We start from the raw sequence: 461373 nt of genomic DNA on the forward strand, positions 1-461373 counted from the left end.
TATGTAGTGGGAGATTTAGCCCACTTTGCCCACCAAGGAGATAAACCCCTTCCAGGTATTGCCCCCGTTGCTATGGCACAGGGTAAATATATGGCAAAATCCATTAAGGATGAAATCAAAGGTAAACCCGTTGTTCCTTTTAAATATGTAGATAAAGGAAGTTTGGCGGTAATTGGTGATAATCATGCGGTGGTGGATTTAGGATTTGTGAAGCTCTCTGGTTTACTTGCCTGGTTGGTATGGGTATTTGCCCATATCTACTATCTCATCGAGTTTGATAATAAGTTAACCGTAATGCTTCAATGGGGTTGGAATTATCTTACCCGTGGTAGGGGCGCAAGGTTAATTACTGGGGAAATTACGGAGAAAAATTTGATGACTAAATCATTTAATAATCCTCACTATCCTTCTTCACAAGATAATAATGATAAAACAGGAAAAGAGACGGTAAAAGTATAACTTTTAATTCTTTTGATGTTTACCCCTCATGGTTAGAGGGGTTTTTTTATAAAAAATAGTTTTGAAATGTAATATAGTAAAAATAAATGGTAGAAAATATTATTAATAATCCTCCAACATTATCTAAGTCCGAAAAACAGGAATTAATGCGATCGCTCTTACACAAAGAAGGGTGTTGGGTGGATTGGGGTAAAAAATGCCAACAACTACAAAAAGCAGGGGTTGACTCCCAAGAAATTTTTGAAAAAACAGGATTACAAAACAGTCAACAAAACCTCGTCATTGTCGCGTCCCAAGTATATGACAGTTTAGTTAATACCGAAGTAGAAGAAAGCACCCTCCAATATTACCAAGGGCCTCGCAGCGACGTATTATACGAATTAAGGGTATTAAACCACCAAGAAAGAAAACAAGCCGCCCTCTATTGTGAAAACAAAAAATTAGACGTGGATGGGGCAAAGGAAGTGGCAAAAAATATGAAATTATTTGCCCGTATCTCTCAACCTCCCGAAGGCTTCACCAATCACCCAGGAGATACCGTGGCTTATCAACTGTGGAAAAGTGCTAAACAAAAGAAAACTCTCGCCGATAAAACCCGTCTCATTGCCGAAGGCTTGAAATATGCCCATTCGGAAGGGGCAAGAAATAAAATTCAACAACTATTAACCGATGTTGCTACCGCAGACACCGTAACCAAAATTCCTTTATTACCTGTATATCGCCTAGAGGAAGAAGAACAAATTCCCTGTATTCTGCCTGTGGTTGGCTCATTTCCCTTGGCTTCATCACCCTTTGCAAATATTCCTAGCCTTTCACCCCAAGAACCTTTTGATATAGTAGAAGTGTCTCAAGCCATGTCATTGGTTTCCATCCCCACATGGCAAGTGGTATTACAGGCAAAAAAACCCGTGGTAATTACAGCCCATACCCATGATTTACCTCAACAACAGGATGAAAAAAATGAACCTATTTTAGTTGTGGTTGATGCAGATAATAGGGAATGGAGTTCACAATATTATTTTTTAGTGGATGATGGCGGGGAGATTAAGTTTTCCTGGCTACCCACCCAACGCCATGGGCAAATTTTAGGCAGACTATTAGTAATTCTTAAGCCTCGGAGAATATTAGATGAGAATAATTTAACAGAGCCATGGCAAATGGACGATTGATGATTGATTCAGGTTACAATATTAGTGTTAGTGGGCTGTTTAGAAATTAAAAGTAAATGACAGCAAAGACAAATAGACGGTTTGTGATAGGTGATGTTCATGGTCATTTTCAAGCTCTTATGGGCTTGTTAGAGGCGATCGCACCTACTCCAGAGGATGAAATTTATTTTTTAGGAGACTTAATCGACAGGGGGGCAGACAGTGCCAAAGTCGTTGATTTTGTGATGGAAAATAACCACCAATGTATTTTGGGCAACCATGAAGTTATGCTCCTCCAATCATTCACTCCTAAAGGTCTAAATCATATGTCCTTTCAGTCATGGCTCCAAAACGGCGGTTACTCCACCATTACCAGTTATAAAAACAAAATTCCCCCCGAACACCTAGAATGGATGCGTCAACTACCTCTTCATATCGATTTAGGAGACTACTGGTTAGTCCATGCAGGGGTTGATCCCCATTTACCTCACCAAAAACAAAATTCTGACCAATTTTGCTGGATTAGAAGTGAGTTTCATAGCACCCCTGAGCCTTATTTTAAGGATAAAACCATTGTGATTGGTCATACCATTACCTTTACTTTTCCAGGGGTAAAACCAGGGCAAATAGTCCAAGGAAATGGCTGGATTGGCATTGATACGGGAGCTTATCATCATGGATACGGTAAGTTAACCGCCCTGGAGTTAAATGACTCCATGATTTATCAAGTAGATAGTTTTGGCAGACATTTTTCCAGTAAAAAACTCGAGGATGTGGTTCACAAAATTGACCCTCGTAACCTCGCTTTTAGGAAGCCAAAAATATTTTTCTAAATTTACATTAAAAACCCCTTAACAATATACATCTTATCCCTAATAATAGATCCAGTGTCTATGAGGATAAATGATGAGTTTCTCAATTTTCATTGGTTTTGCCTTGATCCTGTCCGCTTATCTGCTCGGTTCTATTCCTACGGGTTATCTCGCTGGTCGTATCCTCAAGGGAATTGACATTCGAGAACATGGTTCAGGTTCTACGGGTGCTACCAATGTGTTACGAACTGTGGGTAAAGGAGCCGCTGTGGGGGTTTTATTGGTGGATATGTTGAAAGGAATGATGGCGATCGCCCTTATTAAAGTAACCTACAATTATGTAGGCAGTGATGTACTACCCCTAGGGTGGAAAGAATGGTTAGTAATGATAGGTGCCCTATTGGCAGTATTGGGTCATAGTAAATCTATCTGGCTCAACTTTTCAGGGGGGAAATCCGCAGCCATAAGTCTTGGGGTATTGCTCGTAATGAATCCCTTTGTCGGTTTAGGAACATTGGCAACCTTCCTCATAGTATTATATCTTTCTCGTATCGTTTCCCTTAGCTCCCTCAGCGGTGCGATCGCCGTAAGCGTATTTATGGCAATATTCAACCCCTCCTTACCCTACCTAACCTTCGCCTTCCTCGCAGGAGCATATGTCATCATCCGCCACCGTAGCAACATTCAACGGTTGATGTCAGGAAAAGAACCCCGTATCGGTCAAGCAGTATCTTCGTAAATTTTATATCGTAATTTCACTTTAGGGCTACTAAAAGCCTCTCACTTTTAGGCAGAGGTAGTTTACATAGGGTGTAATGAAAAAGTATGCGCATTTAGCAGACTATTTTTTATTGCACCATTAAAATATTTTGTATCCATAGAAATAACCTTTTAATATTTTTAATATAAATACATATTTCCCCCTTAATTTTATGTGCAAAAATTCGTTTATCATATAGAAAAGCTGTATAGGTGCAAGTCCATGAGTGAAACTCAAGAATTCCGTCATATATTAGTCATAGAAGATCGCAAAGGAAGAAGAATTATATCCTTAGAAGACAACAACTACACCCTCGGAAGAGACTCCAATAACCCCATCGTCATCTATGACTATCAAGTGTCTCGCACCCATGCAACTTTAGAAAAAAAAGAAGACGCCCAAGGAAGCACCTATCGCATAGTGGACGGAGACTTGCAGGGCAAAAGAAGCACCAACGGGATTTTAGTAAATGGACACGCCACCCTTTCTCATGAATTAAAACATGGGGATTCAATTCGTTTTGCCAACGAAGCCAAAGCTAACTATTACATCATCGCCACAGAGTCAGGTATTGACCTTTTTAATCCCGACGACTTAGGAAATCTAAACTCCAGAAGCACCCTCACCAGCCCCACTACCCAAACAATGATTTCCAAGCAGGAAGAAGCAGAAAATCCTCAAGACCAAGAAGAATTAATACGTCTTGCATCCTTCCCTGAATTGTCTCCCCATCCTATTATCGAGGTGGACTGGGAGGGTAATATTACTTATCTTAACCCCGCTGCCAGTATCAAATTTGAAAATCTTTATGAAGAAAAACTAAGTCATCCTATCCTTGCAGATTTATTAATAGAATCAAATAATCGTCAGGGAAATCTTTTCCTACGGGAAGTAAAAATAGGGGCAGAAGTATTTGAGCAATATGTTCACTACCTTTCCGAAAAAAAACTCATTAGAAGTTATATTTTCGACTTTACTAAAAGAAAACAAGCCGAAGCCCAACTAAAAGAAAGTGAGGCTCGTTATAGGGCTATATTACGCCAAACTTCTGAGGGTATCATTCTTGCCTATGCCCACAATAAAAAAATTATTGAAGTAAATGGAGCCTATGCCAAGATGATAGGCTATGGCACGGAAGAAATGAAAGAGATGACTCTTTATAATCTCATTGCTAGTGACTTACAGTTATTTAACCAAGATTTGGCCAGAATCGCCGAAAGAAAACAAGATACCCTTGCTCAGTATATCCATCGCTGTAAAGATGGAACTTTACTTAATTTAGAATCTAATATTAGTGTTATTAGTTATCAAAATAAAGACATTTTTTCTATTGTGGTGAAAAATGTTCCTGAAGCTACCCATACTGCTAACAAGTCTAGTTATTATCATTTTTATGATAGTTTGACCAATTTAGCTAATAAAACTTTATTAGAAAAACAACTAGATTTTGCCCTTTTATCAGCTAAACGTTACCAACATTTTCTTGGTCTAATTGTATTAGAAATAAAAGGATTAGATGGATTTAAAAAAATCAGAGGAGAAGAGGAAACTAATAAATTTTTACAAAATTTTGCTCAAACTTTTGAGTCCTGTTTACGTAGCTTTGATTTGGCCGCCAGATGGGATGATAATAGATTTATTGCTTTATTTTCCCGTATTAGGGGACCTAGAGATCCTGCTAAAATTGCGAAAAGGATGGCTACGGTTTTTGAGCAGTATATTCAACAGCAAAAGGGCAATACTGACTTAGATTTAAATATTGGTATGGTGGTGTATCCCCTCGATGGGGATAATACTGAGCATTTAATCCAAAGTGCTTTGGTATCTTTAGAACAATCTAGTCATGATGAGTCTGGAGTTGTTAGTTGGAGTGGATTTAAGATTAGCCCCAAAACAGCTAGTTTACTTAGGTTGGAAAATTTGATTGGTAGCGCTATCCAAGAAAAACAGTTTTATCTGTGTTATCAACCTCAATTAAGTCTTCCCACTAATAGTTTAACGGGCATGGAGACGTTACTTCGTTGGAATCATCCTGAGTTGGGCAAAATTACCCCTAAACATTTTTTGAGATTGGCGGAGGAAACTGATTTTATGTTGCCTTTGGGGGTGTGGATTTTACAGACGGCAGTGGCTCAGATGAAACAATGGACAAGTCAGGGTTTCTCTACATTTCCTGTGACAGTTAATATTTCTAGTCGTCAGTTTAATCAAGATAGTTTTGTGGATTTAGTGGCTACTATTCTTCAGGAAACAGGTTTACCCCCTCAACAGTTGGAGTTAGAAATTACTGAAAATTCTTTATTACAAAATCCTAGTTTTGCGGCTCAAAGTTTACAGCAATTGTTAGAGTTAAAAGTACGTTTATGTCTTGATAATTTTGGGGTGGGGGGTTCGTCTTTAGGTCATTTGCAACAATTTCCTTTTAATACTGTAAAAATTAGCCCAACGGTCATTAGTAAGTTAGAATCTAATCAGGCTTTTAATTCATTTATAAGGGCGATCGTTTCCTTTAGTGAAGGTTACAATTTGAAAGTTATTGCTGTGGGGGTAGAAAAACCTGCACAACTAGAATTGTTAAAAAGTCTAAACTGTTTGCAAATTCAAGGTAATTTATTTAGTAGTCCTTTACCCACTCAGGATGCTACTGCATTCTTGGAAAAGGGGAGTTTTTATATTCCTTCTTGAGTATTTGAAGATGTGTTTACACTTCATTAATAAAATACTAGCCGTTAAGGTTATTCTTCAGTTATGAGAGTAGCTTTATAATTTTGATAACTATAAAATAATAGTCTTTTATGATTAAATAAAAATACTTTTTATTAACTATGAATAGCGATTACACGGCCACAGTCTTTAATAGTCAATTGCGAAATTTACTCCATGTTTTGGTGCTGAAGGATAAAACTTCTCGTCATACCATTCTTTTAGAAGATCAAAGATATACTTTAGGCAGAGATCCCCGTAATAATATTCCTATCAAATCAAAAAAAGTATCTCGTATTCATGGGACTATACTTCGTAGGGAAGATGCTCAACACAAAACTTTTTCCTATTGGCTGTTAGATGGTGATTTGATGGGTAATCGTAGTACCAATGGGATATTTATTAATGATAAAAGATGTTTGGTTCAAGAATTAAAACATGGTGATGTTATTACATTGGGCATGGAAGTGGAAGGAGAATATCATATTCTTTCTGATGTCAACCAATTAGAAAGTTTGAGAGAGGAAGATTTTGATTCTCATCAAGGTGGGGGGGTTGCCAATACTAAAAGGTCAGATGAAAATAAAATTCATAATTCCATAGATTATGATCGGGAGAATACTCCGACAATCATTAGTAGCTCTGATACCTTGTTTATATCGGAACCCACCGTAGAGTCTTTTGAGGAGAATAGCAGTAATGCTAGTTCTGCGGATGCCTCTGAGGTTCAGTCTGATGAGTTAAGTCGCTTAGCTTCCTTTCCAGAATGGAGTCCTAATCCTATTATAGAGATTGATTGGTCTGGAAGGGTAACTTATTTAAATCCTTCAGCGACAACTAAGTTCCCTACTCTGAGGTTAAATGAAACTAATTCGAGTCATCCTGTTTTAGAGGGTTTAGTTCAGGGTATCAAGAAGAATAGTGCTAGTTCTAATTTATTTGTTCGGGAAATAACCATTAAGAATCAGGTTTTTGAACAATATATTCATTACCTATCGGAACAGAAGTTAGTTAGATGTTATATTTTTGATTTTACGGGGAGAAGAATTACTGCAACTCAGGTTAATGAGAGTGAGCAAAGATATAAAGCTGTTTTAAATCAGATTCAAGAGGGAATTTTTCTGGTGGATGCTGGAAGTAAAAAAGTTTTGGAAGCTAACAGTGCGTTGGCTAATCTCTTGGGTTATGGTTTGGATGATTTGCATTGTTTGAGTTTGAATGATGTATTATTTTTGAGTCCTGGAGAAGTGGAACAGAAAATAGATTTTTGGTTAAATAATCCTAATTCTGGCTCTGAAACTTTAAGTTATCGTCGTAAAAATGGTTTTTTATTGGAGTTGGAGTCTAGTCATTCTACTATTAGTTATGGGGATCAGAAAATTGTTTCTTTTACGGTACATCCTGTTAGTCAAAGTTTAGGGACTGAGACGATAATTCAGGAACAGGGTTTGTTTGATTTGGAAACAAATTTACCTAATAGTCAGTTATTTTTGGAACAGTTAAACACTGCGATCGCCAATAGTTATCGTTTAGAACAACTGTTATGTGTAATTTTCGTAGAGCTAGAATTACCGAAAAACTTAAAAGAAAAAATAAATAATAAAATTCAATTAACCTTATTAGAAGGCTTTTCCAAAAGATTAAGATCCTCTTTGCGCGGCGGTGATACCGTTGCTAGGTGGCAAGGAAACCAATTTGTGTGTTTATTACCTCAAGTCAGAAGTATTCGAGACATTGGCAAAGTATGTCACCGAATTTTAGAAACCTTAAAACCACCTTTTTTCTTAGAACATCAAAAAATCCATATCAAAACCAGTATGGGCATAGCGGTTTATGATGAGGAAAATAATACGACAGAAACAATTTTGGCAAATGCCCAAAAAGCCTTAAAAAAAAGCCAAGAATTGGGCAGTAATAACTATAAATTTATCCAATCCAACATTCAAGCAGAAATAGAAAGACTTTTAAAGCTAGAAAAACTTTTAAACTCTGCCCTCGAAAAAAAGGAATTATCCCTCCACTACCAGCCCCGCATCAGAGTAGAAAATAAACAAATAACAGGGGTAGAAGCCTTTTTGCGGTGGAATCACCCCGAATTGGGGTGTATGTACCCCGGGCAATTTTTACCCTTAGCCGAAGAGACAGGATTAATTATGGACATAGGAGAATGGGTATTGGAAACCGCCTGTTTTCAACATAAAATCTGGTTACAAAATAATGTGATTAAACAACCCATTAGCATTAACATTTCTGGTTATCAATTCCAACAACCTAACTTTACAAATGTCATTGCCAATATCTTAGAACAAACAGACTTACCTCCACATTTTTTAGAACTAGAAATCACCGAAGAAACCATTGCCCAAGAGCTAGATTTGGCAGAAAAAACGATCTCAGAATTAAAGCAAATGGGAGTAAAAATATGCTTAGATGATTTTGGTAAAGGAATGTCTGCTTTAGGCTATCTAAAGAAATTTCAAATTGATACCATCAAAATTGATAAAGATATTGTCCAAAACCTAGAGAATAATTCTCAAGACTTGGCCATTGTATCAGCTATAATTGGGGTAGGAAAAAACTTTAATATAGCTGTAGTGGCTGAAGGAATAGAATCCAAAGAACAACTAGCTCTTTTATTAGAATTAGGATGTGAGGAGATACAGGGTAATTTGTTGACAGAACCATTAAAAATGGGTGATACAACCAATTTTCTTGCCAATCCAACCCAGAGTCTCACTTTATCATAAATTATTCATCATTTATCTATCATATTCCCCACTAAATGAGTAATCATAAGACCAAATTAAATCACATTCTGGTGGTAGAAGAACTCAATAATCAGAGATTCTTTACCCTTGAATCCGAGGTCTATTCTATTGGGAGACATTCAAGTAGTGATATAAAACTAAACTCGGCCCCAGTATCTCGACATCACGGTACCATTATCAGAGATCACTTGGGGGATAATGAATATGCTTACACCCTCATTGATGGCGATTTTAAAGGCCATAGAAGTCAAAATGGTATCTTAGTCAATGGCAAAAAAATTATTCGTCGTCGTCTTCAAGATGGAGATCAAATTTTATTTGGTGGAGAGGATATTAAAGGGATATATTATTTGGAGTCTGAGGCGCAAGTTAATCGCAATGTAGAAAAAAATGATAATTGGCGCATTGAAAAAAATCGCACTAATTCGGCGAGGGAGGAGTTACAAAATACTCTGATTCTGTCGGAACAAAATTTATCGGGTAATTTACAAAGTGAGGAGATTAAAAGGTTAGCTTCTTTTCCTGAGTTATCTCCCCATCCCATTATAGAAATAGACTTTCAGGGTAAGATTACTTATATGAATCCTTCTGCTAAGTTATGTTTTCCTGACTTATCAGATGATGATGAGGATAATGGGAAGCATCCTTTAATGATGAATATTAATATTCCTCAAGATAAAACCCATAGTCAATTAGAACAAAGGGAAGTTAGTTCTAACGATCGCCACTTTGAACAATATATTCATTATCTCTCAAAATACAACGTTATTAGAAGTTATATTTTTGATATTACCGAGCGCAAAATATCAGAAGCGAAGTTACAATATCAAGCCTTCCATGATTCTTTGACGGGCATTGGCAATCGAGATTATTTCCATTGGCAACTAAATAATCGTCTCAGGGAAATGAAGGAAAAGGGAGATGATTTTGCAATTTTATTTATTGATATAGATAGATTTAAAAATATAAATGATACTCTCAATCATTCCACGGGGGATAAATTATTAGAAAGTTTTTCTTTTCGGATTCTCTCTTGTCTTTCAACAGACTGTATTTTTTCTCGATGGGGAGGAGATGAGTTTATTTTGGGGTTACCCCTAGGAAGTCAAGAAAAAAATCACACTGGTTTGATTAACGATACCATTAAGGTGATTATGGATAGTCTCAAAAATCCCTTTTTGATTGAGAACTACACCATTTATGTTACCTGTAGTATTGGGATTGCTCTTTATCCTCAAGATGGAGATAATCAAGAGCAACTGATCAAAAATGCCGATATTGCCCTTTCTCGGGCAAAACAAATGGGTAAAAATAATTCCCAATTTTACACTACTCGCCTGAGTGAAGAGCAAATGCTCATGTTTGAGTTGGAAACCAGTCTTTATGATGCGATCGCCCATAACCAACTATACTTAAACTATCAACCAAAATTAAACCTCGCCACCAACAAAATTGATAGTGCAGAAGCCCTTGTAAGATGGAAACATCCCACCCTTGGCATTATCTCCCCTGGCAAATTTATTCCCCTAGCAGAAGAAACAGGGCTAATTATTCCCATCGGGGAATGGGTATTAAAAACCGCTTGTCTTCAGGCTAAAAAATGGATTGAATTAGGTTATGGACTAGACACCATCGCCGTAAATATTTCCGTGAAGCAATTTCGGCAAGAAAACTTTGTCGAAGTCGTCAAAGATGTCTTGGAAGATGTCAACCTCGAAGCAAAATATTTAGAATTAGAAGTAACCGAAAGTATTTTAATGCAAGATAGGGGCAAAACCGCTTTAATTATTAACGAATTGTCCGAGCTGGGTGTAAAATTTTCCCTAGATGACTTTGGTACTGGTTATTCATCTTTAAGTTATCTGAAAAAATTTCCTTTTCATACCATTAAAATTGACCAATCTTTCATTCGAGATTTGACAGTTAATCAACAAGATAGAGCCTTAATTGATGCAGTAATTACCCTCGGAAAAGGCTATAAAATGCAAGTAGTAGCCGAGGGAGTAGAAACAGAAGTACAACTCAATATTTTAAGAGAATTTAACTGCGATATTATTCAAGGAAGATGGCTTAGTATGCCTATTTCAGCCCCTGAATTTGAAAAATTCTTACAAAACTTTATCCATGCCATGACAAAATAAGTTTTCAAATATTCTATAAATATTCTTATTAAAAAAAACTTAGTTTTCGTCCTTCAAAGATAATAATTGTTCATTAATAGTAGCAAGATATACCTGAGCCGAATTTTCCTCCAAAATGCCTTTTCTGAGAGCATCAGTTATGGCACCTTGCTCAGCTAAATAAAGCCTTCGTTTCAAACTATTGATATATTTATCCTCCGTAATGCTTTTGCCCCGCTGGTTGTAAATATCCCTTAACTCCCTCTCCCCTTGGGCAATCTTAGCTTGATAACTAGCGAAAATTTCTTCATAAAGAGAGCGAGAAAGACTGCCAGATTCTAATAAATTGTTTAACTCCTTTTGGGCGGCTTTAGAAGCAATGAGGGTTAACTGTAGATTTTCGATGGTTTTTTTGAGGGGAGAAGGTTTAGAAAGTTCTAACTTATTTACTAACCAAGGTAAGCTCAAACCTTGCCCCACTAGGGAGATTAATACAGTACTAAAAACAATGGCAATTACTTGGGTTCTTTCTGGTAAAGTAAAAGGTAAACTGATGGCAAGAGCCATGGATAACGAGCCTTTGACGTTGCCTAAAATTAAAACGTGTTGCCATTTTAGGGGAATAGGACGATCTAATCTTTTTAATAAAGATAGGAGAGGATAGATAGATAATACCCTGCCCATTTGATAACCGATGATAGCCAAAATGGCTAGGGGTAAGGTAGAGATGAGGGTTCGGGGTTCGATTACAATACCCACCAAAAGGAAAATAAAAGTATTTACCCCAAATCCAGCATATTCCCAAAAGTTGAGCAGAGTTACTTTGGTGGTGGCCGATATTTTCTTGAATCCTGAATTGCCGATAACCAATCCTGCAATCACCACTGCGATCGCACTTGATACCTCTAACAGTTGACCAATTTGAAAAGTAACTAAAGAAACTGCTACCGTCAATAATATACCACTAAGGGCATCATCCAACTGTTGAAATAAACCCACACATAAATAACCCAAACCCCAACCCAATAAACCCCCACCGAGGAAGGCAATTAAAACTTGAGTAATACCATCTGCAAAAGAAAAAGAACCCTGTAAATGTATTCCAGCGATAATATTTAGTAATACAAGGGCAACCCCATCATTAAACAAACTTTCTCCCTCTACGATGGTAGCCAGTCGAGAAGGCACTGACACCGTGCGGAAAGCGACAATTACCGACACAGTATCGGTAATGGTAAGAATAACCGCCATGGCGGCTACCGTAATCCAAGGTAAACCCATGGCTATTTGATAAAAAATAGCGGTGATGGTAGCAGCAATTAACACCCCCGGCACCGCCAAGACGGCAATGGGTTTGATAGTGCTTTTGAGACGACTAATATCAGTATTGATGGCGGCCTCAAAAATGAGAATGGGTAAAAATAGATTGAGAATAACGTCAGGATTTAGACTAACAAAGTCAGGTAATGTCCCCTGAGTGACGATTAAACCAGCTAAAACTAATCCTACCACATAGGGGATTTTTAATTTTCTGCTCACTAAGGCAACAACAGTGGCAATGAGCAGTAAGATAATCAGGGCATCTACTAATCCTGTGATGTCGGCATTCTGAACGGGTAAGGATTCAATGTCAAATTCGGTAATAGTTTCGGCAATTATAAGGGATTTGAACATTGTAATGAGGATGGGGTGGTGGCAAGATGAAAAGATAAGGGCTAAATTTACAAAAAGTTTATTATGCTTGTTTCTCTTTTCTTAACTGATGTCTAATTGTCCTTTGTCCAATGTTAATTGTCAATTATCTAACAAACCGAGGGGGGGATTAATTTCGATTTTTTTATTACTTAAGTCCACAATGGGGACAATTTCTGTAACAAAGGGAATTAAAACGGTTAATTCTTTGGGTTTTTTCTCTTTTACTTTTTTGCGGCGAGAAACACGGCTAATGGTTTCAGGATTAGTGGGGGCTTTAGTTTCTGGGGTTGGTTGTTTGTGGAGTCTGACTTCTAAAATTTCGTGGGCGGCACTAAATACATCGATGACAACCCCTATATTTTCCCCATCTTGTTGGTTATACACTTCCATACCGATTAAGTCGGCAACGTGATATTCGTTTTCCTTTAATTTAGGCCGATCGCCCTTATGTACCGAAAGTATAGCACCTTTTAAATTTTCCGCCTGAGTGCGATCGTTAATATCCTCCAGTTTTACCACATAAATATTTTTACCTGGAACTTTTCTTGATTTAATTAACTCAACAGCTTGGGGAGATGAGTGACTATTTATAATTAACCATCTTTGCCCAGGATTTTCAAACCTTTCAGGAAAATCCGTAGTAATGTTTACCCTAACCTCTCCTTTCAATCCAGAAACACCAACAATAGTGCCAATTTCAATTAAATCATCAATATCCAAGCTCAACTACTCCATCACAAACTATTTTTTTACCTTCACAATTTTAACCGATTAGGGAAGATCAAACATTCTCCACTCCCCCAACCGCAGGAAAAAACACTAGAATGAATAAGCCCAAGACCATCTTAATGTTGAAATTTCCCATCAATTACTTATTGTTCTTCCCTATCCATAAAATAAAGTTTTATTGCAAAAGGTAAAGAATAAATTGCCAAAATCGGCAACTTCAGTAATGATCAATAGTGTTTAAAAGCATTTATACTAATCCGTTCTCAAATTTTATAAACAAAAAATGAATATTGTAGTAGTTGGTCTTTCCCACAAGACAGCCGCCGTAGAAATAAGAGAAAAATTGAGTATTCCGGAAGCAAAAATAGAAGAATCCATACAACAACTGCTTAGTTACCCTCACATCGAGGAAGTAGCCATTATCAGTACCTGTAACCGTATGGAAATTTATGCAACGGTATTAGAAACAGAGCAAGGGGTAAAAGAAATTACTCAATTCCTCGCCGAAACAGGGCATATATCTTTACCTGAATTACGCCGTCACCTCTTTATTTTGTTACACCAAGACGCTATTCGTCACCTAATGCGAGTATCCGCAGGATTAGAAAGTCTTGTACTAGGTGAAGGACAAATTCTCGCCCAAGTCAAAACTACCCACAAACTTGCCAATAAATACAAAGGCATAAGCCGACTACTAGATAGACTATTTAAACAAGCCATCAGTGCAGGAAAAAGAGTACGCACCGAAACCAACATCGGTACGGGGGCTGTATCCATTAGTTCGGCTGCGGTAGAATTAGTCGATACCAAAGTTGACAATTTAGCAGACTTTAAAATTACCATCATCGGTGCAGGTAAAATGTCTCGTCTTTTAGTGCAACATCTCGCCTCAAAAGGTGTCAACGCTATCAATATTGTTAATCGCTCTGCTAATCGCGCCAAAGAATTAGCCCAAAAGTTCCCTCAAGTGGAGTTAGCCATTTATCACCTTGATGAAATGATGGCAGTGGTAGAGACTTCTGATTTAGTATTTACCAGCACAGGGGCAACAGAGCCTATTTTAACCAAAGAGAATTTATCCCCTCTCAATATAAATAATTCTCTGATGTTGGTAGATATTTCCGTGCCTCTTAATGTCGCTGGTGATGTGGAAGAATTAGACTTTGTTAAATCCTATAACGTGGATGACTTAAAAGCCGTTGTAGCCCAAAATCATGCCTCTCGTAGAGAAATGGCAAGGGAAGCAGAAGCCTTATTAGAAGAAGAAATTGAATCTTTTGAACTATGGTGGCAATCCTTAGAAACCGTACCTACCATAAGTTGTTTACGCACCAAAATTGAAGGTATCAGGGAACAGGAATTAGAAAAAGCCCTCTCTCGTTTGGGTAGTGAGTTTGGAGAAAAACACCAAGAAGTTATCGAAGCCCTTACCAGAGGTATTGTTAATAAAATTCTCCATGACCCTATGGTACAACTAAGAGCTCAACAGGATATTGAGGCCCGAAGGAAGGCTTTAAACACTTTACAAACCCTGTTTAACCTCGAAATTTCTGAACAATTCGGCTAATTAACTACGTTAAAATTCCCTTTTTCTCCCCTTAAAGGGGGAGATGCCGTCAGGCAGGGGAGTTGTATGATTGGTATGTGATGAAAACTTAGTCTTGGGGATGAAAAAACAATGTTTTCCATCAAAGCATAATTACTATTAATAGATCTATACTTTCGTAGCTCTGTTTGCACCCATATTCTCACCTTCTCGCAGACGCTTACCACGCCAGAATAATCTGAGGGGAGTTCCTTTGAAGCCCAATTGTTGACGGAATTGTTTTTCCATATAACGACGATAACCTTCATCCAAACGTTTAGGATCATTGACGAATAAAGCTATACTAGGAGGCTTAACCGTTACCTGAGTACCATAATAGATTCTACCCTGCTTACCTTGTCGGCTAGTGGGAGGAGAGTGCCATTTAACTGCTTCTTCAATGACTTCATTAATAACAGAGGTACTAACCCTTTTACGATGTCCTTCGGCGGCTTTATCTACCAAATCGAGGATATTTTCTACTCTTTTCCCTGTCATGGCAGAGACAAAAATTCTTTCCGCCCAATCCATAAAGAAAAGGCGATCGTCTAACATTTTCTGGTATTCATAGATGGTATGGGAATCTTTTTCCACCGCATCCCATTTATTCGCCACGATAATAGCGGCTCTTCCTTCCTCAATGATTCTTCCTGCTAGTTTTAAATCTTGCTCGGTTACACCATCTAATATGTCAATGACAAAAAGAACCACATCCGCCCTTTTAATGGCTTTGAAAGCTCGGTTAATGCCAAAAAATTCTGCTCCATAATCAACGTTTTTCTTACGTCTGACTCCTGCAGTATCGATGAGACGATAGGTTGTTTCGCCCCGACGTACTATCATATCGATCGCATCTCGGGTGGTACCAGATACAGGGCTAACAATGGCTCTACTCTCTCCAGTGAGAGCATTTAGCAAACTGGACTTACCCACATTAGGACGACCAATAATAGCCACCTTAATTTCTTCTTCCTGATCAATTTCATCCACAGGGGGAATATGTTTGATCAACTGGTCTAACATTTCTCCTGTACCATTACCATGGATTGCAGAGATAGGATAAGGCTCCCCTAATCCCAAATTCCAGAACTCCGCCGCTTGGGCTAGTCCCTGATTTTCCGATTCACATTTATTAACAACCAAGACAATAGGAACATTTTGGGTTCTTAACCATGAAGCGATTTCCTCATCCCCTGCCGTCAAACCAAACTTACCATCAACAACAAAAATAGCGGCTATAGCTTCACTCAGGGCTGCTTGGGCTTGTTCTCGGATGTAGGGTAAAAACTCCGTATCATCATCAAATACTAATCCTCCCGTATCTACAATCTGAAATTCTCTATCTTGCCAAAATCCGGGGCGATAGGTACGATCTCTAGTAATACCCGGCTCATCAAAGACGATCGCATCTTGTTCCCCCGATAAACGATTAACAAGGGCAGACTTACCCACATTAGGGCGCCCGATTACGGCAACAATAGGAAGCATAGCAGATTTAACGGTAAAAATAACCAACTTCTTATTATAACCTTTTATAAAACTTTTTATGTTAAGAAATGCAAAAATCGTTCATCCCTCGACGAACTCCCGTCGGTGACTATAATGGAAAAAGCCATAATATAAAAAATTTATTAAGGGGGATTTTCTTAATGGTTACAACTCCCATAAAAACCACAAAACGCTTAACAACTCAGGTGGAAAACATCGCCACTGACACCACTACCATACGCTCTCTTGATTGGGATCGAGATCGTTTTGATATAGAATTTGGTTTACAAAATGGAACCACCTATAACTCCTATGTGGTAAAAGGAGAAAAAAACGCTTTAGTAGATACCTCCCACGCCAAATTTAAAGATCTTTATTTTGATGAACTAAAAAAAGTAATTGATCCTCAAACTATCGATTATTTAATTATCTCCCATACTGAGCCAGACCACAGTGGTTTGGTCAAAGATTTATTAGACATCGCACCTGATATTACCGTGGTCGCTTCCAAGGTTGCCATCCAATTCCTAGAAGGTTTTGTTCATAAAGACTTTAAACGACAAATTGTTAAAAACGGTGACCAATTAGACATCGGCAACGGACATATTTTCGAGTTTATCAACGCTCCTAACCTTCATTGGCCCGATACTATTTTTAGCTATGACCATGGCACCAATATTCTTTTTACCTGTGATGCTTTTGGTTTGCACTATTGCAGTGCGGATATGTATGACCAAGATTTAGATGCCATTTCTCCAGACTATCGTTTTTATTATGAATGTTTGATGGGACCTAATGCAAGGTCTGTTCTTTCTGCCATGAAAAGAATGTCTGCCCTTGGGGACATCAAAATGGTCGCCAATGGACATGGCCCTATATTAAAACATAATACTCAAGAATTACTAGATCGTTATCAGCGTTGGAGTAGCGAACAAAGCAAGGGAGAAAAAACTGTCGCTGTATTCTATATCTCTGATTACGGTTATAGCGATCGCCTTTCCCAGTCCATTGCTAAGGGTATCACCAAAACAGGGGTTACCGTAGAAATGATTGACATCAACGGCACCGACATCCACGAAATACCCGAAATCGTGAGCCGTAGTGCGGGAATCGTTCTTGGAATGCCCCCCCTCAGTGACCATGGCGACATCGCCAATAAAGTGGGGGCTATCCTTGCCACCATCAACAGTAAGCAGATTTTTGGTTTGTATGAGTCCTATGGCGGAGATGACGAACCCATTGACACCTTCTCTTCCAAGTTGTCGGACTTGGGTTTAAATCAAATTTTTGCTCCCATCCGCATCAAAGAAACTCCCCACGAAATTACTTACCAAACCTGTGAAGAGTCAGGGGTGGATTTAGGGCAAGTTTTGACCAAAAAGACCAAAATTAGTAAAAGGAAAGCCTTAGACGTTGATTTAGACAAGGCTATGGGACGTTTGAGCGGAGGGTTATATATCATTACTGCTCAAAAAGGAGAAGAAACCAAAGGAGCGATGTTGGCATCTTGGGTGAGTCAAGCCAGTTTTGAACCCCCCGGATTTACCGTTGCTGTGGCAAAAGACAGGGCGATCGAATCTTTGTTACAGGTAGAGGACACCTTTGTTTTAAATATCCTTGAAGAAGGAAAATATCAAAACTTAATGAAACATTTTCTCAAAAGATTTCCCCCTGGAGCAGATCGTTTTGAAGGGGTGAAAACCACCGTCGCCACCAACAAATCTCCTATTTTAGTAGATGCGCTCGCTTATCTTGAGTGTGAAGTGGTTAGTCGTATGGATTGTGGAGATCATTGGATTGTCTATAGTAAAGTGACCACAGGCAGGGTTTCTAAATCTGACGCTTTGACAGCGGTACACCATCGCAAAGTAGGAAACTACTATTAAATAATTATCTCAAAAGCAAGGGTAAACTATATTTAAAAGCAAGGGATTTAAACCCCTTGTTATACCTTATCAATTTGACCAATTATTCAGCAATATCAGCGGATGTATTAGATTTACTTTTAATAAAAAATAATCTCAATAACATCGCTATAGTACAATAAAGAAAATAGTAATTTAAACTACATTTAGAATAAAAAATGACTCAGACATTAACTGCAGAAAATCTTTTTCGTTCAGCTTATGAAAACCGCTACACTTGGGACAGTGATTTCCCTGGATATACCTGTGATATTACTTTAAAATCCAAAGAAGGTACTTTCACCGCCCAAGCAAAGATTGGGGCTGATCTCAAATTTGAAATCTCTGGCATCGAAAATGAGACGGTCAAAAAAACAATGGAACAACAATTATGGGAGATTACCATTCACCGTGTTAACCATAGTTTTGAAAAAAGCCATGGCGATAATACTTTCACCTTTGGAGAAAAAGATGAAAATGGTGCAGTGGAAATTTTAGTGGGTGGTGCATCCGAGGGCAACCGCTACAAGGTAAAAGATAACAATGTTTGTTTTGTTTATCGTCGCATGGGTAAGGGCATTGTTGCTATTAATACCTTTGGTTTATTAAACACCGATCACGGTTATCTTTCCACTGGTTATGATTCTGTTTATTTAGATGCAGAAACCTTACAGCCCAGAGGTGCTAAAACTATCTTTAATGATACTTTTGAAAATGTTGATGGTTATTATGTTTTAACTAATCGCACTATTACCACGGAGGAAAATGGTGAGCCTGTAACTACTGAATATCAGTTCTCTAATGTAGTTTTAGGCTAGTTTTGGTTCTGATTCTGTTTAAGTAAATGACCCCGCTTTACCTATCATAAGCGGGGTTTTTTGTTTCTACAGTAAGATGTTGAATGAGTTATCCCTTTTTTGTCACTTTCCATTTTTTCTTACTATTAATTAATTTCATAACTCCTTATAATCAAAAGATTACATATACTACAATTTACTTTTCTTAATTTTGAGTCATCTTTTATTTTAAAGTAACAAATAATCGGGCGATCGCATATAGAGAAAGACTTTTAGAGTTTAGCAATTTCAAAGATTATCGGAGACTGACAAAAGAGGGATAACTTTTGAGTATTGCTTCATCTCGTTGTTATGTAACCTTTAAAAGGTTGATTTTTTTTATTTATACGCTCAATAATCTGACTTTTTATTATTTCCGATTATCAAAAATTGTTACTAAAGAAACTAACAGCAACAACAATATTATAAACTATATCTTGGTTGTAAATAAGACAAATTAGGAATTTATGGGCGACAACAATCTTGATTTATGGAGCAAAATAAGTGCGACAACCATTCAAGCTCTCCAAGAAAAAGCATTAAAACCCATTGAGACTCAATATGAGTTTTTAAAGGAAAATAATATTAATTTTTTGATTAGAATTTTATATAATATTACGAGAAAAGAGAAGGCTAAAAAAATACAAAAAAAACAGCAAAAAAAAAGTAATTATAACCCTTTTTTACCTTACGAAGAGAAACTTTATGTTGATGATTTAGGAAAAAATCATGTTTGTATTTTAAATAAATATAACGTTGTTAATAATCATGTTTTAATTATTACCCGTGATTTTGAACCCCAAGAAAATTTATTAAATTTAGCTGATTTAGAATCTTTTTGGACGGTATTACAACAGGTGAGCGGTTTAGGTTTTTATAACGCTGGACCTTTGGCTGGTGCATCTCAACCCCATAAACATTTGCAGGTAATTCCTTTTCCCCTTGCTCCTAATTTTCAAGGTTTTCCCATAGAAAAATTAGTGTTGAATCATCGATCTAAATTACAAGATTTTCACATTGTCACCCTTGATGAATTACCCTATGTACAGGCGATCGCCTTTCATAACCTCTTGGGAAAATCTAGTTTAGAATGTGCCAAAATAACAGAAGAAATATATCATAAAATGTTAGATTATTTAACCATAGAAAATAATGGAAAAACTTCCCTAGGTAATTATAATTTATTGGTTACAAAACAGTGGATGATGATGATTCCGAGAACTAAACCAAAAGCCCAATCAATTTCTATTAATTCCCTTGGATTTGCTGGAGCTTTACTAGTCAAAAATCAAGAACAATTAGAGATTATTAAAGAGTATAAACCTTTGCACATCCTCAAGCAAGTAGGTATTGAGAAATAGACTATATCATATCTTTCATTTCCACAACTTGAGTGGTGAACAGGGTAAAATGATTGAGGTTATTTTTAATTAAATTTTTATGTCTTCACAGTGGGAACGTTTATTAAAAAATAGGGGGGTTTGGTTAGGTTCTTTTACTCAGTTTTCCCCTCGGGGTGAGTTTATCAAAGATACCCCCACGGAAATAAAATTGGAAGGGTTAAATGAAGATAAAACCATTCGCCTGACGGTGACAAGGTTGGGCCAAGATACACCGCCCCACGTCAATGAGTTTACTTATCTTAACCGTAGTATTTTCTTATTTGAGGAAGGACATTTTGCCAAAGGTAATATGCAGTTTAGTCCTTTTTCTAACTTTGGGGCGGAATTTGGCTTTTTTAAAGGCGACCGCCGCCTACGCATGGTACAGTTATTTGATAAAGAGAGTAACTTTGAACAAGCTACCCTCATTAGGGAATTTCGAGAAAATACCCCCAAAAAAGAAAACCCTGCCCTCTCAATAGAGCAACTGTTAGGAGTATGGCAAGGGGAAGCTGTAACCCTTTATCCAGATTGGCGAGAGCCTGAAAGGTATTCTACTCGCCGAATATTAGAAGAAACAAGCAACCAAATAAAACAAACCCTAAAAACTCCTTACCTAGCGTTTACCTCCACCGCCTCTGTGGAAAATAATGCTCTCACTTTTTCTGAAACGGGACAAGACATCAGAAGTTTACTATTACCTGATGGGGCATCCCTCACTTTACCCCTGAAAATTGCTCATCGTCAACCTTTCTTCCTTGAATGTGGCTGGTTAGTAGAACCCAATCAGAGGTTAAGGATTATCCGCCGTTATGACGAAACGGGGGCATGGCAGAATGTTACGTTGGTAACTGAATTTAAACAATAACAAACACCAAAAAACCACCCCTAGTTAAATAGTGGTGGCTTATCAGTCACAAAAAATTAGTCTGGCTAGATTAATTTTGGTCTTTGTTTTCTGTATTGTTAGACTGCTCATTAGAACCACTGGAACTGTTATAATCCCTTCTTTTAAACTTAGAATTAAAACGGGTCGTTTTTTTTCTAAACTGACGAGCGTAAGCCTTGTTACGTTCTGCTTTTTCCTTTTTAGGATTGCTTTTAGCCATTCTTTCCTCTTGAATAATATTTTTTTCTTTGATTTCCCATATAATTTAGTTGAGAAATCAAACATCGGATTATAGGGTTTTAAACTATAAAATAAAGTTTAGAAGCGATCGCCATTTCTACGACCACCACCGCCTCTGAAAGAATCTTTGTTGTTTTCACGAGGTCTAGCTTTATTAACCTTTAGCTCTCGACTCATCCACTCAGCACCGTCTAGGGCTTCGATAGCCGCATCCTCTTGGGTTTCGTTTTCCATTTCTACGAATGCAAAACCACGCATACGACCGGTTTCTCTATCAGTGGGAATATGAACCCTTGTTACTGTACCATATTCTGCAAAGACCTCATTGAGATCATCTTTGCTTACACTATAGGAAAGATTTCCTACATATATCGACATCGATTGACGAACTCCTTAAATTGTTTAAATTGTAGAGAGCAAAGATGTTATTAATGAAGCCTATCAATAAATACGAAACTATGTAACTGTAAATACTGAGTAAAATCTTATCACTAAATCTTGATTCCCTATGGTTTAGTATAACACCAAAAACAAAATTAACCATCCCCAATTTTCTTAAGATGGCAAGAATCGATCTAGGGCAGCTTTGAGGGCTTCTATCTCCATATCAATGGTACCATCTTCCGCTGCACGGGTAATACATTCGCTCAAATGTTCATCTAAAATGATTCTGGCTACCCTATCAAGGGCGCCCCTAATGGCAGCAATTTGAATAAGGATTTCAGGGCAGTCTCGATGTTCATTAATCATAGTCTTTATCCCCCTGACGTGACCTTCGATGCGTGATAGACGATTAATGACTTTGCGTCGAGATTCTTCGCTGTGAATATGTCCATGACTAGAATTTTCGACCTGATGATTATGATGATGTTCTATGCCATGATTTACTATGCCCATTCTCTTATTTTTTGTCCTAGTTATTCTAAATATTTCCTGATTGCAATTATAGTTAATTTCATCATGGACTTACTGAAATGGTTTAGCGGTATAGGGATTGAAACATTGCATTTTCTTTTGAGAGCATTAACTATATGTTATAATTCATAGTATAATCGTAACAATTTTTAATAGTATTTTAAGGAGAAATAATTTAATGGCTGGTTTATTTGGTTGGTTGAAAAGAGGAAACAACAATAACAACACTTCTCAGGGAGCTTATTTTTTAGATCCCGATGATGCGAAAACCTATGGTGATATTGAATATATGCGTAAGACTAAAACTGTACGCAGAACATTTCCTAAAACTTTAGGTAGTGAAAAAGGTGCGGAATTAATTCAAGAAGTTTCTTCTGAAAAAATGGTTAAGAAAACCGCTTTTCAAAACTCTAATAATTTTAATAATACTCAAGGTAGTTTCAATTCTGTAGAGCAAACTTCCACCGAAAGCTCTAATACTGAGTCATCTTTTGCACCCAGTGAGCCTCAAAAACGTCGCCCTACGGATACTAACATGGATATGTTCCGTAATATGGCTAAAGGCATCAGAAAATAAATAGTTAACAGGTGTTGGATAATGGGTAATTCTTAATTACCCACGGCAATGCTTTAAATTTTATTTTCGTGGGCGTTACTGCCCACTTTTTTATGTTCTAGTGAGTCTAATCTGGGCTAGGGTAAATATTACAGGAATAATACGAGTGTAGTTAGTGGCGATCGCCCTCCAGCCCAAATCGGCAAAAAAGTAACCCCACAAAGCAGGCCCTAAAAAGGCAAATGTGCCCCTCACTATGGTATAACGGGCTGTATTAACTATCATTCCCCGTTTTGCTACTTGTAAAGCTAACTGAGATTGAAAACCAGAAGCAAGGGCAACACCCCCTTTTATTAAACCAGTTTTTGCTACCTGATAAGTGGTAAAATGGAGCGCAAATTGTTGAGCAATTTTTTTGAGTAACCAAGACTTTAAAATTGAGCTTACCGCCACAACCCCACTACCCTTGAGGATAATTTTTAGAGGATCATGTTGTAACCTTAAAGGTAAAGGCTCAGGAGTGGTAGAATTTGCCAAAGATTTAATCACCTGATTACGGATAGAATTCTGCTCATCAGTAGGTAACTTTGCCCACGCCTTTTGTAGTAAATGCAAAAAAATCTCCGCTTCAATGTCAACGGTTGCCATAGATAAATCGTAGGGAATTTTGAGGTAACGGCAAACTTGAACTAATATTTCTCGGTAAGATACTTGATGGGTGCGACGTTTTAAAACTGTCATGCCATCTGCCGCTAAAAAACGAAATCTTTGCTCAATGGTATCTAACCAGCTTGGTAAATCCTGACTTTGTACATCGATGGGGGCAGGGGTTTGTAAATAGTCGATGGGATTGAGACGACGACAAAATAAAATATTAGTTAGTTGTTGTAATTCTTCTTCGGTAGCAACTTCTAAAGCGCTTCTAAATTCATCCACCATAGTAATTAATAATTGATAGTTGATAAGTAAGTAGGCATAATTAAATCGATTTAGGCAAGGGGTTTAAACCCCTTGTTTATAAGAGTCTTAATAAAATAAGAGCTATAATTAATTTCGCCAACCTACTTAATGGATAATAGTGATTTTTACGTGTTTTTTGATGTTGGTAAGATATTCAAACCTTTTATAATTATAGTTTCTGATTCATTCAGCACACCTTAATACTGACTTTGAATTTTTTATGTTACCCATCCAAGAAGCCTTTGATATTATTATCGACTATGTTAAACCATTAGAAGAAATTGAAACAGTTAATTTAAGTCAAACCTATAATCGCATATTAGGCAAAGCAATAAATTCCCCTCATGATTTTCCCTATTGGGATAACTCTGCCATGGATGGTTATGGGGTGCGCTGGGAAGATTTAGAAAAAATTAGGGATGGTAAGGATGTTTATTTAGAAATAATTGAAGAAATTCCTGCGGGTTATATTCCCCAGAAAAAGGTTAAATCTAATCAGTGCGCTCGTATTTTCACAGGGGCGATGATGCCAGAAGGGGCCGATACGGTGGTAATGCAGGAGAAAAGCCAAAGAGATGGTAAGTTTGTAAAAATTCTTGAGCCTTGCGCCAAGGGTAATTTTGTCAGGAAAAAAGGCTCTTTTTATGGGGCAAATGACTGTTTGTTACCTGCGGGAGTGAAGATAAATCCCCCTGAAATGGCTATTTTAGCCACGGCCCAATGTACGGAAGTAAGTGTGGTGCGATCGCCATTAGTTGCTATACTATCCACAGGGGATGAATTGATTTATCCCCATGAAACCTTGAGTAAAGGTAAAATCATCGATTCTAACCAATACCTACTCCATAGTTTTGTTAGCCAGAATGGGGCTATTTCCGTTCCTATGGGCATTGTACCCGATGAAAAAGAAAAATTAGAAGGGGCGATCGCCTCTGCCCTCGAAAAAGCCGATTTTGTTTTATCCACAGGGGGAGTTTCTGTGGGGGAATACGACTATGTCAAGGAAATATTAGTTAAATTAGGGGGCAAAATATTGATGGAAAAAGTAGCCATCAAACCAGGTAAACCTCTTACCGTAGCTATTTTTCCCGACAATAAACTATACTTTGGTATCCCAGGTAATCCTGTTTCTACCATGGTGATATGTTGGCGTTTTTTGCGAAGTGCCATCTCCAAATTATCAGGGGAAACAAACTATTATTTACCCAAAATTGTCGAGGGTATCTGTCAAGAAAATTTGAAGGCAGAGGAAACAAGAGAGTGTTATCTATGGGGTAGGGCGAATATCGTTGATGGTAAATATAATTTTACCCTTTCTCGGGGGCTTCACAATTCAGGAAATTTAGTAAACTTACAACAAACTAACGGTTTAGCTATCCTTCCTGTGGGAGTTTCCCATGTTAATCAAGGAGAGAAAATTAAGATAATGTTAGTGTAAGAGGCAAAAGATAATAATTATTTATTGTCAATTATCCATTACCCTCTACTGCCATTCCTCACTCAAAGTGCGAAAATCGAAATCCGATGCCCTAGAATGACATTCCAGACAACTGGTATGACTAACGGGAGAAGGTAAATCTACCCCTGGATGAAGGGCAAAAAAGTAACGGGATTGGGCGATGAATTTTGGTTCAGTTTCGTTAACGGAAATGGGGCGAGAATAGGTGCTTAAATATTGCCACATTAATACTTGATTAAAACGGATAACTCCTTGTAGTCTTGTGCCGTAGTGGTTAAGGGGATTTTCGAGGATGGTTTTCCATGTGTCTGTAGGTAATACCGCTGGGGGAATGGCGAGATGGCAACTTGAGCAATTTTCGAGGTAGATTTCTTTTCCTACTTTATAGTTATCTGCCACTTTATCCACGGATTTGGGTGCCATGGGGTTTGCCATTGCTTTGGTGGTAATACTGCCCATGATTGTACTCCAGCTAATGGCTACAATGGAGATTAAGATTAGTAAATATCTTTTTTTATCTTTTTTTTGTTTCATGGGGCGATCGCACTTTACTTTAGTAAAATAATAAACGTTTACTTATCATATCATCAGTTTTATCAGTGTGTAATGAATGGTTTGTCTTTTTTTATGGTTAAATATTTATTAATTATGTCATTCAGATTACCCTAATTATTAAAATAATTAACTATTTCTTGGGCAATCATTTCAGTGCCATTTTTTCTTAATTTTTCTTTAGTCAAAGGAAGATTTAATTCTTGTTTTAAAAAATTCCAATCAGACTCAAAAAATTGTTCATTAGTTAATATTTGGTGATAACTATATTTTTTTAAACCTTCCATTAATAAAGGAGTCTCTGCAAATCCTTGTCGATCTAAAACTATCAAAGGAAGATTCAATCTCATTGCCTCTGCAAAGGTACTATAACCCGGTTTAGTCATAATTTTTCCACATAAAGGCATAAAATCTACAGGGCGAAGGTAACTATTTGTAACCTTTAACAAATTGGGTAAATCAGGGGCATTTTTATTAAAAGAAATAAATTGCCAATCAGGAAAAAGAGCTAAATTATGATAAGGAATAGACTGTAAACCAAGCCCCCCAAAACTTAATAAAATTGTTTTTTCTTTAGGGTTTTTCAGGTTAAATTTATTTCTTAATTCTTCTTCTGGATAACGAGGATTTCCTCCTGTTAAACCCATATCTTCCTTATGGTTAAAACTGCTCATTTCTTCGTGCATAGGTAGGCGAAAAAGGCGATCGCACTTACCATAACAAGACTTCAACCATGATACCATAGACTTAAAATCATCTCCCCAAGGACGATAAATAAAATCCCAACCAAAATTACTCATCATCCAACAAGGAATCTCTGCTTTTTGAGCAACTTCCGTCACCATAGCAGGAATATCAGCAAAGATTAAAGAAACCCCATTAACCCTGATAAACTCCACCTCCCCCGCCACAATTTGCCCCTGACGTTGACGAAAATCATTCATCTTCTCAAGGGTAGCCCCCAAATCCATCTGGATACTATCCCGTTGAATTACCCCAATATCAAATGCCCTAGGACGATATATAAAATCACCATCAATATAAGATTCCAACAACCAACGGGGCGCCGTCGTCACCATTACCAATAAAATCTCAGGATTTATTTTTTGTACCGCACTAGCTACCGAAGCCATACGCACACAATGACCAAAACCATGATTAGTAATGGCACAATATAATACAGGCCGTGACATAAATAAAAATTAAATAATCAACACCAAATTGTAACTCACAAAACAACTATTTCTTGGTTTTTACTCCCAATTTTCTAAACACCTTATCAATAAAAGTCGGGGGAGGATTATAGGGTTTAGGTTTCCCTACGAATTTTGGCATCTTTTCAGGTTCATGTAAATAACGATAGTGTAAGAAAATATCACGGTAAGGAAAATCAAGATTTTCCCCTGCACATGCCCTAGTAAAAAGACTGGAAGAAACTCCGATATAATGCAAATAAGTTAATCTAACTCCTTTGTCGTATAGCAGGTTATCTTTATAGAACCCATTTGGTATCTCAGGAAGCAGTGAGTCTTTTTAAAAGTAATCGAATAAAACATAAGTTAACTTTTTGGGTGGAGTTGAATAAGGTTCTTTCAAAGTTTTTGACCAAATTTTTACATCTTTCCATCCAAGCATTAGATCTTTCAATGATCCATCTTGCTTTGACTACCACAAATCCTTTTTTTCCTTCTGATTTTTTTTGTTCAGAAGAGATTTTGCCTGATTTTTCCCTCAGTACAGGACAAAAAAATAAAAAGAGGGGTTGCAATATTAGAAGGTAGGAGGTTTGATAGAAATTAACAAAAAATCAAACAAATCCTCCTATGAATCAGGTTAACTTACTTCGTGATAGTTTGAAAAAACATTTACCATGGCACGGTGCAAGACTAAATTTTCTAGCATTATTTTTGATGGCATTGATTCGTGTGCGAACCGTTGATTTAACAAGTCTTTCCTTAGCTTTTCGTACCTGTGCTAAACCAGAATCGAGCTATAAGAGACTTCAACGATTTTTTGCTAATTTTAACCTTGATTTGAGTCTGATTGCTAAAACCATAGTTTCCTTGATGAATATACCTCAACCATGGGTTTTAAGTATTGACCGAACACAATGGTGTTTTGGCTCTACTTGTTTTAATATTTTTGTTTTGGGTATTGTTCATAAGGGTGTTGCTTTTCCCATCACTTGGACAATGTTAGAAAAGAAAGGTAATTCTAACAGTTGTGAAAGAATGGATTTATTGGATCAATTCTGGGAGATTTTTCCCACAGCTCAAGTATCCTATATTTGTGGTGATAGAGAGTTTATCGGTAAGGAATGGTTGACTTATCTAATGATTGAACCTCAAATTCCTTTTCGTTTGAGGATTAAAGCAGATCATAAGATTGGTGATGGGCAAAAAAGTCTGGCCTCATCAATTCTTTTTGCTCATCTTCGAATGGGGGAATCTCAAACTCTTTCAGGTAAACGTTGGGTTTGGGGAAGACAAGTTTATGTGTCTGCTTTACGTTTAGAAGATGGGGAGTTACTAATTGTAATTAGCAATGACTCTGGGAAGAGTGCAATTGCTGATTACGCTCATCGATGGGGCATTGAAACACTATTCGGGATGTTTAAAACCAGAGGATTTCATTTAGAATCTACTCATTTTAATCAGCCAGAAAGACTAAGTAAATTGTTCGCATTAATGAGTTTAGCTCTGTGTTGGGCAATTTTAATAGGAGAATGGTTACATGAACAGATACCATTAAAAATCAAAAAACATGGTCGGCGAGTAAAAAGTATTTTTCGTTATGGACTCGACCATCTAAGAATGATCTTTCTTGACATCGATCTAAAACAGAATGAATTTATAAGATGTTTAAATTTTTTGTCCTGTACTTAGGATTTTTCCATACGAATTTTCTTTCCAATTTGTGGATAAACTTTTTCTAATTCCCTCATGATAAAATCAGGATGATAACCCGAATCCACGAGAATCGTAATTTTATGAACATTCATGGGTTTGGCACGAAAATAATCTATGTTCTCACTCAACATCATGATTAATCCTCGATCATCGGAAACACTTGCCTTTGTGCAACAAGTGAAAAAAGGAAATCCCAGACTATCCACTGCTAAATGTCTTTTAATACCATTGGTGAGTTTATACCTACAAAATCCTTTACTCTCTACTCCTGCACTACAAGTATTTTGTACTGCTTGAGAATCAATGATTATTAATCGAGTCCAAGTGGATTTTTTTTTACTTTTTCCCTTAGTTGCTTATGAAGCTCACACATCACCATTTCAAAGATACCCTCTTTTTTCCAGTTTTTATAATGCCAGTAAACTGTAGAATAAGGCGGTAAATCCTTTGCGTTGTATAACTTTGATGCAGGTTTCCAAGAGTAATCATCTTTTGAGTTAAAATTTCTAACGGCAACAATAGCATCAACATAGCTGTAGTCATTCCAAGCACACCTATCTTGTTCAACAATCCACTGTAAGTTCTTTTCGACTAAGGTGTTTTTCCATTTTTGACTCTTAAGCTCAGAAGCTAGATTATAACTCACACCAAAAAAAGCAATATTTTCAAATATCTCTTTCCTCTCTGGATTACGAGAAATGATATTAGGTTGAGGCCAGTGAGGCATAAAAAAGCGCTTGCAAGGCAGTAAGTATCTGTCTTCTTGTAATAACTGAATTTTAAAATCCCATAAATCTACTTCTTTTTTATTTTGTACAACACATAATTGTGCGTATGGGTGAGGATTTTGATCACCTTTAACACAAACCCATAAACTTTTATCTGATGGTTTTGATGTGTATGGAAAAGAATATCTATACCCAACAATGATCCCTTCCTCTGGCAATTTATCAACTAATTGACAAGAAAAATGAATGGCTTTTAATCGTAAATACGTTTGTAGAATCCAACTGACAAATACATTTTTTGAATCCAAATCATTAATATCATTTGGAATTTAATATTCAGACAAGTTTGGTAAATAAAAATAAATGGGTATGTTATTTTTCACACTTTTTAAAATTTTATACTTTTATTCAATTCGTTTTTTTTGCCTGTATTATATGCTTAGAGATTAGTTGGACTATACTTGATTAGTAAACTAACCGTAATGTTAACCATACCATGTAAAGTAATTCTATGAGTTTACCTAATTTTTTAGTCATTGGTGCCGCAAAGGCAGGAACTACATCTCTATACTACTATTTAAAGCAACATCCTGAAATTTTTCTACCATTTCAAAAAGAATTGAAGTTTTTTGCTTTTGAAGGAGAGACATTTGGGAATGCAATTAATAACATTGAGGATTACAAAGAACAATTTAGAGATACTAAAGCAGAAACTGCCATAGGGGAAATTTCTCCTGTATATCTATGTTTAGCGTCTAAATCTGCCCCAAAAATAAAACACTATCTCCCAGATGTAAAATTAATTGCTATTCTCAGAAATCCTGTGGAAAGGGCATATTCTCACTTTCTCTTTCGAGCTAGTAAAAGTTTAAATGCAGAGCCTTTACAGGACTTTAAACAAGCAATAATGGAAGAAGAAAGACGCTTAAAAGAAGGATATAGTTATCATTTTATGTACAAAAATACTGGATATTATTATCAACATTTAAAACATTATTTTGACTTATTCCCCAAAGAGCAAATAAAAATATATTTATATGAAGACTTTACACAGAATACAAACTTAGTATTACAAGATATATTTAGATTCTTAAATGTTAACGATAATTTTCTTCCAGACACGTCAGTCAAAAAAAATGTTACTCAAGGTATTAGAGAAGTTCCTAAAAATAAAACTATTCACCAAATATTATCAAATAAGTCTTCTATCAAGACTAGTTTAAAATCTTTCATCCCTTCCCATTTGCGTTCTAGCCTATTGCAAACTATTAAAAAATTAAACACACAAACATTGGATAAAAATATCACCTTACCCATATCTTTAGAATTTAAGGAAACACTTAAACAGAGTTATCGTGACGATATTTTATTGCTTCAAGATTTAATTGATAAAGATTTATCTCACTGGCTTTAGACCATAAAGTAGTGGAATCATACTACATTAGAATGGTAGAGTTTATCATATAAGCCTTGCAGTGACTTACGAGGCTAATATTCTATCACTCAGTGAATTTAACTTTGGTGTATTTTTATTTGATTTAAAATCAAGTTTTTTATGAGTAAATTTATGTTTTTAACCAATTGGATAAGTCTCGAGTAATTAAATTTTCGAGTTGTAAAATATCTTCTTGATATAAGTCTATAAGTTTTTGTCTAATTTGAGTGGAAAGAATAGGTTTGCCAGTATTATGTTCTTTGACCTTATTCGCAATTTTAGTTCTCAAAAAGTTTGGGATAAAAGGTTTTACAATTGATTTTATAGGATTAGAGCGATTAAAAAGAGTATTAACAGTTCTGTTTTTTGGCACTTCTGTTTTATTATGAATTTTCTGAAAATTAATTGCAACATCATCTGCAATGTTTAAAAAATTAAAAATATCTTTAGTAACTAATTCTGGTTTAGTAATTATATCTTCGTACAAATAAACTCTTATTTGAGATGTGTCAAATATATCAAAGTATCTAGTTAATTGTTGATAGTAAAAACCTCTTTGTATGTAATGCCAGTTATGACTCCAACCATTCTTTATTCTATTTTCTTCTTCCTTAATTGCCTGAGCAAAATTATAGTCAGTGTCAGGTTCATATCCTTGAGAAGTCCAGTATAAGTAATGGGAAAATGCTCTTTCCACTGGGTTTCTCAGGATGGCTATTAGTTTAACATCAGGAATATAATGCTTGATTCTTTGAACAGCTTTTTCGCTGTAGATGTATAGTGTTGAGGCTTCTCCAATCGCCCTTTGGGTGGTTACAGGGTCAAATAATTTTTGATAACTATCAATATCAGTGACTCTATTTTTCATTACAAAAGTGCCTTTAGGGCCTGGATATTCTAATTTTTCTCCTTCTAGGGCCAAAAAATCAGGCTCTTTATGGGTTGGCATATATAGTCACTTTACTTAAGTATGAACCAATCAAGGGTAAAATAATGGATGAAGTAATTATTTTTATATTTAAGTATAATGCCCCATGATATAGAATTAAGACAAAAAGTAATTGACTATGTAGAAAATAGAGGTAACGTAACAAAAGCATCGAGAATATTTGGAATATCAAGAGCATCAATATATAGATGGTTGAATAGAAAAGATTTAAGACCAACAGTGGTCAAAACTCGTCAAAGAAAATTAGATAAATCAGCACTATATGAAGATGTAGTGAAAAATCCAGATGATAAATTAATAGATAGAGCGAAAAAATTTGGAGTAACAATGTCAGCAATATCTCATGCATTCAAAAAAATGAACATAACAAGAAAAAAAACAGTTACGTTATAGAGAAAGAAATAGAAAACAAAGAATAGAATACTTACAAAAATTAAGAGAATTAGTCAAAAAATACGGAAGTAAGAGTATGGTATTTATTGATGAGTAAGGATTTGAGGAAATAAGTACTTGCATTTATGGGTGGTCAAAAAAAGGAAAAAAAATTTATGATGAGAAACAAGGAAAACGAGGAAAAAGAGAAAATTTAGTAGCAGGAAGAAGAAAGAAAGAAAAAGATTTTATTGCTCCAATGATCTTTACAGGAAGTTTAAATGCAGAAAGTGTTGAATCATGGCTAAAAATGTATTTATTACCATCACTAAAACAATTTTCAATACTAATAATGGATAATGCACCAATCCACCGAAAAAATATGATAAAAGAATTAGTAGAAGAAGCAGGTCATCTAGTAATGTTTTTACCAACTTATTCACCAGATTTAAATGATATTGAACACGATTTTAGTGCTTTAAAAAGAGCAAAAATGTATAGCGATAGTACAATAACTTTAGATGAAATAATTTACAATTATTGTACTAGCTAAATGTCTCAGTCTTATTTTTATTGACTATAAAAGGAATACATTTTACCAAAGCAGATTCTCTGATGGAAATACAATCTATTTCTTGGAAAGTACAGCCATAGTAATGAATAACTGAACTAGCTTTTTCCTTGATAAGTTCATCCACCCCTATTCTTCCATGTTCTGTAACACCCTCTTGAGTCATTAACTGTATCATTTTTTCTTTCCATAGATTCCATTCAGAATCATTTTTAGAATGAGAACTAAAGCCATAATAAATATCTAGGGTGGCTTGGGGTATTTCTTTTTTTATAATGTTCCATCCATAAAGCAACATTTGCTCTAGTCCTCTGCCGTAGTTTGAGGCGTAGATAATTTTGTATGGTTGCTTTGGAAAATCAGCATATTTTAGATAATCTTTAGTAACACCATTAGTAATTATTTTAATTTTTTTATTTTCTATTTCGGGCAATAAGTGGCGATGGTATCGTGATTTAACAAAAATCTGGTCATATTTACTCAGTTTTTCTTTTGAAACTTGTTCTGGCAACAAAACCTCATGTAAGTCTAAGTATAGTATATTTTATGTGCTTTGGTTGATTGATTTAGCCTCCACGGATAACGCCAAATAATCAAAATATTGTAAGTATCAAATGGATTAAATTTATCGTAACTTAAATAATTAACGCCATCATAGTTACCTTCCTGAGCACTACAATTATTAAAAATAGTTACTTGATAGCCTAGAGTTACCCATTGTTTTGACAAGGAAATTACGGCTATTTCTGAACCTCCTAAACCCTTATCACTGTAGTTTAGACTAAAAAAAATTGTAAGAGAATAAGTAAGCTAACAAAGATTAGCTCAAAAAGAAGATAAATGAATTTAATAATGGCTTAAAAGTTATTTTTTTGGTCTTTTTTTAGTCTTAGATAAACGCTTTTTAACCGTAGGATAAACTTTAGCTTTGTTTCTTTTTCGCCCTTTAGGCCACCCATGAGATTTTCCCCGACTTTTAGGAGAAAGAGTAGGACTGCCAATATCCATCAATAATGAAATCATAGACTGAGCAACTCTTCCAGGGGTTAAATTCTGTTGAGGTTTTTGCCATGGCAGATGATATTCTTTGACTAAATCCTTGGATAACCATAGCTGCCAAGTGATATTGACAATTAAATTGCTCCACCTTTGACAACTCTCAGGAGTGCGAAAACGAGGTAAAGTCCAATGTAACCTTTGTTTGGCGAAACGATACCAGTGGTCAACACCAAATCGTCGGCTATATTGAATCCAAATATTGGAAGAAGATAAAAATTGCTCTCCCACCCAGATTAACCACAGTGGGCGATGTAAAGCACCAGTTTTTTTCGGCTTTAATCGTTCAATTTTAAACAGAGTTAGCTTTTGTGAAGGGGCATTGTAGAAATGAAGTTCTTCCCATTTACTCATACGTATTGTTCCTAGGGATGAATCTTCCATTTCCAATATTTCATGGGCATGGGGAAAATGGTCACATTGATTTAATTTCAACTTTGCCCCATGTTTTTTCGGTCTGCCTCTCCCGCTATAGGGTGGAGGATTACCATATAGACATAGATTCGAACGTACTCTAATCAACTTACTGATTTCAATATCTGCGGTTTGCTTAATAAATTTGCCATTGCCATACTCACAATCCAACACTACTAATTTCGGTTTATTTTCTGGCAATTTTCTACACACTTGCCTTAGTTGCCATGTCCCTTTACCCAGAGGATTTTCAAAGGATGTGATTCTTTCGTGTCTTAAAGGTAATGCCCAACTTCCTTTCTCATTCAATGGTGGTAACCAAGCGATAGTGCTATATCCTTGTCCTATGACCGATGAATTGCTCGATGAATTAGAGTATTGATAAGTTCTATCTTTCATGGTGGGGCTATCTCTAAATGCCCACGGAGTGTGGTCTATACCCAGTAATATGTATTCTAATGGTGGTATTTCTTGAATACATCTTTTCATCAATTTGTTACTATTTAGCCGACAATCTTCTATGGCTTCATAGGTACTATGCCATTGACGCCGAAAAAATGGAGATAGGGATAGTTGAGCTACACTTCCTACTTTTTCCATGGTCATTATACTGTCCATCAACTCAAAAGTTGCATCTTTACTTTTGACCAACATTGAGTAACTATCTTCACGGAACTTTTCTATTCTGCTATATTTGTTCATGGAGAGAAAACTATATTTTTGCTTATTTATATTTTCTCTCTATTTTTCTTTTCTGTCTTGCCCTTCCTTCTTTCTCTCCCCATTTAGTCTAAACTACAGTTATCAAGACTTTTAGGACTCCATTCATAAAGAGTATGTCCAGTGTAATAAACAATAGATTTATTAGGCCATGTTTTAGCTGCCAATCGTTGATTAATCTGGCTGATTTTTCCCTGTATTTTACGCAGTAACATGAGTTTTATTGGTACAAATTTTTGAAAAAAAATAGAGGCGACTTTATCAACCTCTATTCTAAATACTATTTGATTTTATGTTAACTTTCTATGGTGCGAGCGCATTTCCCCGTAGAAGACTACCAATGGTTTTAGCTGTAATTTTAAGCTGAGTTAAAGGATTTGCAGGTACTACGGTTTTGTAGAGGTAGCTATCGAAGGTGATTTTTTGTACATCGATGTCAGCACACATTTCCACAAAAGCCTCACGGGTAGCATCACTACGATAGAAAACTCTTTGTAAGATGTCTAATACTAAATAGGTAGTACCGTATTGTTTATCCCAACGTTTGAGGTAAGTTTTTAAATCCGCTTCGGTGGGTACTCTTTGACCATTATTGCTGGTTTCTACAATCACCTCAGCACACATTCTGGCACTTTTTGCGGCGAAGTAGATACCTTCTCCAGAGGATTTGGTAACGGTACCCGCTGCATCACCCACAAGGGCTACTCTGCCCACTACACGACGGGGGCGAGGATGTTCGGGAATGGGGTGAGCTTCTACTTTGATGATTTCTCCCCCCTCAAGGCGTTTGGCTGCTCTCTGACGGATACCGGCTTGTAAGTCTTTAATCATGGATTGGTTGACTTTCATGGTACCTGTACCGACGGCAACGTGATCATATTTAGGAAATACCCAAGCATAAAAGTCGGGAGATACATCGTTACCCACATACATTTCGGCTAATTCATCATAGTATGCCATTTTGTCTTCAGGGAGTTTGATTCTTTCCTGAAAGGCGATCGCATAGTTATAATCCCCAGCATCAATGGCTTTTGCGATACGAGAATTGGCTCCATCGGCACCGATTACGAGGTCAACTTTAAGGGTTTTCATTTCCCCTTGGGCGCTACCATTGGAATGGTCTGCATAGTGAAGGGTATAAGGGCTAGTATCATTATCGGGAATGTCTAATTGATATACCGTACCATTGATGAGGTTCGCCCCTAGTTCAGCGGCGCGATCGCGCATAAAACCATCTAAAACCTCACGGCGACACATCCCAATGTACTCATTATCCTTGAGAGTTTGACCGATATTCACCTCAATATTGGAAGGAGAAATCATCTTCATTTTACGAACCCGACGGTCAATGATTTCGGGAGGTAAATCAAACTCATCCACCATACATAGAGGAATAGCACCGCCACAAGGTTTAGCGTTATCTAGTTTTCTTTCAAACAAATAGGTTTCAATACCCGCTTTTGCCAAAATTTCAGCTGCTGAGGATCCAGAAGGTCCGCCGCCTACTACTGCTACCCGAATTGTCACGGTATTCTTGCTCCTAAAATTTATATTTTTAATAAATTGCTTTTTGTATCTATTATAAAAAGGTAAAGGACAATGTCCTATCCTTCGATAAATTTTTCCATATTGCAACAGTCCTTAACAAAGAAAGCAATATTTCTTAACACTTCTCATTTTGTAGTTGTGTACAAATAATTTTTCTACCTCAAATTCAGAAGAATCAATAAGACCATTAGATATTAAATTATCTATCGATTAAGTGTATAGATTTAATAAGGCTTGTAAACCGCCCTGAAAACCAGACCCCACGGCATTAATACGCCATTCGCCTTCTTGTTTATACAATTGAGCCATGATAACTGCGGTTTCCACAGAGAAATCTTCGCTCAAATCGTAGCGTAATATTTCTTCCTTGGTTTGGACATCTACTAGACGAATATAGGCATTATTCACCTGACCAAAGTTTTGTTTTCTTTTATCGGCTTCGTATATGGTGACGGTGACGACAATTTTTTCCACCTCTGGAGGTACTTTTCTCAAGTCCACAATCAATCCTTCATCATCTCCATCTCCATCCCCAGTACGGTTGTCTCCTAAAAGTTTGACAGACTGATCAGAATCGGGACTAACTAGGTTATTGTAAAAAATAAAATGTTTATCGGAAACAATTTTTTCATTACTCCCAAGAAGGAAAACTGAGGCGTCTAGGTCAAAATCTCCCCCCGTATCGGTGGTATTTACATCCCAACCTAGTCCAATAAAACCAGCTACTAAGCTCGGTGCTACTTTGGTTAATGAAATTCTTTGTCCTTTTTCCAGTGAAATACTCATAGTTTAACCCATGAAATTTAGTGATATTATTAGTCAATTATCCCCCGAAAGTCACAGTTTAAACCAAAATCCTGAACTTAATCCTGAAATTGTTACTATTACTCCTATTCAAGGGGCGATCGCCCATAGCATAAGCTATATTGAAGGGGATAAATTTGCAAAGATGGTAGCTACCACCCCGGCATCAGCCCTTATTCTACCATGTGATCAAACTTTACAAGAAAACGCAACGAACAGGGGGATCGCTTGGTTATCATCTTCCTATCCTCGTCTTACTTTTGCCCAAACCATTGAGCTTTTTTATCAACCCCACAGGCCAGAAGCCAAAATTCACCCGAAAGCAGTAATTGCTGATGAGGTAATCATGGGGAAAAATGTCGCTATCGGAGCTAATGCGGTTATTGGCGAAGGAGTAACCCTAGGAGATGATGTGGTAATTCATCCTAATGTTGTGGTTTATCCTAATTGTGTTGTAGGCGATCGCACCGAGCTTCATAGTAATTGTAGTATTAATGAAAGAACCCAAATTGGAGCAGACTGCGTTATTCAAAGCGGAGCAGTCATTGGAGCGGAGGGATTTGGCTTTGTTCCCGTACCCCAAGGATGGTACAAAATGCCACAATCAGGATACGTAATCTTAGAAGACGGTGTGGAAATTGGTTGTAATAGTACAGTAGATCGTCCTGCGGTGGGAACGACAACCATAGGCAAAAATACTAAACTCGATAATTTGGTGCATATTGGTCATAATTGTCAAATAGGTGAAAACTGTGCCTTTGCCGGGCAAGTGGGTTTAGCTGGTGGAGTTACAGTGGGTAATAGAGTCATCTTAGGAGGGCAGGTGGGTATCGCTAATCAGGCGGTCATTGGTGATGGAGCGATCGCCTCTGCCCAGACAGGAATTTCTAGCAACGTAAAATCAGGAGAAACCGTCTCAGGCACCCCCTCGATGCCCCACAAACTCTATTTAAAAGTAGCAGGGATGTATAAATATCTTCCCGATATGTATAAATTCTATAAAGAATTAAAAAGAAACAATCAGAATTAGGGCTTGTTCCAAATAAATAATTTTTGGGTGGGGAAACCTACCCTCTTTTTTTTAAAAATTAGTGGACATAATGAAATTTATTTGCAATAATGAGGATAAGCAAAAAGTTATTGCTAAATATTAGCAGGAAGTAACCATGTACGTTTGTATTTGTAATGCCGTTACAGAGAAAGATATTCACAAAGCAGTGAAACAAGGCGTATCTTCTATTGATCAATTATCTGAGCAAACTTCCGTATCCCTTCGTTGTGGTAGTTGTCAATCTCGTGCTTGTAAAGTCTTGGAAATGGCTCTGGCTAACCCTTCTGTCCGTTAAATCAATTTGAGACAAGCAAAGGTATCATCTAATAGTTTTTATGGAAATAGTTTAATTTTTACACCAAAAAAGTTTCAATAAAAAACAAGGAACCGAAGTCCCTTGTTAAGTGAAAAAGAAATTTAATTAATAATTATTTTCGACGAATGGTAACACCATGTAAGTCACTGTGTTCTAATCCTTGATAGTTATGACCTCCTGCTATGGAAGCAACTGAGGCAGAATCCTCCGTATTAGAGCTACGTAAAACTGAGACTAAACGACCAAAAGACCCATTGTATTGTAATTCTACTACTCCTACCCCAGGGCAACTCCCTTGGGAAGAATGGGCTACAGATACGGGAATAGGACCACGGAAAGCTACGTATAGATATTTGCCGTCGGGGCTTTCTTCCATTAAGTCAGGGGCTGGATCGTTTTTTGGTAAATCAGCATCATCGTTAATAGAGGCGATCGCACAAGCACCCATACCATTGCCTTTTCCATCCTCAGAAGTTAAGTCATAGGATAGATGGTCAAAAGTTTGGGAATTAAATACTTCGATGATATTTTGAATCCTATCAACAGTGTGTATATATTTTCCATTAACAGTTCTCGCCATACCGTGACTATCACGACGGGTGGTAATTCCAGGTAATTGTCCACTATTGTTGGTGGCTTCTCCTCTGGTATTGCCATTGGTGGCGGTGTTATCAGCACCTTTATAGACTAATGTGGGATATGGGGTATTCGGGGCATTTGCTGTATCTCCGAAGGCTGTATCATCAATGTTATAAACGGTAAAGGTTGATTGAGTTGCTCCAGCATCGGAGGCAGATATTCCTCCATTGAGCCACATTTTTCCGTTTACTTCCACCCCTCCACAACCAGCACCATTGAGGACTTGATTGTCATATTCTCCAACGATTGTCATGGGAGTTTGTTCGGTATTGGCTACTAATAAGCCTCCTCCTGCAAGAGTAATATAAGCATGGTTGGTACTAGACACAATGGGGCAGATAATTAAATTATTGGTTCTACCTCCTAAAATGGGGTTTTGGTCTGCTGTGCAACCGTTTTCTTTACATACACCATTGGGGGTTAAGTCTGCCATGGCAGCTTGTTGGTAATCACCGATAATTTCCCCCATAAGATCATGGTTGTGGGCATTTTTACCGAGAAAAACCGTGGCAGGAGCAGTAACTTCCATTCCTTTACCTACCCCAAGGGAAGCAGATTTGTTGTAGATGGCATTGGTAATTTTACCTTGAGCATCTCTGGTGATGTCAATACGTTCTAATAGTTTACCGTTGAGGTTGGCCACTAGAAGAGCGCTGCCGTCATCATTCCAAAATGACATATGGACGGAACGCCCTGCGGGGCTACCGTTGGTACCTGTGACACGGAAAAGGGCGATCGCCTCTTTAGTTTCCCCATCCATGATGCCCACATAACCACCTGTGGGAGCAAAAAGGTTAAGGTTAAGGTATTTATTTTGAGGATCGGTAATCATGCCGTGTAAACGACCAAAACCAGGTAAATCGGCGATGGTTTGTCCTGTGGCTCCATTTTCGTTATATTCGGTTAAAGTGGGAGGAAAAACGGCATTTACATCACAAGGGCCATCCCCTGCACGGTTATTTCCGTCACAGCCGAGGGGCTGGGCTTCTATTCCAGACTCAATTTGTTGTTCGATGTCTTTACTATCCCAAATCCAAATTACTCCCCCATCGGTGCCAATGGTTTCAATACCGACTACGGAGTTAGATTGATCTGAACCCCAAACTTCATATCCTGTATGATCCATGGCAACTCCCTGATAGACGATAAGAAGGGTCGTTGCGATCGCAATTAATACTAGATTAATTCCTCTGGGAATAATCTTAAATTTTCCTAACATAATAATTTGAATAAGTAATGATTAATAGTTAACTTGTGAAGTGTTTACTATTAGAATGAAATGTAATCTTTACCTATTGTCAATTCTCCATGGTTAATTGTCAATCATTGACTATCAACCTTTTTCTTTTGGGAATTATCTCGTTAGATACTGACCAATATTCACAGGCTTGACTCATATTATATTTCATCAAATCTATGGCTGGTGTTTTTAGTTTTTTTGGGTAGTCTAATTCTTTGGTATCTACTTCTAAATTTTTAATAACTTCATCCCCCAAGGCTTTGGCAAACATAGGAATAACAGCGTTACCAATTTCCCTAAAACCATGCCAAATTGTCTCGTGAAATAAAAACCAATCAGGAAAAGTATGTAATCTTGCAGCTTCCCTGACAGTGATACAGCGAGGTTTTTCATAATGAATAGGGCGCGGAGCAGTATGAGAGCCTTTATCTCTTCCTGTACCTGCTCTGAGGGTATTACATAAACCTGTGGGAGAAAGTTTAAGAAAGCGACTTATTTTGTCTATATCTCCTTGAGATAATGATTCAAAGCGTTTTTTAGATTTTTCTGTATGGTTTGATCCCAAATGATTATAGACAAGATTATCCCTTTGTCTTTGATGACAAAACTTATATATCCCTTGAGGTTGTAAACTAAAATTTTTTCTAAATCCTGAATAGTCTAACTTTTCAGCTTCAATACCTTGATTAATACCTATAAAAGCAGGAATAGAGTTTAGATCTGCGATCGCCCCTTTCACATTATTAAATTCCCCCGTTTCCACAGGATAATCAAGGGGAGTAACATCTTTTCGACTCCCTAACAAAATTAATCGTTTTCGCCTTTGTGGTGCCCCAAAAACACTGGCATCCATAACCTTCGGTGGGGCTATATCATAACCAATATTATCAAACTCCTCCATCAACTCCTGCAAAAATTGCTGATGTTTTCCTGCCAACATTCCAGGCACATTTTCAAAAATAAAATATTTAGGTTGTAAATCTTTAATTACTCTTACATATTCAAAAACCAGAGAATTTCTAGGATCATCCCATTGACGTTTTCCCATCAGAGAAAATCCCTGACAAGGAGGCCCCCCTGCCACCAAATCGAGATCTTTTTCGAGGAGAATATTTTTTAAAACAGCAGTATCTAATTTACTAATATCTTGGCAAATGGTTTTAGTGTAGGGAAAATTAAGATGATGAATAAGAGCATGAATAGGATCAATTTCCACCGTAGCAACAATGTCAAATCCCGATGCTTCTAAACCCAAAGACATCCCACCGCATCCTGCAAATAAATCAATGGCAATGGGTCTTTTCTTTAATGGAGAATTGATAATTGATAATTGAGAATGAAGGATCATCTAGTCTATGGGTAATTGTTCACCAGAAGATTAATTGTCCATGGTTAATTGCCTACTGTCAATTATTCTCTCCATTGCTTTAATTACTAACTCCTGTTTCAATAATATACTAATTAGAGCGGGGAACAGGCAACAGATAGTAATTGTTTATTGTCAATTGTTACACGGTGAACAATAGTAAACTCTACTAATCGGATTTGGTATAATCTGCTTTACCATCAAATAATAAAAAACCCCCTACCGAAGTAGAGGGTTGAATCTCAATTACTAACTGTTATTAGTTTCGTTTAACCGAACTTACCAGCCGTAGAAGCAATCAAGAAGGCTGCGTAGGTGAGGATGTAGCCAATGGTGAAGTGGGCTAAACCAACCAAACGAGCTTGTACGATGGACAATGCAACGGGCTTGTCTTTCCAGCGAACTAAGTTAGCTAGAGGAGTACGCTCGTGTGCCCATACGATGGTTTCGATCAACTCTTGCCAGTATCCACGCCAAGAGATTAGGAACATGAAACCAGTTGCCCAAACGAGGTGTCCGAAGAGGAACATCCAAGCCCAGACGGAGAGGTTATTAACACCATAGGGGTTATAACCGTTGATTAACTGAGCGGAGTTCGCCCATAGATAATCTCTGAACCAACCCATGAGGTAGGTAGAGTTTTCGTTAAACTGGGCAACGTTGCCAGTCCATACACCGAGGTGTTTCCAATGCCAGTAGAAGGTTAACCAACCGAGGGTGTTTAACATCCAGAACATAGCGAGGTAGAAGGCATCCCACGCGGAGATGTCGCAAGTACCTCCACGGCCAGGACCATCACAAGGGAAGGAATAACCGAAGTCTTTTTTGTCGGGCATTAGTTTAGAACCACGAGCATCTAAAGCACCTTTTACCAATATTAAGGTAGTGGTATGTAAACCAAGGGCGATCGCATGGTGTACTAAGAAGTCACCAGGACCGATGCTGAGGAATAAGGAGTTAGTACCACTGTTGATGGCATCTAACCAACCAGGTAACCATACTGCGCTAGAAGTAGAAGCAATACTTTCAGGGTTAGCAAGTAAGGCATCAAAACCATAGAGAGCTTTACCAGAAGCAGCTTGTACAAATTGAGCGAATACAGGCTCGATGAGGATTTGTTTTTCGGGAGTACCGAAAGCAACCACTACATCGTTATGAACATAAAGTCCGAGGGTGTGGAAACCTAAGAAGAGGGATACCCAGCTGAGGTGAGAAATAATCGCCTCTTTATGTTCTAGCATACGGGCTAAAACGTTATCTTTGTTAGCTTCGGGATCATAATCACGAATAAAGAAGATCGCACCGTGGGCAAATGCACCAACCATTAAGAATCCAGCAATGTACTGGTGGTGGGTGTAAAGGGCCGCCTGAGTGGTGTAGTCCTTAGCGATGAAAGCATAGGAAGGTAGAGAGTACATATGTTGAGCCACCAAGGATGTTACAACTCCCAAAGAAGCTAGGGCTAAACCTAACTGGAAGTGTAAAGAGTTGTTGATGGTGTCGTATAAACCTCTATGTCCTGCGCCTAATCTTCCAGAAGGAGGATTGTGAGCCGCTAAGATGTCTTTGATGCTGTGACCGATTCCCCAGTTAGTGCGGTACATATGACCAGCAATAATGAAGATAACGGCGATCGCCAAGTGATGGTGTGCAATATCAGTCAACCATAAAGACTCAGTTTGGGGATGGAAACCACCTAAGAAAGTAAGGATTGCAGTTCCAGCTCCATTAGCAGTTCCGAAGGCATGACTAGCAGTGTCAGGGTTTTGAGCATAAACACCCCAGTTTCCAGTAAAGAAAGGAGCTAACCCAGCAGGGTGAGGTTTTACACTCAAGAAGTTGTCCCAACCTACATGAATACCACGGGATTCAGGGATTGCTACGTGAACCAAGTGACCAGTCCATGCTAAAGAACTCACACCGAACAAACCAGCTAAGTGGTGGTTGAGGCGAGATTCAGCATTTTTGAACCAAGAGAGGCTAGGACGGAACTTAGGTTGTAAGTGCAACCAACCAGCAAACAAGAACACAGCAGAGAGGATTAAAAGACCTACCGCACCGCTATATAAGTCTTGGTTGGTGGTCATACCAATGGTATAAAACCAGTGATAAACACCAGAGTAAGCCACGTTTACGGGGCTAGATGAACCAGCTTGAGAGAAAGCATCGATCGCACCTTGACCGAAATGAGGATCCCAAATCGCATGGGCGATGGGACGTACGTTTAAAGGATCTTTGATCCATTGCTCAAAATTGCCTTGCCATGCTACATGGAATACGGTACCGGAAGTCCAAAGAAAGATAATCGCCAAATGACCGAAGTGAGAAGCAAAAATCTTTTGATAAAGGTTCTCTTCGGTCATACCGTCATGGGTTTCAAAGTCATGAGCGGTAGCTATTCCGTACCATATCCGCCTTGTAGTTGGATCTTGGGCTAAATCTTGGCTAAATTTGGGAAATTTAGTTGCCATAGCTTTTTCTAGGAAGTCTCCTGTTACACAATGAGGGTCAACGTTTGTATTTTGTCGTTGCTCAATTTTGTTTTTTTGCTCTTGCCCAGAGCCTATGAGGATAAGTCCGGGCAAGTGTTTAAAGTTGTTTTTCTTAATTTCGTTGAGAATGGTTAAAACATTATCAACTTAATAATTTAGGTTTTAAAACGGCTTCATTTGTTATTTTATAACCTATTTAACCGTCCCTTTCCCCACAATTGTAGAGAAAGTTTACATTCCTAACCAACTGCCAAAATACGACAGAGGAAGAATGCCCAAGTAGTTACAATACCTCCTAAGAGATAATGAGCTACCCCAACCGCACGACCTTGAACAATGCTCAAAGCACGGGGTTGAATTGCAGGGGCTAGATTGAGTTTGCTGTGAGCCCATACAATGGATTCGATTAATTCTTGCCAATAGCCACGTCCACTAAAGAGGAACATTAAGCTGAAAGCGAAGATAAAGTGACCTGCGAGGAACATAATTCCGTAAGCAGATAGAGCAGAACCGTAAGAGTTAATTACGTTAGCGGCTTGTGCCCATAAGAAGTCTCTTAACCAACCATTGATGGTAATAGCACTTTGGGCAAAGTTACCGCCAGTAATGTGAGAAACCGTACCATCGGGAGCCACCGTACCCCAAACATCCGATTGCATTTTCCAGCTAAAGTGGAAGATTACGATGGATAAGGAGTTGTACATCCAGAATAAACCTAAGAACACATGGTCCCAACCAGACACTTGGCAAGTACCACCACGACCAGGTCCATCACAAGGGAAACGGAAGCCAAGCTCAGCTTTATCAGGGATAAGTCTGGAGCTACGGGCATAAAGTACACCTTTAAGAAGGATTAACACGGTAACGTGAATGGTAAAAGCATGGATATGGTGAACCATGAAATCAGCAGTACCTAAAGCAATGGGCATCATAGCCACTTTGCCACCTACGGCCACTACATCGCCACCAAAAGCATAACTAACGGGGGCGGAAGCGAAAGGTGCTGTGCCACCAGGGGCTACAGTGTGAAGGTTCTGAATCCACTGAGCAAATACAGGTTGTAACTGAATTGCACTGTCAGAGAACATATCTTGAGGACGACCTAAAGCTCTCATGGTGTCGTTGTGAATGTATAAACCGAAGCTATGGAAACCAAGGAAAATACATACCCAGTTAAGGTGAGAGATAATAGCGTCTCTATGACGTAATACTCTATCTAAGAGGTTATTAACATTTTTAGCAGGATCATAATCACGAACCATGAAGATGGAAGCGTGAGCTCCAGCACCTACGATGAAGAAACCACCGATCCACATATGATGGGTAAAGATGGATAACTGTGTACCGTAATCGGTAGCAAGGTAGGGGTAAGGAGGCATGGCATACATGTGTTGTGCCACGATGATGGTTAAAGAACCAAGTAATGCTAAGTTAATGGCTAATTGGGCGTGCCATGAAGTGGTTAAAATTTCATAGAGTCCAGTGTGACCTTCACCAGTGAAGGGCCCTTTGTGACCTTCTAAAATTTCTTTCATGCTGTGACCAATACCCCAATTAGTGCGGTACATATGACCAGCAATAATGAAGAGAACTGCGATGGCAAGGTGATGGTGAGCGGTATCAGATAACCAAAGACCACCAGTTACAGGGTTTAATCCACCTTTGAAGGTCAAGAAATCGGAGTAAACACCCCAATTTAATGTAAAGAATGGTTTTAAACCTTGGGCGAAACTGGGATACAACTCAGCCATTTTACCTGCATCGAGGATGAACTCGTGGGGTAAAGGAATGTCAGCAGGCGCAACCCCAGCATCTAATAACTTATTAATAGGTAAAGATACGTGGATTTGGTGCCCTGCCCAACCCAAAGAGCCTAACCCTAGTAAACCAGCGAGGTGGTGGTTCATCATGGATTCCACATTTTGGAACCATTCTAGTTTAGGAGCCGCTTTGTGGTAGTGAAACCAACCAGCAAAGAGCATTAAACCAGCCATGACTAAACCACCAATGGCGGTTACATAGAGCTGATAGCTATTGGTAAAACCGGAGGCTCTCCATAGTTGGAAGAAGCCAGATGTGATTTGAATACCTTGGAAACCACCGCCCATGTCGCCATTGAGGATGTCTTGTCCTACAATAGACCACACTTGTTGAGCGCTGGGTTTAATGTTCATGGGATCGGATAGCCACGCTTCATAGTTGGAGAAACGTGCTCCGTGGAAATACATCCCACTTAACCAAACAAATACTACTGCTAAATGACCAAAGTGAGCGCTAAAGATTTTACGAGAAATATCTTCTAGGTCGCTAGTTTGGCTATCGAAATCGTGTGCGTCGGCGTGAAGATTCCAAATCCAAGTGGTGGTTTTGGGTCCTCTAGCTAAAGTGCGATCAAAGTGTCCGGGTTTGCCCCATTTCTCGAAAGAAGTAGGTACCGGATTTTTGTCAACGGCTACTTTAGCCTTCGCCTCTTTTTGAGGGGTTACTGTCATGAGTGATTCTTCTCTCGACAAATACTTAAACTACTACATTAACCATGATGATAATGGGTATTTGCTACAGTTGTGGGATTTGCTTAACAATATTTAAAATTTGCTTAACAATTGCTACGATTACGCCATAGCTTAATCTTTGGTAACAAAAGTCAAGGTTTTGTTACTTTTCTTTATGTATGGGATTTTAGGGATTGAAATGGTTGTTTTTCCCTAAAATTTGAGTTGAGAAATAATCTGGGCAACTCCGTTATTCTCTACGTTATCGGTGGTATAAGTGGCGATCGCCTTTAATTGTGTAGGGGCATCTCCCATGGCAACACCAATTTGGGCGTACTCAATCATGGTGTAATCGTTAAAATTGTCACCAATGGCCATTACCTGCTGAGAGGATAAACCTAGTATTTTTTCTGTTACATACTTAATAGCATCCCCTTTATGGACATGGGCGGAGGTGGCTTCTAGGTAAGTAGGATTGGACTGGGTAAGGTAAAGATTACGGTTGTGGTAACGTTGCTTGAGATCATCTAATAAGGAGCGAATGAGGGATGGATTAGGGCTTAGAGCTAGTAGTTTGGTGGGGGATTGACTCAACAAATTCCTTAAATCATCCACCACATTAACAATAATGCCTGATCTCTCGATATAAGAATCAGTTTTCTCCGTAACTTTATCTACGTATAGTTGATCGTTAAAATAAACGTGAATTTCTACCTCATGGGAGCGAAGGTAATCTAATAATTCTAGGGCTACTTCGTGGTCGAGGGGACGATGGGAAATCATTTCCCCTGTAACGGGATTTTGTATCCAAGCCCCATTGTAGGAGATTATCGGTAAATCTGCCCCTATTTCATCATGGAAGCGATGGGCTGAGCAATACATTCTGCCCGTGGCTAAGCCTACTTTTATGCCCCTACTTTGAACTTTTTTGATGGCTTCAATTACTTCAGGATTGACTTTGTTGGATTCCCCTGCAATGGTACCGTCAATGTCTAAAAATAATACTTTGATATTTTCCATGGTTTTTTGTGATGATTTATATAGTTTATATCTTGAAACTTAATTCCAATATAATTTTGTTAGTTCAATAAAGTTATCGCTTTTGGGAAGAAAATTGTGTTAGATACTATTTGCATTTTTTCGACAATAAAAGCTTCTTTGGAAGAAACGTCTTCTTTCATTGAATATCATATTCAAATAGGGATTGACTTTCTAATTATATTTTTCGATCATCCGCAAGATGAAGCCATAAAAAAATACCAAGACAATAAAAAAATAATGTGTATTTCCTGTACTCCTGAGTATTGGGAGCAGAAGACGAGTAAGAAACCATTGTCCGTAGAGGAAAGACAAGAAATCAACGCAAAGTTTGCTTTAAAAATCGCTCGTTCAAAAAAAATCGACTGGATTATTCATATTGATGGAGATGAATACTTATACGGATATGAAAAATCTATTAAAGAAATACTATCTAATATCAATAAAAAAAATCATTTAGTAAGATTTCCAGCAGTAGAAGCTGTTCCTTATGAGTTAAACCATATTAACCCCGTTCAAGAAATTAGTTTGTTTAAGGTTCATCCTTTAACTAGATTAGGAAAAGATTTTAAGGCGAGTCGATGGAATTATTTATGTTTGCTATGGGAAAAAATTACTTACCGTTTGAAGTTTTTCTTGGCAAATATTTTATGTGAAGGATTAGACAGAAAAAGTTACATAAGAGGCTACCTAATCGGGAAATCAGCAGCAAGAGTAAATAGTGATATTACAGGATTTAGATGTCATTTTCCCATAGCTGAAAAAAATAAATTGCTCAATTACACTATGGTTGATAATTTAATTATTTTACATTTTAATTGTTCCTCTTTTGAGTTATGGAAACTAAAGTGGAAAAGAAGACTTGATAACACAGTAAGCCAGAAAAGACTTAATAATGTACAGAAAAAAGAATTAAAAGTATTTTCTGACCATTTTTTATTGGCTGAGAATAATAAACAATTACAAAACATTTATAAAAGTTTATATTTTTTAACTGATAAACAAAAAAGTATATTGAAAAAATTAAAACTGCTCATAGAAATTAATATTTATCAACAATTATAATGATGGAGAAAAGAGTTTCCTGTATCCACTAAAAAGCGATTTTTGACGGCACCTCTACCCAGTAACATTCTAAAGCCCATGGAGTCTCTATTGGTTAGGGTAAGGGCGATCGCCCATGAAATATCACCTAAAATAATCTTAGTCTCGATTACCGGTCGAGTTTCGGAAATGCCCCCCGAATTTTTAACAGTGCGATATTCCAAGAGGGGTGCTGTAGTTAACACAGAAGTTTGATTATCTTTTTGAATAGGATGAATTTCAAACTCCACAATTTTTTGATTTTCCCTTTCCACAACATTGACATTAAAGGCATGGAGGGCCGATGTTTTTGCCCCAGTATCAATTTTTGCCTTAATGTCTTTTACCCCTAATTGTGGCAAGGCTAGATATTCTCGCCAACCAATTAATGGTAAAGATTGATTTTTACTAATATTCATATCACCCAGCAACTATTAATCATCCTTTCCAGCAATAACTCCTTTTGCCTTACTAACTAAGCCCATAACATCCTGTAAAGAAATTTTTAATAGAGACAAAATACCGATAACTACCAACACAAAGCCTATTAAAAAACTAGCATCAGAAAGATATAAACCTACAATCACAATAAAATAAGGAGACAAAATAGCACTAATTTTTTCCACCAACTTCACCGTTTGAATTTGCTCTTTATCCATCACATCATCAGGAATGGGAGCCGAGGATTCTTCTATCTCAACATCGGTATTACCATAATTAGTTGGGGTTAAATTTTCCATGGTAGGATTTATTTCGCTTTTCTTTTCTTTGTTTCCCTTACTAAACATGACAGAATTATCCTCTTCTTATTAAATATCAATCAATTAAACTATAGCAATCCTTTAGGATTTGTGTACAAGTCAGGACAGAAAATTTGCCCTGATGAAAAAAACAAAAACAACTTGTTCCTCAAACAAAATACCATGGAGAATAGTGGGCAATGCCCACTTTACAAAACTCATTGTCTGGTTTTATGGGAAAGTCAAGTAACTATATCTTTTTACTCCTCGCTATCGTAATCACTACTATTTGACCCAGCAAAGTTAACATTATTAATATCAAGGTTTTCCTTAACTTTTTGTTCCACAATTAAAGCTAACTCAGGATTTTCTTCCAAATAACGAACAGCATTATCTCTACCTTGGGCAATGTTATCACCCTCATAGCTATACCAAGCCCCTTTACGACTAACCACGTCAGTTTTTTCTGCTAAGTCGAGAAGGCAACCAGTGCGGGAAATTCCTGAACCAAAAATGATGTCAAATTCAGCAATACGAAATGGAGGGGCAACTTTATTTTTCGCCACTTTTACCTTCGCCCTGATACCGTATTCTCCATCACTACCTTTTTTAAGGGTTTGAATTCTGCGGATGTCTAAACGTACAGAAGCATAGAATTTTAATGCGGTACCTCCCGTGGTAACTTCAGGGCTACCATAACTAATACCGATTTTTTGACGTAGTTGGTTAAGGAAAATTACTGTAGCGCCGGATTTACCAATATTTCCTGCAATTTTTCTCAGGGCTTTACTCATCAAACGAGCCTGTAAACCCACTTGTAAATCTCCCATTTCTCCTTCAATTTCGGCACGAGGTACGAGAGCGGCTACGGAGTCAATAACTACTAAATCGACGGCGGCACTACGCACCAGTTGATCTACTATTTCGAGGGCTGATTCTCCATTGTCAGGCTGGGCTACCAGTAGGTTATCTATATCTACCCCCAAAGCACTGGAATAATTAGGATCTAGGGCATGTTCCGCATCGACAAAAGCCGCTACGCCCCCTGCTTTTTGTACTTCTGCGATCGCATGGAGTGCTAGAGTTGTTTTACCAGAACTTTCAGGACCATAAATTTCGATAACTCTACCTTTTGGTAAGCCACCTCCCAATGCTAAATCAAGAGTCAAGGCACCACTAGAAATGGTTTCTACTTTCATTTTGGTGGCATCACCAAGCCGCATAATTGCCCCTTTGCCGAAGTTGCGCTCAATTTGAGTGAGGACTAGGTTAAGTGCCTTTTCTTTGTCTGAACCTTGTGTGCTGGTACTTGTAGCCATGATTTTCCTGTTATTTTATCTACTCGTCTTTAACTTAGTATAGATGTTATTTTCTATCCTAATTTTTCCTAATGTTATTAGTACATCAGTATCAAAATTATACTTTATTTTGGGCAAAAAAAGATTATTGGTTTGTGAAAATTACTATGACTCATTCTTTTAGTGGGACTAAAGGCTCTTAGGCAAGGCCTGTCCACTTTGTGAGTGCCTTTAAAAAAGAGATTATTCATTAAAAAATTTCTATGGGGAAGCAAATGAGGAAATAGAATTTAATGGGAATTTAGTAGTTATGGGAGATGGTTTTGATAGGAATAGTTAAACGATAATGGTGGGCAATGCCCACCGTACAGATAATTTTATACCTCAAGCATGGCCCGACGAATTAACCTAGTGGCAATAGATTGGGTGCCAGTGTGTTCAAAATAGTTGGTGGACATATCAAGGAAAGCGGCTACATAATCGAGTTGATCATCGGAAAATTCTACAAAACTCTGTAGGTTTTTCATAACCTTACCTTGGGTTAAATTGCGATCGCCCACAAACCCCGTCATCCACCCAGTGACGGCCCCAAAACTCTTATGGACAAATTCCAGCTGCCCCGCAGGATTGCCCCCTGGAATAAATTTACTAACCTTAGAGAAAGAGCCATTTTGAGACAACTCCTTAGGACTTAGATTGTTGAGAGTTGATTGTACCGCCAAAATAAAATCAGGACCAAAGGGAATTAGAGCATCGATACACACAAGGGCAGCCATACGCATCAGGGCTTCTCCTTCATACTCCTTCAAAGCCTTGACAAAATCCCCAATACTGTCCCCCGGTAAGCCATTAATCTGACAAAAAGCGACAATTTCCACCACTAATTTAATGGATAAATCCAAAGCCTGTGCTTTTTCATTGTTGGGGGTTAACTTGTTGAGGAAACTAAGAAAACCAATCTTTTCCCCTACTTTATTCGCTAAAGCAGCAGTACCTAATGCGGAATCAGCATTATCAACGGTTTGATATAACCATAAAGCCCTTTGATAACCTTGATTTTTATCATTGTATAACCACACGGCGCGATCGCCTATTTTTTGAATCCATTTCTCATCGGTTTCCTGACTAATATCCCGAATCATCTGCTCAAAATTAGTCGGGTTTTGCCACTGCCCCGGTGCTACAAAATCTAGGGAATTCAATACCATGGTGGTCAAATTACGCTTTGGTAAATTATCCACTAAATCAAAAATAGCTTTACTCATAACTTTTATACTCCTAATTTAAACTAGCTAAACCATCGAGATCAAATTTGCCCAACCAAGTCTCTCTATCTGCTACGCTAAAGCCATCATCCATTGACCTGACTGTCACTTGAAATCTATCTTCTACTAATACCGCCGTTGCTCTTGAGCCTTTTTGAGCCGCAGGATAACCCCCTATTTGCTCTTGACTATCAGCAAAATCATCCTTGGCAGAGGGATTACTAATGGTATCAAAAACTCCTAAAGTTGCCACATTTTGCCCAGAGTCTTTTAGAATAGCTTCCACAAAACCATCTTTTTCTTGGGTAAAAACTCGCTCATAATTTCCCTCACTAGGGGGGAAAAAGCGGTTAAAACTAGAACCGTCCTCGGCATCGGTAGAGACGGCAGTATCACGTCTTCCTGCGTCAATACTTTCTTGTTGCGCCCCTTCAAACCTTGATGGGGTACTATCTCCACAAGCGGGGAGAATCACCAGTAAACAGGCGAGGGAAAAACCAATTATTAAACGAGATAACTTTTTCATTTGATCTAAATTTAGCTAAAATTGACTTTTATAATTTATCACTCATACCAATTTTAAATGATTTATTAGCTATCAAATATTAAAAAAACTTTTATTTTTAAAAAAAAATTCTAAATATTGTTAGTAAACAATGCTAAATTTTACAAGAATTATTAACAACAAACAACTTTATTTTACATTAATATAATTAAATCCTTTGTCTCAAAATATCTTTTCTTGAAATATCGCTCTTATTATTTTATGGTTATTTCTTAATCATTTATATTTTTATTACCTCAAAAAAAGTAACCTTTATATAATTATTGAAAAATACTAAAACAATAATTTAGTCTAAAAACTTCACAAAAAATATACTTCTATTTAAATAATGCGTATTCTTATTTATTCTTATAATTACCACCCAGAACCCATCGGCATTGCTCCTCTAATGACAGAATTAGCAGAAGGATTAGTAAAAAAAGGTCATGAAGTAAGGGTTTTAACCGCTATGCCCTGGTATCCTGAAAGTAAAATTTATCCTGAATATAGAGGGAAAATCTATACGGAAGAAGAAAGAAATGGTGTAAAAATTTATCGGTCCTACGTATGGGCAAGTCAGAAAAGAAATTTTATAAATAGAGCTATGTTTGAGCTTAGTTTTGCTTTTTTTAGCTTCTGGCAAGGGTTAAAACCGTGGAAACCTGATGTTGTTTTATCTACTATTCCTGGGCTTCCTGTGATAGTTCCTGCTTATTTATTAAGTAAAATATATGGCTCTCCTTTGGTGATAAATTTACAAGATATATTACCCGATGCGGCGGTTCATGTGGGTTTATTGACGAATCAAAAATTAATTAAAATATTTTCTATATTAGAAAAATTTGCCTATAAAAAAGCCAATAAAATTTCAGTAATTGCCGATGGTTTTATTAAAAATTTAGCAAATAAAAATGTAGATATGGATAAAATTGTCAAAATACCCAATTGGGTTGATGTAGATTTTATTAAACCTATGGCAAAGGAGGATAGTTATTTTATTCAGGAAAATAACTTACAGGGAAAATTTGTGGTGATTTATTCTGGTAATATTGCCCTGACTCAACCCGTTGAAATTTTAATAGAGGCGGCTAGTGAGTTAAAACATTTAGATAATTTAATGGTGGTGATTGTGGGCAAGGAGGAAGCGCTGGCAAGGTTGGAAAAATATCGTCAAGAGTTGGGATGTGAGAATGTTTTACTAAAGCCTTTTCAGCCTAGGGGAAAGTTACCGCAAATGTTGGGGGCGGTGGAAGTAGGCATGGTGACGCAAAAAAGTAATGTGATTGATTTTAATTTACCTTCTAAAATTCCTGTATTATTGGCTAGTGGTTGTGTTCTTATCGGTTCTGTGCCTGAGTCTGGCACTGCTGCCCAAGCTATTCGAGAGAGTGGGGGTGGGGTGGTAATTCCCCCGGAGGATGCTGTGGCTTTGGCTAGGCAAATTGAGGAGTTTTATCATAATCCCGAACTTGTGGGGCAGATGAGTATGGCAGGGCGTAAATATGCGGAAACTCATTATTCTTTTCAAGGCGCGATCGCACTTTATGAACAACTTTTTGATGAGGTGATGAGGCGATGAGGGGTAGGGGTGATAAAACTTTGATTATTTATTATCCATGATTAATTATTCATTGATTTATGGTAGAGTTAACCTAAAGGACAAAACCACCACTACCGTTATCTTTGAGCAATTTTACGATGGTAAATATTAATAATCAATCTGTTGCTTATCAGAGCTTAAATAGTTCTCGTCAATTAAAGGATTGTACCCTAGGAGCGATCGACATTGGTACTAACTCCATCCATATGGTAGTGGTGAAAATTAATGCCCAAATCCCTTCATTTACCATTATTGCCAAAGAAAAAGATACCGTGAGACTGGGCGATCGCAACCCAGAAGATGGCAACCTAACCCCAGAAGCCATGGAGCGGTCACTGTCTGCCCTAAAACGGTGCAAGGACTTAGCTGATAGTCTAAAAGTAGATCAAATCATTGCAGTGGCCACCAGCGCCACCAGAGAAGCCCCTAACGGCATGGATTTTTTAAATCGCATTGAGTCAGAATTAGGTATTAAAGTTGATCTAATTTCGGGGCAAGAAGAAGCAAGAAGAATATATTTAGGAGTGCTTTCAGGCATGGATTTTGGGGGTGGAATCCATAGCCTCATTGACATTGGCGGCGGCTCCACGGAAATGGTGTTGGCCGACAATCAAGAAACCCGTCATCTTAGTAGTACTAAAGTAGGGGCAGTAAGACTTAATCAAGATTTTATCACCACCGATCCCGTTAGCGAGAAAGAATTTATCCGTCTCAAAGCCTATATTCAGGGTATGTTAGAGCGTCCTGTGGATGAATTTAAAAATGCCCTAAAACAAGGAGAAAAGCCCTTCTTGGTGGGTACATCAGGCACCATTGAAACCATTGCCATCATCGATGCCATGGAGACTCAGGGCAGTGAGCCAAATCCCCTTAATGGTTATGAAATATCCAAGAAAAGAATTGAGCAAATTTTAGAAAAACTGCTCAAAATGGACTACGACGAAAAGGCTTCTTTGTCGGGAATGTCTGAGCGTAGGGCAGAGATTATTGTGCCTGGTATCATGATTTTACTCGAAGCCATGACCATGTTGGACATTGATTCTATCACTATTTGTGAAAGGGCTTTGCGAGAAGGAATCATTGTTGATTGGATGTTACAAAATGGTTACATCGAAAATCGCCTTGTTTTTCAAACTAATGTGCGCTCCCGTAGCGTGATGAAAATTGCCCATAAATATCAGGTAGATTTACCCCACGGCGAAAGGATTGCGGAATTTGCCCTGAAAATTTTTGATCAAACTCAGGGAGAATTACATTCTTGGGGAGAAAAGGAAAGGGAATATCTTTGGGCGGCGGCTATCCTTCATAATTGCGGTTTGTACATTTCCCATGGGGCACACCATAAACACTCTTATTATTTAATTCGTCATGCCGAACTTTTGGGGTTTACGGAAATTGAGGTGGAATTAATTGCCCAAATTGCCCGTTATCACCGCAAGAGTAAGCCTAAACGCAAACATGAGTCTTACTACTCCCTTGCCCATGATAATCGTAAAATAATCAAGCAAATGAGCGCGATATTGCGCCTTGCGATCGCCCTTGATCGCCGACAGCTAGGGGCTATCAAGGATTTAGAGTGTAAATATGACTCGGAATATGACAAACTACATTTACATTTGACTCCCACTGTCAAAAATGATGACTGTGCTTTAGAGTTATGGAATTTGGAGTATAAAAAACCGATTTTTGAAAATGAATTTGAAGTGAAGGTATTAGCAACCCTTACTAATTAGGATGTGATGAATAAATTATAAACTCCAAATATCGGGGGTTTGGGCATCCTAAAATGGTCAAAAAAATACATAAAAATCATCATTATCAATTAAAATTAATTTTCCATAGTCCATGCTTCATTGCCAACATATTTTTTAATAACTTTACCTAATTTTTTGATGTTGATGGGTTTAGTAAGATAATCACTCATACCCACATCAAAACATTTGCCCCGGCTATCATCATCATCATTGGCAGTCATGGCTACAATTACGGGTAATTTTTTTTCACTGGTGGCAACTTGATAAATTTTCTGTGTAGCTTCTAATCCATCCATGATGGGCATTTCCATGTCCATAAAAATTAGGTCATATTCTTTTTTTTCTAGGGCACTGATAACTTCTGCCCCATTGTTGGCAACATCAACGCCATAACCAATTTTTTTGATGAGGTTGATTAACAGTTTTTGGTTAACTTTATTATCTTCGGCAATTAAAATTTTGGGAGAGTCATCGGATTGAATGTAGGTTTCTTTTTCGATAACTGTATCTCTGCTCATGGTTTGTGGGGTTTCAAAGGTATATTCTAGGTTGAGATAGTATTTAAGTTTGTCAAATAAAACTGCATGGGAAAATGGTTTACTAATGACATCATCACACCCAGAGGCGAGAATTACTTCTTTTTCTTCCATGAAGGCATGGGCGGTGAGGGCAATGATGATAATATTTTGATTGTTTTCGTGGCTCCATTTTTTGATAATAGTGGTGGCTTCATCTCCATTCATATTGGGCATTCCGATGTCCATTAATATCAGATGAGGATACCATGTTTGGGTACGGGCGATCGCCTCTATGCCATCCTGTGCCTGTTTGACTTGAAAACCAACGGGAATCAATAATTTAGTTAATAATTTGCGATTACTTTCATTATCATCTACCACCAAGATACGATAAAGAGATTGACTGGGGGCTAAACGTAATTGTTGATGGTTGTCTTCTATGGATTGAATGGTTTTGAGATGGGGTTGAGCAGGTCTAAAGGAAATAGTAAAATCAAAGATACTACCCTTATTCATGACACTGGTAACTTGAATATTTCCCCCCATCAAATGAACAAATTCTTGGGAAATTATTAACCCTAAACCTGTTCCCTCTTGAGATTTTCGCCCCGACTGAGACTGAAAAAAGCTCGAAAATAGTTTGCTCATTTCATCAGGGGCAATCCCCATTCCCGTATCTTCTACCCGAAAATGAAGGGTATGGGGGTTTAATAATTCTGCGTGGAGACTGACACTACCTTTTTTGGTAAATTTAATGGAATTGCTGAGGAGGTTTAACAATACTTGCCTGAGTTTTCCTTCATCGGTAATGATAAATTGTGGTAAATCTTCCTTTAAGTCAAAGTTTAGTTGCACATTTTTTTCTGTGGCTTTGATTTGTAACATTGACTGGAGAGAGGTTAATACTTCCTGAAAATTGAAAGCATTTTCATTGAGGGTAATTTTTCCTGCTTCAATTTTTGACAAGTCTAAAACGTCGTTAATGAGTGATAATAAGTGTTCTCCACTTTTAACAATAATCATTAAATTTTCTTTATTTTCTCTGGTCAAATGGGGATCATCTTCCATAAGCTGAGAGAAGCCTAATATAGCATTGAGGGGAGTTCTCAATTCATGGCTCATGTTAGATAAAAATTCACTTTTTGCCCGATTAGCTTTTTCAGCCAATTCTTTGGCTTTTTCTAATTCTTCTGTACGCTCTGTTACTTTTTGCTCTAATTCTTGGTTAATTTCTTTGAGGCTTTTTTCTTGTTCAATTAATGTGTGGGCTAGTTCGTTTAAACTAGAGGATAAAATAGCGATCGCATCTTTCCCCTGATAAACTTTAATGGGGTTTTCCCTATCTCCTGCAGTAATGCTTTTTGCTTGTTGACTGAGTTTTAATAATGGTTTGGTTGTTTTATCGGCAATTTTCCAACCGATTACCGAAGCAATACTAGCTAAAACTAAACCCCAAAATAAAATTTGTCTTTGTAAATCATAAGCTGGTTTAAAGGCGATGGCACTTTCTTTTTTAATTATCACTCGCCACCCCAATCCTGGATAATCTAAATAACCTTCATCAACCCCATAACTAACTAGATACTCACTATTATCAATATCAGCTTTTTTGGTGACATAGTTATCTTCATTGGATGAAGACTGGACAAAAATGCTCTCATCAATAGTTGTCTCTTCTCCAGAGTTGAGCAGAATATCCCCTTGCCTACTAATAATTAAAACATCAACTGCTTGTCCTTCCCCAATATTTCTCATCAAACTATCTTCCAAGGATTTAACCCACTCCCAACTTAAATGAGCCCCCAAAACCCCTATTAATTCATCATTTTCATCATATACAGGGGTAGATATATCCAAAAACCGAAGCACATCTCCATCCTCTGGGGGCGGAAGTATTTTGGCCAATAACTTAGCATCATGGACATCCCCCACAAAGGAAGATTGTAAACCCTCCACAAACCAAGGGCGCTCACTTACATTAGCCCCTTCCAAAATTTCTTGGGTGCTAACTTCCACAATTCCTTCATTATTAGCAAACCCAATCCAAGCATAATTATCGTAGTTTTCTTGCAATTGATTAAGTAAAAAACGCCTTGCTTCATCGCTTCTTTGATTAGAGCGAAATTCAGATAATATGGACATATTGCCAATATCTTTATAACGTTCTAACATTCCTTGTTGAAAGGTGGACAATAATTCCCTATTTATTTGTTTTAATAAAAAGGTTTGGTCTTCTTCTACTTGATGTTTTACCCATTGTCCTACTACTAAACTAAAAATAATAGAGATACAAAAAGTTAAGACTGCAAATGAAAAACCTAGCTTGGTTTTTATAGTCCAATTTAGCCAGATTTTTTGTACGATTGAAGGAAATTTATTGTTATTAGCCATGAAGCATTAACAGGGTTTAGAATCAGTTAAATTTTAATTTATTTAATATGTCAAAATGTTATTTGTTAGTTTAAATAACACAGTCTCCACAATTTTCTCTTATTATTTATTATGATACTTTCCGTTGCGATCGCCCACTTGCCTGGAATTCATCCTTTAGAAGTAAGACAATTACAATCCCAAGGAATTAACACTAATATAGACCTATTAAAAAAAGTAACTAATCAAGAAAAAAAACAATTACTAGCTAGTAGTATGGGATTAAATATAAAACTACTTAGTAAATGGGTTGCTTTATCTAATTTAGCCTGTGCGCAGAGTATTGGAGCAAAATATTGCGGTTTGTTACTACACGCTGGTATTCCCTCCCTAAAACACCTAAGCACTACATCAGCACCACAATTACACCGTCAGATTATGCGCCTACAGGTATCGACTTTCAAAAGAAGGGATCTTTGTCCCCCTGTATCTCTTGTAGAGCGGTGGATTCAGGAGGCAAAAGAGCTAACAATTAAGGATTAAGAATTATTTTTCATTCTTTCTTCAATGTCTTCAAAGGTTTTGAGTAAAAGGGTTTGAGCTTCGAGTTTCCAGCCTACCTGCTGAATTTTGATGGCAATGGGAAGGGCGATCGCCGTTGCGATAAAATCAAGATATTGTTGGGAAGATATGCCAAATAATAAACCTAATCCGGCAATGCCCCAAAAAGGCAGAGCAAAGCTTTGACGACTTTCTTCTAGTTTTTTGAACAAAAAACCCTTGGGCTTTTTCTCTAATAACTCTTGTTTAAGCCGTTGCTGTTGATTGTAAGGCAAGGCAATACCAATTTTACGGCGTAACTTTTCAATTTTACGAGCGGTGGTACTGTATTGAGTCAACTCATCCTCTGCCATGCGCAAAAGTCCTTCTAAATCTGCCATTTTTTTCCCAGTTAAAAATTTATTTAAAAAAGTGTTCTGCCACAAAATTAGTGTAAACATTCCCCGCCACAAACTCAGGATGATTTAATATTTTACGGTGAAATTCGATAGTAGTCGGCACTCCTGTAATGGCACATTCTCTTAATGCCCGTTTCATCCTCTTAATGGCCGTTGGTCTATCTTCACCCCATACAATGAGTTTACCAATCAAAGAATCGTAATAGGCCGGAATTTGATAATCAGGATAAACAAAAGAATCCATGCGTACTCCAGGGCCTCCAGGGGGTAAATAGGCGATAATTTTGCCTGGATGTGGTCTAAAATCATGGTCAGGATCTTCTGCATTAATACGACATTCGATGGCATGACCTCGAAATTGTATATCCCTTTGGGAGAATGATAATTTTTCCCCCTGGGCGATCGCAATTTGTTCCTTAATCAAATCTAACCCCGTAATCATCTCCGTTACAGGATGCTCTACTTGGATACGGGTATTCATTTCCATAAAATAGAAATTACCATACTTATCCACCAAAAATTCTACCGTACCAGCCCCCACATAATTAATCGACTTAGCCGCCTTCACCGCCGCCTGTCCCATTTTTTGCCGTAACTTAGGATTTAAAATCGCCGAAGGGGCTTCCTCCAATAACTTTTGATGTCTTCTTTGAATCGAACAATCCCTTTCCCCAAGGTGTACCACATTACCATAATTATCTGCCAAAATTTGAAACTCAATGTGACGGGGCAACTCAATAAACTTCTCCAGATATACCCCCCCATTACCAAAAGCCGCCTCCGCTTCCCCTTGGGCTGCATGAAAAAGACGAATCAAATCCGACTCTTGATGAACAAAGCGCATTCCCCTACCGCCACCCCCAGCGGTGGCCTTAATAATCACAGGATAGCCAATTTCTGCTGCCACCCGTAGGGCTTCTTGCTCATCACTTAACAAACCCTTACTACCCGGAATAGTAGGCACTCCCGCCTGTTCCATGGTTTTTTTTGCGGTGGATTTATCTCCCATGGAGGTGATAGACTCAGGACGAGGCCCGATAAAAGTCAATTGATGGTCAGCACATATCTGGGCAAAACGGGCATTTTCTGCCAAAAATCCATAACCAGGGTGTATGGCTTCAGCGCCCCTAGTCAGGGCAGCGGAGATAATGTTGGGAATATTTAAATAACTTTTGTTACTAGAAGGAGGACCAATACAAACGCTCTCATCTGCTAACTTAACATGGAGGGAATCACGATCAATGGTAGAATGAACCGCAACGGTGGCAATGCCCATTTCTTCGCAACTGTGAATGATTCGTAAGGCGATTTCGCCTCTATTAGCAATTAAGATTTTGGAAAACGACATTTAGTATCAGGGTCATAAATCTAATAACCTTTGTATCTTACGACCTTTTGGCAATTCTGACAATGAATACAAGGGAATGGGGAAATAATTTAGCGTCAATAATTCATAAATAGGTATTCAATGGATAAAGTGTTTATTATCTGATTTATCTATTATTCATCAACGGCAAAAACCTAATATTTGTATGACGTATCACGGTACGTTTTCTATCACCCAATATCTATTTAAAATGAATTCTATTAAAATTTACAATAACCATGAGGAAGGGATCAAGTGGCTTAATCATTATGGTGGTTGTCGTCCTATTTTTACCTGTACTCTTGGTTTTACTGATACTGCCTTAATTGAAGGGATTTCCGCTGCAGGGGCAACCTCCCAATCCCGTCGTTATACAGCCCTAGCGGATGCCGAATTTTTGGTTAATGGTATGACCCGAAGTCCTGTTTATCCCCTTCCTCCCCTTACGGTGGGAGTGTCTCCCACGGTTATTACTAGGGCGGTGGTAGAGATGTTTGATTTACCTGTCTATGTTTTTAATGCAGGTTTGGTGGCAAGTCCTTCGGTGGATATCATTGATTTGGGGGGTGAAGCTGCACAGTGTGTGACGACGGGCAAGGCTTTACCTTTGGGGGTGGTCATGAATTTATATGAAAGAGGTTTGCAATGGGGCGAAACATTAGCTCATAAAGCAAATGGGGGTTATCTTATTCTTAGTGAGTGTGTGGTGGCAGGTACCACAACGGCTTTGGCGGTGTTAACGGCGCTGGGTATGGATGTGCGGGGAATGGTGAATAGTAGCCATCCTGTGTGCAATCATGGGCAAAAATGGCAGGTGGTGGAAGAGGGTTTAAAAAATGCTCATTTTTCTGGTTCTACGACTCCTTTTGAGATTGTAGCAGGGGTGGGAGATCCTATGCAGATTTTTGTAGCGGGGGTGGCTTCTTCTGCTAGTAAAACTGTGGGGGTAATGTTGGCAGGGGGTACACAAATGTTGGCGATATATGCGCTAATTCGTGCGATTAAACAGCATTATTACCCTTCTACGGATTTGAGTAATATTGTGGTGGGTACTACCCGATGGGTGGCGGATGATGACACAGGAGATACGGTGAATTTGGCGAAAATGGTGGGGAATGTTCCTCTTTTGGCAACTCAGTTAAATTTTACTAATTCTAATTATCCTAGTTTGCAATCCTACGAACAGGGCTTTGTGAAAGAGGGAGTAGGGGCTGGAGGAAGTGCGATCGCATCTCACCTTTTAGGTACAACCCCAGAACAATTAATGATTGCCATAGAAGGGATTTTGTCCACTTTCCCTGATACCACGGTTAGCTAATAATTGATCTTCTAAAGAGGCAATCCGATGATAGGCTGCTGTTAATTGAGCCGTTAATCGTTGCACTTGATCCTCACAGGATATATCATCTTCGAGAAGGGAGTTGATGGGAAATCTTCTGGGAATCTCATGGGTTTCATCTAAGATAATATCTTTATGATTATCTGATTCTTCTTTGAAAAGATTTTCTGAATCAATTTGTTCTAAATTCAAATCCTGTTGACGAGCAGTAAAATCGTTGACTAACTCAAAATCTTCGTTACTTTGAACACTAAAGCATAAATCCTCTACCCCTTCCCAACCAATACGATTTCCCAATTGTTTTACAATGGCATAGAGTTGTTCTATTTTTTGATTTAATTGCCAAATTTCTTGTCTTTGTACAGTCATAAGCTCAGTATCTTGATATATGGTGCTGGTTTTGCTTCAATTTTCTGAAAATATTTACTCAGGGCTGCGCCATGAAAACTTGCTAATGATTACGCCCTGTAACTCCGAAAATAACGTTAAGATTCAGATAAAATATTTAGGCAAACAAGCTAGAAAATAATCTCTGATAACCATACTAAGATCATTTTTCAAAATAGTTCCAGTATTCCTGATTAATTTAATAATTCCCCAAGAGCTTAATATTTACTAAATTGTATCCTGTTGTAATTTAAACACTGATTTAATATCTAAAATAAAACCCTCTCAAATATCATCAAAAATTATATTCAAAAGATAGAATAAATTATCACCATGAACCGTAGATCCTTTATCATTACCAGCACAGCTCTTAGTCTTGGCAGTTTAGTCGCTGGTTGTCAAGCCAATCATGACCTAAAAATATTACTACTTCAAGGATCAATCCCTGTTCAACTAATTGCGGCTTTCAACCAAGAATTAAATCAGGGAAAAAATATCAATTTCAAACCACAGGCAAATCTGGATGAAATATATAAGTTATTACAAAAATGGCAAGGAAAAAATCCTCCTTCCAAAGAAGAATCAGGATTCCGATTACCTCCCCTTCCTTTTACCCAATCAGAGAAAGAAAAGGCTGATTTAGTTACTCTTGGCAACTACTGGTTATCCATGGCTATTGAAGATTATTTAATCCAACCCCTTGATAGAGATAATTTATTTAACTGGGGCAATGTATCCCCTATTTTTCAAGGTTTGGTTACCAGAAATGCCCAAGGAAATATGGAAAGTGGGGGGCAAATATGGGGGGCGCCCTATCGCTGGGGTTATACAATGATTGCTTACCGAGAAGATAAGTTTGAGCCTTTAGGTTTTACCCCTGAAGATTGGTCAGATTTATGGCGCGTGGAATTGACAAATAACATTTCTTTGTTGAATCAACCGAGGGAAATCATAGGTTTAATTCTTAAAAAGTTAGGCTATTCTTACAACACTGAAAATCTCACCGAAATTAATGAGATTTATGAGGAGTTAATTACTTTAAATAATCAAGTAAAATTTTATGATTCCACTAATTATTTACAACCTTTAATTAATGGTGATACATGGTTGGCCGTGGGTTGGTCCACGGATATTTTACCTATGTTAGAACAACATCGAAATATAAAAGCAGTTATACCTCGCTCAGGTACAAGTTTGTGGGCTGATGTGTGGGTTAACCCCTATGAAAATAATATTTCTGATGAAAAATTAAATGAAATATATCGTTGGATAAATTACTGTTGGGAGAAGGATTCTGCCACTCGAATAAACTTTTTTACTAAAGGTAATTCTCCCATTTTGACCGCTGAAAATGGTAATAACAAGTTAGAAATAAGTGAAGAAATTTTTGCTAAAAGTGAGTTTATAGAACCATTATCTCCCAGTGCGATCGCCCATTACAATCAATTATGGGAAGGGTTAAATAGTTAAGAAATATCTCATGGGCAATTCCAAAACCATAAAAAAAGGTGGGCAATGCCCACCCCCCATAGACTTATAATAAACCTTTTGCCCTAGCAGTCAAAGCCTCAGCAGTTAAGCCATTAAACGTCATCAACTCCCCAGCGCTGGCGGTGGTTTCCCCCCGTTTCCAAGCAAAGGTATCTCGTTTAACGTTACTGCGCAACATGATAGGTTCTAGCATTCCGCTAGTACCCCCTGTCACACCGATTAAAGCATCACCCCCAAAGAGAACCTCAAAACCAGCATCATCAAGGAAATTACCATCTTTAGCGGTACAGGTTTCCCATGCCACATCCGTGGGACGGTATAGACGACGGGGATTGATAACCGAAACAATACGTACTCCGATTCCCTCGGCTTCCAATGCCTTAGCCGCTTCAAAAACAGGAATTAAAGTCATATCACCGATAACGGCAAAAACAACCTTTTTACTTCCCTCAGATTCATGGAGAATTACCCCACCTTTTTCAAGGGCTTCTCTAGTTTGTTCAAAGGTAGTGCGAATGGGTAGAGGAGATTTACTAACAGTGATGGTAACGCCCTTATTTTTAGTACCTAAAGCCCATTCATAACAGGCTTGAGTGCTGTTGGCATCACAGGGAAAAAGAGGAAACACATTGCCATTACGCATCATCCCTGCAAAGTAATTTTCAATCTCTGGACGTTGGTGTGTCCAACCGTTGCGCCCTTGCTCCAATGCCCCTGCGGTAAACAGAGTAATGGTGGAGGGGGTTTCCCTTCTTAATTCTGCCATGGCTTGGGTGACGGTTTGCCAGATGGGTAAGCCGTTGATGGCAAAGGATTCGTACGAACACCAAAGGCTACGCGCCCCAAAGAGGGCTTGGGCTACGGCTAAACCTGCACAGGCATCCTCACTTAAAGGCTCATAAACCTGTCCTTGGGGTTGTTGGAAGTAGGTTTCGTCGGTGGTGGGGTGAAGGATTTTTAAACCGATGTTGATGTTATTTATACCTGATGCGGCGTTACCGTCGGCGTTGGTAACAATAAAGTTAGGATCCTGTTTACCCACATGGACTACTAATTCACCCATGGCGGTGGTGGATACTTTTTTCTCTCCACCCACAGGATATTCGGTGAGGGGTAATGTGCCTAAGTCGGACAGGGGTAATTCTTTCTCGGTGACGGCAACTTCCACGTTAGGGCCTCCGTTGGCACGGGAGAAGTTACTACGCACTAATTCCCAAGCCTCTTTGGATAAGGCTCTTTCTTGGAGGGCGGAGGCAATATAATCTTTATCTAGGCTATCCCCAGGGTAAAGGTTATGGGATTTGGAACCAGTTTTGTGAACTCCAGCGCCCTTTAGCTGTTTGACGATTAACACAGTTAGGGTACCACCAAGGGCAGATTTAGCCGCTTTGTCGGTGGCTTCTAGGATGGCTTGGGTAAATTCGAGACGTTTAGCAAAGGAAAATTTGGTGCTATCAACATATTCCCCTGATTGGTTGCTATCGTCATAATCTTTGGCATTGACGAGGATGATTTCTTTAAATCCGTTGCCCTCCCAATAGGCGATCATTTCTTTGTTGGTTTTGGTGGATACCATACTATGATGCTCTTGGGAGTATCCATTCCAAACGAGGATGGGTAGGAAGTTGGTGGCTTGAGGATAAGCGGTGTTGAAGTGTCCAAAGCTACTCATGATGTAGGGTTCTCCTAAACCGCCATCACCGATGGTAACGGGAAAGAGGGTGCTGGGGTGGAGTTTTGCCCCTGCCATGGCGAAGTGTTGCCCTTGCCCTAGGGGACCAGCGGGGTTGAGGAGTCCGGGGATTTGTCCTGATAGATGTCCCAGTAGTCCGTGCATTTCCCTAAATCTGTTGCCCATGTCTTCCACGGTGTAGATGCCCATTTTTTCAAGGGATTGGTCTAAGAAAACGGTGCTATAAAAACCAGGGGCGTGGTGTCCGACTTCGGTAATGAGGTTTTTGTGTCCTAACATGACTAAGGCTGCGATCGCATCGGCGATACTAGCAAAACCCCCGGGATGTCCTGATTGTTTGGTGGCGGTAATGTGTAGGGTTAGATAACGTAGGGCGTCAGCGGCGAGGAGGGTTTGATAGACTGCTTTTTTGTCTGTAGGGGAAGTGATGGCAGTTTGGTTAGGTGCGATCGCACTTTCGGTACCATATTCAGTAAAATGGGGTAAATCTTCTTTAAAATACTGTATTCCTTGATAAAACGGGGAAGTTGTCATATTTCCTTTGATCCCTCTTAATTAATGCAATTGATTATTAGCTCAATTTTACCTCAGTTTGATGCTTACATTATTTCTAGAAATGGGGAACGGGGAACAGGCAACGAGGAATAACAAGAAGAATTGATTAAAAGTTTACTAGAATAGATTTTTGTCTATGTTCTTTCGCAAAAGAGACTTCAAAAAAGTTAGAAAATATTTGAGTATTTTTATCATGAAGTGTAACAAGTCATTCTGCATCAAAACAAAACCAAGTTTTTAACTTTGGCAGTACACTCCAATTATTATCAACGGACTTTTCTACCCAACCAATTAGTTAATTTTATTGGCATATTTTTTCTTATCCAACGCCAAGCAACAATTCTTGCCATAGGTTTAGGTAAACTAATAAAACGTTTAATTATCTTATTAGCAGAGGGATGTTTTACCTTTTTATTAATTAAATTAATCATGCCCACATCGTACAGACATTCAATGATGAGTTTAATGGTAGCCTCTTCCTGCATGGCTAAATTTTCAATTAATAAGAATAAATCCTTCATTCTTTGTTCCTGAAAACGTTTTTCTTGGGGGTTGACTTCTTCTATCGCCACAATTTTAATAGGTTTATTTTCTTGGGTTTTTAACATTCTAAAGCTGTTGAAAAAAAACAGGTTATTATAACAATTAATTTACACCAAAAACATCATTATATGAAGTATTAATATGAAAATTTTAGAAAATATGTTCCTTAAAAGCGGAATTGATATTCGATCGCACTTCGGGTATCATTATTAAAATCTGTAGAACCTCGAATCACAGTACGATCATTAAGACGGTAACGAATATTATAACGGGGAGATTGTTCCCCTGTTAAGATAGCGAGGATAGAAAAAGAAATATTTTCTCTAACATTAAAGCCCAATTCTGCCCCTAAACCAAGACTAGATATTCTGGTTTCACTGTCAATGATGGCAGTAGGAAATAGTCGAAATTCTACCATATCTAAAATTTCATCAAACTGATTTTGGAAACTACCAAATAAAGCTGCCCCTGCTATATTCGCCAAAGCCAAACCCGTATCTCCATCAGCAAGATTACTGAAAAAGCCTCCCCCTAATAGGGAAACAATTTCTGTTTCATCCCTAGCAGGAGTACTGGTTAACTCTAAACTTTCATTTATATTACTACTAAAACCATTCACACTTGCCCTAACTCGAATAGTCTCAACGGTATTAATGGTATTTAAGCCAGATATATCAGGAATTTCATTTGCCCCTGTATTATCAGCAAATTGATAACGGTTAGTTTCTGTTACCGAGGTTTCTAATTGCATATCAAGGAAAGCATTAAAGCCATTTTCAGGGGTAAATCTAGCAATGTTGTTATAATTGCGGTTGAGTCTTAATCGACTGGTAAATAAATTGACACTGCCCCCCGTTAAATTAATAACTCCTTCGGGTTGTAAATTATTAATGTCTCCATTAAGACTTAAACTGCCTTTAGCATTAAGATTCAAAACAGGGGCTTGGGTGACAGTGATATTATCACCCAAAATTAAATTCAAACTATTAATAGTTGTATTGCTAATTAAGGGATTATTACCAGCACCCATCACATAATCATTTCCGTTACCATTTTGCCCCCCTGCAAGGAAAACATCTCCATCAAATAAAGTAATATTACCACCAATGATAGGGGCGATCGCACTTCCAGCGATTTCAATATAACCCTTACCATTACCCTCATATAGATTAGGAAGATTTAAAGCCAAATTTTCCACCGAAGCCGTTAAAATATCTCCTTCACTATCTTCCCGAAATAAAGGTAAACCACCAACGATAATAATTTCCCCCTCACTAAAATTTCCCGTCAAACTAGGAATAGTAATCTGATCAAAATCAAAAAGAATATCTCCATTAATATCAGTAATAGGAGTATCAGGAATAAAAGCCACCTCCATTTCCCCATCACTGATAGTAGCCAAACCATCCGCCACAAAATCTAAAATAGTATTTTCTGATTGGTTATACCTACCACTAATATTCAAATCAACACCACCACTACCCTTAGTCAGATTAAATTGATTATTACTAATCACCGTCAACAAACCAAAACCAGACTCCTCAATATTAAGATTCAAACGAAAATCATCACTGCCAGAATTACTAGATTGAGGGAAGAGACGGAAAGGAAAACTACCCAATAATCTTGCCGACTCTTCCTCTCCAGTCAAATTACTTGTTGCCAAGAAATCAAGACGAGAATTACGATAACCTAAGTTAGCATTAGTTTCCTCAATAGTGGTGCCATTAATTTTTGCATCAACTATCTCTACATTACCTGTTGCCACAGGATTTTCCACATTACCACTAATAACAATATTGCCATTGGCAATACCTTCTATGTCAAAATTAGGAGGTAAATTAGCCACCCCCGCCAAATTTTTAATAGGTAAATCCGTTACCAATACTTGCCCCGAAAAACGCTCTTGGCTAAAAGTACCCGATAAAGATACAATAGTTTCGTCATCTTGGAGACTCACAGGTAAAAGGGTTAACAAACCATCTCGAAAACTCCCTCTTGCTTGAATAGTATCCGCCTGATACTTACCCCAATACCAATCATCCCCACGAAAATCAAAACTAGCATCAATACCATCTCTCACCGACGCAATCAAATTTATTTTCCCAGTTAATCTTCCCTCCAAATCTTGTAAAGGAGGAATATTTGCTTGTTGTCTTTGTGTTTCTGTTTGTTGACTAGCTGAGTTAATCTGTTGCCATCGAAAAAGAGTCTCTTGTAACGACAAACCATCGTTGCTAATACTAAATAAAGGTTTATTTTCTTCTGAAGTATTATTTTCTTGGGCAATAATCAAGCTATTAGCATCAAGTGAATTAATTTCTCCCTCCACCAGAGAATTTTCCATTAACCTTTTCCGTAAAGCATTTATGTTTTTACCTTCTTCTACGAAAGGGATTTGGTTATTAAATAATTGACTATCTTCTACTCCTTCTACCTCACTATCATTTATAACTAAAGTTGGTTGACTGGTAGATAATTGATTATCTTCTTCTAACCCCTCATCTTTTCTGACAACCCGAAAAGCAACAACATCTGATTTTACTGCTTTAGCATCTTTAATCTCATCCCTATCATCTTCCAACTCATTATGACTATTACTAACTAATTCATTCTCCTTTACCTCATTTTCTTGACTAACTTTTAACTCATCTTCTTGACTAACTTTTAACTCATCATCATTATTTTGATTAACTTCAATTTGTTGATTACTATCCCATAGATAGTTACTGCTAGTTTTTATATTTTCCTCCGTATTACGAGGAAAACTGATAGGAGTTTGAGAATTTCTCGTTAATACCCTTGCATAACTATTACCATTTACTCTTGGCGTGTCTTCGGGAATAGAAAGACTCGCCAATGAAGGGTTTACCTGTAAAGATAAGCAATTAATATCCTCCCCCGTAGAATATAAATCCTTTGCCCCACAAAAATCCATTGGTTGAATACCATCAAATATATCCTCCACCTCAAAAATACCCACACTGGTTAACAAATTCTGAATATCCCCCTCCCGTAACAACAACTCCGCTTCTAATTGAGGATTTTCGTGGAAAGGTAATATTTGGGCAGAAAAATCATACTCATTTTCCAGATGGTTTAATTTACCATCCCTAACAATTATTTTCCCATCCATACTCGATAACTTTGCCCTTAACACATCTCCCCGAAACTGATTTACTTGGGGATGATTAATAACTAACTCAGCAGAAGCAATATCATAATTATTTAGATTTAAAGCAACTTCCCCAGAAATGTCTCCCCCCACTGATTGAATCTCAGAAGGAAAAGCAGTTAATACAGGTTGAGTTAAATTTGTTAGAGGAAGGTTAGCAAAGTTCATATCAAGGTTATTACTTTCATCGGTGACGGCGGTTAATCTACCTTCTTTTACCTGTAAGTTAATCTGTCTTGGTTGAAAGTCAGCATCAATATCGAGGGCAAATCTATCGTTGTTACCTGTGGTATCTAGCAAATCAAATTTAACACCATTAATAGTGTCGGCTTCTAGATTTCCTGCAAGAGGATTAAAAGGAAGGTTAGCAATTTCTAAATTAGCTACTTGAATATCTCCCCCTAAGCGAGGATTATCAAGATTACCTTGTAACTTTCCTTGAAAGTTAAATTTACCGTCATAACCTATTAAGGCTAGTTGGTTGGGTAGGGATAAATCTTTTATATCTAAACCAGAGGCAATTAAGTTTAAGTCGAAGTTACTTATATTTTGATTATCGGCATCATAGTTAATAATACCGTTGGCGGAAATATCTCCTGTGGTGGCTTGGGAAAGCAGGATTTTGTCTCCATCCCAACGGAAGGCGGTTTGTAGGGGTTGTTGGATTAAACTGATGCCCTGATTAAAGTCGAGATTACCTGCGATCGCAACGGTGCCTAGAGTTATATTATTAGTGTTACCCTGAATGGATAATCTTCCCCTTGTGTCTCCCCTTAATTCTTGTTGAAACCCACCGACATTAAAACTGTTAGTGGCAAGGGTGGTATTAAAGTTATTGTCGTTATCGAGTGAAAGATTTTCTACGGTGACAATACCTTGGGGTAAAAATATATCTCCCCTCGCTTCGATACTTTGGTTATCTTGATTCAAGCTACCTCGAATGTCTAGGGCGCTGTTAACTCTACCTTGATTAAGAGGGGAATCGCTAGTAAAAGTTAGTTGACTGAGGTTAAGATTATCAGCGATAAGTTGAGTTTGCCATCTACCTTGATTTAGTTGGGTATTTCTCATGTTAACCATTCCTTGGGCGAGGGGAAAGTTAAAGTCTCCTTGTAGGGTAATGGTATCAAGGGCAATATTTTGACTATCTCCCAATAGTTGGAAATTTCCTTGAAGGGTGGAGTTATTACAACCGATGGCTTGACAGTCGATGAGGTTAATTTGATTGAGGGGAATATTCTTTAACTCGATGTCGCCTTGATAATTTTCTTGGTTATAGAGGAGGTTAGAAATAATGACTTCCCCATCTCCCATGGCAATATTTGTTGTGCCTGTTATCTGACTATTTTCAATGTCTTGGCCGATGCCCGATATGCGGTATTCTCCATTAATTAATCCAAGGGGGGGCAAACTTTCAGATATTTCAATGGCGTAAAGGGTAGCAAGGGTTTGGGCGCTGATATTTTGGGCGTTGAGATTAACTTGGTAGGGAAATTGGTTTTCTTGGCGAAAGTCAACTAATCCTGTGCCGTTTATTTCTCCGCCGATGGTGGGGGTAAAGGAAAATTCGTCGATGGAAAGTCGGTTGTTAAGAATTGTAAGTTTTGCTTGACTATTTGACAAAAATACTCTGTCAAATAAAATGTTATCAGGGGCAGTAATACTGGCGGTGAGAGTGGGTTGAGTTAATAAACCTCGGATGTTAATATCTCCGATTACTTTGCCTATGGTTTCTACTGGGATTTCTGGTAGGTTTAAAGAGGCGATCGCCCTTTGAACTTCTATGGGTTTTGTTTTAATATTGACATTAAGGGTGGAAAAGTCATCTTCAAGACTTCCAACAACATCACCGTTAATTTCCCCTAGATTAGTATTAACTCCTTCAAAGGTAAGACTATTATTGACAAAATTTATTTTGCCGTTGGAGTTGGTAAGGGGTTGAGGTACATTAGGAATATCAAAGTTTACTTCGGCTATGTCAATATTTCCATCAATATTAACAAAATCACCATCTTCAAATTTTAAGAGAATATTACCCGTGACACTACCACTATCAACATCTACTGGTAAGGGAGTAAAGTAGTTTATATCATCAGTAAGAAGATTGTTTCCTGTAATATCTAGTAACCAGTCATTTCTGTCAAGGGGAGTGACGGCAGTTAAAGATATATTCCCCCCCGAAATCACATCTCCTTGGGTTGCAAAGGTAAGATTATTTTCTCCGATTAAAATACTGCCTTGATTAACTCTAATGTTGAGAGGAGGTAAATCAGTTACTAGGGATTTCATGGTTAAAGAGGCATTTTTTACCCTCACCGCATCGACATCAAAGGATATAAAATTATCTCTTCTTTCTGGGGGAGTCAGTTGTAAGTTTAACCAACCACTTTCTTCTGACTTTTCAACATAAACAAGGGGATTAATTATAGTAACTTCCACATTGGCACTTCTTTCTCTCCATAGAAGAGAAGTTAAATTCACTTCCACTGCTTCAGCGATAACATAGTCTTTTTCTGTGTCGGTAGTAGGTATTTGACTTTCGCCTACTCGAATACTATTAAAAGATACTGATTCTATCTCTCCTAATTCTACAGGTCTTCCTAAATAATTACTAACGGGTTCTTCAATGAGGGGAATTAATCTTTGGGTGAAGAAATACCAACCATAACTTAATCCTCCTCCTACCGAGATTAATGTGCCATACAATAGCAGTTTAATATAAAATCCTCGCTGGGATCTACCCGAATTATTTTCAGGAGAATTAGAATGATTATCCGAATTTTCATCGTAGCCATTACCATTGTTAGGAGTATTTTCGGGAAAATCAGTCATAATTAGCCACCAAGACAATTAAAGAAGCACAGTCCTATTGTAGTCAGAAATTGTCGTCAGAAAAGCAAAAAAACCTTGCTGAAAAATTTATATTAATGTTAAAAATCCATTCTAAATCCCATAAACTCAGACAAGATCAGTTTTCTCCTGTAAAACAAAAATTTTATAAATTTGAATAAAAATAAAAAATATTTCAAAAACCCTTGTCAACTTTAAAAATATTCGTTATATTATATAAGTGTCAAATTCAAGCCAGGATAGCTCAGTCGGTAGAGCAGAGGACTGAAAATCCTCGTGTCGGCGGTTCAATTCCGCCTCCCGGCATTTTATTTTTTGCGTTACCAGAGGTCAGAGAGTCCTAGGGTCATGGTTTAGTAAAATCTCCGAAACACTAATAAATAATAAGATTTACTGGTTTTTGACTCGCAGATGACGTGCAAAGTCTTTAACCAGTTTTCTTGTTTTTAGCTATTAGTAACTTAACTTTTGACGTGCAAATGACGTGCAAATTAATTTTAGTCACTTATCTGAGGTAGATATTCTATTCCTTGAAAATTACTAATATTAATACACAAGTCACTACCTTCACAAGGATCGTAATCCATTGGCTCTACTGTTTTAATCTTTTGTCCTTCGTGTAAAAATTCGACTAATGCAAAACACATAATTTTTACGTACTCGCTAGTTTCATCGTCTTGCTTGTATTTGGCATACCATCCTTCAGCAGGTAATATTTGAAGAATGGTATATTTTTCTAAACGTAAATGGCTCATAATATTATTAAATTAAGGGAACGTTTGAACGAGTTAGACCAGCGTAATGCTTTAATATTACCGCTGGAGAATTGCCTACCCAATTTGCCACTTGCTGAATGGGGACGCCAGCATCAAGGCAAAGGGTGATAAAGGTGTGACGACAATTATAAGGGGGTCGGTAGCGTATTTTTTGTTGTTTTAAAGTATGTGACCATGCTCTATTGGTGAAATTATGCAAATCAATTATACCGCCCTTTTTAGCGACAAAAACATAATCTGATTCTTGATCGATGCTGTCTAAAATTTCTGCTAACTGTTCATTAACAGGAAATTTACGAGATTTACGGGTTTTGGTGTGATCCTGATATTGCCTTTCGACAATGGCTTCTTTAAACAAAACATAATCCTTGGCCACATTTCGCCACTCAAGTGCAATGGCTTCCGATGGACGGCAACCAGTGAAAAATAGGAATTTAACAAAATGTACATAGTAGAAAAAATATTCTGACTGCTCAAAACACTTGATGATAAAGTCTCTTTCTTCTACTGAAAAAGGATCAATGGTGTCATTTTTCACTGATTTAATCTTTTTTAAAGTTTTAAGAGGATTATTAACAATTAACTCATTCTCTACCGCCCAATCTAAACATCCAGACAGGTTAACTAATACTCTCCTTGCTTGTTCTTGGGTGTTATGCTCTAAAAGCCACGATTTAATATTTGATGGTTTTTCAAGAACTCCTGACGGCATTATCTGTAATTTATTTTTTACAGATATATAATTTTTCATACTTCCTCTTGTTAAATGATTAACCTTAAAAGCCATATATTTTTCGTAAAGAGCAATAAAGTCAATCGCTTCAACTATTGGGGCAGTAGGATATTTATATTTTTCTAAGCTAAAATCGAATCTCTCCATAACAATATCAGAGTTAATTAAGTCAACTTTAGCTTGCGCAATCTTAGCATTTTCTTTATTGTCAGGGATGCCTAAATAGAGGTATTTTTGTGATCCATTGAAAAGGGTGCGTGGTAATTGTACCCTTAGCATTCCACGGCTAACACTTAACCTTGCCATGCCTTTTTTAGCTCTAGCCATTCGCACCACCCCCATTAATTTCATCTTGCCATTGCTGGAAATCACGTTCGTATTGTTGCCAAGTGGGGTTATGCTCTTTGAGAATTTCTACAAACCCTTTAAAAATTTCCTTGGTATCACAATTGGTTTCTTTATTCCAACATTTATATCCCTTACCCGGATTTACTGATAAGTAATCTTTTTCACAACAGGGGCAAACATAATTACGTTTATGCTTACCAGTGCCGGGTTCGAGGTGGGGTAACACGTCGCTTAAATTTACTTCGGGGGCTTCGGGCTTGGGGATAAATTTTTTAGTCTTTTTGACTTCAGCCTTTTTGGGAGATGGTTTTGGGGTAACTTTTAACCCTCTGAGATAACTAATAAAGTCTAACCACTGAACATAATCAGCATCCATGGGATTATCTAATCCCGTTTTCTTCTTAAATTCAGATTTTGACCATTGCTTATTTTTCCCGAGTCGCTCAACCTCATTTTTCCATGCAGAAATTAGACCATCAAAAATATTCCTCTCAGATTTTGCATTGTTGAAGATTTGTAACAAATCTTTGTCAATAGTGTCTAATTTTTGCAATAAGGCTTCAGACAAAATCAACTCAAAAGGCTGTAATCCTTGCTGTGTATGAGGGGTGACAGGTTTTGACTCGGTGACAGGGTTGGTGACAGGGTCAAAGCCTTGCTGTGACTGAAGGGTGACAGGTTTTGACTCTGAGAGCAAAGAGTTTTTTGAGTCAAAGTTATTTTTTTCTTTTTGGCCAGAAAACTTTTGAGTTAGACCCGTCACACCCGTCACACCCCCCGCTGTGTAAGGGTTTGAACCCGTCACGGGGGGGGTGTCACACCCGTCACACCCGTCACGCCCAGTGATAGTAAAGGTTTCAGCATTTTTGAAACTTTCATCATGATAATCACCCATAGGGGGAATAATATAAAATCTTTCATTTCTTGTGCGATCGCCCACCACCCCGTCAATTTTCTTGAGGGATAGATAAAAGTTTTGAGAATTACTGACACCGTAGCCGTTATTTTTGCACCACTCAGCAAATTGTTGATAAAGGTCACTGGGGGTGATGTGTCCACAACCATCAGGAAATGTCTCGCGTAAAAATAATAATTCTGTGAGTTGAGATTCGTAAATTTCTGAAGTGGCTCGAGTGTCGCGCCATTTTAGCTTTTGTTTAGTGTCAGTCAAAGACAATCCCCAAACCCATGAAAAAATACCCGACAACTCAGATTCTAATTTTTCTGAGAGGTCATAATCAGGATTTTCGGGGGGGCGGTCAAAGGTCAAAACGTGCAGCCGCCGCTTAAGCCCTTCGCTACCATTACCCGAAAAGCTCAAAGGTTTGTTCATAGCCAAAACGGTAACGGTGTTCAATCTGGTAGCAAATTGGTTATGGTATTTATTCCAAACATTCACCAACTCGTTAGAACAGATACGGTTATAAACGCCTATGTTAGAAATGAATCCTGTAACGTCTTGATTGATTGCTAATTTCTTGTCAACCAACCCGAATAACATATTAGTATCTGTGATCGCTTCGGGGGTAAATACGCCGTAATTTTCCTCACCGACTAAGTTACTGAGGATATTAAGAAAAGTACCTTTACCCGTACCCTGTTGACCAACGATCCAAAGGGTAGCTTCAATGGGAAATTTATTGTTATTTTTGGGGGTGAGAATCCATCGCATCCATGCCCTTGCATATTCAATTTTTTGGGTATCGTTACCCAAGGATTGATTTAGAAAATTTAACCAACTTTCACAGGTTGCCTTGGGGTTATAGTCAAAGGGCAAAATTGAGGTTACGTAATAGCTTTTGTCATGGGGCAAAAATTCGTTAGTGTCAGTATTAAGGTAGCCATTATTAAAACCGAGAATGTTACTACGGTTAAACTCAACTTCGCTTTTACTAAGACCTCCTTTAAAATCTTCAAATACGGTTTTGTCATTGAGGTTTAACCATTCATTGGAATAACGGAAATTTTGCAGTAATCCCATTACCTTTGATTCACTTACCAGCTTCCATTTTTTGTTATCCCATTCGTACCAGCCGTAACCTTCACGATGAACGAGGGAGTCTTTTAAACATGACCAAGCCATTAATCCTTTGATTGATGCGATCGGCTCAAGATTTTGTAAGGAGTATTGTTTTTCTTCATTATCCCAAGCCAAGATGGGAGATTTTGACTTTTGAAGAATCTTGAATTGTTGAATCAATCTCTCAAGGGCTTCGCCACCATGCTTTACTAAAAAGTCATCAAGCCCATTCTTTTCACCGTTCGCCTCGGTGGGTAATAAAATCATGAAGGGTTTTCCCCCACGTGCCTTGATTTCCTTAGCAAGTTGACATAAAGCCCGTTGCACTTGCCATTTACTAACAATGTCACTATCAAAACATAATCCTACGTTACGCCCCTGCCAATAACTTGATCTGAATTCCTCATCACAATCCCACTCCAATTCGGGCAAAAATTCCCTCATCTTACCAATGGTGTTGTAAATATTGTTTACCCCAGAAATGCCGATCGTAGGGATACCGTGCAAGGAACAGGCAAGGGCTTTAATTTCACCCTCGGTAATAAGAATATCAATACTTGATTTTTGCTGTATTTTCTTCCAATCAAGGGTAGGGGGAAAATAGGCTTTATTAATTCTTTGTTCTTCGGTAGTTTCTCCTTTGGATTTACTTAAAAATTTGGGTAATTCTCCCTTAGATTCAAGATAAAAATCCTTTAATTCTTGATTGGAATACCAATCATTTTTTAAGGGGCGTAATCGGTGAGCAACTACTTCTTTATCAATATCATAACAAGGAATCGCTAAACCTTTTAACTGTTGACCAATAAGGGTTTTAGCTTCTGAAGGTGAAGCTGTATAAAAGCCATATTTAAAAGCTACTTTTTCATTAATTCCACGGCTTAAAAGATATGATTTATGGTCATCATTAAGTACATTTTGTGCTACAATATTACTATTGGATTGCCTTGAGGGGTACATTCTATTATTCTCCAAAAAAAACGTCTATTTGTCTGAATCATTAACCCTCTTTTATTGGGAAAAGAGGGTTTTTCTTTGGTTAAAAAGGGATATTCTTTTCTTTCAGTTCTTTGATTTTTGGTGCTTTATCAAAGAGACTTGAATCGAAGTAATCTAAAAATTCCCCTGCCTGTTCAGGTTCAAAAGTGATGGATGATCCATCCCCCAGAATTACCAGTAAATCGCCAGTTTCCTCATCAACAGACATCTCGACAATCTGGCACACATTAACTACTTCGTCATCGGCGACGGGTATCAGGAAAGGGGTATTTAAACTTCGAATCTTTCCTTTTTCGTAGCTAACAATTTCGCTTTGTTGCTCTGTTATTTTTCCGTACTTGCCGGGGTTGAGAAAAAGATCGGCGTGTTGGGGTGGTAGTCCTCTTGGATCTGCAAAGTCTAACTCTGTTCCATGGACCTCGCACTCGTAGAAAGTTTCCTTACGTATTATTAGGGTGTATCTATCCATGGAATACACCTCTACACTCAAAAAATAAGCTGTTATTCATTTTTGATATTATGGGAGTACATCACTTTGTGATTGTTCGTTTTTGAATGCAGGTGATTTAGCGCATCACCTGCTTACTTAACAGTTAAGAGTAAAACTGATATTCTAAGAGTAAATCATATGAAGATAAATGTCAACGGAAAAATAATGATTGGATTAAGTAATATTGAAAGTTTAATTTTAGATGACGTAGCTAGAGATAATATTAAATTTCTTATTCAAGAAAGGAAATTGTCTCAAAGAAAAATCGCTGAGTTAAGCAATGGTACTATATCTTACGCCTTCGTCGCTCATTTGTTAAGTGGTAGAAAAAATGTTATTTCAAAGGATAAGTTTTTCAAAATTTGTCAAATCTTAGACGTAGAACCAGAGCAGATTTTTAGAAACTCTGTGAAACTTTACTCAAATTCTCATTGACACTTGATGTACTAATAGTACACAATAGAGCTTAATTATATTTTTAAGTTCTATGAAAGATTCTGAAAAAATAAAAGCTCTGAAGGGATATTTGCAAAAGACGGCGGGGGTGAGTTTATCACCCAAATGCCTAAAAGCTGAGTTAGATAATTATGTTTTCCTCGACAATGGTGAAGTTATCCCCAAGGCTCAATATGTAGAGCCTGAACCCGAACAGTCTGAACCACAACCCGAACAGCCTGAACCCGAAACAGAAAAGGCTAAATGTTGGTATTGTTGGGTCGGTACACAGTACAAAGGGGACATTGTCAAGAAAAGCGATAGAAATTTCCATCCTGATTGCTGGGTAGCACACCAAAGGATGGAGGCATTTTTGAGGGGTGATTTAATTCTCAACGCACCGCCCCCCAGTGATAATTTTAAACAGCAAACCAAAAGAATATTCGACTACCTGAGTCGTCATCCCCCAGATAAACGAATTACTTACGACGGCATAAGGCGAAATTGTAAAGTAAGCTGGGAAGTCGTGAGAAAAGTAATAGGTTACTTTGAAGGTAACAACATTGTGACGGTAGATCGTAGCGTTTATAACCGTCATCGCATCAAGGTAATAGCTGATTATCAAGCCCCCGAAAGGGCCTAACCACATACACGCCTGTACATTTTTATTGTAGATAAATTATGAAAGAATCAGAGTACGAATTACTATATCTGCATTGCTTATCGCTTAAGTGTCCTTTAGAGACTAAACTTGCTCGTAGCCTTGGGGGATTATCCCAAAAAGGAGTAACGCAACCATTAGAAAAGTTTGCAGACATCAAGAAAGTGAGTAAATTATTTCTGCAATATTGCAACGAAAAAGGCAAGGGATATTTTCTCGATGATATTGAAGATTACTTGGCATGGAAGATTTGGCAACATAAAATCCAAAATCCTAATGGCATCAAAAATCCTTTTGCCCGTACCAAGGCTCAATTAATCAATGATAAAGCCTTTCATGAGTTGCACAAATCAGCATCACGGATTAAAAGAGGGCTTGAGGAAGCGAAAGAAATAATAGCCAACGCGCCCACCTTACCTTATCTGACAAGGCTTAATAATTTACTCACTTACTGGGAAGCCGAAGCAAGTGAAGCGGCGAAAACTTACAACGCAATTATCGAAAATCATAATCTTGCTTTGCAGGGAATTGATAGTTTGATTGTTAATCAATTAGAGGGGAATTGATGGATATGCCTTTCACCGCTATTTTAGCCACAACAAAAGAGACCTTGACAGCTTTAGAAATATCGATTACACAATTAAGACAATACCCAAAAGGGGATTTATTATGTCCAGAGTGTAAAACAGTAATGTTTCCTAGGGGGCGAAAAGGTTATTTACCCCATTTTGTTCACACTAAAAAAACTGAAAATTGCTCATTAGCTGGGGAATCTCAATATCATTTAGCGTTAAAACTAGGCATATATGAAAAGTGCTTAGAGTCTTATAAAGATGCCAAAATTTCTGTTGAATATTCCATTGTAAAAGACAACAAAATTATTCGTAGAGCAGATGTTATGGTTCTTTTCCCTACTGGATACGGTATCGCTTTTGAGATCCAACTATCTCCCATTAGCTTAGAGGAAATAAAAAATAGGACTATTGATTATTATGAGCAAGGATATGATGTCCAATGGATCGTCAAAAAAACTACAAATTCAGACATTAAAGACTGGTTGCTCGACCATGGTTCGCTCAATGTTCTTACCACCTCAGATTTCAAGAGTGCAGTTATATCTAGTGAAACCTTGGAAAGTACGTTGCCATACTAAAACCTATTATTTAAATTCTTTTATTTCGCTCTTGTCAAGAAATGTTTTTCCTAATTATCTTGACGCAGTGGATATGTTTTTAAACAATAAGTCACAACACCACCCACTAAATATTAAGTTCACTTTAATGAACAAAAAAGCTATCCATCAAAGAGGCAAAATCATATCCCATCAAGGAGTATCAGAATATCTCTCAAAAAGAAATATCGTTATCAATCAATTAGAAGGCAATGAATAACAACCAAAAATTAACAGAAAATCATCAAAGAATAGTGTCTATTTTAGACAAGACAGTACAAGCTCTCCAAGAACAGGATAAAGAATTAGCTCATCTACGGGCTGAGTTGTTTAAGTTACGGTTGCAAGTTTCAGAATTGAATGAGTTTAAAAGGAAATTATTGAGGTAATTATGAGTGAAAAAGCTAAAAAAACAAACACCGTTTTCCATAATGATAGGTTTGAAACAGAATCCTTTGATGAGTTTGTGCAAGTAAGGGATGAATGGCTATTTGATCCTGATACTGATATGGAAGAATTTGAGCCAGAAGATTGGGATAGATATTTTGAAGGAGGAAATAATGAGTAATTTATCAACGGAAAAATTTGATTATTCAGGGTTAGATATTGCTACGGCATCCCTTGCCAAAGAATCAGCTATTGAGATTAAAGCAAGGGAAAAAGCAATCTGGGAGAATATCATAGAGATTGGTAACAAGTTGATTGCAGTTAAAAAGGCATTACCCCATGGTAGTTTTGGTAAATGGGTTAAAAGCGAGTTTGAATGGAGTCAAATCACAGCGGGAAAATATATTAAGGTTGCTCAAGAATTGTCCTCAAATTATAAGGATTCTTATAATTTACCTAATAGCTTTGAAGCTATTTATCAATTAGCTTCGGGTTTCTCAAAAACAGATGAAACAACTAAAGAGCAAATACTAAACGAGGTCAAAAACAAAACTCAGGAAAAAGGTAAGGCATTAACAGAAAAAGAAATCAAAGAAATTACAGCCAAAATTAAATCAGAGTATGAAGCTCGTATCAGTATTCTTGAGGGGCAATTAGAACAGACTGAAATAGAATCCGATTCAAGGTTAACCCAAATTGTTAGCTTAGAATCATCCCTTAGATTTAAGGAGGAAAAATACGAAGCCCAAAACCAAACTATCAAAGAGATGGAGGATAAAAAGCAAGTATTCTTTGAGAAGGAATTGGAACTTGCTCAACAAAAAAAGGAACTGGGTGACAAGCAAGTGGAAATAGATACTCTCATCGACAAAAAAGCCAAACTTTTAGCCCAAGAGGAAATAGATCGAGAAAAAGCAAGGTTACTCGGAAAAGAGCAAGAGCTAGAGGAGCAAATCAGGAAAACCAAGAATGAATTGAAAGAAGCTAAAAAGTTGAGGGGGGAAGCTGAAACCGATGCTTATCGCCTTAAGAAGTTCGTTAATTGGATGGGGGCTTTAGAAACTTTTACTGAAAATATTAATGAAAATTCCCTTGAGCTATTCAGAGCAATTAATAGCCTTCAATCATTGCCTGACTTGTCTATTTTGACTCAGGAGGATCAGAAAATTGTTAGCCCTCAAATTAGGATTTTGATAGAACAATATGATGAGGCAAGAATTAATTATGGTAAAGCTACTCAGAAGATTACTCAATTACTAAATCAACTTAACCTTAATACTTTTAATGATGTGATCGAAGCGGAGGTTATTATGCCTAAGAAAAGATAAAATTTAAGGGGGAATAGGATACCCCCTTTTTCATAACCAGTAGAAACTCAATCTAAATTTATTATGGCATATCCCACATGGTTTCCTCGTCCTAAGCATTGGTTAAAATCGTTAGATTTATTCGCCTATAATATCCCCAGCCTTTTTGTTTTAAAAATTGTAAGTCGATATTACGTATTTTACGGAACATTAATAATCGATCTAAGCGTTTGGGGAATAATCTATGTTTTTGTAGCTTTTTTAAGTTACTATTTGAGCTTTTGTTACCTGCATTTTTGGATATGGAGGGAAAAAGATCCAAACCCAAAACATCTTAAGTGGCTACCATCAAATAAAAGTTTAATTAAAGGGGCAGAATTGACCTTAATATCAATACTTAGCTATGGAATTACGGTTCTTATTTTGTTCCCTTTCATTGATTCTTACAGAGAAGATTGGTTCATGTGGTTAAACTTTGTTATTTGGATAATAGCCACCGCCTACATTTATTTTATTCAAGCCTTAATTGCCAACAAAAAAGGAGTCACCAAATAGGGCTTCGCCTACAAGGGTTGTAAATTCTTGCTCTAAAGATAAGTTAGGAATAACCCCCGCCAAAACGTTTTTGGAGTGTAAATATTTGGTGTAATCAAAGTTTAATATTACCTTTGCAGAAACCACGGCGGGATTAGCTTCTTCTAAAAAAGAAAGATAACCAGTAACGTTCCAATTTTCTGGATTATTAGCTTTATTAATTATTATCCATTCACTCATTGCCCAAACCAAATATTTCTCTAGGGATAAGTTTTCAGGCTCGGAGGGTAAAGGATAAAAATTGTTTTCCGTAGGGGGAACAGCATCCCCATCATAGGAAATTAGATTAGAAGAAAAAGGAGTAATTGCCTCAAGAAAATCTGCACCTAATCCTAAAAAAGTAGGTTGATTATAAGGAATTTTTACCTCACAGGTTAAATTAGGTTTTCTACCTTCAGGGGTGTTAGTAAAATCTTGATAAAGTAATACTGAGTTTGTGGGTAATTCTGCTAATTTTAATCCCTTGCGAACCAATAAAGCACCTAGGGTTATAGCTCTTTCTAAACTATCAATTCCAATTAAATCTCGCTCTGATTTTGTTATTAATTCCATGGTAAAATAAACAAAAATACTAATTAACATTATATGGCTATTTCTACCCACAAAATACCAATAATTACAGGGCGAAATGATATTCCTACCACCTCAGAAGCTCAGGCGAATCATCCTAATGGAAGTTTTCTCACAAATCGTTACAATGCCTTGATTGATGAGTTAATTACGGAGTTAGCAAATATTGATTTAAGTACCAAAACCACGGATGACTTAAGCGAAGGTGCAACGAATAAATATTATTCCGATAGTGCGGTAAATGCTTTATTGACCACTAAAACCACGGATGATATTGCTGAGGGTAATAACAATTTATATGTAACCAATGATAGGGTTAGGGGCGCAATTTCAGTCACGGGGAATGGTAGTTATGATGCTATTTCTGGGGTAATCAATATTAGTAACGCAAGTATTGCCATTGATCATATTTCCCTCACTAATACCACTGCGAATGTGGATACTTACACCATTTGGGGGGATGCTGGTGAGACGATCACCATAGGCACTTTTGTTGTCACCAACGGTGTTGATGGTGTGAATGGTACGGATGGGGTAAATGGTGCTGATGGTCAAGATGGTCAGGGGGTAGTTGCCACAACTACTATTACGAATGGTGATGGTACTCACACAGTAGAGTTCTTTACTGATTTAGCCAAAACTCAAAAAGTAGGTGAGGTAATTCTTAATGACGGCGTGGCTGGTCAAGATGGGACTAATGGCGTTGATGGTCAGGATGGAGTAAGTCCTACGGTATCAGTATTAACCCAGAGTGCTTATGATGCTTTAGGAACGTATGACAGCAATACTTTTTATGTGATTAATGGGTAGAAATAATGAGTGTATTAAATTTGAATAATGCCAGTAAATTATACTATGGCAACACAGAGGCTCAAAAGGTGTATAAAGGCGATCGGTTATTATATCCTGTGCCCAATGTTGGGGTTTTGGATTTACTATCTTTATCACCTTCTTTATGGTTGGACGCTAATGATAATTCTACTATTACTCTAGTCTCAGAGGCTGTAAGTGAGTGGAGAGATAAATCTGGGAATAGCCGTCATGCTATTCAAAGTATGATTAATAGCAGACCCATTATAGGTACCATGAATGGGAAGACGGCATTAGGTTTTAATGGTGTGAACTACTGGCTTTCTTGTCCCTATGATTTAAACAATATATTACCTTTCAACGTTTTTCTAGTTACTAAAGGAAGTGGACCATTCCTAAATAGTGACTATGAAGTATCTCCACCTAGGGGTTTTATAATTAATGCTACGGGGCTGTTTGGAAGATATACCACTAGTGGAAGTTTTTTACAAGTCCCCTACGATAATCCATTAAGTGGAAGTGTTGGTGGAATAATTAATTTATTTTTTGATACTAATTTAGTTACACCATTTGTGAGCGGGGTACAAAACTCAGTTTCTCAAAGCTACGACCCCCCCCTAATTCACGGTACGTTTTTGGAAATAGGGGCGATAATTAGAACGACATCAACTTACTATAATGGGGTACTAGCTGAAATAATTTTTATTCCATCAATCCTCTCCTTAGAGACTAGAAATAAGATAGAAGGATACTTAGCATGGAAATGGGGATTAGTAGACGAATTACCTACAAACCACCCATACAAGACTCAAAAGGTGGTATTAAGTTAATGAAACATCCTGATTATGATATTGAATTCAAACCTGCCGTGGCAAGGTACGACTGGGATCAAACCTACGATGTAATGGAGTTTACCTATCTCCCTCAAGGGTTCAATGAATTGATTGACATTGTAGGGATACCGGCATTTGAGTTGATGGCAGTGGATAGGTTTACCCCTGAAAATTATCCTTGGGCTGAGGATTATTCAACTAAGTTATACGAGTTTTTAAAGGCGTTTAATTTTAGTCCTAATAACAACATTTACCCCCGAAGGCTCAAAACTCTAAGAGGAAAGGATTATTTCGATACTGAAGATTATATTGAGGGAGAATTACCTGAAGATACGCTTTATTATTTACTAGAATCATTCCCGAACTGGATAGAAAGACAACCTTTGCAAATATATAACTCAACAGATAGTTATAACATCGAATTATCGCAAGGGAAATATATTATTTCGGGGTTACTTTATCAGGGTTTTCAAGAGGGAATTATGAGTAGTATTCCCACTATGAACAAGTGTTATTTTCATCTTAATTTAGGTTCTAATAAAACTATTGACCTAAACAAAATAATTAGATACTGGATTAAAGATGATTATTTTCCTGATGATAACCCTAATACTTTTTGTATCAATTCTATGGTTATTTCAAGGTTGGAAAATGACCAATGGCAACCTGTTAATCTTCAAAGTGAAGAATTTTTAGAATATCAAAATATAGATATTTATTTTAATAAACTTAAAAATAGTCTTATTAATTACTTTGATGAAAGAGCCATTATTAAATCACATAAAAAATATGTTCAAGCTGATGAATATCCTAATTATAGTGCAGCAAGTACCTCTCAAACCTACATAGGTGTAGAAGTACCTCACCAATCTTATGTTGCTCAATTATCTGTTTCAGTGGATTATTCTATTACGTTTTACCCTTATAATTTCAATGCCGTTTTTGCAGATTTAGTTTTATTTCCACCTAATATGGTGGGACCAGAAGGAGTATTTATTTCAGGAGAAAGAATTTATTTAAACAATACCTCAATTCCTCCTGAATACTATACATCATCAAGACAGATAAATAGTTTATGGGAGGCGTGGGGGGAAAAGCCCTATCCTACTAACCCCATACCTTTAAGAAGGGATGTGGTAAACGCCCCTTGGAATCTTCAAATTGAAAAATATCCAAATTATTTATTAAATAAATGCTATTTATGCTATGGCAACAATAATAAATGGGAAAACGGTAAAACCTTAAATGACCTAGGTGGTATTCCCAGTTATATTTTAGTCGGAAGCGGTCTATCCGATAAAGAAATTTACATAACTACAATATTAGGAGGATTAGAAGATAATTCAGATAGCTTTACAAATAGTATTGAATATAAACAATCTTTAATTCCTTTTTATGATGCTCTCGTAAGTGTAGATGAATTTGGAGATTCCTTATTTAGCCCTTTTTCCCCTAATTTACTAGAATTAAATAATTCGTTAGATGGAGATATTATTATTAGAAATAATTCTACTGAATTAAATGATTCAGGTAGCCTACAAACGGTAATTTTGCCTTTACATAGGGAAAATTACGCTGCTCAAAAAAGCCAAATAGTGAGTAATTTAAGATCCAGAACTGTTTCCGGAACGGATATAAACTATATCGTAGATCGGGATGCTAATAATAATAATATTAATTTACAGTTTGATAGCGATTATAAACAACAGTTATACTACTCGGATACCGTAGAACATCTTTATATTTCAGATCAAGACAGTTATAGGCTTCTCAGTGTTTCAAAAGTTTCTAGTCATTACACTCATGAAAAAAAGACAGGAGATGAAGCGTACTTTAGCTTAACTACTGAATTTGATTTTACTTCGGGGGGAGATTTAAATGGACAATGTAATTTATATCTAATTAATAATCTATTTAGTGAGGAAGAAATCAACCAAATACAAGAATTTAAAGGAAATATTTTAGGTGTAAAAGGACAACAAGCAATAAATTATTTAAGAGATTTAAAACAACAAAAAGAAAATGGTTGATTCAATAAGAATAAAAGAAATTCATGCCTGTTTAGGAGCGAGTGAATATGCAACCTATGAAAAGGATGGTGAGCAAGAACCTGCATATATGCACATAGCTAGAAGATTAGATGAGGTTGCCAAGGCGTTAGGGTTATGTTTTGACTTGGCGGGGGGGATAATCAGTTTAAGGCAGTCCAAACATTTGGATCAGGGTGAAACTATTCCCGCTGGTTGGAGTTTAGGGCAGTTTGGAAGAAATAAAGGCGGTAGCAAGGTAGGACAAACGGGAGGAAAAGAAGGAGAGGAAAGATTAGGAATAGTTTACGAGGTGAAGGGTAATCGATTTAAAACCAGTGCCTCTAGTGGGCAGGAGGAAATTGTTGACGGTGGCTATGTGCTATGTGAATCTTTACCTCAGTTTTTGCACGTGATGCTGCAGGATTTGGATCGCTCTTTGGGGTTACAGCAATTAGGCTCTTATGTGGTAGCTAACCCTAATTATAATCCTAGTCACTCAAGTAATGATGCACAATTCAAAACCCCTTACTATACTTACAATGGGCTTGGACAAGGGCTTTTAGATTTACTTTATCTCAGTCAGGATACTAACCGCCATGCCTCTCAAGCGAACTTGGGGGCGTTAAAATCTCAAGCTATTAGTCAAGAGGTTTTGGGCGCTTTAGGTGTACCTGTTTTGGAGAAAAATTTGAGCGTGGGGGTTGATAATGGCACTGCCATAGTAAGTTATCCCGGGTTCAATGGTGAGGGTATGACGTTGGCAGATCTTGCTTTTCTGATTTTAATGAATTTAGCAATACAAAACGAGGGTTAAAAAATGAGTATTTTTGATACGGTAGGGGGCGGTGTCGCATGGGGTGTCCTTTATAATCTTTTTGTGGATATTGAGCCAGTAGCTGATGCTACTTTGAAAACTAAGCAACCGCCACCACAACAGCCAAGACCACCACAAAATAATCAGACTACTAACTACACCAATAATTATTACAATCAGACTTTTAACAGTAGCACCAGTGCGAATACTTTTAATAACAAGATTATCAATAATTATTTTCCTCCGCCATTGAGAGATTCGGGGCGATCTAATCCTTTACCAGATTCCCCACCGCCAAAATTACCTACTGGCATTGATAATCAAGCGGAATTTGAAACCCCTGTCGGTACTTCCATTAATGTGGGGAAAGCCCTCGGAGCTTTGCGACAAAGATCTACTAATCTTCTTTTTAATCCTTTATCCCCAGATAAGCAAGGCATTAGGAGAAATAGCGATTATGCCTCGTTAATAGGACAATTCAAACAGGCTCAACAGGAGGCAAAACAACAAAGGGAATTATTGGATGAGGCGGTTAAAAAGGGTGAATCGTTTAGTATTCCCCCTCACTATTCGGGATACTTGATTGCTTCGGAAAGGTTGGCAGGGCTTCGGGGTGATGGTCAGTTTATTTTTGGCATAAATTCTATTTCTACCCTTGCTCAATTATACCGCTCGTTAAGTTCCGAGGCTTTTATGGAGCCTACTAATAATATTGTTACTGACTTTGAGGAGGTAGAGGTTGATGATAAGTTGAAAGAATTTACTATCAATGGCAAAGCCGAGCCTAAGGTCAAGCCGATGTGGGAGTTACTAGGTTATTCTGAGGAAGATTTTAAGGAAAAAACGTTTGAGGATGTTATTAAGGATTTTGGTGAGGTGCAGTACAAGTTGGAAAATGATCCAAATAAAAATGTTAAGGAAGCGAAAGATCTTGTTACTAGCAATAAAATAGGCGATCGCAAAATAGAGAATATTGAGCAATTTGTTACTTACTTGATTAGCAGTATCTTTTATCGCTCTGGGTTTCACCGATTCCCTGCTACATTACCAGAGTCTTTATTATACGATACCGAAAAATATGGGGAAAACAATGAGCAACCCAAGATATTTATTGAAGATGCCCTTGAATGGCAAGAATATTTACTTAAAAATTTGGATGGTATCTTAGGTCAATTTCCCCTTACCTTTACCTATAAAAAGAATAAGGATGATGAAGGTACTAAGGTTAGTATTCCTAATATTGGTGAGGCTCTCACTGAATTGATCGGGGTGGGCATCAATACCCAAAATAATAGTGAGGCAAGTATTGCGATCGGCATGAAAAACTTAGTGGAAAGTGCCAAGGCAGGAAACGCCGCCATCATTGCCTCGGATATTGCGAGGGCAAATGCTACCTTTCTAGGGTATAAATCTAGGGAAAAAGAAAAGGAAATTCCTTATGCTTTTAATCCAGAGGGTGAAACCTTAGAGGAGGCTTTAGAGGATAGCACCCAAAAAATTATCACCCTTGAAAATCAGGATAAGGGAGCGCTTATCGATGACATCAAAACTATCTTAATTTCCTCTGGTATTATCAAGGCGGCGCTAATGCAACCATTCCGAGGAAAGGATGGATTTATTACGGGGGATGGGATTCGTGAGCAGAAGAAAAAAGATAAGGAAAAGTACGATAAAGCGTGGGATGAGCTAATAAAAGAGTACAATGATACTAGCAATAGAAAGGGTGGCGGTGGCGAACCGAGGAAATTTCCTAATGCTAAGGTTAAGGATCGAAGCAAGAAAGAACCCCCAACTATGTAATTTAGAGGTGAATTATGGATCTTACTTTTCAACGGGTTAATCAAGTTTTTGGCAGTGAAGTTTTTAGCTTTGATGGTGATAATGTTACTCTCAACGTAGGGGCGATCACTGGGGACACTTATGGCGGTCTAACGGATATGGGAATTATTGAGTTTGCCTATAAGCTAATGAAGGTTTTTTATGATACTCAGGTTGATTTTAATTTGACCCGTACCACTAATCGCCTTAATAGTTTTTCTTCGCCTTTTTATGGTTCGGTGCAGAATACTACCCCCCCTAAAATCACCGCTGGTATTACTGTTATCGGGGAAATGCCCCTCGCTGTGGACACTATTAATGGTACTAATGTCTAATGAATCTTAATCCTGTTGTTATTTCTCGCTCTGAGTTACTCAGTGATATTACTAGGAATTTTATAGGCGATCGCATTTTTGACAACTCAGGGGCGATCGGTGAGTCAAATCAAGATGGAAAATTAGGTAAATTTTTTAACGGCTTCCTAAAATTTGGCTCTTGGTTGCTTAAACAGGCTTTTAGTTTTATTCAATGGTCATTTTCTGGGTTATGGGAATTAATAATAGAAATAAGTTACGAAATAGCCTATTTTGATTGGAACCAAACCGACGAACAAATTGAACAAGAGATCAGATCGAACAATAACTTAATTCTTAATCAAATAGGACAGCTATTAGGGAGTAGCTCAGTATGGCTTTCTAGCATTGCTATTGGAGGAGCTTTGAGCGTAAAATTTCCCGTCTTAGCAGGTAAAGTGGCTCTTGCCTTGGCAGAGGAGGGCGGCGACGAATTAAGAGGACAATTAGCAGGGGCGTTAAGCATTTCAACCAGCACCAGCCTCAGATCTGCTTTGCTTGGTTCTTACTTATGGGCGCGTCGTGCTACCCAAGGGAGGCAAACCGAGAACAAAAAACCATGGATCATTGCCCAAAAAGTAGAGGAAAGAATAGAGGCGATCGACAATGAAGGTTTAAGGAATTTTACCGAAGGAGCATTAGATGGCTTTTTTGATGCTATTCTCGATGTGGGTTACGTGGTTTCTTTCACTTTGGATGATTTCTTTGAGGCTCAAAGATTAGCTACTGATAGTTTTTCCGAGCCTGTGAGAACCCTTGAGGTATTCCCAGATCGAGAATCTGATGAGTCGATCATTTTGGAAGATACTCAAGAAAATGTTGAAAATCAATTAAATACCTATCTAGGCAACCATGAATTAATCTCAGATCGAGATATTGGAGTAGTTGTAGGTAATACTTATGATGATTGGTACACCCTCAAGCCCCAAGGGCGTAAATTAACATTGGAATTTAGAGGAAAAGAAAAGCCCCCCTTCGTAGAGGATAACGGAAAACAAATCAAGCGAGTTCAAATTGCCATCCCGAATGTTAAGCCAGGGATAGGATGGAATGACCTAAAATCAAGAGTTAGGAAATTTACATGGGGAAATTATTTAGCTCGTGGGGTATTTGAAGACCGTCGCCAAATGAGCGTATGGGGTGCAAGTGCCAACGAAGCCAAGCAAACTTTAATTGAATTAGCAAACCTCAGCACCAAATCTTTAATCCAAGTCACCGTTTCTACCCCTGAAGTGCAAAATCTCAAGCGCAGGAAAAAGCCCACCGTGGTTTACCCCACCCATGCCGTGATGCTAATAAGAAAACCCACCGTAGGGAGGGATGATTATACCCTTATTGATGGACAAAATAGAGAGATGGTTAGGACTCGTTTGGAGCTATGGCGCGACGAGCCACCCGAAGATTTTACAGGATTTTTGTAAAGAATTATTTTTTTTTCGTGCTAATTTCCATAAAATCGACCCTTAAAGGTTTGATAGTGGACACGAAACCGCAAAGCTTTACAGGTTGTTACTTTCAGCGTCATGGGTTATAACAGAATTACCTTAATACAAATTTACTAAGAATAAACCTATGGCTACAGTAACTGACTTGACCTATGAGCAACTAAACGACGCTGCGATCGCCGATCCAAATATTGGTGAAGCCGTTTTCACTTTTGCGGGTGATACCGTATCTCTTGATATTAAAAAACTAACCAAAGATACCAACGCAGGTTTAACCGATGCTGGGGTACTTGAGTTTATGTACAAATTAAGAAAATTAGCAGGGGAAGCTCAAATCGCCGCCAACGATGCGATCGCCACTACCCCCGATGAAGAATTAACCAGCTTCCCTAACTTCAGTTTTGGGATTCCCTCCGAGGAAGGGTTTGTAGAAGTTACCCAAGTGGCTACCTATCAAATTCCTTTAGGTATTAACCAAGTAATTGGTACTAACTAATTATTTTTAGGGACCAACCAATTAAATTAAATCACATTTAGAGGTAAATAAATAATGGCAAAATTTAGAGGGCCACAAGTTAAAGTTTATGTCAATATGACAGGGGGCTTAAACTATGGATGGCTACAAAACGAAAAAAAATTTAATGCGCTTAAAGGTTCTCACGGCATCGCCTTGGCTGATGGTGTGGCAGGGGTTTTCTATGGCGCGAACTCTCCGAAGCCCGGCATTGCTAGAAAAACCGAGGCGACTGGTATAGTATCTAGTTTTTACGCCCCTGCCCGTAGGAAAAGCTTAGCCTCCGCAGGGTGGCAGTTATCCGATAACAATAGAACTCAAGGTATTCGTACCAGCGGAAGGGCTGTAACTGTTGCCGTGCCGACACCTTATGGCTATGATTATGCCTGGAACATTGCTTCTGCAGATGCGGCTAAGGCGATCGCCCTAGGTGCCGAGCGTCCAACCAACCCAGCTAGATTAGTTTGGGGTAGTTTTCCCAAACCTCCCCGAGCAAATATTAAAGAGGCTTCGGGTTCTTTTAGCACTTTCATTCCCCCAACTCAAGCGGCGATCGAGGATGCTGTTAGAAAAGGTTATAGTGCAGAAGGTCTTGATGGAGACTGGTTGCTGTAATTTTTATGGCTAGATTAATCTTACCCGGAGATCCCGAATTTGATATTGCTCTAGCCACCCCACCCCCAGACTGGAAAATACAATCAGCCAAGGTGGGGTATCAGGTTGATTATGTGATGGACGCTGAAAAAGGAATTTTTCGCACGGCTACCCAAGAGGAATTAAATGACTATCTTTTTGGGGGTGAGTATGAAGAATTGGTAGATTTAGAGGATGAGTGGGATTAGTGTGGGTTTTAAATTCTTCGTTACGGGCTGATTCAAATTCGTGGCAATTATCTCAACCAATTACCAGTAGTATTATTCGATTAGATCATGAAATTTCTAGCGAATCTTTTAGTGTTTATGCTTTTAATGGATTGATAGCCATTAATTACGATATGAAGTTTTTTTCGGAAATTAAAACTTTATACTCAAGCCCCAAATCTCAAATAATTACCCCTCAAAATTTACTATTAAACCTGCCTAGATATATTGCTGTTAAAAACAATAGTAATAGGCGAAATAATAATACATGGATTGTAAAGGTTTTTGAATGGATTCCTCCTAGTTTAATTGGCAATATGACCTTAATAGGAAACGAATTTGCCATTGGTAATTAATTAGATAATTAGATAAGATGAGTTTAGAAAAATGGGCTTTGGTGGCAACAATTGCAATAGCTTTAGTAACCACAACTTCAACAACAGTAACCGCTATCATGAAGCTGCAACAAAATTTACGCAACCATTTATCTAAGACTATTGAAGAATCTGATAATAGAGCCATACAAAGAGAAAAAGATTTGAAACACTGGGTAAAAGAATTATTTGAAGGCTATTATTTTCCTCTTGATGACAGAATAAAAAACCTTAATGCTCGGTTAAAAGCAATAGAAAAAAATATACCAAAATGAGAAGAGAACCAGTAAGTATTGAGACTATTATTATTATGGGATTAATAGGATTTATAGTGTTAGCTCTTTTCAATAAGTCTCAAGAGGTATTGGTTTTATTATCTGAGTTATTAAAGATATTAATTTCAGGATATTTAGGATATTTAATAAGGGCATTAGGAGACGCAAGAAAATGAGTTTAAATAAATTAGTAACAACCAATATTAAGAATTTATCCACGGCACAAGTTAGGGAATTACAATCCTTATTAAATAAATGTGGGTATCAGTTAGATGTTGACGGCATAATAGGCCCTCTTACAACCAAAGCATTTAATGACTTTAAACGAAAACATAAACTTACTCACCCTGACTTGATAGGCGAAACGACTTTAACGTGGCTTAATCGATATGCTAATCAAACCAAGCAATTTAGGCAAGTTAATCAAAGGGGATTAAATTTAATTAAAGAATTTGAGGGGTTAAGGCTAAATGCCTATTTATGCCCCGCTGGAGTATGGACGATCGGTTACGGCTCAACTTTTTACCCAGACGGACGGAGGGTAAGACAAGGCGATAAAATTACTCAGCAAGAGGCTGATCAGTTATTTTTGGCTACCGTAAAGCCATTTGCCAAAGTGGTTGACCAAGCCGTAAAAGTAACAATAAACAATAATCAATTTTCTGCCCTTGTGAGCTTCGCTTTTAATGTTGGTACTGGGGCTTTTAAAAGCTCAACTTTACTGAGGTTATTGAATCGAAGTGACTACCAAGGCGCCGCCGATCAGTTACTAAGATGGAATCGCGCAGGTAATCAGATTTTAGTAGGATTAACTAGAAGGCGACGGGCTGAAAGAGCCTTGTTTTTAGGTTGATTTCGCAGGACTGAAAATCCTCGTGTCGGCGGTTCAATTCCGCCTCCCGGCATTTTATTTTTTGCGTTACCAGAGGTCAGAGAGTCCTAGGGTCATGGTGAGCAAAATTTGCTGAAACCACTACAAAATCAGGAAATTAAGCGTTTTTGATGACCAATTGATAACTTCAATTCCTACACGGAAAATCAAGATTCTACCGTTTGCAAAATTGGAATTGATGACCGATTGATGACACAATAACTTTTAGTCATTAAATTAAAGGTACATTGCTTCTGGTCAATCCTGCATAATGCTTGAGAATTACCGCAGGGGAATTACCCACCCAATTGGCTACCTGTTGAATCGGTACACCAGCATCAAGACAAAGAGTAATAAACGTATGACGACAATTATAGGGGGGGCGATAACGAATGTTTTGCCCTTTAAGGGTATTTCTCCATGCCCTATTGGTAAAATTGTGTAAATCAATTACGCCCCCTTCTTTTGCCACAAAAACAAAATCCGATTCTTGATCAACCTCATTTAAAATATTGCTCAACTGCTCATTAATCGGAAACTTGCGAGATTTACGGGTTTTAGTATGGTTTTGCCACTCCCTTTCCACAATAGCCTCGGTAAAAAAAATATAATCTCGGTTAACATTTTTCCACTCAAGGGCGATCGCTTCCGATGGACGACAACCAGTAAAAAAAAGAAACCTAACAAAATTGCTATAGTAAGCAAAATATTCAGACTGATTAAAACATTCAATAATCAAGTCTCTTTCTTCCACAGAAAACGGGTCAATGGTGTGATTTTTCACCGCCTTAATCTTCTTAAGTCGCTTAAAAGGGTTATCTCCTATAAGCTCATTTTCTACCGCCCAATCTAAACAACCAGACAGATTAACTAAAACTCTCCTTGCCTGTTCTTGGCTATTGTGTTCCAATAACCAAGCCTTGATATTAGATGGCTTCTCAATCACTCCAGAGGGCATCGTTTCTAACTTATGCTTAACCGTGGTGTAGTTTTTCATACTGCCTTTGGTTAAGTGCTTAGACTTAAAAGCCATGTATTGATCATAAAGAGCAATCAAATCAATGAAATCCTTAGTAGGCATAGATTGAATAAGATACTTGTCAAAACTAAAATCAAACTGATTAAGCAAAATATCAATGTTAATCTCCCCTACCTTTGCCTCAGCAATCTTACGATTAACGGCAGTATCAGGTAGCCCCAAGCTGATGTATTTTTGCTTTCCATCAAACAGGGTACGGGGCAACCTGAGCCGCAACATCCCATTTCTACTATCAATGACCACTGATCCTTTTTTTGCTCGTTTACCCATTTAACCGTGCCTCCTGCCATGCCTGTAGGTCAACTTGCTCACTAACCAAAATATCTAACCAGTAACCACCAAGAGAATCGTCATAAGGCACTCCAACCCACTGAACCTTAACGGTAAAACCTAAACCTATTTGTTTTGGCTCAGAAACAATTTTCCCCAAAATTCCTGATTTTATGTTTTTCACTCTTACCCCTATAAGCGATAATTCTTCGCAATAAGCTGTCTCCTGCTGAATTTCTGTTTTTGAGTCATTCCCATTTTCTATTTTTTTAGGGGGGGGGTCGTGAGACTGTGAGACTGAGAAATATTTGATTCTTGAATCCCTTTATTATCAATGGTTTCCGTTAGTCTCATCTTAGTCTCATGGGTAGTCTCATGGTCTTGGTTAGTCTCATGGTGAGACTGGGGTGAGACTATCGTGAGACTATCCTGTAAGTTACTATTGGCAATAGTTTCAGCGGTCACAGTTTCACTTTTTCCTTTAGTCTCATGGGGGGGGCCCTGTAATTTTTTCAAATCTGAGAGAGAGACAAAATTAGAATTTTCACTGGGGAAACCTTGTTGCAAATCTTTTTTATCTGTAGCTTGATAAACCCATGCTTTAGAATTGGATTGAGATCGCCTTTTAGATACTTTTCCGTTCCGTGATAATTTATCTAAGGCACGATACAAAGTTGGTTTTGTTAGCCCCAAAGTTTGGTTAATCTCCATTGGTTCAAGGGGTAATCCAGACTTAAGTAAGTGGCGGTAAATTTTATCGGCGGCTTCTCTTTTTTCCCCTGTGGGGTCGCTCGTCTCACCGCAGTATTCGTAAATCCCTTTGGTAATCCATTCTTGACTAGGATTGAGTAAGAGTTTATAGGTTGCTGACTCGGTAGAACGGGTGTTGTTAAGTTTCAAAAAGCGGTAATCCTCAGAGAATACCGTGGACTCCATGCCTGTTTCTTCGTCTTCATCAACTAACGTGCCGTTTGCCATTTCTAATTGAGCAGTACCCCAACAGGCGGCGCGAATTCTCTCACTACCACTAATTCCCCCTTGTTTATTGTTGTGGTGAATCAAAATCCCTGAACAATTATACTTTTGCAATAAATCCTTGAGGCGGTAAATATTACGGCTAAATTCTGCATCATTTTCCGATTCCCTCACCCCAAAACTAATACTTGTCAGAGAATCTAATACCACCAGCTGAGGGCGAAAATCCTCTAAGTAAGTTTCAAGTTGCTTGAGGTTACGAATATCAAAATAGCTCAAGCCCATTAAGTTTTCCTGTTCGGGCAAAACTTGGGGTAAGTCTAAGCCAAGATTCATCACACGCCCCCCAAAATCCCTTGAGGATTCATCAGAGAAGCAATACAATACTTTGCCTTTTGCCACATCCTCATCAAGGAATTTACCGCCCCGTAACACGGCGTTGGCTACCTCGGTGGCTAAAAGGGATTTACCAACCTTTGATAAAGCTGAGATTAATAATAGTTCCCCTTGAGGTAAGAACGAAGGTACTAACCAGTTCTCTCTTTCAGCTGAGGCTTGAACTAAATCGGCGATCGTCCAGAGTTGCTTTTTAGGGGTTTTCTCTAATTGTTCAACATGATTCACCAAGGCGTAAAAGTCTGAATTGGCGTAACCGTAGGTTGACTGTATTTTTTGTTTAAGAGCAATTCTCTCAAACATATCCTCAGTTTGAAGGTACAGCTGTAAGTCAAGTTTTGCCCTTTCCTTTTTAAAGGTTCTGCGTAGGGAGTCGTTTAGTTTTTTCCAGTCTGATTTGCCCATGGGTGTTTCTAACCTCGTATAAATTTTCTGTGACCTAATAATTAAATCAGCTTCGTCCATCTCAGATTTGAACAATTCCTCTAATTGTTCCTTGGCTTCATCAATGGAGATTTTGATTTGCTCAAGTTTGCTGATTTCCTCATTAACCAATTCCTCTAAGTTATTCTCAATAATTCCCTCAAGGTAGGTTTTTGCTTGTTGGGTAGGGTCTTCAAACAACCGATAGCGGTGGTTTAAATCCTTAGCAATCTGTTCAAAATCATCCCCTTTGTTACAGATATAGAGGAAAAGAGAGGTAGGAACACACAACAAAGGAAAATTAATCTGGGCGGCCGCCTTTCTTAATTTGTCTGCTTTTTTCTCACCAGCTTTGTCCGTGTCAGCAACATAAATCGCTCCTTTTAATCCGTTACGTTTGAGCCATGACAAATTCTGTTTAATAAAATCAATATCCTGACTTTTAGCACCAGCAAAACAAAAAGAAATTAACCCAAAACTACGGGCGTATTCGGTAGGTTTTTCTCCTTCATGGAGTAAGGCTATTTTACCTTGACCATAACTAATGTCTGCATGGTGATAGGGTAGCCATTCACTTGTGACACCGACACCGTTCACCCATTCCCCATTGTTAAAGTGTTGTGGTGGACAGGCTTTATTTTTGCTATCTCCAAACCAATATCGCTGTACTCTCTTAGTATCAGTATAGTTAAAAGTAATAGTAGAAAATTGTTGTTCTTTTTCTACTTCAAACTGTTTTAAGTATTTCTTGGAACTATGGATAATTTCTTCACTGTGAGCAAGTTCTAACCAAGAAAATGTATCTAGTAATGCTGTTCTTTTGTCGGTATTTTGTGTTATAATCATAGTAATAAAACAGAGCTTTTATTATTGGAATAATCTTATTTTTGGGGGGTTATTCCTACGTCTAAATTGTTTAATTTGCTGATCAGGGGTTTTCTTATTCCGAATCTCTGAACAAAAAAGCCCCTACCAGCTACGTAGGGGTTTTCCCTTTTTAATAAGGTGAGCAATCTTCTTCTAGGTTTTCAAAAGTTTTACCCAGTTCGTCGTAGTAAGATTTGACAGCTTCGGGTAAAGAATCAGGGTGAAAGTTATCTAGGAATTGCCAAATAACTCCGGGGTGATTGATTCTAAGGGTGTTGTAATCTCCCATGATGATTTTTAGGCTACGGTTTTCTACGGCTAAACCCAGAATTTGATTGTTATTGATTACTTGGTCTAGCACTTCAATTTCTAGATCGTCTTCACCTAATCGGAGCTTGACTTCCAAAAGAAAGTCAGGGGTGAAACTGTCTCTGATTTCTTTCAATTTGGGGGCGTTCTCAAAAAAGGATTCGTCAAAGTTCCAAAGGAATTGACCAGCGGTATCCTCTTCAAAAGTTAAGCTACTTCCATTAAGAAGGAAAACCTCAATATCGCTTTTTTCTGAGTAGGCGTTGATGGCTGTAACGTGGTCTAGGTTGATTACGCTTTTCTCTGAGATTGCAATAAAGTTCACCATCACACACACCTCCAGCAGTCAGCGTCTTCTATTTCCACGACCTCGGCGTAATCATCAACCAATTTGCCGTAATCTCCTGCCTGTTCTATCTTTTCCAGAATCTCAGGGGGTAGCGTATTTTTCTTTGAAGGATATTCCACAATTAGATCTGCTGTGTCCTCATCGCACTCTATCTCCATCTCATAGGTGAAGTTAAGGGCGACTGTTAATAACCATGTTTTCTTATTTGTCATGTTGATATAATTAAGTTATCAAACTAATTTTGTGAGTGTAGGCGACTCCCATCGCCTACTTAAGTAAAAGTTCTACGATAAACTTTCTATAGTAATATTATACAAAATGAATATACTTGTCAATGGAAAACTAAGAATGATTTCACTCAAACATATTGAGTCTTTCAGACTTGACGAAAGGGCTAAAACTATATTGAGAGAAAAAGTCAAACAAACTGAGATCTCAGTCAAAAAACTATCGGAATTAACTGATGGTGCAATATCTTACGGTTATATGAATAAAATTGTTTATGGTCAAATAGACGTTATTAGTGGGGAGAAACTTATGTGTTTACTGGATATTCTTAATATTGACTTGGAAGAAATTTTTGATTCTTCTGTTGCTTACGTGTCTAGTAGATAGTTGACAATTCTATAATAATATTATAGAATGTATTTAAGTTGGAAAAAGAAAGAGCGGGGGCGAGATACCCCCCAGAACAAAACTAAACTCAATCCCTACCAACGCAAAAACCCCCCTGAGATTGCAGTCTCAGAAGGGATTAATTAATTTCACTAATTAACTTAAGAACCATGATAACCAAATATGAATGAAATTACCTTAATCACAGGTCTATTTAAGGCACTTCCTACCATAGCCGAAGGTCTTACCAAAGCCCAAGAAATATTTGATGATTACGAAGACCGAAGGGAGTTAAAACAGTCTGAAAAAGACTATCTCAAGTCAGTTTTAGCCATGTACAAGTCCGGGAAAATATCAGGCGATCAGGCAATGGATGCAGTAAAACACGTTTTTATTAAACAGCAGTCTGCAACCATTGAGGTCAAGCCCGATCCGATTGAACAAATGCTACATAACTTATTGAAATAAAAACAACAGCCTCCGAATTGGGGGCTTAACTCTTGGAGAAAATTATGTATATCATCAAACTAGGACAATCTTACATGGCTGACTATGTTGGCACTTTTGAGACAAAAGAAGAAGCCTTAAAATGGCTTGACACAAACGATTTAAACGAAGATGTTTGTAAAGTCATTCGGGTAAAAGCAAAAGCAGAATATCTGGATTAGGAGGGGAAATGTTTAAACAATTTTTCCTCGGATTGTTAACAGGGTACTTGTTCCTTTATTTGGGAGTTATTCAAGTTCCTGATAAGTCTGGTGCGGTAGATAACGCTACTCAACAAATAAACTGGTAAAACAATTATGCTAGGGGAAAACCCCTAGCTTTTTAACTATGAATCAAAACATAGAAGTTGATATTGCTGACATCTTGGCTCGTTTGGAGTCAAAGATTGATAAGTTAGATCAAAAATTTGAAAACAAGTTTGATAACTTAGAAAACAAAGTTGATAGCTTATCAGACAGGATGACAAGGGTTGAAGGAGAATTAAAAACTGTTCAAAGTAAATTGGATGATAAATTTGAGGGTTTAGATAAAAGGTTGATGAACTTAGAATTTATTGCCCGTACCGTAGGCGGTGGCATTATCATCGCTTTACTTTTAGCCTTGACCCGCTTCCTTTTCCCCAGCGTGACCCTTTAGGGTTTCAATTATCGCACTTACTAAGCTAGGTTAACCCCTAGCTTTTTTAGTACCTAATTTCACTTGTCACAGAAGATTATGGCACACTTAAAATCAAAAATTATTAAGCAACAAACCACCGTAGATCCCACCTTAATAGCATCCATTCCAGCATGGGCATTAAAAGACAAAACGACTGAGATTGAATCGGATCAGCGTACTATCTTAGAGAAGTACGGCTATCAAGGCAACGGCAAAAAATAAAGCCCCCAAAACTGGAGACTTCCACATAAGCCTGTACATTCACTATTTTACAATAAGCTAGGAGTTTAACCTAGCTTTTTTAATGCCTATTATCACTTGACACAAGTGGCAAAAGGTAGCCTACAATGTGGAGTTACAGCTGAATAAATTAACACACTCACTTGACACACATGATATGAATATAAATCCTGAGAGTTTAAAAAACCTAAAGAAGTTTGCCCCCAAATGGAAACATGGAAAAACACAGACTATCCGAGTACCCATTGCCTTGGCGGATCAGATTTTAAATTATGCCAAGCAAATAGATAATGGGGGCAACAAGACTAAATCACGTGACACAGAGAATGTAAAAGATTCTTTGATAGAGATTTTGGCAAAAGTTGAGGCAAGGGAAAAGGGATATAAAAGCAATTCTGCAACCCAGTTGATCAGAGATTTGAAGGACTTGATTGATAGCTAATATAATCACTTGACACACATGATTATAATAATATGAATTCTGTAATAAATTTGTTAAAATAGAGGGGTTAACCCTTCTATAAGAGTAATAGCGGTATTAGTTGCCAAGCGGTGATTAATGCCGTTATTACTTTATATCCTTTGCTCCCACTGACTAGCTAATCTGGCAATTTCCCTCGCCTTATCCGTGCCGTTAATAACCCTACGGGCGTTGATATAATCTTTTTTATTGTTGGTCACATAATCTTCAAGTTTACGCCCTGTAAAAGTGCCGTGTTTGAAACCGTGACACAGGATAAACAAACTAACGTTTGTCTCCATCACTAAGTCTGGATTATTAACAAAATTTACCCCCAGAATTTTGCTGTAGCGGTCGTAATTTGTCTTCCAAGTTAACTGAACGTAACCTCTACCGTAATAGGGATAATACCGTAAATTTCTACGGCGCCAATCCTCACTTAATCTAAAAGCCTCACGCACAGGCTTAAAAGTGTGATCGGTTTCCCACTGCGTTGTGGCTATTACGTAAGCGTGTTGACTTTTGAGGGGCAATTTATGCTGATTACATTCCCAGATAATGGCATCAATTACCCCTTGGCGATTACTAAAGTCGTGAATTTTTCCCTGTTGTTTTGGGGGCTTTTCCTGTAATTTATCAAGGGTAGTTTTACCAAGAATATTCGGATAAGCAAGGTGATTAACTCTTTTGAAGTCGTTAAACGCTCCTATGGTTTTTGATCCTACAATGCCATCAATATCAAGTCCGTATCCGTGATTATTTAACAAGCGTTGAAGCTCTAAAGATTCTTCTTTAGAAAGCTCTGTGATGGGAACATTTTGAAGGTTGTTTAGAATCATTTTCTCTCATCAATTAAGGTTTTTACAGCGTGGGTCAAATAGCCCAAATATCCAATTACCAAATCCCTTGTCAATTGCTGTGCTAACTCTAGTTTTGCCAGCGCAACATCAAAAGCTAGAGCTAAATAAAACCCCCCCACAGCTAACAAAACAATAAACTCAATGTTCATAATCCTTTTATCGTATTATAGCGATATAATGATTGAGACTGAACACTAAAAAAAACATGGTAGATAAGCCCTCACGTAGTTATCTGGACAACATCGGCATTGATTCATACGAACGTGCCATAGTGTTCTCATGGGCTATGCTGAGGGCGGAGTATCTATCATCCCCTGAAACTAACTTAAGGGATATATTTCAGCTAGGATTTAATATTGCAACAAGTCGGGATGACTTGACACAGCAGATTACACTTAGGTTTGCTTTATTTTATGGAGAATTACAAACCTTAACCCGTGGCTTAAATATTCTTGAGGCGATTATCCCCAAACAGTCTTCAAGCTATGTTCCTGATTTTCCTGTGTCACCCCCCAGTATGGTAAAAATAGCCCCCATGGATGACGGTGGGGATAACTTACCTAATCTTGAATCTTACTTGCTGTACGCTTGTCAAAGGGTTCTCTCTGTGAACGTACAGGAAAGATTTAGGGCGATCGCAATATTACCTGTAGTAAGGGGTAATAGTGAAGAAGGAAGGTTAGATGGGCTGGTCAGGCTTGATTTTGACTATCAATATTACTTGATGACTAACGATTTAGTCGGTAGTATTGGGGGTCAATTATCACCTGACACAAGTGGCACACCCCCTAATCCACTAAGTAATAGTAATCAGTTAAACAATGATAGTCAGCTAACCAATGGTGAGGGAATAGATAGTAATACAGATATTACTAATCTCTTTTTAAGTAATGAGAACCAACTAGATAACGATAGTCAATTAGTAAATGGAGTTTAATAATGTGAAACCTTCAGAATTGTTCCCAAATATGACGGTAGTGGCGGATAATTTGATAATTCCCATTGCAGATTTAGTGCAACAAAATGTAAGCACTGGACAGGAAATAGCATTTTCATTGATTGCTACCCTATGGCAAAGATGGGTAAATAGCCCATTAGCAACGGCTACCAAGTCAAACCCCCAAGGGATAGGAGTAGATAGAGTGCGATTGAATTACAGCTTTGCTTTTAGCACTGTTTATGATCCTACTAAAACCAGCATGGTAGCTGAGTCAATATCACCTGTAACAAGCGGTGTAGCGTTATCAAATAATAATCAAATATCAAATAATAATCAATTGAGTAACTAATTATGGCAGATTTACAACCTAGAAAAATACCCATCCTCACAGGCATTAACGATGTACCTGCTACAGTGGGTCAACCAAACTACCCTAATGACTCCTTGTTGTGTGCCAACTATAACGGGTTGGTTGATGATGTGGAAACAGAATTGACCACAGTAAAAGATGATGTCACTACCCTCCAAGGGGATGTAACCACTATTCAAGGTGATGTAGTCAATCTTCAAGGTGATTTTACTATTTTACAAGCCTCAATCGGTGGCTCTAGCGATCAAGAATTGTTTATTACTGTTATTAGTGAAAACGATGCAGGTGGCTATGATGGTGGGATTAATTTCCAGAAAAATGACGATGAGTCATTTGACGAACTGTATGTCTTTAATGAGTTTGTTGATTACAGCCAAGGAAGTCAAAGTTTGGGAGGTTTGAATATATTACCGTTCCCCAGTAGCGGTAATTCTCAAACTTTTAATTTAATTGTGGATAGCACTGTTCCTGATATGATTATTCCTTTTCAGATGAACATATTTAACACAATTACTTCCGATATTAGAGCAGTAATTAATTACGTGATTATAGTTACAGACTGGCAAGGTAAATTAGGTTATGTTCCTGATTCTGGCTCAGGCGGTGGCTCAGGCGGTGGGGGTAGCTAATGGTTAGCCTAATCACCACGTCAAAGGATAGACCACGGTACTTGATGGAGTGTGCTAAGAGTGTGAATAGCCAACTCAAACAACCCCATGAATGGATAATTGTCATTGATGGGGATGATCATGCCTATGAACCTGTCAAAGACTTTGTTAAGAAGTTAGTACCCCAAACCGTCTTCCACCATGCTGGTGATGTAGGCAGAAACCATGCTCTCAGGATAGCTCATTCACTTGTTACAACCGATACAGTAGGATGGTTAGATGATGATGATACTCTGCATCCTCATTGTTTATTAGAGTGTGATAAAGATGTACCATTTATCTATACTGACTTTTATTGTGTCAGGGGCAATGCAGTACCCGTCATAGGCATTAGGAACACCAAACCCTACTCCTATGATACTTTACTGAAAGATAATATAGTATTTCACTATCATCAATACTCCATGGCATTATATGATGCCGTAGGTGGTATTGACCCCACCTTTGATACCACAATGGATTATGAGCTATGTCTAAGGTTGTTACGGGATGTTCAACCCCACAAGATTAATATTCCTCTCTACTTTTACCGTATTCATCCCTACTCCATCACGGGCAGAAAACGTGATCGTCAAATCCTCAATAAACAGAGGGCAATTAACAAAAATAATAAATAGATGATTGCATTATCTGAAGTTCCTGAAAATAAAAAAATATTATGGTATTTTGATCCTGATATGTGTCATGACCTTATCTGGATTTATAATGTAGGCTATATTGTAATTGAACGTGCTGTAATAGCCAATTATTCATGGGCGGTAAATTTTTCAGAACATTTATTTCAAGATTTGTTACCTTATAGTTATGCCAATACATTTTCCGATCCCAACACAGGAGAAGAATATGAACGATACTCAATTCCTTGTGAGAACACGGCTGTTAATACTACAGTAACATTACCTAACGAAAATGATAAAAAATTAGTAATAACTTGGTTATATTTTGCAGGGGATATTGCTCATGATTGTACCTATGATACTAAGCCTTTTTTAATAAAAAGACATCATAGGATTTATCCGTGTAATGGTCAAGAAATACATCTACATTTTACTTGCTGTAAATATTCAGTGGTCACGAGCGGTGTTGATATTCAAATAGATTTAGGAGATGCTGATTACAATAATTATATTCCGTTCCAATGGAATAGCAATATAGATAATGTTTATGGTTCGGAATATCAAAATATTACCCCACCAACTCATGGAGCTTTAGAAGATTTTAGCGCTGGTCAAGGTAATATAGGTGTTACAAGAGCAGTGGCTAGAGGACAAACAGGAGTTACAACCTATCCTTCGACTGCGGTAGGAAAAGTTCCTCATGGTTTATTAATATTTGCTAAACCTCAATATAGTAAAGTATCTAATCAAGGTATTAATGAAAACATAGTATTAGGAAACCCTCCTTTAAGGGTTTTAAACGAATCTATTTTACAAGGCGTTCAAATTGAAACTAATTATACTGTTCAACCAGCTTTTGTAATAGTGCCTGTAACAGAAATACTAGGAACTGTTCTTAGTAACAGATTATACCCTTATGGTCTAGCATTAGGGGGAAATTATAGTCTGACATCTCGGCTAGAGGTTTGGATAGGGTCTAATCCTGTTCTCTCTCAAGACGGATCAACAGTATTAAGACAACCTCAGAAAGTAACAGATAATCTATTTTTTTGGGAAGTGGGTGGCGAGGTTACTTATCCTACATATAGCGCAGGATATGAAATAGTTGACGCTGTTGAAATTCCCGTGCGTGGAGGAGGTGTACAATTAAGACCTTCTGATGAAGACCTTGACCGTTTAAGAAATGCACCTGGTACTACTGGATTTGTATCTTGGACTTCAATTGGCAATGGGAAATTATTAATAAGTTTCACAACTGGAAACACGATAATTTATGAAAGAGAAATTACCATCAATTATGGTAGTCCATTAAAAGGGAAACCAGCTTCAGTTCGGTATGATCTTTTTCGTATTACTGAAATTGTTAGTACCAGTCCAGCAAGTTTGGACTATGATCCAGATGATGACCCATGGTTATGGAATGATTTATTAGAAGCTAGAGAACATTATCATAATAGAATTAATACTTTAAAAAATATTGTTAGTTTTGATAAAAAAATTGACATTTTACCTATTATAGATACTAATGATGAAAATCCTGTATTACTATATAACACTTACATTAGACCATTAATTAAGTCTAATAAATCTTTACCCCTAATTGTAAATCAATTAGGGGTAAATCCTTTTAAGCAACTACAAGGATTTGACTTTACGGGGGGAGGATCAGGGGGAGAATCAATACAATACACAATTCCCATAACTGAGGACGCTAAATTTGAACTAACTATTAAATACATTATGGAATTATCAGATAGTCTTAGAATACAAGAAATTCACGCTTGTTTAGGTGCAGACGAGTTCGCTTACCAAGATAAAGAAGCATACGAACCCGAACCACGGGTAACAAATATAGGATGGCTAACCAATAGAATAGCCTTAGCCCTCGGTATCAGCTATAAACCCGATGGTAAGATAATGAGTGTGAGGAGGAGAAAAGCGGTGTCCTACACAGACAATGAGGCAACGTTACCATCAGGGTGGGGAAGGGGTCAATTCTCAGTGAATAAAGGTGGCAACACCCAAGGACAGACTGGGGGTGAAGCTAATGAGGATAGGTTAGGAATAGCCTATCAAAATCGGTGTAATAAGTACGAGAATTTTGATGATAATAACCCTGAGACTAATACTTTGGCGCGGGGTGATATTATCCTCTGTGAAAATATCCCACAATATCTTGAGTCATTATTGGAAGACCTTGATAAAGGTTTAAATTGGCAGGAAATGGGAACAGGGGTAATTCCTAGTGCTGATGGTACTGGATTTTGTACTTTTGAGGGATTAGGTACTTTAGTGGCTGAGATTTCTTATATGTTGTCCTCTCTCAGTAATAATATTTATGAGAGTCACACCCTTAATTTGATGACCTATAACACTACCCTAGAGTTACTTAAAGCCATAGGAGTACCCACAGGGGTAGGATACATCCCTGTGGATGTGGGGGTAAAAGAAGTTATTGGTGATGCCAACCCTGCCCAATTAATCGTACCTAAAGTTGCTGAGGATAGTCCTAATATTACCACTCAATTATATAATCTATTAGCTAACCTATCATTATTGATTGGTGCAATGAGTGACAAGCAAGTACAAGATGATCAACAAGAACAACAATAATAATGCCTATACCAAGAACCCCGTACGAATTATGGCGTAACGCATGGAATAGTTACAGAAGAGCTATTCAATTTGTAGATGGTTTATTAGTACCTCCTGCTAACGCACCCACAGGCACGGGATACGATTATGGAGTACCCAAACCTGCCCATGATGCTACCTCTAAGCCGTCTGTAGATGTAGCACCCCCTGCACCTAGTTTTGAGTTACCAGATCGCCCTCCCAGAATTAGGATTAAGTTACCACCCATTAAAATATTTGACCCTGATAATCCTCCCGTTATGAGGGTAATCTATCCTGAGTTACCCCCTAGGGTATTACCAGAACCACAACCATCTCCTGAAAAGGAATTTACCTCAGAGGTTGGTAATAGTTTAGCCACTAGGGAATATGGATGTTTATTGGCTAACCCTCTCTATAGTGGTGAATTAGAGTTTTGTTATTATGAGGAAGTTTCTACCAATGATTTCTTTATTATTATCATTGATAAAATCCTACAATATTTAGAGGAATTAGTTAGACAAGCTCTCAATATTGAAGACCCTGAAACAATAGTTAGTAATGCGTGTAAGCTAGGGGTGGCATTACTTCCAATACAATATTATGAAAAACCAATCATGATTATCGGTTGTGATTATTTTGGTGAAATAGCAGACTATTATCAACGCCGTAATTTGATACTAAATAGTTTTCCCATCTCAGGGAAAATTCATATCGGTAATCTCAATTTTAAAAAGTGTGACTTACCCCAAAAAGAAGCTGAGGATAATCAGGATTTTGACTTGGGATTGTCCAATGAGTGTGCTATTCCCCTTAGTATGTATGACCAAACCGAAGGTTACAAAGTTGACCAATTACAAGTCATTTATCGTAACCTTGACTGGGAAGAACAACGAAAACCAAGACAATTTTCTTTACCTAGTCCACGTTCAGACCTAACCATTGGAATGATCAAAACAGCCGTACCATTGACATGGCGATCAGGTAAAGCCCAAGTGGATATTTTTATGATTCTCACTGATTATCAGGAGGGTGTTAAACCCATTTATAAGACTACTTTATTCACTAATCATGAGAATCAGCAACAGGTAGAAGATTTTGTCTATATGCAATTTAGAGGATGGTTAGATGCTCTTACCCAAAATGTGATTATCAAAAATTATCAAGCTAAATTTCATGATAATTTTGATATATTTGTGGGTAGTTTCAGACCTCATCGTGCCGTACAGTTAGGGTGGGATAGAGACAAGAAAAAATGGTTTACTAAAGCAGATTGGAATCTATGATCTAACAAATTCCACCGCTCTACAATTTAACCTTTCACCGTCTGCTGATGCCACTTGCCTACTTCTATTTTTAATGTCATTTATCCAACGATCATGATCACGATAAAAGACTCTTACTCGTTTATTTGGTTGATTAAATCCCCCAGACTCTACAAAATCGATATATCTAGGCATTAAATCTTTTCTGTTTAAAACGAATAAACAATTACTACCCTGTAGGGTATCTTGCGCACTAAAGCCTCCCCTTGCTAATCTTTGACTTGGAGTTAATGGAGAATTATCATCATACTTAATTTTTACAAATACTAAATCTTCTGTATCTGTAATATAATTTACAAAATAAGTTTCTAATGCCATAATATTATTTTTTATGTTGTTTATATATTATTAATAATAGCTCAAATTACCGCTATTATGTTATTACAAGATAAAAAATATTATTTTACATTCTAAATATTTTTTGCTAAAAATATATTTCGCACTTGCAGAACTATATAGGTCTTTTACTATTTACTAATATTATGAAGCTAATAAATTCATCAGCATTAAGTAGAATCATAGGAGAAAAATCATATTATATTAAGAATAATAAAAATAAATTACCTCATATTGGTAGGAAAAAATTAAGCGGTATTACTTACTATAATATTGAATATGTAAAGAAATTTATCTGTAAATTAAAAGTATTTACACCCGAAGAATATGCAACTATAATTAACAAGTTAGATAGCTATAACCCTTAATTAACAAAGTCTTATGACTTTTTTAATAAGTATAAATATTGATTTTATTTACTTGCACAATTAAAAATTCTCAGCTATAGTGTTATTTATCAACACATAGAAAATGAGTAAAAAATATGTTACCTACCGATTTGTTTCCCAATTTAAGCACCGATGGTACTTCTATCACCATTCCTTTAACCGATTTAGATGGATTAACTGCTAGTGAAGCTGATCCAGCCACTGGAGATGGCAGAGAATTAGCACGTATCTTAGTCAATAGCATGGTTACTAAATACTTAGAAATCCCTCAACAGGATAGACCTGCTAGATTTGTAGCATCTAAAGCCAACCCTCAAGGTATTGGTGTAGAACAAATCCGACAAACCTACACTTTAGGATTTGATGTATTACTTGATAGTGCTGGTGTTGCGATGGTATCTGAAGCCTAATCACCAAATAATAATAAAAACATAGGAGGTGATGCGTAATGGCAAACACAAAAAGTTATTTATTAAATAACTACACGACCGATTTTGGGCAAAGTTACAATCTAACTTTTAAAGCACAGGATACAATGTTAGACCGAGTAAGTGCTAATTTTCCTGAGAATAATGGAGATCAGCCTTGTAGTTTAGCTCGATTATTTAAACCCAGAAAATTAATAGTTACGTTTGATGATGGGAAATCGTTGGAAGTACCAGTATTATCAATAGGTTTAGTACCTGCGATTGCTAGTACGTTACTGGGAGATACTGGTGTGGTATGCGTTGCCTTAAGAGGAGAAAGGTGGGTTAGTATACCCCCTGCTATTTTAGGAGGTAGCTATGCTACCACTGGACTGGCTGGAGAAGCAACACCAAGTAAAGAGTCAATATTTTACGAATATGACATTGATGGTAGTAGCACCTTGTTATTACGGACTAGCATAGAAACGGGTGCGTTAAACAATTTACAACAAGCCTGTCTAAGAATCCAACCTCAAGCCTTGAGTTGTTCTGGTAGTCAAGGGATTCAACCCAGACGATTTAAAGGGGAAAGATTTAACCTAACTACTGAGGGCAAGATTGCTAAACAAGTGATTGTTTCCTCAAATAGTGAAGCAGATATACGTCAATGTGGACAAGATATTATGGCTAATTTCAATTGTATGGGTTATCAAGGTACTAATATCCCTAATGTAGCTAATTTCTTTAATGCACCATAGTGATACTCTGTGATTACAAAACTGATTTAGGTGGTATTACAAGGTTAGTACGCCCCCGTTTACAGGGGGTTAACACCAACACTAATGAGGATATTTCACCCAGTGAAATATTAACTATTATCAGTAATTATGTTCCGATCACAGGATATTATGAAAGGTTTGGAAGAACGGCAGTCTGTAGCTTCAATGGCAGAAAAAGAAGATTATTACTGCAACTAAACAATCAAGTAATTGATGTGGAATACCCAGAACCGTTTATAAATTTTGATTGGACAGTCTTTGATGATTTATCTGTGAAAGCTGAAACAGTACCAGAATTTATCAACGATGCTCAAATTAGACAATATCTTAAAGATTTTAGCTAATGGAACTACCCCCCAGACGTACTAGACGATATGAGTTGGTAAAATTTATTTATACCACTGATAATAATGAATCACTTGTCACAGGACAATTTCATTATAAGGATGAGAATGGAGTACCATTCTTTGAGTTGTCTAGTAGATTTCTGTCAAGGGTGGTGACGGGCAGAAGTCGTGAGAAGTTTTGGGGTAATCCTGATAGGTTAAGAAAAGCTGAGGTGCAATATCCAGAACCACGCAATCAAAATGGGGTAGGCAGTGCTACTTTATATATCCCTGACAATCCTGATAACGGCACTAAAGAGACGTTTCTGGAAATAAGGGATATAGTATATGGCAAGTTTGCCCCTTTTAATCAGAGAGCGTGTGTGAATTACAGGGGTGAAAATAGATTTACAAGGGAGTTACCCAGTAGGGTAAATGAGGTAATACAGTGACTATTGCTCAAATATATTCAGGTACACCTAACAATGGCATTGCTAACACTGATTTGTTTATTGATGGTAGTGCAATTTTTATGGTTGCTCCTGATTTAACGGATGAGGTTGAACTTGATTTTTATCTTCAGGTAGAAATTGACACTGAAAATAGATTGTTAAAGTTAAACCCTGAGTATAGATTGGATACTGTGGTGCTTTTCCCTGTACCTGATGAGTTGAGGAATTGTAACCTTAATATGTACGGGGTAATTCTCACTACCTTTCCTGTTGCCATTGAAGTTTATGTAATCTTCAAGAATACTGATACAGAGGAATTATTACAACAAATTTATGAGGAAATTTTAGCCCTTAGACAAGAGTTTGCTCTTGAACAGGCTAGAAATATAGCCACTGACATTGCTTTTGCGTTGGCAGGACAACAACTAAGCATAGGATTAGGGATTTTAGCTACGGGTTTAATCCCTATCACTGGCGGTGTATCTTCTACTGCTGTACCAGCGTTTGGTGGTAGTACAAGTATTTTAGCCCCCGTAACCATAGGGGGATTATTAGGATAAATATGATTAAAACAAGTATAGTTCAAGGCAATTCAGCAATTAGGGCTTTTAATGATAGAGGTATTTTTTATGGCGGTGAAGCAATACCCGAAATTACTCCTTATCAGGTTAGTCAAATTGAAGCTGGGAGAGAATATAAATGGGATTTTCGGGTGATTGGTCAAACAATAACTCCTGTAACCCTTTTTGGATATAAAAGTACGGGGGTAAGTAACAGTAATTCCCTGATTATTAGAATCCAGCAAAATGGTACTATCCTTTGGGAGATTGACTTGGCAGGGAATAGCAACACCTTGGGAAATAGTTTCTTTTATAACTTTCCTTTCTTTGTTATTGCTGAGAATCAGATAGCTAGTGTTATCAGTTCTGTTGATTTAGACTCTGTTGTTGTCTTTGCTAAAAATGTTCACTTAAATCCTCCCGTACCACCTCAAACCTAAATAAGCTAATGAGACAAAAAATTATTAAGTTAGGGTTAGGACAGTTCAGAGTATTCTGGGAAAATCATGAGAAACAGGCATTAAGGTTGGACTTTAGACCATTACTCAATAACATTCCGTTTAAGGGTGATATGGTCATATTACATTGGCAAGGCAGACCATGGGGTTTGAGAAGGTGGGGTGTTTATTGTAGTAGGTCTGACCAATATTACGGGGTTGACCATGACAAGCTAAACCTCAATGAGTGTCCGTGTGATACCTTCCAAATACCAGAAAAACAATTTAAGACCTTGCCAACGGCGGTGTTAGTATTCCGTAACTGCACAATTAACGGCAAAGGTGAAATGATGGAGGTAGTCAATGGAATGGTCTAATCTAATCCTCGGTATCCTTGCCCTGATAGTGCCGTTTTTATTATGGTGGTTACAGGTACAACAGACCAACTTACGAGATAAGCAAAAGGAGATTAAAAACCTTGAGAAAATGTTAGGGAAGTTAGAGGATGACATTGCCTATACTAAGTCTCAAATTGATGGTATCTATCAACAACTTGCACACCGTAGCGAATATGCCAAACTAAAGTATCAAGTATTGCTTGACCAAATAGCAGATCTGAATAACTACCTTAAAAATAATACTAAGTTTGTACCCCGTAGAAATAACGTAAGCCGTGACTTTCCTACTATGACTAGCTATGAAGATGATTCACCCCCTACAGGTTTATTTTAATGTGGTATGTTATTTGGTTTCATCTGTTTGAACATTTCACCCAGATAATACAAGTTTATATTCTAGGGTGGGAACGTTCTCAGAGTTTGGGAATAATAGGATTATTGTTTCCTATTCTTATCCGTAGTGAGATACTGCACTATCTTTTTAGTCTGTTTAATGTCATCTTCTTCCTACCATTAGCAAGACAAAATACCTATTATTACACGGCTACCATATTAGCAATATTGCACCACAATGAACACTTTGGTCTATTGTTACAATCGATATTTAAGGAATATTGGTTTGGGGGTAATAAACCAATGACTTTTTTAGAGCAATTTATTCCCCGAATTGAATTGCACTTTATTTATAACTTGATAGTTTTATCACCCATTATTGTTTGTCATATAAAATGTCGTGAAAAATATTAAGGGCAATCAGTGCGATTGCCCTTATTTTGTTAATTCTGAAAATCCTCGTGTCGGCGGTTCAATTCCGCCTCCCGGCATAAGATAAATTCCATTACCAGAGATCACCTACTCCTAGGGTTATGGTAGAACGAAAAAGCTCAAAACATCGCTAAATAGCCAAAATAAGCGTTTTTGCTGACTAATTGATAACTTCAATCCATATACGGAAAATCATGATCCCACAGTAGATATAGTGATTTTTCGATGGGTCTAGATGCCATAAAATGGCTAAGTGAAATATGCCTTTTTCAAGAACAATTAGAAGAGTTAACCTCTTTATTTCTTCAGAAACACTTTTATTATCGTCAAGATATGAGGACTATTTCCCTTGTCCAATCTGCCTTGTGAGTGCCTTGTCGCCCCCTCAGCTATAAAACTTATTTTATCAGCATCAGATTTTCAAGCAATAGTCATAATGTACTAATATTGTTGTAAGGCTTAATACATCAGAGTTTTAGTCTAGTAGTTATTATGGTTTGCGTAAGTCCTGAAAATGATGCAAACCTTGAGAGGAAACATTAACAATTTTACTTATTCCCGGCAAAGATTTTCTTTTGACTGTCAAAATTAATCCTAAGTGTAAATATTTAAAATATTCATAATTACGCACATCGGAAAATAAAGAACGATAAAACGAACAATAATCATCAATGAGGGGAACTGTTTCTGTGGGATTTCGAGGTAAGTTTTGCCTAATTTGTTCCGCTATATCCATTGCCATAACTGCTTTTCATTTTTACTATCTTTTTATCTTGCCACTTTTTTCTCGGAAAGTGACAAAAAAAGGTTATTTGAGATAGGATAGTTTATTTTTCTTAATAAGTAGTGTTCTTAAAACAAGGGCTAAAGATTGCCAAATTCCGATAAAATTAAGAGTTGTTAATTTAAACTACGGTATAAAAATTTTTATGGAAGTTGGACAAAAGGTAAAAATCTGTCGCCTAAGAGAAAAAGTATCCCCTGAGATTGTCGAAAAAGTAAAACAAGGACAAGCGGCAACTATTAAATCTTTTAAAATGACTGATGGTAGTGGCGTGGGTGTATTTGTAGAGTTTCCGGATGCTACTACTGGTTGGTTTTTTGAAGATGAAGTTGTCTTAGTTCAATAAATCAGGCAAGGGGACGTTCATCGAACGTCCTACAATGTATTCATCCACATTATTGATTATTTACTACTTTTATAATGGCTTTTATTTTAACTTTTTTAGGAAAAGGCGGTGTAGGTTCAACCACAATGGCGATCGCCTCTGCCCATTCATATGCACAACAGGGAAAAAAAGTATTATTAGCAGTGCAAGACTCTAGCCCTTGTTTTTCGGCTCTACTGGGGAAAGATGTAGGTAAAGAAGTAACGGAAATTGTCCCCAATTTAAACGCCATTCGCCTTCATAGTAGTAAATTATTAGAAGATAGTTGGGAAAAGGTTGAAGAATTAGAAAAGAAATATTTGCGATCGCCCATACTTAAAAATATTTATGGTTCAGAACTTAGTCTATTACCCGGCATGGATGAAGCCCTGACACTAAACTATCTTCGGGAACAAGATGAACAGTATGACATAATTATTTTTGATAGCAAAAACGCCCTTAGTTGTCTGAGAATGTTCGGTATTCCCGACACCCTTAGCTGGTACATTCGCCGTATGCGCGACATTTTGGCAAATTCTGATATTGTAAAAGGACTCTCTCCCTTCATTCAACCCGTTAGCAGTGCCGTATTAAATGTTTCTTGGAATGCTGATAACTTTGCTTCCCAACCCACTAACGAAGCCAATGAGTTGTTAGAAAATGGTAAAAAAGCTGTGCATAACCCGTCTAGGGTAGCCGCCTTTTTAGTTACCAATGATCAAACCAGTGCGATCGCCTCTGCCCTTTATTTATGGGGAGGAGCGCAACAAATCGGTTTAACCGTGGGGGGAGTATTACTCAATCAAAGCACCAACACCCCCGAAATTACCGCCCAATTTCATCCCCTCGCCATCAACCCCATTCCCCAAACCACGAACCAAGATTGGAATAGCATTATGGCGCTGCTGCCCGACTTTCAAGAAAATGCCCGTCAAGCCCCTAAACCCTTAGAAATCGATACCAGTAAAAGGGAAGTGAAAATATTTCTGCCAGGCTTCGCCAAAAAACAAGTAAAACTAAGCCAATCAGGCCCAGAAATTACCATCGAAGCAGGAGATCAACGCCGTAACATCTTTTTACCACCACCATTGAAGGGGCAACCCGTTAAGGGGGCTAAATTTCAAGATAAATATTTAGTTATCTCCTTATAAATATAACTAATACATAAGACTCACTAAAAAATGGCTCTTCCTTGTAAGATAAAATCATAGCATAGCTTAATTTCAATAATGTTTATTGTTTAGATAGAAAATAAGCAATAATGGTAATATTTTGAGGACTGAACTTTTGCCATTATTTCACTTTCACCAAAACCCTTTATGAAAATACTGTATTTATTAGCAGGATTCGCTCTATTTTTAAAAATGCTATTTACCTCCACGGCCGTTGCCGAAATAGGAGAATTAAGCATTATGGAAACTATTATCCAAGACTCGGGAGTCACCAACTCCGTATCAGGGGTAATTTTTCGTAACCGATTGTATGACACAGTTTTTGAGGTGGTAGTATTCACCATCGCCATTTTGGGAGCTACTTTTTTGCTCTCCAATGAAACCCCTACCCAAGTAGTTTATCAATTTACCGATCAACCCTCTGTGGTATTAGCCCGTTTCGGGGCAACCATTGCCACTCTGGTGTCCATAGAACTAGCCTTGAGGGGACATCTTAGCCCCGGGGGTGGATTTGCTGCAGGGGTGGCAGGAGGAACGGCGATCGCCCTTGTAGCCATTACATCCCCATGGGAAATGTTAGAGGAAATTTATCAAAAATGGCGTGTTGCTATCATCGAAAAAGTTTCTGTACTAATTTTTATTATTCTTGCCGTCATAACCCTCATGGGGGGAGAATTACCCTATGGGCAAATGGGAAGCCTTTCTAGTGGCGGAATTATCCCTATTTTAAACATTTTAGTAGCCGTTAAAGTTTGTCTTGGCTCTTGGGCTGTAATTCTTCTATTTATTCGCTATCGGGGTTTATTGTAAGATTTTCTAAAGGTAATTTTCGTTGCTTTTGCCACTGTCTCCATTCCGACGAGATACGCAGGGCAAGGAGTAATAATAACATGGCAATTAATCCTCCATTTTCAGGGGAAGTGAGGGCGAGTAATGCGAGTATCATCGCTAATATATCCTCTGAAACCGTTAATATGATAGGCATTTTTCCCCAACGAAAAAATAAACCCACCAAAACAAATCTCAATACAAGGGCAAATAACCCCCCCGTAACGGCAATTATCCACAAAGGCACATACTCTAAATTTGTCCAATTAGCCGCCCCCACCGCTAAAATTGCCCCTACCACAGGGCTAAGTATAAGCTGAATAATTTGAATTATCCTTAAGCCAATCATTCTTTTTGTGCCGAGGATTTCAAAAATAGTTACAGATACTAAAATAGCGAGTAACACTTCAGGCTGAATGCGATTTAGTAGAGGTATTTCTGACCAAAGTTTATCTACATTGGCTAAACCGATGATGAGAAGGGGTAAACCGAGACGAAAGCCTCCAGAGGCGGCGGCGGAGATAACTGCTAACACTTGAATCATGGAATCTGAATAGTAAAGGGGAGAAAAATAATGGTTAGTTTTTTTTTGAATAATTAACAATGGGGTTTAAAAAAGCATCCATAAATAATTTCTAGGAAAAGAGTTTAAAAGCTGAGGGGGTGAGATAGATATTTTGAGAGTTTCTTCCTATAACCATTGGATTAATTTCCTCGAGATGCCATTGCATATTTAAAGCAAAGAAAAAACTTATAATAGTTTTCAGAGTATTTGTCCGAAATTATTAAGGAGAATTTTGCTCTGAATTATTAATATCTGCTACATAGACGAGATTTTTTTATTTTTGTTATTTTATATCCTTATAGTATTTTGAATATTAACAACAACAAAGTTAATCTGGTTTTAACCATGGGAGATGCTGCGGGAATTGGCCCAGAAGTTATTCTCAAAGCCTTAGCTGATTCTTCTATTACTGAAGATGCTAATATCACGATTATAGGCGATCGCCCTTGGCTAGAACATACCTACCATAGTTTTTCCCATGTCACTAACTTAGCACATCCTGATAATTTTGATATTATTGATGTATCGTACCCCCTCCAAAGCTCTTGGGGAGAAGGAAATGCACAAACGGGAGAAGCTAGTTTTTTATACCTTGAAAAAGCAATTCAACTCACCCTAGAGGGTAAATTTGAAGGCATAGTCACCGCCCCCATTGCCAAATATTTATGGCAAAAAGCAGGTTATGATTATCCCGGGCAAACAGAGGTTTTGGCACTAAAATCCCGTACCGATAAATTTGGCATGATGTTTGTGGGGCAGTCTCCCCGCACGGGTTGGATTTTGAAAACCCTTCTAGCCACTACCCATATTCCCCTAAATCAGGTTTCTAGCACCCTTAATGCTGAGTTAATGACCCTTAAGTTAGAGTTATTGTTAGATACCCTCAAAAAAGATTTTAACTTAGATGCACCCATAATTGCGATCGCCGGGCTAAATCCCCATAGTGGCGAAGACGGTAAACTAGGCACAGAGGAAAAAGAATGGTTACAGGATTGGTTTAATGATGCTCAAAAAAAATATGCCCCCGCCAAACTTATGGGCTTATTGCCCCCCGATACCATGTGGGTCAAACCATCTCAAGCATGGTACGATGATCCTAATATTAATGTCGCTGATGCTTTTTTAGCCCTTTATCATGATCAGGGATTAATTCCCGTTAAAGCCATGGCATTTGATCAAGCTATTAATACTACCATCGGTTTACCCTTTATCCGTACATCTCCTGACCATGGTACCGCTTTTGACATCGCAGGAAAAGGTATTGCTAACCCCGAAAGTATGAAATCTGCGATTAAATTAGCTATTACCCTTTGTAAAAATCGCCGTAGATAATTTAAAAGAGATTATCAAATAACTAGATAAGCAAAAAAAATAAGCTATATAAAAAAGATAAATGAGGGTGAGTATTGACAAAATTAATGGAATATTAGTGCTTTATAAAATAAAGAAGCAGAGACAGTCGTTAATTATTCAACTACCTCTATTTAGTGTTAATATCACAAGTCTTACTATTAATAATTCTTCAAAAATCGAAATAATGGCTTTGACAAAGTACCTCAACTTATTTATGTGATTTTTGAGCCTTAATTCCTTGTCCTTCACAATCAGGACAAACGGCAGGGTAATAATCGAAAGAGTTTATATAGTCTGATAGTCTTCTTTCTAAAATTTTACCGCTACCTTTACACTTTAGACAAAATTTCATATCGGATAACCTCTTTAAAATGTAATTAATTGCTTATTTATAATTTACTGTAGTTATCGTAAATGGACATCGTTATATTTGTCTAACTTTAGTTAACAAAATTTAACTTGATAGTTGGTCTATTACTTAGATAAAACCTTAGCTGATCGTATTCTAAGATACCTAGCTAATTATTTTGTGCTTAAGGTAACAAATGTATTTTACAAGTAACTAAGTGTAAATACTCACCGTACTACACAAAGAATTACATAAAGAAAAATATATCTATCTTTTAGCCCCCAACTCCGAAATAGGCAGCCACTAAAAATAATCCATCGGTAATGATGGTGCTTAATACTGCCCCTGCAAAAGCAAGATGATGGAGTTTTTTCTGTTGAAGGGCATAGAGACTAATGGCTAGGAGGATATTTGCTAGTAGAATAGCCCAACTTATTCCCCACGGGGTATTGACTTGGGCGATCGCTCCTTGTAACATAGGTTTAATTAAATTAGGATCACTATCCATGATTTCAACCCAATAGGGAATCAAACCAGCGATATAGAAGTATAAATCTGTGATGGCAGTGCCAAGTAATGAGCCAAGATAAAAATAATTGCCAATTAAGCCCCAACTGCGCCAAATACCCCAAAGGGCGAAGGGTAAGCCGATGGCTTCGATGGGAATATGAATAGCAGGAGTCCATCTCAACCAACCCCAATAAATTGAGCCACATAACCAACTCCAGCTAAAGCCGATGATGATGTCTCCCCATAAATAGGTTTTAGAGTTTGACCTTAACTTTAGACCAAAAAAAACCCAAACTAGAGTAGAAATTAAACTAAAAACAGGAAAAGTGCGGACTAAAGGCGCCTGAAAAAAAACGGGAATAGAAACAAGGAAAGCAGAAGCAAAGAAAATGAGAATACTTTGACGCTTTTCCTCATCCCGCCATACCCCTTGCTGATATTGTGCCATTGCACCCATCGCCGCAGGGAAGTATGAACCAATTTGGGTTAAAAAAGTATTATTAAACAAAATTTCTTAAAATATCGTTACTTATCGTTACTTAAATCTTAATGTATTTTAGTAGTAAACACAAAAAAATGACCATCATTCGCTGACTAGTGGGAAAGTTTTGAGAACAAAAATAGGTTTAAATAACATTCATCCCGTAAATTTTAGAACCACAACAGTTTATTCGATTTTAAGAGAAACAAAAAGTTATTGACTATATATAAAAATTTTTAAAGGTAGTGTGAGAGTGCTATATTCGATAAAATAATATCTAATTATTGTCCTAAATGCTTTTAGATTATGTCTTAATTTTAATCCTTGGTTTTTTTGCAGGAGAAATTGTTAATAAACTCAAAATTCCTAGTTTAGTGGGAATGATATTAATTGGAATTATTCTTGGCTCACAGGGTGTTAATATTTTAACTGAATCAGCCCTCGAATCGGCCAGTGCTTTTAGAACTCTTGCTGTGATGATTATCTTGATGAAAGCAGGATTGGGGTTGGATCGTCAAAAATTGCAAGAGCAAGGCAGTGTAGCCCTCAGACTAGGGTTTTTACCAGCTATTTGTGAGATGATTGCTATTACTTTTTTAGCCATGAATCTCTTAAATTTTGATTTGCCTACAGGATTACTTTTGGGTTGTATCTTGTCAGCGGAATCTCCTGCGGTAATTGTGCCAGGAATGTTACGGCTCAAGAGTTTAGGTTTGGGGGTAAAAAAAGGAATTCCTGATGCTATCTTGACGGGGAGTGCCTTATCTGATGTTTTATTGTTGTTAATTTTTAGTTTATTAATTGCTCTTTTTTCAACGGAAGTAGATTTTAATTTAAGTTCTTTACAACTATTGCCTTTTCAGTTAGTTTTGCAAATTGTTTTAGGAGTTCTTTTTGGTTGGTTATTGGCTAAATTTTTAGTATTTATTTTAGTAACTAAAAAGGTATCTTCTAGTGCTGTTTACGATACTCTTATTACGGCGAGTTTTGCTTTATTTTTAGTATTAATGGCTAGTGAATATCCATTCTTTTCGGGTTATTTAACCGTGATGAGTGGTGGATTTTTCTTGATTGAGTTTGCACTCCCTTTGGGTAGAAGATTAAGACAAGGATTTGATAGTCTTTGGAAAGTTGCTCAAATTTTTCTTTTTGTGTTATTGGGGGCAAATATTCAACTGGATATATTAGGCAATACTTTGGGAGTTGGTTTAGTAATAATTTTGATGGGTACTTTGGTGGGTAGGATGTTGGGGTGGTATTTATCCACATGGGGCAGTAATTGGAATGGTAAAGAAAGATTGTTTTTACTCCCCGCTAATTCACCCAAAGCTACCGTGCAGGCAGCGGTGGGTGCTATCCCGTTGGGTTTGGGCATCGATGGTGGTGAGGAAATATTGGCGATCGCAGCTTTATCGATTTTAATAACTGCACCCCTTGGGGCTTGGGCTATTCCAACTTTTGCTCCTCGTTTATTACAAAAAGGAGAGGTTGATCCTACTAAAGTGATGATGGATAATAAAATTGTGTTGTTGACTGCTATTAGTGATTCTGTGGAAGGTAAAGGGGTATTAACTAAAACAGCAGAAATGGCGAGAAGAAGTGATAGTAAGGTGATAGTTTTACACGTTATACAAAGTGATATATCTTCTAATATCGATACTTTAAAATCAGTTTTGGGTCAAATTTTAGCAGATATAGATTATCAATTTTTAGTGAGGGAAGGCTCAATTCCAGAAACAATTTTAAGGGTTGCTGATGATTTTCGGGTGTCTGAAATTGTTATGGGTAAACGGAATATTCATAGAGATATATTAATGGGTTCGGTATCTCAAAATGTGTTAGAAAATAGTCCTATTCCTGTAATTATTATTGACAATTAACCAAGGAAATTTCACAATAAAATCTTAGTATTTATGGATAAAAATAATGGGTGAAAAAAATATTTTATTGGCGAATGAGTGGGAAACAAGAAAGTTGGGGGAAAAAGTGGCTCAAGATTTAAGCCCCAATAGTGTCATTTTATTACGGGGAAATTTGGGCGCTGGTAAAACTACTTTTATTCAAGGGTTAGGGGCCGGTTTGGGTATCGAAAGTGCGATCGCATCTCCCACTTTTACCTTAATCAATGAATATTTAGAAGGGCGTTTACCTCTGTATCACATCGATTTATATCGCCTTGCCCCTCCAGAGATTAAGCAACTCCACCTACAAACCTACTGGGAAGGCATAGAAGTTGAAGCAGGTATAACCGCCATAGAATGGTCAGAGTTATTACCTCATTTACCTCCCCATTATCTACAAGTGGATTTAATTATCAATGATGATGACACTAGACAAGCTATATTAAAGGATAAAGTAAAATAACTTGTTAGCTTTCACTGAACTTACTTTCTAGTGTGTCTCTTACTGAATCAATATGTGATACAAATACTTTTCTTTGTATATTTGCGAAATATAGTCATAACTTTAAAACAAAATACGAAGAATTGTAATCAAAATAGTACATTTTTCCATAACTATCACACCATAGAAATAGTGATGTTTACTCAGGTTTGGTTATGTTACAGCATGATGTCATTATTATCGGTGGTGGTTTGGCAGGTTGTCGGGCGGCGTTGGAAATGAAAAAGCAAAATCAAGATATAGATGTGGCTTTGGTGGCAAAAACTCACCCCATTCGCTCCCATTCTGTGGCGGCACAGGGAGGCATTGCGGCAAGTTTGCAAAATGTGGATCCTAATGATGATTGGAAAGCTCACGCTTTTGATACTGTAAAGGGTTCAGACTATTTAGCGGATCAAGATGCGGTGGAATATTTAACCAAGGAAGCCCCCGAAGTAATTATTGAGTTGGAACATTTGGGGGTGTTATTTTCCCGTTTAGAAGATGGAAAAATTGCCCAACGGGCTTTCGGAGGGCATTCTCACAAGCGCACCTGTTATGCAGCTGATAAAACTGGTCATGCCATTTTACATGAGTTGGTAAATAATTTACGGCGTTTTGGGGTTCAGATATACGATGAATGGTATGTGATGGATTTGATTTTGGAAGAAAAGGCTTCAGGGCAACGGGAAGCCAAAGGAGTAGTAATGTTTAACATTGATGATGGTAATGTGCAGGTAGTTGGGGCTAAGGCGGTGATGTTTGCCACGGGGGGTTATGGACGGGTTTTTAATACTACTTCTAATGATTATGCTTCTACGGGGGATGGTTTGGGGATGTGTGCGATCGCCCAGTTGCCCTTAGAAGATATGGAATTTGTCCAATTTCATCCTACGGGGTTATATCCTGTAGGGGTTTTAATCTCCGAAGCGGTGAGGGGAGAAGGGGCTTATTTGCGCAACAGCGAGGGGGAAAGATTTATGGCAAACTATGCGCCCAATCAAATGGAACTCGCCCCCCGTGACATCACCTCTAGGGCAATTGTGAAAGAGATTCGGGCGGGGAGGGGTATCCACAGCGATGGCAGTGCAGGAGGGCCTTATATACATCTGGATTTGACTCATATGGGTAAGGAAAAAATTATGAGTCGTGTGCCTTTTTGTTGGGAAGAAGCCCATCGGTTGGTGGGCATTGATGCAGTAAACGAACCCATGCCCGTGCGCCCCACTGCCCATTATTGTATGGGGGGAATCCCCGTGAATACCGATGGGCGAGTGCGTCAGGATGGAAATACCCTCGTAGAGGGCTTTTTTGCTGCGGGGGAGTGTGCCTGTGTATCGGTGCATGGTGCCAACCGTTTGGGTAGTAATTCCCTATTGGAATGCGTGGTATATGGCAGAAAAACGGGAAGGGCGATCGCACTTTATGTTCAAAATAGAGAGTTTCCCACCATCAACGAAATACCCTATTTAGAAACAGCCCAAGCCAGAATCCATTGTTTACTTAATCAATGGGGAGATATAAGGATAAATGACTTAAGGCAACAGTTTCAAGATACTATGACGGAACATTGTGGCGTGTTTCGCTCTCAAGATACAATGCAGCAAGGATTAGATAAAATTCAAGAACTCAAGTCTTTGTATAGTAAAATTTTCCTTGATGATAAATCCAACTGTTGGAATACAGAGTTAATCGAAGCCCTCGAATTAAAAAATATCATGGTAGTGGGGGAAATGATTCTTACCTCCGCCATCCAAAGACAAGAAAGCCGAGGCGCCCATTCACGGGAAGACTTTCCCCAACGCAATGACCAACAATTTTTACAACATACCCTTGCCTACCATCACCCTGAAGGGGTAAAAATTGACTATATGCCCGTAGTTATTAATATGTTTGAACCCAAGGAAAGAAAATATTAGCTATGAGGCAAGAGTTAGGGGTTAATTAGGTGTTTAGATATTAGATTTTGGGTACTGAATCAAATAATTATCCATGATCAATTCAATTGTCCTAGGGTATGTTTTGAGTAATAATAAATTAACGACACCTGAGAATGAAAAAAAGATGGCAACAGAAATTGAAATTCAATTACAAACCCTTGAGAAAGAAGCCCAAAGTGCGATCGCCCATAGCGATAATTTAAAAAAATTAGAAGAATTAAGAGTAGCTTACTTAGGAAAAAAAGGCGAACTATCATTAATATTAAAGGGTATGGGCAAACTTTCCCCGGAAATGCGCCCGGTTGTCGGTGCCGTTGCCAACCAAATTAAAGACAAAATTCAAAATAGCCTTACCCAACAACAAGAAAAATTACAACAACAACAAATTCAAGCCCAAATCGCCTCAGAAACCATCGATGTCACCATGCCGGGGGTAAGTAAACCTCTAGGAAAATCCCATCCCCTCCAAAGCACCATTGACAGGGTAATTGATATATTTGTGGGCTTAGGTTACACTGTTGCCCAAGGGCCTCAAATCGAAAGTGATTATTACAACTTTGAAGCTCTAAACACTCCTCCCGAGCATCCTGCACGGGATATGCAAGACACCTTCTACTTTGGAGATGGTAGCCTTTTACGTACCCATACTTCCTCGGTGCAAATTAGATACATGGAAAATCACGAGCCTCCCATCAATATTATTGCTCCCGGGAGAGTGTATCGCCGTGACACCGTAGATGCCACCCATTCAGCGGTATTCCATCAAATAGAAGTCCTTGCCATTGGTAAAAACCTTACTTTTACCGATTTAAAAGGCACTATCAAAGAATTTTTGAGACAGATGTTTGGGGATGATTTACCCACAGTTTTTCGTGCTAGTTACTTTCCCTTTACCGAACCTTCCGCAGAAGTTGATGTACAATGGCAAGGTAAATGGTTAGAAGTAATGGGTTGTGGTATGGTTGATCCCAATGTACTTAAAGCCGTTGGTTATGATCCAGAAGAATACAGCGGTTTTGCAGCTGGTTTGGGGGTAGAAAGATTTGCCATGATTCTTCACAAAATTGACGATATTCGCCGTTTGTATAATAGCGATTTACGTTTTCTTAATCAGTTCTAAATTTTCTGCATGATGGCTTAGAAACTGAAACACAAAATCTTCAGGGTGGGCATTACCCACCATTTGGTATTTTCCATCTATTAACATTTTCTGTTCTGCTCTATTTATCCGCCATAGAAGCAAAGTAAGATTTAGATTTAACAGGATCATTTACCATAGTTTTATCTCCTTCTTGCCAGTCAATAGGACATACTTCGTCTTGGTGAGATTGCACATACTGAATTGCTTTTAATACTCTTAGGGTTTCATCCACACTGCGCCCGAAGGAAAAGTTATTGATAGTCATGTATTGAATAATACCTTCAGGATCAATAATGAACAAGCCTCTCAGAGCGATTCCTGCTTCGGGTTCTAGTACATTATAGGCGGTGCTAATTTCTTTTTTGAGGTCAGAGACTAAAGGATAATTTATATCCCCTATACCTCCTTGTTTCCTCTCAGTTTGAATCCATGCAAGATGGGCAAATTCACTATCAACAGACACTCCTAATATTTCTGTATTGAAACTGGCAAATTCTTCGTGGTGATCGCTAAAAGCTATAATTTCAGTTGGACAAACGAAGGTAAAATCGAGGGGATAAAAAAACAAAATAACATATTGATCGAGATAGTCAGACAGTTTTAGCATTTTAAATTCTTGGTCAACCACCGCCGTAGCCATAAAATCTGGTGCTTTTTTTCCCACTTGAATTGTCATAATACTATCAAATCAATAAGTTTTCTCACTACTATTTTATCTTACCTAACCTGAGTTCGGGATAAGATGAAGGATAAATACTGAGTTCAAAATAACAATAAACTTAAGAAGCAATATCATCATTGCGTCTAATTGTTGATAGATTATTGTGCTAACCTTCTTTGTCGATTGATGACATAGTATCGTAAATCTAAGCAAACAATTATTTCTTCCTGCGGTTCCATCCAAAAAAAATCAGAAATCACATACTATGCTAATAATAAAAGTATAGGTATAGTAGCAAAGTAAGAGAGACTAAATAATTTTCTATGTCAACCCTTGTTATCGTCGAGTCACCCACCAAAGCAAAAACAATCCGTAATTATCTACCCAAGGACTTCATTGTAGAAGCATCCATGGGGCATATTCGAGATTTACCTTCCTCGGCGGAGGAAATTCCTGCTGATTATAAACAGTATGATTGGGCTAGGTTAGGGGTAAATGTGGAAAATGATTTTGAGCCAATTTATGTAATTCCCAAGGGAAAAAATAAGAAAGTACAGGAATTAAAAAAACTTTTGAAGGGTGCTGATGAGTTAATTTTGGCGACGGATGAAGATAGGGAAGGGGAGAGCATTAGTTGGCATTTGTTACAGTTGCTTAAGCCTAAAGTGCCTATTAAGCGTATGGTTTTCCATGAAATTACTAAGGAAGCTATCCAAAAGGCTTTGTCTAACTGTCGAGATATTGATGAAAATTTGGTTCATGCCCAAGAAACCCGTCGTATCCTAGATCGTTTAGTGGGTTATACCCTCTCCCCTTTACTATGGAAAAAAATTGCCCGTGGTTTATCCGCAGGTAGGGTGCAGTCGGTGGCGGTGCGTCTTTTGGTACAGAGGGAAAGGTTGAGAAGGGCTTTTAATAGTGCTTCTTATTGGGATCTTAAGGCATTGTTGAATCATGAAAAAAGTGACTTTGAGGCAAAATTAAGCACCTTAGGGGGGCAAAAACTAGCCACAGGAAGCGATTTTGATCCCGATACGGGTAAGTTGATTAAGGGGAAAAAAGTAACGGTTTTAGATGAGCAAGGGGCGATCGCCCTTAAGGAAAGATTGGACGGTAAACCGTGGACTGTCACCGATACGGAAGAAAAACCCACCACCAGAAAACCCTACGCCCCCTTTACCACTTCTACCCTCCAACAAGAAGCTAACCGTAAACTAGGACTCGGGGCAAGGGATACCATGCGTATAGCCCAAAGCCTCTATGAAAATGGCTACATCACGTATATGCGTACGGATTCGGTACATCTATCGGATCAGGCGATCGCCGCTGCCCGTGCCTGTGTAGAACAAATGTACGGTAAAGAATATTTAAGCTCCAAACCAAGACAATATAAAACCAAAGCCAAGGGCGCCCAAGAAGCCCATGAAGCCATCCGCCCTGCAGGTAATACCTTCCGCATCCCCAAGGAAACAGGGTTAAGGGATCGAGAATTAGCTCTCTACGATTTGATCTGGAAACGTACCGTTGCTTCCCAAATGGCAGAAGCTAGATTAACCCAAATCGCCGTTAATATTCAGGTAGAAGATGCGGTTTTTCGTTCCTCTGGTAAACGAATTGATTTCCCCGGCTTTTTCCGTGCCTATGTGGAAGGTTCAGACGACCCCGAAGCGGCCCTGGAAAACCAAGAAGTAATTTTGCCTAATCTAAAACAGGGCGATCGCCCCCAATGTAAAGAATTAGACGTAGTCAACCACCAAACGCAACCCCCCGCCCGTTACACCGAAGCATCCCTCGTCAAAACCCTCGAAACCGAAGGGGTAGGGCGCCCTAGTACCTATGCTAGTATTATCAGCACCATCATTGACCGAGGTTATGCCCAACTCCGTGCCAAAGCCCTTATTCCTACCTTTACCGCCTTTGCGGTGGTCAGTTTACTAGAACAAAACTTCGAGGAATTAGTAGATACCAAATTCACCTCCAAAATGGAGCAAAGCCTTGATGAAATTGCCACAGGGCAAACTCCATGGCTTCCCTATCTTAAGCAATTTTATTTAGGCGATCTAGGATTACAAAATCAGGTAAAAACAAGGGAAACAGAGATCGACCCTAGTCAAGCAAAGGCGATCGCCCTCAAAAACCTTGATGTACAGGTCAAGATAGGGCGTTTTGGGGCCTATATCGAAGCCCAAAGGGGAGACGACCTAGTAAAGTCCTCCATTCCCGAAGAATTAACCCCCTCCGACCTTAATCCCGAACAGGTGGAGATGCTCTTAAAACAAAAAATTGAAGGGCCCAAAGTATTAGGACATCACCCCGAGTCTGAAAAACCCATCTATCTTCTAATCGGCACCTATGGTCCTTACGTTCAACTAGGAGACACCCCCGAAGGCAGAGCCAAAAAGCCTAAAACCGCCTCCTTTCCCAAAGGTACGAACCTAGAAGACATTGATTTGGATATGGCCTTATCTTATCTTTCCTTACCCCGTACCCTCGGCGAACATCCCGACACAGGAAAACCCGTTAAAGTTAGTTTAGGTCGTTTTGGTCCCTATGTAGTCCACGATCAAGGGAAAGACGGTAAAGATTATCGCTCCCTCAAAAAAGAAGATGACCTCTTAACTATTTCTTTTGAAAGGGCTTTAGAACTTTTGGCTCAACCAAAAAGAGGTAGGGGGCGTGGTGCAGGAAGTACAAAAAAACCATTAAGAGAATTGGGCAACCATCCCGATGATGAGCAACCGATTAACATTTATGATGGACCCTATGGGGTGTATTTCAAACACGGCAAAACCAACGTCAAGTTACCCGAAGGGGAAACCACTGAAAGTATGAGTTTAGATAAGGCTTTGTTATTACTCAAGGATAAAGCCCCCGCCAAAAAGAAAACTACCACGAGGAAAAAGGCTACTACCAAAAAAACTACCACGAAAAAAACCACTACTCGTAAGAAAAAAACAGAAGACAGTTAAATCTTTATTTCTTTCATTCAAAAAGGGGTTTAAACCCCTTGTCGTTAATAGACAATCAAAAAAGAACTAAAAATATGATTCAGCAATTAAAACAAGTATTTCCTCAGTTGTCAGAATTGTCAGAAGATGAACAAGAGAAAATAGCACAAGTAATAATGACAACTATTGAAAAACAACAAAACGCAAAAAAAACCACTGAAAGTGATGACCCACTAGCAGAATTAAGAAATAGTGATTTTATTGGCTGTTTTTCTGATGAACCTGATTTGGCTGAAAAGTCAGAACAAATCAGTCAAGAAATTATTTCCAATAAACTGTAATATGATTATTGCTGATACAGGTTTTTTCATTGCATTAGGAAACAATAACGATAATTTTCATCAAATAGCGAGACAAAAACTAACAACACTCACAGAAAAGTTAGTCATTACCTATCCTGTAATAGTAGAAACAAGCTATTTGCTATTGGAAAGACAGAATCAACAAGTTCAATTTAACTTTTTGACTCAGTTGACAAAAGGCAGTATTGATATTTTTCATTTATCCCTTTTTTGTCACTTTCCGAAAAGAGGAATAAAAATGTAGAATAATAATAAAAATTAAAGGTACTCACAGCAATGGATGTAGCTCAGCAAATTAGAAAACATTTACCTAGAAATCCCATGGACACGGTGCCGGTCATTGATGATTATTGTTCTGCCTACTCTACCTTGTTTTTTGATGTGCGTAACTACGAATATTTTAAATATTTACACTTAGGATTAATTTCTGATATTAAAAGAAAATCTCTTCCTGAAATTTCTCGCATCGTTAATGTTTCTTCTCAAAGTTTACATCATTTTCTCACTTGTGCTGATTGGAATTTATGGGAATTAGAAAAAACTCGTTTGCACTCAATCTTAAATGTTTTTATTAATATTCCTATTACAATTATTATTGATGAAACAGGAGACCGTAAAAAGCGGTGCGACCCCGCGTCGGCGAAAGACGCAAGGGAACGCGCACCAAGATAAGGAAATACTACGGATTATATATCTCGACAATATCTAGGAAATGTAGGAAAAATAGATCAAGGTATTGTCTCAGTTAATGTTTATGGTCTTTATGAAAATATTACCTTCCCTTTAATGACCAGAATTTTCAAGGCAAAAAAGACTCTAAAAGAGGGTGATATTTACAAAACAAAGATTGAATTAGCAGAGGAAATGATACTTTACTTATTAGAATTTGATTTCTCAATTAAATTAGTATTAGCTGATAGTTTATATGGGGAAGCATCGTCTTTAATTAAGACATTAACAGAAAATAATCTTGATTTTATTGTTAGCATTAGAGAGAATCATGGGGTTTGGATGCCTAGCTCACAGACAGTAAGAGCAAATAAATGGTGCAAATTTAAAAGAGTATAGTCACTTTATTTAAGTATGAACCAATCAAGGGTAAAATAATGGATGAAGTAATTATTTTTATATTTAAGTATAATGCCCCATGATATAGAATTAAGACAAAAAGTAATTGACTATGTAGAAAATAGAGGTAACGTAACAAAAGCATCGAGAATATTTGGAATATCAAGAGCATCAATATATAGATGGTTGAATAGAAAAGATTTAAGACCAACAGTGGTCAAAACTCGTCAAAGAAAATTAGATAAATCAGCACTATATGAAGATGTAGTGAAAAATCCAGATGATAAATTAATAGATAGAGCGAAAAAATTTGGAGTAACAATGTCAGCAATATCTCATGCATTCAAAAAAATGAACATAACAAGAAAAAAAACAGTTACGTTATAGAGAAAGAAATAGAAAACAAAGAATAGAATACTTACAAAAATTAAGAGAATTAGTCAAAAAATACGGAAGTAAGAGTATGGTATTTATTGATGAGTAAGGATTTGAGGAAATAAGTACTTGCATTTATGGGTGGTCAAAAAAAGGAAAAAAAATTTATGATGAGAAACAAGGAAAACGAGGAAAAAGAGAAAATTTAGTAGCAGGAAGAAGAAAGAAAGAAAAAGATTTTATTGCTCCAATGATCTTTACAGGAAGTTTAAATGCAGAAAGTGTTGAATCATGGCTAAAAATGTATTTATTACCATCACTAAAACAATTTTCAATACTAATAATGGATAATGCACCAATCCACCGAAAAAATATGATAAAAGAATTAGTAGAAGAAGCAGGTCATCTAGTAATGTTTTTACCAACTTATTCACCAGATTTAAATGATATTGAACACGATTTTAGTGCTTTAAAAAGAGCAAAAATGTATAGCGATAGTACAATAACTTTAGATGAAATAATTTATAATTATTGTACTAGCTAAATGTCTCAGTCTTATTTTGATTGACTATAACTACCATTACTCGTCTGGGTGAAAAATTATATCTAAATTGTGTAACATCCCCTTTTTCAGGGAAGAAAAAGACTAAGGCAAAAATTGAAGTCAACGATTAAGGTAAAATAGTGACAGAGAAAATAAAAAAGGATCAAAACACATTAAACTATGACCTCAGATAATCAAAATAAAAAGCTAGAGGCGATGAAAAATTTTGCCGAGCAGTATGCAAAACGTACAGATACATATTTTTGCTCTGAGCCTTCTGTCACTGCCGTAGTTATTCAAGGTTTAGCACAGCACAAAGAAGAATTAGGTGCGCCCCTTTGTCCTTGTCGTCATTATGAAGATAAAGAAGCAGAGGTAAAAAATACTTTTTGGAATTGTCCTTGTGTACCTATGCGAGAAAGAAAAGAGTGTCACTGTATGCTATTTATTACCCCTGATAATGAGTTTGCGGGGGAAAAACAGGAGATTTCTTGGGAAGATTTACAAGGGGTTCAGTAATTTCTCTTCATCTATCCCCAAACAAAGTTTAGAGACGTTATCAGAAACGTCTCTAGTTAAATTTTAGTCTTCGTGGTCTTCAAAAGGATCGTCTAATTGTGCCGAGGGAGGCCCAAAAGCTGTGTACACTGAAAAGCCTGTGATTGCTAAAAGGGTAATAGCAATTGTAGAGGCAACGACTGTTGCGGTATCCATATATTTTTACTGTTATTTTTTTTAATACTATCCCTTATTTTGACATTCCTTCTTAACTTTTCGCAATATTTCTCTTTTTCTTTGTATATCTAATGGTAGAAAAAACGATTATCTTTGATTTTGATGGCACAATCGCTGATACTTTCTCGACTCTGGTGGAGATTGTCAATGGGTTGGCGTTACAGTTTGATTACCCATTGGTGGATGAATTAGAGGTGGCGAGGTTAAGTAATCTTAGCTCGAAGGATATTATTAAACAATCTCCTGTGGCTCTTCATAAAGTTCCTTTTTTGATGAAGAAAATTAAGAAGGAGTTGAATGGACAGGTTGCTTATTTATCTGCGTTTGAGGGAATGAAGGAAACTCTTGCTAATTTGTATGAGAAGGGATACACCTTGGGAGTTATTACTTCTAATTGGGAGGAGAGTGTACGGGAGTTTTTTCGTCGTAATGAGTTAGAAGATTATTTTGAATTTGTTTACTCTAGTAATAATTTATTTGGCAAACATCGCACTATTAATCGGGTAATTCGTAATCATGGGTTATCTTTGGAAAATACTTTTTATGTGGGGGATGAAACTAGGGATATTGAGTCGGCGAAAAAAAGTAAAATCAAGGTGATTGCGGTTAGTTGGGGCTTTAACTCAGCGGAAATTTTGCAGGAGTATCAGCCCAATTTTTTGATTAATCATCCCCGTGATTTGTTGATGGTAATTGATGAGGATGTGATTACAGTTTAATTATTCTTCTGTCATGACTCTGAGGCGAACTAATTTTTCTCCTCCTTCATCGAGTTTTACTTCTATTACTTCGCTGGTTAGTCTTTCTAAACAGGTAAGGAGCGATCGCAAATTAGGACTACTGGAGCCTGTTTCCACGTAAAGGCGATCAGAAATACTACCAACTTTTTTCCACAAAGTATAAAGTTTAGCTACATTTTGCTCTAGGTTGGTAGCTTGTTTCACCAAGTCGGCGGTAATGCTGAGACAATCGAGACGCATGGCTTCATCCAAGGCCATTTCTAAATCTACGGGGGAATCTCTGAGGGTTTCTACTTGGGAAGCAGAATCGATATATTTTGCCAAACTTTTGGCGGTGGATGTCATTTTTTTGACGGTGTCAATGTCGGGAAATGCTTCTACTTCCTTTTTAATATCTTCAACTTGTTCATCCGATAGCTTCTCCATCTCTTTGACGAGGGGGGCAAGGTGACGTGGAGGTAAAGAGCCATCCACGGCTTTTTCCTTGACGTTATCGGGCAAAAAGTCCGAATTCATGGCAGTATATTCATCGGTTAGTTGCTTCACTTCTCGGCGGGTAATGCGATCGCCATTTTGAGCTGCTTCACTAACTAATTTTTGTACTTCTGGCTCTGCTTTGGCGGTTTCGATAAAGGCTCTTTTACTAAAGTTTTGGATAGCTTCAGGTTCTAAATTTCCCTCTGCTAAAAGGGTATCTGCACTGTTAGCTAATTGAATCAAGGCATAGGCTTGGCTTTTGCTAATTTCTCTATTTTTAAGCCAGTTAAGAAAACCTGCACCCCGATTTTCTCCACCAAATTTTTCTCTATCTCTTACTGCTCTTAGGATTCTACCACGCCATATATCTGTTTGTAAATCGAAGCGATCGCACACTTTCCAGACATTGTCAACCTGTTGCTGAAAGTCATGCTCAGCAATTTCTTCGTCCTCCGGATCTGGTAATTCAAACTCTAAATCCACGGGCATAGTTAATGCCTCGGCAATTTCTACCGTAGAAGGAGCAACTTCGACCATTTTGTAATATTCCCTAACCTTGTAATCGTAAAATTGAGACTTTTATTAAAATATCATTTTTCTGATGATAGTTACCATTATTTTTTAACGAGATCGCATTTACCAAGTAATATTGATGTGATTGTAGCGTGCGATCGCACAGATGAAGTAATTTATTTTATTGGTATTAGGTTGTTCTTTATAAAAGTCAACCTAACGCTCCTGTCCGTTACAAGACTTTTGTGATATGTTGCCATTCAATGATTTTGGGTATATTGATTGTTCATCAAACTTTGTTCATTATTATTAATAACATGAATAATCAAAAAGGTTGATAAACTTATAAAAATTCCTAACAAAAAACTAAATATTAGCCCATTCAAAAATATTTTTTTTGAAATATTATTATTGTACTCTTTTGTGGTATGAAGGTTTTTAAGATTAGGGGAAAAATTGATAATTTCAGCCAAAATATCTTCAACACTCAGGTATCTATCATCTGGTTTTTTAGCTAAACATTTAAGAATTATATTATTAAGAATGAGTGGTATATTATCATAGCCAAACTGTTGATTTGGAGGGATAGGATTCTTTTGATTATGAACCCCTAACCAGCCCTTAGTAACTAACAAATCATCATAATCAGTAAAAGGTTTATTACCTGTTAAAATTTCATAGAATATCAGACCCAAATTATAAATATCACTTCTAGCATCTAATTGAGTAACACCATTAATATGCTCTGGAGAAACATAATAAGGAGTAGCAAAATAATCATTCATTTTTGTGAGTCTTACGACACTCATACTATCTATTTTTCTGGCGATACCAAAATCAAGAATTTTAACAATATGCTTATTATTAAGAGTAGGAATTAAAAAAATATTATCTGGTTTCAAATCTCGGTGAATAATGCCTTGATTATGAGCAATTCTTAACCCTGCTAAAATTTGAGTAATAATAAAAAGAGATTCTTCGATGGTTATTTGCCGTTTTTTAACTAAGTAATCACTAAGGGTTTCTCCTTGTAAATATTCCATAATAAAAAAAGGAATATGATAGATTTTTTTCCCTTTTTGTAATGGGTAAATTCCTTGGTCTAAAATATTAACAATATTTGGATGATTAAGACTAGAAAGAAGTTTTATTTCTCTTCTAAATCTCTGGATAATTTCTTCTTTATTATCAGCTTCTAAACATTCTTTATCTAAAAATTTTACAACTACAAAATCTGTGTCAATGGTTTCTGATTGATTGATACAAAGATAGATATTTCCCATTCCTCCTTTAGCAATAAATTTAACAATCAAATACTCTTGATTTTCTCCACATTTTTGACCAATAAAAGGGTCAACAGGCTTTTTTCTTTGATATGTTTCAGTAATATCATCAAAAGGAAAAGAATCTTCTAAGGCTTCTATTTTGGTGGTAAATGATTGATTTTCGATTTTTGTTGTAATCTCAATTTTTGTCTTATTATCTTGCTCAATGGTAGTTTTTTGGCTAGGTTTTTCAGACATTTTTTATTTGCGAAATTGAGTAAATAAATCAACAAGGGCGATCGCACTTTGGGGGCGTTTGGTATAATCAAACTGAGTTAAAAAATTGATAATTTCCACCAATGGGGAAGAAATACCAGCTTTTTCCAAGCCCACAAAACGATTTAACACAGGATTAAAAAACTTTGTAGGAGACTTGCGAGTCAAAAGATAAATTAAAGTAGTACCCACCCCATAAAAATCCGACTGTATATAGGATAATCCTTTTTTTTGCTCAGGGGAACCATAACCCGCCGTAGCAATGCGTGTACCTGGTTTTTGAGTAACTTCCTTTACAGCCCCAAAATCAATTAAAACAATCTCCTCTGGGTTGTGACGCAAAATCAAATTACTAGGCTTAATATCCCGATGAATCACAGGCTTAGGTAGATTATGTAAATAATCAAGAATTTTGGCTAGTTGAAGCATCCAACCCACCGCCTCCTTTTCACTACGGGGATTAACCATTTGCAAACTATCCCCATAAATCATTTCCATAATCAAAGAATAGTAGTTTTTAGAAGCAAAAAAATCGTAAAACAAAGGAATGCCCCGATGGCTTAAACTTTTTAAAATCCTAGCTTCTCGCTGAAAAAGTTCCCTAGCCTTAGCCATAGAAGACAAATCCGAATCAATCTCCTTCAACACACACAACTTTTCCATGGCATAGTTATAAACCAAATAGGTGGTACTCATACCCCCTTCCGCCAAAACCCTTAATACTTCATAACGATTTCCACTCTCAGGATTTATAATAACTCCCTTTCCCTTAAGTAAATGACCATCCAGACGACAAAAATTAATACAAGGGGGATTCGGGCGACAACAATCAACCATGTCAAAAGAACTGCCTTAACTCAATATATAGTCATATTTTACAAAATATTGCCCCTAGATTTTCGTCCCGTGAATATTTGTAAATGAAAAGCGCAGACAAGGGATATAAATAGCACACTAGAAAAAGAAGCGAATGGACACCCACACGGAGATAATTTTCTATGAAACTAGCTTACTGGATGTATGCTGGCCCCGCGCACATCGGCACTCTACGAATTGCCAGTTCTTTTAAAAATGTTCATGCTATAATGCACGCACCCCTTGGAGACGACTATTTTAATGTAATGCGCTCTATGTTAGAAAGGGAAAGGAATTTTACCCCTGTTACTACCAGTGTAGTCGATCGCAACGTACTTGCTAGGGGCTCGCAGGAAAAGGTAATTGATAATATTGTACGTAAAGATCAAGAAGAAAGCCCAGATTTAATCGTTTTAACTCCCACTTGTACTTCCAGCATTTTACAAGAAGATTTAGAAAACTTTGTCAGCCGAGCGCAACTAAACTCAAAAGGAGATGTCATATTAGCGGATGTAAACCATTACCGTTATAACGAATTACAAGCAGCCGATCGCACTTTAGCCCAAATCGTGAAATTTTACCTTGAAAAAGCAGAAAAAAAAGGTACTATTAATCGAGAAAAAACTGCTAATCCTTCTGTTAATATTATCGGTATTTCTACCCTCGGTTTTCATAACAACCACGACTGTCGAGAGTTGAAAAAATTAATGGCTGACTTGGGTATCGAAATCAACATGATTATCCCCGACAAAGCCAGTGTGGAAGACTTACAAAATCTACCCCGTGCATGGTTTAATTTCATCCCTTATCGAGAATTAGGCTTAATGGCAGCCGAACATTTACAAAGAGAATATGAAATGCCCTATGTGGATATAACACCCATGGGAGTGGTAGAAACAGCCCGTTGTATCCGTGCCATGGCGAAGGTGATAAACCAGCAGGGGGGTAATGTTGACTATGAAGAATTAATTGAGTATCAAACCATTGAAGTATCCGAAGCGGCTTGGTTTTCGCGCTCTATTGATTGTCAAAATTTGACGGGTAAAAAAGCCGTTGTTTTTGGGGATAATACCCACGCAGCCGCCATGACAAAAATTTTGGTACGGGAAATGGGCATTGATGTGGTTTTGGCTGGTACTTATTGTAAGTATGATGAAGCATGGTTTAGGAAAGAAGTAGAGCCATTCTGTGATAATATTCTGATTAGCGAAGATAATGGAGAGATAGCAGATGCGATCGCCAAATTAGAACCCTCCGCCATCTTTGGTACACAAATGGAACGCCATGTGGGTAAACGTTTGGGCATTCCCTGCGGTGTCATTGCTGCCCCTATCCATATCCAAAACTTCCCCATCGGTTACAAGCCTTTCTTGGGTTATGAAGGTACAAATCAAATTACTGATTTGGTTTATAATTCTTTTACCCTCGGTATGGAAGATCATCTTTTAGAAATATTTGGTGGTCATGATACCAAAGAGGTTATTACTAAAGGTATCTCTGCGGATTCTGATTTAAATTGGACAAAAGAAGCCCAAGCGGAATTAAACAAAGTACCTGGTTTTGTCCGTGGTAAGGTAAAACGCAACACTGAAAAGTTTGCCCGTGAAAGAAATTTTGATCAAATTTCCCTTGAGGTGATGTATGCTGCCAAGGAATCGGTAGGGGCGTAAACAATTGATAATGTATAATTGACAATGGATAATTATCATAGATTAATATTATCGGGTTTATAAGTAATAGCAAGTTCTACGAAACAAATTATCATTTTGCCCCCTAAATCTCACAATTCTGGGGGGGCTTTAATCATTAAAAAAGGATTGGGGTTAAGGGTAAATTAATTAAGTTGTCAGGTATTGCTTAATCATGAGATGAAATACTATCGCATTATGATAAGTATTTAATAATATTCAAAATATTATCACCATTGCCTGTTCCCCATTCCCTATTCCCTACTTAAATGAGAAATCATATCTAAATCTAAATTCAGCAGTGCCAATGAAATTTGTCATAACTAATGATGATGGGATTGAAGCCGAGGGTATAAAAGCCCTCGCTAATACTGTGGAGGGGAATAAATTTATTATTGCCCCTAACAAGGAATATTCGGGCTGTGGACATCAAATTACTACCCGTCGGGGTATTGCAGTAGAAGACAGGGGAAATCAATCTTATAGTGTGGATGGCACTCCTGCTGATTGTGCCCGTTTAGCCATTCAGGCTCTTGCCCCAGATGCTGATTGGCTGTTGTCGGGTATCAATGCGGGGGGAAATTTGGGCGTAGATATGTATTTATCTGGTACGGTGGCAGCGGTGCGAGAGGCAACTATTGGGGGTTTAAAGGCGATCGCCCTTTCCCATTATATCAAAAGTCCTCAAAAAATTGACTGGATTTTAACAAGTAAATTAACTAAAAAAGTATTAGATTTACTATTATCAAAAGAGTTACCAAAAGGGCATTTTTGGAATGTTAATTTACCCCACTTATCTCCGTATCAAACAGACACAGAAATAGTATTTTGTCAACCAAGTAAATATCCTTTACCCCTAACCTTTAAACAGGAAAATAACGTTTACTTTTATCAAGGTAACTATAGTCAAAGGGGAAAAGAAAAAGATAGCGATATTGATGTATGTTTTTCTGGTAAAATTGCTGTTAGTTTAGTAAAGGTTTAAGCATAAAAAATGGGAGAGATTCAAACACAGACGCAAACAAGAAAAGATGATCATATTCGTATTTGTTTAGATGAAAAAGTACAATGTAATGCGGTTACTAATGGTTTGGAAAAATATCATTTTAACCATGTTTGTTTGCCCGAATTAGACTATCAAGAAATTGATATTAGTAGTCAATTTTTAGGTAAAAAAATAAATTCTCCCCTCCTTATCTCCTCCATGACAGGAGGCACTACCAATGCTCAATTAATTAACAAACGATTAGCTCAAATTGCCCAAAAATATAACCTCGCCATGGGTATCGGCTCAGGTCGTGTTATTATCGAAAAACCTGAGGTTGCCTCCACATTTAAAGTGCGATCGCATGCACCCGATATATTATTATTTGCAAATATAGGCGCCGTGCAACTAAACTACGGCTATGGTTATAAAGAATGTTTAGAGTTAGTAAAAATCCTTGAAGCAGATGCTCTCATCTTGCACATTAATCCCCTCCAAGAATGTATCCAACCCCAAGGGGATACGAATTTCAAAGACTTATTAAACAAAATTGCGAACCTGTGTGAAAATTTACCTGTACCTGTCATCGCCAAGGAAGTGGGTAATGGAATTTCCGTGGATATGGCAAAAAAGTTAATTGATGTGGGGGTAAAATCCATAGACGTAGCAGGGGCAGGAGGCACATCTTGGGCGATGGTAGAAAGCGAAAGGGCGGACAATGCCTTACAAAGACAACTAGGCCAAACTTTTGCCAATTGGGGCATTCCTACCGCCGACTGTGTGGCAAATATAGGACGTAAATATCCTGATATTCCCCTCATCGCTTCGGGGGGTATTCGTAATGGGTTGGAGGTAGCCAAATTAATTGCCCTTGGTGCGGATTTGGTGGGTTTGGCTTATCCTTTCCTCAAGGCGGCGATGGAATCCACTGAAGCCATTGATTTTCTGGTAAATTTATTAAATACAGAGATAAAAACCACTCTTTTTTGTACAGGAAGTAAAGACTTATCCAATTTAAACAAAAGTTTACGACAACTATAAAATTTGATTAACCATAGTACAAAATATTATTGAATTACAATAAGCATTCAATATTTAAAACATTTTTACTATTACCTATTCCGAAATAATATTATGATTCACGGTTTTATTCCCCCAGAGCGTTTTTTTGCTTATCTCACATGGCAAGAAATTGAGCAGATGTCAGATAAAGAAAATGTCGTGATAATTCAACCCATAGGGGCTATAGAGCAACATGGACATCATCTTCCTTTGGTGGTGGATTCGGCGATTAGTCAGGGGGTGTTAGGGAGTGCTTTGGAGAGTTTATCTTCTAAAATCCCAGCCTATGCTTTACCGACTCTCTATTATGGTAAATCTAACGAACATTTAGACTTTCCTGGTACTATTAGTTTATCGGCGGAAACTCTGTTAAGGGTATTAAGGGAAACAGCCGAGAGTATTTATAGAGCGGGATTTCGTAAGTTAGTTTTGATGAATTCCCACGGAGGGCAACCCCAGATATTAGATATTATTAGCCGTGATTTGCACCAAGAGCATCATGATTTTTTGGTGTTTCCTTTTTTTACTTGGCGTGTACCTCATATTACTAAAGATTTAATGACGGAGAGGGAAGGAAAGGAAGGGATTCATGCAGGGGATGCGGAGACGAGTTTGATGTTGTCTCTTTTGCCCCATCAGGTAAAAATGGATTTGGCGGTAAAAGAATATGCGAAAGATTTGGGTAAGGATAGTTTGTTATCTTTGGAGGGGCGTTTACCTTTTCCTTGGGTAACAAAAGAGTTGAGCAAAAGTGGAGTAATTGGTGATGCGACGGTGGCGACAAAGGATAAGGGCGATCGAATTTTAGAATCTCTTACCAAGGGTTGGATAGAATTAATAGAAGATATATACGAATACCAACAATCATAGATTTTAGATTGCACGGGTTAAGGGTAATAAAAGGGAAGTTCAACTATCATAGTCAATCAAAATAAGACTGAGACATTTAGCTAGTACAATAATTATAAATTATTTCATCTAAAGTTATTGTACTATCGCTATACATTTTTGCTCTTTTTAAAGCACTAAAATCGTGTTCAATATCATTTAAATCTGGTGAATAAGTTGGTAAAAACATTACTAGATGACCTGCTTCTTCTACTAATTCTTTTATCATATTTTTTCGGTGGATTGGTGCATTATCCATTATTAGTATTGAAAATTGTTTTAGTGATGGTAATAAATACATTTTTAGCCATGATTCAAAACTTTCTGCATTTAAACTTCCTGTAAAGATCATTGGAGCAATAAAATCTTTTTCTTTCTTTCTTCTTCCTGCTACTAGGGCGTGTCATCAATTAAGCCATATAACGACTGCGGCTAGATAAATAGCACCAAGAAAATTTATTTTTCGTTTATCATACCTAGTGGCTATGGCTCTATATTGTTTTAATCGGGCAAAAAAGTTCTCAATCAAATGTCTTGCTTGATATAAATACTTATCATATTCTCGTTGTTCTTTTCTATTTCTTTTTGGTGGAATAACCGCTATTTTATCCTGCTTCTTTAGCTTTTCCAGAACTCTTTCATCCGCATCATAACCTTTGTCCCCTAACAAAATATCTGCCTTTATTTCTTTGAGTAAAACATCTGCACCGTCCAAATCACATTTTTGTCCTCCGGTGAGGAAAAAACCTGTAGGATTACCTAATGCGTCAACCGTAGTATGAATTTTTGTACTTAAACCTCCTGTACTTCGACCTATTGCTTCCTCGTTTTTATCCCCCCTTTTGCACCAGCACTATGCTGGTGTGCTCTTACTATGGTTGAATCAATCATGGCATATTCATCGTCACTATCTCCTGCCAAAATTTGAAAAACCTTTTCCCAGACACCTTTTTTATTCCAACGACTAAAACGAGTATGAACCACTCGAAAATCACCAAATCGACTAGGTAAATCTCGCCAAGGAATACCAGCTCGATACCTGTACAATACCGCTTCGACAAAAAGTCGATTATCTTTGGCGGTGACTCCCACTGTACCAAATCGACCCAGTAATAAATCTTTAATTTTTTCCCATTGATCGTCTCTCAAACCATACCTGCGCATTTCTACCATATCCTCACTTTTGGCACAATTACTATCATCCTTATTCTATCTGTTATTCTCTTCTATTTGATGACACGCCCTAAATTTTCTCTTTTTCCTCGTTTCTCGCCATAAATTTTTTTTCCTTTTTTTGACCACCCATAAATGCAAGTACTTATTTCCTCAAATCCTGACTCATCAATAAATACCATACTCTTACTTCCGTATTTTTTGACTAATTCTCTTAATTTTTGTAAGTATTCTATTCTTTGTTTTCTATTTCTTTCTCTATAACGTAACTGTTTTTTTTTCTTGTTATGTTCATTTTTTTGAATGCATGAGATATTGCTGACATTGTTACTCCAAATTTTTTCGCTCTATCTATTAATTTATCATCTGGATTTTTCACTACATCTTCATATAGTGCTGATTTATCTAATTTTCTTTGACGAGTTTTGACCACTGTTGGTCTTAAATCTTTTCTATTCAACCATCTATATATTGATGCTCTTGATATTCCAAATATTCTCGATGCTTTTGTTACGTTACCTCTATTTTCTACATAGTCAATTACTTTTTGTTTTAATTCTATATCATGGGGCATTATACTTAAATATAAAAATAATTACTTCATCCATTATTTTACCCTTGATTGGTTCATACTTAAGTAAAGTGACTATACCTCGAAATCCCACAGAAACAGTTCCTCTGATTGATAACTATTGTTCGTTTTATCGTTCTTTATTTTCCGATGTGCGTAATTATGAATATTTTAAATATTTACACTTAGGATTAATTTCAACACTCAAAAGAAAATCTTTGCCAGAAATAAGTGAAATTGTTAATGTTTCCTCTCAAGGTTTACATCATTTTTTGACAAAATCTAATTGGAATTCATCAGACTTGGAAAAAGTACGTTTAAAATATATTTTAAGTATACTGATTGATACACCGATTACAGTAATCATTGATGAAACAGGAGATCGTAAAAAGCGGTGCGACCCCGCGTCGGCGAAAGACGCAAGGGAACGCGCACCAAGATAAGGAAATAACACAGATTATACTTCTCGACAATATTTGGGAAGCTTAGGGAAAATAGATCAAGGTATTATAGTATCAGTAAATGTTTATGGTCTTTATAGAAATATTACTTTCCCTTTAGTGACAAGAATATTCAAACCAAAAAAGACTCTCAAAGAGGGTGATGTTTACAAAACAAAAATAGAATTAGCAAGAGAAATTATCGAGTATTTAGTAGAGTTAGGTTTTTCTATTAATTTAGTATTAGCTGATAGTTTATATGGGGAAGCATCGACTTTAATTAATGCACTGAGACAAAATAATCTTGATTTTATTGTCTCTATTAGAAAAGACCATGGTGTTTGGATGCCAAGTTCACAGACGATAAGAGCGAATAAATGGTACAAATTTAAACGAATTTTTAGTGATGGTAAAAAAGAAGATAGATACATTAGAGAAATTATTTATGGTCTCAGAAGAGAAATAACTTATTGGCAAATTACTACTAACACAGAAACTATGCCAGAAAACAGCACTAGTTTTGTAATGACTAACATCCAAAAAACGAGAACTCAACAGAAAAAAACCATGGGAAATTTATATGGTCAACGTACATGGGTAGAGTATGGATTTCGGCAGTGTAAACAAGAATTAGGCTGGACAGATTATCGTTTAACCAAGGGAGAAGATATAGAAAAATGGTGGGAAATTATTAATAGTGTTTACTGGATGATTAGCTTAAAAACTAAACCTATTACAGACTTAATTAATCAAAAAAAAATAGTAGAGACTCAAGATAAGAAAATCTTCATCACAGAAGATTGGCGTGATTTTAGTAGTTGGAAAAATACATTGATTAACTATCGAATTATGGTTAAACCAATGCTCATCTTTTGCACAATGTTACCTTGGTTAAGAATAATGGAGAGCGATTTATTATGGATAGGGTTTAATCATTTACTGAACCACAGCAATAATTGTATGATTCATTTTCTCAGTGGATAAATTCATTTTTTCCGATTAGTTATTTCGGAAAGTGACAAAAGAAGGATAATCCTTCTAGGGACGTAGCATTCTACGTCCTTCACCACCTAAACCACTTTTTCATAAAACCCCACTTCATCAATGAGCCACTGGAACTTTTTGTTCTTGAAAAACCTGTAAATCAAACCAAAAAGTAGTACCCACTCCCACTTCACTAACCAAATTAACCTTAGTATGGTGTTTATCAGCAATATTTTTAACAATCGAAAGTCCTAACCCAGTCCCCTCAAGGGTGTGAACCCTATTTTCTACTCGGAAAAAACGATCAAAAATCGCCTCTTGGTCTTCTTTAGCAATGCCAATACCCGTGTCTTTCACCTCCACTCGTACATGGGATATTTCTTCTGGTTGCTCAGGGTTATTTCTTACCCCATAGGCATGAATGGTGATACTACCATCTTCAAGGGTAAACTTAAGGGCATTACCCACTAAGTTAGTAAACACCTGCAATAGTAAATCATAATGACCCCATACAGGGGGCAATAAAGGCTCAACATCCCGAATCAATTCAATTTTCTTATCCCTAGCATATAGTTGATAAGTCCTCAAAGTTTGTTCTATGGGTTGGTCTAAATCAAGGGCTTGGAATTGGTAACTTCTTGATGACTCTAAGCGAGATAAATCCAACACATCATTAACTAAACGGGTTAATCTATCGGTTTCACTATTGGCAGTTTGTAAAAACTCTACTTTTTCGGTTTCTGTCAAATCATCTCCATATTCCGCCAAGGTTTCAATAAAAGATTTTATGTTGAATAAAGGGGTTCTTAATTCGTGGGAAACATTACTAATAAATTGACTTTTAGCTTCATTTAATTCTACTTCCCTAGTAATGTCTTGAACTGTCATAACAATACCTTTTAAATTCTCTTTATTTTGGTCTAAAACCTGAGTAATTAAAATTCTAAAAGTATGTTGATTCGGTTCTCTTAAACTAACTCTAAATTCCCCTCTGGTGGGAGAAATATGATAATCTTGATCATTTTCTGTGTGCCCTTCTTCTACAGAAATGTTCTTCAATGGTTTTTGTAGTTGTTGCCCAATTTCTGAGGGTAAAAAATCTAATAAATATTTACCTATTATTTGTTTATCATCCCAACCAAACATTTTATTAGCGGTGGGATTTACTAACACTAATTTTAGTTGAGAATCAAGAAGAATGGCACCGTCGGCAATGGTGGAAACGAGGGTTTCTAATTTTGCTTTTTCGGCGGTTAATTCTTCAATATTTTGTTCTTCAAATGTTTCTAACCTTTCAGCCATCTCATTAAAACTAAGGATTAATTCCCCTAATTCTCCCCCTAGGGGTAAATCAATTCTTTGTTTAAAGTTTCCCGCTGCGATGTTTTTAACCCCCAACAATAGTTCTTTAATGGGTTGGGTAATGGTTAAAGCATTAAATACTCCCCCTAAAATGACCATAGCCCAGATGGAAATAAATACAGCGATGGTTACATCCCTTGTAAGATTGGATGAGGCCACGAGGGTTGGGTTGGGGTTAATGCCGATGGCGAGGGTGCCTAAAGGTTGATTATCATCCACCAGGGGAACGAATACGTCTGTTACTTGCCCATCGGGGGTGGTATGTTGTCGTACCATGGGAAGTCTTATGTCGTGATTATAGTCTTCGGGAAGTTCTAGTTTTCTTTGAATGGTGAGGGAGTTTTTGACTTCACTTTGAGAAAAGGGAATACCGAAAAAAATACTTCCTTCTTGGTCTGCATAGATGATATATCTGACGCTAGAGGTACTGTTGTAAAATCTGCCCGAAAAACGAGCTACCTCCGTCAAGTTATCTTCAGCAATCAAAGGGGCAACATTACTTGCCAACAAAAGCCCTAAATCCCTGCCAAAACGAGTGTCGTTGATTTGTGCTTCTTGTTGAATGGAGTTTACTGCCCAAAAAGTTAAACTACTCATGACAAGGGAGACAACAAGGGTAGCTGTTGCCATCAACTTTGTTTGTAGGGTAAATTCTGACCACCAACGCCCAATAATTTCTTTTAAAAATTGCACCTTTGTTACTTTTATAAAATATCGATAATTTAAAATTGCTTTTGATCACCATGGTAATATGTATGTTGACCAAAAATTGTGTCGATAGTTTTCAGGTTGATAAGAAATTATAAGTAAAATCTTGTTTCTAATGGTTTTATTTGCTTATAATTCAAGGGTTATAAGATTTTTTTTACTTTTCTCATTTAACCCTTTGATGGTGTTTTTTTGTGTTAATTATCTCAAAAAGGATATGGTTAGACGAGATCTAGGGTAAAATCATAGGTAATTTATTTTGGGTCAAAAGAGTGTTTTTTAGTGTCGTTATTCCTACTTATAACCGTCTGCCGATTTTGCAAAAGTGCTTAAGGGCGCTCGAGCAACAGGATTATGATTCTGGTTTGATTGATGGTTATGAAATTGTGGTGGTGGATGATGGTTCTACGGATGATACTATTGGCTGGATTGAGCAACAAAAAGCCCACTTTCCCCATGTTAGTCTTTTCTTACAAAATCATCAAGGAGCTGCGATCGCCCGTAACCTAGGCATAGAAAAAGCCCAAGGAGACACGATTATTTTTATTGATAGTGATTTAGTCGTCACTCCCAGTTTTCTGAATGCTCACGCCCAAAGCCTAATCAAAGCCCAAGAAAAACTAGGTCACGATCGCACCTTTACCTATGGAGCAGTAATTAACACCGCTAACTTTGATAATCCTACCTCAGAACCCTACAAAATTACTGACTACTCCGCCGCTTATTTTGCGACGGGCAACGTGGCGATCGCCAAAAAATGGTTAGAAAAAGTAGGAAAATTTGACCCCAACTTTCGGCAATATGGTTGGGAAGACCTAGAATTAGGAGTCAGACTAAAAAAAATAGGACTAAAACTAATCAAAACTCCCGAAGCCGTTGGCTACCATTGGCATCCCCCCTTCAATCTCCAACAAATACCCAAACTCATCGAGCAAGAAATTCAACGGGGAAAAATGGGCGTAATATTTTATCAAAAACACCCCACCTACGAAGTAAAAATGATGATTCAAATGACCTGGATTCATCGCCTACTGTGGGGCATCCTATCCCTAGGGGGAAGATTAAACGAAAAAACCATGAAACCCTTATTACAATGGCTCATTGACCAAGGAAAACCCCAACTAGCCCTAGAAATAGCCCGAATCTTCCTCAATTGGTACAACGTCCAAGGAGTTTATGAAGCCTACAACACAAGTAAGTAAAAATACTTAAAATGATAAAATAAGATTCTTAAATAAATTTTATCAATATAATACTTTTAGACTAAAAATAAAAAATAGTTCATAACAAATAAAAAATAATATAAATGCGGAGGCATAAGAAATGCAAATAGCTATTGGCATAATAATAGGCATCATCATTGGTGCAGTAGTATTGTTTTTAATTAATAAAGGTAAAGTAAATCCCGAAGAAATCGAAAAAGAAAAGCAAAAAGCCCTCAAACAAGCCGAACAAAATTTTGAAACTAGAAAACAAGAATTAATCGCATCCTTAAGGCAGGAATATGAAGCCGAATCTGCCCAAACCATTGCCTTACAACAAGATACCTATGAAAACCAAATCCAGAGCCTAAACACTCAACTAATCGACCTAGAAGACCAAAAAAATCAACTACAAAACGCCCTCAAAGAAGCTCAAGAGACTTCCGCCGATACCAGCGAACTAGACTCCGCCAAAAGCCAAATTGAGTCCCTAGAAGCCCAAATTGCCCAACTACAACCCCTAGAGTCCGAAATAGAATCCCTACGACAGAGAAGCTCTCAATTAGAAGAAGAAAAACAAACCTTAGAACAAAGTTACCAAGCTCACATCGAAGAATTAGTTAATAACTATCAACAAGAGTTAGATAACCAAATTAGAGCAGTAAGGGAAGAATATGAAAATCAAGAAGAATTACCCGAAACTCAACTAGACTTACAACCAGAAAATATTGGTGCTGCGGTTATTCCAGGAGACTACATCCAACAACTAGCCGATGATTATCAATCAGAAGGAGAATCTTCTTCCGTAGAACAAGTTCAAGAATTCGGTGAACAAATAACAGAGGATACTCAAGAATCTTTAGAGGAATTGACGGACAATGCAGAGGAATTAGCCGAAGACACTGAAGACTGGATTGGTGAGGTAGCCCAAGACACTCAGGAATCTTTAGAAGGATTTGCTCAAGAGGGCGAAGAATTTACCGATGAAAACGATGATTGGATGGGTGAGGTAACAGAAAATACCCAAGAATCCTTGGATGAGTTGACCGATAGTATGGAAGAATCAACCCAAGAAGCCGAAGATTGGATTGGGGAAGTGGCAGAAAATACCCAAGAGTCTTTAGATGAATTCACTGCCAATGTCGAAGAATTTACCGAAGAAGCCCAAGATTGGATAGGAGAAATGACCGAAAATGCTCCTGCATCGTTAGATGAATTAGGAGAGGGAGTTTCTGCAACCCTAGAAGGAATGGGAGAACAATTGTCCGAGGTGATGGATAATATTATGGGAGAAGAATCTTCTGAGGAAGAAATCTCTGATGATGATTCTGATGACTTTGATATTTCCATTTTTGATGAGGAAGAATCTGAAGAAGTTGCCACTGTGGATATTAGTGAAGGTGATGATGAGATTTTCGCCGAAATTGACACCGAATTGTCTGATGATGAGGAAGTAATTGACTTTGAATCCTTTGATAGCCCTGATGACGCTAATGATGGGCAAGATAATGATTATCAGTTGTCTGGGGATGATTTAGATTTATCGGGTGATGATGACGATGAGTTAAATTTCTCTGAATTGGGAATTGAGGATGAAACTTCTTCTTCTGACGATGACTTTAATTTAGATTTAGATTTATCTGGGGATGATGATAATGATGAGTTTGATTTAGGTGCTTTGGTGGATGAATCTAATGATTCTGATAGTGCTGAAGTTAATCCTTTTGAGTTAGATAATTCCGAATCTAATGATGATGATATAGCTGAATTTGACCTTGATTCTTTACTTGATGATGATGACAACCAAATAAACAAATAATAGTCATTTAAATTAAAATGAAACTCTGCCACGCTTCTTTAGGCGTGGTTTTCGTTTTTTATTATATCTTTACACCAAAATTTCTTTTAATTGTTAAACAATTTCGATTGTTGGGATGATGTTCATATTTCAATTCATCGGCAACTTTTTCTAAGATTTCAATACCCCTTCCTCCTGTCTTCAAATGGTTATCCTTACTGTTTGATTCTTGTGAAGATATTAAATTAAAAGGATTGCCTTGATCCCAAATTTTGATTTCCAAATTTGAAGGGTTAATGATAATCTCTATTTCGATGGTGGTTTCCGGGGGGAGATTTTTGTGGGCATGACGCACCGCATTTGTAAAACCTTCTGCCAAAGCCAACTGACATTCTAGCCAAACTCTTTGATTAATAAATTCTGGTTTTACTTCCTCATATTTCCCTAAAACTTCCCCTAAACAGAGTAAGTCACTGGGTACAACAAAAGATATTTGTTTAACAGCTTTCAAAAGTCATTCAATCCTTTATTATTTGACCATTAATGGTTTATTATCTATTACACTACAAAAGGCTGAGTTTTTTTGATAATTAGCCATCGGTGAGTGACAACTATCGTTACTAATTATATCTGAACGATCGCCAAGGAGGAATTTTTTTTCCTTTGGGAATGAAAATGTATAACTTAAAAGTTAGTAATTATGATTAGATGTTAATTAATTTAAGGTTAGCCTTTAAGAATTATGTTTAGCACTTTGATAATGCTATTGTAACTCAGATTTATTTTATTAAGATAATTTTTTATATTATGTTTATTTTACCTGAAACTAAGTTTTATTCTTGGAAAAAATATCAATGTGCTTATACTGAATATGGTTCGGATAATGATTCACAATCTTTACCTTTAGTGTTAATTCATCCTATTGGGGTGGGTTTATCTGGAATATTTTGGCATCGTTTTTTAAAGGCTATTACTGATTCTGATGGTAATTATAAGGTTTATAATCCCGACTTGTTAGGCTGTGGTGAGAGTGATTTACCTCGTATTGCTTATGATCCAAAAGATTGGGCTAGTCAGCTAAATATCTTTTTAGAAAATGTGGTCAAAAAACCTTGTATTTTAGTAGTGCAAGGGGCTTCTTTTCCTATCTCTGTTTATATGGCAGCAGGGGATTTAAAGTGTGATTTAATTAAGGGTTTAATTTTGTCTGGACCTCCTGCTTGGAATATTATGACTAATGGGGGTAATAGTAAAATTAGTGATATTGTTTGGAATGTATTTTTTGATTCTTTTGTGGGTTCTTTGTTTTATAAGTATGCCCAAAGAAGAAAATTTATTGAGTCTTTTTCTATTAAGCAGTTATTCGCTGAGGCTGATGGGGTAGATGCTGAGTGGTTGGATATGTTGGAAAAGGGTGCTATAGATCCTAAAAATCGCTATGCTGTATTTTCTTTTTTGGCTGGTTTTTGGCGTAAAGATTATACTAAGTTAATGCAAAAGTTAGATCAGAAAATTTTACTGTTGATAGGTGAAAGTGCTAGTAGTGTTAGCAAGGATGGTTTTAAGGAAAGTCCTGATCAAAGAATTGAATTGTATGGTAAAAATATTCCTAATTTGGAAGGCAAAAAAATTAGTGGTCGTAATGTTTTGCCCTATGAGTCAACGGAAGGGTTTTTGAAAGAAGTTAGACTTTTTGTTGACAATTTTTCGGTTTAATTATTAAAGTTTTTTTGTGATTATTTTTTAGGAATTAAGTTTTGATGGAACAAATTCAAGCAATTCGTGGTACTAGGGATATTTTGCCTGATGAGGCTATTTATTGGCAGTTTTTGGAAAGGACTGCTTTTGAGGTTTTGTCTCGGGCTTGTTATCAGGAAATTAGGACTCCTATTTTTGAGCCGACTCCTTTGTTTGAGCGCGGTATTGGCGAGGCGACGGATGTCGTAGGTAAAGAGATGTACACTTTTACTGATAGGGGCGATCGCACTTTAACCCTACGTCCAGAAGGCACAGCAGGGGCAGTACGCGCCTATATTCAAAATAAGTTGGCTAGTAATGGTATTCAACGATTGTGGTACACAGGAGCGATGTTTAGGTACGAGCGCCCCCAGGCAGGAAGACAAAGGCAATTTCATCAAATCGGCTTGGAGTTGTTGGGAGTAAAAGCCCCTCGGGCTGATGTGGAAGTAATTGCGATCGCCACTGATATTTTAAAAGCCTTGGGGTTACAAAACCTCAGCTTACAACTCAACTCCGTGGGTAGTGGGGAAGATAGACAAAACTATCGAGATGCCTTGGTGGCATACCTCACCCCCTACAAAAATGATTTAGATCAAGATTCCCAAGATCGCCTAGAGCGTAACCCCCTCCGTATTTTAGACAGTAAAGACAAGAAAACCCAAGAGATTGCGGAGAATGCCCCCTCTATTTTGGACTATCTTGGCACAGAATCCAAAGCACATTTTGATCAAGTTTGTCAACTATTAAACGATCTTAATATTACCTATCACCTTAATCCTTTACTGGTGAGGGGGCTTGATTACTATACCGATACCGCCTTTGAAATCCAATCCGCCGATTTAGGTGCTCAGGCGACAGTGTGCGGAGGAGGAAGATATGACGGCTTAGTGTCTCAACTAGGGGGCGGTGATACCCCTGCCATCGGTTGGGCTATGGGGATGGAGCGCTTAATTCTCTTGCTGAAAGAATTACAACCCCTTTGCACTTCTAGTCCTGATATTTACTTTGTCTCTAGGGGTGAAAACGCCGAAAAGAAAGCCCTTATCATTGCCCAAGATTTGAGACAAAAGGGTTATAAAGTCGAGCTTGATTTGACAGGTAGTAACTTCGGAAAGCAGTTTAAAAGGGGCGATCGCACTGGTGCTAAAATATGCTTAGTATTGGGAGAAAGTGAAGTAGAAAACAACACCATCCAACTAAAATATCTCGATACGGGTAAACAAGAAACCCTCTCGGTAGAAGAAATAGAAACAAAACTTTAACTAAAGTTTAACCCTCAAAATATCCCCCAATTTTGGGGGACTTTAATTTTTAACGTTCTTTTTTGACGCAAAAATGCTATTCATAATGTGACCAAATGGAAACAACTTTGATTAACTTATTTTCTTCCTCAATGCGATAAACAAGACGATGCTTAATATTAATTCTCCTTGAATAATATCCTTTTAAATTTCCTGATAATTTCTCATAAGGAAGTTGATAGGGATTTGATTTTAATATTTCCAATAACTTTTTAAGATTATTCTCAAGATTAGCTGATTTTATCTTTTTAACGTCCTTTAAAACCCCACGGCTAAACTCAATCCTCCAAACCATCCAATAACCCCAGAAACTCATCTTCCGACACCCAATCATTTTCGAACTCTGCTTGTTTAACAGATTCCACTAGATTCGGAATAGATTGTAAATAAAGAGTTTCTTGTAAACTATCCCAATCCTCCTTAGACAACAATACCGCATCCCCTTTTTTACTGGTGATAATCCGTGGTAAATGATCTTGATTAACTTGTTCTACTAATCCAAATAAATTCGCTCTGGCAGTACTAGCATTAACTATTTGCATAACTACTAAATTTTATTGTACAGTTAATGGTACCAGTGTAGCATTTCTAAATTATTTAATAGCCATAAGGATCAGCAGGAGTAGGAATTATCTCCACTTCTGAAGCATTCAAAACCAAGTGTCTTACCTCTCTTCGGGTATCTGTAACCGTAGCATCTAAAGGTGGCAAAATTTGAGTCATCATTTCTCCTTGTATCGTTAACCAAGTATCAGGGGGATAATTTTCCCTCGACTCAGGTAACTTAACGGGTATTCCTACGGGGTAAGCATCCACCGCACAACAGGTAATAATAAAACGGGATAAATAAACATAATCATCGGGCAAAGAATCTAAATGCACCACAAACCCTGTAATGTTTGCTTTTTGCCCCTTATAAGTATCAGGCTCAGGATATACGTGTAAAGTACGTACCCATTCAATAATAGTTCTTTCTTCGGGTTTTGTCCCTGTCCCAAAGGATTCTAGTTGTAGGGTAACGGGGGGTAAAGAATCCACTAGCCCCCTTTGGATAGCACTTTGACTATTTAAAATAATCGGCTCTGTAACTAAACCAAATACCGCTACAGCGATTAAAAGAGAACTTCCCCATCCTTTTGGTAATAATAAAATGGAGTTTTGATTATCACTCCTCATATATGCTTTTTTACGGTAGTATCTCAGATAAATCTGTAGGACTTTGAGAGAAGAAATGATGAATAATACAACACTGGCGATGAAAACCAATAGGAAATAATTAGGATGGATTAATCTATTTAATTCTCCCGTTGCCCAATATTTAAAAAGTAATAACCCCCAAAAGAAGAAGGCAGAAAAGTCTAATAATGGAAAAAATAACAGGTTTTTCTTAATAGTCTTCATTATGGAGTTTCAATATATAACTAATTATTTCACTAGAAAAAATAACTGTAGGAAAGAGTAAAAATAAAGGTAAATTGGGCAATAATTACCATTAAATAAAAGATCATCCGAGGTTTAAAAATAGATAACATCAAACCCATGGCTTTAATGTCAATCATGGGGCCAAATACTAAGAATGCCACAAGAGAAGCGGTAGTAAAGGTAGAAGAAAAAGACAGCACGAAAAATGAATCTACGGTAGAACAAATAGACACTACCGAGGCTAATACCATCATGGCAATAATTGATGTGACCGTGTCTTGTCCAATGTTTAAAATAATTTCCCTAGGTATAAATACTTGGATAATAGAGGCGATCGCACTGCCCAAAATCAATACACCGCCCAAATCCCGTAACTCTTGGGTAATATTTTCAATAAAAAGATTAAACTTGCGCCCCAATGCTTCCTTTTTTTGTTTTTCTTCCTCCGCTTTCAACAAAGCATCATCCATCTTGATTACCTGCCCTGGTTGCCCCAGAATAAAACTCCCTGATTGTAACAAACTATAACTATTAGAAAGATTATTAACAGGTTTAGATTTTGCTTGAGCCTTAGCATCTAACAATACTGTTAAACGCTTGGCAAGGGAAGGTTTAAGCAACGGACGACAATCTTTTTGTAAGCTAAATAAACAACCCAAAGTCATGGCAATGGTCAAAGAAAAAATAATCCTCAACCAAAAAACCTCTGGTTGCCCCCGAAAAGCCACATAAGTTGACCACAAAACCACAGGATTAATGGTGGGGGCTGCTAAAAGGAAAGAAATTGCCACAGAAGTAGGTAAACCCTGCAAAAGAAAACGTCGGGCCACAGGAACATTACCACATTCACAGACAGGAAAACAAAAGCCAAAAAAACTACCGATAAACGCTCCTAAAATGGGGTTTGACGGTAACATCTCGATTAATTTACCCTCATCGAGAAAAACAATTAAACTACTAGAAAGGAGTACCCCAAACAACAAAAAGGGCATGGCCTCTACTAACAGACTTATAAATAAGGTTAAAGCACTATATATCTGATGATCCATGGGGTTTATTTTATCCTGTCCATAGGTTTTTTGACCCTCAAACAGACTTAAAAGTTCACTGAATGGTATTTTTTTCAGTCTTAATCTTACCCCATAAAAGAGGGTTAGAATGAATAATCAATAATAGATAGTGAATATTTAAACTTGATTTTTATTATATTCTTCCCAAAGATTATATTTAGTCAAATTGAAGTTTAACGGCTTTTCCAGTGGCTATTCCGCCTCCATCAACTATCAAATTATTATCTTTATCAAATGCTTCATAGGTGATTGTGGACGTAAATGAATCACCCTCACTATCTAGGGTAATATTTTCGGTCAATACTCCCCTTGTAGCAGGTAGCCAACCACTCCAAATATTCTCTAAACTGGTATTTTCTGGGCGCGTGGTGGCATAGTATTCGTATTTTGCTTCAAATTTATTAGTATCTACTTGTCGCCAAATACCGTAAGCAGGAGGGACGGGGGGGGCAGCATCATAGTTTGATGATTCGGTCATAGTTCCCCCTAAGTTGAAGCTGTACATAAATTCTAGGTCTTTGACCTCCGCAAATCCTCCTGTGGTGAATTGTACTTGCGATCGCCATTGTCCGATTAATTTACCATAACTTCTCACTCCTCCAGATTGTGCCTGAGAATCTTGGGTCAAAAAAGAACTTGTAATTATAAGAGGAATTAAAACAATTAATAGTATTGAAAAACGGTACTTGATAATTGATTTGGATAATGCCTTAAACAATCTCATTACTAAAACCTCACATCATAAATATTTCGATAATTATAGCAATCTGTAAGCTATTGTAAATCCGCATTTAACCTATCATCGACAAGGAAACTAAACCTCTTGACTCATCACTAAACAATAAAAATTGATTTCGTTATCATAAGTTCCTTAATCATCTCTTAATTTAGCTACCTTATATTGTTTTTATGGTTACGTGTCTCAAAAACTTACCAGGATGATAAATTTCCGACTTAAAATCTTTCTTTACTTACCTCTAAGGTTTTAGACCAAAAGATAAATTTGGAAACATATCTACTAAGTTTTTTTGATGCTAAGATTAATTTTAATAAATAAAACAATATTTTTTGGTATATAAGTAAATATGACGATAAGAGTAGGAATTAATGGCTTTGGGAGAATCGGCAGGTTATCTCTTCGTGCGGGGTGGGATAATCCTGCCATTGAGTTTGTCCATATCAATGAGATTAAAGGGGGAGTAGAGTGTGCGGCCCATTTACTAGAATTTGACTCGGTCCATGGTAGATGGGATAAAAATATTCATGTCAAAGAAAATAACCTAGTAATTGAAGGAAAAGAAATCACTTTTTCCGAATTTCCTACCCCCCAACAAGTACCATGGTCAGATTATGGGGTGGACATAGTCATCGAAAGTTCTGGGAAATTTCGCACCCCTGACACCCTAAATCCATATTTTAAATGTGGGGTAAAAAAAGTAGTGGTAGCTGCTCCCGTTAAAGAAGATGCTTTAAACGTAGTAGTGGGAGTTAATGACCATTTATATGACCCAGAAAAACACCATATTTTAACTGCCGCCTCCTGTACCACCAATTGTTTAGCTCCCGTAGTCAAGGTTATTCAAGAGGGTTTGGGTATCAAACACGGAGTTATTACCACTATTCATGATGTTACAAATACTCAGATTGTGGTCGATGCTCCTCACAAGGATTTGAGAAGGGCGAGATCTTGTTTGCAATCCCTTGTACCCACTACCACAGGATCCGCTACTGCAATCGTCCTTATCTATCCAGAACTAAAAGGAAAACTTAACGGAGTCGCTGTTAGAGTCCCCATGCTCAACGCTTCTCTTACAGACTGCGTTTTTGAGGTAAATCGCAAAACCACCGTAGAAGAAGTTAACCAACTACTAAAAGAAGCAGCAAACACCGCCCCTCTCCAAGGCATCTTGGGTTACGAAGAACGCCCCCTTGTATCCATTGACTATAAAGATGATCCCCGCTCATCCATCGTTGATGCCCCCTCCACCATGGTAATTGATGACACCCAAGTAAAAATCCTTGCTTGGTACGACAACGAATGGGGCTACTCCAACCGCATGGCAGAATTAGTCGCCAAAATCGCTCAGTCAATTAATTGAGGGAATGGGGAATAGGCAACGGGGAATGGTTTTCATCCATAATTCTCCAACTATTACCAAAAAATAATTATATTTCGCCCCAAATTGGCGGCAGGGGTGATTCAAAGTAGGAATACAAAGACGCTTAAACCTTCCCCAATAAAGAAATACAGCATTTTGGTAGTTTCAGAATTAAGGAGTAATTAAAAATGTTTATATTATCAATTTACAACCATAAACCATCGAAAACTGTTCCCTATTCCCCGTTCCCCGTTACCTGCCCTAATTAAGGGGGCTAGGGGGGATCAAAATTACTACATCAATAAAAAAATGGACAAAAACCTAAGAAATTATTGCCTAGTTACCGCCGCCTACTGGGGCTATACCATCACCGATGGAGCATTAAGAATGCTCGTATTATTACACTTTAACCAACTTGGTTATACCCCCATCGAAATCGCGTTTTTATTCCTCTTTTACGAAATCTTTGGCGTTGTCACCAACTTTTTTGGAGGCTGGATTGGTTCACAATTTGGCTTACGATTAACCCTTTACGGAGGTATTGGTTTACAAATTTTTGCCCTCGTAATGCTTGGTTTTCTCAACCCAGAATGGGCGGTATGGTTTCAGGTGTTATACGTCATGACATCCCAAGCCTTCTCAGGAGTCGCCAAGGATTTAACCAAGATGAGTTCCAAAAGTGCTGTGCGTTTGGTAGTACCAAAAGAAGCGGAATCCAAGTTATTTAAATGGGTTGCCATTCTCACGGGTTCTAAAAATGCCCTCAAGGGTTTAGGATTTTTTGTCGGTGCAGCCCTATTAGAATTAACAGGGTTTACCAATGCTTTATTTATCCAAGCAGGGGTATTATTTATCATCTTTTTGACAGGTCGATTATTGCCCAAAAATATGGGTAAAATCAAAGCCAAAATTAAATTTAAACAGCTATTTTCTAAAAGTAAAGCTATTAATATTTTATCTCTTGCCAGATTTTTCCTATTTGGTGCTAGGGATATTTGGTTTGTGGTGGCGTTGCCCGTGTTTTTCCAAAGTGAGTTGAATTGGACTTTTATTCAGGTGGGTACTTATATGGCCTGTTGGGTAATTGGTTATGGGTTTATTCAGTCTTTCTCCCCTGCCATCCTCGGACAAAACAAAAAAAGTACCGCTCCCCAAGCCAAGACTATCCAGATTTGGACATCAGTTTTAACCATTGTACCAGTGGCGATCGCCCTTAGCTTCATGGCAGGATTAGATCCCCAATGGGTCATTACAGGGGGTTTAATTATCTTTGGCATCGTTTTTGCCTTCAACTCCGCCGTCCATTCTTACCTTGTTTTAGCCTACACTGAAGACGATGATGTGGCTTTAAACGTAGGCTTTTATTATATGGCAAACTCAGGGGGAAGACTACTAGGTACCATTACATCAGGTATCAGTTACCAACTATTTGGCATTGTCGGCTGTCTCTGGATTTCCAGCTTCTTTGTCCTCGTCGCCGCCCTCGTCTCCTTCAAACTACCCTCCCCCCAAAAACTAGAACCTGCCTCAGAAAATTAATAACTCCCAATCTTTACATCTCCACCCCATCCTACTCCTTTGCCCCAAGGGAGTTTTTTTTGTAAAAAATTATCCCCCATATAAAAAATTAATTATCAATTATTCACTCTCAATTATCAATTACCCGACAAACCGATCCAGATTCTGAGAAATAAAGATATAATTTGTAACAAAAGCGTTAAGAAATATTGCAAATGAGTAATCCAGTAACAGAAGCATTCTTCTTTGGTAAAGCCCTAGCGGAAGTCTTGACAGAAAAAGTGGAAGACACCCTCACCAACACCCTCAGTGAAGTTGGTAAATTTGACGCAGAAACCAGAGAAAGACTAAGACAATTTGCCGAAGAAGTAAGACTAAGAGCCGACATTGCCAAACAACAATCCGATCATGATCGTACCAACACCACCATAACCGTAGAAGTGGATACCAGTGTCGACTTACAAGAACTACTAGACGAACTACGGGCAGAAATTGCTAGATTGAAAGCAGAACTAAACAAGTATCGTCAAAAATAAGCAACCATTAACCTTGTCAAAGATAACAATTGCTTAACAACCAAAATCATCAGACCAATTTATCATCATAAAATAAAAGTGTCATCAGCCTATCCCAACACCAGTAAATATTTGGAACCCTCCTCCGAGATTCCTAAAGTCATCCCCGCCCGTAAACCAGAACCGGGGAAAAAAGTCTATCGTTGGAATAGCGAAAATTATTCCCCCCTCCGTCGCCGTATAGATATTTGGACATTTGTTCTTTTACTACTTTTCAAACTATGGCGTAACGGCAAAAAATGGAGTTATTCCGATGGCTTTACCGAAGAAAAATTAGTCGCCCGTCGTCGCATTCAGGCAGGATGGATTAGGGAAAATCTTCTCGAACTAGGGCCCACCTTTATCAAAGTAGGGCAGTTGTTTTCTACCCGAGCGGATTTATTTCCCGAAGAATACGTCGAAGAATTGTCCAAACTACAAGACAGAGTACCCGCTTTTAGTTATGAGCAGGTATGCGCCATCATCCAAAAAGATTTTAATAAACCCCTAAATCAACTATTCCTCAACTTTGACCCTACCCCCCTAGCCGCCGCTAGTTTAGGGCAAGTTCATAAAGCCCAATTAATCACGGGGGAAGAAGTGGTGGTAAAAATTCAGCGCCCCGGACTACCCAAATTATTTGATATTGATTTAGGTATCCTTAAACAAATTGCCCGTTACTTTCAAAATCATCCCCGTTGGGGCAAAAATCGGGATTGGATGGGAATTTATGAAGAATGTTGTCGTATTCTCTGGCAAGAAACCGATTATTTATTGGAAGGCACCAGCGCTGACACTTTTCGTCGTAATTTTCGGGATGAAAGCTGGGTCAAAGTACCAAGGGTATTTTGGCGTTATAGCTCTCCTAGGGTGTTAACTTTGGAATATATGCCGGGGATCAAAATTAGCCATTACGATGCCCTAGAGGCGGCAGGATTAGACCGTAAGGAGTTGGCAAAGTTGGGAGCAAGGGCTTATTTAATTCAACTTTTAAATGATGGTTTTTTCCATGCAGATCCCCATCCAGGTAACTTGGCGGTAGATGTTGATGGTTCTTTAATCTTTTATGATTTTGGTATGATGGGGCAATTACAGCCCAACATCAAAGAGAAGTTATTGGAAATGCTTTTTGGTGTCACCGAGAAAAATGCGGAGCGAGTAGTGGATTCTTTGGTGGAATTAGGGGCTTTGGCTCCCATGGATGATCCAGGCCCTATTCGGCGTTCTGTACAGTTTTTGCTTGATAACTTTATGGATAAGCCTTTTGAGGAACAGTCTATCGGGCAGATTAGTGAAGATCTTTATGAGATTGCCTATGATCAACCGTTTCGTTTTCCTGCTACTTTTACCTTTGTGATGAGGGCTTTTTCTACCCTAGAAGGGGTTGGTAAGGGTTTAGATCCAGATTTTAATTTTATGGAAGTTGCACAACCTTTTGCCCTAAATGTTATGAGTCAATTTAATGCGGATAATGGTAAATCTATTTTAGATGAGTTTAGCCGTCAGGCGATGCAGGTAGGTAACACTGCCTTTGGTTTACCCGCTCGTTTGGATGATACCATTGATAAACTAGATCGGGGTGATATTCGCTTGAGGGTACGTTCCCTTGAGGCAGAACGGCTATTGCGCCGTATCAGTAGTACCCAGATGGCGACTAATTACACTTTAATTATTAGTACCCTAGTTTTGTCGGCGACTATTTTAGTGGTTAATAGTTTGTGGCAAGTGGCGATCGCCCTTGGAGTGGTGGCCGTTTTACCCACGGTGGCTCTATTCAAATTATTAAAACAAATTAAGAAATTAGACCGCAAATTCTAGGGTGTAATACGGTTAAAATAACTGATCAGATTATGGTAAAATTTAATATACTTAAATAATAAAGTCTGTTTTAAATAATCTGATAAATTTAAGAGATAATGAGACGGTGGGGTATCCGTCCTCTAAATTTTTTAAGGCAATTAATGTTTAATCCCAATCAAGGTAAATTAGTCATATGAAATGTGCATTCGCTGGCTTGAGTGATCCAGGACTGGTAAGGTCGTATAATCAAGATAATTTTTATACTGATACATCTGGAAGATTTTTTATCCTCGCTGATGGTATGGGTGGTCATGCCGGTGGAGAACAAGCCAGTAAAATTGCGGTGGAGGTTATTAAGGACTATCTGGAAGAAAATTGGGAAGCTCCCATGGATTCCTACGACCTTCTCGAAAAGGCTGTTTTACAAGCAAATGAGGGTATTCTTGAGGATCAAGATAATCATCCTGAACGGGGCGATATGGGTACTACCGTAGTGGTTTTAATCTTCCGTAATGGAGAAACTTGGCGAGCGCACATTGGCGATTCTCGTCTTTATCAGCTTCAGGATGAGATGTTAATTCAAGTCACCTCAGATCATACTTGGATTGGTCAAGCCATTAGGGCTGGGGAAATTACCCTTGAGGATGCGAAACATCACCCTTGGCGCCATGTGTTATCTCAATGTTTGGGACGTAGAGATTTGTATGAAGGTATTGACATCCACAAGATTGATACTATGGATAAGGGCGATCGCTTCTTGCTCTGTAGTGATGGTTTAACCGAAGAAGTTACCGATCCCATTATTTCTAAACTTTTGGGAGATGGAGATGATTTAGATAAAGTTGCCGATAGCCTCGTTACCGAAGCGAAAAATAATGGTGGTTCTGATAACGTTACCGTGGTTTTAATCAAAGTTGACGATTTAGAAGACGTTACGACTGAAGCAAAAGATCATGATGATAATATCCTAAAGGTTTCAGAAACAAAAGATGAAGGAGAATAGGTAATTGGTAGCAAGTGTTAATTAACCCCCATCGTCTAAATTTTCCAGAAAGTTAATTATCCATTCTCAATTATTATTCTATGATTAATCAAATTATTGAAATCCTCTCCGCCGATGAAATACGCCGTACCCTAAATCGATTAGCTTCCCAAGTAGTTGAAGAAGCCCCAGATTTATCTTTGGTGGTGCTGTTGGGTATCTATACAAGAGGGGTACCCCTCGCCCAACAATTGGCAACCCAAATTAAACACATTGAACAACAAGAAGTAACGGTAGGGGCGATCGATATTACCTTTTATCGGGATGATTTAGACAAAATTCAGATGAGAACCCCCGAAAGAACCGAAATTCCCGTGGATTTGACAGGAAAAACCATTATTTTGGTGGATGATGTCATTTACAGTGGACGCACCATTCGAGCAGCCCTTAATGCTGTGGCAGAGTATGGCAGACCAGAAATTGTTAAACTTTTGGCACTGGTAGATAGAGGACATCGTCAATTACCCATTCACCCCGACTTTGTGGGTAAAGTGTTGCCCACGGCCAAGGATGAAAAAGTGAAGGTCTATTTGGAGTCCGTGGATGGTAGAAATGCTGTAGAGTTAAGGAAGTTTTGATGACATCAAATTTACCAGAACAACGGTGGCGGTTTGGTCAGCCTAATCCTCAATTGGTGGAGCTATTTTCCCAATCTTTGGGATTGTCTCGAATTATGGCTGAGGTGATTATCAATCGTGGTTTGCACTGTACCGAGGATGCGGAAATTTATATCAACCCTGAAGCCCAGACTCTGCCCTCTCCCGTCACGGAATTTCCCGATTTAGCAAAGTGTCTGGATCTGTTGACAGAGACGATCGCCCATGGCTCTAAAATAGCTATTTGCGGAGATTATGATGCCGATGGGATGACTAGCACCGCCCTACTGATTCGAGCCTTGAGACACCTAGGAGCAAAGGTTGATTACGCCATTCCTAGTCGAATGCAAGATGGTTATGGCATTAACAATCGCATTGTCAAGGAATTTAAAGAGGAGGGAGTAAGTTTAATTTTGACTGTGGATAACGGCATTTCAGCCTATGAACCCATCGCCCTAGCCAAAGAATTAGGCTTAAAAGTAATCATAACCGATCACCATGATTTACCCTCCAAGTTACCCCCCGCCGATGGTATCCTTAACCCCAAATTATTACCTCCTAGCTCCCCCTATAAAGGCTTAGCTGGGGTAGGGGTTGCCTATGTGTTAGGGGTAACCCTTGCTCAAAAACAAGGGCAATTAGAGGGCTTAACAAGGCAATTGCTAGAACTTTATACCCTCGGTACCATTGCCGATTTAGCACCTCTGACGGGGGTTAACCGTCGTTGGCTCAAACGGGGTTTAAAATTGTTGGCAGACCCCCAAATTTTGGGCATTCAAGCCTTAATTAAAGTGGGAGGGGTGGATAAAAAGAAAAAAACCCTCAGTTCCGATGATATAGGCTTTAAACTTGGCCCAAGAATCAACGCTATTGGACGTATTAGTGACCCTCAAATTGTCATTGAACTTCTTACCACCGAAGACGAGTCCATCGCCCTCCAGAGGGCTTCTGAGTGCCACAGCGTTAATCAAAAAAGGCAGGAGTTGTGTAATCAAATTACGAAGGATGCCATTGCTTTCATTGAGGAGGGGAAAATTGATTATAAGGGCGATCGCTTTTTACTATTATTAGGAGAACACTGGCACCATGGGGTAATTGGTATTGTTGCTTCTCGTTTAGTAGAGCGTTATGGAGTCCCTGTATTTATTGCCACCTATGAAGACGAAGAAAAAAAACATATTCGAGGTTCCGCAAGGGGTACTGAGGAATATAATATCTTTAAAGCACTTCAATATTGTGATAATTTATTATTAAAATATGGAGGTCATAAAGCCGCAGGAGGCTTTGGTTTTGAGACAAAAAATCTCGATTTAATCAAAGATAGATTAAGAGAATTTAGCCATCAGTTACTATCTCTAGAACATCTTAAACCTTTACTTAAAGTTGATAGTCAGATTAGTTTTTATGATGCTGATTTTGATCTAATAAAAGAAATAGAAAGTCTTTATCCTTGGGGTATAGAAAATGATCCACCTATCTTTTGGACTCCTGATATAACGGTCATTTCGCAGAAGTTAACTAAAACAGGGGAACATTTACAATTAACCCTTCAGGATGAGTCAGGGGCAAAATTAAAATGTATTGCGTGGCAAAAAAGTCATTATTATCCCTTACCTCCTAATATTGATGTTGCTTATAAATTATCTATCAATGAGTGGCGAGGAGAAAAAACTGTGCAATTAGATATTCAGGGTATTAAGTAGGGTTTGAAGAAAAACGAGAGAATGGATAATTGATAATGGTAATTGTCAAGTATTTTTTGGTACTTATATTATGATCAAACCTTTGATAAATAATACTTTTGATTCTTAATTAAAGAGTAATCAACAACAACCTAAAGCTCAAAGTTTAAGACCTATGGATGTTTACTTTTGTTGAAGAATTTAGTATGATTATATTCTTTGTGAGTATTTTAAGAAAAAATTAAAATGTCAAAGGGATTATTTATTGTTTTTGAAGGAGTTGATGGTGCAGGGAGTTCAACTCAAGCTCAAATGTTACGGGATTATTTTACTCACATAGGGCAACAATCTATTGTTAGTCCAGAGCCTTCTGCTGGCCCCATTGGAAAGTTATTAAGAACTTTTTTAGCAGGGAAAAATGATTTTAATAGTGAGGATTTATACGATCAACAAATGGCTTATTTGTTTGCGGCCGATCGCCATTACCATTTATATAATAATGTGGATGGAGTTTATAGTTTAACCAAAGAAAATATCCATGTAATTAGTACCAGATATTATTTTTCTTCCCTTGCTTATAATGGAAAAACAGAAAAAGATTATGATTTTGTAAGTATTTTAAATCAAAAATTTCCTCCCCCAGATTTAGTTATTTATCTTGATCTTCCCGTAAATATAGCATTAGAAAGAATGTGCGATCGCCCTTCAAAAGAAATATATGAAACCCAAGAAAAATTAACTAAAGTTAGGGAAAGATTTACAGAAATATTTGCTAATTATTCCCATAAAATATTGAAAATTGACGCCAGAGAAAGCAAAAAAAAAATCCATCAAACAATAGTTAATGATATTGAAAAATGGAACTAATAGAATTTATCGAAGCAGGATTATATATTTTTGCTAATCTTTTTAAATTAGTGCTAGAGGCGATCGCCCTTTTGTGTATATTATGGGGATTAATTAAAACCCTACAACTGTCCCTTAATTACAAATCCCATCACCGCCAAAACCGATTTACAAAAGTTCGATTAGAATTTGGTATGTGGTTAGTCCTTGCCCTAGAATTTCAATTGGGGGCGGATATAGTTGCCACCACCCTAAGCTCAGATTTTACCTCCCTTGGTAAACTGGTTATAATTGCTATCGTTCGTACCGTATTAAACTATTTTCTGACCAAAGAATTAGAAGGAAAATTACACGAGTGAAATGCAGTAATTTATCTAAAACTAACTTTCTTCCTAGTACCTAATTAACTTGAGTTTGAATTAATTTACTGTGTTTAGTTAGGGCGATCGCAACTCCAAGCCCACCAAACCTGCTCACACTCACAAGTATAAAATTCTTGCCATTTGCGTTCATAGTTTTCCATCATCACAGGGGCATAACGATTAAGCCATACTTTAGTAGCTTGTCGAGAGGATGCACCACAACGGGGGCAACAAAAACTGAGGGCATGGGTGGCTTTATAAGTCCACTCTGGGGCGCTACGGGCAAAGGCTTCCATATTTATAAAATTTTTCCGTTTCTTCGATTTTATCCCCTTGATCCCCCAAAATGGGGGATTTTTATAACGAGTATTTATCCAAATTTGATGCAATAATTATTACATTACAGGAAGACGGTTAATAACATTATCAATCTCACTCTGAGTGGCTATAGTGTTACCCACAGAAGATAAAAACTCAGAAGCAATCACTTCTGCTTCTTCTCCAACATATCTTGAACTCATACCAAGAGATTGTAGACGCTCTAGGAATAATTCTGCACTAACAACCTTATTACTCAAAATACTAACATCAGAACCAATGGCACCCAAAGAAATCTCCAGAGCAAGGTTAGCAAGAGTAACATCCCCTATTTCTAAGGCATTATTCCAGTAATTTAATCCTTCTTCTTCAGCCGGGCGGTTAAAGGCGTTACTGTAAACTAGGTTAATAGCAAATAGACTATCATTTTGACCAAATAATCTGACGATTTCTGAAGAAGCAGCAAAATCATTGATAATATTTTGATAACCAATTCTCTGCTCCTCAGGGAAATTAGCTAGAGTATCACCATTAAAAGGGGAATAACTAATGTTATTTTCAGTAATGGCATTTTTCCAGAATCCTAACCCTGTAGGATCTCCAGGTCTTCCTGTTAAGGGAATATAGAGGATTTGCACATTATTTTCACTAAACGTTAAAACTCTTTCAATAAGAGAATTTCTTGGGGGAGTCGAGGTGTCAGGAGTCTGTACAGGAGGGATAATTGGGGGAGTAAAACCACTTCCACCTCCGCTACTGCCAGTATCTGGAACAGAGCTACTCAAATTCAAGCCAACAATAACAGGGTCATGATCTGAAGAACGAAAAGGGCTATCGTCATAAAGACTAATAACTTGATTTTCAGATTTAAAATTAGTATTGTAGTCTAAAGCATTGGGTTCGTCGGCGTTGATATGCCATTTTGTGGCTCCTGTAACTTGGTTACGTATACTACCCGTAGCTAAAGCATAGTCTAGGGTACCCCATTGACCGTCAAAAACAAAGGAATAACTGCTTTGAGGAACTAAATTTTGATAACCTGCATTCTCTAGGGTTGTGATAGGATCCTCTTGGGCATAAGCATTTAAATCCCCTAAAATAACCACATCACTGTCATTAATTCCTGTAGGATTAGTAGCCAACCAATTGGCTAAATCTTGAGATGCTTGGGTGCGAGTATCATTCCAAAATCCTTGTCCATCCCCTTGATCAAAGTTAGGATCATTTTCATCACTCAATCCTGATGAACCTTTAGATTTAAAGTGATTGTTAACGGCTGTAAACTGTTCTCCGGTGGCTAATTCTTCAAACGTTACCGCCAAAGGTACACGATGACGGGCGACATTAACAGGGTCAAATGCCCCTGTTTCTAAAATTGCGACACTACTTTCATCAGCTACTTTTACCGAATTAGTTTTGTAAATAAAGCCCACTGCGATCGCATCAAGTCCCAAAGTAGGAGTACCAGGATCGACAAAAGCATAAGTACCCTCTCCCTCCACAGCGTTTAAACCATCAATGAGATCTTGAATGGCACTATCATTCCCGTAACCGTCATTTTCAATCTCCACAAGACCAACCACATCAGCATCTAAACCGACAATAGCTGAAATGATTTTATCTCTCTGACGTTCAAACTCTTCAGGATTATCAGCCCCCCTTTGCTCAGAACCAGAAAAATCCCCTGCACCATCACCATTAAAATAATTGAGAACATTAAAACTAGCAACCTTTAACCGTCCACCAACATCAGGAACTTCCGTGGGACGAGAATTGGTAGCTTGAAAATCAATGGGGGCAGTAGGTTGAATCCGATAATTACCAATATTAGATGCACCAAAACGATCATCAAGAATACCAGTCAAACCCATCACCGTATCACCACCACGGAGAGTATTCGTAGGACTCAATGGCATTTCCTCTCTACCATTGATAATGGGATCTGGATTTTGAACCGTTAAACCATCATCAACCACAATGCGACGCTTCGCTAACTCTTCTTGATAGGCACTGAAACCATCCACACTAGGAGCATTAAATTGAGTAAACTGGTCTAAACGTCCATCAGTATCAGGTTGATTAGTGTCACCATCAGAGGATAAAACCACTTGACCAAAGCGACCTAATTGAAAATGTTCCGTTACGCTTAAAGTATTCGGAATTGTGATCAACATTCCCTCAAAAGCCTCTAAATCATTAGGATTATTGAGAGGAAATGAAACTTCTACAGGGGTGGGTAAAGCATTATTTTCACTAACCACAGTGACATCGCTAACACTGCGTAATTGAGTTAAACTACTGCTACCAGAAGTAAACTCAGCCACAGTACCAGTTACCCGAACTAAATCACCGACATTAACGTCAACCCCAAAGTTATCATCAAAGATGAATAAACCTTCCGAGGTCAAAGAGTTATCGTCAATGTCACTATCTTCCTCTTGAACATAAAAACCCCGTAGATTACTACCAGTATTATCATCAAAAGATTGAAAATCACCAACAACGATCGCCTCTATGGTTACAATTTCATCCACAAGGGGGGATGCCATACCTTCTCCCTGAATGGTATGAATTTTAGTAATTTCTGGCTCTGGGGGAATTTCTGGTTCTGTATCTTCATCTTCCCCCGGCTCATCTACAATTACTTCGCCATCTAACAGGGTTAAAGAAAAATCGTCAATACCTAAACCATCATCCGCCCCAGAGGCATTAAAATCAGTCCAGCGAATCCAAAACGTTTCTCCGTCTTCAATTTCTAGCTCTGAAATGGTATTAGCAATTTCTACAGCATTTTCATTACCATTCTTTGCCCCCACATCTCCCGTAGTGATAGGAGGGGTAAAATCTAAAGAATCCACATCAACCCATGTACCTGAATTAAGGGAAGTTGCATCCAAACTATATTGAAAGTCTAAACGGTCTGGAGTGGTTCGGTCAGAGGTTCCTAGTCGCCATTGTTCGCCCTGATAGCTAATGTCTAATCCTGTAACGGTAGAACCAGAATTATTGGTAAAACCTGCTCCAATCATTGAATTTAATGAGCCAGATAATAAAGTACCAAAAGCTCTGTCCGTAGAATCTGTTGAGCCGTAACTGTAGGTATTTCCAGAGTTACTACTGCCATCGCTAATACCATAGGTTTCGTTCGCATTATTACCAGTTTCTAAAAAAAACCACCCTAGGGGCAAAACATTACTAGGCTCACCACTGTTGGCAAGAGTATCAAAATTCTGGTCATAGTTCAAACCAGTTAAGTTAATTGTTGACATTTTTTATCTGATTTATTCAGTTTTATTAGGAGGTTAAGAGAAGATTATCTTCATATTTAACAGCTATATATTGTATAAAATTAATTAATTAAATATGTTTTCTGAGCTATTAAACCTGCTGATCTTAAATCCTAAAACCTATTTAAGTCAAGATAATAATGTAATATAGGCAACAAAATAGTTAACTTTTTTTTGATTTTTAATTAAATATTTTAAAAATTTATTTTTAATTATTTTTCTAATATATTTTGTTTAATTTTAGATTAACTTTAAATTAAGTTTTGGTTAGACATATATATCAATTTGACTTGTTGGCTAGGTAGGCGAAAGAAAACGAAACTATGTAAAAGAATTCAAATGAGAACGAACATTGACAAAATCAACATAATATAGAACCTATTCTTTCTAGCTAAAGGTACAGAAATTTCTGAACACACTTCCAGCCGTAACGCCACAGTTAACGTTATTGAAGGAAAAGGAGTTTTAACCTTAGAGGGAAACGACATCACCTTAGAAAAGGGTGTTTTTGTCGTCATGCCCCATGATGCCCCCCATGCCCTAAGTGCTACTGATAACCTTTGTTTTCTTTTAACCCTTTCAGCTACATAGGTTAAAGTATTGTTATTAACGGTTTAAAACATCGTTACGATGTTCCACTGCCCCAACAATGGTAACGACTTCATCAATGTTTTCTTGAGATACATTCAACTCATGGAGGGTTTCTACAAGGTTTTGGGCGATCGCATCAAAATGAAGATCTGTCAAGCCCATTTTGTCCACTAAATCCTTATGGGCATCCCTCATATTACGACCAGTGAACTTCTCAGTACCACCGAAAGCATAGGTCATAAAAGCCTTTTGATGATTTTTTTGCTGTTTCATATCAGTATTAACAAAAAAGTGTTTTACCCTTTCATCATTTAATACCTTTTCATAAAACATATCCACAGCGGTATCTACAGCTTCTTTTCCGCCTAATTTTTCGTATAAAGTTTTCATTTTTAATGTTGTGTCAAAGTTTCACTACATGTTCATTGTAGATCAACCATAAAAATCTGAGATATTTAAAAATGTTAAATTATCCTGACATTTACTTTGTATTTGGTATAATTTTATACAGAAGCAAAAAAAAAGGATAAACCCTATGGATTCCACAAAATGGGAACAAGAAGAAGCCAGAATCTATCAACCCGGCACCCCAGTACAACTAAAACAAGAGGGAGGAAAAATATACTATGTGGAAGAATATGATCCGATGTTTGTACCTCCTGTCTGGTTAGAAAACTATCCCAAACCTTGCTATCCCGAACAATTGAGAGTCTTATCAAATCTGTTTTGTGTCTTGCCCCAAAGAAGTTTACAAGTTGCTTAATTACTGTAGTTTAAAAAACTAAAAAAGGGCAAATCTTCCCAAAGAAAAGACTTGCCCCAATTATTCTGGTTTAAAAACAATTAAGCGAAATTAAAAGTTGTGGTGATACGCTTCATCGCTTCAATGACATTTTCACGACTATTAAACGCACTAAGACGAAAATAACCTTCCCCAGCTGCCCCAAATCCAGAACCAGGGGTACCAACGATATGGACGTTATGAAGTAGTTTATCAAAGAAATCCCAACTAGATAAACCATCGGGAGTTTTTACCCACACATAGGGTGCATTCACGCCACCATAAACAGTTAAACCTGCTTTGGTTAATTCTTGGCGAATGATACTAGCATTTTCGAGATAGAAGTTAACTAATTGACTAATTTCCGCTTTTCCTTCGGGGGAATATACCGCTTCGGCCCCTCTTTGCACAATGTAGGATACACCGTTAAATTTAGTGGATTGACGACGATTCCAAAGTTTCCAGAGTTCTACTTCTGAGCCATCATTGGCTTTTCCTTTGAGGGTTTTGGGTACTACGGTAAAGGCGCAACGGGTTCCCGTGAATCCTGCATTTTTGGAAAAGGAACGAAATTCGATCGCACATTCTCTCGCTCCTTCAATCTCGAAGATAGAACGAGGTAAACTAGGATCAGTAATAAAAGCCTCATAGGCAGCATCAAAAAGAATGATAGAGCCGTTTTCTCTGGCATAGTTTACCCACTGTTGTAAATATTCCTTGGTGGCGGTAGAGCCGGTGGGGTTGTTGGGGAAACAAAGGTAAATTAAATCTACGGGTTCAGCAGGGATTTCGGCGGTAAAATCATTATCGGCACTAATGGGAAGATACACTAAACCTTCATATTCTCCCTTCTCGTTAGCGTCTCCTGTGTGTCCTGCCATTACATTAGTATCCACATAAACGGGATATACGGGGTCAGTTACGGCAATTTTGTTGTTTTTGCCAAAAATGTCTAAAATATTGCCACAGTCGCACTTAGAACCATCGGAGATGAAGATTTCTTCGGGGGATACATCACACCCGAGAGCTTGAAAATCGTTCTGGGCAATTTTTTCCCTTAACCAGCCGTATCCCTGCTCAGGACCATATCCTTTGAATGAAGTGCGATCGCCCATATCCTCAATGGCCTTACTCATGGCATCACGACAGGCTTGGGGTAAGGGTTCGGTAACATCTCCAATACCTAACTTAATAATATTCGCTTCAGGATTATCTTGAGCAAAAGCACTTACCCTTCTACCAATTTCGGGGAATAAATAACCAGCTTTTAATTTTAAATAATTATCGTTGATACTTGCCATATATAAATAATTGTAAAGATACTATAAGCTATAGTATCACCCCAGATCCACCACCATGACAAAAATCATTCTACTGTCTATGAAAGGATATTGGCGATCGCCCCTTCCAACTCATCCTGAGTTAAATCTGTAATAATGAAAACCTCCTGTACACTCTTCCCCTGACGGGCAATGAGCTTAAAACCCCCTCGAATCGGCACAGAAACCTTTAATTTCAGATGGGGAATGTGACTGCGCGAACGACTCAAAACCGCAGGGGTAATGGTGCGAATCCCATCATAAACCACTAACTTTTCTAAAATGGGAATTAAACCATCCAAATGGGTAGAATGATTCCAAACAATGCGTCCTTCCGATGACTTACTCATGATGCCTCCAATGGTGCCATGGTCAAACCCTCTCTCCTTAACTGTTGATGATACAACTCCGCCTGTTCCAAAGGCCCTGCCCAAACCATCGCCTGACCTTGAAAATGTACCTGATTAGTCAAATTCCACGCCAACTCCTCTGTCATCTTGGGGATATGACGCATCAAACAACTAGCCACATGGTCAAAGGTATTAAAATCATCATCCAAAACGATAACCTTATAATTAGGGTAAGGTTTGCGGACAGTTTGTTCAGACTTCGTCGGAGTAACTATAGCACTTCCTAATACCATATCAGTCATAAAAGGTTATTAATATCAATATTTTTTTCAAAACTTAACGTCCTGTTTTATTAATTATATAGTAACTCCCTTGCAAACATCGGAGCATGATAGAGACACACAAAGAGATTATTTTTTACACTTAAACCCCTCCACTGCCCAAATGACTACCCAGAATGTCCCAAATTAGCATAAACTATTTGAAGAAAGTTTGTTTAGTAAAAAAAATATATTCAAGGAGATAAAAAAACATGGGAGCTATATTCCAATTACTTTTAACAGCATTGGTTCTTTTTTCCTTTATCATGATTGTTTATGTACCCGTTGCCTACGCCTCTCCCCAAAACTGGGAACAGTCTAAATCTATTCTCTATATCGGCTCTGGTTTATGGATAGCCTTAGTAGTTGCCGTCGCCGTACTCAACTTTTTCGTGGTATAAGTTCAAAACTTCTTAACAAAAATTAACATTTATTCAAGAATTTCTGAACAGAATAAACAACAATTTTTTTGATCAAAAGGGGCTTTTAGATAAGCCCTATTATTTTTCTAGCAATAAGTAACTTTTTATTTTTAAATATGGCAGTTTTTGAAGGTAATTTTACCCAAGACATCCCAAATCTTCGCTTTGCATTGGTTATCGGGCGTTTTAACGATTTAATCAGCAATAAATTATTAGCCGCCTGTCAAGATTGTTTAAAAAGACATGGCATTGATGTAAACCCAGAAGGAGAACAGGTGGACTATGCTTGGGTACCGGGTAGCTTTGAAATTCCCCTCGTCTCCCGTAAATTGGCAGAAACGAAAAAATATGATGCCATCATCTGTTTAGGTGCTGTAATCAGAGGAGATACCCCCCACTTTGACTATGTTTCTAGTGAGGTAGCCAAAGGGGTTGCTTCAGCTTCTGTGCAAACGGGAGTACCAATTATTTTCGGTGTTTTAACCACTGACACCATGCAACAGGCTTTAGAAAGGGCAGGTATTAAGAGTAACCATGGTTGGAGTTATGCTATGAATGCCATTGAAATGGCTACTCTGATGAAGCAGTTTAAATAAAGCTAGGCAATACGACAAAAATACAGTAGTTAAGGCGTGGGAGTGTCAATTACCAACGTTATCTCAAAGTTTCAAATGGTGGGCATTGCCCACCCGACAGAATCTCAATATTATTTGTCAGTGAGTGCAATATTTTTTTATCACCGTTGCCCGTTGCCTGTTCCCTATTCCCCAGTTTATAATTGACTAGAATCAAGACTTTGGGCTTCATCGTTGCTGAGAGGTAAATGTAACCCACACTCTTGTTTTACCCCATGGAAACGGGTATCTCTTTCATCTCCATCAGTGGCACTTAATGGACGGCTGGAATGCCAATCTCCTACGGATACGTAACCTTTATCGAAGTAGGGATGATAGGGTAAATCATGCTTTGTTAAATATTCATAAATATCACGGGAACTCCATTTCAGAATAGGTAAAATCTTGTAGTGTTCCCCTTGTTTATTGACGTATTCTAATTGTTGACGGAATTTGGTTTGATTTTGTCTTAAACCTGCTAACCATGCCTCGGCTTTTAATTCTTTTAAGGCTCTTTGCATGGGTTCTACTTTCCTGATGCGATCATAAAGGTTTAAAGACTCAACGCTTTTATCTTGCCAAAGTTTACCATGAAGGGCTTCCATTCTGGCAGGACTCATTTCTGATTGATATACTTTTAGATTGAGGTTTAATCGGTTGGTTAATTCTTGGGCGAAGACGTAGGTTTCTTTGGGTAAATATCCTGTGTCAATCCAAATGATAGGCACATTGGGAACAACTTGGGTGACAAGGTGTAACATCACTGCTGATTGAATCCCAAAACTGGTACTCATTACCAAATGTTCCCCAAATTCCTGATTTGCCCAGTCAACGATCGCCTCTGCACTATAATCAACTAAATGGCTGTTAACGGATGCTAGATCTAAGGTTTCTTTGGCGGTAGATAATTGATACACAGGATATATAAATAAGTTTTTTATTTCTGAATAGATGAATTATATTCTAGGTTTCTTACCTTATATATGTCAACCGAATAGAAAAAATCCCACTCTCTAATGGTGGGAAAAAGAAATTATTAGTAGGCAAGGGTTTCTAGGGTAGAGCGTAAATATTCCCTTACTTGCTCGTCAGTTTGTTCTTGGCTAGATTTCTTCTCTTGTTGCCACTGTTTAAAACCAGAGCTTTTGGCGATCGCCTTTTTAAGATTGTTCCAAATTTCTTGATCTTTGCCTAAACCACTCGAAATAGTTGACATTGCCATAAATACCTATTCTCGTCATTAATATTTAGTCCTAAATACAATATAACTTAATATCTCTTTTCTTGATTGTAGTCATTGTCACAGTTTCATCAAGAGGTTTTGAGGGGCAGTTTACTAATGAAGTAAGGTTTTAGGGTTTTGTGTTTCTACTTCAAATAACCCATGGCTTTACACCTGAAAATTAATGATAATTACTTGCAATAATAGCTTAAATAGGATAAGCTAAGTTTAGCTTCCATAGACAGGAAGCTAGATGAATCGGTTACTTGTTTTGAGCAGGATCAAAGATCTTGCTTAAAACTTTTTTCATATTGTAAATCTATTGTCATTATAATTGAGAATTATGTTCAAGCATCCTGATGTTTTATGGTTAAATACAAATACCTATTTCAAGCGGTTTAACCTACCCATTATCAAATACCTATCCCGTCAAGTGTCCATTGGGCAATGGGAATATGAACAAAATCAGGATGAAGGGTGTTCTTTAGAAAGTGCGATCGCACTTTTAGACGATTATTTAACCATGGTCAAAAAACCAGTACATTTAATTGGTCACAGCACCGCAGGGGTGCTAGGTTTATTGTATGCCCGTAAATATCCAGAAAAAATAAAATCCCTAACCCTTTTAGGAGTAGGTGTAAACCCCAGTAGAGATTGGGTAGAGTATTATTACAACCTACGCAAAAACTTCCCTTGTCGTCGAGAAATTATTCTAACTCGTTTATCCCATCATCTATTCCACTATCAAAATCACTACTATCAAAAAGCCTTCCTCAATATCCTCGACAAAGCCTTACTATATTCCCTCTCTCCCCACTCTCTCTATGAAAACCCAGATATTCTCAAAGGAGGGATAGATAAACCCCTAATGGTGTGCGGTAGCTCAGAAGATGCTATCATATCTCCCCAAGATATGGAACAATGGCAACCTTACCTAAAAAAAGAAGATTATCTCTGTTTAATCAATCAAAGTAGTCATTTTTTTCATTATTTATCTCCCCAATGTGTAGGGCAACAAATCCTTCAATTTTTAAGTGCCACCTCAGATAACATTTTAAAATCTGAATTAGACAGAAAGATTCTTGATTTAGGTAGGTATTAATAAGTAATTATATGTCAACATTTCATTATAAAAACTCTTGACTATTATTTTGATTTTGTAATAACTTCAATGCTTTTTTAATATCCTGAGTTTGATTTTTATTAACCACTAAAGTAGCATTACCATCACGAACAATGACCACATCTTCTAAACCAATAGTCATAATTATTTCATCATTTTGACTACTATAAATAATTGAATTTTTAGTTTGATAATTAACACTATTAGTATTAGTTACATTATCATCATCAATTTTCGATAACAACCTTTCTAGGGCATTCCAGTCCCCCAAGTCATCCCAAGGGAAATCTGCAGGTAACACATAAGCCGAGGCCGTTTTTTCCATTAAAGCATAGTCAATGCTAATTTTTTCTAAATCAAAATATCCCTGTTCTCCCTTTTCCCGTAAAGGTTTCAATATTTGAGGGGCAAACTTTTCCAACTCTTGTAATACAAAACTTACCCCAAAAATAAACATCCCACTATTCCAGCTATAATCTCCCGTAGCGATGAATTCGGATGCGGTTTCTTGGTCTGGTTTTTCCGTAAAACGAGTTACTTTATACACAGGTAAGCCATTTATTTCTTCTTCCTTGTTTCCCTGTTGAATATAACCATAACCAGTGGAAGGATAAGTAGGGTTAATACCAAGGGTAACGATCGCCCTTTGGCTCTTTGCAAACTCAATACCTGCTAAAATAGTTTTAATGAAGCCCTCTGGAGACTCAATCCAATGGTCGGCGGGAAAAAAACCTGCGATCGCACTTCCCCCAAAACGTCGTTCTATCTCCAAACTAGCCCAAGTAACGGCGGGGGCAGTATCTTTGCCCTCTGGCTCAACTAAAATATTTTCTGAAGGTAAAAGAGGTAGTTGTTGCCTTACATTCTCCGCCACCAAAGCCGAAGTAATCACCATCAAATTATCCCAACCATCCACCAAAGGCAAAAGACGGTTAGCTGTAGCTTGTAAAAGACTGATACCACTGCCATCAAGACATAAAAACTGTTTCGGGCGCTGACGACGACTCAATGGCCAAAAACGCTCACCTTTTCCCCCTGCCAAAATTACGGGAATAAATTTTGATTTCATGTTTATAAAAAACTAAATTAATTAATAATACTAAATCTTATAGTAATAATATATTAATCGTGGCGGGGAAGAGGGAACGGGGAACAGGCAACAGTTAATAATGGTTTACTGTCAATTATCCATTATCCATTATCCATTATCCATTATTCATTGCTTTCCTGCTAAAGTTTGAAATCGCCACACAAAAACCACAGAGGCAATTACTACCCCAATCAAAAGTCCTAACCACAAGCCCACAGCCCCCAAATTTAAACCAAATGCAAACCAATAACTACAGGTTAAACCAATACACCAATAAAATAAGAAACTTAAAACCATTGGTACATGGGTATCCTGTAAACCTTGCAACGCCCCATAGGCAATTTTTTGCACTCCATCAAAGATATGGGCGATCGCCGCTACCCGTAAAATAGAGACTGCAAGGGATACAATAGGCGCATTTTCTGGCTCAAGCACATTAATATATAACCCCACAATTTGCTGAGGAAACACCAACAACACCACCACAATCAAAGCAGTCCATAAAGTTCCCACCGTAACACTAACTAACCCTGCTTGACGGATGCCTAACATATTCTCTTGCCCAAACCATTTACCAACCCTAGCAGTGGCAGCAAACGACATCCCCAATGGCACCATATAAATGATATTCATGGTTTGAAAAACAATCTGATGGGCGGCTAATCCATCGGTACCAAATTCTGCCATCAGATAGCTTACTGCGGTATATACCCCAACCTCAAGGGTAGTAAAGACTCCAATGGGTATCCCGATTGTCAGCAATTTCCATAGTGTTTTTGGTTTTAACTGATGGAGATGGGAAAAGAATTGATAGTCTTTAAAATGTTCACTCACAGAAAGATAAATAATTAAAGCCCCAAACATCCCCCACCATGTGAGAGTAGAAGCCAAAGCCAACCCTGCCAATTCTAAACGAGGAAATCCCCACACCCCAAAGCCCAAAACATAGTTACCCAAAATATTAAAACCCGTGGCGATGGTAACAATCCAAAAAATAGGACGGGCTTGGGATAGAGCAGAAACTACACCCCGTAACATGGCAAAGCCCAACGCAGGAAATAAGCCCCACAACATAATATCAAGGTATGTACTGCCTAATTCTACGGTGGTGCTATCTAATCCTAACCCCCCCACTAAACTATCAAAGTGGGCGGTGACTATCATAATGGGAATGGAGAGGAGTAGTGATAACCATAACCCCTGTCGGGTACATTGTTCGATGTCATTTTTATTACCTGCACCATAGGCATTTGCCACTAAGGGAGTAACACCCATAACGATGCCACTGGTGGCTATCATGATAGAAAAAAAGGTAATGAAAGCTAACGCACCAGCCGCCAAAATTTCGTTGCCCAAATGTCCCATCATCACGGTATCAGCGAATCCTGTGGTTAACTGTGCCACCTGGGCGCTGGCTAGGGGTATGGCTAGTTTTAAGAATGCCCTGATTTCTGTACGAATACCCAATTTTGAATCATTGGGAATGGTCATGTTAAAAAATCTCCAGTGTCCTTTATTTCTTTATTCCCCCGCATGGTAAGAACTACGCACCAAAGGAGCACTACGAACATGACTAAAACCCATTTTAAGGGCGATCGCCCCTAACTCTTCAAATTCTTTAGGAGTCCAGTATTTTTCCACAGGTAAATGAGCCAAAGACGGACGCATATATTGACCGATGGTGATGCGATCGCACTTTATGCCCCTCAAATCCTCCAAAGTAGAAACAATCTCCTCCTTGGTTTCTCCCAAACCCAACATTAAACCCGATTTCGTGGGAATACTATCATCAAATTCCTTCACCAAATCCAAAACCCGCAACGAGCGCTCATACTTACCCCCCCGACGCACAGGATTTTGTAACCGTGGCACCGTTTCCACATTGTGATTATAACAAGCAGGTTTTGCCCCCACCACCGTAGCCACCCTGAGCGCCTGTTGATTTTCCGCATCCTTCCCCGTACCAAAATCAGGAGTCAACACCTCAATTTGTGTCTTGGGGTTAACCTTCCTAACCTCATCCATCACCTTCACAAACCAACTTGCCCCTCCATCAGGCAAATCATCCCTCGCCACCGAAGTCAACACCACGTAACGCAACCCTAACAATTTTACCGCTTCCGCCACCTTTTTTGGCTCATCAGGATCAAGACTCATGGGCGCCTCCCCCTTATCCACCTGACAAAAAGCACAACTACGGGTGCATATATGCCCCATCAACAAAAAAGTAGCGGTGCCGTTAGCATAACATTCCCCACGATTGGGGCAACGTCCTTCTTCACAAATAGTATGAATTTCCCTTTGTTTAACAATTTTTTGCACCCGAGAAATTTCCGAGGCTTTACCAATGGGGGTTTTTAACCAGCTAGGCAAAGGTGCAGGAGATGAAACCCTTGAAGTCATAAATTTCCAAAAAACTACAAAGTTGTTGCGATGTAGTTAATGCTAACATATTCGTGGTGACAATTTATGGTTTTTTGTTTTGTCTGGTAAAGTCGCAGAGTGACGAGGGTAAGAAAAGATTTTTAAGTTTTGCTTAAGAGGGAAAAGTTTTGGCTTATTTCATAAAAAATATATATAAAAAAAGGAGTTGTTAGAGTTATTATATAAGTATATATTTGCTATCAATCTTTAAGTTATTATTTTTTTTGTTTTTTATTTATAAATATGTCCTCGATTAACTACCAAAATATTATCAATAAACTAGGCAATATTAAAATAATAATTGACTCAGAACAAGTCAAAAAATTATCTCAAGATTACTATTATTTTAGCCCTATTTTATTAAATAAATTAGCAGATAAAAAAGCTGATTTAATTGTTCAGCCTAGCAATGAAGAAGAAGTTTTAAAAGTTGCTCAAATCTGTGTAAACCACAAAATTCCTCTAACAGTAAGGGGTGCTGGTACAGGAAATTATGGGCAATGTATCCCTCTCCATGGTGGAATTGTCCTAGATATGACTGAAATGAGGCAAATTCATTGGATAAAAAATGGCTCTGCCTGTGTACAAGCGGGAGTAAAAATGGCAACCGTAGAAAGGGCAACCCGCAAGGAAGGATGGGAATTACGGATGATACCATCAACCTATAAAATCGCTACCATCGGGGGCTTTTTTGGGGGTGGTAGTGGGGGCATTGGTTCGATAAATTATGGACAATTAAGAGATAGGGGAAATCTTCACCGAGTAAAGGTTGTAACCCTTGAAGATGAGCCGAGAATTTTGGAACTAAAAGGAGATGAAACCAATCAAATTAACCATGCCTATGGTACTAATGGTATTATCACAGAATTAGAAATTCCCCTCGCTCCAGCTTATAATTGGTTAGATGTCATTGTTACTTTCCCTCACTTTATGAATGCCGCTCAATTTGCCCAACATTTGGCAGATAGTGATGGTATTATTAAGAGATTAATTAGTGTCCATGCTAGTCCTATTCCCGAATATTTTATAGCTCTCAAAAACTACTTATCAAAGGGAGAAAGCTGTGCTTTATTAACGGTTAGTGAAAACTCTATAAATTCTTTATCAGAATTAGTAAAAGAATATCAAGGTAAAATCACTTATCAAGAAGATTTAGAGAAAAAAAATAGCCTTAATTTAATAGAATTTACGTGGAATCATACCACCTTTCATGCCCGTAATATTGACCCTAATATTACCTATTTACAAACCTTCTTTTTTACCCTCGAAAAAGTAGAGCAAATGTATAAAACTTTTGGGGATGAGGTAATGATACACCTCGAATTTATGAGGCTAGGAGGTAAAGCTATCCCTGCAGGATTGCAGTTGGTAAGATATACCAATGAAGAGCGATTGAACGAAATTATCCAGTATCACGAACAAAATGGGGCTTTTATTGCCAATCCCCATACCTATATATTAGAAGATGGAGGAAGAAAACACATTGAACCTGAGCAACTAAAATTTAAAAAAATGGTTGATCCTTATGGTTTAATGAATCAAGGTAAAATGAAGGCATGGACAGAAAATAGTTAATTTCTGGTAAGTGTAATCACTCCCCATAAATGAAAAGATTTAATTTTTGGAAATCAATCAAATATCAATTGCCTAACACCTAATTATGAAACTTAATCGACGTACTTTTTTACAGGGGGCTGGTTTAAGTATTGCCTCTTTGGGAGGTTTTTTTGGTGAGACAATTTTACCTCGACACGAGTTAAGCCGTTATGCCCAAGCTTTGGGAGCATCTGATTCCCGAAAGTTAGCCCTTTTGGTTGGTATCAACCAATATTCATCCACCAACAATAATCTACGGGGTTGTGTGACGGATGTTGATTTACAAAGGGAGTTGTTAGTTTCTCGTTTTGGTTTTAATCCGCAAGATATTGTAACTTTAACGAATAAGGAAGCGTCGAGAAAATCTATTTTGACGGCTTTTGAGGAGCATTTGGCAAAACAGGTAAGGGAAAATGATGTGGTTGTTTTTCATTTTAGTGGTTATGGACGACAGGTAAGATTGAATAATGGTGACAAAAGTTTAACAGAAAGTTTGATTACCTCTGGTAGTAGTTTCAAGGGCGATGGTAATAATGAAGATATTTTATTAGATAGTTTAATTAGTTTATTTCAATCTCTGAAAACCAGTCGTTATACTCTCATTTTGGATACCAGTTATCAACCTTTTGAGGTATCTACGTCAACTAAGTTATGGTTAAGGTCTTATCGTGGTGATAATATACCTGTTATTAGTAGTGAGGAGTTAGCTTTTAATAAAGAGATTAAACAAAAAAATAAAAGTTCTAATTCTTTGTTAAAAGGAAATAAGTCTGGGGGGATAATTTTTACCTCAGCGACAGAAGGATTAGCCACAGAAATTACCAGTAATAGTTTTAATGCAGGTTTATTTACTTACAGCTTAACTCATTCTTTATGGCAAAATGTTGCCCCTATTACTAATCTAATTTTGACAAAAAAAGTAGCGGCTAATATTGCTCTTATTAATGGCGAATTGAAATATACTAATGTTACTTTGGCAATTAAAAATGATCTTGCTCCTTATTATATCCCAGCGGATGAAGAACATCATGGGGATACTGTTATAAAAAGTGTAAATAAAAATAATAATGTTGAGTTTGATTTAGTGGGTTTACCCTTATTAGTATTGTTTAATTATGGGATAAATTCTTGTTTTTCGACAGAAATTGATCTTTCTCAAAATGTGGTAATTCAAGTTAATTCTTTGATAGGAAATAAGGCTAAAGGAGTTATTCTAAAAGGAATTGATAAGGTAGAAACTGGTTTAGTTTTACGGGAAGCGGTGAGGGTAATTCCTCGAGAAATTGATTTGATGGTAAGTTTGGATAGTAGTTTACAAAGAATTGAGAGGGTGGATGCTACTAGCGCTTTGACTTCTGTGGGGGATATTAAGGCGATTAATTTGGGAGATGCTTACGGAGATTGTATTTTAGGGAAGTTAACTTCTAATGGTAGTTATGGTTTATTTTCTCAGGCGGGGGTATTGTTACCTAATACCATGGCAAAAATTCCTAATGAGGCGGTTTCAACGGCGGTTAAAAGGTTAAGTAATCCTTTGAGGAATAAGTTGGCTCAAAAGTTAGTTAATTTGACTCTCAATGGTAATGCTTCTCGTTTACCTGTTCGGGTAGCGGTGGAATATTCTCAGAATAAACAGAATTATATTAGTTATCAAAAAACTTCTTATAGTTTACCGTTAGAGAATCAAAAATCTAATATAAAAGCTACTCCTAATATTATCCAACAAAAGCAATTAATTAATATTTCTGCTGGTTCTTCTTTTTCTATTTCTATTCATAATGAAAATGACTATGATCTTTACTATATCATAATTGGTTTTAACTCTTCGGGAAGGGCGATCGCCTATTTCTCCACGGAAAATGTCATGGTAAATGCCCAAGAAACTTTTGTAATTCCTAATGAAAAAAGTTCAATAAAATTAATAGATAATGGAAATCAAGGCATTGGAGAATTAATTATCATTTGCTCTCAATCTCCTTTTAATAATACTTTTAATGAACTATATAAAAACAGTAAAAATAGTTTAGAAGAAGAATCAGTAATTGTCCTTGAAAATCCTGTGGCTGTTGCCCAATCCATTCTTTTAGATTTACACGAAGGCAGTGGCATTACTGCCGATTTAGTACCTAATTTATCGGATGTTTATGCCTTTGATTTGAGTAACTGGGTAAGTTTTAACTTCGTTTATGAAATTGACAGTTAAAGAGTTCATAACAAAAAAGTTTTAGGACTAAAAAGGTAAATCTTCATCATCTTCTATATCTAACGGAGGGCGATTAATAACTTTTATTTCTGGGGCTGGAATAATAAAAAGTGGTGGTTCAACATCATCAATAATTTCACCGTTGACACTTTTAGCAAATTTTTCGGCAACTTGTTTTAGTTGGGCAGGAGATACCACCCTAACCATGTCACTATCTGCAACCACTGGCTGAGGTGTTAGGTTTATAACTTCTTCTTTTTCCTCTACCGATGGCGTTTTAATGGGAGGAGGAGGACTATATTCTACGATTTTTTCTACGGCAGGGGGTGGAGAGTTATCAGAGGATTTTTTTTTAGTTTCTTTTTCTTCCACCTGAAATACCAAATTAATGGATTTGCCTAAAACTTGACTGAAGGCTTTTTCCATGGCGGGTTGATGTTGTTTACTTAGTTTGAGGAAGATTTCTTTAATCACACCGATGGTAATTACAGTGCTTTGATAGTCGATGATACTACATTGTTGTAGGAGAAAACTTTTTGTCATCACGCTCTCAATGGTAACGGCTACTTTTTCTTTTAACTCCTCTAGGGAAGTAAATTCAAGGTTAGAGGTAATGGGGGGAGTTGGCGTTTCTGGGGGTGATGGTTGTTGGGGTTGAATAGTTGAGGGTTGAGATTCATTGGCTACTGGGGGAGTAGGAGAAACCTTTTTTTGAGCGGTAGGGGTAGGGGATGAAGGTGCAATAGGGGTTGGAGTAACTACGGCATTAGTTGTGGTAACTACTCTATTGGCGGAGGGAAGAAGATTAAGGAGGGTAATTTCTAGCCAGAGGCGAGGTTGGGTAGTATTTTTGATTTGAAATTCGCTATCTTTTAATTTTTTTTGCCCTTGAAGGATGGTTTCAATATGCCAATGTTGGGCAGTTTGACATAGTTTTTGCCATGTTTCTTCGGTGACGGTGACTAAGTCCGATCGCCCCGGGGCAGTTTTTGCTATCAATAGGCTAAGATAGAAGTTAGCGAGGTTTTGTAGCAGTATTAAAGGTTCTCTACCCCTATCCAAGAGTTTGCGACATTGTACGATTGCTGTTTCTGAATTATCCGAGGCGATCGCATTTAACAACTCCAATAAATCTTGCTCAGATACCGAACCCACCAAATCCCATACCTTTTGGGTGGTAATAGTACCCGATAACAAACTTAGTTGATCCAACAAACTCTCCGCATCCCTCATCCCTCCATTGGAAAGTTGTGCCACCAAACTCAATGCTCCAGAATCGATGTCTATGGACTCCTCCGTGGCGATATACCGCAAGTGTTTGACCATGGCATCAAGGGGGATACGACGATAATCAAACCGCTGACAACGGCTGATAATGGTGGGTAAAACCCTTTGGGGGTCTGTGGTTGCTAAGACAAAAATTACCCTACTCGGTGGCTCTTCTAAGGTTTTTAAGAGGGCATTAAATGCCGCCGTACTGAGCATATGGCATTCGTCGATTACATACACCTTATAACGACACTGCACGGGGGCAAACTGTACCCGCTCAATAATTTCTCTGATGTTGTCAACCCCCGTATTACTAGCCGCATCAATTTCAATGACATCAAGGGCCGAACCGTTGGTAATACTCACACAGGCTTCACACTTTCCGCAGGGAGTAGGGGTAGGTTTATCGGTAGCCATACAGTTTAATGATTTGGCTAAAATACGGGCGCTGGAGGTTTTTCCTGTACCCCTAGGACCACAAAATAGATAGGCAGGGGCTATTCTCCCTGATGTGAGGGCGTTACTCAGAGTCTGGGCGATCGCATCTTGTCCTGCTAATTGGGCAAAGGTTTGGGGACGATATTTGTGGTGTAAAGGCTCGTAAGTCACAGCAATTATTATCTATGGGGAAAATGGTGAAATGGAGAAGAGGGATTATATTTAAGGGCTACTCAATCAAGTTTAATGGTCTATTATTTTTATGTCTATGGTTTTATCCATTGTCTCGTCCATTGTCAATTGTTATCAGTTATTATTAAATATCAATAGAATAAGGGTTTTCGTTCTCAAAGGTAATGATTAACAAAATATGGCGTTGGGGTGCAAAAAAGGAAGAATTAGCACAGGATTATGACCAAGAAGAAGGGCAAGATTCCTCCCAAGAAAAAGGGTTTACCGATGATAAAACTTTGGAGTACCTTTTTAATCAATTATTAGAAGGGGTTGCCAAGGGATGGACGGAAAACCGCATCGAGAAATTTTTTCAAAATTTAGAACCAAAAAAAATCACCGTTGATAATTGGTTGATATGGTTACAAAAATATGGCGAAAGTTTAGTAAACTCTTTTGCCCCCCATTACACGATCGCATCAAGGATGGTAATTTTGGGAGAAAAAACTTCTTCTCTACCATTTTATCGTCCCGTGGGAGATTTAGCCCATGAGTTTGGCAATGAAATTTTGGCGAGAAAAGATGGTATTCAACTAGAGCCTATCAACGGGGATGGTGATGAGGATGAGTCTTCGGAAGCTAGTAGTTTGGCCGATTTATTAAAACTCCTTCAGGATGATGAAAATTTTGCCAGGAAAACTGCCCGTAAGTTAGGCCTGAAAAATCATGAGCCGGGAGCTATTATTGAAAAGCTAGTTAAGGCTAGTAGTTCTAGTAGGGAAATTCTTTTGGAGGTGGAATCCATTGTTATGGATGAAGAGGAGGAGGAAGAATTAGTTGATGTGCAGTGGGTTGAGCATTGGTTTAATGTGGGTTTGGAAAAGGCACAAAATGCAGATTTGGAAGGGGCGATCGCCTCTTGGGATAAAATCATAGAATTAGAGCCTAATTTGGGACAGGTGTGGCACAATCGAGGTTGCGCCCTTGCTTATCTGGAAAGGTATGCGGAGGCTATTGAATCTTTCGACCACGCCCTTGATATAAATGTCAATGACTTGGAATCGTGGAATAGTCGAGGTAATGCTCTTTATAATTTGCAACAGTATCCCGAAGCCCTCATGAGTTGGGAAAGGGCGATCGGTATTCAACCCAATTATTTTATGGCATGGTACAATAAGGGCCGTGTTTTGGAAATTCTTGATCGCTACGCTGAAGCCCTAGAATGTTATCAACAAGTAAGTGCGATCGCCCCTGACTTTGAAGAAGTAAAACCCCGCCTCCAAAACCTAAGAGAAATCAATGGCTAATCCCCTCCATATCACCGCCATCCTCGCCATGAGTGCCGATGGCAAAATTAGTACCGACAGCGAAAAACCAGCTCGATTTAGTAGCCCCCAAGACTTACAACACCTAGAAGAACAAATATCCCTCTGTGATGCCATAATTTTTGGAGCAAATACCCTCAGAGCCTATGGAACCACCCTAACCATCAAAAAACCCCATCTCCTCGCCCAGAGAGAAGCTAGAAAGCAACATCCCCAACCCATCAACATTGTATGTTCTTCATCAGGGCAACTAGAACACCATTATCGTTTTTTTGAACAACCCATTAAACGCATTTTATTAACTACAAAAGAAGGTAAAATAAACTGGCTAAATAGTATTAATCATACTGATAAAAAAATACTCTTTAATGATTACATAATAACAAAAAATAATCAGTGGAAAATAGAATGGAAAGATACCTTCAACTACCTACAAAACATTAATATTAACCGTATAGGAATTTTGGGGGGAGGAGAACTAATTGCCTCCATCCTTGCCGAAAACCTCCTCGATGATCTTTGGTTAACCCTTTGCCCCGTAATCTTAGGAGGGAAAAAAGCCCCTACTCCAGTGGCAGGAATTCATCTAAAATCACCTGTTCCCTTAAAATTAAAAGACATTAAACAAATAGGAGAAGAACTTTTTTTACACTATCAAATTAAAAAAATTAACGATCAGCCATAACCCCTTCTCTTTGTTTTAATTTCGTAATTTCTTGCTCCAAAGATTCAATTCTATCAATCAAACTTCTGATTACCGTTGCCTCAGAATCAGGTAAATTCCCATGCTCCAAAGGATTTACCTTCGCCCCAGAACGATAAACAATTCTTCCCGGAATACCCACCACAGTACACTCCGAAGGCACATCACGCAACACCACCGAACCAGCACCGATACGAACATTATTACCGATGGACAAATTACCCAACACCTTTGCCCCAGCACCCACCACCACATTTTCCCCGAGGGTAGGGTGACGTTTACCTGTATCCTTCCCTGTACCCCCCAGAGTTACGCCCTGATAAATTAGACAGTAATCCCCTAGAATGGCTGTTTCGCCGATGACAACCCCCATACCATGGTCAATAAATACACCATTGCCTAATTGTGCCCCTGGATGGATTTCAATACCTGTAAAAAATCTACCCAAGTGAGATAAAAAACGAGGGATAAAGGGAATACCAATGCGATATAACCGATGGGAAAGACGATGTAGAATAACCGCTTGTAAGCCAGGGTAGCACAATAATACCTCTAACCAGTTACGGGCGGCAGGATCTCGCTCAAAGATAATTTTGAAATCAGAAATGATTGATGATAGCACTTTATATATATTGGGTAAAAATTTCTACTAGGTTTATTATCTCTCAGGTTGAAGTCATCGGATGGAACGGTTTACCGAAACTTAAAAGGGAGATTGATTTGTTTGAGCAGGTCTATTGGATGGAATATTTACCCCCCCCTGATTGGGATTCACATTAACCCCCTGAGGAGTAGGAACCCAAGTATTAGCATTTCCATTAATATTATTACCTACATTGTAATTATTCTGAAGCGAAGGGGATTGATACATTTGCCCCCCTGAACTGGGGATGTTACTTTGGGGATTTTGGGAGCGATAAATATTGCTACTGGGGTTGTAGTTGCTCATGACATTGCCTACGGCCTGATTTAGAGGACTAGGGGTAACAGGAATCTGGGAAGACTGTCTTTGTTGATTTAATTCGGGGCTTAGTAGTCCTTGGTTGATTGCTCCACTGCTGTCGCCCCCTGAAGGCCTTACTTGGGGAGAAATACGAGGTAGCGACAAAACTTGATCGTATAGACGAGTTTGGTTATTTGTGTTGCGATCGCCACCTTCAATGGTATTCCTAGAGCCTAATATATCAAATTCTTTAATGTCTAGTTCCGATGTATCCTCATTATTGGGAGAGTTTTGAGGAGATGTTGATGGATTCTCATTAGGATTTTGTGATGTGGTTTCTGAAGTACCATTACCGTTAGCAGAATTTTCAACCCCGTTATTATTTTCTTCTAGTTCAACGGTTGCTCCTGTACTCGATGGGGGGGAGGCTTCTCGGCTACTTTGTCTAAATTGATCGTTGATTACGATTAATTGCCAAGCTACAATTCCGATGACCCCTAATCCTACGACCGCAGACAAGAATAATGGGTTTAGAAAAGTACCCATTCTTGATTTTAGATAGTCAGGGGAGTTTTTTCGAGAGGGAGATGCCATAATGAAAATACCAAATGATTGTCGGCACCTTTATTATATCATCATCTTTTGGACATGGAGTTTAACGAAATATCAATACAAAATTTTCACCCCTGCAACGTAAAAAAGTTAAGCGGTGGTGCTTTATTTGATATTTATGTAAAGAAGCCAACTTCCTAGGGTCAAACCGATAATATTACCCAACCATGCTCCCATAAAGGGGTTAAGAATCCCTGATATTGCTAAGGATTCTCCCATGAATGAAATAATGTAGTAGGCTAAAATTATGGCGATACAGATCCCAAAACTTTTGGCCTTTCCTGTATTTTGGGGGCGAATGCCTAGGGCAGAACCCATCATGGCGAAAACGATGCAGACAAAGGGTAAGGCAATTTTACTTTGAATTTTTACGGCTAGTTTACGGGCTTCATTTTGATTTCCCTCTAGTTTGGCTGTTTCTAGGTAACTTTGGGCTTGACTGATGCTCATTTCGTTATAACTTAGAGGACGATTGGCAAAATCTAGGGGCGCTCGGGGAAGGGCTAGTTGTTGATGTTGGAAGCGGACTACATTCCTGGAACTACCATCCGTTGCGATCGCATATATGGTGCCATTAAAAAAGTCCCAAATATTTTCACGAATATTCCATTGGGCTGTTTCAGCGGTTAAAACTTGATTTACTCCCTCCCTCGAAAAGTCGAGAATGGTAAGGTATTTCATTTGATTACCGTTAAATTCTTCGGCATAGAAAAGTCGAGCCAAACCATAATTCACTGAGCCATCATTGCTGACAATGTCTGCATATTCAGGATACAAAATATTTCTTTGGCTCAAGTTGGGTTGCACTTGATTGAGGGCTTGTTGCAAAGTAACAGCTGCTTGTCTGTTGGTGGAAGGGGTTACCACATCATTAATAAAAAATGTAATTCCCGTAATAGAAAGACTAAATATCAAGGCAGGGATGACTAACCTAAACAGATTAATGCCCACACTTCTAAGGGCGATAATTTCACTGTCGCTAGAGAGACGACTGTAAGCCACCAGGGTAGCCAGAAGCAATGACATGGGAAAAGCAAGAACGATAAACTCTGGTACTCTGAGCAAAAAAATCTGAGCCGCTACTCCCACAAATAATCCTGATTCGGTAACTCGACGAATTAATTCAAATAATGTACCGATAGATAGTCCTAGGGCGGTAAATAAACCAATACCAAACAGGAATGGTATGATTATTTCTCCTAAAACATATTTATCCATCAGAGATATATGGAATTTTAGCGGTTGAGTTGTTTTTTTTTCTTCCATCAGAGTTAGATTTTAAAGTTATCTCCTAGGTAATATTGTCGCACAAGGGAATTTTTATAAAGTTCTTCGGCGGTGCCTGAAGCCAAAATTTGCCCTTCTCGCATGATATACGATCGCCCCGTAATGGCAAGGGTTTCTCTAACATTGTGATCCGTAATTAAAATGCCCATACCTCTATTTTTCAGACCTTCGATCATTGTTTGAATTTCTGACACAGCGATGGGGTCAACCCCCGCAAAAGGCTCATCTAATAACAAAAATTTAGGTCCATCCCTACCTACTGCCAAGGCTCTGGCCAATTCTGTGCGTCTTCTTTCTCCCCCTGATACCTGAGAACCTTTGGTATTAACTACTTTTTCGAGGCGAAAATCTTCGATGAGTTGTTTTAGTCTGATGTGACGGTTACGGGAGGATAGGTTGGTTTGTTCGAGGACTAATTCAATGTTTTCTCTGACGGTGAGGTTTCGGAAAATACTGGGTTGTTGGGTAAGATAACCGATACCGAGTTTGGCTCGTTGGTTGATTTGGAGGGGGGTAATGTCTTGCTCATCTAGGGTTACTTGCCCTTGGTTAGGCATGATTAGCCCTGTGGTGATATAAAATGTGGTGGTTTTCCCTGCTCCGTTGGGCCCTAGTAGGCCGACTATTTCTCCTTGTTTTACCTTAAGGTTAACTCGATTGACGATCGCTCTTTTGCCGTAGGATTTATGGATGTTTTTTAATGTTAACTGCATTGAATTTGTTTTGACAAAAACCAGTCTATGGGTCTATATTTAGGGGCTATTTTCTTCAATGAGATAAACCGATTCCACTTGCCTTTGATTTTGGGGAGTAGCGATAAATCTTCCTTCATCAATCAAATAAGTCATGGTTTCGGCTCTCATGCTGTTGCCGTCTTGGATTACTTGAACGTTACCGTTTAATACTAGCCTTCTTTCTTGGCTAAAAAATTGGGCTTGGGCGGAGGTTGCCTGAATATTACGGGATGGAAATTCGATATACACATTGCCCCTAGCGGTGATGATGCCTGTTTCTGAGTTGGCTTCTTGTACATCAGACCTTACGGTGATGGGTTGTCTGCTGGTTTGGGCTTGGGCTTGGGGATAATTTTTTTCGAGGTTGGGGCTAATGGTGGTTATGAGGGTGCTAATAATGGCGGTGGTAATGAGCAGTGGATAGTATTTTTTTGGGCGGGGAATTATGTTTTTCATGGCGATCGCACTTTAGCTATTTAATAAAAGATAATACCATTGATTAGATTTTGGAAAGAACAAATATGTTCCCTTGATTACCTCTACTGATGCGTAAATCATGGTCAAGGTAAGTTATTTCTAACCAGCCGTTGGCATTGGTCATATTTTCTAAGGCTCGGTTAATTTTGATGTCGAGGGGAAAGATATTTTTTTTGTTACTAACTTGGGTGATGATGTCTTGGGGTGATAAATACTTAAGCCAATTTTTGAGGGTAACTATGGTGCGCTCGAACTTTACACCAGCTTTTTTTTCTGATTCTACTTTTAAACTAGCAATTACCACCATGACACTATCGAGAAGGGGTAGCCCTTTGATTTCCACAATGTTATAAATTTTTTTGGTGGAAGTATGAATTGATTGATAAATATTTTCTATTTCTACCAACGGAATATTATTTAATCCCAAAAGACTCTTACTAGAGGTGTACAGTAGTTGCCAATCTCCGTCGAGAAGTTCTTTTTTTTCCATGGGGCGAGGATTGGGGTTGGTGTCTTCTAATTCTTCTATGGCACTGAGAATCTCTACTTTATCACTGTCAGACCTATTTTTTTTACTGTTATAACGGGCGATCGCCCCTAACAAATTAGTTTTCGCATTCATGAATAATCTGGTAAAATATATGTTCTCGACGAAATTTATATGGCTCGTAATATTAGTTTATGAAAAATCCTGCACTGCGTAAAGAAAAGCGCTACGAACCAGCGCCTGTAATTCCTTTAAAACAGGAAGGCTCAATCTTAGAGTGGTTAGAAAGCAATAATAAAATTATGTACCGGGAGGAAAAAGAAGAAAAAGTCAACATCCTACCAGTATCCGAAGACGAAGAAATCTCCGAACTCATCGAAGACGATGATGATGACGATGATGATTATGAAGAGCAAGATTCCGATGTAGATGATGATCTACTTTAATCTTTATCAAATCAAGGGTATAGGGCATTAACCCTAACCCAAAAAAAACATCATTCCTCCGCCCTCACTTCCTCTTCCTTTAGGGGAGTTATACGGTTGATTAACTGAATTAGTTGATCTCCTTTTTCCAAAGAAGAATCTTCCATAAATCGTATTTCAGGGGTATGACGTAAATTTATTTTTTGCCCCAAACTACGCCTAACAAAAGAAGTACAGGCCTTTAAACCTTCCATGGTTTCTTTCTTTGCCTCTGCAGTACCATAAATACTCACAAAAACCTTAGCGTGTTGTAAGTCTCCTGACACCTCTACATGGGTAATACTCACCATTCCAGCACCCACACGATCATCTTTTATCTCATTGATGAGCATTTGACTTACTTCTCTTTTAATCAGAGATGAAACTTTTTCGATACGACGACTATTAGCCATTTTTTTATTGTTTAAAATTTTTTAATATACAAGTTTTTGTGTTAGGTGACACTAAGTCCTAACATTGCTTCTAGGGTAAAATAAAGGAAAGAAAAAATACCGATTAATACCCCAAAAATAGCAATTCCTGTCACAGGATTTTTAAATAAAGGCTTTATTTGTTCCCATAAAAAAATAAATATTCCTAAAATTAAGCTCACCATATAGCGAGGATAACGCAATACATTTTCCCAAAAACCATCCATAATTTAATTATCTCTGACTTATTTAATATTTTATTTAATTTATTTTAGGCACTAAATACTATATCTAATTTACTATATTTAATTAATAAAGGCGTTTGGCTTTTGTTTCTTGTGCCTTTTACCTTTACCCAAAAACCTTTATCACATCCGAATTACCATATCTAGTCTAACACTGATTCCCCTTTTCACATTATGGGTTTAAGGGGTGGAAGTAACGTTTTTATTAAGAATCTTAATAATATGTTGGTCATGTAATGGTTTAATCAAGACATCACAAAAACCCACGGATTTATAGTCTTCAGGCTCTATTTTACTCAAATCATCAGTAATTAAGACGATGGGTATTTGTTGAAAAGCAGTGGTTTTTTTGAATTTACTAATCAAATCATAGGCATTTACAGATGATATTTCCTTATCCACAAAAATTACTTGAGGATTGTTTTGTTGGGCAAATGCGATCGCCAAATCACCTCTACTAAAAGAATTAAACTGATAATCCAGACCTGTTACCGTAGTTTTAACATCTTTTACCACTTGCTCTTGCTCCGTGATACATAAAGCTTTAATATTATTCCCATGAATAGAAGAAGGCTTAAACTTAACCAACCAAGGCAAAGGAATATCCTCAGTAAGAGTTAATTCAATTAATCCTAACTGAAAATAAGGAATCATCATTCTCGTCATCGAAACAATGTCTTGATTTAGCTGAATGTGTAAATCTCGTAAAGTATTTTTGCCATTAAATAACTTCTTCATAATTTGATAAGTTTGGGGAGAAGTACGCCGATTTAACTCTCCATGATGACGAATTATCGGGGCTTTATTAGGAGATCTATCTGCTAATTTTGCCCCTAGCCATCTTTGCCAATCTTGCCAAACTTCTACGATAATAGGCTCAGTATCGATAAAAACTAAGGGCGAAGAAGGATTTTTATCTTCAACAATATCAAAATTTACCTCCATTGCTCTTGTTAAATCAAACAAAATTTCCTGGATAATACCACGAATAATTTTATTAGTAACAGAGGGATTTAAAATTTTTTCATCTATTAATAAAGAAAATAAATTATATTCCCAATTATGAATAAATTGTTTATTGTTAAAGATTTTAGGATCAAAAGTATCTAATACGTGTAGAACTTCAGGAGCGTATTTTAGGACGTTTCTACGCCAACGACGACATGGATGTATTCCCCCTGTAGCATAAGAAATTCTACCCAAATACATGAAAAATACCCATTGAGTACCGTTTTTGGCAGTAAAAATAAGTTTCCCCGTAAACTGAGGAACTTTTAAGGTTTTAAATAAGTGTGCTTGTCGGGTGCCGACAAATTGAGGAATTGCGACTTTAAAAGACTCATTAATATCCGACATTGTTATTGGAATAAAAGATTAGTAAAAATATTTACGTGGTTTTGTTTAAGTTATTAGACGCTTTGCAGTAATAATAAAAATTGTATTTCTATTTTTAACAGATTGATGATTAACTCTATTAATATTCTACCAAGATATTTGAGATATTTTTAATCAATCATCCATCATGAGTGCAAATCTCCCCATGGCTTCGTATCAAAGCCGCAAAATATCTCATTCCGTAACCATTTGAAGGCTACAACAATCCAGAAAAAATATACAAAGAAAAGGTGGTTTATCTCAAGAAGGGATTGCAACTTTTTATGGTGATGACAATTTTCAAGGTATGGCTAGTAAAGAAAAGATGGAATAAGATGTGCCATTATTAACTAAGTCTAATACTATTTTGATGAAAACAACGTTATCAATATTTACTTTTTGCTGTATATCGGAACTTTTTGGCACAAAAATCAGTCGTTTCTTGAGATTAAGAATTAATAAAAAAAAAGATCTTACATAACTTTTGTTATCTATAATTATATAGTTGATAATAACCACGGAAAGAAGATGAACAATAATAAATTGCCATATAGTCTTGCATTAATGGCGTCTTTAATGGTGGCAGAAAATAGCCAAGCGGCACAAAAGCCCGAAGTTGAAGATAACTCACATGACTCTATTCCTCATAATTTATTTGCTTCGAGATGTCCCGAAAGAATACCCACAAGAAGCGGTGATACCACTTTTTCTGTCCATGATTATCCTCAAAGATATTATCAAGTGACTACCTCCGCAGGAGACTTAAGATTGAGGGCAAATCCGGGGGGAAGAATTGTCGGCTCAATTCCTAGCGGTTGGCAAGTTTATGTGGCTAAGTTTGATTCCTCTGGGCGATGGGCTTATGTCAGAGACAGATATTCCCCATATTATGATACTCAATATGGTTGGGCGAGCGCCCCTAATTTTCGCTCTGATGGTTGGGTAAGTGTTGATTATTTGCAATATTTAGGACAATTTTGTAATAAACCTTTAATGTTATCATTAGCACCAAATAATAAGGTTTTGGACATGACAAAAGATTCTTTTTCTAATGATATTGCCTTAAGTTTAGAAGCAGAAATTTTAGATAAATTAAATCAAAAATAAATTTAAAGTGTCTAGTTTATCTCAAAAAATAAAGGAACTTTTAAGGATAGCTAAAAATGTTCCTTTTTACACTCAAAGATTAAATTCTGTGGCTATTACTGATCATTTTTTGGATAATTGTAGCGATGCTGAATTATTCTCGGCTTTTTATAATATTCCCCCAATCTTAAAACAAGACATCAGAAAAGCCCCCTCTCAATTATTGGCAACTACCCAAAATATTGTCTATCGTGGTGCTACCAGTGGCACCACTGAGGAGGCTTTTGTTTTTTTTCGGGATGATTTATGGAATCAGAAAAGATTAGCCAGTCTAAATAAATTTTTAGCATGGTGGGGTATTGACAAACAAGGGGCGATCGCAAATGTTAACAGCCGTCTATTTCCTCTTCGTCATCAAGATTATGCCATTATCGGGGGTATTGATAACCATTTTTTACGGTGGCTAAATTTTATTACGCAAAAACCCATTGTGTTGCGGGGTTATCCTAGTCGGTTGTGTGAAGTAGGGTTAATAGCCCACCATCGGATAAATTTTGATGAGGTTAAGGCCATAATATGCACAGGAGAGCCTTTATTTGACCATCAAAAACAACTTTTACGGGATATATTTGAGTGTCCTATCATCATAGAATATGGGAGTCAAGAATGTGGGGTATATGGTTTTACTTGCCCTGTGTGTGGAAATCTTCACATTGATGAAGGGCGGTGTTTGATAGAAGAAAAAGACAATCGATTGTTAGTGACTGATTTATATAGTTATACGATGCCGATGATTAGGTACTATAACGGCGATTTGGTAACTTTAGAACATAATAGTTCTTGTCCCCATGGCAAAATAAATTTAACTATTTTGGGGCGAGATAGTGATAATTTTGGGCATGGTAAATCTATGTACCCTATGGAAGGTGTTGATTATTATCGCTCTATTTCCACAAGGGATGATAAAAAATTAGTGGGTTATCTTCAGAAGGCTAATTCAGGGAAAGTTGATCAATTTTTTGCTCAGGAGGTGAAGCATATATTTCCTGATAATTCTCCATTATTTATTCAAAAGTTTACATCTCCTTTGAATATGTATAAGGCTACCAATCCCCCTATGCAGGATGAATATTTAGCGGAGTTTACTCCTCTAAATATAGTTAATTATTCTCAACTATTTCTTGATGTGGTTAAGGGCGATCGATGGATATATTATAATATTCCTAGCGTTATTTTGGAACAGTCTGAGCGATTATTAAATAATCATAATTATTGCCTAGATGAACAAGTTAAACTAGATAAACTTTATTTACTTGTAATGGTTTTAGCTAATAAAGAAAGTGTAATTCATACTCAGTTAAATAATCTTTTTCATAAATATAATAACATTAATCAACTATCTTTAATATATATAGATTTATGGGCGATCGCACTTTTTACTAATAATCAAGAATTACTGAGTTTATTACCAAAGAGAAATCTTTCTTTTAAAATAAAAATAGATAGTTATGATTATCAACTACAGTTAAAATTAGTTTCTCTAGGAATTCAAAAAATAAGAACACAAAAAGACTCTTATTTAATTAATAAACTAGATCCTTTATTACCTCTATTTATTTCCGATTTAGATTTTTGTCCGAAGTATGGGATTGATTGTTTACCTTCTATTATTAGCCATTGGGCAAAGATATTAAACTGTTACTCTGGTAGTGAGAATCAAGATAATTTACCTCCAGAGTTAAAACTAAGAGAAGATTATTTACTAGGTAAACAAAATGTTAATATAACTTTTAATGGGTTATCTGATGCAACTATTTTAGAGTTAAAAGAACTATTAATTCAGATTGTATTTTTTGACACTCCTATTGATGCTGATTTATTTTTAGATACCATTAAAGCTAGACAAAATCAGGATACAAAGAAAGAGATAACCAAAAGTATTGCTTTTATTCCTTTTATGAATTATTTTGCTCATTTATTTTTCCAACAAGGAAAAATAGAAAAAGCCTATCAATGTTTATTAATGTCTGAAAATATTTCTTCTACTAATAATAATTTTGACACGGTGAGTCGTTTATATAATTTTAAGCAAAAAGTATTTTAATGTATGTTATTTTATCTTATTGAATTTTATAACGATAATCATGTTTCTGTTAATAAGATTAATGACAGTAATCTCAATTTAATCAAAGTACCAGAAAATATAGATAATAATAGTTGGATTTTAAGTTATGCCGATAATCTATCCTCAAATTTGACCTTGGAAGATAATTTAATTGACTTTATTCAAAAAAAAGTTATTGATAACTATAATATTTTCCGTAATAGAGACTTTTGTTGGTTAATTTGGCAAAACTTTAGCTTCCCCGAGCTTACAGCACAAGAATTATCAAGTGATAGTATAAGTTGGATAGGAAAAGTTGACTTTATTCAAAAAATATCACAAGAAGATAACAGTATTTTAGGTAATAATTATCAACTGTTAAACTACTTTATTAACAATAAGATATTATGTCACACTAAATTAATAAAAAGTCAAAAACTCGATTTAATAGGAAATTATCAGGACAATATTTTGCCTAAAAAAATAATGGCAATTATTCCCCATCACAATTGTAATCAGTGGTTAGATTATTGTTTATTTAGCTTAATAAATCAAAGTTATAAGTTAACAGATATAGTAGTAATAGATGACAAATCAACAGACGCACCTATAAATATTTGTTCAAATTATCCTGAAGTAACCTTACTCAAAAGTAATAAAAAAGTAGGTCCTTATCAAATAATTCAATCGGTAATTAACGACAGTAATTATGATTATTATCTGTTTCAAGATGCTGATGATTGGTCTATGGTCGATCGCCTCAGGATTAGTATAGAATTAATGGATAAAATGGGGGCGGATATGGTAGGCACTCAAGAATATCGTGTGGATGATATTAACCATACTGTTAATCCTGTGGCTTATCCTTTGAATGTGAATCGAGCACTACAAAAAAAACCAGGACATCCCTTATTGCATCCCACTTCTTTGATTAAACGTTCAGCTTTTTTAGGGGTAAATGGCTTTGCCAATGCCCTTTTATATGGTGCTGACACAGAGTTTTTGCTGAGATCTCACTTTCACCTTAAGATATATAATAGCCCTGAATTTGGCTATTTTAGAAGGAAAAGAAACAACTCCTTAACCACTTCTCCCATCACAGGATTAGGCACTTCTCACCGAGAAAAATTATTACACACCCTAAAGGCGATCGCCTATAATAACTATGACATGATGAAACAGGGTAAAATTCCCTCCACCATTCCCCTTGTGAGTAAACCCTGTGAAACATTCGAGAAAATAATGAAGCAAACTGAGAATATGATGATGAAAAAATGAACTTTGTTTAAGATTTTACGTCATTTTATGCAATCATTTCTTAGAAAAATTTGATGAAATTCATAACTAATATTAAAAACTTTTTTAGCAGATTTTTATTAACTATATTTATTCTTATTATTTTTTCGGAATTAGTAACAGCTTCAGATATTACTAATAGATTGCCAACTCCCCATACTTTTCCCTTGCCCCCTTCCCTAGCTTCCCTTAATATAGACATAAAAGAAGACTATTTTGATAACCTTGAACCTCATTTAGTAGGACATTTGATTTGGTCAGAATTTCCCGTTAAGGTGTATATTGCCCCCCCTGAAAATAATCTTTCTGAATCAGCTTATCAAAGATACCAACAATGGGAAAAAGCTGCCCAAAGTGCGATCGCATCTTGGCACCCTTATATACCTTTACAAATAGTCGAAACAGAAGTTGGTGCAGATATTCTCATTCGTCGTCAACGGCCCCAAATTAGAGAAAAATTTAACCCCGAAACAGGGCTTTTTGACTTGCCCAGAATTACCTCTGCCACTGCCACCGTCCAATTTTATGCCACCGAAACCCAACCAGCAAAATTAAAACATCAAATGATAATCGAAGTTAGCCCCCATCAAACCTTTGACTACTGGGTTAATAATATCACTCATGAATTAGGACACGCCCTGGGAATTTGGGGACATAGCCCCCACCAAGGCGATATGATGTATCATGCCCAAACTCGCAATATCCCCACCATATCCCCCAGAGATTTAAACACCCTCGTCAAAGTATATCAACAACCCACCAGATTAGGAGGTGCTTTTCCTCCATCATCATCTGTCACGAGATAATTTTAAAGGTATTGCCTAATCGTGGTATCAAACATAATTGAATAATGCTAGAAATTAAGACATTAAAATATTATCACTATTCCCTGTTCACCATTCACTGTTCCCTGCCTAAATAACCATGAAAAAGAAGAAAACCCCAAGGATTCCCATTCCTTCAGAAGTGAGAAAATATATTTATCAAAGGGATAACTATCGCTGTCAAAGTTGTGGCAAACAAAGCCAAGAAAGCACCTTAAATATTGATCATATAATACCCCTTGCCAAAGGAGGAAGTAATGATATGAGTAATTTACAAACCCTTTGTGCTAATTGTAATCAAAAAAAACGAGATAAATTAGATCATCGTTTTCGTCGTCATTACTCATAATTTGGCTTTTTTATTGTATGGTCTATTTGGTATCTAGTAGGATATTGAGAAAAACAAATTGATAAGTAGAAGAATGGCTTACTCTAGTAGTTTAAGTGATTAAGAATAGGAAATAATTAAACCTCTGTTATCAAAAAAGAAAAGAACGTCCCCACTAAAATGGTCTCAAAGACAAATTTGGGATAGTATTTTTTATCAACTCAAAAATATCTGTTATTGGTATAATTTACCAAATAATTTATCTCCTTATTTTACCGTTTATTGGGATTATAAAAACTAGAAAAAAGAAGAAATCTTTGAAATAGTGATGTGTGAACTTCACAAGTAATTAACAGAAAAAGTAAAAAAAATTAACTTGGACTCAATGTTTGCTACTCTTAAAAAGACTCACTGCTTCTTAGTATATTATATGGGTTCTACAGGGTGATTATCACCCCACTGAGTTTATAAATTAAGATGATTAATTGTTTTTTTGCTAATATTTAAAACTAAAAGAGCCAATAAAAAAGGCAATTATAAATATAAAAGGATTAACATTTTGTTGAACTAAAGATGTAACGGCAGGTCCTGGACAGTAACCAGAAATTCCCCAACCAATGCCGAAAATTGCGGCTCCTAAAACTAGAAATAAGTCTATATCATTGCGAGTAGGTAGATAAAATTTCTCGGCAAAGATAGGTTTTCTCATGGGTAAAACAAATCGGAAAGTAATAGCTGTGACTCCTACGGCACCACCTAAAACAAATATTAGGGTAGGATCCCAATTTCCTGTGACATCTAAAAAGCCGATGACTCGAGTGCGATCTACCATCTGAGATATACCTAGTCCTAAACCAAATAATAAGCCACTTATTAAGGATATTAAGTTAAATTTATTGTTCATTTTTTATTTTGTTTATTAATATTTTTGATTTTTATTTATTTACTAAATTAATCTACAATAACTTGAAATAAATTACTTTTTTTAAAAAGGGATAATATATCTTGTCTTGTAAAAAGTTAAGTAATTAAATTAGTAATAAAAACTGTGACCATGGCAGTTATTAAAAATGTGATGACTGCCACCAATGAACGAGCGGAGAATCTTCCTAATCCACAGACTCCGTGACCACTGGTACATCCGTTGCCCATTCTTGTGCCAAAGCCCACTAATAAGCCACCGACCATCATAATTAATGGCTTAGCATCGGGTATGGGGGTAGATGGAAGAAAGGGTAAAAAATATTCGTAGATTAGCCCTCCTAACAACATTCCCCCCAAAAAGTACCAGCGCCAATATTCTTTTGACTTCCAATCCACTGCTCCGTTCAACATTCCGCTAATCCCTGCAATACGTCCATCAAAGGCTAGTAAAATGGTGGCACTAATGCCGATGAGGATTCCTCCTCCTAAGCCTGTAATCCAGTTAAATTCGACCATATCTAATAATGTTACTTTACTACTTGATTATATAGTGTTTTAAACCTTAAATAAATATCTCCGACCATCTATAAACCTATCAAAAACAAGTCTAAGGGCGATCGGAGATACTTTGTGTTTTATTAAATTTTGAATTTTAGTTCAAAAATATGACAAGAAGCCGTGATTTAGAATAAGCCTAGGGTTAAAGACTCATCAATGGGGAATACAGATCCAGCACCTAACCAAAGGGTAACTAAAGTACCAAATAGGAATACAGTCATCGCAATGGGACGACGGAAGGGGTTTTGGAATTTGTTTACGCTTTCGATGAAAGGTACTAACATGAGTCCTAAAGGAATAGCTGCTTGACAGGCAATCCCTAAAAGTTTGTTAGGTAGTACACGCAAGATTTGGAATACGGGGTATAAATACCACTCAGGTAAGATTTCCAAGGGCGTTGCGAAAGGATCTGCGGGTTCGCCAATCATAGCGGGGTCTAAGATAGATAAACCAACGATCAAGCCTAATGCTCCTAAGATACAAATAGGGAACATATAGAGAATGTCGTTAGGCCATGCGACTTCACCGTAATAGTTATGACCCATATTTTGAGCTAGTTTAGCTCTGAGTTTGGGATCATTAAGATCAGGTTTTTTGATTAATTGAGAATTGGGGTTAGACATGATTAAAGTTTGTCTCCTCTATGGTAGGAAATAGTGGAAATTGATACGGGATAACTCCCATTGTATCTTGTATTATATCTGAGAGTTTTGTAAAAGTTATTGAATACTAAAAAGACGATTAACTGTGAGCTAATCGCCGTTTTTCGTTACTCATGATTTACAAAGGTCCGGAGATACCTTGTTTACGGATTAGGAGGAAGTGCAATAACATGAACACTGCCATTAACCAAGGTAGTACGAAAGTATGGATGGTGTAGAAACGGGTTAAGGTTGCTTGACCTACACTTGCTCCACCTCTGAGAAGTTCTACCATTTGATCTCCTACAACGGGAATTGCTGCGGGTACACCAGATACGATTTTAACTGCCCAGTAACCTACTTGGTCCCAAGGTAAGGAGTAGCCAGTTACACCGAAGGATACGGTGATTACAGCCATGGTAACACCCACGATCCAGGTTAACTCACGGGGTCTTTTAAAACCACCAGTCAGGTAAACACGGAATACGTGGAGGATTAACATTAATACCATCATACTGGCAGACCAACGATGGACGGAGCGAATTAACCAACCAAAGTTTACTTCGTTCATGATAAATTGAACGGAACTAAAGGCTTCAGCGACGGTGGGTTTGTAATAGAAAGTCATGGCAAACCCGGTGGCGAATTGGATGAGGAAGCAGGTAAGGGTGATTCCGCCTAGGCAATAGAAGATATTGACATGGGGAGGAACGTACTTACTACTAATGTCATCGGAAATCGCTTCTACTTCGAGGCGATCGTTAAACCATTTATAAACGGAAGAATCGGTTACTTGTTTTGTAAACATTAATAAGCCGTCAATAATGTAATAATATTATGGATAATTAGAGCTATTGTTTATTAACAACTCTTTATAAAATGTAACATAGCTTTAAGCCTTATTGCTACTAGGCTGAGAAAAATATGTCTTTTCTTTAACCTTTAGCTTTGTTTTCTGAGAATAGACTACCATGACACTGACTTTTTTGTTTTTGGGAAAAGTCATGGTAGTTTTTAGCTAGTGTAAATCTTGTAAAAATATATTCTGCAGAAAAGTTAATGAGAATGTTTAGGATAGGCTGGTTTTTGATACTCACCCCCTTTTAGCCTACCTAAATTTATATATACAATTTTTATTGTTGTCGTCTAGTGCCTTTTTTGGCTGTATTTAACGGAAACGTTTTTTGCGACGAGCAACTGCTTTACGTTTTTTCTTTTCGATGGGGGTTTCAAAGTGACGCAGACGTTTGATGTCGGCAAAAATTCCTGCTTTGGAAACTTGTCTTTTAAAACGACGTAATGCGGATTCGATATTTTCGTTTTGTCCCACAACCACTTGGGTCATGTAATGTCCTCCTTTTTATTTACTAAATGTTTACGTGATTATTGATTATTTTAACATAGCAAGTGGTGTCGTTGATGTCGGTATGCCGACAAGTTTGATGTACCATACAACACCACTCCAAGTATATTCTATGCTTTACGAGAGTAATACTCAATTACGAGTAGTTCGTTGATGTTTAATGCTACCCATTCACGTTCGATGACACCGTTGACTTTACCAACATAGGTGTTTTTATCGAATTCGAGGTGACTAGGAAGGTTAGCAAGTCCGGGGTTAGCAAGGTTACCTTCTACAATTTTACGAGATTTATCACGATCTCTGACGGCGATTACATCTCCGGGGCGACACTGATAACTGGAAATGTCCACCACTCTACCGTTAACGTTGATGTGTCCGTGGTTTACTAATTGACGGGCGGCGGGAATAGTGGGCGCCATACCGAGACGGAATACGGTGTTATCAAGGCGCATTTCTAATAATTGTAATAATACTTGTCCGGTGGAACCACCTACACGACGAGCTTTTTTAACATAACGAACTAATTGTTTTTCGTTTACACCGTAGTTGTAACGAAGTTTTTGTTTTTCTTCTAAACGAATGGCGTATTCGGAGCGTTTACGGCGACTTTGGCCGTGTTGTCCGGGGGGATATTGACGACGTGCGTTTTTACGTGTTAGCCCGGGTAAGTCTCCTAGGCGACGTGTTACCCTCAAGCGAGGTCCTGTATATCGAGACATAATTCTAGTTAAGTTTTCTTTATTTTTACGAGTTTTGACCCAAACATATTATTCTACACTAATTTATTGTTTTTAACTTTATTGTGGGTTATTTATTTTTATTTTTAGCTTTGAGCTTGGTCTTTCTTGTTGGAGAGGGGGAGAAGAAATTGATAATGGGTAGTGAATGGTGGATAATGTTAGGGGTTAATTAAGGGAAAAAAAGGTGGAAGCAGAGGGTTTATTGGATTTAGCGAAAAGCTGTGGTGTTGATGATGTGGAGGTGTATGAAGTGCGATCGCACTCTAAGCCCATTTCTTTTGAGGCGAACAAACTTAAGCAGATAGAAAGCTCTCAGGGCGGGGGTATGGCTTTACGACTATGGCGCAATGGTTGCCCCGGATTGGCGGTTGCCTACGGCGATTTTGATGGGGATGATTTGATTGATAAGGCTTTGGCTATCTCTGCTCTCAATGAGCCTGAAACCCCATCACTTAATGGTCAAAATCGTTTAATTTATCCTGCTTCTGAGGTTAAGGCGGATATAAATATTTTAATGGAAGAAGGACGCAGGGCGATCGCCCTTTTACGGGAAGCACAACCCGAAATCCTCTGTAGCCTTAATTTGGAATGGGAAACCGAAACTACCACTATCATCAACTCCCGTGGTTTGCATTGCCAATATACCGACACCAGTTTAAGTGCCTCGGTGGGGGTGGAATGGGTAAGGGAAGATGACTTCCTCGCTATCTATGACGGTGTTTATGACAATCAAAAGCTAGATTTGAGCAAAATAATCAAAAGTATTCTCCAACGGCTAGAATGGGCAAAAAATCAGGGAACAATTGAATCTCGCCCTTTGCCCGTGTTGTTTACCCCCAATGCCGTTACCAGTCTTTGGGAAACAGTCAGTGATGCCCTAGATGGTAAGCGCATCGTTGATAAATCTTCCCCTTGGTATGATTGCCACGGCAAAAAAGTTATTTCCTCCGCCATTTCCACTGCTCAAAATCCCCATTTACAACCTTACTATTGCCCCTTTGATGACGAAGGCAGTGTGACTCAAAGTTACAAACTAATTGATGGGGGCAAGATAGCCAACTTCTACTGCGACAAAAAAAACTCTGAAAAATTGGGCATCAAAAACACGGGCAACGGCTTCCGCCCCAGTTTGGGTAGTTATCCCACCCCTAGCCTCGTTAATTTCGTAGTGGATGGTGGCAATACGCCCTTTGATAAATTGGTGGAAAGTATGGACTATGGTTTGATTGTGGATCAATTTTTGGGTAACGATGCAGATATTTCAGGGGATTTTTCCCTTAATGTGGATTTGGGTTATGTAGTAGAAAAGGGAGAGGTAATTGGTAGGGTAAAAGATACGATGATTTCTGGTAATATTTATCAGCTTTTAGAGCGAGTGAAAGATTTAGGTAACGATAATATGTGGAGTGGTTCTTGTTATACTCCTTCTATGGTGATTGATGGGGTATCGGTGACAAATTGACAATACACCATTAACCATAGAAAATTAAGACATATTAAGATTTTTCCGTTGATGATTAACTCTTACCGTTAGTTATCAATTATCCATTGTCAATTATCAATTATTCACACCTGTTTTCAGTGACAATTCTTGTAACTTCTTCCCTAGAAAATATTATCACACCAAATGCGATCGCCCTTGGCAATTTTGATGGACTTCATCGAGGACATCAGAGGGTGATAAATTCAATATTTAAAATTAATAATCCAGACATCTATCCTACCCTTGTTACCTTTACTCCCCATCCCCAAGAGTATTTTACAGGGAAGAAAAAACAACTTTTAACTCCCATTCCTGAGAAGGCGAAATTATTAGAAAAAATGGGGGTAAAACAATTAATATTATTACCTTTTGATCGAGAATTAGCTACTCTTTCAGCGAGGGCATTTGTTAAGGATATTTTGGTAGAAAAAATAAACGCAAAATATATCAGTATTGGTTCAGATTTTCGTTTCGGCTATCAACGGCAAGGGGATGCCCATAAGTTACAGGAATTAACGGCAGAAAATAATATTTATGTCAATATTACCGCTGAGGAAAAAATTGATATTAATGATAGTTTTACGAGGATTAGTAGTTCAGATATTAGAAGGGCTTTAGGGGAAGGAAATTTATCTTTAGCACAAGGAATGTTAGGACGAAAATATACTCTCAAAGGAAAGGTTGTAAAAGGGCAACAATTAGGAAGAAAAATTGGTTTTCCTACGGCAAATTTAGATATAGATAAACAAAAGTTTCTCCCAAAAAAAGGAGTTTATAAAGTTATAGTAAACCAAAATAATATCTATGATAACCAATTATTAGGAGTAATGAATATAGGCGATCGCCCTACAGTTGATGGCACAAAAACCACCGTGGAAGTTCACATTTTGAATTGGGAAGGGGATTTATATAATAAAGTTTTAGAAGTAGAATTATTGAAGTTTTTGCGACCAGAAAGAAAGTTTAACTCCCTTGATGAATTGAAGGCACAAATTGCGAGCGATTGTGAGCTATCATTTAGTAATGGGGAGTAACATAATTTTTAATACTTAATGATAGATATTATTATGAGAATTTCCTTTGGTTTTTTTATAATCTCACTGTTATCTATTCCCGCAGCTTATTTTTTCAAGAATTGGTTAATTAAAAAACTATCAATTAATAAACAATATTATCTATCCACTGATAGTGATAATTACATTCCCATTAATGCTTCTCATCATCAGCTGATGGATAATTGTAACGTTGAAACTATGTCAACAAATGATTATTGTGGAGGCGATGGCGATTTAAGTGATTATGTAAATATAGATTTGGGAGGTATTGATATAGATTTTGGTGGTGGGGGTGATTTTTAATTAGATTTTGGGCATTGCTGATTTTAGACACGAAACACTATTGAATTATATCAAGTCCCCTTGACCACTTACAAATTAGCAATATCAATATCTTAGTTCAATTTATTGAACGAATTACCGTTAGCCGTGTAATTCATTACACGGTCGGGTAACTGTGAAGATACAATCTATTTATAACGAATTATCCAAACTTAATATTATAGTCACTTTACTTAAGTATGAACCAATCAAGGGTAAAATAATGGATGAAGTAATTATTTTTATATTTAAGTATAATGCCCCATGATATAGAATTAAGACAAAAAGTAATTGACTATGTAGAAAATAGAGGTAACGTAACAAAAGCATCGAGAATATTTGGAATATCAAGAGCATCAATATATAGATGGTTGAATAGAAAAGATTTAAGACCAACAGTGGTCAAAACTCGTCAAAGAAAATTAGATAAATCAGCACTATATGAAGATGTAGTGAAAAATCCAGATGATAAATTAATAGATAGAGCGAAAAAATTTGGAGTAACAATGTCAGCAATATCTCATGCATTCAAAAAAATGAACATAACAAGAAAAAAAAACAGTTACGTTATAGAGAAAGAAATAGAAAACAAAGAATAGAATACTTACAAAAATTAAGAGAATTAGTCAAAAAATACGGAAGTAAGAGTATGGTATTTATTGATGAGTCAGGATTTGAGGAAATAAGTACTTGCATTTATGGGTGGTCAAAAAAAGGAAAAAAAATTTATGATGAGAAACAAGGAAAACGAGGAAAAAGAGAAAATTTAGTAGCAGGAAGAAGAAAGAAAGAAAAAGATTTTATTGCTCCAATGATCTTTACAGGAAGTTTAAATGCAGAAAGTGTTGAATCATGGCTAAAAATGTATTTATTACCATCACTAAAACAATTTTCAATACTAATAATGGATAATGCACCAATCCACCGAAAAAATATGATAAAAGAATTAGTAGAAGAAGCAGGTCATCTAGTAATGTTTTTACCAACTTATTCACCAGATTTAAATGATATTGAACACGATTTTAGTGCTTTAAAAAGAGCAAAAATGTATAGCAATAGTACAATAACTTTATATGAAATAATTTATAATTATTGTACTAGCTAAATGTCTCAGTCTTATTTTGATTGACTATAAGTGTTGCCTGATTTGTTCAGCTATATCCATTGCCATAATTGCGTTTCATTTTTACTATCTTTTTATTTTGCCACTTTCCATTTTTTCTTACTATTAATTAATTTCATAACTCCTTATAATCAAAAGATTACATATACTACAATTTACTTTTCTTAATTTTGAGTCATCTTTTATTTTAAAGTAACAAATAATCGGGCGATCGCATATAGAGAAAGACTTTTAGAGTTTAGCAATTTCAAAGATTATCGGAGACTGACAAAAGAGGGATAAGAGCAAAAAGTCTTTGTTTAAGCGAATCGGATGACCATTTTGATTGCTTTTCATCAAAACAGTTATCGTAATTTCAAACATTTTTATCTCAATCATGTTCAGCAATATTGGAGATCAGCTTTTCCCAAACTTCCCAGTTATAACCGATTTATTGAATGGATACCATCAACCCTAATGCCTCTTTGTGTATATCTCAAACATTGTTTTGGTCGTTGTACAGGTATTAGTTTTATTGATTCAACCAAAATTCAAGTTTGTCATAATCGACGCATTTCAAGGCATAAAGTTTTTCAAGATTTAGCCGCGCGAGGAAAAACCTCCGTGGATTGGTTTTATGGTTTTAAACTTCATTTAGTTGTCAATGAATTGGGGGAAATTCTCAATATGAGTTTAACCCCGGGTAATGTAGATAACCGAAAACCCGTTACTGAACTCCTAGAAACACTTTGGGGTAAAGTATTTGGAGATCGAGGTTATGTCTCGGCTAAACTAGCCACAGAGTTACTTGAAGAATATGGCATTGAATTTTTTGCTAAACCTAAGCGTAATATGAAAAACAAACTCATGAAACTCCATGACAAGTTACTTTCTCGTAAGAGGTCTATTGTGGAAAATGTTTATGATCAACTCAAAAATATTTCACAAATAGAACATTCTCGTCATCGCTCACCTGTCAATTTTTGTGCCAACCTTCTTTGTGGATTAATTGCATACTGTCATAAACCCAAGAAACCTACGCTTCATTTAGACTGGCTTTTACCTCAATCTGCTTAACCCGAACTCAGGTTAGTTATGTTAAACCTCATAATATCGATACTACAAAATTTATTTTCTTCTCAGAAAACTTTAGATTTATTTTATATTTTTTATTAAAATTTTTGTTAGAATCGGCGTACATTTTTACAGAATATAGTAGTTTTAAATAACGTATAATCATCAAAATTACCATGGGTATTATGATACACTCATTTACCCAATACATTTTGTCGTTTTCATATAAACACTTAAAAAATTTCTTCACAATAAAAAAGACCACGTAAAAAAATAAAAAGAGAAAATTATTAAACATAAAATCAGCTCTATATTCTGAGTAATAAATAATTATTTTCCAATTTATCGGAGGGGTTTATTATGACTTCTATGGCTGACATAAACAATCAATTTGTTTCTATCGAATTCAAAAAGATCGAGACTAACTACCATAAGAATAAATTTCTAGTTCAATGTTTTAACACCATGCAAATGGCGGCGTGTGAAAGTTATATTAATGGATTAGAGATACCTGATTTTTTAGTCAAGTCAAATTTAGATACAATTATTCCTATTTGTTATCGAGAGTATCCTTTTTTATTAATCCCCTATGAATGGTTATTAAAAGAGAGCGAATACTTAGCTGAAAAATCCCATGAATTGATGGAAACTCAATATAACTTACCCAAAGAATTATTTAAAGTTATGCTAGGGGAAAGTCAATTAATGTATCCCAAATACACCATGGCATTATGGCAAAAAGGAGCAACAAATCTGGAACAAGCACAAACAGATATGTTGGATGATCTTATTACTAAAGCTCAAATAAAAGACGGAGATCATATCTTAGATATTGGATGTGGTTTTGGCAGTGCTTTACATTATATTCTTTCAAAATTTCCTAACTGCCAAGTAACAGGATTAAATCTAAGTAAAGAACATTGTCAGTATATTCGTAATAAAATAAAAGATGATCAAAGTTATTTTAGTTCGGATTGTTTTACCTTAATTGAAGGTGATTTTAATACCATTAATTTTGAACAAAAATTTGATAAAATTATTAGCTTAGGAGTGTTTGAACATATAGGAAACCTAACTAATAGTTTTAAAAAAGTATCATCTTTACTTACAGATAAAGGTCAATTTTTACTACATATTATTGCCATTAAACTTCCCCATAGTATCTCGAGTGTCTTTCTTGAAAAGTATATTTTTCCACGCTTTAGAGTGTGGGGTTATGAAAATGTACCGTTATATAATCAAGACCTTAAAACCGTTGATAAATGGTTTATGAATGGCTCAAATTATTCTAAAACATTAGTAACATGGTTGCGTAACTTTGATAATAACCAAGAATATCTTAAAACCCTTAACTATGACATGGATTATAGTCGTTTTCGCAGAATGTGGCGGTTATATTTGATATGGTGTATTGCTTATTTTGATGCTTGTAATGGGGAAGTTTTGGGTAATGGGCAGTATTTGATGACTAAAGCCTAATCGAGCTACAACAAAATCATCATAACTTTTTTTCTTAGTAATTTTTCTACTGTTTTATTTACCAAATTAATTCCAAATTTAAGGTAAAGTTTATTAAAATATATTCTCCTAACAAATTACTAGGATTATCTAATATTTCAGTATTTTGATTCTCTCGATAAATTTCTACTTGTCTATCTTTCCGATTAATTAACCATCCTAATTTTGCTCCATTTTCCATATATTCTTTCATCTTCTCTTGGGTAGTTTTTAAGCTATCACTAGGAGACATTAATTCGATGACAAAGTCAGGGCAAATATGGGCAAACTTTTCTTTTTCTGTATCGGGAATTGATTGCCATTTTTTAAGGGAAATCCAAGAAGCATCGGGAGATCTAATGGCGCCATTTGGTAATATAAAACCAGCGGAAGAATCAAAAACTATGCCTGAATTTTCTTGATTATTCCATAACCACAACTGAGCAATAATTCCAGCATTTCTATTACTGCTAATATCTCCTACGGGAGTCATAATAACTAAATCTCCTTGATTATTTTTTTCAAATCTAATATTACGGTTATTGAGGCATAGTTGATAAAATTGGTCATCGCTAATATTTAATGATTGACAGTCAATGGTTAGGGTTGTCATGGCTATTAATCTATGTTTTTAATAAGTTTATTTTAGAAAAATTTTTATTAGACTTTTTTTTCCCTCATCTTTTATTTCTTTTTTAGAGAAAAAGAGGATCATTTTTCACTTTTTATCTAGGAGTGTCATATTTGACCATGGGAAAATAATATTAGTTCTATAATAATTCTATGGTAAGTATTTTACAGGGTAGAACTTATGGTTACTCTCATTGGTAATAAAACTGTCAGTTTAGAGGAGTTTCTACAACTGCCTGAGACTAAACCTGCACAGGAATTTTTTGATCATAAAATTATTAGTAAACCGATGCCTCAAGGAAAACATAGTATTATTCAAGTTGAATTGGCTACAGCTATTAATTCAATTCTTAAGCCTAAAAAAATTGGTTTTGCTTTTCCTGAGTTGAGGTGTACTTTTGGGGGTAAATCTATTGTGCCTAATATTGTGGTGTTGACTTATGATCATATTCCATGGGATGATAATGGGGATATTGGGAATGTGGTGAGTATCGCCCCTGATTGGATGATTGAGATACTTTCCCCTGAACAAAGTCAGAGTTTGATTATCAAGAAAATATTGCGTTGCCTTGAAGATGGATGTCAGTTAGCATGGATAATTGATCCTGAACATAAGACTATTTTTGCTTACTATCCTCAGAAAGTGAAGGCTTTTGATGTGGATGATGATGTTTTACCTGTGCCAGATTTTGCTTTAGATTTGAGGTTAACGGTAGGGGATATTTTTAGTTGGTTGAATTTCTAAGATTAAACGAGGGGAAGGAAAATGGCAGAGCTTAAAATTCCCAAAATTAAACCGACTACTACCTGAAAAGGGGTGTGCCCCAGTAATTCTTTGAGTCTTTCTTCGTTAAAATCTTCGTTGTTAATCATTCCTTCCATGATTTGGTTTAATACCTTTGCTTGTTTTCCTGCGGCTTGACGCACTCCTGCGGCATCATACATGACGATTCCTGCAAAAATAGAGGCGATCGCAAATTCGGACGATGACCACCCCAAAGTTTGTCCTACACCCGTGGCTAAAGACCCTACAAGGGCAGAGTGAGCGCTAGGCATACCCCCTGTACTAACGATATAGCGAAAGCTAAATTTGCGGTTATGGACGGTATCTACCGTAACTTTGATGATTTGGGAAAGAATACAGGCTAAAAGAGGAATTACAATTAACTTGTTACCTAGAACTTCATTCATTATCTGCATTGTTTATACCCTCTTAATTTTTTCTATTAACAATAAACTCTGCCAAAGCTTTTAATGGTTGGGCTTTTTCTCCATATACCGCCAACTGTGCGATCGCACTTTCCACCAACTCATCAGCCTTAGCCTTAGACTCCTCTAAGCCCCATAACTTGGGATAAGTAGCCTTGTCAGCAGAAATATCCTTTCCCGCCGTCTTACCCAACTCCTCACTAGTGGCAGTTACATCTAAAATATCATCAATAATTTGAAACGCTAAACCGATATTTTTTGCATAGATAGAAAGCCGCTCTAAATCCTCTTGGTTTGCCCCTGCCAAAATCGCCCCAGAAGTTACACAGGCTTCTAATAAAGCCCCCGTTTTGTGAATATGGATAAAACTAAGCATCTCCGCCGTCACATCAGTCTTACCCTCGCACTCCAAATCCATCACCTGCCCCCCAACTAAACCTTGGGCGCCCACCGCCCTAGTTAAAACCTTAATCACCTCCAACACATTCTCAGGAGGTACCCCCTTAGTTTTCCTCGCCACATACTCAAAAGCATAGGTTAACAATCCATCCCCTGCCAAAACCGCAATATCTTCCCCATACACCTTATGATTAGTCAACTTACCCCGACGATAATCATCATTATCCATCGCGGGTAAATCATCATGGATTAAAGACATAGTATGAATCATTTCCAAAGCACAAGCAGAAGGAATCGCAATATCATCATTACCCCCCATCAACTCACAAGTAGCCAAACACAAAATAGGGCGCAATCTCTTGCCCCCTGCCAACAAAGAATAACGCATCGATTCATAAATCTTTTCAGGCTTACCCATAGGCAAAGACTCATCCAAAGACTTTTCCACCAACTTTTGTTTCTCTTTCAAATAGCTTTGTAAATCAAACACAGAATTTTACTTTCCTCTACTTGCCTTTATTTCTAATCTTTTGGAATATAATCTCTTAGTAGATATACCAGATATTATTATCAATCATCATTGACCATTAGGCAATAAAAAATAGAGCATAAAAATTTAATTATCAACTATCCATTATCCATTATCCATTATCCATTATTTAGCCCTTGCCACCGCTGCCAAAATCGTCTTTTTCACAGACTCAAACTGTTTTTTCAAAATAATTTTACTCCCTTCGGGTTGTCCTTCACCCTGCCAAGAAGAAGCCTTAAGCAGAAAATTTTGTAGTTGTTTCAACTTCTCAGAAGCGACATTAACAGTTAACTTTTGTTTATAACCAGAAGGATGTCCTAACTCAAAAAGTAAAATATGGTACTTCTTCTGACTAATTAAATTAGTACTAATTTGAGCACCAATATCTGTTTTCAAATCCAAATAACAAGGCAACCATTTTGGCTCATAAGTCCGATTATAAAGCAAATTAACCCACAAAATCATCGGGTGGGGAGTAGCCTGAAACATAAAGTGGGTAAAACAAAAAGTTGATTTAGGTTGAAAATGTAGCACCTCATCAGACTCCAACATACTCCATAAACTAGAAAAAGCACCCTCTTGGGCTTCCACCAAATTCGGAAAAACAATCTTTTTCTGGGGTTTATTCTGCGGCCAAAAACTTTGACGATAAACCGTATTGATAGGAAGAAGTGCTGAAGATGCTTCTTTACTTGTTTGATTCATTCCCCCATCGCTATTATATTCCCTGTCTAAAGGGATAATTACCTTCAAAATTTCCCTTATATTTTGAGGGCGACGGGCAGGGGATTTATGTAAACAACTCATAATCAAGTCATCTAAATCCTTGGGTAACTCCAAATAAGTAGGTAATTTTTTGGGGGGAAATTCATTATGGGCTTTGTACCACGACTGAAAATTATGAGCTTCTGCCTTAATGGGGGTTTGTTGGGTTAACATCTGATACATCAATACCCCTAAACTATAAATATCAGAAGTTGCCTTCAATTCATCCTCCGCCATTTGTTCAGGAGAGCAATATTCAGGAGTACCCATAAAGGATTTTTGGGTTAAAGATTCATCAGGATTATGAATTTGGGCAATGCCAAAGTCAAGAATTTTGACAAAATGACCTCCTTTTTCATCCTTGGCTAAAAATATATTACTCGGTTTAATATCTCGGTGAATAATGGGGGCTAACTCATTGTTGACTAAAATACCATTATGGGCGCACTCTAATCCCAAGCATATTTGACGGGTAAGGGATAGAAATTTGGGGAAAGAAAGGGGCTTTTTCTTAACCAGTTGATCTAAATCATAGCCTTCTAAATATTCCATCACATAAAATGGCACTTGACTATCATCAACGCCATAATCCTTTACCCTAACAATATGATCACTTTGTTCACCCAATAATGCACTTATTTTAGCCTCTTTCTGGAAGCGATCGCGCATTTTACTATCCAACAAAGCCTGAGAAAGAAATTTGATCGCCACCACCGTATCATTATTATTAATATCAAAAGCCTTATAAACCTGCCCCATGGCTCCCTTACCCACCAAATTACCGATTTTGTAGCGATTTGTTAGTAATTCTTGGGAGTCCTTATGTAAAGACTTGACTAAATCTGAGATAGGCTTAAACATTATGATACTGTACCTCTACCATGTTGAGTTGCCATAGGAATAAACCCTAAGCACCTTATTAAATATATTATAGAATTTAAACCGTTCGTTTTTTTGCCCTTGACCATAAAAAACCATTTACTTCCTTAAATAATGATTAATCCATCCGAAAATATCCCCCCCGAAGAAAGTAATCTTTTCCCCACAGAAAACCATACGCCCCCAGAATTATCTTCTACCCTAGAAAATGATTCTCCCCCAGAATTACCACTCCCCGAAGAAGTCACCGAAACCCCTCCCCTCAGTAGTCAAGAGCAAATTAAATTAAAACAAGAAGGGGATTTTGTCTATCTTTTTTTACCCCCCCACAAAACCAACCATAGCAATCAATGGATAAGGATGATAGAGGATTTCAAAACCCGATTGCAAAAAATGGATAAGTCATGGCTTCCTGAGACAAAAGCCCATTTAGATAGCGGTGATAAGTTGTTGGATACTAGACAAATTAGGGAGTTAGATGAAATTCTTGAACAAAATCAACTCAAACTCGATTTAGTCATTGCCCAACGTCGTCAAACTGCTGTGGCAGCGGCTAGTGCGGGTTATTCTGTTAAGCAAAATCCTTCTATTTCTCTTTTTGTTAAACCTAAAGAAAATCCTCAACAAAATTTAGCTGAACCTTTATATCTTAAAACTAATTTGCGATCGGGGGTGCAAATATCTCACCATAGCACGGTAATTATTCTTGGTGATGTCAATCCAGGTGCCACTATCATTGCGGGGGGAGATGTTTATGTGTGGGGTACTCTAAAAGGTATTGCCCACGCAGGGGCAAGGGGTAATCGAGAATGTTTAATTATGTCTTTAAAAATGAATCCAACTCAATTGAGAATTGCGGATTTGGTAGCTAGGGCGCCTGATAATACCCCCGATAGTGTGGCGGAGGTGGCTTACATTGGGGATGGGGGTATCAGAATTCGGGATGCGGATACTTTTCGTAAGTTAAATGTTTTTAGTACACAAAAACAACACTGGGTGAATAGTAGTCATGGGGAATTGAAATTCGAGCGCACTGAAAACCTAACCATTGAAAATTGATTTATATTGGAGGTAGAGGAAATATTTAATTATTTTGTGTCATGAATAATATTATTTTTCATTTAGCAATTCCCATGATTAATGGGGAGGATACTAAAAAATTTTATGGAGATATTTTAGGAGCGAAGTTAGGTAGAAATAATGACCATGCCATGATTTTTGATTTTTATGGACATCAGTTAGTCGCTCATACTAGCAAAGAAAATATTACTCCTCCTAGGGGGATTTATCCTCGTCATTTTGGTATCGTTTTTACGAAGGAATCTGATTGGGATGATTTGGTTTTTAACTGTGAAAATAAACAGGTTGAGTTTTATCAACCTCCTCGCATTCGTTTCTCTGGGGAATTAACTGAGCATAAAACTTTCTTTTTACAAGATCCTGCCCATAATATCCTAGAATTTAAGTTTTATCTTTATTATGAAGCTATTTTTGGGGCTACTGATGTTATGGCTATAGGCGATCGCTAATTAAATATAACCTTTAATGAACCTATATTTATCCATAAATAAAAAAACTCTTATTTTTGAGTTAAAGAATTAACATCCCATGACCAAAATTATCAATTTATGCTCATAAAAAATCATTGTTAATGTTAAAAAATAAAGATATGATTACTCTAGTCATTATCTATAGAAAATTATAAAGTTGATGGATATTAAATTGGTAAATATAGGTTTTGGGAATATTGTTTCTGGTAATAGAATTATTGCCATTGTTTCCCCAGAATCAGCCCCCATAAAAAGAATTATCAACGAAGCAAAAGATAAAGGTCAACTTATAGATGCTACCTACGGGAGAAGAACACGGGCTGTTATTATCACAGACTCTAACCATATCATACTATCTTCTATTCAACCCGAAACTGTGGCTCAAAGGTTTACTTCTCCGAAAGAATGAGGTAGTAGGTAAACACCAAAAAAAGTTGTACAGTAATAAATTATTGTCGTCGAAAATAAATACGTCGAAAATCTTTGTGGATGAAGCATTACTAATGATACTACCTTAAATCAGGTTTAACGATTCTTCAAAATTAATTAACAAATTAGATGTCGTTTTCCCTAGAAATAGCGAATTATATGTCGCCTTCCAATTAGGCGACTTTTTTGTTTGAAAAGTGGTCATTAACAAATTAGGGTCTGCTGAAAAAGTCTTAAACGTAATATTGCATTACAAGTGTTAATATGTCATTGACTTTATAGATAAGCAAATCTAAGACTTATGTCATAAAAACAAAAGTAAAACTTATCATATTGAGGGAATTTTAATTGTTTTTGCAAAAATAGACAAAAAATTTCCTTTAATATTTTTCTGATTATAGTCATTAAATTCATTACCAAAATAGCGATTGCCACTTTGTTTTCTGATGTTTCTCTTAATTTTGTTCTAATTAAATTTAACCCGTATCTTCTTTTTCCTTCTCCAAATTTTCCTTCTATTCTGCTTCTAATTTTTTCGTCTTCTCTTGCTTTATTTAATAGTCCCAAGTCTGTGGGATATTTTATGTCCGATGGGGTTACTGTGGCATCTAATATTAGTTTTCCTTTATTCTTTTCTTCTTTTTCTGAGTTTTTTTTTCTTCCTCTGTTACCAATGTTTCTTTTACTATTTGTCTATTTATTTTATCGATTATTTCTTTACTTATTCTTTTACGAAAATGCACTAACATTGACGGGTCAAATACTACTTTATTTTCGTAGCACTCTAACCCTATGTAGATATGGATTTTCTTTTATTTGCTCTACTGTTTCTCTATCACTTATCGTCAATATTTCTTAAATTCATAATGAACCCAATGCCACTCTAAATGATTTGGCTGGTGCTCCTATTTTTTCTTCAAAAATACTTGCATATTCTTCTTCATATTCTAACCATGGAATTATTTCACTCATTACTACCCAACGATTATTTTCATCTAGATGAAAATCTTCTTGGATTTTAAAATCCGATACTGAATAATGTATTTGATTTGTTCTAATGTACATGGTCAAACCGAAAAAACTTACTTTTTTCTTGATTTTAGCTCATTTTTTCGCTTTTTTCTGCTCACATAATCCTTCTAACTATTGCTCTATCTTGATTCTATTATTATTCAGCAGACCCTATTTATGTGTAAAGGTATTGGCAGAAAAGGACAAGAGGTAACTCATATCCTGTACAATATAGGTAGTACCACAATCATTAGGCATACCAAAGTCAAGGGCAATGCTAGTCCTTATGATTCTTCACTCCGAGAATATTGAAATAACCGCAAACTCAAACAGGGTAAAAACTACTGGGCAAAAGGTAGTAAATACTATCAAGTAGCCATTAACCAAAATTGGAAATGTCCTGTATGTGGTGAGAACTTATTTAACGGAGAACTATTAGAAACCTATCATATAGTACCTGTGATAAATGGTGGTGAAGATTTCACTGATAATCTTGTACATTTACACAAGTCTTGTCACAAACAGGTACATTCAAAATCCAAGTTTGAAGGCTTGAAGTAAGGCTTGAGCCGTGTGATGGGTAACTGTCACGCACGGTTCTTAGGGGAGGAGAGAGAGGTGACTCTTGAACCTTACCCGCTAATTAATGTTCTCTAAGGTGCGGAATATCTAAAACTCAATAACCATGGTGTATTCGCTAAAAATATTAATTATGGTGATATGTTATTGAATTAATTCCCAAGCTAGTTTGGCAGCACCAACCATTCCTGCATCATTACCTAATTTTGCAACCATTAATTTTAGTCCTTCCCTAGAACTAGGTAATACTCTTTTTTCAACTTCTTCCCAAGCTGATGGTAAAAAATATTCAGCACTAGCACTCACTCCCCCCCCAATCAAAATGGCTTCTGGGGTAAAGATGTAAATGTAGGTTGCCAAGCCAGTGCCTATTATCTTGCCATAATCTTCCCAAAATTTTAGGGCGCTAGGATCATTTTTTTTTGCTAATTCGCCCCATTCAGATGGTTTTTTGCCTGTATCACGATAAATGGCTGTAGCGGAGGCGTGTTGTTCAAAGGAGCCTGTGTTACCGCTATTACAAGGATGTCCATGGGGATTGAAGGTCACTAAACCTAATTCTCCCCCAGCACCATTATGTCCGATAAATAATTTGCCATGGAGAATGACAGCGCCCCCTACCCCCGTACCAATGGTTAATAAAATTAAATTTTGATAGTTTTTTCCTGCACCTAGCCATGCTTCTCCTAATCCTGCACAGTTAGCATCGTTACAAAGAATGGTTTTTAGTCCTGTTTTCTTTTCCAATTCATCGGCAAGGGGTACATCATGCCATCCACTTAGGTTGATGGCTACTTTGGCTATTCTACCTTTTACGTCTGTAGCCCCTGGCATTCCAATGCCCAAGGCAACAATGTTTTTATTTTGGTTGATTCTATTAACGGTAAGGGCGATCGCATTTATGACATCTTCAGGGGTAGCAGGTTGAGGAGTGGCAACACTAAAAGACTCTAAACAAGTACCATCCACCAGAAAACGTCCAAATTTAATGGCTGTGCCACCCAAATCCACTCCTATTACTTCTTTTTCTTTTACCATTTTTAAATACTTTTTTTATCCCTATTTATTTTACTATTTACTCAACCTCATGGGACTTTCTCACTAACCAATAACTGGCAGAGAGACAAATTATAGCTATCCCTAAAGCAATTAAATCAATTTTGTCATATTGTTTGGGATCAAAAATAATAATTTTTCTTGCCACCGCAATTAAGGCAGTAGTCAAAACTAACTCTAGTTGAAGTATGTGCTTTCTTAAATATACGGTAATATTTTCCAATAGTTCCAGGGCAATCAATATATTAAGAAATAGTCCGAATATTTCAAAAATTGTACTAGCAAAAAAGCCAAACTCTCCAGTGATAAATAAATATTTTGCTAAGACAAATATTAAATCTAATATCGAAATAAAAACAACAATTATAATTCCTAAAGAAAGAATTTTAGAAACAATATTTTCTGTAAGATGAACTATTTTTAAAAAGTTTTTATCTTTAAATGCTTCTTTTAAATAATTAATAAAACTATTCATATAAATTATATATATGTCTTAATATATTTTGAATTGAAAAATAACAATAAAATGGAAAAGACAATATATATTCCGTTGAACAAAATAATTCATTTTATTCTCCTTTCATTAGACTATTGAATATTTCGTAGATCAAAACTTTTTTAGTTGACATTTTCAACACACAAATATTAAAACACGTTCTTGCCATTCTGATGGTTGAGGAGATTTAAAAAAGTGTCCTTAGCAACTGTATGAACATAATTGCTACAATATTATTAAGTTTTGTAAACTCATCAGCAAAAAACCTTGAAGACTAAACCAATCGTAACTCAGTGGAACTGTTTAGATAATCTCTGGCAAGGGGGAGAAGAAGTAGTAAAAACAGGTTTACCCCATTCCCAATTAGCACCTCCTTGGCAAATACTATTATTAGGAGATGGCTCTCCCACAAGGCATTTGAGGTTATTAACCCAAGAGCCTACCCAAGTAGATGTGATTGATATGTCTTTGATTGGTATGGATAAAGATAATGCCCCTCAGGCCATAGAAAACGTCCCAGGACCTAGGTTAAGAAGACAAGTATGGCTCAAAACTGCTTCTGGGCAAAGGTTGGCTTATGCTTCTTCTTGGTGGAGTGCGGACAATGTGGATCATTATTTAGAGAATAGAGCCTTACCGATTTGGGAAAGTTTATCTAAATTGCACACAGAATTGTATCGGGATATTCAAGGTATTTATTACGGTAATTGTCCTTATTTAGAAGAAAGTTTTGGGGAAAAAGGACCTTTTTGGGGGCGACATTATCTTTTTTGGCACAACCGCAAACCTTTAACTCTTATTTATGAAGTTTTTTCCCCTTATTTATCTAAATATTTAGGAGAAATAAAGTACAAAAAATAATGTTTTCACCATGGCTTAATTCTCTATGAGATCCTCTGCAAACTGTTGTAATTTTTTGCTTAGTTGTGTCACAGAAATACGGGGAGACATACGGGGTATGGGGCGATCGCCCTTATCCGTAACCATCAATAATACAGGTATTTCGTATTTATAAACCTCAAACCATTGTTCATTGGTAGTAATATCTCTAATTTCAATAATTAAACTAAAATCATCAATTTCCCGTAATTTTTCCTCTAATCCTTCACAAAGGTGACAACCCTGTTTGCTATATAAAACTAACTTCATTATTTTTAAATACTAATTAATCCACAGTAAAAAAAGAGTGATAGCTACTAAATAAACCGAACAACTGAGTTTTTAAAGCATCTAAAAAACCTAAAAAATAAAATACTCCTCGACTAATAACTTTGGTCAAAGAACCATTTTTATTACAAGGAGGATTACCTAAAACATGACAATCAAATAACTTACCATAAAAACGTATTTGTTGGGATAAAGTCAAATTTTTTAAACCCATCAAAAAATGATTATGGTAAAAAGCAAACTGATAACTCAAAGACTTGGTTGTAATATCGTGACAGCCTCCAAGTTCCTCCCCTAAATGAACTAACTCTGCCAATGGATCGTACCAAATATCATAACCCGTACCGCGTAACCGTAAACAAAAATCCGACTCCTCTCTCACTGCACTACCCCGAAACCTTTCATCAAACCAGACATCATACTTGGTAAAAATATCTCGCCGAAAAGACATATTGCAACCCCTAGCAGTAATAATTTTTTGGGGTTTGATTAAATAAACAAAATCCAAATGATACCATGCCAACCCCGGATCACTTGCTTCGGGGTCTAAATGCTCTTTGAATGCCGTTGAATAGCCTTGCTCTCCTGTTTGAGCCGAAAACTGCTTCATACGGTCTAAAACCCTTCCAGCTACTGCACCTATCTTTTCATTATCTAAATAATTTTTGACATGGGAAGAAATATAATTTTCTGATAGCTGAACATCATCATCAATAAAAATTACGATGTCGCCTTTCGCCTTACTAACTCCATAATTTCTGGCTTTTGGTAAACTAGCCCAATCTACCCGATACCATTTTATTTTTCCTTGTGTATGATGATTGCTCAAAAAAGATTCAACTTCTTGATCATGATCCAGAGTTTGATCCACCACAAGCACTTCAAAAGAAGGATAATCTTGTTTAAGTACATCCCGAATACTATCCACCAGGGCTTGTTCTCGTTTATAAGTAGGAATAATCACAGAAACTAGAGGTTGATTCATGATGTCGCAGGGTGTCTTTTTTTGAGGGACTTAAATTTTTTTCTGGTTTTACGATTTTTAGTCAAGATAGTTTGAACTTCTTGATCCCGTTCTTGTTTATCTATCACTGTTAGTTTAATTAAAACTCCCGCAAATAACCAGTAGTAAACGGCCACAGGGTCAGTGTCAAGGGGGTACCAGTAGGGAAAATAACCAATAAATAGTAAAAACACCCAAAAGGCGCTCGCAAAACTTTTGAGAGTTGGATCTTTAATGGAACGATACTTTTTAAAAGTATATATTACTAAATGAGTAATAAATCCCAAAAAAGCGATTAAACCTAACATACCAAGTTCATAAATAATTTTGGGATGATAGGTTTCCAAAAATGCCACAGCGCCAAAAGCTCTAGCGGAATTAGTCGCTTTACCTAAACCTGATCCTAAAAGAATTCCGTCACCATTACTAATAGCCCATTGCCACTGTTTAATGATAAAGTCTTGAGGAGGGGAGGCATTCCAACGCCCGATCGCACTATCAATTCTGTCCGTGACGAATTCAGGGTTAGCCGTAATAAATATAAAACCAATAATGAAGAGAATTACGGCAATGGGAATAAAACGTTTAAGACGAAAAATTTGCCCCGTTAAAACTAACATTACAGCGATAAATATAGGTACAAGGAAAAGAGCGGCTCTTTGTCCTGACACTACCGCATTAATGAAAACTAAACCCATGCCCCCAAGTCCGATTAATTGCCAAAAACGGGAAGTTTCAAAAAAGGCAACACTAAAACAAATGGCACTATTGGCAATGAGAAACCAGCCCCAATGCCATGGAGAGACAAATGTTCCTGGTAGTCGTATTTGATTTTGCTCTGGGGTATATAGTAGTGAACCACCCACAAAGCATCTAGCATCTAAACTAGCTCGAAATAGACCAGCACCTTCGGTAAATTCGCTGGTTGCTTGACAACGCCCACTTTTTAGAAATTGGTATTGCACCAAGGCTAAAAGACAACAGATGATTGCTAAAACCGCTAATAATCGACCGAGTTTAAGTACGGTTTGTTTATCTTCGATGAGATGATAACCACAAAACATTAAGGGTATGTAGCCGATAAATATTTTTAAGCCCAAAATACCCTGCAAAAATGGTTGTCCTTCTTTACAAATGCGAGGGGGACTGACATTTTGTACCAAGTTACAAGCTGGGGCCAGAAGTTGAATACGAAGGTTTATGAAAACTAAAACCATCAGGCAGACTATGCTTAGTATCATCAAAGTAGGAAGCAAAGGCTTAGCGATGATAATGGGTTTCCTCTGCTTCCATGCCTGAAGTAGTAGGGCACATAGGGCGGGAATATAAAATACATCTTTAGCAATCTGAAAGATCAAGTTTCCTCCTGCAAAGACATATACTACTGTACCTCCGAAGGGCATATAAATCAGAAACACCCAAAGCGCTGATTTGGGAAACTGATAGGAAAGAATGAGTGCCATAACTCCTAGGGCGGCGGCCACTGCCATCTTTGGTGATAAAAGGAAAAATGAAGGTAGGGCTACTAATATTCCGAAGATAATGGCGATCGCCCATGAACTGACCAATTTTTGCTTTTTTTGCCTTTCCTGCCGCTTGAGAGCCATTTTTTCTTTACGACTGAGGGGAGCAGGGGTATTAGGGGGAGCATTGCTTACACCCCTTTTACGGTTGCGAAATTTTTGAGTTTTCGAGGCAGTCATAATGCTTTGGGGATGATGGACTGAAAAGAATCACCCATAAAACAAGCAATTCTTTTCTTTTCAATTATGCTAGATGTTGCTCGACTACCGCCACTAAATTATCAGTCCAATGGTTAACTAAATTATGATTTTGAGCTTCTACCATTACCCGAATTAAAGGCTCTGTACCTGATGCACGGACTAAAATACGACCTTGATTACCCATGGCTGACTCTGCCTTGGCGATCGCCTGACGCACAGGTTCACACTCCTCCCAGCGTAAACGTTTTTCCCTGTCTTCTACCCGTACATTTTTTAATAGTTGGGGATAGGGGGTAAAACTTTCTTTTACTAATTGGGTTAAACTAACACCCCTTTGACGGGTAAGGGAAGCAAGATGGAGGGCGGTTTGAATGCCATCTCCGGAATAGTGGTGATGATGACAGAGGATATGCCCTGATTGTTCTCCTCCTAACATGGCTCCTGTTTCCCACATGGTAGCCTGTACGTGTTGATCTCCTACGGGGGTGCGTACCAGTTTACCGCCTAACTTTTGCCATGCCAATTCAAAGCCGAGGTTTGCCATAACAGTACCCACTAAAAGGTTATTGGGTAGTTGCCCTTGCTCTTGTAAGTATTGTCCCCAAAGGTAAAGAATATAATCACCACAGATTTTGTTACCGTCAGAGTCCATGGCCATCACCCTATCGGCATCACCATCAAAGGCAAACCCCATGTCAGCATCATATTCTGTGATGGCTTGTTTTATTCTATCAAGGTGAGTGGAACCGCAGTTAACGTTAATGCGATCGCCATCTGCTTGATGATGAAGGGTAATCACTTCTGCTCCTAACTCGGTAAATACTTGAGGGGCAATTTCTACCGCTGCTCCCCATGCCAAGTCGAGGACAATGCGCATTCCTTGAAAGTTAATATCTGCGGGTAAAGATTGGGTTAAAAATCTTTGATAATTGGTGGCTAACCCATGATGATGGATATTTTTGCCATATTTATTACCATCTCCTCTTAAATTGTGGCTTTTGAGAAGGTTTTCAATGGCGATCGCCTTTTCACTATTCAATTTAGTACCATCTGCCCCAAAAAACTTAATACCGTTATCCTCTGGGGGGTTATGACTAGCAGAAATCATGATCCCCCCCACAGCACCCATGGTGCGCGTAAGATAAGAAACGCAAGGGGTAGGACACAAGCCGATATTCCACACCTCTAAACCCATAGAAGTTAAACCAGAGGCGATCGCCATGGCTAACATATCACTAGAATTACGAGAATCCTGACCGATAATCACCGTTTTAGAATCATTTTGCCCTTGATTCCAGACCCTTCCGGCGGCCATACCAACCCCTAAAGCCAACTCAGGAGTGAGTAAATCACCCGCCTTACCTCTGATACCATCAGTACCAAAGAGCTTATCAGGTAAAGCACTAACACCAAATCGCACCCCTGCATTATCGAGTACCTTGCCATTTTGAGCCAGATCAAAAGACATTACCATTTTCAATTTTCCTCACACAATTAATTAAATGAATAGCTATCAAAATTTATGTATAAAACCAAACCAATTAACGCATTTATTTAGTTTATGAACCACCAGCAGTTAATTAATACTATTGCCAAAAATATAATTTATCAGGAATATTTAAAAGTATTTAATTTCAATTACTATGATTCATCAATTTTCGGTTTAGTTAATCCATAAAATTTTAATTAAGTTTTGTTATATTGGTTATATCATAACCATGATTTTAAAGATCATTGCATGATAGACTAAAACGTTCAATAAATCAAATCCTCAGAACTTTTTCTTTTGACAGTTTTGGGTTTTCTATGTTATATTGAAAGGGTAAGGATAAATCGTTCATCTGTTGGTTACAGACGGAAGTAAGAAGAAAAAAATCTTCTGAAGGAACGCGCCTCGAATCTAAACTCAACAAATTAGAGGAGGCGACATTATGAACGCAAATAACACTTTTAAAAAAAACAATAATCTCAGTTCGGTTAGTCAACAAGCTCGTTTATTGATGAGGGGCGATCGCAAACGTACTCAAAATCGTCAAGCATCGATGTTAACAAGAATATCCGCCGAAGTAGGAGTTCAATAAAAAAATAGAGATAAGAGAACTTATCATAGTTTTCCCTCGATTCTCTGACAACTTAAAAAGGTGGGCATCACCCACCACATTTTAGTTCGTATAAATAAAATAAACACATCATCAAGAAGTAAAAAAAATGATTAATAAAAATACCGCTCAACAAGTAAAACAAGCCCATCGTAACACCCTATTGGAAACCCTAGAACATAGATTACAGGTAGCCAAAGCCAACGGAAAAAACGATTTAGTAAATCAACTAGAAGCCGAAAAACGCTACTACCTTAGCTAATAAAAAAACCTAATGTGTGAACAAAAACCCTGATGCTCTTAATCATAAAAGCAAAAGGGTTTTTTCTATGTAGATGATACATCAAATGTGTTTTAGATTACTGTTTACTCAAAAAGCAAACTATAGTGTTAGTAATAACCTACGAGGTTTGAGCCGAAATAGTAACTAGATTATAGACAGTTTATGAATGCAGAAGAAAAAGCCAGAGGTTTAGAAATAGCCACCAAAATCGCAGCCGTTGTCAACCTATTCAAACAACAATTTCCAGACGTAAAAACAGATCTCAAACCGTGGCATAATGATCCTGATACCATTAATTTAGTAGATCCCGACTCCATCGACATCGGTTTTCACTTCCCCGGCTGGAGTCGCAAGATTCAAAGTAGGAGTATTTTAGTACAAATTAGATTTCACTATGATGAAATTGATAAAACCCATAAATTAATTGGGGTTGAGAGTGCAGGATTTAACCACACAGGGGAAGCGTGGCGATTATCCACCATTGAGAATTGGCAACTAGAAGGTAAATCTCCCCCCGTAGAAGAAATTAAAGAAAAGCTAAAATATTTTTCCCGTCAAGTATTCGAGCTATTCCAAAATTAAAGAATTATTAAAAAGTTTACTAAAATGTGACAACCTTTGCCATAAATAGATAAGCCAAATTAAGTTAAACTAAACATAATAAAAAAATAATACTCGTATTTTAAGATGAGCATAGTAAGTCAAGTTATTCTCAAAGCAGATGATGAACTGCGTTATCCTAGCAGTGGGGAATTAGAAGGAATCAAAAGTTTTTTAGATTCAGGATTACTCCGTCTCAAAGTAGCTGAAACCCTAGCAGAAAACGAAAAGAAAATCGTTGAAAAAGCTAGTCAAGAGTTATTTAAAAAACGTCCTGAATATCGTGCCAATGGTGGTAACGCTTCTGGACAAAAACAATATAATCAATGTTTAAGAGACTTCGGTTGGTATTTACGTTTAGCCACCTACGGAGTTTTAGCAGGAGATAAAGGGCCTATCGAAAAAATTGGTTTGATTGGTGTCAAGGAAATGTACAATTCCCTTGGAGTACCTTTACCCGGTATGGTTGATTCCATCCGTTGTTTAAAAGAAGCATCCCTTGCCCTTTTGAGCAAAGAAGAAGCGGCCGAAACTGCTCCTTATTTCGATTATATGGTTCAAGTAATGTCTTAAAAGAAAACATTAAAAATTTTTGATGACATTTTATGGGGGCTTGATAATCAAGCCCTTTTTGCTAAAGTTATATGGCTAAAAAAAAGGAAGAGGATTTATTTTTAGAAAATCACATTTCTTGGATTGATAAAAAATCATGGTTATCTCTATTGTTATATTCTTGCATTTATTTGATAATTGGTTGGTCCATAGCTAGTCGCTCTGAAATTTTAATTAGAAATACCAGAAATATAATAGATAGATGGAATATATTAATTGATGATGATTTGTTACTAATGGTTATCCGTGCATTTTCTTTAATATTGATTATGACTATCTCTTTGATGGTAATGAATCCTTTTTCTATTATTACTTTTATATTTGAGGAGTCCATTAGTTCTGATTTAAAGGGATTTATCTCGGTATTGGTTTGGTCTATTTTATTAGTTTTTATATTTTGTTATTTTGATTATTTTGCAGATATTCTAGTAATCACTTCATCTACTATTTTGCTTAGTTTAGATTTAGAAGAAAAAAAGATTTATGGTAAGTCGCTTATTTTTCTAATGGTTTTTATTGCTTCTATAGCATTTAGTTTAGGGGTGTTAATGTTTGATTATTTACATTGAATAATATAGTTAATTTTATGGCGAGTAAAAAGAAAGGAAAAGAAATTTTTAAAAAGGTTTTTGTAATTTTATCGGGATTAGCTTTTGTTTTGTTTTCTGTGTCTGCGGTGGTTAATATGATTATGAATCCTCAAACACCCGGGGCAACGGATAATCAAAACTCCCAAGGAGATGATGGTGCCATTGCTCAAATTGATAGAGAAATTGCAGGTTATCAATCAGTGTTAGAAAATGAGCCAGAAAATAGCTTTGCGCTAGAGAGATTAGTAGAATTAAATTTGCAAAAGGGAGATTTACAAGGGGCATTATCTCCCATGGAGAAGTTAGTAGCCCTTAATCCAGATAATGAGCAATATCAGCAGGTTTTGGGCATTATCCAACAGGGTTTGGAAGAGGAAGAAAATCCTCCCACGGAGTTACCTATTACTCCTGAAAGCCCCCCTGAAGGTGAATAAAATCTCGGTGAGGTAAAGAAAAGTTTAATGATTGGTTATTTTTAGCCCTAAAATTATTGTGTCTTTAGTATTCCATTTTTTATGAAAATTCCTATTCTTGATTTAAAACTGCAATATCAACAATTAAAATCTGAGATTGATGGTGCGATCGCCCTTGTGCTAGAATCAACCCAATTTGTATTAGGGCCAGAAGTTCAAAAATTAGAACAAGAAATTGCTAGTTTTTTGGGAGTTAACCATGCGATCGGGGTAAATTCTGGTACAGATGCACTAATTATTGCCCTAAGAGCCTTAAATATCGGGGATGGGGATGAGGTAATAACTACCCCTTTTTCATTTTATGCCACCGCAGAATCTATCAGCTTGGTAGGGGCAAAACCTATCTTTGCCCAGATAGAAGAAGATAGTTTTAACATTAATCCCCTGAGTATCAAAGAAAAAATTACCCCGAAAACTAAAGCCATTATGCCCGTGCATCTTTATGGGCAACCTGCCAAAATGGTGCAAATAAAAGAAATTGCCCAAGAATATGGATTAAAAATCATTGAAGACTGTGCCCAAGCCTTTGGGGCAAAATACTATGGAGACTGTCTAGGATGTGAGCAAAAATGCAGTGATACTCAACGTAATAGTATGGAAGGTAAATATGTAGGCGGTATTGGTGATGTGGGGGCTTTTTCCTTTTATCCCTCCAAAAACCTCGGTGCCTATGGAGATGGAGGGATGATTACCACCAATGATGATAAAGTTGCCGAATTAGCCAGAATGTTGCGGGTACATGGAGCGAAAAAGAATTATCATAACGAGATGTTGGGATACAATTCCCGTCTTGATAGTATTCAGGCAACTATTCTACGAGTAAAACTAAGATATATTGAAAAATGGAATCAAGCAAGGCAAAATATTGCCCGTCAATATAATCAACTGTTGGGGAATAATGACTTTATCATTGTACCTCAATTTTCAGATGGTCATGTATTCCATCAATACACTATCAGAGTTAAAAATGGCAAAAGAGACGAATTGAAAGAATATCTCGCTGACAAGGGCATCGGTAGCATGATTTATTATCCCATTCCCCAAGATCAATTACCAGTATATGAAGGTCAATATATTCCTCATCCTCTTACTACTCAATTAGCTTCCGAGGTGTTGAGTTTACCTATTTACCCCGAATTGCCTCAAGGTGATATTGAAGCCGTAGCAGATGCTATTATTCAATGGACTAAAAATATTAGTGATTAATTGCTAAAACGTCACTCACTAAATCACTTTTTCATCAAAACCTAATTAGACCATTATTTTTATGTAGTTTAACAATTCAATTTTGTATTTATTTTATGAAAATTATTAATAATATAATCGCTATTTTTCAAAAGGAATTACAAAGCTATTTTAACTCTCCTTTAGCCCTAACCATTGCGAGTGTTTTTTGGTTAATTTCAGGAGTATTTTTTCTTTTTATTCTATTTAGTGAAGAGGGTATAATTCAAAACGTAGCACTACAAGAGCAGTTAGGTAATACGACTCCGAGGGATGTACCCTATGAGTTTATACAAGTGTTTTTTGGTATTATGGGTTCTATTACCATTTTCCTTTTACCGATGTTATCTATGGGTTTATATTCGGAGGAAAGAAAAAGGGGAACTATTGAACTTTTAGCCACTTCTCCTGTTTTTAATTGGGTGGTTGCCCTCGGTAAACTATTGGGGGTAGTGGTGTTTTATATTACTATGATTGTACCAATTTTGTTATATGAGGCGATCGCATTTAGCACTTCTAATCCTCCCATTCCTCCCCAAGTGCCTCTTTTAGCCCACCTTGGCTTAATTCTCCTTGCCAGTGCCATTTTATCTTTGGGAATGTTTATTTCTTCCCTGACTGATAGCACAATTTTTTCAGCAATTATTACTTTTATCTTAGTCGTTTTTATCTCGATTTTAGATGCTTTAACTAACAATTTACAAGGGGCTTTAGGTCAATTTATTAATCAATTATCAGTGCTAAAAAGTTATGAAGAGTTTGTCCAAGGAATATTTAGCACTTCTAGTTTTATTATCTTTTTAAGTTACATTATACTAGGTCTATTTTTAACGGCTCAATCCATTGAAACTTTGCGTTTTACGAGAAAATAAATATTGTATTAATACCTATAAAATATATTAACCAAAATGTTACGATTAGATAATGGTAGATGATCAACAGGAAAATAAATATAGTCATTTAACGGCCATAGATAGAAAATATTTATCATTTCCTGCCAGATATTTATTACAAAATAAACTATTAAAAGGTAAAGTACTAGATTTTGGTTGTGGGCTTGGTAATGATGTGAAAAAACTACAAGAAACGGGTCTAAATATTATTGGTTATGATCCCCATTATTTCCCTGATTATCCCCAAGAGAAATTTGATACTATAATTTGTTTCTATGTCTTAAATGTGTTGTTTCCTGAACCTCAAGAAGAAGTTATAATGGCGATCGCCCATAAGCTCAAACCATCAGGAAAAGCATATTTTGCCGTAAGAAGGGATTTAAAAAAAGAAGGATATAGAACCCATTATGTTCACAAAAAACCAACCTATCAAAGATTAGTAAACTTACCATTTAAATCATTATACAAAGATGAATTCTGCGAAATTTACGAATATACTCCCTACAATCAAATTAAAGAAAAAAAAGAATATTGTATCTTTTGCAATCCTTATTCTAAATTAGAACTTATCACCGAATCTAGCTTTAGTTATGCTATTAAAGATGGTTATCCTTTAACAAAAGGACATAGTTTAATTATTCCCAAAATTCATATGCCCAATTATTTTGATTTGCCCATAGAATATCAAAAAAACTGTTGGCAAATGGTGAATAACGTACAGCAAATTCTAACAAAAGAATATAATCCTGATGGTTTTAATGTAGGATTTAATGTAAATAAAGCAGGAGGGCAGAAAGTAATGCACAGTCATATTCATATCATTCCTCGCTATGAAAAAGATAATCAAAAATCAAATAAAGGTATTCGATCTATTATCTCAAAAAGATAAAATCAACCACTACGAAAAAACTACATTGTAGTAAGTTTTACTAAATTATTTTTTATTAATTTTTGTGGAACTATTTATCAAAATAAACGTCATAGCAATAAATATTATAATTTTAAGTATCCGTTAATTTTTAGATTTAAAAATACCATAGCCATGACTATCATCAAAAAGAAGTATCCTAAAATAGTTCCCATTGCGATCGCCTCTAGTCTTATCACCATCTCCCTCTCAAGCCTCAACATCAGCCCATACCAAGCCCTAGCCCAGAGTCAATCATCCCAAACCCTCCTTGCTCAAAACAACCAAGAAAGACTTACCATCGCCGTCATGGACTTCGACTACAGTAGTCTTAGCAACGCAAGAAACCTTAACTTAATCGATGGTGCAGCCAGAGGAGTAAGCGATGTGGTAGCGGGAGAATTAGTTGATACCAGAAAATATCGAGTCATCGAACGTAGTCGCCTTAATGATGTTCTTAACGAGCAGGGTTTAACCGACAGTGGTTTAGTAGATCCAGGCACCGCCGCTCAAATAGGGCGTTTACTCGGCGCAGAATTGATCATGGTTGGCTCTATCACTCAATTTGATTTACAAGAAAGAGGCACTGGTTTTGGACTATTTGGTTTTAGCCTTGGTAATCAGACCAAAAAAGCCCTCGTCACCCTCAATACCCGTGTTATTAATAGCACCACAGGGGAAATTGTCATGAGTGCAGAAGGACAAGCAGAAGTTTCTCAGGTAGATGGAGACGTAAGAATTCGGGGAATGGACTTAGGTACATCCACTAACAATGACGGTACATTACTCACTGTTGCTACCCGTGACGCTATCCGAGAAGTCATTCAGCAAATGGACTCAAGACAGACTGAATTATCTGCCGTGGGCAGAGTTTCCCCCGATGTGTCTGGGGTAGTGGCAGATGTGGCTGGAAATAGTGTAATCATCAATCGTGGTAGTAATCACGGTTATCGTAATGGTTTGAGACTATCTATCGAAAGAGTATCCAGAGAAGTTACAGATCCTGAAACAGGGGAAGTTATCCGCCGAATCACTGACCAAGTGGGAGTTATTGAGCTTCAGGACGTGGATTCTACATCTAGTCAAGGACGTATCGTTTCTGGTTCTAGTTTTCGAGTTGGTGACATTGCTTCCCCCATGTAATGTTTAGGTGGTAGGAGATAGAGAGATGGGGGAAAAGTTAAAATTGAGAGATACTACGCCAAATCATCGAAACTCAAAAACCATTCCCCATCTTCACAGCTCCATTTTTCCATCAACCCCCATAATTCTGGTGTGGTTTTCCCCCAATAGGTTTTTTTGCGTTTAAGATGAGAATTATGTTAAGTTTAGTTAAGAAGCGGTTGTTATTATTGTTAATAATTAAATAAAAGACAACATTAAAAGAAAGTGTTAAAACACTTTTGACATTAAAAAGAGGATTTAAGAAGATATGAAAACACCTTGGCGAACTATACTATTGTGGGCCATTCCATTTTTGGTAGTGGGATTTTTCTTGTGGCAAGGCAGTTTTGCTCCCAACAACATGAGCAATGCTGGTAATAATACCGCAAGTACCCGCATGACCTATGGTAGATTTTTAGAATACATTGACAAAGGTAGAGTTAGCAGTGTTGATTTATATGAAGGTGGACGCACTGCTATCGTTGAAGCCATTGACCCTGAATTACGTCAGGTACAAAGATTAAGGGTTGATTTACCCGGTTCTTCTCCTGAGTTGATTAGTAAATTAAGAGAGTCTGGTATCAGTTTTGATTCTCACCCTGTGCGCAATGAAGGGGCAGTTTGGGGTATTTTGGGTAATTTAGTATTCCCTGTATTATTGATTGCTTCTTTGTTCTTTTTGTTCCGTCGTTCTAGCAATATGCCAGGGGGCCCTGGTCAGGCGATGAGTTTTGGTAAGTCTAAGGCTCGTTTCCAGATGGATGCTAAAACTGGAGTAAAATTTGATGATGTGGCTGGTATCGATGAGGCAAAAGAGGAGTTACAAGAAGTTGTTACTTTCCTTAAGCAGCCTGAAAAATTCACCGCTGTTGGCGCTCGTATTCCTAAAGGGGTTCTACTGGTAGGACCTCCCGGAACTGGTAAAACCTTGTTAGCAAAGGCGATCGCCGGGGAAGCTGGTGTTCCTTTCTTCAGCATTTCTGGTTCCGAATTTGTGGAAATGTTTGTGGGTGTGGGTGCCTCCCGTGTCCGTGACTTGTTCAAAAAAGCAAAGGAAAACGCTCCTTGTCTTATCTTCATTGATGAGATTGATGCCGTAGGTCGTCAGCGTGGTGCTGGTATCGGTGGCGGTAACGATGAAAGGGAACAAACCTTAAACCAACTCTTAACGGAAATGGACGGTTTTGAAGGTAATACTGGTATCATCGTCATTGCGGCTACCAACAGAGCCGATGTACTTGATTCTGCGTTGATGCGTCCTGGTCGTTTTGACCGTCAGGTAATGGTTGATCCCCCTGATTTCAAGGGTCGTTTGGGGGTATTAGATGTCCATGCCCGTAACAAAAAATTAGCTCCTGAGGTGTCTATCGAGGCGATCGCCCGTCGTACTCCTGGCTTTAGTGGTGCTGACTTAGCAAACCTTCTCAATGAAGCGGCTATCCTTACCGCCCGTCGTCGCAAAACTGAAATTTCCATGAGTGAAATTGATGCGGCAGTGGATCGTGTTATCGCAGGGATGGAAGGTACTCCCCTTGTGGATAGTAAGAGTAAGCGTTTGATTGCTTACCATGAAGTAGGTCATGCCATCGTCGGTACTCTCTTAAAAGATCATGATCCTGTGCAAAAAGTAACCCTTATCCCCCGTGGACAAGCCCAAGGTTTAACTTGGTTTACCCCCAATGAGGAGCAAGGTTTAACCACTAAATCCCAGCTTATGGCAAGAATTGCTGGTGCTATGGGTGGACGTGCAGCTGAAGAGGAAATCTTTGGTGATGACGAAGTAACCACTGGCGCAGGGGGTGACTTACAACAAGTCACTGGTATGGCAAGACAGATGGTAACTCGTTTTGGGATGAGTGACATGGGGCCTTTATCCCTCGAAGGACAGGGCGGAGAAGTGTTTCTTGGTGGTGGTTTTATGAACCGTGCTGAGTATTCCGAAGAGAGTGCTTCCCGCATTGATGATCAAATTCGCACCATTGCCGAACATGGTCATCAATTAGCCCGTCAAATTGTCAGAGATAACCGTGAAGTAATTGACCGTCTAGTGGATCTTTTAATTGAGAGAGAAACCATTGATGGTGAAGAATTCCGTCAGATTGTCGCTGAATACACTGAAGTTCCTGAAAAAGAACAGTTTATTCCTCAACTATAAAATTAACTGATTTTCAGGGAATGAAAAGGGCTGGACATCCAGCCCTTTTTTTATTATCTTTATGATAATAAAACAAACAACATTATAAACACTACTGGATAACTGATTAAGATAAATGAAATTTTTGTTTCAGTTAATTGGAATCGCCTTGATGCTTTTAGGAATTTATGTATTAGGTAAAAATATAGTGTTCACAACCATTGCCACACCATATTTTTGGCGAGGAATTGCCGCAGATCTCTCGGTATTGGCACTAACTTGTGGTGTTGTCATTCTATTCATGTTTCCAAAAACCATGAAACCTACTGGATTTATCTTGATTGCTTTTGGAGTAATTTGTGTTTTTTACAGTAGTCGCGCCATTCTTAACCCCACCAGTTTATGGCAGTTTTTTCTTTCTATTTCGTCTATTGTAGGTGGCTTTAAACTTCTAACAGATAGACAGTTTGGAGGCTGAAAGTATTGTATTGTGAGTAGGGTGGGCATTGCCCACCATTAATCATTTAACGCCACTTATTCAGGAATCTATCACCAATATTCGCCCGAGGCTCTAGATCTGCAATACGTTTATTTAAACTAGCATTTTCCTGCTTTAGTTGTGTATTTTCCTTGGTTAAACCTTGGATAATACTATTTTGTTTAGTAGCATAACTTTGGCTCAAAGCAACTTTCTCTTGCTCTTTGTGTGCAACCTGTTGACGATAATCAGCTATTTCTTTTTTAAGTTGGTCAATAATAGCACTCAATTGTTCATTATTATCACTATTTTTAACTTCTTCTTTTAGGGTAAAAAATTTGTCTGTTAATTCTCTAATATACTTTTCTTTTTCTTCAACTAAAGAGCTTAATTCAGATTGTTTATTTTCTAAATTTTTAATAGAATTATAGGCGGAGTTTAATTCTTGATTAAGATTTTTAAGTTGATCAGAGTTATCACTTTTTTCTGAATCCTGAGTGACTTTTTTAAAATTATCTTCTAAGTTTTTGATCTGATTATTTTTATCTTCTAACTCTTTTTGAATGGAGCCAACCTTATCTTGTTGTGCCTGTAACTTGGTTTCCAAATCTTGATTAGTTTTAGATTTATCCGCCACCAAATCTTTTTGTTTATTAATTTCTTGTTCTAACTCAGCAATTTTTGCTTGGTGGTTTTTTATTTCTTCTTCGATGGCATTATTATTTAAAGAACCAGAATCAGACTCACTGTCTTTATCATTATCATCAACTTCAGTGACCAAAAACTTTTGCTCCCCTTCATCATGCAAAACAACCTTAGTATCTGCACTGTGACTATTGATCACAAATCCACCCACTAAAATTTGATCAAATAATTTAGACTTAGTTAAACCAGTCTCTTTTGCAAGAGCAACCAAAGTTTCGTTCGCTTCTGGGCTAAGGGTGATGTTAACTTTAGATTTAGAACTTCCTAAACCAGTTCCAGTTCTAGTCTTTTTTCTGGTCATAACTTATGATTAACCTCGGAAAATATAATTATAATTTCTATATTTGGATAATCGTATTATAGATAACATTTTTTTTGGGCTTTGTGAAATAAAACTTTATCTTTTGATGGGTTGTAGTCTTGTTTCTGTGTGCATCCGCCACTATATCTTTGTTAATCTTGCTCATCTTTCCATGGAAAAAACCATACTTTCAGCAATGATGGAGAGTGCAATCGGCTTAGTACCCGCTTTTTTTGTGGGAACAAGTTATGGTCATCATCACATTTTACGGTGTAAATGATCACATTTATCCATGAATTTATGTTACAAAAGGAAAGAGAAAAATTAATTATGTTATGACTAACCTGACTGATTCCCGACCAAATAAAATATTTATGATTAGTAAGAACATTCTGAAAACGTTTATCTTAGTACTTATTTTATTGGCAGTGGGAAGAATATTAATCAGGGATAAAGAGCCACAATTAAAAAGGGCTGGACAACAAATTATTTCCAATATTACTCAGAATTACAATATAGAACCCTTAGAAATGGAAGGGGGAAATCCTTATATTCGAGCTTTGATGCGTACCATCAGCGCTTCGGAGGCAAATTCTGATCGCCCTTACAATATCATTTATGGTGGTCGCCATATCGACAATTTAAAACAACATCCAAATAAATGTATTGTCATTGGTAACGGGCCAAACAGGGGTAGATGTTCCACCGCTGCGGGAAGATACCAGTTTTTGAATACCACTTGGGCAGAAAAAGCAGAACTTTACCATCCTCGCCCTTCTGGTTTCCTGCGCAAAAATTATAGTTTTGAGCCGATTTATCAAGATGAGGTGCTGTACAGTTGGCTAAGGGATACCAATGCATGGGGGGGCAGAGACATTACCAAATTATTAGAACAAGGACAAATTGACTTGGTATTAGAGTTACTTTCTCCCACTTGGACAAGTTTGGGTTATGGTATTGAGAATAACTCTATTACTAAAAGTTTGCCTAACATTTATAAAAAGATGTTGGAAGAAGAGCTAATGAATGCTGGTTCATCGTATTATTTATATTAAATTAACGTAAAAACAATTAATAACTCTATTACTTTAATCTCCGGCGGACTCTACCAATTTACCGATATTAAAGTCAATTTTTACCCATGGTTTTAATTTCATTAAATTACCAAATAGTAACAGGGGAATTTGCCAATGATGCACCATTAAAAATGGTAAAGGATCTTGCCAAGAAAAAATCCCATCTTGACCTTTTGTTACTTTCTGCCACCATTGAGATAAATCCTGGGGCGATCGCACCTCCGTTAAGCGCCATAATTCATGGTAAGTCCAAAAAGTAGGTTTACTACTTTCTAGCGGGGTAATAGGGGCATCATCTCCATCATTTAAATAAGCATCGGCTACCAACGGATGATTATAAAACATTGAAATCGCCGAATGGGTGCGAGGATTGCATTCAATGGGGTAAACCGTGCCATCATCGGTTTGAATAAAATCAAAAGAAATTTGCCCAGTCAAATTCAACTTACCCACAAACTCCTCCACCCACTCATAAATTTTTTGATTGTCGATGTGTTTATAATTCACCTGAAAATGGGAAGACTCTGAGCAACAATGAAGCCTAATTTTGCCATTGCGCACTGTGCTATGGGTGCAATACTCCTGCCCCGTAATAAACTGTTGCATTACCCAAGGATTTTCCTCACTAATGGGCAAACTGCGCACATATTCCTCCATTCCCTCAAAAGGAAACTGCGTCATATTAAGACGATAAACCGAATCATATTTAATACTTTTTAAAATATATTTATGGTTATTTTTACTAAAATCAAAATCAAGAATTTCTTGAACATTAGTAATAAGATAAGAAGCGGGGGAAGTCAAGCCCAAAGAAGAAGCCTTTTTACATAAATTTGCTTTATCATCCAATACCAAAGTCATTTCTACATCAAAATGTAAAACCTCGCAATAGGGAGACAATACCATTTTTGCTACCGAATCATAATAACTCGCCACAGGGCTAGAAACAGGGATAAATATATCTACACTTTCCCGTTTTACAATGTCCAATAAACCATCAATATAACCCTCCTTATCTTTCACAGGATTGGGCATAGTAAAAAACTTATCTACCGCCACCGAAAAACGATGTCCCGATAACCAATATTTATGAGTTTCCACCAGAATAACCCTATGTCCAGCACTATGAAATGACCTCGCCAACTGTAGAGCTTTAGTCATTTTACCACCTGTTAAAAGGACAGTTTTTGAGTTAATATTAGGCTTTTTTTTTATTTTAAATGGATTAGAAAATATGTTGATAATTGAAGCTATTAATACTAGGGTTAAATTAAAGGGTAATGCTAGTTTTAATAAAGCTAGGGTACCAAGACTCTTAAAAGTAGTTAAAAACATTGTTCGTGAGTGAAAAATAAATAATTAATAATATAAAAAATATAATGTTTAGATTATGACTATAGAAATAAAAATATTGCAATAAAAATGATTTAAACTAAACTTTTTACATTTTCCAGAAATCCTTAAAGGAGATTTAGGCAAGGGGCTTAAGCCCCTTGTTAAGAAAAATTTGAATAAACATAAAACTAATTTTTCCAGTCTAGTTAATTCTTAAATCTTTGCACCGCATTACACCAAACATCAAAGATTACCGAGTCTAAATTTTCTCCCTTTGCCAATAACATTTTAGAAATCATACTGATATTACTAAAAGCCCAAAATAAACCAGCTTCCAACAAATAAGGCTCATTAGTATCTTGATGTACCCTAAAATCATATAGAGAATAATCTCTACAACCGATCGCACCGTGGGCTTTGATAGCTGCTAAACTTAACTTAGTTTCCAATTCTGGGGTAAGGTGCGCTGGGCAAATAGCTTTTACATTAGGTTGAGGAGTTTGTTGTTGGGGCATCCCATCCTCCTTAAGTTCCAGTTTTTCTGCGGTAGTGCGAATAGGATTAGTTTCGGTGACTAAATATTCAAACATGGGCAAAACCTCTAATTTATTACCCTTGTCAATAACTGCCACCCGAATTTCTCGCCCAGGAATAAACTCTTCTGCCAAAAGTTGACTATCATATTGAAAACCTAATTTCAAGGCTTCATCGATTTGAGTTTCATCTTTCACAAGGGTAATTCCTAGAGAATTATCCTCTCGATTGGGTTTGATAATAAAAGGTGGTTTTAACTCCACCTTATCTCCTTGTTTCAAAAGTTGACCCTTTGCCACTAATACCCCATTAGCCGAAACAATGTCTCTGGTGTGGGCTTTATTGGTAGCAAGGGCAGTGCAGGAAGATTTTGAACCCACCACGGGGAAGCCCAACATATCCTCAAAAAAGCCCCTTACGGTAGTCATCCCAGGTTCACAAAATAAGTGGGGTACGACCACATCTATGGGGGGGAATTCTTGGAGAAAATCAGATAGGGGTTTCGAGGCGCTGAGGTTGGTTAATGAGTCTCCATGTTGCCACAATCCATCGGGATGTACCACTGCATAATAGGGGTTTACGCAGGGAGGTTGTACTACTTCTTTGAGGTAAAGTAAGGAAAGTTTATCGTAAAAATCGGACACTAAAGAGCCTCCGATATGTAGTACTTTTAAGGGTTTCTCTGATGTAAACATGATTAAAGGTTTGTGCAAAAAATGATCTCAAAGGAGTGGGCAACACAACAACCCTCTCCCACAGGAGAGGAGGCAAGAAAAGGAGGTTTTAAAGGTGTTAATTAACTCGAATAACCGTCAAACCATCCCGCAAGGGTAATAATACCTGTTGTACCCGTTCATCTTGGGCTACCATTTGATTAAATTCATGGATAGCTTGACCATTTTCTGTACGTTTAGATTCTGGCAAGTAAACTTGTCCTTGATATAGGGTGTTATCTACAACAATTAAGCATCCAGGACTTACCAATTTTTTGTCTAGCAATAAATTAAAATAATCTTTGTATTCTTTCTTGTTGGCATCGATAAAGACTAAATCGAAATTTTTATCTTCTTGGGCTAATTCTGCCATGGTATCGAGGGCAGGGGCTACTTTTACGGTGATTTTTTCACCATGGGGAGAGTGAGAAAAACACTCCTGAGCAAATTTGGCGACGTAGTCATCTACTTCACAGGCGATTACTTTGCCATCATCGGGGAGGGCTTCTGCCATGGCTAGGGCGGAGTAACCTGTAAACATTCCAATTTCAAGGACGTTTTTTGCCCCTAACATTTTGACAAAAATTTGTAACATTTGCCCTTCGATATGCCCAGAGAGCATTTCCTGTTCTAGTTCAAAGGGGGTTGCCCCTTCTGCAAATAGTTTGCTCCAATCTTCTTGGGCTGTTTTCTCGGCAAGGTTGGCGAGCGCCCCTGATTGGGTGGTCGATACTTCTCCTAAGTAGGGTTCTAAGTTTGAAGCGAATTCGTAGGCTTCTTGCAAATCATTCACTAGCTGAGAGGATTTCTCAGTATTCTTTGCATTTTGTAATATTTGCTCTAATTTTTCGACTAAAATGCCCAACGGTGCGATCGCCCTTGGTTTGTTAACAGTTGCGGACATAGAACTACTCCAATATTTGTAATATAGATGAAATATAAATTAAGGAAAAAATAATAAAATACTGTGAAAAATAAAGGTTAATCCCTTACTAATCGAGGAAATAAATGGATTTATGACCAAATTTTGCATTTTCTTAACAAAAGCAGACCTGTAAGCCCACCTTTGTTAAGATCCGATTAAGATTTCAGATGGTTTGAAAAAGATGAATAAGGGCGATCGGACGCCAATCAGAACAACCCTCGTAGTCCTATTCTAAACCAAGATCACTGAGATACATCTGCTCTCCTGCACCCTCATGGGGTAACTGAGAGCAGTACTTTTTGTGAGCGACAACCGCTTGATTGAGCAATTCAGGTTCCACCTCTTGGACATAGTCACAAGCCCCGATGGTAGTAGGTAAAGGCGCCCATAAGCCCCCATCACCCCGTTTGCGGCGCATATTTTTTTGTCCATCTACCATGATTTGAACATCTTCTAGGATGGGGTGAAACACCGACAACCCTAATTTGCTAGATAAATTAATGATTCTTTGACACTCTTCTTGACTTAACCAGCCCAACTCTTGAGCTAAAGTTGCCCCAAACGCCATGCCAATGGTGACGGCATGACCGTGCATTAATTTAACAGCGGGTTCAAAACGAGGACTCCAAGTGTGCCCGTAGGCGTGGGGCCTGTCTTGGTACGTTTCAAACATATTTGTTCCTTCATGCTTCATATAGGCATAAAGAGCTTTATAGATAATCAAATCAGCAATTTTTTCTAGTTCTTCACTAGCATCGATGGTGGCAAAACGAGTTTTAATCAACTCCTGCCCGTACTGTTCCAATAACTCAAACAACTCCTTATCATCGGTGACTGCCATCTTGATAATTTCTGCCATACCATTACGGATATGTCCCATATCAAGGGTAGAGAAAAATTGACGATCAACCAAGGTTAATACTGGGGGATGATATACCCCAATGCTGTTTTTAAATTGAGTGCCATTGGTACAAGTACGGGGAGAAGGACCTGCATCAATAGCGGCAATGATGGTTGTACCAATCATAATGTAAGGGGTACGACGATGTTGCAGCGCACAGGCTAAACCAGCCACATCACTCAACACACCACCCCCAATGACCAATACAGGCTCATTACGAGACACATCACAGCCATCTTTCCCTAAAAAGGCAAGAATACGATGGACTGTTTCGGGGGTTTTATCACTTTCCCATGCCCGTATGACCATCAATTCTAAGGGAATTTCTTGGGCTTGGAAATAACCTTCTATCTTCTCTCCGTATAACTCGGCAACGGTTTGATCTACTACGGCGATACAACGACTACGAGGGCGATAAATATTCGCGAGGGTATGGTTAGATATGGCGAAAATATCCTTAACTACCTTTACCTCTGACTTGAGTTGATATACCGCCGTTACTTCAAAGGATAAACCCTCATCAGCGGTGGTAATTTGACCTGAACCTGTGTACCATTCTGATGTGCGATATTTTTCTTCGTGGGGGCGCCAAATTACTGTCTTATCATCTTCCTTGAGATTTTCGGCTAGGGCGCCGTTGCCCATGGTTGAATCTCTCATCATTGGGAACGAACTTTTTATTTCACTAGAAACCATGACTGTTTCAATCCTTATTGTTGACTGAATAGCCCGAAACCTCAGAGGTTTATCTATTCTGGCTACCATACTACACAATATTTTTAAGATTGTAAAGAAAAGTTAAAACAAATATTAAGAAATTCATACTTTTTTAAGGTTGTACTAGACCCGTAAAAAAAATTATACTAATACAACGAACAATAGACCCTAAACCCATTGCCAAAAACAATGAATAAAAGTATGGTTCAGTTGGGGTAAAGGGTTAAAACCTCTTGTTATGGGAAGATGGTGGATTAATTTTGTTTGATGATATTTACAAAACGGCATTACGATCTAATACAAGTAGATTTCGTAATTGATCGCTATCTAAGTCGGTTAACCAATCTTCTCCACTATTGATGGTTTGTTCGGCTAGTTGTTTTTTACTTTCGAGAATGTCGTTAATTTTTTCCTCCAAAGTACCGCTACAGACGAATTTATGCACTTGTACATTTTGAGTTTGCCCAATGCGAAATGCCCTATCGGTGGCTTGATTTTCTACAGCAGGATTCCACCATCTATCGAAATGGAAGACGTGGTTTGCTTTGGTGAGGTTTAATCCTGTACCTCCTGCTTTTAGGGAAAGAATAAAAATTGGTGGCCCTTGGGGATCATTTTGGAAACGGTCAACCATTTCTTGACGTTTTTCTATTTTTGTGCTTCCTGAGAGGAACATCACATCTACCCCTAATTTCTTTTCTAGGTAGGGTTGTAATAAGTTTCCCCATTCGGTAAATTGGGTAAAGATTAAGGTGCGATCGCCCTCAGCCACAATTTCCTCTAACATTTCTTCCAATCGTAACAATTTGCCAGAGCGAGGCTCAAAATCTAAACTATTCTCCTTGAGAAAATGAGCAGGATGATTACAAACCTGTTTTAATCTCATCAACAAAGTTAACACCAAACCATGGCGCTGAATCCCCTTACTATCGTTAATTTTAACTAAAGAATCATCTACCAAACTTTGGTATAGGTGCGCTTGTTCGGGAGACAAACCACAATAAACATTCATCTCCTGCTTTTCGGGTAAATCTTGAATGATATTTTTATCGGTTTTTAATCGTCTCAGGATAAAAGGCTGAACCAAAGAGCGTAAAGTTTTCAGAGAATCTTGATCCCCATATTTCTCGATGGGCAAGGTAAAACGCCGTTGGAAAAACTGCTGTGTACCTAAATAACCTGGGTTCAAAAACTCCAAAATTGACCATAATTCCGAAAGACGATTTTCCACAGGAGTACCCGTCAAAGCGATACGAAAATCTCCATCCAACTGACGAATGGCTTGAGTTTGTTTTGCTTGAGGATTTTTGATATTTTGAGCTTCATCCAAAATTACCCCTTGCCAATCAACCCCTTTTAAACCATCTAAATCACGAAATACGAGGGCATAGCTAGTAATAATCACATCATACTTTTTTGCCTCCTTAACAAATGTCTTACCCTTATGGCGCTGCTCCCCATGATGAATTAAAGCCTTGACATTGGGGGCAAATTTTTGAATTTCCCTAGCCCAGTTATTCATCACCGAGGTTGGGCAGACAATTAAACAGGGCTTAGTTAATAATTTATCTTGTTTTAAACGTAATAAAAAGGCTATTAATTGAATGGTTTTACCTAAACCCATATCATCAGCTAAACAAGCTCCTAAATTCCATTTTTCGAGGAAATAAAGCCAGCTAAAACCTGCTTTTTGATATTCTCGCAAATCCCCTTTAAATGTTTTGGGAGTAGGAAGAATCTTAATTTTTTGATAGTCGTTAACACTATTGATTAATTCTGATAATGCCCCACTACTCTCGAAGGAAACTACGGGTAATTTGGCAATGGTTTCTCCGTTACCTCCGCTCAGGCGCAGGGCATCTTCCACGGTTAAATTAATATTATTATTGGCTTGATCTAAAATATCTTGGGCGGCTTTTACATCAGCAGGTTGCAAGGCTAACCATTGCCCATCTACTTCCACGATGGGAGATTTTTGAGCCAAAAGATTTTGAAATTCTTTGTTGGTTAAAACTTTATCCCCTACGGCAACTTTAAGATTGTAGTTTAGTAAACTATTGAGATTTAAACGCTCTCCTTTTTTGAGGTTAACTTTCGCTTCAATTTTGACTCCTAAACGTTTTTCTCCTGCACCTTCGGCTAAACCTTCGGGTAAAATAATACCTAATCCATTATCTTGTAGTTGCCATACTGAACTACGAATGAATTGATAAGCGTCAATAGCATTTAATTGACAATAATTGGGCATTGCATTTTCTAAACTTTTTGCTACCAAAGGATAAATTTTGGACGCTAAACCTAATCCTTTTAAAAGAATTTCTTGAGGGTTTTCTATGGTGCGATCGTCTATTTCTAAATCAGGGTGAGAATGTTGCCAAATTTGCTCGGATGGTACGAGAAAATCTGGGTTATCAATGGCTTGTAAATAGTAGTCTAATTTCCAATTATCATAGTTATTTTCTGATGGGGCAGGGGGGTTTAATTTAAAACAAATACGATATTGTTTTTTTGATAGTTGAAAGTCGGAGGTAATTAAATTATCTTGAATTGGCAATGTCCAATGGTCAAAAGCCATCTTTAAACGTTTACTTTCTGTAGATGGCAAATCGCAGTGGTTTATGTCAGTTTCAGCTAAGGAATTTAACCAAGGTTCAATAGTTATATCATTGCCTAAAGGAGTGGGTTGTTCTAGTAATTGTCTAATTTGTAAGTCAACAATATTGGTTAAAAAGTCTAAAATTAATTCTTGAGGGTCAATAGTTGGTGATTCTTCTGAATCGACGTAGCAACGGCACAATGAGGGCATCGATTGCACAAATTTAGTTAACCTTATTTGGTCAATGTTACTATCTAGTAATGGTTGCCAAAAACTTTTATTATGGTCATCAATGGTGGGGAGAAATTTTTGGCGACAAATGAGATCTAAACTCCATCTATATACATGACTCCAAAATCGTAAATCTGAGCCGATATATTCTTCATTGTTGAGGGGAATTTGCTGTAAGAAGCTAATGGTATCAAGAAAATTTAGTTTGATTCCTTCTACTTTCCAAGGGTATAAAATAACGGTACTTAGTTTATTTTCGATCGCCATAAATTGTTCATATAGTAGCGGAACAACGGTTTTTGATCTTGGCTTTTTTTGGACAGGAAATAAAACTAATTCTTTTTGTTTTCCTTTGTTTGTTTCAAAGGTTTGATTATGGATGGATTCGGGAACTAATTTGTACTTTTCTAAGGTGGAGATAAAATTTTCTAAGGATTGACTTTGAAAGGGATAGTTATAAATATCTCTGGTTTGTAAATCGTATTTTTCTGTGCCTAATTGTTTCCATTCTTCATTCCAAATAAAGAAATATTTGAAGTGATTTTTGACAATAAAACTACCACGCAAAATTGACATATTATTTTAGTTTTTTAAAAATAGATATACAAACTTAGATTACCTTCTACAGATGAGATAGTTAAGGAATAATCTAGGTTATAAGGTTGCAAAAAATAAGATTTTAGTTATTATAGATGTAGTTATTTTTGATAAATAAATAATCTGTTTTTTATTAGATAAAAATATAATAGCTCACGGTGAGACATTGATAATTGGTAATCAATTTCCCATATTTTGTGTTCCATTATGGACTAATATCAGGCTTGGGGAATACTTACGATGTATGATCTAATACGACTGGTAAGATATTTTGCCATGAATTTTTATTTTACCACTATGAAGGATTATTGATCATTCTGTTTTGAAAAGTTTGCACACTAATAATTGAGGAGATTTGACGTTAATTCTTTTTGTTTTGAGCAATGATACGGTTATAGAATAACAAGTCTGATGGGTAGGAGTCGATGTTTGCTCCTTTTTTTTGTCTAAATTTCTTTACAATGGTGAGGTATAGCATTTTTGCTAAGTATAGTTATTTTTCACATTATGACCTCCAAATCTATTGCCCCTCTTTCACGATTATTAGAATATTCTCCGAAATACCGTGGTTTGATTTATCGTGCGGTTATTTGTTCGGTATTAAATAAGGTTTTTGATTTAGCACCCCCCGTGTTGATTGGGGCGGCGGTAGATGTGGTGGTACAGAGAGAAGATAGTGCGATCGCACAGTTTGGTTTTGAGAGCGTTTTTTCTCAGTTGTTGGTGCTGACGGTTTTATCGGTCATAATTTGGACATTAGAATCTGCATTTCAATATGCTTATGAGCGTTTATGGCGTAATTTGGCCCAAAATATTCAGCATGATTTACGCTTAGATGCCTATGGTCATATTCAGAATTTAGAATTAGAATTTTTTGAAAATAAAAGCACAGGGCGTTTACTATCAGTGTTGAATGATGATATTAACCAGTTAGAAAGATTTTTGGATGTGGGAGCCAATGAAATTTTACAGGTAATTACCACGGTAATTATTATCGGTTTGGCTTTCTTTATTCTTACCCCTACCACTGCTTGGATGGCCATTGTACCTATTCCCATTATTATTTGGGGTGCGATCGCCTTTCAGAAGTTTCTTGAGCCTCTATACGGTGATGTGAGAGAAAAAGTAAGTCTGCTCAATAGTCGTTTGAGTAACAATCTAAGTGGCATTACCACTATCAAAAGTTTTACCACCGAAACCTATGAAGTAGAGAGAGTAAGGGTTGACAGTGAAGCCTATCGTCGTAGTAACCAAAGGGCGATCGCTTATAGTGCAGGTTTTGTGCCCCTGATTCGTCTGGTTATCTTGGCAGGATTTACCAGCATCCTTTTATTTGGGGGTTTACAGGTGGAAGAAGGAACATTGGCAGTGGGTACTTATAGTGTACTGGTATTCATGACCCAACGCCTACTATGGCCCCTTACCCGTCTAGGGCAAACCCTCGATTTGTACCAAAGGGCTATGGCTTCCACCACTAGGGTAATGGCGTTATTGGACACCCCTATTCAAATTCATTCGGGAGATATACCCCTATCATTTGCCCACACCCAAGGGGAAATTCATTTAAAGGATGTTACTTTTTCTTATTTTGAAAGAGAGCCTGTTTTGCAACATCTTAACCTTGATATACCTGCGGGACAAACTACCGCCATTGTGGGTTCGACGGGTTCGGGAAAAAGTACCATTATTAAATTATTACTCAGACTCTACGAAATTAATTCGGGTATGATTACCCTCGATGGTATCAATATTCAAGAGATTGTACTCTATGATTTGCGACGGGCGATCGGTTTAGTAAGTCAGGATGTATTTCTTTTCCATGGTAGCGTGAGGGAAAATATTGCCTATGGTAGCCCCAACGCCACGGAAGAAGACGTTATTTGCGCCGCCAAAAATGCCGAAGCCCATGAATTTATTATGGAATTACCCCAAGGTTACGATACTGTAGTGGGTGAAAGGGGACAAAAATTATCAGGGGGGCAAAGACAAAGACTATCTATCGCCCGGGCTATTCTCAAAAATCCTCCTATTCTCATTCTCGATGAGGCAACCTCCGCCGTTGATAATGAAACCGAAAGTGCGATCGCCCGTTCACTACAATATATTACAAAAGGTCGTACCACAATTATGATCGCCCACCGTCTCTCCACCATTCGCCATGCTGACTGTATCTATGTCATGGAAAGGGGCAAAATTATCGAACAGGGAAAACATGAGGAATTAGTCGCCCACAATGGCATCTATCAAAATTTATGGCAAGTACAAACAGGGGAACAATTAGCAATAGACAGTTAGTTAATGGTTTTAATCCCTTAATAGGTATTATATTGCTCTGAATTAAAAATCCACTTTTCCTTATACAAACCTATAAGGTTTCAATCCCTTGATAAGTATTATTTTAGTTTAAACCTTTCAAAAGGTATATGGACGATTACAGGATTATGGTTTCAATCCCTTAGTAGGTATTATGTTGGTTTAAACTTCTATGAGACAAGCCGCTCAAATGCTAGGAACAGGTTTCAATCCCTTAGTAGGTATTATGTTGGTTTAAACTTGATGTTGACCTCAATGAGCCTCCCCAAGCAGATTGTTTCAATCCCTTAGTAGGTATTATGTTGGTTTAAACTAAATATTTCTCTGTTCTGTCGGGACACACAGGATGTTTCAATCCCTTAGTAGGTATTATGTTGGTTTAAACCATTGGCTACAGGTTTGGGAGGTATAGGCAGGATTGTTTCAATCCCTTAGTAGGTATTATGTTGGTTTAAACACGGGGAGTTCCTACTCCTTCCACGTAGCCTCCATCAGCAAGTTTCAATCCCTTAGTAGGTATTATGTTGGTTTAAACCGCTTACATTTGAAGCCTTTGATATATAAAGTTTTCAAGGTTCATTTCCGTAAGCCTAGGAGAATTATAACACATTAGTATTAAAAATCATTCACTAAATTACCTATAAATCAGTCATAGTAAAGAGCGTAAGGCGATCGCACTTGTTCAAATGCCGTAAACCATCAACGGAAGTGTTTTTGGAGACTTCCGAGAATAATAGTACATTTACACCCCTATCCTTACGCAAAAAAGATAGTATCATCTGGGGGTTGTTCACCACCAATACGCTCTATTTTACCCTGACAACATTGCCCCAAAAAATAAAAACGAATACTATCACTATCCTTCTTAATTAACTTACTAAGTCGGTGACGTAGTTTAGCATACTGAGTATTAGTCAAATCACATTCAAAAATACTATATTGCACCCATTGTCCATAGGATTTTAAAATATTATGTATTTTTGTTCTTCTTTTATTGTCGGTAATATCGTAACTAATAACAACAAACATTTTTTTCAGAGAATAAATAAAGGATAACTTTAGACTTATTTTTTCACAATTAATGGAGGATATTGTTCTGTTTCATTCATTAAATATTTAGCCAATAAACGAGTCTGAATTTCAAATGCTTCTTGATAAGTACATTGTCTTTTTAAAACAGGATGTTTAAATTTTGATTGTTTTTTCTCCTCATATAAACGCAGAAAAACTTTTAATCCTTCCTTAGTTAAAGACACAGCATTACTGAGGGGTTCAATGATAAAATCATCGGGAGTTAACTTTTGATTGTTGATTGCATTTAAAACAATAGCATCCGTAATTAATGGTCTAAATTCCTCCATTAAATCTAACGCTAAACTTGGTCTGCCATAATGGGCTACATGAAGATACCCTAAATAAGGATCAAAACCCACAATATTAATCGCACTTTGTAAATCATGCCTTAATAAAGCATAACCTAAACTTAGTAACGAGTTAACTGGATCTGTGGGGGGACGACGATTTCTCTTTTCAAAAGTAAATTGTTTATTTTTTATTAATTGGTTAAAACAACTAAAATAAATAGCACTTCCTGCACCTTCTAAACCTCTCAGGGAGTTTACATTGTTTTTATTCTCTAAGGCATTTATTATTTCCTGTAATTTATCACTAGAAGTTTCTAAGATTTTATTGGGTAATTGTCTATTTCTAAGTTGAATGAAATTACGATAATTTTTTAATTTCCCCCGAATAAATGCTTTAACTACATGAATAGATTTTTCTGAATTTTCTTCTACTGACCATTGAGCTTTTCTGATAAATATATTTTTAGTTAATTCTGGTTCTAATCTACCTAAATATTTACCCGTTGTTGTCAAAAAAGTAAGGGGTATTTTTCTTATTAATAGTTCATTAACAAGGGCTGGAGAAAAGTTTGCTCTACCTAAAATTACTAATCCATCTACCTTGATAAATGGAACTTCTAATAATTTCTTTTTATCTGCCTTTACATGGATTCTTTCATCAATTTTTCCAATAAAAGCGTCATCTTGAGTAATATAAATTGTTCCCATTTTTTTGTTAATAATTAATATTTATAGTAACTTATGAGAGGTTATTTAATAATGGCTAAAACCATTACTACGAATTTATTTTTCTTCTTGATAGCGATTTACTTTGTCATTTGCCATGGGCAGACAAGCCTAATAGAGACTGCAACCTTTACATTTTTTACTGTATTCAGCTTTAGGTATTTTTCCTTTATCAACAATCTCTTGAATTGCTGTGATAGTAGCGATCGCACTTTCTCTTAATTGATCAATCTCTACTTCTTGCCGTTGATGGGTTTGGGCATAATAAACATAGCCAGTGTGAACCTTAGTGCCTGTCATTTCTTCTATACATAGGGCTTGGGCGACTACCTGCAACTCATCATTTGCCCACTCTCCTTTTTTACCTCGTTTATATTCCACAGGGTAAAACATGCCATTTTCTGTCTCAATCAAGTCCGCTTTGCCAATTAATTTATATTCTTCTGACTTAAGCCAAATAGCTCTAATTTGTCGTGTTTCACCTAAGTTTAAATCTCCTACTGTATGCACTCTTTCATGGAGAGTTGTGCCGTCAATGGTATATTGATTATCTTCAAATTCATTAGTACAAAACATCCGCCAAAATCGATGGGGACAATAGGAATAATGATTTAAGGAAGCAATTTGTATGTAGTCCATAATTTACTAACTTTAAATAAATGATGAAAATTATTCATTAGATTTTTTTGTTTTATAATACTCCCAAATCATTTGTGAGAATTTTAAATTAATGTCCTCCGTTATCAAGGAGGGCTAAAGAGGATAATATTTTTATGGCTCATATAAGATCGCTAGATTAATTATTTATTGTCTTGTAACTGTACCAAAACCCATCGTTGTTTTTCTTCCCAAACCACAATAAAAAGCATAATCAGCTAATACATTTAATTGTTTAATAATTGATGGTTCAACATCTCCTAATACTTTATAAGTTATCTTTCCTACGCAGCCGATAAATTTAGTTTGAGGTTGAATAACGATTTCTGTATTTATGTTGAAGTAAGCTGGAAATAAATTATCAAAATTAGTCAAATCAATTAAAGTATTGCTGTGTTTTTGCCAACGTTTTAATAAACTGTTAAATACTAATTCTGTAGTGGGTAAAAATAGATCATATTTTCCCCGACGAAAAGAGGTAGGAGTAACAATATTAAAAGTAAAATTACGCTCTGTTTCCGATGCTTCTTCATATATTCGTTGATAACTACAAGCATTTGCCCACGGATGACTATCAGGAGAACACAAAACACTGGTTATTAATAGTTCTCCACTACCTAGATGATAAGGTTTATCAGGTCTTAAATTAATCCATAATTTAGTTAATTTACCAAATAAATTATCATCTAATAATGTAATTCTCCACCAACAATTAGACCCCGCTTTTATTTTACTTTGGTGTTGCCACTGCAATAAATTATCAGTCTTTTTATGATTATAATTTACTTGTAAAGGGCTGATAGTAAAAGTTTTATGGGTAGAGGATTGGTGAAAATATTCGGCTAATTCTTGATCTACTGAATTAACTAAGTTTAAAAAAAGAGCGTGTAAGTGTTTTCCTGATGTATAACCAAGGGGAATATCAGAAGTTGTCGTAAAGTTGATGACTAAACTATGGGGCATATCAGTGAATAATAAATAGTTAATGATTAAATTATTGCAAAGTAATCAGATTATTCCAGCTTGATCCAAAATTTGTAGAGGAGTTAAAGTTAAATTAGGTAATAAATCATCTGTTAAACCGTCGTTATTACTTTTTGTTTGAGGAGGATAATCAGGATAAAAAATCGTTATTTTTCTTACTTTTGAATCTATAATCCAAATGTGATCAAATACTGCATTAAGATAGTCAACTGCTTTTTCACTAAGATTACTAAAAGATTGTTCGGGAGAGATAATTTCTATAACTAATTCTGGCGCAATTGTACAAGCAATATTTTCAAAAGATACTTGTTTTAAACGCTCATTAGAAATGTATAATAAATCAGGTACAGGACACCAATCTTTTCCTTTTCTTTTAAGGGCGATCGCCCATTCAATCCCGATTTCTCCTTTCTTTTCTTGTAATTGATTCCACTGTTCTAATAAAAAAGATAGAGCCAAAGTAATACGAGAATGAAAACGTTTTGGAGATATTTTGGGTAGTGCTTTTCCTTCTACTAACTCATAGGTATAATTATCATTTGGTAAAGCTAGAAACTCAGATAAAGTTAAGATTTTGTTTGATAAAGTTACCATAATATTTCAACTTAATTATTTAAATTAAACTCTGAACTAAAATACGCATTAACGGTTCTAAATCATCTGGTACACGATATAAGTTTAAACCCTGTTCAATATGTTTTTTCTGACGATTTAAACGCCCAAATTGCCAAATATTGCCCGTCGTAACTGCACCTATTAATATCTCTTGACTACTCATTTTTTCCCATTGATCTAAAGCAATTAATTGAGATGTCAGCTGTGTAAAACCATAATCTAAATCTGCTTTTTTAGCTTCAATTACTAATAGTTGTTTTTCTTTCTCAATTAGATAATCAAAATAACCCTGTAATTGTTCATTAACTTTGACTGAATACTCAATTCTGACTTCTGATTTTGTATAGTGAATCAAATCAAAAATAATTGGAGAAATTAACATTTCTCTCCTTGCCGTTTCACTATTGAGAGAAACATAGGGTAAAATTTCTTTTATTCTTTCTTTTGTATCATTAATTCGATTTAATTCTCCTTGAAATTGTGGTAAATTAAGTTCATTTCGAGAAAAATTGTAACCAAATTCTTCAGCCAAATCTCTAACTTCAATCTTCATGTCAAAGTATTTGCTAAAGGTGTAAGATTGAGTTTGATCGATAATTTTCATAGTTATGACCTGATTATTCAAAACGATAATTCATATTTACTGGTATGTTAATCAATTGTTTAGAGTTTTCATCAAGACTGATTTGATAATAATCCCCTTTCATGGTGACATTTTTTATTAGGCTAACGGGAGGCATATTAACTACGTCATAACTGATTAATTCATTCGTAAACATTACATCTAAAGGATTAAGAGGGTAAATATAAGTAAAATCTCCATTTTTCATTTGTGGTGTATGAATTTCTTGAATGCTAATTTCTGCTTTACTCATCCATTTGCCCAATCTAATAAATTTAGGTAATTTCCATTGCCAAATATGAGAAGCACTATCTTTTCGTAAGGAGTTATTACTAATAATAAAACACTCAAATTTACTTTCTGGTGCAATTTCTTTATTTCTCCCAAAACTAGGAATATTTTTTTGAGTTTTTTCCATTTCTACATGATAATTATTGTTAGCATATTTCCATGTATTCAGTACAGATGTATGATAAAGACTTCTTGCTGGAGTAACATAAATTCTCTGTTGATTTAAAAAGGTTAAATGTTGTTTATACTTGGGAATTTGTTCCGCACAAAAATAAGTATATGAATTTTCCTCATCAACAGTTGTTTTATATTTTTTACTATCAACAAATCCTAAAGCATAGCAAAGACTGTAATTATGTAATATTGCTTCTGTTTCATATAATCTCCCTATTTCACGGGTAGCATAGTAAAGATTATCGTGAAGTTCAATTTCACAGCGATAAATATTTGTCATAGCAATAATTTTAATTTATTTTTTAATGGTTTGTGGTGGGTGTTACCCACCACAAATTTTTTATTTTTTAGTCGTTTTTTTCTTATTTTCTTGCTTGCCTTTTATATGTTTTTTCGCATAGGCTTTGGTTTCATCGTCAGCTTGTTTTAACACTGCTTTTAATTGCTCTTCGTCAGTAATAATTGCTTTTATCTCTGTTAATAGTTCCTTGAAAGAGTCACCTATAAAATCGGTGTGAACGATAAATTCATCTCTCATTAAATGTGCGATCGCCTCTTGAGCAGATTTCATAACATCATCTTCATTTAAAGGATCAATATCATTAAATTTATTGTCTTTTTTTAAATGATCATAAATGGCTTGTGTCCAACGTAGATTACTAACGATTTCACCGTCGGCAAAAATAACTCCAATTAATTCATTTTTCACTTTACCTGTGCGAGTAGTTTGGGCTCCATAATGACGAGTTCTTAAAATATTATTAAAAACATATAAAAAACTTGCTTCAGTAGGATCTTTTAGAGTGATAATACTGGGAAAAAATATTTGTGGTTTAATATGATCTTGTTGATTAATTCGACTTGTTACCTCACCCGGTTTACTTCCTTCTTCTCCTTTGGATGCCATTGTGCCGTTTTCGTAAGGAGCATTAAGAGTAAAAGTTTCGTGAGATTCATCAAAAGAAGTAATCGAGAAAGCCGTATCAACTACAACTTTCGATTTTTCTGAACCAGAATCACCAATAGCAAATCCATATATAATCGAGTCAGGGTTATCCATGGCAAACTTGACATTATATTCGCATTCTTCTGCTGTCATAAAACCGTAATGACGCATCAATTCACGCCCCATCAAACGCTCAGGGGATGATTGTTTTCTCTTAAACATGGCAAGGCGAGTAATGGGAGTTTTATCTTCAATGCCTACACTAACTCTGGCTTTATTTAATTCTTCATCAGTTTGAAATAAGGGATAAGATTCTGTAACTCGAATAGTAAGAAAATGAACGTATTTTCCCATGGGTTTATAAGAAATTTCACTGTGAAAATATTTAGAATCGATAGTATTTAAAAAAGACATAGTTTTTCTCCTTAGTTTGTTAATAAATTTGTTAGTTGATGAATAGATAAAAATGACTGAACTTCATTGATTATTACTCTTCTGAATTATCATTATTTTTACTTAATTCTTGAGATTGTTTTTGTTGAAATTCTTTATCATTTTCTAAGCGATAAAGAAACTCGCAAGTGTCTCGAATAATATTTAATTGTCGCCCTGCTAGACGGGCGCGATCGCCCTTAAATGCCCCAAATAAAACCTCCTTTACAAAGTAATTAGCAAAATCTAAAATAGCTTGTCTTTCTTCATCTTTTTTCGCAATAATCCAACGTCCTTCGGCAGTAGAAGAATGTACTCTTTGCATTAACTTAAAAATTCTTGCACCCACTTCATAAATTAAGGCTTCTTCATTTTTTGAAATAGCTTTATCGACAGTTAAAATAACATCGGCTGCTTCATCGATAGGTTTAAGAATGGCATTCGCTTTAATGGGATTTCCTTTACTAGATTTAGCTCGATAAAATTTGCGATAAAGTAAGGTTAAATTTAAAGGGTGATTCTATTTGCATAATAAATTCCTCTTTTTCAGGATGAAAGATTATATATGGATCAAAACAGGGATAAAAATGATAAGCATAGAGCTTAATTTTCTTAATTCCTGTGCTGTCTAATTTTTGTTTACGAACCCATTTATTGAGATAAGAAAAAACCATTAAAGGAGTGGTTTCTAAATCCCTTGCAAGTTCGGTTAACTTACCCCAATTCGGGTCATAACCATTTTTAGTTTGTCTAGCATTAACATCAAGATGGATAGCATAAGAAGCCGTGAGAATATTTAAAGGAGAAGCATAATTTTTATGATTTTCTTGCCAACCTTCTAAAATATAATCAAGACGAAATCTATCCCTTTTTGCTAAACTTTTGATGCTAATAGGTGGACTATCTAAAAAGACCGTTTCATGAAATTCTGAACCATCAATAAAGGGTGGAATTGGTGACTCAGAAACGGCTACTTTTACATCTAAAATCATAGGAAATGCAAAACCTAACCATGTGGGCATAATCCATGATTCAGTATCACTTACTTTTTTTTCTTTTCCTTTTTTTTCTGGGGGTAATGCAATGAAATAAAATGTTAAAGGTTGATTTTCAGGATAGGATAATTTGAAGGTTTTATCTATGGTTTTAGAATTATCATTATCTAAATGGAAAATGTCCATAGTTTGATAATTCTCTAAACTAAAATCTGCCTGTAAATCTTTACTAATGAAATGATTACGAATACCAGTATCAAAACGAGTTTGCCGAATATTATCATAAGCCTTATGTAAAAATGTGTTAGTTTCAGGAGTACAATAATAGGTCGGATAAAAGTAAAGATAGCGATATTTTGCTTCTTCAAAGTTTTTACCAATAGCTTGAGTTTGACTCATTAAAATTTGTCTTAACATCATCTCTAGTCCTGCAATACTAGATATATTTCTTGTTGCATTGGAACCTCCTAACATTTGTTTATTAGTATAAACTTGAGGCATGAATAAAACGGCGGATTCTCTTTGTTCTGTCACGGTATAAGCTGAATGAGAAATAGAACAAATTTGTTGTTTGCCACGCCCTGATTTTTTTGCTAGTTGATAATTATTTAACTCCTCTAACAACTTATGATTAATGATATTTTTTGACTCTTTTTTAGGTAACATTATTACTTGTGTAACCCATGATTTTAAATCTTGCCAACCATCATCAATATTATATTTTTCCTTTATAGGATTAATTATGGTTTTTAAATATTCAATTAATTCTAAGCAAGGGTTTCTAATATTTTCTATTCCTTGATTTTTTTCTAAATATTTGACGGCTAAATAGTACCATTCATAAGGAACTCCTCCAGTGTTTCCGTTCAAGTTGTTATCCCTTAGTTTTTGATTAATATTTTGAATACTATTAATCGCAGGTAAATGCTCAGATAAGTTCCAAAATTCAACAATTTTTTGAATTAATACTTCAGATGTTAACTCAAGATTAGGAAGTTCAGGTAAGTCTTTATTGTTTTTCCTTTGAGCTTTATTTTCTTTAATTAATTCTGTGATTTTTTCTACTTTTGTTCCCCAAATTTTACGAGTTATTGTATCGCCAAATTCAGCTATTCGATCAATTCTAATATCATCAGAGAATTGAAAGTTATAACAACTAGGTAAAATTTCTTGTTGCTGAAATTTAACTAGATTTTCACTACGACTAGCGGAAACAGGGGTTTTTTTATCGTGAAGAATCTTAATGGTTGCATCGAGGGCAACTTCCATTAAACTAATATCATCAAAGAATAGCTCATAATAATCAGGATACTTAATGCCTTTACCATCACGGTTAAATCCTGTTTGACGTTTTTTGAGTTCATCACTACAAAGAGATTTAATCTTATCAACAACTAATAAGGGAATATCATCTTTACTGATATTAGGTGCATGACGATCGCACAAATAAACTACTCCTGTGGGTAAATAAAGTAAAGGATAATAGTATTTTTGTTCGTTTGTATTGAGATTAGTGTGGGCATCGATTAAAGCATTGTTAAGGATATTGGTTAAAACACCTCTATTTTCGGCAATACTATGATAGGAAAGTTTTAACTGTCGATTACTAAGTCGCCCAACTAAATCGTTAATACTTGGCTGTAATGCGTCTTGGGGATGTTTGATGATTGACGCAAAACGATCTGCTAAACAGGATAAATAAGCGAGGGAGTTTAATTTATCTCCTGTTAATTTCGGTGTTAAGTCGCTATTACTGGATAAATTCCAGTTGGTGTCATAACGGGTTTGAGTGTTATAAGCTATGAATAAAATATCGTCTAAATATTCTAAGTAGCTGTCTGAATTTTCTGGATCAATGAGTCGATCGAGATTAAGATATTTAATGATAACGGTAATAATTTCCCGATGTTGGGCAACGGATAAATCCCTGATTTTTTTACTTTCTTCTTTTTGCAAGTCGATATATTTTTGGGGCATTTCAGGGAAACGACTATAATCAAATTTTTCAAAGTCATGAAGAATGAAACCTGCTGTTGATAATCGTCTTTCTTTTTCTTTGATGACTCGTCTAATGGTGGTGTCTAATTTCTGTAATTCTTTTTGAATTAAATTAGCAGGAAATAAGCCATTTAAAAGATGAGTATTGAGAGATTGATCACTTAATGCCCTTTTACTTTTAATTCCTTCGGCTAACTTCTTCTCAATCCATTTCCCCCCTTTAGCAGTTACACCGACAGCAACTTTCAACAAATTAGGCAATACATATTCGGCAAAATCTGCCATGACAATATCATCAGGATTTTGTTTGATAATCGCTTCTTGTAAAAGTTTAAGGGTAATTAATTCTCTTTTTGGAGGTGCGATGGTGCGATCGCTATTTTCCCACTCATCACCTAAATTAAATTCATCATCATCATAGTCATAATCTTCAAATTCATCGTAATTCATTAATTCTTCCTCTTGTGTAAAGGTATCCTTTTGAATGTGATTGTTGTCTAAATCAAGCTGTAGTTGATTCGATTCTGAGTTAGGATTTTTGCTTTTTTTAGCCATAATTTTAGATTGCCAAATTTATTGTTTTATTTAGAACAGAAGAGAGAAAATATAAAATAATTAATACTCTTCAATAATTTGTCGTGTTTTGTTGATTAGTGACTTCACCAGCCATATTTGGGAGCAAAGAATTCCTACGTCTATACCTATCAGGGATTGAAACTCTAGCAAATCCATGATTCACCTCTTTTATTTTTTAAACGATATGCTAAAGTGTCGAGAAGTAAAGCCGATTGCCCAAAAGCGATCGCATAGGGGGGTTTTTCATCTGTGCCTACCTCATCCATCGGATATATTTCAAAGTGCATAGGTAATTGTAAACGCCCTTTAACCTCCCATATGGAATAAGGCACGACGTAACTAACTAATCCTTGTATTTTTAGTCGTTTGTTAATCTCATTAATCCAACAATTATCAGGTTGATAGACTTGGATACCAGATAAAACCGTTACTTTCCAAGAATTTGCGATCGCCTTTAAGTCACTACTATAGGTAAATTTCCAATTTAATCTTTCCTCTCGATAACAATTTAAGTTCATAAAGCCTAAACAATGACGAAAACGCCCTTTAGGAATCGGTATATTAGTTTTAGCTTTAGTTTTTTCTAAAAGTTGCTTAAATTTAGATTCGGTGATCGGTTCAATGTCTAAATTGCTTAAGATACTAGGTAAATTATAGGTTTTAAAACGATCGCATTCATTAACTTCTGTCAAATCATATAAACCACATTGAAGCTCATTTGAACCTCTAAAACTAATAGCAGATTCAACGATGGGATTACCTTTTTTACCTGATAATTGTTGCCATTCTTCTCCCCATTTTCTCATACAAAAAGCGGTTTTTTTGAGACTAGAATTAAATACCGTTTCACAATCTTGTTTAAATGCCTCTTTACTACCTGCAAATTGTTGTTCAATGGTTTTATGTCCTAATCCCGATTTACTACTAAGCAATACTGATAAAACTCCTGCCCAACGTTGATAATATCCTTCAAAGTTATTAATTATACGATAATTATTTCTAATTTGATCATGAAAAAAAGGTCGATCATAAATACCATTTTGTTCTAAGTTTTTATTTTGATCATTGAATAGTCTTTCCACTAAAAAATTAGGAGTTAAAGCATAAGCAGTAAAATTGTCAAAATTAATTATTTCCCCTTTCTTTTCATAGCCATCATGTCGTGCTAACCTACCCAATCTTTGAATAAAACTTCCTGCATCTGCGGATTCAAAAATCAGAAAGTTAATTTTAAAATCAACCCCAACATCAATCGTGCTAGTACCAATAACTAAATCAGCTTGTAAAGATTTTTCTTTGTCTATTTTACCTGTCAAACTTGTGTTTTCTTGAACTTTTAAAGGAGATAAAAATTCTTGTAATAAAGGTGTTAAACGTTTAACAGAAGCGATGGAATTAAGAATAATAGCACCTTTACATCCTTGATGTTTTTGAAAATGAGATAAAATGAGATTTTTATTTTCTTTAATCCAATTTTCTGAGGCATTGTAAGAAGATTCTAAAGGAATAAAAATGAAATCTATTGTACCAACTACTTTACGCCATTTTTTTGCTGCTAATTCTGGGCATTTTTCTAGGATATCAGGAAATTGATATTTTTGTTCTTGATAAGGATCAATTACTTGGCAATTAAACCCTACTTTTTGCAATCTTTCAATTATTTGGGTTTCTGGAGTTGCTGAAAGGAAAAGATATTTTTTATCTCGATTAGTGTGACGCACTAATAACATTGTATTTATAATATTAGCGATGCTCGGAGCATTAAATATATGAAATTCATCAAACACAAAAAAATTAAATTTATTATCCAGAGGACTCCATAATTTATCAGGACGGTCTTTTGGTATTAAATAAGCCCCTTTTCTGAGATAATGCAGAATATCTGGATTCGTTTGGATAATCTCTGAATTTTCAATTTTAGTTGCGATCGCCTCTTCTTTTCTGATTTCTTCTGTTTCAGCATAAATTTCTAAATCTGCACCACTTAAACGAGTTATACGAGGCTCATTATTAGATTTAAATAAGTCAATGTAGTGCTTAATTTGTGCTTGTTGATCTCTTGCTAATTCATTGGTAGGATATAAAGCTAAAATATAACGAAATTGCTCTTTTTTTTCTCCTTGTAAAGTATCTAAATAAGCAGCTAAACTTTTACCATCTCCCGTCATTGCTATATTAAAAATAACATCAATATTAGGATTATTAAGGGCTTTAAAAGTTTCTAATTGATGCCAAGATAAAGACCAGTTTTCAGGTAAATTAATATCTTGGGGAATATCATCAGCAGGGCAAGAATAAACTGGTTTTAATTTGATTTGATACATAACTTTGACGGTTTAAATATCTTGTAAAATATCGTTAATTTGTTGTTTTAATTTTGGTAATTCATTTTCCGCTATTTCCTAAACAACACCTAAATCAACTCTAAAATATTCATAAACGATTAAATTTCTAAAATCTGCCATATCTTGCCAATCAAGTTGACAATATTTTGCTTTAAATTGCTCAAATGTTGCCCGACTGGCTTCTCCGATAATTTGTAAATTATGGATAATCAACGTCTGTATTAATTCATCTTCATAAAATTCTCTTTCTCCTCTAACAACATATTTTTCTATTTTTTCAATATATTCTTGAATATCCTTAATTCTTTCTGTGTCGTCTCTCATAAATTAATTGCCTCCTGTAAAACCCGCTCTTTAATACGTTGTTTCAACCCATTAACGGTGACAACATCAACTTTTTTACCTAAAAGGTTTTCCAATTCTCTAATTAACCTCACAGGAAACCAAGGGGTAATTTTATCTATGTCATAATCAATCAAAAAGTCAATATCGCTTTTTTCGTCTGCTTCTCCCCTTGCAACCGAGCCAAATACACGCACATTATATGCTCCATGCTTTGAGGCTATGTTGATGATTTCTTCTCGTTTTTCTTTCAGCAATTCTAAGTTCATATTTTCCTTAAATACTGTCCGTAAATCACTTATATTGTCATAATAATTCATTAAGATAGAAATTACCACAAATGCACATATATAGTGTCCGTATAAATATATGACTAGAAAAAATCAAGCCATAACTCTGTCTATCAATGAAAAAGAAAAAAAAGCCCTAGAAAATTTGGCTTTGGAGTTTGGTAAGACTTGGGGGGATAAACCTAATGTATCGAAGTTGATAAAGGCGATCGCCCTTAACCAATTAAAAATAGCCGTCAATAATGATTGGAATAATCAGAGGATAGAAACCTTAGAAAAAGCAAGAAAACTGTTATTAGACTTCGGATTTATCCTAGAAGCCGAAGAAATCGCCAAAATATTAATAGAAAGAAGCGAATTTAAAAATATATTTTCTAGCCGTGAGATAGAGCAATTTTTAGATAAACCTAAACCCCTATGGCGTAAAAATATAGAAAACTTTATAAAAAGACAGCAACCCTTTAAATTGACTTATCAAGACGCTTCCGAAAGACTGTGGAATTTTACCGTAATCCACGGACAATTAAGAATAATAGAAAAACATCAATATCTAGTGTGTACCTGTCAAGAAACAGAAGGGAATCAAGACATCATAGAATTAAAGCATAACTGGACATTCAAACTTGATCGCATTCAGGAAGCCGTAGTAACTCCCGTAGAATTATCTTGGCAGCCTGACTTAGATACGATTGAAGTCCAATTTAAAGTTTACCGAGGATTAGCTTTTGCTTACAGTAAAGAAGAAATTAAACAAGACGATATTTTTAAAGGTGACATAGAAGATAGTCCTCCATCTCGATTAATTATTCGTAATGTGTGGAGTACTTTTTGGTTTTTTAGGGAAATAAGCAACTATTGGAATGATTGCGAAATTATCGCCCCTGAATCTGTGAGACAAAAATTTTGTCAAAAATTGTTCGCTATCAATGCTATGTATGCTGAAAATCCTTCACAGGATAGTTAAAATAGTAGTAGAAACTAAATCTATTATTCCCCTCAATATAATCCTTCTATGCAGATTTACCTTGATTCCTGTGCCACTACTGCCCCTCGTATGGAGGTAATTAATTTGATGCAGGAAATATTACAAAAGGGATGGGGTAATCCTTCTAGTTTACATCGCTGGGGAGAAAGGGCTACTTTGGCGCTGGAAAAAGCCAGATGGCAGGTTGCGTCTTTTATTAATGCACCTTCTCCTGATTCTATCATTTTCACTTCAGGTGGTACGGAGGCGGATAATTTGGCAGTTTTTGGTATTACTTCTCAATATGCTACCCCCCAACATATCATTATATCTGCGGTGGAACACAGTGCGATCGCCCTTCCTGCCCAGATGTTAGAGGATAAAGGGTGGCAAGTAACCCGTTTACCCGTCAACCGTAAAGGAAGAGTAAACCCCCAAGACTTAGCCCAAGCCATCCAAGATAATACTGTTTTAGTATCAATTATTTACGGACAAAGCGAAGTAGGCACCATTCAACCCATCAAAGAATTAACCACCATTGCCAAAAGTAACGGGGTTTTATTCCATACCGATGCGGTACAAGTGGCAGGGCGTTTAACCATTGATGTAGAGGATTTGGGAGTAGATTTATTATCTCTTTCCGCCCACAAATATTACGGCATTCAAGGGGCAGGGGCTTTATATATCCGTGCAGGGGTAAAATTAGAGCCTTCTGGGGGTGGCGGTGGTCAGGAAAAAGGGTTAAGATCTGGTACACAGGCATTAGGTGCGATCGCATCTATGGGTTTAGCGTCTCACCTCGCCCAACAAGAATTAGAATCCGAAAGCCTTAGACTTAGAGAATTAAGAGATTATCTTTTTGAACTATTATCCCCATGTCCTTATTTAGCGTTTACAGGGGATTTATTACACCGTTTGCCCCATCATGCTAGTTTTCTCATAAACTCCGATTCAAAGCAACTTACGGGGCGTAAAATGGTCAGAGAATTAAATTTTGCAGGTATCGGCATAAGTGCAGGATCAGCTTGTAACAGCGGTAAAAGTCAGCCATCAAATACCCTCGTTGCCATGGGTTACAGTGAAGATGAAGCCGTAAAAGGTATTAGAATTAGTTTAGATCGTCATACCACCAAAGAAGATATAGCATGGACAGCCATGGTAATAGAGCAAGTTATTCAACGAATTATCTGATTATAGAGCCCTAAATATTATGTTGTAACCTTTAAAAACAAGGCTGTTTACCATTCCCCGTTGCCCATTCCCTATTCCCCACCTTCCCCAAAATACTTTTTCATCAAACCCAATAACATTGCCATGGCATAACAACTATGGTTAAAATGGTAGGGTTGTGTAAACGTAAAGTTTAAGTATAAATATTATTTAAAAGATATGGCAGTACCTAAGAAGAAAACATCTAAATCTAAAAGAGATCAACGTAAAGCCCATTGGAAAAGAAAAGCTAAATTCCAAGCAGAAAAAGCACTATCTTTAGGAAAATCCGTCTTAACTGGCAACTCCAACAGTTTTGTTTATCCCACCAAGGATGAAGACGAAACCGAAGAGTAAGAATATTTCACCGAGAAAGAAAGGGGTAAAACTACCCCCTTTTTTTATGCCATACTGATTGCGGTGACAATAGCCCAAGAATCAATTAAGAGTAAGAAGAAGGTAAAACCAAGGAGAAAAAAATACATCCAAGGTTGTGCAAGGGGATAAACATCGGTAGTGTCAATGCCTGTTTTGCTTTGTACTATACGCACCATTTTGGCAAATCCCGCCACTCGCATGGGTAATAAATAAGCGCGATCGCCCTTATCGGTAGTAAAATAATATACCATGCCCCCTTGTCCTGTGGTACGCATTTTTAACGCTTTTACTTCTTTCCATGGCAAATTCCAACCCTTACGCCAAATGAGTTTTGCCCAGTTAGGATATGTAACTTTAATGCCTTCTTCATCTAAAATTACCCTTTCTGTCATCACCGTATAAACTAAAAAAGCCCCGACGACTAAACCCACCCAAAATAACCATTGAGGAATGGGTAAAGTTGTGGTTTTGGCTAAAAAAGGTAAGGGAGTAGTGAGGGCAAAATATAAACTTAGCAGGGTAATTCTAATTAAAGGAGAGATGGGAAAAATATTTTTAGTAGAGTTATTTTCGTTCATGAAGTATTTTAAAAATGCAGATGTTAGGCTCTATTATACTGTCTATATTATTACCATTCCCCATTGCCCATTCCCTATTCTCCAAATGATTTATCGATTTAAATACGGTTGAATTACTTGATTTTTTTCGTTTTCAGAAATTAGCCAATAACTAAGACGATATTCCCATGGTTGACTAGGGCGCCCGGGTAAAAGGGTAGTATTAAAACCATTTTGCTCTAATCCTTTGGCAAAAGACATCAGAGTGATAATTTCTCCGTTGGTTAAGTCGGTATCAACGTTTTTATCCACCACCTTTAAAATTTGAGGTAGTCGAATAATTACCATGGGGGATTGTAATTTATTTTTTATGGCTTGTAATATGATTTGTTGTCTTTTTACCCTACCAATATCCCCCAAATTATCTCCCCTATATCTCACAAACTGCTCTGCTTGATCTCCATTTAATACCTGTTGTCCTTCCTTTAGATTAATATATAATCCCTGAGTGTGATCGCTATATTCCATATCCATGGGTACATAAACATCAACCCCCCCCACTGCATCAACCAACTCCTTAAACGATTCGGTGGTAATGCGCACATATTTATCGATGGGAATATTATTGAAATTATTTTGTAATACCCTCTTGGTTAAATCAATTCCCCCAATAGCATTGGCAGCGTTAACTTTATCCCAATTACCATTAGGAAGTCTAACCCTAGTATCCCTAGGAATAGACAACATATTTAAACTATTACTATGAGGATCTAAACGCACTAATAACATAGTATCGCTACGGGCGGAAAATCTTTGATCTGAATTTGCATCAACCCCCGGCTGAATGTCAACTCCCATCACTAAAATATTAACAGGACGTTCGAGTTTTCTTTGCCATAAAGCACTTAAACCAGCTTGTCTGACACCGTCTATTTTTTGCCAAATTGCTTCCATATCAAAAGGAAGTTCCCCATTTAAAGCCACGGACATTCCCACCATCGCTGAAGCCCCTGCGGTTAAAATCAGGACGCTACCCCAGACAATGCCTTTGATTACGGGAGATTTTTTTTTTCTTCTTGCCACCGATTGATACCTTTTAGATGCTAATCCTCTATGATTTTTTGTTGTCTAGTCTAGTCTGGGAAGGGAATAGGAATACTACATGTTGAGTTTTTTACAAATAGACATATTTTTAAGTGTATGAATAAGGATAATGTTACCATTTTCTCAAATAGTTAATAATCTTTTATCTTGTTGATGAAAAGTATATGCCGATCGCTCCTTATTTGGTAAATTTAATAGTATTCGTATTAGGTGCTTGTATTGGTAGTTTTCTAAACGTAGTCATATATCGCCTCCCTGCCAAAATTTCCCTAATTCATCCCCCCTCCCGTTGCCCCCATTGTTTGCATCCCCTCGGAATAACGGAAAATGTACCTGTATTTGGTTGGTTATGGTTAGGGGGAAAATGTCGTTGGTGCAAAACTCCCATTTCTTTTCGCTATCCATTGGTTGAGGCGATAACGGGGTTATTATTTGTATTTATCTTTTTACAATTTGGTATCTCTTGGCTGACGTTAGGTTATTTCATCTTTGTCAGTTGGTTAATTTCCCTTGCCCTTATCGATTTCGATACTTTAACTTTGCCCAATGTTTTAACCCAAACGGGGCTGGTGGTGGGTTTAATTTTTCAAACTGCTTTGGGATTTCTTCATAATGGCATTGCGGGGGCTAGTCAATTTTTGTTCACTGCCATTTTAAGTGCGGTAATTGGTATCTGGTTATTTGATGCCATTTTAATTGTGGGTACTTTTGTTTTTGGTAAACCTGCCATGGGAGGAGGAGATCCCAAATTAGTGGCGATGATTGGGGTATGGTTAGGATGGCAAAATGTTCTTATAACGGGCTTTCTGGCTTGTTTAGTGGGTACTTTTTTCGGACTAAGTGCGATCGCCCTTGGAGGTTTAAAGAAAGGGCAACCCATGCCTTTTGGCCCTTTTTTGGTAGTAGGTGCCATTATTACCTTGTTTTATGGTGACGGGTTACTTTCGGCTTACCTCGATTATATGTTCAATTAATTGGCGTTGGTGAATTAAGGTATGATTTTTAGTTTAGTTTGGCAACAGGGAATGGGCAATGGGCAATAGTAATAATAGTTTTAATACTATATATTTACTGTAATTCAATAATGTTTCATACTCAAAATCAGCAATGCCAATTAATTTACTACACCAAGGCTTGTAGAAGAGCTTGAAATTTAAGCTCAATTTCCGTTAACTCCTGCTCTGGTTTTGAACCTGCGACAATTCCAGCCCCAGCATATAATCTAGCACGATTACCTTGAATGAGTGCCGAGCGAATACCGACAATAAACTCACAATTACCATTAGTATCTAACCAGCCAATGGGGGCAGCATACAAAGAGCGATCAAAATTTTCATAGTTTTCAATCTCTGCACAGGCTATATCGATGGGGACACCTGCCACAGCGGGGGTAGGGTGCAACTGGGCAATAATTTCCAGTGGATTACGCTCTTCTATGATTTCAGCATAAATGGGTGTCCAAAGATGTTGAATGTTGGATAGTTTTAATAGTTGTAGTGATGCTCTTTTGGGGCTTAAACCCATGATAGAGAGTTTCTCAAAAATATAGTCACTCACAAACTGATGTTCTCTTTTTTCTTTTTCACTATGGAGCAGATTTTCCCCCAATAAACTATCATCATAATCGCTTTTGCCCCTTGGTGCTGAACCTGCAAGGGCATCGGTTACTAATTGTCTATCTTGTATAGATAATAGTCTTTCTGGACTTGCCCCAAGGAAAAATTCTTCTTTTTCGTTACCGACACAGAAGATGTAACAGTCGGGGTGATTGTCTCGGAGGTTGGTTAAGGATTTGGTGATGTTGAAGTTGTCTTCTAATTTTATTTCTAGGGCATGGGCGACAACAATTTTAGTTAGTTTTTCCGAGGCGATCGCCTTTAGGCTATGATTAACTTTATCGGTAAAATTATGATAGTCAGATTTTTCTAAGGTATAACGACAAGGGGTACATTGAGAATGGTGAACTCGATGATAATAATGTAGTATATTTTGACTAAAGTCTTGTTTTAAATATTGCTTAATTAAGTTTAGCTCAGGGGCATTTTTTTGATAAAAAGTATTAACAATTACTAGATAACTATTAGCCTTTTTTACTAACTGTATATAAGGAATGAATATTTTGGCTTGGGGAAAAGCCTGATAACTATCTGAACTATGTTCAAGAAAATTGAAAGAAGAGAAAAAGTAAGGAATTTTTTGACTATCTAGGTTATCTTCAAAGATTATTTTACCCTTACTATCTTCTATAAAATTTTGGCATTGCTCAAAGCGATTATAACCCCCATTCACCTCCCCACCTTCATTTTTTACCTCTAAACTTTTTATCGCCCCAATAGCAACAACAGCCTCTTGTTTTCTTTGATTTTCACAGTAGAAAGACACTTGATTTTCTGGTTTTAACATGGCAAGAAAAACCAATAAATCCATAGGACTTATTTCCTGAGAAATAGATACAATTTGTGCGTCATTATCTGTGACAGGGTGGGATAAAAAAATTAATTCTTTGAGTTTTTGAGAGTAATCGGTTAAAAAATGGTTATCGGGAATGACCGGCATAACACTTAAAATTATAAATATTTATATTAAATTGTTAACCTCAGAGGATAACTGATGGTATCTATAGAAATGTTAACTAAAATCTGGTTTTAATCATATGCCCCACCTTGGCGGAGATTAATAACTGTAACAAAACCAATCTTTAATCATTGTCTATTTTATCGAATATAAGTAACCATGACGATTACTAATCCTATCACCGGGCCTGAGCAACATAAAAAAAGGAAGCTATGGTTAGCGGCGATTAAGCCTCCTATGTACACTGTCGCTGTCATTCCTATCAGTTTTGGTACTGCTTTGGCTTACTATGCCACGGGTACTATTAATCTTTCTATTTATATCACTTTTTTGTTAAGTGCGATCGCCATTATTGCTTGGTTAAATCTCACTAACGATGTTTTTGATGCTGACACGGGCATTGACGTTAATAAACATCACTCGGTAGTCAATCTCACGGGGAATAAAACCCTTGTCTTTTGGATTGCTAACATTATTTTACTCCTTGGTTTGGGAGGTATTTTCCTTATCAACTGGTGGCAACAAGATTGGACGGTATTATGGCTTATCCTTGTGAGTTGTTTCTTGGGTTACACCTACCAAGGGCCTCCCTTTCGTCTTGGTTATCAAGGGTTAGGGGAAATTATCTGTTTTTTTACTTTTGGACCAATGGCGATCGCATCTGCCTATTATAGTCAAAATCAGTCATTTTATTTTAATTCTTTAGTTATTTCCAGTATTATTGGCATTTCTACCTCTATTATTCTTTTTTGCTCCCATTTTCACCAAGTAGAAGATGATTTAAAAGCAGGTAAAAAATCCCCTATCGTGCGCCTCGGCACAAAAACAGGGGCAAATGTGCTAATAATTTCCGTTGCCCTCGTTTATCTTCTAAGTACAATTTTCGTATTTACGGGGCAATTACCCCAACAATGTTTATTAATTTGGTTTAGTTTTCCCGTTGCCTATCAATTAATTAACCATGTCAATCAATATCACGCTCAACCAGAAAAAATTAAAAACAGTAAATTTATTGCTGTTAATTTCCATTTTCTTAGTGGTTTATTATTGTGTTTAGGACTGTGTTTCTCTTAAACAACAGGGGTAATAGTATATAATTTAAAAGGAAATATTTTCTATTTATTGAACTTTTTATTACTATCAACATTAGGTATTGACATCATAAAAATTATTACCTAATTCCCATTTCTAATCTTAAAGATTATCTGTTTTATTAAGCCCTAAATAAACTAAAAAAAATGGCATCATTCAAAGACTTAATAGGGTATTACGACAAATATAAATTAACAGTATTTTTTAGTATTGGTGCATCAGGACTATTTGAAATAATAGATCTTTTAGTACCCTATTTAATAGGTCAAATATTAAACGTTATATCAGGGAATGAAGTAGATGTTTTTTTACAAAAAATTATTACCTCTATTGCCACATTCTTAAATTTATCAAATCAACCTCAAACCATTAACCTGATAGTATTGTGTGGGTTTATTTTCGTGATAGCTGTGGCTAGGGCGCCCATACAGCCTTGGATTGGCTCTTGGTATCACTGGGAAATTACTTTAAAATCAAGAAGAGACTATTCCCAAAAAGTTATCGAAAAAATTCTCACCCTACCCCTCGGATTTTATGATGAAAATAACCCAGGTAGGATAGCGGGGAGAATAGCGAGGGGAATTTCTAACCATACTTGGACATATCCAGAAATTGCGGGGCAATTTATTCCAAAACTCATTAGGGTATTCGGTATTTTTATTATTATTTTACTGATAGAAAAATGGTTGGCAGTGGGTTTTATTGTCTCTTTTTCTTTGATTTTAGTTCTCACTTTTTTCCATCTCAAAAAGTTGATTATTCAAGAGCAAAAATTAGATGCTCATCAGGAAAATACTGAAAGTAGAACATCAGAAATAATTACTAACATTAAAACTGTTAAGGCTTTTGCCACCGAATCAAGGGAATTGGCAAGGCAAAATAAACGCTTTAACCGTGAATATAAAGTAGTTATCAATCGAATCCATCTAGGTTACGTAAAATTAGCCACATGGAATCGCACAGTGGTGCAACTATCTCTGTTTCTCGTCTTTTTAGGGGTACTGATTCCTACTTTTAGGGGGGAAATGTCTTTAGGACATTTTATCACCACCTACACCCTTGCCAGTATGGCTTATGCGGAATTAGAGCCTTTGAGTAATTTGGCGGAGGTATTTGCCCGTCGTTATGCGTCCATGATTCGTTTCCATGAGTTTCTGAATCTACCTGCGGGGCAGGATGCTTCTAGTTTGATTCCTGAATATTTACCTAAAAATCCCTATGAGTTTACGGGAAAATTGGAGTTTCAAAATATCTCCTTTGGTTATCATCCTGATAGTTTGGTGTTAGACAATATCAATTTTAAGGTTGAACCTTATCAAACTGTGGCACTGGTAGGACGTTCGGGGTCTGGTAAATCTACGCTGGTTAAGCTCTTATTTCGCTATTTTGACCCCTTGGAAGGAAAAATTTTTTTGGATGGTCAAAATATTAAAACCTTTGATATTAGCCGTTATCGTCGCCGTATGGCTATTGTGCATCAAGAGGTGGATATGTTTAACGGTAGTATTGTGGATAATTTGACCTATGGTAATCCTAATGTTAGTTTAGCAGAGTTGAAACAAGCCTGTGCGATCGCCCGTGTGGATGATTTTATCCAAAAACTACCCGATAAATATAACACCATCGTCGGAGAAAGGGGAGTAAGACTATCAGGAGGACAAAAACAAAGATTGGGCATTGCAAGGGCATTAATTGTCAACCCAGATATATTGATATTTGATGAAGCCACATCCAGCCTTGATTATGAATCAGAAAGGGAAATTCAACTGGCAATGAAATCTATTTTTGGCACCCGTACTACCATTATTATTGCCCACCGTCTTAGCACCGTGAGGGAAGCGGATAAAATTATTGTGGTTGATAATGGCAAAATTGCAGAAGTAGGTAATCACGAGGAGTTACTTCGCCAAGGAGGTATTTATCAAAGGTTACATTCTCTCCAAGAAAGCGGAGATTTGTATTAATTTCGTGATTACAGAGTTCTAGGTAGCCTGTGTTACAGTATCTTGATAATTGGTTAGGTTATCCTTAAGATATTAAAATTTCAAGACATTGGGAAAAGCGGAAGTGATTTACATATCCATAGTTGAAGGGAATCCCCATTTGCGATCGCTCCTAGGATGGCACTTACAACAAGCGGGTTACATCACCCATCAATATAGCACTATTCAACAGGCAAGAAGTAACCTCACCCAAAATCCGCCTACCCTAATGATTATTGATTCAGACTTACCAGACGGTGACGGGGTAGAATTTTGCCGTTGGTTATCCCAATCAAGACAAACCCTCATCTTAGTCTTGTCCGCAAAAATAGGAGAGAAAGATGTGGTCAATGGTTTAAAAGCAGGGGCTGACGACTACATCAAAAAACCCTTTGGAATGCAAGAATTTTTAGCCCGGGTTGAATCCCTACTCCGTCGCTTTCGAGTTAATAACGCTCCCCTCATTCTCGATTTTGGAGATCTAAAAATAGACTTAGTCCAAAGAAGAGTAGAATTTAGAGGGGAATTTATCGACCTAACTCCCCAAGAATTCAGTTTACTCTATGTCTTGACCCAAGCCCAAGGAACAGCCCTTAGTAGAACGGAATTACTACGTCGAGCTTGGCCAGAGGCGATCGAAAATCAACGCACTATCGACACCCATGTATTATCATTGCGCAAAAAAATAGAAATTGACCCTCGACAACCTAACTTAATTCAAACGGTACGTAATGTGGGTTATCGATTTAACCTTGAATTATTGCAACAGAATAAACTTTCATCCCCAGAAGCCTATCAACACCCAAAACACTATCATAGCCATAACAATCATAACAATGGTCATCTTTCTCCTTCAACCCTAAACCAAGAAAGAATAATGGCAAGATAAGAGCCATTGATAATTTAAAAAATGCCCATAAAAAAGGGTTAACAATATTGTTAACCCTCAGACAATTAATGGACAGTAAAATTTAACGCTTAACTAACTTTTTGGTGTTAACTTTGCGTAAGCGAATAGATTCGGGAGTTACTTCTAACAACTCATCGGGCCCGATATATTCTAAAGCGCGTTCTAAATTCATTTCCACAGGAGCTTGTAATTGTACTAATTCATCCCCTGTTGCCGCACGGTGGTTAGTTAACTGCTTAGTTTTACAAACGTTAATCTCCACATCTTGGGCGCGGTTACATTCACCGATAATCATGCCTTTGTAAACCTTGGTACCAGGATGAATAAAGAATACTCCTCTATCTTCAGCATTTTTCATGGCGTAGAAAGTAGAAACACCCTCTTCAAAGGAGATAAGGACACCGTTGTAACGGGTTTCTAAATCTCCCACCAAAGGACGATATTCATGGAAACTATGGTTCATGATACCAGCGCCTTTTGTCATACGAATAAAGTCACCACGGAAACCAATTAAACCACGGGCAGGGACGACAAATTCTAACTGAGTACGTCCATTATCCCCTGATTGCATATCCTGCATTTCCGCTTTACGTTGTCCTAAGCGTTCGATACAAGAGCCTTGGGCTTCTTCGGGTACGTCTAAAACAAGGTATTCAAAAGGTTCGTAGGGTTGTCCATTTACCTCACGGTAAATTACTTGAGGCTGAGATACTTGAAACTCGAAACCTTCACGACGCATATTCTCGATGAGGATACCGAGGTGTAATTCTCCTCTTCCTGAAACAATAAATTGATCAGCGGATTCTCCATCTTCTACTCTTAAAGCTACATTAGTTTGTAACTCTTTGTCGAGGCGATCGCGAATTTGACGAGAAGTAACAAATTTACCTTCTAATCCAGCGAAAGGAGAGTTATTAACAGAGAAAGTCATTCTCAAAGTAGGCTCATCAACCCGAATCAAAGGTAATGCTTGAGGTTCATTTGGACAGGTAATAGTTTCACCAATATTGGCATCGGTAAATCCTGCCACAGCAACGATATAACCAGCGCTTGCTTCTTCTAATTCGACCCTTTGTAAACCTTCAAAACCCAACAGTTTGCTAATTCTGGCCTTAACCATGGTACCGTCTTCTTTCATTAGAGCAGCCTGTTGTCCTGCTTCAATTTTACCATTATGAATTTTACCAATAACGATTCTGCCTAAATAGTCAGAATAATCGAGGGTAGTTACTTGCAATTGTAAAGGTTTTTCAGGATCTCCAGCTGGGGGTGGAACATGGTGTAAGATAGCCTCAAACAAAGGCTGCATATCAACATTGTCATCGTCGATTTTATTTTTAGCAAATCCAGTCAAACCAGAAGCATAAAGGGTGGTGAAATCGCATTGATCATCATCTGCACCTAATTCTACGAATAAATCAAATACTTTGTCCACAGCCCTGTCAGGGTGGACGTTAGGGCGATCAATTTTATTAACAACTACAATGGGGCGTAAACCTTTTTCCAGAGCTTTTTTAAGTACAAAACGAGTTTGAGGCATGGGGCCTTCGTTGGCATCGACGATTAATACACAACCGTCAACCATTCCTAAAACCCGTTCAACTTCACCGCCAAAGTCGGCGTGTCCAGGGGTATCTACAATATTAATTAATGTATCTTTGTAGCGTACAGCAGTATTCTTGGAAAGAATTGTAATTCCTCTTTCTTTTTCTATATCATTAGAATCCATGACACAGGTAGGAACTTCTTCTCCTTCTCTGAAGATTCCAGACTGTTGTAATAAAGCATCTACGAGGGTGGTTTTGCCGTGGTCAACGTGGGCAATAATCGCAAGATTGCGAATGGGGAGAGACATATATACTCTTTAACTTATTGTAATGATTATTTATAGTTGCCTTAATTCTAACTGATCATTGTTATTTTTTGTTAATCTTGTGAGTCACTTTGGTTTTTTTATTGTATTTGGATTAAAAAATGTATGGGATACAAAACAAATCAAACCCTAGGTAAATAAATCAATGTACGGAAAACTACACTACCTGAACTGCCCTAATTTGCTTCATTATAGAAGATGAAAATAATCAAATTATGAGCAATCATTAGGAAACTTTGATTATTCCAATATTTTAAATTTGTAAATATATTAAATCATTAATCATTTATGGGAAAAGTAGTAGGTATAGATTTAGGTACAACAAACTCCTGTGTGGCTGTAATGGAAGGTGGTAAACCTGTTGTTATTGCTAATGCTGAGGGTTTTAGAACCACTCCTTCTGTGGTTGCCTATGCGAAAAATGGCGATCGCCTCGTAGGACAAATTGCCAAACGTCAAGGGGTAATGAACCCCGAAAACACCTTTTATTCTGTAAAACGTTTCATTGGTAGAAGACATGACGAAGTAACCAACGAAACCACCGAAGTATCCTATCAAGTATTAAACGTAAACGGTAACGTAAAATTAGACTGTCCTTCTCAGGGTAAACAATTCGCCCCCGAAGAAATCTCCGCCCAAGTATTACGTAAATTAGTAGAAGACGCTAGTAAATACCTCGGAGAAACCGTTACCGAAGCGGTAATCACCGTTCCTGCATACTTCAACGACTCCCAACGTCAAGCCACTAAAGACGCTGGTAAAATTGCCGGGATCGAAGTAAAACGTATCATCAACGAACCCACCGCCGCTTCCTTAGCCTACGGTTTAGATAAAAAAAGTAACGAAACCATCCTCGTATTTGACTTAGGTGGTGGTACTTTTGACGTATCTGTATTGGAAGTAGGGGACGGAGTATTTGAAGTATTAGCCACCTCTGGAGATACCCATCTAGGGGGAGATGACTTCGACAAAAAAATTGTTGACTTCCTCGCCGCCGACTTCAAAGCAAAAGAAGGTATTGATTTACGCAAAGACAAACAAGCCTTACAACGTTTAACCGAAGCGGCTGAAAAAGCAAAAATTGAACTTTCCAACGTATCTCAAGCAGACATCAACTTACCCTTCATCACCGCCACCCAAGACGGCCCCAAACACCTAGAATTATCTTTAACCAGAGCTAAATTCGAGGAAATTTGTGCCGACTTAATCGATCGTTGTGCCATTCCTGTACAAAATGCTCTCAAAGACGCTAAATTAAGCCCTAGCGACATTGACGAAGTCGTATTGGTAGGGGGTTCTACCCGTATTCCAGCGGTTAAAGAAGTCGTTAAAAAAGTATTAGGAAAAGATCCTAACCAAACCGTTAACCCCGATGAAGTAGTAGCCGTCGGTGCCGCTATCCAAGGGGGTGTATTATCTGGGGAAGTTAAAGATATTCTCTTATTAGATGTTACCCCTCTATCCTTGGGTGTTGAAACCCTAGGCGGTGTAATGACTAAAATTATTCCTAGGAATACCACTATCCCCACCAAAAAATCTGAAACCTTCTCCACTGCGGTAGATAGTCAAAGCAATGTAGAAATTCACGTTTTACAAGGGGAAAGAGAATTTTCTAAAGATAACAAGAGTTTGGGAACTTTCCGTTTAGACGGTATCCCCCCTGCACCCCGTGGCGTACCTCAAATTGAAGTAACCTTCGACATTGACGCTAACGGTATCCTCCATGTAACTGCGAAGGATAGAGGCACTGGTAAAGAGCAGTCTATCAGCATCACTGGGGCTTCTACCTTACCTGATGAGGATGTTGATCGTATGGTCAAAGAAGCTGAGGCTAATGCGGCGGCAGATAAGGAAAAACGGGAAGCTATTGAGCGTAAAAACCAAGCCGACTCTTTAGTATATCAAGCTGAGAAGCAATTAACAGAGCTAGGAGACAAGGTTTCTGCGGATGATAAAGCCAAGGCAGAAGGTTTAATCGCAGATCTAAAAGATGCGGTAGCCAAGGAAGATGACGAGAAGATCAAAACCGTAATGCCCGAATTACAACAAGTTCTTTATACCATTGGTACTAATGTTTATCAACAGTCTGCTGATGGTGCAGCCCCTGGAGGCGCTCCTGGTGCGGATGCGTCTTCTGCTCCTAGTGATGATGGTGACGATGTCATCGATGCGGAATTCTCTGAAGAGGATAAGTAAGTTTTTTACTAAAACCATTTAATTTTTGAATTAGGAGGCGTTGTTTTCAACGTCTCTTTTTTTATGGGAAAAATCATAGGCATAATTTGCCATAGCAAAAATATAACGATCGCTCTTTATCCTTGAGTGGCAATGGAAAAATAATATTATGATTAAAATGTAGCACTTCAATAATCGGGAAAAACCTCGAATATATTTTATATGACTGATTCAGACAAAAAAGAAACAAAAATCACCACCAATCAAGAGCAAAGTGAATCCATTGATAAACCCATCACCCCCCCTCGTTGTTTTGTTGGGGGAGCAATATCAGGAGCATTGGCGATCGCCGCTTATTTATTAACCAAGTCCATAGTACAAACCTACGCAGGAATTCCCATCAGTTTCGACAACCCCATGGCCGCCCGTATTGCTTCCACCGTCAGAACCCTAATCATGGGCATCACCACCATGGCAACCTTTGTATTTGTCATGGTAACTGTGGGTTTATTCGCCCTAGGAATTCAATTAATTTTCAAAAAACAAGGTTCTAGCCCCAACTCTTAACCATTATTCTGAGAAAACTTAACTATTTATGTAAATTTATGTAAAGTTTGTTAGGATCATAGATAGAGTAGTAATATATAGATATATAAAAAATAATATGCAACCATCTCAACCCACAGAAAGAGAGCTACTAGCCAAGGTTCTTGCCCCTTTACTAGAAGATTTTAAATACTGGTTTTCCCGCTCTATTACTTTACTAGAATCCGAGAGAATAACTTTCTTATCAGAAGAAGAACAAAATGATCTAATTGCCAGAATCAAAAATTCTCAGGAAGAGGTGAAAACGGCTTCTATGCTCTTTAAAGCCACCGATGGGAGAGCGGGAATAGATACAAAAGTTCTAATGCCTTGGCACAGCCTTGTAGGGGAATGCTGGAGTGTTGCCCGTAGATGGCGCAAAGAAAAAGAACTAAACCAAAACTAGATTTTTCTCAATCAAAGAAAAAACTAAAACATTAACAAGCTATTTAACTAAAAACTATTACAAGGAATTCTGAGCGGAGACTTTAATGCTACACCTAATTTATATTCTTGCCTTTACCGTGATTGCTTTTTTCGCCATCAGCAACTTAATCCGTAGTCTCATCACCATCAGTGCTGAGTCTCAAAGAGGCTCTTGGACCGATACCCCCAAACCTCTAAATAGAAGACCATCCCAGTCTTACAGGGTACCTCATCCTGAATTGTTGGATGATAACGGAGATCCTGTGGATGAGCCTTTATTGGTAATTCGTTCTGTATCCGTAGAAGATGCCCGTCAAAGATTAGATTCTATCTATCAATCGTCCCCCGGACAAACTAGACAAACCGAAGAAGACAGTTAGAATAATTGATAATTGATAATTAATAATGGATAATTGAAGCTAACGTAATTTTTTCCCTTACTTTGCTTTATGGTAATCACTGCTGCGGATGTTAATATAGCCGATTATATAGATCATTCTCTCTTAAATCCTCTGGCGACAACCAAGGATGTAGAATTGTGTTGCAATCAGGCTATTGATTGCGGTTTTCCCGCAGTATGTGTCTATCCTGTCCATGTCAAAAAAGCTGTGTCTATCCTTCATACCCAAAAGATTAAGGTGGCGACAGTTATCGGTTTTCCCACAGGGGCAACTACTCCCCACGTAAAGCTACACGAAGCCCAAGAAGCCACTAATTACGGGGCAGGGGAGTTGGATGTGGTTATTAATTTAGGTTGGTTAAAGTCTGGGAAGTTTGACTGGATTCATAAGGAAATAGCCTCTATTTGTGAGGAGACGGGTATTCCTGTTAAAGCGATTTTGGAAACTACCTGTTTGACAGATGAGGAAAAAAAAGTGGCCGCTGAGATATGTTTGGATGCGGGGGTAAGTTTCTTAAAAACTAGCACTGGTTGGTTTGGGGGGGCAACGGTGGAAGATGTGGCTCTATTGCATCGTATTTCTAAGGGGCGTGTTGGTGTTAAGGCTTCTGGGGGTATTAAGGATTTAGAAAGTGCGATCGCCCTTATCAATGCAGGGGCAACCCGTCTAGGCACATCAAGGGGAGTCGAAATAGTCAGACAACAAAAGGACAACGTCAGATAAATCATTGTAACCATTGCTCATCTTTGCCATTGTTCATTGCTTTCCTCGACCTTAATGGCGAAAAATGTTATGATAGAAGATCATAGTCGAACTTGCCCATAAAGAGAAGTTCAGCAGATTTCAAACATATAGTCTAATGACAATAACTGATCCTCGTCGTCGCATAGAGTTACAGAAACTACTTAAAAAACTAGGTTTAACAGATTTATCAAAAGTTAACTGGACATTATTAGATACCGCCCTGACTCATCCGAGTTTCTCTCATCAAAACAATTACGAACAGTTAGAATTTGTCGGTGATGCCGTGGTGAGACTGGTTGCCGCCGAATTACTAAAAGAAACCTACCCTGAGTTACCCGTAGGGGAATATGCCGCCATTCGTTCGGTCATTGTGAGTGATCGCTTTTTGGCCGAAATAGCAGAACAGTATGGGGTAGAAATGTATCTACTAATTGCTCCTAATGTAAGGGGCGATCGCATGGGCCGCATCTCTCGTCTTGCTGATGCCTTTGAAGCCATCCTCGGTGCATTATACGAAAGCACCAGAACCATGGAATTAATACGCCATTGGCTTGACCCCATTTTATCAGAAAAGGCCGCCCAAGTTCACGCCGATCCTGCCCGACAAAATTATAAAGATGCCTTACAAGAATGGACGCAAAGGGTACACAAATCCCTACCGACTTATCTTGTGCAAGAACATCGTTTGAGCAAAGGAGAAGAAAATGAGCGTTTTGTGGCGCAAGTATGGTTAAAAGATAAGCTCTTGGGTGAAGGTAAGGGTGCAACCAAAAAAGCATCCCATCAGGCCGCTGCTAAACAGGCTTTTTATGCTTTTGTTAATCAAGAGCAAGTTTCTCCGACCAAAAATCAATAATTAGGCTCTGACGGGGAAACTGTTAGCAATTATTTTTTAATATAAATCGTGATCTTGAATGTATGATTTTACTTTCGGGGTCAAGATTTCTTGATTTTGATTCTGACGATACTCTGTAGAAGATACAGGGGGTAGTGAATAGTCTGCCAGAGTGTAGCCAAGGGTATATTTATCTAGCTTTTTCTGAGTTTGAGTATCAATTTGATAACCTTCACGGGGTAATATTAAAACCTTTACCTGTTGCCAGAGTTTTTCTGCCTCATACCAGCTAAATATTTGCGGGGCTAAGTCACTACCAATAACGAAAGTTAAGTCGGCTTTGTTACCCCATTTTTTTTTCGCTTTTTCAATGGTGTATAAGGTGCGCCGATCGCCTATATCCGTTCCCAGTTTAATGTTATCATTACCAGAAGATAGACTCAGTTCTTCTATGAGTAAATTCAACATTTGACTACGATGGTATAGGCTTTTTTGACCCTCTTTAAATGGGTTGTCAGAAGCATACACTGCTACCAAATCATATTTTTGACTCAGATAACCTAAAATTGTTTGATGGGCAATGGTAGGGGGATCTGCACTGGTTCCAAAAATAGCAATTTTCATCAATCAACTGTTTAAGCTAAGGCCGAATCACCAAAATTAAGGGGAATATCCTGTAATCTGCCATCTCCCACTGCTTTAATGGCTTCCGTTAAATCTACCTTTCCAGTATAAATTGCTTTACCCACAATAACGCTCTTTACCCCAACGGGTTCGAGGGATAGTAAACTAAGAATATCGCTCAATGAACTAATACCTCCAGAGGCGATAATGGGAATATCGGTAACACTAGCAATTTCCCTTAAGGCTTCTTGGTTTGGGCCTACTAAGGTACCATCCCGATGGATGTCGGTATAAATGATGGCGGCGGCTTGGGGTGATATGGCTTTGGCTAATTCAGTGGCTTCTACTTCCGAGGTTTCTAACCATCCCTTGGTGGCTACTTTTCCATTTCTAGCATCGATGCCGATGGCTACCTTTTGGGGAAATGCTTCGCACAATTCCTTGACTAACTCAGGATTTTCTACGGCTACGGTGCCCACAATGGCTCTATCTACCCCTAATTTAAAGAGGGTTTCTACTGAAGTGCGATCACGCAAACCCCCACCCACTTGTACAGGAATATCTAAAGCCGAAACAATTTCTTTAATCACATCCACATTAACAGGATGCCCAGCTTTTGCTCCATCCAAATCCACGAGATGTAAACGGGTAGCCCCCTGATTCTGCCATTGTAGGGCAACTTCCACAGGATTTTCGTTGAATACTTGAGATTGGGCATAATCTCCCTGATATAAACGTACACAATGCCCACGTAATAAATCAATTGCTGGTATTACTTCCATAACCACATTAGTGAAATGTCAAGAATTTTAATTATACCCCATTAGCAATGGACAACGAATAATGGACAATAAATTAACTTACTCATTACCTATTATCTCACCAACACATTTTATTCTGCGAGGGGGGTGATAAAGCCTTGTTAAAATAAAACCGATTATCAGTAAACCCGTGGCACCATAAAGGGCATAGTTGTAACTGGCGGTGTTGTCCTTTATCCAACTAAAAACAAAAGGCCCCATAACCCCTGCACTGCCCCAAGCGGTTAACATTGCCCCATAAATACGACCAATATTTTCTGAGCCAAAGGTATCAGCGGCAAAGGCTGGCATGGTAGCAAATCCACCCCCAAGGCAAGAGAGAAGATAACAGGCAATGAAGACAAAAAGAATATAGCTATGGAGATAAGGGGTTATCAAATATAAAACGGCTTGGGTGATAAACATGGTAGAGAAAATCGCTTTTCTGCCAAAAATGTCCGATAGCCATGCCCAAAATAGTCTCCCTAAACCGTTAAAAATAGCTGCGATCGCCACTACAAAAGAGCCTGCCCTATCCCTTAGCAAACTAACCTCTTGGGGGCTTAAATCCTCAAAACTAGGCAGGTAATATAAATCCCTCGCAATGCTTGATAACTGAGAAATAAACCCCAATCCAGCACTAACATTGACAAATAAAATTCCCCACAAAATCCACCACTGAGAAGCCCTAATGGCGCGATGGAAGTCATAGGAGTCAATGGTTTTACTTCCCGTGGGCAACTCATAACCGAGGGGTAACCATCCCTGGGGCGGATTTATCAATAACTGGGCAGACATGACTATTAAAATCAAAAAACAAATTCCCCAGAGATAAAAAGTGTTAGGCACCCCAAAATTGTTAATACAATAAGGTGCAATTAAACCAATAAAAAATGAACCAGCCCCAAAACCCATTACGGCTAATCCTGTCACCAAACCCCTTTTGTCGGGAAACCAACGAATGAGGGTAGCAATGGGAGTAACATAACCAAAACCATTTCCCAATCCAGCAATTAATCCATAACCTAAATAGAGAATAAGGAGATTATTTAATTGGATTCCTACCCCTGCGATAATAGTACCAATACCAAAGAGTAAACCCCCTAAAGTTGCCACAAACCGAGGCCCTTTTTTATCTACCAAGATACCTCCCACAGCAGCAGCAAACCCGATAACACCCAAGGCGATGACGAAAGCCAAGGAAGTGCCAACCTCTTGCCAACCTTGGTTAGTGACTAATTCATTTTTTATGACACTCCAAGAGTAGATAGTGCCTAAACACAACTGGATAAGAATAGCGGCGAAGGCAATCCACCATCTTTGTTTATCTAAATTATCCTTGATAAGAAATGTGACCATGAAAGTAGAAAGTTAGTTTTTTTCCCAACGTACGACATACCATTGTAAGTAACTATTTTCGTCGGGATTAAATTCGCAGTAGTTTTCTAGTAAATATTCGGCTTTTGCCTCAATACTATTATGTTGTGCCACATCACGGGGTAAATCTGTGGCATTGGTTACAACTTGTTGGAGTTTGTCTAGTAATTCTGTCTTACTCATCAATTCTTCTGGCTTGTCGTTTTCTAATACAACATAACCATCTTCTTGATACATGATTGAGTCAGCCATAGAAAAAAAATTAATTAAAATGTACTTTTTACCATTAAAAAGAGAGGACTAAAACCGAATTTAAATTAATAGTATTCGATGTTAGCCCTCACCCTTAAATATTGTTGTGATTTCAAGAAAAATTTAATAGAAATCATGTTCTTTTTGCATCTGAGGCATTGCCAATTCAAAGTTAGAAGGATCTCTTAGAAAGCGAAATGCTTCTTCTTCGAGACGATGAATTAGGTAAGGTTCGATAATATTTGTTTGACGTAAACAAGCCAAATATCCTTCCATATAAACCCTTAATTCTTCGTAGCGACTGCCTCTAGCCCACAAATCAACCATTCCATCGGTTAGTTTTTGGTAGTATCTGATAGCGATTGTGTCTGTAATCATCTTCTTAATTAGGTAGTTATTAAAAGTTTTATGTTATGAAATACTGAGCTTCCATACCTTCATTCTAGCTTAACTACCAGGAAATCCTACATACCAAAAGTATGTCACCATAGGGATAACCGTAGCAAGGATTACTAAAAGCACTATCCAGATGGTTGCAATGCCATCATCGGTTTCTTCGGCGGTGGAAAATGTTCCTTCTATGTTCAACTCTTGAATTTCAGGGGGTCCCGGGTCTTCTTGTCCTGATAATATGGCAATCATGCGATCGCCAGCATCCACTATGGCTTGATTATATTGCTGATTTTTGAGGGCATAACCGATGGTTTCTTTACCCACACTTTCGATGATGTCGGGGGTTAACAAATTTTGTACCGATTCACCCACACGAAGCCCACTGCGATTGGTAAGAGTATCAAGGGTTAGCAATACTTGATTTTCTTGCTCTTCGGGGCTAGGATACCATTTTTCAAATACATCATCGGTGAAACTATCAATGGTTGCGCCATAATCTAGGCGACGGAGGGTAATTACTCTCAACTCAACCCCTGTAGATTGGGCAAGTTTATCAAACATACCATCCAATTTGGCTTCGGTAGCTCGGCTAAGGGTATCGGCTTCATCCACTACCCACACAGATTCCCCTGCACTGACGAGAGGCATATCATAAACCCCAGTGGCATAAGCGTTACCCATGCCCATACTAAATACGATGGTTAGGGTTAACCATAAACTGGTAATAATGCGATACAGTTTTGTCATGGCAATGTATCCTTTATCTTTAACTTATAATTTCTTTTACATTATCTCACTCAGAGCGGATTTAGAAAACTTAACTTTGCTTAAATTAATGAAATTTCATTTTCTAAAGGATGTAAAATTAAAGGTAATAAACTACCTGATTAGTTTAATTATTATTGATTTTTATTTAATTATTTAACTTTGCTCTCGGGTGGTTAATTTTTTAGTTCTAATGCTTCGATTTTGATGGGTACTAATTATTAGAAGTGATGAAAAAAATTATAATCAATATGTTTGATAGAAAGCTATGAAAAGCTGACTCAGACTTTGTTATCGACTTTTTCTTATTCCTAAATATTCTGTCATTAATGTAGTGTTGATTTTTCCTTAAATTTTATTCATTTTTAATTTTATGATGAAAATTGCGATCGCCCAGTTAAACCCCATTATTGGGGATATAAAAAACAATGCCAAACAAATCATCGAAGTAGCCCATCAAGCCTCCCAAGACGGGGTGCAATTGTTATTAACCCCCGAATTATCTCTCTGCGGTTATCCCCCCAAAGACTTACTATTTCGCCATGATTTTATTACCATGATGGCAGAAGAATTAGAGGCGATCGCCCTTAGTATCCCCAAAAATATAACCATCCTCGTCGGTTTAGCCACCGAAAATCTCTACGCCATGGAAAAAGGAGAAAAACCCCTCCATAACAGCGTTGCCCTAGTGCAAGAAGGAGAAATTAAACAAATCTTCCATAAACAACTCCTCCCTAACTATGATGTTTTTGAAGAAAAAAGGTATTTTGAAATAGGAGAAAAGCCTAATTATTTTGAGTTAAATAATGTTAAAATAGGTGTAACTATTTGCGAAGATTTATGGAATGATGAGTTTTTTTGGGGGCGAAAAAATTATAAGATTAATCCATTACAATCAATTGATAAACATGGGGTAGAGTTGATTTTAAACCTTTCGGCTTCTCCCTATGTTTTGAGGAAACAGCAACTAAGAGAAACCATGTTAAAATACTTGGTTAATAAACATAAAATACCCATCATCTATGCTAACCAAATCGGGGGAAATGATGAATTAATTTTTGATGGAAATAGTTTCGCTGTCAACAAAGAATCCCAAGTAATGGTACGGGGCAAAGGTTATAAAACAGATTTAATCTACCTAGAATATTCTCCCGAAACCAAGGATATATTAACCACCGACATTATCAACTCTATTCCCAGCGAAGAAGAAGAAATCTATCAAGCCCTTACCCTGGGAGTGAGAGACTACGCCCGAAAATGTGGTTTTAGTAAAGCTGTTTTAGGTTTAAGCGGTGGTATTGATTCGGCGCTCGTTGCCAAAATCGCCGTAGATGCCCTCGGCAAAGAAAATGTTTTAGGGATACTCATGCCCTCCCCCTATAGCTCAGAACATTCTATCATTGACGCTCTACACCTTGCCAAAAACCTTGGTATCCAAACCCATAAAATTCCCATCGCACCGATGATGGACGACTTTAACACCTCCCTAGAAACCATTTTTGACGACAAAACCTTTGGTATCACCCAAGAAAATTTACAGTCACGGATTCGAGGTACAACCCTAATGGCGATCGCCAATAAATTTGGTCATCTTCTTCTATCCACGGGCAACAAATCAGAAATGGCCGTGGGATACTGCACCCTCTATGGAGACATGAATGGAGGACTAGCCGTCATTGCCGACATCCCCAAAACCAAGGTTTTTGCCCTTTGCCGTTGGCTAAATCACGATCAAGAAATTATTCCTAACAATATCATTATCAAACCCCCCAGCGCGGAACTAAAACCAGGACAAAAAGATGAAGATTCTTTACCTCCTTACCCCATTCTCGATGATATTCTGGAACGGTATCTCAATTTTCATCAATCAGAAGAAGAGATTATCAACTCAGGCTATGATTTAGAAACGGTCAAAAAAATATTACGATTAGTGGTTAAAGCAGAATTTAAACGAAAACAAGCTCCCCCCGTACTCAAAATTACTGACAGGGCTTTTGGCACTGGTTGGAAAATGCCCATTGCCAGTCGATGGTAAGGAAAAATTTGGCTTGTATGTATGTTAATTGTTTTTTACCCTAGTTATCAATTATCATGCTAATGAAAAGATCGTGTTGGTATCAGGATAATTGAGGAGAAAACTAAAGATAATATGGCTGAACATTCTATTACAGATAAAGATTCTCGTCATCAGTTAAGGGATTTAGTGGCTTCTCAATTAAAGTTGATGTTGGATGCCAATAACCTTGAAGGGGCTAAATCTCTGCTTATTCCTGTGCAACCCGTGGATATTGCCGAAGCCATTGAATATTTACCCGAAACCATGCAATTAATTGCTTTTCGTCTTCTGAGTAAAACCGAAGCTATCGATGTTTATGAACATTTAGACTATAACACCCAACAATGTTTGATTGAAGAATTTAAGCGTCAGGAGGTGTTGGACATTGTGGATAAGATGTCCCCTGATGATAGGGCAAGATTATTTGATGAGTTACCCGCATCGGTGGTAAAACGTATTTTAGCTCAACTTACCCCAGAAGAAAGACAAGCCACAAATCTACTTTTGGGTTATGAGGAGAATACTGCTGGGCGGATTATGACTCCTGAATATATTTCTTCTAAGGCCCATGTTACCCTTGAAGAAATGTTGGATAGATTGCGATCGCACGCTAGGGTATCAGAACTAATTTACTATATATATGTCACCGACGAATCCCGCCATTTAACTGGGGTAGTATCCCTCAAAGACTTAGTCACCCATGACCCCCATCATACCCTAGGGGAGGTGATGAAATCCGACGTTATCTATATTAAAACAGATATGGATCAAGAAGAAGTTGCCAAGCTCGTGCAACGGTACGACTTTTTGGCAGTGCCTGTGGTGGATAAAGAGTTGCGTTTGGTGGGCATTGTCACCGTAGATGATGTTATTGATATTTTAGAACGAGAAGCCACCGAAGATATTTATGCTTTGGGTGCCGTCCAATCTGACGGAGATAACTACTTTGAAACCAATCTTTTCACCGTTGCCCGTCGTCGAGTGAGTTGGTTATTAATCTTATTATTTACCAATACTTTCACTGGTAGTATTATTGGTGGACAAGAAGAACTTTTGACCAGAATTACTGTTTTAGCCGCTTTTATTCCCCTTTTAATTGGTAGTGGTGGCAATATCGGCACTCAATCATCTACGGTGGTTATTCGTGGCTTAAGTACCGACGAATTAAAAGATTTGGGAGTAGCTAAAGTTATCTTAAGGGAAGCCACTGCAGGGGCGCTTTTAGGGCTAGGGCTAGGTTTAATTACTGTCGTCTGGGCTTATTTTCTACCCCAGAGTCAGCGTAATCTAACCGTTGCCATTACTGTGGGTATTAGTTTGATGGTGATTTCCATTTTAGCATCCATCGCTGGTTCGAGCTTACCATTTTTATTTAAATTTTTAAAATTAGATCCAGCCCTCATGTCTGGCCCTTTTATTTCCACTGCCGTTGATGTTGTCGGGGTGCTAATTTACTTTAGCATTGCTCAATATATGTTAGGCATTTAAAATAATTGACAATTAACAATGGACAACGGACAATTAGAATTTAAATTCTAACGTTCCCAATCTCAATAAAATTACCGTTATAAATGGTTAAAAAAAGTGTAAATGTTAATGAAAAATATCAAAAATTAATTTTCGCTATCGGCCCAGGAATTTTGATGGCAGGGGCAGCCATTGGGGTTTCCCATCTTGTCCAAGCCACTAGGGCAGGGGCAGAATACGGTTTTTCTTTACTATGGTTATTGATATTGGCGGTGGTGAGTAAATACCCTTTTATGGAATTTGGGCCCCGTTATGCTTCTGCCACAGGAGAAACTCTAATACAAGGTTATCGGCGCATGGGCAACTACGCTTATGGTACTTATATTGCCCTCACCATTGGCACTATGTTTATTATTCAAGCTGCCGTCACCGTGGTAACAGCGGGGTTAGCCGAACAATTATTCAAATTTGGTTGGTCTGCGGTGCAATGGAGTGGGGTAATTTTGGCTTTATGTATTGCTTTGTTATACATTGGTCATTACAAAGTCCTTGACCTTACCATGAAGTTTATCATTTCTTTACTTACTATCTGTACAGTCTTAGCGGTAATCATGGCATTGGGAGCAAGGGCAGGTAGTGAAGCGGTTACAGCTGTTCCTCCTTCCTACTGGACTCCTGCGGGAATTACCTTTGCGATCGCATTTATGGGCTGGATGCCTATTCCCCTTGATGCGGCGGTGTGGCATTCTATTTGGACAGGGGAAAGAGCAAAACAAACCCATTATTTACCCACTTTAAAAGAAGCAAATATTGACTTTAATTTAGGTTATTTATCCGCAGGTTTTATTGGTTTATTATTCTTTCTTTTAGGTGCTTTAGTAATGTTTGGTAGTGGGGAAAGTTTTTCTAATAATAGTGTCCAATTTTCTGTGCAAGTAATTCAGCTTTATAGTAATACCCTCGGAACTTGGAGTACCCCTATAATTGCGATCGCCGCTTTAATAACCATGTTTAGCACTACTTTGGCGGTAACGGATGCTTACCCAAGGGTAATGGCTACCTTATGGACAGAGCATCATCCTAACTCCAAAAAAGAACAAAGTAAATCCACTATTTACAGAGTATCATTATTTGTGGTACCTGCGATCGCCCTTATTATTTTACAATTTTTGGCAGGACAAGCCTTCACTGTCTTAATCGATTTTGCCGCAGGATTATCCTTCATCGCTGCTCCTATTTTGGGTTGGTTTAACCTCAAATTAATTACAGGAAAATTTACCCCTGCCATCGCTAGACCAAATAAATGTTATAAATATTTTAGTTGTCTTTGTTTATTATGGTTAATTGCCTTTACTCTCATTTGGTTTTATTGGCAATTTTTCCGTTAAAAAAAATACAATAATTACTAAATAATATTCTTATTTTAAAGCCTAATTAAATCTGTTATAAATATAGTAAATTCACTAAATCCTGAGCAATGGTATATGTTAAACGAGTAGAATTATCTAAGTTTAAATCATTTGGCGGTAGTAACGCCGTTCCTTTTTTACCTGGTTTTACCGTCATTTCTGGACCCAATGGCTCTGGAAAGTCTAACATATTAGATGCTCTTTTATTTTGTCTTGGTTTGGCAAGTTCCAAGGGAATGCGCGCCGACAGGTTACCTGATTTAATTAACAATAGTCAAAAAAGTAATAATAAGACTTTAGAAACTATCGTTTCTGTAACTTTTGATGTGTCTGATTTTGATGATTTAGATAGTTTTGAAGCACAAAATAATGAGGAAGAGAAAGAGAGTAATATTGATTTAAAATCTTTAACAGAATTAAAAATTACCCGTCGTTTAAGGGTTACAAAAAAAGGGAGTTATGCTTCTACTTTTTATGTAAATGATCAACCTTGTACGGCTACAGAATTACAAACTCAATTAAACCGTTTACGGATTTATCCTGAAGGTTATAACGTGGTATTGCAGGGGGATGTGACTCGCATTATCACCATGAATGTGAAGGAGAGAAGGGAGATAATTGACGAGTTGGCAGGGGTGGCAGAATTTGATCGTAAAATTAATCAAACTAAGTCCACTTTGGATGCGGTAAAGCAGAGGGAAGAAAAGTGTCATATTATTACCCAAGAGTTATCGGCTTATGGGGAAAAGTTACAAGAAGATTCGCAAAAGGCGGCTAAATATCAGAAATTAAAAGCGAAAATTCAAGAGAAGCAACAATGGGCTATTGTTATTAATTGGCGTTATCTTCAAGAGAAAGAAAATCAGCTTAATCAGGAGATAATTAGGTTAGAAAATGAGCAAGAAAATAAACAACAGGAATTAATTTTAATTACGGAAAAAAGTGCGATCGCCCTTAACCGTTTAGAGGAACTAAATCAGGAAGTAAAAGCATTAGGAGAAGAGGAACAAATTTCTATCGCTTCTAAACTTGCTACCCAAAAAGCCAAACGACAACAGCTACATCAAAGACAAGAAGAATTACATAAAATCTCTCAAGAAACTATAGTTAATCAAAAAAAAAGTAAAGCTAGTCAACAGGAATATCAACAACAATTAGTTACCCTTAATCAACAAAAAGAAGAACTAGAAAACAATCAAATTCCGAAGCTAGAAAATGATAAAAATAACTTAAAACAAACCCTTGAAACATTAAAACAATCTGCCCAACAAATAGCTTCCCAATCTCAAGCATGGGTAGAAAAGCAAACAGCCTTAAACCAAGAAATTAATCACATTCAAAACCAATTAAATCCCCAATTAACCCAAAAAGCATTATTAGAAGAACGTTGTCAACAACTACAAACTACCATCAAAAATGATAACGAACAATTAGCCTATTTAGAAGCCCAAATTAATCATCAATTTCACTCACAAACCGACTTTGAACAAGACATAAAGGCGATCGCCCTTACCATCGAAAACCTTACCCAAAAACTAACCAACTTTGAACAAGAAATCACCCTCAACCAAGAAACCGTCAACCGTTTGTTAATCGAACAACGAGAAAAACAAAGACAACTAGACAAACTAGAAGCCACCAAACAAGCCCAACAAGAAGCCCAAGGCACCTATGCCAGTAAAATAATTCTCAACTCCGACTTACCAGGGGTATGCGGCTTAGTAGCCCAACTAGGACAAGTGGAAACCGTCTATCAACTCGCCCTCGAAATTTGTGCAGGGGGAAGACTAGGCTTTATCGTAGTCGAAGATGACTCCATCGCCGCAGCAGGAATAAAACTTCTCAAAGAAAAAAAAGCAGGAAGAGCAACCTTCCTTCCCCTCAACAAAATTAAAGCCCCTCGAATCCATCAAATAGGTGGCATCCAATATGCCCAAGGGTACATCGACTTAGCCGTTAACCTCATCACTTGCGAGGATAAACATTACCCTATTTTCGCCTATGTTTTCGGTAATACCATGGTATTTTCCGACCTAGAATCCGCCCGTAGCTTTATTGGTCAACAAAGAATCGTTACCCTCGATGGGGAGTTATTAGAAGCCACTGGGGCGATGACTGGGGGTAGTATTAACAAGCGCAACTCACTTCATTTCGGCACTGCCATCAATACTGATTCTGCTGAAGTAGATATGTTGTACAAACGTATTCAGGAAATTGAAGACATAATTATCCAGCTTAACCTTAAAATAACTGAAAAAAGGCAAAAAATCAAGGACTTCACCGAAGAGCTAAATCAAGGAAGACAAAATAAGCAGAAAAAACAACTGGATTTTGAACAATGGCAAAAAGAAAATAATCGTTTAGAAACAGAAAAAGAAAAAATAATCACTAACAATGCTCAAAATTATCAACAGTTAGTTGACGGAAAACAAGAGTTAACAAACCTAGAGCAAAATATTCCTTTATTGCAAAATAAATTGACCGAAAAACAAGCTCAATTAAAAGAATTAGAGTCTAGTTATGACAATCAAGAATGGCAAAAGTTACAAGTACAAATTCAAAATCAAGAATTACAATTAGAGGAACAACAAAACCTAATTAATAAAGCTCAAAAAACATTACAATCTTTAATCAATCAATGTATAGATATAGAGTTAAAACACACTCAGAATCAAGAAAAATTAGCTAGTCTTATTGAAGCTCAAGAACAAACAGCCACTGAAACTAAAGATAATCAACAAAAGTTAAACCAGTTAGAGCAAGAAATTAAAAATTATGAAACTCAATTCCAAGAACTAGCTCAAAAATTAGCAACGATAAAAAAAGCTAGGGATACCCAAGAAAAAGAACTGAAAAAGTTAGAAAATCAGCAACAACAACTTAGCTGGAATTTAGAAAAATTATTATTACAACATCAAGAAAGCCAAACTAAATTAACAGAATTAAAAACTCAATTAGAAGAAATTACCCCAGATTTACCTAATCCTTTACCTGATATTCCCTACTTGATTAATAAAGAAGGAGAAGACAGTAAAATTGTTTTTGATAACTTACAAGAACAACTAGAGCAAATTAATAAAGAAATTCGTAACGGACAAAAAAGACTAGAAGCCCTCGAACCTGTGAATATGTTAGCCCTAGAAGAGTATGAAAAAAACCAAGAAAGACTCAAAGAATTATCCGATAAACTGGCAACTTTAGAAGGAGAAAGAACTGAATTATTATTACGAGTAGAAAATTTTACTACCCTCAGATTAAGAGCATTTAAAGAAGCCTTTACTGCTGTAAATGAAAACTTTAAAACTATTTTTGCCACCCTTTCGGAAGGGGATGGTTACTTAAAATTAGAAGATGAAAATAATCCTTTTAATGGTGGCTTAACCCTCGTTGCTCACCCCAAGGGAAAACCCGTCACCCGCTTAAGTTCCATGTCTGGGGGAGAAAAATCTTTGACCGCCCTAAGTTTTATTTTCGCTTTGCAAAGATACCGCCCTTCTCCCTTTTATGCCTTCGATGAAGTAGATATGTTTTTGGATGGGGCAAACGTAGAAAAACTCTCAAAAATGATTCAACAACAAGCAAAATTAGCTCAATTTATTGTGGTGAGTTTACGTCGCCCCATGATTGAAGCCTCCGAGCGCACCATAGGCGTAACTCAAGCCAGGGGGGCTTATACTCAAGTATTGGGGATAAAATTGTAATAAAAATTTAAGTATCTTTTTGATTTTGCCGTGATATAAATAGATGATCACTTAAAGAAATAATCAGCTATCAAAAATGTTAACAAAATTTTGGTTGTTGCAGTTACCCGTTGACGAAATTCAAGTAGAAAGAGTCAACGTTTTTTTACAAACCATTAAAGAACAACTTGCCAATTTTGGTATTAAATTAGTAGGAGCAATTTTGCTCTGGATTGTCGGTCAATGGTTAATTAATAAAGGAGTTAAATTATTATCTCGCCTGTTAAAAAGACAGAATATTGATATAACCTTAATCGCCTATTTAAGTAACTTTATCATCGTTGCCCTAAAAATCATCCTCATTGTGGCGATTTTAGGCTATTTTGGCATCGAAACCACCTCTTTTGCGGCCCTACTCGCCGCCGCTGGTATCGCCATTGGTGCCGCTTGGGGAGGGCTTTTAGCCAACTTTGCAGCGGGAGTCTTTTTAATTCTATTTACTCCTTTTGCGGTAGGTGATTTTATCTCAGCGGCGGGGGTAACTGGTACAGTGGACGAGATTGGTTTATTTGTCACCACCATTAACACCCCTGATAATGTTAAAACCATTGTGGGTAATAACAGCATCTTTTCTGATAACATTCAAAATTATTCGGCTAACCCTTATCGTCGTGTGGATTTAGTTGCCCAATTAAATCATAATGCCGATCATCAAGAAGCCATTGCTTTGTTAAAACAAAAACTTCCCACCATTGCCAATGTAATTGATGCACCCGCACCCACGGTGGAGATTTTGGAATTTAATTTAGCTGGCCCTGTTTTAGCTGTACGTCCTTATTGTAATAATGACCATTATTGGCAAGTCTATTTTGACACGAACAAACTAATCCGAGAAACCTTTGGAGAGGCTGGTTATCCGATTCCTGAACAACATTACGCCGTAAGAGGGTTTGAAAAAGTAAGTTCCCATGGATAAGAGGTATTAAGTGTTAGGTTAAAATCTCTGTAATATCAATTATTAGGATAATATTGGTTTTCACAATTAAATCTCAGTACAGAACAAAAAAATAAAAAGAGGGGTTGCAATATTAGAAGGTAGGAGGTTTGATAGAAATTAACAAAAAATCAAACAAATCCTCCTATGAATCAGGTTAACTTACTTCGTGATAGTTTGAAAAAACATTTACCATGGCACGGTGCAAGACTAAATTTTCTAGCATTATTTTTGATGGCATTGATTCGTGTGCGAACCGTTGATTTAACAAGTCTTTCCTTAGCTTTTCGTACCTGTGCTAAACCAGAATCGAGCTATAAGAGACTTCAACGATTTTTTGCTAATTTTAACCTTGATTTGAGTCTAATTGCTAAAACCATAGTTTCCTTGATGAATATACCTCAACCATGGGTTTTAAGTATTGACCGAACACAATGGTGTTTTGGCTCTACTTGTTTTAATATTTTTGTTTTGGGTATTGTTCATAAGGGTGTTGCTTTTCCCATCACTTGGACAATGTTAGAAAAGAAAGGTAATTCTAACAGTTGTGAAAGAATGGATTTATTGGATCAATTCTGGGAGATTTTTCCCACAGCTCAAGTATCCTATATTTGTGGTGATAGAGAGTTTATCGGTAAGGAATGGTTGACTTATCTAATGATTGAACCTCAAATTCCTTTTCGTTTGAGGATTAAAGCAGATCATAAGATTGGTGATGGGCAAAAAAGTCTGGCCTCATCAATTCTTTTTGCTCATCTTCGAATGGGGGAATCTCAAACTCTTTCAGGTAAACGTTGGGTTTGGGGAAGACAAGTTTATGTGTCTGCTTTACGTTTAGAAGATGGGGAGTTACTAATTGTAATTAGCAATGACTCTGGGAAGAGTGCAATTGCTGATTACGCTCATCGATGGAGCATTGAAACACTATTCGGGATGTTTAAAACCAGAGGATTTCATTTAGAATCTACTCATTTTAATCAGCCAGAAAGACTAAGTAAATTGTTCGCATTAATGAGTTTAGCTCTGTGTTGGGCAATTTTAATAGGAGAATGGTTACATGAACAGATACCATTAAAAATCAAAAAACATGGTCGGCGAGTAAAAAGTATTTTTCGTTATGGACTCGACCATCTAAGAATGATCTTTCTTGACATCGATCTAAAACAGAATGAATTTATAAGATGTTTAAATTTTTTGTCCTGTACTTAGGTAAATATTTAAAATATTCGTAGTTACGCACATCAAAAAACAAGGTAGAGTAGGCAGAACAATAATCATCAATGACCGGCACCGTGTCCATGGGATTTCTAGGTAAATGTTTTCTAATTTGCTGAGCTACATCCATTGCTGTGAGTACCTTTAATTTTTATTATTATTCTACATTTTTATTCCTCTTTTCGGAAAGTGACAAAAAAGGGATATAATAGCTTTCTGGTCAATTATATCCGTCATTTCATCTAATTTACTGTTCGCTTTTTGTGGTGGATAACACGAATATTATCCACCGCATAAATAAACTACTTCATATCAGAAATAGCACCTTTAGCCATATTGGCGATCGCCTGATCCGTTGCTTTAGGTAGCTGATAATAAGTACCCCCTGCGGTTTTTGCCAACTCCTTACCAAAACCAGTGGAGACAAACTTCTTCTCCGTGTCGATTACCAACAACTTCATGCCCACACCTCGAATTTTGGCAGCAATTTCCAGTAACTCCGCCTTAATATCAGGCTTTTCCCCTTCAGGGATTTCATCCCCCAAAGAACGAGCGAGGGGAATATTCCCCCGTCCATCGGTAATAGCCACAATTACCACCTGTCCAATATCCCCAGACATTTGGGCATTCATCCCCACATGAACCGCTTGGGTAAGGGCATGGGATAGGGGCGAACCACCGCCACAGGGGAGGGTTTCTAGGCGTAAACGAGCGAGGGTAATAGAACGGGTGGGGGGTAACAATACATCCGCCTGTTCTCCTCGGAAGGGAATCAGAGCCACCTGATCTCGATTTTCGTAGGCTTCGGTAAGAAGACGCATTACAGCACCCTTTGCCGACTGCATTCGATTGAGAGCCATAGAACCTGACGCATCCACCACAAAGACGATTAAAGCCCCTGCTTTGCGTACGAGACGTTTTGACCTCAAATCACTCCGTTCCACGATGACACGGCGATCTGGATAGCGTTCTCGGCGACTTTTTTGGTAGGGTGCAGAGGCTCTGAGGGTGGCATCTACGGCAATGCGGGTAACTTTACCCTTGGGTAACATGGGTTTGATATAGCGCCCCCTATCGTCGGAAAAGATCATATTACGAGCGCCCGATTTTCCTTGTCGTTGCATCTGTTGGGCAAAATAAAGCACACTGGGATCTAAGATTACCCCTTCTACATCAAAGACAAATTCTTCTGGAATTTGGGGTGCTTCCTGTTCGTCCTGATTATCCTCATTTTGTTTATCTTCCTCTTGCTCATCCTGATTATCTTGTTCTTCCTCTCCTTCATCCCCTTGATCTTGAGATTGGGGCGGTGGTGGTGGTGGGGGGGGTTGCATCTGATCTTCGGGGGGTTGCTGTTGTATCATGGTAGAGCGGGGTACGATGACCAACTCTACAGCTTTACGCAGATCATCAGCACTGACATTATTCCTCCCCTCAAGGGCGGCCGCCGCCATGGCTACCCTCACGGCAAAAATTTCGGCTCTATGTCCTTCTACAACACCTCTGACGGCTTCTTGGACGAGGTATTGAACTTGTTCGGTGCTGATGCTTACTTCTTTAATCCATTCCCTTGCTAGGATAATTTCCGTGCGTAGAGCGTCCATATCTTCGTCATACTGTTGCAGGAATTTAATAGGGGAAGAAGCATAGTCGATAACTTGATCTACTGCTTGGACTCTTTCATCCAATGCCAATACTCCATCGGCACTAAGGGCGATCGCAATGCGGTCTAGTAAATGTTCCCGTAATGCTCCTTCTTCGGGGTTGTAGGTAGCAATCAAGAGGGGGCGACAAGGGTGAGAAAAACTAATCCCCTCCCTTTCAATCTGATTTCTACCATCGGTTAATACCGTCAAAAGTTGGTTAGCAATTTGTTCATCAAGGAGGTTCAATTCATCGATATATAAAACCCCTCGATGGGCTTTGGCTAACAACCCCGGTTGGAATATTGGTTCACCCTGTTTAACTGATTCTTCCACATCCACCGAACCCAAAAGCCTATCTTCCGTGGCATTGAGGGGAATTTGCACGAAAGGTGCAGCGATAACTTCTGTGGGAATTTCTTCCCTAGGGGTATCACCATATTTTTCAAGGGTTTCGTTATCCCATTCATCTCGGTTATCGGGATTACAGTTAAAGCGACTGCCTTTGATAACTTCGATGGGGGGTAAAAGGGAGTGAACACCTCTTGCCATGACCGATTTGGCTGTACCTCGTTTACCGGCGATCGCAATTCCCCCCAAAGCAGGGTCAACCGCCGCCAAAAGTAGGGCGGTTTTAATAGCTTGTTGTCCGATAACTGCCGTTAAAGGAAAATTTATATCTTTAGTAGTTAATGTTGGCATTAATATAAGTAATAACTATAATTGCAATGTTACTCAAACCTATATTTTACCGTACATTGGTGATTGACTTGCTTTGTTGCTGATTGAGTATCCAAAATTTTCAAGGATTTTTTTGCCAAAATTCATTAGCTGAAGAATGACCAAGTATATATTCTACTACTCTAATTTTGTGGGTTAATTCAGAAAGAATGAAGTTAACTTTTTATTCTCAAGTAAAATCAATTTAATAACATTTTTTAGGCTTTACTTTGCTTCTCCAAATAATTGCAGTTAATTATTCTTTTTTAAAATTTTTTGTTCAATTAAGCTAATAATTTCTATGGTACTTCTCAATTTACTTGGTTTGACTATAGACTCATCACTAATATGAACATGATGAGGGAAATTAGCTAAATCAGGAAAATGTTTAACATTGTCCCATCTTTTTATCAGCTTTTCTTTATTCACATTCATCCACTGATAGCGATAATCTGCTGATATACACTGTTTATTCTCTATTTTAAAAAACTCTGCGACTTCCAGAAAATCTCCGTTCTTCAGTGTAATCTTAGCTCTAAAATAACCTTGATCTTGGATAGCTTTTTCTTTAACTATTTCTACTGTCTCAATTATTTTACTTGTATTTAATATTTCCTTGATTTTATTAATATAATTTTGACTAATCATTTTTATAACTGAGATTGAAGTAGATTTAATCTCTCGTGCAATGAATGCCACATTTGATAGTATGCTTTCCATTCGACAAAATCTATATCATCACCTAAAATTCCTTTTTCAAACTGTTCATAAAATTGCTCCGATGACATTTTATATTGTTGTTCAAATGCTTTTAAATCAATCTTTATATCTTTAATTTGTTGCTCAATATTGTCAATTTCTGTCAAAAAAATGTTTCTCAGTGCAGAAATAAAGGTATCACTATAGGAACCTTCTTGAGAGATATTAGTTAGGATTTGAAGTTGATTGAGTATCTTTTCTTGAGTAGCCATTTTTCTGTTACCTTTTTGAATTGTAAGTTAATTAAATTACTATCTAGTTATCCGTATTTTAGCTATATTAGTAATGATTTTATAGAATAATTATTATGTTTAATGAATGGAAATTAGTGGGCAGTGCATTGCCCTACGTTATTGAGAGGGAAAAGAATCAACAATTAATGGCTACCCCTGAAAAATAATACGAAAACCGATTATATTGCTAATCACCATATGCACATAATAAGATTTACGACGTGCAGAGGATCTGCATTGCTTGGATCGGCTATACCACGAGCCACCACGCATTATTTTATGAAGCGGAGCCGATTTATGAAGCCAAGACGATTTATGAAGCCAAGACGATTTATGAAGCCAAACACTACCATCAGTAGGAGCATTTCTATAGTTATCATGCCAAGTATCAGCGCACCATTCCCAGATGTTACCGTGCATATCGTATAAACCAAAGCCATTAGGCGGAAAACTTCCCACAGGAGTTGTTTGTTTACGGTATTGGTCTTTTTTCCCGTTACCATAGGCATAAGTAGCATCATAATTGGCTAAATCATCACTAAGGGTTTCTCCAAAATAAAAGGGTGTCGTTGTACCTGCACGACAAGCATATTCCCATTGTGCTTCGCTAGGTAATTGGTATTGTTTTCCCATTTTTTTTGATAGTTGCTGACAAAATAAGTTTGCCATAATCCAAGAAACAGAGTCCACAGGGTTATTATGATGCCCTTTAAACCAAGAAGGATTTTCTCCTCCCATAATGGCTTGATATTGAGCTTGAGTAATGGGATATTTTGCCATATAAAAGGCTTCTAAATTTACTCGATGCTGAGGATACTCAGACTCATAAGCACCCTTCTCCTCAGTATTAGCTCCCATCAAAAAAGTACCAGCAGGGATATAAACCATTTCTAAGTTAACTCCATTACCCAAGTTTTCCACAAAATCTTTGCCTTCATTGACAGAGATTGCAGGGGATTGATTACCAGATAAAGCGTTTAAAACTTGTGATGCTGTCCATCTTTGCCTTCTTTCCTTCTGTAAACAACCCTCGACAATGGGCTTAAATTCACTGGGTAAAGGAGGAATTTTTATGTTTCCTTTCATCACCTGCCCCATCAACTTATGATTGTTATTCTCAAAATTATAGGGTAATTCATCGGTGAGCATTTCCACTAACATAATACCCAATGACCACATATCCCAAGCAGAAGAAATTTCACCATCGAAGGCTTCAGGAGGCATATAAACGATAGTACCTGCGGTGTTGATAGTTTGAGTATAACTGTTATTATTTAACTGACGAATTAGCCCAAAATCCGATAATTTCCATTGTTGATTTACAGAGAGAATATTGGCAGGTTTTAAGTCACGATGCACTCGACTATTTTCATGGAGAAATGTTAAACCTCTGGCTACTTGTATCGTAATGTCTTTGACGGTATCTGTTGTTAATTTGCCTATGGTAATTTTTTCATCTAAACTACCATTCGCCAATTCCATAGCTAAATACAGCATTTCGGTATTAAAAAATTCACATTCACCGACACCATAAGAACGAATTAAGTAGGGATGTTCTAATGCTCTGGCGGTTAATAATTCTTGTAATTGCTCATCACTACTTTCGGGAATAATTTTGATAGCAACTTCTTTAACGGGGGTATTGCGCACCATTTCACTAGCTTGAAAAACTCCCCCAAAGCCACCGACACCAATAAATTTATCGAGACGATAAGAGCCTATTTTTTGCCCCACTATTCCCCATAACATCTTCTCTAAAATAGGATTCATCTCGTTTAATCTGACTGTTGCAATTACACTTTATTTTTAGTTTAGCTAAAGTTTGTTCATGGTTTACGTTAAGTTTAATTGCCCTTTCTTGCCACAACTGATTTGGCTGTACCTCGCTTACCTGCGATCGCCACTCCCCCCAAACCAGGATCAACGGCGGCCAAGAGCAAAGCCGTTTTGATGGCTTGTTGTCCGATAACTGCCGTTAAAGGAAAATTTATATCTTTAGTGGTTAAAGTTGGCATTAATAATTAATATAGCTTTTTAAAATGGTCACTTTTAATCTATCAAACGTATATCTTACCGTACATTCGCCATGGATCACGGAAACATGAAGGGAACAATAACTTTTTGATCTTTTCTCCTAAAAACAAACTATCATTTCATGGACGTAAATTGAATAAAGCCATGAATAAAAAAAATCTGATATTCGGTACTCTTTTAATTTTTATACCCATGTCCATTGCTGGTCATTTCCTCCATTGGGGAGAAACCTTCATTTTTATCACCGCAGCCTTAGCTATTATTCCTTTAGCGGCTTTTATGGGGGAAGCCACCGAAGAAATTGCGGTAGTTGTAGGCCCTAATTTGGGGGGATTACTAAATGCCACCTTTGGTAATGCGACGGAATTAATTTTGGCTTTTATTGCCCTCAAAAGTGGTTTAGTGGCCGTGGTAAAAGCAACCCTAACAGGTTCTATTATTGGCAACTTACTATTGGTAATGGGTTTTTCTATGCTGTTGGGCGGACTACGCTTCAAGGAACAAAATTTTCAACCCACCACTGCTCGTTTAAATGCTTCTGTGATGAATTTAGCTGTCATTGCGATTTTACTACCTACAGCGGTGCAATATACATCGACGGGTATAGAATCGATTACCCTACAAAAATTATCGGTAGCAGTGGCAATAGTATTAATTCTCGTTTATTTGCTTACATTACTTTTTTCTATGAAAACCCATTCCTATCTTTATGATGTGGGCATAGCTGAAAATGAGGAGGAAGGAGAAGAAGCTTATCAACCTAATCTATGGTTATGGATAGGAGTTTTATTAATTGTAACAGTGGGCGTGGCGATCGAGTCAGAGTTGTTGGTAGAATCTTTGGAAGTTGCTACGGCAGATTTAGGATTGCCCACTCTGTTTACAGGGGTGATCTTTTTGCCTATTATTGGTAATGCAGCAGAACACGCCACGGCAGTAACGGTTGCCATGAAGGATAAAATGGATTTATCTGTATCCGTTGCCCTCGGTTCTAGTTTACAGATTGCTTTATTTGTTGCTCCTGTATTGGTCATTGCTGGATGGTTTATGGGGCAACCTATGGATTTGAATTTTAATCCCTTTGAATTAGTTGCGGTTATGGTATCAGTATTAATTGCTAATTCTATTAGCTCTGATGGTAATTCTAATTGGTTAGAAGGGGCTTTACTTTTGGCTACCTATGCGGTGGTTTCTCTTGCTTTCTTTTATCATCCTGCCATTGAAGGATTATAAATTTTTTTTATCGAGGAGTTGGGAAAGTTGGCAATTTTGACCTTAAATAAGATATTCATTAATCATAAATATCTTAGATGAAGAGGTTAGTTTTGTGGTAATTTTTGATTTAATTCAGTTAATACAAGTACCGTAAGGATTTCCCACCTTCGATACTTCTCTCATCATATTTTTGTCAATAAATGATTTAGGATTACTATATATTTATTTCTTTATTCTTAATCATTTACATGATCCAGTTTCTGTTTGGTTTAGTTATCGGATTAAGTTTTTTTTTCTGGAAACAACGTCAAGTTGATAAGCAGTTAAATAATGTTCTCCACTCCTTATCTAACTTTGAACAAATTCCATCTTTATCAAAAGTTAGTCAAGTGAGAAGAACTGTTAATTTATTAAATGAAGATTATACTTTATTACTCAATGAACGAGATTTATTTAAACAAATTCTTGATAAAGCTCCATTTGGCTATCTTAGAATAGATGCAGACAATCATTTAATTGAATGTAATAAACAAGCTAAAAAATTACTTTTTATTCAACGATGGAATCCAGAAAAGTCAAGACTTTTTTTAGAGTTAGTTCGATCTTATGAACTAGATCAATTAATTCAACAGGCGAGAAAAACAGCTCATAAATTAAGTATTAAATGGAGTTTTTTCCCTACTTCTAATTATATTTTAGATGATGCAAATATTAATAATAATATTGAAAGTTATGAACCTATTTTTTTAAAGGCGATCGCCCTCCCTGTAGAAGATGATCAAGTAATTATAATTATTGAAAATAGACAAATAATTAAGGAATTATCCCAAAAAAGAGAACAGGCTTACACTGATTTGAGTCATGAATTAAGAACTCCCCTTACATCTATGTCTTTGTTAGCCGAAACACTAATTAAGCATAATGAAAACAATAATAAAATTTGGGCAGAGCAAATTTATCAAGAAATTAACCGCCTCATTAACCTTGTAGAAAATTGGTTGAAAATTGCTCAATTAGATGGAAATCCTTATGATAATTTACAATGGCAAAAATTAGATTTACAGCAATTAATTATTTCTGCTTGGCAATCTTTAGCAATTTTAGCAGAAAAAGAACAAATTTCTTTAGAATATAAAGGACTAGAAAATTTAATTATTGGCGCTGATTTAAACTGCTTAACTCAGGTTTTTGTAAACTTATTTGACAATAGCATTAAACATACGGGTACCAATGGCAGGATTACTGTTAATGTCACAGAATCAAACCTAGATCAGCCAATAATAACTATTGATGTCATAGATAATGGTAATGGTTTTAACCCTAAAGATTTACCTCATATTTTTGAAAGACTTTACCGTGGCGATAAATCTAGGGCAAGAACATCGAGAGAGGGCAGTGGACTCGGTTTGAGCATTGTGAAACAGATTATTAATGCCCACGGCGGTTCTATTTCCGCTCAAAATCACCCCACAACTAAAGGGGCTTGGTTTCAGATATGTTTCCCTAAAAATCTTTCGAAGACAGAAGAATCATTACTATAATCTGATTTCAAGATAACAAAAAAACAAATACTAACCTACTAAAAATGCTAAATGGCGAAGTTACAGGAATTGAGATTTAGAAGATAAAATCGAATGGTGGGCAATGCCCACCCTACAGATTAACTTTTAACCAATTTATCCCAGCCTAAGTCCTTCAGATTATTATTACGACGTAGAGGACGAGTTACCAACTCTAAAATATCACGGGCGTTAGTAAAACCATGGATTTGAGCAAAGGTAAATTCTACTGACCATTTTGTACTAATTCCTCTCGCTTCCAAAGGATTAGCGTGCGCCATACCCGTAATTACTAAATCAGGCTGTAACTTGTTAATTCGTTGTAACTGATTGTAGTTATCAGGCTTTTCCACAATGGTAGGTACATCAACCCCCATCTCATGACAGGTTTGAGCGAGGAAATCTAGTTCTGCTTTTTGGTAACGTTTATCCATGTAGGGGATACCAATTTCATGAACTTTCATACCGCATCGGGTGAGGAAACGGGCGAGGGATACTTCTAAGAGATTATCACCCATGAAAAATACTGATTTACCTTTCACTAAATCGACATAATCTTGTAAATTTTCCCAGATTTGGGCTTCTCTCTCATCCAAGCCCTGAGTCTCAACCCCAAGCACAGAACAAATTTTTTCTATCCATGCCCTAGTGCCATCGGGCCCAATGGGGAAGGGGGCGCCGATGAGTTTACATTTACGCCGACGCATCAGGGTTGTGGCGGTGCGACTGAGGAAGGGATTAACACCTGCTACATAGTAGCCTTCTTCGATGACTGGTAATTCGGTATAGCGTTTGGCAGGTAGCCATCCATCAATTTTCACCCCTTGTTTTTTCAATTCTAAGGTTAAATTGGTGACAACGGGATCTGGTAATGAGCCAAATAATACTAAAGGATGATGTTGTTTATATTCGTTTTCGGTGGCGGTGTCTTCTTTTTTCTTACCAAAGTTTAATAGTTTTTGGATGCCGTTGCGTTCTTCTTTTTCTTCTGTGTTAACTTCTGCTTCTTTGGGGCAACGATTCGCCATGGATGCGAGGACGGTATCTTCTCCTTGGGTAAAGGCATAGTCTAAGCCATTGGCACGGGCAACCACGATGGGGATGCCGATTTCGGCTTCTAGTTTGGGGGCGATACCTTCTAAGTCCATTTTGATGATTTCTGTGGTACAAGTACCAATCCACACTATAACGGATGGATTGCGATCGCGCTTAATTTGTTCACAAAGTCTTCTCAACTCATTGTAATCATTAAGTTGTGCTGAAATATCACCCTCTTCCAACTCCGCCATGGCGTAACGAGGTTCAGCAAAAATCATCACTCCCATGGCATTTTGCAAGAAATAACCGCAGGTTTTTGTTCCGATGACGAGGAAAAAACTATCCTCAATTTTTTGATATAACCATGCCACACAACTGATGGGGCAAAAGGTGTGATAATTTCCTGTTTCACATTCAAAGTTTAATTCTGGGGTAACAGGTGCTTGTGCTAATGTCATTTTTATTTACTCCTATGTATAGATTTTTGTGTAGGTAGGCAATGGGGAATAGGCAATAGTAGATGACCCTAAATATAGGGTTTATTATTAAGGTTGGTATTTTTCAAGTTCCCCCTCTCCCCTTTTAAGGGGAGATACCAAAGGCAGAGGGGTAGGGATTTAGGGAGTAAAACCCATAATCTAAGAAAGTTTTATTATTCATTCTCAATTATCAATTAACTTAAACCATCATCAAATCAAGCTCATCAACTTCTTGCTTAGGTGCATCTTCGGGGGGATTGAGATAATAATCAGAAAGTAAAGTAAATAAATCTCTGTCTTGGGCTTCACTAGGCACAACCCCCTCTGGCATTGCCAAAATTTGATCGGCAATATTGAGATAATAATCGCATACATAACTTAAACTAGGATCTTTTTCGGTCATTTCAAACAAGGTTTTACCCTTAACCCTTGATACCCGTATATCTTCAATGAGGGGTAATACTTCCAATACAGGCATGGCTACATGGGAGATGTATTTATCAATTAAATCTCTTTTTGAGGTACGATTACCGATCAAACCCGCTAGGCGTAAAGTGTGGGTACGCGCTTTTTCTCTGACGGAGGCGGCGATACGATTGGCGGCAAATAAGGCATCAAAACCATTATCGGTGACAATGAGACAATAATCAGCATAGTTAAGGGGCGCTGCAAAACCACCGCAAACAACGTCTCCCAATACATCAAACAAAATTACATCATACTCATCAAAAGCGTTCAATTCTTTAAGCAGTTTGACAGTTTCACCCACTACATAACCACCACAACCTGCGCCTGCAGGAGGGCCTCCTGCTTCGACACAATCCACCCCTGCATAACCTTTATAAATTACATCTTCGGGCCAAATGTCTTCATAATGAAAATCTTTTTCTTGGAGGGTGTCAATAATAGTGGGAATTAAAAACCCTGTCAGGGTAAAGGTGCTATCGTGTTTCGGGTCGCAACCTATTTGTAGTACTTTTTTTCCTCTTTTGGCTAGGGCTGTGGAAATATTACAGCTGGTGGTGGATTTACCGATACCGCCTTTTCCGTAAACTGCTAATGTCAATGTCATTTTGTCAAACTCCAGAATTTTGCTCTGTTTGCATTATTGACTAATTTTTTATTTTTAACAGGATAGTTTGTATCGTAATTGCCTTTAAAAGAGATTAAAAGTTTTTTTGAGCTTAATAAAGACGTTTAATGTTGTTAAAAATCTCTTTAATCTTAAGTAAATGATTTAATTAAGTTTTTTATTTATAAAATACTATAATTACTACCAAAAGCAAAAAATATAATCAAAAATATGTAAAATAACTTATTATGTTGAAAAGGTATATGGATAAAGGTTTTTGGCTTTTTTAAAATTTAGTATCATCATAACGGTTTGGTTTTGTTTATAATTAATTAAGATTGACCTTGTAACCTTTTGATTAATAGGCTTTTTGAGTGTTTACTGGGTTAATATTTTGGAATTATGATAGGTTTTCTCAAACGGAATGTTAACATTTGCTACGATTTGATTTTTAGATGGGAAAAATGCGTATAAATACTCAGACTGTTACCAAGGTATTAAGAATTCTAACGATTACCACTGTCCCTTTATCGATGATTGTTTATTTGTTGAGAGGTTTGGGGTTACTTGGTTTTTTGTATGGATGGGTGGTAATTTTGTTGATTATGACAGCAATATTTAGTTCTATTTTCTTTTTCATCGAAAAAACTTATTACTAAATCAAATAACTGATGTTACGCAAAAATATAGCATTTACTGAAGTTATGAGGTACAGTAAAGTTAAGTATTTTTAAAATTAAAGTTAATCAGAAAATGAAATCTTATTCCAAGGATTTTAGAGAAAAGATTATAGAGGTACGTGAGCAAGAAAAAATATCGATTCGAGGATTAGCAGCTCGTTTTTGTGTAGCTAAAAGTTTCATCCAGAAAATTGTCAAACAGTATCAAGAAACAGGGGACATATCTCCTCGTCCAAGGGGAGGAGGTAAAAAGCCGAAAGTGTCCTCAGAAGATTTAATCATTCTTGAAGAAATTATTGAGCAAAATAATGATTGTACATTAAGAGAATTATGTGCCTTATTAGAGTTAAAAACAGGAATAACCGTTAGTACGTCTACAATGAATAGACTCTGTGGAAAATTAAACTTAACCGTCAAAAAAAACCTTGCACGCTACAGAAAAACACAGCCAGAGAGTTCAATTAAAACGTTGTGAATATTGGAATTAAATTAGACACATCAAAGAAGAAGACCTAATATTTATCGATGAATCGGGAGTAAATTTAGCCCTAGTAAGATTATATGCTCGAAGTTTGAAAGGGGAAAGAGCTAAAGGAGAAAAACCACAAAAAAGAGGGAAAAATGTTTCCATATTAGGTGCTTTATCATTAAAGGGAGTCATAGCTTCGATGAATATATATGGTTCAGTAGATGGATTAACATTTGAGGCTTTCATCATCACCCAACTAATTCCGAAACTATGGAAAGGAGCTTGTGTTGTCATGGATAATGCTAAAATTCATTTGGGAAAAATCATTAGACAAGAAATAGAAAAGGTAGGGGCAAAGTTAGTTTATTTATCACCATACTCTCCAGATTTTTCCCCCATTGAAAATTTTTGGTCTAAGGTCAAAGCAATATTAAAAAAAATATCTCCTCGAACAAATTTTGATTTAGTTCAGGCTATTGATTTAGCAATGGAAAAAGTAACAGAAAAAGATATTCACCATTGGTTTACTCATTGCTGTTACTGTACCTCATAACTCAGGGAAACGCTATATAATTAGTTTGAGATGTTAAAAACGTTAGATGTTCATATTGTGTTTGTACACGTGGTGGGTAAGGGGCTAGGAGGGCTAGGAGTTGGGCAAGGGGCTTAAGCCCCTTATTAAAATTTACAGATAAAACTTATAGTCAATCAAAATAAGACTGAGACATTTAGCTAGTACAATAATTACAAATTATTTCATATAAAGTTATTGTACTATTGCTATACATTTTTGCTCTTTTTAAAGCACTAAAATCGTGTTCAATATCATTTAAATCTGGTGAATAAGTTGGTAAAAACATTACTAGATGACCTGCTTCTTCTACTAATTCTTTTATCATATTTTTTCGGTGGATTGGTGCATTATCCATTATTAGTATTGAAAATTGTTTTAGTGATGGTAATAAATACATTTTTAGCCATGATTCAACACTTTCTGCATTTAAACTTCCTGTAAAGATCATTGGAGCAATAAAATCTTTTTCTTTCTTTCTTCTTCCTGCTACTAAATTTTCTCTTTTTCCTCGTTTTCCTTGTTTCTCATCATAAATTTTTTTTCCTTTTTTTGACCACCCATAAATGCAAGTACTTATTTCCTCAAATCCTGACTCATCAATAAATACCATACTCTTACTTCCGTATTTTTTGACTAATTCTCTTAATTTTTGTAAGTATTCTATTCTTTGTTTTCTATTTCTTTCTCTATAACGTAACTGTTTTTTTTTCTTGTTATGTTCATTTTTTTGAATGCATGAGATATTGCTGACATTGTTACTCCAAATTTTTTCGCTCTATCTATTAATTTATCATCTGGATTTTTCACTACATCTTCATATAGTGCTGATTTATCTAATTTTCTTTGACGAGTTTTGACCACTGTTGGTCTTAAATCTTTTCTATTCAACCATCTATATATTGATGCTCTTGATATTCCAAATATTCTCGATGCTTTTGTTACGTTACCTCTATTTTCTACATAGTCAATTACTTTTTGTCTTAATTCTATATCATGGGGCATTATACTTAAATATAAAAATAATTACTTCATCCATTATTTTACCCTTGATTGGTTCATACTTAAGTAAAGTGACTATAACTTATAAATGAGTGCGTAACGTCAGTCAAATAATAGAGTTATTAAATTTCATTACTTTAAGTGGAGTTACAATTTTATTGTTGTTTTTTCTACCTTTGCTAGGTTGATGGTTTTTTAAAGAGGGTTTAATGTATCGGCGACGACTCTGTTACGACCATTTTTTTTTGCTTTGTATAATGCTTTGTCTGCACTGTTAAGCAAATCTTCGGGAGAATAGTTGCAGGAAGGGGTGACGGTGGCAACTCCTAAACTGAGGGTGATATACTGACTAATTTTTGATTTGTGGTGGACAAGATGAGCGTTTTCTACTTCTGTTTTAATGGTGTTGGCAATGATGAGGGCGCCTTGGGATGGTGTGTTGGGCAAAATGATGGCAAATTCTTCTCCTCCATATCTTGCTAAAAAATCCGATGACCTTTTTGCAATGGTATCCATGATACTGGCGACGGTTTTAAGACATTTATCCCCTGCTTGATGTCCATAGAAGTCGTTATATAGTTTAAAGTAATCTACGTCACACAATATTAATGATAAAGGTTTTTGGGCGCGATCGCACCTAAACCATTCATTTTTGAGACGAAAATCAAAGCTCTGTCGGTTATAGACATTTGTTAAACTATCGATAGTTGCTAGTCTATTTAATTTTAATTCCAAATTTTTTCGAGCGGTAATATCTCGAATAGTAATGGAAAAACCATCTCCTAATTTAACAGCGGTAATGTGAAACCAATTTTTCTTTCTATTATGAACGAGCTTAATATCTTTTTTGATGATACTATCATTTTCTACCACTTTCACAAGATATTTTAGTAAATCATATTTTTTTTTATTAATAAATTCTTTAAAAAGTAATTTATCGATTAAATTTTCTGTTTTTAAATTAAAAAAGTTAGCTGTAATAGGATTAACTAAAACACAACGAAAATCCTCAATTTCCCCTGTTTTATCATTTCTTACTGCTTCAAGGGCTGCAATACCATCAAGGGAAGAATTAAGAATACTAAAAATAAAAGCCCGTGATTGAGACAAAATTAATTCAGCTTCTTTTCTTTGTTTAATTTCTTCTTCTAATTTCTGCTGCTTAATTTGTAATAATTTTTTGTCTTTTTCTAATAGTCTTTTTTGAGCTTGAATGGTTAATTGACTATTTATTCTGGCTAAAACTTCTTCCTCTTGAAATGGTTTTGTTATATAGTCAACTGCTCCTATTTCAAAGGCTTTTATTTTATCAAAAACATCGTTTAAAGCACTAATAAATATTACAGGAATGTGCTGAGTAAGAGGATTCGATTTTAGTTTTTGACACACTTCATAACCATGCATAATGGGCATCAAAATATCAAGCAAAATTAAATCAGGCGGATTTGATAGAGCCGCCATAAGGGCGGTTTCTCCATCTTGGGCTTTTTTTACCTTATACTTTTTACCCTTTAACATAGTAGCTAATACCCTTAAGTTAGCAGGTTGATCATCAACGATCAAAATACTTCCAATTAAATCATTTTCTGTTGATAGTTCATCGAAAGTCATTTTTTTAAGGGTATCGATAATAGTATATTTTAATTGATTTTTTCAATTAATTTTCTGATTTGTGATAGTTGAAAGTTATTGACTAGGTAGATTAATTTTTTAGCTAAATTTTCAAAATTTTGAGGAATTTCTGAAATTAATTCTAAAACTAAATCATCATCTAAGTCAATTACGGCTTTATATAGTTTGTCTAACCAACTAGAAGGCATTTTTTCTAATTCTTCAATGGTTAGAGGTTCATGAAATTTTGATGATGGGGCGATGGTTTCTTGTTCATAAATATATTTAATACCGAGATGTTTTGCCATGACATCAAAGATAACAGACTCTCTGAATGGTTTTCTGACAAAATCGTCACATCCAGCGGACATAACGATCGCCTTTTCTTCTTCTAGTACACTGGCAGTAAGGGCGATAATAGCGGTGGGATTTCCCCCTACACTTTTAATATACTTGGTGGCTTCATAGCCGTCCATGACAGGCATTCGCATATCCATCCAAATCAGATGAGGTTTCCACTGCTGCCAAATTGCGATCGCCTCTTGACCATTAATAGCCTCTTTTAATTCAAATCCTAAAGGTTGTAATAATTTTACTAGCAAAAGTCGGTTTACAGGGCGATCGTCAACTACTAAAATACGATATGAAGGTTGTTTGTTTTTTAAACCAATGACCCTTTTTGTATGATAAGTTTCTGATACTTCTACCTCATTAATATTAATAATTTTAGCGACAGTATCAAAATTAAAAATAGTACCTTTTCCGAGGATACTTCTAAGATTAATATCTCCTCCCATCAGCTGAACAAATTTGCGACTGATAGAAAGTCCTAACCCTGTACCTTCCTGACTATTTCTGCCCACCTCTGTTTGAATAAAGGCATCAAAAACCTTGCTAATATCCTTCTCCGCAATGCCTATTCCCGAATCTTCAATGGCAAAATCTATTCTAACATTAGGATAATCTTGATAATCTACATCATCATAAAACATAGACTGATTAACATGATTAGTATTAACTACTTTTACAGTGATTTTTACTCCTCCTTCCTCTGTAAACTTAATGGCATTATTAATAATATTAATCAAAACTTGACGTAATTTAGTTTCATCCGTACGAATATATCGAGGTACATTATCATCAATATTAAAAGTTAATTGTAGATTTTTTTCCTCTGCCTTTAAATGTAATAAATCGTCAACTTCATCAAGTAAATGATATAAGTCAATATTTTTAAGATTGAGCATCATTTTTCCAGCCTCAATCTTCGATAAATCCAAAACATTATTAATTAAATTTAAAAGATAATTACCACTACGATTAATAATACTAATATTTTCTAATTGCTCAGAATCGAGACTTTTAGAGCGCATCATAATTTGAGAAAATCCCAAAATAGCATTCATGGGAGTACGTAATTCATGGCTCATATTAGCAAGAAAAATACTTTTAGTTTTATTTGCCACCTCAGCCCTTTCCTTGGCTTGGGCTAACTCCAAATTATTCGCTTGTAATGTTTCCGTAGATTTTTCTAAACTATCGATTAATTGATTGTAACGAAAAGCAATGTGTCCTACCTCTGTAAAAGGTTCGATAGGTACTCTTAAACTCAGGTCTTGGGTTTGGGTTTGTTGATCTATGATATTCATAAGATCATAAACCTCTGTTTTTGCCTGATGCTCAGAAACATTTAACCCTGTAATTTCCTCCTCCACCGATACTCGAAGGGGAAAAAAACGATTAACCCCCGAAAGAATTAACCAACTGATTCCAAAAGCCCAGATAAAACATACCAGCGCCCCTAGTAGTTGTACTAAAAATTGATTAAAAAGAGATAACCCCGTATTTAATAATTCTGGTTTAGCAAAAAGTGCCACGGCTAAAATACCCCAAACCCCAGCAGCGCCATGGACAGCCACCGCATCCACTGCATCGTCTATATAATGATATTCTATGAAATTTTTGACTATGACCATCAAAATACCTCCCACTCCACCAATGATTACCGCCTCAGAGGTGGATATGATATGACAAGAGGCGGTGATGGACACCAAACCTGCGATCGCACCATTCATCAAGGATTCCACTTGGGGAATTTTTTCTCGATACCATGTAAAAATGCAACTACTAATCATTCCAGCTACTCCCCCCATGAGGGTATTAACTAAAATTAGAGCGACTTGGTTATTAAAGACTAAGACACTGCCCCCATTAAAACCAAACCAAGCAATCCATAACAACATTACTCCCAACACCGAAAGAGGTAAATTGGCCCCATGGATTTTATTTTTCTTTCCATCAGAGTTAAAACGTCCTGTACGAGGCCCTATAATCAATAAAGTTGCCAATCCTACCCATGCACCAACACCATGGACTACACTACAACCAGCAAAGTCGATATAACCTAATTTTCCTAACCATCCCATCATTGTGTCTAATTCAAGTCCATTCCAAACCCAATGACCAAAAAGAGGATAAATTAACCCTGAAACGAGGATGGCAATGATAATATAAGAGTCAAACCTGAGTCTCTCTGCCACGGCACCGGAAACGATGGTGGTGGCGGTACTACAAAACATGGCTTGAAAAAGGAAAAAAGCCCCTAATTCCATGTCCGTATCAACATTGAGAAAAAAGCCCTCTGTGCCTATCAATCCCAAGGAGGATGCCCCAAACATGATGGCATAGCCAAAACACCAAAAGAGGGCAACGGATATACCAAAATCAGCGAGGTTTTTGACGGCTACATTGATATTATTTTTTGAGCGAGTTAAACCCGATTCTAGGCACATAAATCCGGGTTGCATCAGAAAGACTAACCCAGCACATATCAACAGCCATTGTAAGTCTGTCATGGGGCGATTAAGTTAAAAGATAAAACCATTATAAGATGCCCTGAATAAAACGAAAATTACAGATGTGGTAATAAATTAATTGACATCCAATGAATCCCAATAATCCCTAACACCTAGTCCTTGAGAAAAGGGCAAAAAATGATAAGATTAGATCTGCTATAGCTAGAATTAATAAAGGAAAATAAATGGCAGAAACTTTGATGTTTAACGCTTTGCGTGAAGCTATTGACGAAGAAATGGCAAGAGACGAAAGCGTATTTGTCCTCGGAGAAGACGTAGGAATTTATGGTGGATCGTACAAAGTTACCAAAGGATTATACGAAAAATACGGTGAATTTAGAGTATTAGACACCCCCATCGCCGAAAACAGTTTTACTGGGATGGCTGTAGGTGCTGCCATGACAGGGTTACGCCCCGTTATTGAGGGTATGAACATGGGCTTTTTGCTCCTTGCTTTTAACCAAATTTCTAACAATGCAGGGATGATGCGCTACACCTCTGGAGGAAATTTCAAAATTCCTACGGTCATCAGAGGGCCTGGGGGTGTGGGTAGACAACTGGGGGCTGAACACTCCCAAAGACTAGAAGCCTATTTCCAAGCAGTACCTGGTTTAAAAATCGTTGCTTGTTCTACTGCGTATAATGCCAAAGGATTATTAAAATCAGCTATTAGAGACGATAACCCCGTTCTATTTTTTGAACACGTTTTATTATATAACCATAAAGAAAATCTCCCCGAACACGAATACACTCTACCTTTAGATAAAGCAGAAGTTGTCCGTAAAGGAAAAGATGTTACTATTTTGACCTATTCGAGAATGAGACACCATTGCACCCAAGCTCTCAAACAGTTGGAAAAGGAAGGTTACGATCCAGAAATTATCGATTTAATTTCTCTCAAACCCCTGGATATGGAAACCATTGGGGAGTCTATTCGTAAAACCCACAAGGTTATTATTGTGGAGGAATGTATGAAAAGTGGTGGTATTGGGGCAGAGTTGACCGCATCGATAAATGATCAACTGTTTGATGAGTTGGATGCGCCTGTGGTGCGTTTGGCTTCCCAGGATATTCCTACCCCCTATAATGGAACTTTAGAAAGATTAACCATTGTTCAACCTAATCAAATTGTAGAAGCGGTTCAAAAAATCATGAATGGTCAAATTTAAAACTCTTATTTTCTATTCATGAAGATTAGGTTTAATAATTAGGAATCAGGGACGAGGCATTAGTTAATTTATGGGATTTATTCCCGTTGCCTATTCCCCATTCCCCATTCTCAAGGATTAGCATTTAAAAAAACTTTTATTTTAATTTTATTGTGGAAAGACAAAGAGCTTTTATCATATTAATTATAGTCATGGTGGTAACGGCGATCGTCACCCTTGTAAATTTACCCCTACAGTTGGGATTAGATTTAAGGGGAGGCTCTCAGCTAACCATTCAACTACAGACCACTGATGAAGTACCAGAAATTACAGAAGATCGTCTCGAAGCCGTTAGACAAGTAATTGATAGACGGGTTAACGGATTAGGCGTTTCTGAAGCCGTGGTACAGAGTGTGGGAGAAGACCGTATTTTGGTACAACTGCCGGGGGTTGATAACCCTGAACAGGCAGAAAGAGTCCTCGGAGGTACTGCCCAGCTTGACTTTAGAACCCAAACTGATGATCCTCAAATACAGGCTCAAATTAACGTTCGTCAACAGGAATTACAACAACTTCTCGTTACTTTTCAGGAAATAGAAGATCCCGAGGAAAGGGAAAATCAGTTGAGTGTGATTGAGGAAAAACAAGAAGAACTTCGCACCCTTTCTGAAAATTTGTATGTTAGAAGTGAATTAAATGGAGAAAAATTACGCCGTGCTAGTTATCAGCCCACCCAACAACCGAACGTGTGGGAGGTGGTTTTAGAGTTTGATAATGAAGGGGGACAGTTGTTTGCAGAGTTAACCAAAGATATTGCTGGTACGGGTAGAACATTGGGAATTTTCCTTGATGGAGAGTTAATCAGCGCCCCTAGTGTCAGTGCGGAGTATGCTAGTACGGGTATTATGGGCGGTAGAGCGAGTATTTCTGGGGGTAGTCCTGGATTTACCCTTGATGGGGCTAAGGAGTTGGCTTTGCAACTGGAGGGAGGAGCTTTACCTGTGCCTGTGGAAATTGTGGAGAATCGCATTGTGGGTGCGACTTTGGGCCAAGATAGTATTCGCCGTAGTGTAATCGCTGCTTTGGCTGGGTTGGGGTTAGTTTTGGTGTATATGGCGGTTTATTATCGTCTACCGGGGATATTAGCGGATTTTGCGCTGATGATTTATGGTTTATTAACCCTCGCTTGTTTTTCCCTTGCGGGAGTAACTCTTACTTTACCAGGAATTGCGGGTTTTATCCTTAGCATTGGGATGGCGGTAGATGCTAATGTACTGATTTTTGAACGTACCCGAGAGGAGTTGAGGGCTGGTAAGACTTTATATCGCGCTGTAGAGTCGGGTTTTTCTAGGGCTTTTTCTAGTATTTTGGATAGTAATGTAACTACCCTCATCGCCTGTGCTGCTCTTTTTTGGCTCGGTGCTGGTTTAGTGCGAGGTTTTGCTCTTACCCTCGCCATTGGGGTGGTGGTAAGTATGTTTACGGCGCTTACTTGTAGTCGTACTTTCTTGTTAATTGCTGTGTTGGGATTTCCTTCTGTGCGTCAAAAACCTCAACTATTCTGTCCTGATTTGAAAACTAAAAATCCTTAAGAAAAAAGCTTTCCAAGCCGCCCTTAAAAGGGAGAGGTAATAGTTAAAACATTATCAATTATCAACTATCAATTATTAATTATTTATCAAATGATTCAGTTTAATGTTGTCAAATGGGAGAAGATATGGTGGAGTATCTCTGCTATTTTGTGTATCCTCAGTGTGGTGGCGATGGTGGTTTCCTATACGACTATTGGTACTCCTTTACGTCCTAGTATCGACTTTGTAGGGGGTACTAGATTACAGTTGGAGTTGGACTGTAGTGTGGAAGGTAATTGCGATCGCCCTTTAACCACCAACCAAGTCAGAGAAGTATTAGAAGGTCAAAATTTAGCCAATAGTAGTGTCCAAATAGTAGGAGATGAGCAAAGAAGTTTATCCATTCGTACCCAAACCCTCGATGTAGAGGCAAGAACCAGATTAGCAGAAGCTCTAACCCAAGAAATAGGGGCTTTTGACCCAGAAAGTCAACAAATCGACACCGTAGGACCTAGCATAGGACAGGAGTTGTTTACCTCTGGGATTTTGGCTCTTTTGGTGTCCTTTTTTGGTATTGTGGTATACCTAAGTATTAGGTTTAAAACTGACTATGCTTTTTTTGCCGTTCTTGCCCTTCTCCATGATGCTTTAATCGCCCTTGGTTTCTTTGCCGTCCTAGGTTTAACCATAGGTGTGGAAGTTGACACCCTCTTTTTGGTGGCAATATTAACCATTATCGGTTTTTCTGTTAATGACACTGTGGTAATCTACGATCGCATCAGGGAAATCAGCAAAGATGAACACATCGACGCAGAAACCATGAACGAAACCATCGTCATTGCTGTTAATCAAACCCTCACTCGTTCTATCAATACCAGTTTAACTACGGTTTTACCCTTAGTTGCCATTTTCCTTTTTGGTGGAGAAACTCTCAAATATTTCGCCCTAGCTTTAATTGTCGGTTTCTTAGCAGGCTCTTATTCTAGTATTTTTGTGGCTAGTACCCTTTTGGGATGGTGGCGTAAAACCATTAATAAAAACAAGTCCGTAGCTGTGAGTTAAAAAAGTACAGGGTGAGCAATGCCCACCCTCAAATCATTTCTCTAACAAGGGAAAAACTAAAATGTGTCCAATAAAAATCTAACTATCTACGGCTACTTGTTCGGTAGAAGGATCAAGACTTTGTTTTGCCCTGACAATGTTTAACCCTTCTTGTAAGGCCGTCAGGCGATCGCCCATCCAATGGTGTCCAGGAATTAATCCTGCAATACCAAGTTTTTCGAGACGACGTTTCACCTTCCCTGTAGCCCCCACCACAATAACTTCACGACCTAAATCGATAGCTTCATGGATAGCATTTTCAATGGCAAGGGAAGAAGTTACCCCCAACACAGGCACTTCACTTAAATCCACCAAAAATACATCATAATTATCAATGGCACTGTGTTCCCGTGCGATCGCCTTTGCCACCCCAAAAATCATTGGGCCACTAAGATGGAAAAGTAACAAACGATTATCCGCCAAATCAAGAATTTGTTTCTCCTCATCACTCAACAGAATTTGATCATCATCATCCGTAATAGTTTTAACCGCCGTAGATTGTAACTCCGATAACTTCTCAATGGTCAAGATATTAGCAATAAATACCCCCACAGCCACCGCAATCATCAAATCTACAAACACCGTTAACAACACCACCACATAGACAATTCCTGCCGCTTTCCAAGAAATTTTGTGAACCCGTTTGAGAAAACCAGAATCAATAACGCTAATACCTACCTTCAACACAATGCCCGCCAACACAGCTAAAGGAATATCAGCGGTTAAGGGCGCTGCCCAGATAGCAATAATGAATAAAACCCCTGCCCTTACCACACTCGCTAAAGTCGAACGTGCACCTGCCTGAATTGCTACCACACTAGGGGTTGTAGCCCCAGAACCAGCAATACCCCCACAAACACCAGTGATGATATTCGCCAGTCCTTGACCAATTAATTCTTTATTCGATTTATGCTCACCACGGGTTAAACTATCACACACCAAACAGGTTAATAAACAGTCAATACAACCCACCGTTGCCAAGACAATGGCATTGACAAACATAAGTCGTAAATTTTCCATATTCCAAGTAGGCATTTGTAACTTGGGTAAACCAGGGGTAATTTCACCGATGGTACTGATGGTGCGAATATCATAGTCTCTCAAAAGGAAAACAGTGATTAATGTACCAATCAACAAAGCCGTTAACTGAGGAGGTACAATAGCTTTCCATTTGCGAGGATAGAAAAATAAAATGGCGAGGGTAATTAAACCCAGTGCCAACTCTTGAGGATTAATATTTGTGATTAATTCAGGAAGATTCCTAATAACTCCAATCACCCCTCCTGCCGGGGTTTCTTGACCCAAGAATGGGGCAATTTGTAAGAAAATGAGAATGACCCCGATACCTGTCATGAAACCTGAGATGACGTTGTAGGGAAGCATGGTGATATATTTTCCCAGTTTCAAGACTCCAAAAAGAATCTGGAAAACTCCTGCCATCATAATGACAGTGAAGCCCATGGCTAAACCTGTTTCTGGATTGCGCGCGATCAATTCAGCCATCACCGCTGTGACGATAACTGTCATTGGACCAGTAGGTTCAGAAATTAGGCTTGGTGTACCCCCAAACAAGGAAGCAAAAAACCCCACAAGGATAGCTCCCCAAATTCCAGCTGAAGCCCCAGCACCAGAAGCAATCCCGAAGGCTAATGCCATGGGTAATGCCACCACTGCTGCGGTTAAACCTCCAAAAATATCCCCTTTGAGGTTATCAAATTTGATTGGATTGATTACTTGCATAGTAGTTATTTTTTTTGGCGAAAATGATTATTTAGTTTGTTGTGTTTTTTGTTTTCATAGGATTCTTAAGTAGGTTGGCAAAATTAATTTTAAACTCTTATGAACAAGGGGTTTAAACCCCTTGCCTAAATCGATTTAATTATGCCTACTTACTTATGATTATTTGTGAGAAAATTATCACCAATAATTTAGAGGTAATAAATTTTTACCTTTTGCTAAGTAATTGATTTTTAAATAGTTCACAAATTGATTGAGAATTCTATAGAACTTTTTAAGTTGAATAAGTATAAAAAAGTTTTTTAAGCAAGAACTAATATATTTTATTAATGGCAAAAAACAAGAGAATAACGGTTATAAACACTATCATAAATAGCGAACTATTGTTTTAGTCATTAACTAATTATGTAATTGTTACGGTATCAAATCTTTTGTAATAAAAGAATTAACAATAACTCTCTTAAAATATTAGAGATGATATAAGTTAAATTTTTGTTAAGAAAATATTTCTTTTTATCGCTATAGTGCGATAGTTTGGATTGTGCGATGATGCCAAACCCGTGACTATTTAACCTAATTTACAGTAAGAATTGATCAAATTATACCGAATCACGAGGGAATATGGTTCATGGTGCGAGTTTTAATCTATTTTGTGTAACCTAGTTATTATTTATCATATAATCTGCACAAAAATGATTTTGATCAATTTTTATTACCAGTGATTTGCTTACAGATAAGGTATTGATGAATAATTCTGGGTGCAGGGCTTTCCAAAAATACTCGACAAATTCTTTGATTTCTTGATTACTCATTCCTGTTTTTCCTTGGGCTTTCATTTTTTGTTCGGCTTCTTGGCGCCAAGGCAAACTGTAGTGATAATCAATGGGGTTTAGGATTATTTGATAGTCTATTAATTCCCAAAGAGGTAAATATTCTTTTAGTCTTTGGTTACAGTCTTTGGCAAATTGTTTGTCGGCTTCGGTGATGATAGGATGGGGAGGGTTATTAAATTTGTCTTCTGGAATGGGCTTTACTCCTACAAACCATCCTTCAAACAAAATTATATCCACTTTATTGGTTGTTTTATCAGATTTTAAATCACGAAGTGGTATCTGATCGCCCTTACCCCCATGTAAGGATTTATCAAAACGAGGAATAACCACGGGGCGACATTGCAATAGAGATTGTAGGACTCTTAAAGCTAAGGATACATCATGGGTGAGGGGAGGGCCACGCCAAATTAAACGGGGGTCAGATTTTGCTAACTCTTTTCTTTCTTCATAGGTTTTATAAAAGTCATCCAAAGAAATAGTTTCACTGTTAATATTTAACTGGGTTAATAAATACTTTAAAATTTTAGTTAGAGTCGTTTTTCCTGTACTTTGTCCTCCTAAAATTCCCACTAATAATGGTTGAGATTTTTCTTTAAATTGATTTGCCAAGTGGATAGTAAGAGGCATCCATAAATTATTATATAACTTGCTTACTTCTTGGTCATTTTTAAAGTCTAAATCATCACATATTAGTTTAATGTTTTCTTTTATAATCAGATCATTATTCATGATTAGTTATTCATTATTTTTAAAACTAGATGCGATCGCAATTACCCCTAAAACATCAATTTTTAGAGCCTTTAAAACTTTAACTGCTTCCTGTACCGTTGCTCCTGTAGTATAAATATCGTCTAAAACTATAACAGAGTGTTGACGATTAAACCGAGAATAATCTTTCCCAATGGTAAAGGCTTGAGTAATATTATTTTGTCTTTCCAGAGGATTTAAGCCAAACATAGCATCAGTATTTTTTATCCTTGCTAATAAATGGGGAAGATAATTATAACTTGTTATTTCACAGAAAGATTTAGCCACTAATTCTGCCTGATTAAAGCCTCTTTCTTTTAACTTTTTTTGATGCAGAGGTATAGGTGCGATCGTGATTTTTTGACCTTTTTTTAACAAATTTTGAGTAATCCATTCCTTCGCCAGTAACTGCCCAAAAACTTCTCCCAATTTTGTTTGATTTTCATATTTAAAAGTAAAAATAGCTCTTTTTATATAGTTTTCATATCTAGCCCAAATAAACAAAAGATATTTTTTATTCTTCTGAATTACTGGATTAGCTACTCTACAAGTAATTAACTGATTATGGCAATATTCACAAATGATACTATTACTTTTTCGCTCACACAATGCACAACTAGATTTAAATAAAAACGAAGAAAGAATATCTATCATAATAATTAATACAAAATATTTAACATTCGTTATTTTTTTATAATACGTTACCACAAAAATAATAAAACTTATTTAATATCTTTCAAACTATAAGAAATTGTTGTTTCTACTTTTGTCTCCAAATCATCTAAACTATTACCTAAACTTTTTTGAATATTCTTAGTTAAATTAATACTAAAATCTATACTATTACCTTTCTCATTAATTAGCCGTATTAAATTTTGTATAGTAGTTTTGATTGTATTCGTTTTTCTTTCAGACAACTTAAAATAATTATTTTCCTCAAGATTATTATCAAGCATTTTTTCTTTAATATTATCCTTTAAAAATTTGATTTCAGAATCTAAAAATAACCATTGTTCTTCGATTTCCCTATATCTTTTACAAAGATCTTCCAAACTAATATTATCTTGATTTTCTTTCATAATTTTATCTAACTTTAATAAATGTTGATAAACTTGAGCTAAATAGACACAATCCATTTGAGCATAATATAACTGATTTTTCTTTAAAGGACGAACTCCCCAATCTCCGCTCTGCTCATTTTTGTCAATGTCTTTGAAATCGGTAAAATACTCAGTTAGTGTTTTTAAAGACTTACTTTTAACAGGTAAAATATGATAAGGAATTGTTTTAGCGAGCTCATAAGTACAAAAAACATTTTTAGTTTGTTTTCCTCCCAAAAATCTTAGATCATATTTAGCATTATGAAAAACCTTTGTGATGCTTTCATTCATCATAATATGGTCAACAAAATAACCTACCAATTCTTCCTGATTTAAAACATCAAATAAATAAGTACGACTACCATCAATATTATCAGGATAAGCCAACACTTGAATAAGGGAAATTCGAGGAGTTTTGGTTTTATAGTCAGCGGTTTCTGTATCAACCCATAATATATCTATATCTCTCAAATCAAGAATTATACTTTTAATCTCATCTTTGTTTGTTAAATACATAAACTTAATATTAATTTTTTTAGACAAGGCTTTTTTAACCTTTTTTCTATAAAACTACCACTTAAGTAAGTGGGCATAATTAAATCGATTTAGGTAAGGGGTTTAAACCCCTTGTTCATAAGAGTCTTAATAAAATAAGAGCTATAATTAATTTCGCCAACCTATTTATCAGTAAAAAGAGTAAGTAATAAACAATTCGTTATCCATAACTTATTTGAATTAATTTACATTACCTAACACCTTATCCCCTAAAGCAATTCCCTGTAGATGTTGTTACTTATAATTAACTTGTTTTAAAACAAAATCACGTATCACATTAATCTCTAAGGGTATAATTTCATGAGCCATTTGATACTCCTTATATTGTATATTTATACCCACATTTTCTAACTTTGTTTTGGCATCTCTCGCCGCTTGAATTGGTACAATAAGATCATTTGTACCATGGCAAATCAGAGTAGGAGGAAAAGGATTTCTCTCGGTGCTAGGCTCAAAATGCAGATAGCCACTGAGACTGCATACCCCCGCTACAGGTAACTGTAAGCCCACATCTAAACTCATGGCACCACCTTGAGAAAAACCGCCCACAATGGTTTTACTGAGGGGAATATTAGTCTTATCTTCGAGGGTTAGTAACCAACGATAAAAAGTATCGACACTTTCTCTGATGCCCTGATTATTATTTTCTAGGGCATACCATGCTTTACCTTCTGGCACATGGGGATGAGCATAGGGGGCATTGGGGAAGATATATTGACAGTGGGGTAAGTCTAAGAGTGGCGGAAGGGAAGATAAATCATGATAGTTTGCCCCCCAGCCATGGAGTAACACAAAAACATACTTGATTTCTTGCCCAGATGGAGGATTATGGATAATGGTATCTAAATTCATTTTGTATCTATGCTGTGATAAATTAGATGCTGTTTAAACAGTATTTTATCTTTTTGTTGGTGAAAATATTATTAATTAAAATTACTATTGCTTGTCTTTTTTTTGTCCCTGCTTTAGATTTATTGACCAAAGTGTTTGTTAATTCAGATTTATCTTATCGTTTCCTTTGCGGAGGACTTTTACTTTTTTGCTTGGAACAATGTAAGATGGCAATCATTGATTTAAGGGATTATTTTGTGGTAAAAACAAATATAAAATATCATAATATTTCCTTCTATTTTACCATTTTGTGTTCCACGATCGCCCTTGAATTGATAGGATTTTACTATATGTACTTCTATATAAATATTGGAGCAATCATAACTTTAATAAGTCAACTATGGTTTAATAGTTTAGCAAAAATAAAAATAAACATATTTAGAGAGCAAATAACTATCATCCCTTGGGGAATAGAAAAAAGAATAGGGGAATTAATTGGGGCTATATTAGGAATAACCTTAATCATTTTATGGTCACTAAATATTTATCCTTTAACCATGGGTTTCTTAATGCTAACCATGATGATAGCCTTTCTCACTATAAAATATGGATTACCAATGGTGATGAAAAATTCCTAACACAAAAAATGGTGTTTTATGATGAATTACTATCTATTCTATTATGAAAAGAATAGTTCAAAAAACAAAAAAAGACAATCAAAAAACTGTCACCGCCATAGCCAAAGAAATTAATAATAGTTTTAAGCTAGAGAGAATAATAAATTAATAAAAAACCATGATTAATGAGCAAAAATTAACAAATTTACTTGCTAATAGCCACTCTCCAACCATTATCTCAGAAGTAGCCCCTTGGCTTAGTAAAATAGTTTATCCCCTCGGAAAACAATTACTCCTTCCCTTTTTCTTCAAAAAAGTAACTATTACAGGGCAAGAAAATATTCCCACCGATGGGGCAGTAATCGTGGCACCCACCCACCGCTCTCGCTGGGATGCTATCATAGTACCCTATGCGGTAGGTAGATTGTCCAGTGGTAGAAATCCACATTTTATGGTATCTGCCAACGAAATGAAAGGAATACAGGGTTGGTTTATTCGTCGTCTAGGAGGATTTCCTGTTAATACAGAGCATCCAGGCATTGAAAGTTTAAAATATAGTTTTGAGTTGTTATGTCAAGGGGAAATGGTAGTTATTTTTCCTGAAGGGGGCATTTTTCGCACCAAGGAGGTACAACCCTTAAAAAGGGGAGTTGCTAAAATAGCCCTCGACACTGAGGAGGTAAAACCAGAAGTAGCTACAAAAATTTTACCAGTTAAAATCACTTATGATCAAGAGATACCCAAAAGGGGAGCAAGTGTTGAAGTTAACATTGGTAAGCCTTTAATGGTCAAAAAATATTGTTCTTCTTCTCAAAGTGCAAAACGAAATAGTCTTGATTTAACCCAAGATTTACAACAGTCGTTAATAGATTTGTGATTATATAGGTAATGAAACAAGTTTTATTTCCCGTTACAGGTGCGATCGCAGGTAGTTGTATTCCTTCGACAATGGGGGGCATCGGTATAGTGGGAAGTTTTGGAGGTATAGGCTTAGGATTAGGCTCAACCGCAGGGCTAGGTTTTATCACAGGTGGGGCTTTGTATGGTTGTATTCATGGCATCAACACAAAAGATTCCTCTGCAACTGTTAGCACTTGTGTAGGGATTTTAAGCGGAATTACAACCCATCAAACCATAGGAAACATAGGTATAGCGATGGGTGGCACAGCGTTAGGAGTGGGAATTGGTGCCATGGCTTTTTCTGGCGGAATTTTAGGTTTAGGAATATATGGTTTAGCCAGAATGTTTGATAACGGTAAGACATGCCCAGAGTCTTTTACTCAAACTTATTCTAGGATAGAAGACAAAGTTTTATGTTTAGAAGCCTATAACGAAGCTATGACGGAAGTTGACCCCACCTTAGCACAATTATCATGGGAGCATCGATGGGCAGAAATAGAAGTAGATTATGAATTAAATGACCTAAAGAAAAAATTAGGTTCTAAAATTGATTATGTAAGATTAAATAAGATGAAAATATTAAAAGCAAAAAGAGATGACTTAATGAATCAGTTAAAACAAACTTTTTCAAGCTATAAAAAATTTAATCTGTTACAAGAAATCGATAACATTGAAAAACAAATTAAGGAAAATAGTCTTTTCAAATAGCCTTATAGAATAACTCTAAAGTTTATTTTATCTATTTTATTAGACACTAATATTAATAAAACTTGTCACTATAAAAAATGTTGGCAGGGTAATGTATCATAATTTCCAAAACAATAATATTTTTTACCCACTCTACCTTTCTAGGATATTATTCGATGGAAGTATTTCACCAACAAAATAAATAAACTTGGCTAATCGTAGCAATTCTGAGAAAATAATCAGAGAACAAAATTTTAATGAACGTTAATAAAAACAAGATGATGAAAAAAATACGTCCCATTCTATCCCTTCTTTTGGTACTGGTTACTACTTTATTAGTCAGTTGTAGTAGCCCTACTAAAGCCAAAATTCCTACAGTTTATAGCCCAGAAAAAATTGAGCAACTACAATTATACCGAGCCCCCATCGCCGAAGCACGGGAGAAAATGGCTACCCTCGAAGAGTTTATTAAAACTGAAAATTGGGTAGATACCAGAACCTTTATTCATGGTCCTTTAGGGGGCTTACGTCAGTCTATGGCGAATGCTTCTAGTCGTTTACTTCAAAAAGATCAAAAATCTGCTCAAAACCTTGCTAGAGAGTTGTTTAGTCATTTTGAAAGAATAGATGCTGCCGCCAAGGAAAGAAACTATAATGCAGCAGAGGCTCAATATTTTGAAGCCCTCAAAGATTTTGATGCTTATCTTGATATTATTCCTAGCAATAGTTAATTAGCGTTAGGGAATAATTTAGGTGATGGTTATTAGTGTTAGGTATTTAATAAATTAATTTTTTTGATTTTGGAGAGTGGGGCAATATTGATGGTTAAGTTTCCTTTGGCTTTGGCGGTAGCAACGGCAAAAATTGTCACTGGCACAGTGCGTCTGTTGGGTTTGGGGGCAGCGAGTGTTTTACCGGGGGCTATTGCTAGACGTTTCCATCCTCGTCTATTGGCGGTTTTGTCAAAGCAGATTAAGAAAGGGGTAATTTTGGTAGTTGGTACTAATGGCAAAACGACTACTTCTCTTTTGTTGAAGGAAATTTTGCAAAATGATGGTTATAGGGTAATTCACAATTCCACGGGGGCCAATTTAATCAATGGTTTGGTTACTTGTTTGATTGATAATAGTAATCTATGGGGAAAAATAGAGGCGGATTATGCCATTCTTGAGGTAGATGAAAATGTTTTACCTTTGGTGTTAAGGGAGTGCAACCCTAGCCATATTTTAGCTCTAAATTTATTCCGAGATCAATTAGATCGTTATGGGGAAGTTGATACTATTAGTTATCGGTGGAAAGAGGCGATCGCACCTTTATCCCAAGCGACTACAATTGTTATTAATGGAGATGATCCTACCCTTTGTTATTTAGGGCAAAATATTGATAAAAAAGTTCTCTTTTTCGGCTTAAATGAAAGAGATTTATACTTAGAAGAAATTCCCCATGCAGTAGATTCTATTTATTGTCCAAATTGTGGTCATTTCCTTGACTATGAAGGGGTTTACCTTTCTCATCTGGGAGACTATGACTGCCCAAAATGTGAATTTACTAAGAGTAAATTAAACGTAAATAGCCAAGAGTGGGGACAAATTTTAATCGGAGTTTACAACAAATATAATACTTTAGCCGCTGGATTACTAGCCCAATCTGTGGGAGTAGAAAAAGAAGTAATTAATCAAACTATTATTAACTTTAAAGCAGCCTTTGGTAGAGCAGAAGAATTAACCATTAATAATAAGCATATTCGCATTCTTCTATCTAAAAATCCTGTGGGCATGAATGAAACTATCAGGGCAGTAAATGACCTGAAAAAAATTAACCCCCACTGTACCACTATGATGATTTTAAACGATCGCACTCCAGATGGTACCGATGTATCATGGATATGGGATGTAGATACTGAAAAATTAGTGGAGTCTGGAGGCAATATAGTGGTTAGCGGAGACAGGGTTTATGATATGTCCCTAAGATTGAAATATAGCCTAGATAATATAGACAGTGACTTGAATTTAATTGTCAAAGAAAATCTACCTGAAGCCATAGAAGAAGCTTTAAAAATTACTCCCGAAAATCAGACACTATACATAATTCCCACCTATTCCGCCATGCTAGAAGTGAGAAAAATTTTAGTTGGTAGAAGTATTTTATAGCAAAAATTAATATACCTGACCTCTATAGGTTTTCGGTTTTTTCTTTATTTTTGTGATACTTTCTTCTTTTTCTTCATGAATAAAGGCTGCCCCTCGATAGGTTTCATAACTTTGAACTTTTCTTTGAGGAGGAGAACTTGGGGTTGTGGTAGTAGGGGAATTTTTGTCACGAACACTAATATTCCATTGGACATTATTCTCTAGCTCTGTAATACTAGCACTCATGATATGTTCTTCCCTGTTAGTATTATTAACTATTTTTTTATTTGAAGCTCGGAAATTTTGACTAGAAAATTTTTGACTATTATTGTTGTCGTTAATTACTCTATTATTTTCACTATTTACCTGCTTAGAAGGCACAAACTTTTTGCCCATCACTTCCACTTTTTCTTCCATCCATACGGTATAGGAAAATTTAGTTTCAGTGACAAAACTTTCTTCTCCCTTACTTAACAATTCAGCAGAAAGAAATAGAGCTTTTTCTCTAAATCTTTTAGGGACATCAGATTTTCTGAGGAAACTTTTGCCAAAACATTTTATTTTAAGACCTTTTTGTATTTCTTCTGCTTTAACTCCGTGGGTTTGTAAATGTTCTAAAGACAATATCTCCATAACTCTATTTTTTCCTTGAACTGAAGTTTTTATTTAAACTATTCACCTATTACTGATTCCATGGTAGGGGATAGATTCAGGTCGTGATGTAAAATAGCTTACATTTTAGTTTATTTGATAAGCAAAATATTTGTCTTCTCCATCTTCTTTATATTCTTTTAATAATCTCCAAGTTTCTCCTTGTTTTCTTCTTTCTATATCTAACTGAAATTCGTTTTTAATGGTTTTTGTTTTATTGTTATTTAGTTTAAGTTTAATGTTATAGATTCCTTCTAAATGATAAACTGACAAATTATAAATTATTCTTGATTCTATGCGTTTAACATCTATCTTACTAAGCTCAAATGTAGCTGGTTTTGTCTTTAATTGATCACCTAAATTATTATAGCTTGATTGTAGGGTAAGGGCGATCGCCTTTTCAACTATAGAAGGAGGCGGGGCAAATTCTAGGGGAGCAGAAATAGAGGAACAACCCACACAGATAAAAAATAATGATAAATTAATAATGATAAGTTGAATAATATTTTTCATGTCCTAGCTACAATACGACCAAAATTGAATTTTTATCTAATTTAAAACAACAACTATCTTAAAATCTAATTTATATTTATAAAATTAATGGATAATCAAAAACCAGAGAATAAACCTGCTGATATAGAGATAAAAGAGACTATTATTAGTTTAAAAAAGACTATAAAGAAACTACAATTAACCCTAGAAAGAATTAATCAATCAGAAATACAAAAGTTTCCCACCATAGAAATTACTAACACTTTTATCGAGTCTAGTAACAACTTAATTAATAATATTAAACTTGCTCCCCGTTTTAAAGTTCAAGATAATTCTGAAACTATACCAAAGAATGTTCCCGAAAACCTACCCTCTCGCAAAAAAAGACTTAATTTTGATTTTCGTTTAGGAGCGCTCACAAAGTGGCAGACCTTTGGTCTGATCGCCCTTGTTTCAATTATAATTATCTTGGGAATATGCTGGACTCTCATCAACCCCAACCTAGAAATAGATAATAGTGAAGATAAAACAAAGATTGTCGCCATCGAAACACCCCCAAATAAGCAAAATCCCCCCGACATAGACACCCCAGACAATCAAACAAAAACAGAAAATATCATCAACTCAGAAACAAATATCAAGGAAAATGTCGTTAACGATAAACCTGACATAGAAAAATCACTAGACAATAATTCCACCCAAAAAGGAATAGTAGAAACTCCCCCCGCTATTATTGCTGATGATACTCCCCCTCAACCAGAAAAAATTGAACAACCAATTCCCGATAAAGAAGTAGAAATAATTATCGAACAAAAAACCGTTAGCGCCCTTACTATCGAACAAACATTATACGATAACATTCAAGAGCAAATTGACCAAATTACTGATAAATACGGTAAAAATTTAATTATTAATCTAAAAGCGAATTTTAGTGAAAACAATCTTCTTATCACCCTTACTCAAAATTGGTATCAAATGAATAGTAATGAACAAGATAATTTCGTCAATGATGTTTATGACATTGGCAGACTGCTTTATTTTAATAAAATTAATTTCCAAGATAGCCAAGGAAATTTAGTGGCAAGAAATGCAGTTATTGGAGATAAAATAATTATCACTCAAAGATAAATCTATTATTAAAAATAACTTTAAATATTAATATTAAATCCATGAAATAATTTAATACTTTAGTTTTTTAAATCTCCCAATTATGGGAGATTTATAGAGCTAAACTGATAAGCATAATATGGAACTAATGTTTCTGATCAATCAATTCAAATTAGGATTAAATTCAGGCTTTACCTTACTAGGAATAACTCTAATAATTTCTGTAACAATATCATCCGTAGATTGGTCTCTAGTAACCGAAATGGTTATATCTGCCTGTTGATAGAGACTTTTTCTTTGCTCTAAAATATTACTTAATTTTTCTTGTAAATCAGTGTCCTTTAACAAAGGTCTAGTGTTGTCATGTTGTAATCTATCCACCAAAATATCCACAGGCACATCCAACCAAATAACCATACCATCTCGTAAATGAGCCCAATTATCGCTTTTCAAAACGATACCTCCCCCTGTACTAATTACAGTATGTAGATAACTAGACACTTCCCCTAAAACTCGATTTTCTAAAGTGCGAAAAACGTCTTCTCCATCCTCCTCAAAAATTTTATTAATACTTTTTTGAGCCACCACTTCAATAGTATTATCAGTATCTAAAAAACGGTATTCTAATTTATGAGCTAAAAACTTTCCTACAGTAGTTTTTCCTGAACCCATCATCCCAATTAAATAGATATTTAAGCCTCGTAATAATTTATCCATAAATATTTTATTTGATAGTCAATAGTTTGTAAATATGTCAATTTTTAATAAGATTGCTAATCTTATTTATCTTATATATAAGTAATTAGTCAGATTTTAAAGTTATTATGTTGATAAATATCTAAAGATTTAATCATCAGATAATTTGATAATATCATCATCACTATAATTAAGATTATTTTTTAATATTTGCACTGTTAAGTTTGTCACAGGATCAACCCATTGGGAAGCAATTTCAGCCAAAGGAATTAGGACAAAAGCTCTTTCTCTCATCAAAATATGGGGAACTTTTAAATTAGGTAAATCAATGAGTAAATCATCATATAAAATAAGATCTAAGTCAAGGGTTCTCGCACCCCATTTTTCTTTTCTTTCCCTACCAAATTTTTGTTCAATTTTGAGTAGAAAAGACAATAACTCAGAGGGATTAAAAGAAGTATTAATAGTAATACAACCATTAATGTAATCGGGTTGGGCAGGGCCAATGGGCTTAGTTTGATACCAACTAGAACATCGGATTAAATCGATTTGGGGGGCCGATTGGATAATTTCCACCGCTTTTTGTAAAGTATCTTTACTTTTTCCCAAATTACTGCCCAAAGCAATGGCAGATTTATACTTTCTGGTACAATGATTAACTTCAGTAGTAATAGACACTTAAAACTGTTTACCTGTGCATTAAGATAATGTATCATTATTTCATATGAATGACTCTAGCTTAAGTAACACTGCCATAGATTTTGATAACCTCGATCCTTTAGATTTAATCGAGGATAACGAACCCGAAAAGCCAGATCCTGATGTGATGCTGGGTTTGTTATCTAGCGACAATTTACAAGAACAAATTGAGGGGGCAAGGGCTTTTTGTGAAATTTCTGATTCTAGGGCTGTTCCTTTGCTAGTGGAACGTTTAAATCATAATTGTCCCTTGATACGGGTTAGTGCAGCTTATGCGTTAGGTAGAAACACTGATTCATCTGCAGTACAACCCCTTATTTTGACCCTTCAGAATGATTGGAATGGTTATGTACGTAAAGGAGTGGTGTGGGCTTTGGGGAATAGTGGAGATCGCACTTCATTCCAACCATTACTCCATGCCCTCAAACATGATATAGCTGCCGTGCGTCTTTGGTCGGCTAGTAGTATCGCTAATATTGCCAAATTGAACTACGAAGACATTATCACCTCCGTACCTTCCTTAATTACTACTTTACGGCAAGATGCGATCGCCGCTGTGCGTAGTAACTGTGCTTGGACAGTGGGCAAACTATGCCAAGAATTACCCTTTAACGTAGTCTATAACACCGCCATAGATGCCCTCATCGAAGCCCTAGTGGAAGACGAAGACTTAGGAGTAAAAGAAGACGCTAAAAGCTCTTTGCTCAAATTAGGAGATCCTAGGGGCTTACAAATGATCGAAGAATTAGAATTTGAAGGACTGATTTAATTGCCTCCGTGGGAAAAAGCAACAGGTAAGAATTATCAATTCTCCATTATAAATTGTCAATTATTTAACCCATTGCCCATTGCCTATTCCCTGTTCCCCTTACTAATTGTTAAAAAGTATTAAGAAAATGAATAAAAATGATACTTGATACTGCACAATAACATTCGGAAGGGAACATAACAATCCCAACCAAATAAACAAAGCTAATCAATATAACAACATTAAGTTATACTGGTTCTCAGATTGACCCTGAAAAGTCAAACAAAATTTAAATACCAGAAACATCAAAAAACTGGTTTAATAAAAAAAAACTATCTAAATTAATTTACTTGGAGGAATCCATAAATGAGTATCGTCACGAAATCCATCGTGAATGCTGACGCAGAAGCACGTTATTTAAGCCCCGGCGAACTAGACAGAATCAAGTCCTTCGTCTCTTCTGGTGAAAGCCGTCTAAGAATCGCTCAAACCTTAACTGATTCTCGTGAGCGCATCATCAAAGAAGCTGGCGATCGCCTCTTCCAAAAACGCCCTGACATCGTTTCTCCTGGTGGAAACTCCTACGGCGAAGAAATGACCGCTACTTGTTTACGTGACATGGACTACTATCTACGTCTAATCACCTATGGAGTAGTAGCTGGTGACGTTACCCCCATCGAAGAAATTGGCTTAGTTGGCGTAAAAGAAATGTACAAATCTTTAGGTACTGACATCGGCGCAGTAGCTCAAAGTGTACGTGAAATGAAAGAAGTTGCAACTTCCTTAATGTCTGCAGAAGACACCTCAGAAGCAGCTTCCTACTTCGACTATGTAGTCGGAGCATTACAATAGGTTTTACTCATAAATCCGTAAACCTATCGAGTCTAAAATTCTTTTAGTCCTGCAAAACTAACACAAAGTCAATTAATTAGAAAGGAAAATAACCATGCAAGACGCAATTACTGCAGTAATCAACTCCTCCGACGTACAAGGTAAATACCTTGACGCATCCGCTTTAACCAAATTAAAAGGCTACTTCCAAAGTGGTCAACTCCGTGTTCGTGCCGCTAGCGTAATCAGCGCTAACGCCGCTACCATCGTAAAAGAAGCTGTAGCTAAATCCTTACTATACTCTGACGTAACCCGTCCAGGTGGAAATATGTACACCACCCGTCGTTACGCTGCTTGTATTCGTGACTTAGACTACTATCTTCGTTACTCCACCTATGCTATGTTAGCTGGTGACGCTTCCATCTTAGATGAGCGCGTATTAAACGGTTTAAAAGAAACCTACAACTCCCTAGGAGTACCCATCAGTTCCACCGTTCAAGCTATCCAAGCTATGAAAGAAGTAACCGCTAGTTTAGTAGGTGCTGACGCTGGTAAAGAAATGGGTGTTTACTTCGACTATATCTGCTCTGGCTTAAGCTAAGACTTAAGGCTTGTAGATAGATAAGGTAAAACCTTAACCCACAGGTTAGGAAAGTCAGGAGTAAGTGCCAGTTTGACTTCATCGTTTAGTTAATTTAGTATTGACTCTTGGCTCCTAACCGTAGCTTTTCATTGCATAAGAAAGAATTATATATATCTCTCTCAATATAAAAAAAATCCGCTTAATAAATTTTTCCACAAACCAAGGAGACTACCTCACATGAGAATGTTTAAAGTAACGGCTTGTGTACCAAGTCAAACCAGAATCAGAACCCAAAGAGAATTACAAAACACCTACTTCACCAAATTAGTTCCCTACGATAACTGGTTCAAAGAGCAACAAAGAATTCAAAAAATGGGTGGTTCCATTGTTAAAGTACAATTAGTAACTGGCAGACAAGGTACTAACACTGGTTTACTTTAATTTATAGTTAGTAAAAAATAAAAATAAATTTAGGGGAAAATAAAACCATGAAATTCTCCCCAAAAGAATAAGAAGGGGTGTTAAATATAACATCCTTTTTTTATGCTTCCTTTACCTCATAATTAAAAGGGAAAGAAGTTTGTAAATTAATCAACTCATCCCGATGGGCTTGAATAGTAAAAACAGTTTCCTTTTTCTCCTCCTCATCAACAACATTATCAATGCGAAAAGCGACTTCTTCCACTCGTTTAGAACCTTTCCAGTAAAAGAAACCAGCTACGGGAGATAAAATAATTAAGCCGAGAAACCAGTTAATTTCAGGGTGAAATAACATTTGTAAGACAAGGGAAAAAGAAAATAAACCACATCCGGCCAAAAAACTGAGAAGGGCAGCCAAAAAGATACTCGGAGAAACTAAACCCTCCAAAGTAACCTTATTTCTTTCCCCATCGATCGCCTTTACTTGGTAAGATCTTTGTTGAAAGTAATCCCGAAGATATGCCAAAATACTATCCTCACTTTCAGGACAACGAAGAGTTACAACTTCAATTCTATCCTTGGTACTAGCACGAATAAAGAAAAATAAACCGATCATTAATAAAATAGTCAACAAAAAAGTAGAAACCATAAAATTTAAAATATAAGATAGCTAAAATTTATTGTATAGCACCAATGACTTAAACAATGGAGAATGGGGAATAGACATTAGTGAGTCCATAACAAAAGTGTAGAAATAATTGGCAAGAGATTATCTTCTCATAAAGGATTACTCGAATATCAGTTATCCCGAATTTAAGTTAATTAACTTTTTTTATTATCAACTATCAATTAATCATCCGTGGCTCAAAAACAAAAATTTCCTCATCTTTTAGGCTCAAAATGGACATCCACCCAACAAACTTGGGGCTGGAGACACTTTCAAGTAATTAACCGTAAAAATAAAGATAAATGGGTGTTTGCCGAAATGACAGCATCCTGCGATGATAATGTGCGTTTTTGGATAAATGCTAAACAATTAAAAGATAGAGATTTATGGCTACCAGGCTGGAAAACCTTAGAAGACATCAAAGAAATGGGTTAATAACAAAATGCGAATTTTTTACATCTTTTGCCTTTGCTAGACATCTCAAAATTTAAGCCACTTGCCCCAAAATCAAATCAATAATTTGATGACTAAGGTAAAACTTTGAAGATGGTTGTAAGGTTGTTTTTTGCCCATCCGCAGTAATAAATATCGCCTCATTGGTATCAGTGCCAAATCCTACATTTATTTTATCAATAGGATTCGCAACGATCGCACTTAACCGTTTACGATTTAATTTATCCAGTGCAGGGGTAACAATATCCCCCGTTTGGGCAGCAAAACCAATCAAAAGTTGTTCAGGTTGCTTCATTTTGCCCAACTTCGCCACAATGTCCGTCACCATATCCAATTCTATATAGGGAGGCAAATTGCCCTTACTCAGCTTCGTTTTATAACACTCCCTTGGTTTTACATCCGCCACTGCTGCCGCCATAATTGCCCAATGATGATGGGGAAAATTATTCACCATGGCTTTTTCCATTTCTTCAGCGGTAGTCACATCAATAAATTGTAGAGGGGGAAGATTTTTTAACAACTCAGGGGCAACATTTGCACCCACCAAAGTAACCTTTGCCCCCCGATGATGACAAGCCATAGCCAAGGCTATGCCCATCTTACCTGTGGAAGGGTTACCGATAAAGCGTACGGGATCAAAAAATTCCCTTGTGCCTCCCGTGCTAATTAAGATATTTTTATCCTTTAAATCTTGTTTTCCCCCAGTATGTATCACCGATTCGAGGGCGGAAATAATTTCTTCCGACTCTGCCATTCTTCCCTGTCCAGTGCGATCGCACGCCAACAAGCCCGTATTGGTGTGGAGAGGAAAAAAACGATCATTTTGCCCTAAAAGTTCCCAGTTTGCTTGTACCGTCGATTGTAGCCACATTTCCGTATTCATAGCGGGGGCGACTGCTATGGGGCAATTTGAAGCAAGAACCGTATTCGTTAAAAGGTTATCTGCCATGCCATGGACTAACTTAGCAAGGGTATTGGCAGTGAGGGGGGCAATCAAAATTAAATCGGCCCATTCTCCTAAGCTAATGTGTAGGGGGCGAGGGTGAATAGGTTGCCAAAAATCGGCATCGGTGTAAGCCTGTTTTCGGGCGAGGGTGGAAACTGTGAGGGGAGTAATAAACTGTTGGGCGGAGTCGGTGAGGATAACTTCAACTTGCGCTCCCTGTTGAAACAATTGGGAGATAACAGTGCATACCTTATATGCAGCGATGCCTCCCCCAATACAGATTAAAATTTTTTTGTCTTTAAAAGATTCTAAAAATCCTTTATGATTCGTCATAGGCTTCAATGTCGAGGAGATAAAAGTAAGGTTCAATTAAATCTTCACGGTGAAATGCGATCGCCCTTAGTTTATGCCAATCCTGTAAACCTTCAAAGGGAGTCTTATAATCATCATTTTCTAACCTTGACGCAATTTGCGCAACATCTTCCATGGTCATAGCTGCGAAATCTTTGTCGGTATATGTTAATGTTGTCATAACGAAACCTCCGTACATGGTTTGTTTGTTTACCCCAACTACATTTTAACCTGATTTGGTTTTCTTCCCAAAATGTACAAGAATGTTAACAATTTCAGAATAGGGAATGGGGAACGGGGAACAGTTTATGATTTTTGATCGTAGATGGATAAAATTGGGATGACATATGCAGATAACTGATAATCAACATGGTACCATAACCCATATAGGGGAAGTGATTGAAACCTCTACCACAGAATTTTTAGCTCAATGCTTAGAGCCTGAAGAATTAGCCTTTCCCATGATGCCTCCCTTTGGTAGTTGGGTAAAAGCCGTTGATAATCAGGCGGGAAATAAAATTTATGCCATCGTTACCAATGTCACCACTGCCCCCATCGATTCTATCCATAGGGCAAGGGCTTTGGGGTTATCTTTAGAAGAATTAAAAGAGCAACAACCGCAGATTTTTGCTATGTTAAAAACCGAGTTTCGGGCAGTAATAATCGGTTTTGAAACCCCTGCCCAAGGAAATAATGGCGTTAATCCTCCCCATGGGCGAGTTTTTCAGTATTTACCCCCTCGCCCTCCCCAAATCCATCAGGGGGTATTTAGCTGTACCACCGATGAAATAACGAGATTCACTGAAAATCCTGATTTTTTGCGGGTTTTACTTCAGGTGAATAATACTCCCATTGAATCCCTTACGGCGGCTACCCTTAGAGAAGTATATAATATTCGAGGGTGCGATCGCCCTTGGTTAGTAAAAGCAGGAAGGGTATTGAGTGTTTTGTTAAAAAATGACTACGACAGTCTTAAGTTTATCCTTGGGCAAGTAAACGTGAGGGATAATTGATAGTTGAGAATGGATAATGAATAGTTAGGGAAAAAGAAGATTCACTCATAATCATAAACCATTGAAAACTGTTCCCCGTTTCCTATTCCCTGTTCCCTCAAAGAAATATTAATTTATTTAACAAGAGAGGGAGAAAAGCCGAGACTCCCTTATAATAATATGTTGCCAATGTTTTGATGAAAAACTTTTATAAAAAATGCCCTTATATAATTTAACAAACCGTCCTCGCCGTTTGCGTCGCACTTCAGCACTACGGGCGATGGTACAAGAAACCCAGTTAACTGTTAATGATTTGATTTATCCCGTGTTTGTGATGGAAGGGGAAAACCTTAAACAAGAGATTGTTTCCATGCCAGATTGTTATCGTTATAGTCTTGATTTGTTGATCGAAGAAGTAAAAGAATGCTATGAATTAGGTATAAAGGCGATCGCACTTTTTCCCCTCGTCACCGACGACAAAAAAGACAACGAAGGCACCGAAAGCTATAACCCCGATGGCTTAGTACAACGCACCATCAAAGCCATTAAAGCAGAAGTACCCGAAATTACCATTATCACGGATGTCGCCCTTGATCCTTATTCCCCCTTCGGTCATGATGGTATCGTAGTAGATGGGGAAATCCTCAACGATGAAACCGTGGCAGTATTAGCCAAAATGTCCGTATCCCAAGCCCAGGCGGGGGCTGATATGGTTGCCCCCTCCGACATGATGGACGGTAGAATTGGGGTAATTCGTGAAGCCCTTGACGAAGCAGGATTTACCCATGTTGGTATCATCGCTTATTCTGCCAAATACGCCTCCGCCTATTATGGTCCCTTCCGTGATGCCCTAGAATCTGCACCCAAATTCGGTGATAAAAAAACCTATCAAATGGACATTGCCAACTCCCGTGAAGCCATTACCGAAGTTGAGTTAGACATTGCTGAAGGTGCAGATATGGTGATGGTTAAACCAGCCCTTGCTTACCTTGATATTATCCGTCAAGTAAGAGACTATACCAATATTCCCGTAGTTGCTTATAACGTCAGTGGTGAATATGCCATGATTAAAGCGGCAGCGGAAAAAGGATGGATTGATGAGAAAAAAATTGTCCTTGAAACCCTTACCAGCATGAAAAGGGCAGGGGCAGACTTGATTCTAACTTACTTTGCTAAACAAGTGGCTTTGATGTTGAAATAGTTTAGCTTACGGGGAATAGTGAATAATTAGGTTATGGGCAATGGGCTTAAGCCCATTGTTAACAATATGATTAAAGTTCTTCAAAATTGGGGGATTTAGGAGGCAAAACGTACTTTTTCATCAAGCTCGAATTAATAGCAATATCTCTTGGGCAACGGTATTATTTACAGGCATTACCGATAATCGATTACCTTTTTTTACCACCAAGAAATCATCAGGATTAAAGGTTTGTTTAAGGGTTTCGAGGGATAATGGCTGAGCAAATTTTTCTGTAAATTTTACTTTCACCGTATGCCAACGGGGTTTTTCAGGGGTTGCTTTGGCATCAAAATAGGGTGAAGTGCGATCCAATTGAGTCGGATCAACTATATTGGTTTCTATTACCTCCATTAATCCCACAATGGCAGGGGGTTTACAATTGGAATGATAAAAAAAAGCTAAATCCCCTTTTTCCATTTCCCCAAGGATATTACGGGCTTGATAATTCCTCACCCCATCCCAGATAGTCGTTTTTTCCCTTTGTAAGTCATCAATACCATAAGCGCTGGGCTCAGATTTCATTAACCAGTAATTCACGATAACTATTGATAATTGAGAATGAATAACTGATTATAACCCAATGAATCACACCATTCCTCTATAAAATTTGATTAATCATCCCTTGGGCTTGACTGGCATATCCGCCCCCAAAAAGGTTGTAATGGTTAAGAATATGATAAAGATTATAGATAGTTTTTCTTTGTGCATAACCAGAATCTAAGGGCCATTCTTGGTTATAGCCTTCATAAAAAGCCGAAGGAAAACCGCCAAAAAGTTCTGTCATAGCTATATCTACTTCCCTATCTCCGTAATAGGTAGCAGGATCAAAAATTATGGGAATTCCTCCTGCCAAAAAACTAGCATTACCACCCCACAAGTCTCCGTGGACCAAGGATGGTTGGGGGTGATGGTGAGATAATTTTATTTTAATGGCTTCTATGATGTTATTTTGATTACCGAAAGTTGCCCCTTTTCTACTGGCTAGTTTTAATTGATAACCGATTCTTTTTTCGGCGAAAAAGTCTGCCCAGTTTTCTACCCAGTCATTGATTTGAGGGGTTGAACCTATGGTATTATTATAATCCCAACCAAATTTATCGGCTTTACCTTGTTGATGGAGTTGGGCGAGGTGTTTACCCATGGTTTGCCATGATTGATTGTTGGCCCTACCAAATTCGAGCCATTCTAAGACGATATAGCTATGGTTATCGGTGTAACCTGTGCAGATGGGTTTGGGTACTCTAATAGTATTAGTATCATACATTTGTCTAAGGGCGATCGCCTCTACCCGAAACATTTCCCATTGGTGAGGAGAATTTAATTTCACAAAGTAGCTATTATTTTCCCCTATCAGTTGATAGGCTTGGTTTATACAACCTCCTCCCACACTACGGGAGTTTTTTAGCATAAATTCTTTTTTAGTATGGTTACTAATGGCGATCGCAATTTCTTTCCACATAATGTATTGATTAGGTTGTCATGAAAAATGGTTTTGTTTGAGGTGGGGAATAGTGTAATGATTTCTCCTTGCCGTTTATCTCCTGTTCTCAACAGTATAATTAAATTGTTATTATCAATTATCCATTTTCAATTATCAATTATTCATTAATCGTCTTCGGTTTGAGGCTCAATAATTTCCATGGATAAAGGCTTTTTCTGATGCTTTCTATTTTCCAACTCTGCCTTTAATTCCACCTTAGAAGAATTATTAAAATTAACAGGTACTTTTTCCAACTCAGGTAAAGCAACTAACTTGCGACGGGATAGAGGGCGTTTCTTCTTAGCAAAATTAGGTAGGGGCTGTTGTTTATCCTCTTCATCTAACCAATAATTCGCCACAGGTAAAGTATGCTCTAAATCTTCCAATAGACGAGGAATAATCATCACCGAATTTAACTCCCCAATCCTTTCCGCCTCTGCCATTCCCGCCTCGATGGCTACCGCCACATTAGCCACAGTACCCCGTATAATGGCAGTACACAAACCACTACCAATGGTTTCGTAGGAAGCCAATTGTACATCCGCAGATTTTAACATCATATCCGCAGCCCCTACCATGGCAGGGAAACCCCTAGTTTCAATTAAACCAATAGAGCGATTACTCAAACGACTGTAACCCCTTTCCTGTTGGGCTAATTCTATCAAACGACTACCAATGGGAAAAACAGCCTCTAAATTGGGCATAGGACGGGCTATCACTAGCTTAGTGTGTAATTGTCCTATTTGTTCGGCCATTCTTGCCCCTTCCTCCACCGCAAGGCGTACATCCGCAATATTACCCCGAACAATAGCAGTACAATGGCCACTACCGATTTTTTCATAACCCACTAAAATTACCTCCGCTGACTTTAACATCATGTCTGCTGTGCCAACGATGGCAGGAAAACTGAGGGTTGAAACTAAACCAAGGGCGCTATCTGGGCTAATATGCTTTTTTCTCATTTAAAATATTTGAGAAACTGTTAAATTTCTGTAACTATATGAAGATCAAGATTTGCAATAATCCTGTGTTAATCATACCATTAATTTTACCTAAGTTTCCCTAATCCTCCATAGAAAAGAAAAATACTATTAATACAAAATTTTTATGAATTTATTTGCTTTCCGTTTCCAATCTCCTGGTCCGATTTTATTTGAATTAGGGCCTGTAGCTGTGCGTTGGTATGGTTTCTTGATTGCCATGGCGGTGATAATTGGCTTATTTATAGCCCAAAATTTGGCTAAGAGAAAAAATGTTGACCCTGAAATGATCGGTGATCTAATATTATGGTTGGTGATAGGGGCGCTACCTTTTGCCAGAATTTACTATGTGTTGTTTGAGTGGGAAAGGTATGCGGGGCGGCCGGGGGATATGATTGCTATTTGGCAGGGGGGCATCGCTATCCATGGGGCAATTATCGGTGGTACCATCGCAACGATACTATTTGCTAAGGTTAAAAAGCAGTCTTTTTGGGCGTTGATAGATGTGATAATGCCTTCTGTTATTTTAGGTCAGGCCATTGGTAGATGGGGTAACTTTTTTAATTCCGAAGCCTTTGGGGTGCCAACGAATTTGCCTTGGGGTTTATATATTCCTCCTAATCGTCGTCCTTCTGAGTTTTTACAATCTGAATATTTCCATCCTACTTTTTTATACGAGTCTGTGTGGAATGTGATGGTTTTTGTGTTGTTAATGGCTCTTTTTTTCTGGGGTTTACGTCGTAAAAATAATTTGAAAACGGGTACTTTGGCTTTTGTTTATCTAATCTCTTACAGTTTGGGTAGGGTATGGATTGAGGGTTTTCGCACTGATAGTCTCATGGTGGGGGATTGGCGGGTGGCTCAAATTATTAGTATAAGTGCGATCGCCCTTGGACTTTTTGGTTTATTTTGGTTATATATTGCCAAGCGCCCTTTACCTTTGCAATTTGATAAATAAATCAAACCATGGACAACTGATTTTTAGTATCCACCCTAACCGATTAACTAAACCCTAATTTTGTTAAAAAACCACCAAGAATTCTGATCTAAAGTTGGAATTAGATTAAAAATAGAGCTTTACACTTTAGTGAATAAGAGGAAAATTAAACATCAAAAAATGTGAAACGAAATTATTTTGGGCTCTTTTTTTTGATGTTTTTAACTATTAACAGGAGGGTAAATAGTCTTTGTTTATAATGCTTTGGGTGCTATAATTCCGGTCATCATAGTTATTTTTATAAATTGATTATGATGAAAAAAATAGTCAATTTCCATTACTAATTTATTTTGAAATGTCAGAGCAAACACATCTTAATAAGCTAAGTCTTATCATTCCTGTTTTTAATGAGGAGGTTTTTTTGAAAGAAAATATATCTTCTTTTACGTCTTTACAAAATATAGAAATTATTTTTGTCGATGGTGGTAGTGGTGATAGTACCAGACAAATTCTTGAAAATCATGGGCTAAAAATTATTTTATCTCCTGTTGCTAGTCGTAGTTATCAGATGAATTTGGGAGCAAGATTAGCCACAGGAAACATTTTATTATTTCTCCATGGGGATAGTCTTTTACCTAATAATTATTTTGAAGATATTAATTTTATTTTAAGTCAAAATAGAGTGATAGCCGGAGCTTTTAATCTTAAAATTAATCATGATTCTTTATCTTTATATTTGATTTCTGTTTTGGTTAAATTGCGATCGCATTTATTTTCTTTACCCTATGGAGATCAGGGATTTTTTTTAAAAAAAGAAACTTTTGAAACCGTCGGAGGTTTTCCTGAAATTGCCATTATGGAAGACTTTGCCTTCATTAAGAAGTTACAAAAAATGGGCAAAATAAAAATTGCCCATTCCTCCGTCACAACCTCTGCCCGTAGATGGCAAAAACTAGGAATATTTAAAACTACTATGATTAATCAAATTATGATTCTTGGTTACTATCTAAAAATAAATCCTGATAAATTAGCTCAATTTTATAGAGACTGGAAAAAGAGTTAACTTTTATAAATTATTGTTAATATTAACCATAAAAAGCAATAAAGCATTTAACAAAAAAAAAGCCTAGTTTATAATTGATGATATACAGAGCTTGAGGGGTAATCAATTATGTCCATTGCCTTTTGGAGAGAAGAATATATAACGGGAGAAAATGTAATTGATCAACAGCATCAATACCTGTTTAAATTGATTAATCAATTGCATAATGCGATGATGGAAGGTCACGGGAAAGAAGTCATTAACAATACACTAGCAAGATTAGTAGAATATACTATCAAACATTTTGATGCGGAAGAAAAATTTATGATTGATTATAATTATCCTGATTATGCTATTCATAAAGAAAAACATGAAATGCTAAAAAATGATGTAATTACTTTACAAAAAGAACTTTTGGAACATCAGCAATTTATTACAGCAAAAGTATCAAGATTTTTAACTGACTGGCTTATTCATCATATTAAAGGAGAAGATCTAAAGATGATACATTACATTAAGGAGAAGAAAATAGAAATTAAACAACACTAATTTGAGAATAGAAAAAGTTAATGATTCAAAATGCTCAAAATAGACAATTATTTATATTATATAACTAATTAATTAATTAAATAATTAGAGTATAATAAAGATTATATTAGGTAGCTTATGTTAAGATAAATAAGTAATAAATAATTGAAAAATTTTCTTTTCATACCAAGATGAGTAACCGTATAATTAATATTTTACGCCAGGGACAACCCCAAGAAAAAGTAAAAATTCAAGGGTGGGTACGCACCAAAAGAGAATTAAAAGAATTTACCTTTATAGAAGTCAGTGACGGCTCATCTCTTGCTAATTTGCAGGTAGTTTTAAACCAAGACTTAGACGATTATAATAACATTGTTAAAAGACTAAGCACAGGGGCATCTTTGTCAGTGGAAGGAGTCTTGGTAGAATCCCCCGCTAAGGGGCAAAGCATAGAGTTACACGCTGACATAGTAACCGTTTATGGAGAGTGTGACGGAAAAGACTATCCTCTACAAAAAAAACGTCACTCCCTTGAATTTTTGCGTACCATTGCCCATCTTCGGGGGCGTACTAATACCCTTGGGGCGGTGATGCGGGTGCGTAATGCTTGTGCTAATGCCATCCATCAATTTTTTCAAGAGAAGAGTTTTCTATGGATACATACACCTATTATTACCGCCAGTGACTGCGAAGGGGCAGGGGAATTATTTACGGTGACTAATTTTAACCTTGATAATATTCCCCGTAACGATAATGGTAAAACTGACTATAAGGAAGACTTTTTTGGTAAGAAAGCCTATTTAACGGTTAGTGGGCAACTTGAGGCCGAAATTATGGCCATGTCTTTTGAAAATGTCTATACCTTTGGCCCAACTTTTCGGGCGGAAAATTCTAATACTTCCCGTCATCTAGCTGAATTTTGGATGGTTGAGCCTGAAATGGCGTTTTGTGATTTGGAAGGGGATCAAAATTTGGCGGAGGAGTTTTTAAAATATGTTTTCAAATATGTGTTGGATAATTGTCCTGAAGATATGGAGTTTTTTAATCTGCGCATTAATGATACAGTTTTAGCTAATGCCGATATTATTATTAATAATGAATTTGCACGGGTTACTTATACCGAAGCGGTTAGTTTGTTGTTAAAGTGCGATCGCACTTTTCAATTTCCTGTAGAATGGGGTATAGATCTACAATCAGAACATGAAAGATATTTGGCCGAGGAATACTTTAAAAAACCCGTCATCGTCACGGACTATCCCAAAGACATCAAAGCGTTTTATATGCGCATGAATGAGGATCAAAAAACCGTCGCCGCCATGGACATTTTAGCACCCAATATCGGTGAAATTATCGGAGGCTCCCAAAGGGAAGAAAGATATGATCTTTTAGAAGCTAGAATTAAGGAAATGGACATCAATCCCCAAGATTTATGGTGGTACTTAGACTTAAGAAGGTACGGTACTGTACCCCATGCAGGATTTGGCTTAGGATTTGAAAGATTAGTACAATTCATGACAGGCATCGACAACATCCGAGATGTAATTCCTTTCCCCCGTACCCCCATGAATGCTGAATTTTAAGACAAAAAATATCCCCTCTCCTCTAGGGGAGGAATTAGGGGCAAAATAATTAAGAATTAGAGTTTAAATATGTCTGTGTTACTGTGGATTAATTATCAAAAAAATACCTAATATTGATTCTAAAAGACGAGTTGGCTAATTGTAGCCGATACAATTGAGACAATTACGGAACCAAATAAAGCATTTAGAAATCCTCCTACTCTGAAGCCTGGGGTAAAGTAGCCCACCAAAGAAAAACAAATGGCATTTACTACTAACAGAAATAAACCCAGAGTAACGATGGTTATGGGGAAAGTAAAAAAGACTAAAATAGGTTTAATGATCCCATTTACCAAGCCTAGTACAAAAGCTCCAATAAATGCCGCCCCTGCACTTTCCATGATGATGCCTGGTATAATCACGGATGCTATGTACATAGACACCGCTGTGATGGATAGGGTAATAATGAATTCTACCATAGTTAATTTGTAGTTAGATTTATCGTGTTTTGATTATAATCAATTTGATTTTTTCTTGACATTTTTTTCAGTATCATTTCTTAAAAAACTTGATCTTCTATTCCTTGCCACCATTCTCCGAGGTTCATTAAATCATCATAAATTTCTGCTAATTTTTGGTCATAATCTTCAGCCGATATATTCTGTCTATTTTCTTGCAACTTTTTCAATCGTAGTTGCACCAATAACCAAGGCTTAGAAATACTTTCTGTTTGTTCAATATACTTTGCTAACTCTCCGCTATCCATAGTTACCCTTTTTGCTCAGATAATAACACATCAATTTAATCAAGAAATATTCCTTTGTCTTCCTTGGGTCTTTGCGAGATATAATCAAAGGTTAGTTAACCAACCCATAAAATTGATAGCTAAAAGAATTATGAGCGAAACCATTTTTAGTAAGATAATTCGCCGTGAAATACCAGCTGATATAGTGTATGAAGATGACTTATGTTTAGCTTTTCGGGATGTGGCCCCCCAGGCCCCCACTCACATTCTTGTTATACCCAAAAAACCCATTATCAGGATAGATGATGCTCAATTTGAGGATGAATCTTTATTAGGACATTTACTTCTTACTGTAAAAAAGGTAGCCGCCCAAGAAAATTTAATCAACGGTTATAGGGTAGTAATTAACAATGGTAATGATGGAGGGCAAACTGTCGATCATCTACATTTACATATACTAGGCGATCGCCCCTTAAAATGGCCCCCTGGTTAAATAATATTTACCTTTTCATTATCCAATTTTTCTTTATTAGCAAAATTGCTATGCCCCATTTAATTTTATGTTTTTTCTGAGGCTTTTTTAAATCTTTCTTTTGCTTCTTGAAAAGCATTTTGCATTACTTTTTTAATCTTATCGGGATCAGGTTTTTTGCCCCCCACAACATCTCCAAAATAAGCACAAGCCCCCTCCCCCAATCCCCAAGTATAGGCGGCTGCCCATGAGGCAGCGATGACACTACCAAAACCTGGTATAAACTTGATTAATTCTCTACCTATAGCTTGGGCTAAAAATCCCCCTGCGATCGCACTTACTATTCCTCCCGCCTGAGAAACGCTAATATTTTGACCATATAATTTACCTAGAAGCCCCACCATAGAAACCTCTAGGGCAGTCAATACAGGCATTGTCGCAAAAGGTAAAGGCACCGCTGCCACAGTACCAGCAATGATAGAAAAAGAGAGAATATAACGCCTTGCCACTTCCTTATAAATGTTCCCTAACTGTGAACCTGCTTTTTCATCCAACAGTTGATAAATAGTCTTGGATTCCGCCTCTGGCAATAGTTGAGCAAGGTTATCTACCATGGCATCTAAACCATAAAAAACAGGATTATAACCATCCTCCTCTAGGGTAAAATCAATTAAAACTCCTCGATCATATAAACCTAAAAAACTATTCTTAATCTCATTAAAAGCCCTTACAATATCAGGTAAATTCGGAGGATAAGAGGGATGATTTTCCATGGCCATGGGGTACAATTCATGGGTTGAAGTTACTGTCAATAAGCAAGGAATTTGAGGGTATTTTTTTCGTAAATTTACCGCCACTTCTTTAAGACTATCGGTGGCAAAATCATTAATTTTTACCGTTAAAATAATAATCCTCGCCTTGCCTGTTTCCTTATCTAATTCTTGGCTTAATTCCTCAATAATTGCCTCAGTATTTTTTTCCACATCCCCCAAACCCACAGTATCCGTAAAAATCAGGAGGGGTAAATCTTCCGAAGGATAAGCATACCTTTCCGTATATTGAGTATGGGGGCGAAAACCTTGCCCAACAATTTCTGCCCCTACCCCCGTTAATCCCCTGACAATGGAGCTTTTTCCTGCTTGGGGTTTGCCAATTAAAAGGGCTTCAGTGGTGGGAAGTTGCGATCGCACTGACTCTAAAATTTCCGCCACCTGAGTTTCATCTACACGGAATAGGTTAACGGTTTTATGGGCGATACGTTTTATTGGTCGAAATTTCATCAATTATTTATTATGTATTATTATTTATGAATTTATTATCAATTATCCAGACTCTAAACTGTGATATGATAATTGTGTGAGTTTAAGTAAAATTACATAAAAAGCAAAACAATAGACAAAAAAAGCTATACAATACCATTAAGGAAAAAGCGAAAATTAACTTTTTCTATATAAGCAATTGCTTTGAGCATCCTAAAAGATTATCATGTTACCAAAAACATCTCACCCTCTTCATCCTTTAAAACCCATTCTAAGAAGTGATAGCCTCGAGTGTCCCTGAGACAACCAAAAACTTCTACCTTCCACTGCTCAATCAATTATCGGGAGATATAAAGACATGATTTCCATGACAATACCCCTTCACACCGGGAAATGGCAAACCGTAAGTTTTCCTTCAACCCTCTATCTTTGTCCTGTTTTAGATTTATTATTAACAAAAATACCTAAAGAATTACACCCAGAAATTAGATTAGGTTTACAAGAAGCCCTAGTTAATGCGGCAAAACATGGCAATGGTTTGGATCCTAGTAAGCCTGTGGTGGTAAAATTTGCTTATAAAAAGGGCGAGTATTCATGGTTAATTTGCAATCAAGGTACGGGTTTTTGCAAGTGTGAATGTTATAGCAAAAGTGATAAATTTCCCCCCGAAGAATCAGAAAATGGTCGAGGGTTGTGTATGTTACACCACATTTTTGATCGAGTTTTATGGAATAAACAGGGTACTCAAGTGAAACTGTGTAAACAAGTCCATCACCACTTTTTTCCCCGTAAAGCCGTTACAGCTTTTTAGGGGATTTTTTTTGAGCCTTAAGATTGCTTATGATTGCCATGGGTTGGGCAAGGTAGGGGGTTGATGGTTTTATTTAACCATCCTTGGGCTTGATTAACTCTTGCGAGGGCTTCTTCTGGTTGATTATTCAACAAAAAGACAAGACTAGAGGCTAGTTGTTGCCCTGCTTGGGCTTTACGATTATTTTTTTGTTTATGCCAATCATAAGAGCTAATGGTCATTTTTTCAGCTAATAGTTGGGCTAATTCGAGGGTAGTTAGTTCCGAAATAGTTTTTGTTTCTGATGAGATAGTCATGTTGTACAATTTAATGGATCGTTTACTTTTTATTTTAGAATGTCTGAGCGTGAAAACTCTTCCCCCGATAATGATGATTTTGATTTAGGTGGTGCTATTTTTGAGCTTGAAAGTGCGATCGCCCAGCTAAAACAGCGTTACAATCAGGTAGAAAAAGATCAAATCCGTCAAAAAGTATTAGAAGAAGAAAAAAAAGAACTGGAGAAACAACTTAAAAGAAATTCCCAAGATTCCATTAAAACCGAAATAAACCTAATCAACCAACAACTAGAAGAAATAGAAGTAAGACTAGAAAGTCAGTTGTTCAAATGGAGTAGTCTAAACGAACCCTTTTGGCAAATAGTGAGATTTGGGGGTTTCGGAATCATTATCGGCTGGATTCTCAAAAGCCTCAGCACCTAACCCATGGATAAAACACTCGGTTAAATATCTTGTTAATAAAAATATTTAACCACCAAATAATAAAAATGATATAATAATTGTCAAAGACAACATCATACTTGAAAGGGCGAACGATGGGACTCGAACCCACGAATGGCGGAACCACAATCCACTGCCTTAACCACTTGGCTACGCTCGCCACGTCATTACGATTATTAATTATAACATAAAAGTATTAAAATAGTCTAGGTAATCTGCGGATTTTTTTTATGAACCCTTTTGCACCATCAAAAAGTCTCTCGTTGTCCACCATTGCCATTGTCAGCGGCACAACGTTGGCGATATTTGGGGGTATCTTAATGTTTACAAACCCCAATCAGAAACAATATGAAGAATTCGCTGAAGAAAAACTATCTCTCTATGCCAAGGAAAATCTTTGTCAGGCAGGGGCTTCTGGATTAGACCAAGTGGTCAAAAGCCAAGTATGCCATATGATGGTAGAAGCGGGTAAAGGTCAAATTCCGAGGGTGGTAAGAGAAACTACCCAGAAAAGAGATTATATGGTGTTAAGCATTTACGAAACAAATCTTTATCTTTATAAATTCAGAACCATTGGAGTTTTCAACAATTTTTATGTCCTAGACGTGAATCAGTTGTATGATCAAAATTAATAATTGATCTGCTTAATTTTTGATAATCAGCCATGACAGAAACCACTAATCGAGATCAAGAAGCCCAAGAATCAGAATATACCCGTAACCCTCCTTGGGGTACTGTTACTCTCTTGGAAGAAGGCCCTTATTACCGTATCAATCGTATTATAGTCAAACCAGGTCATCATATCAGTACCCAAATGCACTATCATCGCAGTGAGCATTGGGTGGTGGTGGCGGGTACTGCCAAGGTTATTTTTAATGGGGAGCAAAGACTATTGTTACCGAAGCAGTCAACCTATGTACCCATGAATATCCGTCACCGAGTGGAAAATCCGGGGGTGATTCCTCTGGTGATGATTGAGATTCAAAATGGAGAATATTTAGGAGATGATGATATTATTCGTTTTGATGATGCTGAAAGAAATTGATAATATTAGGTGAAAAAGTGGAGTAATTAGGGCAAAGAAAAGAGAATAGTTAAATATTTCTAGTTAGAACGTTTCCACCAATCATTTTAGGCAAGGGGTTTAAACCCCTTCTTACTCTTTTGCCGAATAATGAATAATTAGTCCTCAGTGGTTAAAAATTATGATGTAAGGGCTAATCTTTCATCCTCTACTGTGACATTGATGGTGTTTCCGTCCTTAAATTCTCCTTTTAAGATGGCCTTGGCGATCGCAGTTTCAAGGTATCTTTGTACTGCCCTTTTAAGGGGACGAGCACCATATACAGGATCATAACCAATGTCAGCAAGGAAATCGAGAGCCTCATCAGTGATATTTAAAGACAACTTTTGCTCCGCCAATCGCTCCTCAAGGCGGTTAACCTGTAACTTGACGATATAGCGTAACTGGGATTTTTGGAGACTGTGGAAAATAATAATCTCATCAATACGGTTGAGAAACTCAGGACGGAAGCTATCTCGCATAGTATCCATAACCCTTGTGCGCATGGTTTCGTATTGGGCATCATCCCCAGCCAAATCAAGAATATACTGAGAACCGATATTACTGGTCATGATGATGATAGTATTTTTAAAATCCACCGTACGCCCTTGGGAATCCGTTAAGCGTCCATCATCCAAAATCTGTAACATCACATTAAACACATCGGGATGGGCTTTTTCAATCTCATCAAAAAGTACCACAGAATAAGGACGACGGCGAATGGCTTCCGTGAGTTGCCCCCCTTGCTCATAACCTACATACCCTGGAGGCGCCCCCATGAGACGGGATACCGTGTGTTTTTCCATATATTCTGACATATCAATACGTACGATGGCATCTTCGGTGTCAAACAAAATCTGGGCAAGGGCTTTTGCTAACTCTGTTTTACCCACCCCTGTGGGGCCGAGAAAGATAAAACTAGCGGTGGGACGATTGGGATCTGCTAACCCTGCTCGAGAACGCTGTATGGCATCAGAGACAGCGGTTACAGCCTCTTCTTGACCCACTACCCTTTCATGGAGTTGATCTTCAAGATGCAATAATTTTGCCTTCTCCGATTCTACTAATTTACTAATAGGAATACCCGACCATTTCGAGATAATTTCCGCAATGTCCGACTCTTGCACCTCCTCCCGTAACAAGGATTTACCGCTGGTTTGCTTTTCTGCCAAGAGAGCTTCTTTTTCTTTTACCTCTTTTTGTACATCCGCTAACTTCCCATAACGTAATTCCGCCGCTTTATTATAGTCATAATTTCTTTCAGCCTGTTGAATTTCCACGTTAATTTTTTCAAGGGATTCGCGCAGGGTACGAATTTTATCAATGATTTCTTTTTCACTCTGCCACTGGGCATTAAAAGTGCTTTGTTTTTCTTTTAAATTTGCCAATTCTTGCTCTAATTTTTCCCTCCTTTCAATAGATGCTAAATCCTCCTCCTTTTTCAGGGATAAACGCTCCATTTCTAGCTGTAAAATTTTGCGATCAATTTCATCTAATTCGTCTGGTTTTGAGGTAATTTCCATCTTTAATTTAGCCGCCGATTCATCCACTAAATCAATAGCTTTGTCAGGTAAAAAGCGATCGCTAATATACCTATCCGAAAGCATCGCCGCCGCCACCAAAGCACCATCGGCAATTTTTACCCCGTGATGGACTTCGTAACGCTCTTTTAAACCCCGTAAAATAGATACAGTATCAATAACATTAGGTTCGCCCACAAATACCGATTGAAAACGTCTTTCTAGCGCCGCATCCTTTTCGATATACTTGCGGTATTCATCGAGGGTAGTGGCCCCAATACAACGCAATTCTCCCCTCGCTAACATGGGTTTGAGGAGGTTTCCTGCATCCATGGCGCCTTGGGTTGCCCCCGCACCGACAACGGTATGGATTTCGTCGATAAAGAGGATAATATTACCCTCGGACTCAGTGACTTCTTTTAAGACGGCTTTGAGTCTTTCTTCAAATTCCCCCCGATATTTTGCCCCCGCAATGAGCGCCCCCATATCCAAGCCGATGAGGGTACGGTCTAATAATGATTCTGGGACATCACGGTTAATGATACGTTGGGCAAGTCCTTCCACAATGGCAGTTTTACCCACCCCCGGTTCACCGATTAACACGGGATTATTTTTGGTACGGCGGGAGAGTATTTGAATAGTACGGCGTACTTCATCATCACGACCAATGACGGGATCGAGCTTTCCTTTTCTGGCTAATTCGGTTAAATCTCTACCATATTTTTGCAAAGATTCATATTTTCCTTCGGGGTTTTGATCTGTCACTTGTTGAGTTCCTCTTATTTCTTTAATAATAGTTTTTAGTTTGTTTTCATTGAGGTCAAATTCTTTTAATAAATTCTTCCCAAAACGGTCATCTTTTGCATAGGAAAGGATAATATGTTCTATGGAGATAAAATCATCTTTAAATTCTTTGCGATAGTTTTCGGCTTGGTCTAAAAGACGATCTAATCCTTTACCTAAATAGACTGATTCTCCAATATTTTTTACTTTAGGTTGATTGGCAATAAATTGCTCTGTTTTTTCTAACAAACGATTAACATTAGCATCAGTTTTGTTAAAGATGCTTACGGCTAGTCCTTTTTGTTCTAATAATGCTTTTAATAAATGTTCGGTTTCAATCTGTTGATGGTTGTTTTCCTTGGCTATATCTGGGGTACGGGCGATCGCACTCCAAGCCTTCTCCGTAAATTGTTGGGGGTTATTTGGTTGCATTTTCTCTATAAAAAATTAAATATAAATAAATCCTTAATTTAATTTTACTGGCACGAATAAACTAATAGAGGACGGAATACCCTACATAAATAATAGGGAATGGAGAATTGATAATGAATAATTGCAGTACATTACAATGGGATTGGGATTCACTTTAAAGAGAACATGAAAGACATAAAAACCATCTTCACAGGTTTAGGAAAAAAAGTTTTATGGATTGTAAATCCTATTGAATATATGCGTCAGGCAGTGATAAAATCCCCCGACATTTTTATGAGTAAACCAGCAGGATTTCGTCAACCATTGGTTTTTATCAATCATCCCCAAAGCATTCAACAGCTATTGACTAACGATAGAAAGACATTTTTTGCAGGGGGGGGAATTAAATTCCCTTTTAAGTCCCATTGTGGGCAATTCTTCTCTTCTTTCCCTTGAATGATCTATAAAAAGGGAAAAATAGATAATTAATAATTTTATTGATTTATGCAAAATCTACGATATAGTAATGAGTTAAATTAACGATCTATGAATTAATCCTTTTTTTTATGCGTATAGCCTTATTCACCGAAACATTTTTGCCCAAGGTTGACGGTATTGTAACTCGTTTAAAACATACCGTTGAGCATCTACAAAAACAGGGAAATCAAGTTTTAATCTTCTCCCCAGAAGGTGGTTTAAAAGAATATAAAGGAGCAAAAATTAATGGTATAAAAGGGATTCCTTTACCTTTATACCCTGAGTTGAAGTTGGCTATTCCTAACCCTTCTATTCGTTTTGCCTTACAAAGATTTAAACCTGATTTAGTCCATGTGGTAAATCCTGCGGTGTTAGGAGTAGGGGGTATATATTACGCAAAAAAATTAAATATTCCTTTGGTTGCTTCATATCATACCCATTTACCGCAATATTTGCACCACTACAATGTAGGTGCTTTGGAAGGTTTATTGTGGGAATTATTAAAATTAGCCCATAACCAAGCAAAATTGAATTTATGTACCTCTACAGCCATGGTGGATGAGTTGGTAAATCACGGCATCGAAAGGGTAGATTTGTGGCAGAGGGGGGTGGATACAGAATCGTTTAACCCTAGTTTAGTGTCTAAAGATATGCGCGATCGCCTCTCGCAGGGTAATCCTGACGCACCGTTACTTTTATATGTGGGCAGAGTATCAGCCGAAAAACAAATTGATAAAATTAAACCAGTGTTAGAAAGCATCCCCAATGCAAGGTTGGCTATTGTGGGTAATGGGCCAGCGAGGGCAGAGTTAGAACAGTTTTTTGCGGGTACAAATACCAATTTTGTGGGTTATCTCCATGGTAAAGAGTTAGGGGAAGCCTATGCCTCAGCAGATGCTTTTATTTTTCCTTCTTCCACGGAAACCCTCGGTTTGGTATTACTTGAAGCCATGGCGGCAGGTTGTCCTGTGGTGGCGGCCAGAAGGGGTGGCATTCCTGACATTGTCACCGATGGGGTAAATGGTTATATGTTTGAACCTGATGATCCTCAAGGGGCGATCGCCGCTACCCAAAGATTATTAGCCCAAAAAGACGAAAGAGAAGCATTGAGACAAAATGCTCGTTTAGAAGCAGAAAAATGGGGCTGGGCGGCTGCTACTCGTCAATTAGAAAACTATTATCAAGGGGTGCTATCTTCTTCTGATAAAGGACTTTTGGCAGCTTAACTATAGATATTTCTAGTTCTGTCATTGGATAAGTTACTTTTATTTATGGGAGGATTTGTATGATTTGTTTGTCAATTTCTATCAAACCTCCTACTTTTTAATACTGTAACCCTTATTGTTTAATATTAACCAGAAGGGGATGGATAATTATTCACATCATCAAGAGCCGTAGTTACGGGTTGTTTCGTAGCACGAAGAATACTAAGACTACCATCTGTTTCTAAGATTACAGCTTCAATTTCACTCATCTGACTGATGCCTTGGCTACGAATGGCTGCCCGTACTTCTTCATTGGTTACTCGTTGCGATCGCAATGTACTCTGTCACATTTGTCCTTGATGAAATAAAAGCGTTGGCTCTGACTTGACTAGCTCTTTTATGGTAGGAAAACGCACAGATAGCCACGTTAGGGAAAATTGAAATGCAATCAATAAAAATAAAGCAAGTAAACCCTCAGCAAGAGCGACATCTTTTGATAAGAGAATTGTTGCCAGTGTTGAACCAAGAGCAACTGTTACCACTAAGTCAAAAGCATTCATCTTCGAGAGTGTACGTTTCCCCGAAAATTGAAGAAAAATTACTAGGGTTGTATAAGCCAAAACTCCAACGATAATGACTCGCCCTAATCCCTGCCACGTGTTAAAGAACATTAAATCTCCTGATGCAAAGTGATTATTTTATCTTGTAGCAGAGTATGTTAGGTTGCACATTGCTCTCTATGGTCGTTATGCTAACACAGTCAAATAAAATCTTTATAATCTAATACCCGACAAGAATTCTGCCCATAGTATTCGTAAATCTTTTTTTCTGTGATGCTAAATGGCAGCTACAAGATAAAAGGCTTTTCTTGCCAATCAACAGTCCATCCTTGCTCATTGAGGTATTTTAATAACTTCGTAGTAGTAGGTAAATCCCGGCAAAACCAGTAATCAGTTCTACTGTTTGGGCTAGTATAAATAATTTGATAATCATAGGCATGACCCAAAGTTTTTAACAGCCCGGGGTATTTATACAACTCTCTTTTAATATCCTTGTCAGAATAAGTAATAATATCGTTTTTCTGAAAATGATACGGTATTTTAACTAATCTTTTAGGTCGTTCTTTTATCGTGGGAGTAGGAGGAGGACTCTTTTTTTTGGGAAATTTTGGACGAAAAGAAAACATTTTATTAACTATTCTTTCACTAACAAGGCAAGGGGAAAAAGTCTAAACTTTTCCCCCCTTAATATTAACATCAGTAAATAAATGGGGGAGAAAAGTTAGATCAGATTTTAAAATTCTCGGATACTAGGTTTCCCGTCAATAATTTCACCTACCAAAATGATATTCGCTACACCCACAAATAATCCATTTTCCAACACTCCAGGAATATTATTAATGGTGGCCTCAAGGGTTGCAGGATCTGATATATCATCAAACTTAACATCAATAACCAAGTTACCTTGATCCGTCACCACAGGACCTGCTTTTCTAACTCCCATTCTTAGGTCAGGTTTACCTCCTAATTCTTCTAATTTACGCATGACAGGGGTAACGGCCATGGGAATAACCTCTACGGGTAAAAGGAAGGTAGAGCCTAGTTTATCAACTAATTTACCGCTATCTACCACCACAATAAACTCTTTGGCAAGACTATCAACTACTTTCTCACGGGTATGGGCGGCACCACCACCTTTAATCAGGTTTTTTTGAGGATCAACTTCATCAGCCCCATCAATGGCGATATCGATATGGGCGATCGCATCTAGGGTAGTTAAAGGAATACCATATTTTTTCGCCAATACTTCTGCCTGAAAAGAAGTAGGAACTCCCACAATATTTTTTAAATCTCCACTAGCTAACCTTTCACCAATATATTGAATAGCAAAAGCAGTGGTAGAACCGGTACCCAAACCCACAATAGAATCAGATTTTACCCGAGCAGCGGCGGCTTTACCCACTTCTTGTTTCATTAAAGTAGCTGGATCTGTTGTCATAATTATTTCTTAATTTCTGTTTTATTTTAATAGTCAATGCTCAATTATCAGGGATCAACCATTCATTAGGCAAATATTTTCTTTATGGATAAAATCTGGCAGCAATATCACACATTTATCTAAAAGACTTGGTGCAAAATCCACACCTTAACTTTAAATTTATCTTAATGACCCTGTGTTAAATTGAGACTATATAGTTAGTGAAATGGAGCAATTTATGCCTTTTACCATTGATTCAGCCAGAAACATTTTTCCCAACACCCTTTCCGCCGATGCAGTTCCTGCAACTGTGGCCAGATTTACCCAATTAAATGCAGAAGATCAACTTGCTTTGATTTGGTTTGCATATTTAGAAATGGGGAAAACCATTACCATTGCTGCGCCTGGAGCCGCTAGTATGGTGTTGGCAGAGTCCACCCTTGAAGAAATCAAAAAAATGAGTTTTCAAGAACAATCTCAGGCAATGTGTGACTTAGCCAACCGTGCGGATACTCCTTTGTGTCGTACCTATGGAGGATGGTCTGCTAATATTAAATTAGGTTTTTGGTATCAGTTAGGTAAATTTATGGAAGAAGGTATCGTTGCACCTATTCCTGAAGGTTATAAGTTATCTGCTAATGCTAATTCGGTTTTAAATACTATTAAAGGTTTAGAATCTGGTCAACAGATTACTGTTTTACGTAATGCCGTGGTTGATATGGGTTATGATGTCAGTAAGCTCGAAAACTATACTCCTGTATCTGAGCCTGTTGCCCCTCCCAAGGATATGAACCAAAGAACAAACGTATCCATTGAGGGTGTTACTAACAAAACAGTCCTTGATTACATGGATAATCTCAATGCCAATGATTTTGAGACTTTAATTACATTATTTACTGCTGACGGAGCGCTTCAACCTCCTTTTAAACGTCCTATCGTAGGTAAAGACAATATTTTCCGTTTCTTCAAAGAAGAGTGTCAAAACCTCAAGCTAATTCCTGAAAGAGGTATTACTGAACCTGCAGACGATGGATATACTCAAATTAAGGTTACTGGTAAGGTACAAACTCCTTGGTTTGGTGGTAACGTGGGAATGAACATCGCTTGGCGTTTCCTTCTCAATCCTGATGGCAAAATATTCTTCGTTGCGATCGATTTACTCGCTTCTCCTAAAGAGTTATTAAATTTAATTCGTTAATTTTTTCTAAGGTTTAATTAGTTGATAAAAGAGTTTTCTATTAGGTGGGAAACTCTTTTTTTCGTTTGACTTAATTTCTCAAATATAATCCATTTTGTAGTAACAAAAATTTAAACAATACCATCATAAATATCTTTCAAAATAAGCTCTACAGGCACTGAGTTTAAGTTTAATTTATCATCAATATTTTCAAGGATTGTTAGTGACCATTGTTGATTATTATTTTTGCTATAACTCATTACCAAGGGTTTTTCTGGATCAATTAAAATATATTCTTGAAGAGAATTTAAACTACGATAATATTCAAATTTACGACCTAAATCATAGTCTCTGGTGGATTTAGATAAAACCTCGATGATAATAATGGGATTGGTTACAGTGGTTTTATTTTCTCCATGGTATTCTGGGTTTTCGGCTATCACCATCACATCAGGATAGGTAAACATTTTGTGTTGGGCTATCCATAAACGTACATTTTCTGTATATATTTTTCCTTTCAGTTTCCGTAACGATGGTTTGAGTATGACACACAGATTTGTGATAATTTCATTATGATTTGTCGTGCCTCCTGCCATTTCTAGTATTTCTCCATCTATATATTCATGCCTAATTTCGGCTTGGCTTTCTAATTCTAAATATTCCTCGATGGTGTATTGCTGTTTGGTGAGTTGGGCAACCATACTTATATTCTCCCTTGTCTCTTTTATCGATTATAAGCTGATTTTAGATATGATTTCTCATTTCGGCAGGGAACAGGCAACGGTAATAATATTTTGACGTCTCAATTTTTAATGTCATTCAATTATATTTCATACCATGATTAAGCAATGCCTTATAAAGTGGTAAGGGTGAGCAATGCCCACCCCCATAATTTATTAATTAGCTGTTGCTAGTAGTCCACTATGTCTTAATAATGCTTCGGTTTGGGGTTCTCTTCCTCGGAATTGTTTAAATACTTCCATGGGAGATAAACTACCGCCTAATCCTAGTACAGTATCACGGAAACGTTTACCGATAAGGGCGATCGCACTTTCATTCTCTAAATCAACCTCCTCAAAAGCCGAAAAAGCATCAGCACTAAGCACCTCAGCCCACTTATAACTGTAATAACCAGCAGCATAACCCCCTGCAAAAATATGTCCAAAAGCACATAAAAATTTATCTTCGGGTAAAGGAGACATCACCATGGTTTTTTGAGCTAACTTCCGTGACACATCATGGGGTGAAACCTCATCCCTAGGAGTATAACGGGCGTGTAACTCCAAGTCCAACAAACTAAAATGTAACTGTCTTAACATCCCCGTGGCGCTCATATAATTCTTAGAAGCCACCAACTTCTCATAATAATGAGTCGGTAAAGTCTCCCCAGTCTCATAGTGTTTCGCCATGCCAAACAAAGTGCTTTTTTCCAAACACCAATTTTCCATAAACTGACTAGGTAACTCCACCGCATCCCATTCCACATTATTGATGCCCGAAGCCCCGATATAGTCAATTTTAGTTAACATATGCTGTAAACCATGCCCAAACTCATGGAAAAGAGTTTCCACCTCCCCAAAAGTCATCAAACTAGGCTTACCATCCACAGGGGGAGACTGATTACAAGTAAGATAAGCCACAGGTAAACGGGTAGTTACCACCCCATTTTCCTCAATTCTTGTCCTACCAACACAATCATCCATCCAGGCACCCCCTCTTTTTTCCGCAGGGCGCGAATAGGCATCAAGGTAAAAATAAGCCATGGTTTCGTTACTCTCATCCGCCACCTGAAAATATTTCACATCTTCATGCCACACAGGTGCCACACCATCCGCAGGGGTAATTGTCACCCCAAAAATCTTTTTGGCTAAACCAAACAAACCATCCAACACCCTCTCAAGGGAAAAATAAGGGCGTAACTCTTCCTCAGTAAAATTAAACTTAAACTCCCTTTGTTTTTCAGCCCAGAAACTCACATCCCAAGGCTTCAAATCCTCAGTTTTCGCAAAAGCCTTTAACTCCTGCAACTCCTCTTTTGCCACATCATAACTAACCACCCTCAACTCCTCTAAGAGTTTCTCCACTGCTTCCACACTGTCAGCCATCTTACGGGCGAGACTAACTTCTGCGTAGTTATCGTAACCTAAAATATCTGCTTGTTCTTGTCTGAGGGTTAAAATCTTGTTAATCAAAGGATTATTATCCGTATCTCCCTCACTAGCACGGGTAACAAAAGCACGGTAAACCTTTTCCCTTAAATCTCTGCGGGTACTAAATTTAAGGAAAGGAGCAAAACTAGGATAATCTAAAGTTATGATCCAAGGGCCTTTTTCAGCAGTGGCTTCTTCTTCTCCTTCCATTCTTGCGGTTTGGGCACCTAAACTCAATAAACTAGCGGGTAAACCGTCTACGTCTTCGGGGGTTGTTAATTTTAACTGAAAAGCCTTGGTGGAATCTAAGACATTATTGGAGAATTTTGTGGATAACTCTGCTAGTTGTAACTGAATTTCATTGAAACGCTCTTTTTTTTCACCCTCAAGGGCAACCCCAGACAATTCCGCTTCTTTGATAGCAGACTCAATAATTCTCTTTTGGGCAGATTCTAATTTATCCCAATCATCACTGGCTTGGATTTTGATAAAACCTTCATAGATAGGCTTACTCTGACTTAATCTACTGGCAAACTGTACTAATTTTGGTTGTACCGTTTCGTAAGCGGTGCGCAACTCAGGGCTGTTTTTTACTCCCATCAAATGCCCGATAATACCCCAACTCCAGCGCAGTCTTTCTTCTATGTCGTTAAGGGGGTTTACTAATGCTTCCCATGTAGGGGTTATATTTTCTTCTAGCTTAGTTAATTCAGTCTCTAACTCTGTTAGTAATTCTTCTATGCCTGACACGATATGCTCAGGTTTGATGTCTGCAAAGGGGGGTAATCCTTTGCCAATTAGGAGGGGATTTTTTACCGCTGTTGTGGTCATATTTTAATTTCTCTTAATATCTCTTTACATTCAATATTAAGAGATTTGGGGGTTTGTTTGGGTGTAGATTGCCCTACACAATTTGAAAATCAAAAGTTATTATATATAAAATTTAATAGCAATAAAATATATTGATATGAAAGAAAATTTTAAAGATTCAGAAATTAAGCATTTTATTAAACTGAAAAAGAAGTATAAGGCACAAGCCCATAAAAGTGAGTCACTATCTAGCCCTCTGTATCCCATTCTTATAAAAATTGATTCAGACGAAAAACTCACGAGAAAAAATCATCATCAAAATACTACTGATGTTGAGGCAATTGATGAGATTCAATGGCTAGAGGATCATAGGTTATATGAAACTTTAGTGATTTATTACGAAAAGCTATATGAAAAGACCAAAAAGACTTGGATTATCACACAAATATGTGGATGTTTGCGAAAGCTCGGAAATCCTGAAGAAGTTCTTAAATTAACTGATGAGTTCTTAAAGAAAAAAGTCTATGCTGATGCACGGGTAAAAAGTGCTATTTTAACGACAAGAGGGGGAGCATTTCTTGATTTAGGCAATTTATCAATGGCTGAACAGTGTGGATTAGAGGCTATGAAGCTATATGAAAGTTATCAAGCGCATTTTTTCTTAAGCAATGTATATGCCAAAAAAAAAAGTGAACAGGATAAAAGTGAGGAAAATTTTATTAAAAGTGAAGAACATTTTAAACGTGGAACGGAGATAAAAGATCGGATTGATCGGAGAAGAAAGAAATAGCGCAAAAATCAAGATGAGCAATCTTAATCAAGATTCTTAGATTTAGGTGGGCAATGCCCACCCTACATTTACTTAACAAACAAAGGCATTACTTCGGCAGCGGTAAGTAAGCCATTGATGCCTTTTTCTCTCAGTTTTGCTCCTGCTTTGAGATAGCCGAAGGCTGGGCCACAGACGTTGGCTGCCATGCTAGTTTCATCCCCAAGGGTGAAGGTATGGGCGGAGATTTTGCCCTCGAAGGTGCGCCCTGTAATTTTTACATTGGTGCTGATGGGTTTTTTGGGGTTACGGGTATCGACAACACCCCCTACAGATACCTGGGTGCGATCGCATATACCCGCTAGTTCTAACATAATATCATCGGCGTGTTCCATGTTTTCGAGGGTTAAAATACCGTTGGTTTTATCCAAAAATGCTTCTACCTCCGCATCAGTCATGGCGTTGGCTTTATCTACGTCAAACCCTGGCATATGGGCAATATCTTCACGGATAGTGGCACGGTAGGCCTCCCAATTAGCAATGCCCACTCCAAAGGTAATTTTAACATTATGAATTTCGGCAAAACTTTGGGCAGCAACGGCGGCGGCGGCGGTTAATAATCCGGGGGTGGCACCACAGCCAGTAAGATAGGTAATACCAGCTTTTTGCAGGTCGTCTTTTAGGGTTAATAACTGTTCTACGGCACTGGTACGTTTGAGGGCATCTACCAATACTCCTTGCCAACCAGATTTAATAAATTGACGGGTAACGTCTGCCATGAAGGTATTGGGCAAGTTGGGCAAAGCGAGGAAATAACCATCTACATCGGCTTTATTAATCAATTCTTCGATGCTGTTATCACTAATTACCCCACCTTCTGCGTATCCCGTAGAGCCTTTTTCGTGGTAGGTGTGAATTAATTGATCAATATCTAACCCTGAGTTATTGTAAGCGTATCCGTGGCGATCGGCAACCGCTACTAATTGCATCTCGGATTTAGGCTGTAAAATTCTTCCAGCAGCTTGTCCTAAACCACCAAAACCTAATAAACCTATTCTAATCTTTTTATTACTCATAAAATCTTTACTTTACACAGTCAACCTTTAATCATAATATTTTCTGGGTCATTTTTATGTTGTTAGGGTATCTTGCCCCAAAAAACAGACTTAAACGGCAAAATTGTTGTGAAAAGTTCAACCCCTAACCTTAAAATGATAAAACGGTAAACTATCAATCACTAACTATGTTCAAAATCGAACTACCAACAATCCCTCGTCAATCTTGGCAATGTGAAATCGGCAAAAAATGGGACAATCCTTATACTGTGCGATACGAAAGTAATTTGGATGATGGGCCAAACCATGGGATGCCTTTGGGGGGTTTTGGGGCTGGTTGTGTTGGTAGGGCGCCTAGTGGTGATTTTAATTTGTGGCACATTGATGGAGGAAATCACACTTTTCAGAGTATTCCTGCTTGTCAGTTTGCGGTATTTGAACATTCCGAGGGGGAAGATGCCCAAGTTTATGCGCTGAGTACCAATGCCCCTGAAGATGGTAGTTTATCGAGTTGGTCATGGTATCCTCAAGGGAAGGGTACATACTCGGCGTTATATCCCCGTAGTTGGTTTAGTTATGAAGGGGTTTTTAAATCCCAGTTGGTGTGTGAGCAATTTTCCCCCGTATGGGCAGGGAATTATCAAGAGTCAAGTTATCCTGTGGGGGTGTTTGAGTGGAGTATTCATAATCCCACGGATAAGCCTATAACGATTAGTATTATGGTTTCTTGGCAAAATACGGTGGGTTGGTTTACCAATGCTATTAAATCGCCGACGGTAAAGGTGAGGGATGATGGTAGCCCTGAGTATGATTATCAACCATGTTTGGGTAATAGTACGGGTAATCTGAATCAATGGATACAGGATGGATTTAGGGTTGGTTGTTTATTTGACCGCATTAGGCTTGAGGATGAGCCTATGGAAGGGGAAGGACAATGGGCGATCGCAACGACAACAAATCCTAGTTTAGAGGTATTTTATCATACCCGTTGGAACCCCAAGGGAGATGGGAGCGAAATTTGGGATAGATTTGCTATGAATGGCTCTCTACCAGACTTTCAAGACGAAACCCCCGCCGAACCGGGGGAACAAATTGCGGGGGCAATGGCGATCAGATTTACTATTCGTCCGGGTAAAACCAAGAAAATTCCTTTTATTTTAGGGTGGGATTTTCCTGTAACTGAGTTTGCCCAAGGAGTTAACTATTTTCGCCGTTATACCGACTTTTTTGGACGCAACGGGCGTAATGTGTGGTCAATGATTCGCACGGGGCTAAAACACCATGATATGTGGCAAAATAAGATAAAAATGTGGCAAGAGCCAATTTTGAGTCGCTCTAATCTACCTGATTGGCTAAAAATGGCTTTGTTTAATGAATTATATTTGCTTACTCAAGGGGGTACACTGTGGACAGCCGCCACGGAGGATGATCCTGTGGGTCAATTTGGGGTGTTAGAATGTATTGATTACCGTTGGTATGAGAGTTTAGATGTCCGTTTATATGGCTCTTTTGGACTTTTACAACTTTTTCCCCGTCTCGAAAAATCGATTATGGAAGCCTTTGCCCGTGCTATTCCCACGGCGGATGACACCCCCCGCATCATTGGGTACAATGGGGCATCAGCTATCCGCAAAGCGAAGGGAGCAACTCCCCACGATTTAGGTGCACCCAATGAGCATCCTTGGCAAAAAAGCAACTATACCAGTTATCAAGATTGCAACTTATGGAAGGATTTAGGTTCGGATTTTGTTCTCTTGGTATATCGAGATTATCTTTATACGGGCAAAAATGATCAGGATTTCCTCTGGGAATGTTGGGATAGTGTGGTGGAGACTTTGCACTATGTCAAAGGGTTTGACCTTGATAATGACGGTATTCCCGAAAATTCAGGAGCGCCTGACCAAACTTTTGATGATTGGCGCCTACAGGGTATTAGTGCCTATTGTGGTGGTTTATGGATATGTGCGCTAGAAAGTGCGATCGCCATTGGTAATATCTTATTAGATAATCCCCCCGTAAATCCTGCCTTGGAAAAGGAAAACGCTAGGGAAAATATTGAAGGTGCGATCGTCCTCTTCCGTCAATGGTTACACCAATCAAGGGCAATTTACCACGATACCCTCTGGAATGGGGAATACTATAACCTAGACAGTAAGAGCGGTTCAGATGTTGTTATGGCGGATCAACTGTGCGGACAATATTACGCCCAACTATTGAAGTTACCCGATGTGGTGGAAAAAGAATATGTCACCGCCACCCTGCAAAAAATTTATGATGCTTGTTATCTCAAGTTCCATAACGGCACTCTCGGCATCGCCAACGGGGTTAAACCTGACGGAAGCCCAGAAAAGGAAAATGATACCCACCCCCTCGAAATTTGGACAGGGATTAACTATGGTATCGTTGCTTTTATGATTCTTAATGGCATGAAAGAGGAGGGTTTACAGGTAGCCGAAACGGTGGTTAACCAAGTCTATAGCAACGGTTTACAATTCCGTACCCCCGAAGCTATCACAGCTGTTAATACTTTCCGCGCTAGTCACTATTTACGGGCGATGGCGATTTGGGCTATTTATCAGGCTTTGAGTTAGGAATAAGGGGCGATCGAATCAGTAATAGCTTACTTGTTCATGGATAGCCTATGTGCTACTTTTAAAAAGCAAAACTAACAAATTCGTGAGTTTTTCATTAATACTATTTAAATACGTTTTTATGCTTGGTTCAAAAACTTTCTGGTATTGATTTAGAGAATATATGGAGGAATTTGTTTCATCATCGTCTATGAGATGATTATTAAGAAACTTTTAGCATAATCAACCGTTAGCTGCTTAGAAAATAAAACAGGGATAATAAGTAAATATGAAGTACGATAGAAGTATTGATGACTTAGAAAAAAATGCGATTTTGTGGTGGCCTAAACATCTAAGTGATAGAAATGCCTCAATCAGCATCATACCAAAGTTGATTCAAACACAAGATGATTTTTTGGGCATACTATCGTTATCTAAGAAATCGCCTTTTCAAGTCTTTGATTTAATAAATGCGTCCTGTTTTCCTGCAAATTTATTTTTGAAACATTTGTGTGTCTTGGCAGACTATGGCGGCGAGCCAATACAAAGGCTAGGCAAGTCATTTAAATCAATATTTCCAACTAATGAGAAAGGACATTACATTCAATTTATCTGGAATCTAAAAAACTATCAATATAACTTTAACGCATTACCTATTCTTGGACTCAAAAATAACAAACTGCTAATTGATGGATGTGGTTTAGTTGTTGAAAAACCACTTTCAGACATCTATAAGGATATGATAGTTCTGCTGATGTTTGGCTCTACCTCTAAAGTTAGTGATGAAGCTGCTCTATCAGCTTGTGAAATTGGTACATTATTAGGTAAACCAAAGATACTAGAAAAATATGTTAGAGAGCGATATATAAATGTAAGCAGAATAACTGGAGGAGCCACAGCAAACTCGTTGGGGCAGTTAGCACAAAAAGAAGTAGTTAAATACCTCAAAAAATCCCTTGGTAAAAACTATAATGTTATGAGTAATGGCAAGATAGAATTAGATGGATATGATAAAAAAGGAGGGATGCCTTTTGATGTCGTTGTGAAAAAAGATAACAAGTTCATTGGAATAGAAATTAGCTTTCAAGTAACGACTAACAGCACGATAGAGCGCAAATCAGGACAAGCAGCAGACAGAAAAAAATTGATGCATAAAAAAGGTTATAAGATAGCCTATATCCTTGATGGAGCAGGCAATTTCCAAAGAAGGTCAGCAGTGTCTACTATTTGCTCAAATAGTGATTGTACTGTTGCATACTCTGAAGAAGAATTCTCTGTATTATCGGAATGGATAGGTAAAGAACTTGGTTAAATTTATCGATTTATTTGCCGGGACAGGTGGAATTCGCTTAGCTTTTGAGCAGGCGTGTAAGGATTTTGGTCTTGATTTCGAATGTGTTTTTAGTTCGGAAATTGATAAAAATTCCTGTCAATCATATGAGTTAAATTTTGGAAGCAACCCATATTCTGATATTACAAAAGTTGATGAATTGCCTGATTTCGATTTTTTATTAGCAGGGTTTCCTTGTCAGGCATTTTCATACGCAGGCAAACAAAAAGGTTTTGGTGATACTAGAGGAACGCTTTTCTTTCATATAGAAAGAATATTAAAGAAAAAAATGCCTTCTTACTTTTTGTTAGAAAACGTCAGGGGGTTAGTAACTCATGATAAGGGTAGAACTTTTAAAACAATAAAGGATAGTTTAGAGAGTTTGGGTTACTCAGTGGATTACTTATTGCTGAATTCGAGTAATTTTGACGTGCCACAGAACAGGGTAAGAATATATATTTTGGGTGTATTAGATAAACAAATTAAATTGACCCTCAATAGTGATGTTGGTGCCGCCGATACTCATAAATTTAAAAGAAAATCTACATATATTCAAACCTCTCTCTTTGGTGAAGAAAATTTTAAAGCTGTTACGGTTAAAAATATTTTAGAGCCTAATCCCGATAAAAAATATATTTGCACACAAGACTTTATCAATAAGCTTCAAAGAGTTGTAGGAGATAATCTTTCTCGATTACATGGTTATAGGCTCATAGATCATAGAGGAGGAAAATCCATACACTCTTGGGAGCTTGGTCTTAAAGGTGATTGTACTTCTCAAGAAATTGAGTTCATGAATTTGCTCATTGCAAATCGAAGAAAAAAAATCTTCGGGACACACCAAGATGGAAAAAGTTTAACAAAAGAACAGATATTAACCTTTTACCATGAAAACAACTTTGATCAAGTCACAAAATCACTTTTAGAAAAAGGTTATTTGAGTTCTCATGACGGAAGATACAATCCTGTATGTGGAAATATGTCTTTTGAAGTTTTTAAATTTCTAGATCCAGAAGGTATTTCAATAACACTAACAGCATCTGACGCAAATAGACTTGGAGTTGTTCAAAATAATATGCCGAGGAGAATTACACCAAGGGAGTGCGCTCGATTGCAAGGATACCCGGATACTTACAAATTATTAGATAATGATAATGCTGTTTATAAACAAATGGGTAATGGCGTGTCAGTTCCAGTTGTTAAAGCAGTCTTAAGTGATTTTATTGAACACAATTTAAAATGCAGCTCTGCGAAGCAGTCTCCCATGCGATCGCCTTTAGTGGTGAAAATTAATCATTATGCAATATAAAAATCGATTACCCAAACTCGATATTATGACTAATGATATGATGGGAAAAGAATGAGTCAAGAATAGTCCTATGCAATTTATAAAAAGAGCAGAGCAAGGAAAAAAGAAACGTGTTAAAAAGGAAAAACATAACATTAATGAGCTAACTTTGGAATTACAAAGAGATGCTAAATCAGTGATTGTTATCTGTCGTGATGAATATATGACTATAGAGGAGACAGCAGATTTTCTTAACGTTTCACCTGCTTATCTCAATAAAATGTTAAAAAATCGAGAACTATCTTATATAAAAATCGGTAATAGAAGTAAAATTAAAACCAAAGATGTAGTACAGTATCAGCAAATCAGAAACAAAAAGCGTAATCGCTTATTAAACAGTTTTTCACAGGGGCTAAAAGAAGATGGATTATATGACTAGAGCCTGAAATTAGAAAATAATTCGTGACGAAGTTAGTAGTAGTTTTAGATGCTTGTGTCATCATTCCCATGCCCCTTTGTGATACTTTGCTAAGAATGATTGAAGCAAATTTATTTAGATTTCATATTTCTGAACAAATATTAGAAGAAAGCACCAGAAATCTAGCTAAAATTTTAGCAAAAAGGCAGAATATAACCATAGAAAAAGCCTTGTTAAAAGCTAAAAAAAGAGTTGAACAGATAAAGTTAGCTTTTCCTGAGTCTTTAGTTGAACCGAAACAGAAAATCATTAATACACTGACGAATGAACCAAAAGATCGTCATGTACTTGCCGCTGCCATAGAAGCAAAAGCAAGTCTCATCATTACCGCCAATCTCAAAGACTTTCCTCCTGATACGACTGAATTCTATGGTATAAAGGCAATTTCCCCTGATGATTTCCTTGTTACTCTAGTCAATCTTTATGGCTCTCTGAAAGTTAAAGATATACTCTATAGACAAGCAAAAGCCGTTAATCTTGATGTAAATGATATATTAATGAAGCTCAAAAATAATAGCAATATTGATGAATTCGTGAATATACTTATTTAAAATGTTATTCAATTACATAACAGATAGATAACATGATAATCATGCGATGAAGCAAATACAAGAAAAGCTACAAGTATGTGGCGATCGCACTTTAGACTATTTCCTTATTAACATCTCAAAACTTTTTTCTAAAATAGGAATGGTTTGCCCGGAAACACTATAAACTAAAGCCTCTTTATACAATCTTTGGGCGGTATTATCTTGTAAATTAGCTGAACCTTTGCTAGTGATTACTGCCCCTTGGGTGCAACGAAAAGCTAAGTTGATGGCTTTTGCTCTTAAAGTTAGTTTATGCTGAGGAGTTTTTGATGGATTTTCGATTTCTGTCAAGATATTTTCTTTCAAATTATTTAATTCTGTGGTTAATTTTTCGTAGTTAAAAAATACTGATTCAAGTTCTAGTTTATCGGCATTTTCTTTTATTAAATCAAGGCTTCCCATGGCACAACCAAGGGCAAAAGCACTATTATTTAATACTTGTTTTTCACTATCTTTAACAATAGTTTGGGAAGGATTTATTTTAATAATATCATCAGGATGAATATACCATTTTTCCATGCTTGCACTGACGGTATTAGTTGATGCCATTGCCCCTAATCTCATGGTTTTATTAATGGTTATTTTGCCTCCATTTTTGTTGGTACTAGCAAAAGGTGCGATCGCATATAATTCTCTACCATCCTCTAAAATGGCTCCCACCACAAAATGCTCAAAAATATTAAATCCTGTAATCCAAAAAATGTTTCCTGTCAATCGATAACCTTTTTCATCAACTACTGCCCGTAAAGGAGGATTTTTTAAACGACGCAAATGGGAAAAAGCGACCCCACAAAAACTTAATCCTTTAGCAATTTTTGGTAAATATCTTTGTTTAATAATTTCGTTTTCAGATGAAGATAATATTCCTACCGCTGTTTGATGTTGTGCTTGTAAAAAAGCTAAAGCCCCTGAATATTTTGCCATCATCATTTTAGATGTGAAAAAGTCTCTTTTACTAACCTGTAAACCGCCCCACTCGACGGGTAACTTTAAACTTAACCATAAAGGATTCTCATTTGCTATGGCAGAAAAAGCTTGTTTTAATAAATCTGAATTGTGATCTAAATTATTAGCTATTTTTTGATCAATATTTTTGTATAAATAATTATGTAAATCCTTTTCAATGTTGATATTTTTATTTAAATCTTGTTCAATTATATTATTCTCATAAACTGAAATTAATTGTATTTTTTTATCAAAAATTCCTCTTTTTTCCCCTTTTTCCTTCTGTACTTCTTTTATTTCTTCTTCACTCAATTCATACACTTGTATTATTGCAGATAAAACTTCATAAACATCTGCTATTTCATCTATTAAATCTTTAGTATTATTTGCTTCTAAAACTTCGTAAACTTCCTCTAACAATTTATTTTTTAATGATTGTTTATATTCCCTAACGGAAAGTTTTTTTATTTCACACTGTTTATTATTATTTTTAATAATTTCAGGAATTTTATCTCGAATAAGTTTGTTATATATAGTCATTGATAATTTTATTTTAGAGAAATTAGACAATAATTGTAGATTATTTAACCAGTAAATTTTAGGCTAAAAAAATTATAATAAAAATGAATAACAGTACTAGCACTATGCTTACGGTGGTTAAAGAGCATATAATAAAGCAAAGGCAAAATTAAGTTAAGCTAATTCAATCATGACTCATCCAGCAGAAAATGATCCTATTGATTCTGTTTTAGCAAGTTTAACCGATCAGTATCAACAAAAATCTTCATCTGTTCCCCAAAAGAATCAGCCATCTGATGATTTACTCGCAGATATAGAGGCTAAGTTTCAACAAAAAAAGCCCATAAAAAATAACTCTCAGAAATTTTCTGCGGTAGATGATGCTTTAATTTCTTTAACTCAGAATTTACAAGAAAAAATTAAGCCCCGTGATCAAATTTCCAGTAATGATTTTGAGGAAATTAAAAAGAAGGAATTAGAAGCCCAGAGGAAAGCCAAGGCAGAGGCAAGAAGGAAGGAAGAGTTAGCAAGGGCAGAAGCTGAAAAGATAGAGCAGTTAACCAAAAAAGCTGAAGTTTGGTTAAAAAACCTAGATATTAATTCCGATGAGGGATTCTGGTTTTCTCAGTTTGCCATGTCCTATGATTCAAAACTAAAAGCTGCTATGGATTACCTTAAAGCCTTAGAAAATTAGGCATTACTTCATCTCAGTATTAAGTAACGCCGAAAATTAATTACTTGAGCAAGATAACTTTTTTATTTCCAGCTTACGGCAGGAATATCCGCTTGTACTTCTCCGCCGAGGTTAAATGCCTTATGGACGGCTTTGAGGGCTTGAATGCCTTGCTCTTGGGATACCACACAACTGATTTTAATTTCTGAGGTGGTAATCATGGAGATATTAATTTTTTCGTGGGCAAGGGCGCTGAAAAATTGAGCAGCGATACCGGGATGCCCTACCATGCCTGAGCCGACAATGCTTACTTTGGCGATGTTGTCATCGATCGCAACTTGTCTAAATTTGAGAGTATCTTGTAATTTATTGATAACTTCCATGGCTTGGGGGGCATCGGAGGAAGCGACGGTAAAGGCAATATCACGCATGGGTATTCCATCCACTAGGCGACACCGTTGAGATTGGATAATCATATCAACACTGATATTTTCATCGGCGAGGGTAGTAAAAATTTTGGCAGCCATACCCGGCATATCTGGTACATAGAGGATAGCAATTTGGGCTTGATTTTTGTCTAGGGCAACTCCTCTCACGGGGACAAGATTACTTTGGTTTTCGTTTTCTTGGTTGTGGGTAATATTGGAACTATCAATATTAAAAGTATTACACAAAGAGGCGATCGCCCGATCGCACTCATCCTGATTAACAATACAACTAACCTTCACCTCGGAGGTGGAAATCATTTGAATATTTACCCCTGCCTCCGCCAAAGCCCGAAACATTTGAGCCGCAATACCAGGTCTGCCAATCATCCCTGCCCCTGCGATGGCGATTTTGGCAATTTTTTGTTCCACTAAAATATCGGTGGTACTGTTTTCATCAAGGATAGGGGCGATCGCATTTGCCACCGCTTCAGCGTGGGGTAACATCCCCTTAACCACCGTAAAGGCAATATCATTACTATTCCCCTCATGGATAGACTGAATAATTAGGTCCACATCCACATCCTGACGGGCTATTTCCCCGAACAACTTGGCGGCTACCCCGGGGCGATCGGCAACCCTGAGAAGGGCTATTTTAGCTTGATCTGAGTCAAATTGCACCGCATCCACCGCCTTAGTAATCTCCAAACCGATTAACGAGCGCCCCTGATTAGGAGGAGAAATTACCCTAGTACCCACATCATCCGTCCAGCTAGACTTGACCACCAAAGGCATCCCAAAATTACGGGCAATTTCCACCGCCCGAGGGTGTAACACCTTCGCGCCCAAACTTGCCAACTCCAACATTTCATCGCTGGTAATCTCTGATAATAACTGAGCTTCAGGGACAATTCTAGGGTCAGTGGTTAAAATTCCTGGTACATCCGTATAAATCTCGCAACAATCCGCCCCAATGGCCACCGCCAAAGCCACCGCAGAGGTATCAGAGCCACCCCTCCCGAGGGTAGTAATTTCCAACTCTTGAAGATTACTAATACCTTGGAAACCCGCAACAACAATTACTTTACCTTCCCCAAGGTGCTTATTTACCCTTTCGGTTTTAATTTCTAAAATCCGAGCCTTGCTGTGATGGGCTTCTGTAACAATACCCACCTGCGCCCCCGTCAAAGAAATAGCGGGTTGCCCCATTTCCTGTAGTGCCATACTAAGTAAAGAGATTGACACCTGCTCCCCCGTCGAGAGCAACATATCCATCTCCCGACGACAAGGGTTACTCGAAATATCTTGCGCTAACTTGACCAAACTATCTGTAGTCTTACCCATAGCGGAAACTACCACAACAACCTGATTTCCTTCCTTGACGGTTGCACAAATCCGCTTACTAACTTCTTTTATTCTCTCCGTAGAGCCTACAGAACTACCACCATATTTTTGGACAATTAGCGCCATATCTGAACCTAGGTTTTTATTTCATCACAACAGCAATAACTAATCAATATTAACCTAGATCCTGTTTCTATGCTATTTGGGTAATTGAGAAATAAATAATTAATTATTTTCTATTCCTCCTCTAAATCCACAATTTTTCATCCAACTAAGGTAAAATTTTGTTGTCACTTAGTTACCTTTATGGTTATTTATTATGGTAAGTGAGCAAACCATCATCATCTTAAGTTAGGTAAACCGTGCAAATACCCCTAGACTATTACCGCATCCTTGGTGTGCCTCTACAGGCAGAGGATGATTTGATCAATCAGGCGTACGAAGATCGTATGCTACAATTACCCCGTAGTGAATATAGTCAATCTGCGATCGCCTCTCGCCAAAACCTAATAAAATTGGCTCATTCAGTGTTAAAGGATGAGGAAATTCGTCAACAGTATGACGATGAAATTTTCCCTTCCCATGGCTCTGCCATCATTAACGGTGACGGTAATATGGACATGAGCATTGATGATGCCCTCAGTCTTTCAGAAACATCCATTGCCAACCCCACCATCGAAGTAGATGGAGATTTACTCCTTGGGGCTTTGATGATGTTGCAGGAGTTGGGAGAGTACGAATTATTACTCAATATTGCTCAGTCTTTCTTGGAAGGAAAAGAGCCTCTCGAAGAAATTAGCACCGACACCAATCAACTACAGTCATGGTGGCAAGATTTAATTTTAACGGTAATAAGTGCCTATTTAGACCTTGCCAAAGAAAAATGGCATCAACGGGAGTATGAAAACGCTAGTCTTTATCTATGGGCAGCGGATGCTATCTTAGAGCAACAAAATGTATTTATGCCCATTCGCCAAGAAATTGATAGCGACTTACAAAAAGTTCGTCCTTACGAAGTTATCGAGTTATTATCTAAATCAGATTCTCAACTGGTGGATAGACAAAAGGCGATCGCCCTGCTCCAGAAAATGCTAGACTCAAGGGAAGGTATAGAAGGAAAAAAACAAGATCAATCAGGGTTAAACACCGACGATTTTCTAAGATTTTTACAAGAAGTTAGAACCTACCTAACCCCCCTCGAACAAGAAGAATTATTTAAACAAGAATCATCACGCCCCTCCATCGCTGCTACTTATCTTACCGTTAACGCCCTCATCGTCAGGGGTTTTGTGGAAAGAAAACCAGAGCTAATTATTCAAGCCCAAAATATCCTTGATCATCTTAACCAATATCAAGACGTATATCTTGAACAATCCATCTGCTCATTATTACTAGGAAATATTAACCAAGCCGAAAAACTACTTAACCATAGTTATGAAACAGAAAAAGTTAAGTCTATCAAAAAACTTTCCCAAGGCGCACCTGATTTAGTACCAGGGTTAATTATCTATGCCGAAAATTGGCTTAAAGAAGAGCTTTTTCCCCAATTTAAAAATCTTGAGAGGGAATCTTCATCTGTTCAAGAATATTTTGACGATGGCAGACTGCAACGCGCCCTCGAAAACATAGCACCCCCTGAAATTAATGCCATAGATGAGGAAGATCCCTTATCCTTATTAAAAGACTATCCCTCGGAATTTGACCAAGAAGAAACACCCCTTCAGGCTTCAGAAATTCCCCCTCCAAATATTTCTACCCCAGAGATAGAAAAAACGGAAGAAGATTCCTCCCTCGTGGGTTTCTCATCCTTCCTCGAGGCGGAAATTGATGATAATGATGAGCCAGAAGAGCCTAAAAACGATAATTTAATATCAGACACCCCAGAAGATGAAAAGGAAATGTCGTCCTCCCAGAATTTTTCATCATCACCGATGATAATATTATTCGTATTGCTGATTTTATTAGGTATTTTTTCTGCCCTGTTTTATCGGGTATTTAATCAATCGGGAGATGCTAACCTCGAAATATCGTTAAGTCAATCTCTGATTGAGTTGCCCGAAGAATTAGCCGGTACAGACTCATCTTCCCAGCCTTTATCCCCAGAAATGGCTTCAGAAATTATCAATGGGTGGTTGGAGGCAAAAGCTTTGGCAACAGGGCCAGATTACAACCTAGGGGCTTTGGACAACGTTTTAGCAGATCCCTTTTTGTCCATTTGGCGTGGTAATATCAACACTCTGCGCAATCAAAGTGCTTATCGTCGCTATGAACATGATGTCACCATTGAGGAAGTAAACATTAACCCCCAAAATAATATGGAGGCAAATATCACCGCACGGGTGAGAGAAAATTCTCAGTATTTCAACAATGGACAATTAAACAATCAACAATCCTATGATTCTAATTTATTGGTTAGATATGACCTTGTGAGGGTTAATAATCGTTGGTTAATCGCCAATAGTCAAATTATCAATTAATGACAATTTATGAGTAAAATATATTCCTTAGAGCAGTTAAAATCTATTATTGACCAAAATCCCCAGCAATGGCGCCCCCTTGTATTTACCAATGGTTGTTTTGATTTACTCCATGTTGGACATATTCGTTATCTCCAAGAGGCTAAAAATCAGGGTAAAACTTTGATTGTGGGAGTAAATGGCGATCGCAGCGTACAACAAATTAAACCCCCCACCCAAGGCAAACCAGAGCGCCCCATCATTCCCGAAGCCCAAAGGGCAGAGCTTTTAACCGCCCTGAGTAGCGTGGACGGAGCAGTTATGTTTTATGAAACCACCGCCACCAAAATCATCGAAACCCTACAACCAGATATATATGTCAAAGGGGGAGACTATCAAGTTGAAACTTTGCCCGAATCCCCTGCGGTATTCGCCTATGGTGGTAAAATTAAACTGGTTGACATTGAAATACCAACTTCAACCACTAAAATTATCAATAAAATTTTAGATATTAATAAATAAAATATAGCATTAGTGCAGATAGGTAATTAAACTTTAGTGAACATGAATGAATTAGGGACTCTCACCGAAAAATTTAATCAGGCATCTAACAAAAATCAACTAAAACTTATTGATGACATTATTGCAAAAGGGGAAGAAGGATACCAGTTTTTAAGAGAGTTTTTATCTTCATCTCAAGAACAAGTTCCCAATCCAGTTTTAGGTAAAATATATCAAGCCTTAAAGAATAGTGATAATCAAGAAAATAATAGTTTTATCGCTGATAAAATACCCCAAGGAATAGTCCAACCAGAGTCATCATCCAATATAGATTACTCAGAATTACAAGAACTTTTAATAGTCAAAGAATATCAAAAAGCTGACGTACTAACTAGAGTTAAACTTTGCGAAATAGCAGGACAAAAAGCAGTCCAAAGAAAATGGCTTTATTTTACTGAAATTGCTAAATTTCCTATTAAAGATTTACTTACCATTGATTTATTATGGAATGTTTATTCCGAAGGAAAATTTGGTTATAGTATCCAAAGAAAAATTTGGCTTTCCCAAAGAAAAGACTATATCGAATTATGGGCAAAATTAAAATGGAAAGATGGTAATCGGTGGACAAAATACCCCCAAGAATTTGTCTGGGATTTGAGTGCGCCTCTCGGACATCTACCCCTATCTAATCAGTTGAGAGGAGTTAGGGAAATAGATGCTTTGTTTGCTCATCCTGCGTGGACTGCAGAAAATGCCCTTACTACTAATAGTAAATAGTTTTGTTCATTATTTATTCTTTTTAAACTGTTTTTCTACGGCTTTTAAAAGTAATTCTCTGGGCAAAAAGCGGGGTAAATTAACAATGATTTGATTGACTAATCCCCCCGTGACACTGTTAGATTTTTTCTGACTAAGGGCATCAAGGGCATCTTTGACAACATCTTCGGCTTTGGCTAAGGACATATCGTCACTGTTTTGGTTAAGTTCAAACTCTGCTACCTCGCCAAAATTGGATTCTGTGGGGCCTGGGCAAAGGGCTAATATATTGACCCCATATTCTTTGTTTTCTGCCCATAGTGCCTCGGAAAAGGACAATACAAAGGCTTTAGTGGCAGCATATACAGATAAGTAGGGTAAGGGTTGATAACCTGCAATAGAACCCACATTGATAATGTCTCCTTCTTTTCTCTCTCTCATATCCTGTAAAAATAAATGAGTTAGGGTAACCAAGGCGCTAATATTTAATTGGATCATTTTCAATTGCTTATCTAAGGGGCGATCGCAAAATAACCCATAATCACCAAAACCTGCATTATTTATCAACAAGTCAACGATTATATTTTCTTGTTTTAGTTGCTCATAAATATCTTCACAAGCATTAGGCAAAGTTAAATCTTGAGTGATAACTTTTACGCTTATTTTATGCTTAGTTTCTAAGTCGTTTTTTATATTATTTAATGCTTCTGTAGTTCTAGCAATAATAATTAAATCATAACTTTTTTGGGCTAATTCTTCAGCGAATGCCTTACCGATTCCCGATGATGCCCCTGTAATTAGGGCTGTTTTGTTGCTCATGATAGTAAAATAAATAAGTTAAAATGACTAATTTTTACCTTAGCCAATAAATTGTCAAAGTTATGATTTATTAGTTTAGTTGGGGAATAGGCAATGGGCAATAGTAATAATAGTTTTAGGGCGTGTCATCAAATAGAAGAGAATAACAGATAAAATAAGGATGATAGTAATTGTGACAAAAGTGAGGATATGGTAGAGATGCGCAGGTATGGTTTGAGAGACGATCAATGGGAAAAAATTAAAGATTTATTACCGGGTCGATTTGGTACAGTGGGAGTCACCGCCAAAGATAATCGACTTTTTGTCGAAGCGGTATTGTACAGGTATCGAGCTGGTATTCCTTGGCGAGATTTACCTAGTCGATTTGGTGATTTTCGAGTGGTTCATACTCGTTTTAGTCGTTGGAATAAAAAAGGTGTCTGGGAAAAGGTTTTTCAAATTTTGGCAGGAGATAGTAACGATGAATATGCCATGATTGATTCAACCATAGTAAGAGCACACCAGCATAGTGCTGGTGCAAAAGGGGGGATAAAAACGAGGAAGCAATAGGTCGAAGTAAAGGAGGTTTAAGTACAAAAATTCATACTACGGTTGACGCATTAGGTAATCCTACAGGTTTTTTCCTCACCGGAGGACAAAAATGTGATTTGGACGGTGCAGATGTTTTACTAAAAGAAATAAAGGCAGATATTTTGTTAGGGGACAAAGGTTATGATGCGGATGAAAGAGTTCTGGAAAAGCTAAAGAAGCAGGATAAAATAGCGGTTATTCCACCAAAAAGAAATAGAAAAGAACAACGAGAATATGATAAGTATTTATATCAAGCAAGACATTTGATTGAGAACTTTTTTGCCCGATTAAAACAATATAGAGCCATAGCCACTAGGTATGATAAACGAAAAATAAATTTTCTTGGTGCTATTTATCTAGCCGCAGTCGTTATATGGCTTAATTGATGACACGCCCTAGGATTAATTTCAACACTCAAAAGAAAATCTTTGCCAGAAATAAGTAAAATTGTTAATGTTTCCTCTCAAGGTTTACATCATTTTTTGACAAAATCTAATTGGAATTCATCAGACTTGGAAAAAGTACGTTTAAAATATATTTTAAGTATACTGATTGATACACCGATTACAGTAATCATTGATGAAACAGGAGATCGTAAAAAGCGGTGCGACCCCGCGTCGGCGAAAGACGCAAGGGAACGCGCACCAAGATAAGGAAATAACACAGATTATACTTCTCGACAATATTTGGGAAGCTTAGGGAAAATAGATCAAGGTATAGTATCAGTAAATGTTTATGGTCTTTATAGAAATATTACTTTCCCTTTAGTGATGGTAAAAAAGAAGATAGATACATTAGAGAAATTATTTATGGTCTCAGAAGAGAAATAACTTATTGGCAAATTACTACTAACACAGAAACTATGCCAGAAAACAGCACTAGTTTTGTAATGACTAACATCCAAAAAACGAGAACTCAACAGAAAAAAACCATGGGAAATTTATATGGTCAACGTACATGGGTAGAGTATGGATTTCGGCAGTGTAAACAAGAATTAGGCTGGACAGATTATCGTTTAACCAAGGGAGAAGATATAGAAAAATGGTGGGAAATTATTAATAGTGTTTACTGGATGACTAGCTTAAAAACTAAACCTATTACAGACTTAATTAATCAAAAAAAAATAGTAGAGACTCAAGATAAGAAAATCTTCATCACAGAAGATTGGCGTGATTTTAGTAGTTGGAAAAATACATTGATTAACTATCGAATTATGGTTAAACCAATGCTCATCTTTTGCACAATGTTACCTTGGTTAAGAATAATGGAGAGCGATTTATTATGGATAGGGTTTAATCATTTACTGAACCACAGCAATAATTGTATGATTCATTTTCTCAGTGGATAAATTCATTTTTTCCGATTAGTTATTTCGGAAAGTGACAAAAGAGGGATACTATAAAAGTAAATTTAAGCTAAATTACTGACAAAATGCTTGGATTTTTTCACTATTTCTACTAGCCAAAAACCCCTTCCATAAAAGAAAGGGGATATTTCAAATTTTACTGATAATTTTCCATACCGACACAAGAACATACTAAATTGCGATCGCCCCAAGCATTATCAATACGCCCTACAGCACTCCAAAATTTATGCTCTTTCGTCCAACTATCAGGATAAGCAGCCTCCTCACGGGTATAAGGATGACTCCAATCAGAAGCAATCAAACTCACCGCAGTATGGGGAGAATTTTTGAGTAGATTATCCTCCATGTTCATCTTACCATCCTCGATCGCCCTTATTTCCTGACGAATAGAGATCATCGCCTCACAAAAACGATCTAACTCCGCCAAAGACTCACTTTCTGTCGGTTCAATCATCATCGTACCATTCACAGGCCAAGACATAGTAGGCGCATGGAAACCATAATCAATAAGACGTTTTGCCACATCCTGCACCTCAATAGAAGCAGTTTTACGCAACGGACGTAAATCAATAATACACTCATGGGCAACCAAACCCGTTTTACCAGTAAACAAAATCGGATAATGAGGTGCCAAACGATGGGCAATATAATTTGCATTCAAAATCGCAATCTTAGTCGCCTCCATCAAACCCTCAGCCCCCATCATGGCAATGTACATCCAAGAAATAGGTAAAATACTGGCACTACCCCAAGGCGCCGCCGAAACCATCCCAATCGACTCCATTCCCCCCTTATTAAGGGGGGCTAGGGGGGATCCTTCATCCTTATTAAGGGGGGCTAGAGGGGATCCATCCGTAGCAGGTAAAAAAGGCACCAAATGAGGCATCACCCCAATAGGACCAACCCCTGGGCCACCGCCACCATGGGGAATACAGAAAGTTTTATGTAAATTGAGATGACACACATCCGCCCCAAAATCCGCTGGGCGACACAAACCCACCTGCGCATTCATATTCGCCCCATCCAGATATACCTGTCCCCCATAACTGTGGATAATACCGCATATATCCTTAATACCCTGCTCAAATACCCCATGGGTAGAAGGATAAGTAATCATCAACGCTGAGAGATTATCTCGATATTTTTCCGCCTTGGTGTTCAAATCCTCAATATCAATATCCCCCTGACTGTCACACTTCACAGGCACAACCTTTAAACCACACATCACCGCACTAGCGGGGTTTGTACCATGGGCAGACTCGGGAATCAGACAAATATTACGATGGCTTTCCCCCAAACTATCATGGTATCTGCGAATCACCTGTAACCCTGCATATTCCCCTTGAGAACCCGCATTGGGCTGGAGAGATATTCCAGCAAACCCTGTTATTTCGCCCAACCATGCCTCCAATTGAGCAAAAAGGACTTGATACCCCTTCGTTTGAGAAACAGGGGCAAAGGGATGGATTTGGTTAAATTCTGCCCAGGTTATGGGTAACATTTCCGCTGTAGCGTTTAGCTTCATGGTACAAGAACCGAGGGCAATCATGGAAGTGGTAAGGGATAAATCCTTGCTTTCCAAGCGGTGTAAATACCTTAGTAACTCGGTTTCGGAATGGTATTGATTAAATACGGCTTCGGTGAGATAAGGAGTTTTACGCAAAAAGTTGTGAGGTAAATCAAACTTAGAAGTATTTAATTGTTCAACGGTGAAATTAACCTCCCCATTGGGAGCGAAAATTGACCATATTTTCTGCACATCTTCTAGGGTAGTAGTTTCATCAAGACTAATACCGATCGCACTCTCATCGTAGCGGAAATTGACTTGCCTAGCTTCAGCAGTTTCACGAATAGTACCAACCAACTCAGTGTCAACAAAATCAATGGTAATGGTGTCAAAAATAGAATGACTCCTTAACCGATAATTGAGCCTTTCTAGCCCTGCACCTAACACCTTGGTTAAATCATGGATAGTCGTAGCAATGTTTTTAATACCTTCTTGCCCATGGTAGAGAGCATAGGTAGAAGCAATCACCGCCAACAATACCTGCGCGGTGCAAATATTACTGGTAGCCTTATCACGGCGAATATGTTGCTCTCTGGTTTGTAGTGCTAGCCTTAAAGCTGGTTTTCCATGGACATCCTTAGAAACCCCTACAATACGCCCCGGTACTTGTCTTTTATATTGATCCTTGGTCGCAAAATAAGCAGCGTGAGGCCCACCATAACCCAATGGTACTCCAAAACGTTGAGTATTTCCCACTGCAATATCAGCATTTAATTCCCCGGGGGATTTTAACAGGGCTAAAGCCATCAAATCACAGGCGAGAGTAACTAAGCCTTTTTGTTGGTGGACTTGATCAATTATTTCTTGATAATCGTAGATTGTGCCGTGGGTAGTAGGATATTGTAGTAAAGCGCCGAAAATGGGAGTATTAAAATCAAAATCAGCAAAATCAGCGATAATTAACTCAATATCCAAATATCTAGCTCTAGTTTCAATTACCGCAATGGTTTGGGGATGACAAGTGCGATCGACAAAAAATCTGTTAGACTTATTTTTACATACACCATAACTCATGGTCATAGCTTCCGCTGCTGCTGTGCCTTCATCCAACAAAGAAGCGTTAGCAATCTCTAAACCCGTCAAATCAATGATCATGGTTTGATAATTCAAAAGTGCTTCTAACCTTCCCTGAGCAATTTCTGGCTGATAGGGAGTATAAGCAGTGTACCAGTTAGGATTTTCTAAAATGTTGCGCTGAATAACTGGGGGAGTAATGCAATTACTGTAACCCATGCCGATATAGTTTGTGAATACCTCATTCTCTTGGGCAATTTCCTTTAACTGGGCAAGGGCTTGACTTTCTGAACTAGCAGAGGGTAACTTTAAAGATTGATTGAGCCGAATAGATGGGGGAACAGCCTGATCAATTAGTTGGTCTAAACTATCATAGCCTAGAGCATCCAACATTATCTTCGCACTAGGTTCATTGATGCCGAGGTGACGAGCTTTGAATTGATTATTTTGTCTTAAACTAAGGGAAGATTTAACGTGACTCAAGGTGTCATTCTCCATAGATTCAGAATGACTATTACCGAAATTGTCTAAATCGAGCATGGTTGATGGTAGGGTGATTTACGTTTGAGTTACTTATTACATATTAACGAAATCTTAACAATTCTTAAACTAAGATTATTAACATTGCTGAATTTTAAATGTGATTTTTAGTTTAGGTGGCGTATGGGTAATGGGGAATAGTCATCATATTTCATATCATGGTTAAGCAACACCTATTTTTCAAATTTCGGTTGAAGAAAAGATTAATTCATTAAAATATAATTCTCAATTATTAATGATTAATTACTATGTTTCTGCCTCCATCTAACACAGGGGAATATGTTTGTTTACAAGATATAAATTTATTTGTTAACCCTGATTGTCAGGAATTGTCCACCCAAGGGGCAAAGGGAAGATATATAAAATTGGTTTCTGATACTCCAGATAGTGAAGCTGTAAAAGTCTGCTTATGTGAAGATAATTATCAGGGATGGTTGCCATTGTCATCTCTTAAGTTTTTGCAACCTGCTGATGAAAACTATCAAAAGGAAACCGTTTTTCGTGAATATATTTCCCAGAAAATCTCTGCCATTATTGATTTTTGTTTACAAGCCCATCAAGTGTCTAATTATTATCTATGGGGTGGCACCGTGGCACCTAATTATGATTGCTCGGGTTTAATGCAGTCAGCTTTTGCTAGTGAGGGGATATGGTTGCCGAGGGATTCTTATCAACAGGAAGATTTTTGTCAAAAAATTACTAGGGAGAAGTTAGAAAAGGGAGATTTAATTTTCTTTGGTGTAAAAAAAGTTACCCATGTGGCTCTTTATTTAGGGGATAATCGCTATATCCATAGCTCGGGTAAAGATATGGGTAATAATGGCATAGGTATTAATGAATTAAGCAATGATCTTGATCAAGTTAGTCGCAATTACTATCAAGAATTATGGAGTTATGGCAGGGTAATCCAGTCCTTGTAATCATCGAGTTCAATTTTTACTCATAAAAAAATCCCCTCTCTGTTACAGAAAGGGGAAAGAAAGCAGATTCAATATCAATTAACGTTCAATTTGAGGCATGGCAGACAAATCAACTTCTGCAACTTTGATGGCAGTTACATGATTTTCCACAATGACAGGTAAAGAAGCCCTTACCTTGGATGCTACTTGCACGGTATCCACATCATAGGTGGTAGTAATTAATTTGGGATATAAACCAATACCGATGATGGGCAGAATCAAGCAAACGGTGATAAATACCTCACGGGCATTGGCATCTACTCCAAAACGGAGCAATTGCAGGGCATTTTCTTTTTTGCCATAGAATACTACTCTTAACATGGAAAGTAGGTAGATGGGAGTTAAAATTAAGCCTACCCCTGCTAAAACGGTAACAACTACTTTAAAAGTAGAGCTATAGGCATCACTCTGGGCAATACCGAGGAAGATGGACAATTCACTAACAAAACCACTCATGCCGGGTAACGCCAAAGATGCCATAGAAGCGGTGGTGAAAAGGGCAAAGGTTTTGGGCATAAGTTTTGCCATACCACCCATTTCGTCCATCATCAGGGTATGGGTGCGCTCGTAGGCTACCCCTGAGAGATAGAATAAGGCGGCGGCGATTAAACCATGGGAAAGCATTTGTAACATTGCTCCATTCATACCCAAATCAGTAAAGGAGGCGATTCCCACTAAGACAAAGCCCATGTGAGAGATGGAGGAGGAAGCAAGGCGACGCTTAAGGTTGGTTTGCCCAAAGGCAGTAAATGCACCGTAAACGATATTTACCACCCCAAGAATGATTAAAAGAGGGGCAAATTTGATGTGGGCATCGGGCAAAATCTCCATATTGAAGCGAATTAGACCATAACCACCCATTTTTAATAAAACCCCTGCTAAAACCATGGATACGGGTGCAGAAGCCTCGCTATGGGCATCGGGCAACCATGTATGGAATGGAAAGATAGGTAGTTTTACGCCGAAGGCGATGAGGAAACCTGTATAGGCTAAAACTTCTAGGGTTAGAGGGTAATTTTTTAAACCTAATTCGGCAATGTTGAGGGTGAAGGTGTCGCCATAAAACGCAAGGGCTAGTCCTGAAACGAGGATGAAAATAGAAGCCAAGGCGGTGTATAGAATAAATTTGGTGGCGGCGTAGAGGCGTTTTTTACCTCCCCAGATGGAAATTAAGATATAGACGGGAACTAATTCTAATTCCCACATAATGAAGAATAATAGCAAGTCTTGGGCTGCAAATACGCCAATCTGGGCGCTGTAGAGAAGTAATAATAAGAAATAATATAGTTTTGGTTTGTTGTCAACTTTCCATGATGCAAGGATGGATAAAGTGGAGATTAAACCTGATAATACAATGAGGGGCATGGATATACCATCGATCGCTAAAGACCAATTTAAACCAATTTGAGGTAGCCATTCATAGATTTCTTGCATTTGAAATTCACTAGCACCAATGGTGTAGCTTTGGGAAATGCTGTAAACAATCAAGGCAAGGTTTAGTAAGGCAATGACTAAGGCATAGTTTCTGGTATTTTTGCCGTATTTGTCGGGAATGAAGGGAATGGCGATCGCCCCTATTAATGGTAAGGCTATAATTGCTGTAAGGTACGGAAAATCATAGGTAAACATGATCAATAGTAATTTATACTTATTACACCCCCTATTATATGAAGTTTTGTTACGATTGACAACTAAACTGTCAAGATGTGCTGATGATGAAGTGCAGGGGATAATGCTGATTATTTCCTTTGATGTAAAGGTGAGAAACCGCTGTATTTTTTAACTTTTGATACCTAATTTTTTGAGGATAGCTTTTCTACCTTGGTGAGCGAGGGTATCATCAAGGGTAGTTAGGGTAATGGTTTCTTGATATTTTTGCTCGATCGCCCTTATAATTAACCAGTCTGCTAAAAAAGGATTTTTAGGCAATAAAGGACCATGGGCATAAGTGGCGATCGCACTTTTGTAAAAAGCCCCCTCAAAACCATCCTCCCCATTATTACCATAACCACTCAACACCTTCCCCAAGGGCGACACATCCCCCAAATAAGTCCTACCACCATGGTTCTCAAAACCTACTACCATAGGAGATTCCCCCCCCATCATCTTTTTAATATCATCTGCCAAAGGATTACCCACCAACTCAAAAGCCACATTACCAATGCAACGTTGGACATTTTGCCCAGGGTGTTTTGTCACCAAATCCAAAATACCTAAACCCTCAATCCTTTCCCCCAAAGCAGGTTCATAATATTTACCCAACAATTGAGGTGAACCGCAAGTAAACACTCCAGGGATACCAGAATGTAACTTTTCCTTAATTATTTCTGCCTTTTTCCCCTGTAAATCACGCATGACAATTTCCTGTTGTCTATCCTGCGCCCCTCCCCCTACCACCAAATCAAACTTTTCAAAGCTAGTTATATCAGCCCCTTGATCAAGGGGTAAAATATTTACATCCAAATTACGCCATTGACAACGTCTCTGAATACAAATCACATTGCCGCGATCGCCATAGGTACTCATAAGATTAGGATATAACCAACCGATATTTAATTCCATAGTCAGGGAGCCTTGATAGTTAATTAATGATTAAAGTAGCATTTTATCCCGAAACGTGAACCAAACAGATACCTCATCAATCATCTTTGTATCTCAACTATCCAGCCATATAAGTCTCTAATTCCTCACTAGGATTGCCATAAACCCCCTCAATTTGTTGAACACAACAATCAATGGCAAAATCATTAAACTCCTCTTCCTCAATGCCAAACATTTCTAAAAAAGTTTCAGGCTTAACCCGACAAAAACTAGGTCTATCCTCATAAATCGTACACTTTCTCATATCATGATCGTAATTGATACACCAACCATTTTCCCCCACCATACTCATATATAGCTCCAAATTTTCAGGACTCAAATAAGAATCCAAATCAGGACGCTCCCTAGGATCTAAATTACAACAAGCACCACAACCTTCCATACAACGCCATTTGCCCATAACAAAACCTCGTAACAAAACTTAATAGATTTTCTTGGAATTACCACCATCGAGGGCAACCTTTCCTAGTATGATATATTTTGTCAGTATAAAAAATAAAAAAAGCTGATTTGACCCTCAAAAGAGTATTAAAACGTCAGATCCAAAGACATTCATTCATAACTCCATTTTATATCAAGAGATTATGGTTTAATACCAAAAAGGCACAATCAGTATCATAAATAATAATTTAACTACTTAGGAGCAAATATGGACTTTATCACAAACTTTTTTAGTAACGTTGACTTTGAAGTAATCTTACAGCTAACCTCCGTTGGTTTAATTCTCATCGCAGGACCTGTAATTGTTTTTATTCTCTATGCCCTAAGAGGAGACTTATAAAAAAAATACTGCCATTCAGCTTTCAGTAATCGTGCTGATGGCTGAATAAACTTATCCCCTTTGCTAAGATAAAATCGTACAAAACAACTAACTAGAACTCATGTTTGATCGTCGCTCCAGTGGAATTTTACTCCATCCTACCTCATTACCTAGTCCTTACGGTATCGGAGATCTTGGAGGGGGAGCTTATGGTTTTATCGATTTTCTTCATAGCAGTGATCAACAAGTATGGCAGATATTACCCTTAGGCCCCACAGGAAGCGGTAATTCCCCCTATCTATCCTACTCCGCATTAGCGGGTAATCCTCTCCTCATCAGCTTTGATATTCTCTATGGAGATGGTTTATTAACAGAAGAAGATATAAGCCAAGTCCAAGCAAAATTTAAGCACATCAACCCCTCTAGAATTGATTATCATCTAGTAACAGAGACAAAATTCCCTCTCCTCAGAAAAGCCTTTGATACCTTCGGGGAAAGAGAAGAAGATGAATATAAACAAGAATTTGATCAGTTTTGCCATGACTATAGTTACTGGTTAGAAAACTACTCCTTATTTATGGCCCTAAAAGAATTTCATAACGGTGCCGCTTGGTTTCAGTGGGAAAAAGACATCGCCAAAAGAGAGCCAGAAGCCATTAAAAGATGGCAACTAAAGCTAGGGGATGAAATGTTTTATCATAAATTCTTACAGTTTAGCTTCTTCCGCCAATGGTGCAGCCTAAAAAATTATGCCAATGAAAGAGGTATCCAAATATTTGGAGATATTCCTATTTATGTAGCCCATGATAGTGTGGATGTATGGGCAAATCAAAGTATTTTTTGCCTAGATGAAAAAACAGGAGCCGCCGCATCCATGGCAGGGGTACCACCCGATTATTTTAGTGAAACAGGGCAACTATGGGGAAATCCTGTCTATAATTGGGAGGCCTTAGAAAAGACTAATTTTGCTTGGTGGGTACAGAGAATTAAGGGAATGTTAGAGTATGTAGATATTATGCGTATCGATCATTTCCGTGGCTTTGAATCCTTTTGGGCTGTGCCAGAAGGGGAAACCACCGCTATGAATGGAGAGTGGGTAAAAGCCAAAGGAGAGGAATTTTTTACCATCCTTAAAAAGGAATTGGGTACATTGCCCATTGTGGCAGAAGACTTAGGGGTAATTACTCCAGAAGTAGAAGCCCTACGGGATAAGTTTAAATTTCCAGGTATGAAAATACTTCATTTTGCCTTTGATTCTGATCGGGCAAATGGCTTTTTACCGTTTAATTATAATAACCGCAACTGCGTCGTTTACACAGGTACCCATGATAATGATACTACCGTAGGTTGGTTTGAAAAACGTTCTTTTGACGCTCGTAAGCAAGTGGTAGACTACATAGGAGGCATTTGTGATGAAGGTATCCATTGGAGCTTAATTCGTCTTGCTCTAGCTTCCGTGGCTGATATGGCTATTTTCCCCGTACAGGATTTATTGGGCTTAGGTACCAATTCTAAGATGAATACCCCAGGCACAGTGGACGACAATTGGAGTTGGCGCTACCATGAGCATGACTTAACAGAGGATGTGGGGCAATATCTTCAGTATTTAACATATCTCTATGGTAGAAAACCCATATAAAGATTTTTATGAAAACTCTAGCTTAGATAATAAGGGGAATGACAGGGCATCCTATGGTGCGGAGAGAATCGCACCTAAACCCCGCCCCTTAAAATTTATAATGAACCCCTAATTCAGTGGATAAGTAATTGGAGTTGCCCCCAGAAACGTTTAGGTATCTTAGCTGGGCAAAAGCAGAAGTATTCGTATTAAATTCATACCCTACCCCTCCTTTCACCTCAAAACTAAATGAGGTATCTTCACTGTCGATGGCTGGTTGAACTAAGTTATTATTTAAGTCAAAAGTGGCGGGGGCTGTGACAGATGAGCGAGTAAATCCAACTCCTGCGGTACCAAAATAGTTCCAATTATTACTACCTTCAAATGGTGCGCTATAACGGGCGCTGGCGATTACGGAAAGAATATTGGCATCGCCCACACGGCCATCTAAATCTGAACCTGCGTATAATAATCCTAATTCTCCTCCTATGTTGGGGGTAAATTGATAACCGATATAACCAGCAGGCCCAAAACCAGTATCTAAAAGTCCATCGCTAGGAAAAAATACTCCTAAACTTGCTCCTGCGTACCAGTTATCGAAGGAAATAGAATTTTCATCACTATTTTGGGCAATTTTTGATTCTTCAGGGGTATTATTAAAAATGGTGGTATTGGAAGAATCAATTTCAAAACTTTGAAGGACTGTGGAAGAGGTGGAAACGGTATAAAATTCTTCGGTGGACAGGAAAACACTTGATTCAAGATTATTATCATTATCAGGGAAGGTGTTTTCTGAAGCAGTCCCGGGCATAGCGATTGAAAGTAAACTAGCACAAGAGACCAAATATAATAATGTCTTGTTCATTTTCTTGCTCCTCGTTGTTTTATAGTTTCATGGTAACTAAATATTTTTATTAATTACGATAGTTGTAACTAATTGTATCTAAAACAAAAAACCAGACTATGGTTTGCATTTTGTTCCATAATCTGGTTTGTTGTCTTTGAGGAGAAAATTTGCTAATGCTAATTGTTAACTTGTGACAATATATTCTCTGACGCTACCTCGTTTTTTACGAAGATGGGCAAGAGCTTGTTGTTCTAGTTGACGCACTCTTTCTCGACTGATTCCCATTCTCTGACCAATTTTGGCGAGGGATAATTCTTTGCCGTCTTCTAAGCCAAAGCGTAGTCTGACTACTTGCTGTTGTTGGGGGGTTAATTCCCCTAGAAGTTTGTGCAAGTCTTGACGCATCAATTCTTGGGTGATGTACTTGTCAGGGGATAGTCCTTCGTCTTCTAAAAGTTCAGATAATTCCGTGTCTTGGTTGTCTCCTACTTTGACATCGAGGGAGATGGGTTGACGGGCTATACTGAAGTATTCTCGGATTTGGGATGGTTCTAAATCCAGGGCGTTGGCAATTTCACTTTGATTAGGGCTTCTGCCTAATTTCTGAGATAATTCCCGCTGAGTTTTCTTGATCTTATTTAATTTTTCAGTAATATGGATGGGTAAACGGATAGTTCTAGCTTGTTGTGCGATCGCCCTTGTAATAGCTTGACGAATCCACCAGTAAGCATAGGTAGAGAATTTAAAACCTTTGGTGGGGTCAAATTTTTCTACACCTCTTTCTAAACCGAGACTACCTTCTTGGATTAAGTCCAAGAATTCCATATTTCTCTTTTGGTACTTTTTGGCGATCGCCACTACCAAACGTAAATTCGCCTCAATCATTTTTTGTTTAGCGCGTTTACCCTGATGAATAAGCTTTTTCAACTCTGCAGGGCTTTTTTCAGTAGCCTCTGCCCACTCCTCTAAAGTTGGCTCATGGTCAAGTTTTTCTGCTAATTCTTCTTTTTGGGCATACAAAGACATCATCTCTTGCACTTGCTTCCCAAAAACAATTTCTTGCTCATGACTCAGAAGGGGGACTTTTCCGATTTCTTGTAAATAGGTACGCACCATATCTACAGTGTTAATTTTTTTCTTGTCCATTCCGTTTAATTTGGCAGTGGGCATAGGGCTTCTCTTCTCCTAACTTCAAGCGCAATTTTTTTGTGATAGGATTGTTAAAGTAAAACAGATCCTTTTATTATTTTTGGATTTTCCGAGGAATCTCCAAAGAGCGTCTATTTTTTATATTACTGTTTTTATAGACTCTGGTTTGTAAAAAAAAGTTCACTATTGTAAATTTTTTTCTTTAAAATCTCGTTTACGGGTACTGAGGCTCAAGAAATGTTTACAAAAATATAACAATTTGTTAACTACTACTTTATATGATGACTTATTCTGAGTTAGTATTAAAGTCTTTTTCTTGAGTAATTACCGAACGTTAATTTTCGGTTCTCTTTTATACCTATAACTATTTTTCCCACTTAAACAGGAAAATACTCAGTTCGTTTGAACTATCATAAAATATTTATACTTCCAGATTCACCATCAAATAAATACCAATTAGTTGGTTCGCAGTGATAAGATATATATCACAGAGAGTTGGTGAGGTAGTTGCAAGTTAAAGTTTTCCTGTGAATTTAGCTTGAGGAAAGTCCGGACTTCCAAAAGATCAGACTTGCTGGGTAATGCCCAGTGCGTGCGAGCGTGAGGATAGTGCCACAGAAATATACCGCCTTTGGATAAAGGTAAGGGTGCAAAGGTGCGGTAAGAGCGCACCAGCAGTATCGAGAGGTACTGGCTCGGTAAACCCCGGTTGGAAGCAAGGTCGGAGGAATGAAGGTTGATCTTTTTCCTATTCCGCTTCTGGTGTACCGCTTGAGGTGTTTGGTAACAGGCACCCTAGATAGATAACTACCCCCGATGAGGGAACAGAATCCGGCTTACGTCCAACTCTCTGTTTTCTTAACCCATTTGAAAAATAAAGGTTACTTTATCTTCTTTACCGAGAGCAATGCGATCGCCATTACTCAAACGATGACGATTACCCTTCCCGAGAGGAACATGATTAACATAAGTACCATTGGCACTACCCGTATCCTCCAGAAAGTAAGATCCATTTTCCTGACAAATATCCGCATGAATGCGGGAAACAATCTGAGAATTAGGGAAACCCGACACATCAATATCAGGAGGTACCGTTTCATTTACCTTACCAATATGAATTACAGGCAAATCAGAAGCTAACTCAATGGTGGTATTAGTTTGTACATGGAGAAGATTAGCCGAAGGGGTTTGCAATAGAGTTTCTTGCACCACAGGATTTTCCGCCCTAGTAGGGGAAGCCTTAGCCTCATCAGTCGCTCCTACGTCCATATTATCCATGGTATCACCTCCACCCCCATAGGTTAAACTAAAACCACACTCACCACAAAAAGTGGCATTGGGAGGTACATCAGCTTCGCAGTTAGGGCATTTTGTCACCGTAGCCCCATCCCCTAAAGGAGTAAAACAAAGTTCACAAACAGTTGCCCCGTCAGGGTTTTCATATTGGCAATTAGGACAGGTAATCATTGTTATGTATAAATTAAAAAGTATTTAGGTTATTATAATTCGGTGTTATGTATCTAATTTTAACCTTACTCTTGAACCCCAGAAAGAAAATAATTTTTAAGAAAATTAACATAAAATTCAATTTTCTATGATTGCTTTAATTCTCAATGGTTTGTTGCATTGCCCGTAAAAGTTGTAAATGTTTATTTTGTTGCTCAATTTGAATAGACAAAGAATTACAAACTAAATCACATAATTCAAACACAAAAGGATTGGATATTTGATAATAAACATTAATACCTTTCTGAGTACGATTTACTACCCCAGCCCCAGCTAAAATTTTTAAATGTTTGGATACATTTGCTTGTCCTAACTCAGTAATTTCGATGATTTCTGATACATTTTTTGCTCCGCTACGTAAGGCACAAACGATATTTAAACGACTACCTTCTGATAACACTTTAAAAAAATCCGCTACTAAATTTAACGCAGAAGGGGACATTTTCGCCATCAAACACTCTGAAGGGATGGTAGAGTTTTTTTCGTCAACTAAATTACTCATATTTTTATCTTTAAATATATTAGGAACTAGACTTTTATTTTAGGGTTTTCAAACTACTTTTATCACGAAGTAATGAAATACTAGCATCTATACAATACTATATTACCATATTGTCATACGTTTTTTGTGGGATATAGAATAGTTTGATTTGATTTATAAATCACCTTTGAAAATTTGCTCTGCACTTAGATTTAACCGAGAAAAAATAGTTGACCTAATTATTTCATTTGCCCTAAATTGTTGACCTTGATATTCTCCTTTTTCAAGGGTATAAATAGTTAAAGTAGGTTGTTTTGGATAACCAATAAATTTGCGTTCTCCTAAACCTAAATAATCAATAATCCAATATTCTCTGATGCCCAAACTTTCGTAAGCATCTAACTTTAAAGCATAGTCATCACTCCAATTTCCACTAACTACTTCTATAATTAATTTAACAGCATTTCCAGATAATAAAGTTGATTGGTTTTCCCATAATGGTTCATTTTCCAACATTTTTTTATCTAAAATAATTCCATCTGGTTCATATCCTGAAAACCTATCTCCTTTAATTAAACATTCTTTGGGAGCAAAATAAGGTAAGTTTAATCGTCTTATTTCAAAAGTTAATTCTGTAATTAAAAATCCTGCTATTTGTGAATGTTTCCCTTTTGATTTTGGCATTTGAATAATACTTCCGTTGTGTAACTCATACTGATATTCAGTGGATGCAGGATACCATTCAATAAATTCTTCAAAGTCTAAATGGTTATCTTTTAATAAAGACTGTATCATTTTATTTTTTGCTTATTTTTAATAGGTTTTATGCTATGGGTAAGTTACCGAGTAATAGATTTGTTTCGCCATAACAATATCAATCTTTTTGTATGCTAGAAAATCCCAAGAAAGTGTAAATAAATAATCCTAAAAGTATTATCGCAAATAAATTACTCAACCAGTCTCCCCATTTTACATAGAGAGTTTTAGTTTGACGGCGATATATTTCCCCCTGATAGGTTTGATATTGGTCTATGTCAGAAAGCCAGATAGTGTTACCATGGGGGTCAACAATACCAGAGTAGCCTGTATTAGTAGCTCTAGCCATCCAACGGTCATTTTCAATGGCTCTCATTACGTCTTGGGCATGGTGCTGAGAGGGCATCGCTTCGCTGTAGTGAGCATTATTGGAGGATGTGATGATAAATTTGCCCCCTTGTTTAGTTTGTTGTCTAAAATGCTCTCCATAGGCGGATTCGTAACAAATACCGACAATGGCTTTACCTTGAGGAGTTATAAAAATTTGATTTTTTTCCCCTGCAATCAAATGGGCATCGAGGGGGGAAAGGCGGTTGATAAAGTTACCTAAAATGTTGGCAAAGGGTATATATTCGCCGAGGGGTACAAGGTGGACTTTATCATATTGTTTGATTACTTTGCCTTGGGCATCGATACTAAAGAGGCTATTACTAAAGTTATTTTCTTTGCTGCCAAATGCCCCTAAAACAATAGGAGTTTTTTCCTTGATGATGGCGGGGTATAGTTTTGTTTTGGTTTTGATGTCGTCAAAATATAGGGGAATGGCAGTTTCTGGGGTGATAACTAAGTCTACTCCTGCTTGACTCAGTTTTTCGTAACTTTCGGTGTAACGGGCGATCGCCCTTCCGACCCCAGACTCGTACAATTTGATAGTATTAGGTATATTGCCCTGAATTATGCCTACTGTGATAACTTCTTCTGGATTATCAGTTATGGGTTGAGTGTAAAATAAATAACCCAAACCGTGAAAAAACATTAAAACAACTAAACTATAAACAGGTAGTAATAAACCTTTTAACTGATACGTAAAAAGGCTATTTTTATCATTAAAATAGTCATAAAAACTTTTAATTCCTTCAGCCCATAAAGCATTTATTGTAGTGATTATAGCTGTTAAAGTACTAATTCCAGAGAACTTTAATAACTGTAAAATATACAAATTATAAGGGCTTTGACTATAAGAAATAGACGACCACCAAAGAGGAGAAAAACTCCATAATCTCTCAAAAAGTACCCACAAAATAGCCCCTAATAAAATTTTGAAAAAAAGATCATTAACAACTTTCTTAGAATCATCTATATACCTAAGCAAAAAATAAAAACTAGCCCCCCAAGCAACGACGAATCCAGCCCCCCAAAAAGTAATAAAAATCCAAGCAAAAGAAGCAATTAAAATACTATTTAGCCAACTTATTCCCATCCAAGTCATGGGATGAATGCCCGTAATCCAAAACAATGCTAAACCATGATAGCCACATCCCCAAGCCAAGCAAGACATCAGAGTTTTTGGTAAAGACTCTTTTTTGATACCCAGCCAAAGAGGTATCATCGCCACCCAAGCAAAAAACCAATAATTTGTAGGGGCTACCGTTAACCCCATTAAAATACCACCTAAAAAGGAAAATAAAATACTCAAAACTTATTTGTAACTAATAACTAATAACCATTTCCTATTGCCTACCTCAATCTATTACATTAAAATAAAATTGAGACATTGAGATAATTAATACAAAGAATATTGGGCTGGATTTAACCACCGTGAAACCTCTTTTTCTAATTCATAAATATCACGAGAAAAATTCTGTTTTACCCATTGCCCGATAGCATCAAAAGGAGTGAAAACTTCTCCTACTTCCCAATCAATATCTTGTCCGAGGGGAGTAAGATGATTTCCCTGTAACGTTAGGGTAGAAACCATGTTAGGAAAAAGTTGGCTTAAAATGGGTTGTAGTGTTAAAGTTTGGTCAATGTTATCGTTACTAAATTTCACCAACAAATTACGACGGGTTGAATAGTTATCTTTTACGATAGTTTGGGTTTCTTCTGGAGAAGGGGTAAACTCAAATTGTACATTAGGGTCAATTTTCCAATTAGTTTTTATATTATCAGTGATAGATGGAATAATTTGATCCATAAAAGGAATTGCTTTTTGGAGGGGGTAATTATTAAATGAAATAAGAATATTTCCCGCTCTTTCTACTTCAAATAAACTACTAATTAAAAGATGTAATTTACATCCCATACTATGGCCCATACCGTAGATAGGTAAATATTTTAAATCTAGTCCCGTGTTATTGTCTAATCTTTGTAAAAGATTTTCAAATTTGTTCAACACATAAAGAGCTATACTTTTATGGTCTAATGTGTTTATAAAAGGAGTCGCAATAATCAAATATCCTTGAGATGCAAGTTTTTCTAATAGCCAACGATAGGTAATATGAGGTGCTGTGGCCACAAAAGCACCCCCAAGAAAATGTATAATACCGATGGGTTGTGATGGGGTTAACACCCAGTTACCATTTCTTTCTTGCCATTCCATGGAAATATGTTCTAATTTTTGTTATCTTCTAAAGCTATAACCATTATAATCTCATTTAAAAGTGTTGGTTTTCTTACCTCTTCGTTATTAACTGTTGTCTTATGTCTTGTGATGGAAAATGACGGTTAATTATTTGTCTGAAATTTTTAAGAATAATAATTCTTTATGACTCTTTATTCGTAATGTTTTTACTATATATTTTAAATGTTTTCTATTTTTATCCTTACCTATAACGAGGAAATTGATATTGCTGATTGTATAAAATCAGCTTCTGAATGTGATGACATTATTGTAGTTGATTCTTTTAGTAATGATAAAACTATGGAAATCGCTTCACAATTCCCTGTCAAGATTTTTCAACACGCTTTTGAATCCCATGGCAAACAAAGAAATTGGATGTTAGAAAACATTGAAACTAAATATAATTGGGTATATCTATTGGAAGCGGATGAAAGATTTACCCCTGAGTTATTTAATGAATGTTTAGAAGCTGTTAAAAGTAGCGAATATGTAGGCTATTATGTGGCTGAAAAGATGATGTTTTTGGGTAGTTGGATAAAGTATAGTAGCCAGTATCCTCGTCATCAAATGCGTTTGTTTAAAAAAGGAAAGGTTTCTTTTATTGATTTTGGACACGCAGAAAGGGAGGTTTGTGAGGGAGAAGCAGGATATTTGAAAAATATTTATCCTCATTATACTTGCAGTAAGGGATTGAGTCGTTGGTTAGAAAAACATAACCGTTATTCTACGGATGAGGCTATAGAAAGTATTAAACAAAGGGGAGTAAATAAAATTAGATGGAAAGATTTGTTTTTTGGGGAAACGGAGGTAATCCGCCGTCGGGCTTTGAAGGATTTATCTTTTAGGATTCCTTTTAGACCTTTTTTTCGTTGGTTTTATATGTATTTTATTCTTAGGGGTTTTTTGGATGGAAAAGCTGGTTTTGCTTGGTGTGTTTTGCAGAGTTTTTACGAATATTTTATTATTTTGAAGGTTGAGGAGTTGAAACAGAAGGATTAGGCTTTTTTATTTCATTTAGCTATTATTTTTAATTAAAGCATTTTAACTTAATCCCTAATATTTATAAAATAATCTAGCGCACCTTAGTTGTTAATGGTAATTTTTGTTTTATATTTTTTAGGAATGTTGAGAGGTTTTTTCTCTGCTTTTTCTACTGAATGATTATTAATTGTTGGGCTAATTTGATTTAGAAAGTAGTTTAGTTTTTCTTGGATGATAGAATCAGTTTCGTTATTTTTCATGATTAATAAATAGTCAATCATGTATTGAGTCTGAGAAATATTTAGTTTACCTGTTTCCCATCGATTAATTAGTTGATTGAGTCCATATAATCTTTTGAGGGGAGATTCGGCAATTAGATGGTTAATATTTTGTTCAAAGGTTTCTTTTTGGTTGTTTTTTTGTTGATAAAAGTACCAACCCAAAAGGGCAAAAGTGCCACTACTGATTAATCCTTGGAAGATAATGGCTGTAGCTAACCAATGACTATCTATTTCTAACCAAAGTTTAGCACTAAGATAAAGAGCGATCGCCCCTAAACCACTTCCTGCCACCGCCAAGGTAAAACGACGATTATGGGAAGGAAAAAAACGGGAAAATACCTGAAGAGCAGAAAAAGAAACTCCCTGATAATTATAGATAAAAAACAACAGGGCGATCGCCCCTAAACTAGAAAAAATTAAACCCTTATCACCCACCACCATCATTAAACCAACCAAAAACCAACATAGACGACGATAAGTTTTTGGGGTGTATGTAGCACTCAAACCATGAGAAACTTGAGTAAATAATCTTCGAGAAAAATAAAAATTAGACCTTTTAGCCTTCACCATAACATCAAAAACAGTGGCAACAACCAGCCTCCCTTCAGAATAATAATCCTAGCACTAATCCATCATCATCAAAACCTTTTTTTTAGGCAAAAAAAGAGCAAACTTTGGTTCAGTAAGTAACTTTAATATAAAATGAAGTCCAGAAGCAAATAAATAAAACAAATAAAATGAACTCAGGAATCGATTTACAAGGAAGTTTTATAACCTCCCTCATCGACTTAGGATTGTCCCCAGAGTTAGCCAAAACCCTCTGGATACCACTCCCCCTAGTCTTGATGATTATCGGTGCAACCGTGGGAGTATTAGTAACCGTATGGTTAGAAAGAAAAATCTCCGCCGCAGCCCAACAAAGAATTGGTCCGGAATACGCAGGCCCTTTGGGCGTATTACAACCTGTCGCCGACGGTATTAAATTAGTTTTTAAAGAAGATATTACCCCAGCCAAAGCAGATCCATTATTATTTACCTTAGGGCCTGCAGTGGTAGTAATTCCAGTATTTTTATCATATTTAATTGTACCCTTCGGACAAAACCTCGTCATCACCGACTTAAACGTTGGTATCTTTATCTGGATTTCCCTTTCCAGTATTGCCCCTATCGGTTTACTAATGGCAGGTTACTCCTCCAACAACAAATACTCCCTATTAGGAGGTTTAAGGGCAGCCGCCCAATCCATCAGCTACGAAATTCCTCTTGCTCTTGCCGTCCTTGCCGTGGTAATGATGTCTAATAGTCTTAGTACCATCGACATTGTCGAACAACAGTCAGGGTATGGTATCTTGGGATGGAATATCTGGCGCCAACCCGTGGGCTTCCTTATCTTTTGGGTAGCAGCCTTGGCTGAATGTGAGCGTTTACCCTTCGACTTACCCGAAGCAGAAGAAGAATTAGTAGCAGGGTATCAAACCGAATATACAGGGATGAAATTTGCCCTCTTTTACGTGGGGTCCTATGTTAACCTCGTGTTATCAGCCCTCATTGTAGCCGTGCTTTATTTAGGAGGTTGGGACTTTCCTATTCCTATCCAAAACCTAGCTAGTTGGTTAGGAGTAAGCGAAACTACCCCTTGGTTACAGGTACTTACCGCTGCCCTTGGTATTTCCATGACAGTATTAAAAGCATACTTTTTAGTCTTTATTGCTGTATTATTACGTTGGACAGTACCTAGGGTCAGAATTGACCAATTACTCGACTTAGGCTGGAAATTTTTATTACCCGTAGCTTTAGTTAATCTATTGCTTACCGCCGCCCTAAAACTAACCTTCCCCATTGCCTTTGGAGGATAAGGATAAAATTTATACACTGGGCGAACAAACGTTCGCCCTAACTCTCAATTATCCATTATCAATTACTTTCCACCCTCATTGATTGATTAAAAACTGGTGACATCATCATTATCCTTTTTCCATCACAACCATTCCTCCTCCCGTTGCCCTATCATTCGCTTTGCAACCTCCGAGGATATTCGTCAAATTGCCGATATACTCACCTATGGTTTCCATGACTTTGGTAAACTAATGGAGTGGCTTTATCCCCTGATGAAGATGGGTATTGCCGAGGATTTGCGCGATCGCATTTATGCCCATAATTCTGACTATTGCTGTATCGTAGCCGTTATCCCTGCCACCACCACAGAAGCAGAAAAAATAGTCGGCACCGTAGAAGTATCCCAAAGAAGACTATATGGTTGGACTCAAAAACAAAAATTTCCTTACATATCTAACCTTGCCGTAAAAAAAGAATTTCGTCGCCAAGGCATCGCCACCCAACTGCTCAAAAAATGCGAAGAAATTGCCCGAAATTGGGGCTATGATAATCTTTCTCTCCATGTATTAGCCGAAAACAAAACAGGGCAAACAGTCTATCTTCAAAATGGCTACACCATCAAACAAGAAGAAACCAACCTCTATAGTTTATTCATCAAAAACAAACGTCGCCTGTTATTAGAAAAATCCTTTAGTAATAACCCAGAGTAACTCCCATTCATCCCCCATGAATCAAAACGCCCAAAATAATATCTACACTGATTTAGATAAATTCGTTCAAGAAAAACCCCTTTTAATAGTCAATCCAAAAAAGAAAAATGGTCTAATTCTAATTAAAAAATATTATGCCGAATTTGCAGGCCCTGGGGCTATAGTGGGAGGATTTTTTGACCAAGATTTAGTAGATGTTATCCCTGTGGGTAAACTGTCTTTATTTGTACCCCAAAATAGCTCCGAAAAACAGAGGGCATACCTACTCAGGAGACAATGGGTAAAATTAATTCAACAAATTACCAGTAACCCCATTTCCCGTGAAAGGGCGCAAGTTATTCTTAATCAATTTGAACATTGGTTTGATTGTCAAACAGCCGAAAAATTACCCGACGAAGTATTTGCTCTGTTGGTGGGGGTATTACCTGATACCATAAAAAAAACTAGAGATTTAGTCAATCGTTTATAAATTAATTTTAATCTTAAGCCGTGATGAGTCAGTATAATATTGTCAAAACTCCCGTCAAAGTAGGCATTGTCGGCACAGGATACGCCGCCGCTAGAAGGGCAGAAGCCTTTAACGATTCACCCCATACGGAATTAGTGGCGGTAAGTGGTAACACCCCAGAAAAAACAGCTACCTTTGCCCAAACTCATCATCTAAAAACCCTATCTTCTTGGCAAGATTTGATAAGTGATAAAGAAATCGATTTAATTTGTGTTTCTAATGTAAATTATCTCCATGGGCAAATTATTCGTGAAGCCCTTTTGGCAGACAAACACGTTATTGTTGAATATCCCCTCACCATCGACAGTAAAGAAGCCCCAGAATTATTAAATTTAGCCAAGGCAAAAAGAAAACTACTTCATATCGAGCATATCGAACTTTTGGGGGGAGTGCATCAAGCTATTAAACAATATATTTCTAAGATAGGTAATCCTTTCCTTGCTAGTTACGAAACTATTTTGTCTAAACCCAAGGTAGGTAATCATTGGACTTACAATTACCATCATTATGGCTTTCCTCTGATTGCCGCCCTTTCTCGCATCAATCGCTTTACGGATTTGTTTGGGGAGGTGGAAACCGTCAGTTGTAATGCTCGTTTTTGGGATACTCCTGAGAGTGGTTATTTTTCATCCTGTTGGTGTCAGGCACAGTTGATGTTTAAAAATCAGATGGGGGTGAATATTACCTATGGTAAGGGGGATAAATTTGCCCGTAGTGGTAGGGTGTTAACTATCCATGGGGATGAAGGGGTTTTATTGTTTGAAGGGGAAAAGGGTAGGTTAATTCAGGGGGATAAGGTAATGGATTTGGAAGTGGGCAGTCGTCGGGGTTTGTTTACCCAAGATACAGAGGCAGTTTTAGAGCATTTATTAAATGATGCCCCTATTTATACCGCTAATCAGCATAGTGTTTATACTTTGAAGGTGGCTAATGCAGCCCTTGAGTCTTATAAGAGTAAGCAAACTCTGCGGATAGACAATTAACAATTATTATCTTTTGCCCATTGCCCATTGCCCATTGTTTATCTTGCCAAAGTTTGAGATAATCTTGGTTAAACTTTAGTAATCCATGGCTGGTAAATGAACGCAATTATTTCTCCCGATGTTAGTCTTGAACAGTTAAAATCTGCCACTCCTGTTAGGTTAGGGGTAATGGCTTCGGGTAGTGGTAGTAACTTCGAGGCGATCGCCCATGGTATTATTAATGGAGAATTAAATGCTAAAATTGAAGTCCTAATTTACAATAATCCTAATGCTACGGTGAGAGAAAAGGCTGAAAAACTAGGCATCAAGGCAGTTTTACTTAACCATCGAGATTTCCAAAGCCGTGAAGAATTAGATCAAGCCATCGTCGAAGTATTCAAAAACCATGGGGTAGAGTGGGTAGTGATGGCAGGATGGATGCGCATTATTACCAACGTATTATTAAATGCCTTCCCCCGAAAAGTGATTAATATTCACCCTAGTTTATTACCTAGTTTTAAAGGAATAAATGCCGTTGAACAAGCCTTGGAAGCAAAGGTTAAAATTACAGGATGTACTGTCCATTTAGTAGATTTGGCGGTGGATAGTGGCCCGGTTTTAATTCAGTCGGCGGTGCCTATCCAGGAAGGTGATACCCCCGAAACCCTACATAAACGGATTCAAATCCAAGAACATCTTATCATGGTAAGGGCGATCGCCCTTTTAGCCCATCTTGAAAATTAGTAAACTATTATGCAAGAAACAAGACTAAATATCTTACTCACAGGCATCGGCAACCAAATCATCGACTTTTTTAGTAACCCTTGGCGCCGACTATCCCTTAATGTAATTGCTTTCTTACTAGGTTTCTTTCTTGCTAACACCATCTCCTCCATTGCTGGGCAAGCAGCGAGATGGGATGTCACCTTTGCCTTTTTTTTCCTACTCTTCACCGAAGGCTCAAATATTATCATTTACAAAAATCGTAACCCCAACAAACCCCTTTGGCGTACCACCCTCAACGCCTTTAAAATCGGTTTTGCTTATTCTTTGTACCTCGAAGGACTCAAATTGGCATCTTAGTTGCCACAAGATTAGCTAAGATGAATTAACTAGCGATTCCCATTACCCCATACCTTCCCCCTAGGTGGCTATGACTCCTAAAGCCTCATCTTTGCAGCGAAAATCCCCCCGCTTTACCCTTCGTTGGGTTTTAATTGTTCCTTTTTTAGTACAAATCATTACCACGGTAGGTATAGTTGGTTATTTGTCATATCGCACAGGGCAAAAAACCATAGAAAATTTAGCTGATCAATTATTAACAGAAACGAGCGATCGCACCTTAGAATATTTAGATAACTATTTAGGAAAAGCAGAACAAGTAAACCAAATTAATGCTAATGCTTTTCGTACAGGAATCATCAACCTAGAAAATGATCAAGACAACCTACCCCAATACTTTTATGGCAAAATCCGAGAGTTTAATTTAGGTTATCTCAACTTTACTGACTTAGTAGGAAATTATGTTGGTGTCGGTTACGGCTATCATCAAAATACCAACGTAGAAGTGGCAATTATCAACAGTGATAATCCTAACCAAAAAATATACTACCACGTGGATCATCGAGGCAATCTTCTTGGCATTGCCGACATAGAAGAAAATCCCCCCCCATTAAAACCTTGGTATCAACAAGCCCCTCAATGGAGTCCTATTTATCCTTGGAATAGTGAAAACGCTTTTCCCCCCATTCTCGGCATTTCCCACTCAACCCCTGTTTATAATAGCGACAATACTTTAATCGGTATTTTATCCATAGACTTGCAACTAGAGCAAATTAACCAATTTTTACAACAGCTAAACCTTCAAGAAGGTAGCGTTACCTTTGTCATTGACAAAGAAGGACTAATGATTGGTAGTTGTAACCAAGACTTTTTAGGGAGTATTGTGGATAGTCGTAGCCAAAGAATATCCGCCCCTAACTGCGAATATCCACTGGTAAAAGAAGTAACACAAATCCTCACAGACAATTATCAAAACTTTGATAATATTACCAGAGAAACCACCATTAAATCCCCTAGCAGCAGTGGTAAACCCTATATAAAAGTTACTCCCTATCAAAATGACATAGGAATTGATTGGCTTGTCATTACCATATTACCTGAGTCGTTGTTTATGGATGAAATCAGGAATAATGTTGAAACTACCCTTCTTTTTACCGCCCTTAGCTTGGTGTTTTCTGCCTCCGTGGGTTGGTTAGTGGCAAAAAAAATAGGTAAACCCATTCAGCAGTTAAGTAAATCAACCGTAGAAATTGCTCAAGGCAACTGGCAAGGGGGCATCATTGATTATAAACCAAGCACCATCAAAGAGCTTGACATTCTATTCTTTTCCTTCAGTGAAATGGCCCAGCAATTACAAGCCTCTTTTATCGAAAAGGAAAAAGCTCTTAATGAATATCAAAAAATGTATGAGCAAGTCGTTCAAACTCAAACGGATTTTGTGTTACGCTCGGAGGTTGATACTACTATCATTTTTGCTAATCCAGCCCTATGTGAAGCCCTAGGATGTACCCTAGAAGATATACAAGGTAAGTCTTGGGGAGATTTTGCTGATCCAGAAGACTTAAAAGAAACCATTATTCAGATTGCTAATTTAACCCCCCATAATCCTACTTTTGTCACCGAAAAGCATAATTATCAGGAAAATGGTGGTTATGGTTGGACACAATGGATTAATCAAGGGATTTTTGATGATCAAGGAAATTTAATTGAGATACAATCTGTAGGTAGAGATATTACAGTTTTAAAACAAAAGGAATTAGAGTTACAGGCTTCCCAAAAAAGACTCGAATCAATTTTAAATAATGCCCCCCTAGAAATGTGTGTTAATGATTTGGATGGGCGTATGTTGATTGTTAATGATTCTTTTGCCCAAACTTTAGGTAAAACTCCTGATGAAGTTATCGGTAAAAACTACGAAGACATTTTTTCCGAGACTGAAACGAAGATGATTCGGAAACATGATCAAGTCTTGATTGAAACTGGGCAACCCATAATTTTTGAGCAAGAATTTCTCATTGATGGTAAGCTAAAAGCCTTCTTGGTTAGTAACTTTTTAATTCCCGATGACCAAGGACAATATAATCATATATGTTCTATGGCTTTTGATATAAGCGATCGCAAAGAAGCTGAAAAGGCTCTAAAAGAAAGCAACACCCGATTTCGCCGTCTTACCCAAAATGTCCCTGGCATAGTCTATCAATATATCATCGATAAGGACGGTAATGATCGCTTTACCTATATTAGCCCTAAATCACAAGAGATATATAACCTCAGCCCCGAAGAAATCATCCAAGATAGTAGTGTATTATGGCAAAAAGTTCACCCTGATGATGTAGCTTCCCTTATCAATGCCGTTGACACCTCTGCCACCAACCTAGAACCCTTTACATCAAGGCATCGTATAATTTTAGCAAATCATGTCATAAAATGGGTTGAAGCCACTGCTGCCCCCGAAAAACAGCCCAATGGTGACATAATTTGGGATGGGTTGATTAGAGATATAAGTGAGCAAAAAATAGGGCAACAGAAGTTACAAGAAAGTGAAAGAAGATTTCGCCGTTTGAGCGAAAATGTGCCAGGAGTAATTTATCAATATGTAGTTACTCCTGAAGGTAAGGAGAAGTTTATTTATGTTAGTCCAAAATGCAAAGAAGTTTGTGGTATTGAGCCCTCAAAACTTTTAAAATCTAGTCTGTTTCTTTGGGAAAAAGTGCTTCCTGATGATATTATTACTATTCGAAAAAAAATTGCAAAATCTCTGAGTTCCTTAAGTGCTTTTTATGCAGAATTTCGTCTGAAAAAAGGCGACAATAATCAAGAATGGTCATGGTTTGAAGCCTGTTCGGTGCCAGAAAAACAAGTTAATGGAGATATATTATGGGAAGGATTTTTAACTGATATTACTACTCGTAAAAAAGCAGAAATTGCCATTACCAATGCCAAAGAAAAAGCAGAAAAAGCCACTCAAGTAAAAAGTGAATTTTTAGCGAACATGAGTCATGAAATTCGTACTCCCATGAATGGAGTAATTGGTATGATAAAGTTATTAGAAGATACTCCCCTATCAGAGCAACAATTAGACTTTGTGCAAACCATCCGTGATAGTGGCGAAACTTTGCTAACCATTATTAATGACATTCTTGATTTTTCTAAAATTGAGTCGGGTAATTTCAACCTTGAGAAACACATCGTAAATTTACCTAATATCATTGAATCCGTTGTCAAATTGTTTAAGCAACAGGTGCGGGAAAAACGTATTGATTTGATTTATCATCTCCACCAAGATTTGCCTACCTTTATCTATGGTGATTCTTCCCGTTTACGACAGATTTTGCTCAATTTAGTGGGTAATGCCGTTAAGTTTACCGAAAAAGGACAAGTTTTTTTATCGATTATCAGTCAAAAGATTACCGACAATCATCAGGAAATCCTTATTACCATCAAGGATACAGGAATCGGTATTAAGGGCGATCGCATTTATCACCTATTCCAACCCTTCACCCAAGCCGACAACTCCATCAGCCGCCGTTACGGAGGCACAGGATTAGGATTAACCATCAGTAAAAGCCTAGTAGAATTAATGGGAGGCACCATCTGGGCAGAAAGTAGCGGTAAAATCGGTGGCAACCCCCCCCTCCAATGGCAACCCCAAAACCAAACTTGTGAATTTCATGGTACAACCTTTTACTTTACTATCTTTGCCGAAATTCCCACCATTCCATTGATGCCCTCTCAGTTAGAAAACGAAAACAACAATAACCCCCAAGACTTACAACTATCAACCCACCTCAAAATTTTATTAGCAGAAGACAACCTCGTTAATCAGAAAGTAGCCCTACTCACCCTCAAAAAAATGGGTTATCAAGCAGACACCGCCAAAAACGGAGTAGAAGTATTAGAAAAAATAGAACATAATTTCTATGATGTTATTCTAATGGATGTACAAATGCCAGAAATGGATGGTTTAACCGCCACCAGAATGATACGCAGTCGCCCCAACCTACCCCAACCGCACATCATCGCCCTTACCGCCAACGCCCTCGACGGTGATAGCCAAATTTGTCTCAATGCAGGAATGAATGATTACATCTCCAAACCCCTACGCATAGAAGCCCTTCAAAAAGCACTCACAAAAGTAATAGAAAATGAATAATGAAACCACTCATTACCCCTTGTGGTACCATATAAACTTGCTTAAGTTAATCAACAAAAATAATGCGCGTCGTCTTTTTTGGTACACCAGATTTTGCCGTTGCCACCCTTTCCAAACTATTATCCAACGAAAATCATCAAGTAATTGCTGTCGTCACCCAACCAGATAAACGTCGGGGCAGAGGAAGTAAAATGATTCCCTCCCCCATCAAAAAAATAGCACTGCAACATAATCTCCCCGTTTGGCAACCAAATCGCATTAAAAAAGATCAAGATACCCTAGAATTATTAGAAGCTACCCAGGCAGATGTTTTTGTAGTCGTTGCCTATGGGCAAATTTTATCATCCCAAATACTCCAGATGCCTAAACATGGATGTATCAATGTTCACGGCTCAATTTTACCTCAATATCGAGGTGCTGCCCCTATTCAGTGGAGTATCTATGATGGCAAAAAAGAAACAGGCATCACTACCATGTTAATGGATGAGGGTATGGACACAGGGGCAATGTTACTCACTGCCACTACTCCCATTTCTTTGTTTGACAATAGTGATACCCTCGCCCAAAAACTAGCCACCCAAGGTGCTGATTTACTGTTAGAAACCCTTGCCAAACTTCCAGAAATCAATCCCATTGCCCAAGATGATAACCTTGCCACCTATGCCAGATTAATTGATAAGGAAGATTATCCCATTGATTGGACAAAATCTGCCTCACAAATTCATAATCAAATTAGGGCTTTTTATCCCAACTGTTTTACTACTTTTAGGCAACAAAAATTAAAAGTTAGCGCTAGTTTTCCCCTCACAGACATAGAAAATATTGAATTTCCCCCAGAATTTACCAAAATAAAATCTTACCTATCTGATATAAATTCAGTAAAAGGAGGAGTGGGAAAAGTGGTAAAAACTATCAAAAATTTTGGTTTTGTAGTTCAAACAGGCTCAGGTTTGCTATTAATATTAGAGGTACAATTAGCAGGTAAAAAGTTACAATCTGCTTGGAATTTTATTAATGGCACTCGTTTGGAATTAGGGGAATATTTGGGCTAAATAAATTATCTTTTAATTCACGATACACCATTGATGTAAGACATATTCAACACATTTATTTTGTATTAAAGGATCTTTTTCTACAATGGTTTTTGCTTCCTCTATACAGTCAGCTTTAAAAATTAACATACCTCCCTCATCATCATTCCAGTAGCCTGTTTTGGCTTCATGTCCTAATTTATTTAGCTCTTTTACATATTCTAAGTGGGCGGGAACATACTTATCGAAAATATGTTTAGGAACTATTCCTCTTTCTATTTTTACAAACCAAGCCATAACTTTTTGTGATTTTTTAAAACTTTTTTATTTTATATTATTTTATCCACTTTTTTGTACAAAATTAGATCTTCTGAATGGGAATTAAGGTAAATAATAAAACTAATATTTTTTTAATTTTCCATGGTCAAAATTGCTCGAACTAAATGATCTTGACTATGCAATTCAAAACCGAGTTTACGACAAAGATTTTGCATGGCGTGGTTGTCCATTAGCATATCAGCCCTGAGATATTTAATGCCTTCTTGGTGGGCAATATTAATCATGCTTTGGGTTAGTAAGGTACCTAAGCCCTGATGTTGATAGTTATCTTTGATTAATAAACCAATTTCAGCGGATTCTAAGTCTCCATGAAGTCTGCTTAACCGTGCGATCGCCCTTATTTCACCCATATTATCACAAGCTACTAAAGCAATCTCTCGATCATAGTCAATAAAACAAATACGGGCTAAACGCTCATGGGAAATCAAAGATTGACGACTGATGGAGTGGAAAAAGCGAAAATATACCGATTGCTCAGACAATGCGGTACAAAAATTAACTATCTTTGGTTCATCTTCTGGGCGGATGGGGCGGATGGTAAAGCGATCGCCATTATTCAAGGTATGATGACTGATATATTGAATGGGATAAGGACGAATGGCAGGGCTGGGTATATCTTCTAGTTTCGTCTCGGGGGGATATAACAACACCCTTGCATCCAAACTTATCAACTCATCTTCATTGGCAAGGAGAGGATTTATATCGATTTCCTTGATAAAAGGTTGTTCGATTACTAATTGACTAAACAACACCAAAATTTGCTCTAATTGGGCAATATTTACAGGTTTTCTACCCCTTATCCCCTGTAGGGCAGTAAATATATTAGTACGCTCGATTAAACGCCGTGCCAGAGTCGTATTTAGGGGCGGTAAACCAAGGGCTTGATCCTTAAATACCTCCACCAATTCGCCCCCTGTGCCAAATAATAACACCGAGCCAAATTGAGGATCATCACTACTACCCAAAATTAATTCATAACCCGTGAGGTCAACCATGGGTTGCACCGTCACCCCCAAAAAGTCGTTTTCACTGACCCCATTTTTTATGGTCTCGAAGGCTCTTATAACGGCTTCTTCATCCCCCAAATTTAACTTAACACCCCCCACATCAGTTTTATGGGTAATAGTCTCAGAATGCAATTTAAGCACCACAGGATAACCGATTTTAGAGGCGATCGCCCCTGCTTCCTCAGTATTAAGAGCGATACGAGTTTCCACCGTGGGGATGCCATAGGCTTTGAGTAACTGTTTCGACTCATATTCCGTTAGCAAAATGCGCCCCGTAGCTTGAGCATGACCAATTATTTTAGAGGCTAAAGGGCGATCGATCAACTCCTGAGAATCAGCAAAACTAGGAGTCTCATAGAGAGCATTAAGATTATTACTATAACGCCACATCAAATTAAACAACCGTGCAGCATCATCAGGATAACTCTGGGTGTAAACATTAGCATGATTCAGTATTTCTCTCCCCGTCGCCACCGTGCTACCCCCCATCCAACTCGCCAAAATAGGCTTATGTTTAATTTTTTTTGCCACCTCCAACAAAGCCTCCGCCGTCGTAGTAGGATCAGTCATATCCTGAGGAGTTAAAATAACCAATAACCCATCACTATTATCATCCTGCGATGCAATTTCCAAAGCCTCGGCATACCTTTGGGGGGTAGCATCACCCAAAATATCAATAGGATTACTACGACTCCAATGGAGAGGTAAAATAGCATCCAATTTTTTAATAGTTTCCTCACTCAAATGGGTTAACTTACCCCTCCCCCAAGTCAGCGCATCCGTCGCCAATACCCCCGGGCCTCCAGCATTAGTTAAAATAGTCAAATTCTTACCCTTCGGGCGTGGCTGCTTCGCCAACAACTCCGCCATATTAAAAATCTCGCTGATAGTATCTACCTGTACAACTCCGCACCGCCGAAAAGCAGAAGCCAACACCTCATCACTGCTAGTCAACGCCCCTGTATGGGAAGCTGCCGCCTTAGCCGCCTCCTCCGTACGTCCCCCCTTAATGACAATTATCGGCTTAGTTAAAGCCACCTCCCGCGCCGCCGAAATAAAATCCCTCGCATTACCGATGGACTCCATATAAATAACGATACTCTCAGTTTGAGGATCATCCCCCAAATAATAAATTAAATCCCCCCAATTAACATCCAACATCGAACCGATGGACACAAAAGCACTAAAACCCAAATTTTCCTGCAAACTCCAATCCAAAATCGAAGTACAAAAAGCCCCACTCTGACTGATAAAGCCCACATTGCCAAGGCCAGGGCTAGTACTAGCAAAACTAGCATTTAATCCAGAAGAAGGACAGATTAAGCCCAAACAATTGGGACCTATTATTCGTAAATTACCTTTTTTTGCTTCCCTTAATATTTCCTGCTCCAACTTTATCCCCTCAGCCCCAATTTCCTTAAACCCCGCAGAAATAATAATCGCTCCTTTGACCCCCGTTTCCACACACTCACGAATCAAAGCAGGTACCGTGGGCGCTGGGGTGGCAATAATGGCTAAATCTACCGATTCTGGTAACTCCTTGAGACTAGGATAAGCCCTAATACCCAAAATACTTTTACGTTTGGGGTTAACAGGAAAAACCGTACCCCCAAAAGGATGACTAATTAAATTCCAAAGTAGGGTACGCCCAACACTACCTTCTTTTTCCGTTGCCCCAATTAATGCTACCGATTTGGGTGCAAACATAAACTTGAGGGGATTGTAATAAGTGCGCATGATATCATGGGCTTTATCTGTTCTCATGGGAATTAATTATCATCTTTTTCCTACAGCTTGATTTTATCCCATTATTTTTGTCTGAGCTTATTTTTTAGCTTTCTAACTTAACTTTTTATAATTGTCAATCAATGGTTAATGGTTCATTGCTACAATGAATCTACTGCTAAAGCCTATGAATAATCGATGATTGAACAATTAAAGCGTTTTCCTACCATTGAAAGAATTATCCAGCAAATAGAGTCTTTGCCCCCTCTCAAAACTGAGGAGTCTATTTTATTTCGTGTATTGGTACAGTTGATGGTGATTGTGGGTATCGTGGCGACGGATGTGGCGGCGGTGAGTCAATTTCCGATGAGTGTTTGGGCTATTCCTTTGAGTATTTTGGGGGGGGTGGTAAGTTGGCATCGTCGTAAGGAAAAAAACGTTACTTTAAAATTTATCCTTGCCATTGCTATGGTTGCCACTTTGTTTTTCTTTTTGGGTAATCTAATACGCAGTTTGTTTGATAATCGTTTAGTGTTGGCGGAGTTTTTGGTACAGTTGCAAGTTTTACATAGTTTCGATTTACCTCGCCGTAAGGATTTGGGTTATTCTATGGTGATTGGTTTTATTTTAATCGGGGTGGCTGGTACTCTTTCTCAGACGGTGGCTTTTGCACCTTGGTTATTATTGTTTCTTTTGGTTACTATTCCGACGATGATTTTGGATTATCGTTCTCGTATGGGTTTACCGACTTATGAGAGTGAGTATAAGGCTAATACGGATAATAAACATCAGAAGCAGTCGGAGAAAACTAAACAGTGGTTAAAAAATTCTCCTTTGTCTCCGAAAAAGATTACTTCTTTTTTGACGGTTACTCTTGCTATTGGGTTGTTAATTTTTACGATTATGCCTCGTTATCCGGGGTATCAGTTACAAACTTTTCCTGTGAGTGCGCCTGAAGGGTTGGAAGATCTTGATTTTTCTCAGGCTGATCGGGGCATTGTTAGCCCGGGTTATAATCCTGATGGTAGTGGTGCTGGGGGTGGTGGTACTTCTGGGGAAGATGGTGCGGGTAGAGGGCAGGTGGATGATACTTTTTATTATGGTTTTAATACTACCATGGACCAAAATTTGCGGGGTAGTATTAGTAATCCGAAGGTGGTTTTAAGGGTGCGATCGCAATCACCTGGATTTTGGAGAGCTTTGGCTTTTGATCATTACACTGGGCAGGGTTGGGATATTTCGAGGGATGATCAAACCATGGATGTCGATCGCAATCGTTGGAATTTCCAATTCAATTTTTCTTTGCCCAATGTGTTGGGGGAAACGGAGAGGGTAATTCAAACTTTTACGGTGGTTTCTGATTTACCTAATATTATTCCTCTTTTATCTTCTCCAGATCGCCTTTATTTTCCCACAGAACAAATAGCCATTGATACGGAGGGTAGTTTGCGATCGCCAACAGGCTTGATTGAAGGTTTAACCTACACGGCGGTATCAAAAGTACGAAACCGCAATCAAACTCAGTTATCCCAAGCAGGGAATAATTATCCTGAATCTATCTCTGATTATTATTTGGATGTACCCCAAAATATTCGAGATTTGGTGAGGGAAAAAGCCGAGGAGTTGTTGGTAAAATCTCCTAGTCAATTAACCTCCAATTATGCCAAAGCGTTATATCTTGCTCAGGCTATCAAACAAAATTATCGCATCGATCCCGATATTCCACCCCTAGAGGAGGGCGAAGACTTAACCCAAGCCTTTCTGGAAACCTATCAAGGGGGTTATCCTGATCATTTTGCCACCGTATATACCCTTATGTTGCGATCGCTCAATATCCCTGCTCGTTTAGTAGTGGGCTTTGCCCCCGGCAACTTCAACCCCTTCACAGGATACTATGTCGTACGTAATACCGATGCCTACGCCCTCACAGAAGTCTATTTTCCCGACTATGGCTGGTTTTATTTTGATCCCCTTCCAGGTAACGAAATCATCCCTCCATCCGTGGATGACGACAACACCTTCGGAGTATTAGGACAACTGTGGGATTGGGTTGCTAGTTGGTTGCCTTCCCCCATTGTCGATTTTGTCACCATAGTATTTACCGACATTATTGATACCATTTCCGATTTCCTTTCTTCTCCCTGGCTAACTCGTCTGTGGGCATTTTTTACGGGTAGTTTTACGGGTATTTTGCTAGGCTCAATGGTGTTAATATTCCTTGGGTTTATCGGCTGGTTAGGGTTTAACTTACTTCAAAAACAATTGTATCGTCTTCGTTTAGCAAAGTTAGATCCCATGGAGAAACTATACCTCGAAATGATTGATTTCCTAATAGAAAAAGGTTATCCCAAACATAAAGCCCAAACTCCGAGGGAATATGCCCAAAGATTACGGGAATTTTTAGCTACTGAACAACTAGAAATTATTGATTTAATTTCAGATAATTTTGTGGCTTGGTATTATGGTAAACAAGACTACAACATTGATTATTTACGAAGCCAATATAACTTATTAAAAAGTAGTTTTAAATCGAAAGTAAGTAAGCAAAAAATAATAATTGATAATTAATAATAATAAATAACTAAGTAGAGTTATGCTCTGTAAACTAATAGGGAGGCAAGGGGCTAAGGGATATGAGGCAAGGGGCTTAAGCCCCTTGTTAAAGAAATTGTAGAAAACAAAAAATACTAATGGAACTTATAAAAGAATTATGGCAGAAGAAGAATTTAACCAATGGAGTCAAGAAGAATGGGAAAACACTATCCTAAACTTTGCCAATTTACAAGGAGAAATTAACTATAAACAAGCTCAAAAATCTTTACAAAATTTACTAGATAATCTTGACCTTAAAAAAGAAGAAAAAATAGGATTAGAAACTGATATTGGACAACTAACAGCAATGTTAGAAAAACTAGAAAACTCTGTGATTCAAATTGCCGCCTTTGGCATGGTAGGCAGGGGAAAATCTAGCGTTTTAAACGCCTTAGTGGGGCAAGAAATATTTATCACTGGCCCTTTGCATGGAGTAACCCAAGATATAAGTCAAACCCACTGGCAACTCAACCAAGAAAGTATTGGTAATGGATTGGGTAATGTGCAACGGTTGATTAATTCTAGTGCTAATGCTCAAATTCAGTTGATTGATACCCCCGGCATTGATGAAATTGACGGGGAAACGAGGGAGGCTTTAGCCCATGATTTGGCTAGTCAGGTGGATTTAATTTTATTTGTGGTGTCGGGAGATATTACAAGGGTGGAGTATCAAGCGCTTTCTCAGTTGCGGGAAGTGGGTAAACCGATGATTTTGGTGTTTAATAAAATTGATCAATATCCCGATGCCGATCGCACCGAAATCTATGAGACAATTAGAGATAAGAGGGTAAAAGAGTTATTGTCCCCCGATGAAATTGTCATGGTGGCGGCATCTCCTTTTATTTCTGTGGCGCTGAGGAATAAAGAAGGTAAATTAAAGGTTAGTCGTCGTCGGGCAGAGCCTCAAATCGAAGATTTACAGCTAAAAATCCTTGAAATTCTCCATCGAGAGGGAAAATCTCTCGTTGCCCTCAATACCATGTTATTTACAGGTAATATTAACGAACGATTGGTACAAAGAAAATTATCAGTTAGGGATGATAACGCCGAAAAAATTATCCAAAAAGCCGTGATGACTAAAGCCAGTGCGATCGCCCTTAACCCCGTAACCGCCCTAGATTTGTTCACAGGGGCGATCGTTGATGTGGCGATGATTTTAAGCCTTTCCCACCTATATAACATCCCCATGACCCAAAAAGGAGCCTTAGGGCTACTAAAAAAAATAGCTTTCAGCATGGGAGGTATTACCGCCAGTGACATCCTTATTACATTTGGTTTAAGTTCCCTCAAAGGAGTATTAGGCTTAACCACCCCCATCACAGGAGGATTAAGCCTTGCCCCTTATCTCTCCATCGCCATTACCCAAGCAGGAGTGGCAGGAGTCTCCACCTACGCCATTGGGCAAGTAACAAAAGTTTATCTCGCCAACGGCGCTTCATGGGGCGAAAATGGTCCCCTAGCAGTGGTAGAAAACATCATCAATTCCCTTGATGAAACCTCAATTTTAAACCGTATCAAATGGGAATTAAAAGCCAAATTAAAAACTACTAAACCGCCAATAATTGATCCCAATCTTGGCTAGGGGCATCCTCTTGGGCGACAATTTCCAAAATTTTGCCATCAGTTTCTGGGCGAGAAATCACCTCAACACATACCTGCGCCACTTTTCTACGGGGAATAGAGCCTTCCTCTAGGGTATCAGCGCCCCTTACCACCAAGGGATATAAATTGTCTTCATTTTTTAACCCCCCAGGCCTGACGATAGTATAATTTAAGCCACTATCTATTAAATACTTTTCTGCCTGTTTTTTCCAAAACAACACCAACCCAAATAAATTGAGAGGATGGAAAAACTTCGATACACAAAGGGAAGTAACAAAAATAAATTTATTTATCTCTGCTTTTTTCGCACAATCAATTAAATTTTTACTGCCCTCAAAATCCACCTTATAAAACGCCGTAATATCCCAACTAGGGGTTGCTCCCGTGGCACAAATTACCACATCACAATCTTTTAAAGCATTTTCTAAAGTTGTAGGTTTTAAAACATCCCCCATAACAACCTCCACCGAAGGGGGTAAAATCTCCTTAGCCTTAGCTTCATCCCTCACCAAAGCCCTAACTTCCATCCCTTTTTCTACCAACTCTTGAACAATTCTTCTTCCTGTTTGCCCCGTAGCCCCTGCCACTAAAATTTTCATAAAATGTACTATTTTTTTGATAATAATTACGATGATTCCATGGTATCAATTTGTTTAAAGTGGGAAATAATGCGAATCGTAGTAATATTGACAATTAAATTGCTCTATTTTAGTCTGAACTAGAGGTTAAATATTAATTACCATCAGTCATAATCAATCTTCATTAATAGTTAAAATTCAAAATAATCATGACCATTTATTTCGTCGGTGCGGGGGTAGGGGGTATCGACTATTTAACGGTAAAAGCCCATGGTTTAATTTGTAAGGCTGATGTAGTCATTTATGATGCGTTGGCTGATGATAACATTCTCAAAATTACACCACCCCATTGTTTACAAATTAATGTGGGCAAAAGAGGGGGACAAATTAGCACTCCTCAAGATAAAATCAATCAAATGTTGATTAATTATGGTCAATCGTATAATAATGTAATTCGTCTGAAAAGTGGAGATCCTGGCATTTTCGGTCGTCTTAGTCCAGAATTAAGGGCGATCGCCCCTTATAATATTGATTATGAGCTAGTACCTGGTATATCATCTATTTTAGCCGCTCCTTTATGGGCGGGGGTAAGCCTGACAGAAAAAAATAACAGTCAAAATTTTGTGGTGATTAGTGGACATAATCCTGAATCCCTTGACTGGCATATTCTCTCCCAAATCGACACCCTCGTTATTTTGATGGGGGCTAAAAATCTTCCACGCATCATTGATTTTTTAATTAAGGGCGATCGCCCTTCAAATCGTTCTATTATAATCATAAAAAATGCAGGGAGAAACAATCAACAAATATGGACTGGGACATTAAATAATATACTGAGCAAAACCGAAGGAATAGCTCTCTCTCCATGTGTTATCGTAATTGGTAATGTGAACTGATTATTAACTAAGACTATGGGAATTTTTGAAGATTTTAGTAATTTTTTAGAATCTCGATTAGAAGAATTTTTAAATAGTAATCCAAAACTTAAACTAGAAGTTTTATCAGAAGAATTAATAGCTCAAGAAAAAGAAACTATTAAACTTATTTTAAAGCTAAAAGCTGAACTTCAAAAATTAGAGCAAGAAATTACACAATTAGGCAAAGACATTCAAAAATGGCATCCTCGCATCGAAAAAGCAAGACAATCAGGTCGTTATGATTTAGCTCAACAAGCTGAAATGAGAGAAATTAGTCTTCTTCAACAGGGAAAAATAGCTTGGGAAAAAATGGAAGACACTAAGAAAAAAATTGCCCAGTCAAGAGAAATTCTTGCATCCATTGAAGATAAACAAAAAGAAATTCAACTGAAAATGAAACAAGCTCAAAGTACCTATAATACTCCTAAATATTATAATTCCTCCTCTCAATATTCTACTTACAACGACACTTTAGATCCCCTCGAAGAGAAATTCCAACAATGGGAAGTTGACCAAGAATTAAAGGATATGAAAGGAAAGTAAAACACTCCACAATAAATGTAAATAATCATTACAAAATTTACTTTTTTATTGACTTTTTTCCCTTATACTGAGATAATAAAGAGGTTTACAGCATAATGGAAATCTGTGTGTTTATACCAAAAAATGCAAACATTCCCATTATATAGTAATAACATATCCACAGGGTGTTCAAACCTCAAAATAATATAAAGAGTGCAGAAAAAGGTTAATCAGGATACCAAAACATTCCCTTAATGCCTTCAGGATCTAGGATAAAACCTAAACGACGATAAAACTCTACCACTTGAGGATCTGCAAATAGAGTAACATTACTAATATCATCACTACGTAACTTGCGAATCATATATTGCATTAAAACCTTACCTAATCCCTTATTCTGAAAACGGGGGTGAATGACCACATCCCAAATAGTGGCATTAAAAGCATGGTCAGAAGTCGCACGGGCAAAACCAATCATGATTTTTTTATTGCCTCTAACCTCCCAAGCAGAGACGACGAGATAACTATGTTCAAGGGCTTTTCTTACCTTGCGCAGGGGGCGCCTAGCCCAGCCAACAGAGTCACAAAGTTCTTCTAATTCATACAAATCGATTTCTTCATGGGTGCTAAAGTATATTTGGCTGTTACCAAATTTATCAGGATTTAGCGATACCCAATCTCTATTATCATTGTTAGCGTTAGAGCTATCGTTGTTGTTTGTTTTTGTAAATAATTTTTGCAACCAAACCATGCCCGTGTGGCTAGAGTTAGATGTTTGTAGTTTTTAAAACGTTCATTGAGTCTAGGGTTAAACTTTTCTCAACAACCTTCTAAGCATCATATCATAAAGAATTGAGAATGAATAATGAATATTAAGAGCATTTTAACCTCCTCTCTAATTCTAATCTGCTAAGACTTTAACTAATTGTTGTAAATCTCTAATCTCGTGGGTTGCCATGAAGGAAAAACGTAGTCGGCTAATGGGTACTGTGGGGGGGCGAATAGCTGGTACATAGAAACCATGCGATCGCAATTTAGACGACATACTTAGGGCTTCGGGAGCATCTTTGAGGGGTAAACATAAAATTGCCGAATCTGAGGGTAAAATAGTTAGGTTAGCTTCACTACATAGTTTTTTAAGAAAATTAATATTAGTCCATAGATTATGACGACGATGAGCCTCGGTGCGAATGATATTAACCCCCGTTAAAGCTGCTGCTGTATCCGCTATGGAGAGGGCTGTCGTATAAATCCAAGTTGGGCAACGATTACGCAAAAAATCAATTAATACCTCGCTCCCTGCTACATAACCCCCCAAACTACCGACAGCCTTACTCAGGGTACCAATTTGAATAATACGTTCACTTTTAAGTTCAAAATGTTCTACGCATCCAGCCCCATGCTTGCCTATTACCCCTGTACCGTGGGCTTCGTCCACCATTAACCAACAGTCAAATTTTTGTGCAATATCTAACAACAGAGGCAAAGGGGCAATATCTCCATCCATACTAAAAACGCTGTCGGTGATAATCAGACAATGGCGAAAGTGCGATCGCACTTTAGTTAGTCTATCTACCAAATCTTCACAGTTAATATGTTGATATTCCACCGTGTGGGCTTGGCTCAATTTTGCCCCATTTTTAAGACTAGAATGGTTATATTCATCCCCTAAAATGAGGTCTTTTTTGCCCATTAAAGCCGAAATAGTACCTAAATTAGCTAAATATCCCGAACTAAAAACAAGGGCTTTGGGGGTTTGTTTTAAAGAGGCGATCGCCCTTTCTAAATCATCATGAAGGGTTCTATGACCGCTTAATAGACGAGATCCAGTGCTACCATTACCATAACGCTCTATAGCTTCTATTACTGCTTGTTTAAGACGAATATCTGTGGCTAACCCTAAATAATCATTACTAGCAAAATTAATTAACCGCTCACCATCAATGGTGATAGTATATCCCGACAAATCAGTTATTTTTTGCTCCTGTCGATACCAATTAGCCTTTTTGATAGTAGAGAGGGATTTTTGTAAATGTTGTCCTAGAGAATCATTCATGAAAACTTTTAAACAGTGAAAGTAAATTGACAATTGACCATGGACAATCCACAATAAATGAAGTTAAAAATCAGTTTTTATTCCTCAATTAATCAGTAATTTTATCAAAATTTTGGCTATGTTTTTATTAATTCCAGCCGCAGGTGTGGGCAAAAGAATGGGTGCAAAAGGCAACAAACTACTATTAAAATTAGAAAATAAGCCCCTCTTGGCATGGACATTAATCAACGCCGAAAAATCTCAGGAAATTGAATGGATAGGAATTATGGGGCAACCCTACGACTTTGAAGAATTTACCCAAATTATTGAACAATTATCCCTCACCAAACCCGTCACCTTGATAAAAGGGGGAGACACGAGACAACAATCAGTTTATAACGGTTTACAAGCCTTACCTAGCCATGCCCAGAAGGTATTAATCCATGATGGGGCAAGATGTTTGGCAACCCCAAAATTATTTGATCGTTGTGCCAAAGCCTTAGATAATTGTCAGGGTTTAATTGCAGCTATCCCTGTTAAAGATACTATCAAAATAGTAGATGAAAACAAAACTGTCATAGATAGCCCTAACCGTGATTACTTATGGGCAGCCCAAACCCCCCAAGGATTTGATGTGAAGTTATTAAAACAATGTCACAATCAAGGGCTAGAGTTGGGGTGGGAGGTGACAGATGATGCGGCGCTGTTGGAAAGATGTGGTTATTCGGTGCAGATAGTAGAAGGGGAAGAAACTAATTTGAAAGTAACTACTCCCATGGATTTAACTATTGCGGAGTTTATTTTAAATCACGGGAAAGTATAGCGGTTTTATAATTCTTGATTGTCGGATTTCATACTTAAACCTAACATACTCAAAATTCTAAAGTTTAATTGTCCATTGTCAATTGTTGATGGGGTTGCCACGAATATCTGTCACCACAATATCCCATTGCCCATTATTGGCTGTTTCAAAAACAATTTTTTCTCCGTTACTACTTATCATGGGGTTTCTAATTTCCTTAGTAGTTTGGGGGATTAAAGTCCTTTTTTGTTGAGTGGTGCGATCATATAAATATAGTCCTGATTGTCCTTGTTTTACCACCATAAACACTAGATAACGTCCATCCTCAGAAATGGTGGGATTAGTAGCAATTTCATCAAAGGCATTTAAATTAGGTAAATCAATCAATCTTCTATTTCTGGCATCGAATAAATAAATATCTTGAGAGCCGTTACGGTCTGAGGTAAATGTGATAAAATTTCCTGCTATGTAGGGATTTAATTCGGAGTTACGACTATTTAAACCCCTTCCACCATTATCGAAGGGAAAATTGAGAGTGCGAGGATAGTTGCTACAACCAGTAATGGTTAACACCATCAGCATAGGAAGGACAAAGATTCGTTTCACATTGATAGGGCTAGGTTTAGCACCACACATTATACGATAAAATAACTAGCAAATCTTAATGATAATTGATTTATGGCTTTTTTTATCCCTGATGAGTCCCTCCAAAAAACCGCCGAAGAAGTTTTAAACGCTACATGGCAAAGGTTTCCTTCTTTGGCAAAAAATCAAATTGCCTTGACTTGGCTTGTGTATGATGAGCCAATAATTGTGAATACTGGGGGTGCTTTGTCGGTGGATGAGTTTTGGAAGCATCCTATTCGGGGTTATAGCTATCGGGGGGATGAAAATCTTTATCCTGCCAGTGTGGTGAAACTTTTTTATTTGGTGGCTGTTAAGGATTGGATTAAGACGGGGATGCTAGAAACTAGCCCAGAGTTGGAAAGGGCTATTCGGGATATGATTGTGGATTCGAGTAATGATGCTACGGGCTTGGTTTTGGATGTGTTGACGGGTACGACATCAGGCCCTGAATTAACGATCGCACCTTTTCAAACATGGGCATATCAGCGTAATATTGTCAACCGTTATTATCAATCTTTGGGGTGGGAGGAGTTAAAAACCATCAATGTTAATCAAAAAACTTGGGGAGATGGTCCCTACGGCAGAGAAAGAATGTATTTAGGGGAAAATTTTGAAAATCGTAATCGTTTAACCACCAATGCGATCGCCCGATTATTTCACAGTATAGTAGGAGGTGTGGCAGTATCCTCGGAAATATCTCAAGAAATGATGAGTTTATTACAAAGAGATGTAAACCAAAAAACCCTCGCCCCCCATGAAGAAGAAAATCAGGTGAGTGGCTTTTTGGGGGAGGCATTGAGTACAGGCGATCTTCTTTGGTCAAAAGCAGGATGGACATCAAAAGTAAGACTTGATAGCGCCTACATTGAAAAAAGTAACGGTAAGGCGTACCATTTAACAGTGTTCACCGAAGGCATAGAAAATAGTCAAAATAGAGAGATTTTACCCTTTATCTCCTCCCAAATCAGCGAATTTCTATAACATTTCATTCCCTCCTCTCCCTAGGGAGAGGGGCTGAGGGTGAGGGCTAAACTTTAAATCTCATATTGCCCCATTGCGTATTACCCATTCCCTAATAAAAAATGCAAACAATCGATTGGATAGTAGTCTTGTTATACCTCATTGCCACCATGGCAGTGGGAATATATCTCTCAAAAAAAGCCTCCAAAAGTTTAGAAGACTTCTTCGTCTCAGGGCGCTCGTTGCCTTGGTGGTTAGCAGGTACAAGTATGGCCGCCACCACCTTTTCCATTGATACCCCCCTCTACATTTGCGGAGTTGTTGCCACTAGGGGTATCGCAGGTAACTGGGAATGGTGGAGTTTTGGCTTTGCCCACGTGGTATTAATTTATATATTCGCCCGATTGTGGCGTAGGGCGGAGATTGTCACCGATGCGGAGTTAACGGAGATTCGTTATGGGGGAAGAATGGCGGCAATTTTACGGGCAACCAAAGCCTTTTTATTTGCCGTACCTATCAACTGTATCGGTATTGGTTACGCCATGTTAGCCATGGTGAAGGTGGTGGACGCTTTGCAGTTGTGGGAAAGTTTGGGGTTGAATGTGGGCGACAATGGCAAGTTATGGAGCGTTATTTTTGTTAGTTTTTTCGTCCTCATCTATTCAGGATTTTCAGGGTTATGGGGAGTGGTAGTAACGGACTTTTTCCAATTCTTCCTCGCCCTGTTTGGAGCTTTATTAGTGGCGGTGTTTGCGGTCAATGATGTGGGGGGTATTAGGCAGTTAGTTACCCAAGTACAGGCAGTTACAGACATCGATGTATTAGCTTTTATCCCTTTGGTGCGGGGGGATGGCTTTTTGGGTTGGCAATGGAGCGATTTTGCAGGAATTACCCTAACTACTTTTTCGGCATATCTTTTTGTGCAGTGGTGGAGTTTTCGCCGTAGTGATGGGGGAGGGGAGTTTATCCAAAGGTTAGTGGCGGCAAAGGATGAAGCGGAAGCGGAAAAGGCGGCATGGTTTTTTAATATCCTCAATTATATCTTCCGTACTTGGCCTTGGATTTTGGTCGCTTTGGCTGGATTGGTTATTTTTCCTGAATTAGAAGATCCTGAATTGGCTTATCCTTTAATGATGTTGGAGTTTTTACCTTCTATCGTCCTCGGTTTGGTGGTAGCTTCTTTGATAGCAGCGTTCATGAGTACGGTATCTACTTCTATTAATTGGGGGGCTTCTTACCTTACCAATGATTTATATCGTCGTTTCTTTGCCCCTGATGCTTCCCAAGCCCAGTTGGTTTTCGCAGGAAGGGTTGCTTCTGCGTTGGTGACGGTTATAGGTGCGATCGCCGCTTTTTTTGCCCAAGACATTGCCACGGTATTCCGATTAGTAATTGCCATCGGTACAGGGCCTGGATTAGTATTAATTTTAAGATGGTATTGGTGGCGCATTAACAGTGCAGCAGAATTAACAGCCATGCTGGTGGGTTTTGCCATCGGTGTGCTGAGTATGATTCCTAACCTCAATGTCTTCCCTGCGGATTTCGGTTTAAGGTTAATGGTTATATCTGGTGCTACGGCGGTAGTATGGATTTCGGTAATGTATCTTACCCCTCCTGAGTCCGAAGAAACCCTAACCCGTTTTTATCTACGGGTGCGCCCCGCTGGACTTGGTTGGAAAAAACAACAGGATGCTACAGGAGTTAAACCTTTACAAAATTTGGGCTTAGATGCTCTCAAAGTGGTGGCTGGGGTAATGATTCTATTTGGTTCAATGTTATCCATCGGTGGCTTTTTACTTTTACAATCGGGAGTGGGTTGGTTTTGCCTCGTGATGGCAGTAATCGGCGGTTTTTGGTTACGTCATCTCAACAAACAACGAATTTTTAGTATGTCTCGCCCCGGGAAAAAGTAATGAATATAGCTGAACAAAAAAGACAGTTACGAAAAAAATATATTAAGGAGCGATCCCAAGGAGATCTGCTACGCAGCACGCACCTTGATCATTTCCAATGGCAAAAAAAGAGCGATCGTATTAGCCGTAATTTATTTAACCATCCTCTTATCGAAAAATCAAGGGTAATTTTAGGCTATATCAGCCATAGACAAGAACCGGATTTAAGTTTTTTATATCGCCATCACCCTATTACATGGGGCATTCCTCGCTGTCAAGATAAAGACTTAATTTGGCATCAATGGCATTGGGGCGAAAAACTCAGAAAAGGGGCTTATGGTATCTTTGAACCTTATAAAGATAGTCTCAAAATTATTCCAGAAGAAGTAGAACTAATTTTAGTACCTGCGGTGGCCTGTGACCAAAAAGGGTATCGATTAGGTTATGGGGGAGGATTTTACGATCGCCTCCTATGCCAAAAACCATGGCAAGATATTCCCACCATGGGCATCATTTTCGACTTTGCCTATGTGGACGAATTACCCACCGAAGAATGGGATCAACCCCTTGATTATATTTGCACAGAGAAAGGAATTATAGAACTAAAAAAAGACCTCTAAATTATCCCCTTTGGGCGTACATCCGCCGTAATATTTCTCCCGGGTCAACTCTTTCTCCATTTAGTCTAAATTCCCAGTGGAGATGGGGGCCTGTAGTCCTTCCTGTCATGCCGATTCTGCCAATACGAGCGCCCGTAGGAACCGTTAGCCCTTGAGGAATAAAAATTCCCCCTTGTCTATCTACCAAGGCTCTACCTCGATTTGTATTTTCGATCGCCCCCATCATGTGACAATAAGTATGGTTCCATGCCCCTGACCGAATAGTAATCATCGTACCACAGGCGGTATTATCCGAGAGTCCTACTACTTCGCCCCCCCACCAATTACGAATGTAACTACCCAAGGGAGCGGCAATATCTAAACCGCTATGAAATTGTCTTCGCCCCGTAACGGGGTGAATGCGATAACCAAATGGGGATGTATATCTTTGGAAGTTTTCCACAGGAAAGGATGCTTTACCCCATAAATTAGCAGAAGCCACAGTTTGCGATCGCACTGGTACAGTGGTGTAATGAAAGGTAACAATAAGAGAAAATGTCACCAAAAATAAAGAAACACCGATGACAAGCCACTTTTTTAGTGCTAACTTAAACATTTTACCTTTAGGTAATGTCAGCTTAAACATTACTCCTCACCAAATTTATAAATACGATAAATAATTGTAACCTACCCCGAAAAAAATGGGGTGAGTCGGATTAACTTAACGGAATAACAAGGCTGGAATTCTGGTACTTCTCAATAATTGAATAGTAGTGCTACCAATAATTAAATTTCTGATGCGACTATGACCATAAGCCCCCATAATGAGCAAATTAATATTATTCTGCTCAATATAAGAAGTAATCTCACTTTCTTCATCACCTTTTAACAAAGAAGATTGAACACTAAAACCTGCATTTTCTAATAAATCCAAAGCCTGTGATAATTTACTGTTACCATCATCACCTTTGCTCACCATCACCAAATGAATATCCAAATCCTTAACGAAAGGAACATTTACTAAAAAGTCTAAAATTCGATGACCTGTGGCACTACCATCATAAGCAATTAAAACTTTATCAATGGGAACATAATCATGGGGGGTAACAAAACAAGGTTTATTACTAACACGAACAATTCTCTCTAAATTTGCCCCTAGGTGAACGGAATTATAATCCGCATTTTCTCCCCTTTTACCTAATACAATTAAATCCGTTTTTTCCTCTAAATTTTTAACCGTATCAGCGACAAAACCAGTCTTATGAATACCATTAACCTTTTCTACCCCTTCCTGTTTTAAAATCTCTTTGCCATGATCCAAAATCACCTTAGCTCGTACATGATTTAATTTTGCCCTTTCATGGTCCAATTCCACTAACTTTTCTAGCAATTCATCCGATGCACCTAAACCAAGACTTCCACTCCAATTTCCCTGAGAAGATTTACTTTGAGCTCGATTGTCTGTCACTGATAAAATATTCACCTCTGCATCTAATCTTTTGGCCATCCAGGCAGCATATTTATAGGCATTTTCACCATAACTAGAACCATCTGTACAGAGTAAAATACTTTTCATTACCAACTTTTGATTAAATAAAAACCACAAATATATATACCCTACCATTTTGACCCACAAAACAAAAACCCCTCGAAAAGACTTCGAGAGGCTCAATAATGTCCGTCACGGTCGAAAAAAAATTAACCTTTCTTACGAGGCGCAACAATACCGATGATGTTTTTATTAGGATCATCTAAAACGTTGATTCCTTCTGATAAAACGAGATCAGCAACTTGGAAGGTTTTACCAATGTCAACTTTACTAATATCCATCTCTAGGAATTGAGGAATATTATCAGGGTAGCAACGAACTTTAACTTCCGTTACCATCTGCTCCATGATACCGCCTTTTTTGATACCGATAGAAGTACCAACGATTTTTACAGGAACAACGACTTCTACTTGATTATCCCCAGAAGGACAGAAGAAGCTAATGTGGTGGAGGGTTCTTTTCCAAGGGTGAGATTGAACTTCTCTGATTAATACTTTACCATTCCAAGAAAGTTCGGGAATAGTCATCTCTACTAAAGTGTTGTTGATAGAAGCACTTTTGAGAAGGGCGATCGCCTCTTTATGACCTAAAACTAAGGAAATAGCTTCAGAACCACTATGGCCGTATAGGTTAGCGGGGAGCTTACCTTCACGACGTAAAGCTCTTGGTTTAGAGCCTTCAGGTCTGGTGTTACATTCTAATGTGACTTGCATTTTTTTTACCGAATTTAATTATAAATTTTATATTTTGATAATTTACCCAAGCAATTTGGGGTTAATTTTGGAACAATTTTAATAATAACCAAAATATACTTTTAATTTAGGACTGTTGGAGAGGATTTACATTGGCATTAAGTAAAGCTCTTTTTGGTCCATGGATAGGATCTTCAACGATAATGGTTTGTTCTCTACCTGCCCCAAGGGAAACAATCGCAATGGGTAATTCCATTAAATCTGCCAAAAATTTAAGATAATTTAAGGCATTTTCAGGTAATTCTTCGAGGGTACGGCATTCCGTGGTGGATGCTTGCCAACCGGGTAGAGTCTCATAGACAGGCTTACAACGAGCAAATTTATTGGCATGGGTAGGTAATTCGGTAATGGTTTCGCCATCTACTTCATAGGCCACACATACTTTTATCTCTGGTAATTCGTCCAAGATGTCTAATTTAGTTACTGCCAAGCAGTCTAAACCGTTAATTCTGGCGGCATATCTACCAATCACAGCATCAAACCAACCGCAACGACGACGGCGCCCCGTGGTAGTACCAAATTCAGAACCACGATCGCCCAATAAAATACCGATTTCGTCTTCTAGTTCGGTGGGGAAAGGTCCTTCTCCTACACGGGTGGTATACGCTTTTGCTACACCAATGATGCGGTCAATAATAGTAGGTCCTACTCCAGCACCAACACAAGCTCCCCCAGCAATGGGATTTGAGGATGTTACATAGGGATACGTCCCATGATCGAGGTCAAGTAATGTACCTTGAGCCCCCTCAAATAAGATATTTTTCTTACTTCTTACGGCTTGGTTGATTTTTAGGGAACTATCAATAACAAAAGGACGTAGTCTTTCGGCGTAACCTAGGTATTCCTTGATGACTTTTTGAGGGTCTAGGGGGGGTAAACCGTAGAGTTTTTCGAGGACTGCGTTTTTGTAGTTGATAGTCCATTCTAACTTGTCGGGATGGCGATCGCCATTAATCAAATCAAGCATTCTAATGCCGATTCTTTCCGCTTTATCAGAATAGGTAGGCCCGATGCCTCTGCCTGTTGTACCAATTTTAAATTTACCTCTTCTATCTTCTGCCGCTTGATCCAAGATGCGATGATAAGGCATCGTCACATGGGCAGTTTGAGAGATAAATAAATTGTCAGTGGAAACATTGAGATCAACTAATTGATCAATTTCCTCTAACAATTCCTGCGGATCTATCACAGTACCAGAACCGATAATACATTCTGTATCAGGGTATAATATCCCTGAAGGGATTAAATGTAACTTAAAGGTTTGACCATCTACGACCACAGTATGTCCTGCATTTACGCCCCCTTGGGAACGCACCACGACATCCGCTGATTTACTGAGTAAATCCGTGATTTTTCCTTTTCCTTCATCGCCCCATTGGGCGCCTATTATAATAACGTTAGCCAAGAGTTTTTTAGTGCTAAACTTCACACAAACTATTATTATCGCAGTTTAAATTTTTTATGTCAAGTTTTATTCTGGGTAATAGGGAATGGGCAATGGTCAATGGTTATAAAATAAGGTAATAAGGTGATAAAAATAATTAAGATCAAGTTCGAGTAATCAGTTATGAAAAGGATCATTGTTTCGCCCTAAATCTCCGAATTCTGGGGGACTTCCCATTGTAAAAATTTATCAAGACTTAATATAAGATGGGATAAGTTAAGGTTATGTAATAATTGATTGGTTTAGTAAAAAGATTATGAAAACGGCGGTAGCGTTAACCATTGCTGGTTCTGATAGTGGTGGTGGTGCAGGAATTCAGGCGGATTTAAAAACTTTTGCCTTTAATTATGTTCATGGTGCCAGTGTAATTACTTGCCTCACGGCACAAAATACTAAAACCGTAACGGAGGTAATGGCGGTATCTTCTGACATGGTAAAGGCTCAATTTGAGGCGGTAATCAGCGATATTAAGGTGGATGCCCTGAAAACGGGAATGCTTTTTAATGAAGAAATTATCTCCACGGTAGCTGATTGTATCAAAGCATGGGGTGGCAAAAATATTCTTATAGATCCTGTAATGGTTTCTCGCACAGGAGCACAGTTAATTGATAATGAAGCGGTGGAAGCGATGAAAAGTTTGCTTTTTCCCCAAGCCCTCATGCTCACGCCTAATCTATACGAGGCTCAGTTGTTGAGTGGTATATCTATTACATCCATTGATGATATGAAACAAGCGGCGGCTAAAATTTACGATTTGGGGGTGAAGACGGTTTTAATTAAAGGTGGTGCCGCGCAAGGACAAAATAAAGGAATTGATGTTTTTTTTGATGGACAAAATTATACCGTTGTTCAAATAAAAGCGGTTGACACTCTTAATAATCACGGTACAGGATGCAGTTTAGGGGCGGCTATTACTGCCCATCTAGCCCTCGGAAAATCCCTCCCAAGGGCGATCGCCTCTGCTAAGGAATATGTCACCACAGCGTTAGAATATTCCTTGGAAATAGGCTCAGGATGCGGTCCTATCGGTCACTTTTTTCCGATGATAGAATCACAATATCTTGAATTCCATCAGAACTAATTGACCTATACAATAATGATCTGACTACTCACTTTCCCATCCATCAAGGGATACGGGAACAAAATCACCATAAATAGTTAAGGCTAAAAATAAAGGTTCCCCTTGAGAAATTAATTTTCCACTTAAAACACAACTTTCATCTTTTCTGGCGATGCCTTCTATGGTTGCTCGAATATCTGTTTTTGCGAAGTTTGGTCGATATTCTCCTGATTTTTGTTGTACATAATTCCACAAAATATCACGGATTAATGTTTGATAACCCTGACTTCCGGAAAGAGACTTTAAACTATCTTTGAGGCTCTTTTCCAGACGAATACTGGTTACCTCCATTTGAGTTGTAGAAGTTCTGTGCATTGAGCGCATAATGTTGAAGTTTTTATACTTTGTATATTGGGTAAGACTAGAGTAGTATATTAATCTATATTTTGCTACAAAAATATATGATTTTTTACAAACCTTAACCATTAATTATTTTCTTGAAGAATCATCTTCTAAGTTTTTGTTATGTTCCTAATTTTACTGCTTAAGTATATGTCTATATAATAGGATAAATGAGGTTTTTAGCTTTTGCAGCAGTTTGAAATGATTAGGAATAAAGTAATTATCAATAATTTGGATGAAATAGTTCTTGTGGTCTTTGTGGAGTGATAGTTTTTTATGTTTTAAGATGTAAAACTCATGAAATAAGAGTGCTATGGTGTTAATTATGATATGTTTTTAGGCAATTTTCATTTAATCAAATATTTTTTGTCCTGTTTTTTTGGTAAATATCTTCTTTTAAAATAGAAGCAAACTTTGTTTGTTTTTTACAATCACAAGTTAAGATTAGGATGTTTGTTCATGACCTAGCTTGAGGAAAATGGTTTCTAGGCTTTCTTTTTCGCAATGGAAATTATGTATAGGAATATCTGCTTTTATGAGTTCCTTTAAAAGTTGAGAGGCTTGTTCTAAGTCCCCTGTAAAATGGGTAAGATATTGATTTTTATCGGGTAATTTTTCCCAATATTCTACTAAAAGACAGTTGTTTAATTCTTGCTCTAGTTGGTCGTTTTTTGCGAGGGAGGAAATAAATATTTGTTGTTTACTAAATTTTTGGTATAGATTTTCTAGGGATGAATTTTCGACTAAACAGCCCAATTCCATGATGCCGATGGATGTACATAGTTCTGCTAAATCACTGAGGACATGGGATGATATTAAAATGGTCATTCCCGCTTGTTGCAGTAGCTTAATGGCTTGACGAAATTCTAGTCTGGCGATAGGATCTAGTCCTGATACGGGTTCATCGAGCAGAAGGATAATGGGTTGATGGATAATGGTCCGGGCAAGGCTAAGGCGTTGTTTCATGCCCCTGGAAAGGGTGGCAATGGGGCTATTTCTTTTGTTTTCGAGGTTAACGGTTTCTAATACTTCTTGTAGTCTTTGTTTTCTGAGGGGTTTTGATAGTTTGTAAAGTCTGGCGAAGTAATCGAGGTAGTCAATGACGTTAAGGTCATCATAAAGGGGATAGTCGTCGGGAAGGTAGCCTAGGTACTGTTTTAGGTGGGGGTTGGTATTATCCCGCAAAAGGCGATCGCCATTTAGATAGATTTCTCCTTTGGTAGGCTCTTCGGCGGTGGCTAACATACGGATGAGGCTAGTTTTTCCTGCCCCATTGGGGCCAATTAAACCATAAACTTCCCCTTGTTTGATTTGTAAATCTACTTCATTAACGGCGATGTTTTTGTCATAGATTTTGGTTAATCCGTAAGTGGCGATCGCAATTTGTTCTTGATTATCGTTAATTAACATTGATAAAAAGGGGAATAGGGAATGGGCAACGGGCAATAGGGGAGATATTATTATCCATTATCCATTATCCATTATCCATTATCCATTATCAATTGATCTAACTCTTGCCAAATGGTTTGTAAAAGGCGATCGCACCCTGCCCCTGTCACTGCCGAAATCAAGAAAATTTGATCATTCGTAACGGCTCGAAACTGCTCTATCAAATACTGTTGGGTTTCCTCATCGATAGAATCAATCTTATTAAGAGCCAAAATCTGGACACGCTCAGGCAAACCACGGCCATAAGCATTTAACTCCTCCTGAATAATTTTATAATCTTCGAGAGGATCTTCGGCATTAACATCCACTAAATGTAATAGTAACCGAGTGCGCTCGATGTGTCGTAAAAAATCATGCCCTAAACCAATACCATCAGAAGCCCCTTCAATTAACCCCGGAATATCCGCAAAAACAGTACCATCTCCCGTCGGCTTTCTTACCACCCCCAAATTAGGCACAAGAGTAGTAAAAGGATAATCAGCAATTTTTGGTTTAGCAGAAGACACCGCCGAAATAAAAGTCGATTTTCCTGCATTGGGTAAGCCAATAATACCCACCTCTGCTAACAGTTTCAACTCTAAACGAACTTGTTTTATTTCCCCCTCCAAACCAGGTAAAGCATACTCAGGGGCGCGGTTACTATTACTCAAAAAATGTTGATTTCCTAAACCTCCCTTACCTCCTTTTGCCACCACAAAAGTCTCATTTTCTTTGACCAAATCATAAATTAACTGCTCCGTCTCTATGTCATAAACCATCGTGCCACAGGGGACCTCTAAAATGCGATCGTTGCCCCCTGCACCCGTACGATTGTTCGGGCCTCCTCTTTTACCATCTTCTGCCTTAAATTGACGAGCATAGCGGAAATCCAAAAGGGTTTGTAAATTAGTAACAGCCTTTAAAATTACCGAGCCTCCTCTACCTCCATTACCCCCCGAAGGCCCTCCCGCAGGGACATATTTTTCTCGACGGAAAGCAACTAAGCCATCTCCGCCATTTCCTGCTATTACTTCTATTTCTACCTGATCTATAAATTGCATCGATTTTTATTAGTGGATAACGAATATTGGCACTTCCCAAGGGCAATTTTCATATATACCCTTTTTACTTTTTCTTATGAACTTGTCGAGCCATCAATATTTTACCTTATTTTGTTTCAGTTCCTAGAATATTTGATCCGTTAGAGCCGGAAATAGTGAAAAAATTAACAATGTACAATACAATTAATGATACATCCTTAAACCTTTAATTTTAAGTATTTTTTTAATGTAACTCAGCTTGTTTTGAGTGGATTATCATTAACTAAAATTATTTAAAAAATTGAAAAATATAAATTACTTTTTTGTTAAAATTATTTAAGGTCTAACTTATAATATTTTTTTTAAAAAAAGAGGATATTATATCTCTGATTAAAATAAAACTTGTTGCTAAAGTTAAACACCTTATGGGTGTAAAAGTCTTAGGTGAGACTTTCATTTTGGCGGTAAAAAGGGTTATAGTTTTTGATGTTATTTAAAACAATATTTTTATACTTACAACGTTTATGACAGAACATATTTTATTAGTAGATGATGAGCCTGGTATTAGGGAGTCTTTACAAGCATATTTAGGAGATAATGAAGACTGGCAAGTAGATGTTGCTAGTAATGCCAGAGAAGCATGGACAATGTTACAAAACGAAGTTCCTGACATTATCATTTCGGATATTATGATGCCCGAAGTTAATGGACTGCAATTTTTGGCTCAACTAAAAGAGGATATTCGTTTCCAGAGTATTCCTGTAGTATTTTTGACAGCCAAAGGAATGACAACCGATCGCATCGAGGGATATACTGCTGGTTGTGATGCTTATTTACCAAAACCTTTTGATCCTGATGAGCTAGAAGCTATTATTAAAAATTTACTGGAAAAAAGTAAGGTTAGACAGGAAAGTAACCCGCAAAGCACTCAGTTGGATGAGTTGGTAAAAGATGTTAAGGACATTAAAGATAAATTAGACAACCCTAATAAGTTGAATGTAACAGAGTCTCCTATCAAGATTGATTTAACCCCTCGAGAACAAAGTGTATTAGACTTAGTGGCAAAGGGTTTGATGAATAAGGAGATAGCCAAGACGCTACAAACTAGCGTTAGAAATGTGGAAAAATACGTTAGTCGTTTGTTTAGTAAAACAGGCACTAACAGTCGCACAGAATTGGTACGTTTTGCCCTCACCCATGGTTTGACGGATTAGTTTATCGAATCATAAACTAGCCCTCCCTCATGATTCCATTTTTTTTGGCACAGCCTACATATTTCTTTGTCTAAGGCGATAATCACAAAATAGTAATGTACCTCCAGACACACAGAGGGGTACAACAACTAAGTTTAGGAGGGGAATACTAATAAGACTCAAACAAATTAAACCAAATCCTGCACTACTGGGAAAACGGGCAAATACAAACTGTATTTTATGTCTAAATTTTAGTCTTCTTCTTTCGAGGGGGGCATCAAAAAAATCTAAGCAGATGATTAAAACGGTTAGGGATAATCCTCCGATACCTGAGATTAAATTACCAAAAGCGGGGATAAAGTTGAGTAAAAATAAGGGAATAGTTCCTAAGATAATTAAGATGATTTTTTTAAGCTCAAATAACAAGGCTCTCAATATATCTTGGAAGATATTAACTTCTACTAATTCAAGATTTCCTAGTTTGATTATTTCTATATTTTCTGATAGTTTTCCATACCATGGAGAGCCTAAAATGCTACCAAATTGAACGATAATAAAACCAACTATTATAAATAATAGAACAGTTAATACAGTCCTGATTATTACAACAAAAATTGAAGTTATGGGCAATAAAAACCCAAGGGCTTCAGGTAGTCTATTAACATAGCTAAGGGCGATCACACTTATATTATTCTCCAGAATGTCAAAAAATAATAAACTAGGTTGTAACAACAGAAGATAAACACCTATCCCAACTACTATATTAATAAAAATAGGAACTACTAAATACTGCAACAATTTTTTATTTTTAATAATTAATTGCAAGGCTTTAAAAGGGTATAATAAGCCATCAATAAATCCAAAACCAGTAAAAATATTTCTAAACATATCAAAAAATAATGGTGATATATAGCGTATCAAATATCAGCATAATGTCAACTACAAAAATAGCTAACTATTACATAAATTAATTTAATCACCTATAATTTAACTTACCAATAATTTTTCCTAAGTAGTATTGATAAAACAAAAGTGATGTTAATAATAATCTATTCAAAATAAACACTACACTATAACTTTTCAAACATAAAAATTCTAACATAACCCCTAAAAACTACTACCTTCCCAAAGCTATGCGCCTGTCTCGTCTTGTAACCATTGTTATCGGCTTAAGTATAATTTTCGGCTTAATGCTGTGGTTAGTTAGTGCGTTATCTCGATTGTATAGCGAAATTTCTTGGACAAGTCCACTACTCGCAAACTTTTTAGTGTTTGTTCTGATTTTATTGTTAATATTTTTTATTGGTATCTTTCTTTATTATTTTGGCATTATCCCCAGCGACAAAACCAGTCGAACTTCCAGAGGAAAACGAAAAAGACAGCGCCCCTTACCCGCTCTTCCTGCCCAAAAAAACGAGATTGCCTCAGAAACTATTAGGGCAGTAAAAAAACAAGTCGCCCAAATTCAAGATGAAGTCAGCCAAAAGGCTTTATTAGAAAAATCGCAACAAATTGAGGCAGACTTTACCACAGGAAAATTAAAAGTAGCTGTATTTGGCACGGGTAGTGCTGGAAAAACATCCCTTGTAAATGCTTTAATCGGGGAAATGGTGGGGGAAATTCAAGCCAGTATTGGCACTACCACCGAAGGAGTAACCCATTCTCTCAAGTTGCCTTCTGCTAACCGAGAAATATTGATTACTGATACCCCCGGTATTTTGGAAATGGGCGCCCCGGGGGAAATTCGAGAGCAATTAGCGAGGCAATTAGCCACGGAGGCGGATTTGTTACTGTTTGTGTGTGACAATGACTTGAGGGCTTCGGAGTTTAAACCTTTGGAGGCTTTGGCAACCATCGGCAAAAGGTCATTATTAGTTTTCAATAAAATTGATTTATATTCAGAAGAAGAACAAGGAATTATTTTAAGTAGTCTTCAGCAGAGGGTGGCGAGGTTTATTCCTAGTAATGATGTCATCCAAGCCTGCGCTAATCCTCAGCCTGTGCAGTTTTCGGCGGATGAAATGATTCAGCCTGATGTGGAGGTGGATAATGTCATTAAACGTTTGGCGGCTATCTGTCGGGCGGAGGGGGATGATTTGTTGGCGGATAATATTTTGTTGCAGTCGCAAAGGTTGGGGGAGGAGGCGAGAAAGTTGATTGCCCAACAACGTAGCCGGGAAGCGGATAAGATTATCACTCGTTATCAGTGGATTGGGGCGGGGGTGGTGGCTTGTACTCCTGTGCCTGTGGTGGATATGTTGGCAGCAGCGGCGGTAAATGCTCAGATGGTGGTAGAAATAGGACAGGTTTATGGTTGTGAAATTAATAGCGATCGCGGCCGGGATTTAGCGGTATCCTTAGGTAAAACTTTAGTTAGTTTGGGGGTGGTAAAGGGCGCTGTGGAGTTGGTGGCGAGGGCGCTACAATTAACTCTCGCGACTTATGTGGTGGGAAAAGCTATTCAGGGGGTGAGTGCGGCTTATCTGACTCGCATTGCTGGTAAGAGTTTTGTAGAATATTTTAGCCATGATCAAGATTGGGGTGACGGTGGTATTACAGAAGTAGTGCAAAGACAGTTTAAACTTAGTCGCAAGGACGAGTTTATTAAGGCTTTTGTCCAAGATGCGATCGCACGAGTAATTGAACCCATTAAGGATACTCTAGAAGAAAATTTTGATAATAGTGATTATCCTGAGCAAAGTAATGATGTTTATTTTGATGATGATGGCTGGGGAAATGGTAATCTTAAAAAGGATGATTGGTGGTAATAACAATTGAGAATTGATGATGGATAATTGACAATAAAAATTAGATGTTTCAGCTTACTAAAGTCTTTAATTTATTAATCTTATTTCTGTTTAATTCTAACTCTGAAACCTTAGTTATTTATCCAGTTTGCGAAGTATTTTAAATTGTTTATTTGTCCCTGATTTAAGCTATTTTTATTAATTAAAAACCAGTAAGAAGTAAGCAAAGGATAGGTAAAATTATCGGAATTACTATAATTTATATTTTCTTTATTTAAGCGGTTAGTATTACCAACAAAATGAGAGACATTAGGAGTAATAAAGTTACCAAAATCATTTTCTAATTTAGCAATATTTAGTTCATTTTCCCTTGCAATGGGATATTCTACATAGCTAATTGCCCCATCTACTTGTTTTAGGGTAGAAACTATAGCCTCACTGCCCCTTGCACTGATTCCCATTTCCCACGGGATAGTTTTTGTTTCTCCTATGTTTTGTTTCCATTCATCGCTAATGGAGCTTAAATATTTACTAAAATATAAATTTGTCCCGCTATTATTGCCATGAAAAATTACTTTTATTTTTTTGCTTTCCGTGGCTCCTAATTCTTGCCAATCAGTTATTTTACCAGTAAAAATATTAGCTAATTGTTCTTTTGTTAGTTGTAAATTATCGATTTGTTGATGATTATAAATAAGGGCGACCGCACTTAACCCCAGATGAAATGATAAAATATTATTATTAAATAATTTCAACTCTTGTTCATTAAAACTAATATCAGTAATAGCAAAATCAATAGAGCCTTTTTTTAATTTATCAAGAAGAATATCACTACTATAAATAGAATTATATTTTATATGCAAATCAGGACTTATCTGTTCGTATTCACCAAACCATTGATTGATAAGAGTATCTGAAAAGTTTTCCCCCATGCCATAAATGTGTGTGGATGGTAATTGAGAATAAAAACCCCGAGACTGACTACCCAGAAAACTGCCACAAAAACCTGTTAAAGCACCAATAAAACTTCTGCGTCCTAATCTAAAATTATTCATCTAAATAAAATCTAGTTATTTTTCAATTTATTGTGGCGTATAGCTTTTTTGTAGCCATAGACTAGGTATATATTAGAAGAAGATGAGATAATATAAATTAAGAAATAGTTAAAAGCAGTTTAATTTTTTATTAACTTTATTTTTTAGTTAGCAAACTCTATATTCATTTTATAAAAATATATTTTACTCCTCGAACAAAATTTAATTAACAATTATCAAAAAAAATAAAAATATGGATTATTTAAATATATTAGAATCTGCTGTTATAAGCAAAAATAAAAAGCCAAATGGTGAATTAGTGTATGAGGCATTATTAAGTGCTGAAAAAGAAAATCGGAAAGAAAGTATTAAATATAATTTTGAACAACTCTGGGGAGAATGGTGCCTAACTTTCATCACAGGTACAAAAAACAGTCAAAAAAAGATGGGAGGATTACTAGGCAAAGGCTTTTATCTTCCTTCACTGGCAAAAATAACCATATCCTATAGTGCAAACTCCGATAATCCAGAATCTTTACAAGGTAGGGTGGCAAATAAAGTAAATGTTGGTTTAGTTACTTTTATTATCTCTGGCCCCATTAAATATGTAGAGAAAAGAAATATTATGGCTTTTGATTTCAATCATTTATCCATGTCCATTTTAGGCAATAAATTATACGAACAAGAGGTAAGAGGTGGAGTTAAAAGTGAACCTGAATTTTATACAAATAGTATTAGTAAACAAGCCTTTTTTAGCTATTTTTTAGTAACAGAAAATTTTATTGCTGCCAGAGGTAGGGGGGGAGGTTTAGCTTTGTGGAAAAAGGAGGGGTAATCATTAAATCATAGGGCAACAACCTTAAACGGTGGTCAAAAATCTTAAAAAGTCTTAATAAATGCTATAATTTGCCACTGGGTAGTTACATAAATTCTAAGTATAATGAGCAAAAAGCGTATTTTATCAGGGGTACAACCTACAGGAAATTTACACATCGGTAATTATTTAGGGGCAATTCGTAACTGGGTAGAGATGCAACCCCAGTATGATAACTTTTTTTGTGTGGTGGATCTCCATGCCATTACTGTACCCCATGATCCCACGGTTTTAGCCCAAGATACTTACAACATTGCGGCGTTGTATTTAGCCTGTGGTATTGATTTAAGTTACTCTACTATTTTTGTCCAATCCCATGTGACTGCCCATAGTGAGTTGGCATGGTTACTAAATTGTGTTACTCCTCTAAATTGGTTGGAGAGGATGATTCAGTTTAAGGAAAAAGCCATTAAACAAGGGGAAAATGTCAGCGTTGGTTTATTAGATTATCCTATTTTGATGGCATCGGATATTTTGTTGTATGATGCGGATCAAGTACCCGTGGGAGAAGACCAAAAACAACATTTAGAGTTAACCCGTGACATTGCGATACGTTTTAATGATCGTTTTGCAACAGAAGAATCTCCTGTTTTAAAAGTTCCTGAGCCTTTGATTCGTAAGGAAGGGGCGAGGGTAATGAGTTTGGCGGATGGTACGAAAAAGATGTCTAAGTCTGATCCTTCTGATTTGAGTCGTATTAGTCTTTTAGATTCTGCTGATATGATCAAGAAAAAGATTAAGAAGTGTAAAACTGATCCTACCATGGGTTTGGCGTTTGATCCGGCTCGTCCTGAGTGTAATAATTTACTGGGTTTATATACTATTTTCTCTGGTAAGACAAAGGAGGAAGTAGCGGTTGAATGTGCTGATATGGGGTGGGGTAAGTTTAAGCCTTTGTTGACTGAGGCGACGATTGAAGCCTTGACTCCTATTCAGACTAAGTATGCGGAAATTGTGGCGGAAAAGGGTTATCTTGATTCTGTATTAAAGGATGGTAAGGATAAGGCTGGGGAAGTGGCAGGGGCTACCCTCAAAAGGGTAAAAGAGGCTCTTGGTTTTTTGATTGGTTAATAGATATTTTTAACCTTGTGCTATAGAAACTTTATCCTATTTTTATAAAGTTGATCTCCCCTACTTAATAAGGGGAGGGATATTATTTAAAATTTTCTATAAATTATTTAGAAATTCGATCATCAAAAAAACTTTCTCAACCTCCTCTAAATTAGTGAACTTTGAATGTTAAATATCCCATTATTTTTTGCACTTTACATATTTTCAAATATTATGAAAAACTTATTTATCTACATTATTAAAAAAATATAAAAATGGGAAATAATTTGTCAAAACTACAAGGTGCGATCGCCCTTAAAGAGTTTCTAATCACCGCAGAAATTACTCCTCCAAAAGGGGGAAATCCAGAAAGAATGTTAACAGTGGCAAAGGTATTAAAAAATAGAGTCCATGGGGTCAACATTACCGATGGAAGTCGTGCTGTGTTGAGGATGTCATCGGTAGCCGCATCGGCTTTATTATTAAAAGAAGGCATTGAACCTATTTGTCAAGTGACAGGGCGCGATCGCAACTCCATCGGTTTACAGGCAGATTTAATGGGGGCTTATGCCCTAGGCATTAGAAATATTTTAGCACTCACAGGAGATCCCATAAAAGCAGGGGATCATACCCAAGCTAGGGCTGTTTTTGAATTAGAGTCTATCAAATTATTAAAGTTAATTGATAAATTAAATCTAGGTTTTGATATTAATAATAAACCGTTAGTAGATGGTAATTTAGACTTATTTGCAGGGGCTGCGGTGGATCCTCAATCCAAAAGTTGGTCTGGTTTACAAAGACGTTTTGAAAAAAAATTAGAAGCAGGGGCTCAGTTTTTCCAAAGTCAATTAATCACTGATTTTGAAAAGCTAGATAAATTTATGACCCAAATTGCTGTTAAGGGCGATCGCCCTATTTTAGCAGGAATATTCCTCTTAAAAAGTGCTAAAAACGCTTTATTTATTAATAAATATGTCCCAGGGGTAGAAATTCCAGACCACATAATTAAACGCTTAGAAAAAGCCAAAAATCCTCTCCAAGAAGGAATAAAAATTGCTTCAGAACAAGTAAAAATGGCTCAAGATATATGTCAAGGAGTCCATTTAATGGCGGTTAAAAAAGAAGAATTAATTCCCGAAATTTTAGATTTAGCAAGAATAAAACCCTTACAATAAACAAAATATTATTGACAAACAAAAATTAACCCACCACATCAGGAAAAGAAAAAGCAGGGCTATGGGGAGTATTCTTCAACGCCACCATCAAAGCATCATGGATTTTTCCATTGGTAGCTAAAATGCGCCCTGTTTGAATGTCGAAATCTGTACCATCATAGGCGGTAATATACCCCCCCGCTTCTCTCACGATTACCACCCCCGCGAGTAAATCCCAGGGGCTTAACCCCCTTTCCCAATAACCGTCTAATCTTCCCCCTGCCATCTCACACAAATCGAGGGAAGCACTTCCAGCCCTTCTTACCCCTTGAGTTAGGTGGGTAAGATAGCAAAATTCGGCGTAATTATTATCGTCAGTTTCCCGTCTATCGTAGGCAAATCCTGTCACTAGTAAACTATCTTTTAATTCCTCTGTGTTGGACACCCTGACGGGTTTGCCGTTGAGGGTTGCCCCTAATCCTTTACCAGCACACCATAATTCTTCTTTCATAGGGTTATAAACCACTCCCACGGAGGGGATGCCGTCAATATTTAGACCGATGGAAACAGCTGCTTGAGGGTAGCCATGGGCATAGTTGGTGGTGCCGTCTAGGGGATCAATTACCCATTGATATTTGTGGTTTTGATTGCCACTTTTTCCTGATTCTTCAGCAAAAATAGCGTGATTGGGGCAGTGTCTTTGTATGACTTTTATTACTTGCGCTTCGGATTCCTTATCTACTTGGGTGACAAGATCACCTGATCTACCTTTTTGGGCGATCGCCAATTGTTTCCCCCAATAGTGACTGAGTACAGCCCCCCCAGCCCTTGCGGCTAATAGGGCAATATCGAGATAAATAGAAATAGATTCTTTAGCAGTCATTTTGTTAATTGATAATGGATAATTGAGAATAAAACAAAGATTTAAAGATTATTATTTTTGCCTTAATCAGTTGATACTATATTCTCTTTTCACATAGTCTAATAAACCTTCACAGGAATCAAGTAACAAATCAATCACATAATCAAAACCCGATTCTCCACCATAATAGGGATCTGGTACTTCTGTATCAGTATGATGGGAAGCAAAATCACACATTAACTTAATTTTGTCTCGATATTTACCCTTCAAATCCAAAGATAAAATATCATGATAATTAGCCTTATCCATAGCTAAAATTAAATCAAAATATTCTAGGTCAAAATCTTCAATTTGTCTTGCTTTTCCTACTAATTTAATGTCTCTTTTTTTCGCAGCTTCTCTCATACGAGCATCAGGAGGAGAACCAATATGATAACGAGATGTTCCCGCCGAATCGCAGGTTATTTTATCTTGTAAACCTTCTTTTTCTATGAGATGAATCATAATATTTTCCGCTGAGGGCGATCGGCAAATATTACCTAAACAGACGAATAATAACTTAACCATAATAAAACAAAAATTTTAATAATCTCATCAAAATCAAGGGCTGAAAAATGTTCAGCCCCCATCATCGACTATTTACCTACATTCCAGGAAGTCCAAAACTACCAGTTAACTCTTCCATTCTCTCGCGCATAGTCTCAGTGGATTTTTGATAGGCATCTTTATAAGCAGCGGTAACATTTGCAGATAAAGCCTCTGAACCATTAGCCAAAGCCTCATCCTTAATTTCTACTTTCAAAGGCTCTTGATTTCCGCTCATGGTGACAATCACTAAACCATCTTCGCTTTGTCCCTGAATTTCCATGGTTTCTAGTTCTTGTTGAAGCTGTTTTGCTCCCTCTTGCACTTGTTGGGCTTTTTTGAAGGCTTCCGCAAGTTCCTTCATTTTACCTAAGCCTAGTCCAAATCCTTTTCCTTGTGCCATATTTATATACTCTTTTTACATTAACAATAGAATAACAAACAAATTTTAACACTACCTTACCCCTGTTCGATGCTTATATTGTCTTTTAGGATAGGAAATTGAGAAAACAATAGAGAATAAATAATTGCAATTAAGGTTATAAAATATCAATAAATTATCAATTATTTACCCTTTTTTTACAAACTAAATATGTTTTTAAACAAAAAACAGACGGCAAATATAAACAGCACTAAAAATGCCAACCACATCAGCGATTAACCCAGCAAAGAGGGCATGGCGTACTCTCTTGATGCCCACGGAGCCAAAATACACTGCTAAGATGTAAAAAGTTGTTTCTGTCGAGCCATACATGGTGGCGGCAATTTTACTAATGAGAGAATCTGGTCCGTAGGTTTCTACCAAGTCACTGAGTAACCCAAATGAGCCTCCCCCAGAAAGAGGGCGCATAATAGCGAGGAGTAAATTTTCGGGGGGAAAACCTAGCACGGACAACACGGGGGATAGAATATTAAGCATGATGTCTAATGCCCCACTAGCTCGAAACATACCGATGGCAACGAGAATGGCTACCAGGTAGGGAATGATTTGAATGGCGATGGTGAAGCCATCTTTGGCGCCTTCGGTGAATACTTCATAAACTTTGACTTTTTTAAACACGAGGGCATAGAAGGGAATGCCCATTAAAAGAAGGGGAATTATATATTTGGCGGTGGTGTTAAATATGTCGGCAATGGATTCAATCATTATTTTGGTGTTGTTAAATTGATTTTAATTTGGTTTATTGTCAACAATGGGCTTAAGCCCATTGCCCATTATCTAGTTTTCAAAGTATTGAGAAATTTTATCTCCAATTCAGATTAATTACTCATGGAAGTCTGATTCTTCTATTTCTTTTTCAGGTTCGGGAATGGCAAATTTGGGGAGTTTTGAAAGGAATTTGACGGCGGTGACTCCTGCAATGGTGGAGCAGGATGTGGCGAGAATGGTGGGAATGAATAAGCTACTAGATTCAACTCCCATAAGGGCTACTACGGTGGCGGGGAGAATTAATTGCACACTGGATGTGTTGATAGTCAAAAAGGTACACATGGCATTGGTGGCAGTTTCGGGGTGGGGATTAAGTTTTTCTAGTTCTTGCATAGCTTTTAAACCCAAGGGGGTGGCGGCATTACCCAAACCCAACATATTAGCGGACATATTTAGTACCATGGCACTCATGGCGGGATGATCTGGGGGAACTTCTGGAAATAGCCAAACTGTGATAGGACGGACGATACGGGCGATCGCATTTACCAAACCCGCTTCCTCCGCAATTTTCATAATTCCTAACCAAAGAGCCATAATACCGATTAAACCAATGGCCAAGGTAACAGCCGCTTCCGCACTATCAATGGCGGCTTCGGTGACAGCATCAATATTGCCATTTATCGCTCCGACAATGACGGAAATAGCAATCAATCCAAACCAAACGTAATTGAGCATAAGATTATATTTAGGCAGAAAAATTACCATTCATTTTGACACACCATTACAACGAAACATTAATTTTGGTCACAAAAAATGTAAAGTAATATCAAGATTTATTACCCCCATCGCCCTAAAATCAAGCCTTGCCCATAATCTAATACTATTGTGTAAATTTTATTGATAAAGGTTAATAAATATATGCCATACACCACAGAAGACGGCGGTAAAGTTAATAATTTCGCCAACGAGCCAAAAATTTATAAAGCTCAAGCCCCCACAGAAAACGAAAAAAGAAACAATCTAATTTTAGTTATCGTTTCTACCATCCTTGTGGCTGGGGGAATTGCGATCGCCTTTTACGCATCCACCAACCCTCCCATATCTTAAAAAAAATAAAAGTCTCCGTTGCTCCAGACAAGCAGAAACAGAACCATAGACGATAAGATGAAATAAGACCGTAATAATTCTTTACCATCATTAAAAAAACTATGTTTTTATTTGGACTCGGAGACAAAAAACTAACCCTACCCAAACCCGAAGAAGCCCTCAAAGGTAGAGACAAAAAAATGCCCCTACCCTCCAAGCATTACGTAAACGGTAACCCCTTCAAAACCGAATATCCAGCCCACATGGAAAAAGCAGTATTCGGTATGGGTTGTTTCTGGGGCGCAGAAAGAAAATTTTGGCAGCTAGAAACAGGAATCTACCTCACCGCCGTGGGTTATGCCGCAGGTTATACCCCCAACCCCACCTACGAAGAAGTCTGTAGCGGTTTAACAGGTCATAACGAAGTTGTCCTAGTAGTTTATGACCCCCAAATTATTAGTTACGAAACCCTCTTAAAAGTATTTTGGGAAAACCATAACCCCACCCAAGGAATGCGCCAAGGTAATGATAGAGGCACTCAATATCGCTCAGGGATTTATACCTATTCTACCCAACAAAAAGAACTAGCCCAAAAATCAAAACAGCTTTACCAACAAGAATTAAACAAAGCAGGACATGGGGAAATTACCACCGAAATCCTTGACGCGCCAGAATTTTACTTCGCCGAAGGCTACCACCAACAATACCTCGCCAAAAATCCCAACGGCTATTGTGGCTTAGGAGGTACTAAAGTTTGTTTTCCCGAAATCTCCTCCGTCAAAAACTAGAAATATCAACAAATGTGAACCTTCCATCAGAAGGAGATCCTTTTGAGTTAACCTGATAATAAACAGTCCTTTTTCTTTAAATTAATTTCGGAGTCGTATGTCTGATCTAAATCGTGGCATCATGAAATTTGAAGGTGCTGACAAACCTATTATTGTAGGTATTTCTGCCTTTGTTATTCTCGGTGCTATTACAGCATTAATTATCTGGGCGCTAAATTCCGCCTATGCAGTAATTTAATTACTATCAATGGTCGTCCCCTCAGTCTTATGGGGGGATAACTTGCTGAGTGGATAATTAGTAACAAATAATAAAAAAAGTTAATTATCAATGACTTTTTTCACTACCCACTTTCATTACAAAAAGTTTTCAGCCCAATCTAAATAATTAGTGATTAAAAAATAGCAAAAGTGAGTTTTTTTAAACCTAGTGAAATAGTTTGTTTAGACAATCAAAATCGGTCATTATACTGTGAAATTATCGACGTTATAACGCAACAAAATAAATGCTGGGTTCGCCCTCTGATGTTGGTTAATTTTATACAGCAAGACCAGTATGAAAAAGCTGTAAAAAATATTGATGATTTGCGCCACACTTCAGATTTATTATGGAGTACAAACTGTTTCCGACCTGTTTTTGATACCGAATATATAACTTTTTGTGGTCAATTGCCTGAATTTGAATTTGATGATAAAAAAATATTAACCGCAAAAAAAACCCTAAGACATTTCATTCAAGATCTGTGGTTATTTAATAGTAAGTAAACTAAAATAATCAGACCATTATAACATCACCAATAAGATTAAAAAAATCTACCTTTACTTGACAAAAAGACAAGCCTAGGCTTTATTTCTTATAGAAAGACCTAGTTAACAATTAGCAAAAATTGCCGTACAAAAAAGAATAACTTTTTATTATCTCCTATCTCTTCGGTCAGTGGGGTAACTTGTTTATATAACGTAACGCTATGATATAATCAATTGTAATATTTCAAAACCTTGAAAACTAGATATAGATGTAAAGTAATGGTCTCGCCAAGGCTAAAAACTAATGTCTAGGATCATCTAAAATCAAGACTATGAATAATGTTGCTACTAGCTTAGTCAGCAACAAAATTTTAACTCAACTACCTAAAAAAGAAAATAAAATTAGGTTACAACACAGAAACTGTATATATATAGATAAATTATGAAAGATCTCGCTCGATATAGAAATATTGGGATTTTTGCCCACGTTGACGCTGGAAAAACAACCACTACAGAAAGAATCCTAAAATTAACTGGTAAAATTCATAAACTTGGCGAAGTACATGACGGTGCCGCTACTACCGACTTTATGGAACAAGAGCAGGAGCGAGGAATTACCATTCAATCCGCCGCTACAAGCTGTTTTTGGAAAGATCATCAATTCAATATCATTGATACCCCTGGACACGTTGACTTCACCATCGAAGTATATCGTTCTTTAAAAGTTCTTGATGGTGGTATTGGGGTATTTTGTGCTTCTGGTGGGGTTGAACCTCAATCTGAAACCAACTGGCGTTATGCTAACGATTCTAAGGTTGCTCGTGTAATTTACGTTAACAAATTAGATCGTACTGGTGCTGATTTTTACAGCGTTGTTAAACAAGTAAAAGAAATTTTGGCTGCTACTCCTTTGGTAATGGTATTACCTATAGGTATTGAAACCGAATTTAAAGGAGTTGTGGATTTATTAACCCGTAAGGCTTGGGTTTGGGATGAGTCTGGAGATCCTTTAAACTACACCATCGAAGAAGTTCCTGCGGACATGGTGGATGATGTGGAAATTTACCGTGAGCAATTAATCGAGACTGCGGTAGAACAGGATGAAGTGTTGATGGAAAAATACCTCGAAGGAGAGGAAATTTCTGTTGATGATATTAAGCGTTGTATCCGTAAAGGTACTCGTGATTTGGCTTTCTTCCCTACCTATTGCGGTTCTTCTTTCAAAAATAAAGGGGTTCAGTTAGTTTTAGATGCGGTAGTTGACTATTTACCTGCGCCTGATGAAGTTAATCCTCAGCCTATTGTGGATTTAGAAGGTAACGAAACTGGAACTTTTGCAAAAGTTGACCCTGAAGAACCTTTCAGAGCTTTGGCATTTAAGATTATGGACGATCGCTACGGCGCCCTAACCTTTACCCGTGTTTACTCTGGTAAATTAGAAAAAGGAATGAGCGTATTAAACACCGCCACTGGTAAAACTGAGCGTGTGGGTAGAATCGTAGAAATGCACGCTAATGATCGTATTGAGGTGGACTCTGCCCAAGCGGGAGACATTGTGGCTATTGTAGGGATGAAAAACATCCAAACTGGTCACACTATCTGTGATCCTAATCACCCTGCTACCCTTGAGCCTATGGTATTCCCTGAGCCTGTAATTTCCATTGCTATCAAACCTACCCAAAAAGGTGGTAACGAAAAAATGGGTATGGCTCTTAGTAAAATGGTTCAAGAAGATCCTTCTTTCTATGTGGAAACTGACCAAGAAAGCGGTGAAACCATCATTAAAGGGATGGGTGAATTGCACCTTGATATTAAAGTGGACATCCTCAAACGTACCCACGGTGTAGAAGTAGAAGTTGGTAAACCTCAAGTGGCTTACCGTGAGTCTATCACCAAGGTAATTAATGACAGTTATACCCACAAGAAACAGTCTGGTGGTTCTGGACAGTTTGGACGTATCGACTACACCATCGAACCTGGTGAAACTGGTAGTGGATTCTTGTTTGAGTCTAAGGTGACTGGTGGTAATGTTCCCCGTGAATTTTGGCCTGCGGTTAATAAAGGTTTTGAATCTAGTATCGATAAAGGTGTGTTGGCTGGTTATCCCTGTGTAGATCTCAAGGTTACTTTGACTGATGGTGCTTTCCACCCTGTGGATTCTAGTGCGATCGCCTTTGAAATTGCTGCCAGAGCAGGTTATCGTCAATCCATTCCTAAAGCAGGGCCTCAAATTCTTGAGCCTATTATGAATGTAGATGTATTTACCCCTGAAGATCACATCGGAGACGTAATTGGTGACATTAACCGTCGTCGTGGCATGATCAAATCCCAAAACACTACCCCCATGGGTGTCAGAATCAAAGCTGAAGCTCCTTTGAGTGAAATGTTTGGTTATATCGGTGATTTACGTACCATGACTTCTGGACGTGGTCAATTCTCTATGGAATTCTCTCATTATGCTCCTTGTCCTAGAAATATTGCTGAGGATGTAATTAAGGAAGCTAAAGAGCGCGAATTAGCATTGGCTAAATAATCAAAACCATTAATCATTAAATAGGTTTTGTGGGTGGGCATTGCCCACCTTTTTTTATGGGGAAAAATGCTACGCAAAAAAAAGCCCCCCACCCAGTGGGTGAGAGGTTTAAAGTGAGGGCAAACAAATAGATGGAGAAGGGATTATGGTCATAATCCCATGGTGTTGTTTTTTATCTGCGCCAAGATACCTTGGGTAAGATTTGTTCTAAATTAGCTCTATCTTTGTACTTAGTAGCAAAGTTAAGTAAAGAATCGAGTAAAGAATCAGAGAGATAATGGGGTTGTAAACCTAAATCTAATAATTTGGTATTTTTGGCGTTGAAATAATGTTCCTCTAATTCAACTCTCGGGTTATCAATATTGTTAACTTCCACTTTTAAACCGATGGTTTGTCCTGCTTTTTGAACCATGGTAGCCAAGTCATTGATACTAAATCTTTCAGTAAATTGGTTAAATACTCTGAATTTTCCAGCTTCCGCAGGATTGGCGATCGCTAATTCCATACATCTTACGGTATCACGAATATCTAATAAAGCTCTGGTTTGTTGTCCGCTACCATATACCGTCAAAGGATGTCCTAAAGCGGCCTGAATACAAAAACGGTTGAGAGCAGTACCAAATACGCCATCATAGTCAAGACGGTTAACCAACATCTCATCCATGCCAGTTTCCTCAGTCAAGACACCATAAACAATACCTTGGTTTAAATCAGTGGCACGAATACCCCATACTTTACAAGCAAAGTGGATATTATGACTATCATGTACCTTACTTAAGTGATAGAAGCTACCAGGCTGTTTAGGATAAGGTAATACATCCTTACGACCATTATGTTCAATTTCGATATAACCTTCTTCAATATCAATATTAGGAGTACCATATTCGCCCATAGTACCCAATTTAACTAAGTGAGTATCAGGAAACTCCTCTTTGAGAGCATAGAGAATATTAAGAGTACCCACCACGTTATTAACTTGGGTAAATACAGCGTGTTCCCTATCAATCATAGAATAAGGGGCGCTGCGTTGTTCCCCAAAATGCACCACAGATTCAGGCTCAAACTGACGAAACGCTTTAATCAAAAAATCGTAGTTAGTAATATCGCCGATGAATAACTCAATTTTTTTACCAGTTAACTCATACCATCGTTGAATACGCTTCTGAATGGGAGCGATGGGGGTTAGGGTTTGTGAGCCTAATTTGTCATCCCAGTGACGACGGGCTAAACTATCGAGAATTGCTACTTCATATCCTTTATTGGAGAGGTGCAGGGCTGTCGCCCATCCACAGTAACCATCTCCACCTATTACTAATGCTTTCATCTTACTATTTGTACTTTAATATCAATATTTAGGTTAATTTACCAATTATTGGTACTCAAAAGATCATTAAATATGATTTTTTTGCTTAAAATCCAATTTATCACTAATTTTTCCTTTCTATATAGCTGATGTGTTAAAGAATACAATAAAATCATGGCTAAGTACTTACTAGATCGATCATTGATGGTTAGGGGTTAACTAGATTTTGCTCCAAAAGTCCAAAACTTAGCTATGGGTTATGAGGGAGATCGCACATAACTAAAATCTTTCGAAGTCTGACAATTTCAACAGTAATCGGAGACTAACAAAAAAGGGTTAATGTTGATATAGTAACAATTCCTCTTATTTTTTTATTCCTAATTGAGTAATTAAATGGTTCAATTCTGGCAGAATCAACTTTTCCATGGCCAATGTTACAGCGTTACTAGAGCCTGGTAAAGAAAATATTATTTTGTTGTTATATATACCTGCGATCGCCCTTGAAATCATAGCCCTAGAGCCAATTTCTTGATAGGAAAGATAACGAAAAATTTCACCAAACCCCGGTATTTCTTTATCTAATAAACCATCAACAACATCAAAAGTATTATCCCTTGGACTTATTCCTGTACCACCGCTTAAAATCAATATATCTATAGTTTCTCTTTTAGATAAATCATTTATTGATAGTTTTATCTGGTCTGAATTATCTTTTATAATGTCGTAATAACTAATATTGTGACTATTCTTAGTTAGTTTATTTTTAATAATCTGACCACTTTTATCAGTATCAACAGTTCGAGTATCACTAATAGTAATTACAGCACAATTAACAACTATAAATTCTTTATCTTTATGGGGAATAACCATAAAATTAAGTGAGGAATATGTGAAAAATTATCGATAGTAAACCTAACCCTTAAAACCCACCATAATAATTAAGACTTGCTAAATCCTAACCCATGTTCTTCGGCGTAACGTTCCATAAAACGCATGAATCTTTCCCATTCTTCCACAGACTTGATTATATAAATGGCTTCGATGGCCACAGGCTCACCATTTACAAACTTACATTTAACTTCTCTGGTGTTTAACTCTCCTTCCTCATCAGTTAAATACATCCCCGTAACAGCTTGAGTATTACCGCTTTCTAAAATAGGAGACTCTTCAAAACGAAAAGTGGCGGTGCCATTGCTACCATCACGAGAGCGAGTCATTTTTACATCAGGAATTGATTCCTCGATAATGCCTTTAGTAAATTCTATTTGAGCCATATTAAAATTTTACCTTTATATTTTTTATTACTATAACCTTACTTATCATCTCACAGTCAAGGGCGATCAACGTTAAAATTTAAGGGGTAATTACAAAAATTTTCAAAAGAAATTCCCCTCACAAGATGCTAGAAGCCCAAGTACATTCAGAATTACGCAACTTTTTGCGCACCTATAGCCCTTCTGATTGGGTACATCATCTTACCATGGCGAGAATGGTGGCCCGTGGTCTGCGCCTGGGGCGATCGGCTATAATCCAAACAGGAGTTAGTCACGATACCTATAATTTAAGTTATTTAACCCCTGCCCTTCTGTGTGATAAAACCGTTATTATTGTTGCCATACACAAAAATCAACGGCAACTAATAGAACAAAAAATTCCCTTTTTACAACAAAAGCTAGGTACTAACAAATTAGTTTTTAATCAGTTATCTACCCATACAAAAAGTAATAATTCTCTTATTTTATTAACTCCTCAGAATTGGTTAACAAAAACCATTAATAGCAATTTAGTCAATAACTCCCATATTCTTATAGAAGAAGCCGAAAAATTACCCCAATTTATTAATGAATATCTCACCATCTCCGTAGATGTTTATGATTGGTTTAAATTACAAAAAGATAATGAGCAATATAAAAGTTATATTCAAACTCAACTAGCAAAACTAACTCAATCAGTATTTAGTCACCCAATAAATCCCTATAACAGTTACTTATTAGAAACTAAAGAAAAGCAAATTATTCAAGAAATAATTTTTAAAATAAAACCAACAAAATTAGATTTATACAATAAACTAATTAAACTAAACGAGCATTTCTTAGACGAAAAGAACCATATTAACTACGTTGAAGTAAATCGCTCAAAAGGACAATTTATAATTAAATCTTCCCCTCTTAATTTTCATGACAATATCAAAGAAATTTGGCAACAAAAATCGGTTACTCTTATCGCTAACTATCTTAGCCCCGAAAAAGAAGCCATCGATTATAGTAAACAACTAGGCATTGATAACAGTAACTATACCTGTCTCAAATTTTCTCCCCATGCCCCCAATGCCATCCTAAAACTATATTTCCCTGAAAAATTTCCCTTCCCCAATAGCCCCGAATTTCAAAACTCCGTCACCAGAGAGATTACAGCCCTTGTTTCTAGTGCCAAAGTTAACCATCAACCCATTATTGTCATCATTGAAGATGTACCTTTACAGGCTCAAATTACCTCCATTTTGGCTTCCCAATTTGGTTCGAGAGTAAAACTTAATGACCTTGATTGTAGTAATAATACTGTATTGGTATGTGGTATTAATTTTTGGTATCAACATCAAGAAAGATTCCCTTCACCGCAACTGCTGATTATGGCAACTTTACCCATTCCCTCCTTAGAAAATCCTCTAGTTGCCTCCCAAGTAAATTATTATAAAAGTCAAAAAAAAGACTGGTTTCGCTTATATCTGTTGCCCCATGGTATAAAAACCCTACAACAATTAACCGTGTCTGTGCGCAAAAATCAGGGGGTTTTGGCTTTGTTAGACAATCGAGTTAGTTTTCGCAGTTATGGTAATAGGGTGTTAGAGGCGCTCGAACCTTATGCGAAAATAAATTACGTAGATTTAAATTGGTTAAATTAAATTAATTAATACTCACAGAAACAATTATGCCCATCGTTCAATTTCAAGAAAAAAATATTAGTTGTGAAGTAGGAGAAAATCTCCGCAAAGTTTTGCTCAAAAATGATGCTGAATTATACAATGGTAAAGCAAAATATATTAATTGTATGGGTATCGGTAGCTGTGGTACTTGTGCTGTGCAAATAAAGGGAAGTGTTAATGCTCCTAATTGGAAAGATAAGGCAAGGCGCTCTTTTCCTCCTCACTCCCCTGATAGAGATTTGAGGTTAGCTTGTCAAACAAAAGTTTTAGGAGATATTTCTGTTACTAAATATGATGGTTTTTGGGGACAGAAAAACACTTTAAAATAAGGCTTTATTCACTACCAAAGACTTCAATATCACTAAAAACACAGACGGGGGAAGCGTGTCCTACTCGAATCATTTGATTTGGTTCACCTTTACCACATATAGGAGTGCCAAAAACATCTTTGGTTGATTCGTCTCCCACTGCCGAGAGGTTGTGCCAAAAATGCTGGGTTACTCCTCTATAGTTAGGGTTGCGGAGGGTTTTGGTGAGTTGACCATTTTCGATGAGACGGGCATATTCACAACCAAACTGAAATTTGTTACGATAGTCATCGATAGACCATGAGCGGTTGGATTCCATATAAACCCCATGTTCGATATTGCTAATCAAGTCATCAAAACTATTTTCCCCTGATTCTAAGTTTAAATTAGCCATGCGGTCAATGGGAGGACGATTCCAAGAACTAGCCCGACTGTTAGCAACTCCTTCAACTTTTGCTCTGGCTTGGCTTTCAAGACTTCCTAAGCCTCTCAATAGGATTCCGTCTTTGATTAAATGTTGTCGTTGGGCTTCTATACCTGTATCATCAAAGCCATAACTGGCCAATTCTCCTTCAAAAGTGGGATCGAAGGTTATATTCATTTTTGATGAACCATAGGCAAGGTTGCCGAAGTCTTCTAGTTTGACAAAGCTACTGCCTGCATAGTTTCTCTCGTCTCCTAATATTCGATCTAATTCGAGGGGATGTCCTACGCTTTCGTGAATTTGTAACATCATTTGGTCAGGGGCGAGTACTAGGTTTGTTCTAGTATTGGGACATTCTTGGGCATGGATAAGGGCGATCGCACTTTCCCCTATTTGTTTAGCCCGTTGTAAAATGAGAGAGGGATTAATAATTTCTGCACCCCCTTGATAACACCGCGCCAACATTCCATTATCACTACGTTTTTGGATAATATTACCATCTTGAGCAACAGCACCATAATCCGTGGATACCATGGAAAAATGTTGAAAAATATTAGCACCATTACTACTAACAAAATGATGCTCTACTTCATTCATTATGGCCAAAGCAGTAGTTTTAACCACCAGAGACGATACTTTTAAACTCTCACATACCTGAATTAGTAAATCATTTATATCCCTAATACTGAGAGTGTCAAGGGGGTTTTGTACCGAAGACTGATAACCTCCCCGACTAGGAGGACGAATGCTACTATCAAAACTAAAAATTCCCCATTCCTGAGCAGATATGGCCTGTTGTCTGGCGTTATTGACAGCCCTTTGAATACTGGCAAAATCAAGGCGATTAGTGGCACAATACCCCATCTGTCCATTAACCAACACCTCCGCCATTACTCCTCGATTTATTTTTTTACCATGATATTGCGGTAAACCATCTCGAAATCGATGGGTTTGACTTTTTTCACTCACATATCTCAAGCCTACCCAATCAGCTGTAATGGTTAAATTTTCAATGGTTTTTTCTAAGTCAATATTCATGGATTTACATTTGTGAGACTAAATAAGTTTTTATTTATAAACAATGGTAATTATTACCAATCAAAAATGGGATCTTCTTCGTCTTCTAATTCCCAATCTCTAACAAAATTTTGAGATTTTCTCTTATTATTTTTTCTCAATTTTTTCTTTTTATTCATTGGGTTAAAAAACAATGGCAATAAAGCCCCACCAATGCAACCAGAGGCCACAGAAAATGAAACTAAAATACCTAAAGGAATAGAAATTGATTGAAGTCCAAAGAATTGTAAACTAATGGGGGCTACATTTTGGATGGCAAAAATTGGTAGGATAATAATCCAAAAAGAAATAATAAGAGTGATAATTAAATTACTAAATATTTTCATAAAATAGAATTTTGAGAAAAAATATCCCCTAGTACTTTGGGGATTGTAAAAGTAAGAATTAAGCTAATTTAATGAATAGTAATAGTTTAGTATTTCTATGAAGAAAGTAAATTAATAAAAGGTGTACTTAACCAACTTAAACCCACTTTTAACTGATGTTTTGGGGTAGGAAGACGATATAGATACACAAATCGACGGGCAAGATAAGCCAAACCACCGTCGAGGGATACTCCTAAACCGCTGAGGGTAGCGTTATCTATTCCTAGGGCAATCATTTCCCCAAGGGGTTGATAACGGAAGGGTAAGAGGGGTTTTTCTTGTAGAGATGCCCAAATATTCCAAGCACAATAGTCTGATTGTTGGAAGGCAACTTGGGCGGTGGAGGGTAAAATATTTCCGTCTTTATCAAGGGATTCTACTAAGTCACCGAGGGCAAATATTTCGGGATAGTTTTCCACTTGCAATTCTTGGTTGATGGTTAGTTTTCCCTGTTCGTTTTGGGGTAAGCTAAGACCATCTAATATTTTTACTGGTTTTGTGCCGACTGTCCACAATACTAAGTCAACGGGAATGGTATCAACGATATTTTTATATTGGAGGGAAATTTGATTTTCTTCTATGCTAGTTATTTCTGTGTCTAAATCTAGCCATATTTTTCTATCTCTAAGGGCTTTTTCGGCGGTTTTACGGTTAAATTCGGGGGATTTTTTGAGAATTTGATCGCCCCTATCAATAATTCTAATTTTACCACGTTCTTGGAGGCGATCGCCTATTTTTACAGCCAATTCTACGCCACTGTAACCACCACCAACGATGGCAACTCGGATTTTTTCTTGGTCAGAATTTTCTAATTGTCTTAATCTTTCTTTGAGGGTATAAGCATCATTGAGGGTACGGAAGGGAATGGCATACTCTTTTGCACCAGCAACGGTTTGGGAGGGAGTAGTGCCACCAAAAGCCACCACCAAACGATCATATTCTAGGGTAGAGTTAGATTCTAGGCTGACGGTTTTGTTTTCCAGGTTTATTCCTGTGACGGTGTCTTGGATAAAGTTGATTTTGCTATCTTCTAATAATTCGGTATAGTAGGGGGCTACTTCCCAACTTTGCATTTCTTCAGTAATTAATTCATATAGTAAGGGAGAGAATAAGAAGCGATCGCCCTTATCCACCAAAGTAATCTCAGGAAAATCCCCTTCCCAGTCTAATTCTTGTAATCGTAGGGCGGTATAAAGCCCCCCAAATCCACCACCGAGAATCAATATTTTATCGGCCATGATATAGTCTCCCTCTTAAAATTACTGCTGTCTCTATTCTATGTTACTGCCATGGCAAAAGTTAGAAAACAAACCCCCCTTTCTTTGTAAGGGGGAAAAACAGATATAGCGTTTTTTATAATTATGAGATACATTTATGATTTTCAAGTCCCCCGAATTTGCGGGGGATTTAGGGGGATCATTTTGTACCCCGTAACCATGATAATTGCTATAAAAAATAAAACCGATTACTTATTAATAACTTCTTCTAGTCTTTTTAATACAAAATCCTTATCTAAATAGGATAGTAAATAACCAGCCTTTGGTCCTTTTTCTTTCCCTAAAAAGCTATAATAAACCGCAGGAAAAGCCACATTAGGTTTAAATCCTAATTGTTTCATTGCTGTAAATAAAGCCGTTTGTAACTCCTCTCCTTCCCATTTTTCAAGGGTTGTTAAAGTTTCCTTTAATTGTCCTAAATAAGTGATTTGATCATCCGTTAATTCCGAGACAATTTCAGGAATAGAGTCAAAATAAATAACTAACTTTTCTTCCTCATCAGCATAATCAGCCAACCATTTACGGGCGATCGCAATGCGTTCATTAATCTTAACCCAGTCATAGTCAGTCAACTCCACCTCAGCCCGTTTCTTAACCTCCTCCACAATATCTAAATGGGGAACTTGTAATAAAGAAATAAGGGTACTAATATCAAAAGTATAAAAAGGCTTAATTTCCTCATCTAATTGAGAATAAAATAAAGGTAATAAAGTTTTATCTAACTCTACATTTTCATTATCTTCTTTTAGTTTTGCATAGGTATTTAAAAGATTATCATAATCCCTAAATAAGCGAGTAATATTATCATAATTAGGAGAAAAATTAATAACCGTTTTTGGCTGAGTTTTTAACATTAAAAACCGCAAAATTTCTGGAGGTAATAAATCCGCCATATCCTTCGCACTAGAGCCAACTCCCTTAGACGAACTCATTTTGGTACCATTGACCAAAATAAACTCATAGGGAGAATGAAAAGGAGGCTGTTTACCCAAAACCTTACGAGAAATAGCATTCGCCACATCCCTCGATCCACCCTTTTGGGAATGGTCTTTTCCAGCCATCTCCATGGTGACACCAATCAAATTCCACTTAGCAACCCATTCCACCTTCCAAGGCAACTTACCATTACCATCAAAAGGAGATACCCAGCCAGAATGCCCACACCCTTTTACCCAATCCGTAGCGTCTTCCTTACAGGTGTAAAAAACTTCTGAGCCATTGTAGTCTGTGGTCACCGTGGTGGCAATCTTACCACATTTTTCGCACACTACTTGAAAAGGATACCAGTTTTCAGGGCGATCGGACTTACTCACACTTAGATATACATCCTTAATTCCCTGAGCATTTTTCAAAAAAGTATCGATATAAGGGTTCATTTTTCCAGAGCGGTATAAATCCCTTAAATAATAAATTTCCGCCTTAACTCCCAAATAATCGAAAACCTCTAAAAACTCCTCCATAAAATACTTCGCATAATCACTGCTTTTTTCATCAGGAGAAGGCACATTGCAAAGGGGAAAACCCAAATAGGGAGCAAACTTTTCTTGATCTAAGTAATGGGGTACAGTATCTAAAGCATCATAATCATCTACCCCATAGGTAAATTTAACGGGTTTACCAGCTCTTCTTAAAGCCCGATACATGACATCATGAATAATAACACCGCGCACCGAGCCTACGTGTACCCTACCTGAAGGGGTTTTGGAGTCATTTACTAATTCTTCTTGGTGGGAACTTTCTGCTATTTTATCCGCCCAAAACATAATTTAATAATTCTTAACTATAATTTACAGTGCAAACCTCTGATTATATCTTAACTTCATGAGGTGGGGAATAGGGAATAGGCAATGGTGATCAGAAAGTATTACCTTAACTCTCTACCAAAGGGAAATAGGGCGATGGGTATGAGCTTAAAATGTTGTTTTGCAAAGGGTAAACCAATAATCGTAATGGCTAAAATTAGACCATGGACAAGGTGAGAAATGGCGATTTCCCAACCAAATAACAATAACCAAATCACATTAAAAATAGTGTTTAAAGTATTGGAATAGTCTGGGGAAACATAGTCACGTCTGCCAAAGGGAGTCATGGTTGCTACTCCTAGCTTAATAGCTTGAACCCCAAAAGGGATCCCGATAATGGTAAGGCAAGTAGTCAAACCACCAATAACATAAGCTAATCCACTCAGAAAGCCACCGAAAATTAACCAAATAATATTTCCTATTAAACTCATTTTTTATACTCCTTAATCTGTGTTTACCTAAAAATATACCATCCTTAAATAATTTGTGAGAAAATCCTTCCATACATTATCAAAGAAAAGAGGTTTTAAACTGTTGTCAGGTAATAAGAACATTCTTTGCTGTTTTTAGACATTTTACCGACAAAATAGGATGACTACGTTCAAATATGTTAGAAGTATATATAAACAAATAGCAATAATATTATAATTTTTACAAACACATTTAAATTGCTGAAACTTGGTATAATAAGTGGTTAATTTTAAAAAAATGTAGATTGCAAAATAACAAAATAAAATCAATGTAAATTATAGTTTCCTTACGAATAGGCGAAGATAAAGTATATATTCTTTTTGAAATAACTTAATCTTTTTATGTAATAACTGAATATTACGGTTGCATAATTTGACTGCAAAAACGTCAATACAAATAAAAAAATGATAAGATTTTAGTGAACAAAATTAATAAAAAAAACAAATTTTAAGGTCAACTAATTAATACTTAAGTAGTTCTTTTACTCTTTATCAAAGTTTTACAACACAGATTGCCCTTTTTGCTAAAAGTTTATTAAAATTAAGTAACAAATTATACTAATTAATGAACATATATATCCTATGACAAGCATTTTACTGGTAGATGACCTAAAGTCAGAACTAGATTTACTTAACGACTACCTCACATCGGCTGGTTATCAGGTGACTACAGCTAGTGATGGTAAAGAAGCTCTTTCAAAAGTAATTGAAATTAAGCCAGATGCTATTGTTACCGATTGGATGATGCCCAACATGGGAGGATTAGACTTGTGTCGACAACTTAAAAAAAATCCTGATACAGCGACTATTCCTGTGGTTGCTTGTACGGCAAAAAATGCCGCAGTGGATCGGATGTGGGCAGAAAAACAAGGGGTAAAAGCCTATGTGGTAAAGCCTTGCACTAAAGATCAAATTGTGGATGCGGTTAAACAAGCGCTCGTTTAATAAAACTTATGTCTTCTAATACTTCTTCGTTTACTAAGCTACAGGATTTATTACCCCAACTGTTTCAACGTAGTGCCTTAACGGGTAATTTGTACCTCCGTTGTCGCTTGGGGGTGAGTGATACTTTTTTGATTCCCATGGAATATGTAAGAGAATCTTTGCTTTTAGAAGGAAATCATATTACTCCTCTTCCTCAGATGTCATCTTTTGTAATGGGTTTAATGACTTCAAGGGAAAGGGTTTTTTCGGTGGTGGATTTACCTCAGTTGATGGGGTTTTCTCCTTTGCCTACTTACTCGAGACAATATCATGTGGTGGTGATTTCTGTCTCTCCTTTTTTACCTAAATACTCCCAAGATGAGGAGATATTTTTGGGATTGGCGGTGAATCAAATTGAGGGTATTACCAGAATGAGTACAGAAAAAGTTTCTAGCTTGGGCGAGGTGCAAAATTTGTTGGAGATGGACAGAATTGGTCATTGGTTTAGTCTGACTCCTTATTTACAGGGATGGGTAGAAAGGGAAAATGAAAAACCCCTTGCCCTATTAAATCTTAAGTCTATTGTTCAGGCTACCCAATAAAGTTATTTTTTAAACATATAAAAAACATCAAACATGGCTTATTTAAAGTAAGTAAATAATTATGGTATAGCTTTATTATTCGACGGACTCAATGTTTACATGGGGAAATAATCTAACTTATTATTTAACAAGAAATTGCAAATTATTGCTTTCACATTCTATTATTAATCATTAATCATCTTTTAATATTATGACCTCTCAACAACCTTCCCTCAATGTTTCTGCGGAATTAGTGTCTTCTTCTCTTGATGGGGTGACAGGGCAACCCATCCCTGAGCCAAAACAAGAAGCGAAACAGGGGGGAGGCACTCTGCGAGAGCGTTTACTTTTTACGGTAGTGCCAACGACTTTGATTCCTTTGGTGGTAGTAAGTGCTATTGGGATCAATTTTACCCGTTATCAGGAGCAACAAAAACAGCAGGGGGAAATAGAGCAAATTGCTTTGGTGACTAGGGAAACGAGTCGGAGTTTTTTGGATAATTTAGAATTTACTGAGGATCGAGATCCTGTCTTGGAGGCGATTAATAGTACCCTGCAAACTTCTTTACAATTTCAGGTGACTGGCTCTCAGGTGGTGCAGATTGTCGACACAAATACGGGGGATGTGGTCAATGGTTTGAGTGGTACGGAGGGAGTAAATTTGGAGCAGGTGGTGGGAGGAAATACCATTGCTGATGTGGGAAGGATTTTTGCGGAGGGAATATCGACTAATGATTTGGAAAGTATTTTGTCTTCTGTGAGTGTTTTCGATGGGGTTAATAATGCTAATTTGGTTAGCCCTGATGGCGGGGATATAGGGGTTTTGACTTTGGAGTATCAAAATCGATATTTTAATTTTACTTTAATTCCTGATAGTAATTATTTGGCGATCGCATCGGTGGATAATGCAGATGTGACACAGTTGGGGGGACAGTTAATTATTGTGTTTGCTACCATTGCTATTTTTTTGGGTGCTTTGGCGGTGGGTAATATTATTTTGTTGGCTCAGACTTTTTCTGCGCCTTTGGCAAATTTGATTGATAATGCCCAACAGGTGACAGAGGGGGATTTGGATGTTCGGGCGATTCCTGAAGGGACGGTGGAAAGTCGTACGTTGGCGCAGAATTTTAATGCTCTGGTGAGTCGGGTAAAAGAGTTGATTCGGGAGCAAGAGGCGATCGCCCTTGAGCAACGACAGGAAAAGGAAAAGCTAGAGTTAGGGATTTTTAACCTCTTAGACGAATTGCAATACGCCGTAGAAGGAGACTTAACCGTAAGAGCCAGTTTAGACTCCATGGAAATGAGTACCGTAGCCGATTTGTGTAACGCCATCCTCGACAGTTTACAAGACATTGCTTTGCAGGTAAAAGAATCTAGCACTCAGGTGGTTACATCCCTAGGGGAAAACGAATACTCTATTCAAGAGTTGGCATTCCAAAGCATCAAAGAAACAGAGCAAACCAACCAAACCCTGGCATCCGTGCAAAAAATGTCCTACTCCATCGAAGAAGTGGCAGCCAACGCTAGTCAAGCCGCTACCCTTGCCGATGATGCCTATGAGGTGACCAAAAAAGGTTCTGATGCCATGGACAAAACCGTAGAAAGTATTGTCAGCCTTCGTACCAATGTGGGAGAAACCGCCAAGAAAATGAAACGTTTAGGGGAATCATCCCAGAACATTTCTCAGGTGGTATCGTTGATCGAAGAAATCGCCCTCAAAACTAACCTCCTCGCCATTAATGCTAGTGTGGAAGCCAGTCGTGCAGGGGAGCAAGGACAAGGTTTTACCGTGGTTGCCGAGCAGGTAGGGGCATTGGCAGAGCAATCAGCGGCTGCCACTAAACAAATTACGCAACTGGTATCGGAAATTCAGAGGGAAACCCAAGATGTCACCATGGCGATGGAGTCGGGGACTTCTCAGGTAGTTAATACTACCCGTTTGGTGGAATCAACTAAGCAACGCCTAGAGAGGGTATTAGAGCGATCGCAACGTATCAACGAACTAATGCAAAATATCTCTACATCTACCGTATCTCAGGCACAAACCTCCCGTTTGGTGACAGAATTAATGGAAAAAATTGCCGAACAATCAGAACAAAGATCATTTTCCTCGGAAAAAATCGCTCAATCTATCAAAGATACCGCCACCATTGCCAAACAACTAGAATCAGCGGTGGAACAATTTAAAGTTAATGAGTAATTAAGAATGAAGAGTGATTGGTAATCAAAAACCATTGCCTATTAAACCTCACCCCTAACCCCTAAAACAATGAATCGAGATCAAATAAAGCTCAACTTTTTAGAAGAAGCCCAAGATTGTTTTAACACAGTCGAAAGCAACATATTAGACATTAGCGCAACCATAGCCGAGGCAGAAAAATTAGATCTGATTTTGCGAGAAGTTCACTCTGTCAAAGGTGGTGCAGGGATGATGGGTTTTATGGCACTCAATCAGGTAGCCCACCGTTTAGAAGACTTTTTGAAGGTGTTGCGGGTACATCATCATTCTAAGCACATTGATTTGGAGGTGGAAAATTTATTGCTTAGGGCTGTGGATGCCATGGTGATAATTAAGGATAGTTATTTGAGGGGGGAAGAAGTTTCTCAAGGTTGGTTAGAGAGGGAAATTAACCCTATTTTTGAGGGGTTAAAAGAACATTTAGGGGAGTTACGGGATGAGGATGAGGATTTATTATTCAAACAACAGGATGAGGAAAGTAGTGGGGAGTTACAGATGTTTGAGGAGGGGGTTGATACTATCCTCGATGATTTTGAAACTCAAATAAATGATTTACCCGTAGATAAGTTGGCTTCTGGGGTGGTGATGACGGCGGAAAAAATCTTGATGTATGCGCGTATGGCGGATTTAGAGCCAGTTATTAATTTATCAGAATCGGTGAAACAAAGGGCGATCGCCACTAGTCAAGATCATATCGTTGATTTAGCTCAAGAGGCGTTAAAGGTTTGGAGGCGATCGCACGGGCTAGTGATGCGGGGAAATTTAGATAAATTACCATGGGATTTGGAAAGTTTACCCATAGAAAATAATTCTATTACCCCAGACGTTGATTTTGAATTGGGGGATGATGATTTATTCTCCCTGAGTAACGCCCTGGATGAAGTGGTAGATTTTGATTTACCTTTAGAAAACGATGATTTACTCTCCCTGAGTAATGCCCTAGACGAAGTGGTAGATTTCGATTTACCCTTAGAAAACGATGATTTACTCTCCCTGAGTAACGCCATGGATGAAGTGGTAGATTTTGATTTACCCTTAGAAAACGATAATTCTGTAGCACAATTTTCCGAAGATTTTCTTGCCCTAGAAAGCCTTGGCAAAGACATAGAAGAAGCCATGGAAGATGCTTTTGCAGAAGTGTTTGAGGATACCTCTAGCCCCCAAGAAGAGCTAATTTCTACTCCCGAACCTCAAATCATCAAGGTAGCACCCCAAACGGGGAAAATGGTCAAAGTTCCCGTGGAGCAATTATCACAATTTAATGCTCTTTTTGGTAAATTAATTTTAGAACGAAACCGTCTCAATTTACGCCTAGAACAAATCAGAGCTTTTGGGGAGTTGATGCAACGGCGGATGAATCAATTAGAGCGCTCGAACAAGGAGTTAAGGGATTGGTATGATCGAGCCTCCTCGGAAGGTTGGATTGATGAACAGGATTCCACGGTGGTTTCATCTTTGAATGAACAATCTTTAGTTACCAAGGCGACCCTAGAAGACTTTGACACCCTAGAAATGGATCGCTATAGCGATTTACACGTCATTTCTCAGGAGCAAATCGAAACTATTGTGCAGTTAAAAGAGGTTAGCACGGATATTAATTTTAGTATCGGTGATATTAACCAAGCCCTGCAAGAGTTGAATCACAC

The 461373-nt window shown here is 37.4% G+C and carries 440 protein-coding genes, 2 tRNA genes, 1 other RNA gene, 17 pseudogenes, 1 CRISPR repeat array and 1 riboswitch (2 of these 462 only partly in view); of the genes and pseudogenes, 244 read left to right on the forward strand and 216 right to left on the reverse strand.

Annotation, left to right across the window (positions count from 1 at the left end):
• From AA637_RS10845 to AA637_RS10875, 7 genes are all read left to right on the forward strand, one after another.
• Positions 1 to 459 carry the end of an NAD(P)/FAD-dependent oxidoreductase gene (locus AA637_RS10845; protein WP_446682765.1) on the forward strand. It extends 924 nt beyond the left edge of the window, so 459 of the gene's 1383 nt are visible here — the last part of the coding sequence; its start codon lies beyond the left edge, outside the window; its stop codon occupies positions 457 to 459.
• Between the two features lie 86 nt (positions 460 to 545).
• Positions 546 to 1628, forward strand: a complete 1083-nt coding sequence (locus tag AA637_RS10850; protein ID WP_446682766.1) for a RuBisCO accumulation factor 1 — start codon at positions 546 to 548, stop codon at positions 1626 to 1628.
• A 56-nt stretch (positions 1629 to 1684) separates the two neighbouring features.
• Positions 1685 to 2440 (forward strand): metallophosphoesterase family protein, encoded by a 756-nt coding sequence (locus AA637_RS10855; RefSeq protein ID WP_446682767.1) that lies wholly within the window; start codon positions 1685 to 1687, stop codon positions 2438 to 2440.
• 73 nt (positions 2441 to 2513) lie between these two features.
• Positions 2514 to 3158 (forward strand): glycerol-3-phosphate 1-O-acyltransferase PlsY, encoded by a 645-nt coding sequence (plsY, locus tag AA637_RS10860; RefSeq protein WP_446684576.1) that lies wholly within the window; start codon positions 2514 to 2516, stop codon positions 3156 to 3158.
• 243 nt (positions 3159 to 3401) lie between these two features.
• Entirely contained in the window at positions 3402 to 5864 is a 2463-nt protein-coding gene (locus AA637_RS10865) for an EAL domain-containing protein (protein ID WP_446682768.1), read from the forward strand.
• A 140-nt stretch (positions 5865 to 6004) separates the two neighbouring features.
• A complete protein-coding gene (locus AA637_RS10870; RefSeq protein WP_446682769.1) occupies positions 6005 to 8629 on the forward strand; it encodes an EAL domain-containing protein in 2625 nt (874 codons plus the stop codon).
• 35 nt (positions 8630 to 8664) lie between these two features.
• A complete protein-coding gene (locus tag AA637_RS10875; protein WP_446682770.1) occupies positions 8665 to 10791 on the forward strand; it encodes an EAL domain-containing protein in 2127 nt (708 codons plus the stop codon).
• Positions 10792 to 10830: 39 nt separating this feature from the next.
• Here the strand turns inward: AA637_RS10875 and AA637_RS10880 are convergent, their stop codons facing one another.
• Together AA637_RS10880 and rimM are read right to left on the reverse strand one after the other, a co-directional pair.
• Positions 10831 to 12444 (reverse strand): cation:proton antiporter, encoded by a 1614-nt coding sequence (locus AA637_RS10880; protein ID WP_446682771.1) that lies wholly within the window; start codon positions 12442 to 12444, stop codon positions 10831 to 10833.
• 120 nt (positions 12445 to 12564) lie between these two features.
• A complete protein-coding gene (rimM, locus tag AA637_RS10885; protein ID WP_446682772.1) occupies positions 12565 to 13185 on the reverse strand; it encodes a ribosome maturation factor RimM in 621 nt (206 codons plus the stop codon).
• A 292-nt stretch (positions 13186 to 13477) separates the two neighbouring features.
• On the opposite strand from rimM, the gene AA637_RS10890 reads away from it, so the two are divergent.
• Positions 13478 to 14761 carry a glutamyl-tRNA reductase gene (locus AA637_RS10890; RefSeq protein WP_446682773.1) on the forward strand — a complete coding sequence of 428 codons (1284 nt, stop codon included), beginning with the start codon at positions 13478 to 13480 and terminating at the stop codon, positions 14759 to 14761.
• Positions 14762 to 14908: 147 nt separating this feature from the next.
• On the opposite strand, the gene der is transcribed toward AA637_RS10890, so the two are convergent.
• Positions 14909 to 16267 carry a ribosome biogenesis GTPase Der gene (gene der, locus AA637_RS10895; RefSeq protein ID WP_446682774.1) on the reverse strand — a complete coding sequence of 453 codons (1359 nt, stop codon included), beginning with the start codon at positions 16265 to 16267 and terminating at the stop codon, positions 14909 to 14911.
• Between the two features lie 161 nt (positions 16268 to 16428).
• On the opposite strand from der, the gene AA637_RS10900 reads away from it, so the two are divergent.
• The 4 genes from AA637_RS10900 (at position 16429) to AA637_RS10915 (ending at position 21257) form a co-directional block, all read left to right on the forward strand.
• Entirely contained in the window at positions 16429 to 18153 is a 1725-nt protein-coding gene (locus AA637_RS10900) for a diflavin flavoprotein (RefSeq protein WP_446682775.1), read from the forward strand.
• Positions 18154 to 18350: 197 nt separating this feature from the next.
• A complete protein-coding gene (locus AA637_RS10905) occupies positions 18351 to 18989 on the forward strand; it encodes a DUF3386 domain-containing protein (protein ID WP_446682776.1) in 639 nt (212 codons plus the stop codon).
• Between the two features lie 485 nt (positions 18990 to 19474).
• The gene (locus tag AA637_RS10910) at positions 19475 to 20368 is read left to right on the forward strand and encodes an ATP adenylyltransferase family protein (protein ID WP_446682777.1); all 894 of its coding nucleotides are present in this window, start codon (positions 19475 to 19477) and stop codon (positions 20366 to 20368) included.
• A gap of 79 nt (positions 20369 to 20447) precedes the next feature.
• A complete protein-coding gene (locus AA637_RS10915; protein ID WP_446682778.1) occupies positions 20448 to 21257 on the forward strand; it encodes a DUF3598 family protein in 810 nt (269 codons plus the stop codon).
• Between the two features lie 70 nt (positions 21258 to 21327).
• On the opposite strand, the gene AA637_RS10920 is transcribed toward AA637_RS10915, so the two are convergent.
• From AA637_RS10920 to AA637_RS10930, 3 genes are all read right to left on the reverse strand, one after another.
• Positions 21328 to 21498 (reverse strand): hypothetical protein, encoded by a 171-nt coding sequence (locus tag AA637_RS10920; protein WP_201150100.1) that lies wholly within the window; start codon positions 21496 to 21498, stop codon positions 21328 to 21330.
• 98 nt (positions 21499 to 21596) lie between these two features.
• Entirely contained in the window at positions 21597 to 21896 is a 300-nt protein-coding gene (locus tag AA637_RS10925; protein ID WP_446682779.1) for an RNA recognition motif domain-containing protein, read from the reverse strand.
• A 177-nt stretch (positions 21897 to 22073) separates the two neighbouring features.
• Positions 22074 to 22415: a metal-sensing transcriptional repressor gene (locus AA637_RS10930; RefSeq protein ID WP_446682780.1), complete on the reverse strand. Its 342-nt coding sequence runs from the start codon at positions 22413 to 22415 to the stop codon at positions 22074 to 22076.
• A gap of 196 nt (positions 22416 to 22611) precedes the next feature.
• Between AA637_RS10930 and AA637_RS10935 the strand changes: the two genes are divergently transcribed.
• A complete protein-coding gene (locus AA637_RS10935; RefSeq protein WP_446682781.1) occupies positions 22612 to 23010 on the forward strand; it encodes a hypothetical protein in 399 nt (132 codons plus the stop codon).
• Between the two features lie 90 nt (positions 23011 to 23100).
• Here AA637_RS10935 and AA637_RS10940 read toward each other — a convergent pair whose 3' ends face one another.
• Positions 23101 to 23925 carry a YaaW family protein gene (locus AA637_RS10940; RefSeq protein WP_446684577.1) on the reverse strand — a complete coding sequence of 275 codons (825 nt, stop codon included), beginning with the start codon at positions 23923 to 23925 and terminating at the stop codon, positions 23101 to 23103.
• A gap of 244 nt (positions 23926 to 24169) precedes the next feature.
• Here AA637_RS10940 and AA637_RS10945 point away from each other — a divergent pair, with 244 nt between their 5' ends.
• The gene (locus AA637_RS10945) at positions 24170 to 25387 is read left to right on the forward strand and encodes a molybdopterin molybdotransferase MoeA (protein ID WP_446682782.1); all 1218 of its coding nucleotides are present in this window, start codon (positions 24170 to 24172) and stop codon (positions 25385 to 25387) included.
• A gap of 45 nt (positions 25388 to 25432) precedes the next feature.
• Here the strand turns inward: AA637_RS10945 and AA637_RS10950 are convergent, their stop codons facing one another.
• From AA637_RS10950 to AA637_RS10960, 3 genes and pseudogenes are all read right to left on the reverse strand, one after another.
• Complete coding sequence (locus AA637_RS10950; RefSeq protein ID WP_446682783.1) at positions 25433 to 25942, reverse strand: dihem cytochrome c family protein; 510 nt, start codon at positions 25940 to 25942, stop codon at positions 25433 to 25435.
• Positions 25943 to 26073: 131 nt separating this feature from the next.
• The gene (locus AA637_RS10955; protein ID WP_446682784.1) at positions 26074 to 27153 is read right to left on the reverse strand and encodes a glycosyl transferase; all 1080 of its coding nucleotides are present in this window, start codon (positions 27151 to 27153) and stop codon (positions 26074 to 26076) included.
• A 46-nt stretch (positions 27154 to 27199) separates the two neighbouring features.
• Positions 27200 to 27451: pseudogene (locus tag AA637_RS10960) on the reverse strand (Npun_R2821/Npun_R2822 family protein); the annotation flags it as partial.
• A gap of 332 nt (positions 27452 to 27783) precedes the next feature.
• Here AA637_RS10960 and AA637_RS10965 point away from each other — a divergent pair.
• Positions 27784 to 28845, forward strand: a complete 1062-nt coding sequence (locus tag AA637_RS10965; protein ID WP_446682785.1) for an IS4 family transposase — start codon at positions 27784 to 27786, stop codon at positions 28843 to 28845.
• Here AA637_RS10965 and AA637_RS10970 read toward each other — a convergent pair.
• Complete coding sequence (locus AA637_RS10970) at positions 28842 to 29180, reverse strand: transposase (protein WP_446684578.1); 339 nt, start codon at positions 29178 to 29180, stop codon at positions 28842 to 28844. The genes AA637_RS10965 and AA637_RS10970 overlap by 4 nt on opposite strands.
• The gene (locus tag AA637_RS10975; protein WP_446682786.1) at positions 29180 to 29905 is read right to left on the reverse strand and encodes a hypothetical protein; all 726 of its coding nucleotides are present in this window, start codon (positions 29903 to 29905) and stop codon (positions 29180 to 29182) included. The genes AA637_RS10970 and AA637_RS10975 overlap by 1 nt, the downstream gene beginning before the upstream one ends.
• 203 nt (positions 29906 to 30108) lie before the next feature.
• Between AA637_RS10975 and AA637_RS10980 the strand changes: the two genes are divergently transcribed.
• A complete protein-coding gene (locus tag AA637_RS10980) occupies positions 30109 to 31011 on the forward strand; it encodes a sulfotransferase family protein (protein ID WP_446682787.1) in 903 nt (300 codons plus the stop codon).
• A gap of 151 nt (positions 31012 to 31162) precedes the next feature.
• On the opposite strand, the gene AA637_RS10985 is transcribed toward AA637_RS10980, so the two are convergent.
• A complete protein-coding gene (locus AA637_RS10985; RefSeq protein WP_446682788.1) occupies positions 31163 to 31981 on the reverse strand; it encodes a sulfotransferase domain-containing protein in 819 nt (272 codons plus the stop codon).
• Between the two features lie 78 nt (positions 31982 to 32059).
• Between AA637_RS10985 and AA637_RS10990 the strand changes: the two are divergent.
• Positions 32060 to 32906: pseudogene (locus AA637_RS10990) on the forward strand (IS630 family transposase).
• On the opposite strand, the gene AA637_RS10995 reads toward AA637_RS10990, so the two are convergent.
• The 5 genes from AA637_RS10995 to AA637_RS11015 all read right to left on the reverse strand — a co-directional run bounded on the left by AA637_RS10995 (position 32899) and on the right by AA637_RS11015 (position 37448).
• On the reverse strand, positions 32899 to 33435 hold the full coding sequence (locus AA637_RS10995; RefSeq protein ID WP_446682789.1) for a hypothetical protein: 537 nt from the start codon (positions 33433 to 33435) through the stop codon (positions 32899 to 32901). The pseudogene AA637_RS10990 and the gene AA637_RS10995 sit on opposite strands and share 8 nt — an antisense overlap.
• Positions 33436 to 33788: 353 nt before the next feature.
• Positions 33789 to 35096: an NF041680 family putative transposase gene (locus tag AA637_RS11000; RefSeq protein ID WP_446682790.1), complete on the reverse strand. Its 1308-nt coding sequence runs from the start codon at positions 35094 to 35096 to the stop codon at positions 33789 to 33791.
• An 83-nt stretch (positions 35097 to 35179) separates the two neighbouring features.
• Positions 35180 to 35329 (reverse strand): hypothetical protein, encoded by a 150-nt coding sequence (locus AA637_RS11005; protein ID WP_446682791.1) that lies wholly within the window; start codon positions 35327 to 35329, stop codon positions 35180 to 35182.
• 88 nt (positions 35330 to 35417) lie between these two features.
• Complete coding sequence (gene chlP / locus AA637_RS11010; RefSeq protein ID WP_446682792.1) at positions 35418 to 36641, reverse strand: geranylgeranyl reductase; 1224 nt, start codon at positions 36639 to 36641, stop codon at positions 35418 to 35420.
• 231 nt (positions 36642 to 36872) lie between these two features.
• Positions 36873 to 37448, reverse strand: a complete 576-nt coding sequence (locus tag AA637_RS11015) for a TerD family protein (protein ID WP_069791724.1) — start codon at positions 37446 to 37448, stop codon at positions 36873 to 36875.
• Between the two features lie 10 nt (positions 37449 to 37458).
• On the opposite strand from AA637_RS11015, the gene lpxD reads away from it, so the two are divergent.
• The gene (gene lpxD / locus AA637_RS11020) at positions 37459 to 38496 is read left to right on the forward strand and encodes a UDP-3-O-(3-hydroxymyristoyl)glucosamine N-acyltransferase (RefSeq protein ID WP_446682793.1); all 1038 of its coding nucleotides are present in this window, start codon (positions 37459 to 37461) and stop codon (positions 38494 to 38496) included.
• 136 nt (positions 38497 to 38632) lie between these two features.
• Positions 38633 to 38812 (forward strand): (2Fe-2S)-binding protein, encoded by a 180-nt coding sequence (locus tag AA637_RS11025; RefSeq protein WP_446682794.1) that lies wholly within the window; start codon positions 38633 to 38635, stop codon positions 38810 to 38812.
• Positions 38813 to 38945: 133 nt separating this feature from the next.
• On the opposite strand, the gene AA637_RS11030 is transcribed toward AA637_RS11025, so the two are convergent.
• From AA637_RS11030 to AA637_RS11050, 5 genes are all read right to left on the reverse strand, one after another.
• Positions 38946 to 40691 carry a hypothetical protein gene (locus AA637_RS11030; protein WP_446682795.1) on the reverse strand — a complete coding sequence of 582 codons (1746 nt, stop codon included), beginning with the start codon at positions 40689 to 40691 and terminating at the stop codon, positions 38946 to 38948.
• A 100-nt stretch (positions 40692 to 40791) separates the two neighbouring features.
• The gene (locus AA637_RS11035) at positions 40792 to 42060 is read right to left on the reverse strand and encodes a DNA cytosine methyltransferase (protein ID WP_446682796.1); all 1269 of its coding nucleotides are present in this window, start codon (positions 42058 to 42060) and stop codon (positions 40792 to 40794) included.
• Positions 42061 to 42347: 287 nt separating this feature from the next.
• Entirely contained in the window at positions 42348 to 44549 is a 2202-nt protein-coding gene (gene psaB / locus AA637_RS11040; protein WP_446684579.1) for a photosystem I core protein PsaB, read from the reverse strand.
• A 260-nt stretch (positions 44550 to 44809) separates the two neighbouring features.
• Complete coding sequence (gene psaA, locus AA637_RS11045) at positions 44810 to 47062, reverse strand: photosystem I core protein PsaA (protein WP_446682797.1); 2253 nt, start codon at positions 47060 to 47062, stop codon at positions 44810 to 44812.
• Positions 47063 to 47275: 213 nt separating this feature from the next.
• Entirely contained in the window at positions 47276 to 48082 is an 807-nt protein-coding gene (locus AA637_RS11050) for a Cof-type HAD-IIB family hydrolase (protein WP_446682798.1), read from the reverse strand.
• A 96-nt stretch (positions 48083 to 48178) separates the two neighbouring features.
• Between AA637_RS11050 and AA637_RS11055 the strand changes: the two genes are divergently transcribed.
• On the forward strand, positions 48179 to 49165 hold the full coding sequence (locus AA637_RS11055; RefSeq protein ID WP_446682799.1) for a glycosyltransferase family 2 protein: 987 nt from the start codon (positions 48179 to 48181) through the stop codon (positions 49163 to 49165).
• Here the strand turns inward: AA637_RS11055 and AA637_RS11060 are convergent.
• The 5 genes from AA637_RS11060 to AA637_RS11080 form a co-directional block, all read right to left on the reverse strand.
• Complete coding sequence (locus tag AA637_RS11060; RefSeq protein WP_446682800.1) at positions 49153 to 49602, reverse strand: ATP-dependent zinc protease family protein; 450 nt, start codon at positions 49600 to 49602, stop codon at positions 49153 to 49155. The two genes, AA637_RS11055 and AA637_RS11060, sit on opposite strands and share 13 nt — an antisense overlap.
• 15 nt (positions 49603 to 49617) lie before the next feature.
• Positions 49618 to 49971 carry a hypothetical protein gene (locus AA637_RS11065; protein ID WP_446682801.1) on the reverse strand — a complete coding sequence of 118 codons (354 nt, stop codon included), beginning with the start codon at positions 49969 to 49971 and terminating at the stop codon, positions 49618 to 49620.
• A 212-nt stretch (positions 49972 to 50183) separates the two neighbouring features.
• Positions 50184 to 51242 carry a recombinase RecA gene (gene recA / locus AA637_RS11070; protein ID WP_446682802.1) on the reverse strand — a complete coding sequence of 353 codons (1059 nt, stop codon included), beginning with the start codon at positions 51240 to 51242 and terminating at the stop codon, positions 50184 to 50186.
• 356 nt (positions 51243 to 51598) lie between these two features.
• Positions 51599 to 52486 (reverse strand): hypothetical protein, encoded by an 888-nt coding sequence (locus AA637_RS11075; RefSeq protein ID WP_446682803.1) that lies wholly within the window; start codon positions 52484 to 52486, stop codon positions 51599 to 51601.
• A 13-nt stretch (positions 52487 to 52499) separates the two neighbouring features.
• The gene (locus AA637_RS11080; RefSeq protein WP_446682804.1) at positions 52500 to 53012 is read right to left on the reverse strand and encodes a hypothetical protein; all 513 of its coding nucleotides are present in this window, start codon (positions 53010 to 53012) and stop codon (positions 52500 to 52502) included.
• 367 nt (positions 53013 to 53379) lie between these two features.
• On the opposite strand from AA637_RS11080, the gene AA637_RS11085 reads away from it, so the two are divergent.
• A complete protein-coding gene (locus AA637_RS11085) occupies positions 53380 to 54609 on the forward strand; it encodes a glycosyltransferase family 4 protein (protein ID WP_446682805.1) in 1230 nt (409 codons plus the stop codon).
• A 119-nt stretch (positions 54610 to 54728) separates the two neighbouring features.
• On the forward strand, positions 54729 to 56363 hold the full coding sequence (locus AA637_RS11090; RefSeq protein ID WP_446682806.1) for a Ppx/GppA phosphatase family protein: 1635 nt from the start codon (positions 54729 to 54731) through the stop codon (positions 56361 to 56363).
• Between the two features lie 95 nt (positions 56364 to 56458).
• Here AA637_RS11090 and AA637_RS11095 read toward each other — a convergent pair whose 3' ends face one another.
• Positions 56459 to 59293: a response regulator gene (locus AA637_RS11095; RefSeq protein ID WP_446682807.1), complete on the reverse strand. Its 2835-nt coding sequence runs from the start codon at positions 59291 to 59293 to the stop codon at positions 56459 to 56461.
• Between the two features lie 111 nt (positions 59294 to 59404).
• Between AA637_RS11095 and AA637_RS11100 the strand changes: the two genes are divergently transcribed.
• Positions 59405 to 59815: a DUF4332 domain-containing protein gene (locus tag AA637_RS11100; RefSeq protein ID WP_446682808.1), complete on the forward strand. Its 411-nt coding sequence runs from the start codon at positions 59405 to 59407 to the stop codon at positions 59813 to 59815.
• Here AA637_RS11100 and AA637_RS11105 read toward each other — a convergent pair.
• Both AA637_RS11105 and accC read right to left on the reverse strand, forming a co-directional pair.
• Positions 59812 to 60213, reverse strand: a complete 402-nt coding sequence (locus tag AA637_RS11105) for a hypothetical protein (RefSeq protein WP_069791666.1) — start codon at positions 60211 to 60213, stop codon at positions 59812 to 59814. The genes AA637_RS11100 and AA637_RS11105 overlap by 4 nt on opposite strands.
• A 19-nt stretch (positions 60214 to 60232) precedes the next feature.
• Positions 60233 to 61579, reverse strand: a complete 1347-nt coding sequence (accC, locus tag AA637_RS11110; protein WP_446682809.1) for an acetyl-CoA carboxylase biotin carboxylase subunit — start codon at positions 61577 to 61579, stop codon at positions 60233 to 60235.
• A gap of 229 nt (positions 61580 to 61808) precedes the next feature.
• On the opposite strand from accC, the gene cobT reads away from it, so the two are divergent.
• Entirely contained in the window at positions 61809 to 62915 is a 1107-nt protein-coding gene (gene cobT, locus AA637_RS11115) for a nicotinate mononucleotide-dependent phosphoribosyltransferase CobT (protein WP_446682810.1), read from the forward strand.
• Here cobT and AA637_RS11120 read toward each other — a convergent pair.
• The gene (locus AA637_RS11120) at positions 62859 to 63305 is read right to left on the reverse strand and encodes a hypothetical protein (protein WP_446682811.1); all 447 of its coding nucleotides are present in this window, start codon (positions 63303 to 63305) and stop codon (positions 62859 to 62861) included. The two genes, cobT and AA637_RS11120, sit on opposite strands and share 57 nt — an antisense overlap.
• Before the next feature lie 351 nt (positions 63306 to 63656).
• On the opposite strand from AA637_RS11120, the gene AA637_RS11125 reads away from it, so the two are divergent.
• Positions 63657 to 64793: an extracellular solute-binding protein gene (locus AA637_RS11125; RefSeq protein WP_446682812.1), complete on the forward strand. Its 1137-nt coding sequence runs from the start codon at positions 63657 to 63659 to the stop codon at positions 64791 to 64793.
• Positions 64794 to 64857: 64 nt separating this feature from the next.
• On the opposite strand, the gene AA637_RS11130 is transcribed toward AA637_RS11125, so the two are convergent.
• The 3 genes from AA637_RS11130 to AA637_RS11140 all read right to left on the reverse strand — a co-directional run bounded on the left by AA637_RS11130 (position 64858) and on the right by AA637_RS11140 (position 73612).
• Positions 64858 to 67041, reverse strand: a complete 2184-nt coding sequence (locus tag AA637_RS11130) for a phosphoketolase (RefSeq protein ID WP_446682813.1) — start codon at positions 67039 to 67041, stop codon at positions 64858 to 64860.
• 287 nt (positions 67042 to 67328) lie between these two features.
• The gene (locus AA637_RS11135; protein ID WP_069791660.1) at positions 67329 to 67670 is read right to left on the reverse strand and encodes a hypothetical protein; all 342 of its coding nucleotides are present in this window, start codon (positions 67668 to 67670) and stop codon (positions 67329 to 67331) included.
• Positions 67671 to 67771: 101 nt separating this feature from the next.
• A complete protein-coding gene (locus tag AA637_RS11140) occupies positions 67772 to 73612 on the reverse strand; it encodes a translocation/assembly module TamB domain-containing protein (RefSeq protein ID WP_446682814.1) in 5841 nt (1946 codons plus the stop codon).
• 251 nt (positions 73613 to 73863) lie between these two features.
• On the opposite strand from AA637_RS11140, the gene AA637_RS11145 reads away from it, so the two are divergent.
• Positions 73864 to 73936 (forward strand) — tRNA-Phe (locus AA637_RS11145).
• Between the two features lie 191 nt (positions 73937 to 74127).
• Here the strand turns inward: AA637_RS11145 and AA637_RS11150 are convergent.
• From AA637_RS11150 to AA637_RS11165, 4 genes are all read right to left on the reverse strand, one after another.
• Positions 74128 to 74385, reverse strand: a complete 258-nt coding sequence (locus AA637_RS11150) for a hypothetical protein (RefSeq protein ID WP_446682815.1) — start codon at positions 74383 to 74385, stop codon at positions 74128 to 74130.
• Positions 74386 to 74392: 7 nt separating this feature from the next.
• The gene (locus AA637_RS11155) at positions 74393 to 75466 is read right to left on the reverse strand and encodes a tyrosine-type recombinase/integrase (RefSeq protein ID WP_446682816.1); all 1074 of its coding nucleotides are present in this window, start codon (positions 75464 to 75466) and stop codon (positions 74393 to 74395) included.
• Complete coding sequence (locus AA637_RS11160) at positions 75459 to 78467, reverse strand: phage/plasmid primase, P4 family (RefSeq protein ID WP_446682817.1); 3009 nt, start codon at positions 78465 to 78467, stop codon at positions 75459 to 75461. Before AA637_RS11160 ends, AA637_RS11155 begins: the two co-directional genes overlap by 8 nt.
• Positions 78468 to 78546: 79 nt before the next feature.
• A complete protein-coding gene (locus AA637_RS11165; RefSeq protein ID WP_446682818.1) occupies positions 78547 to 78975 on the reverse strand; it encodes a hypothetical protein in 429 nt (142 codons plus the stop codon).
• A 159-nt stretch (positions 78976 to 79134) separates the two neighbouring features.
• On the opposite strand from AA637_RS11165, the gene AA637_RS11170 reads away from it, so the two are divergent.
• From AA637_RS11170 to AA637_RS11205, 8 genes are all read left to right on the forward strand, one after another.
• Positions 79135 to 79431 (forward strand): helix-turn-helix domain-containing protein, encoded by a 297-nt coding sequence (locus tag AA637_RS11170; protein WP_083260465.1) that lies wholly within the window; start codon positions 79135 to 79137, stop codon positions 79429 to 79431.
• 52 nt (positions 79432 to 79483) lie between these two features.
• Complete coding sequence (locus tag AA637_RS11175; protein WP_446682819.1) at positions 79484 to 80074, forward strand: hypothetical protein; 591 nt, start codon at positions 79484 to 79486, stop codon at positions 80072 to 80074.
• Between the two features lie 38 nt (positions 80075 to 80112).
• Positions 80113 to 80658: a hypothetical protein gene (locus AA637_RS11180; protein WP_446682820.1), complete on the forward strand. Its 546-nt coding sequence runs from the start codon at positions 80113 to 80115 to the stop codon at positions 80656 to 80658.
• A 5-nt stretch (positions 80659 to 80663) separates the two neighbouring features.
• On the forward strand, positions 80664 to 81245 hold the full coding sequence (locus AA637_RS11185) for a competence protein CoiA (protein WP_446682821.1): 582 nt from the start codon (positions 80664 to 80666) through the stop codon (positions 81243 to 81245).
• A gap of 230 nt (positions 81246 to 81475) precedes the next feature.
• Positions 81476 to 81652, forward strand: coding sequence for a hypothetical protein (locus tag AA637_RS11190; protein ID WP_446682822.1), 177 nt, complete (start codon positions 81476 to 81478; stop codon positions 81650 to 81652).
• Positions 81653 to 81654: 2 nt separating this feature from the next.
• The gene (locus AA637_RS11195; RefSeq protein WP_446682823.1) at positions 81655 to 81831 is read left to right on the forward strand and encodes a hypothetical protein; all 177 of its coding nucleotides are present in this window, start codon (positions 81655 to 81657) and stop codon (positions 81829 to 81831) included.
• On the forward strand, positions 81824 to 82978 hold the full coding sequence (locus tag AA637_RS11200) for a DUF3102 domain-containing protein (protein WP_446682824.1): 1155 nt from the start codon (positions 81824 to 81826) through the stop codon (positions 82976 to 82978). Before AA637_RS11195 ends, AA637_RS11200 begins: the two co-directional genes overlap by 8 nt.
• Before the next feature lie 63 nt (positions 82979 to 83041).
• Positions 83042 to 83512: a hypothetical protein gene (locus AA637_RS11205; RefSeq protein ID WP_446682825.1), complete on the forward strand. Its 471-nt coding sequence runs from the start codon at positions 83042 to 83044 to the stop codon at positions 83510 to 83512.
• Here the strand turns inward: AA637_RS11205 and AA637_RS11210 are convergent.
• Positions 83480 to 84133: a hypothetical protein gene (locus AA637_RS11210; protein ID WP_446682826.1), complete on the reverse strand. Its 654-nt coding sequence runs from the start codon at positions 84131 to 84133 to the stop codon at positions 83480 to 83482. The genes AA637_RS11205 and AA637_RS11210 overlap by 33 nt on opposite strands.
• A 3-nt stretch (positions 84134 to 84136) precedes the next feature.
• Here AA637_RS11210 and AA637_RS11215 point away from each other — a divergent pair, with 3 nt between their 5' ends.
• From AA637_RS11215 to AA637_RS11280, 14 genes are all read left to right on the forward strand, one after another.
• The gene (locus tag AA637_RS11215) at positions 84137 to 84931 is read left to right on the forward strand and encodes a phage upper tail fiber protein (RefSeq protein WP_446682827.1); all 795 of its coding nucleotides are present in this window, start codon (positions 84137 to 84139) and stop codon (positions 84929 to 84931) included.
• Positions 84932 to 84936: 5 nt separating this feature from the next.
• Positions 84937 to 85761 (forward strand): hypothetical protein, encoded by an 825-nt coding sequence (locus tag AA637_RS11220; RefSeq protein WP_446682828.1) that lies wholly within the window; start codon positions 84937 to 84939, stop codon positions 85759 to 85761.
• 74 nt (positions 85762 to 85835) lie between these two features.
• The gene (locus AA637_RS11225) at positions 85836 to 87794 is read left to right on the forward strand and encodes a hypothetical protein (RefSeq protein WP_446682829.1); all 1959 of its coding nucleotides are present in this window, start codon (positions 85836 to 85838) and stop codon (positions 87792 to 87794) included.
• Complete coding sequence (locus tag AA637_RS11230; protein ID WP_446682830.1) at positions 87787 to 88608, forward strand: hypothetical protein; 822 nt, start codon at positions 87787 to 87789, stop codon at positions 88606 to 88608. The genes AA637_RS11225 and AA637_RS11230 overlap by 8 nt, the downstream gene beginning before the upstream one ends.
• Positions 88609 to 88611: 3 nt before the next feature.
• A complete protein-coding gene (locus AA637_RS11235) occupies positions 88612 to 90408 on the forward strand; it encodes a hypothetical protein (protein ID WP_446682831.1) in 1797 nt (598 codons plus the stop codon).
• 14 nt (positions 90409 to 90422) lie between these two features.
• Positions 90423 to 90761 carry a hypothetical protein gene (locus AA637_RS11240; RefSeq protein ID WP_446682832.1) on the forward strand — a complete coding sequence of 113 codons (339 nt, stop codon included), beginning with the start codon at positions 90423 to 90425 and terminating at the stop codon, positions 90759 to 90761.
• Positions 90761 to 92200: a hypothetical protein gene (locus AA637_RS11245; protein WP_446682833.1), complete on the forward strand. Its 1440-nt coding sequence runs from the start codon at positions 90761 to 90763 to the stop codon at positions 92198 to 92200. Before AA637_RS11240 ends, AA637_RS11245 begins: the two co-directional genes overlap by 1 nt.
• A gap of 151 nt (positions 92201 to 92351) precedes the next feature.
• Positions 92352 to 92720 (forward strand): hypothetical protein, encoded by a 369-nt coding sequence (locus AA637_RS11250; protein ID WP_446682834.1) that lies wholly within the window; start codon positions 92352 to 92354, stop codon positions 92718 to 92720.
• 54 nt (positions 92721 to 92774) lie between these two features.
• The gene (locus AA637_RS11255) at positions 92775 to 93353 is read left to right on the forward strand and encodes a hypothetical protein (RefSeq protein ID WP_446682835.1); all 579 of its coding nucleotides are present in this window, start codon (positions 92775 to 92777) and stop codon (positions 93351 to 93353) included.
• Positions 93354 to 93358: 5 nt separating this feature from the next.
• The gene (locus tag AA637_RS11260; RefSeq protein ID WP_446682836.1) at positions 93359 to 93580 is read left to right on the forward strand and encodes a hypothetical protein; all 222 of its coding nucleotides are present in this window, start codon (positions 93359 to 93361) and stop codon (positions 93578 to 93580) included.
• Positions 93571 to 93954, forward strand: coding sequence for a hypothetical protein (locus AA637_RS11265; RefSeq protein ID WP_446682837.1), 384 nt, complete (start codon positions 93571 to 93573; stop codon positions 93952 to 93954). The genes AA637_RS11260 and AA637_RS11265 overlap by 10 nt, the downstream gene beginning before the upstream one ends.
• A gap of 17 nt (positions 93955 to 93971) precedes the next feature.
• Positions 93972 to 94247 (forward strand): hypothetical protein, encoded by a 276-nt coding sequence (locus AA637_RS11270; RefSeq protein ID WP_446682838.1) that lies wholly within the window; start codon positions 93972 to 93974, stop codon positions 94245 to 94247.
• Positions 94244 to 94423, forward strand: coding sequence for a hypothetical protein (locus AA637_RS11275; RefSeq protein WP_446682839.1), 180 nt, complete (start codon positions 94244 to 94246; stop codon positions 94421 to 94423). The genes AA637_RS11270 and AA637_RS11275 overlap by 4 nt, the downstream gene beginning before the upstream one ends.
• Positions 94420 to 95100 carry a glycoside hydrolase family protein gene (locus AA637_RS11280; protein ID WP_446682840.1) on the forward strand — a complete coding sequence of 227 codons (681 nt, stop codon included), beginning with the start codon at positions 94420 to 94422 and terminating at the stop codon, positions 95098 to 95100. Before AA637_RS11275 ends, AA637_RS11280 begins: the two co-directional genes overlap by 4 nt.
• Before the next feature lie 250 nt (positions 95101 to 95350).
• Here AA637_RS11280 and AA637_RS11285 read toward each other — a convergent pair whose 3' ends face one another.
• The 5 genes from AA637_RS11285 to AA637_RS11305 all read right to left on the reverse strand — a co-directional run bounded on the left by AA637_RS11285 (position 95351) and on the right by AA637_RS11305 (position 99958).
• A complete protein-coding gene (locus AA637_RS11285) occupies positions 95351 to 96427 on the reverse strand; it encodes a tyrosine-type recombinase/integrase (protein ID WP_446682841.1) in 1077 nt (358 codons plus the stop codon).
• A complete protein-coding gene (locus AA637_RS11290) occupies positions 96420 to 96611 on the reverse strand; it encodes a hypothetical protein (protein ID WP_446682842.1) in 192 nt (63 codons plus the stop codon). Before AA637_RS11290 ends, AA637_RS11285 begins: the two co-directional genes overlap by 8 nt.
• A 77-nt stretch (positions 96612 to 96688) precedes the next feature.
• On the reverse strand, positions 96689 to 99067 hold the full coding sequence (locus tag AA637_RS11295; protein ID WP_446682843.1) for an AAA family ATPase: 2379 nt from the start codon (positions 99065 to 99067) through the stop codon (positions 96689 to 96691).
• A gap of 151 nt (positions 99068 to 99218) precedes the next feature.
• Positions 99219 to 99725 carry a hypothetical protein gene (locus AA637_RS11300; protein ID WP_446682844.1) on the reverse strand — a complete coding sequence of 169 codons (507 nt, stop codon included), beginning with the start codon at positions 99723 to 99725 and terminating at the stop codon, positions 99219 to 99221.
• On the reverse strand, positions 99725 to 99958 hold the full coding sequence (locus AA637_RS11305; RefSeq protein WP_446682845.1) for a hypothetical protein: 234 nt from the start codon (positions 99956 to 99958) through the stop codon (positions 99725 to 99727). Before AA637_RS11305 ends, AA637_RS11300 begins: the two co-directional genes overlap by 1 nt.
• A gap of 106 nt (positions 99959 to 100064) precedes the next feature.
• On the opposite strand from AA637_RS11305, the gene AA637_RS11310 reads away from it, so the two are divergent.
• The 6 genes from AA637_RS11310 to AA637_RS11335 all read left to right on the forward strand — a co-directional run bounded on the left by AA637_RS11310 (position 100065) and on the right by AA637_RS11335 (position 102207).
• Positions 100065 to 100361 carry a helix-turn-helix domain-containing protein gene (locus AA637_RS11310; RefSeq protein WP_446682846.1) on the forward strand — a complete coding sequence of 99 codons (297 nt, stop codon included), beginning with the start codon at positions 100065 to 100067 and terminating at the stop codon, positions 100359 to 100361.
• 183 nt (positions 100362 to 100544) lie between these two features.
• Positions 100545 to 100829: a hypothetical protein gene (locus AA637_RS11315; protein ID WP_446682847.1), complete on the forward strand. Its 285-nt coding sequence runs from the start codon at positions 100545 to 100547 to the stop codon at positions 100827 to 100829.
• A gap of 74 nt (positions 100830 to 100903) precedes the next feature.
• Positions 100904 to 101029 (forward strand): hypothetical protein, encoded by a 126-nt coding sequence (locus AA637_RS11320; protein ID WP_446682848.1) that lies wholly within the window; start codon positions 100904 to 100906, stop codon positions 101027 to 101029.
• A 166-nt stretch (positions 101030 to 101195) separates the two neighbouring features.
• Positions 101196 to 101504, forward strand: a complete 309-nt coding sequence (locus tag AA637_RS11325) for a hypothetical protein (protein WP_446682849.1) — start codon at positions 101196 to 101198, stop codon at positions 101502 to 101504.
• 78 nt (positions 101505 to 101582) lie between these two features.
• Positions 101583 to 101747, forward strand: a complete 165-nt coding sequence (locus AA637_RS11330; protein WP_446682850.1) for a hypothetical protein — start codon at positions 101583 to 101585, stop codon at positions 101745 to 101747.
• Positions 101748 to 101922: 175 nt separating this feature from the next.
• Positions 101923 to 102207 carry a hypothetical protein gene (locus AA637_RS11335; protein ID WP_446682851.1) on the forward strand — a complete coding sequence of 95 codons (285 nt, stop codon included), beginning with the start codon at positions 101923 to 101925 and terminating at the stop codon, positions 102205 to 102207.
• A 131-nt stretch (positions 102208 to 102338) separates the two neighbouring features.
• Here AA637_RS11335 and AA637_RS11340 read toward each other — a convergent pair whose 3' ends face one another.
• Both AA637_RS11340 and AA637_RS11345 read right to left on the reverse strand, forming a co-directional pair.
• Positions 102339 to 103064, reverse strand: coding sequence for a glycoside hydrolase family 19 protein (locus AA637_RS11340; RefSeq protein ID WP_446682852.1), 726 nt, complete (start codon positions 103062 to 103064; stop codon positions 102339 to 102341).
• A complete protein-coding gene (locus AA637_RS11345) occupies positions 103061 to 103234 on the reverse strand; it encodes a hypothetical protein (protein ID WP_446682853.1) in 174 nt (57 codons plus the stop codon). The genes AA637_RS11340 and AA637_RS11345 overlap by 4 nt, the downstream gene beginning before the upstream one ends.
• Positions 103235 to 103290: 56 nt before the next feature.
• Between AA637_RS11345 and AA637_RS11350 the strand changes: the two genes are divergently transcribed.
• Genes AA637_RS11350 through AA637_RS11375 form a run of 6 tightly spaced genes read left to right on the forward strand, consistent with a single transcriptional unit; the run spans position 103291 to position 109579 of the window.
• Positions 103291 to 104022 (forward strand): hypothetical protein, encoded by a 732-nt coding sequence (locus AA637_RS11350; RefSeq protein WP_446682854.1) that lies wholly within the window; start codon positions 103291 to 103293, stop codon positions 104020 to 104022.
• Positions 104012 to 104374 (forward strand): hypothetical protein, encoded by a 363-nt coding sequence (locus AA637_RS11355; RefSeq protein WP_446682855.1) that lies wholly within the window; start codon positions 104012 to 104014, stop codon positions 104372 to 104374. The genes AA637_RS11350 and AA637_RS11355 overlap by 11 nt, the downstream gene beginning before the upstream one ends.
• 2 nt (positions 104375 to 104376) lie before the next feature.
• Positions 104377 to 105024, forward strand: a complete 648-nt coding sequence (locus tag AA637_RS11360; protein ID WP_446682856.1) for a hypothetical protein — start codon at positions 104377 to 104379, stop codon at positions 105022 to 105024.
• Positions 105024 to 105680 carry a glycosyltransferase gene (locus tag AA637_RS11365; RefSeq protein ID WP_446682857.1) on the forward strand — a complete coding sequence of 219 codons (657 nt, stop codon included), beginning with the start codon at positions 105024 to 105026 and terminating at the stop codon, positions 105678 to 105680. The genes AA637_RS11360 and AA637_RS11365 overlap by 1 nt, the downstream gene beginning before the upstream one ends.
• A complete protein-coding gene (locus AA637_RS11370) occupies positions 105681 to 108293 on the forward strand; it encodes a hypothetical protein (protein WP_446682858.1) in 2613 nt (870 codons plus the stop codon). It abuts the gene before it with no gap.
• Between the two features lie 2 nt (positions 108294 to 108295).
• Complete coding sequence (locus tag AA637_RS11375; RefSeq protein WP_446682859.1) at positions 108296 to 109579, forward strand: hypothetical protein; 1284 nt, start codon at positions 108296 to 108298, stop codon at positions 109577 to 109579.
• Here AA637_RS11375 and AA637_RS11380 read toward each other — a convergent pair.
• Positions 109574 to 109936: a hypothetical protein gene (locus AA637_RS11380; RefSeq protein WP_446682860.1), complete on the reverse strand. Its 363-nt coding sequence runs from the start codon at positions 109934 to 109936 to the stop codon at positions 109574 to 109576. The genes AA637_RS11375 and AA637_RS11380 overlap by 6 nt on opposite strands.
• 502 nt (positions 109937 to 110438) lie before the next feature.
• Between AA637_RS11380 and AA637_RS11385 the strand changes: the two genes are divergently transcribed.
• From AA637_RS11385 to AA637_RS11420, 8 genes are read left to right on the forward strand one after another with little or no spacing between them, the layout of a single operon-like run.
• Positions 110439 to 110753 carry a hypothetical protein gene (locus AA637_RS11385; RefSeq protein ID WP_446682861.1) on the forward strand — a complete coding sequence of 105 codons (315 nt, stop codon included), beginning with the start codon at positions 110439 to 110441 and terminating at the stop codon, positions 110751 to 110753.
• A gap of 38 nt (positions 110754 to 110791) precedes the next feature.
• Positions 110792 to 111508 (forward strand): hypothetical protein, encoded by a 717-nt coding sequence (locus AA637_RS11390; RefSeq protein WP_446682862.1) that lies wholly within the window; start codon positions 110792 to 110794, stop codon positions 111506 to 111508.
• Entirely contained in the window at positions 111508 to 111873 is a 366-nt protein-coding gene (locus tag AA637_RS11395; protein WP_446682863.1) for a hypothetical protein, read from the forward strand. The genes AA637_RS11390 and AA637_RS11395 overlap by 1 nt, the downstream gene beginning before the upstream one ends.
• A complete protein-coding gene (locus AA637_RS11400) occupies positions 111873 to 112307 on the forward strand; it encodes a hypothetical protein (protein ID WP_446682864.1) in 435 nt (144 codons plus the stop codon). The genes AA637_RS11395 and AA637_RS11400 overlap by 1 nt, the downstream gene beginning before the upstream one ends.
• Complete coding sequence (locus AA637_RS11405; RefSeq protein WP_446682865.1) at positions 112304 to 112867, forward strand: hypothetical protein; 564 nt, start codon at positions 112304 to 112306, stop codon at positions 112865 to 112867. Before AA637_RS11400 ends, AA637_RS11405 begins: the two co-directional genes overlap by 4 nt.
• 2 nt (positions 112868 to 112869) lie before the next feature.
• Positions 112870 to 113307: a hypothetical protein gene (locus AA637_RS11410; protein WP_446682866.1), complete on the forward strand. Its 438-nt coding sequence runs from the start codon at positions 112870 to 112872 to the stop codon at positions 113305 to 113307.
• Between the two features lie 8 nt (positions 113308 to 113315).
• Entirely contained in the window at positions 113316 to 113681 is a 366-nt protein-coding gene (locus AA637_RS11415) for a hypothetical protein (RefSeq protein WP_446682867.1), read from the forward strand.
• Complete coding sequence (locus AA637_RS11420) at positions 113668 to 114036, forward strand: hypothetical protein (RefSeq protein ID WP_446682868.1); 369 nt, start codon at positions 113668 to 113670, stop codon at positions 114034 to 114036. The genes AA637_RS11415 and AA637_RS11420 overlap by 14 nt, the downstream gene beginning before the upstream one ends.
• A gap of 942 nt (positions 114037 to 114978) precedes the next feature.
• Here the strand turns inward: AA637_RS11420 and AA637_RS11425 are convergent.
• Positions 114979 to 115203 (reverse strand): annotated as a pseudogene (locus AA637_RS11425) (IS701 family transposase); the annotation flags it as partial.
• A 193-nt stretch (positions 115204 to 115396) separates the two neighbouring features.
• Here AA637_RS11425 and petP point away from each other — a divergent pair.
• From petP to AA637_RS11440, 3 genes are all read left to right on the forward strand, one after another.
• A complete protein-coding gene (gene petP / locus AA637_RS11430) occupies positions 115397 to 115597 on the forward strand; it encodes a cytochrome b6f subunit PetP (protein WP_069791657.1) in 201 nt (66 codons plus the stop codon).
• Between the two features lie 74 nt (positions 115598 to 115671).
• On the forward strand, positions 115672 to 116766 hold the full coding sequence (locus AA637_RS11435; protein WP_446682869.1) for a Get3/ArsA fold putative tail anchor-mediating ATPase NosAFP: 1095 nt from the start codon (positions 115672 to 115674) through the stop codon (positions 116764 to 116766).
• Positions 116767 to 116934: 168 nt separating this feature from the next.
• Complete coding sequence (locus AA637_RS11440; RefSeq protein ID WP_446682870.1) at positions 116935 to 117597, forward strand: Na(+)/H(+) antiporter subunit B; 663 nt, start codon at positions 116935 to 116937, stop codon at positions 117595 to 117597.
• Here the strand turns inward: AA637_RS11440 and AA637_RS11445 are convergent.
• On the reverse strand, positions 117572 to 118159 hold the full coding sequence (locus AA637_RS11445) for a DUF4126 domain-containing protein (RefSeq protein ID WP_069791654.1): 588 nt from the start codon (positions 118157 to 118159) through the stop codon (positions 117572 to 117574). The genes AA637_RS11440 and AA637_RS11445 overlap by 26 nt on opposite strands.
• A gap of 324 nt (positions 118160 to 118483) precedes the next feature.
• On the opposite strand from AA637_RS11445, the gene pdxA reads away from it, so the two are divergent.
• A complete protein-coding gene (pdxA, locus tag AA637_RS11450) occupies positions 118484 to 119512 on the forward strand; it encodes a 4-hydroxythreonine-4-phosphate dehydrogenase PdxA (protein ID WP_446684580.1) in 1029 nt (342 codons plus the stop codon).
• Positions 119513 to 119741: 229 nt separating this feature from the next.
• Here the strand turns inward: pdxA and AA637_RS11455 are convergent, their stop codons facing one another.
• A complete protein-coding gene (locus tag AA637_RS11455) occupies positions 119742 to 119885 on the reverse strand; it encodes a hypothetical protein (protein WP_161486847.1) in 144 nt (47 codons plus the stop codon).
• A gap of 271 nt (positions 119886 to 120156) precedes the next feature.
• Positions 120157 to 120840, reverse strand: a complete 684-nt coding sequence (locus tag AA637_RS11460; RefSeq protein WP_446684581.1) for a DUF3120 domain-containing protein — start codon at positions 120838 to 120840, stop codon at positions 120157 to 120159.
• Between the two features lie 326 nt (positions 120841 to 121166).
• Here AA637_RS11460 and AA637_RS11465 point away from each other — a divergent pair, with 326 nt between their 5' ends.
• The 4 genes from AA637_RS11465 (at position 121167) to pheS (ending at position 126315) form a co-directional block, all read left to right on the forward strand.
• Positions 121167 to 122753: a cation:proton antiporter gene (locus tag AA637_RS11465; RefSeq protein ID WP_446682871.1), complete on the forward strand. Its 1587-nt coding sequence runs from the start codon at positions 121167 to 121169 to the stop codon at positions 122751 to 122753.
• A gap of 46 nt (positions 122754 to 122799) precedes the next feature.
• The gene (gene tsaE, locus AA637_RS11470) at positions 122800 to 123237 is read left to right on the forward strand and encodes a tRNA (adenosine(37)-N6)-threonylcarbamoyltransferase complex ATPase subunit type 1 TsaE (protein ID WP_446682872.1); all 438 of its coding nucleotides are present in this window, start codon (positions 122800 to 122802) and stop codon (positions 123235 to 123237) included.
• 194 nt (positions 123238 to 123431) lie between these two features.
• The gene (locus tag AA637_RS11475; RefSeq protein WP_446682873.1) at positions 123432 to 125174 is read left to right on the forward strand and encodes a succinate dehydrogenase/fumarate reductase flavoprotein subunit; all 1743 of its coding nucleotides are present in this window, start codon (positions 123432 to 123434) and stop codon (positions 125172 to 125174) included.
• 145 nt (positions 125175 to 125319) lie between these two features.
• Positions 125320 to 126315: a phenylalanine--tRNA ligase subunit alpha gene (pheS, locus tag AA637_RS11480; RefSeq protein WP_446682874.1), complete on the forward strand. Its 996-nt coding sequence runs from the start codon at positions 125320 to 125322 to the stop codon at positions 126313 to 126315.
• Between the two features lie 100 nt (positions 126316 to 126415).
• Here pheS and AA637_RS11485 read toward each other — a convergent pair whose 3' ends face one another.
• Entirely contained in the window at positions 126416 to 127012 is a 597-nt protein-coding gene (locus AA637_RS11485; protein ID WP_446682875.1) for a redoxin domain-containing protein, read from the reverse strand.
• Between the two features lie 308 nt (positions 127013 to 127320).
• On the opposite strand from AA637_RS11485, the gene topA reads away from it, so the two are divergent.
• From topA to AA637_RS11515, 6 genes and pseudogenes are all read left to right on the forward strand, one after another.
• A complete protein-coding gene (gene topA / locus AA637_RS11490) occupies positions 127321 to 129966 on the forward strand; it encodes a type I DNA topoisomerase (protein WP_446682876.1) in 2646 nt (881 codons plus the stop codon).
• Positions 129967 to 130040: 74 nt separating this feature from the next.
• A complete protein-coding gene (locus tag AA637_RS11495) occupies positions 130041 to 130286 on the forward strand; it encodes a hypothetical protein (protein ID WP_446682877.1) in 246 nt (81 codons plus the stop codon).
• A gap of 1 nt (position 130287) precedes the next feature.
• Positions 130288 to 130551: a type II toxin-antitoxin system VapC family toxin gene (locus AA637_RS11500; protein ID WP_446682878.1), complete on the forward strand. Its 264-nt coding sequence runs from the start codon at positions 130288 to 130290 to the stop codon at positions 130549 to 130551.
• 32 nt (positions 130552 to 130583) lie between these two features.
• Positions 130584 to 131369, forward strand: a pseudogene (locus AA637_RS11505) (transposase); the annotation flags it as partial.
• A 78-nt stretch (positions 131370 to 131447) separates the two neighbouring features.
• Positions 131448 to 132294: pseudogene (locus AA637_RS11510) on the forward strand (IS630 family transposase).
• Positions 132295 to 132474: 180 nt separating this feature from the next.
• A complete protein-coding gene (locus tag AA637_RS11515) occupies positions 132475 to 132813 on the forward strand; it encodes a ferredoxin-thioredoxin reductase catalytic domain-containing protein (protein ID WP_069791746.1) in 339 nt (112 codons plus the stop codon).
• Positions 132814 to 132876: 63 nt separating this feature from the next.
• Here the strand turns inward: AA637_RS11515 and psbN are convergent, their stop codons facing one another.
• Positions 132877 to 133008, reverse strand: coding sequence for a photosystem II reaction center protein PsbN (gene psbN / locus AA637_RS11520; RefSeq protein WP_069791747.1), 132 nt, complete (start codon positions 133006 to 133008; stop codon positions 132877 to 132879).
• 92 nt (positions 133009 to 133100) lie between these two features.
• On the opposite strand from psbN, the gene AA637_RS11525 reads away from it, so the two are divergent.
• Positions 133101 to 133748, forward strand: coding sequence for an HAD-IA family hydrolase (locus tag AA637_RS11525; protein WP_446682879.1), 648 nt, complete (start codon positions 133101 to 133103; stop codon positions 133746 to 133748).
• On the opposite strand, the gene AA637_RS11530 is transcribed toward AA637_RS11525, so the two are convergent.
• The 3 genes from AA637_RS11530 to AA637_RS11540 all read right to left on the reverse strand — a co-directional run bounded on the left by AA637_RS11530 (position 133749) and on the right by AA637_RS11540 (position 137137).
• On the reverse strand, positions 133749 to 134783 hold the full coding sequence (locus AA637_RS11530) for a hypothetical protein (RefSeq protein ID WP_446682880.1): 1035 nt from the start codon (positions 134781 to 134783) through the stop codon (positions 133749 to 133751). It lies immediately after the preceding gene.
• A gap of 236 nt (positions 134784 to 135019) precedes the next feature.
• The gene (locus AA637_RS11535) at positions 135020 to 136282 is read right to left on the reverse strand and encodes a serine/threonine-protein kinase (protein WP_446682881.1); all 1263 of its coding nucleotides are present in this window, start codon (positions 136280 to 136282) and stop codon (positions 135020 to 135022) included.
• 3 nt (positions 136283 to 136285) lie between these two features.
• Positions 136286 to 137137: a serine/threonine protein kinase gene (locus AA637_RS11540; RefSeq protein WP_446682882.1), complete on the reverse strand. Its 852-nt coding sequence runs from the start codon at positions 137135 to 137137 to the stop codon at positions 136286 to 136288.
• A 161-nt stretch (positions 137138 to 137298) separates the two neighbouring features.
• Here AA637_RS11540 and bchB point away from each other — a divergent pair, with 161 nt between their 5' ends.
• The 4 genes from bchB to AA637_RS11560 all read left to right on the forward strand — a co-directional run bounded on the left by bchB (position 137299) and on the right by AA637_RS11560 (position 141760).
• The gene (gene bchB / locus AA637_RS11545; RefSeq protein ID WP_446682883.1) at positions 137299 to 138825 is read left to right on the forward strand and encodes a ferredoxin:protochlorophyllide reductase (ATP-dependent) subunit B; all 1527 of its coding nucleotides are present in this window, start codon (positions 137299 to 137301) and stop codon (positions 138823 to 138825) included.
• A gap of 325 nt (positions 138826 to 139150) precedes the next feature.
• Entirely contained in the window at positions 139151 to 139828 is a 678-nt protein-coding gene (surE, locus tag AA637_RS11550) for a 5'/3'-nucleotidase SurE (RefSeq protein ID WP_446682884.1), read from the forward strand.
• 9 nt (positions 139829 to 139837) lie between these two features.
• Positions 139838 to 140869 (forward strand): type 2 isopentenyl-diphosphate Delta-isomerase, encoded by a 1032-nt coding sequence (gene fni / locus AA637_RS11555; RefSeq protein WP_446682885.1) that lies wholly within the window; start codon positions 139838 to 139840, stop codon positions 140867 to 140869.
• A 93-nt stretch (positions 140870 to 140962) separates the two neighbouring features.
• Positions 140963 to 141760 carry a creatininase family protein gene (locus tag AA637_RS11560; protein ID WP_446682886.1) on the forward strand — a complete coding sequence of 266 codons (798 nt, stop codon included), beginning with the start codon at positions 140963 to 140965 and terminating at the stop codon, positions 141758 to 141760.
• 76 nt (positions 141761 to 141836) lie between these two features.
• Here AA637_RS11560 and AA637_RS11565 read toward each other — a convergent pair.
• The 3 genes and pseudogenes from AA637_RS11565 to AA637_RS11575 all read right to left on the reverse strand — a co-directional run.
• Positions 141837 to 142175: pseudogene (locus AA637_RS11565) on the reverse strand (transposase); the annotation flags it as partial.
• 9 nt (positions 142176 to 142184) lie between these two features.
• Positions 142185 to 142942, reverse strand: a protein-coding gene (locus AA637_RS11570; RefSeq protein ID WP_446684582.1) for an IS5 family transposase whose coding sequence is annotated in 2 segments (ribosomal slippage) — positions 142185 to 142603 and positions 142603 to 142942 — 759 coding nt in all. Because the reading frame shifts where the segments join, the coding sequence is not laid out codon by codon here.
• A gap of 80 nt (positions 142943 to 143022) precedes the next feature.
• Positions 143023 to 143525 (reverse strand): annotated as a pseudogene (locus AA637_RS11575) (IS630 transposase-related protein); the annotation flags it as partial.
• A 44-nt stretch (positions 143526 to 143569) separates the two neighbouring features.
• Between AA637_RS11575 and AA637_RS11580 the strand changes: the two are divergent.
• A pseudogene (locus tag AA637_RS11580) lies at positions 143570 to 144946 on the forward strand (IS701 family transposase).
• Positions 144947 to 145063: 117 nt separating this feature from the next.
• Here AA637_RS11580 and nblS read toward each other — a convergent pair.
• Entirely contained in the window at positions 145064 to 147001 is a 1938-nt protein-coding gene (gene nblS / locus AA637_RS11585; protein WP_446682887.1) for a two-component system sensor histidine kinase NblS, read from the reverse strand.
• Positions 147002 to 147288: 287 nt separating this feature from the next.
• Between nblS and AA637_RS11590 the strand changes: the two genes are divergently transcribed.
• Together AA637_RS11590 and AA637_RS11595 are read left to right on the forward strand one after the other, a co-directional pair.
• The gene (locus AA637_RS11590) at positions 147289 to 148218 is read left to right on the forward strand and encodes a glycosyltransferase family 2 protein (RefSeq protein WP_446682888.1); all 930 of its coding nucleotides are present in this window, start codon (positions 147289 to 147291) and stop codon (positions 148216 to 148218) included.
• A 121-nt stretch (positions 148219 to 148339) separates the two neighbouring features.
• Positions 148340 to 150037 (forward strand): hypothetical protein, encoded by a 1698-nt coding sequence (locus AA637_RS11595; protein WP_446682889.1) that lies wholly within the window; start codon positions 148340 to 148342, stop codon positions 150035 to 150037.
• A 61-nt stretch (positions 150038 to 150098) separates the two neighbouring features.
• Here the strand turns inward: AA637_RS11595 and AA637_RS11600 are convergent, their stop codons facing one another.
• Entirely contained in the window at positions 150099 to 150527 is a 429-nt protein-coding gene (locus tag AA637_RS11600) for an ATP-binding protein (RefSeq protein WP_446682890.1), read from the reverse strand.
• A gap of 296 nt (positions 150528 to 150823) precedes the next feature.
• Between AA637_RS11600 and AA637_RS11605 the strand changes: the two genes are divergently transcribed.
• Positions 150824 to 151732, forward strand: a complete 909-nt coding sequence (locus AA637_RS11605) for an alpha/beta fold hydrolase (protein ID WP_446682891.1) — start codon at positions 150824 to 150826, stop codon at positions 151730 to 151732.
• A gap of 44 nt (positions 151733 to 151776) precedes the next feature.
• Positions 151777 to 153018, forward strand: a complete 1242-nt coding sequence (hisS, locus tag AA637_RS11610) for a histidine--tRNA ligase (RefSeq protein WP_446682892.1) — start codon at positions 151777 to 151779, stop codon at positions 153016 to 153018.
• A 76-nt stretch (positions 153019 to 153094) separates the two neighbouring features.
• Here hisS and AA637_RS11615 read toward each other — a convergent pair whose 3' ends face one another.
• From AA637_RS11615 to AA637_RS11635, 5 genes are all read right to left on the reverse strand, one after another.
• Positions 153095 to 153352 (reverse strand): Txe/YoeB family addiction module toxin, encoded by a 258-nt coding sequence (locus tag AA637_RS11615; protein WP_446682893.1) that lies wholly within the window; start codon positions 153350 to 153352, stop codon positions 153095 to 153097.
• A complete protein-coding gene (locus AA637_RS11620) occupies positions 153336 to 153599 on the reverse strand; it encodes a type II toxin-antitoxin system Phd/YefM family antitoxin (protein WP_446682894.1) in 264 nt (87 codons plus the stop codon). Before AA637_RS11620 ends, AA637_RS11615 begins: the two co-directional genes overlap by 17 nt.
• Before the next feature lie 55 nt (positions 153600 to 153654).
• The gene (locus AA637_RS11625) at positions 153655 to 154458 is read right to left on the reverse strand and encodes a TIGR03943 family putative permease subunit (protein ID WP_446682895.1); all 804 of its coding nucleotides are present in this window, start codon (positions 154456 to 154458) and stop codon (positions 153655 to 153657) included.
• A gap of 32 nt (positions 154459 to 154490) precedes the next feature.
• Complete coding sequence (locus AA637_RS11630; protein ID WP_446682896.1) at positions 154491 to 155528, reverse strand: permease; 1038 nt, start codon at positions 155526 to 155528, stop codon at positions 154491 to 154493.
• Positions 155529 to 155706: 178 nt separating this feature from the next.
• The gene (locus AA637_RS11635; RefSeq protein ID WP_446682897.1) at positions 155707 to 156177 is read right to left on the reverse strand and encodes a hypothetical protein; all 471 of its coding nucleotides are present in this window, start codon (positions 156175 to 156177) and stop codon (positions 155707 to 155709) included.
• Between the two features lie 457 nt (positions 156178 to 156634).
• On the opposite strand from AA637_RS11635, the gene AA637_RS11640 reads away from it, so the two are divergent.
• From AA637_RS11640 to AA637_RS11680, 9 genes are all read left to right on the forward strand, one after another.
• On the forward strand, positions 156635 to 157648 hold the full coding sequence (locus AA637_RS11640; RefSeq protein WP_446682898.1) for an ArsJ-associated glyceraldehyde-3-phosphate dehydrogenase: 1014 nt from the start codon (positions 156635 to 156637) through the stop codon (positions 157646 to 157648).
• A 309-nt stretch (positions 157649 to 157957) separates the two neighbouring features.
• The gene (arsJ, locus tag AA637_RS11645; protein WP_069790369.1) at positions 157958 to 159187 is read left to right on the forward strand and encodes an organoarsenical effux MFS transporter ArsJ; all 1230 of its coding nucleotides are present in this window, start codon (positions 157958 to 157960) and stop codon (positions 159185 to 159187) included.
• A 194-nt stretch (positions 159188 to 159381) separates the two neighbouring features.
• Entirely contained in the window at positions 159382 to 159702 is a 321-nt protein-coding gene (locus tag AA637_RS11650; RefSeq protein ID WP_446682899.1) for a DUF6825 family protein, read from the forward strand.
• Positions 159703 to 159831: 129 nt separating this feature from the next.
• Entirely contained in the window at positions 159832 to 161538 is a 1707-nt protein-coding gene (locus AA637_RS11655) for an ABC1 kinase family protein (protein WP_446684583.1), read from the forward strand.
• A 175-nt stretch (positions 161539 to 161713) separates the two neighbouring features.
• Positions 161714 to 162523, forward strand: coding sequence for a PP2C family protein-serine/threonine phosphatase (locus AA637_RS11660; protein WP_446682900.1), 810 nt, complete (start codon positions 161714 to 161716; stop codon positions 162521 to 162523).
• A gap of 80 nt (positions 162524 to 162603) precedes the next feature.
• Positions 162604 to 163140: a bifunctional pyr operon transcriptional regulator/uracil phosphoribosyltransferase PyrR gene (pyrR, locus tag AA637_RS11665; RefSeq protein ID WP_446682901.1), complete on the forward strand. Its 537-nt coding sequence runs from the start codon at positions 162604 to 162606 to the stop codon at positions 163138 to 163140.
• Positions 163140 to 164861 carry a single-stranded-DNA-specific exonuclease RecJ gene (recJ, locus tag AA637_RS11670; protein WP_446682902.1) on the forward strand — a complete coding sequence of 574 codons (1722 nt, stop codon included), beginning with the start codon at positions 163140 to 163142 and terminating at the stop codon, positions 164859 to 164861. Before pyrR ends, recJ begins: the two co-directional genes overlap by 1 nt.
• Before the next feature lie 225 nt (positions 164862 to 165086).
• Positions 165087 to 165707 (forward strand): dTMP kinase, encoded by a 621-nt coding sequence (gene tmk, locus AA637_RS11675; RefSeq protein ID WP_446682903.1) that lies wholly within the window; start codon positions 165087 to 165089, stop codon positions 165705 to 165707.
• Entirely contained in the window at positions 165698 to 166045 is a 348-nt protein-coding gene (locus AA637_RS11680; protein ID WP_069790374.1) for a DUF1622 domain-containing protein, read from the forward strand. Before tmk ends, AA637_RS11680 begins: the two co-directional genes overlap by 10 nt.
• A gap of 74 nt (positions 166046 to 166119) precedes the next feature.
• Here the strand turns inward: AA637_RS11680 and AA637_RS11685 are convergent, their stop codons facing one another.
• Both AA637_RS11685 and AA637_RS11690 read right to left on the reverse strand, forming a co-directional pair.
• Positions 166120 to 166344 (reverse strand): hypothetical protein, encoded by a 225-nt coding sequence (locus AA637_RS11685; protein WP_446682904.1) that lies wholly within the window; start codon positions 166342 to 166344, stop codon positions 166120 to 166122.
• A 99-nt stretch (positions 166345 to 166443) separates the two neighbouring features.
• Positions 166444 to 169635 (reverse strand): ExeM/NucH family extracellular endonuclease, encoded by a 3192-nt coding sequence (locus tag AA637_RS11690; RefSeq protein ID WP_446682905.1) that lies wholly within the window; start codon positions 169633 to 169635, stop codon positions 166444 to 166446.
• Between the two features lie 411 nt (positions 169636 to 170046).
• Between AA637_RS11690 and AA637_RS11695 the strand changes: the two are divergent.
• Positions 170047 to 170244: pseudogene (locus AA637_RS11695) on the forward strand (cupin domain-containing protein); the annotation flags it as partial.
• 15 nt (positions 170245 to 170259) lie between these two features.
• Here the strand turns inward: AA637_RS11695 and AA637_RS11700 are convergent.
• On the reverse strand, positions 170260 to 170634 hold the full coding sequence (locus AA637_RS11700; RefSeq protein WP_446682906.1) for a group I truncated hemoglobin: 375 nt from the start codon (positions 170632 to 170634) through the stop codon (positions 170260 to 170262).
• Between the two features lie 145 nt (positions 170635 to 170779).
• Between AA637_RS11700 and AA637_RS11705 the strand changes: the two genes are divergently transcribed.
• A complete protein-coding gene (locus AA637_RS11705) occupies positions 170780 to 171007 on the forward strand; it encodes a hypothetical protein (RefSeq protein WP_446682907.1) in 228 nt (75 codons plus the stop codon).
• A gap of 80 nt (positions 171008 to 171087) precedes the next feature.
• Here AA637_RS11705 and AA637_RS11710 read toward each other — a convergent pair whose 3' ends face one another.
• The 3 genes from AA637_RS11710 to clpS all read right to left on the reverse strand — a co-directional run bounded on the left by AA637_RS11710 (position 171088) and on the right by clpS (position 172987).
• Complete coding sequence (locus tag AA637_RS11710) at positions 171088 to 172326, reverse strand: LL-diaminopimelate aminotransferase (RefSeq protein ID WP_446682908.1); 1239 nt, start codon at positions 172324 to 172326, stop codon at positions 171088 to 171090.
• A gap of 77 nt (positions 172327 to 172403) precedes the next feature.
• The gene (locus AA637_RS11715; protein WP_069790380.1) at positions 172404 to 172694 is read right to left on the reverse strand and encodes a DUF2103 domain-containing protein; all 291 of its coding nucleotides are present in this window, start codon (positions 172692 to 172694) and stop codon (positions 172404 to 172406) included.
• The gene (clpS, locus tag AA637_RS11720; RefSeq protein ID WP_446684584.1) at positions 172691 to 172987 is read right to left on the reverse strand and encodes an ATP-dependent Clp protease adapter ClpS; all 297 of its coding nucleotides are present in this window, start codon (positions 172985 to 172987) and stop codon (positions 172691 to 172693) included. Before clpS ends, AA637_RS11715 begins: the two co-directional genes overlap by 4 nt.
• Positions 172988 to 173226: 239 nt before the next feature.
• Between clpS and psbZ the strand changes: the two genes are divergently transcribed.
• Both psbZ and ribH read left to right on the forward strand, forming a co-directional pair.
• On the forward strand, positions 173227 to 173415 hold the full coding sequence (gene psbZ, locus AA637_RS11725) for a photosystem II reaction center protein PsbZ (protein ID WP_069790382.1): 189 nt from the start codon (positions 173227 to 173229) through the stop codon (positions 173413 to 173415).
• A 137-nt stretch (positions 173416 to 173552) separates the two neighbouring features.
• On the forward strand, positions 173553 to 174032 hold the full coding sequence (ribH, locus tag AA637_RS11730) for a 6,7-dimethyl-8-ribityllumazine synthase (protein ID WP_069790383.1): 480 nt from the start codon (positions 173553 to 173555) through the stop codon (positions 174030 to 174032).
• 176 nt (positions 174033 to 174208) lie between these two features.
• Here ribH and AA637_RS11735 read toward each other — a convergent pair whose 3' ends face one another.
• Together AA637_RS11735 and AA637_RS11740 are read right to left on the reverse strand one after the other, a co-directional pair.
• A complete protein-coding gene (locus AA637_RS11735; RefSeq protein WP_446682909.1) occupies positions 174209 to 174967 on the reverse strand; it encodes a phosphoadenylyl-sulfate reductase in 759 nt (252 codons plus the stop codon).
• 119 nt (positions 174968 to 175086) lie between these two features.
• Positions 175087 to 175272: a hypothetical protein gene (locus AA637_RS11740; RefSeq protein WP_069790387.1), complete on the reverse strand. Its 186-nt coding sequence runs from the start codon at positions 175270 to 175272 to the stop codon at positions 175087 to 175089.
• A gap of 343 nt (positions 175273 to 175615) precedes the next feature.
• Between AA637_RS11740 and AA637_RS11745 the strand changes: the two genes are divergently transcribed.
• Positions 175616 to 176374 (forward strand): alpha/beta fold hydrolase, encoded by a 759-nt coding sequence (locus AA637_RS11745; protein WP_446682910.1) that lies wholly within the window; start codon positions 175616 to 175618, stop codon positions 176372 to 176374.
• 25 nt (positions 176375 to 176399) lie between these two features.
• Here the strand turns inward: AA637_RS11745 and AA637_RS11750 are convergent, their stop codons facing one another.
• The 3 genes from AA637_RS11750 to lipA all read right to left on the reverse strand — a co-directional run bounded on the left by AA637_RS11750 (position 176400) and on the right by lipA (position 179888).
• Complete coding sequence (locus AA637_RS11750) at positions 176400 to 177464, reverse strand: mannose-1-phosphate guanylyltransferase (protein WP_446682911.1); 1065 nt, start codon at positions 177462 to 177464, stop codon at positions 176400 to 176402.
• A gap of 147 nt (positions 177465 to 177611) precedes the next feature.
• The gene (locus AA637_RS11755) at positions 177612 to 178976 is read right to left on the reverse strand and encodes an MATE family efflux transporter (protein ID WP_446682912.1); all 1365 of its coding nucleotides are present in this window, start codon (positions 178974 to 178976) and stop codon (positions 177612 to 177614) included.
• A gap of 30 nt (positions 178977 to 179006) precedes the next feature.
• A complete protein-coding gene (gene lipA / locus AA637_RS11760; RefSeq protein WP_446682913.1) occupies positions 179007 to 179888 on the reverse strand; it encodes a lipoyl synthase in 882 nt (293 codons plus the stop codon).
• A 264-nt stretch (positions 179889 to 180152) separates the two neighbouring features.
• On the opposite strand from lipA, the gene AA637_RS11765 reads away from it, so the two are divergent.
• Positions 180153 to 181484: an FAD-binding oxidoreductase gene (locus AA637_RS11765; protein ID WP_446682914.1), complete on the forward strand. Its 1332-nt coding sequence runs from the start codon at positions 180153 to 180155 to the stop codon at positions 181482 to 181484.
• Between the two features lie 85 nt (positions 181485 to 181569).
• Positions 181570 to 183708: a caspase family protein gene (locus AA637_RS11770; protein WP_446682915.1), complete on the forward strand. Its 2139-nt coding sequence runs from the start codon at positions 181570 to 181572 to the stop codon at positions 183706 to 183708.
• A gap of 27 nt (positions 183709 to 183735) precedes the next feature.
• Here AA637_RS11770 and AA637_RS11775 read toward each other — a convergent pair whose 3' ends face one another.
• Positions 183736 to 185586: a DNA polymerase III subunit gamma/tau gene (locus tag AA637_RS11775; RefSeq protein WP_446682916.1), complete on the reverse strand. Its 1851-nt coding sequence runs from the start codon at positions 185584 to 185586 to the stop codon at positions 183736 to 183738.
• A gap of 185 nt (positions 185587 to 185771) precedes the next feature.
• Here AA637_RS11775 and AA637_RS11780 point away from each other — a divergent pair, with 185 nt between their 5' ends.
• Together AA637_RS11780 and AA637_RS11785 are read left to right on the forward strand one after the other, a co-directional pair.
• On the forward strand, positions 185772 to 186893 hold the full coding sequence (locus AA637_RS11780; RefSeq protein ID WP_446682917.1) for a tetratricopeptide repeat protein: 1122 nt from the start codon (positions 185772 to 185774) through the stop codon (positions 186891 to 186893).
• Positions 186886 to 187596 carry a RibD family protein gene (locus AA637_RS11785; protein WP_446682918.1) on the forward strand — a complete coding sequence of 237 codons (711 nt, stop codon included), beginning with the start codon at positions 186886 to 186888 and terminating at the stop codon, positions 187594 to 187596. The genes AA637_RS11780 and AA637_RS11785 overlap by 8 nt, the downstream gene beginning before the upstream one ends.
• On the opposite strand, the gene cysE is transcribed toward AA637_RS11785, so the two are convergent.
• From cysE to AA637_RS11815, 6 genes are all read right to left on the reverse strand, one after another.
• Entirely contained in the window at positions 187580 to 188236 is a 657-nt protein-coding gene (gene cysE / locus AA637_RS11790) for a serine O-acetyltransferase (protein ID WP_446682919.1), read from the reverse strand. The two genes, AA637_RS11785 and cysE, sit on opposite strands and share 17 nt — an antisense overlap.
• A gap of 81 nt (positions 188237 to 188317) precedes the next feature.
• On the reverse strand, positions 188318 to 189151 hold the full coding sequence (locus AA637_RS11795) for a hypothetical protein (RefSeq protein ID WP_446682920.1): 834 nt from the start codon (positions 189149 to 189151) through the stop codon (positions 188318 to 188320).
• A 123-nt stretch (positions 189152 to 189274) separates the two neighbouring features.
• The gene (locus tag AA637_RS11800) at positions 189275 to 190435 is read right to left on the reverse strand and encodes an LptF/LptG family permease (RefSeq protein ID WP_446682921.1); all 1161 of its coding nucleotides are present in this window, start codon (positions 190433 to 190435) and stop codon (positions 189275 to 189277) included.
• Between the two features lie 5 nt (positions 190436 to 190440).
• Complete coding sequence (gene lptB, locus AA637_RS11805) at positions 190441 to 191169, reverse strand: LPS export ABC transporter ATP-binding protein (RefSeq protein WP_446682922.1); 729 nt, start codon at positions 191167 to 191169, stop codon at positions 190441 to 190443.
• A gap of 39 nt (positions 191170 to 191208) precedes the next feature.
• A complete protein-coding gene (locus AA637_RS11810) occupies positions 191209 to 191646 on the reverse strand; it encodes an LptA/OstA family protein (protein WP_446682923.1) in 438 nt (145 codons plus the stop codon).
• A 43-nt stretch (positions 191647 to 191689) separates the two neighbouring features.
• Positions 191690 to 192289 carry a PAP/fibrillin family protein gene (locus tag AA637_RS11815; protein WP_446682924.1) on the reverse strand — a complete coding sequence of 200 codons (600 nt, stop codon included), beginning with the start codon at positions 192287 to 192289 and terminating at the stop codon, positions 191690 to 191692.
• A gap of 59 nt (positions 192290 to 192348) precedes the next feature.
• Here AA637_RS11815 and AA637_RS11820 point away from each other — a divergent pair, with 59 nt between their 5' ends.
• Positions 192349 to 192600, forward strand: coding sequence for a DUF3134 domain-containing protein (locus AA637_RS11820; protein WP_069789367.1), 252 nt, complete (start codon positions 192349 to 192351; stop codon positions 192598 to 192600).
• A gap of 50 nt (positions 192601 to 192650) precedes the next feature.
• Here the strand turns inward: AA637_RS11820 and rbfA are convergent, their stop codons facing one another.
• The 3 genes from rbfA to AA637_RS11835 all read right to left on the reverse strand — a co-directional run bounded on the left by rbfA (position 192651) and on the right by AA637_RS11835 (position 194650).
• Complete coding sequence (gene rbfA, locus AA637_RS11825; RefSeq protein WP_446682925.1) at positions 192651 to 193031, reverse strand: 30S ribosome-binding factor RbfA; 381 nt, start codon at positions 193029 to 193031, stop codon at positions 192651 to 192653.
• Positions 193032 to 193072: 41 nt separating this feature from the next.
• Entirely contained in the window at positions 193073 to 193276 is a 204-nt protein-coding gene (locus AA637_RS11830; protein ID WP_069789365.1) for a DUF751 family protein, read from the reverse strand.
• Between the two features lie 198 nt (positions 193277 to 193474).
• Complete coding sequence (locus tag AA637_RS11835) at positions 193475 to 194650, reverse strand: response regulator (RefSeq protein ID WP_446682926.1); 1176 nt, start codon at positions 194648 to 194650, stop codon at positions 193475 to 193477.
• 546 nt (positions 194651 to 195196) lie between these two features.
• Between AA637_RS11835 and AA637_RS11840 the strand changes: the two genes are divergently transcribed.
• From AA637_RS11840 to AA637_RS11865, 6 genes are all read left to right on the forward strand, one after another.
• The gene (locus AA637_RS11840) at positions 195197 to 195775 is read left to right on the forward strand and encodes a hypothetical protein (protein ID WP_446682927.1); all 579 of its coding nucleotides are present in this window, start codon (positions 195197 to 195199) and stop codon (positions 195773 to 195775) included.
• 7 nt (positions 195776 to 195782) lie between these two features.
• Complete coding sequence (locus tag AA637_RS11845) at positions 195783 to 197858, forward strand: hypothetical protein (protein WP_446682928.1); 2076 nt, start codon at positions 195783 to 195785, stop codon at positions 197856 to 197858.
• 3 nt (positions 197859 to 197861) lie between these two features.
• Positions 197862 to 199136: a glycosyltransferase family 2 protein gene (locus AA637_RS11850; RefSeq protein WP_446682929.1), complete on the forward strand. Its 1275-nt coding sequence runs from the start codon at positions 197862 to 197864 to the stop codon at positions 199134 to 199136.
• A 53-nt stretch (positions 199137 to 199189) separates the two neighbouring features.
• Positions 199190 to 199960, forward strand: coding sequence for a matrixin family metalloprotease (locus tag AA637_RS11855; RefSeq protein ID WP_446682930.1), 771 nt, complete (start codon positions 199190 to 199192; stop codon positions 199958 to 199960).
• 118 nt (positions 199961 to 200078) lie between these two features.
• Positions 200079 to 200327 (forward strand): HNH endonuclease, encoded by a 249-nt coding sequence (locus tag AA637_RS11860; protein ID WP_446682931.1) that lies wholly within the window; start codon positions 200079 to 200081, stop codon positions 200325 to 200327.
• A 115-nt stretch (positions 200328 to 200442) separates the two neighbouring features.
• Positions 200443 to 200607, forward strand: a complete 165-nt coding sequence (locus tag AA637_RS11865) for a transposase (RefSeq protein ID WP_446684585.1) — start codon at positions 200443 to 200445, stop codon at positions 200605 to 200607.
• 195 nt (positions 200608 to 200802) lie between these two features.
• On the opposite strand, the gene AA637_RS11870 is transcribed toward AA637_RS11865, so the two are convergent.
• The 6 genes from AA637_RS11870 to rpsD all read right to left on the reverse strand — a co-directional run bounded on the left by AA637_RS11870 (position 200803) and on the right by rpsD (position 204511).
• On the reverse strand, positions 200803 to 201210 hold the full coding sequence (locus AA637_RS11870; protein WP_446682932.1) for a DUF6691 family protein: 408 nt from the start codon (positions 201208 to 201210) through the stop codon (positions 200803 to 200805).
• 116 nt (positions 201211 to 201326) lie between these two features.
• Positions 201327 to 201746 (reverse strand): YeeE/YedE family protein, encoded by a 420-nt coding sequence (locus AA637_RS11875; RefSeq protein WP_446682933.1) that lies wholly within the window; start codon positions 201744 to 201746, stop codon positions 201327 to 201329.
• Between the two features lie 167 nt (positions 201747 to 201913).
• On the reverse strand, positions 201914 to 202411 hold the full coding sequence (petD, locus tag AA637_RS11880) for a cytochrome b6-f complex subunit IV (protein ID WP_446682934.1): 498 nt from the start codon (positions 202409 to 202411) through the stop codon (positions 201914 to 201916).
• A gap of 157 nt (positions 202412 to 202568) precedes the next feature.
• Positions 202569 to 203237 (reverse strand): cytochrome b6, encoded by a 669-nt coding sequence (gene petB / locus AA637_RS11885; protein WP_446682935.1) that lies wholly within the window; start codon positions 203235 to 203237, stop codon positions 202569 to 202571.
• A 360-nt stretch (positions 203238 to 203597) separates the two neighbouring features.
• Complete coding sequence (rpsU, locus tag AA637_RS11890) at positions 203598 to 203774, reverse strand: 30S ribosomal protein S21 (protein WP_015222259.1); 177 nt, start codon at positions 203772 to 203774, stop codon at positions 203598 to 203600.
• 128 nt (positions 203775 to 203902) lie between these two features.
• Positions 203903 to 204511, reverse strand: a complete 609-nt coding sequence (gene rpsD / locus AA637_RS11895; protein WP_069789355.1) for a 30S ribosomal protein S4 — start codon at positions 204509 to 204511, stop codon at positions 203903 to 203905.
• A 205-nt stretch (positions 204512 to 204716) separates the two neighbouring features.
• On the opposite strand from rpsD, the gene AA637_RS11900 reads away from it, so the two are divergent.
• The 6 genes and pseudogenes from AA637_RS11900 (at position 204717) to AA637_RS11925 (ending at position 211046) form a co-directional block, all read left to right on the forward strand.
• A complete protein-coding gene (locus AA637_RS11900; RefSeq protein WP_446682936.1) occupies positions 204717 to 205994 on the forward strand; it encodes a TldD/PmbA family protein in 1278 nt (425 codons plus the stop codon).
• A gap of 125 nt (positions 205995 to 206119) precedes the next feature.
• On the forward strand, positions 206120 to 207049 hold the full coding sequence (locus AA637_RS11905; protein WP_446684586.1) for a bifunctional riboflavin kinase/FAD synthetase: 930 nt from the start codon (positions 206120 to 206122) through the stop codon (positions 207047 to 207049).
• Between the two features lie 33 nt (positions 207050 to 207082).
• Positions 207083 to 207373 carry a hypothetical protein gene (locus AA637_RS11910; protein WP_446682937.1) on the forward strand — a complete coding sequence of 97 codons (291 nt, stop codon included), beginning with the start codon at positions 207083 to 207085 and terminating at the stop codon, positions 207371 to 207373.
• A 275-nt stretch (positions 207374 to 207648) separates the two neighbouring features.
• Positions 207649 to 208496 (forward strand): annotated as a pseudogene (locus AA637_RS11915) (IS630 family transposase).
• 269 nt (positions 208497 to 208765) lie between these two features.
• Positions 208766 to 209570: pseudogene (locus tag AA637_RS11920) on the forward strand (IS982 family transposase); the annotation flags it as partial.
• A gap of 357 nt (positions 209571 to 209927) precedes the next feature.
• Positions 209928 to 211046 carry a class I SAM-dependent methyltransferase gene (locus tag AA637_RS11925; protein WP_446682938.1) on the forward strand — a complete coding sequence of 373 codons (1119 nt, stop codon included), beginning with the start codon at positions 209928 to 209930 and terminating at the stop codon, positions 211044 to 211046.
• Positions 211047 to 211104: 58 nt separating this feature from the next.
• Here the strand turns inward: AA637_RS11925 and AA637_RS11930 are convergent, their stop codons facing one another.
• Positions 211105 to 211677, reverse strand: coding sequence for a Uma2 family endonuclease (locus AA637_RS11930; RefSeq protein WP_446682939.1), 573 nt, complete (start codon positions 211675 to 211677; stop codon positions 211105 to 211107).
• A gap of 198 nt (positions 211678 to 211875) precedes the next feature.
• Here AA637_RS11930 and AA637_RS11935 point away from each other — a divergent pair, with 198 nt between their 5' ends.
• The gene (locus tag AA637_RS11935; RefSeq protein ID WP_446682940.1) at positions 211876 to 212439 is read left to right on the forward strand and encodes a Uma2 family endonuclease; all 564 of its coding nucleotides are present in this window, start codon (positions 211876 to 211878) and stop codon (positions 212437 to 212439) included.
• A 2-nt stretch (positions 212440 to 212441) separates the two neighbouring features.
• Here the strand turns inward: AA637_RS11935 and AA637_RS11940 are convergent, their stop codons facing one another.
• The 3 genes from AA637_RS11940 to AA637_RS11950 form a co-directional block, all read right to left on the reverse strand.
• Positions 212442 to 212894: a divergent PAP2 family protein gene (locus AA637_RS11940; protein WP_446682941.1), complete on the reverse strand. Its 453-nt coding sequence runs from the start codon at positions 212892 to 212894 to the stop codon at positions 212442 to 212444.
• A gap of 13 nt (positions 212895 to 212907) precedes the next feature.
• A complete protein-coding gene (crtE, locus tag AA637_RS11945) occupies positions 212908 to 213792 on the reverse strand; it encodes a geranylgeranyl diphosphate synthase CrtE (RefSeq protein ID WP_446682942.1) in 885 nt (294 codons plus the stop codon).
• Positions 213793 to 213957: 165 nt separating this feature from the next.
• Complete coding sequence (locus AA637_RS11950; protein WP_446682943.1) at positions 213958 to 215460, reverse strand: serine/threonine-protein kinase; 1503 nt, start codon at positions 215458 to 215460, stop codon at positions 213958 to 213960.
• A gap of 132 nt (positions 215461 to 215592) precedes the next feature.
• Here AA637_RS11950 and minC point away from each other — a divergent pair, with 132 nt between their 5' ends.
• The 3 genes from minC to remA all read left to right on the forward strand — a co-directional run bounded on the left by minC (position 215593) and on the right by remA (position 217437).
• Positions 215593 to 216537, forward strand: a complete 945-nt coding sequence (gene minC / locus AA637_RS11955; RefSeq protein ID WP_446682944.1) for a septum site-determining protein MinC — start codon at positions 215593 to 215595, stop codon at positions 216535 to 216537.
• A gap of 41 nt (positions 216538 to 216578) precedes the next feature.
• Complete coding sequence (locus AA637_RS11960) at positions 216579 to 217007, forward strand: VOC family protein (protein ID WP_446682945.1); 429 nt, start codon at positions 216579 to 216581, stop codon at positions 217005 to 217007.
• 181 nt (positions 217008 to 217188) lie between these two features.
• Positions 217189 to 217437 (forward strand): extracellular matrix/biofilm regulator RemA, encoded by a 249-nt coding sequence (gene remA, locus AA637_RS11965; RefSeq protein WP_069791259.1) that lies wholly within the window; start codon positions 217189 to 217191, stop codon positions 217435 to 217437.
• A 296-nt stretch (positions 217438 to 217733) separates the two neighbouring features.
• On the opposite strand, the pseudogene AA637_RS11970 reads toward remA, so the two are convergent.
• Positions 217734 to 218093 (reverse strand): annotated as a pseudogene (locus AA637_RS11970) (transposase); the annotation flags it as partial.
• Between the two features lie 40 nt (positions 218094 to 218133).
• A pseudogene (locus AA637_RS11975) lies at positions 218134 to 218456 on the reverse strand (transposase); the annotation flags it as partial.
• Between the two features lie 390 nt (positions 218457 to 218846).
• On the opposite strand from AA637_RS11975, the gene AA637_RS11980 reads away from it, so the two are divergent.
• Positions 218847 to 219029: an HNH endonuclease gene (locus AA637_RS11980; protein ID WP_446684587.1), complete on the forward strand. Its 183-nt coding sequence runs from the start codon at positions 218847 to 218849 to the stop codon at positions 219027 to 219029.
• A gap of 162 nt (positions 219030 to 219191) precedes the next feature.
• Here AA637_RS11980 and AA637_RS11985 read toward each other — a convergent pair whose 3' ends face one another.
• Together AA637_RS11985 and AA637_RS11990 are read right to left on the reverse strand one after the other, a co-directional pair.
• Positions 219192 to 220085, reverse strand: coding sequence for an ROK family protein (locus tag AA637_RS11985; protein WP_446682946.1), 894 nt, complete (start codon positions 220083 to 220085; stop codon positions 219192 to 219194).
• 37 nt (positions 220086 to 220122) lie between these two features.
• A complete protein-coding gene (locus AA637_RS11990) occupies positions 220123 to 220578 on the reverse strand; it encodes a phosphate-starvation-inducible PsiE family protein (protein ID WP_069790348.1) in 456 nt (151 codons plus the stop codon).
• A gap of 288 nt (positions 220579 to 220866) precedes the next feature.
• Between AA637_RS11990 and AA637_RS11995 the strand changes: the two genes are divergently transcribed.
• Complete coding sequence (locus AA637_RS11995; protein ID WP_446682947.1) at positions 220867 to 221460, forward strand: chorismate lyase; 594 nt, start codon at positions 220867 to 220869, stop codon at positions 221458 to 221460.
• A 15-nt stretch (positions 221461 to 221475) separates the two neighbouring features.
• Here AA637_RS11995 and AA637_RS12000 read toward each other — a convergent pair whose 3' ends face one another.
• From AA637_RS12000 to glmM, 4 genes are all read right to left on the reverse strand, one after another.
• Entirely contained in the window at positions 221476 to 221748 is a 273-nt protein-coding gene (locus tag AA637_RS12000; RefSeq protein WP_446682948.1) for a glutaredoxin family protein, read from the reverse strand.
• A 16-nt stretch (positions 221749 to 221764) separates the two neighbouring features.
• A complete protein-coding gene (gene hpsN, locus AA637_RS12005; protein WP_446682949.1) occupies positions 221765 to 222751 on the reverse strand; it encodes a hormogonium polysaccharide biosynthesis glycosyltransferase HpsN in 987 nt (328 codons plus the stop codon).
• Entirely contained in the window at positions 222748 to 224472 is a 1725-nt protein-coding gene (gene hpsL, locus AA637_RS12010; protein ID WP_446682950.1) for a hormogonium polysaccharide biosynthesis protein HpsL, read from the reverse strand. Before hpsL ends, hpsN begins: the two co-directional genes overlap by 4 nt.
• Before the next feature lie 64 nt (positions 224473 to 224536).
• Positions 224537 to 225961: a phosphoglucosamine mutase gene (glmM, locus tag AA637_RS12015; protein ID WP_446682951.1), complete on the reverse strand. Its 1425-nt coding sequence runs from the start codon at positions 225959 to 225961 to the stop codon at positions 224537 to 224539.
• 364 nt (positions 225962 to 226325) lie between these two features.
• Positions 226326 to 226387, forward strand: a riboswitch (Glutamine riboswitch).
• A 37-nt stretch (positions 226388 to 226424) separates the two neighbouring features.
• Here glmM and AA637_RS12020 point away from each other — a divergent pair.
• From AA637_RS12020 to AA637_RS12075, 12 genes are all read left to right on the forward strand, one after another.
• Positions 226425 to 226574, forward strand: a complete 150-nt coding sequence (locus tag AA637_RS12020; RefSeq protein WP_446682952.1) for a hypothetical protein — start codon at positions 226425 to 226427, stop codon at positions 226572 to 226574.
• A gap of 127 nt (positions 226575 to 226701) precedes the next feature.
• Entirely contained in the window at positions 226702 to 226854 is a 153-nt protein-coding gene (gene pirA, locus AA637_RS12025) for an arginine synthesis PII-interacting regulator PirA (RefSeq protein WP_446682953.1), read from the forward strand.
• A gap of 183 nt (positions 226855 to 227037) precedes the next feature.
• Complete coding sequence (locus tag AA637_RS12030; RefSeq protein WP_069790342.1) at positions 227038 to 227457, forward strand: hypothetical protein; 420 nt, start codon at positions 227038 to 227040, stop codon at positions 227455 to 227457.
• A 105-nt stretch (positions 227458 to 227562) separates the two neighbouring features.
• Positions 227563 to 228048, forward strand: a complete 486-nt coding sequence (locus AA637_RS12035; protein WP_069790341.1) for an allophycocyanin subunit alpha-B — start codon at positions 227563 to 227565, stop codon at positions 228046 to 228048.
• A gap of 71 nt (positions 228049 to 228119) precedes the next feature.
• Entirely contained in the window at positions 228120 to 228656 is a 537-nt protein-coding gene (locus AA637_RS12040) for a hypothetical protein (RefSeq protein WP_446682954.1), read from the forward strand.
• Positions 228657 to 228673: 17 nt separating this feature from the next.
• A complete protein-coding gene (locus tag AA637_RS12045; RefSeq protein WP_446682955.1) occupies positions 228674 to 229111 on the forward strand; it encodes a tetratricopeptide repeat protein in 438 nt (145 codons plus the stop codon).
• 81 nt (positions 229112 to 229192) lie between these two features.
• Positions 229193 to 230356 (forward strand): DegT/DnrJ/EryC1/StrS family aminotransferase, encoded by a 1164-nt coding sequence (locus AA637_RS12050; protein WP_446682956.1) that lies wholly within the window; start codon positions 229193 to 229195, stop codon positions 230354 to 230356.
• A gap of 95 nt (positions 230357 to 230451) precedes the next feature.
• Positions 230452 to 231246, forward strand: coding sequence for an ABC transporter permease (locus AA637_RS12055; RefSeq protein WP_446682957.1), 795 nt, complete (start codon positions 230452 to 230454; stop codon positions 231244 to 231246).
• Positions 231247 to 231298: 52 nt separating this feature from the next.
• Positions 231299 to 232156 (forward strand): HIT domain-containing protein, encoded by an 858-nt coding sequence (locus AA637_RS12060; protein ID WP_446682958.1) that lies wholly within the window; start codon positions 231299 to 231301, stop codon positions 232154 to 232156.
• Between the two features lie 153 nt (positions 232157 to 232309).
• The gene (locus AA637_RS12065) at positions 232310 to 233317 is read left to right on the forward strand and encodes a CsgG/HfaB family protein (protein ID WP_446682959.1); all 1008 of its coding nucleotides are present in this window, start codon (positions 232310 to 232312) and stop codon (positions 233315 to 233317) included.
• A 289-nt stretch (positions 233318 to 233606) separates the two neighbouring features.
• Positions 233607 to 235493 (forward strand): ATP-dependent zinc metalloprotease FtsH2, encoded by a 1887-nt coding sequence (gene ftsH2 / locus AA637_RS12070; RefSeq protein WP_446682960.1) that lies wholly within the window; start codon positions 233607 to 233609, stop codon positions 235491 to 235493.
• A gap of 187 nt (positions 235494 to 235680) precedes the next feature.
• Positions 235681 to 235950: a hypothetical protein gene (locus AA637_RS12075; protein WP_446682961.1), complete on the forward strand. Its 270-nt coding sequence runs from the start codon at positions 235681 to 235683 to the stop codon at positions 235948 to 235950.
• A gap of 46 nt (positions 235951 to 235996) precedes the next feature.
• Here AA637_RS12075 and AA637_RS12080 read toward each other — a convergent pair whose 3' ends face one another.
• Positions 235997 to 236956: a hypothetical protein gene (locus AA637_RS12080; protein WP_446682962.1), complete on the reverse strand. Its 960-nt coding sequence runs from the start codon at positions 236954 to 236956 to the stop codon at positions 235997 to 235999.
• A 106-nt stretch (positions 236957 to 237062) separates the two neighbouring features.
• On the opposite strand from AA637_RS12080, the gene AA637_RS12085 reads away from it, so the two are divergent.
• A complete protein-coding gene (locus AA637_RS12085) occupies positions 237063 to 237236 on the forward strand; it encodes a hypothetical protein (RefSeq protein WP_446682963.1) in 174 nt (57 codons plus the stop codon).
• A 94-nt stretch (positions 237237 to 237330) separates the two neighbouring features.
• Positions 237331 to 238011: a glycoside hydrolase family 24 protein gene (locus tag AA637_RS12090; RefSeq protein WP_446682964.1), complete on the forward strand. Its 681-nt coding sequence runs from the start codon at positions 237331 to 237333 to the stop codon at positions 238009 to 238011.
• A gap of 33 nt (positions 238012 to 238044) precedes the next feature.
• On the opposite strand, the gene AA637_RS12095 is transcribed toward AA637_RS12090, so the two are convergent.
• The 5 genes from AA637_RS12095 to AA637_RS12115 form a co-directional block, all read right to left on the reverse strand.
• Positions 238045 to 239367, reverse strand: coding sequence for an ATP-grasp domain-containing protein (locus AA637_RS12095; protein ID WP_446682965.1), 1323 nt, complete (start codon positions 239365 to 239367; stop codon positions 238045 to 238047).
• A gap of 206 nt (positions 239368 to 239573) precedes the next feature.
• Positions 239574 to 240596 carry a D-alanine--D-alanine ligase family protein gene (locus AA637_RS12100; RefSeq protein ID WP_446682966.1) on the reverse strand — a complete coding sequence of 341 codons (1023 nt, stop codon included), beginning with the start codon at positions 240594 to 240596 and terminating at the stop codon, positions 239574 to 239576.
• A gap of 97 nt (positions 240597 to 240693) precedes the next feature.
• The gene (locus AA637_RS12105; protein ID WP_446682967.1) at positions 240694 to 241518 is read right to left on the reverse strand and encodes an O-methyltransferase; all 825 of its coding nucleotides are present in this window, start codon (positions 241516 to 241518) and stop codon (positions 240694 to 240696) included.
• Between the two features lie 247 nt (positions 241519 to 241765).
• Entirely contained in the window at positions 241766 to 243103 is a 1338-nt protein-coding gene (locus tag AA637_RS12110) for a sedoheptulose 7-phosphate cyclase (RefSeq protein WP_446682968.1), read from the reverse strand.
• A 328-nt stretch (positions 243104 to 243431) separates the two neighbouring features.
• Entirely contained in the window at positions 243432 to 246560 is a 3129-nt protein-coding gene (locus AA637_RS12115) for a DEAD/DEAH box helicase (protein ID WP_446682969.1), read from the reverse strand.
• 528 nt (positions 246561 to 247088) lie between these two features.
• On the opposite strand from AA637_RS12115, the gene AA637_RS12120 reads away from it, so the two are divergent.
• Positions 247089 to 248876, forward strand: coding sequence for an ABC transporter ATP-binding protein (locus AA637_RS12120; protein WP_446682970.1), 1788 nt, complete (start codon positions 247089 to 247091; stop codon positions 248874 to 248876).
• A gap of 76 nt (positions 248877 to 248952) precedes the next feature.
• Positions 248953 to 249429: direct repeats of the CRISPR family, unit length 38 nt; unit sequence TGTTTCAATCCCTTAGTAGGTATTATGTTGGTTTAAAC.
• A gap of 221 nt (positions 249430 to 249650) precedes the next feature.
• Here the strand turns inward: AA637_RS12120 and cas2 are convergent.
• The 13 genes and pseudogenes from cas2 to AA637_RS12185 form a co-directional block, all read right to left on the reverse strand.
• Positions 249651 to 249923: a CRISPR-associated endonuclease Cas2 gene (gene cas2 / locus AA637_RS12125; protein ID WP_446682971.1), complete on the reverse strand. Its 273-nt coding sequence runs from the start codon at positions 249921 to 249923 to the stop codon at positions 249651 to 249653.
• A 35-nt stretch (positions 249924 to 249958) separates the two neighbouring features.
• Positions 249959 to 250966, reverse strand: coding sequence for a type I-D CRISPR-associated endonuclease Cas1d (gene cas1d, locus AA637_RS12130; protein ID WP_446682972.1), 1008 nt, complete (start codon positions 250964 to 250966; stop codon positions 249959 to 249961).
• 129 nt (positions 250967 to 251095) lie between these two features.
• Positions 251096 to 251623 (reverse strand): CRISPR-associated protein Cas4, encoded by a 528-nt coding sequence (gene cas4, locus AA637_RS12135; RefSeq protein WP_446682973.1) that lies wholly within the window; start codon positions 251621 to 251623, stop codon positions 251096 to 251098.
• 165 nt (positions 251624 to 251788) lie between these two features.
• Positions 251789 to 252604, reverse strand: coding sequence for a CRISPR-associated endoribonuclease Cas6 (gene cas6, locus AA637_RS12140; RefSeq protein ID WP_446682974.1), 816 nt, complete (start codon positions 252602 to 252604; stop codon positions 251789 to 251791).
• Positions 252605 to 252649: 45 nt separating this feature from the next.
• Positions 252650 to 253219: a Uma2 family endonuclease gene (locus AA637_RS12145; protein ID WP_446682975.1), complete on the reverse strand. Its 570-nt coding sequence runs from the start codon at positions 253217 to 253219 to the stop codon at positions 252650 to 252652.
• 19 nt (positions 253220 to 253238) lie between these two features.
• Positions 253239 to 253844, reverse strand: a complete 606-nt coding sequence (locus tag AA637_RS12150; RefSeq protein WP_446682976.1) for a hypothetical protein — start codon at positions 253842 to 253844, stop codon at positions 253239 to 253241.
• 13 nt (positions 253845 to 253857) lie between these two features.
• A complete protein-coding gene (gene cas5d, locus AA637_RS12155; protein WP_446682977.1) occupies positions 253858 to 254607 on the reverse strand; it encodes a type I-D CRISPR-associated protein Cas5/Csc1 in 750 nt (249 codons plus the stop codon).
• Between the two features lie 60 nt (positions 254608 to 254667).
• The gene (gene cas7d, locus AA637_RS12160; protein WP_446682978.1) at positions 254668 to 255687 is read right to left on the reverse strand and encodes a type I-D CRISPR-associated protein Cas7/Csc2; all 1020 of its coding nucleotides are present in this window, start codon (positions 255685 to 255687) and stop codon (positions 254668 to 254670) included.
• A 73-nt stretch (positions 255688 to 255760) separates the two neighbouring features.
• Positions 255761 to 256159 (reverse strand): annotated as a pseudogene (gene cas10d, locus AA637_RS12165) (type I-D CRISPR-associated protein Cas10d/Csc3); the annotation flags it as partial.
• 16 nt (positions 256160 to 256175) lie between these two features.
• Positions 256176 to 259253, reverse strand: coding sequence for a type I-D CRISPR-associated protein Cas10d/Csc3 (gene cas10d, locus AA637_RS12170; RefSeq protein WP_446682979.1), 3078 nt, complete (start codon positions 259251 to 259253; stop codon positions 256176 to 256178).
• Between the two features lie 164 nt (positions 259254 to 259417).
• Positions 259418 to 261598: a type I-D CRISPR-associated helicase Cas3' gene (gene cas3, locus AA637_RS12175; protein ID WP_446682980.1), complete on the reverse strand. Its 2181-nt coding sequence runs from the start codon at positions 261596 to 261598 to the stop codon at positions 259418 to 259420.
• Between the two features lie 78 nt (positions 261599 to 261676).
• Positions 261677 to 261943, reverse strand: a complete 267-nt coding sequence (locus AA637_RS12180) for a HepT-like ribonuclease domain-containing protein (protein WP_446682981.1) — start codon at positions 261941 to 261943, stop codon at positions 261677 to 261679.
• On the reverse strand, positions 261940 to 262230 hold the full coding sequence (locus AA637_RS12185; RefSeq protein ID WP_446682982.1) for a nucleotidyltransferase family protein: 291 nt from the start codon (positions 262228 to 262230) through the stop codon (positions 261940 to 261942). Before AA637_RS12185 ends, AA637_RS12180 begins: the two co-directional genes overlap by 4 nt.
• Positions 262231 to 262330: 100 nt before the next feature.
• On the opposite strand from AA637_RS12185, the gene AA637_RS12190 reads away from it, so the two are divergent.
• The 3 genes from AA637_RS12190 to rpmF all read left to right on the forward strand — a co-directional run bounded on the left by AA637_RS12190 (position 262331) and on the right by rpmF (position 264781).
• Positions 262331 to 263215 carry a WYL domain-containing protein gene (locus AA637_RS12190; protein WP_446682983.1) on the forward strand — a complete coding sequence of 295 codons (885 nt, stop codon included), beginning with the start codon at positions 262331 to 262333 and terminating at the stop codon, positions 263213 to 263215.
• 48 nt (positions 263216 to 263263) lie between these two features.
• Positions 263264 to 264406: a cysteine desulfurase family protein gene (locus tag AA637_RS12195; RefSeq protein WP_446682984.1), complete on the forward strand. Its 1143-nt coding sequence runs from the start codon at positions 263264 to 263266 to the stop codon at positions 264404 to 264406.
• A gap of 198 nt (positions 264407 to 264604) precedes the next feature.
• Positions 264605 to 264781 carry a 50S ribosomal protein L32 gene (gene rpmF / locus AA637_RS12200; protein ID WP_069790316.1) on the forward strand — a complete coding sequence of 59 codons (177 nt, stop codon included), beginning with the start codon at positions 264605 to 264607 and terminating at the stop codon, positions 264779 to 264781.
• Positions 264782 to 264825: 44 nt separating this feature from the next.
• Here the strand turns inward: rpmF and AA637_RS12205 are convergent, their stop codons facing one another.
• Positions 264826 to 265380 (reverse strand): hypothetical protein, encoded by a 555-nt coding sequence (locus tag AA637_RS12205; RefSeq protein ID WP_446682985.1) that lies wholly within the window; start codon positions 265378 to 265380, stop codon positions 264826 to 264828.
• A gap of 90 nt (positions 265381 to 265470) precedes the next feature.
• A complete protein-coding gene (locus tag AA637_RS12210; protein WP_446682986.1) occupies positions 265471 to 266442 on the reverse strand; it encodes an LCP family protein in 972 nt (323 codons plus the stop codon).
• Between the two features lie 185 nt (positions 266443 to 266627).
• Between AA637_RS12210 and AA637_RS12215 the strand changes: the two genes are divergently transcribed.
• The gene (locus AA637_RS12215; RefSeq protein ID WP_446682987.1) at positions 266628 to 267437 is read left to right on the forward strand and encodes a prepilin peptidase; all 810 of its coding nucleotides are present in this window, start codon (positions 266628 to 266630) and stop codon (positions 267435 to 267437) included.
• Between the two features lie 148 nt (positions 267438 to 267585).
• Here the strand turns inward: AA637_RS12215 and AA637_RS12220 are convergent, their stop codons facing one another.
• Positions 267586 to 269019, reverse strand: a complete 1434-nt coding sequence (locus AA637_RS12220) for an isochorismate synthase (protein ID WP_446682988.1) — start codon at positions 269017 to 269019, stop codon at positions 267586 to 267588.
• A gap of 177 nt (positions 269020 to 269196) precedes the next feature.
• On the opposite strand from AA637_RS12220, the gene menA reads away from it, so the two are divergent.
• The 3 genes from menA (at position 269197) to AA637_RS12235 (ending at position 273000) form a co-directional block, all read left to right on the forward strand.
• A complete protein-coding gene (gene menA / locus AA637_RS12225; RefSeq protein WP_446682989.1) occupies positions 269197 to 270111 on the forward strand; it encodes a 2-carboxy-1,4-naphthoquinone phytyltransferase in 915 nt (304 codons plus the stop codon).
• A 164-nt stretch (positions 270112 to 270275) separates the two neighbouring features.
• Positions 270276 to 272093 carry an ABC transporter ATP-binding protein gene (locus AA637_RS12230; protein WP_446682990.1) on the forward strand — a complete coding sequence of 606 codons (1818 nt, stop codon included), beginning with the start codon at positions 270276 to 270278 and terminating at the stop codon, positions 272091 to 272093.
• A 103-nt stretch (positions 272094 to 272196) separates the two neighbouring features.
• Positions 272197 to 273000 (forward strand): response regulator transcription factor, encoded by an 804-nt coding sequence (locus AA637_RS12235; protein ID WP_446682991.1) that lies wholly within the window; start codon positions 272197 to 272199, stop codon positions 272998 to 273000.
• A gap of 82 nt (positions 273001 to 273082) precedes the next feature.
• Here AA637_RS12235 and typA read toward each other — a convergent pair whose 3' ends face one another.
• Complete coding sequence (gene typA / locus AA637_RS12240) at positions 273083 to 274876, reverse strand: translational GTPase TypA (protein WP_446682992.1); 1794 nt, start codon at positions 274874 to 274876, stop codon at positions 273083 to 273085.
• A gap of 306 nt (positions 274877 to 275182) precedes the next feature.
• On the opposite strand from typA, the gene dnaK reads away from it, so the two are divergent.
• The 6 genes from dnaK (at position 275183) to rnc (ending at position 280081) form a co-directional block, all read left to right on the forward strand.
• Positions 275183 to 277090 (forward strand): molecular chaperone DnaK, encoded by a 1908-nt coding sequence (dnaK, locus tag AA637_RS12245; RefSeq protein WP_446682993.1) that lies wholly within the window; start codon positions 275183 to 275185, stop codon positions 277088 to 277090.
• A gap of 201 nt (positions 277091 to 277291) precedes the next feature.
• Complete coding sequence (locus AA637_RS12250; protein WP_446682994.1) at positions 277292 to 277636, forward strand: DUF3082 domain-containing protein; 345 nt, start codon at positions 277292 to 277294, stop codon at positions 277634 to 277636.
• Positions 277637 to 277733: 97 nt separating this feature from the next.
• Positions 277734 to 278060 carry a DUF2605 domain-containing protein gene (locus tag AA637_RS12255; RefSeq protein ID WP_446682995.1) on the forward strand — a complete coding sequence of 109 codons (327 nt, stop codon included), beginning with the start codon at positions 277734 to 277736 and terminating at the stop codon, positions 278058 to 278060.
• A gap of 85 nt (positions 278061 to 278145) precedes the next feature.
• On the forward strand, positions 278146 to 278460 hold the full coding sequence (locus tag AA637_RS12260) for a DUF2973 domain-containing protein (RefSeq protein ID WP_446682996.1): 315 nt from the start codon (positions 278146 to 278148) through the stop codon (positions 278458 to 278460).
• Between the two features lie 69 nt (positions 278461 to 278529).
• On the forward strand, positions 278530 to 279204 hold the full coding sequence (deoC, locus tag AA637_RS12265) for a deoxyribose-phosphate aldolase (protein ID WP_446682997.1): 675 nt from the start codon (positions 278530 to 278532) through the stop codon (positions 279202 to 279204).
• A gap of 136 nt (positions 279205 to 279340) precedes the next feature.
• Entirely contained in the window at positions 279341 to 280081 is a 741-nt protein-coding gene (gene rnc, locus AA637_RS12270) for a ribonuclease III (protein WP_446682998.1), read from the forward strand.
• A gap of 36 nt (positions 280082 to 280117) precedes the next feature.
• Here the strand turns inward: rnc and AA637_RS12275 are convergent, their stop codons facing one another.
• The 6 genes from AA637_RS12275 to psb32 all read right to left on the reverse strand — a co-directional run bounded on the left by AA637_RS12275 (position 280118) and on the right by psb32 (position 284253).
• A complete protein-coding gene (locus AA637_RS12275) occupies positions 280118 to 280684 on the reverse strand; it encodes a nicotinate-nucleotide adenylyltransferase (protein WP_446682999.1) in 567 nt (188 codons plus the stop codon).
• A gap of 11 nt (positions 280685 to 280695) precedes the next feature.
• Positions 280696 to 281466 (reverse strand): 1-(5-phosphoribosyl)-5-[(5-phosphoribosylamino)methylideneamino]imidazole-4-carboxamide isomerase, encoded by a 771-nt coding sequence (gene hisA, locus AA637_RS12280; protein WP_446683000.1) that lies wholly within the window; start codon positions 281464 to 281466, stop codon positions 280696 to 280698.
• A gap of 78 nt (positions 281467 to 281544) precedes the next feature.
• Positions 281545 to 282843 carry an L-lactate MFS transporter gene (locus AA637_RS12285; RefSeq protein ID WP_446683001.1) on the reverse strand — a complete coding sequence of 433 codons (1299 nt, stop codon included), beginning with the start codon at positions 282841 to 282843 and terminating at the stop codon, positions 281545 to 281547.
• A gap of 12 nt (positions 282844 to 282855) precedes the next feature.
• Positions 282856 to 283113, reverse strand: coding sequence for a chlororespiratory reduction protein 7 (locus AA637_RS12290; RefSeq protein WP_069790299.1), 258 nt, complete (start codon positions 283111 to 283113; stop codon positions 282856 to 282858).
• 123 nt (positions 283114 to 283236) lie between these two features.
• Complete coding sequence (locus AA637_RS12295; RefSeq protein ID WP_069790298.1) at positions 283237 to 283491, reverse strand: DUF6761 family protein; 255 nt, start codon at positions 283489 to 283491, stop codon at positions 283237 to 283239.
• A 69-nt stretch (positions 283492 to 283560) separates the two neighbouring features.
• Entirely contained in the window at positions 283561 to 284253 is a 693-nt protein-coding gene (psb32, locus tag AA637_RS12300) for a photosystem II repair protein Psb32 (RefSeq protein ID WP_446683002.1), read from the reverse strand.
• Positions 284254 to 284647: 394 nt separating this feature from the next.
• On the opposite strand from psb32, the gene AA637_RS12305 reads away from it, so the two are divergent.
• The 6 genes from AA637_RS12305 (at position 284648) to AA637_RS12330 (ending at position 295086) form a co-directional block, all read left to right on the forward strand.
• Positions 284648 to 286306 carry an NAD+ synthase gene (locus tag AA637_RS12305; RefSeq protein ID WP_446684588.1) on the forward strand — a complete coding sequence of 553 codons (1659 nt, stop codon included), beginning with the start codon at positions 284648 to 284650 and terminating at the stop codon, positions 286304 to 286306.
• A gap of 114 nt (positions 286307 to 286420) precedes the next feature.
• On the forward strand, positions 286421 to 287815 hold the full coding sequence (mgtE, locus tag AA637_RS12310) for a magnesium transporter (RefSeq protein WP_446683003.1): 1395 nt from the start codon (positions 286421 to 286423) through the stop codon (positions 287813 to 287815).
• An 83-nt stretch (positions 287816 to 287898) separates the two neighbouring features.
• Positions 287899 to 289182 carry an Nramp family divalent metal transporter gene (locus tag AA637_RS12315; RefSeq protein ID WP_446683004.1) on the forward strand — a complete coding sequence of 428 codons (1284 nt, stop codon included), beginning with the start codon at positions 287899 to 287901 and terminating at the stop codon, positions 289180 to 289182.
• Positions 289183 to 289271: 89 nt separating this feature from the next.
• Positions 289272 to 292904 (forward strand): chromosome segregation protein SMC, encoded by a 3633-nt coding sequence (gene smc, locus AA637_RS12320; protein ID WP_446683005.1) that lies wholly within the window; start codon positions 289272 to 289274, stop codon positions 292902 to 292904.
• Positions 292905 to 292980: 76 nt separating this feature from the next.
• The gene (locus AA637_RS12325; RefSeq protein ID WP_446683006.1) at positions 292981 to 293859 is read left to right on the forward strand and encodes a mechanosensitive ion channel family protein; all 879 of its coding nucleotides are present in this window, start codon (positions 292981 to 292983) and stop codon (positions 293857 to 293859) included.
• A gap of 165 nt (positions 293860 to 294024) precedes the next feature.
• The gene (locus AA637_RS12330; protein WP_446683007.1) at positions 294025 to 295086 is read left to right on the forward strand and encodes an IS4 family transposase; all 1062 of its coding nucleotides are present in this window, start codon (positions 294025 to 294027) and stop codon (positions 295084 to 295086) included.
• Positions 295087 to 295394: 308 nt separating this feature from the next.
• On the opposite strand, the gene bchD is transcribed toward AA637_RS12330, so the two are convergent.
• From bchD to AA637_RS12355, 5 genes are all read right to left on the reverse strand, one after another.
• A complete protein-coding gene (bchD, locus tag AA637_RS12335) occupies positions 295395 to 297437 on the reverse strand; it encodes a magnesium chelatase ATPase subunit D (protein ID WP_446683008.1) in 2043 nt (680 codons plus the stop codon).
• Between the two features lie 270 nt (positions 297438 to 297707).
• The gene (locus tag AA637_RS12340) at positions 297708 to 298103 is read right to left on the reverse strand and encodes a toxin-antitoxin system TumE family protein (RefSeq protein ID WP_446683009.1); all 396 of its coding nucleotides are present in this window, start codon (positions 298101 to 298103) and stop codon (positions 297708 to 297710) included.
• A 2-nt stretch (positions 298104 to 298105) separates the two neighbouring features.
• Positions 298106 to 298426, reverse strand: coding sequence for a hypothetical protein (locus tag AA637_RS12345; RefSeq protein WP_446683010.1), 321 nt, complete (start codon positions 298424 to 298426; stop codon positions 298106 to 298108).
• A gap of 171 nt (positions 298427 to 298597) precedes the next feature.
• Positions 298598 to 300217 carry a bifunctional serine/threonine-protein kinase/formylglycine-generating enzyme family protein gene (locus tag AA637_RS12350; protein WP_446683011.1) on the reverse strand — a complete coding sequence of 540 codons (1620 nt, stop codon included), beginning with the start codon at positions 300215 to 300217 and terminating at the stop codon, positions 298598 to 298600.
• 74 nt (positions 300218 to 300291) lie between these two features.
• Complete coding sequence (locus tag AA637_RS12355) at positions 300292 to 300462, reverse strand: hypothetical protein (RefSeq protein WP_446684619.1); 171 nt, start codon at positions 300460 to 300462, stop codon at positions 300292 to 300294.
• 163 nt (positions 300463 to 300625) lie between these two features.
• Between AA637_RS12355 and cax the strand changes: the two genes are divergently transcribed.
• Complete coding sequence (gene cax / locus AA637_RS12360) at positions 300626 to 301714, forward strand: calcium/proton exchanger (RefSeq protein ID WP_446683012.1); 1089 nt, start codon at positions 300626 to 300628, stop codon at positions 301712 to 301714.
• Between the two features lie 230 nt (positions 301715 to 301944).
• The gene (locus tag AA637_RS12365) at positions 301945 to 303237 is read left to right on the forward strand and encodes an ATP-binding protein (RefSeq protein WP_446683013.1); all 1293 of its coding nucleotides are present in this window, start codon (positions 301945 to 301947) and stop codon (positions 303235 to 303237) included.
• A gap of 119 nt (positions 303238 to 303356) precedes the next feature.
• Here AA637_RS12365 and AA637_RS12370 read toward each other — a convergent pair whose 3' ends face one another.
• Both AA637_RS12370 and bchL read right to left on the reverse strand, forming a co-directional pair.
• Positions 303357 to 304751 carry a ferredoxin:protochlorophyllide reductase (ATP-dependent) subunit N gene (locus AA637_RS12370; protein WP_446683014.1) on the reverse strand — a complete coding sequence of 465 codons (1395 nt, stop codon included), beginning with the start codon at positions 304749 to 304751 and terminating at the stop codon, positions 303357 to 303359.
• Between the two features lie 220 nt (positions 304752 to 304971).
• Entirely contained in the window at positions 304972 to 305844 is an 873-nt protein-coding gene (gene bchL / locus AA637_RS12375) for a ferredoxin:protochlorophyllide reductase (ATP-dependent) iron-sulfur ATP-binding protein (protein WP_446683015.1), read from the reverse strand.
• 753 nt (positions 305845 to 306597) lie between these two features.
• Here bchL and AA637_RS12380 point away from each other — a divergent pair.
• Positions 306598 to 307546 (forward strand): annotated as a pseudogene (locus tag AA637_RS12380) (IS630 family transposase).
• 175 nt (positions 307547 to 307721) lie between these two features.
• On the opposite strand, the pseudogene AA637_RS12385 reads toward AA637_RS12380, so the two are convergent.
• From AA637_RS12385 to amt, 3 genes and pseudogenes are all read right to left on the reverse strand, one after another.
• A pseudogene (locus AA637_RS12385) lies at positions 307722 to 308569 on the reverse strand (IS630 family transposase).
• 192 nt (positions 308570 to 308761) lie between these two features.
• Positions 308762 to 310177 carry a diguanylate cyclase gene (locus tag AA637_RS12390; RefSeq protein WP_446683016.1) on the reverse strand — a complete coding sequence of 472 codons (1416 nt, stop codon included), beginning with the start codon at positions 310175 to 310177 and terminating at the stop codon, positions 308762 to 308764.
• 29 nt (positions 310178 to 310206) lie between these two features.
• On the reverse strand, positions 310207 to 313032 hold the full coding sequence (gene amt, locus AA637_RS12395) for an ammonium transporter (RefSeq protein ID WP_446683017.1): 2826 nt from the start codon (positions 313030 to 313032) through the stop codon (positions 310207 to 310209).
• Between the two features lie 185 nt (positions 313033 to 313217).
• Between amt and AA637_RS12400 the strand changes: the two genes are divergently transcribed.
• The 3 genes from AA637_RS12400 to secF all read left to right on the forward strand — a co-directional run bounded on the left by AA637_RS12400 (position 313218) and on the right by secF (position 316813).
• On the forward strand, positions 313218 to 314201 hold the full coding sequence (locus tag AA637_RS12400) for a pyruvate dehydrogenase complex E1 component subunit beta (protein ID WP_446683018.1): 984 nt from the start codon (positions 313218 to 313220) through the stop codon (positions 314199 to 314201).
• A 152-nt stretch (positions 314202 to 314353) separates the two neighbouring features.
• Entirely contained in the window at positions 314354 to 315772 is a 1419-nt protein-coding gene (secD, locus tag AA637_RS12405; protein WP_069791337.1) for a protein translocase subunit SecD, read from the forward strand.
• A gap of 93 nt (positions 315773 to 315865) precedes the next feature.
• Positions 315866 to 316813, forward strand: coding sequence for a protein translocase subunit SecF (gene secF, locus AA637_RS12410; protein ID WP_446684589.1), 948 nt, complete (start codon positions 315866 to 315868; stop codon positions 316811 to 316813).
• Between the two features lie 78 nt (positions 316814 to 316891).
• Here secF and bicA read toward each other — a convergent pair whose 3' ends face one another.
• The 5 genes from bicA to AA637_RS12435 form a co-directional block, all read right to left on the reverse strand.
• Positions 316892 to 318592: a bicarbonate transporter BicA gene (gene bicA, locus AA637_RS12415; RefSeq protein ID WP_446683019.1), complete on the reverse strand. Its 1701-nt coding sequence runs from the start codon at positions 318590 to 318592 to the stop codon at positions 316892 to 316894.
• A 656-nt stretch (positions 318593 to 319248) separates the two neighbouring features.
• Positions 319249 to 320151, reverse strand: a complete 903-nt coding sequence (locus tag AA637_RS12420) for a glycerate kinase (protein ID WP_446683020.1) — start codon at positions 320149 to 320151, stop codon at positions 319249 to 319251.
• Positions 320152 to 320157: 6 nt separating this feature from the next.
• A complete protein-coding gene (locus AA637_RS12425; RefSeq protein ID WP_446683021.1) occupies positions 320158 to 320823 on the reverse strand; it encodes a ComF family protein in 666 nt (221 codons plus the stop codon).
• Positions 320824 to 320891: 68 nt separating this feature from the next.
• Positions 320892 to 321812, reverse strand: coding sequence for a 3'-5' exonuclease (locus AA637_RS12430; RefSeq protein WP_446683022.1), 921 nt, complete (start codon positions 321810 to 321812; stop codon positions 320892 to 320894).
• A 246-nt stretch (positions 321813 to 322058) separates the two neighbouring features.
• Entirely contained in the window at positions 322059 to 322676 is a 618-nt protein-coding gene (locus AA637_RS12435; protein WP_446683023.1) for an alpha/beta hydrolase, read from the reverse strand.
• 26 nt (positions 322677 to 322702) lie between these two features.
• On the opposite strand from AA637_RS12435, the gene AA637_RS12440 reads away from it, so the two are divergent.
• The 5 genes from AA637_RS12440 to AA637_RS12460 all read left to right on the forward strand — a co-directional run bounded on the left by AA637_RS12440 (position 322703) and on the right by AA637_RS12460 (position 327009).
• Entirely contained in the window at positions 322703 to 323293 is a 591-nt protein-coding gene (locus tag AA637_RS12440) for a hypothetical protein (RefSeq protein ID WP_446683024.1), read from the forward strand.
• A 157-nt stretch (positions 323294 to 323450) separates the two neighbouring features.
• Positions 323451 to 324149, forward strand: coding sequence for a lysophospholipid acyltransferase family protein (locus AA637_RS12445; RefSeq protein ID WP_446683025.1), 699 nt, complete (start codon positions 323451 to 323453; stop codon positions 324147 to 324149).
• Positions 324150 to 324160: 11 nt separating this feature from the next.
• Positions 324161 to 324880, forward strand: a complete 720-nt coding sequence (locus AA637_RS12450) for a hypothetical protein (RefSeq protein ID WP_446683026.1) — start codon at positions 324161 to 324163, stop codon at positions 324878 to 324880.
• Positions 324881 to 325140: 260 nt separating this feature from the next.
• The gene (gene psbQ, locus AA637_RS12455; protein WP_446684590.1) at positions 325141 to 325590 is read left to right on the forward strand and encodes a photosystem II protein PsbQ; all 450 of its coding nucleotides are present in this window, start codon (positions 325141 to 325143) and stop codon (positions 325588 to 325590) included.
• A gap of 90 nt (positions 325591 to 325680) precedes the next feature.
• The gene (locus AA637_RS12460) at positions 325681 to 327009 is read left to right on the forward strand and encodes a MurT ligase domain-containing protein (RefSeq protein WP_446683027.1); all 1329 of its coding nucleotides are present in this window, start codon (positions 325681 to 325683) and stop codon (positions 327007 to 327009) included.
• Positions 327010 to 327015: 6 nt separating this feature from the next.
• On the opposite strand, the gene AA637_RS12465 is transcribed toward AA637_RS12460, so the two are convergent.
• Positions 327016 to 327621 (reverse strand): hypothetical protein, encoded by a 606-nt coding sequence (locus tag AA637_RS12465; RefSeq protein ID WP_446683028.1) that lies wholly within the window; start codon positions 327619 to 327621, stop codon positions 327016 to 327018.
• Between the two features lie 105 nt (positions 327622 to 327726).
• The gene (locus tag AA637_RS12470) at positions 327727 to 328152 is read right to left on the reverse strand and encodes a hypothetical protein (protein WP_446683029.1); all 426 of its coding nucleotides are present in this window, start codon (positions 328150 to 328152) and stop codon (positions 327727 to 327729) included.
• Positions 328153 to 328239: 87 nt separating this feature from the next.
• Between AA637_RS12470 and AA637_RS12475 the strand changes: the two genes are divergently transcribed.
• On the forward strand, positions 328240 to 329259 hold the full coding sequence (locus AA637_RS12475; protein WP_446683030.1) for a hypothetical protein: 1020 nt from the start codon (positions 328240 to 328242) through the stop codon (positions 329257 to 329259).
• 141 nt (positions 329260 to 329400) lie between these two features.
• Here the strand turns inward: AA637_RS12475 and AA637_RS12480 are convergent, their stop codons facing one another.
• Complete coding sequence (locus tag AA637_RS12480) at positions 329401 to 329955, reverse strand: shikimate kinase (protein WP_446683031.1); 555 nt, start codon at positions 329953 to 329955, stop codon at positions 329401 to 329403.
• 129 nt (positions 329956 to 330084) lie between these two features.
• Entirely contained in the window at positions 330085 to 330612 is a 528-nt protein-coding gene (gene folK / locus AA637_RS12485) for a 2-amino-4-hydroxy-6-hydroxymethyldihydropteridine diphosphokinase (RefSeq protein ID WP_446683032.1), read from the reverse strand.
• Between the two features lie 46 nt (positions 330613 to 330658).
• Between folK and AA637_RS12490 the strand changes: the two genes are divergently transcribed.
• The 4 genes from AA637_RS12490 to AA637_RS12505 all read left to right on the forward strand — a co-directional run bounded on the left by AA637_RS12490 (position 330659) and on the right by AA637_RS12505 (position 333236).
• A complete protein-coding gene (locus AA637_RS12490) occupies positions 330659 to 331402 on the forward strand; it encodes a HEAT repeat domain-containing protein (RefSeq protein ID WP_446683033.1) in 744 nt (247 codons plus the stop codon).
• A 345-nt stretch (positions 331403 to 331747) separates the two neighbouring features.
• Positions 331748 to 332233, forward strand: coding sequence for an allophycocyanin (locus AA637_RS12495; RefSeq protein WP_069789309.1), 486 nt, complete (start codon positions 331748 to 331750; stop codon positions 332231 to 332233).
• 94 nt (positions 332234 to 332327) lie between these two features.
• Positions 332328 to 332813, forward strand: coding sequence for an allophycocyanin subunit beta (gene apcB / locus AA637_RS12500; protein ID WP_069789310.1), 486 nt, complete (start codon positions 332328 to 332330; stop codon positions 332811 to 332813).
• A gap of 219 nt (positions 332814 to 333032) precedes the next feature.
• Positions 333033 to 333236 carry a phycobilisome linker polypeptide gene (locus tag AA637_RS12505; protein WP_069789311.1) on the forward strand — a complete coding sequence of 68 codons (204 nt, stop codon included), beginning with the start codon at positions 333033 to 333035 and terminating at the stop codon, positions 333234 to 333236.
• 100 nt (positions 333237 to 333336) lie between these two features.
• Here AA637_RS12505 and AA637_RS12510 read toward each other — a convergent pair whose 3' ends face one another.
• Positions 333337 to 333864: a cofactor assembly of complex C subunit B gene (locus AA637_RS12510; RefSeq protein WP_446683034.1), complete on the reverse strand. Its 528-nt coding sequence runs from the start codon at positions 333862 to 333864 to the stop codon at positions 333337 to 333339.
• A 210-nt stretch (positions 333865 to 334074) separates the two neighbouring features.
• Here AA637_RS12510 and AA637_RS12515 point away from each other — a divergent pair, with 210 nt between their 5' ends.
• Entirely contained in the window at positions 334075 to 334317 is a 243-nt protein-coding gene (locus AA637_RS12515) for a TIGR02450 family Trp-rich protein (protein ID WP_446683035.1), read from the forward strand.
• 52 nt (positions 334318 to 334369) lie between these two features.
• On the opposite strand, the gene coaBC is transcribed toward AA637_RS12515, so the two are convergent.
• Together coaBC and isiD are read right to left on the reverse strand one after the other, a co-directional pair.
• Entirely contained in the window at positions 334370 to 335614 is a 1245-nt protein-coding gene (coaBC, locus tag AA637_RS12520; RefSeq protein ID WP_446683036.1) for a bifunctional phosphopantothenoylcysteine decarboxylase/phosphopantothenate--cysteine ligase CoaBC, read from the reverse strand.
• Positions 335601 to 335813 (reverse strand): protein IsiD, encoded by a 213-nt coding sequence (gene isiD / locus AA637_RS12525; protein ID WP_069789382.1) that lies wholly within the window; start codon positions 335811 to 335813, stop codon positions 335601 to 335603. Before isiD ends, coaBC begins: the two co-directional genes overlap by 14 nt.
• A gap of 166 nt (positions 335814 to 335979) precedes the next feature.
• On the opposite strand from isiD, the gene AA637_RS12530 reads away from it, so the two are divergent.
• Together AA637_RS12530 and hemB are read left to right on the forward strand one after the other, a co-directional pair.
• The gene (locus AA637_RS12530; RefSeq protein ID WP_446683037.1) at positions 335980 to 336645 is read left to right on the forward strand and encodes an HAS-barrel domain-containing protein; all 666 of its coding nucleotides are present in this window, start codon (positions 335980 to 335982) and stop codon (positions 336643 to 336645) included.
• 196 nt (positions 336646 to 336841) lie between these two features.
• Positions 336842 to 337825 carry a porphobilinogen synthase gene (hemB, locus tag AA637_RS12535; RefSeq protein ID WP_446683038.1) on the forward strand — a complete coding sequence of 328 codons (984 nt, stop codon included), beginning with the start codon at positions 336842 to 336844 and terminating at the stop codon, positions 337823 to 337825.
• Between the two features lie 120 nt (positions 337826 to 337945).
• Here the strand turns inward: hemB and AA637_RS12540 are convergent, their stop codons facing one another.
• The 3 genes from AA637_RS12540 to AA637_RS12550 all read right to left on the reverse strand — a co-directional run bounded on the left by AA637_RS12540 (position 337946) and on the right by AA637_RS12550 (position 340306).
• The gene (locus AA637_RS12540; RefSeq protein WP_446683039.1) at positions 337946 to 338386 is read right to left on the reverse strand and encodes an EVE domain-containing protein; all 441 of its coding nucleotides are present in this window, start codon (positions 338384 to 338386) and stop codon (positions 337946 to 337948) included.
• Between the two features lie 76 nt (positions 338387 to 338462).
• Entirely contained in the window at positions 338463 to 339323 is an 861-nt protein-coding gene (locus AA637_RS12545; RefSeq protein WP_446683040.1) for a fructosamine kinase family protein, read from the reverse strand.
• Between the two features lie 146 nt (positions 339324 to 339469).
• The gene (locus tag AA637_RS12550; RefSeq protein ID WP_446683041.1) at positions 339470 to 340306 is read right to left on the reverse strand and encodes a BMC domain-containing protein; all 837 of its coding nucleotides are present in this window, start codon (positions 340304 to 340306) and stop codon (positions 339470 to 339472) included.
• A 145-nt stretch (positions 340307 to 340451) separates the two neighbouring features.
• Here AA637_RS12550 and lgt point away from each other — a divergent pair, with 145 nt between their 5' ends.
• The 4 genes from lgt to asnS all read left to right on the forward strand — a co-directional run bounded on the left by lgt (position 340452) and on the right by asnS (position 344411).
• A complete protein-coding gene (gene lgt, locus AA637_RS12555) occupies positions 340452 to 341282 on the forward strand; it encodes a prolipoprotein diacylglyceryl transferase (RefSeq protein ID WP_446683042.1) in 831 nt (276 codons plus the stop codon).
• 334 nt (positions 341283 to 341616) lie between these two features.
• The gene (locus AA637_RS12560) at positions 341617 to 342324 is read left to right on the forward strand and encodes a TIGR04283 family arsenosugar biosynthesis glycosyltransferase (RefSeq protein WP_446683043.1); all 708 of its coding nucleotides are present in this window, start codon (positions 341617 to 341619) and stop codon (positions 342322 to 342324) included.
• Between the two features lie 108 nt (positions 342325 to 342432).
• Positions 342433 to 342852 carry a bacteriohemerythrin gene (locus AA637_RS12565; protein WP_446683044.1) on the forward strand — a complete coding sequence of 140 codons (420 nt, stop codon included), beginning with the start codon at positions 342433 to 342435 and terminating at the stop codon, positions 342850 to 342852.
• Between the two features lie 170 nt (positions 342853 to 343022).
• Positions 343023 to 344411, forward strand: a complete 1389-nt coding sequence (asnS, locus tag AA637_RS12570; RefSeq protein WP_446683045.1) for an asparagine--tRNA ligase — start codon at positions 343023 to 343025, stop codon at positions 344409 to 344411.
• Positions 344412 to 344530: 119 nt separating this feature from the next.
• Here asnS and AA637_RS12575 read toward each other — a convergent pair whose 3' ends face one another.
• Both AA637_RS12575 and AA637_RS12580 read right to left on the reverse strand, forming a co-directional pair.
• The gene (locus AA637_RS12575; RefSeq protein ID WP_069789324.1) at positions 344531 to 344869 is read right to left on the reverse strand and encodes a phage holin family protein; all 339 of its coding nucleotides are present in this window, start codon (positions 344867 to 344869) and stop codon (positions 344531 to 344533) included.
• A gap of 80 nt (positions 344870 to 344949) precedes the next feature.
• Positions 344950 to 345156, reverse strand: coding sequence for a hypothetical protein (locus tag AA637_RS12580; protein ID WP_446683046.1), 207 nt, complete (start codon positions 345154 to 345156; stop codon positions 344950 to 344952).
• Between the two features lie 130 nt (positions 345157 to 345286).
• On the opposite strand from AA637_RS12580, the gene AA637_RS12585 reads away from it, so the two are divergent.
• Positions 345287 to 345628, forward strand: a complete 342-nt coding sequence (locus tag AA637_RS12585; protein ID WP_446683047.1) for a histidine triad nucleotide-binding protein — start codon at positions 345287 to 345289, stop codon at positions 345626 to 345628.
• 65 nt (positions 345629 to 345693) lie between these two features.
• On the opposite strand, the gene AA637_RS12590 is transcribed toward AA637_RS12585, so the two are convergent.
• The gene (locus AA637_RS12590) at positions 345694 to 346887 is read right to left on the reverse strand and encodes a GTPase family protein (RefSeq protein WP_446683048.1); all 1194 of its coding nucleotides are present in this window, start codon (positions 346885 to 346887) and stop codon (positions 345694 to 345696) included.
• Positions 346888 to 347224: 337 nt separating this feature from the next.
• Between AA637_RS12590 and AA637_RS12595 the strand changes: the two genes are divergently transcribed.
• Positions 347225 to 347677, forward strand: a complete 453-nt coding sequence (locus tag AA637_RS12595) for an ATP-binding protein (protein ID WP_446683049.1) — start codon at positions 347225 to 347227, stop codon at positions 347675 to 347677.
• Positions 347678 to 347694: 17 nt separating this feature from the next.
• Here AA637_RS12595 and AA637_RS12600 read toward each other — a convergent pair whose 3' ends face one another.
• Positions 347695 to 347973 (reverse strand): DUF6439 family protein, encoded by a 279-nt coding sequence (locus tag AA637_RS12600; RefSeq protein ID WP_069789329.1) that lies wholly within the window; start codon positions 347971 to 347973, stop codon positions 347695 to 347697.
• 39 nt (positions 347974 to 348012) lie between these two features.
• On the opposite strand from AA637_RS12600, the gene AA637_RS12605 reads away from it, so the two are divergent.
• On the forward strand, positions 348013 to 348375 hold the full coding sequence (locus AA637_RS12605) for a hypothetical protein (protein WP_446683050.1): 363 nt from the start codon (positions 348013 to 348015) through the stop codon (positions 348373 to 348375).
• A 105-nt stretch (positions 348376 to 348480) separates the two neighbouring features.
• Here the strand turns inward: AA637_RS12605 and AA637_RS12610 are convergent.
• A tRNA-His gene (locus AA637_RS12610) sits at positions 348481 to 348553 on the reverse strand.
• Between the two features lie 70 nt (positions 348554 to 348623).
• Between AA637_RS12610 and AA637_RS12615 the strand changes: the two genes are divergently transcribed.
• Both AA637_RS12615 and AA637_RS12620 read left to right on the forward strand, forming a co-directional pair.
• Positions 348624 to 349025, forward strand: coding sequence for a DUF4359 domain-containing protein (locus AA637_RS12615; RefSeq protein WP_446683051.1), 402 nt, complete (start codon positions 348624 to 348626; stop codon positions 349023 to 349025).
• A 32-nt stretch (positions 349026 to 349057) separates the two neighbouring features.
• Positions 349058 to 349438, forward strand: a complete 381-nt coding sequence (locus AA637_RS12620; protein ID WP_069789332.1) for a phosphomannose isomerase type II C-terminal cupin domain — start codon at positions 349058 to 349060, stop codon at positions 349436 to 349438.
• A 158-nt stretch (positions 349439 to 349596) separates the two neighbouring features.
• Here AA637_RS12620 and clpB read toward each other — a convergent pair whose 3' ends face one another.
• A complete protein-coding gene (gene clpB, locus AA637_RS12625; RefSeq protein WP_446683052.1) occupies positions 349597 to 352191 on the reverse strand; it encodes an ATP-dependent chaperone ClpB in 2595 nt (864 codons plus the stop codon).
• Positions 352192 to 352356: 165 nt separating this feature from the next.
• On the opposite strand from clpB, the gene AA637_RS12630 reads away from it, so the two are divergent.
• Entirely contained in the window at positions 352357 to 352626 is a 270-nt protein-coding gene (locus AA637_RS12630; protein ID WP_446683053.1) for a hypothetical protein, read from the forward strand.
• 110 nt (positions 352627 to 352736) lie between these two features.
• On the forward strand, positions 352737 to 353873 hold the full coding sequence (locus AA637_RS12635; protein WP_069789335.1) for a glycosyltransferase: 1137 nt from the start codon (positions 352737 to 352739) through the stop codon (positions 353871 to 353873).
• A gap of 125 nt (positions 353874 to 353998) precedes the next feature.
• Here AA637_RS12635 and AA637_RS12640 read toward each other — a convergent pair whose 3' ends face one another.
• From AA637_RS12640 to rpiA, 4 genes are all read right to left on the reverse strand, one after another.
• Positions 353999 to 354187, reverse strand: coding sequence for a YetF domain-containing protein (locus tag AA637_RS12640; RefSeq protein ID WP_446683054.1), 189 nt, complete (start codon positions 354185 to 354187; stop codon positions 353999 to 354001).
• Positions 354188 to 354196: 9 nt separating this feature from the next.
• Positions 354197 to 354523 (reverse strand): DUF421 domain-containing protein, encoded by a 327-nt coding sequence (locus tag AA637_RS12645; RefSeq protein WP_446683055.1) that lies wholly within the window; start codon positions 354521 to 354523, stop codon positions 354197 to 354199.
• A gap of 176 nt (positions 354524 to 354699) precedes the next feature.
• Positions 354700 to 355038 (reverse strand): hypothetical protein, encoded by a 339-nt coding sequence (locus tag AA637_RS12650; protein ID WP_446683056.1) that lies wholly within the window; start codon positions 355036 to 355038, stop codon positions 354700 to 354702.
• Between the two features lie 107 nt (positions 355039 to 355145).
• Entirely contained in the window at positions 355146 to 355856 is a 711-nt protein-coding gene (gene rpiA / locus AA637_RS12655; protein ID WP_446684591.1) for a ribose-5-phosphate isomerase RpiA, read from the reverse strand.
• 211 nt (positions 355857 to 356067) lie between these two features.
• On the opposite strand from rpiA, the gene AA637_RS12660 reads away from it, so the two are divergent.
• Positions 356068 to 357027: an orange carotenoid-binding protein gene (locus AA637_RS12660; RefSeq protein ID WP_446683057.1), complete on the forward strand. Its 960-nt coding sequence runs from the start codon at positions 356068 to 356070 to the stop codon at positions 357025 to 357027.
• 110 nt (positions 357028 to 357137) lie between these two features.
• Here the strand turns inward: AA637_RS12660 and AA637_RS12665 are convergent, their stop codons facing one another.
• The gene (locus AA637_RS12665; protein ID WP_446683058.1) at positions 357138 to 357707 is read right to left on the reverse strand and encodes a Uma2 family endonuclease; all 570 of its coding nucleotides are present in this window, start codon (positions 357705 to 357707) and stop codon (positions 357138 to 357140) included.
• Positions 357708 to 357902: 195 nt separating this feature from the next.
• Entirely contained in the window at positions 357903 to 359987 is a 2085-nt protein-coding gene (locus AA637_RS12670; RefSeq protein ID WP_446683059.1) for a M3 family metallopeptidase, read from the reverse strand.
• A 136-nt stretch (positions 359988 to 360123) separates the two neighbouring features.
• On the opposite strand from AA637_RS12670, the gene AA637_RS12675 reads away from it, so the two are divergent.
• On the forward strand, positions 360124 to 360756 hold the full coding sequence (locus AA637_RS12675; protein ID WP_446683060.1) for a hypothetical protein: 633 nt from the start codon (positions 360124 to 360126) through the stop codon (positions 360754 to 360756).
• A 68-nt stretch (positions 360757 to 360824) separates the two neighbouring features.
• Here AA637_RS12675 and bioU read toward each other — a convergent pair whose 3' ends face one another.
• Positions 360825 to 361811: a (S)-8-amino-7-oxononanoate synthase BioU gene (gene bioU, locus AA637_RS12680; protein WP_446683061.1), complete on the reverse strand. Its 987-nt coding sequence runs from the start codon at positions 361809 to 361811 to the stop codon at positions 360825 to 360827.
• A 167-nt stretch (positions 361812 to 361978) separates the two neighbouring features.
• Here bioU and AA637_RS12685 point away from each other — a divergent pair, with 167 nt between their 5' ends.
• From AA637_RS12685 to AA637_RS12705, 5 genes are all read left to right on the forward strand, one after another.
• Positions 361979 to 364381 (forward strand): GH116 family glycosyl hydrolase, encoded by a 2403-nt coding sequence (locus tag AA637_RS12685; RefSeq protein WP_446683062.1) that lies wholly within the window; start codon positions 361979 to 361981, stop codon positions 364379 to 364381.
• A 268-nt stretch (positions 364382 to 364649) separates the two neighbouring features.
• Positions 364650 to 365672 carry a restriction endonuclease gene (locus AA637_RS12690; protein WP_446683063.1) on the forward strand — a complete coding sequence of 341 codons (1023 nt, stop codon included), beginning with the start codon at positions 364650 to 364652 and terminating at the stop codon, positions 365670 to 365672.
• On the forward strand, positions 365665 to 366999 hold the full coding sequence (gene dcm / locus AA637_RS12695; protein ID WP_446683064.1) for a DNA (cytosine-5-)-methyltransferase: 1335 nt from the start codon (positions 365665 to 365667) through the stop codon (positions 366997 to 366999). The genes AA637_RS12690 and dcm overlap by 8 nt, the downstream gene beginning before the upstream one ends.
• Before the next feature lie 70 nt (positions 367000 to 367069).
• Positions 367070 to 367417, forward strand: a complete 348-nt coding sequence (locus AA637_RS12700) for a helix-turn-helix domain-containing protein (protein ID WP_446683065.1) — start codon at positions 367070 to 367072, stop codon at positions 367415 to 367417.
• A 23-nt stretch (positions 367418 to 367440) separates the two neighbouring features.
• Positions 367441 to 368007, forward strand: a complete 567-nt coding sequence (locus AA637_RS12705) for a PIN domain-containing protein (RefSeq protein ID WP_446683066.1) — start codon at positions 367441 to 367443, stop codon at positions 368005 to 368007.
• Between the two features lie 96 nt (positions 368008 to 368103).
• Here AA637_RS12705 and AA637_RS12710 read toward each other — a convergent pair whose 3' ends face one another.
• Positions 368104 to 369531 (reverse strand): hypothetical protein, encoded by a 1428-nt coding sequence (locus tag AA637_RS12710; protein WP_446683067.1) that lies wholly within the window; start codon positions 369529 to 369531, stop codon positions 368104 to 368106.
• 169 nt (positions 369532 to 369700) lie between these two features.
• Here AA637_RS12710 and AA637_RS12715 point away from each other — a divergent pair, with 169 nt between their 5' ends.
• Entirely contained in the window at positions 369701 to 370204 is a 504-nt protein-coding gene (locus tag AA637_RS12715) for a salt stress protein, Slr1339 family (protein WP_446683068.1), read from the forward strand.
• A gap of 62 nt (positions 370205 to 370266) precedes the next feature.
• Here AA637_RS12715 and AA637_RS12720 read toward each other — a convergent pair whose 3' ends face one another.
• Entirely contained in the window at positions 370267 to 372078 is a 1812-nt protein-coding gene (locus AA637_RS12720; protein ID WP_446683069.1) for an aspartate kinase, read from the reverse strand.
• A 236-nt stretch (positions 372079 to 372314) separates the two neighbouring features.
• Here AA637_RS12720 and AA637_RS12725 point away from each other — a divergent pair, with 236 nt between their 5' ends.
• The 3 genes from AA637_RS12725 to AA637_RS12735 are packed head-to-tail and all read left to right on the forward strand — an operon-like array spanning position 372315 to position 375686.
• Positions 372315 to 374429, forward strand: coding sequence for an IMS domain-containing protein (locus tag AA637_RS12725; protein WP_446683070.1), 2115 nt, complete (start codon positions 372315 to 372317; stop codon positions 374427 to 374429).
• Between the two features lie 9 nt (positions 374430 to 374438).
• The gene (locus AA637_RS12730; protein ID WP_446683071.1) at positions 374439 to 374930 is read left to right on the forward strand and encodes an adenylyltransferase/cytidyltransferase family protein; all 492 of its coding nucleotides are present in this window, start codon (positions 374439 to 374441) and stop codon (positions 374928 to 374930) included.
• Between the two features lie 42 nt (positions 374931 to 374972).
• Complete coding sequence (locus AA637_RS12735) at positions 374973 to 375686, forward strand: GUN4 N-terminal ARM-like repeat domain-containing protein (RefSeq protein WP_446683072.1); 714 nt, start codon at positions 374973 to 374975, stop codon at positions 375684 to 375686.
• Between the two features lie 9 nt (positions 375687 to 375695).
• Here the strand turns inward: AA637_RS12735 and AA637_RS12740 are convergent, their stop codons facing one another.
• Positions 375696 to 376484, reverse strand: a complete 789-nt coding sequence (locus tag AA637_RS12740; RefSeq protein ID WP_446683073.1) for an SDR family NAD(P)-dependent oxidoreductase — start codon at positions 376482 to 376484, stop codon at positions 375696 to 375698.
• Between the two features lie 198 nt (positions 376485 to 376682).
• Here AA637_RS12740 and AA637_RS12745 point away from each other — a divergent pair.
• Positions 376683 to 377440 (forward strand): IS5 family transposase gene (locus AA637_RS12745; protein WP_446684592.1). Its coding sequence is split into 2 segments (ribosomal slippage): positions 376683 to 377022 and positions 377022 to 377440, totalling 759 coding nucleotides; the frame shifts between segments, so codons are not numbered across the junction.
• 42 nt (positions 377441 to 377482) lie between these two features.
• Positions 377483 to 378201: pseudogene (locus AA637_RS12750) on the forward strand (transposase); the annotation flags it as partial.
• Positions 378202 to 378556: 355 nt separating this feature from the next.
• On the opposite strand, the gene gcvP reads toward AA637_RS12750, so the two are convergent.
• A complete protein-coding gene (gene gcvP / locus AA637_RS12755; protein ID WP_446683074.1) occupies positions 378557 to 381541 on the reverse strand; it encodes an aminomethyl-transferring glycine dehydrogenase in 2985 nt (994 codons plus the stop codon).
• Positions 381542 to 381789: 248 nt separating this feature from the next.
• On the opposite strand from gcvP, the gene AA637_RS12760 reads away from it, so the two are divergent.
• Positions 381790 to 382461 (forward strand): C40 family peptidase, encoded by a 672-nt coding sequence (locus AA637_RS12760; RefSeq protein ID WP_446683075.1) that lies wholly within the window; start codon positions 381790 to 381792, stop codon positions 382459 to 382461.
• Between the two features lie 78 nt (positions 382462 to 382539).
• Here the strand turns inward: AA637_RS12760 and AA637_RS12765 are convergent, their stop codons facing one another.
• The 3 genes from AA637_RS12765 to AA637_RS12775 form a co-directional block, all read right to left on the reverse strand.
• Positions 382540 to 384129 (reverse strand): NAD(P)H-quinone oxidoreductase subunit 4, encoded by a 1590-nt coding sequence (locus AA637_RS12765; protein WP_446683076.1) that lies wholly within the window; start codon positions 384127 to 384129, stop codon positions 382540 to 382542.
• Between the two features lie 150 nt (positions 384130 to 384279).
• Positions 384280 to 385062 carry a type 1 glutamine amidotransferase gene (locus AA637_RS12770; protein ID WP_069790083.1) on the reverse strand — a complete coding sequence of 261 codons (783 nt, stop codon included), beginning with the start codon at positions 385060 to 385062 and terminating at the stop codon, positions 384280 to 384282.
• A gap of 97 nt (positions 385063 to 385159) precedes the next feature.
• A complete protein-coding gene (locus AA637_RS12775; RefSeq protein ID WP_446683077.1) occupies positions 385160 to 385501 on the reverse strand; it encodes a YkgJ family cysteine cluster protein in 342 nt (113 codons plus the stop codon).
• Positions 385502 to 385750: 249 nt separating this feature from the next.
• Between AA637_RS12775 and psb30 the strand changes: the two genes are divergently transcribed.
• Together psb30 and malQ are read left to right on the forward strand one after the other, a co-directional pair.
• Positions 385751 to 385882 (forward strand): photosystem II reaction center protein Ycf12/Psb30, encoded by a 132-nt coding sequence (psb30, locus tag AA637_RS12780; protein WP_069790085.1) that lies wholly within the window; start codon positions 385751 to 385753, stop codon positions 385880 to 385882.
• Positions 385883 to 385982: 100 nt separating this feature from the next.
• A complete protein-coding gene (malQ, locus tag AA637_RS12785; protein WP_446683078.1) occupies positions 385983 to 387500 on the forward strand; it encodes a 4-alpha-glucanotransferase in 1518 nt (505 codons plus the stop codon).
• Between the two features lie 88 nt (positions 387501 to 387588).
• Here malQ and AA637_RS12790 read toward each other — a convergent pair whose 3' ends face one another.
• Complete coding sequence (locus tag AA637_RS12790; RefSeq protein ID WP_446683079.1) at positions 387589 to 388290, reverse strand: outer membrane protein; 702 nt, start codon at positions 388288 to 388290, stop codon at positions 387589 to 387591.
• Between the two features lie 219 nt (positions 388291 to 388509).
• Complete coding sequence (locus AA637_RS12795) at positions 388510 to 389496, reverse strand: RNA polymerase sigma factor, RpoD/SigA family (RefSeq protein ID WP_069790088.1); 987 nt, start codon at positions 389494 to 389496, stop codon at positions 388510 to 388512.
• Positions 389497 to 389966: 470 nt separating this feature from the next.
• On the opposite strand from AA637_RS12795, the gene rnpB reads away from it, so the two are divergent.
• An RNA gene (gene rnpB, locus AA637_RS12800) (RNase P RNA component class A) lies at positions 389967 to 390329 on the forward strand.
• A 4-nt stretch (positions 390330 to 390333) separates the two neighbouring features.
• Here rnpB and AA637_RS12805 read toward each other — a convergent pair.
• The 5 genes from AA637_RS12805 to AA637_RS12825 form a co-directional block, all read right to left on the reverse strand.
• Complete coding sequence (locus tag AA637_RS12805; RefSeq protein WP_446683080.1) at positions 390334 to 390942, reverse strand: FHA domain-containing protein; 609 nt, start codon at positions 390940 to 390942, stop codon at positions 390334 to 390336.
• 136 nt (positions 390943 to 391078) lie between these two features.
• Positions 391079 to 391483, reverse strand: coding sequence for an ArsR/SmtB family transcription factor (locus AA637_RS12810; RefSeq protein WP_069790090.1), 405 nt, complete (start codon positions 391481 to 391483; stop codon positions 391079 to 391081).
• A 153-nt stretch (positions 391484 to 391636) separates the two neighbouring features.
• Entirely contained in the window at positions 391637 to 392257 is a 621-nt protein-coding gene (locus AA637_RS12815; protein WP_446683081.1) for a Uma2 family endonuclease, read from the reverse strand.
• A 79-nt stretch (positions 392258 to 392336) separates the two neighbouring features.
• Complete coding sequence (gene lnt, locus AA637_RS12820; protein ID WP_446684593.1) at positions 392337 to 393878, reverse strand: apolipoprotein N-acyltransferase; 1542 nt, start codon at positions 393876 to 393878, stop codon at positions 392337 to 392339.
• Positions 393879 to 394001: 123 nt separating this feature from the next.
• A complete protein-coding gene (locus AA637_RS12825) occupies positions 394002 to 394817 on the reverse strand; it encodes a DUF1350 family protein (RefSeq protein ID WP_446683082.1) in 816 nt (271 codons plus the stop codon).
• Positions 394818 to 395021: 204 nt separating this feature from the next.
• Between AA637_RS12825 and AA637_RS12830 the strand changes: the two genes are divergently transcribed.
• Positions 395022 to 395837: a glycosyltransferase family 2 protein gene (locus tag AA637_RS12830; protein ID WP_446683083.1), complete on the forward strand. Its 816-nt coding sequence runs from the start codon at positions 395022 to 395024 to the stop codon at positions 395835 to 395837.
• 83 nt (positions 395838 to 395920) lie between these two features.
• Here the strand turns inward: AA637_RS12830 and AA637_RS12835 are convergent, their stop codons facing one another.
• Positions 395921 to 396670 carry a hypothetical protein gene (locus tag AA637_RS12835; protein WP_446683084.1) on the reverse strand — a complete coding sequence of 250 codons (750 nt, stop codon included), beginning with the start codon at positions 396668 to 396670 and terminating at the stop codon, positions 395921 to 395923.
• A 167-nt stretch (positions 396671 to 396837) separates the two neighbouring features.
• Between AA637_RS12835 and nuoH the strand changes: the two genes are divergently transcribed.
• The 8 genes from nuoH (at position 396838) to fmt (ending at position 406383) form a co-directional block, all read left to right on the forward strand.
• A complete protein-coding gene (gene nuoH / locus AA637_RS12840; RefSeq protein ID WP_446683085.1) occupies positions 396838 to 397956 on the forward strand; it encodes an NADH-quinone oxidoreductase subunit NuoH in 1119 nt (372 codons plus the stop codon).
• Between the two features lie 96 nt (positions 397957 to 398052).
• Positions 398053 to 398646 (forward strand): N-acetyltransferase family protein, encoded by a 594-nt coding sequence (locus AA637_RS12845; protein WP_446683086.1) that lies wholly within the window; start codon positions 398053 to 398055, stop codon positions 398644 to 398646.
• Positions 398647 to 398662: 16 nt separating this feature from the next.
• Complete coding sequence (locus AA637_RS12850; RefSeq protein ID WP_446683087.1) at positions 398663 to 399115, forward strand: hypothetical protein; 453 nt, start codon at positions 398663 to 398665, stop codon at positions 399113 to 399115.
• 23 nt (positions 399116 to 399138) lie between these two features.
• Positions 399139 to 400137: a Gfo/Idh/MocA family protein gene (locus AA637_RS12855; RefSeq protein WP_446683088.1), complete on the forward strand. Its 999-nt coding sequence runs from the start codon at positions 399139 to 399141 to the stop codon at positions 400135 to 400137.
• 96 nt (positions 400138 to 400233) lie between these two features.
• Positions 400234 to 400860, forward strand: a complete 627-nt coding sequence (gene purN, locus AA637_RS12860; protein ID WP_446683089.1) for a phosphoribosylglycinamide formyltransferase — start codon at positions 400234 to 400236, stop codon at positions 400858 to 400860.
• Between the two features lie 9 nt (positions 400861 to 400869).
• Positions 400870 to 401199 (forward strand): DUF565 domain-containing protein, encoded by a 330-nt coding sequence (locus tag AA637_RS12865; protein ID WP_069790101.1) that lies wholly within the window; start codon positions 400870 to 400872, stop codon positions 401197 to 401199.
• 70 nt (positions 401200 to 401269) lie between these two features.
• On the forward strand, positions 401270 to 405331 hold the full coding sequence (locus AA637_RS12870; protein WP_446683090.1) for a PAS domain S-box protein: 4062 nt from the start codon (positions 401270 to 401272) through the stop codon (positions 405329 to 405331).
• 62 nt (positions 405332 to 405393) lie between these two features.
• A complete protein-coding gene (gene fmt / locus AA637_RS12875) occupies positions 405394 to 406383 on the forward strand; it encodes a methionyl-tRNA formyltransferase (protein WP_446683091.1) in 990 nt (329 codons plus the stop codon).
• 12 nt (positions 406384 to 406395) lie between these two features.
• On the opposite strand, the gene AA637_RS12880 is transcribed toward fmt, so the two are convergent.
• Together AA637_RS12880 and AA637_RS12885 are read right to left on the reverse strand one after the other, a co-directional pair.
• A complete protein-coding gene (locus AA637_RS12880; RefSeq protein WP_446683092.1) occupies positions 406396 to 406659 on the reverse strand; it encodes a YciI family protein in 264 nt (87 codons plus the stop codon).
• A gap of 113 nt (positions 406660 to 406772) precedes the next feature.
• Positions 406773 to 409472: a bifunctional acetate--CoA ligase family protein/GNAT family N-acetyltransferase gene (locus AA637_RS12885; RefSeq protein WP_446683093.1), complete on the reverse strand. Its 2700-nt coding sequence runs from the start codon at positions 409470 to 409472 to the stop codon at positions 406773 to 406775.
• A 159-nt stretch (positions 409473 to 409631) separates the two neighbouring features.
• Between AA637_RS12885 and AA637_RS12890 the strand changes: the two genes are divergently transcribed.
• The gene (locus AA637_RS12890; protein WP_446683094.1) at positions 409632 to 412001 is read left to right on the forward strand and encodes a transglutaminase TgpA family protein; all 2370 of its coding nucleotides are present in this window, start codon (positions 409632 to 409634) and stop codon (positions 411999 to 412001) included.
• A 142-nt stretch (positions 412002 to 412143) separates the two neighbouring features.
• Positions 412144 to 413607 carry a GTP-binding protein gene (locus tag AA637_RS12895; protein ID WP_446683095.1) on the forward strand — a complete coding sequence of 488 codons (1464 nt, stop codon included), beginning with the start codon at positions 412144 to 412146 and terminating at the stop codon, positions 413605 to 413607.
• Here AA637_RS12895 and AA637_RS12900 read toward each other — a convergent pair.
• On the reverse strand, positions 413573 to 414226 hold the full coding sequence (locus AA637_RS12900; RefSeq protein ID WP_446683096.1) for an SDR family oxidoreductase: 654 nt from the start codon (positions 414224 to 414226) through the stop codon (positions 413573 to 413575). The genes AA637_RS12895 and AA637_RS12900 overlap by 35 nt on opposite strands.
• Positions 414227 to 414414: 188 nt before the next feature.
• Here AA637_RS12900 and cobA point away from each other — a divergent pair, with 188 nt between their 5' ends.
• Together cobA and AA637_RS12910 are read left to right on the forward strand one after the other, a co-directional pair.
• Positions 414415 to 415101, forward strand: a complete 687-nt coding sequence (gene cobA / locus AA637_RS12905; protein WP_446683097.1) for a uroporphyrinogen-III C-methyltransferase — start codon at positions 414415 to 414417, stop codon at positions 415099 to 415101.
• Positions 415102 to 415116: 15 nt separating this feature from the next.
• A complete protein-coding gene (locus tag AA637_RS12910; protein ID WP_446683098.1) occupies positions 415117 to 415665 on the forward strand; it encodes a TIGR04376 family protein in 549 nt (182 codons plus the stop codon).
• Between the two features lie 205 nt (positions 415666 to 415870).
• Here AA637_RS12910 and AA637_RS12915 read toward each other — a convergent pair whose 3' ends face one another.
• Complete coding sequence (locus tag AA637_RS12915; RefSeq protein ID WP_446683099.1) at positions 415871 to 416395, reverse strand: GNAT family N-acetyltransferase; 525 nt, start codon at positions 416393 to 416395, stop codon at positions 415871 to 415873.
• A 150-nt stretch (positions 416396 to 416545) separates the two neighbouring features.
• Complete coding sequence (bioF, locus tag AA637_RS12920; RefSeq protein ID WP_446683100.1) at positions 416546 to 417700, reverse strand: 8-amino-7-oxononanoate synthase; 1155 nt, start codon at positions 417698 to 417700, stop codon at positions 416546 to 416548.
• Positions 417701 to 417818: 118 nt separating this feature from the next.
• Here bioF and ispD point away from each other — a divergent pair, with 118 nt between their 5' ends.
• Positions 417819 to 418502, forward strand: coding sequence for a 2-C-methyl-D-erythritol 4-phosphate cytidylyltransferase (ispD, locus tag AA637_RS12925; protein ID WP_446683101.1), 684 nt, complete (start codon positions 417819 to 417821; stop codon positions 418500 to 418502).
• Positions 418503 to 418580: 78 nt separating this feature from the next.
• On the opposite strand, the gene AA637_RS12930 is transcribed toward ispD, so the two are convergent.
• Positions 418581 to 419057, reverse strand: a complete 477-nt coding sequence (locus AA637_RS12930) for a TolB family protein (RefSeq protein ID WP_446684594.1) — start codon at positions 419055 to 419057, stop codon at positions 418581 to 418583.
• 102 nt (positions 419058 to 419159) lie between these two features.
• Here AA637_RS12930 and AA637_RS12935 point away from each other — a divergent pair, with 102 nt between their 5' ends.
• The 3 genes from AA637_RS12935 (at position 419160) to AA637_RS12945 (ending at position 422580) form a co-directional block, all read left to right on the forward strand.
• Positions 419160 to 420089, forward strand: coding sequence for a serine hydrolase (locus AA637_RS12935; protein WP_446683102.1), 930 nt, complete (start codon positions 419160 to 419162; stop codon positions 420087 to 420089).
• A 101-nt stretch (positions 420090 to 420190) separates the two neighbouring features.
• A complete protein-coding gene (locus AA637_RS12940) occupies positions 420191 to 421981 on the forward strand; it encodes a sodium:solute symporter family protein (protein WP_446683103.1) in 1791 nt (596 codons plus the stop codon).
• Entirely contained in the window at positions 421981 to 422580 is a 600-nt protein-coding gene (locus tag AA637_RS12945; RefSeq protein WP_446683104.1) for a 5-formyltetrahydrofolate cyclo-ligase, read from the forward strand. The genes AA637_RS12940 and AA637_RS12945 overlap by 1 nt, the downstream gene beginning before the upstream one ends.
• Position 422581: 1 nt before the next feature.
• Here the strand turns inward: AA637_RS12945 and AA637_RS12950 are convergent, their stop codons facing one another.
• From AA637_RS12950 to AA637_RS12965, 4 genes are all read right to left on the reverse strand, one after another.
• Positions 422582 to 423205, reverse strand: a complete 624-nt coding sequence (locus tag AA637_RS12950; RefSeq protein ID WP_446683105.1) for a M23 family metallopeptidase — start codon at positions 423203 to 423205, stop codon at positions 422582 to 422584.
• Positions 423206 to 423280: 75 nt separating this feature from the next.
• Positions 423281 to 424135 carry a universal stress protein gene (locus AA637_RS12955; RefSeq protein WP_446683106.1) on the reverse strand — a complete coding sequence of 285 codons (855 nt, stop codon included), beginning with the start codon at positions 424133 to 424135 and terminating at the stop codon, positions 423281 to 423283.
• A 122-nt stretch (positions 424136 to 424257) separates the two neighbouring features.
• Entirely contained in the window at positions 424258 to 424821 is a 564-nt protein-coding gene (locus AA637_RS12960) for a 50S ribosomal protein L25/general stress protein Ctc (RefSeq protein WP_069790120.1), read from the reverse strand.
• 106 nt (positions 424822 to 424927) lie between these two features.
• On the reverse strand, positions 424928 to 426265 hold the full coding sequence (locus AA637_RS12965; protein WP_446684595.1) for an adenylosuccinate synthase: 1338 nt from the start codon (positions 426263 to 426265) through the stop codon (positions 424928 to 424930).
• A gap of 295 nt (positions 426266 to 426560) precedes the next feature.
• On the opposite strand from AA637_RS12965, the gene thiD reads away from it, so the two are divergent.
• Positions 426561 to 427385, forward strand: coding sequence for a bifunctional hydroxymethylpyrimidine kinase/phosphomethylpyrimidine kinase (thiD, locus tag AA637_RS12970; RefSeq protein ID WP_446683107.1), 825 nt, complete (start codon positions 426561 to 426563; stop codon positions 427383 to 427385).
• A gap of 24 nt (positions 427386 to 427409) precedes the next feature.
• On the opposite strand, the gene AA637_RS12975 is transcribed toward thiD, so the two are convergent.
• The 3 genes from AA637_RS12975 to obgE all read right to left on the reverse strand — a co-directional run bounded on the left by AA637_RS12975 (position 427410) and on the right by obgE (position 430255).
• Positions 427410 to 427748: a hypothetical protein gene (locus AA637_RS12975; protein WP_069790122.1), complete on the reverse strand. Its 339-nt coding sequence runs from the start codon at positions 427746 to 427748 to the stop codon at positions 427410 to 427412.
• A gap of 462 nt (positions 427749 to 428210) precedes the next feature.
• Positions 428211 to 429176, reverse strand: coding sequence for an ABC transporter ATP-binding protein (locus AA637_RS12980; RefSeq protein ID WP_446683108.1), 966 nt, complete (start codon positions 429174 to 429176; stop codon positions 428211 to 428213).
• A 71-nt stretch (positions 429177 to 429247) separates the two neighbouring features.
• Complete coding sequence (gene obgE, locus AA637_RS12985) at positions 429248 to 430255, reverse strand: GTPase ObgE (protein ID WP_446683109.1); 1008 nt, start codon at positions 430253 to 430255, stop codon at positions 429248 to 429250.
• Between the two features lie 503 nt (positions 430256 to 430758).
• Here obgE and AA637_RS12990 point away from each other — a divergent pair.
• Entirely contained in the window at positions 430759 to 431448 is a 690-nt protein-coding gene (locus AA637_RS12990; protein ID WP_069790125.1) for a response regulator transcription factor, read from the forward strand.
• 54 nt (positions 431449 to 431502) lie between these two features.
• Here the strand turns inward: AA637_RS12990 and AA637_RS12995 are convergent, their stop codons facing one another.
• Positions 431503 to 432315: an EI24 domain-containing protein gene (locus AA637_RS12995; protein ID WP_446683110.1), complete on the reverse strand. Its 813-nt coding sequence runs from the start codon at positions 432313 to 432315 to the stop codon at positions 431503 to 431505.
• Positions 432316 to 432560: 245 nt separating this feature from the next.
• Here AA637_RS12995 and AA637_RS13000 point away from each other — a divergent pair, with 245 nt between their 5' ends.
• Entirely contained in the window at positions 432561 to 434195 is a 1635-nt protein-coding gene (locus AA637_RS13000) for a YcjF family protein (protein WP_446683111.1), read from the forward strand.
• 110 nt (positions 434196 to 434305) lie between these two features.
• Here AA637_RS13000 and AA637_RS13005 read toward each other — a convergent pair whose 3' ends face one another.
• Positions 434306 to 435229 carry a substrate-binding domain-containing protein gene (locus AA637_RS13005; RefSeq protein WP_446683112.1) on the reverse strand — a complete coding sequence of 308 codons (924 nt, stop codon included), beginning with the start codon at positions 435227 to 435229 and terminating at the stop codon, positions 434306 to 434308.
• A 232-nt stretch (positions 435230 to 435461) separates the two neighbouring features.
• Between AA637_RS13005 and AA637_RS13010 the strand changes: the two genes are divergently transcribed.
• From AA637_RS13010 to AA637_RS13020, 3 genes are all read left to right on the forward strand, one after another.
• Positions 435462 to 436043, forward strand: a complete 582-nt coding sequence (locus tag AA637_RS13010; protein WP_446683113.1) for a hypothetical protein — start codon at positions 435462 to 435464, stop codon at positions 436041 to 436043.
• Positions 436044 to 436148: 105 nt separating this feature from the next.
• Positions 436149 to 437153: a tryptophan--tRNA ligase gene (gene trpS / locus AA637_RS13015; RefSeq protein ID WP_446683114.1), complete on the forward strand. Its 1005-nt coding sequence runs from the start codon at positions 436149 to 436151 to the stop codon at positions 437151 to 437153.
• A gap of 254 nt (positions 437154 to 437407) precedes the next feature.
• Complete coding sequence (locus tag AA637_RS13020) at positions 437408 to 438307, forward strand: methylenetetrahydrofolate reductase (protein WP_446683115.1); 900 nt, start codon at positions 437408 to 437410, stop codon at positions 438305 to 438307.
• Positions 438308 to 438332: 25 nt separating this feature from the next.
• Here the strand turns inward: AA637_RS13020 and AA637_RS13025 are convergent, their stop codons facing one another.
• The 5 genes from AA637_RS13025 to AA637_RS13045 form a co-directional block, all read right to left on the reverse strand.
• Complete coding sequence (locus tag AA637_RS13025) at positions 438333 to 439169, reverse strand: inositol monophosphatase family protein (RefSeq protein WP_446683116.1); 837 nt, start codon at positions 439167 to 439169, stop codon at positions 438333 to 438335.
• 66 nt (positions 439170 to 439235) lie between these two features.
• Positions 439236 to 439715: a low molecular weight protein-tyrosine-phosphatase gene (locus AA637_RS13030; RefSeq protein WP_446683117.1), complete on the reverse strand. Its 480-nt coding sequence runs from the start codon at positions 439713 to 439715 to the stop codon at positions 439236 to 439238.
• A 76-nt stretch (positions 439716 to 439791) separates the two neighbouring features.
• Positions 439792 to 440136: a YbaB/EbfC family nucleoid-associated protein gene (locus AA637_RS13035; protein ID WP_446683118.1), complete on the reverse strand. Its 345-nt coding sequence runs from the start codon at positions 440134 to 440136 to the stop codon at positions 439792 to 439794.
• A gap of 195 nt (positions 440137 to 440331) precedes the next feature.
• Complete coding sequence (locus AA637_RS13040) at positions 440332 to 440880, reverse strand: spore maturation protein (RefSeq protein WP_446683119.1); 549 nt, start codon at positions 440878 to 440880, stop codon at positions 440332 to 440334.
• Positions 440881 to 440997: 117 nt separating this feature from the next.
• Complete coding sequence (locus tag AA637_RS13045; protein ID WP_446683120.1) at positions 440998 to 441618, reverse strand: nucleoside recognition domain-containing protein; 621 nt, start codon at positions 441616 to 441618, stop codon at positions 440998 to 441000.
• Positions 441619 to 441801: 183 nt separating this feature from the next.
• On the opposite strand from AA637_RS13045, the gene psb34 reads away from it, so the two are divergent.
• The 5 genes from psb34 (at position 441802) to fusA (ending at position 446034) form a co-directional block, all read left to right on the forward strand.
• On the forward strand, positions 441802 to 441990 hold the full coding sequence (psb34, locus tag AA637_RS13050) for a photosystem II assembly protein Psb34 (RefSeq protein WP_446683121.1): 189 nt from the start codon (positions 441802 to 441804) through the stop codon (positions 441988 to 441990).
• A gap of 101 nt (positions 441991 to 442091) precedes the next feature.
• On the forward strand, positions 442092 to 442757 hold the full coding sequence (msrA, locus tag AA637_RS13055) for a peptide-methionine (S)-S-oxide reductase MsrA (protein WP_446683122.1): 666 nt from the start codon (positions 442092 to 442094) through the stop codon (positions 442755 to 442757).
• Positions 442758 to 442854: 97 nt separating this feature from the next.
• Positions 442855 to 442995, forward strand: a complete 141-nt coding sequence (locus AA637_RS13060; protein WP_201150043.1) for a hypothetical protein — start codon at positions 442855 to 442857, stop codon at positions 442993 to 442995.
• A 170-nt stretch (positions 442996 to 443165) separates the two neighbouring features.
• A complete protein-coding gene (locus tag AA637_RS13065; protein ID WP_446683123.1) occupies positions 443166 to 443519 on the forward strand; it encodes a hypothetical protein in 354 nt (117 codons plus the stop codon).
• Positions 443520 to 443940: 421 nt separating this feature from the next.
• The gene (gene fusA, locus AA637_RS13070) at positions 443941 to 446034 is read left to right on the forward strand and encodes an elongation factor G (RefSeq protein WP_446684596.1); all 2094 of its coding nucleotides are present in this window, start codon (positions 443941 to 443943) and stop codon (positions 446032 to 446034) included.
• Positions 446035 to 446206: 172 nt separating this feature from the next.
• On the opposite strand, the gene AA637_RS13075 is transcribed toward fusA, so the two are convergent.
• The 3 genes from AA637_RS13075 to psb28 form a co-directional block, all read right to left on the reverse strand.
• Positions 446207 to 447358, reverse strand: coding sequence for an NAD-dependent epimerase/dehydratase family protein (locus AA637_RS13075; protein WP_446683124.1), 1152 nt, complete (start codon positions 447356 to 447358; stop codon positions 446207 to 446209).
• Between the two features lie 342 nt (positions 447359 to 447700).
• Positions 447701 to 448207, reverse strand: coding sequence for a MogA/MoaB family molybdenum cofactor biosynthesis protein (locus tag AA637_RS13080; RefSeq protein ID WP_446683125.1), 507 nt, complete (start codon positions 448205 to 448207; stop codon positions 447701 to 447703).
• A 68-nt stretch (positions 448208 to 448275) separates the two neighbouring features.
• On the reverse strand, positions 448276 to 448611 hold the full coding sequence (gene psb28, locus AA637_RS13085; RefSeq protein WP_069790072.1) for a photosystem II reaction center protein Psb28: 336 nt from the start codon (positions 448609 to 448611) through the stop codon (positions 448276 to 448278).
• 125 nt (positions 448612 to 448736) lie between these two features.
• Here psb28 and AA637_RS13090 point away from each other — a divergent pair, with 125 nt between their 5' ends.
• Both AA637_RS13090 and AA637_RS13095 read left to right on the forward strand, forming a co-directional pair.
• Positions 448737 to 450239 (forward strand): helicase C-terminal domain-containing protein, encoded by a 1503-nt coding sequence (locus AA637_RS13090; RefSeq protein WP_446683126.1) that lies wholly within the window; start codon positions 448737 to 448739, stop codon positions 450237 to 450239.
• A gap of 26 nt (positions 450240 to 450265) precedes the next feature.
• Entirely contained in the window at positions 450266 to 450589 is a 324-nt protein-coding gene (locus AA637_RS13095) for a 2Fe-2S iron-sulfur cluster-binding protein (protein ID WP_446683127.1), read from the forward strand.
• Between the two features lie 4 nt (positions 450590 to 450593).
• On the opposite strand, the gene AA637_RS13100 is transcribed toward AA637_RS13095, so the two are convergent.
• The 5 genes from AA637_RS13100 to AA637_RS13120 form a co-directional block, all read right to left on the reverse strand.
• Positions 450594 to 452030 carry a TldD/PmbA family protein gene (locus AA637_RS13100; protein ID WP_446683128.1) on the reverse strand — a complete coding sequence of 479 codons (1437 nt, stop codon included), beginning with the start codon at positions 452028 to 452030 and terminating at the stop codon, positions 450594 to 450596.
• A gap of 53 nt (positions 452031 to 452083) precedes the next feature.
• A complete protein-coding gene (locus AA637_RS13105) occupies positions 452084 to 452395 on the reverse strand; it encodes a lipopolysaccharide assembly protein LapA domain-containing protein (RefSeq protein ID WP_446683129.1) in 312 nt (103 codons plus the stop codon).
• A gap of 95 nt (positions 452396 to 452490) precedes the next feature.
• Entirely contained in the window at positions 452491 to 453672 is a 1182-nt protein-coding gene (locus AA637_RS13110; RefSeq protein ID WP_446683130.1) for an NAD(P)/FAD-dependent oxidoreductase, read from the reverse strand.
• Positions 453673 to 453899: 227 nt separating this feature from the next.
• Positions 453900 to 455474, reverse strand: coding sequence for a lysine--tRNA ligase (gene lysS, locus AA637_RS13115; RefSeq protein WP_446683131.1), 1575 nt, complete (start codon positions 455472 to 455474; stop codon positions 453900 to 453902).
• A gap of 101 nt (positions 455475 to 455575) precedes the next feature.
• Entirely contained in the window at positions 455576 to 455944 is a 369-nt protein-coding gene (locus tag AA637_RS13120) for a YccF domain-containing protein (protein ID WP_446683132.1), read from the reverse strand.
• Between the two features lie 621 nt (positions 455945 to 456565).
• Here AA637_RS13120 and AA637_RS13125 point away from each other — a divergent pair.
• The 4 genes from AA637_RS13125 to AA637_RS13140 all read left to right on the forward strand — a co-directional run.
• Positions 456566 to 456928 (forward strand): response regulator, encoded by a 363-nt coding sequence (locus tag AA637_RS13125; protein WP_446683133.1) that lies wholly within the window; start codon positions 456566 to 456568, stop codon positions 456926 to 456928.
• Positions 456929 to 456936: 8 nt separating this feature from the next.
• On the forward strand, positions 456937 to 457509 hold the full coding sequence (locus AA637_RS13130; protein ID WP_069790063.1) for a chemotaxis protein CheW: 573 nt from the start codon (positions 456937 to 456939) through the stop codon (positions 457507 to 457509).
• Positions 457510 to 457699: 190 nt separating this feature from the next.
• Complete coding sequence (locus AA637_RS13135; RefSeq protein WP_446683134.1) at positions 457700 to 459688, forward strand: methyl-accepting chemotaxis protein; 1989 nt, start codon at positions 457700 to 457702, stop codon at positions 459686 to 459688.
• 69 nt (positions 459689 to 459757) lie between these two features.
• Positions 459758 to 461373, forward strand: partial view of a response regulator gene (locus AA637_RS13140; protein WP_446683135.1) — the 5' portion only. 1462 nt of this gene lie beyond the right edge of the window; only the first 1616 of its 3078 coding nucleotides appear in the window; it begins with the start codon at positions 459758 to 459760; its stop codon lies beyond the right edge, outside the window.

The organism is Cyanobacterium sp. HL-69, assembly GCA_002813895.1.
Taxonomy (GTDB): domain Bacteria; phylum Cyanobacteriota; class Cyanobacteriia; order Cyanobacteriales; family Cyanobacteriaceae; genus Cyanobacterium.

Excerpts from the sequence above, each read along its gene's own strand:
- AA637_RS10850 (WP_446682766.1), top strand. The coding sequence starts at position 546 with ATGGTAGAAAATATTATTAATAATCCTCCAACATTATCTAAGTCCGAA.
- AA637_RS10855 (WP_446682767.1), top strand. The coding sequence starts at position 1,685 with ATGACAGCAAAGACAAATAGACGGTTTGTGATAGGTGATGTTCATGGT.
- plsY (WP_446684576.1), top strand. The coding sequence starts at position 2,514 with ATGAGTTTCTCAATTTTCATTGGTTTTGCCTTGATCCTGTCCGCTTAT.
- AA637_RS10865 (WP_446682768.1), top strand. The coding sequence starts at position 3,402 with ATGAGTGAAACTCAAGAATTCCGTCATATATTAGTCATAGAAGATCGC.
- AA637_RS10870 (WP_446682769.1), top strand. The coding sequence starts at position 6,005 with ATGAATAGCGATTACACGGCCACAGTCTTTAATAGTCAATTGCGAAAT.
- AA637_RS10875 (WP_446682770.1), top strand. The coding sequence starts at position 8,665 with ATGAGTAATCATAAGACCAAATTAAATCACATTCTGGTGGTAGAAGAA.
- AA637_RS10880 (WP_446682771.1), bottom strand. The coding sequence starts at position 12,444 with ATGTTCAAATCCCTTATAATTGCCGAAACTATTACCGAATTTGACATT.
- AA637_RS10890 (WP_446682773.1), top strand. The coding sequence starts at position 13,478 with ATGAATATTGTAGTAGTTGGTCTTTCCCACAAGACAGCCGCCGTAGAA.
- der (WP_446682774.1), bottom strand. The coding sequence starts at position 16,267 with ATGCTTCCTATTGTTGCCGTAATCGGGCGCCCTAATGTGGGTAAGTCT.
- AA637_RS10900 (WP_446682775.1), top strand. The coding sequence starts at position 16,429 with ATGGTTACAACTCCCATAAAAACCACAAAACGCTTAACAACTCAGGTG.
- AA637_RS10905 (WP_446682776.1), top strand. The coding sequence starts at position 18,351 with ATGACTCAGACATTAACTGCAGAAAATCTTTTTCGTTCAGCTTATGAA.
- AA637_RS10910 (WP_446682777.1), top strand. The coding sequence starts at position 19,475 with ATGGGCGACAACAATCTTGATTTATGGAGCAAAATAAGTGCGACAACC.
- AA637_RS10915 (WP_446682778.1), top strand. The coding sequence starts at position 20,448 with ATGTCTTCACAGTGGGAACGTTTATTAAAAAATAGGGGGGTTTGGTTA.
- AA637_RS10920 (WP_201150100.1), bottom strand. The coding sequence starts at position 21,498 with ATGGCTAAAAGCAATCCTAAAAAGGAAAAAGCAGAACGTAACAAGGCT.
- AA637_RS10925 (WP_446682779.1), bottom strand. The coding sequence starts at position 21,896 with ATGTCGATATATGTAGGAAATCTTTCCTATAGTGTAAGCAAAGATGAT.
- AA637_RS10930 (WP_446682780.1), bottom strand. The coding sequence starts at position 22,415 with ATGGGCATAGTAAATCATGGCATAGAACATCATCATAATCATCAGGTC.
- AA637_RS10935 (WP_446682781.1), top strand. The coding sequence starts at position 22,612 with ATGGCTGGTTTATTTGGTTGGTTGAAAAGAGGAAACAACAATAACAAC.
- AA637_RS10945 (WP_446682782.1), top strand. The coding sequence starts at position 24,170 with ATGTTACCCATCCAAGAAGCCTTTGATATTATTATCGACTATGTTAAA.
- AA637_RS10950 (WP_446682783.1), bottom strand. The coding sequence starts at position 25,942 with ATGAAACAAAAAAAAGATAAAAAAAGATATTTACTAATCTTAATCTCC.
- AA637_RS10955 (WP_446682784.1), bottom strand. The coding sequence starts at position 27,153 with ATGTCACGGCCTGTATTATATTGTGCCATTACTAATCATGGTTTTGGT.
- AA637_RS10965 (WP_446682785.1), top strand. The coding sequence starts at position 27,784 with ATGAATCAGGTTAACTTACTTCGTGATAGTTTGAAAAAACATTTACCA.
- AA637_RS10980 (WP_446682787.1), top strand. The coding sequence starts at position 30,109 with ATGAGTTTACCTAATTTTTTAGTCATTGGTGCCGCAAAGGCAGGAACT.
- AA637_RS10985 (WP_446682788.1), bottom strand. The coding sequence starts at position 31,981 with ATGCCAACCCATAAAGAGCCTGATTTTTTGGCCCTAGAAGGAGAAAAA.
- AA637_RS11000 (WP_446682790.1), bottom strand. The coding sequence starts at position 35,096 with ATGAACAAATATAGCAGAATAGAAAAGTTCCGTGAAGATAGTTACTCA.
- AA637_RS11005 (WP_446682791.1), bottom strand. The coding sequence starts at position 35,329 with ATGTTACTGCGTAAAATACAGGGAAAAATCAGCCAGATTAATCAACGA.
- AA637_RS11015 (WP_069791724.1), bottom strand. The coding sequence starts at position 37,448 with ATGAGTATTTCACTGGAAAAAGGACAAAGAATTTCATTAACCAAAGTA.
- lpxD (WP_446682793.1), top strand. The coding sequence starts at position 37,459 with ATGAAATTTAGTGATATTATTAGTCAATTATCCCCCGAAAGTCACAGT.
- AA637_RS11025 (WP_446682794.1), top strand. The coding sequence starts at position 38,633 with ATGTACGTTTGTATTTGTAATGCCGTTACAGAGAAAGATATTCACAAA.
- AA637_RS11030 (WP_446682795.1), bottom strand. The coding sequence starts at position 40,691 with ATGTTAGGAAAATTTAAGATTATTCCCAGAGGAATTAATCTAGTATTA.
- AA637_RS11035 (WP_446682796.1), bottom strand. The coding sequence starts at position 42,060 with ATGATCCTTCATTCTCAATTATCAATTATCAATTCTCCATTAAAGAAA.
- psaB (WP_446684579.1), bottom strand. The coding sequence starts at position 44,549 with ATGGCAACTAAATTTCCCAAATTTAGCCAAGATTTAGCCCAAGATCCA.
- psaA (WP_446682797.1), bottom strand. The coding sequence starts at position 47,062 with ATGACAGTAACCCCTCAAAAAGAGGCGAAGGCTAAAGTAGCCGTTGAC.
- AA637_RS11050 (WP_446682798.1), bottom strand. The coding sequence starts at position 48,082 with ATGGAAAATATCAAAGTATTATTTTTAGACATTGACGGTACCATTGCA.
- AA637_RS11060 (WP_446682800.1), bottom strand. The coding sequence starts at position 49,602 with ATGAATATTAGTAAAAATCAATCTTTACCATTAATTGGTTGGCGAGAA.
- AA637_RS11065 (WP_446682801.1), bottom strand. The coding sequence starts at position 49,971 with ATGTTTAGTAAGGGAAACAAAGAAAAGAAAAGCGAAATAAATCCTACC.
- recA (WP_446682802.1), bottom strand. The coding sequence starts at position 51,242 with ATGGCTACAAGTACCAGCACACAAGGTTCAGACAAAGAAAAGGCACTT.
- AA637_RS11075 (WP_446682803.1), bottom strand. The coding sequence starts at position 52,486 with ATGAGTAAAGCTATTTTTGATTTAGTGGATAATTTACCAAAGCGTAAT.
- AA637_RS11080 (WP_446682804.1), bottom strand. The coding sequence starts at position 53,012 with ATGAAAAAGTTATCTCGTTTAATAATTGGTTTTTCCCTCGCCTGTTTA.
- AA637_RS11085 (WP_446682805.1), top strand. The coding sequence starts at position 53,380 with ATGCGTATTCTTATTTATTCTTATAATTACCACCCAGAACCCATCGGC.
- AA637_RS11090 (WP_446682806.1), top strand. The coding sequence starts at position 54,729 with ATGGTAAATATTAATAATCAATCTGTTGCTTATCAGAGCTTAAATAGT.
- AA637_RS11095 (WP_446682807.1), bottom strand. The coding sequence starts at position 59,293 with ATGGCTAATAACAATAAATTTCCTTCAATCGTACAAAAAATCTGGCTA.
- AA637_RS11100 (WP_446682808.1), top strand. The coding sequence starts at position 59,405 with ATGATACTTTCCGTTGCGATCGCCCACTTGCCTGGAATTCATCCTTTA.
- AA637_RS11105 (WP_069791666.1), bottom strand. The coding sequence starts at position 60,213 with ATGGCAGATTTAGAAGGACTTTTGCGCATGGCAGAGGATGAGTTGACT.
- accC (WP_446682809.1), bottom strand. The coding sequence starts at position 61,579 with ATGTCGTTTTCCAAAATCTTAATTGCTAATAGAGGCGAAATCGCCTTA.
- cobT (WP_446682810.1), top strand. The coding sequence starts at position 61,809 with ATGAATTCTATTAAAATTTACAATAACCATGAGGAAGGGATCAAGTGG.
- AA637_RS11120 (WP_446682811.1), bottom strand. The coding sequence starts at position 63,305 with ATGACTGTACAAAGACAAGAAATTTGGCAATTAAATCAAAAAATAGAA.
- AA637_RS11125 (WP_446682812.1), top strand. The coding sequence starts at position 63,657 with ATGAACCGTAGATCCTTTATCATTACCAGCACAGCTCTTAGTCTTGGC.
- AA637_RS11130 (WP_446682813.1), bottom strand. The coding sequence starts at position 67,041 with ATGACAACTTCCCCGTTTTATCAAGGAATACAGTATTTTAAAGAAGAT.
- AA637_RS11135 (WP_069791660.1), bottom strand. The coding sequence starts at position 67,670 with ATGTTAAAAACCCAAGAAAATAAACCTATTAAAATTGTGGCGATAGAA.
- AA637_RS11140 (WP_446682814.1), bottom strand. The coding sequence starts at position 73,612 with ATGACTGATTTTCCCGAAAATACTCCTAACAATGGTAATGGCTACGAT.
- AA637_RS11150 (WP_446682815.1), bottom strand. The coding sequence starts at position 74,385 with ATGAGCCATTTACGTTTAGAAAAATATACCATTCTTCAAATATTACCT.
- AA637_RS11155 (WP_446682816.1), bottom strand. The coding sequence starts at position 75,466 with ATGGCTAGAGCTAAAAAAGGCATGGCAAGGTTAAGTGTTAGCCGTGGA.
- AA637_RS11160 (WP_446682817.1), bottom strand. The coding sequence starts at position 78,467 with ATGTACCCCTCAAGGCAATCCAATAGTAATATTGTAGCACAAAATGTA.
- AA637_RS11165 (WP_446682818.1), bottom strand. The coding sequence starts at position 78,975 with ATGGATAGATACACCCTAATAATACGTAAGGAAACTTTCTACGAGTGC.
- AA637_RS11170 (WP_083260465.1), top strand. The coding sequence starts at position 79,135 with ATGAAGATAAATGTCAACGGAAAAATAATGATTGGATTAAGTAATATT.
- AA637_RS11175 (WP_446682819.1), top strand. The coding sequence starts at position 79,484 with ATGAAAGATTCTGAAAAAATAAAAGCTCTGAAGGGATATTTGCAAAAG.
- AA637_RS11180 (WP_446682820.1), top strand. The coding sequence starts at position 80,113 with ATGAAAGAATCAGAGTACGAATTACTATATCTGCATTGCTTATCGCTT.
- AA637_RS11185 (WP_446682821.1), top strand. The coding sequence starts at position 80,664 with ATGCCTTTCACCGCTATTTTAGCCACAACAAAAGAGACCTTGACAGCT.
- AA637_RS11190 (WP_446682822.1), top strand. The coding sequence starts at position 81,476 with ATGAATAACAACCAAAAATTAACAGAAAATCATCAAAGAATAGTGTCT.
- AA637_RS11195 (WP_446682823.1), top strand. The coding sequence starts at position 81,655 with ATGAGTGAAAAAGCTAAAAAAACAAACACCGTTTTCCATAATGATAGG.
- AA637_RS11200 (WP_446682824.1), top strand. The coding sequence starts at position 81,824 with ATGAGTAATTTATCAACGGAAAAATTTGATTATTCAGGGTTAGATATT.
- AA637_RS11205 (WP_446682825.1), top strand. The coding sequence starts at position 83,042 with ATGGCATATCCCACATGGTTTCCTCGTCCTAAGCATTGGTTAAAATCG.
- AA637_RS11210 (WP_446682826.1), bottom strand. The coding sequence starts at position 84,133 with ATGTTAATTAGTATTTTTGTTTATTTTACCATGGAATTAATAACAAAA.
- AA637_RS11215 (WP_446682827.1), top strand. The coding sequence starts at position 84,137 with ATGGCTATTTCTACCCACAAAATACCAATAATTACAGGGCGAAATGAT.
- AA637_RS11220 (WP_446682828.1), top strand. The coding sequence starts at position 84,937 with ATGAGTGTATTAAATTTGAATAATGCCAGTAAATTATACTATGGCAAC.
- AA637_RS11225 (WP_446682829.1), top strand. The coding sequence starts at position 85,836 with ATGGAGTTTACCTATCTCCCTCAAGGGTTCAATGAATTGATTGACATT.
- AA637_RS11230 (WP_446682830.1), top strand. The coding sequence starts at position 87,787 with ATGGTTGATTCAATAAGAATAAAAGAAATTCATGCCTGTTTAGGAGCG.
- AA637_RS11235 (WP_446682831.1), top strand. The coding sequence starts at position 88,612 with ATGAGTATTTTTGATACGGTAGGGGGCGGTGTCGCATGGGGTGTCCTT.
- AA637_RS11240 (WP_446682832.1), top strand. The coding sequence starts at position 90,423 with ATGGATCTTACTTTTCAACGGGTTAATCAAGTTTTTGGCAGTGAAGTT.
- AA637_RS11245 (WP_446682833.1), top strand. The coding sequence starts at position 90,761 with ATGAATCTTAATCCTGTTGTTATTTCTCGCTCTGAGTTACTCAGTGAT.
- AA637_RS11250 (WP_446682834.1), top strand. The coding sequence starts at position 92,352 with ATGGCTACAGTAACTGACTTGACCTATGAGCAACTAAACGACGCTGCG.
- AA637_RS11255 (WP_446682835.1), top strand. The coding sequence starts at position 92,775 with ATGGCAAAATTTAGAGGGCCACAAGTTAAAGTTTATGTCAATATGACA.
- AA637_RS11260 (WP_446682836.1), top strand. The coding sequence starts at position 93,359 with ATGGCTAGATTAATCTTACCCGGAGATCCCGAATTTGATATTGCTCTA.
- AA637_RS11270 (WP_446682838.1), top strand. The coding sequence starts at position 93,972 with ATGAGTTTAGAAAAATGGGCTTTGGTGGCAACAATTGCAATAGCTTTA.
- AA637_RS11275 (WP_446682839.1), top strand. The coding sequence starts at position 94,244 with ATGAGAAGAGAACCAGTAAGTATTGAGACTATTATTATTATGGGATTA.
- AA637_RS11280 (WP_446682840.1), top strand. The coding sequence starts at position 94,420 with ATGAGTTTAAATAAATTAGTAACAACCAATATTAAGAATTTATCCACG.
- AA637_RS11285 (WP_446682841.1), bottom strand. The coding sequence starts at position 96,427 with ATGGGTAAACGAGCAAAAAAAGGATCAGTGGTCATTGATAGTAGAAAT.
- AA637_RS11295 (WP_446682843.1), bottom strand. The coding sequence starts at position 99,067 with ATGATTATAACACAAAATACCGACAAAAGAACAGCATTACTAGATACA.
- AA637_RS11300 (WP_446682844.1), bottom strand. The coding sequence starts at position 99,725 with ATGGTGAACTTTATTGCAATCTCAGAGAAAAGCGTAATCAACCTAGAC.
- AA637_RS11305 (WP_446682845.1), bottom strand. The coding sequence starts at position 99,958 with ATGACAAATAAGAAAACATGGTTATTAACAGTCGCCCTTAACTTCACC.
- AA637_RS11310 (WP_446682846.1), top strand. The coding sequence starts at position 100,065 with ATGAATATACTTGTCAATGGAAAACTAAGAATGATTTCACTCAAACAT.
- AA637_RS11315 (WP_446682847.1), top strand. The coding sequence starts at position 100,545 with ATGAATGAAATTACCTTAATCACAGGTCTATTTAAGGCACTTCCTACC.
- AA637_RS11320 (WP_446682848.1), top strand. The coding sequence starts at position 100,904 with ATGGCTGACTATGTTGGCACTTTTGAGACAAAAGAAGAAGCCTTAAAA.
- AA637_RS11325 (WP_446682849.1), top strand. The coding sequence starts at position 101,196 with ATGAATCAAAACATAGAAGTTGATATTGCTGACATCTTGGCTCGTTTG.
- AA637_RS11330 (WP_446682850.1), top strand. The coding sequence starts at position 101,583 with ATGGCACACTTAAAATCAAAAATTATTAAGCAACAAACCACCGTAGAT.
- AA637_RS11335 (WP_446682851.1), top strand. The coding sequence starts at position 101,923 with ATGAATATAAATCCTGAGAGTTTAAAAAACCTAAAGAAGTTTGCCCCC.
- AA637_RS11340 (WP_446682852.1), bottom strand. The coding sequence starts at position 103,064 with ATGATTCTAAACAACCTTCAAAATGTTCCCATCACAGAGCTTTCTAAA.
- AA637_RS11345 (WP_446682853.1), bottom strand. The coding sequence starts at position 103,234 with ATGAACATTGAGTTTATTGTTTTGTTAGCTGTGGGGGGGTTTTATTTA.
- AA637_RS11350 (WP_446682854.1), top strand. The coding sequence starts at position 103,291 with ATGGTAGATAAGCCCTCACGTAGTTATCTGGACAACATCGGCATTGAT.
- AA637_RS11355 (WP_446682855.1), top strand. The coding sequence starts at position 104,012 with ATGGAGTTTAATAATGTGAAACCTTCAGAATTGTTCCCAAATATGACG.
- AA637_RS11360 (WP_446682856.1), top strand. The coding sequence starts at position 104,377 with ATGGCAGATTTACAACCTAGAAAAATACCCATCCTCACAGGCATTAAC.
- AA637_RS11365 (WP_446682857.1), top strand. The coding sequence starts at position 105,024 with ATGGTTAGCCTAATCACCACGTCAAAGGATAGACCACGGTACTTGATG.
- AA637_RS11370 (WP_446682858.1), top strand. The coding sequence starts at position 105,681 with ATGATTGCATTATCTGAAGTTCCTGAAAATAAAAAAATATTATGGTAT.
- AA637_RS11375 (WP_446682859.1), top strand. The coding sequence starts at position 108,296 with ATGCCTATACCAAGAACCCCGTACGAATTATGGCGTAACGCATGGAAT.
- AA637_RS11380 (WP_446682860.1), bottom strand. The coding sequence starts at position 109,936 with ATGGCATTAGAAACTTATTTTGTAAATTATATTACAGATACAGAAGAT.
- AA637_RS11385 (WP_446682861.1), top strand. The coding sequence starts at position 110,439 with ATGTTACCTACCGATTTGTTTCCCAATTTAAGCACCGATGGTACTTCT.
- AA637_RS11390 (WP_446682862.1), top strand. The coding sequence starts at position 110,792 with ATGGCAAACACAAAAAGTTATTTATTAAATAACTACACGACCGATTTT.
- AA637_RS11400 (WP_446682864.1), top strand. The coding sequence starts at position 111,873 with ATGGAACTACCCCCCAGACGTACTAGACGATATGAGTTGGTAAAATTT.
- AA637_RS11410 (WP_446682866.1), top strand. The coding sequence starts at position 112,870 with ATGATTAAAACAAGTATAGTTCAAGGCAATTCAGCAATTAGGGCTTTT.
- AA637_RS11415 (WP_446682867.1), top strand. The coding sequence starts at position 113,316 with ATGAGACAAAAAATTATTAAGTTAGGGTTAGGACAGTTCAGAGTATTC.
- AA637_RS11420 (WP_446682868.1), top strand. The coding sequence starts at position 113,668 with ATGGAATGGTCTAATCTAATCCTCGGTATCCTTGCCCTGATAGTGCCG.
- petP (WP_069791657.1), top strand. The coding sequence starts at position 115,397 with ATGGAAGTTGGACAAAAGGTAAAAATCTGTCGCCTAAGAGAAAAAGTA.
- AA637_RS11435 (WP_446682869.1), top strand. The coding sequence starts at position 115,672 with ATGGCTTTTATTTTAACTTTTTTAGGAAAAGGCGGTGTAGGTTCAACC.
- AA637_RS11440 (WP_446682870.1), top strand. The coding sequence starts at position 116,935 with ATGAAAATACTGTATTTATTAGCAGGATTCGCTCTATTTTTAAAAATG.
- AA637_RS11445 (WP_069791654.1), bottom strand. The coding sequence starts at position 118,159 with ATGATTCAAGTGTTAGCAGTTATCTCCGCCGCCGCCTCTGGAGGCTTT.
- AA637_RS11455 (WP_161486847.1), bottom strand. The coding sequence starts at position 119,885 with ATGAAATTTTGTCTAAAGTGTAAAGGTAGCGGTAAAATTTTAGAAAGA.
- AA637_RS11460 (WP_446684581.1), bottom strand. The coding sequence starts at position 120,840 with ATGGCACAATATCAGCAAGGGGTATGGCGGGATGAGGAAAAGCGTCAA.
- AA637_RS11465 (WP_446682871.1), top strand. The coding sequence starts at position 121,167 with ATGCTTTTAGATTATGTCTTAATTTTAATCCTTGGTTTTTTTGCAGGA.
- tsaE (WP_446682872.1), top strand. The coding sequence starts at position 122,800 with ATGGGTGAAAAAAATATTTTATTGGCGAATGAGTGGGAAACAAGAAAG.
- AA637_RS11475 (WP_446682873.1), top strand. The coding sequence starts at position 123,432 with ATGTTACAGCATGATGTCATTATTATCGGTGGTGGTTTGGCAGGTTGT.
- pheS (WP_446682874.1), top strand. The coding sequence starts at position 125,320 with ATGGCAACAGAAATTGAAATTCAATTACAAACCCTTGAGAAAGAAGCC.
- AA637_RS11485 (WP_446682875.1), bottom strand. The coding sequence starts at position 127,012 with ATGACAATTCAAGTGGGAAAAAAAGCACCAGATTTTATGGCTACGGCG.
- topA (WP_446682876.1), top strand. The coding sequence starts at position 127,321 with ATGTCAACCCTTGTTATCGTCGAGTCACCCACCAAAGCAAAAACAATC.
- AA637_RS11495 (WP_446682877.1), top strand. The coding sequence starts at position 130,041 with ATGATTCAGCAATTAAAACAAGTATTTCCTCAGTTGTCAGAATTGTCA.
- AA637_RS11500 (WP_446682878.1), top strand. The coding sequence starts at position 130,288 with ATGATTATTGCTGATACAGGTTTTTTCATTGCATTAGGAAACAATAAC.
- AA637_RS11515 (WP_069791746.1), top strand. The coding sequence starts at position 132,475 with ATGACCTCAGATAATCAAAATAAAAAGCTAGAGGCGATGAAAAATTTT.
- psbN (WP_069791747.1), bottom strand. The coding sequence starts at position 133,008 with ATGGATACCGCAACAGTCGTTGCCTCTACAATTGCTATTACCCTTTTA.
- AA637_RS11525 (WP_446682879.1), top strand. The coding sequence starts at position 133,101 with ATGGTAGAAAAAACGATTATCTTTGATTTTGATGGCACAATCGCTGAT.
- AA637_RS11530 (WP_446682880.1), bottom strand. The coding sequence starts at position 134,783 with ATGGTCGAAGTTGCTCCTTCTACGGTAGAAATTGCCGAGGCATTAACT.
- AA637_RS11535 (WP_446682881.1), bottom strand. The coding sequence starts at position 136,282 with ATGTCTGAAAAACCTAGCCAAAAAACTACCATTGAGCAAGATAATAAG.
- AA637_RS11540 (WP_446682882.1), bottom strand. The coding sequence starts at position 137,137 with ATGGTTGATTGTTGTCGCCCGAATCCCCCTTGTATTAATTTTTGTCGT.
- bchB (WP_446682883.1), top strand. The coding sequence starts at position 137,299 with ATGAAACTAGCTTACTGGATGTATGCTGGCCCCGCGCACATCGGCACT.
- surE (WP_446682884.1), top strand. The coding sequence starts at position 139,151 with ATGAAATTTGTCATAACTAATGATGATGGGATTGAAGCCGAGGGTATA.
- fni (WP_446682885.1), top strand. The coding sequence starts at position 139,838 with ATGGGAGAGATTCAAACACAGACGCAAACAAGAAAAGATGATCATATT.
- AA637_RS11560 (WP_446682886.1), top strand. The coding sequence starts at position 140,963 with ATGATTCACGGTTTTATTCCCCCAGAGCGTTTTTTTGCTTATCTCACA.
- AA637_RS11595 (WP_446682889.1), top strand. The coding sequence starts at position 148,340 with ATGCAAATAGCTATTGGCATAATAATAGGCATCATCATTGGTGCAGTA.
- AA637_RS11605 (WP_446682891.1), top strand. The coding sequence starts at position 150,824 with ATGTTTATTTTACCTGAAACTAAGTTTTATTCTTGGAAAAAATATCAA.
- hisS (WP_446682892.1), top strand. The coding sequence starts at position 151,777 with ATGGAACAAATTCAAGCAATTCGTGGTACTAGGGATATTTTGCCTGAT.
- AA637_RS11615 (WP_446682893.1), bottom strand. The coding sequence starts at position 153,352 with ATGGTTTGGAGGATTGAGTTTAGCCGTGGGGTTTTAAAGGACGTTAAA.
- AA637_RS11620 (WP_446682894.1), bottom strand. The coding sequence starts at position 153,599 with ATGCAAATAGTTAATGCTAGTACTGCCAGAGCGAATTTATTTGGATTA.
- AA637_RS11625 (WP_446682895.1), bottom strand. The coding sequence starts at position 154,458 with ATGAAGACTATTAAGAAAAACCTGTTATTTTTTCCATTATTAGACTTT.
- AA637_RS11630 (WP_446682896.1), bottom strand. The coding sequence starts at position 155,528 with ATGGATCATCAGATATATAGTGCTTTAACCTTATTTATAAGTCTGTTA.
- AA637_RS11640 (WP_446682898.1), top strand. The coding sequence starts at position 156,635 with ATGACGATAAGAGTAGGAATTAATGGCTTTGGGAGAATCGGCAGGTTA.
- arsJ (WP_069790369.1), top strand. The coding sequence starts at position 157,958 with ATGGACAAAAACCTAAGAAATTATTGCCTAGTTACCGCCGCCTACTGG.
- AA637_RS11650 (WP_446682899.1), top strand. The coding sequence starts at position 159,382 with ATGAGTAATCCAGTAACAGAAGCATTCTTCTTTGGTAAAGCCCTAGCG.
- AA637_RS11660 (WP_446682900.1), top strand. The coding sequence starts at position 161,714 with ATGAAATGTGCATTCGCTGGCTTGAGTGATCCAGGACTGGTAAGGTCG.
- pyrR (WP_446682901.1), top strand. The coding sequence starts at position 162,604 with ATGATTAATCAAATTATTGAAATCCTCTCCGCCGATGAAATACGCCGT.
- recJ (WP_446682902.1), top strand. The coding sequence starts at position 163,140 with ATGACATCAAATTTACCAGAACAACGGTGGCGGTTTGGTCAGCCTAAT.
- tmk (WP_446682903.1), top strand. The coding sequence starts at position 165,087 with ATGTCAAAGGGATTATTTATTGTTTTTGAAGGAGTTGATGGTGCAGGG.
- AA637_RS11680 (WP_069790374.1), top strand. The coding sequence starts at position 165,698 with ATGGAACTAATAGAATTTATCGAAGCAGGATTATATATTTTTGCTAAT.
- AA637_RS11685 (WP_446682904.1), bottom strand. The coding sequence starts at position 166,344 with ATGGAAGCCTTTGCCCGTAGCGCCCCAGAGTGGACTTATAAAGCCACC.
- AA637_RS11690 (WP_446682905.1), bottom strand. The coding sequence starts at position 169,635 with ATGTCAACAATTAACTTAACTGGTTTGAACTATGACCAGAATTTTGAT.
- AA637_RS11700 (WP_446682906.1), bottom strand. The coding sequence starts at position 170,634 with ATGAAAACTTTATACGAAAAATTAGGCGGAAAAGAAGCTGTAGATACC.
- AA637_RS11705 (WP_446682907.1), top strand. The coding sequence starts at position 170,780 with ATGGATTCCACAAAATGGGAACAAGAAGAAGCCAGAATCTATCAACCC.
- AA637_RS11710 (WP_446682908.1), bottom strand. The coding sequence starts at position 172,326 with ATGGCAAGTATCAACGATAATTATTTAAAATTAAAAGCTGGTTATTTA.
- AA637_RS11715 (WP_069790380.1), bottom strand. The coding sequence starts at position 172,694 with ATGAGTAAGTCATCGGAAGGACGCATTGTTTGGAATCATTCTACCCAT.
- clpS (WP_446684584.1), bottom strand. The coding sequence starts at position 172,987 with ATGGTATTAGGAAGTGCTATAGTTACTCCGACGAAGTCTGAACAAACT.
- psbZ (WP_069790382.1), top strand. The coding sequence starts at position 173,227 with ATGGGAGCTATATTCCAATTACTTTTAACAGCATTGGTTCTTTTTTCC.
- ribH (WP_069790383.1), top strand. The coding sequence starts at position 173,553 with ATGGCAGTTTTTGAAGGTAATTTTACCCAAGACATCCCAAATCTTCGC.
- AA637_RS11740 (WP_069790387.1), bottom strand. The coding sequence starts at position 175,272 with ATGGCAATGTCAACTATTTCGAGTGGTTTAGGCAAAGATCAAGAAATT.
- AA637_RS11745 (WP_446682910.1), top strand. The coding sequence starts at position 175,616 with ATGTTCAAGCATCCTGATGTTTTATGGTTAAATACAAATACCTATTTC.
- AA637_RS11750 (WP_446682911.1), bottom strand. The coding sequence starts at position 177,464 with ATGAAATCAAAATTTATTCCCGTAATTTTGGCAGGGGGAAAAGGTGAG.
- AA637_RS11755 (WP_446682912.1), bottom strand. The coding sequence starts at position 178,976 with ATGACCATTCCCAATGATTCAAAATTGGGTATTCGTACAGAAATCAGG.
- lipA (WP_446682913.1), bottom strand. The coding sequence starts at position 179,888 with ATGACTTCAAGGGTTTCATCTCCTGCACCTTTGCCTAGCTGGTTAAAA.
- AA637_RS11765 (WP_446682914.1), top strand. The coding sequence starts at position 180,153 with ATGTCCTCGATTAACTACCAAAATATTATCAATAAACTAGGCAATATT.
- AA637_RS11770 (WP_446682915.1), top strand. The coding sequence starts at position 181,570 with ATGAAACTTAATCGACGTACTTTTTTACAGGGGGCTGGTTTAAGTATT.
- AA637_RS11780 (WP_446682917.1), top strand. The coding sequence starts at position 185,772 with ATGATTAACAAAATATGGCGTTGGGGTGCAAAAAAGGAAGAATTAGCA.
- AA637_RS11785 (WP_446682918.1), top strand. The coding sequence starts at position 186,886 with ATGGCTAATCCCCTCCATATCACCGCCATCCTCGCCATGAGTGCCGAT.
- AA637_RS11795 (WP_446682920.1), bottom strand. The coding sequence starts at position 189,151 with ATGGCATCTCCCTCTCGAAAAAACTCCCCTGACTATCTAAAATCAAGA.
- AA637_RS11800 (WP_446682921.1), bottom strand. The coding sequence starts at position 190,435 with ATGGAAGAAAAAAAAACAACTCAACCGCTAAAATTCCATATATCTCTG.
- lptB (WP_446682922.1), bottom strand. The coding sequence starts at position 191,169 with ATGCAGTTAACATTAAAAAACATCCATAAATCCTACGGCAAAAGAGCG.
- AA637_RS11810 (WP_446682923.1), bottom strand. The coding sequence starts at position 191,646 with ATGAAAAACATAATTCCCCGCCCAAAAAAATACTATCCACTGCTCATT.
- AA637_RS11815 (WP_446682924.1), bottom strand. The coding sequence starts at position 192,289 with ATGAATGCGAAAACTAATTTGTTAGGGGCGATCGCCCGTTATAACAGT.
- AA637_RS11820 (WP_069789367.1), top strand. The coding sequence starts at position 192,349 with ATGAAAAATCCTGCACTGCGTAAAGAAAAGCGCTACGAACCAGCGCCT.
- rbfA (WP_446682925.1), bottom strand. The coding sequence starts at position 193,031 with ATGGCTAATAGTCGTCGTATCGAAAAAGTTTCATCTCTGATTAAAAGA.
- AA637_RS11830 (WP_069789365.1), bottom strand. The coding sequence starts at position 193,276 with ATGGATGGTTTTTGGGAAAATGTATTGCGTTATCCTCGCTATATGGTG.
- AA637_RS11835 (WP_446682926.1), bottom strand. The coding sequence starts at position 194,650 with ATGTCGGATATTAATGAGTCTTTTAAAGTCGCAATTCCTCAATTTGTC.
- AA637_RS11840 (WP_446682927.1), top strand. The coding sequence starts at position 195,197 with ATGAACAATAATAAATTGCCATATAGTCTTGCATTAATGGCGTCTTTA.
- AA637_RS11850 (WP_446682929.1), top strand. The coding sequence starts at position 197,862 with ATGTTATTTTATCTTATTGAATTTTATAACGATAATCATGTTTCTGTT.
- AA637_RS11855 (WP_446682930.1), top strand. The coding sequence starts at position 199,190 with ATGAAATTCATAACTAATATTAAAAACTTTTTTAGCAGATTTTTATTA.
- AA637_RS11860 (WP_446682931.1), top strand. The coding sequence starts at position 200,079 with ATGAAAAAGAAGAAAACCCCAAGGATTCCCATTCCTTCAGAAGTGAGA.
- AA637_RS11870 (WP_446682932.1), bottom strand. The coding sequence starts at position 201,210 with ATGAACAATAAATTTAACTTAATATCCTTAATAAGTGGCTTATTATTT.
- AA637_RS11875 (WP_446682933.1), bottom strand. The coding sequence starts at position 201,746 with ATGGTCGAATTTAACTGGATTACAGGCTTAGGAGGAGGAATCCTCATC.
- petD (WP_446682934.1), bottom strand. The coding sequence starts at position 202,411 with ATGTCTAACCCCAATTCTCAATTAATCAAAAAACCTGATCTTAATGAT.
- petB (WP_446682935.1), bottom strand. The coding sequence starts at position 203,237 with ATGTTTACAAAACAAGTAACCGATTCTTCCGTTTATAAATGGTTTAAC.
- rpsU (WP_015222259.1), bottom strand. The coding sequence starts at position 203,774 with ATGACCCAAGTGGTTGTGGGACAAAACGAAAATATCGAATCCGCATTA.
- rpsD (WP_069789355.1), bottom strand. The coding sequence starts at position 204,511 with ATGTCTCGATATACAGGACCTCGCTTGAGGGTAACACGTCGCCTAGGA.
- AA637_RS11910 (WP_446682937.1), top strand. The coding sequence starts at position 207,083 with ATGAGAATTTCCTTTGGTTTTTTTATAATCTCACTGTTATCTATTCCC.
- AA637_RS11925 (WP_446682938.1), top strand. The coding sequence starts at position 209,928 with ATGACTTCTATGGCTGACATAAACAATCAATTTGTTTCTATCGAATTC.
- AA637_RS11930 (WP_446682939.1), bottom strand. The coding sequence starts at position 211,677 with ATGACAACCCTAACCATTGACTGTCAATCATTAAATATTAGCGATGAC.
- AA637_RS11935 (WP_446682940.1), top strand. The coding sequence starts at position 211,876 with ATGGTTACTCTCATTGGTAATAAAACTGTCAGTTTAGAGGAGTTTCTA.
- AA637_RS11940 (WP_446682941.1), bottom strand. The coding sequence starts at position 212,894 with ATGCAGATAATGAATGAAGTTCTAGGTAACAAGTTAATTGTAATTCCT.
- AA637_RS11950 (WP_446682943.1), bottom strand. The coding sequence starts at position 215,460 with ATGTTTAAGCCTATCTCAGATTTAGTCAAGTCTTTACATAAGGACTCC.
- minC (WP_446682944.1), top strand. The coding sequence starts at position 215,593 with ATGATTAATCCATCCGAAAATATCCCCCCCGAAGAAAGTAATCTTTTC.
- AA637_RS11960 (WP_446682945.1), top strand. The coding sequence starts at position 216,579 with ATGAATAATATTATTTTTCATTTAGCAATTCCCATGATTAATGGGGAG.
- remA (WP_069791259.1), top strand. The coding sequence starts at position 217,189 with ATGGATATTAAATTGGTAAATATAGGTTTTGGGAATATTGTTTCTGGT.
- AA637_RS11985 (WP_446682946.1), bottom strand. The coding sequence starts at position 220,085 with ATGGTAAAAGAAAAAGAAGTAATAGGAGTGGATTTGGGTGGCACAGCC.
- AA637_RS11990 (WP_069790348.1), bottom strand. The coding sequence starts at position 220,578 with ATGAATAGTTTTATTAATTATTTAAAAGAAGCATTTAAAGATAAAAAC.
- AA637_RS12000 (WP_446682948.1), bottom strand. The coding sequence starts at position 221,748 with ATGAAGTTAGTTTTATATAGCAAACAGGGTTGTCACCTTTGTGAAGGA.
- hpsN (WP_446682949.1), bottom strand. The coding sequence starts at position 222,751 with ATGAATCAACCTCTAGTTTCTGTGATTATTCCTACTTATAAACGAGAA.
- hpsL (WP_446682950.1), bottom strand. The coding sequence starts at position 224,472 with ATGACTGCCTCGAAAACTCAAAAATTTCGCAACCGTAAAAGGGGTGTA.
- glmM (WP_446682951.1), bottom strand. The coding sequence starts at position 225,961 with ATGTCTTTTGATCTGGCTCAAAATGGCAAGGTACTCGATAATGCAGGG.
- AA637_RS12020 (WP_446682952.1), top strand. The coding sequence starts at position 226,425 with ATGAACGCAAATAACACTTTTAAAAAAAACAATAATCTCAGTTCGGTT.
- pirA (WP_446682953.1), top strand. The coding sequence starts at position 226,702 with ATGATTAATAAAAATACCGCTCAACAAGTAAAACAAGCCCATCGTAAC.
- AA637_RS12030 (WP_069790342.1), top strand. The coding sequence starts at position 227,038 with ATGAATGCAGAAGAAAAAGCCAGAGGTTTAGAAATAGCCACCAAAATC.
- AA637_RS12035 (WP_069790341.1), top strand. The coding sequence starts at position 227,563 with ATGAGCATAGTAAGTCAAGTTATTCTCAAAGCAGATGATGAACTGCGT.
- AA637_RS12040 (WP_446682954.1), top strand. The coding sequence starts at position 228,120 with ATGGCTAAAAAAAAGGAAGAGGATTTATTTTTAGAAAATCACATTTCT.
- AA637_RS12045 (WP_446682955.1), top strand. The coding sequence starts at position 228,674 with ATGGCGAGTAAAAAGAAAGGAAAAGAAATTTTTAAAAAGGTTTTTGTA.
- AA637_RS12050 (WP_446682956.1), top strand. The coding sequence starts at position 229,193 with ATGAAAATTCCTATTCTTGATTTAAAACTGCAATATCAACAATTAAAA.
- AA637_RS12055 (WP_446682957.1), top strand. The coding sequence starts at position 230,452 with ATGAAAATTATTAATAATATAATCGCTATTTTTCAAAAGGAATTACAA.
- AA637_RS12060 (WP_446682958.1), top strand. The coding sequence starts at position 231,299 with ATGGTAGATGATCAACAGGAAAATAAATATAGTCATTTAACGGCCATA.
- AA637_RS12065 (WP_446682959.1), top strand. The coding sequence starts at position 232,310 with ATGACTATCATCAAAAAGAAGTATCCTAAAATAGTTCCCATTGCGATC.
- ftsH2 (WP_446682960.1), top strand. The coding sequence starts at position 233,607 with ATGAAAACACCTTGGCGAACTATACTATTGTGGGCCATTCCATTTTTG.
- AA637_RS12080 (WP_446682962.1), bottom strand. The coding sequence starts at position 236,956 with ATGACCAGAAAAAAGACTAGAACTGGAACTGGTTTAGGAAGTTCTAAA.
- AA637_RS12085 (WP_446682963.1), top strand. The coding sequence starts at position 237,063 with ATGGGTTGTAGTCTTGTTTCTGTGTGCATCCGCCACTATATCTTTGTT.
- AA637_RS12090 (WP_446682964.1), top strand. The coding sequence starts at position 237,331 with ATGATTAGTAAGAACATTCTGAAAACGTTTATCTTAGTACTTATTTTA.
- AA637_RS12095 (WP_446682965.1), bottom strand. The coding sequence starts at position 239,367 with ATGTTTTTAACTACTTTTAAGAGTCTTGGTACCCTAGCTTTATTAAAA.
- AA637_RS12100 (WP_446682966.1), bottom strand. The coding sequence starts at position 240,596 with ATGTTTACATCAGAGAAACCCTTAAAAGTACTACATATCGGAGGCTCT.
- AA637_RS12105 (WP_446682967.1), bottom strand. The coding sequence starts at position 241,518 with ATGTCCGCAACTGTTAACAAACCAAGGGCGATCGCACCGTTGGGCATT.
- AA637_RS12110 (WP_446682968.1), bottom strand. The coding sequence starts at position 243,103 with ATGATGAGAGATTCAACCATGGGCAACGGCGCCCTAGCCGAAAATCTC.
- AA637_RS12115 (WP_446682969.1), bottom strand. The coding sequence starts at position 246,560 with ATGTCAATTTTGCGTGGTAGTTTTATTGTCAAAAATCACTTCAAATAT.
- AA637_RS12120 (WP_446682970.1), top strand. The coding sequence starts at position 247,089 with ATGACCTCCAAATCTATTGCCCCTCTTTCACGATTATTAGAATATTCT.
- cas2 (WP_446682971.1), bottom strand. The coding sequence starts at position 249,923 with ATGTTTGTTGTTATTAGTTACGATATTACCGACAATAAAAGAAGAACA.
- cas1d (WP_446682972.1), bottom strand. The coding sequence starts at position 250,966 with ATGGGAACAATTTATATTACTCAAGATGACGCTTTTATTGGAAAAATT.
- cas4 (WP_446682973.1), bottom strand. The coding sequence starts at position 251,623 with ATGGACTACATACAAATTGCTTCCTTAAATCATTATTCCTATTGTCCC.
- cas6 (WP_446682974.1), bottom strand. The coding sequence starts at position 252,604 with ATGCCCCATAGTTTAGTCATCAACTTTACGACAACTTCTGATATTCCC.
- AA637_RS12145 (WP_446682975.1), bottom strand. The coding sequence starts at position 253,219 with ATGGTAACTTTATCAAACAAAATCTTAACTTTATCTGAGTTTCTAGCT.
- AA637_RS12150 (WP_446682976.1), bottom strand. The coding sequence starts at position 253,844 with ATGAAAATTATCGATCAAACTCAATCTTACACCTTTAGCAAATACTTT.
- cas5d (WP_446682977.1), bottom strand. The coding sequence starts at position 254,607 with ATGACAAATATTTATCGCTGTGAAATTGAACTTCACGATAATCTTTAC.
- cas7d (WP_446682978.1), bottom strand. The coding sequence starts at position 255,687 with ATGTCTTTTTTAAATACTATCGATTCTAAATATTTTCACAGTGAAATT.
- cas10d (WP_446682979.1), bottom strand. The coding sequence starts at position 259,253 with ATGGCTAAAAAAAGCAAAAATCCTAACTCAGAATCGAATCAACTACAG.
- cas3 (WP_446682980.1), bottom strand. The coding sequence starts at position 261,598 with ATGTATCAAATCAAATTAAAACCAGTTTATTCTTGCCCTGCTGATGAT.
- AA637_RS12180 (WP_446682981.1), bottom strand. The coding sequence starts at position 261,943 with ATGAGAGACGACACAGAAAGAATTAAGGATATTCAAGAATATATTGAA.
- AA637_RS12185 (WP_446682982.1), bottom strand. The coding sequence starts at position 262,230 with ATGAACTTAGAATTGCTGAAAGAAAAACGAGAAGAAATCATCAACATA.
- AA637_RS12190 (WP_446682983.1), top strand. The coding sequence starts at position 262,331 with ATGACTAGAAAAAATCAAGCCATAACTCTGTCTATCAATGAAAAAGAA.
- AA637_RS12195 (WP_446682984.1), top strand. The coding sequence starts at position 263,264 with ATGCAGATTTACCTTGATTCCTGTGCCACTACTGCCCCTCGTATGGAG.
- rpmF (WP_069790316.1), top strand. The coding sequence starts at position 264,605 with ATGGCAGTACCTAAGAAGAAAACATCTAAATCTAAAAGAGATCAACGT.
- AA637_RS12205 (WP_446682985.1), bottom strand. The coding sequence starts at position 265,380 with ATGAACGAAAATAACTCTACTAAAAATATTTTTCCCATCTCTCCTTTA.
- AA637_RS12215 (WP_446682987.1), top strand. The coding sequence starts at position 266,628 with ATGCCGATCGCTCCTTATTTGGTAAATTTAATAGTATTCGTATTAGGT.
- AA637_RS12220 (WP_446682988.1), bottom strand. The coding sequence starts at position 269,019 with ATGCCGGTCATTCCCGATAACCATTTTTTAACCGATTACTCTCAAAAA.
- menA (WP_446682989.1), top strand. The coding sequence starts at position 269,197 with ATGACGATTACTAATCCTATCACCGGGCCTGAGCAACATAAAAAAAGG.
- AA637_RS12230 (WP_446682990.1), top strand. The coding sequence starts at position 270,276 with ATGGCATCATTCAAAGACTTAATAGGGTATTACGACAAATATAAATTA.
- typA (WP_446682992.1), bottom strand. The coding sequence starts at position 274,876 with ATGTCTCTCCCCATTCGCAATCTTGCGATTATTGCCCACGTTGACCAC.
- dnaK (WP_446682993.1), top strand. The coding sequence starts at position 275,183 with ATGGGAAAAGTAGTAGGTATAGATTTAGGTACAACAAACTCCTGTGTG.
- AA637_RS12250 (WP_446682994.1), top strand. The coding sequence starts at position 277,292 with ATGACTGATTCAGACAAAAAAGAAACAAAAATCACCACCAATCAAGAG.
- AA637_RS12255 (WP_446682995.1), top strand. The coding sequence starts at position 277,734 with ATGCAACCATCTCAACCCACAGAAAGAGAGCTACTAGCCAAGGTTCTT.
- AA637_RS12260 (WP_446682996.1), top strand. The coding sequence starts at position 278,146 with ATGCTACACCTAATTTATATTCTTGCCTTTACCGTGATTGCTTTTTTC.
- deoC (WP_446682997.1), top strand. The coding sequence starts at position 278,530 with ATGGTAATCACTGCTGCGGATGTTAATATAGCCGATTATATAGATCAT.
- rnc (WP_446682998.1), top strand. The coding sequence starts at position 279,341 with ATGACAATAACTGATCCTCGTCGTCGCATAGAGTTACAGAAACTACTT.
- AA637_RS12275 (WP_446682999.1), bottom strand. The coding sequence starts at position 280,684 with ATGAAAATTGCTATTTTTGGAACCAGTGCAGATCCCCCTACCATTGCC.
- hisA (WP_446683000.1), bottom strand. The coding sequence starts at position 281,466 with ATGGAAGTAATACCAGCAATTGATTTATTACGTGGGCATTGTGTACGT.
- AA637_RS12285 (WP_446683001.1), bottom strand. The coding sequence starts at position 282,843 with ATGGTCACATTTCTTATCAAGGATAATTTAGATAAACAAAGATGGTGG.
- AA637_RS12290 (WP_069790299.1), bottom strand. The coding sequence starts at position 283,113 with ATGGCTGACTCAATCATGTATCAAGAAGATGGTTATGTTGTATTAGAA.
- AA637_RS12295 (WP_069790298.1), bottom strand. The coding sequence starts at position 283,491 with ATGATTACAGACACAATCGCTATCAGATACTACCAAAAACTAACCGAT.
- psb32 (WP_446683002.1), bottom strand. The coding sequence starts at position 284,253 with ATGACAAAACTGTATCGCATTATTACCAGTTTATGGTTAACCCTAACC.
- AA637_RS12305 (WP_446684588.1), top strand. The coding sequence starts at position 284,648 with ATGAAAATTGCGATCGCCCAGTTAAACCCCATTATTGGGGATATAAAA.
- mgtE (WP_446683003.1), top strand. The coding sequence starts at position 286,421 with ATGGCTGAACATTCTATTACAGATAAAGATTCTCGTCATCAGTTAAGG.
- AA637_RS12315 (WP_446683004.1), top strand. The coding sequence starts at position 287,899 with ATGGTTAAAAAAAGTGTAAATGTTAATGAAAAATATCAAAAATTAATT.
- smc (WP_446683005.1), top strand. The coding sequence starts at position 289,272 with ATGGTATATGTTAAACGAGTAGAATTATCTAAGTTTAAATCATTTGGC.
- AA637_RS12325 (WP_446683006.1), top strand. The coding sequence starts at position 292,981 with ATGTTAACAAAATTTTGGTTGTTGCAGTTACCCGTTGACGAAATTCAA.
- AA637_RS12330 (WP_446683007.1), top strand. The coding sequence starts at position 294,025 with ATGAATCAGGTTAACTTACTTCGTGATAGTTTGAAAAAACATTTACCA.
- bchD (WP_446683008.1), bottom strand. The coding sequence starts at position 297,437 with ATGCCAACATTAACTACTAAAGATATAAATTTTCCTTTAACGGCAGTT.
- AA637_RS12340 (WP_446683009.1), bottom strand. The coding sequence starts at position 298,103 with ATGATTAGTCAAAATTATATTAATAAAATCAAGGAAATATTAAATACA.
- AA637_RS12345 (WP_446683010.1), bottom strand. The coding sequence starts at position 298,426 with ATGGCTACTCAAGAAAAGATACTCAATCAACTTCAAATCCTAACTAAT.
- AA637_RS12350 (WP_446683011.1), bottom strand. The coding sequence starts at position 300,217 with ATGAATCCTATTTTAGAGAAGATGTTATGGGGAATAGTGGGGCAAAAA.
- AA637_RS12355 (WP_446684619.1), bottom strand. The coding sequence starts at position 300,462 with ATGCCAACTTTAACCACTAAAGATATAAATTTTCCTTTAACGGCAGTT.
- cax (WP_446683012.1), top strand. The coding sequence starts at position 300,626 with ATGAATAAAAAAAATCTGATATTCGGTACTCTTTTAATTTTTATACCC.
- AA637_RS12365 (WP_446683013.1), top strand. The coding sequence starts at position 301,945 with ATGATCCAGTTTCTGTTTGGTTTAGTTATCGGATTAAGTTTTTTTTTC.
- AA637_RS12370 (WP_446683014.1), bottom strand. The coding sequence starts at position 304,751 with ATGACATTAGCACAAGCACCTGTTACCCCAGAATTAAACTTTGAATGT.
- bchL (WP_446683015.1), bottom strand. The coding sequence starts at position 305,844 with ATGACATTGACATTAGCAGTTTACGGAAAAGGCGGTATCGGTAAATCC.
- AA637_RS12390 (WP_446683016.1), bottom strand. The coding sequence starts at position 310,177 with ATGACTTTCGATGAACTATCAACAGAAAATGATTTAATTGGAAGTATT.
- amt (WP_446683017.1), bottom strand. The coding sequence starts at position 313,032 with ATGACAGACTTACAATGGCTGTTGATATGTGCTGGGTTAGTCTTTCTG.
- AA637_RS12400 (WP_446683018.1), top strand. The coding sequence starts at position 313,218 with ATGGCAGAAACTTTGATGTTTAACGCTTTGCGTGAAGCTATTGACGAA.
- bicA (WP_446683019.1), bottom strand. The coding sequence starts at position 318,592 with ATGCAAGTAATCAATCCAATCAAATTTGATAACCTCAAAGGGGATATT.
- AA637_RS12420 (WP_446683020.1), bottom strand. The coding sequence starts at position 320,151 with ATGAATAATGATCTGATTATAAAAGAAAACATTAAACTAATATGTGAT.
- AA637_RS12425 (WP_446683021.1), bottom strand. The coding sequence starts at position 320,823 with ATGATAGATATTCTTTCTTCGTTTTTATTTAAATCTAGTTGTGCATTG.
- AA637_RS12435 (WP_446683023.1), bottom strand. The coding sequence starts at position 322,676 with ATGAATTTAGATACCATTATCCATAATCCTCCATCTGGGCAAGAAATC.
- AA637_RS12440 (WP_446683024.1), top strand. The coding sequence starts at position 322,703 with ATGCTGTTTAAACAGTATTTTATCTTTTTGTTGGTGAAAATATTATTA.
- AA637_RS12445 (WP_446683025.1), top strand. The coding sequence starts at position 323,451 with ATGATTAATGAGCAAAAATTAACAAATTTACTTGCTAATAGCCACTCT.
- AA637_RS12450 (WP_446683026.1), top strand. The coding sequence starts at position 324,161 with ATGAAACAAGTTTTATTTCCCGTTACAGGTGCGATCGCAGGTAGTTGT.
- psbQ (WP_446684590.1), top strand. The coding sequence starts at position 325,141 with ATGAAAAAAATACGTCCCATTCTATCCCTTCTTTTGGTACTGGTTACT.
- AA637_RS12460 (WP_446683027.1), top strand. The coding sequence starts at position 325,681 with ATGGTTAAGTTTCCTTTGGCTTTGGCGGTAGCAACGGCAAAAATTGTC.
- AA637_RS12465 (WP_446683028.1), bottom strand. The coding sequence starts at position 327,621 with ATGGAGATATTGTCTTTAGAACATTTACAAACCCACGGAGTTAAAGCA.
- AA637_RS12470 (WP_446683029.1), bottom strand. The coding sequence starts at position 328,152 with ATGAAAAATATTATTCAACTTATCATTATTAATTTATCATTATTTTTT.
- AA637_RS12475 (WP_446683030.1), top strand. The coding sequence starts at position 328,240 with ATGGATAATCAAAAACCAGAGAATAAACCTGCTGATATAGAGATAAAA.
- AA637_RS12480 (WP_446683031.1), bottom strand. The coding sequence starts at position 329,955 with ATGGATAAATTATTACGAGGCTTAAATATCTATTTAATTGGGATGATG.
- AA637_RS12490 (WP_446683033.1), top strand. The coding sequence starts at position 330,659 with ATGAATGACTCTAGCTTAAGTAACACTGCCATAGATTTTGATAACCTC.
- AA637_RS12495 (WP_069789309.1), top strand. The coding sequence starts at position 331,748 with ATGAGTATCGTCACGAAATCCATCGTGAATGCTGACGCAGAAGCACGT.
- apcB (WP_069789310.1), top strand. The coding sequence starts at position 332,328 with ATGCAAGACGCAATTACTGCAGTAATCAACTCCTCCGACGTACAAGGT.
- AA637_RS12505 (WP_069789311.1), top strand. The coding sequence starts at position 333,033 with ATGAGAATGTTTAAAGTAACGGCTTGTGTACCAAGTCAAACCAGAATC.
- AA637_RS12510 (WP_446683034.1), bottom strand. The coding sequence starts at position 333,864 with ATGGTTTCTACTTTTTTGTTGACTATTTTATTAATGATCGGTTTATTT.
- coaBC (WP_446683036.1), bottom strand. The coding sequence starts at position 335,614 with ATGACGAATCATAAAGGATTTTTAGAATCTTTTAAAGACAAAAAAATT.
- isiD (WP_069789382.1), bottom strand. The coding sequence starts at position 335,813 with ATGACAACATTAACATATACCGACAAAGATTTCGCAGCTATGACCATG.
- AA637_RS12530 (WP_446683037.1), top strand. The coding sequence starts at position 335,980 with ATGCAGATAACTGATAATCAACATGGTACCATAACCCATATAGGGGAA.
- hemB (WP_446683038.1), top strand. The coding sequence starts at position 336,842 with ATGCCCTTATATAATTTAACAAACCGTCCTCGCCGTTTGCGTCGCACT.
- AA637_RS12540 (WP_446683039.1), bottom strand. The coding sequence starts at position 338,386 with ATGAAATCTGAGCCCAGCGCTTATGGTATTGATGACTTACAAAGGGAA.
- AA637_RS12545 (WP_446683040.1), bottom strand. The coding sequence starts at position 339,323 with ATGTGGAAAGAAATTGCGATCGCCATTAGTAACCATACTAAAAAAGAA.
- AA637_RS12550 (WP_446683041.1), bottom strand. The coding sequence starts at position 340,306 with ATGAGAAAAAAGCATATTAGCCCAGATAGCGCCCTTGGTTTAGTTTCA.
- lgt (WP_446683042.1), top strand. The coding sequence starts at position 340,452 with ATGAATTTATTTGCTTTCCGTTTCCAATCTCCTGGTCCGATTTTATTT.
- AA637_RS12560 (WP_446683043.1), top strand. The coding sequence starts at position 341,617 with ATGTCAGAGCAAACACATCTTAATAAGCTAAGTCTTATCATTCCTGTT.
- AA637_RS12565 (WP_446683044.1), top strand. The coding sequence starts at position 342,433 with ATGTCCATTGCCTTTTGGAGAGAAGAATATATAACGGGAGAAAATGTA.
- asnS (WP_446683045.1), top strand. The coding sequence starts at position 343,023 with ATGAGTAACCGTATAATTAATATTTTACGCCAGGGACAACCCCAAGAA.
- AA637_RS12575 (WP_069789324.1), bottom strand. The coding sequence starts at position 344,869 with ATGGTAGAATTCATTATTACCCTATCCATCACAGCGGTGTCTATGTAC.
- AA637_RS12580 (WP_446683046.1), bottom strand. The coding sequence starts at position 345,156 with ATGGATAGCGGAGAGTTAGCAAAGTATATTGAACAAACAGAAAGTATT.
- AA637_RS12585 (WP_446683047.1), top strand. The coding sequence starts at position 345,287 with ATGAGCGAAACCATTTTTAGTAAGATAATTCGCCGTGAAATACCAGCT.
- AA637_RS12590 (WP_446683048.1), bottom strand. The coding sequence starts at position 346,887 with ATGAAATTTCGACCAATAAAACGTATCGCCCATAAAACCGTTAACCTA.
- AA637_RS12595 (WP_446683049.1), top strand. The coding sequence starts at position 347,225 with ATGATTTCCATGACAATACCCCTTCACACCGGGAAATGGCAAACCGTA.
- AA637_RS12600 (WP_069789329.1), bottom strand. The coding sequence starts at position 347,973 with ATGACTATCTCATCAGAAACAAAAACTATTTCGGAACTAACTACCCTC.
- AA637_RS12605 (WP_446683050.1), top strand. The coding sequence starts at position 348,013 with ATGTCTGAGCGTGAAAACTCTTCCCCCGATAATGATGATTTTGATTTA.
- AA637_RS12615 (WP_446683051.1), top strand. The coding sequence starts at position 348,624 with ATGAACCCTTTTGCACCATCAAAAAGTCTCTCGTTGTCCACCATTGCC.
- AA637_RS12620 (WP_069789332.1), top strand. The coding sequence starts at position 349,058 with ATGACAGAAACCACTAATCGAGATCAAGAAGCCCAAGAATCAGAATAT.
- clpB (WP_446683052.1), bottom strand. The coding sequence starts at position 352,191 with ATGCAACCAAATAACCCCCAACAATTTACGGAGAAGGCTTGGAGTGCG.
- AA637_RS12630 (WP_446683053.1), top strand. The coding sequence starts at position 352,357 with ATGAAAGACATAAAAACCATCTTCACAGGTTTAGGAAAAAAAGTTTTA.
- AA637_RS12635 (WP_069789335.1), top strand. The coding sequence starts at position 352,737 with ATGCGTATAGCCTTATTCACCGAAACATTTTTGCCCAAGGTTGACGGT.
- AA637_RS12645 (WP_446683055.1), bottom strand. The coding sequence starts at position 354,523 with ATGTTCTTTAACACGTGGCAGGGATTAGGGCGAGTCATTATCGTTGGA.
- AA637_RS12650 (WP_446683056.1), bottom strand. The coding sequence starts at position 355,038 with ATGTTTTCTTTTCGTCCAAAATTTCCCAAAAAAAAGAGTCCTCCTCCT.
- AA637_RS12660 (WP_446683057.1), top strand. The coding sequence starts at position 356,068 with ATGCCTTTTACCATTGATTCAGCCAGAAACATTTTTCCCAACACCCTT.
- AA637_RS12665 (WP_446683058.1), bottom strand. The coding sequence starts at position 357,707 with ATGGTTGCCCAACTCACCAAACAGCAATACACCATCGAGGAATATTTA.
- AA637_RS12670 (WP_446683059.1), bottom strand. The coding sequence starts at position 359,987 with ATGACCACAACAGCGGTAAAAAATCCCCTCCTAATTGGCAAAGGATTA.
- AA637_RS12675 (WP_446683060.1), top strand. The coding sequence starts at position 360,124 with ATGAAAGAAAATTTTAAAGATTCAGAAATTAAGCATTTTATTAAACTG.
- bioU (WP_446683061.1), bottom strand. The coding sequence starts at position 361,811 with ATGAGTAATAAAAAGATTAGAATAGGTTTATTAGGTTTTGGTGGTTTA.
- AA637_RS12685 (WP_446683062.1), top strand. The coding sequence starts at position 361,979 with ATGTTCAAAATCGAACTACCAACAATCCCTCGTCAATCTTGGCAATGT.
- AA637_RS12690 (WP_446683063.1), top strand. The coding sequence starts at position 364,650 with ATGAAGTACGATAGAAGTATTGATGACTTAGAAAAAAATGCGATTTTG.
- AA637_RS12700 (WP_446683065.1), top strand. The coding sequence starts at position 367,070 with ATGCAATTTATAAAAAGAGCAGAGCAAGGAAAAAAGAAACGTGTTAAA.
- AA637_RS12710 (WP_446683067.1), bottom strand. The coding sequence starts at position 369,531 with ATGACTATATATAACAAACTTATTCGAGATAAAATTCCTGAAATTATT.
- AA637_RS12715 (WP_446683068.1), top strand. The coding sequence starts at position 369,701 with ATGACTCATCCAGCAGAAAATGATCCTATTGATTCTGTTTTAGCAAGT.
- AA637_RS12720 (WP_446683069.1), bottom strand. The coding sequence starts at position 372,078 with ATGGCGCTAATTGTCCAAAAATATGGTGGTAGTTCTGTAGGCTCTACG.
- AA637_RS12730 (WP_446683071.1), top strand. The coding sequence starts at position 374,439 with ATGAGTAAAATATATTCCTTAGAGCAGTTAAAATCTATTATTGACCAA.
- AA637_RS12735 (WP_446683072.1), top strand. The coding sequence starts at position 374,973 with ATGAATGAATTAGGGACTCTCACCGAAAAATTTAATCAGGCATCTAAC.
- AA637_RS12740 (WP_446683073.1), bottom strand. The coding sequence starts at position 376,484 with ATGAGCAACAAAACAGCCCTAATTACAGGGGCATCATCGGGAATCGGT.
- gcvP (WP_446683074.1), bottom strand. The coding sequence starts at position 381,541 with ATGCTCGATTTAGACAATTTCGGTAATAGTCATTCTGAATCTATGGAG.
- AA637_RS12760 (WP_446683075.1), top strand. The coding sequence starts at position 381,790 with ATGTTTCTGCCTCCATCTAACACAGGGGAATATGTTTGTTTACAAGAT.
- AA637_RS12765 (WP_446683076.1), bottom strand. The coding sequence starts at position 384,129 with ATGTTTACCTATGATTTTCCGTACCTTACAGCAATTATAGCCTTACCA.
- AA637_RS12770 (WP_069790083.1), bottom strand. The coding sequence starts at position 385,062 with ATGGAATTAAATATCGGTTGGTTATATCCTAATCTTATGAGTACCTAT.
- AA637_RS12775 (WP_446683077.1), bottom strand. The coding sequence starts at position 385,501 with ATGGGCAAATGGCGTTGTATGGAAGGTTGTGGTGCTTGTTGTAATTTA.
- psb30 (WP_069790085.1), top strand. The coding sequence starts at position 385,751 with ATGGACTTTATCACAAACTTTTTTAGTAACGTTGACTTTGAAGTAATC.
- malQ (WP_446683078.1), top strand. The coding sequence starts at position 385,983 with ATGTTTGATCGTCGCTCCAGTGGAATTTTACTCCATCCTACCTCATTA.
- AA637_RS12790 (WP_446683079.1), bottom strand. The coding sequence starts at position 388,290 with ATGCCCGGGACTGCTTCAGAAAACACCTTCCCTGATAATGATAATAAT.
- AA637_RS12795 (WP_069790088.1), bottom strand. The coding sequence starts at position 389,496 with ATGCCCACTGCCAAATTAAACGGAATGGACAAGAAAAAAATTAACACT.
- AA637_RS12805 (WP_446683080.1), bottom strand. The coding sequence starts at position 390,942 with ATGATTACCTGTCCTAATTGCCAATATGAAAACCCTGACGGGGCAACT.
- AA637_RS12810 (WP_069790090.1), bottom strand. The coding sequence starts at position 391,483 with ATGAGTAATTTAGTTGACGAAAAAAACTCTACCATCCCTTCAGAGTGT.
- AA637_RS12815 (WP_446683081.1), bottom strand. The coding sequence starts at position 392,257 with ATGATACAGTCTTTATTAAAAGATAACCATTTAGACTTTGAAGAATTT.
- lnt (WP_446684593.1), bottom strand. The coding sequence starts at position 393,878 with ATGGGGTTAACGGTAGCCCCTACAAATTATTGGTTTTTTGCTTGGGTG.
- AA637_RS12825 (WP_446683082.1), bottom strand. The coding sequence starts at position 394,817 with ATGGAATGGCAAGAAAGAAATGGTAACTGGGTGTTAACCCCATCACAA.
- AA637_RS12830 (WP_446683083.1), top strand. The coding sequence starts at position 395,022 with ATGTTTTCTATTTTTATCCTTACCTATAACGAGGAAATTGATATTGCT.
- AA637_RS12835 (WP_446683084.1), bottom strand. The coding sequence starts at position 396,670 with ATGGTGAAGGCTAAAAGGTCTAATTTTTATTTTTCTCGAAGATTATTT.
- nuoH (WP_446683085.1), top strand. The coding sequence starts at position 396,838 with ATGAACTCAGGAATCGATTTACAAGGAAGTTTTATAACCTCCCTCATC.
- AA637_RS12850 (WP_446683087.1), top strand. The coding sequence starts at position 398,663 with ATGAATCAAAACGCCCAAAATAATATCTACACTGATTTAGATAAATTC.
- AA637_RS12855 (WP_446683088.1), top strand. The coding sequence starts at position 399,139 with ATGAGTCAGTATAATATTGTCAAAACTCCCGTCAAAGTAGGCATTGTC.
- purN (WP_446683089.1), top strand. The coding sequence starts at position 400,234 with ATGAACGCAATTATTTCTCCCGATGTTAGTCTTGAACAGTTAAAATCT.
- AA637_RS12865 (WP_069790101.1), top strand. The coding sequence starts at position 400,870 with ATGCAAGAAACAAGACTAAATATCTTACTCACAGGCATCGGCAACCAA.
- AA637_RS12870 (WP_446683090.1), top strand. The coding sequence starts at position 401,270 with ATGACTCCTAAAGCCTCATCTTTGCAGCGAAAATCCCCCCGCTTTACC.
- fmt (WP_446683091.1), top strand. The coding sequence starts at position 405,394 with ATGCGCGTCGTCTTTTTTGGTACACCAGATTTTGCCGTTGCCACCCTT.
- AA637_RS12880 (WP_446683092.1), bottom strand. The coding sequence starts at position 406,659 with ATGGCTTGGTTTGTAAAAATAGAAAGAGGAATAGTTCCTAAACATATT.
- AA637_RS12885 (WP_446683093.1), bottom strand. The coding sequence starts at position 409,472 with ATGAGAACAGATAAAGCCCATGATATCATGCGCACTTATTACAATCCC.
- AA637_RS12890 (WP_446683094.1), top strand. The coding sequence starts at position 409,632 with ATGATTGAACAATTAAAGCGTTTTCCTACCATTGAAAGAATTATCCAG.
- AA637_RS12895 (WP_446683095.1), top strand. The coding sequence starts at position 412,144 with ATGGCAGAAGAAGAATTTAACCAATGGAGTCAAGAAGAATGGGAAAAC.
- AA637_RS12900 (WP_446683096.1), bottom strand. The coding sequence starts at position 414,226 with ATGAAAATTTTAGTGGCAGGGGCTACGGGGCAAACAGGAAGAAGAATT.
- cobA (WP_446683097.1), top strand. The coding sequence starts at position 414,415 with ATGACCATTTATTTCGTCGGTGCGGGGGTAGGGGGTATCGACTATTTA.
- AA637_RS12910 (WP_446683098.1), top strand. The coding sequence starts at position 415,117 with ATGGGAATTTTTGAAGATTTTAGTAATTTTTTAGAATCTCGATTAGAA.
- AA637_RS12915 (WP_446683099.1), bottom strand. The coding sequence starts at position 416,395 with ATGGTTTGGTTGCAAAAATTATTTACAAAAACAAACAACAACGATAGC.
- bioF (WP_446683100.1), bottom strand. The coding sequence starts at position 417,700 with ATGAATGATTCTCTAGGACAACATTTACAAAAATCCCTCTCTACTATC.
- ispD (WP_446683101.1), top strand. The coding sequence starts at position 417,819 with ATGTTTTTATTAATTCCAGCCGCAGGTGTGGGCAAAAGAATGGGTGCA.
- AA637_RS12930 (WP_446684594.1), bottom strand. The coding sequence starts at position 419,057 with ATGGTGTTAACCATTACTGGTTGTAGCAACTATCCTCGCACTCTCAAT.
- AA637_RS12935 (WP_446683102.1), top strand. The coding sequence starts at position 419,160 with ATGGCTTTTTTTATCCCTGATGAGTCCCTCCAAAAAACCGCCGAAGAA.
- AA637_RS12940 (WP_446683103.1), top strand. The coding sequence starts at position 420,191 with ATGCAAACAATCGATTGGATAGTAGTCTTGTTATACCTCATTGCCACC.
- AA637_RS12945 (WP_446683104.1), top strand. The coding sequence starts at position 421,981 with ATGAATATAGCTGAACAAAAAAGACAGTTACGAAAAAAATATATTAAG.
- AA637_RS12950 (WP_446683105.1), bottom strand. The coding sequence starts at position 423,205 with ATGTTTAAGCTGACATTACCTAAAGGTAAAATGTTTAAGTTAGCACTA.
- AA637_RS12955 (WP_446683106.1), bottom strand. The coding sequence starts at position 424,135 with ATGAAAAGTATTTTACTCTGTACAGATGGTTCTAGTTATGGTGAAAAT.
- AA637_RS12960 (WP_069790120.1), bottom strand. The coding sequence starts at position 424,821 with ATGCAAGTCACATTAGAATGTAACACCAGACCTGAAGGCTCTAAACCA.
- thiD (WP_446683107.1), top strand. The coding sequence starts at position 426,561 with ATGAAAACGGCGGTAGCGTTAACCATTGCTGGTTCTGATAGTGGTGGT.
- AA637_RS12975 (WP_069790122.1), bottom strand. The coding sequence starts at position 427,748 with ATGCGCTCAATGCACAGAACTTCTACAACTCAAATGGAGGTAACCAGT.
- AA637_RS12980 (WP_446683108.1), bottom strand. The coding sequence starts at position 429,176 with ATGTTAATTAACGATAATCAAGAACAAATTGCGATCGCCACTTACGGA.
- obgE (WP_446683109.1), bottom strand. The coding sequence starts at position 430,255 with ATGCAATTTATAGATCAGGTAGAAATAGAAGTAATAGCAGGAAATGGC.
- AA637_RS12990 (WP_069790125.1), top strand. The coding sequence starts at position 430,759 with ATGACAGAACATATTTTATTAGTAGATGATGAGCCTGGTATTAGGGAG.
- AA637_RS12995 (WP_446683110.1), bottom strand. The coding sequence starts at position 432,315 with ATGTTTAGAAATATTTTTACTGGTTTTGGATTTATTGATGGCTTATTA.
- AA637_RS13000 (WP_446683111.1), top strand. The coding sequence starts at position 432,561 with ATGCGCCTGTCTCGTCTTGTAACCATTGTTATCGGCTTAAGTATAATT.
- AA637_RS13005 (WP_446683112.1), bottom strand. The coding sequence starts at position 435,229 with ATGAATAATTTTAGATTAGGACGCAGAAGTTTTATTGGTGCTTTAACA.
- AA637_RS13010 (WP_446683113.1), top strand. The coding sequence starts at position 435,462 with ATGGATTATTTAAATATATTAGAATCTGCTGTTATAAGCAAAAATAAA.
- trpS (WP_446683114.1), top strand. The coding sequence starts at position 436,149 with ATGAGCAAAAAGCGTATTTTATCAGGGGTACAACCTACAGGAAATTTA.
- AA637_RS13020 (WP_446683115.1), top strand. The coding sequence starts at position 437,408 with ATGGGAAATAATTTGTCAAAACTACAAGGTGCGATCGCCCTTAAAGAG.
- AA637_RS13025 (WP_446683116.1), bottom strand. The coding sequence starts at position 439,169 with ATGACTGCTAAAGAATCTATTTCTATTTATCTCGATATTGCCCTATTA.
- AA637_RS13030 (WP_446683117.1), bottom strand. The coding sequence starts at position 439,715 with ATGGTTAAGTTATTATTCGTCTGTTTAGGTAATATTTGCCGATCGCCC.
- AA637_RS13035 (WP_446683118.1), bottom strand. The coding sequence starts at position 440,136 with ATGGCACAAGGAAAAGGATTTGGACTAGGCTTAGGTAAAATGAAGGAA.
- AA637_RS13040 (WP_446683119.1), bottom strand. The coding sequence starts at position 440,880 with ATGATTGAATCCATTGCCGACATATTTAACACCACCGCCAAATATATA.
- AA637_RS13045 (WP_446683120.1), bottom strand. The coding sequence starts at position 441,618 with ATGCTCAATTACGTTTGGTTTGGATTGATTGCTATTTCCGTCATTGTC.
- psb34 (WP_446683121.1), top strand. The coding sequence starts at position 441,802 with ATGCCATACACCACAGAAGACGGCGGTAAAGTTAATAATTTCGCCAAC.
- msrA (WP_446683122.1), top strand. The coding sequence starts at position 442,092 with ATGTTTTTATTTGGACTCGGAGACAAAAAACTAACCCTACCCAAACCC.
- AA637_RS13060 (WP_201150043.1), top strand. The coding sequence starts at position 442,855 with ATGTCTGATCTAAATCGTGGCATCATGAAATTTGAAGGTGCTGACAAA.
- AA637_RS13075 (WP_446683124.1), bottom strand. The coding sequence starts at position 447,358 with ATGAAAGCATTAGTAATAGGTGGAGATGGTTACTGTGGATGGGCGACA.
- AA637_RS13080 (WP_446683125.1), bottom strand. The coding sequence starts at position 448,207 with ATGGTTATTCCCCATAAAGATAAAGAATTTATAGTTGTTAATTGTGCT.
- psb28 (WP_069790072.1), bottom strand. The coding sequence starts at position 448,611 with ATGGCTCAAATAGAATTTACTAAAGGCATTATCGAGGAATCAATTCCT.
- AA637_RS13090 (WP_446683126.1), top strand. The coding sequence starts at position 448,737 with ATGCTAGAAGCCCAAGTACATTCAGAATTACGCAACTTTTTGCGCACC.
- AA637_RS13095 (WP_446683127.1), top strand. The coding sequence starts at position 450,266 with ATGCCCATCGTTCAATTTCAAGAAAAAAATATTAGTTGTGAAGTAGGA.
- AA637_RS13100 (WP_446683128.1), bottom strand. The coding sequence starts at position 452,030 with ATGAATATTGACTTAGAAAAAACCATTGAAAATTTAACCATTACAGCT.
- AA637_RS13105 (WP_446683129.1), bottom strand. The coding sequence starts at position 452,395 with ATGAAAATATTTAGTAATTTAATTATCACTCTTATTATTTCTTTTTGG.
- AA637_RS13110 (WP_446683130.1), bottom strand. The coding sequence starts at position 453,672 with ATGGCCGATAAAATATTGATTCTCGGTGGTGGATTTGGGGGGCTTTAT.
- lysS (WP_446683131.1), bottom strand. The coding sequence starts at position 455,474 with ATGTTTTGGGCGGATAAAATAGCAGAAAGTTCCCACCAAGAAGAATTA.
- AA637_RS13120 (WP_446683132.1), bottom strand. The coding sequence starts at position 455,944 with ATGAGTTTAATAGGAAATATTATTTGGTTAATTTTCGGTGGCTTTCTG.
- AA637_RS13125 (WP_446683133.1), top strand. The coding sequence starts at position 456,566 with ATGACAAGCATTTTACTGGTAGATGACCTAAAGTCAGAACTAGATTTA.
- AA637_RS13130 (WP_069790063.1), top strand. The coding sequence starts at position 456,937 with ATGTCTTCTAATACTTCTTCGTTTACTAAGCTACAGGATTTATTACCC.
- AA637_RS13135 (WP_446683134.1), top strand. The coding sequence starts at position 457,700 with ATGACCTCTCAACAACCTTCCCTCAATGTTTCTGCGGAATTAGTGTCT.